Source organism: Thermococcus celer Vu 13 = JCM 8558 (assembly GCF_002214365.1).
Classification (GTDB): domain Archaea; phylum Methanobacteriota_B; class Thermococci; order Thermococcales; family Thermococcaceae; genus Thermococcus; species Thermococcus celer.
The window spans coordinates 874,080-1,317,686 of the sequence record NZ_CP014854.1; the positions used below are offsets into that span (position 1 = coordinate 874,080).

Consider the following 443,607-nt stretch of genomic DNA (forward strand, 5'->3'; position numbering starts at 1 on the left):
CTATGGCCAGGGCGAGCGATGTTATCGTCACATCAACGACGAGGGTGGTCAGCATCAGTGTCGCGGGCAGTGGATCGACCGGGTTCGTCGGCATTATCGGAACGTCCTTTCCGGGGGAATAGGCCAGGCCGACGAAGAACAGGACGAGCCCGAGGGAGACCACGTTCATGGAGAGCACTAACTTTATCGGCTCCCTCCTGGCCATAAGGCCGTATATCCCCACGAGCATTATCACAACCCCTGCCTGCTCCGGGCTAATCACTCTCGACCCACCTCAGCAGTATGTAAAAGACGAACGTAAATGCCGCCCCAACCTCAAGGCCTACCAGAACGTTAAAGGGCAGGATTACGCCGCCCTCCGTGTGAAGGAAGTTGGAGTAAAAGCCCCCGAAGGTGATTCCCGCCATCCCCAGGAGAACGAGGAGTGTCCCCGCGGAGCTCTCCACCAGGCTCGCCCAGTTGAACCTGAACCTCTTCCTGACCTTCCGGTAACCGTGCGAGGTTATGAGGAGTATAACCGCGACCGCGAGAATAACCCCTCCCTGGAAGCCTCCTCCGGGGCTCAGATGGCCGTAGATCATGAGGTAGGCGGCGTAGGTTACCAGGAAAGGGCTCACCATCTTGGTGGTGCTCCGAACTACAGTGCTCATCTTCACTTCTTCTTCCCCCCGAGGAGCAGGTAGAAGCCCATAACGGCGGTGAATAGAAGACTCGCCTCGCCGAGGCTGTCGTAGGCCCTCCAGCCCGCCAGGATAGCCGAGACAAGGTTCGGGACTCCAATCTCATTCCAGTTGGAGACGTAGTAGGCGTAGCTGCCGCCCTGGGAGGGGGTGTAATCTAACCCGAGCAGGAAGGCCCCAAGGGCCAGTGTGAGGAGTAAAGCGGCCTTTCTCACTCGCCCACCTCCTCTATGGTGAAGAGGAAGACGCCTATCACTATCGCCCCGACCACTATCGCCGAGAGGGCAACGTCGGGCGCTCTGAGCTCGAAGAGGGCCAGGACGAAGAGCAGACTGAGGAGCGAGTACTTAACGACCGCACTAACCAGGTTCTTCTCTTCAACCACGGCCACCGCCAGCAGTATCATCACTATTAAAATCATGTCAAGAATTGTCCCAAGCATACATATCCACCACTACCTCTGGCTTTACCCCGTATCTGTAGGCCGCCCTCGCGATGGCGTGGCTTACCATGGGGTTTATCATCGCTATAAGGAAGGCCAGCACCAGGAACTTGACCCTCACGACGGCCGGTGCGTCCATCGTCAATACAAGGGCAAGGATTATGCTCATGGCCCCGCCGGTATCGCACTTGGTTGCCGCGTGGAGTCTTGTATAGACGTCCGGAAAGCGAAGTATCCCCAGGGCCCCGAAGATCATTATCGCCTCTCCAAAGAGCATTAGGATTGCCTCAATCATAGCTTCTCCTCTCCATGTACTTGACCAGGATCAACCCGCCGACGGCGTTAACCATCAGCAGGACTATCGCGAGGTCCACCAGGTAGTACTCACCCCTGATGACCGAGACGACAGCTATTACAACGACGACCTTCGTCGTTATCGTGTTCAGACCCACTATCCTGTCGGGAAGGGTTGGTCCCCTGAGCACGCGGTAGGTTACCAGCATGGTCGTGAAGACGAGGACGTAAAACGCGCTCACCAGAATACCTTCTTGAGCCATTCCTCGATGTCCCCCTTTATCCTCTTCCCCGCCCTCTCCCTGTTGAGAGTTTCCACGTCTATCCAGTGGACGTAGACGTAGGTCCCGTCGAGCTTTTTGCTGACGTCAAGGGTCAGCGTTCCCGGAGTCAGGGTTATCGAGTTCGCCAGTATGGCCACGCCCGTGTCGGAGCGCAGGTCGGTCTTTATCTTCACTATCCCGGGGTTGATGTCCATGAGGAGCACGTTCCTCGCCACCTTCAGGTTGCTCTCCAGCAGGCGGAAGGCCATTATCACAAGGTACTGGGGGAGGTATATGAACGCGAAGTACAGGAGCTTTTCGATGATGTGCCCTGACCTGCGTATGTCCTCCGTGAGGAGATCCCTCATGAAGATCGATATAACCAGCGTAACGAGGGCACCCGTTACCATAGCTTCTGCCCTGAGGTCTCCGGTTATGACCACCCAGAAGGTCATGAGGATCGCCCAGGTCAGGACCACACGCTCCCAGGAGGGAAGTTTCGATGCCTCGAACCTCTCGTGGAGGACCCTTTTCCTCATGCTTTCGAGTCTTTCCTTAAGATAAAATAAGACGCGGCTCATATGATATTTTAGATAAAAGAAGGTTATAACGATTTTGCAGACGCAAATGATTGTCCAACAATGTAAAATAAGCTCGAAAGAACAGCACCTTCAAATCCATACATCCCCGTGGTGTTTCCTATCTCGAGGCCGCCTTTTTCAGGAGAAAGGTTTAAATTCCTGCCCGCGTAGGGAAAAACGGTGATGCTCATGATTGAGGTTGGGGAATACAAGGTCAAGGAAGGTCTCTACTACACCAAGGACCACGAGTGGGCCCAGGTTCTCGAGGACGGCACGGTTCTCGTCGGGGTGAGTGACTACGCCCAGAAGGAGCTCGGAGACCTCGCCTACGTCGAGCTCCCTGAGGTTGGGAAGGAAGTCAACAAGGGCGACGTTCTCTGCGAGCTCGAGAGCGTTAAGGCTGTCAGCGAGGTTTACGCCCCTGTTAGCGGCGAAGTAGTTGAGGTAAACGAAGAACTCGAGGACTCGCCCGAGCTCATCAACGAGGACCCCTACGGGAACTGGATAGCCAAGCTCAGACCGGACAACCTCGAGGAGGAGCTCAAGGAGCTCATGGATGCGGAGGCCTACGCCGAGTACCTCAAGAGCCTCTGAACAAGGTTTCAATACTCTTCTTTCCATATTCCTTTGGTGTTGCCCATGGAGGTTCTCAAGGAGTGGAACGTTAAGGTAAAGCTGGTCAGGACGAAGAGAGGCGCGATTCTGCACCTGATAGAGCTCGAGCCCGGGCACTTCTACATCGAGCAGAACCCTCTGAAGGATTCCAAATACGGGGTCGCCTACAGAAGGATAAAGGAGAACTTCCCGGAGTTCTACATGTTCTGGGAGATAAAGAACAACCACTACACGGGCAAGCTCCTCGCCGGGGCCTTCCTCGAGAAGAAGGAGATAGACGAGTTCGCCACGTTGCTGGCCAAGTCGGAGGACTTCAAGAGGTTCGAGGAGGCCCGGGAGGAGAAGATCCTCGAGGAAATAAAGAACCTAAAGGGGTGAGCTCAGTTTTTGACCCTCATCATTTTTGTCCCGGGCATCAGATACCCTAGAGTTCGTCATCGCTCGTCCATCCTCATCCGGAAAAGGTTAAAAGGCTGACGGCCGCTGGAATTTCAGCCACGTGCGAGCTCGAGGGCCTTTTCATAAGTTCTCTCCACATCCTTCGCGACGACCCTCCACGAGTACCTCTCCTCGACGGCTTTTCTACCGGCCCTCCCGAGTTTTCCCGCCAGGGTCCCATCCAAGAGGAGCTTTGAGATGGCATCCTTAAGTGCGGATTCGTCCCCTGGCGGCACCAGAAGGCCGCTTCCACTCTCCTGAACAACCTCGGGGATTCCCCCGGATGTGGTCGCCACGACCGGCACCGCGGAGGCCATCGCCTCAAGGATGACTATCCCGAAGGCCTCCGCCGTCAGGGAGGGGAGCACGAAGACGTCCGCCGAGGCGTACAACCGTGGGAGAACGTCGCCCGAAACGTGCCCGGGAAACTTAACCCTGTCCTCGATCCCGAGGAACCTCGCCTGGGCCTTAAGGAAGGGGAGCATCTCGCCGGAACCGACCATGACGAGGGAAGCGTCGTCCACCTCCCTGGAGAGGCTGTGAAAGGCGTTGAGGAGAACGTGGGGCCCCTTACGTGGGGACATCCTGCTAACGTATAGGATCACCCTTCCCTCGAGCCCCATCTCTTCCCTGACCTTTTCCTTCTCCCGATCGCTCAACGGCTGGAAAATCTCGTCCTCGACGCCGTTTGGGATGACCTCAACCGGAACGTCCGTGAAGTGCTGGATGAAGGTTCTGGCCGCGTTGCTCACCGCTATTATCCGGTGGGGAAAGCTCAGGTAGTGGTTGAAGAGGGGAAAGCTCAGCCCCAGCGCCCTCCAGAGGTTCGACTCGTGGGAGAAGGAGATGCTGTGGGTCGTCAGGAGGGACGCCTTCCCGAGCTTTCTCCCCGCCTTCACGGCTTTGAGTGCCAGAGGTGTGAAGGCGTGGTGGGAGTGGATGACGTCGTAGTCCCCGAGGAACTCCCCCAGTTCAAGGTTCGACTTGAGGCCGTAGGTCAGGTTCACACCCAGTAACGGGCTCACCGTTCCCGGGACCTTCACGAGGTCTATTCCCCGTCTTTCGAGCTCTTCCTCCTTTCCCGTCCGGAGGTCGTTGGTCATAACCGCAACCTCATGGCCCCGTTCCCTGAGGTGGAGGGCGAGGTGATGCATGTGGCTCGCGACGCCGCCGACCTTCGGGTAGTACCAGTCACTGACGAGCGCTATCCTCATGCTTTACCCCCCAGTGTCCTGTAGAACTCGACCGCCCCCACAGCGGCCCATGAGTACTGATAGATGAACTTGTACATGAAAGCGATTATCGTGCTCCTCGTCGACGGACCAAGCGCGAGGGTGATGCCGAGCTCGTTCGCGCCGACCCCGGCTGGGATGCCGCTCACCGCCCCGAAGACGGTACTCAGGATGAAGGCGTTGAGGGCGTCGAGGAAGCTCACCGAGACCCCGAAGGCTTTTCCGACCACCATCACGCCCCACACCTGGAGTAACACCGCCAGCGCGGAGAGCACAGCGGCGGCCGTTAAGGTTCGGGGGTCTCTTGTGGCCACCCCCCATCCCGAGTAGGCCCGCTCCACGTAGCTCTCCAGTCTCCTTGATACACCCGGACTGAGGGCCCTCAGGGAACGGGTTGCTTTCAGGAGGAGGGTGTAGGCCCCCCTGCCGTAGACCAGGAGCAAGAAGAGGAACCCGAGGAGGGCGAGTCCCCAGAGGCTGGCACCGAGAACCACCAGGGATATCCCTATCACTATGATAACCTCGATGACGACACCGAAAGCGAGGGCCGAGAGGGCCCTGAAGTAGTCGCCCCCCACGAGCTTGACCTTCGCCGCGTGCCCCACGCCCGGCGGGAGAAAGGCCATCATGTAGTAACCGCTCAGTACGGCCTTCAGGGTCCTCCTGAAGCACGTCCCCTGGACTTTCTTCAAAACTAGGTACCATCTGAGGGTGGAAACGAGTATCGAGGCAAGGGCCAGACCGAAGGCCATAACCACGAACCCCGGGGTCGCCGTTGAGAACGCTTCCACCATCTCTCTCATATCTACTGTGTGCGCCATGTACCCCACGGAAACGAGGAACGCGACGATTGAGAAGAGGGTCCTCTTCCTCACGTGGGCATTCCCCCGGTGGTTGAGGGCGTTTTTCCGACCGCGGGGATTGGTGGGGCAATGCGGATCATCCCGTCGGGTGGTTGAACGCTCATAACGACCGCCTCCATCACCACATCTCGAGGGGGCGTCATAAACCTTTCCACAACGCCCCGGACGGTCAATGCAGTCAAACCCCTATAACCTCTGCCCCGGTAGTTAACTACTGGGTGGTATTTGTGTACTTCGACATCCGACTAAGATATGCGGCAAGATCCGTGAGGGGGTGGCGAACTTTATCGGGGCAATCCCTTGAGAGAGCGTATCCGACAGCGTTCTGGCAAGATCCCGCCTTCGTCGGGAAAATCGTTGAGGGGCGAAACGTCCGTTACAGGGTAGTCGACCCGGTACTCGAGGGGTGCTTTACTTTAAAAGGATAACAGGGAGATAAGGAAAAGACAAGTCAGGCGTTCTCTTCCCTCTTCCTCGTCAGGTACTCGTGTATGGCCTTCGCGGCCCTTCTTCCGTCACCCATGGCAAGGATAACGGTTGCCTCTCCCCTTATAGCGTCACCGCCCGCGAAGACGCCCGGGATACTGGTCATGAGGTTCTCGTCCACCACTATCCTTCCGCGCTCGACCTTCAGGCCGGGGGTGTTGATTATGAGCCGGTTGGGGTGCTTTCCGATGGCTATGATTACCGTGTCGGCTTCGATGGTGACGTACTCGCCCGTTCCAACAATCTTCCTCTTGCCCCTCTTGTCCCTCTCCTCGATCGGGCGCATCCTCTCGAACTTAACGGCCTTGAGGTTGCCCTTCTCATCGCCTATGAACTCGACGGGGTTGACGAAGAACTCGAACTTAACGCCCTCCTCCTTGGCGTGCTCGACCTCCTCTTCCCTCGCGGAAACGTCATCCTCGCCCCTGCGGTAGGCGATTATGACCTCTGCCCCAAAGCGCCTCGCCGAGCGCGCCGCGTCCATGGCGGTGTTCCCCGCACCGATGACCACCACGCGCTTTCCGACCTTCACCGGCGTGTCGTACTCGGGGAAGAGGTAGGCCTTCATGAGGTTGACCCTCGTCAGGAACTCGTTCGCGGTGTAGATCCCGTTGAGGTTTATCCCGGGGGCGTTGATGAGCCTCGGCGTTCCGGCCCCGGAGCCTATGAAGACGGCGTCGTACTCCTGGAGGAGCTCCTCGACGGTGACCGTCCTCCCGACTATGTGGTCGGTGAGTATCCTAACGCCGAGCCTCTTGAGCTTGGCTATCTCGCTCTCGACGATGTCCTTTGGAAGCCTGAACTCGGGAATACCGTACATGAGAACCCCACCGGGCTCGTGGAGGGCCTCGTAGATGGTAACGTCGTAGCCGAGCCTGGCGAGCTCCCCGGCGGCTGTGAGGCCGGCCGGACCCGCTCCTATTATGGCAACGCTCTGGCCCTTCTTCTCGATCTTCGGAACTATCTCAAAGAGAAGCTCATCCTCTATACCGTTCTCTCTCGCGTAGTCCGCCACGAAGCGCTCGAGCTTTCCGATGTTTATCTTGTCGCCAACCTTGCCCATGACACAGTTCATCTCACACTGATCCTCCTGCGGGCAGACCCTACCGGTGGTCGCAGGGAGGGAGTTGCAGGCCCAGATGACGTTCAGGGCCTCCTTAACGGCCCTGTGGGGGTCATCGCGGTACTGGACGAGTTTGCTTATGAAGCCGGGTATGTTGATGTGGACGGGGCAGCCCTTTATACAGGGGGCGTAGTCGTAGGGGCATTGCAGACAGCGCTCGGCCTCCTTAACGGCCAGCTCGAAGGTGTAACCGAGGTTGACTTCAACGAAGCTTTTAACGCGCTCTTCCACCGGCCTCTCCGGCGTCGGAACACGCTCCTTGATGATCTTCCTCTTAACCGCCATCACTGCTCACCTCCCTGGAGGGCCTTCATGTACTCCTGCATCGCCAGCATCTCCATATCCGTGTAGTACCCGGTCCTGGCTATCAGCTCGTCCCAGGCGACCTTGTAGGCGTCGAAGCCCGGCCCGTCTATGCACGCGAACTTAACCTCACCGCCAACGGTTACACGGCAGGAGCCGCACATGCCGGTTCCGTCCACCATTATTGGGTGCAGGTCGGCCTCCATCGGGATCCCGAACTCCTTAACAACCTGGAACACCGCCTTCTGGTCTCCGGTCGGGCCGACCATGAAGACGAAGTCGAAGTGCTCCGTCTCGAGAAGTTCGCGTACCTTCTCCGTGAGCCTCTTCGTGACGTTCTTCATGTTCTCCCTCATGTCCTTGGTCATGTCCATCGGGACAGGCTCGACGATGTGCCTGCCCACCGCCTTCTCGAAGTCCTCCTTCATGACGACCATCGGCTCGAAGGTCACGTGCAGTGTCGTAACGTCGTTCCCGATCTCCTGCCAGGCCCTGGCTATCGGGTACACCTCCACTATACCGGTGTAAGCCCCAATCGCCAGCACCCTTCCGAGCTTCTTCATCTCCGCGGGGTTTCCGAGCGGGCCGGCGACGTTGAGTAGCTCGTCACCCACCTTCAGCTCGTTGGCCATCCTCATCGTGGTCTTTCCGCGGATGAACGTCATGAGGGTTATCCATCCCTCCTCCCTGTCCCACATGATGGGTGTGAGTGGGATCCTCTCACCGTTCTTGAACGCCCTGACGATGACGAACTGGCCGGGCTGAACCTTCCTGGCAACGTGCGGGGCGTGAACCTTGTACCACACGTTCCTCATGGCAACCTCCTTCTTCTCGAGGATCTTATACACAATGAACACCTCCGTACATGAGCTCAAAGTTGGTCATCTAAGGGTTAGCAACCGGGAGTGCTTATAAATGTGTTGTTAACCTATGGTTCAATACTCGGAAGGATTCTCGATATTCATAGGAAAAGACTAAAAAACGTTCGCGAAAAACAGGGGGTGGGTGAAGCCCATGAAGAAAATGGTGTATCGCATTTCCATCCCGCTCGCCGCGCTGTTCCTGTTCTGGCCGGTTCTTTACGGTAACCTAACGGTGCTCCGCAGGATACCCGGGGACCCCGCGCTTCAGGCCATTGCAGGGGTTCTGGTCTTCGGTGGCCTCGCTTATCTCAGCTATGATGAAGGCGAAGACGAAGGGATCACAGCTTCCTGAGGAAGGTTATGTAGCCCGTGTGGGCGAGCATCGTCGTCTTCGGCCTCATGCACTCCCTCTTTACCTCGTGCTCCCTGACCAGTACCTCGACGACCCTCGGTTTGTAGAACTCCCCTCGATACTCCTGGAAAGCCTGGAAGAAGCGGTGGACCTGGTTGGCGCAGGGGGTGTAAGCCACGAAGTAACCTCCGGGTCGGAGGACCTCAATGGCGTGGGGTAGGACTTTCTCCGGTTGCGGTAGGTCGAGGACGATGTGGTCGGCGTGATCCTCCTCTATGCCCTCGTAGATGTTCCCGAGCTTTATCGTCACCCTGTCCGAAAAGCCGGCCATCTCGACGTTCTTCCTTGCTATCTCCGCGTGGTCTTCCCGAACCTCGTAGCTGATGACCCGCCCCTGGGGGCCAACGACGTTCGCGAGGAACAGCGTGAGCGCCCCGCTACCGGCCCCGGCCTCTACAACGGTATCACCGGATGAGATGCCGGCGTAGGCGATGATTATCCCCGCGTCCTTCGGGTGGACGATCTGGGGACCGCGCTGCATCTTGGCTATGATGTCGTTGATGTCGGGTTTGAGAACCCTGAAGGTCTCCCCCCTGTGACTGCTTATCGAGGTTCCGTGGTCCTTTCCTATGAGCTCACCGAGATCGAGTACCCCCAGGTCGGTATGGAACTCCCGATTTGAGACCGCCACGAGGTACCGCTTTCCCCTCCTGTCGATGAGAAGAACCCTATCACCCTCCCGAATCAAACGCCTCACGCCCCTTCTTTACGGTCACACCGTCTTTGGACAGCCCGAACACCATAGATGCAATCTCCTCCAGCATGGCCAGGTGGGCCCTCTCCAGTACGTCCACGTTGATGAGGTGCACGCTGGCCCAGTCCTCCATGGGGATCGTGCTTATCCCCGTGATCAGGGCTTTTATCGCCCCGTCCCCTCCGAAGCGGATGTAATGGGCGAGGCCGAAGGTCACGAAGTACTCGGGTTTGGTGGGAGAGTGTATCATTCTGTTAACGATGGCGTGGTAGTTCTTGAGGAAGTCCTGTGGGTTGTAGGACGGAACGACCTCATCTATGACCTCCCCGTAACTGGCCGACCCGGGCCCGATTTTAACGATCTTTATCCTCTTTATGAGTTCGAGCACGCGGGAGTACGCCTTAACCGGGGCCCCGCGTATGTAGTTCCTGAACAGGAGATCCCCCACTCCAAAGAAGTCCCCTATGGCGATCTCCCCCCTCTTCACGAGTCTGGGTATCAGGAAACCCCATGAGAACTCCTCGAGAGGATAGGTGGATGTATACTCGATAAGGACCATATCTCCCCCCTCGGCCCCTCCGAGGAGGTACTTCTCGAGGATGGGAATCTCCATAGGACTCACCAAAAGGGTTTTTAACCGCTCCTCTTTTAAACCTTGTTGGGTGTAGGGAATGAAACGATTCGTGGTGTGGCCCAGCGAGCTGGATTCAAGGCTCAGCAGGCGTTACGGCAGGATGGTTGGTAAAGAGTTCGCGGTCGAGGCCCCAGAGGTTCAGGAGATAGCCGACGCGGCGAAGGCCCTTGGTATGAAGGTGATCGAGATCGACGGGTCAAAGCTCAACCCCCGTCTGGCCGGCATCGACGAGGAGTACCGCCTCAGGGGAATGCTACGCCTCGAGAGCAAGCACCCCAAGGGGAAGAGCCTGAGAATGCTTGGGCAGAAGGTCAGGGAAATCAGAAAGATCCAGGTCAAAGCCGGGAGCAAGAAGCGCAAATCCCGGAAGAAAAAGAGGTGATCACTCCTCTTCGGTCTCCACGACTATGGCTGTGGTAGTGTCGATAACGCCGTCGATGTTGTGGATGTCGTGGAGTATCTTTCTCGTGAGTTCCCCGAGGTCCTTGGCCTCTATGTGGACTATCGCATCGTAGGGGCCGGTGACGGCGTCCGCCTTCGTAACGCCCGGGATCTGCTTGAGGGCTTCTATAACGCTCTCGACTTTTCCAATCTCTACGGTCAACAAAACATACGACCTGACCATTTTCCACCACCGCTGAAAGGTTTTACGTTTTTATCTACCCTTCCATCTCATTTAAGCTTTTCGTAGTTTTTCAAGGGGTTTTTAAGATGGTCACACGATCCAACGGACCCGGGGTATTCCATCAACATAAAAATCGTCGTATCATTAAAAGGTACATCGAAAGCTTTATTACGGAATTCGCTGTAAAAATCAATGCCCTAATGTGCAGGGGTGGTTGTTAATGAAGGCAAAAACGGCAATGGCCCTGCTGGTTGTGTTTTTAGTGGCCTTTTCTGTCGCCGCCAGCGGCTGCATCGGCGGGGGCAAGAGTGCCACAACGACGATTTCCCAGAGCAGCACGGGTGGCTCCGGTGGAGGGACGACCTCGAGTTCGAGCTCGGAAACCTCCCCCACGGGTACCACAACGACCCCCGCTCAGGTCAATCCAGGAATACTCGAGATGGACGAGGTTTACGTCATAGTCACGGACAAAAGCGTTGTCATCGTCGGCCCGAAGGGCGCGAGCCCGACCGTGAACATTCCCTCAGGCAAGAAGGTCATAAAGGTCCAGTACGAGGTTGACAAGGATAACACCCCCGACATCAAGACCCTCATGGAGCAGGGGCAGGGATTCGGTGCCATCGACCCCGCCTTCTTCCGTGACGAGCACGTCGATGCCCTTATCGTGGCCGCGAGGCGCCAGACCGACCCGACGATAAGAACCGAGCTCTTCAAAGCAGTTTACATGCTCGGAAACAAGCTGGTTCCCGAGGTTATCCTCGGTCAGAACAGGCAGCTCCGCGTTTACTGGGACTGGGTCAAGGGTCGCTACTACCACCCGACCCTGGCCGAGCGCTACGACCTCCTCAGCGAGGACAAGAACGCCCCCTCCGTCAAGATAGGTATCAAGGACTACACTAACGACCCCGATACCTACGTGATAGCCACCATCGGCTGGCCGGAGAGCTTCGACCCGGCCATGACCTACGAGACCTTCGGATGGGAGGTATGGCACGAGATCGGCGATACCCTCGTCACCTACTGGAAGGAGAACACCGAGCAGGTCAGCCCGGACCTGGCCGTCGCCTGGGCCCACAACGAGGACGGCACCGAGTGGTACTTCCTCATCCGCGGTGGAGTGAAGGCCTACGACCCGTGGGACGACAAGACCTATCCGATAGACGCCACGGACGTCGCGTTCACCTTCCTCCGCGTTGAGAGGCTCGGGCACAGCGTCAGCTGGATGGTCGATGCATTTATGGACGTCAACCACTCCGCGGCCATCACGGAGGACGAGTTCGACCAGTACCTCAAGGATCACCCGCTCGTGGCGGAGTTCAACGGCAAGAGCACCCAGGTCAAGAGCGTTGACGAGCTCAAGAAGTTCTTTGGCTACAGCGGTGATACCGCCGGTGTCTTCAAGCTCGTCCTTCCGGCCCCCTACGCGCCCGTCCTTGGAATACTCGCCGACCCGTTCCTCAGCGTCGTTCCGATGGAGTACCTCCTCGGCGACACGTATCAGGAGGCCCTCCAGTCAAGTACAACCCGCACTACTGGAACGCCACCGCCAATCCGGGACACAAGAGCGTTATCTACGTCATCAACAGCGACGCCATGGCGAGGATTAACCTGTTCAAGACCGGGACCGTGGATGTAGTCGCCATACCGCCCGAGAAGATGGACACCGTCAAGGGACTCGAACTCAACGGCTTTAAGTCCGTGGTTCAGACCGACATCCTCCAGCCGATACTGACCTTCCTCGTCTTCAACACTCAGAGGGAACCCTTCAACAACCCACTCGTAAGGGAGGCCTTGGCCTACGCCGTTCCCTACGACCAGATATCCCAGATCGTCTATAAGGGACTGCTCGAGAGGAACTACGGACCGATACCGAAGCCCTGGCCCGGCTACACGGAGGAGGGAATAATCAAGTACGACTACAACCTCGCCAAGGCCCAGCAGCTCCTCCAGAAGGCCGGCGTCGACCCGAGCAAGTACAAGATAGAGCTCATCTACAACGAGGGCAACTCGGCGCGCGAGAAGATAATGACGCTTCTCCAGAACGTCTGGAGCCAGCTCGGCTTCCAGGTTACGGTCAACAGCTACAACTGGCCCACCTACCTCGACAAGACCGAGCACGGCGAGTACGACGTCTACGTCGTCGGCTGGGTTCCGGACTATCTCGACTCTGACAACTGGGTTGGGCCGTTCCTCTACGGCGCCACGGAGTTCAAGAGCCTTGAGGTAAACGTGAGCTGATAAAGGTTTCCTTTTCCATATTTTTGCGTCTTTCTCCGGAGATATCATAGAACACAGGGGTGATCGAGTTGGCCAACCTGAAGAAGTTCCTAATACGGAGGTTCCTCACCTTCATACCCACCCTCATCGGGGTCACCCTCATCGTTTTCCTGATAGCGTACGTCATTCCGGCGGACGTTGCCAGGGCATGGGCCGGAGGTGAGAAGGCCAGCCAGGAGTACATGGAGCAGATAAGGAGGGAGTACCACCTCGACAGGCCGTGGTACGACCAGTACTGGTTCCTCACCAGTGGACTCATAAAGAACAGCATAGTTGACCCGAGAACCTCCAACTACGTTTTCGACGATATAGGGAAGAGGTTTCCGGTGACCTTCGAGCTGGCCCTGGTGGCGTTCTTCTTCATACTCATAATAGGCATCCCCCTCGGTATAATCTCCGCCCTCAAGCGTAACACATGGGTGGACACCGTTATCAGGTTCTTCGCCCTCACCGGCGTTTCCATGCCCATCTTCTGGCTGGGGTACCTTTTGATATACGTGTTCTTCGTCAAGATTCACTGGATAACCCTCGCCGGTTTTCCAGCTCCCCCTGAGCACCAGATAACCCACATACCGATGATAGACGCCCTGCTGACCGGTGACTTCTCGACGTTCAGTCAACACCTCCACAGGCTCTGGTTGCCCGGTTTCACCCTCGGCTTCATGGGTTCGGGAGTCCTCGCAAGGTTCGTGAGGAACAGTTTCCTCGAGGCCATAAGCAGTGATTACGTTGCCTTCCTCAAGGCCAAGGGGGTCCCCAAGATGACCATATACCGTCACGCGCTAAAGAACGCAATGGTACCCATCGTCACCGTTCTCGGCCTCCAGTTCGGTGGGCTCCTTGGGGGGACGCCCATCACAGAGACCGTCTTTGGTCTGCCGGGAATGGGCTTCTACGTCGTGGATTCCATCAGAAACCTTGACTTTCCGGCGGTCGTGGCGATAACCATGGTCTTTGCCCTGATATTCCTCATAACGAACCTGGTTGTGGACGTACTCTACGCCTTCATAGACCCGAGGGTGAGGTACTGACGGGGTGATACAATGGGAAGGGAAGAATACGCCAAAAACTTCCTTGATAGGTTCTCGGATGCCATCGTTGAGGCTCTCGGCTCCTTTATCAGTCTCTTCAAAAAGGACTGGAAGGTGAAGAACCGCTCCAAGATGGAAGAGTGGAAGCTCATGCTCTACGCCCTGAACCGTTCGCCGCCGGGACTCATAGGCCTGTTCCTCGTGTTGATATTCGTGTTCCTCGGTATCTTCGGACCCCGCCTGGCCCCCTGGAGCTACCGCTTCTTCCCGAGCAACTACAACTTCAACACCTACCTCGCCCCCCCGGGTTCAACGTACACCATGAACGTTACCGAACTGAGGGGAGGTAACATAATCCAGTACACGGCCACGATACAATACCTCCTCGGCGCCGACCATTACGGCAGGGACCTCCTGAGTTTAATCCTCTACGGCGCGAGGGTGTCCTTCGTGATATCCATAATCGTCATAGCCTTAGGCGTTCCCCTGGGTATCATACTGGGGTTGGTAGCCGGGTACTACGGGGGCAAGGTGGACGAACTGGTGATGCGTCTCACAGACATCTTCCTCGCGTTCCCCGCCCTCATACTGGCCATAGCCTTCTCGGCGGTGCTTCCCCAGAGGCTCCAGAACTTCATATCCGCCCACGGGTCGATTCAGAGTTTCGTGCTGTGGCTCTTCGCCCTCAAGCCTCAGGACGCCGGCAACCTCGGAAAGCTCCTCGCCGTCATACTGGCCATGATAATCGTCTGGTGGCCCGCCTACGCGAGGATAACACGCGGTTCTACCTTAACCGAGAGGGAAAACCTCTACGTGGAAGCCGCGAGGGCGATAGGGCTCAGCTCGAGGACGATAATGTTCAAACACATCCTGCCTAACATAATCGGGCCGATACTCGTCTACATCACCCTCGACTTCGGTGGTGTGATCCTGATGGAAGCGGGTCTGAGCTTCCTCGGTCTCGGTGCGACACCCCCGATAGCCGACTGGGGAAGGATAGTCTACGACGGCTCCCAGTACTTCCCGGAGAAGTGGTGGCTGGTCACCTTCTCGGGTCTGATGATAATGCTCGTCGCCCTCGGCTGGAACCTCCTCGGCGACACCATGAGGGACATCCTCGACCCGAAGACGAGGAGGAGCATAGAGTTCAAAGTCAAGAAGGCCAAGAAGGGGGATGAGAGCAATGCCTGAACCCATCCTTGAAGTCCGAGACCTCACGGTCCACTTCTACACCTACGCGGGCATAGTCAAGGCCATCGAAAAGGTCTCCTTTGACGTTTACCGCGGCGAGACCTTCGCGATCGTCGGGGAGACCGGCTGTGGAAAGAGCGTCACATCAAGGGCGTTGACCCAGCTCATCGAGAGCCCCGGGAAGATAGTCGGGGGAAGCGTTATCTACCACCGCGAGGACGGCACGACCGTCGACCTGCTGAAGCTTTCACCGGAGGAGATACGGGAGATCAGGGGCAAGGAGATAGCATATATCTTCCAGGACCCACACGCCTCCCTCGACCCTCTGTACACAGTCGGCTATCAGATCGCCGAGGCCATGGTGGTCCACAAGACCGTGAAGGACTGGAAGGAGGGTCTCAAAAGGGCCGTGGACATACTCAGGCGCGTCCTCATCCCTGACCCGGAGAGCAGGGTGAAAAACTACCCCCACGAGATGAGCGGTGGAATGAAGCAGCGCGTCGTAATAGGGACGGGTGTCTCGAACAACCCGAAGATACTCATAGCGGACGAACCCACGACCGCGCTGGACGTCACGGTGCAGGCCCAGATACTCGACCTCATGAACAAACTAAAGGAGGAGTACAACACCACGCTCATTCTCATCACCCACAACATGGGCGTCGTCGCCGAGATGGCCGACCGCGTGGCGGTTATGTACGCCGGGAAGATAGTCGAGGTGGGGTCCGTCGATCAGATATTCAAGAACCCTCTCCACCCCTACACCCAGGGCCTCCTGAGAGCGGTTCCGAACCCGCTGGCCGAGATAAAGACCCTCGAGACGATACCTGGAACCGTCCCGAACCTGATAGAGCCGCCCAGCGGCTGCCGCTTCCACCCGAGGTGCCCCCACACCATGGAGGTCTGCAGGGAGAAGGTTCCTGAGCTGAAGGAGATGGAGCCGGGTCACTTCGTTGCCTGCCACCTGTACTGAGGTGATATAATGAGCGAGCCGATACTCGAGGTTAAGCACCTCAAGAAGTACTTTCCGATTAGGGGTCTTTTAAGGACCGAGGGCTATGTTAAGGCGGTGGACGACGTCAGCTTCACGATAAGCCGGGGCGAAACCTTCGGTCTCGTCGGGGAGAGCGGGTGCGGGAAGACCACCACGGGAAGAACCATCCTCCGCCTCATAGAACCAACGGACGGACAGATACTCTTTCAGGGCAGGGACGTGACCAAACTCAAGGGCGACGAGATGAAGTGGTTCAGGAGAAAGGCGCAGATAATGTTCCAGGACCCATACTCATCCCTTAACCCGAGACAGACTGTCTTCGAGATAATAATGGAGCCCGTCAGGTTCCACGGCATAGAGGTCGACGACCCCGAGGAGTTCGTGGTGAGGCTCCTCGAGAGCGTGGGACTGAACGAGATGCACCTCTACCGCTATCCCCACGAGTTCAGCGGCGGCCAGAGGCAGAGGATAGCCCTCGCGAGGCTTATGGCGCTCAAACCCGAGTTCATAGTCCTCGACGAGCCAACGTCCGCGCTGGACGTCTCGGTTCAGGCCAACATCCTCAACACCATGAAGGACCTCCAGAGAAAGTTCGGTTTCACCTACCTCTTCATCAGCCACGACCTCGGCGTGGTCAGGTACATGAGCCACAGAATAGGCGTTATGTACCTCGGAAAGCTCGTCGAGGTGGGCCCATCCAGGAAGGTATTCGAGAACCCCCTCCATCCGTACACCCGTTTCCTGCTCTCCGCCCTTCCGGTTCCCGACCCCGAGCTGGCCCGGGAGCTAAAGAAAAAGCGCATGAAGGTCGAGGGAGAACCACCGAGTCCCATAAACCCGCCGAAGGGATGCCGCTTCCACCCGAGGTGTCCCTACGCCAAGAAGGGACTCTGCGACGAGAAGGAGCCGCCCCTCATTGAGGTGGAGAAGGACCACTACGTGGCCTGCTGGCTCTACGGCAAGGCCTGAGGCCACCCTTTATCCCCACTTTTTAATTCACCCGTTTCACCCTCTGTTCTTCAACCGCAACCACTGGAGGGCCATCCCCGCGTTGGAGTCCACCCTGAAGAGCTCCCTGTACACCGGGTCGCTGACCTCCCGCCCGCTGACCTCCAGCTCAAGGAAGGCGTAGCCCAGTGGCCTCACCACAGCCCGCTCAAGGTCCGACGGGTTCTTCACCCCCAGCACCTTCCTCATTATCGCCAGGGCGAGGAGGGCTTCCCTGTTCCTCTCCGCCAGTTCCTCGTCCCTGTCCACGTGCCTCTGATGCCCCGTTGGTATCCCAAGGAGTCGCCAGAGGTTCCAGCGTCTCATGTGCTTTGTCCTCTCGTTGAAGCTCTCGCCGCTGAGCTCGCACAGCGTCAAGAAGAGGGAATTCAGGTACTCACCGAGCGATTCGATGTTGAGGAGGGCAGTCACGGGCTTTTCCCCGATAAGCTGGAGGCCCTCGGCCTTCCTTATCAGGGTCGCCCGCCTCTCCGGTTTCTCCACCCTCAGAGAGAAGTAGGCGTCGAGGCCGTACCTCCCGGTGGCCGTCTCGAAGAGCACGTAGGGAACCCTCAGCTTCATTTTCCCTCCCAGGGGATTAACGTGGGAAAGCATATAAAACCGTCGGTGAACCCTCTCTGGAGCTGAGGGTTATGAGGATTGAGGAACTCCCCGTTGACGAGAGGATCAGAAGGGTCATCCTGGGGAGGGGAATCGAGGAGCTCTACCCCCCGCAGGCCGAAGCTTTGAGGAGCGGCGTCCTGGAGGGGAAGAACCTCGTCTTAGCCATTCCCACGGCGAGCGGGAAGACCCTGGTGAGCGAGATAGTCATGATCAACAAGCTCCTCCGCGAGGGAGGGAAGGCGGTCTACCTCGTCCCGCTGAAGGCCCTGGCCGAGGAGAAGTACCGCGAGTTCAAGGCCTGGGAATCGCTCGGTCTTCGCGTCGCCGCCACCACCGGCGACTACGACTCGACCGACGAGTGGCTCGGGAGGTACGATATCATAGTGGCAACGGCGGAGAAGTTCGACTCCCTCCTGAGGCACGGTGCCGGCTGGATAAGGGACGTTAAGCTCGTCATAGCGGATGAAGTTCATCTGATAGGCTCCTACGACAGGGGCGCGACGCTGGAGATGATACTCAGTCACATGCTCGATAAGGCCCAGATACTGGCTTTAAGCGCGACCGTCGGGAACGCGGAGGAGCTGGCGGGATGGCTCGACGCCACCCTCGTCGTCAGCGACTGGCGGCCGGTGGAGCTCAGGAAGGGCGTCTTTCACCTCGGGGAGCTGATGTGGGAGGATGGAAAGCGGGAGAGCTACCCAGAGAACTGGGAGAGTCTGGCGCTCGACGCGGTCAGGAAGGGCAAGCAGGCCCTCGTCTTCGTGAACACCCGCCGTTCGGCGGAGAAGGAGGCCGTCTCGCTCTCATCCAAGATGGCCCGTCTCCTCACGAAACCCGAGGTTAGGGAGCTTAGGGAACTGGCCGACTCCCTCGAGAGCAACCCCACGAACGAGAAGCTCAAGCGCGCCATCCGCGGCGGCGTCGCCTTCCACCACGCCGGGTTGAGCAGAGCGGAAAGGACGATGATAGAGGACGCCTTCAGGGACGGCCTCATCAAGGTGATAACCGCCACGCCAACCCTGAGCGCCGGAATAAACCTGCCCGCCTTCCGCGTCATCATAAGGGACACGAAGCGCTACTCCGGCTTCGGCTGGACGGACATCCCCGTCCTTGAGATACAGCAGATGATGGGGAGGGCCGGAAGGCCGAAGTACGACAGGGTCGGCGAGGCCATAATAGTCGCCAGAACCGAGGATCCTAAGACCCTGATGGAGCGCTACGTCAAGGGAAAGCCAGAGAAGCTCTTCTCCATGCTGGCGAACGAGAACGCCTTCAGGAGCCAGGTCCTGGCTTTGATAACGAACTTCGGGATAGGGAACTTCCGGGAGCTCATAGACTTCCTCGGGAGGACCTTCTACTTCCACCAGAGGAAGGACACGAGCTCGATAGAGTACAAGGCGAAGGACATCGTCTACTTCCTCATCGAGAACGAGTTCATCGACATGGACCTGAACGACCGCTTCATAGCGCTCCCCTTCGGAAAACGTACGTCCCAGCTCTACATCGACCCGCTGACGGCGAAAAAGTTCAGGGATGCGTTTCCGAAGCTCGAGGAGAACCCCAACCCCTTTGGGATCTTCCACCTCATCGCCTCGACACCGGACATGGCGACGCTCCGCGCCAGAAAGCGCGAGTTCGAGGATTACCTCGACTTAGCTTACGAGTTTGAGGAAAAGCTCTACACAGAGATCCCCTACTACGAGGACTACGGCTTCCAGGGCTTTCTGGGCGAGGTGAAGACCGCCAAGGTGCTCCTCGACTGGATAAACGAGGTCCCCGAGGGGAGGATATACGAAACTTACGGCATCGACCCCGGTGACCTCTATCGGATCCTCGAGCTCGCGGACTGGCTGATTTACTCCCTCATCGAGCTCTACAAGCTCTTCGAACCTAAGAAGGACGTTCTAAGCTACCTCAGGGACCTGCACCTCCGCTTGAGGCACGGCGTCCGCGAGGAGCTCCTCGAGCTGGTGAGACTGCCGAACATCGGAAGGAGGAGGGCGAGGGCGCTCTACAACGCAGGCTTCAGAACGCAGGACGATGTAGTGCGCGCCAAGGTGAGGGACCTCCTGGCCGTCGAGGGCATAGGAATGAAGGTGGTCGAGGGGTTGTTCCGACACTTCGGCGTGGAGTTGCCGGAGAAGGCGAAGAAAGGCGGGAAGACCGCGGAGAGAAGGAAGAAAGGCACCCTGGACGATTTTCTCAGCTGAGGGTCAAACTTTTAAACCCTCGCCTTTTACCCCAGTGTGGGCACCATGATAATCATCGTGACTGGAATGCCCGGATCCGGAAAGAGTAAAATCGTTAAGGAGTTCGAGCGTAGAGGCTTTCCGAGCGTTTCTATGGGTGACGTCGTGAGGGAGGAGACCCTCAGGAGGGGCCTCGAGCTCACCCGGGAGAACGTCGCCAAGGTCAGCGTGAGGCTGAGGCAGGAGCTGGGGCAGAACGCGGTGGCGAAGCTCGCGGTCGAGAGGGTCAGGGCCCTTCTGGAGGAGAACGAGGTAGTCGTCATCGACGGAGTCCGCTCCCTCGACGAGGTCGGGACCTTCAGGGGGGCCTTTCCCGCGGAGAGGATACTCATCATCGCCGTTCACACGCCGCCCGCGCTCCGCTTCGAGAGGCTCAGGGCGAGGGGCAGGCACGACGACCCCAGGAACTGGGAGGACTTCGAGGAGAGGGACTGGAAGGAGCTGAGGTTCGGCATAGGCGGGGTCATAGCGATGGCCGACCACATGCTGGTGAACGACGGGAGCGAGGACGAGTACGATAAAAAGGTGAGGGAACTGGTTGATGCGATCCTATCCGAGCATTGAGTCGAGGAACAGCATCACGTAGAAGCCCAGGAAGAAGCCGAGGGTTACCATCGTCTCGCTCGTCTCCCCCCTGTATATCTCCGGTATCATCTCCTTGACGGTGACGTAGAGCATGGCCCCGCCGGCAAGTCCGAGGCCGTAGGGGAGAAGCCCGTGGAAGAGGGTGAAGAAGTACGCCCCGACCAGAACCATCACCATCTCTGAAACGCCGCTCAGGATCCCCATGATTATCGGCTGGAGCCGCTTTCCCTGTATGGCCGCGAGGGGCAGGGAGACGATCGTGCCCTCCGGGAAGTCCTGAATTCCTATGGCTATTGCGGTTACGAGACCCACCCTGATGTCGTACACGAGGGAGGTTCCGACGGCCAGGCCCTCCGGCAGGTTGTGGATTACCACCGCTATGACCAGGAGCCACACCCTTCTGAGCTTATCCTTCATCGATTGGGGTCCCTCGTAGCCCTTAACGAGGTGCTCGTGGGGCAGGAAGCGGTCTATCGCGTAGATGAGGAGAACGCCGAGGGCTATCCCAACCCCAGCCGGCGTGAAGGAACCCGTATCCTCAATCGCAGGAAGGATGAGGGAGGTGAAGCTGGCCACCAGCATGACTCCGGCGGCGAAGCTCAGGGAGACGTCGACGCCGCCCCCGGGGATCCTCTTCGCGAACACCGCAACCAGGGCACCGAGGGAGGTCATGAGAGCGACGAAGAGGCCCGCGTAGAACGTAACCCACATTATGCTACCGTGTGAGATCCCGAGCATCCAGTTCGCGAGGTTCACCGTGAAGTTCTCTAACACTGTTAGGGCACCCTAATTAAATGGGCGGTTGGGTTTATAAGCCTTCCCTCGACCCTTCGTTGGGTGAGAGGATGGAGCTATTCGAGGAGGTTGAGGCCGAGGCCTACGTTTACCCGACGGAGGACGTCGAGAAGGTGAAGAGGGCGATGCTGAACCTCATCCCGGACCTTGAGTTCGAGGCCTTCGATAAAGGGGACCACATCATCCTGACGGGCAGGACGAGGAGCAGGAAAGCCCTGAGCAGGCTCTACGAGCTCTTTCGTGGCCAGGCGATACTCGACACCGCCCGCTCCTTCCTCGAGGAGGGCTACTTCGGCGAGGAGATAATCGTCAGGGTGAACAAGCAGGCCGCCTACGCGGGGGTTGTGAACTTCAACGAGGAGAGCCCGCTCGGGCCGATAACGATAATCATAAGGACGAAGGACCCCGGGAGGCTGATGAAGTGGCTCGCCCCGAGGACGAAGGACGGCGTCCCGGTGGAGTGATATCACGCCGGAAGGGCGCGTTTTTTGTTTTTCCACGTTATGGTGACTTCTTGGGGGCAGAAAACCGCGGAACGGTCGCGGGAATTGAAAGAAGGGCCCGTTCCGGGAGGGGGATCTTGTGAATTTCGAGGTTGCAATAAGACTCGGTGAGAATTGAAAGCTTTGGAGTACCTCTGATCCAGAGGTTGCAATTGGACTCTCCAGGTCGTATTGCATCTTCAGCCCGGATAAAATTTAAAACAGAAACCAACCCAAAGGTTCGCGACCCTCTCGATTTTTCAACCGGAGACGGGCTATCCCCTCTTCCTCCCCCACCTGACCTGAGCCGTGAGGATCTTCTCGGTGGAGAACAGCCGGGCCGTTGCGTAGAGCACCGCGATGGCCACGATGGCCAGGTAGGCGAGACTTATCCCCATCGGCGCGTAGTCCCTCATGAGCACGTACCTGTAATCCACCACCGGATGCGTGAAGGGTATGGTCAGCAGGGCGTACCTTGCAAGGGCAGGGAGATCGTTGACGTCGGTGTACATGAGCAGGAACGCGGGAAAGGCCAGCGGGAGTATCACGGCGCTGACGAGGGTCGTGGCGCTCTGGACGTCCTCCGCGAAGGTTGCCACCATCATCGCCAGGCCGAGCGCTATGATTATCGCGAGGAAGACGACGAGCGCGAACATGAGCGCCCCAGTGGCGGTAACGGTTAAACCGAGGTCCTCGAGGCTTATCCCCGCGGATCCGAGGTTAAAGGAGCCCATGTAGTAGCGCATACCGACCATGTACGCCACCGCCGCGACCAGGCCCATCATCGCCGTCCCGAATATCTTGGCGGCCACTATCTTCGTCCTCGCCACAGGGAGCGTCAGGAGCGTCTCCAGCGTCTTGTTCTCCTTCTCGCTCGCCACCGCCCCGGCCGCCATCTGCGAGGTCACCATTATCATCAGGAAGACTACGAGCGGTATCGTGAAGGCCTGCGTTGCTATGACGCTTGAAACCACGGCTGGAGAAGCGTTAACGATGTTGTTGCGTATCACCGACCTGCTCTCGACCGTTATCGGCCTAAGGATCGCATCTGGATTGCCCGCCCCGAGCTTCTCCACCTTTATCTTCGCTATCTCGTCGCTCAATATTCCAATGACGGCGTTTATTCTGCCCTCGCTGACGCTCTCCTTCATCCCCGTGCTCACGGTGGTGAAGATGCCGTATATCCCCACCGTGGCGGTCTCGTTTGACTCGAGCCTGGCCGTGAAATCCGGTGGGATAACCACAAGAACGTTCTGTTTCTCCCGGATGGCCCTATGGATGGCTTCATCGAGCGTCGTCGCGTTGACCACGGTTACGGTGACGTTCGGGGTCACCTCGAGGGCCTTTATCAGAACACCGCCGTAGGCGCCCTCATCGAAGTTGACTATCGCGACGTGGGTCTCTCCCTGGGCCCTCTCCATCCCGACGTTCACCGCCTTACCCATCGCCGGGAGGAGAATGAGCGGCACGACGACGAGGCCGAAGAGGAGCTTCTTATCGCGGAACAGGTTCCATACTTCTTTCTTCGCCATCACCCAGAAGTCGCTCAACTCCCCTCACCCCCTATGGGCTCGCCTGCCTCCACCCCAACGGCCCTCATGAAGACCTCCTCGAGGTTTCTGGCGTCGTAGCGCTCCTTCAGCTCCTCCGGCGTTCCCACCTCGACTATCCTCCCCTCGTTTATCAGGGCGACCCTGTCGCACAGGAACTCGACCTCGAGCATGTTGTGGCTCGAGAGGAGAAACGTAACGCCCTCTTTCCTCGCGAAGCGCCTTATCGTCTGCCTTATGGTGTAGGCGTTGACTATGTCGAGGCCGCTCGCGGGCTCGTCGAGTATGGCCAGCCGCGGTTTAACCATCAGGGCCCTCGCTATGAGGAGCTTCCTCGTCATCCCCTTGGAATAGGTGGAGACCTTGTCGTGAAGCCTCTCCCCCAGGCCGGAGAGCTCTACCCCGAGCTTTAGCATCTTCCGGGCCTTTTCTTCGTCCTTAGCATAGAGCCTCGCCATGAAGTCGAGGTACTCGTAGCCTGTGAGGTTCTTGTAGGCCCCGGCCTCCTCCGGCAGGTAGCTTATGATCCTCCTGACCTCGTCGGCCTCCCCGACCACGTCGTGGCCGTCCACCCTCGCGCTCCCGCCGGTGGGTTTGAGGAGTGTGGACAGGATCTTCAGCGTCGTGCTCTTTCCAGCCCCGTTCGGGCCGATGAGCCCGAATACTTCGCCCTCTTCGATGGTGAAACTTATCCCTTTGAGCGCCTTCACCCTTCCGTAGTCCTTCTCGAGGTTCAGAACTTCAACCAGGGACATTCCGAGCCCCCCGGATTTTGTGGAACGCAACGCCGAGGGTCGCCAGAACCAGCCCGAAAAGGAAAAGGCTCCAGATTCTGGAATAACCGCCGATTATTGCGATCCCCACCCCGCTCGAAAGGGCGATCCAGGCGTCGCGGTAATTTGAGTCCCCGAATTCATGGGCGAACCCGAGCAGGAGGGAGCCGATGATAACGAGGCCGAGCCCGGCAAGCAATAGGACATCGATCCCTGCGGTTTCGGCCATGAAGGGTACGGTGACGCCGAGGGCGATGCCCCCAAGATAAAGCAGGACCCCAACGGCTTTTTTAGCGTTCATCCCCTTCACCCCCGTAGATGAACACTTCCTCGATTTTAACCCCGAAGAACCTCGCGATTCTGAAGGCCAGCCTAAGCGAGGGGTCGTACCTGCCCTTCTCGATGGCGATTATCGTCTGCCTCGTAACGCCCAGAGCCCTGGCGAGCTCCTCCTGGGTCAGACCCCTGCCCTCCCTCAGCTCGCGGAGGCGGTTCCTCATCACATCACCCTCGAGTAGTGGTGCCTCAGCCCGACCTTCAGGACCGCGACGAGGACCATGAGGATGGACGATAGGTAGTAAGCGCTTCTGAGGCTTGGATGGGTGTCTGAGAGAACCGCGAGGGTCAGGGTCACGAAGGCCAGGACGATTACCATCGCCTGGAGAGTTCTCCGCGATGCGGCCTCGTCTATCCTGAGCGTCCTCTCGTCGCTGAAAACCTCTCCCCTGCCCTTTAACCACTCGGAGTAGAACAAAGACGCAACTATGGCCACGGCCAGAACTCCAAAGGCGAGGGGCAGACTCCTCATCCAGACGGCCACCGCCAGGAGGACGGCCACGATTACGGTTATCGCGTAACCGGTGATTCTCCCTCTCTCCATGCTCCCACCATGTAAAGTTTCCTTTACGTAAAGCTTCCTTTACATCCTTATAAGGCTTTCCCCTCAAAGCTTTTAAAGGAAGAGCGAAAACTCAACCCCGCGCGGGGGTTGCCGAGCCTGGCCAAAGGCGCGGGATTTAGGGTCCCGTCCCGCAGGGGTTCGCGGGTTCGAATCCCGTCCCCCGCACCATTCAGCCCTTTTAAAAAGCGCCCTTCTCACTATCGTTCGAACATCCTTCAGCCCTTTGCTCCGCAAGCGCTGGCGGAAATGGGCGTGGCTCCTTTTAAGGTGGTTGTGATGTGTTTGCATTGTAAAGAAGTTTTTTGAGTTTGGAATTCGCCGTTAACGTGTTATTGGTGGGGGGTTTGCTTTTGGATAGCGCTCCTTCGGAGCGCGGGAGATTGCAAACCCCTTGAATTTGACCTTTTAATCCCGAATTCGAGTTTTAAACGCCTTTTAACAGCGCAAACACAACTAAACAGCCCCCTGAAGGAATCACAAGCTTTTCGCCAGCCTTTTCCCAAAAGGCTGATTACAACCCTTTGGGAAAGCGTTGACGGAAAACTGGCGTGCGGTTTTAAAGTTCGGTGTTTTAGCGTGGATTAACGCTCAAACTGATTTTGTAGTGTTTCACTCTCACAAGGCGTTCGGAGAACGCCAGAATAAAAAGTGAAACCTGTTCAGGGATTGGTCTTAATGCTAATCCCTCTTTGATTCTCCAACTTTTAGAGTGCACGCTCTCATCCCAGCCTTTTATGAGAAAGGGCATTTTTCGCCAGCCTTTTCCCAAAAGGCTGCAAGACGCCCGACGGGCGCCAGAATAAAAAGTGAAACCCCCCTGTTTTCAGGCTAATTGAGAGCGAGCTATCCCCCGTTTGCTCAAGTTTTCCAAAAAGTTGAGAGGTGGAAAATCCGGAGAACAGAAAGGGGAAGGGGGGAGCTACCACCCGTAGCCGTACATCCTCGCCATGAGATGCCTCCTGATGCGCTTCCCGTAGTAGTAACCCATGGCCATCCCGACGAGCAGTCCGCCGAGGTGAGCCAGGGCGTTGACGCCCGGCAGAAGGCTGTTTATCAGGAAGAGCACGAAGGCGTTCATCAGCGCACCCTGAATGTTCCCGCCGACGACGCCGGTGATCAATATCAGCGCGCCCGCTATGCCGAAGAGAGCCCCGCTCGCGCCGGCGCTGACCACCATCGGGGACATGAGGAGCGTCAGCAGGTTCCCGGCGAGGCCCGAGACGAGGTAGACGAGGACGAGCCTCTTCGGCCCGATGATTCCCTCGAGCTGCCGCCCCATCACGAGGAGGAAGTACATGTTGAAGCCTATGTGGAGTATCCCCACGTGCACGAACATCGCGGTGAAGGGCTGCCACCACCAGCCGTAGTGGAGGACGGCGTAGTTCCACTGGCCGAGCAACTTGAGAACCCAACCGCTTATGGCGAAGGGGTTCAGGCTGAGTATCGACTCCACGGTGTAGACGGCGACGTTTATCAGGAAGAGCGTGAAGGTCGCCTTCCCGTAGCGGTGGAAGTAGCGTTCAAGGCTCATTCTCCAGCTCCTCCAGGATTAAGTCGAGCAGGTAGCGGTCGTTCACGGCTACTATGTTCGTCTTGCTCGTCGCGTCGAGCCTCAGCTTCAACTCCCGCCCCCTCTCGTCCGTGATGAGCGCGCCCGCTTCCCGCGCTATGAGCGCGCCCGCGGCTATGTCCGTGGTTCTGACGTAGTTCCTCACGTCAAGCACCCCGTCGAGCGCCCCCTTGGCCAAGTAAGCCAGCTCGACGGCTATGGCGCCGAGAACGCGGACCCGCTTGACCTTTTCTATCAGCCCCGTGCACCTGCCGCGGGTGTAGAAGCTCAACGCCTCCTTTCCGCGTTCGGGTTTCCTGACCTTTATCGGCTTCCCGTTCATGAAGGCGCCCTCACCGGGTATGGCCTCGTAGAAGTTTCCCGGCACGAACTCGTAGATGGCGCCGTAAACCGGCTTTTTGTCCCTGAAGACGGCGAAACTGAGGGCGAACACCGGTATCCCTGCCGTGAAGTTGTAGGAGCCGTCTATCGGGTCAACGATGACCGTGTAGTCGCTCCCGTTGTCGACGAAGCCCCTCTCCTCGCTGACGACGTTGACGCCCAGCGGCTGGAGCCTGCCCAGAACGACGTCTTCGGCCACCTTATCGACGTACTCGGTTACGTCGCCGCTGACGTTCGTCCCTATGGTCTCCCCGGCTTTTGGAGTGCCAAAGAGGGGCATAACCTCTCTCTCCACTTCTCTGGCGATTTCCAGAGCTATTTCGTTCCAGTGGACCTCCATTTCAACCACCCATGAGTGCTATCAACAGGTTCCTCGTGCCGGGGCCGAAGCCGAGTACGAATATCGTGAGCTTCACGAAGTTTATCAGGTCGGGGTCCTCGTCTTCCATCCAGTTGTCCAGTATCCAGACGATGGGCCACAGTATAAAAAACTTCTCGGCGTACATGACGGCGGGCGTTCCAAAGGTGCTCATCAGCCACCTCGCGAGGACGTGCTGCTCCCAGAAGCCGAAGAACTGAATTCCCACGAAGGTCGTGGTCGCGTCGTAGAAGTGTGTATAGAACAGTAGGGAGTTGTCCCTAACCGAGGGGAGAACCCTCGCGAGGAGCCATACGGAGGCCTCGGCGAGGAGCAGAATCGGGATGAAGTACTCGAGCACCCTCCAGTTGAAGCTGACCTTATCGAGGTTTATTATCAGGACGAAGAGCAATCCGCCCACAAGAACCCAGCCGAAGTCCCGATAGATGGGGTACAGCCTCTCGTCCGGCCCGAGGTGGATCCAGACCGCGAAGAGGGCGGCTATCGCGAAGGTCGCTATGACGAAGTAACCGCCGGGGCTGACCGTCAGGTAAGTCCTCGGAAGGATTCCGACGTCGGTCATGCTCCTCATCAGCGGGCCGAGGATTATGTAGGGGATGAGTGCCTTGAAGAAGCGGTCGTCGACCCGTATCCCCATGCGCTTGAGCATCTTGTAGATGAGTATCACCGCCACGCCGAGGATCACGGCGTAGGTGAGCGTGTTCACGGGATTGTAACCCTGATTCTGCTGGATGGGTTCAATGAAGTACCGATGAAAGAATCCCTGGAGACCCATTCGACCACCGTAGAGACTCCTTCCGATAGCCTTAAAGCTTTTCCCACCGTAGAGGATGAGGTGGTGAGGAAAGTGCATCTAATGCAGCTCCCGCGTGAGGTTTTGCTGGGCGAGAACCTCAAGGGAGAGGTCGTCAACGTCGCGAAGAGGCTCGGACTGGGCGAGAAAGCCCTGATACTCTACGGTCCGAGGACTAAGGAGATAGCCGGGAGGGAGGTCGAGAGGAACCTCCAGGAATCCTTCGACGTGAGCGCCCTGACGGTTAAAGCCGCTACCACCGGGGAGGTCGAGAGGGCGCTGGCTAAAATAAGAGACGAGGGCGCTGACTGGCTCATTGCGGTTGGCGGCGGGAGCATAATAGACGTCGCCAAGCTCGCCTCGTTCAAAGCGGGCGTTCCCTTCATCAGCTTCCCCACCACGGCCTCGCACGATGGCATAGCGAGCGCCAACGCCTCCATCAAGGACCTCGGATCCAAAACCTCGGTTAAGGCGGTGCCGCCGGTTGCTGTGATAGCGGACGTCGAGGTGATAAAGACCGCCCCCTACCGCTACTTGGCGGCGGGAGTGGGGGACATGATAAGCAACCTGACGGCGGTGAAGGACTGGCGGCTGGCCCACAGGATAAAGGGGGAGTACTACAGCGAGTACGCCGCTTCGCTGAGCCTGATGAGCGCCAAGATGGTGATAAAGAACGCGGACATCATAAGGCTGGGCAACGAGGAGAGCGTGAGGAAGGTGGTGAAGGGACTAATCTCGTCGGGCGTGGCCATGAGCATAGCCGGTTCCTCGAGACCCGCCAGCGGTGCCGAGCACCTCTTCAGCCACGCGCTCGACGCCATAGCCCCGAAACCAGCACTTCACGGCGAGCAGGTCGGCGTTGGGACGATAATCATGGCCTACCTCCACGGCCTCAAGTGGGAGCGCATCAGGGAAACATTAAAGAGGGTGGGGGCGCCAACTAACGCATACGAGCTCGGGATAGAGCCCGACATTATCGTCGAGGCGCTGACGATTGCCCACACGATAAGGCCCGAGAGGTACACCATCCTCGGGAGGGACGGTTTAACGAGGGAAGCGGCCGAGAACGCCGCTAAAATCACGGGGGTCATTTGACTATCATCACTCACACGGAGGTGTTTGGAATGGCAATAATCACGTTAGTTGGGGAAAAGCTGGCAAGACCGGGTGTCGAGTTCATATACTACGGCCCCGCTGAACCGTGCAAAACGTGCAAACTGGCCGGAGTCTGCGTCGGGAACCTCGAACCGGGCAGGAGGTACAAGATACTCCGCGTTAGGAGCATGCCCTCTCACTCCTGTCCCCTCCACGAGGGGAAGGTCAGGGTCGTGGAGGTTGTCGAGCCGAGCATCGAGGTCGCGGTGGAGCCAAGGCTGGCCATAGCGGGTTCGGTAATAAAGCTCCACTTCGGAGATTGCGACGACCCTGAGAAGATCGACCTGTTCAAACCCGAGGGGCTCTTCGAGGGCGACAGCGTCAAAGTAATAGAGGTGCTCGGCGACGTCGAGTGCAACGGCAGGACCTACAAGGTCGTCAAGGTCATGCGCAAGAAGGATTAGCACCTCATTCCTTTTCCACTTTTGCGAAGGCCACCAGCTCTTCTTCCCCGGTTTTTATCCTGTATGCACGCAGCTTCCCATCGAGGAAATCCCTTATCGCCATCAGGGCTCTCTCGCGTTTCACGAGCAGCTCCCTCCCATCCTCAACGCCCACCGCCTCGAACCTCAACCTCTCCCCCGGCCGGCTCTGGGCAACGACCGGCAGGTCCACCGTTATCACCGTCCCGATCTTCGCGTAGCCGCCAGTGGTCTGGGCGTCGCGCATCATCACTATCGGCTTTCCGCCCGCGGGTACCTGAACCGTCCCGGGAAGAAGAGGTTCGGTAACGATGTCCGCGCCCTTTTCGGAGTGCTCCACCACCGGGCCGTCCAGCCGGTAGCCCATCCTGTCGCTCTCGGCCGTTACTTTGTATTCCGAGTTGAGGAAGGTCTCGATACCCTTCTTCGTGAAGCGGTCGAGGTTCGGGCCGAGGAGAACCCGAACGGTCTTTTTCCGGAGAGAATAATCGGGCCTCAGCTCCCGAGGAAGGTATCGGCCCTCTTTTCCCGATAGCATGGCGTAACCGAGGTTTAGCCTATCCCCTGCCTTCAGGGGTCCCCCGAGGCCCGCCCTCGGATAGGTCGAACAGCTACCCAGGAGGGCTTCACATTTTATCCCGCCTGCGAAGGCCACGTAACCGTATAGGCCGCTTTTTAAAGTCCCTGCTTTAAGGACGTCCCCCCTCTTCGCCCAGTAACTCTTCCAGGGCTCTATCGGGGTCCCGTTTAGGCTAACATCGACGTCCCCGGCAACCGCGAAGACGGAAGAGGCGTTGAACCTGATCGTCGGCCCCCTCAAAAGGAACTCGAGGAGTGGTGTACCCCCGGGGTTTCCGACGAGGTAGTTGGCGATCCTCGCCGAATAATCGTCCATGAACCCGGAAACCGGAACGCCCAGCTTTCTATAACCGGCTCTGCCCGAGTCCTGGACGGTTAGGGGTGAGGGCACTTCCAGAAGCTCAATCATCCTCCCCACCCCATTCGCGCTCGTAGAGCTCCACGAACTCGGACCCGTCTATCGGCCGGAACCTGACCCTATCGCCGGGTCTCAGCAGCGTGGGTGGTTCTTTCCCAGGGTTGAAGAGCCTCAGGGGGGTTCTTCCTATGATCCTCCACCCGCCGGGGCTCTCGAGGGGGTAGATGCCCGTCTGGTTTCCGGCTATCCCAACGGAACCGGCCGGAACCCTCAGCCTCGGCCTCTCAAGGCGCGGTGCCGCTATCCTCCCGTCCATCCCGCCGAGGTAAGCGAAGCCCGGGAGGAAGCCGAGGAAGTAAACGCGGTAGGTGGGCTTCGAGTGTATATCCACGACGTCGTCGACGCTAAGGCCGTTGTGCCTCGCCACGAACTCGATATCCGGGCCGTGGGCACCCCCGTAGAGCACCGGAACCTCGACGAGTCTTCCCTCACTCGATACTTGGGGAACGCCGAATAGGGTCTCTATTGCTCCCTCCACCTCCTCCAGGCCTGCCATGAGGGGGTCGTAGATCACCGCGAGGGAAGAGTAAGCTGGAACTACCTCGACCAGCCATTCGAAGTTTGCCCCTTCTATGGCCCGCGCCAGGGCGTGGACGCGGCCGTTGGTTTCCTCGTCTATCGCCTCCCCGAAGGAGATCAGCAGGGCCGAGTCCCCGAGGGGTTTTATAACCGGTCCCATCCTCTCACCTTTCCAGTCAGTCCACTTGATGAACCCTCACCCTATGAACCCGCCCATCGCCACGACCTTAACGCCCTCCTCCTCGAGGGCTTTCCTCACGCGGGCCGCTATCTCGACCGCCCTGGGGTTGTCGCCGTGGACGCAGATCGTGTCCACTTTCAGATCGATCCACTCGCCGTTTATCGCCTTAACCCCGCCGTCCTTGACCATCGAGACGACGCGCTCCGCTATCTCCTCCTTATCCTCGATCACCGCCCCGGGTTTTGAGCGGGAGACCAGCGTCCCGTCCGGGTTGTAAGCCCTGTCCGCGAAGACCTCGTGGGCGACCCTAACCCCCATCTCCCCGGCTATTTCGACCGCTTTTGAGCCCGAGAGGGTGACGAAGATGAGGTTTCTGTCGAAGTCGGTTATCCCCTCTATAACCGCCCTCGCGAGCTCCTCCCCCCTCACAAGGGCGTTGTAGAGGGCACCGTGTGGCTTGACGTGCTGGAGCTTGATGCCCTCCGCTTTCGTGAAGGCGTAAAGGGCACCTATCTGGTAGAGGACGTAGTTCCTTGCTTCCTCTGGGGTTAGCTTCATGTACCTCCTCCCGAAGCCGAGAAGGTCGGGATAGCCCGGGTGGGCGCCGACCGCCACCCCCCTCTCCTTCGCGAGCCTCACGGTTTTTCGCATAACCAGGGGGTCGCCGGCGTGCCAGCCCGTGGCGACGTTGGCGCTCGTGATGTACTCCATAACCCTCTCGTCGAGGCCGAGCCTGTACCTCCCGAAGCTCTCCCCGAGGTCCGAGTTCAGGTCAACCCTCATGCTCTCACCGGTTTCATTTCGACGGAAATCTAAAAAAGGGTTTCTCCAAGTTTGGGCCATGAAGGTTCAGGTCATCGACGCGGCGATATTCATCCAGGGCATGGACGTGGAGGGCGTAACCACACCAAAGGTCATCGACGAGGTTAAAGACCCCGAATCGAGGCTCTTCCTCGAGGGTTTGATCAGCGCGGGCAAGGTTAAGGTTCTCCAACCCTCGGAGGAAAGCATCCGGGCGGTGAGGGAGGCCGCGAGGAGAACCGGCGAGCTGAACGAGCTCAGCGAGGCCGACCTCGAGGTTCTGGCCTTAGCCTACGAGGTTGGAGGGGTACTCCTCACCGACGACTACAACCTGCAGAACATAGCCAGAACCCTCGGGATGGAGTTCAAAACCCTGAAACGCGGGATAAAGCGGGTGATACGGTGGAACTACGTTTGCGTTGGCTGTGGAAATAGATTCTCCGAGATGCCACCGGGCGGGGTCTGCCCCGACTGCGGCAGTCCCGTGAGGCTGATACCGAGAAGGAGGAAGAAAAAGCGGAGGGGAAAGGGAAAGGGCTAATCCTTCGGGGTTTCCTCATCTTCCGGACAGATCCCGGTGCGTGGATTGCATCCTGGCCCGGATAAGGGAGGTACCCAAACATCCCTCAGGCTCCTTGAAGATCTGAACTGTTCCCGTAGGTACACATCCTGGATCTCACTCACATCCCCGTGTAAGAAGGCGGCGGCTAATGGTATCACAGTGTTGTCTTCAGTGTCGTAAACCTTCTCGAGCACCCAGTCAACGCACTCCGAAGTGCCGTAAGGGCCAGGGTAGCATTCTCCCGGAAAGTAATCCGGTGGAAAGGAGCCAACTTCCACCTTTCCTTTATCGATTGCACTCGATTCAACGGAGCTCAACCGCTCAACTTCCCCGGAAGACAGAAGGGGGCGAAAGGCATCGGCGTTGGTTATAGAAACCCGCAAACTCCTCCCCTTTAGAACATCATCGGAGTTCAACGGCACGCCTTCGGTGAAATAGCTGACTCCATCCTTTTCCATGCTTGTACCGAGGAGAACCACCCCCGGGTTCACGAGTGAAGGATCCGTTCCGGTGTTCCTGAGATGTTCCGCCCATGTTAGGATGTACCGTTCAATCCGTTTGTAGTCCAGCTTGATCGAATCCCTGCCTATGTAAGTGCCGAGGTCAACTGGCGTACCGTTGGGAAGCATTCCAAGTATGGTGACGGTGTTCACGGCCCTGCGGGGAAGGAGGATCATTATCTCGGGCTTCTTGAACGGGGGGGTTCTATAGTAAGAGATCCTGACGGTCTTATAGTCGCTGGCCCCAACGGGCGTGATGAAGACGCTCCAAAAAATGGACAGTATTATAAAAATGACGAGGACTAACGCCGCAATTCTCTTAAGTCTCATTTACACCACCAATAAAAGTTAAAAATCGAAACATATAAAAAGTTTTCTGAGATTAATCGCCTAAAAGAAATCAGGAATTCTCACGTATTAACGCCCCGGACGGGCTCGGCGCTCATAGGGTACGTCATCGCGTCGCTCGGCCCGTCTTGGAATCGTCACCGCCCGCCCGGAACGGCGTCAGGATAGCTTCTCGTCATCTCGGTCGGTGCAATTCGCTATCATCATCCGCGGTTCAACCTTGGAGGTAGTAGGATATAAGCTTTCTCAGCCCGGCGTTGCGCTCGGGCTTCAGTCCCAGGAACCTCCTCAGCTGGCTGTTCTCGGCGAGCAAACCTGAGAGCTCGATCGCCAGGACCTTGTTGTCCTCGCTAAGACCGTAGGCCCTGAAGCGGAGCGGGGCGTATTCCCTTTCGAGTTCCCAGGTTTTCTTCTCGAGTTCCCCGGCCTTCCCCTCGAGCTCCTCGAGGTCTCCCCCCGGCTTTTTAAACTCCCCTACCAGCGCTATCTCGATGATCCTCTCAGGAGGAACCCCGTAGCGCTCGCTGAGGCGTTCCACCTCGGCCCACGTTTCCCCGCTTAGCTCGACCTCGATCTTCCCTAAGCCCTTGTTAGGCTTGATGACGAGTCTCATTTATTCACGCCCCGCTGAGCTTCCTCTCGAGTTCTCTCTTTCTCTCCTCCACCTTTTTCCTCAGCTCCTCGTTCTCCTCCCTCAACCTCTCGCGCTCTCCCCTCATGAGCTCCCTGTCCTTCAGGGCCTTCTCGTAGAACTCCCGCAGTTCCTCGAGTTCGCTCTCCATCTTTTCAAGTTTCTCCTCGAGTTTTCCCACCCTCTCGAGCAGGAACTCCTCGCGCTCCGCCCTCAGGGTCTCCTCGACCAGCGGAAGGTTCTCGCGGATGACCGCCTCAACGTCCCGCCCCCTGAGGGCTCTGAACCTTCCCCTCTCTATGACGACCTCGAGCTTTTTCATCCCTTCCTCCTCTCCAGCTCCGTCTTCCTGTCGTAGCAGAGGACGTAGAAGGCCAAGAGCCCCTTCCACTTCCCGTAGGGCTCGATGACCTCGCGGACGTCCCTCTCCTTAACCTCCTTAAGCCTCCTCCCCAGGATCTTCGCTATCCCCCTCCTCAGGCCGAGGTCTCCGGCGGGGTAAACGTTCTTCCTCAGGCCGTAAGCTAAGAAGAGCTCTGCGCTCCACCTCCCTATCCCGCGGAACTTCGTGAGGTATTTGATGGCCTCCTCAGCCTCCAGGTCCCGGAGCTCGAGGTTGAGCTTTTTGCTTAAATAGAGCTCCGTGAGGGACTTTATGTAACCCGCCCGGTAGCCGAGCTTGGTCTTTTTCAGCTCCTCCCCATCCAGAGAGGCTATCCTTTCCGGCGAGGGGAACGCGTGCAGATCCCCCACGGGCTTCCCGGCGAGCCGGACGAGGTTCGCTATCGTCCTCTGGGCGAAGTCGAAGTTCACCTGCTGCTGGGCTATCGTCTCCACCAGCGCCTGATAGGGGGTCGGGGAAGCTGGAGGGGTGAGGCCGCGGAACTCGTCCGCGAGGAAGGCGAAGGGGGAGTCGCTTATCTCGGCGTAGAAGGAATCCAAGTCGGTGTCCAGGCCGAGGACGAACCTCAACTTTTCCTCGGCCCCCTTGCGTTCCGCCCCCGACCACGAATGGGGGAAGAGGAAGCCCTCCCCGTCGTAGCCGGCGATACCACCCTCGAAGGCCTGGTAGAAGGTACCGTTCTCGAACTTCCACGTCCCGTTGCGTACCATCTCGCCCGCGATCTTCCTCAGGTCAACCCCAGCCATCGGTCGAGCCTAACGGGATTCCTCCTTATATCCTTTAGGGTCGAGACGTAGAGCCTCCTTCCGTCGGCGGAGCGCTTGATCTCGACCTCTCCCCGCCCCTCCAAGAAAAGGAGGGCGTCCTTTATCTCCTTCGCGCGGACGTCGAAGCTCTCCCTGAGGTAGTCCCAGTAGGGCTCGTGGGTGGAGTACCTCGCCGCCTCCCTCACGAGCCCCCAAGCCAGCCCGACCTTCTCGTCTCCCCGGGCAACCCGGTAGAGCCTGGCGAGGGTCTTCAGTTTCATGTCCGAGAATCGGTGCTGGAACTATAAATCACTTTTGGAGAAGAGGCAAAGGATTTAAACCATTAAGTGGTACTATTATTGGGCGGTGCCGGTGAGGGTGAGGATTCTCTTGATTGCGCTGTTGATGTTTGCCCTGCTACTTCCGAACGTCCATGCCCGGAGTAACGTGGTCTACGTTGCCAGAGTTGACGGCATGATAACGGGTTACACCGTCGACCAGTTCGACAGGTACATCGGCGAGGCCGAGCGAAACAATGCCGAGGCGATAATAATCGAGCTCAACACCCCCGGCGGCCGCGCCGATGCGATGCAGGCCATCGTCACGAGGATCCAGAACGCCAGGGTTCCGGTTATCATCTACGTCTATCCCTCCGGTGGAATGGCCGCCTCCGCCGGCACCTACATAGCCCTCGGCTCCCACCTGATAGCGATGAGCCCCGGCACCGTGATAGGGGCGTGCAGGCCGATACTCGGCTACGGGGGGAACGGGAGCATAGTGGAGGCGCCACCGAAGATAACCAACTTCTACACGACCTACATCCAGGAGCTGGCGAACATGAGCGGCAGGAACGCAACCCTTGCCGGGGAGTTCATAACCAAGGACAGGAGCGTAACCCCCGAAGAGGCCCTGAAGTACGGCGTTATCGAGGTCATCGCTTCCAACGTTGACGAGCTCCTACAGAAGGCGGACGGGATGCAGACCAGGATCCCCGTAAAAGGGAGGGGGAAGGTGACCCTGCACCTCAAGGACGCGAGGGTAGTCTACATAGAACCCTCATTCAGGGACAGCGTCGTCAAGTACATAACCGATCCCACGATAGCTTACCTCCTCCTCAACATCGGCCTACTCGGCCTCGTACTCGGTTTCCTGACCCCCGGATGGCACGTTCCGGAGACGGTGGGGGCGATACTGCTCGTCCTCGGCCTCATCGGGCTGGGTTACTTCGGTTACAGCAGTGCGGCCCTGATCCTCATCGTGCTGGCGATGATATTCTTCGTGGCCGAGGCGCTGACGCCGACCTTCGGCCTCTTCACGGTTGCAGGAGTCGTGACGTTCATCCTCGGTGGGATAATGCTCTTCAGCGGGGGAGGTGAGTACCTGGTGAGCGGTGAAACGTACTCCGTGCTGAGGGTGGCCATCATAGCCATGGCGGTGCTCCTCGGGCTGTTCTTCCTCTTCGGCATGGCGGCCGTCGTGAGGGCCCGCAGGAGGAAGCCGGAGGCGGGGCGGGAGGAACTCGTGGGGGCCGTTGGAAAGGTAGTTGAGGAGCTCGACCCGGAGGGAGTCATAAAAGTGCGCGGGGAGCTTTGGAAGGCCGTGAGCAGGGACGGGGGCAGGATACCCGTCGGGGAGAGGGTGAAGGTCGTTGAAGTCAGGGGGCTCACCCTCATTGTGGAAAAAACTGAAGAAAGGAGGGATGACTGAATGGCCCTTATGACGGCCACGAACGTTGTGCTGGGCATAGTTTTGTTGTTTGTTTTGATGGTACTGGCCTCGGCCATAAAGATAGTCAAGGAGTACGAGAGGGCGGTGATATTCCGCCTCGGAAGGGTAGTCGGTGCCAGGGGACCCGGGCTGTTCTTCATAATCCCCATATTCGAGAAGGCGGTGATAGTCGACCTCCGTACGAGGGTGCTCGACGTCCCGGTTCAGGAGACGATAACCAAGGACAACGTCCCGGTCAAGGTCAACGCGGTGGTTTACTTCAGGGTGATAGACCCCGTGAAGGCGGTGACGCAGGTTGCCAACTACATCATGGCCACCAGCCAGATAGCGCAGACGACCCTCAGGAGCGTCATCGGTCAGGCCCACCTTGACGAGCTCCTCAGCGAGCGCGAAAAGCTCAACCTCCAGCTCCAGAAGATCATAGACGAGGCCACCGACCCGTGGGGCATAAAGGTCTCGACCGTTGAGATAAAGGACGTTGAGCTCCCGGCCGGGATGCAGAGGGCCATGGCAAGGCAGGCAGAGGCCGAACGTGAGAGGCGTGCCAGGATAACCCTCGCCGAGGCGGAAAGGCAGGCCGCCGAGAAGCTCCGCGATGCGGCTGAGATAGTCTCCCAGCACCCGATGGCGCTCCAGCTCAGGACGCTCCAGACGATAAGCGACGTGGCGAGCGACAAGAGCAACGTCATAGTCCTGACGCTACCGATGGAGATGCTGAAGCTCTTCAGGAGCTTCGCCGACACCGCAGAGGTTGCCAGGATAAAGCTCGAGAAAGAGATAAAACTCGAGAAAGGGAAGGCCGAGGGGGAAGCTACGGAAGAATGAACCGATGCCAGCCTTCCACACCCTTTCTTTTCTTTCCAGTTAAAAACCGCAAAGAATAAAAGTATCGCTCACGTATCCCATGTACGCAAAGGTAGTTCCCTGCATAAAATCTGGAGGCCATGAATGTTTTAGAGGAAAGGGCGTCAACGCTCATACCGGGGGTGTTAGCTTTGGAAGGTCGTTCGATTGTCTTTGCATCGGGAAAGGGTGGAACGGGTAAAACGACGACCGTTGCCAATCTGGGTGTTGCCTTGGCCCAGTTTGGGAAGGAGGTCATCCTTCTGGACGCCGACATAACCATGGCGAACCTCAGCCTCGTTCTCGGCATGGAGGACATACCGATAACGCTTCACGACGTCCTGGCTGGAGAAGCCGAGCTCAAGGATGCCATCTACGAGGGTCCAGCGGGGGTCAAGGTGATCCCGGGTGGGCTGAGCCTCGAGAAAATAAAGAAGGCAAAGCCGGAGAGACTCAGGCAGCTGATAAGGGAGATCGGTCAGATGGCCGACTTCGTTCTTATCGACGCCCCAGCTGGTCTTGAGATGACGTCCGTTACGGCTCTCCTCATCGGCAAGGAGCTCATAATCGTTACCAACCCGGAGATCTCCGCCATCACGGACTCCCTCAAGACCAAACTGATAGCCGAGAAGCTCGGAACGCTCCCGCTCGGGGCCATACTCAACAGGGTAACCAACGAGAAGACCGAGTTGACCCAGGAGGAGATAGAGGCCATCCTCGAGGTGCCGGTTCTCACGATGATACCGGAGGATCCAGAGGTCAAGCGCGCGAGCGCCTACGGTGTACCGCTCGTCATCAAGAACCCAACGAGTCCAGCCGCAATAGCCATCAAGCAGCTCGCGGCCAAGCTCGCGGGAATCAAGTGGGAAGCCCCAGAACCCGAGAGCCCGATAAAGAGGGTGTTCAAAGCGCTGTTCGGAGGGAAGAGGTAATGGCCGCCGCATTGCTCTACGGAATAGTGATCATCCTGCTCGTGCTCAATATCGCCCTCCTGATGCTCTACTATTCAGCCAGGAGCAACCCCTACTACGTCGTTTACGATGAGGAGACAAAGAGCGCCCTCAAGAGACGTGTCACAAACCTCAAGGAAGACCTTGAGAGCGAGCTCGTCGACTTCGACGTCGAGGAGTGGGAGAAGACCCTCGAGGAGTCCATAGAGGAGGAAGTTAAAAACCTCTGAGCTTTTTTGTTCTTTTGTTATTAAACACTTTTGTGGCGTTAAATTTTAAAATACTTCTCGCATTAACCCTATTCTGGGGGTGGGGCGCTATGAAGTTGAGACTCGGCTATCCCGATAGGATAGTCGAGGTTGACGGTGAAACCGTCCGTGTTTTTAAGGGCAGACTCGTAAGCGCCCCTCTCGATGAGGTCGTGAAGTACTACCTCAGTGGGAACGGACTGATTCCTCCCGCTGTGAGGGAGGTAGTCTCCGACGTGATCAGGGCCCTTCTGAGTGCGGGAGAGTTTCATGAGGACACCCTGACTACGGTAGAATACGAACACAGTATCAGCGGCTCATGATTTTACATTTTTCTGCCAAGCCAGGTGGGGGCCTTCTCCGGCTTTAAGGTTAACCCGTCGAAAAATTTTAAGTACTATTCTGTTCAATAATATAAACTCGTGTGTAAAAAGGGAGGGATCGCCATGAAGGCCAGGGTTAGGATACTCGACGTGTACAGCGGGAGGTATACGGTTTTCATAAACGAAAACGACGCAAAGAACGCCAAGCTACACCCCGACGACCTCGTCAGGATAGAGGCCGGGAAAAAGACGGTCTACGGCAGCGTGGCCATCAGCGGGGTTGTTGGTGAGGGGGAGATAGGCGTAAGCAGGGACGTACTCGGGCTCCACAACTTCTCCGAGGGAGAGATAGTTAACGTGATGCCCAGCGGCATTCCAGAGAGCGTCAGGTACATCAAGAAGAAGATGCACGGCGAGAAGCTCAGGAAGGTCGAGATAGAGGCCATAGTTAAGGACATAGTCGACAGGAAACTCAGGGACATAGAGATAAGCTCATTCGTCACCTCGCTCGAGATAAACGGCCTCGACATGGACGAGATAGCCGCCTTAACGGTCGCCATGGCAGAGACCGGCGACATGCTCGACATCGACAGGAAGCCGATAATGGACGTCCACAGCATCGGCGGCGTTCCGGGGAACAAGACCAATATCCTCGTCGTCCCGATAGTGGCGGCCGCTGGATTAACCATACCCAAGACCAGCTCGAGGGCCATAACAAGCGCCGCGGGAACCGCCGACGTGGTTGAGGTCTTCGCGGACGTGAGCTTCTCCCTCGACGAGATAAAGCGCATAGTGGAGAAGATAGGCGCCTGTCTCGTCTGGGGTGGTGCCCTGAACCTCGCTCCGGCCGACGACATAACCATCAAGTCCGAGCGCGCCCTCAGCATCGACCCAACCGGGCTGATGCTCGCCAGCATAATGTCCAAGAAGTACGCCATGGGGAGCCAGTACGTGCTCATCGACATCCCGACGGGTAAGGGAGTCAAGGTCGAGACCGTTGACCAGGCCAGAGCCCTCGCAAGGGACTTCATAGAGCTCGGAAAGAGACTCGGTCAGTACGTCGAGGTGGCGGTGACCTACGGCGGCCAGCCCATAGGCCACACCGTCGGTCCAGCTTTAGAAGCCAGAGAAGCCCTTTCAACCCTGATGACGGGCAAAGGGCCCGGGAGTTTGATAGAGAAGGCCACGGGACTCGCGGGGATCCTCCTCGAGATGGGGGGAGCCGCACCATCGGGAATGGGCAAGAAGATGGCCAGGGAGATCCTCGAAAGTGGAAAGGCCTGGGAGAAGATGAGGGAGATAATAGAGGAGCAGGGAGGAAACCCGGACATAAAACCGGAGGAGATACCCATTGGGGACAAGACGTACACCTTCACGGCATCCACAAGCGGCTACGTGACGGCTATAGACAACAGGGCGGTAACGGGGATAGCGAAGGCCGCGGGTGCTCCTGAGGACAAGGGGGCCGGAATAGAGCTCCACGTCAAGGTCGGAGAGAAGGTCAAGGAGGGCGATCCCCTCTTTACTGTGCACGCCGAGAGCGAGGCGAGGCTCGACCAGGCCATAGTCCTCGCCAGGAGAACAGAACCTATAAGGATCGAGGGGATGGTCCTTCAACGGATAGGGAACATCTGATCACCCCCTTTTCCTATGCCTATCGTACCATCCCCACTCCTTTTTTGAGCCGAAGGCCCTTACTCCCCTCTTGACGAGGGTTATGCGGAGGTCTTTGGCCATCTCCGGGGTTATCTCGCCCTTCGCCTCCATCCAGTTGATTATCTCGAGCGCCTCGTCGTCCGTCTCGCACCTCCTCAGGAAGTCTATGACAGTTGGGTTGTAGCCCGAGAAGTCCATCAACTCGTCCTCGACGTCCCTCTCCTCGCCCGTTCTGTAGGAGTCTATCGGAACGCCCTCTTCCTCAAGCTCCTTCGCCAGGGCAGGAAAATTCTCCCTGAACTCATCCCTATCGTACTCCTGCCAGGCGAAATCATCCACAACCTTCTTTTTCTTCTTGTCCATGCGGCACACCGGGGAGGAGTCAGGTCGAGGGTTTATAAACCCTGAGGGGAACCGGTATTCATGAAGGGATCCTACTTCCTGGTCATCCACTTACCGACCGGGAAGGAGATAGCCACGAAGGGCCGCAGGTTCGCCCTGAAGGAGGGTTACTACGTCTACGTCGGCTCGGCCATGAACTCCCTCGAGAAGAGGGTCGCACGGCACTTCAGGGAAAACAAGAAGCTCCACTGGCACATCGACTTTCTCCTGGAGGAGGCGAGACTTCTCAGGGCCTACATGATCCCGAGCGGGGTCAGGCTCGAGGAAACCCTCTCCATTGAGGTGTCGAAGTTCGGCGAGCCGGTGGAGGGCTTCGGCGCGGGCGACGTCAGGGTGAGCACCAACCTCTACAGATTTGAGAGAGAGCCGGATGCGCTTTTGAGGGTGATACTAAAACGACTGGGCCTCGAATGGAAAAGGGTTAAAAGCGAGGGGGAAGCTATGGAATTCGGTGGGAAAAATGAAGCTCGAACTGGGAAAGGTTGAGTCATACATCCACGAGAAGCTCGAGAGGGAGAAGCTTCACTTCGTTCTCATCGATCCCGACGACGTTACGCCGGAGGTTGCCGGAGAGATGGCGAGGATGAGCGAGGAGGTTGGGGTGGACGCGATAATGATAGGTGGCTCCACCGGGGCCGAGGGGGAGGTTCTTGACGGCGTCGTGAAGGCCATAAAGGAGTCCTCCAGCCTGCCGACGATACTCTTCCCGGGCTCCCACGGCGGGATAAGCAAGTACGCCGATGCGATATTCTTCATGAGCCTGCTCAACTCGAGGAACCCCTTCTTCATAACCGGCTCCCAGGCCCTGGGGGCTTTCACCGTCAAGCGCTACGGAATAGAGCCCATCCCTATGGCCTACCTTGTCGTCGAACCCGGAGAGACCGTGGGCTGGGTGGGCGACGCCAAACCAATTCCGAGGCACAAGCCGAAGATAGCCGCCGCTTACGCCTTAGCGGGACAGTACCTCGGGATGCGCCTCGTCTACCTCGAGGCTGGGAGCGGGGCGAGGGAGCCGGTTCCCCCGGAGATGATATCCCTCGTCAGGAGGGTCATAGACGTCCCCCTCATCGTCGGAGGGGGGATACGAACGGGTGAAGAAGCGAGGAGGGCGGTTGAGGCCGGGGCCGACATAGTCGTTACGGGGACCGCGATAGAGAAAGCGGGTTCGCTCGAGAAGGCCGGAGAAAAGCTGAGAGAACTCAAGAGGGGGATAAAGGGGTAGGGCTTCAGGCTTCCGACAGAACCCTGAAGCTTACCTTTCCGTTCTTGATTATCTTTTTGAGCTCGGATAGGAGTTTGGGGGCGTCTTCCTCGACTATCTCCATCCTTACCTCGCTTATGCCCTCGGGAGTTGGCGGGGAGAAGTGCACGTCCCTGATCCTGCCCCTAACCTTTTCATAAAGACGACTCAGAATCTTTCCCCTACCCTCGTAGGGCAGTTTAAGGTTGAGTTCAACGATTTGCATACTCATCACCGTTCTATTCTATGAAAGAAGGTCTATATAACCTTTTTTATGAGCGAGAATTATCGAATTCCGCCCCTTATATTCCCAGTGGTTATAAAAAGGTTGCTGGGAACTTGGATGTGCCCCCGGGGAGCGAAGGGGAATCACCGCTCGCCGAGGCGCTCATCCCCCGCGGTTTCCCGGGGGCGGTTCAGTATCCTTGAACCGGGCCTTAAAGTTTATCCTCTTCTTCCACGTAGGGTGCGGTGATGACCCTCCTAATCTCCCTCGCCTTCTTCGGACCGATACCCTCGACCTCCTGGAGCTCCTCTTCCGTGGCGGTAAAGACCCTCTCCACGTTTCCGAAGTGCCCCAGCAGTCTCTTCGCGAGCGTGGCGGAGACGTTCGGAAGTCCCTCGACTATCAAACGCTGTCTCTCGGCGAGGGTCAGGGCCTTCTTCTCGCTCCTCAGGCGAACCTCCTTTTTCCTCTCCTCCTGCTCGCGCTTTGCCATGAGGTAGATGAACTGGGCGGTCTCCTCAGTTCCCGACGAGAAGAGTACCGGAACCCCCCAGTCGAGGGTTACCGCCGTTAAGGCACCCCTTATGGCGTTCGGGTGAACGTTCCTTATGCCGTAGAGCTCGCCCTCCACGATTATCACGGGCTTCTCGTAGGCCCTCTTGAGCCGTTCGACCTGGTCGAAGAGCCTGCCGTCTATTATCGACTGGATGAAGTCGTTGGCGCTCTTCCTCTCTATCCCGACGTCCTCGCTCACCACGTAGTCGGCGACGTCGAGCGTTTTAACCTCCACCTCCGCCCCGAGCTCCTTCAGGTGCTTCGGAACGCCGCTCCTCAGCTCGCGGTTGTCAACGTAAACGACTATCCCCTTCGGTTTCCTCACGAAGACGGGTTTTATGGGGAGCTTCTCGTAAACCCCTTCCTCCGAGGTTTCGGCTTTTTCGGGCCTTTCGGCTTCCCTTCCGGTTTTCTCCGCCTTTTCCCTGTCCTCCAACTTCCTCGACTTCGGCCTGAGGAACTCATCGAGCGGGGTTATCTTTCCCCTCGGGGGCATCTCAACACGCTCCACGACGCTTTTATCTATTTCATCCTTCTCCGAGCGGGCCTTCTCGAGTTCCCTCGCGAGTTTCCTAATCGTCTCGAACATGCGCCTTTCCTTTCTCCGGGAACTCCAGTAGTAGGCCTCGTCCCGCGTCCCCTTGGCCATCAGTATGACCACCCTTCCCGGCCTGTGCCTCCCAGTCCTCCCGCGCCGCTGAATGCTTCTTATGGCCGAGGGCACGGGCTCGTAGAAGACGACGAGGTCAACCTCCGGAACGTCGAGGCCCTCCTCCCCGACGCTTGTGGCAACCAAAACGTTGAACTCCCCGCGGGAGAAGCGTTTCAGCGTCTCCTTCTGCTCCCTCTGGCTCATCCCTTTGTCCTTGCCCCTGCTCGCCTGTCCGATGAATCGCTCGGCGCTTATTCCCCTCTCCCGAAGGACCTCAACTATCTTCCTTCCGGTGTCGCGGTAGTTGGTGAAGACGATTATCTTCGAGTTCGGCTTTTTTCTCAGCTTTTCCTCGATCAGCCCCATCAACTTCCCCATCTTCGGGTGGTCGAGGCCGAGCTCCTTCGCCTGAACGAGGAGATAAACGACCTTCCTCATGCGCGGGTCTTCCATGAGCTCCCTGCTCGACTTCGTTCTCCTATCCTCCCGGAGCTTCTTGAGGTAGCCCCTCAGGGCCGTCAGCCCCTGCGTCTCGAGGAGCTCTATCGCGTGCTGGAGCTTAACCGCTTTGGCCTGGTGCATCCTCAGCCTTCCCATCTCGTAGTTGCCCCTCGCGACCTCCTGATTTATCTTTGAACCGGCCTGAAGAACCTCCCTTTTAGAAATGTCGGGCGAATAGGTTGATACAAGCCTGAACTGGGCGAGGGGTTTGAGGCTCTCCTTCAACATCTCCCTCAAAAGGGAGCGGACTTCCTTATAGATGCCGGGCAGCTCGACCTTCACCCACTCGAAGGCGATCCTCTGGACGTAGGGTTTGACGTCCGGCGAGCTCTCCGTCCTTATCTCGATGTGCTCTATCCCGAGGTTGTGGATTATCTCCCGTATCCTATCCTCGTCGCTCCCGGGCGATGCGGTGAGGCCAAGAACGAGCGGATGTCTCGCGGTTTTGAGGTATTCTCTGGCTATGAAGACGTAGGAGTAGTTCCCAACTGCCCTGTGGGCCTCGTCGAAGACGAGCAGTACAACGTCCTCGAGGGATATCTTCCCTGTGATGATGTCGTTCTCGACGGTCTGTGGGGTTGCGGTCACGATAACGCTCTCCCTCCAGAGTTCTGTCCGTTTCTCGGGCGGAAGCTCGCCCGTGAGGACGTTGATCCTCTCCGGCGGAAGGTCGAAGAGTTTTCTAAAGCTCTCCGCGTGCTGCAGGGCGAGGGGCTTCGTGGGGGCAAGCATGAGGACCTTCCCGCCGTACTTGGAAAGCCGATAATCGGCTATGAGCATGGCTACGAGCGTCTTTCCCAGCCCCGTCGGAAGGACGACGAGGCAGTTCCTCTCCTTGCATTTCGCGTAGATGACCTCCTGGTAAACGCGGGGCTCGATCAGGTCGCGGCGAAGGTGCATGTGAGTACCTCGCCGGCGGGATTTATAAACTCTCGGACGGAGTTGCTGTATGCTCCTAACGAGACACGCCCGTGAGAGGGTCGTCAAGCGGCTCGCCAGAAAGCGAAAGCTCGAGCGGATCTACTCGGTTCTGTGGGACTTCATCGACCGCTCCCAAAGAATTGAGGTGAACGATGGGGTGGTGATCCTCACCAATGGGGAGAAGAGCCTCGTCTGTGCAAGACTCGAATGCGAGAGGCTTTCCCTTGAGGAAATCCAGGAGAGGGTTTCCGGGATCTCGAGGACCTACGACTGCGTCTTCCTCGATGGGAGAAGGGCCAGGAGCACCGTTCCGCGGAAGTTCGTCGAGGGCATTCCTGAGGGGGAGTACTGCTTCTACCTCAACCGTGAAAAGAGGAGCCTCTACGTGGGGAGCGAGGAGCCCCTGCTGGTTATAACGATGAGGCCCGCGAAGGAAAGGGAGAGAGTTTACGCTTCGAGGGGCACCACGAGTATCTCCCCGAAGGGCTCCTCCTGAATCAGGTCGACCTTGCCCATGTTGGAGAGGAACAGGAGGTAGAGGAAGGTCCTCGCGATTATCTTCGGCGTCGGGTCGAAGATGAGGTCCCGGAACCTTATGGGCCCGCCGCTCTCGCGGTACATCTCCTTCACCAGCTCGTGGAGCCGGTAGACGTGTTTCTCGATGTCGACGCGGAAGTCGTCGACGACGAAAACCTGCTCCTCTATCTCGACCTTTTTCTTCTTCCTCGGTTTCCTCCTCTCGGCTTCCTCGAGGGCGTCCATGAGGGCGTCGAGCAGGTCGTCGAAGGTGTAGTAACGCTCCACCCTCCTGAGAGGAGGGGTTAGAGGTTCCACATCGACCCTTAGGTGCTCCTCGCCCCGCTCCTCCTCTTCCTCGCCGTCGGCGTTGAGCAAAGCCTCGCTCTTCATCCTGACGAGTATCGAGGCGGCCAGGATGGCCCTCGCGGAAACGCGGAGGTCGAGCTCCCTCATCTCCCTCAGCCGCTCGATGTACTTTTCGGTTAGGTCAACGATGTCTATGTTCCAGGGGTCAACCTTTCCCATCGTGACGAGCTGGAGGAGGATGTCGACGGGCGTTACCTCCTCCTCGCGGCGCGATTCCATGGGTTTCACCTCTCAATTCTAATCCATCCCCTCTCAAAGCGGCGGAACCTCCCCTTGGCGGCGTTAAACATCCTCATTATTTCGTGAAGGTAATCGCCGTGGGCGTAGAGAACCAGCCCATCTGCCAGGGCGTCCATTGTGAGGGGGTGTCCCTTGTTGATCATCCTCTTGACCTCCCGGGGGTGTAAGCTTTTGCATCGATGGGGGCGTGCGACCTGTCGAGGCCATCAACGTCACTTCCCAGCCCGAAGGTTCCCCCTGCCACGGAGCCGTGGAGCAGTATCAACTCTGGATGGAGGGTTCTTTTGAGTGTCCCCACGTATTGCAGGACGTCTTCCCTGTAAGGAACGTCACTGGACTTCATCACACCTCACCCGCTCAGGTGGCCGAACATCTCCTCGTGCTCGGCCTCGCTCCTCTTCCGGGCCTCCTCGAGGATCTTCATGGCCTTCTCGAGGCTGAGGGCGACGACCTTGGACACGCCGTTCCTCATGCTGACGCCGATTATCTTGTCAGCGTTGGCCATCATGACGTCCCTCAGGGTTATCACGATGAACTGGCTGTTCTCCGAGGCCTCCTTGATGAGGTCCGCGACGCGCTTGACGTTGGCGTCGTCGAGGTGGGCGTCGATCTCGTCGAAGAGGTAGAACGGGGCCGGTTTGTAGCGCTGAATGGCGAAGACGAAGGCGAGGGCGGTTAAGGCCTTCTCGCCGCCGCTCATGGCCTCTATCCTCTTGACGTCCTTCCCGGCCGGCTTGGCCTCTATCTCGAGGCCTCCGGCGAATGGATCGTCGGGATTCTCGAGGATGAGCCTGGCGCTTCCTCCCGGGGAGAGCTTGGCGAACAGCTCCGAGAAGTTCTTCGCTATCTGGTTGAGGGTCTCCATGAAGACGTTCCTCTTCTGACCCTCTATCTCCTCTATGAACTCCTCTATGCTCTCCTTCTCGGCGACAACCTGCTCGCGCTTGCTGCTCAGCTCGAGGTACCTCCTCTCGACGACCTCGAAGTCCTCTATGGCCTTCATGTTGACGGGCTCGAGGGAGCGTATCTCCTCCTCCATCTCCTCTATTTCCTTCCTCAGGGCCTCGAGCTCGAGCGGGATCTCCTTGATGCCCTTCACGATCTTGGCGTCGTGGTGTTTTAGCTCCTCCCGTTTCTCCTTCAGCGTCGCCTCGTACTGGGCGAGCTTTATCTTCAGCGTGTTGGCCTCGATGCGGAGCTCCTGGAGCTTTGAACTCAGCTCCTCCTTCTCGGAGCGGAGCTCTGCTATCTCCTTCCTCAGGCTCTCGCGCCTCTCGCGGAGCTCCTTGAGCTCTTCCTTAACGCCCTCCTCGGCTTTCCTGAGTTCCTCAAGCTCTCCCTCGAATTCCCCTATGGCCCTCTCGTTCTCGGCGATGTTGGCCTTTAGCGCGTTTATCCTGTTCACAAGCCCCTCAATCTCCTCCTCCAGATCGGCTTTCCTTGGAAGGAGCTCCTCGTTTATCCTCGCCTCGAGGCCTTCGAGCCTGCTCTCGACCTTGCCGAGCTCTTCTCTGAGTTTGCTTATCTCGTGCTCCGCCTCCCTGATCCTCTGGTTGAGCTCCCTCGCCTCCGGGTTCTCCAGCGCTTTCTTGAGTTTATCCCTCTTCCTCTCGAGCCTCTCTATCCTCCCGCGGAGCCTGGCCATCTCACCCTTTGCATCGTGGATCCTCTTCTCGAGGGCCTCGATCCCCCTCTCGCTCTCCTCGATCTCCTCCTTCAGGGCCTTATCCTCCGCCAAAAGGCGCTCCATCTCTTTCTGGATAACCTGAAGATCCTTGTTAAGCCCGCTCTTCTTCATGCGCAGCTCGAAGAGCCCGTCCTGGAGCCCCTTGATCTCCACCCTGAGGGCGTTAACGGCCGATTCAAGGGCCTCCCTCTCCCGCTCGAGTTTTTCGACCCTCTTCCTTATCTCGTCGACGTTCACGCCGAGCCTGCCCCTCGGCCTGTAGTGCCCCCCGGTTATGGCCCCGCTCCTCTCGAGGAGCTCACCGCCGAGGGTCACCATGCGAACCTTCCCGATCCCAACGGTTCTCGCCTCGTCCATGTCGTTGACGATGAGCGTGTCCCCGAGGGCGTAGGCGACGGCGTTCTTGAAGCGGGCATCGTAGCTGACGACGTCCATCGCCGGAACACCGAGCGGCGGCTTCCCGCGCATCGAGCGGGGCTTTATTTTGTTGAGTGGCAGAAAGGTCAGCCTTCCGAGTTTATTCTCCTTCAGGAGTTTTATCGCCTTCTCGGCGACTTTATCGTCCTCCACCACGACGTTGTCGTAGTTCCCGCCGAGGGCGACCTCGACGGCCAGGGCGTAGTCCTTCTCCGCCGTTATTAGCTCCCCGAGCGGACCGTAGAGGCCCGGTACCTTCTGCCGTTTCAGGAACTCCACGGCCCTGTTGCCCCTGATCTCGCGGTGGGCCTCGGCCTTGATGAGCTCTTCCTTAGCCTTGGAGAGCTCCCCCTCAACCTTTTTGAGGGACCTGCCCTTCTCCTCGAGCTCCTTCTCGGCCTTCCTGAGCCTCGCCTCGGCCCGGGATATCTTACCCTCCACCTCCCCGAGCTCGGAGCGCCTGGCCTCGAGGGCCCTTCTGGTTTCCTCTATCCTGGATTTGAGCGCTGTTCTCTTCGCGCTATCCTGGGCGATTTTAGTTTTGAGGCGCTCTATCTCCTCCTCGAACTTCTTGACGTCGCCCTCCTTCATGTAGAGCTCCTTCTTGCCCTCCTCGAGCTCGGCAACGACCTTATCGAACTCCTCCCTGGCCCTCGCGAAGTCCCTGTCGATCTCGCCGAGTTTGACCACCAGCTCGTTCTTGGCGACCTCCTTCTCCTTTATCTCCGCCTTGAGCTTCTCTCGCCTCTTACTCCAGCGCTGAATTGCGTTTCTGCTCTTTTCTATCTCCTCGGAGACCTTCTTCAGTTCCTCCTTCGTCTTGGCGAGCCTGCGCTGGCTTTCCTCTATCTCCTTCTCGGCCAGCTCGATGTTCCTCCGGGCCATCTCTATCTTCGACTGGACCTCGCTGATCTTCCTCGTGACCTCGAGGATGCCGTCCTCGCTCTTCTCCTCGAGTTCCCTCTCGACGTCACTCAGTTCCCTCTCTTTGGAGACTATCTCCCTGGCTATATCCTTGAGGCGCTCCTCTATGGCAGCCATCGCCGCCTCTATCTCCCGATCGCGGGCGTTGCTCTCCTCGATCAGGGACTCGAGTTTCCTTATCTCGCCGAGGAGGAGGGTAACCCGGGCCTTCTCGACGCGCTCCTTGAGATCGAGGTACCTCAGGGCGTCGTTGCGCTCCTTCTCGAGCTTGTCGAGCTGGGCCTTAACCTCCCTGATGAGCAGGTCAACGCGCGCCAGGTTCTCCTCGGCCTGTTTCAGCTCGCTGAGGGCCTTCTCCTTCTTCGCGTCGTACTCCGCTATCCCGGATATCTCGTCGATTATCATCCTCCTCTCGGTGGGGCTCATCTTGATGAACTTGGTGATGTCCCCCTGGAGGACGAGGTTGTAGCCCTCGGGCGATATCATGGCCGCGCTCAGGATATCGAGGATGTTGCTCCTGCTCGTTCTCTTGCCGTTTAGCCAGTAGTTGCTCCTGCCGTCGGGGTAGACGCGGCGCTTTATCACCACCTCGTCCTCATCGACCGGAAAGCCCCTGTCCTCGTTGTTGAAGTGCATGGCAACTTCCGCGTACTTCGCCGGTGCCTCCGTCTTGGTGCCCGCGAATATCAGGTCGCTTATCCTGGTCGCGCGCATGGCCTTGGCGGACAGCCCACCGAGTACGAAGAGAACCGCATCGCCGATGTTGCTCTTTCCAGAACCGTTGGCGCCCACTATCGCCGTGAAACCCTTAGAAAGTGGAACGACTACCTTCCGGTTACCGTAGGATTTGAAGCCCTTCATTTCAATCTTCTCGATGTACGGCATGCCTTACACCTAAACTGGAGAATAACAAGAAGGGTTATATAACTTTACCCGCGGCTCACTCGACTATCCTGCGGAGGATGTTGAGCACCCGCTCGTCCAGTCCGTTGCTCACTGTAACGTAGAATTCGGAGTCCCTCATCAGGGTCATGTCCCTCATCTTACCCACGAAGCGAAGGGTGGGTTCAACCCCGTTCTCTATCATCAGGTACTCGAAGGCGTCCAAAATCACGTCCGACGCGGTTTTATTGAGCTGGTTCCATATTATCTGCTCGATGACGTGAAGTTTGGTCGGGGGAACCGCCTCCGGATGCGGTACTTTGGTCACCCACACCTTACGGACGTTGGGGGCCTTGACCTCAAAGGGAGGCCTCCGGGTTATGAGGATCTTGCCGCGCCGCGGGTCTTTGGAGAGGACTTCGTTGAGATGGCGGTAATCAACGATCCGAGACTTACTCCTCTGGGGTCGCCCCCTGAACATCATAGGCCATCACTTCACACTATTTACTTAAAGCCATAACATTATGACCGTTATGACCATGGGAAATTCACCAATGTTCTTATAAACGTTACGGTATGCTATTAAAAATCCAGTTATGTGTATTACTCTATCAAAAAGAAAAGAATAAGAAACCAGATCAATTTAAGTTCGGGAAATTCATCTTCACTTTTCCCTCTCGCATAGTTCGAGAAGCACACCCGTTACCGACTTGGGGTGAACGAAGGCTATCTTCGCACCTCCCGCACCGATGCGCGGCCTCTCGTCGATGAGGCGGTAACCTTTATCCTTGAGCTTCTCGAGATGCTCCTCGATGTTATCGACGCCGAGGGCTATGTGGTGTATCCCCTCACCACGCTTGGCGATGAACTTCGCTATGGGCGAGTCCTCCGCCGTCGGCTCGAGGAGCTCTATCCGGCTCTCGCCGACGTGGATGATGGCGGTCCTAACCTTCTGGTCCGGCACCTCTTCGATCTCGTCCACCTTGAGGCCGAGACCCTCCCAGACCTTCACGGCCTCGTCGAGGTTCTTGACGGCTATACCGACGTGGTCTATCTTCTTCATCATACCTTCACCCCCAGGGCTTTTTCAAGGACAACGTCAGCGGCAGAGTACGGGTCAACCTCCCGCCTGACGATCCTGTCTATGAGCGACGCCACCTCCTCCTCGTCAAACCGCTCGCTTATCGCCCGGGCTATTCTGCCCGAGACTATCGTCTTGACCTCCTCCTGGGCGCGGAACCTCCTCTTCCGCTCCAGCTCGCCGCTCTCCTCGAGGAACTCGCGGTGCCTCTTTACCTCCCCCCAGAGCTCCCGGATTCCCCTCATCGTCGTCGCCACCGTCTCGACTATCGGCGGCCTCCAGCCACGCTTCTCCCAGCGCTCCTTCTCGAGGTCAAGCATCATGTTGAGCTCGAAGTAGGTTGCGTCGGCGCCCTCCTTGTCGGCCTTGTTGATGACGAAGAGGTCGGCTATCTCCATGAGCCCGGCCTTTATCGCCTGCACGTCGTCGCCCAGGCCCGGAACGGTGACCATAACCACGGTGTCGGCCGTCTTGACGATGTCAACCTCTATCTGGCCGACGCCGACCGTCTCGACGAAGATGACGTCGCAGCCGTAGGCGTCGAGAACCTTTATCGCATCGCTCGTGGCCTTGGCGAGCCCGCCGAGGGAGCCGCGCGTCGCCATGCTCCTGATGAAGACCCCCGGATCCGTCGAGTGCCTCTGCATCCTTATCCTGTCCCCGAGGAGCGCGCCGCCCGTGAAGGGCGAGGTGGGGTCTATGGCTATAACCCCGACGATTTTACCCTCCTCCCTGGCGACCCGGATGAGCTTGTCGAGAAGGGTCGATTTTCCCGCCCCGGGCGGTCCGGTTACGCCGACGATGTAGGCGTTTCCGGTGAGGGGGTATATCTTCCGCACGATCTCCCTCGCCTTCTCCTCGTCGTTCTCCACGAGGGTTATCAACCGCGCGGTGGCGCGTCTGTCCCCCTTCAGCATGCGCTCTATAAGGTCGTCTATCATGGCCATCACTTGGAGTAATTATCCAAAAGGATATAAAGGTTGGGTCACTCCGACCTGAACTTCTTGAGCTTCGGAACGTTCTCGTCGATGAACTTGATGGTGTCGCCTATCGGGCTCCCGGGGCCGAAGACCTCCGCAACGCCCATCTTCTTGAGCTCCTCGGCGTCGTCGGGCGGGATTATGCCCCCCGCTACCACGAGTACGTCCTCGTTGGGCTTTATGCCGCGCTCCTCGAGGAGCTTCAGTATCTTGGGAATCAGAACCATGTGCGCCCCCGAGAGGATGCTTATCCCGAGGACGTCGACGTCCTCCTGGATGACGCTCTCCACTATCTGCTCTGGAGTCTGCCTTATGCCCGTGTAGATGACCTCGAAACCGGCATCGCGGAGGGCCCTCGCAACGACCTTGGCCCCCCTGTCGTGACCGTCAAGCCCCGGCTTTGCAACGAGAACCCTAACTTTTGAGCGCTCGACCATTCCCACCACCGGATAAGTTTTCTCCCTCGCCGTATTTAAATGTTGTCAAAGTTCAAGGGCCGGCTTTACGTTGGATATTTTGTCCAGAAGGCTTTTTAACTCCAGCGGGAAACCCCTAACCATGCTCGAGTTTCCCCACGACACGCACACCCACTCGGTTTACTCCGACGGCGTTGGCGGGATAATGGAGAACGTCGCCGCCGCGGAGCTCAGGGGCTTGAGCCTGGTCGGGATAAGTGACCACACTCACTACCTTGGCGGGAAACCCTTCAACCGCTACCTCAGGGAGATCCGTCGCTGGGGCGGGGAGAGCGATGTAACGGTTCTGGCCGGGATCGAGGCCAACGTAACATGGGAAGGCGTCGACGTACCTCCCGAAATCGCCGGAAAGCTCGACTACGTCATCGCCAGCGTTCACCTGTGGCTGGACGACCCCGGCGAGTACATCAAGCTGGCTGAACTCGCGCTCCTCGATGAGAACGTTGACGTTATCGGCCACTTTGGGGCGAGTTTTCCCTACATCGGTTATCCCGACGGGGAGGATCTCCTCGGCCTGATCGAACTCGCGGAGGAGAGGGGAAAGGCCTTCGAGATAAGCTCACGCTACCGCGTCCCCGACCTCGACTTCGTGAGGGAGTGCGTTAGGCGGGGTGTGAAGCTGACCTTTGCCAGCGACGCCCACAGGCCGGAGGACGTTGGGAACGTCTCGTGGAGCGAGAGGCTCTTCAGAAAGGCGGGTGGGACAAAGGAGGACCTGCTGTTCGGGGAGTTATTGTAACAGCCCTTTGCTCCGCAAAGCGCTGGCGGAAATAGGCGTGGCTCCTTTTAGGATGGTTTTGATGTGTTTGCATTGTAAAGAAGCTTTTGAGTTTGGAATTCGCCGTTAACGTGTTACTGGTGGCGGGTTTGCTTTTGGATGGCGCTCCTTCGGAGCGCGGGAGATTGAAAACCCCTTGAATTTGACCTTTTAATCCCGAATTCGAGTTTTAAACGCCTTTTAACAGCGCAAACACAACTAAACAGCCCCCTGAAGGAATCACAAGCTTTTCGCCAGCCTTTTCCCAAAAGGCTGATCACAACCCTTTTGAAAAGCGTTGACGGAAAACTGGCGTGCGGTTTTAAAGTTCGGTGTTTTAGCGTGGATTAACACTCAACTTGTCCATTTTGCAGGGTTTCCTGTCCACAAGGCGCCCTTCGGGCGCCAGAATAACCGTGAAACCTGCTTAATATCTTGTTTTAAGGTTAATCCACTATATTATCCCCAATTTTAAAGCGCACGCTTTCATCTCGGCCTCTTATGAGAAAGGGCTTTTTTCGCCAGCCTTTTACGAAAAGGCTGATCAATTCTCCTCGAGTCTTATTGCAACGAGCCATGACAATGGCGGAATCTCCAAAAGGGTATCAGAAAGCACGAAAAACCGAAAAATGGGAAAACACCGGCGTGATACAGGGCTGGAGGGTCTCAGACGGTGAATATCCTGATGGTGTTGGTTCCGACGGTCTTACCTATGGGTGTGCCCTTCGTCAGCAGGACGTTGTCGTTCTCCTTCACTATGCCGAGGCCCTTTATCAGGCCCAGTATCTCCCCCTCGCTGGCCTCCTCGACGACGAACGGGTAGACGCCGTAGGAGAACATGAGGTTCCTCGCGACCCGTTCCTCCGTTGCGAAGGCCAGGATCCACTGCTTGGGCTTGAAGCGGGAGATGAGCCTCGCCGTTTTTCCGGTTCTCGTCGGCGTCAGGATGTACCGGATATCCATGGAGTTGAGGGCCTCTATTATGCTCCTCGTTATCGTCTCCTTTATTGTCCCCGTCCTTGATCCTCTCTCGTTCCAGCGCGTCATCTTCCACTCGAGTATCCGGGTGGACCACTGGGAGTCCCTGTGGGCCTCGGTGGTCTTGGCTATCCTCGCCATCATCCTGACGGCATCGACGGGGTACTTTCCGACGGCCGTTTCCTCCGAGAGCATAACCGCGTCGGTTCCGTCCAGAATAGCATTGGCAACGTCCGTGACCTCTGCCCTCGTCGGGAGCTTCTCCTCCGTCATGCTCTCGAGCATCTGGGTGGCGGTTATCACGGGCTTACCGGCAACGTTGGCCTTGAATATGAGCCTCTTCTGGAGGACTGGGAGCTTCTCGATGGGCATCTCGACGCCGAGGTCCCCCCTCGCCACCATTATCCCGTCGGCGGCGTTGAGGATATCGTCGAAGTTCTTCACGGCGTCGGGCCTCTCGATCTTGGCTATCAGGAAGAGGTTCCCGCCGTTCTCCTCCACGAACCTCCTCACCTTGAGGACGTCGTAGGCGGAGCCGACGAAGCTTATCCCGACCGCGTCGATACCCTGCTCTATGGCGAACCTGATCAGCTCGAGGTCCCTCTCGGTTACGGCGTCGATGACCATCCCGGCCTTCGGAACGTTGATGCCCTTGTTGGAGAACAGCGTCCCGCCAACGATGACCTTACAGATGACGTCCTGATCCTTAACCTCCTCCACGCGGAGCGCTATGAAACCGTCGCTGAGGTAGATGGTGTCCCCCTTGGACACTATCCTCGGAAAATCCTTGAACTGGACGGGTATCTCGGACTCGTTTCCGATCACGTCCCTCGTCGTCAGAACGACCGTCTGCCACCGCCTCAGCGTAACCGAACCGCCCGCTATCTCACCGACGCGTATCTTTACCCCCGGCAGGTCACCGAGGATGGCCACGGGTCGGTTCAGCCTCCTTGAGACGTCCCTTACGGTCTCGATGACCCTCGCGTGTTCCTCGAGATCCCCGTGGGCGAAGTTTATCCTCGCGACGCTCATGCCGGCCTTTACCATGGCCTCAAGGGTCTTGCGCTTCTTCGACGCCGGGCCTACGGTGGCGACTATCTTCGTCTTGTGCGGCGGTAGCCTCATGCCATCACCTTGAAGAATAATCTTGCTCAACCTAAATAACGTTATCCCATCCGAAACGTTTATGAGTTAGGCCACCCTAATAATCCCGGTGATACTATGAACCCTCTGGATGTAAGGGTGTTCGATGAGGACGGGAACGAGGTAAGCCTCGGGGACGTCATCCTGGGGAAGTGGACGGTGCTCTACGTCTATCCAAAGGACAACACACCCGGGTGCACCACGGAGGCGAAGGAGTTCACGGAGCTCCTCCCGGAGTTCGAAAAGCTCGGCTTTCAGGTCATCGGCGTTTCGAAGGACTCCGTGAAGAGCCACGCCCGCTTTAAGGAGAAGCACGGGCTGAAGGTCAAACTGCTCAGCGACCCCGGTGCGGAGCTCATCAAAGCCCTCGGCGCCTGGGGGAAGAAGAAACGCTATGGAAGGGAGTACGAGGGAGTGATGAGGAGCACGTTCATATTCAATCCCGAGGGAGAACTCGTCTGGAAGAAGATCAATGTCCGCGCAAAGGGGCACGCGGCTAAGGTTCTTGAGGAGGCCAAAAAACTGGTGGAGGGGCCCAAAAGCCCTAACTAACGCTCCAGCTTTTTTGATCTGGATGCCACGTGAACTTTAGGGCAACGTTGTCACTACTCCCTCCGGTTGCGTTCGGACCATTCGAGCGCCCTTTTCAGGTTGATGAAGCAGGAATCGCAGTAACCGAGCATCCTGGAGTCCCATTCCCCCATGCTCGACGGTGGGTTCATGACGCAGTCGTTGGTGCAGTGGCCAAGGTCGAAGCCGTGCCCGACCTCGTGGAGGACACCCTTGAGGAGGCGGTTCTTGAACAGCTCAAGCTTTTCCCTCAGGAGGGCCCTCTCCGCGGGGGATGCGCTCCCCCTTTGAACAGTTTTTATGAGTTCGGAGAGTTCCGGTGGCTCAAAGGGCTTCATCGACAGGAGCATGACCCTCAACCCTACCAGGGTCTCCTGTACCCCCAGGAACTTCTCGTAGAAGTCAAAGTATGGGTTGCGGGAGACGAGGGGAAAGGTGGTGAGTGCGAATATCCTGTTCATCCTGATGTCCGGTTTCTCCTCTATCTCGCCCAGGAGCTTGGCGTGGAGGACCTCAACGAGTACCTCCACAGGATAGGCCTTGATCTTCTCTTCCCCGGAGTATATGTTTATCAGGTAGCCGGGCTCGAGCTTTAGCTTTCCGATGTAGAGGAACCTCAGGGGAAGGTTGTTCTCCTCGAAGAACCTATTCGCTCCGTCGAACACGTCAAAAACGACCTCTTTCATCACCCCATCGTTCACGAAGTTTCCGACGTACGTGAAGGCTATGAACTCCATGATTTCATCCCGCCTTAAGTTGCCCTTTCCCTAATTAAATTTTTAGGTACACTACCTTTCACCAAAAACGTTTTAAAACGCCTTTCGGATGTTCCACCGGGCGATGGCGTCCGCCCGGGCTTCGAGCCGAACCGCCCTCCAGGGCTGATGACGCCTGTTCTCCGCAAAACCATGAGGAGGCGGTGGAATGGGCTCGAAGCTTTACGAGATGGGGAGATTCATCAACGCCGATTCCCTCGTCAGGTACATCGAGGAGAGGCGCCACGAGGACGGCGGTTACTGCTTCGTCAGCGTCCTCAGCGATACCAACGTCAACGACACCTACTACGCCATCAAAATCTACGACCTCCTTGGACTGGATTTCCCGGAGCCGGAGAGGACTGTAGAGTTCCTTGAGAAGACCATACAACCCCAGACGGCGGTCGTTGCGATAGCGATGGCCATGGAGGGTTTGGCCCTGCTCGGGGCCGGGGACGTGGCGAGGGAGCACCTCGACATCGTATTCACCAAGTACAACCCGCTCGAGGGTAAGTTCGCGGTGGGCCTCGGCGGAAGCGAGGAGTTCGGGACGGCGACACCGCTTGAGGCAACCTACTGGGTAACCAAGGCCTTCAAGGCCATCGGCCACGATTTCAGCACCGATGAGAGGGAGGCCATAAGGGCCTTCGTCATGAAGTTCAGGAACGGAAACGGCTTCGGCGTTAAGGGCCCGACGACGACCATGACCTACCAGGCCCTTTACGTTCTCCACGCCCTCGGCTACAGGCCGCCGAAAACCCCCCACTTCCGGAACTGCGAGCTCTGCGGCGACTGGGGCGGCTTCACCGAGGTCCCCTACAGTCTTCCGCCCTACATCGAGCCGACCTTTTACGGGACGAGGGGGCTTGGGCTCCAGGATGAAACTCCTAACTGCCCCCGGAGACACGTCTGGTTCATACGCCAGCTTCAGAACGCCAACGGCGGCTTCAGGAGGAGCCTCGAGCTCGGCATCTCGAACTTCCAGAACACATACAGGGCGCTTGCGGTGCTCGACTTCATGATGCGGTTCCTCTGAGTGGTGGGCATGGACCTGATAGGGATTTACCTGATGGACGCCCTCGGAGAGGGCTGTCCCGTCTGCAGGATACTTCGCAAGTACGAGGATTCGGAGATAGAGATCATCCTTTACGAGCACGTGAACGACCCCGATGTGAGGGAGAAGTTCAGGGAGAGCCTCGGCCTCTGCACCCACCACGCATGGAAGACCCTTGAAAAAGCTTACTCGGAGCCACTGCTGGGACCGCTGGGCGTGGCCATGATCTACGAGCACATGCTGGGGGTTTACGCAGACCTGCTGGAAAACGGCACGGCCCCCGAGGAGGGCGAGTGCTTCCTCTGCAAGCTGATGGAGGATAAGGAGAGGAGCACCGTGGAGGCGTTCGCCGATAGGATCGGGGAGCTCCTGCCCGAATACGAGCGCTCAGGGTCGATACTGTGCAAACGCCACTACGAGATGGTCCTCGAACTTCTCGAGAGGAAGAATCCAGAGGCGGCAGAAAAGCTGAGGGAGCTCCAGATTAGAAAGCTGAAGGGCCTCGGGGAGAGGCTCGGCTCTTTCATCGATAGGTTCGATTACCGCGCGAAGGAAGCGCCGAAGAAGGAGGAAGTATCCGCACTCCCGCTGGCGATAGAAGCATTGAAAGGTCTTGAAACGGGCGTAACGGTAAGAAAAAGGAGGAGCAAAAAACAAAGGGGGATACTCCCGTGGAAATAGAGGTCACTGACGAGGAGCTCAAGACCATACGCGAGAACAGGCGGGAAATAGAGGGGAGATTCCAGGATCTGGAGGGACTTGAGAGGACGCTCCGGGTCCTAAAGCTTCGTCTCCTCCGTGAAGAGGAAGAGAGGCTGGAGAGGAAGCTGGAAGAGATGGAGTACGGCTATAAGGAACTCCTCGAGTTCGAGGAGATGGCAAAGCGGGACAAGGAGTTCCTGATGGAGTTCAGGAAGGAGCTCAGCGAGGAGAACAGGAAACTGAGGGAGAGGCTCGGGTGGAAGGGATGAAGATAACGGTGAGGCCGAAGAGGGGCTGGAGAAGGGTAACCTTCCGGATCCCCGACGAGACCTTCGAGAAAATCGGGGAACTCTGCGAACGCTACGGTTTCCGGGTGGATGAGGCGCTCAGGATAATCCTCCTCCACGGCTACCTCGACGACGACCCCGAGGCCAACGAAACCACGTTTAAAAAGCTCCAGGAGGATATAGGGCGGCTCAGCGCGGAGCTCTACGAGCTCGAAGGGAAGTGGTCCCCCCTGAAGTTCAGCTCGTACTACCTTGCCATGGACGACCAGAACCTGGCGATACAGCTTTCGGCGATGATAGCGGAGAACAAGCGCCTCAGGGAACGTCTCGGCCTTCCGCAGAAGGACTACGGTGAGGTCGAGGAGAAGATACACTACTACCTGAACTTCGGGCGGGGAAAGTAGTCGCATCCCTTCCTGAATCTCTGTATACATTCGCACCAAAACCTTAAATAGCCGGGTCCAAACGCCCCCCGGATAAAGGAAAGGGTGAAGACCATGAACCCAAGGATGATCCTCGTGATAGCCCTCGGCGGCGCCCTGGGAGCGGTGGGGCGGTTCTACCTCTCGGGGATACTCCCCGTGTACAAGGATTTCCCTGCTGGAACGCTCCTCGTGAACAGCCTGGCCAGCCTGTTCCTTGGCTACCTCTACGGCCTGCTCTTCTGGGGTGTGGACGTGTCGGCGGAGTGGAGACTCTTCCTCGGAACGGGCTTCTGCGGGGCGCTGAGCACGTTCTCGACCTTCTCCTACGAGACGTTCTCCCTTCTACGGGAGGAGGAGTATCTTCTGGCCACCCTGAACATCGCGGCAAACGTTATAATCACGATAGGCTTAGTCTTCCTCGGGTTCGTACTTGCGAGGAGGTGATCCCGTGGTTGAGGTGGAACACTGGAACACGCTCCGCCTTCGCATCTACATAGGCGAGAACGACCGATTCGGGGGGAAACCCCTCTACAAGGCCATAGTGGAGAAGCTCAGAGAGATGGGCATCGCCGGGGCTACCGTTTACCGCGGTATCTACGGCTTCGGCAAGAAGAGCAGGGTCCACTCGGCGGACGTTATGCGGCTCTCCACGGACCTGCCCATTGTTATAGAGGCCGTCGATAGGGGATACAAGATCGAGAAGGCGATAAAAGAGGTAAAACCGATGATAAGGGACGGGATGATAACCGTCGAACCGACGATAGTGGTGTGGGTTGGCACGAAGGAGGAGGTGGACAGGTTCGAGGAGGACGCCGTGAGGGAGGGTTGAGTTACTATTATATAATGAATTAACCAATCCCTTCCGGGGATCCATCATGCTTCACCACGTCAAACTCATCCACGCTACGAAGAGTAAGAAGCTCCTCGGAAAGAAGATCGTCCTCGCCATCCCGGGGAGCATAGCCGCGGTGGAGTGCGTCAAGCTCGCGCGCGAGCTGATAAGGCACGGCGCCGAGGTTCACGCCGTCATGAGCGAGAACGCCCGGAAGATAATCCACCCCTATGCAATGGAGTTCGCCACGGGAAACCCGGTCGTTACGGAGATAACGGGCTTCATAGAGCACGTTGAGCTGGCCGGAGAGCACGAGAACAAAGCCGACCTCGTCCTGGTCTGCCCCGCGACGGCCAACACGATAGGGAAAATCGCCTGCGGTATCGACGACACGCCCGTTACGACCGTTGTGACGACGGCCTTCGCCCACACGCCGATAATGATAGCCCCTGCGATGCACTCGACGATGTACGACCATCCCGTAGTCAAGGATAACATCGAGAAGCTGAAAAAACTCGGCGTTGAGTTCGTAGGACCGAGGTTCGAGGAGGGCAAGGCGAAGGTCGCGAGCACGGAGGAAATAGTCTATCGCGTCATCAAAAAGCTCCACCCGAAGACCCTCGAGGGAAGGCGCGTCCTCGTCACTGCCGGCGCAACGCGGGAGTACATAGACCCGATACGCTACATCACTAACGCGAGCTCCGGGAGGATGGGCGTGGCCATAGCGGAAGAGGCCGATTTCAGAGGTGCTGACGTTACCCTAATCCGGACGAGGGGGAGCGTTTCAAGCTTCGTGGAAAACCAGATCGAGGTCGAGACCGTCGAGGAGATGCTCGCGGCCATAGAGAGCGAGCTAAAGGCGAGAAGATACGACGTCGTCGTCCTCGCGGCGGCCGTGAGCGACTTCTGCGTTAAGGAGAAAGCCCAGAGGAAGATAAAGAGCGGGAAATCGTTAACCCTCGAGCTCGAACCAACGCCGAAGATAATAGACCGGGTGAAGGAGCTCCAGCCCGACGCTTTTCTGGTCGGATTCAAGGCGGAGACGGCCCGGAGCGAGGAGGAGCTCGTAAGCGCCGCCAGAAAGCAGATCGAGAGGGCCGGAAGCGACCTCGTCGTGGCCAACACCCTCAACGCCTTCGGGAGCGAGGAGAACGAGGTCGTCCTCGTGGGAGAAGATTTCGTTAAGAAGCTGCCGAGGATGGGCAAGCGCGAGCTGGCGGAGAGGCTCTGGGACGAGATAATTTCTATACTTGGCTGAGAAGGGAAACCTTTTATATTCTAATAACCAATTTTTCCTAAAAACTCTCCGAGGTGATACTATGGTGGCCTTCGATGAACCCCTACCGTACATAGGGGTCACGCCGTTCCAATTGGTCTCAGCACTGATAATCCTGATAGTTGGCTACGTCGTGGCAAAGATACTCGTAGGCATCTTCAAGAGGGGCCTCAGGAAAACGAAGCTTCCACCGCTCGTCATTGAGTTCCTCGGGCGGTTCCTGGCGGTGCTGCTCTACGTAACCGTGATAATAGTCGCCCTCGGTGCGGTGGGGGTCTCCGTTTCCTCCCTAATCCTCGGCCTCTCGGCGGTAATCGGCCTGATACTGGGCTTCGGCCTGCAGGACACCCTCACGAACCTCGCCGCGGGCGTCTGGATCGCAGCGCTCAGGCCGATAGACGTCGACGAAGTCGTTGAAGTCGGCGGAAAGACGGGGAAGGTCAAAGCCGTCGGAATAATGAGCACCGAACTCCTAACTCCCGACAACAAACTCATAACCATACCCAACAAGCTCGTCTGGGGAAGCGTGATCACGAACTACACGAGGATGCCCACAAGGAGGGTTGACGTTGACGTCGGCGTTGCCTACGGAACGGACTTGGACAGGGCAATAAAGCTGGCGATTGACCTAATGAAGAACCACCCCAAGGTTCTCGATGATCCGGAGCCGGGGGTCGTGATAACCGCCCTGGCCGATTCGTCGATAAACCTCCAGCTGAGGGCCTGGGCAAAGACCGAGGACTACTGGGCGGTCAAGGGTGACCTGACCAAGGGTATCTACGAGCTCTACACCCGGGAGGGAATAGAGATCCCGTTCCCGCAGCTCGATGTCCATCTGAAGGAAAAGTGAACCCTTCTATCTTTTTTAGCTTTCAATTTAACTTTCAAGGAAAGATTTTTGGACTCAGCTTTGTGGCCATTCTATCCTTGGGGGACTTAATAGCGTCCTGATGTGTGTCTGGGGGGCGAACTTGGAGTTATAACCAGACCTTCCCATATGTTTGAGAAATCTTCTTCTAACACCCAAAAACTGATAAAGATTGTTTTCCAGGGGGTTCCCGGTGATGGTTATGAAGAGGATAGGGATAATCGGCGGGACGACGCCCGAATCAACGTGTTATTACTACCGGAAATACATCGAGATAAGCAGGGAGAGGTTCGGCCCCTTCACCTTCCCGGAGCTCATAGTCTACTCCATAAACTTCGCGGAGTTCAAGGACAATCCCAAAGGCTGGGAGGGGAGGAAGGAGATACTCATAAAGGCCGCGAGGGCCCTCGAGCGCGCCGGGGCCGAGGTCATCTCCTTCTCCGCCAATACCCCGCACATAGTCTTCCCGGAGGTTCAGGCCGCCGTGAACGTCCCCATGGTGAGCATAATAGACGCCCTCATCGAGGAGATGAAAAGGCGGGGCGTTGAGAGGGTCCTTCTCCTCGGAACCAAAACCACGATGACGGCCGGTTTCTACAGGAACGCCCTGAAAGAGGCTGGCTTTGAGGTGGTGGTGCCCGCGGAGAAAGAGATAGACGAAATCAACAGGATAATCTTTGAGGAGCTGGCCTTCGAGAACCTGAGGAGCAAGCCCTACCTCGTGGACCTAATCGAGAGGTACGCGAGGGAGGAGGGCGTTGAGGGCGTCATCCTCGGTTGCACCGAGCTCCCGCTGGCGATAAAGCCCGGCGACGTCTCCATCGAGGTCTTCGACACGGCCGAGATCCACGTGAGGAAACTCATCGACGTGGCGAGCGGTTTTTAAGCCCTTCCCCTCTCCCTCTTCAGGGTGGTGAGGGTGGAGATAAGCGAGTTCCAGGAGATGATAAAGGAGATTTACTTCCACAAGGACTCGAAGCGAGGGGTTGAGAGAACCTTTCTCTGGTTCGTCGAGGAGGTCGGGGAGCTGAGCGAGGCGATAAGGAAGCGGGATCGGGAGGGAATGGAGGAGGAGTTCGCCGACGTCCTGGCCTGGCTCGCGAGCCTCGCCAATCTCCTCGGGGTGGACCTCGAGGAGGCGGCTAAGAAGAAGTACCCGGGCGTCTGCCCCTACTGCGGCAAGAAGCCGTGCGAGTGCGAGGAGAAGTTTTGAGTGGAAGATTCTTTGTCCATGGCCTGATCCTTTAATTAGTCGTACACATTCTCCCGTTTTCCAATTTGATGATAAGAATAAGCAGTTCTTTCCGTCGAAGTTCATAAATGACCCTGTACTCGCCGAGACGAACCCTAAACGTGTTTTTCTTCCCCTTGATCTTTTTGACGTCAAACTTCCCGGATGGCACAGGATTGAATTTGAGTTCTTCGATTAACTCCTCAAACTTTTCTTCAAGTTTTCTGGAGCCTTTTCTAATTTTTTAGAACGTTCCTGTGAAGAAGAACCTCATAGGTCATTCATGGCACCTCAAAGACCGAGCCTCTTCTTTGCCTCTTCCCAAGGCACCCCGTTTTCCATCGTTTCCCGTGAAAGCCGCTCCAGCTCCGCGAGTTCCCCTTCGCTGAGCTCCTCTTCCTCAAGGTTCTGAATCTTCAGCTTGAGAAGCTCTTCCTCTATCTCGTCCAGTTTTTTCTGCATAAGCTGTATATCCCTGAGTATGAGGGCAACGTTGATGTTCTCGCCCATCCCTCACCCACCTTTGGTTCACCGTCCTGATAGATAAACCTTACGAACCGCCCGACCCTTTTCGATATCCATCTTAGCGAAAAGACTTTTATACTCCAAGGTGCACTATTCTATGCAGTAAACCGAGGTGATGTGCATGGAGCTTTTGGAGTTCGCCGTCGAGAAGGCCCTCGAGCTGGGGGCCAGCTACGCCGAGGCGAGGTTCGAGGAGAAGAAGGGCACTTCTTTGGCCATGAAGAACGGCAACCCCGAGGGGTTGAGCGTAATATCCGACAGGGGCATGGGCGTAAGGGTTCTGGCCGATGGGGGAATGGGCTTCGCAAGCACGAACGTCCTGACGAAGGAGAGCGTGGGCGAAGCGGTCAAGAAGGCCGTCAAGCTGGCCAAGGCGGCCGCCAAAGTCAGGAAGGAACCGATAGTCTTCTCGGAGGAGGACTTTCACTCCGTCGAGTACAAGGTGAAGATGCGCAAGGACTTCCGCGACTTCTCGCCCGAGGAGAAGCTCGAGCTCCTCAGGAAGATCGAGGAGGAGGTAAAGGCAACCGGGGTAAACGTGCCGATGCGCTACCTCAACTACTCCGACCAGGTCTGGAAGAAGAAGATACTCCACAGCGACGGCGCGTACATCGAGAGCAAGATCCCGAGGGTCTCCGTAACCTACAACCTCGTGGTCTTCGAGAACGGCCAGATGGAGCAGGCGCCCTTCGTCCAGAGGGCCTTTTCCGGCGGACTTGAGCTCATCGAGAAGGACGAGCCTTGGAAGTGGGCGGTGAAGGACGTCCAGGCCTTAAAGAGGCTCATCTACGAGGGCAGGAAACCGCCTGAAGGCAGGGTCGACCTCGTCATCAGCCCGGAGGTCGCTGGCATAGCCGTCCACGAGAGCGTCGGGCACCCCTACGAGAGCGACAGGATATTCGGAAGGGAGGCCGCCCAGGCCGGAGAGAGCTTCGTCAAGCCAGACATGCTCGGCGAGAGGATAGGGAGCGAGGCGGTGACGGTTATCGAGGACCCGACGATACCGAACAGCTGGGGCTTCTACCTCTACGACGACGAGGGAGTGAAGGCCCGCCCGAGGTACCTCATCAGGAACGGAATCATCAACGAGTTCCTCATGAACAGGGAGTACGCGGCGAAGCTCGGGCAACGCTCCAACGCCGCGGCGAGGGCCATCAACTACAACCGCGAGCCCATAGTCAGGATGGCCAACACCTACCTGGCTCCTGGCGATCACTCCTTCGAGGAGCTCATCGAGGACGTCAAACTCGGCGTCTACATGGTCTCCTTCAACGAGTGGAACATCGACGACCGCAGGTATCAGCAGAGGTACATCGGCAGGGAGGCCTACCTCATCGAGAACGGCGAGATAAAGCACCCGGTTAGGAGGCCCATCCTCGAGATAACGACGAGGGCGCTGTGGAGCAGCGTCGATGCCGTCGGCAGGGAGGTGGAGTTCTACCCCGGAACCTGCGGCAAGGGCGAGCCGGGCCAAGGAGTTCCGGTCTGGATGGGCGGAGCGCACGCAAGGCTCAGGGACATACCTTTGAGGAGGCCGTGAGGTGGTGGAGATGTTCGACGTTAACGATTTCATCCTCAAGAAGGCTAAGGAGCTGGGCTTCGGCGACGTCGTCGTCCTCTCCCACGAGACGGAGCGGAGGCAGGTCCGCTTCGCCAACAACGAGATAACCGTGGCGAAGAACTGGCACGAAAGGAAGGTGGAGCTCTTCGTCGAGCTCGAGAAGCGCGTCGCCGGGACGAGCATCACGGAGCTGAGCGAGGAGAACATAGAGAAGACCCTGAAGACGCTCCTGAGCAACCTGAAGGGCATGTCCCCCAAGGAGGACTACTACGGCATCGCGGAGGGCCCCTTCGAGTACAGGGATATCCCGGAGACCTTCGATAAAGCCATAGTCGAGCTGGACGAGCCGAACGAGTACGTTGAAACCGCGATAAACTCGGCCCTCGAGGAGGGGGCCAAGAGAGTTGCGGGAGTTCTCTACACTGACCACGATAAAATTTACTTGACCACGAGCAACGGCGTCGAGGGGTTCGACGAGGGGACGGGGATAGAGATAAGCGTCCGCGCCTTCATCGGCGACCTCGAGAGCGGCCACGGGACGAACTCCTCAAGGGTTCTGAAGAAGTTCGACCCCGAGTGGGCCGGCAGGAAGGCGGGGGAGATAGCTAACCTCGCCCGGAACCCGGAGCAGGGGCCCGAGGGGAAGTTCGACGTCATCTTCGACCCGCTGGCCTTCGCGAACCTGCTCAGCTACATGAGCTTCATGACCTCAGCCTACGCCGCCGAGGCAGGTTTCAGCTTCCTCGTGAACAAGCTCAACGAGAAGGTCGCGAGCGACATCGTCACGATAAAGGACATTGGAAACCTGCCCAACGGCTACGGGACGCGGAAGTTCGACGACGAGGGCGTCCCGACGAGGGAGACGACCATCATCGAAAACGGAACCTTCAGGACCTTCCTCCTCAACCACAGCCTGGCCAGGAAGTACGGGGCGAGCACGACCGCCAACGCCGGTCTGGTAATGCCCCACGCGTGGAACATCGTCCTCGAGCCCGGCGATTACACCAGAGAGGAGCTCTTCGACGAGGTTAAGAAGGGCATCTACATCACAAACGTCTGGTACACCCGCTTCCAGAACTACGTCGCCGGTGATTTCTCGACCATCCCGAGGGACGGGATTTTCCTCGTCGAGAACGGCGAGCTGAGGCCGATAAGGAACATAAGGGTGAGCGACAACCTTCAGAGGATCCTGGGCGGAATAAAGGGCCTGACTAAGGAGAGCCACCACGTCCACTGGTGGGAGGTCAACACCCCTGTAACGACGCCCTACGTTCTCGTCGGGGACGTCGGAATAACGAGGGCGATGAAGTGACGCCTCTTTTCTTTCTTCATTCCATCCCCTTTCGGGACCCATCTTTGAACTCAGCCGATTATTAATAAGCACAGCCCATTTGAGTTAGCTAAACAACTTGGATTAAAGTTTTTAAAGGGGCTGAAGAAGCTCAAAGCATCAGGGGCGATGGGAGTGCTGGAGGTAATCAACGTCGTGATGAGGTTTTTGACATGGGGGTTTGCCCTCTACAGGTGGGCAAAGAGGCGCGAGGAGTTCATGCTCTTTCTGACGCTGGCGCTGTAGATAGATTCCCTCGCGGCCCTCGCGCAGAAGCGGATACTCGTGGAAATTGGGGCGTCCCCCAACGGAGAGGCTTTGGTACCGCTACTGGCCCTTCTTGCAACGATTGAGGGGATGCTCCTCCTGCTGATGGCCCTCCACCTGCTCGGACGCCTCAGGACCACGGGTGGCCAGGTACTGCTCATCTCGGTGACGGTTGGAGGTTCCACGTACGTCCTCCTCGCGACCATCCTCGGTGCGTCCCCACTCGTGCTGATGGCGTTTCCCATACCCTTCATGGGGCTGATGTTGATAGTCGCCGGCTACGCGCTCATTAAAGAGGAGATGGGCCTGAGGAGCATCGCGACCCTGCTTCCCATCGGCGCGTTTCTTTTGGGCGCCATAAACCTGACGTACCCCGTAACCGTGACTACAAACCTTGCTCCCTATCTTTACGGCGCGGGCGCTGTGTTCAGGGCCATGATTTTCATTGGAATGATAAAGTACGCCTTCTTCCAGATCATGCCTCCTCAGACCTCGAACATCAACGTACCCACCGGGGCATTCTACACGGACGATGAAAAGCAGCTGGCGAGGATCGTCGAGAAGATGAAGTCCTCTGGCAACGGGGTTCTCATAACCCGGAGTCCCCCTGGGGAGGGCCCGCTGTCAATCCCGGTTTTCTGGGTCACACGGGTCGCTTCAAGCTCGCCTGAGCAGAACGTTATTACGGTGCGGCCAACCGATATGGGGATACTCATAGACCTCGTTAAGAGGCACATCGAGAAGGGTCACTCCCTCGTCGTGCTCGACTGTTTTGAGTACCTCGTCCTTGAGAACGGTTTTGAGAGGGCCATTAAGTTCCTGCTCTCGTTGAAGGACTACGTTACCAAGTACGGTGGCACCCTGATAGTTGCAACAAGCCCGCCCGCGTACAAGGAGAGGGAGTGGAAGATCCTGAGCAGAGAGCTGGACAGGCTGGAATTGTAGGTGAAGGGTCAGGCGGCCCTCACCCCCGACTACGGATGGGTCATAAGGGACAAGGAGTTAGTTCCATCAGTATGAAGGCCACACGCCATTTTCGGATCCGACCTATTGGAAAACGCTTAAAAATTTCCGATCCAGATGTACTGGGTGGTGGAAGTGGAGGTCATCGAGGACTCCCGGTTGAATAGGTTCCACTACACGCTTCTGGCCATCCTCGGGACGGTGTGGGCATTCATAGCGGTTAACACCATCTCCGCGGGCTTTGTAATAGCGCTCCTCAAGAACGACCCCGCCTTCCAGGGGAGTCTCACAAGGCTCGGCTCCCTCGGTTCTGCGGCACTCTTCGGCATGCTCTTCGGGGCTCCGCTCTTCGGCTACCTCGCCGACAGAATCGGGAGAAGAACAACGCTCGCACTCGCTGTTTCCACCTTCTCCATCGCCTCTGTAGTGAGTGCCTTCGCAGGAAACCTCGAAACGCTCATAGCCCTCCGCTTCATCGTGGGGCTGGGCCTGGGCGGCTCGCTACCCGTCGCGAGCTCTTACTTCGCCGAGTTCATGCCGAAATCGGTGAGGGGGGCTATGATTTCAATCCTCGAGAGCTTCTGGGCCGTGGGGACGATAATCGTGGGTGTCGTCGCCATACTCGTGGGGGCCGACTGGCGGAGCGTACTCCTCTTCGGCGGGGCTGTGGTACTCGTTCTTCCCCTCATCCTCGCGCTTCCGGAATCGCCCCGGTACCTGCTAACGAGGGGCAGGATAGAGGAAGCAGAGAAGACCGTCGAAAGGATCCTTGGGGTGAGGGCTAAACTCAGCGTCCCCGGAGAAAGGAAGAGGGCCTCGGTGGGCGATCTCTGGAGGCGGTACGGCAGGAGGACCCTGATGCTGAGCGTGGCCTGGTTCAGCATAGCCTTCGCATACTACGGCTTCTTCATCTGGCTCCCGAGGTTTTTAGCCTCGACCCTCGGAATCACCGTCTTCAGGAGCTTCCAGTACTTCGTTATCACGGCTGTGGCCCAGCTGCCGGGTTACTGGAGCGCCGCCTACCTTCTGGAGAGAATCGGCCGGAAGAAGACGCTCTCCTACTACCTCCTCCTCTCGGGAATCGCCGGGCTGGGGTTCTACTTCGCGGCCCGTTCTGGAAGCGAGGCGGCGATAATATCGAGCGCCATAGCCTTCAGCTTCTTCAACCTCGGAGCCTGGGGTGCCATCTACGCCTACACGCCCGAGCTCTACCCGACGGAGGTCAGGGGCACAGGCACGGGATGGGCTGGCGCCATGGCGAGGATAGGAGGGGGAATAGCGCCGATTTTAGCCGGAAGAATAATGGAGTTGAGCGGGAGCGCCTTGGCCGTTCTGGTGATTGCAGTCGTTGCCATAGTCGGCGCCCTTGATGTTCTAACCCTCGGGGAGGAGACGATGGGAAGGAGCATCGGGTGATTCCATTTTTTCTTATTACCTTGATTACTCCTTAAAGAAAAATTTATAAAATTACATATTTTGAATAACTACACGGAGGTGGCTATGTGAGGAGATTTATAAGTATTATATTGGTTTTGGGTTTTCTTGGATATATAGTCGGAAGCTTTGTGGTAGCAACCTCTCAGGGTAGTAGCCCAACTGGATGCTGGAGGATGTACAAACACGATGTTGATGACCATGTATGGGACAATGGAGAGTGGTACTGGGCAGGGGTCAGGGGATACGTCAGGATCTGTGATGGAAGGGCCACCATCGAAGTCAACACGGTAGAGCATGTTGCTGCAGTGTCTACCGATAAAGGAACACGTATCATCAGGGGCCCTTACGAGGAGCAGACATCAAGGATTGCGTACACAACATTCGAATATCAAAGGGCTAACGGGGAAACTGGATGGGCGAATGCAGTTATCTATGCAACCCCTGCACCAACCCCAACCAATACCGGTGAAAACCCATGAAAAGATTAAAACAATTAGTGCCTTCTCTTCTTTTTATTTTTCTATTGCTGGTTCCCGCAGTCGGCGCCACCCTGCCGTGGCTTAAGGAGGGAACCTACGCCAGGTACGCGCTCCTTGAACCCCCCGGCGGGCCGAGCCATGTGAAGGACCTTTACTTCTTTGACCTATATCCAGAGCGGCTTTCCCCCGCGGTTCGGGAGGGGGTCCTGGACTACCTGAGCAACGATTCGCCCTGGAGAAAGGACGGCTTCCCCTTCGTGACGGGGGACTGCACGGAGGTCTTCTTCGGGTTCCGGATCTTAGAGGTCGAGGGCGGGACGGCGCTCCTAAACGTCAGCTTGACCTTCGTGAACGCCACTATAGAGGGCGATTACCACCACATAATCCCAAACCTGACCGTGTGGAAGGTGTTAAAGCTGAACCTCACGGACATGACCTACTACGAGAACGGAACTCCCGTCGGGAAGGCCACCCTCTTCGTGGACCCGTCGAACCCGCCGGAGCCGGGGGAGTTTCTGTTCAGGCTGGAGGGTCTCTCCGATGAGGTCAACGTCACCGTCGGGAACGTCACCTACAGCGCCTACGGCAACGACACGGTTCTGACCTATTACCGACCCTTCGGGCCACCGCGGATAGGTGTAAAGACGGGGGAGTTCTACTTCAGCGACGCCGGCAGGAACTGGTCCATATCGGGCGGCGGGAGCGAGGAGTACACCTACGACTTCCTCACGGGGGTTATGATAGCGGGGTCCTTCATGCATTCCACGGAGCTGATGGCCATCGGGATCTTCCGCGTCGACGACTTCGACAGGAGGATCCGTGGGAGATCGGAGGATGGGGTCTGGCCCGACGGCATCAAGCTGTACGATACCAACATCCGGTTTCCGGACAAAAACGGAGGCTCGTTCCCGGACAGCCCCTGGAGGTACTACCTCTACTCGGGAACACTGGCGCTCCTTGTCTCCGCTGGATTGAGGTGGTGGAAGAATGGGCACGCTTAAAACCCAGCTGAAATGGGAACTGAACGATCCGCTGACGCTCACCGTTTTCCTGTTCGGGTTTCTGATGACCGGAATCGCGTTCGTGAGGGACGCCCTCAGGATGGGCGCGGTGGGGATGCTCAACCCCTTCAATCCAGAATCGGCGGTTCATTACGCCACCATGATCCCAAAGCTTGCCCTTCCCGGCGTCTCACAGGAGGCCTACAGCGTCCTGGTCTTCGTCGCGGTGATGCTCTCAAGCCTCTCCATAAGGGGCGATATCGATTCCCTCGCCGCCCTCACCGTTTACTCCCTTCCCATTAGGAAGTGGAAGCTCTTCACCGTTAAGTTCACCTCGACCTTCCTGCTGACGCTCCTGTCCTTCGTGCTGCCCTATTTCCTCGCCCTCGGATACGTTCTCTCGGGCTCCCCAGCCCTCTTAACCGGGATTCTCGGGGACGGTGTCTGGATCAACGTCCTCGCCTTCCTTCTGATGACGGTCTTCTACACCATCTCGGTCTCGCTTTTCGTGGCGGTGCTCTCACCAAATTCCTTCGCCGCGATACTGGGCGGTCTGACCGTGCTCTACGTTCCGGTTATCCTCGGAGTATCGAGTCTCCCACCCTTCAACATCTCGGGGGCAATGTCCTCGTACCTGACGGCGGTCGCCTACGGAATGGAGCACGCGGGCAGTCCCTACGCGGGCGTCGTCAGGGTTGGGTTCTTCGTCCCGTCGATACTGCTGGCCGCCTCGATGATCATCAGCGAAGGGAGGGACGCCAGATGAAGCGGTTCACCCTCTTTTTCCTGCTCGGCCTGTTCCTCTTCACCCTCGGCACCATCTTCGTTCCATACCATCAGGGAACGAATTCAACCGCCTCGGGCTTCCTCAGCGGAAACGGCTCTTCCACATCCCTCTTCGTTCCCACCGCAAGGAGGGTGGCGGTGAGCATCGTGACGGCCAACAGCGGGAAGTACAGCGTCCTCGTCTTCGATGGAACGAGGGGGAGGTTCATAGCCAACCTCACCGCGATGGGGAACATGTACCGGGAGGTTGAGCTTCCGGATTCCGGGACTTACTACTTCGTCTACCGCGGGAACGGCACGGCCAGGATAGCGATAAGAACGATATCCACCTATCCATCGGAGCGGGTGCTCAGCGTAGAGTACGTAAGCGGCGGGACCCTGGCCTTTCTCCTCGCCGCCCTGATATGGCGGGGGGTGAGACGGTGATAGTGAGGGCAAAGAAACTGACCAAGCGCTTCGGCAGCGTCGTCGCCCTCGATTCCGTTGACCTTGAGATCCCGGGGGGTCTCACAGTGGTGGTGGGCCCCAACGGGGGAGGGAAATCGACGTTCATGAAGATTGCAACCGGCGCTTACAGGCCCAGCGGCGGGTGCATAGAGGTCCTGGGGAAGGATCCCTGGCGGGACGAGGGAGTAAAGAAGCGTCTGGGGGCCTCCTTCGATCCGCCTGCGCTACCCCCGTTAAGAACCGGGAGGGAGTGGCTGGAGTACGTATCCGAGGCGAGGGGCGGGAACGGACGGGACGTCACGGAGGCCGCGGAGACCTTCGGGATCGAGGGGTTCGTGGACAAGAGGGTGAGGGATTACTCCGCCGGGATGAGGAAGAGGGTCAGCCTTGCCCAGGCTTTCGTCGGAGACCCGGAGCTGGTTTTCCTGGACGAGCCGCTGGCGAACCTCGACCTCGAGGGCATGAAGAACGTCGTTGGGGTTATTCAAAGAAAGCACGAGGAGGGCCTTAACCTCGTCGTTATCTCCCACATCTGGCGACCCTTCCTGGAGATGGCGGATTACGCCGTCTTCATAGCCGCGGGAAGGGTTCAGGCTTCGGGCGATCCGGACGAGGTTCTTCCGCTGATCGAGGGAGCCTTCCCGCTGTGAGGTGGTGGAGATGAAAGGGGGTGCGATCCTCATCGGGGCGATGCTCCTGCTGTCCATAGTGGCCGGTGCCGCTGGTGCGGTTTCGGGGGGCGGTTACGGAATACTCATCGTGGACTCCAGCTCGAGCGTCCTCATCCCTGAGAAGGGACTGAACTTCACGGCGCCGGCGTGGGTGAAGCTTCCGGCCTTAAAGGACGGTGAGAGTTACACCGTTATAACGAGGGTAAACGGCATGGAGGTAAAGATCCCGGTTAGGGTAAAAGAAGGGCTGACCACGATAGTCAAGCTGGACGAAAAGGGGATTATGAAGGCCATCATATCAGAGGGCGCCGACCCCTCTGAACTGGAGTTCGGGGAACCCGTTACCCTCCCACCGAAACTCCCGGATTCGGGCTGGGTACCGAAATGCGGTGTGTCAACCTACGGCCCCGTTGAGGGCAATGGACCACCGTTTGAGGTCGTGAAGGTTTACGGTGAACCCGACTACGTACTGCTGTTCAACGGCACCCCCATCAGGGTGTGCGATGAGTACGAGATGGACGAGATCAGGGCTCACGACGACGGCTGGGCGATGGTGGGACACCGGCTCAACTGGACCAGCTACGTCCCGGATTACATGAGGGTCGAATTGAACTCGGAGCCCCGGGATTCCGCGGTTTTGATCTTCGGGGCGAGCCTCATAGTGCTTAGAACTCCCCTGACCCTCTCGTTACCCGTAATCAACGAGAGCGTCCACGGATACGGCTTCGATTTCACAGGGGACCGGGTGGATTTCGAGGTAAAACCAATAAAAGAGTACCCCATAACCGTCGCCTCGAACATCACCTCTTCCAATGGCCTCGCTCCCCGCGTGAGCTTCATCGTGAACCCCGCCCCGGGAAGGAGGGCCAGGATAAGCGTCAACTTCACCGGGATTCTCAATGCCGTAAGCCTAAGGGCCGTGTACGGGATACCACCGGAGTACAGGAACCTTCCCAGCGGGATGGAAGAAACCCCCGGAGGAACCCCGCAGAGTAACGGGAAGGCAGAGGGGGACACCGAAAACGAAACCGTCGTAACCCCAACACCCGAGAACGCGACGCTCGTGATCGAGACTCACCCGGAAGAAGTGGAGGTTTACGTGGATGGAGAGCCAGTTTGCAGGGGCGGTTGTACTTTGAACCTCACCCCCGGAGAGCACGGGGTCGAGGGGCGGGCCAAGGGTTTCGTGAAGTGGAGCAAAAGAGTGGTGCTCTCACCGGGCGAGCGTGTAAACCTGAACATAACCCTGTTGCCCTATCCGAGGTTCCGCGTGGTTTCGGTGCCCGAGGGGGCGGAACTTTTCGTCGATGGAAAACCCTCTAACTGCACCACCCCCTGCAACCTCACCCTCACCCCGGGAACTCACGAGCTGGTCTTCAAGAAGGAGGGTTTCAGGGATTACAGAACCGAGGTTGAGGTTCACGCGGGGGACGGCGGGGTCATAACCGTGTCGCTGACCGACCTGAGCGGCAGAAAATACTCTCTGGACCCCAGGCTAAGGGGAGGAAACCGGGGCGAAGAGGCCTGGGAGGAAAGAACTACGGGAAGGCTCCCGTTATCTTCCACAACAGCCTACGTGCTCGGGGGAGTCCTGATCCTCGGAGCCGCTCTGCTGGTCGCCCGAAAACTTTGAGCTCTCTTTTTATCCCATTCCCCCGAACACCCCCAGCGCCGGGAGCACCGTTATCCCCATGCTGAGCACTCCGCCGAGGATCAGCGCCGGAATCGTCTGCCCCTTCTCGATGCCGAGGAGGTAGGCCGCCAGAGCCCCCGTCCAGACGCCGGTTCCGGGGAGGGGAACCGCCACGAAGAGCGTCAGCCCGATGAACCCCCACCTCTCAACGTAGGGATGGGCTTTCCTCCTCACGCGCTCGACGTAGTGGAGGTAAAGCCCCGCAACCCGGTCCAGGGGGGTCCCCTCGAGCCAGAGCATGAGCCTGTCTATGTAGGGCAGAACAGCCGGAAGGAGGAGCGAGAGGAGCAGGACGCCGAGGGAGGCAACCGCGAGGGTCCCCCAGAGTGGATAGCCCCTGCCTATGCCGTAGACGATGGCGTAGCGTCCCTCGAACGTGGGAACCAGCGACAGGACGAAGACCTCGAGGAGGTTATTCAACGTCCAGCACCCCCAGTCTGAGCTTTTTGATTACGGCTCTATACCACGGAAGCCACGCGCTCTCCGTGTACTCGACCAGCATGAAGACCCACGGCCCGAGGAGCAGGCCGAAGAGGACGTCGCTGAACCAGTGAACGTGGAGGAGGAGCCTTGAGAAGGCTATCCCTATCGCCCAGCCCCACCAGAGTGGCCAGAGCCTTCTCCAGCGCCGGCTCAGGAAGTAAGCGAGCACCGCGGCCCTCGTCGTGTGGCCCGAGGGAAAGGCGAAGTAGTCGGCGTTCTTCAGCGATTCGAGGAGGCCCCAGTGAACCCCGGCCTCTCCGGGGCGGGGAACGCCGGTTAGAACCTTCAGCAGGCCGACCACCAGCATGGCGACGATGAGACTGAGGATTAACTCGAGGGTGGGCCTGCTCAGCTTGCCCCCTTTTACAACGTCCCACAGGAGGAAGGCGAGGACGTAGAGGGCAACCGCGACAAAACTCGCCGTATCGGTGAGGAGATGGACAAAAGAGCCTCCTGAGGGAAGAACCAAGTCTACCCAAGTATCAATGCCATTGAAACGCCTAACCCATTCAGCAAGAAGCAGGAAAATTATAAGAGCCGTGAATGCCAGTATAGCCCGATATTTGGCGCTTTTACTCATTCTTTCTGCCCCCCTTAGTGACCACTGCGACAAAGAACAGGGCTATCACCAAGAACTCCATGAACTTTGTAATGAGATCCAAGGTGGTGTTTTCTATATTCGGCAGGACTATGTCCATGTGCTCCACGAGCTCCTTTACCGCATAAAGCAGAAACGCGAACGACACTATAAGGAACTTTCTAAGTCTTGTATTCTGGTATGCGATTAGTGAGGCGCCAGTAAGAATAAGTGAGAATGCAACAATGCCAAGGCTCAAGAGTTGTTCTATATCCAGCACTTTAATCACCCCCTCCAAACTCCATAAATATGTCCACGATCCTATCCGCCCACCTCTCGAGCAGACTCGGATAATAGTTCTGAATCAGCTTGATAAAGAGCTCAGCATCCCCCGTAAAGTAGTATTTCACAAATTTTCCATCCTTTATGGATCGAACGAGGTGCAACTTCTCTAGCTTATCGACATAATAATTGACTGTGGGCGCAGAAAGATCCAGCTCATCACACAGCTCCTTCTGGGTAACCCCTGGCTTTGTTATCATAAACATTACTATCCCCCTTAAGTTCTCACTGGACAATAGTGTCAAGACGTCCTTTTCACTTTCATCGAAGATACCAACCGGAAAGTAGTGCCGCTTTAACCCACTTCTCCTTGAGGTGATCAATCCGAGCTTCTCCAGCCTGTGGACGTGATACTGAAGATCGCCTTTGGCCAGACCAAGTCTTCGAGATAGCTCGTTGAAGTTTAAGCCAGGATTTTCTTTGATGAATTCGAGCACGAGCTTGGTACGTTCATTGAGTCTTCCGCTACTCATAGTTCTCCTTGGATACGTATGCCCTGACTCTTAATTAAGGTTTTGTGGTTCAGTTTTAGAAGTGTTCTTAGGGTGGTATTGGCTTTATTACCTTTTGAAAGCCTCGTCCTTTGGGGCGGGGATTCATTAAACTACCCCGATAACCATCGAACAATCAAAACTAAACTCTTGTGAGTCTTGCCAACATAATAACACTTCAAAGAGGCCACCCGACGAGACGACCACCGGCTGTTAAGCCCATCGTTAAGCGATTGAAAACTCTGCCTCGAACCGCAAAGGAGAGGAGTAAGGTAGATTAAGACCCGACATTTCAAAAAGTGAACCAATACTTCGAGAATTGAGCCAGAAGGGATATATAATAGCTTACTCACGTATTAAACTGAAGAACTTGAAGGGGGTGATAAACCATGAGGATATGGAAATTCAGCATTGGTCTGAAAACTGCTGCAGTAATAGCGGCACTGATAATGGCAGTGAGCATTGGAGCGTTTGCAACGGCGGCATCAAACACAACCACTAGTCCTGTACAAGGTGACTATCAGTCACCCAACTACATTGGCAGCATAAAGGTTACCGATAGGGGATTGAACGAAACCCAGGAGGCAAAAACCCTCCAGAGTCTGGCAGGTATAACCCCACAGCAGGCCAAGAGCGCCGCACTTTCAAAGGTAAAAGGAAGCGTAATCAAGGTTGAGCTGGACAACGAGAATGGATACCTTGTCTACTCCGTGGAGGTCAAGGCAAGCAATGGAATTATCAAGGATGTAAAGGTCGATGCAGGCGACGGAAAGGTGCTCTACATAGACAGCGGAAATGACAGAGAAGGAGAGGATAGCAAAGAGATAGAAACCGGCACCTCTACAGACTTGACCGACTCCGATAGCATAAATGAGGAGGTTTCACAGGGGAGTGAGGACTGAATTCTCCTTTCATTTTTTATATCGAGTTAACGGTTTGAGAAGTATGAACTTTCGAGGAGACAAAAGTGAGATGAAGGAACATGATGGATATCAGCACATACACTGCAATCATCCGCTCCCTGGATAACAAGAGTCTGGAGCTTTTGGGGATAGCGCTGGCTTTGTATTATACAAGCACCCTCATATATGCTCTCCGCTGGAAAATAGTGCTCGCAGGGATGGGGAGAGACCTTCCCCTGCTGGACCTTCTGAAGGTAACCCTCTCATCGATTTTTGTAAACAACGTGACCCCCATGAGCAGGGGAGGCGGGGAGATACTTAGGGTTACATGGGTCTCAAAGAAGCACCAGATACCCATAGCACTATCAACCATAAGCATTGTTTATGAGAGGATTGTGGAGATAGTTCCCGTGATGTTTTTGCTCCTGCTGGGTATCACATACTTTGCAGCCCAGGTACTGTCAATCGCGGCTCTATTCATGCTTTTCATCCTTCTCATATGGCTCAAGTGGGAGGAGTTCATAAGGATATCCGTGAAGATCCTGAAGATACAGCTCACACAGGAGGAGCTGCTTAAAATAAGTGAACTAAAGAGAAAACCTTCTCTGAACATCCTGGCGGTGGGTTTAAGCTCGATGGTGTGGATTCTGGACATTGCACGCCTCAAGCTCATAGCCCTTGCATTTGGATGGGATCCCAACATCGGGCTCCTTGCATTGATATCCCTGGCCAACCTGCTCTTCGGGTTGATGGCATTTACACCCGGGGGGGTGGGCATAGTGGAGGGAGGACTCTTCGGCACGCTCACATATTTTGGGATCCCCTCCACACTCGCCATCTCAGTGACCCTGATAGAGCGCTTTATTTCCTATGTCCTGAGCACCATAGTGGGTTTTCTCGTGTTAATAGGTTCGGGAGGGGTTGAGTTATGGAAAGCTTTAAAATCGCATTAGCTTCGGATTGGTTCTTTCCGAGTGTTGGAGGTATAGAATATCACATCCATGATCTGGCCACGCATCTGGCCATGAGGGGGTCATGAAGTTCATGTGATAACGAGATTCGGGGATTTCCCCGATGAGGAGCTCCCCTATGAAGTTCACCGGTTCAGGGGGAGAATAACCATAAACAGCTTCCATGTGAGCGTCGGTACCGGCATGTTGAGAGAGGTGAATGAACTCTACAAGAAGGAGCATTTTGACATAACCCACGGACACAGCATATATTCACCCATAGCGGTGGGCGTCTCAAATCTTTCGAGCGGAATAAGGGGGACTCCAAGTCTGATAACGAACCACTCCCTCCTCGGGAGCTCCATGCTGAATCCCGCATACACCGCAATACTGAGGCTGTCCCTCCGCAAGGTTAACTCTTTCATAGCTGTTAGCGAAGCTGTCGAGAGGGATTTACGCTCCATTCTTGGAAAAAGTTTGAAGGGCAGGGCCACTTATGTCATCCCCAATGGCATAGATACGGAGTTCTGGAAGCCCGCAGAGGACGGGGAGACGTGGAAGGAGAGGATGGGCATGAAGGGTCTGGTTGTAACGACCACTTCGAGGCTGACGAAGAGGAAGAGGATACACGTTATCCCAAAGATTGCAAGGATCATGAAGAGGGAGTACGGAGGGGATGTGACCTTTTTGATAATTGGAGACGGTCCCGAAAGGAGAAACATAGAGAACCTGATCAGGAGTTACGGTGTTGGGGATGTCGTTAAGCTCGTTGGGAGGCAGCCAAGGGAAAAGGTGAGGGATTATCTGCAGGCAAGTGACCTCTATCTTTCACCCACCATATACGAGGCATTCGGGATAGCTGCCCTTGAGGCTTTGGCTTGCGGTGTCCCCGTTGTCGCCAACAACCACGGGGGCATAAGTGAAATTGTCGAGCACAGCAGAACAGGGCTGGTTTCCCAGGATGATTCCGGGCTGGTGCAGAATTTAATATCTCTGATTTCCGATGAAGAGAAGAGAGAAGAAATGAGCAGAAATGCAAGGGAAAGCGTGAAAAATCGTTTTAACTGGGAGGAAGGCGAGGACGTAGAGGGCAACCGCGACAAAACTCGCCGTATCGGTGAGGAGATGGACAAAAGAGCCTCCTGAGGGAAGAGCCGAGCTCACCCATCCGTCTATTTCGGTTAACGCACCGGTGACCTCGAGGGCCAGCAGGGCGATGATAGTGAGGGTCAGGATGATGACTTTACCTTCAAACCTCATGGCACCTTAGAGGACGAAGCCGGTAAAAAAGCTTTTCCTCAGATGATCCCCGCCCCGTAGAGCGCATGATACGTCTTGAGGAGCGCTTGATGAACCCTCTTCGGCCCGAAGGTCCTCACCGCCTTCCCGAGACCCTCGTTGTACACCCTCCGCAGGATGAAGTCGGTCTCGCGGCTTAGGTTGAGCCTTTCCCTGTTCTCGAGGTAGAGGCGCGCTATCTCGCCCGGCTCGCGGTAGTTCAGGCCCTTCAGCCACTTGAGGGGAATCCCGTCCTCGAGGCGCTTCACGACCTCGAAGCCTATCACCGTAACCTCGTCGTCACCGTGGAGTTCACCGTATATTCGGTTGAGCTCCCGCAGGAGTTCCTTAACGTCTGAAAAGCCGTCTCTCCTTGCGTCTTCGTTGGTGAGTTCTCTGACCGTTTTCTTCTCGACGCGGGTTATCCGAACCTTCGCCACCGCGGTGTCGCTCGGCGTGAGGACGAAGTAGACCTCGCTCCCCGGCCTCGCCTCGTAGTCCCCGTAGCGTATCGTGGTGACCTTATCGCCACGCAGGACCCTCGACTTGTAGGTGGAGTCAATCAGCATGAACTTCCTTATCTGAACGCTCTTCCTCCTCAAGGTTCAGCCCCCCGACTATGTTGAGGACGTCCTCAAGCCGCTCAACCGTGAAGTCCGCGTGGTCGAGGTACTCCAGCTCCCTGTCGGCGTACTTGCCGTACCTGAACCATATCGTGTTCATCCCTACCCTCTTGGCGCCGTAGATGTCCGAGTAGAGCCTGTCGCCGACCATCACAGCCTCCTCGGCTTTGACGTTCATCTTCCTCAGGGCCTTCTTGAATATCTTCGGATGAGGCTTCTTGACGCCGAGGTAGTCGGATATGAAGACGCCGTCGAAGTAGTCGTCGAGGTCGAGGCGGATTATCTTCTCCCACTGCTTTATCGGGTCCCCGTCGGTGATGATACCCAGCCTGTAGTCGGCCTTCTTCAGCTCGAGGAGGAGCCTTCTCGCACCGTGAACGGTCTTCAGGTAGGCGAACTTCGTGTTGTGGTAGGCCACCACGCCCGCGGCGACCCACTTGGGGTTGTTCGGGAGGTCGAGCCGCCGGAGGAGGTAGTCGAAGTGCCTGGAGAAGTTGCTCCCGTACTCGTTTATCAGCTCGAGGAGCTCCCCGTAGGCGGTTTCAAAATCAACCGGGAGGCCGTGGCGTATCATGTTCTCCACGGCGTTCCGCCTCGCCATCTCCGCCAGTTTGCTCGTGTCGACGAGCGTATCGTCAAGGTCGAAGAAAACAGCCTTTATCATCCGCTCACCCGTGACCTATTGCCCTTTAACTTATTTAACCCTTGCCGATGTCGAGGAAGGGGCCCGTTTTCTTTTTGGCCTCCTTCCGCGCCCAGCGCATGGCCTGAAAGTACTCGTCCTCCGCCATGAGCTCCTCGAGCAGATCTTTGAGCTTCCAGCCGAGGGAGTTCTCGGTCGTCGTCGCGAATATCACCCTCCCGAGCCGAAGCGACTTAACGGAGCTGATGACGTGCTTTATCGTCTCGTTGTCGACCCCGTCCATTATCACGAACTTCCTCTGATGCCAGTCACTCGGGCCGTTCAGCGTTTCGGCCCTTTCGAATATCTCGCTCACCAAGCACTCCTTGCAGTCCTCCGGAACCCCAAAGGCAGGTATCCTGAGGGCTTCACGGAGCATCTCCATTTCCCCGGGCGTGAACCCGATCACTATGGCCTTTCCATTCATTCTACCATCCTCCCGATCCTTTCCATCAACCTCTCCATGGCCTCCCCGGCGGGATAACGGAGGAAGACGTCGGCAATAGGGGTGATTCCACTCTCCTCCGGGTTTATCTCGATAACCCTTCCGCCGGTTTCCTTGACTATCTGGGGAATGTAAGCGGCCGGGTAGACCACCCCGCTCGTCCCGATGACGAGGACAACGTCCGCCCTCTCGGCGAGCCTGAAGGCCTCCTCAAGGGCTTCCCGCGGTAAAGGCTCCCCGAACCACACCACGTCGGGTCTCAGGAGGGAGCCGCATTCTGGACACCTCGGGAGGCCTTTCTCTTTCAAAAACTCGTTCAGGCGTCCGCTCCTTTTCAGGTCTTCCGTATAACCGCAGGAGGTGCACCTCACCCTGAAGATGTTGCCGTGGAGCTCGATGACGTTTTGGCTTCCCGCCTCGCGGTGGAGGTCGTCAACGTTCTGGGTTATCACGGCTTTAACGATGCCCATCCTCTCGAGCTCCGCCAGGGCTCTGTGGGCCCTGTTGGGCCTGGCCCTCATTATCAGCTTCATGCGCCACCTGTAAAACTCCCAGACGAGATTTGGATCTTTCCTAAAGGCCTCCGGGGTTGCGAGCTCCTCAGGACGGTACTTCTTCCAGAGCCCACTGCCTCCCCGAAAGGTCGGGACGCCGCTCTCGGCGCTTATCCCCGCACCGGTGAAGGCTATGGCGAACCTCGAACGGGCCAGCAGTTTGGCGGCCTCCTCCATCATGCTTTCGGCTACTCGGCGTTCCTTAAAAATTCTTCCCGGGGTTGAGGTCTCAAAGGGGTTACACCGAAGGATCTTTGGGTGGGCCTTCGCGTTTCCGTGCGAGGGTTTAAATTGTGTTCATGAATACATCCTATCGGAGGTGAGAGCATGCCCGTTTCGGAGGGGGTTAGGAGGGAGAGGGTTGCAACCTCACACGGGAGGTACTACCAGGCGAGACTCTCAGCTCAGAGGCGCAAGAAGCTCACCGTCATCCAGAACATCAGGAAGAGGAAAGGGGTCAGGGGCATACGCACGAACATAATAACCGTGGAGAAGCCGCGCATAACGAAGGGAGAGGCGCTCGCCATACTCGTGGGGACTCAAATAGGTGCAGGCGTCCTGGGACTGCCGTACGCGGCGAGCAAAGTCGGCTTAATCCCGGCTCTGGGGGTCCTCACCGGAGTAATGCTCCTAATGCTCGGGACGGCCTTCATAGTGCTCAGGTTCAGCGCCGGGATGGGCGGTGCCCAGATGAGCACAATCGCAGGAAAAACGCTCGGAAGGGCCGGCGGCTGGCTGATGTACCTCAGCGTGAGCCTGATGAGCTTCGGGGCGATACTCGCCTACATAGCAGGTATGGGCAACGTCTTCGCGAGCCTCTTCGGCGTCAGCGAGACGGTGGGGGCGGCGATATTCTGGGTTCTCGCTTCCATCGTCGTTTACAGGGGACTCGAGGCGAGCGGAAAGACCGAGCTGGTGCTGAGCTACATTATGCTGTTCCTCTTCGTGGCGGTCACGGCCATGCTCCTTCCCCATGCGGAACCCGAGAGGGCCCTCTACGTGAGGTGGAGCGGGCTCCTCAGCATAACCGGCGTCTCAATCTTCGCCCTCGGTTGCCACACCATAATCCCCGACGTCTACAAGGGGCTCGGTAGCTATAAGGAGGCAAAGAGGGTGCTCGTGCTGGCTTTCCTCATACCAACGGCGCTCTACGCGGTTTTCATGGCCTCCTTCCTGCTGGTCTTCGGAACGGAGACGCCCCAGGTGGCCACGCAGGCCCTCGAGCTGATATACGGGAAACCCGGCTGGCTCGTTGGCAACCTCATACCCCTGCTCGCCATCACGACGAGCTTCATAGGGATCGCACTGGCCCAGCAGAGCAACAACGAGGAGTTCGCGAAATTGGGCAGAGAATGGGCGTGGGCCCTGACGGTCATCCCGCCGGCGGCGCTCTACTTCGCTGGAGTCAAGAACTTCGCCGACGTCTTGGCTTTCGCCGGCGACACGGGTGACATGATGGCGTTCATAGTGCTCCCGGTGCTGATGTGGCTGGCCTCGAGGCTCAGGAGGTGAACCCTCCCGTCTTTTTCTTTTATTGCCCTACTACGATGCACGTTTCTGAACGCGTGCACAGATGAGGTAAGGTTTATATCCTCCCCGTTCAAATCCTCATCGAGGTGTTTCCCATGGCTGAAGGATACAGGGACTATCGCGACAGGGTTCTGAACTTTATAGAGGAGCACGAGAACTGGAGGAGCCACACCATAAACCTCATAGCGAGCGAAAACGTCACCTCGCCGAGCGTTAACCGCGCCGTGAGGAGCGGCTTCATGCACAAGTACGCCGAGGGCTGGCCGAAGCAGAGGTACTACCAGGGCTGCAAGTACGTCGACGAGGTCGAGCTCATAGGCGTCGAGCTCTTCACCAAGCTCTTCAAGAGCGATTTCGCCGACCTAAGGCCGATCTCAGGAACCAACGCCAACCAAGCGGCGTTCTTCGGGCTCACCCAGGCCGGCGATAAGGCCATAGTCCTCCACACCAGCCACGGCGGGCACATAAGCCACATGCCCTTCGGCGCCGCCGGGATGCGCGGTCTGGAAGTCCACACCTGGCCCTTCGACAACGAGGAGTTCAACATCGACGTTGACAAGGCCGAGAAGCTCATCCGTGAGCTCGAGCCAAAGGTAGTCGTCTTCGGCGGCTCGCTCTTCCCGTTCCCGCACCCGGTCAAGGAGCTCGCCCCCGTAGCCAAGGAGGTCGGGGCCTACGTCATGTACGACGCCGCCCACGTCCTCGGTCTCATCGCCGGAAAGCAGTTCCAGGACCCGCTCCGCGAGGGAGCGGACGTAATCACCGCCTCGACCCACAAGACCTTCCCCGGGCCACAGGGCGGTGTTATCATCTACAAGCGCTTCGGCGAGACCGAGGAGATAGCCAGGCTCCAGTGGGCCATCTTCCCGGGGGTGCTCAGCAACCACCACCTCCACCACATGGCGGGGAAGGTTATCACCGCCGCGGAGATGCTCGAGTACGGTGAGAGGTACGCGGCCCAGATAGTGAAGAACGCGAAGGCCCTCGCCGAGGCTTTAGCGGAGGAGGGGTTCAAGGTCATCGGCGAGGACAAGGGCTACACCGAGAGCCACCAGGTCATCGTGGACGTCTCGGACCTTCACCCGGCCGCGGGTGGCTGGGCGGCTCCCCTGCTCGAGGAGGCCGGCATAATCCTCAACAAGAACCTGCTCCCGTGGGACCCGCTCGAGAAGGTCAACGAGCCGAGCGGCCTGCGCATAGGCGTCCAGGAGATGACCCGCGTCGGTATGCTTGAGGACGACATGAAGGAGATCGCTAAATTCATCCGTCGCGTCCTCATCGACAAGGAGGACCCGAAAAAGGTCGAGCGCGACGTCTTCTACTTCAGGCAGAACTTCCAGAGGGTCTACTACTCCTTCGACTACGGCCTTCCGATGAAGGAGTGACGATTTCCGTTCTTTTTTCAATTTTGGCACATAGTAATTGAGATTTTTCCAGCGTTCATTGGGGATTTTTCCAAAAACCGGGTTATAAACTGGGCCGTTTCCATTTTTTAAAGTCGCGTATCGGATTCTATTTCAGAAAGAGTTATAAAAGAGCTCATCCATGCTCATAAGACGGTGTTTGGCCGCCTTAGTCATACATCACTGTGCCATTAACGGCCGGACACCGCGGTGGGTGTCCATGGAATAAGGGACTCAAATCAGGGGATTAAATAAGCGGCTAAACTCACTTCAACCATTTTACTTCAATCCCTTTTGAAGTTTTGGCAACCGTTAAGAAGGTTGAAACCAATTTTCCATCGGGGAACCGCCATGAGGAGGATAATTCCGGTCCTGCTGATAGTTCTGCTGGTTCCGCTTGGATACTACATGGCATCGAGCGGTGGAAACGGAAGCAAAGGGTCCCAGAACCTTCAGGATAGCGAGGGAATCGTCCTGGAGCTCGGAAAGAGCGTCTACTCCACCAAAGACGTGATGACCCTCACGGTCGTCAACAACGCCAAGACCAACGTCACCACCGGCTACCACTTCAGGCTCTACAAACTGGAGAACGGAGAGTGGAAGGAGCTCAAGCTCGACCTCATGTTCGTGGAAATAGCGGTCGTAATTAAACCCGGTGGGAGCTGGGAACAGAGGATAGACCTCTCCAGGCTCAACCTTGAACCCGGACACTACAGGATAACGAAGAGGGTCTCCCTGGACTCACCGGCCGGGAACGCCATCAGCAAGGAGGTTGGGGCGGAGTTCGACGTGAGGGCTTAGAGGAGATCTTTTAATCCGCTGTTTTCACTTTCTCATCTTCTCTCCGACAGGGTAATGGGCGGGCCGGTTCTCGAGCGGGATTCGAGGTAACCGCTAAACCATGGCAAACTTTTTATCCTCCTCCGACATACCCGACCCCCGGCTAAAAGGGGTGGGAGAAATGAAGTTCTGTCCCAAGTGCGGTAACCTGATGCTTCCGGACAGGAAACGAAAGGTGTGGGTCTGCCGCTCATGTGGCTACGAGGAGCCCTTTGACGAGGAGAAGGACAGGGAGAAGACCGTCATCAAGCAGGAGGTCAAGCACAAACCTGATGAGGGCATAGTGGTCATCGAGCAGGATCTCAAGACCCTGCCGACCACGAAGATAACCTGTCCGAAGTGCGGCAACGACACCGCCTACTGGTGGGAGATGCAGACGAGGGCCGGTGACGAGCCGAGCACGATATTCTACAAGTGCACCAAGTGCGGCCACACCTGGAGGTCCTACGAGTGAGCGACCTGGAGCGGGAGACCCTGAGGAGGCTCGCGGAGAAGGCCCTGAAGGAGCTTGAGGAGGCCTACAAAAGGATACCCGACACCGACAACGGAAAAGCTTATTTATTCCGGGGCAAAGAGAGGGTTAGGCTGATGCTCGATATACTAAGGAGGGATAAAGATGCCGTTCGAGATAGTCTTTGACGGTGCCAAGGATTTTGCGGACCTCATCGCGACTGCAAGCAACCTGATAGACGAGGCCGCCTTCAAGGTAACCGAGGAAGGAATAAGCATGCGCGCCATGGACCCGAGCAGGGTCGTCCTCATCGATTTAAACCTGCCTGAGAGCATCTTCTCCAAGTACGAGGTGGAGGAAGAGGAGACCGTCGGGGTGAACATGGACCACTTCAAGAAGGTTCTCAAGCGCGGCAAGAACAAGGACACGCTCATCCTAAGAAAGGGCGACGAGAACTTCCTCGAGGTTACCTTCGAGGGAACCGCGAAGAGAACCTTCAGGCTACCGCTCATAGAGGTCGAGGAGCTCGAACTCGACCTGCCTGAGCTTCCCTTCACCGCCAAGGTGGTCGTCCTCGGCGAGGTCCTCAAGGAGGCCGTTAAGGACGCCTCCCTCGTCAGCGACGCCATGAAGTTCATAGCAAGGGAGAACGAGTTCACGATGAGGGCCGAGGGAGAGACGAACGAGGTGGAGATAAAGCTCACGCTCGAGGACGAGGGTTTACTTGACCTCGAGGTCGAGGAAGAGACCAGAAGCGCCTACGGAATCAGCTACCTCGCGGACATGATAAAGGGCATAGGCAAGGCCGACGAGGTCATAATCCGCTTCGGCAACGAGATGCCCCTCCAGATGGAGTACCCGATAAGGGACGAAGGCAAGCTGGTGTTCCTCCTCGCTCCTCGCGTTGAGGACTGATCTTTTCCATTTCTTGGCTGGTGGGAGCGTGGACATCGTAAAGCTCAGGGAGTTGCTCGAGGCGGAGCTTTCCTCGAATGAGCTGACGGAGCTGGACGGTGAGTTCTACCGCGAGTTCGATAGCCTCATCAAGGCCCTTAAGCTAAGCGCCGAGAGCTCCCGCGAGAGGGGGGAGAGCGTGGAGGAGCGCCTCTACCTGGCCCAGCTGGGCATAGCGGAAAGGTTAATGCGCGAGATCATCAAGATAAGGCTCCACAAGATCGTTGACCTCGCAGTCGAAGGGGCCCCCTACGGCATGACGGAGGAGGAGAAGAGGATCTTCCGGGTGCTCAGGGCTTTCATGGAGCGGGAGGAGTTACCGGAGGTCCCGGGGGAAGCCGTCGAAGTTCAGGAAGAGGTGGAAACGGAAGAAACCGTTAGAAAGAGCGTCCCGAGGGAGGCTTACATAATCAAGGTTGACCTGCCAAAGGTACTCGATACTGAACTTAGGGAGTACGGGCCCTTCAGGGCTGGAGACCTCGTCGTCATCCCCCGCAGCATCGGGGACGTTCTCGTTAAGAGGGACGCCGCGGAGAGGGTCAGGATCTCTCCGTGAACCGTCGGGTTGCTTTTCTCACCGTGGTTCCCGCGTACGGCCCCCATAGACTTCCGGAGGAGTTTTATATCCTCCCGACCATCTAACCCCGGGGGTTGCCATGCCGTTCTCGGTCTGCATGCGCGACTGCTACGACACGTGCTCGATGGTGAGCGAAATAGACGGGAGGCTCAGGGTCAGGGGAACCCCGGAACATCCGATAACCGCCGGTTTCCTCTGTCCGAAGGGGGCCTTACTGCCGAAGTGGTTCCATGCCAAGGACAGGCTCAAGAATCCCCTCGTCAGAACCGGCGAGAGGGGAAGCGGGGAGTTCAGGGAGGTTGGCTGGGAGGAAGCGATAGGGCTGACAGCCCGGAAGCTGAAGGAGGTCATCGAAGATTACGGAAGCGAGAGCGTTTTGGTTTACCAGTACGCCGGGGACAGGGGTGTGGTCAACTACGCCTTCCCGCTGAGGCTCTTTCACTACCTGAACGCCGCGGTTCTCGACTACGGTATCTGCGACAGGGCCGGGCAGGAGGCTTTAAGGGACGTCTACGGAACCGCGGTTGGAATGGACCCCGAAGAGCTCAGGAACCAGAGGCTCATCGTCTACTGGGGCATCAACGCATTCTGGACGAACCTCCACGGCTTCACCCTTGCCAGAAGGCACAACCTTGAGATCTGGACGGTAGACGTCGTTAGAACGGAAACCGCCAGGAGAAGCCACCGCTTCTTCCGAATAAGGCCCGACACCGACGTCCTCTTCGCCCTGGGCGTTGCGAAGGTCATGATAGAGGAGGGGCTCTACGAGAGGGACTTCGTCCGGGAGAACGTTTACGGTTTTGAGGAATTCAGGAGATACGTAGAAAAGCTCCAGCTCGATTACGTGAGCAGGGAAACCGGGATAGGGGTCGAGGAGATAGAGGAGTTCGCGAGGGGGTTCGCGGAAAAGCGGGGGGTGATCCACATCGGCTACGGCCTCCAGCGCTCCCTCGCGGGGGGAGAAGCGGTCAGGGCGATAGCGCTTTTACCCGCCCTCGTCGGCCACCGCTTCGGCTTCATCTACGACATGAAGGTCATCGATAAAAGTTATGCGGAAGGGACCTTTCTTCGAACGAAGCCCTCTAAAAAAATCCCCCAGATGAAGCTAACCGAGTACATCGAGCGGGGAGAGGTCAGGTTCCTCTACGTCTACAACTCCAACCCCCTCGCGAGCCTTCCCAACCAGAACAGGCTGAGAAGGGCCCTGCGCGAAAAGGAGATCTTCGTGGTCACGCACGACATCTTCCTCACCGACACCGCCCTGTACTCGGACGTCGTCCTGCCGGCGAACACCTTCTTCGAGCGCCTTGACGTGGCGGACAGCTACTATCACCGCTACGTTGCCCTGAACGAGCCCGTTGCGAGGCTCCACGGGAAGAGCAACAGCGAGGTAACGAGACTGCTCGCCAGGGCCATGGGCATCGAGAACCCCTACCTCTACGAGAGCGATGAGGAGGTTATACGCAGGGTCCTCGAGCTGAACGGCCTCAGCTGGGACGAGCTCAGAGAGAGGGGCTTCGTTAAGGTCCCGGAGAAGCCGAGGAGATGGGAGACGCCGAGCGGAAAGATCGAGTTCTTCTCACAGCGCGCCGTTGAGCGCGGTCTGAGACCCTTCCCATGGTACAGAAAGGTGGAAGGAAGGCACCCGCTGAGGCTCCTGACGCCGACCCACAGGATGACGATAACGAGCCAGTACCACAACACGTACGGGATGATAGACCCGAACCTCTACATTAACCCCGTGGACGCGGGGGAGCGGGGAATCGAGGACGGGGACAACGTCGAGGTCTTCAACGAGCGCGGGAGGATAAGGACGGTGGCCAGACTCACCGAGGACGTTCCCCCGGGTGTCGTCCTGCTCTACAAGGCCTTCTGGGTTAGGCTCCTCGGATGGAACGCCAACTTCCTGACGACGGATGAAACCGTTGAAAAATACGGCAACGGTTCCGCCTACCATTCAACGTGGGTCGATGTAAAGCGGGTTTAAGGCGAAAATGACTTTCTCGTAATTTATTTTTGACGACAAAAATTTGGCTCTTTTTCCACCTTGACGAGCGGTTAAGGCCGGTCCCTGTACAACCAGCCTTCTCCCTCTTAAATCGTTTGGATATTCGACAAAACTAATCCGTTAGCCGAACCGAAAGATTTATATATTCGAACCCTACAGGTTTATAGTGAAGAAACCATAGAAAAATGAGGTGATGGAAATGGTCGTGATAGGAGAAAAGTTTCCGGAAGTTGAGGTCAAGACCACCCACGGGGTCATAAAGCTGCCGGACTACTTCAAAGAGAAGGGCAAGTGGTTCATACTGTTCAGCCACCCGGCCGACTTCACCCCGGTCTGCACGACGGAGTTCTACGGAATGCAGAAGCGCGTTGAGCAGTTCAGGGAGCTCGGCGTCGAGCCGATTGGACTGAGCGTCGACCAGGTCTTCAGCCACATCAAGTGGATGGAGTGGATAAAGGACAACCTCGGTGAGGAGATAACCTTCCCGATAATAGCCGACGACCGCGGCGACCTCGCCGAGAAGCTCGGGATGATACCCAGCGGCGCCACTATAACCGCCAGGGCGGTCTTCGTCGTCGACGATAAGGGCGTCATCAGGGCCATCGTCTACTATCCGGCCGAGGTCGGCAGGGACTGGGACGAGATACTCCGCCTCGTCAAGGCCCTCAAGATCAGCACCGAGAAGGGCGTCGCCCTGCCGCACAAGTGGCCCAACAACGAGCTCATCGGCGACCACGTCATAGTCCCGCCGGCAGCCAGCGTCGAGGAGAAGAAGGCCAGGGAGGAGGCCAAGGCCAAGGGCGAGATTGAGTGCTACGACTGGTGGTTCTGCCACAAGAAGCTCGAGTGAGCTTCTTTCTTTTCTCATCTGTTCTTCCTGGAAAATTAAAGGTTTAAAGCACCCTCCTCCTGAACATCCAGACCAGCGGAGCGAGCCAGAGCAGGTGAACCGCCAAAGCCATTGGAAGGTCGCCGTAATCGTTTTTCGGGATGCCTTCGAACACTCTGTAAAGCCAGTAGGTCGGTAAAAACGCTGTGAACCTGCTCCAGTCGGTTGAGAGGTTCCTCCACACCACCACGAGCCTTATCAGCGGCGGTAGCATCAGGAACCACCCAATGACCTTAGAGACCGTCAAAGCCTGCATCCTGGACTCCGAGAACACCGTGATCAGCAGCCCGTAAATCCAGACCTCAAGGACGAAGAGGGCCCCCAGGACCAAAAGCCCCCTTCCCGATAGCTCCACATCGAGGATTTTCGGGGATACCGCCGTCAGCAGGGCGGTGGCGATGGATGCCCACGTGAGCCTGTAGGCCAGAAACGCCTCACTCGATATCGGAATCACCCGCAGGGCCTGTATGGTCCTGTCCTCCTTCTCGTCCGCCATCATGAACCCCGGCACCATCCCAAGTATCATGGGGATGAATATCAGTGCCAGCAGTGCCAGAAGCGGGTAATAAACTCCAACGCGCTCCTTGAAGTAGCGGACGATTAAGAGGAGTACGAATACCATGGCAACGCTGTAGAGGAGCATCGGGTCCCTCCGCAACAGCTTGAGGTCGGTTCTGTAGACGGCCCCGAATCTCTTCACGAAACTCATCTCAATCCCTCCACGGCGTATCTGTAAAACCTGATTTTAGCGATGTAATATGCCACTCCCGCCCAGAGGAGCAGAGCCACGGCGGACCACATCAATGCGTTCGTTGATACCTCCTCGAAGGGCGCCGTGAAGAAGTAGATCCCGGGGTAGCTCGGGATCAGGTAGAGGACCTTCCAGATCTCACCCCTCAGGTAACCGTGGTAGTGGGCAAAGGGCAGGAGCGAGACTATCAAAACCCCCATTATCGGGACGAAGTAATCGTCCAGGTCGTGGTATTTTGCGGAGATCCCTATGCCGAGGAGCGTGTAAACGACCGAGACGAGGAACGCGCCGGTTATCACGTAGGAGATACCTTCGAGAGACCTCGTTCCGACGGCCATTATCAGCACCGCACCGATGACCGACAGAAGACTCATTATGAGGGTTTTGGCAGCGATGTAGCCCCTCCAGTCTATCGGCGTAACGGACAGGGCCCCTATCGCACCGTCTTTCTTCTCGGCGAATATCTCGGTGCCCACGAACATGAAGCCCACGAGTCCCGGCTCAAAGAGGATGAAAATCGGCACCAGTGTGGGAAGGTACCGCTCGGGGAACATCATCAGCATCAGGCCGTAAGCCAGGCCTATCAGAATGTATATCGGGTAAACGTAGCTCCTCACACCGAGGACGATGTTTGTCCTGATTATGTTCCCCATCATACAAGTCTCCTCCCCGTCACCTTGAGGAAGATCTCTTCGAGGGTGGGTTCTTCGGTGTTGATTCTGCGTACTTCATGGTTCCTGAGGATGTCCAGAAACTCCTCGTTCCGGCCGATTCCCTCAATCGAAAATTCCTTGACGCTAACATCGCCGGCGGCAACGTATTCCACCCTGACAAGTCTCTTCCCCATCCTGATCTTGAGCTCGCCCGGATTGTCCACGAGCCTTACGGCGCCGTCAACTATGAAGGCCACCCTGTCGCACAGCTCATCGGCGACGTACATGTTGTGGGTCGTGAGGAATATCGTCTTGCCCGCATCCCTGAGCTCGAGGAAGAGGTCCTTTGCCCGCCTCGCACTCGCGGGGTCGAGACCCTCCAGCGGCTCGTCGAGGAAGAGTATCTCAGGATCGGGAAGCAGGGCCCTCGCAAGGTCGAGCTTCTTTTTCATACCCTTGGAAAACCCGGACACGAGCTTATCGGATTCCTTATCGAGCCCGACGAGCTTCAGGGCCTCCATCGGATCGAGGTGTTTGCTGTAAAAGCTCGCAAAGAACTCAAGGTTCTCCAGGGCCGTAAGCCTCGAGTAAACGGCCGGAAACTCAAATGAGACACCGATTTTGTTGTAGTAGTCCTTACCCCACTCCTCCAGTTTCTTTCCAAAAACCTTCACGTCCCCTGTGTAGTCCTTGATAATCTTGACCAGTATCTTCACCGTGGTCGTTTTTCCGGCGCCGTTCGGCCCGAGAAACCCGTAGATTTCCCCTTTCTCAACCTCAAAGCTTAAATTCTCCACGCCCCGCGATTCCCCGTAATACTTCCTAACGTCCCTAACCTCAATTACCGGCATGCTTTCACCTGTTTAAAATAGGGCGTCAATGTACTTATACATAGTCCCGCACATGTGCGGTAGTAAGGAGACCCCGAAAATTATAGTGCCAGTTGAAGAGGGGGTTAGGGGGTACACATGAAAGAAGAAAATGCCCTAAACCCTGAAAGAAAGTGGGCAGGGGATTATGGAAGGGCCCGGTATAACAATCGACTCAAACGTCGTTTTTGCAGTACTTGTCGGGATCGGGTGATTCTTGAACCTATGAGGCCTGTGAGTCGGGAAGCATTAACGGGGCATCTTCCCATCGCGATAAAACATACAGAAAACATACAGAAGGAACTATCCGATGACCTCCTCGAGCACCTTCCTCTGGGCCTTCCTCAGGTGCTCCTTCACCGTCGAGGGGCTCAGGTTGAGCATCTCCGCAAGCTCCCTGAGCGTCACCTTGCGTGGATTATCGAAGTACCCGCTCTTGTAGGCGAGGAGAAGAACCTCCGCCTGCCGCTTTGTGAGCTTCAGGATGGGGCTCTTCCTGGCTTCGGCGTCATCAACACTGATCACCCTTGCACCGTAGTCCGCCGCGAGGGTTTTAATCACGTCCCCAACGAGTTCATCCTCGCAGAGGACCGAAAGAAGGCTCTCGCCACCGGTAAAGGTTCCGCTCTCAAAAACCACCAACCCTTTTCTCTGGAGCTCAAAGAGCCTCTCAACCAGCTCCCGCTGTTGCTCGAGGGACACCCTCAAATACAGGAGATAATGCCCGTCACGCGGGAAGGCCTTTACATCCTTAACCTGGGGGAGGGATTCCAGCCGCTCGAGCATCCCCTGAGGGTCTACATCATCCCTGAACTTGATCTCGACCAGTTTTACAACGTCAGCACCCATGATAAAGTAGGTATCCCCGTAGGCCCATTCTATCGCCTCAAAGAACCACTCAAAACCGGCGGAAAGTTCTCCGGTGCTGGGTATCCTGACCTTCAGGCGCTTCATGTTCAGATTATCGTTCCCATGAATTATTAGCCTTCCGGTTAAAAAAGAAAAATATTGATGTTTATCAAGAAGCAAGGTGTCTCTTTAACCGTTCCTACCAAAATCTTAATGTATGAAAAAAGCCCCAGAAATCTTGGTAGCATCTTTCCGGTTGGGGTGTCCGCAAAGGGGCTATAACCTTTTGAGCTCTTTGAACTTTATGAGAATATCTTCCTTCTTATGAGATTTTGCCTGGCCACCTCCTTTCTATCCTTGAGATAGACCAAAGCCTGGATGCGAAGTGGTTCACGAGGGCGGATCCTTGAGTTCGGCTTACATGCCCCTCCCCGGTTTTTCAGCAACCATCCCGGCCAGGTTCGCCGACGAGTGGGCGAGAAACGCTGGAAAAATACCTCCAAGGGCGTAGAAATAACCCGCCAGCGAGCCGAGGAGAAAGGCACCTATAACTATAAACCCTCTTTCGCCCTTCTTACCTTCGAAGGCCATCCAGTGGGGCAGGGAAAAGAGCAGGGCGGAGAAGAATATTGCGCTCCAGAAGTGGCCGTAACTCAGGAGATAGCCCTCGATTAGTGCTCTGTTCAGGGTTTCTTCACTCAGCGGGGCGAGGAAGAGCAGAATAAAGACCCTTTCCACTCCCCTTGGAAAGAAACTCGGCATTGAAGGGGAGGAGTTCCGCCCTATGATGTTTAGAGAGAAGGAAAGGATAAAACCGCTTAGAATTGCCAGGGTTACAATCTTTATGTCCACCTGAAGTTTTAGAAGTCCCGGATTTATCAGCGCGATTAGGAGGAAGGAAAGCAGGAACATCGTGGTTTGCATCGTTAGAACTCCCATCTTCTCCTTCCATTTTACTGTAAGGGACGTTGCAAAGGCCGAGCTCGAGAACACGATAAACCACATCAGGAAGGCTTTGAGGAATTCAATCATCCGACTACCTCCTTCGGGACTTTAAAATCAATGGAAAAGTTTGTTAATCCTTAAATACCTTACTGGAATTTTCATGTGCATCAATTGGTTAAAGAGTTATTATGATTTTCTTTTGTGGTTAAACATAAGAAAAATTGCTCGCATGATCGGGGCTTTACTTTTAATTAGTGCTTCCTGTCTTCCTTTACTCTTATGCCCGTATTGATGTAAATTAGAATGAGGGCTACGATAAACAGTATGGAGGCTCTTCCCACGTACATTGTCACGAGGGTCATAATGAGGAACCGAATAAGCATGAAAACCGCTGCCCTTGGGGTATTATCGTATTTAACTCCTTTCCGTGACATGTAGGCATTTGTAATCGCAAGCAGTAAAAGGGCTATTAATGTAGAGCGCCAATTCCCCGCTTAACATTCTTTCCCTAATTTCCTCTGGTGATCTTCGAGCCAATCCAGCCCAGTAAATTACGAAGAGGAATAAATACCAAAAGAGAAAACGGGGGAGATGCTCAAAGAATTTTTCCTCTTCAGCAGGAGCGAGTTACTCACAACGCTAACACTGCTCATGGCCATTGCTCCGGCCGCCCACTCGGGCCTGAAGACTATCCCGAACGTCGGGTAGAGGACACCCGCCGCCACCGGTATCAGGATGGTGTTGTACACCATCGCCCAGAAGAAGTTCTGCTTTATCTTGGAGAGGGTCTTCTGGCTGAGCTTTATAGCCCGGACGACGTCCCTTACGTCATCCCTCATGAGGACTATCTCACCGCTCTCCATGGCTACGTCCGTCCCCGAGCCCACGGCTATACCCACGTCCGCCTGGGCCAGGGCCGGGGCGTCGTTTATGCCGTCGCCGACGAAGATGATGACCTCTCCCCTCTCCTGGAGCTTCCTGACCTCGCTGGCCTTGTCCCCCGGGAGCACCTCTGCCAGAACGTAGTCTATCTTGAGCTGTTTCGCTATGGCGTTAGCCGTTCTCCTGTTATCGCCCGTTATCATGCCGACCTTCTTGCCCATCCTGTGGAGCTCCTCTATCGCTTCCCTTGCGTTCTCCTTTATCGTGTCGGCTATGCCCATCACACCAACTATCTTTCCGTCTATGGCTACAATTACGGCCGTCTTCGCCTCATCTTCGAGTTTGTGGAGAACCTCTTCAACGTCCTCAATAGGATAGCCCGCCTCTTCCATGAGTTTTCTGTTTCCCGCGAGGATTTCCCTTCCTCCAACCTTAGCTTTGAGCCCCTTGCCCCCGATGATCGCAAGGGCTCGCCGACATGGAAGCGAGCATATGCACAAACTTTATATTTGAATAACAGTTCATATTTTTGGTGGTCACGATGAGGGTAGCGGTTCCTGCTGAAGATAAGGAAGGATTGGAGAGCAACGTTAGCGGTCACTTCGGGAGGGCGAAGTACTTCGTCTTCGCGGACGTTGAGGAAGGAGAAATAAAGAACGCGGAAGTCGTTGAGGTGCCCTTCGACGAACACGGCCCCGGAGACCTTCCAAACTTCATAAGGGAGCACGGCGGGGATGTCGTCCTGGCCTACGGCATGGGAAGGAGGGCGGCCGAGTACTTCAGGGAATTCGGCGTTGAGGTTGTCACGGGAGCGTACGGACGGGTTAGAGACGTCGTCGAGGCCTTCATCCACCAGGCTCTCGAAGTGGACCCCCACTGGAAGGAAAGGATAGAGGAGGGAAAGGAAGAACATGACTGTCACCGGGAGGGACACAACCACCTGCACTGAGTGCATGACCGCGCGGAACTCTGCGTTCCCCCTCGGTACACCACGGACAGGAGCCACAGAGTTGGCAAAGTGTTATACGGGTCAGGAACCGCCCTGCCACGTTACCCTGACAACGGACATCAAAGAACGAATCATGTAGATTAAGGGAACTTCTTACACCCGGCTATGTTCCGTTCGCCTTTCGGAGCCGCATATTATACCCTTCTCCTGGCACCTGTCCACTTCCAGCTGAACCGTCACGTGCGTTACCCCGTAATTCTTCAGGAGTTCCTCGATCTCGTCTATGATCCCCTGAGCCTCGCTTATGAGCATGTCCCGGACCTCGACGTGGCACTCGAAGTGAACCTCGTGCTCGCCGATGCGCCAGGCGTGAAAGTGGTGGGCGTTCCTGACCCCTGGGATGGACTCTATCTCGCGCTTTATCTCCGCGAGGTCGAGCCTGGGGGCGGCTTCCATTAGAATCTCAACGGTCTCCTTGAGGATGTCGTAGCCTTCCTTCAGGATGTAGATGGAGATAGCAACCGTTATAACGGGGTCGAGCCAGAGGGTGTCCCAGAGGATTATGGCGAGTCCACCGAGCACGACCGCGACCGACGAGAGGGTGTCGCTGAGGAGGTGGAGGTAAGCGGAGCGGACGTTTATGTTCTCGTGGGCGTGCCCGTGGAGGAGGAAGACCGAGATTAAGTTTGCAAAAAGCCCCACCAGGGCAACTCCGAGCATCAAAGAACCGTGAATCGGGTGTGGATTTCTAAAACGTCTGTAGGCCTCCACGAGCAGAAAAACCACAACTCCAAAGAGAACGGCGGAATTGGCGAAGGCCACCAGAATCTCGGCCCTCTTGTACCCAAAGGTGTACTTCTCGTTCCTTTCCTTTTCGCCTATTCTTATTGCAACGTAGCTCGCCAAAATGCTCATGGCGTCGCTGAAGTTGTGGAGGGAATCCCCGAGGAGGGCGAGACTCCCCGAGAGAATTCCGCCGACGACCTCCGCCACCGTTATGGTGAAATTGAGAATAACCGAGAGAAGCATCCTGCCCTTGAGCCCTTCCCCGTGGGAATGGTGGTGATGCATTTAACATCCCTGATGGACTTTTTTCACGGCTTTAAAAGAGTTTCCCGGAAATATCGGCCCGGAAGACGAGGACTACCGGCCGCATGGGAGGAACATTGAACTCCCCTCTGGCCCAAACCGGGAAAGGTCAACGATCCATGAGATTTGATTTAAAGATAAAAGAAGCCGGATGGGCTCAGAGCTTCCCAACCAGATCAAGGCTGACCTCGAGGGTCTCCTTGCCGGGCTCCCAGCTCGCCGGGCAGACCTGGCCGGGGTGTTCCCTCACGTACTTCGACGCCTGGAGCCGCCTGAGTATCTCCTTCGCGCTCCTCCCTATGCTCAGGTCGTGCATCTCCATGTGGACGACCTTCCCGTCGGGGTCGATTATGAAGGTGGCCCTCCACGAGACGCCCTCGTCCTCCTTGTAGGTGCCGAAGAGCCTGCAGAGCTTCCCGGCAGGGTCGGCGAGCATCGGGTACCTTATCTTCTTTATCCCCGGCGAAGTGTCGTGCCAGGCCTTGTGGACGTAGGCCGTATCGGTCGAGACGCTCATGATCTCGGCGCCCTCGGCCTTGAACTTCTCGTAGTAGTCCGCGAGCTCCTCAAGCTCCGTGGGGCAGACGAACGTGAAGTCGGCGGGGTAAAAGGCTAAAACGACCCACTTACCCCTGTAATCCGAGAACTTAACCTTTCCGATCTCGTCCTTCTCCGGGAAGTACGCGTCGGCCTCAAAGTCCGGTACGGTTTCTCCAACCTTCACCATTTGATTCACCTCGTCTGTTATTAGGTAATCCTAATTTAAAAAGGTTTGCCTAACAGAATGGTAAGTTCCAAAATCAAAAAAATTCTATTTTGAAGGTCAAATTTAAATATTGCCGGATCGAACCCGATACGGTGATAGTGTGAAGGTTAAGATAATTCTCGGAACGGCAAGGGAGGGAAGGAAGAGCGAGAGGGTGGCCGGGTACGTCCTTAAAAAAGCCCGGGAACTGGGCTGGGAGGCCGAGCTCATAGACGTGAGGGACTACCTACTGGGCTACACCCACCGCTGGAAGGTAACGCCGGAGATGGAGAAGTACAGGGGCAGGATCCTCGAGGCGGACGCCCTCGTCATAGTGGCCCCCGAGTACAACGGGAGCTACCCGGGAGAGCTGAAGATACTCCTCGACACGATATTCGACGAGTACGAAGGACTGCCCGTCGGCATCGTCACGGTCTCGGTCGTTACCGGGGGAACGAGGCTTTTGCAGGAGCTCAGATTGGCTTCGGTTAACTACCGCATGCTCCCCGTGGCCCAAGTGCTCTTCCACAACGTCGATGACCTCTTTGATGGCGAAGAGCTGAAGGATGAAAAATACACGGAGAGGGTCGAGCGGCTTTTCAGGACGCTTGAGAGGTACGCGAAGGCGCTGAAGCCGATAAGGGATGAAGTAAGAAGAAACCTGATAGAGAAAGCGGAGAGGCTTTAATGTTCGGCCTCTCCCTTCAGTCCCTTAAAATGAACCGTCGCGGGACAGCCCGAGCACTTTTTTCCGTAGAGATAGCAGTCGGTGCACACCTTACCGCAGGGGGCCACTTCCCTCACCGGATCAAGCTTGAAGTCCACGAACTCCGGGTAGGCGGGAGCCGAGCCGAGGGATACGTCCATCTCCCTTACGCTCTCCATCGGCCGTATGGTGTTCTCTATGGTAGCCTCGAGGGCGGAGTAGTCCTCAGCTATTAGCGCCAGGTTGAGGTTGTACTTGCCGGTCGTCGTGGCAACGAAGACCGTCCTCGGACACTTCGCAAAAACGTCCGCTAATTTTTCGGCCTCGTCCATGCTCCTCACGCGCAGATTCACGACCGCCGATACGAAGTTTCTCTTCCTGATGTTGAGAAGGGCCTGTATTTTCACATCTCCCCTCTCTTCCAGCTTTCCCAGTCTCTCCCTCGCGGAGGCGTGGCTTATGCCGAGCTCCCTCGCTATCCCGGAAACCTTCATCCTGCCGTTCTTCCTCAGCAGGCGGTATATTATCATGTCGCGCTCGTCCATAAAATCACCTTCATTTTAAAGGCTTTTATCTTCATTTTCCTGGGAAATCAATATAAACGTTTCCGAGTATCTAAAAAATCGAGGTGATTTCGATGGAGACGAACGAGGGAACCGTGGATAGGCTCCTCAGGGTGGTTATAGGCATAGTCCTTCTCGGCGTCTGGGCCGGCATGAACGTGCCCTACAGGACCGTGCTTCTGATAATTGGACTGATAGCACTGGTGACCGGGCTGACAGGGTTCTGTGCAATTTATAAACTCCTGGGCGTAAGTACCTGCAAGGGATGCTGAGGTGAAAGGGTGAAGCGCACAACCAAATTGCTGGTAATATCGGGTGAACTGCTGATAGCGGCAAGTTTAGCGCTGATGCTAAGCGGCCTCGCGATGAACTACCCGAGCTCACTCCTTGGCTCCATCATGAGCGGCGAAACCGCGAGGAAGGTTCACCTCGTCTCCGCCTACCTCTTCATCGGCCTGTTCTACGTCCATGCAACGGCTGGAATATACCTGATCCTCGAGAGATTTGAGCGCCTGAGGGAAGCGAAGACCAGAAAAGCCGTGCTATCGGCCTGGACGCTCGGGATAGCTGTGTTACTGCTCCTCTCGCTGGTTCCTCACGGAAACGGCCCGATGCCATCGAGCGTCTCCGCGGGCACGCTTTTGACCGTTCAGGAGGTCGCGAGGCACAACACGGAAAACGACTGCTGGATAATCGTCGGAAACGACGTTTACAACGTCACGTCGCTGATAGATGTTCACTCCGGCGGGAGAGAGGCTATAATAAGGTACTGCGGCACGAACGCCACGGGGGTCTTCTTCGAGAAACATGACCAGAACGACTACTACGTTCTTGGAACCTACTACATCGGCACCATCGGTGAGCCCATGATAAAGCCGAAAAAAATGTAAGAAAAGCCCGGAAATAGCCAAATTCGGCTCAAATCCCTTTTATTTTTATGGTATGTATTTAAATTCTGAAGTTAGAATATCCCATTCCCCATTTTCCAAGATATCTTTGTTCACCGATAGTACCAGATAGTGCTTTTTTTGAATTGAAAGGTCTCTTAGTTTGGTTAGCTTTAAGTAAAAGCTCTTAAAGTCTTTAGCAACCAAATACAATGCCTCAAGGTTTTCAATTAGAATGACCTCCAATTCTTCTTCTGCTAGTTCTTCCAGAGATTCCAGAAGGGTTCTTGGAGGTATGCAGTGCTTGCAAATTGTATTACTTATCCAAAAGGACTTTAAATCTTTTTTCATCCAGAGTTTCACTTCTTCGGGGGATCTCTTGAGAATACAACCCTTTTGGGATCTTCCGCCGGGAGATCCAGAAAGAAATAACGCGCTTTGGTTTTATCTTCAAAAATGTAACCTCCGGGTTTCAGGTCTTTTGCCGTTTCTACCTTGTCTTCCTTTAGCTTTAGGACAAGTTCATACGCTTTTTTAATCCTCTCATAGTGATTTTTTTCAAAGAGTGCAAGCTGAGTTGCTATCTCTCTTGATTCTTCATTTTCAGATTTTCTGGATAGTATTTCGTAGGTTCTCTCTGCAAACAGCTCACTTAGAGATGTAAGAAAACCCAAGGCCACTCCTTCGGCGGGAATGGCTTCATTTTGTTGTTCAGGTACATCTCCATTAACCTTGGTGAAGCTGTCTCAAATCCAACCTGTATCCCAATCCAATGGTTATCGCTTGCCCCCAATATGTGAGAAATCGCCTCAACCATCCTCGGATTTGCCAGTACTCCTGCCACTGATCCGTGAGTGGGATTGACATTTCTTGTGTATCCTCTTGCCATCTCAAAGAGCTCAACAACTGCCTCAGCATTTGGATAAAAGTTCCTCTTATCCTCAACTTTGTACAGAAAGATATCCTCACTGTGGAGCCATGCATGGTTTATACTCGCTTTGATGTTTAACATTATCTCCTCTTCGATTTTTTTCTAGAGGTATGTAACGAGCAACCCTTAAATTAGGATCACAGAACCTACAACCCCTTCCGCAACCCCTCATTACCTCAACGAGTCCCTTGTAAGATGGTGCAACTATGGTAGGGATCTCCTCAACCCTTGGTCCTTCATCAACGCGAGCGATGAAAACGCGGGGACGCTGATGACGGTCTATGGCTGGAAATACCGATACTGGCGACGTGTAAGGTGGTGACGCCATCTCCCACAACTTTTTTTATCAGGTGGGGCTACAAGGGCCCGGCTGTCATGCTATACCACATAATGGAGGACGAGCAACCCATCCGCATACGCGCATGCTAATCCCACCCAAGCCCTCCAGTGCTGGGTGAGAGAGTGAGAAAAGTGAGGCGATACCCGCCCCCACGTCTTATATTTGGCGCGTGGGAAACTCTTTAGGGCGCGGGCCGTTTCTAACATAAACGCATTTTATCTGTTTAAGATATAAATATTATAGTTGAGAAAGCTTGCAAAAGTAACCCACAGGAGATATGGGATTAGCAGTAAACCTGCTGTCCTTGAGATCCTATAGAAAACAATGATATTGCCTAAAATAACAAACCATAAAATTACTATTTCTATGAGTGCCAGATATGGGTTTCTCAGCCCAAAGAACAACAAAGACCACAACAGGTTGAGGGCAAGGTTTGCACCATAAATTAGCAGCACCCATGATCTAATGTCTCCAAAATCTTTATTCCACACCAAGTAAAAAGAGATTCCTATTAATATGAAAAGCAAAGTCCATACAGGTGCAAATAACCAGTTTGGTGGATTAAACGAAGGTTTGTTTATGGTGCTATACCAGCTATTAATAGAACTTGAAGTAAAAAAGGAGCCAGCAAATCCAACAATTAAAGGAATCAATATGGAAACAATAAGTTTCATGTAATCCATACTATCATCTCACCTTTATTGTGTTTTTTATAGGTCCCACCAATAATTAAAATTTAACCTTTATATATTTTACCATTCTAATGCCAGCAGTCGATAATACCATATAAAAATTTTATATTTTCATTGCTCTTAAAGGCAGATTTGGGAGGTTAAATAAGCTATCCTTATGTTTATTCATCCTCATCAATTATAAACAACTCCTCTATACTTGTGTTTAGGGGCTTTTGCTACCTTGTATGCTAACTTGAGAGAAGGGTTGTATTTTCCTTTTTCAAGAAACACTATTGTTTCCCTTCTAACTCCCACTTTTTTTGCAAGTTCTTCCTATGTCATGTCATACTTTGCAATTCTTTTATTCTTGTCTTCATCTACATCACTTAATCAAGGCTTCTTGAGAGGATCACCAAAGCCTTCAACATAAGCGTCGTTGCCTACGCCAACCAGAGCGCAGGTGAGATAGCCGGGCTCGCGGAGGGCAAGGACAAGGTGGTCCTCGTTGACGTTCCGCAGGAACTTCAGACGGAGCTCGAGGGAATGAACCTGACCGTTAAGTATGTTAAGGGGAAGCCAGAAGAGAGTGACTATGGGCTTATAGCCCAGGTTCTTGGCCTGTACGGTCCATACTCCCTCGGTGAGGCTCTAACGGTTGGAAATCCAATTCAGTATGGGGAGATATCGAGAAGATCGCCCGATAAGCTTACTGCTGAGCAGGAGGCGAGCAAGGTTTACACCGTTCTCAAGAGCGGTTCACTCCCCGTCAAGCTCACGGTCGTTAAAATAGAAACCGTGTCCACGGAGCCTGGTGAGACAGCCACAACAAACCCATCAACGAGCAATCCGAATAATATCCCCAAATCACGCACCAACTCGGGCGGTGGAATCTGCGGGCCGGGAACTATGATCGCTCTCGCCATTATGCCTCTCCTCACAGAAAGAAAAAGGAAAAACAATTGATTCTTTTCCCCTTCACTTCTCCGTGTCCGTTGACAGGGGCACGGCCGCCATAACGACCCTTCCACGCCTGAGGAGGGCGGTGGTCCTAAACCCAACCGTCCCGTCGGGGTTGAGTATCTTGAAGGCGACCACATTTATCTCCTCTCCAGCCGCGTTTCTGCCCGTGAAGACCTCGATGTAGGTCCTGTCGAGGTAGTTGCTGGCCAGTCTGTTCGTCGAGGGCTTTTTCGTTCCCTGTTTGACACCGGGGTCGCCGATGGCTATCAGCGTGTTACCGCTGGAGTCGGTGATGGCGTAGACCACAACGATGGAGCTCTGGTTCTCGAGCTTATCCCAGGCGATGGGGATGTAGGGCCCGTTTCCGAAGGTGATGTTGAGGGCCTTTGGCTCGGGAACCTCACCGAAGGGCCCGCCGAAAGCCCTGCCAAAGACGTCCTTGAGCAGGGGGCTAACCGTGCAGGAGCACGCCTCTGCCGGGGTTCCCATCTCCGCCGAATAGCCCTTGGTTTGGGCGTCCTGAAAGGCGTCGAGGGCCTTCTTGGGGGTCTCGACTCCAATTGACCCGCCGCCAACCCTCATGTTGACGTTGACGAGCTGTTCGGCGAGCTCCTTGAGGTCGGCCTTCATGACGAGGGTCGTTACCGTGTACTTGCCAGGGAGAAGGTAGAGGTCCTCAACCGGGACGGGCGTGACGCCATCGTCGGTGGGCTCAAAGATGAAGGGCGCTATCTGCGGCGAGGGGCATATCAGAGGCTCATCGGGACCCTCGGGTATGGTGTTCAGCGTGTGACTGTCGAGGGGGAGCTTCTTGTAACAGAAACCCTCATCGTCGGCCATTCCAACGAGCGTGGTGTTGAGCGGGGGAACGGAGTAAACGCCGTTTTTGTCGGGGGCGATCCTCATGACGGTTTCTCCCGTGTTGGGGTCAATTAGCAAAAGCTCGGAGCCCGTACCGTTCACCGCCTCCATCCTGAAGCCGTTCTTTGCACCCACGCGGATGGAGACCACCTGGCCGGCTCCCACGGTCCTCCCGCCCTCGCGGATGGCCCTTAGGGTGCTCCCGGTTCCGAAGTGGTATATCTCGAGGCTCTCCATTTTGTAGCCCCTAACCGTCTTCATCCTCTCCACTATTCCGGCCCTGTCCAGCTCTTCTATCCCCTTCCCCGAGACGTAGAAGAAGGTTCCCCTCATGCTGTAGAATGGCTCAATAGGCTCGCCGGTGGTGGCGTTCTCCCAGTAGGCGCGCTCGAGGGCACCGATTCCCGCAAGGGCCCTCACGTTAGTTAGCTCGTGGTACCTGAGCATGGCGAGGCCGTTGAGAATAAGGACTTTGGTCTTCGGGTCCTTCTCCTCTCTGGCCATCTTGAGGAGTTCCGTCGAGGTTCTGTCCCACTTCATGATTTCCTCGCTCTGGAGTTCAAAGCCCGTTTTGGCGAGCTTTTCTCCAGTGTCCACTATTTCTTTATCATATTCATCTACGAGCGCCGTCAGCTCCTTTTCCTTCGGCTCCCACTCGTTTCCCGGAGCGGGACTTTGGGTTTTGGTAGACGTCCCAACGGAAGTTCCCGAGGGACTTGGACTTGGCGAACTCACGGTTCTCGTAACGGTTCCCTGGCCGATACAGCCCGAAATAAAGGCCCCGACCATCACAATTCCTAAAAGCAGGGCAAAGCCCGCTATGGTTTTTCCTTTCATCTTAACCACTTTCTTGCAGTCACGAGACGGTAAAAAACGTAGAAGAACTTCAAGTGACTTATAGATGAAGTTAGTCGTCGAAGTTTATAACGGTTGTGTTTTCAAAATGAAAATAATTAAACAGAAACACTTTCAGTGCTTAACCGCAACCAGCATGGTGAAGATCGCTATCAACGCTATTTCGTAGGTCTCTATCAGCGCCGCCGAGGGCCAGCTTACGGGCGTCCCCAGCACCGCGAGCGCGAAGAGGGCAACGGAACCGTAGCGAATGGCCCTATCCCTCGAAGCCACCCCGTAGAGCAACATCCCCAGGAAGAACTGAACGAAGAAGTAGGTCGAGACGAAGGTGTGGGGCCTCGTGCCTGCATGAAAGACCCCGATGAGGGCCAGAAAGAGCGAGGATACGCTGACGTAGGCTCCCCCGACGGTCTGGAGCTTGTTTTCAGCGGAGAGTACCAAACAGACCGAAAAGGCCAGCACGAAGAGGGACGTAATAATGAGGCCGTAGTTGTAGATCCACGGGGCGCTGGCCTTTTCGGGCGAACCGAGGTCGCTGAGGGCGTTTTTGGTGAAGCTGAACCAGGGATTCTCCCTTATGCTCCAGGCAACGAAGAGCCAGTAAGTCAAAACACCGGTTATTCCGGAGTACCTGAGACCTCGCATCATGACAATAACTGGACTTCAGAGAAGATAAAGGTTCCGAAACCGGCCTTTGAGGATATTCAAAGAGCCATTCACACGGCCGTCATCCCGTCGCTTTGCCATATACTTGGGGGTCGTTGGTTTCCATTTTGTAAAACCTAACTCCGAAACGGAATACCCTCAACGGATGAGACCCGCGGGGGCTTCACTTTGACGGGAAAAGGTTTTTATATTTTTGAGGACTATTACTCTCTGGTGAATAAAAATGAACAGATTTGTGCTACACGAGATGTTCCGGGACATACACCGGCCGGGTGAGGATGGAATCCCGGAGTTCAAGACCTACGTGGCGGGGAAGTGGGTCTTTGGGGAGCGCCTCTCGGACGTCGTGAGCCCGATAGACGGAAGGGTGATAGCGAGGGTTTCCATCCTCGGCAAAGAGCAGGTGGAGGAGGCCATCGCGGCGGTTTACGAGAAAGGACGGGAGGAGATAAGGAACTACCCCGGCGAGAAGAGGGTGAAGAGCTTTCTGAAGGCCGCGGAACTGATGAGGGAGGCGTTCGATGACTTCGTGAACGTTCTGATACTGGACGCCGGGAAACCAAAGGGCAACGCGACGGGGGAGACGAAGGCGACGATAGAGAGACTGGAGAAGAGCACCTTCGAGTCAAGGAGACTTCTGGGCGACTACGTCCCCGGCGACTGGAGCGAGGAAACCCTCGAGAGCGAGGGCATAGTCAAGCGGGAACCCTACGGGGTCGTCCTCGCGATAAGCCCCTTCAACTACCCGCTGTTCATCTCTGCGGCAAAGGTTATTCCAGCGCTCCTCAGCGGAAACGCGGTCATCCTGAAGCCCGCATCGGCCGATCCCCTCGCGGCGGTGCTGTTCACGAGGGTCCTCGAGCTCGCGGGCTTTCCGAAGGAGAGTTTATCCCTCATGACGATACCCGGTCGCATGATGGACGGCGTGGTGAGCGATAAGCGTATACGGGCGATAACCTTCACGGGGAGCACGGAGGTCGGCGAGCACATAATAAAAACGGGCGGCATAAAGTCCTATAACCTGGAGCTGGGCGGAAAGGACCCGGCGATAGTGCTGGACGACGCGGATCCAGAGCTCGCGAGCGAGAAGATAGTCAAGGGGATGGTGAGCTACTCGGGACAGCGCTGCGACGCGATAAGGCTCGTGCTCGCCCAGGAGGGCATCTACGACGAACTCAGGGAGAGGTTGCTCAAAAAGCTCGAAGGAATAGAGCCGAGGAACCCGCTGGAGGACGAGAAAGCCATCATGGGGCCGCTCATCGACGGTAAATCCGCGGAGTACATCGAGGAAATTTACAGGGACGCAATAGCGAAGGGTGCAAAGGCCCTCACCCCATTCAGGAGGGAGGGGAACTACGTGTGGCCAATTCTCCTGGAAGTGGACAGAGAGAAGGTCGGGGAGCTGAGGGCGTTTCGGGAGGACGTCTTCGGCCCGCTGACGCTCCTGATTAAGGTCAGGGACGAGGACGAGGCCGTTAGAATCGCCAACTCATCCCGCTTCGGCCTGGACGCGGCGGTGTTCAGCGAGTGCGAGAGGAGGGCGAGGAAGGTCGCGAGGAAGCTCGAGGTCGGAAGCGTCTTCATAAACGAGTACCCGCGCCACGGGATAGGCTACTACCCCTTCGGCGGCGTGAAGGACAGCGGAGTTGGCAGGGAAGGGATAGGCTACTCGATAGAACAGCTGACCACCACGAAGACGATAGTCCACAACTTCAAGGGCTACGGCGTCTGGGAGTACCTTTAGATCCGTTACCGGCCAAAACCTGCCTTTTTGCCTTTAACTTTTTGATGGAACGGATTCGGGGAACAAGCCGGAAAAAGAAAATATGGGTCAGAGGAGTTTCTTCATTGCCTCATAGCCCAGCTCGAATGCCCTGACGTTCGCATCCACGGCCTTCTCGGGCACGCTGGCCTTGACGGCCTCGAGCATGGTATCCCTATCTATCGGAAACTCAGGAAGGGCGCTTAAGGCCCCGACGAGGACGACGTTCTGGGCCAGGGCGGTTCCCGCTTCCTCGGCGAGTTTAAGGGCGTCTATCTCGTAGAGCTCCGCGCCGGACTCCTTTATCTTGCCGATTATCTCATCGTAGGTCACGTAGCGGTCGAGCTTGCCCTTCACGAAGCTCTCCGTCTCGTAGGGGTGGTGGATGAGGCGGGTGTTCGTTATGACCTTTCCGCCGGGCCGGAGGAAGTAGATGTAGCGCAGCGCTTCCATGGGCTCGAGGGCGAGGATGACGTCCGCCTCGCCGTAGGGGATGAGGGGTGAGACGCCCTTACCTATGCGCTGGTGGACTATCACCGAGCCGCTCCTCTGGGAGAGGCCGTGGAGCTCGCCGCTGACGACGTGAATTCCCTTCCGGGCACAGGCCTCCCCGACGATGTTGGACATCAGCACTATCCCCTGACCGCCGACGCCGCAGTAAATCACGTTCATTGCCTTCCCCTCCTCAGCATTATCTCCTCGAGCTCCCGGTAATCCTCGATGGTCACGTAGGGTTTGTCCTCGCCGCCATAGAGGATGGCCGTCGAGTGTATCGCGTTGTGAGGGCAGAGCTGGGCGCAGACGCCGCAGCCGACGCAGACCTCCGGGAGTATCTTGGCCTTCTTGTCCTCCTCGTCTATGACTATCGCCGGACACCCGAAGTCGCGGATGCAGTTGTAGGCCCGCTCGCAGGCGTCCTTATCGATGAAGTAGGGGACTATCTTGCCGCCGGCGCGACGGTACTCCCGGAAGTGATAGAGGGCGCATTCGCCGCGGGATATTATCACCGAGAGGCCGTCGTGCTTCAAAGCCTCCCTGAACTTCCCGATGTTCTTCCTCGCCTGGAAGGAGTCCACCACGACTATCTTCTCGACCCCGAGGCCCCGGAGAACGGACTCTATGTCGAGCCTCTTCTCGTAGGGGTTGACCTTCTTCGGGCTGCCCGGGTGGGCCTGCTGGCCGGTCATTGCCGTCACCGCGTTGTCGAGGATAACCAGCGTCATCCGGGAGTTGTTGCGTATGGCGTTGACTATCCCCGGCAGGGCGGCGTGGAAGAACGTCGAGTCGCCGACCACCGCCACCACCCGCTCCTTGGCCGAGTGCTGGACCCCGTGGGCTATGCCGAGCGAGGCCCCCATGGCGAGCAGGGAGTCGGTCCAGCCGATGTGTTCGAGGGCGAGCATGGAGTAGCAACCGATGTCGTTGGCGAGGTAGTAGTTCTCAATTCTTCCCATGGCCCTCCTGAGGGCCCAGAAGGTGGCCCTGTGGGGACAGCCCGCGCAGAAGGTTGGCATCCTCGGCGGGGCGAACCTGGCGAGCTCCCACATTTTCTTGAAGTGGCCCTCGTAATCGAATGGCATCTCCTTCCCGAGGGCCTCCGCGAGAACCTTTATAACTACCGGCACGTTGTACTCCAGCATCTCGAGGAAGTGGCCGCTCCTCTTACCGATTACCTCAAGCTCCGGGTTCCTCTCCTTGGCAACCTCCCTCACGAAGCCCTCGATGTAGGGCGAGAGTTCCTCGACGACGACCACCTTCTCGAGCCCCTCTATGAAGTCTCCGAGGAGCTTCTCGGAGATGGGGTTCAGGACACCGAGCTTTAGGATGTAGGCTTTCCCGCCGAGCTTCTCAAGGCTCTCGAGGACGTAGGAGTACGGGACACCCGAGGTTACGATACCGACGCCCTTAGCATCTTCCGGCTTCGCCTCCCTGAGCTCCCTCCCATCGAAGAACTCAACGCGGTTTAAGGCCAGGAGCTCCGGGTCCTCCCTCATCCGCGCGATCTTCTCAAGGAGCTCCGCCTTGAACTTCCTCGCGAGGGAGCCGACCGTGGCGTAGCTCCTCCTGTTCTCCTTCCACGAAAGTCTCTCGAAGGGCGTCCTCTCGAGTTTTCCAACGGTTACGAGGCCGCTCTGGTGGTTAACCCTCGTCGTCGTCCTGACGAGAACGACGCTTCCGTACCTCTCGCTTATCTCGAAGGCCTTCTTCACCATCTCGTAGGCTTCCTGGGGGTTGGATGGCTCGAGCATCGGCAGGTAGGCGGTGTAGCCGAACCACCGGCCGTCCTGCTCCGACTGGGAGGAGTGGGCGTAGGGGTCGTCCGCTATTACCACGACGAGACCGCCCCTAACGCCGGTGTAGGCGAGGGAGTAGAGGGTGTCCGAGGCCACGTTTCCTCCAACGCTCTTCATTGAGGTAAATCCCCTGAGGCCGACGAAGGCCGCTCCCGCAACCGTCTCGAGGGCCACCTTCTCGTTTGCGGCTATCTCGACCGCGATATCGTCGCGGTGGTGGGAGACCCTGTCGAAGGTGTCCAGAATCTCGGTCTGGGGCGAGCCGGGGTAGAAGGCCGTGACCTTGACATCGGCTTCCAGCGCGGCCCTGACGATGGCTTCGTTGGTCAGCATATACCCCGTGTGGGGTTCCTCCTTCAGAACTTCCTTCAGGGACATGACAACACCATGGAGTTTTGGAAGCGAACCTATATAGCGTTTTTCTGAACAGAAGATGGCAACGTTAAACAACTGTGGGAGAAAAGTGGGAAGTTGACGTTCCGAACAACCCATGAACAAACTTAAACCCGCGTAATGTCACCGTTTAACGCATTCCATCTCCTCCTCTTCCATCTCGATTATCCTGCGGATAATGCACTCCAGTGCCTTCAAACCCGAGAGCACCTCCCGGAGCTTTGCCCTGTGCTCCTCCGATTTCGTGTCATCCAAGATTATCCCGATGAGTTTTTCCAGCGGTTCGACGTCCTTCTCAAGTATCTCCTTCGGCTGTAGCAGGAACTTCTCGAGGAAGGCCGGAACCGGGGAGAAAAGCTTCGTCTTTCCATCCTTCCTTACGGTCACCAGATAGTCCCTTTCGAGCCTTCCGAGGGGATTCATGGTCCCGAAGATTACGTAACCACCGTCAGATGCCCGCAGAATCTCCGAGGGCGCATCATCCCCGGAACCGATCATGGCCGAGAGCGTGACCGCCACCAAAAAGCAAAATGCGGCCGGTTAGCGCCTTCCCCCGCGCAGGGCGGCGAGCTCCTCGACCAGGTCCCTAAAATACCCGTAGAACTCGCTCTCCCTCAGCTCCTCGAGCGTCCCCCAAAAATCGTCGAGGTTCCTAAAGCCCGCTTTCTCGTACTCGAGAGCCTGGACGAGCATCTCCAGTTTGTCCGCGAACCTCACGAGCTTTCCCTCCCGGCTGAGGCCATCCTCGTACTCGCGCCATAGCTGAAAGTACTCCCCGGGCTTCGAGGTCCCCGCGAAGAGCTCCATCGCGGCCTTCCTCTCGGCCTCGGCTTTGTTGAGGTAGCGCTGAGCCGTCAGCGGGACGTCGGTTATCCTCGCCTCGGCGAGGTCGTGAAGGAGGGCTATTTTGACGGCCCGCCCGACGTCCACGTCGATACCATTTTCCCCGAGCTCGTCCGCTAAAAAGAGCGTGATGAGGGCGACGCGGTAGCCGTGCTCGGCCACGCTCTCGGGGTTGGGGACCCCAGCAAGCAACCAGCCCGTCCTTGGAAGTCTCTTCAGGTTACCCGCCTCGATGAAAAGGTCTAAAAGGGACATCCTCACTCCTCCGTCGTGTAGACCGCCCGTTCGGTCTCGATGGCGCTCGCCATTATGCAGTCGCCGAGGAACCTTCCGTAGACCCTGACGCGGTCGCCCTTGCCTATGCACGGACTCCCCGAGAACTCGACCCTAAAGCCGGAGACTTGGAAGGTCGTCCTGTAACCGGGCAGTTCCATGGGGAGAAACTCCACGAGGGGTTTATCCTCCACAACACCCTCTATGACGACGTTCTTACCGCGAAAACCCCCGGAGTTCAGCTCATCGACCGTAACGATGTAGTAGTAATGATGACCGAGTTTGACCCGCCTGGTCATGCTCATCACCTTTATTAGGCCTGTCCCTGAATATCCCTGGGGGTGATGAGGTGATAAAGGTTGCGATCATCGGGGCCGAGAACGTCGGCAAGTCAACGCTCATGAACGCCCTCGTTGGCGGTAAGGTCTCAGAGGTTGAGAACCTCCCGGGGACGACGAAGGGAACCATCAGGAAACGCTTCGGAAAGCTCAGGATACCTAAGGGCATGAAGAGCCCCCTCGGAGGGGCCGACGAGTTCGTACTAATCGACACCGCCGGCCTCTTCGACCCGGAGCGGGAGCTCAGAGGAAAGGTCCTAAGCGAGGAGCGATTTAAGGAGATAATCCGTGAAATAGTCTCCTCTGACATAGTCATCCACATGGTCGACGCCACGGTCGGCCTGCACAGGGGCATGGAGAAGCTCCATCACCTCCTCAAGTTCCGCTACGAGAAGCCGATAATAGTCGTCATCAACAAGGTGGACCTCGTTTCGCCCGAGAGGGTCGAGGAGGTAAGGGAAACGATAAGGAAGAGGCTGGAGCAGGACGCGGTACCGCTCTCGCTGGTGACCTACGAGGGGTTCAACGAGCTGATAGAGAGGCTGGCCTATTACGCGCAGTACGTCTAACAGCCGCAGACCTTCACCAGAACCTTCCTGTGCCTCGGACCGTCCAGCTCGATGAAGAGGATCCTCTGCCAGGCCCCGAGGAGCAGTTCACCGTTCTCTATCGGAACGACGACCTCCGGGTTCAGAAGGAGGGTCGCCCTCAGATGGGAGTGGGCGTTGCTGTCCACCCTGTCGTGGGCGTAACCGGCTCCCTTCGGAACGAGCTCCTTCATCTTGGCCTTCATGTCCTCTATCAGGCCCGCCTCCTTCTCGTTTATGGCCAGCCCGGTCGTGGTGTGGGTCGTGAAGACGACCACGATCCCGCTGGTAACGTCGCTCTTCCAGACGAGGTGCTGAACCTCGTCGGTTACGTCCACCACCTGAAACCTCTCCTCCGTGGAGACCTCCATCTCAAAGAGCACCGTCATCACCGGGCGAGGTCTTTCTTTATCTCGGTTAAAAGCTTATCCGGAGGCTCAATGGCGCCCGAGAGACTCGCTCTAAGGAGAACGGCATCCTCGTACGCGTCCGCGAGTTCTTTCCGGCCCTTTTCCACTACCTCGGAGCGGAGGGTCCGGTATATCTCCTCAACGGCGTCCCTGAAGAGAACCTCATCGGAGTATAGTTCCTTGTTCGTCAGGAGGACTGTTATGAGGTAACTAACGAAATCGATCTTATCCTCTTTTTTTCCTATCAGCGCTTTGAGCCGTTCCATGACTTAACCCTCCCGCGAAGTCCCTCCCCCAGGGCCTTAATGAGGATCTCCGAGACGAGGATGGAGGAGAACCTCGGATCCCTGACCTCCAGCGCGGCATCGATTGCCTTCTCGACCTCCCCCTCCTTGAGGAGGTGGTGGGCCACGTCAGTCATTATGATCGAGCGTAGCCTACCGTCCCTGATAAGGTTCGCTATCCTCACGGCGCCCTCGAGCTCACCCCGGATAACGTAGTAGCGGGCTATCTTGGTCCAGACCTCCTCACTGGTCGTGCCGTTCCCGATCGCCTTTATAATCGCCGGATCCCCCTTCTCGGGCCGTTCAAGGATCCTGTTCATCACGGCCTTTCCTACAACGGTCGCCTCCTCCTCGTTCATGGCCGAGATAAAGTTCGGAAGAACGTCGTGGTCCCGCTCAAGGAGCTCCAGGGCCATATCGACCAGTACCTTCTCCCCATCCTTAAGGCTCCTGATCAGTTCAATTGCGGGAACCCCTTCACCGCTGAGGGCGAAGACGAAGGCAAGCTCCACCCTGAAGTCGTTTCCGAACTTCTCTATAAGGGCGTTGGCCGCCGCCTCCAGCGTGTCTACGTAGTGGCCGAGTGTTCCCTTATCCTTCAGGTAGAAGGCGACCTCCTTGAAGGCCTGCCTCGCCCAGTCCTTGGTGTTTATCTCCTTGAGGAGTGAGATGGCATTCTCGTAGCTCTCCATGAGGAGATAGGCCTTTATGAGCTCCAGCATCGCCTTGGAACGCTGGGGTTCAGAATCTATGGAATCCACGATGAGCTTGCTCTTCCTGAGCCGGTAGGCCACCTTCAGGCGTTCCTTCTCGATCATGCGGGTGTTGACGCGGAGGGCTTCGAGGAGCGTCTCGTTTCTGACTTCGGGATTCGCTATCTCGAGGGCGTAGGTCACCGCCTCGTTCACATCCCCCAGCGCAAGCAGGTAAGTCGCGGCGCTCTGCATAAGCAGGTCCCTCTGGGGGGCCGGCAGCATTCGGGAGTCTTCCAGCACACTACGGTATATCCTCTTGCCCGACTTGAGCCCCGCTTTCTCCATGGAGTAACCCACGGAGAGAAGGGCACGGAACATCGTTACGGGGTCCTCTATCTCATTCGCCGTCTCGACGGCACGGAGAAAGGCGGTTTTGTAAAGGTTGTTCTTTGCCCTGGCCAGTCTCTCGCCGATTTTAGCGTAGGTTGCGGATTTTATGTAGGGATCGGGAATCACATCAACGGACGCGAGCACCTCTTTGACGAGCATAAACGGATCCCCCATAGTTTATGGATTTTACCTAACGCTTCGTGTATTGTATTACGCCCACCATCTTATTAACCTAACCCTCGGAACTTTTTTAAGGGCCGTACCGGAGTGGACGACCATGTACGCCGTGATATTCGGGAAAAATCCCCGGCTGAGCGAGGCGGAGTTTAACGCGTTCTCGAGAAGGTTCGACCTGAAGGTAAGGGTCATCGAGAAAAATCGTAACTGGCTGTTATTTGACTCGAGCCCCGAGGTGGAGAGGTACTTCCACTGGCTCGGCGGTTCCCTCAAGCTGGTGAGGGTAATGGGAGAGGGCGAGAACGCCATCCGCGACCTCGAGTACGCGAGGCTCTTCACCGTCAGCCTCTACGGCGGGGACGACTGGAGGCTCTGGCGGAAGCTGGGGAGCGCGATAAAGCGGGAGTTCAAGGCCGAGGGGCCGGCGAAGTTCTTCAAGCCCGCCAAAACTTATTCCATGCCGGCGGAGCTCATCCTGAAGGGCTTTCCGGAGATTAAGGACTTCGTCTTCCTCTTCCGGGAGGACGGGAGCTTTTCCGTTGGGGAGACGGTTAAGGTTACCGACCCCTTCGAGCTGAAGAAGCTGGACGTTGGGAGACCCGTTCAGAGGCCCGTACTCTCGATCCCCCCAAGGCTCGCGAGGATAATGGTGAACCTGACCGAGGTGCGGAAGGGAAGCTTTTTGGATCCGTTCTGTGGGATAGGGACGATAACTCAGGAGTTCGTCCTCCAGGGACTGGACGCCCACGGGAGCGACCGCGACCCCGCGCGGATAAAGGAAGCGAAAAGGAATCTCGCGTGGCTCAGGAGGGAGTTCCGCCTGAAGAACTCGGCCCACCTCGAGGTCTGCGACGCGAGGAAACTGGGAAGATGCTTCCGCCGGCGCTTCGACGCGGTGGTTACCGAGCCATACCTCGGAAAGCCCCTAAAACGAAACCCGAGCAAGGGCGAGGCGATAAGGCTGAGCAACGAACTGGACCGATTCTACTACTCCGTCTTCGAGAGCTTCGCCGATGTCCTCAGGAGGAACGGGAGGGCCGTCTTCGTCTTCCCGGCGTATAAACTAAGCGGTGGCGGGCTTTACAGAAAGGAACGGAAGTGGCTAAGAAAACTCGGCTTCGAAGTCCTCGGAAGGTACACCGACTACGAGGAGCGCCACAGACTCGTCAGGGACATCCACGTGCTGAGGTACAGGGGTTAAAAAAGAAACCACAACGGAGAAGGGATACTGAGAAAAAGGGTGGTTCAATCCCTAACCCATCAGCCTCTCATGCTCCTGCTTCATGCACCTGTGGGCAACCGCGGTTAGGCCGGCCTCCTTCGCCTTCCTGAAGGCCTCCCGGTTGTACGTGTTGAACTGGAACCAGACGACCTTCGCACCCTTCTCTATTGCCTGCTCGACGTAGTCCATCGTGAACTCCGGCCTGACGAAGAGGTCAACGATCTCCACCTCGTCGGGGATGTCGAGGACGCTCGGGTAGCACTTCCTCCCGAGGACCTCATCGTAGCGGGGGTTGACGGGGTAGACCTCGTAGCCCTTCTCGAGGAGGTAGCGCATCACGTCGTTCGAGGCCCGCTCGGGTTTCGGTGATGCCCCGACGAGGGCTATCTTCCTGTACCTCGTGAGGATCTCCTTAACATCGTCGTCGCTCAGCCTGTCAACGGGCATTATCCTGACCATCGTACCACCGGGGGGTTTTGGACCCAGACTTTAAAAACTCTGCCGCGAAGTTCCTCCGGTGGTACCTTGCTCTACGAGGAGAGGGTTGAGAGCAGGCCGTTCCAGGCGATTATGTTGTTCTCGATCCTCGCGATGCTGACGAGTCTCTACGCGACGTATCGGGCAGGCGAAGGTTTTGGGATAGCGCTCGCGATAACCGCTGGGGTTTCCCTCCTGCTTCTGGACGTCATGGCCATCAGGATCGAGATAGACGAGCGCGAGCTGAGGATACGGGGCGTTCTCGGGCTCGTGGTCAGAAAGACGGTTCCCATCGAGAACATCGAGGGCTTCCGGGTTGGCGAGGGATGGACGTCCTGCTACGGGACGATTCACTTCAACCTGCCGGCAAGGAGTTGCGTCACGATACATCAGAAGAAGGGCTGGACGGTCTCTTTCACGACCAACAATCCGGAGGAAGTTGCGAGGGCTTTGACTACCCTCGGCGTTCCACGAGAACCTTAGCGCCCCGAACGGAGATAACCCGGACTAACTCCCCCCTCTTCGCTTTCCCGTTCAAGCACTCGGCCCTCCAGAGCTCCCCACCGACCTTAACGACGCCCTCCGGTGAGAGGTCCTCCACAACGACGGCGGTTCTCCCCACCAATCCCTCGGAACCCACCGCCGGCCTTTTATCCACACCCCCGCCGAGGACGAAGGGGGCTATGAGAAAGTCCTTGGCCACGAGAACCGCTATCACGAGCAATCCGGCCCAGAGGGGGATTCTGAACCCCCATCCCGGGAGTATCAGAAAAAGGAAGAGGCCAACGATTACCTCGTAGGCCATCAGCGCGAGGAATTTAAGGAGATTCCTAAGCTTCATACCGCTCCCCCGGCGAGCCACTTCCAGTACGGATTGAGCTCGATCATCGTCCACCACTTCCCGAGCTCCTTTCTGGCAGTTTTGTAGCTGGGGTAAAACCTCCCGACGAACTCCCAGAAGGCCTTCGAGTGGTTGAGATGCCTTAAGTGAGCGAGCTCGTGAACCACGACGTACTCCCTCAGCTCCCGCGGAATCGCCATCAGCCTGACGTTGAAGCTCAGGTTCCCCCTTGGAGAACAGCTCCCCCAGCGGCTCCGCTGGTGCCGGATGTAGACCTTCCCTGGCTCCACCCCCATCCGCCGGGCGTATGAATCCACGAGGGGGAGGAGATCATTCCGAAGGGTCTTCTTCAGGAGGGCAATCACCTCATCGGGGTCGGGGGAGAGGGTTATGGTCTTGAACCGCTCGTGGAGCCTTGGTTTCCTCCCGTGAAGCACCCGGTAGAACTCACCGTTGATTGGAAAGCCGGAGCCGGCTATCTCCCTGAGACCGTCTATCTCGGTTAGCTTTCCCTCCAGCCAGCCGCGGTGCCTCTCTATGAGGCCATCGACGTCGAAGCCCTCCGGGGCGGTAATCAGGACCGTCCCGTCCGGCCTCACCTCGAGCCTCGCGTACTTAACGGGCCGGCGGCGAACCTCAACCCGCATACCCGCTCACCTTTTAAGGGGAATGGATAAAAAGTCCTTATGAAGGTTCGGGTTATAGAGAGACGGGCCAGGGGCATCTACACAAAATCGAGGATACCCGGCGTGGACTGGACCGTCAACCAGTACGTCGGCTGTGCCTTCGCATGCGAATACTGCTACGCCAAGTTTCTGACGAGGTGGAAGGGCTACGGGAGATGGGGGAGCTGGGTCGAGGTAAAGACGAACGCGCCCGACCTGGCGAGGAGGCACGTTTCGGGGAGCGTCGTCATGTCGACGGTGAGCGACGCGTACCAGCCCTTAGAGGCAGAGCTAAAGCTCACGAGGAGAGTCCTCAGGTACATGGACAAGAGAAATCAACTCTCCATTCTGACGAAATCGCCACTGGTAACCCGGGATATAGGCCTTTTCATGGAGTTCGGGAACTTGGAGGTCGGTTTGACGATAAACGGCTTCACAGGGAGGGAGAAGAGGCTCTTTGAACCGCTGACGCCGATTCAGAAGGCGAGGGTTAACGCCCTGAAGGAGCTCCACGAATCCGGCCTGAAAACTTACGTCTTCATCAGCCCGATAATCCCGGAGATAACCGACGTTTCCGCGATAGTCGAGGAAACGAGGGATTTCGCCGACCGTTACTTCTTTGAGGTTCTCAACCTCCGCGCCTCAGGAAGGGAATTCCGGGAACTCCTCCGCGAGGAATACCCCGAAAGCTACGAGGCTCTAACCGTGGAGAAGGCCTTTGGGGAGTTTCTGTGGAGGCTGAGGAAGGAGATAAAAGCCCTGGGAGTGAAAACGGAGGGCATAGAAACCCACAGAAGGGGGTGGGAGTTCGTTGGACTTTGACTCAGACAGGATTAGGGGCACCAGAAATCGGGGGAGGGCGTGCCAGCCCTTTTAACGGGCTCCCTCCGTGGAGAAAGGTTAATGAGTTCACCTGAAAGAAAATTAAAAATCAGAAGTTCTTCGGAACCACCCCTATGATAAGCGAGTTAACGTTCGTTCCGGTCGGGCCCGTTTTGAGGAGCGCGCCGGCCTTTTCGAGTGCGCGATAACTGTCATGGTTTCTCAGTGCCTTCTCCACGTCCACCCCCTCTTCCTTAAGCCTCTCGAGGGTTTCTCCATCAACGATTCCACCGGCGGCGTCCGTAGGACCGTCCGTTCCGTCGGTGTCAACGGCCAGAACCGCCGCGTTCAGTCCCGCTATCTTCCTCGCCACGCTGAGCGCGAACTCCTGGTTCGGCCCGCCGAGGCCCGCCTCCCCGCTTATCGTTACCGTCCACTCACCTCCCGCTATCAGGACCGCCGGTTTTTGAACGGGGCGGTCGTACCTGGCTATTTCCTGGACTATCGAGCCAAGGGCGAGGGCCACCTCCCGGGCCTCCCCCTCGAGGGTCGTGGTCAGAAGCAGGGGGTTGTAGCCGAGTTCTCTTGCCTTTTTCAGAGCCGATTCGCAGGCGAGGGTGTTGCTCCCGACTATGAAGTTGTGGACGTTCGGGAGATCCTCCTTGAGGGTTTCTTCTACTTCTCCCCTGAGTCCAAGCTCGATGTGTCTCCTAACGCTCTCCGGGAGCTGATCCCAGACGCCGTAGAGGTTCAGGATCCTGAAGGCGTCCTCAAATGTGGTGGGGTCCTTAACCGTCGGACCCGACGCTATTGCCTCGAGGGGGTCGCCGACCACATCGGAGAGGATGAGGCTTATGATCCTCCCCTTCACGCGCTTAGCCAGTTTGCCCCCTTTGACGGCTGAAATGTGCTTCCTCACGGTGTTTATCTCGTATATCCTCGCCCCGCTCCTGAGGAGGAGCTCGTTCGTCCGAATCTTATCATCCAAACTGATGCCCTCCTCCGGAAGGAGGAAGAGAGCGCTACCGCCGCCGGAGATGAGGACTATTAGGACGTCATCCTCCCCGACCTTTCTGGCAAGTTCGAGGCCGAGTTTTCCACCGAGCATGGAGTTCTCGTCGGGAACGGGATGCCCCGCCTCGATAACCTTCAGCTTTTCCATTTTGGGGCAGTTCCGGGCGTAGCCGTACTTGGTGACTATCACCCCTTCCGCTATCCTCGCGCCGAGGAGGTCGAAGACGGCCCTCGCCATGGGGCAGGCGGCCTTGCCGAAGGAGAGGAGGTAAACCTTCCCCTTAACCTCGAACTCCTCACCGCGGACCGTCAGGCGGTTTTCGTTTACCTTCAGGTTCCGCCTCACCGCCCGGTAGGGGTCGGCGCTTTCGATGGCGGCACGCATGATCTCTAAGGCAACCCTTCTGGCGTCCATAACCTCACCTCAACAAAGGTTACCCGAATAGAACGATGCGATCGGCCTCGATGTCCTCGAGGGAGGCGTTCCAGCCGCCCACGACGTACCTCTTGCCGTCCTCCGTCTCCACGGTGACGTTTGAGATGACCTTGCCCTCGTCCTCGTAGAAGTCCACGATTTTCCCCACGAGATGAACCGGCTTCCCCGATCTAACGAAGCGACCGAAGACCTCCACACAGGGGTTCTGGAGCTTAAACTCCCTAAGGTCGGAGACGAGCTCCCTTATGTGTATGTACTCCTTCGGGAGGCTGAGGGGTTTGTTCTCCCTGTAAACGACCCTTCCGGTGGGCCAGAGGGCGTGGTAGAAGTAGCGGTCGAGCATGAAGAGGAGGTTGTTGTCTTGGATTACCAGTCCATAGCCGTGGAGGGAGTTACCTGTTGTCAGGGCCTCGTAGGGCAGGTAAACCCCCATCTCCCTGTCCTGGATCACGATTATGGGGTCGGGAACCTCGCGCACACGGATCTCCGTCGCAAGGGGCGGTACATCCTCCCCGCCGTAGACGAAGAGGTTTACCCTGATGGAATCCTTCCTCTTCATGAGGTCGTTCTCGAGCCCCCCGAGAAGTTCATGGGGAACCGCAATGCTGAGATGGAATCTGCTCCTCTTTATGGCCTGCCGGATGTAATCCTCGAGGGTTATCCTGCTCTTAACGACCGTGACGCTCCCGATTTCTCCCTTTGGGGTGTATAGCTTTTCCAGGGCCGTTTTAAGGGCGTCTATTTTTTCGGTGTAGCGCCTCTTCATGGCGTTCATGACGTTGTTTGGATTGATTGGAACGACCTGCTTCGGCCGCCCCTCACTCGTAGTCACGAAGCCCTTCGCCATCAGCGTCCTTATCACGTCGTATATCCTGGGCTGGGGAACCTTGGAGAGCGTCGCCAGTTCTCCCGCCGTTAGGGGACCGTTTCTGATAAGGGTAAGGTATGCCCTAACCTCGTACTCGTTCAGCCCGAGTTCCTTGAGCAGGGACTTTATCTCCCTCTCGTCCATAGCCCAACCTCAGATTATCGCTTTCTCGGTGCTCCTGTCGAAGACGTGGAGGTTGTCAAGGTCAACCTCTATTTTAATCTTTTCCCCGAGGGGTATGGGTATGTGGCCGGGGAGCTTTATCTTGATGATGTTCCCTCCGACCTTAGCGTGCACTATGGTGTCCGTTCCGAGGGCCTCTATGAAGTCGACGACCCCTTCGATCTCGGCGCTCCTCGTGACGTGCTCCAGCCGGGATACGCCCTTAACCGTCATGTGCTCGGGCCTTATACCCACCAGCACTTCCTTCCCGATGTAATCGCCCAGAACCTCCCTGAGGTCCCCTGGCAGGGGAATCCTGAAACCGTCGCCCTCGAGGGCTATTCCCCCGTTCTCAACGAGGCTGGCATCGAGGATGTTCATCTCGGGGGCGCCTATGAAGGTCGCCACGAAGAGGGAGTTGGGCTTGAGGTAGACCTCCGTCGGGGGCCCCACCTGAAGTAACCTACCCTGGTTCATAACCGCTATCCTGTCGCCCATCGTCATTGCCTCGACCTGGTCGTGGGTGACGTAAATCGTCGTAACGCCCAGCTTCGTCTGGAGCTTCTTTATCTCCGCACGCATCGTAACCCTTAGCTTCGCGTCGAGGTTGCTCAGGGGCTCATCCATCAGCAGAACGTCGGGCTCTACCACTATCGCCCTCGCGACGGCGACGCGCTGCCTCTGACCTCCGCTGAGCTGGGCCGGGTAGCGATCGAGCAGGGCCTCTATCTGGAGCAGTTCCGCGGCCCACTTGACGCGCTGCCTTATCTCGTCCTCGGGGTACTTCTTCACCTTGAGGGGGAAGGCTATGTTGTCAAAGACCTTCATATGGGGCCACACGGCGTAGCTCTGGAAGACCATAGAGATGTTCCGGTCCTTGGGGGGCAGGTAGGTAACGTCCCTGTCACCGAAGTATATCCTCCCCTCCGTGGGCGTCTCAAGGCCGGATATCATCCTCAAAGTTGTCGTCTTTCCGCAACCGCTCGGCCCGAGGAGCACGAGGAACTCCCCATCCCTTATCGAGAGGGTTAACTCCTTAACCGCCTCGAAGTTACCGAACCTTTTCGTTATCCTATCGAGCTTAACCTCCACCATACCAACACCTCACTTGAGTGTTATACCCCACATCGTCACAAGATACTTTCTGGCGAAGAATATGAATATCATAGACGGCAGGGTCATTATGAAGGCCGCCGCGAACTTGTAGTAGTCGGGGGCGGCGCCGCCGCTGGAACCCGCCATTATGGAGAGTATCTGGGCGGGAAGGGTTCTGTGGGTCAGGGTGAGGACGGACGCCACGAAGACCTCGTTCCAGGACATCACGAACGTGAACATAGCGGCGGCCGCCAGACCCGGCAGGGCCAGCGGAAGGGTTATCCTAAGGAAAGAGCCAAAGCGGGTAAGCCCGAAGACCATCGCCGCCTCCTCGTACTCTTTGGAAACCCCCGCAAAGATGCTGGAGGTTATCAGAACCACGAACGGAAGCGCCATCGCGGTGTGGGCGAGGGCGACACCGAGGAGCGTGTCCGCAAGGTGCAGTCTGATGTAGAGGACAACGAGGGGTATCGTCATGATGGGGATCGGGAACATCCTCAGGGCCACTATTGAGAGCTTTATGGTGTCCTTTCCCGGGAATATGAACTTGGCTATCGAATAGCCCGCTGGTATGCCGAGTATGAAGCTTATGATTATGGTCAGGGTCGCGACTATCACGCTGTTTTTTATTCCGTCCCATGCGCCGAGCGTGAAGAGCAGGGTTTTGACGTACTCGGTCGTGAAATGGTGGGGTATCACCTTGTTGGGGTCGTAGTAGTCGGCCTTCGTTGTGAAGCCGTAGAGGAAGGCCACTATCAGGGGAAGGATTATCCATATGACCACGACGAAGATGACGGTGTAGAACCCCACCTTCTTCAGGGCGTACTTCGTCTCGTCGTTCATGTCTTCACCTCCAGGTACTCGGCCTTAAGGAACTTCACGTACAGTATCCCCAGGAGGAGGGAAAGACCCGCTATAACCAGGGCGTATATCGACGCAACCCCGTAGTCTTTGATCTCCATGAGCTGATAGAAGCCTTCACCGGCTAGAACGGGGACGTCCCTGCCCGCAAGGATCCACACGACACCGAATATCTGCATCGCGAAGAGGGTCCTTATTATCAGGGCGCTCTGGATGCTCGGCTTCAGCAGGGGAAGCACTATCCTCCTGAGCCTGGTCCAGTAGTTCGCCCCGAAGACCTCGGCCGCCTCGAGGTAGTCCTTGCTTATCATCTGAAGGCCGGCCAGTATCATGACGAAGACTATCGCGGTTGACCTCCAGATCTCGGAGAGCACGATGACGAAGAACTCCCTCGTCCGGTATTGATACCCAAAGAAGTATATGGGGTGACTCGTAAGGCCGATGTTCATCAGAAACTTGTTAAGAAAGCCGTAGGGGGAGAGCATCGAGTACCATATTAGACCCGACGCAACATCGCTTATCGTGAGGGGTATCACAAGGGCGTATATCGCCAGATCCCTGCCCTTGAACGCCTTATTCAAGAGGAGGGCAAGAACCACGGCAAGGGCAACCTGAATGGGGACTATAACCGCCGCGAGGGCTATCGTGTTCTTAAGGGCGCTCCAGAAGTAGTAGTTATTAACCGTCCTGCGGACGGTATCGAGGGATAAGGCACCGTTCTTCGTGAACGCGAGGTAAAGGGCCTGAACCAGGGGGTATCCCACAAAGAACAACAGATAGGCGAACGCAGGCAAAATTAAAAGGTATGGGAGGAGGGACCTTCTCTCCATAGAGACCCTCCGTCATGGAACTTCCACGCCGGCCTCGGTGAAGAGGCCTATGAGCTTCGGTTTGAGCTCGCTCGTGACCTTCGCCGGGTCCTCTCCGTTGAGAACTATCCTCTCGAATGCCGTTCTGTAGATGTCCTTGAAGTCACCACCCTTTGACCCGAGGTTCGGAATCATGGCCACTAACGCGTCGGAGGTGCTCGACTGAGCCGTAACGCCCTCGGCGAGTATCTTAAGCGGTCCCTCGGGCAGTTTTCCACTCGCTTCCTTGACGGTCGGGAAGAAACCGACCTTCTCCAGAACCTTAATCTGGGTCTCCGGCTTGGTGAGGTAGTCTATGAGCTTCCACGCCTCGTCCTTGTGCGGGGCGTTATTGGGTATGGCGAGGCCCGCGAGAACGACGATGAAGCCCCTTCCCTTGGGTCCCCTTGGGACCGGGACGACAACGAACTGGTCGGGCTTCGTGGTTATGGCGTCTTTAATCCTCGCCGTGTGGTCCCAGGCTATGAGAACCTCTCCCTTGAGGAGCGGGTCGCTCATCGCGTCCCAGGTGGTGCTCGACGGGTGGACGTAGGGCCAGAGCTCCTTGAGGTAGTTCCACATCGTAACGGCGTCCGGGCTGTCGAACTCCTTGGCCTGGTAGCCCGTGTAGCTCGGGTAGATGTAGCCGTGGAGGAACCTGACGAAGAGTCCCTTCGGCCCGGCCGGGAAGCCCACCTGTGGCTGGCCCGTGGAATCTTTGAGCTTCTTGGCCCACGCCAGGAAGGCGTCGTAGGTCCACTTGTCGGTTCCCTTCATGACGTCATCCTCTGTAAGTCCGTCGGGGAGGTACTTGAAAGCCTCCTTGTTGACCACCATAACGTAGGTGGCGCTCATCCATGGAACGTAGACCTTCTTTCCGTTAATGACGGAGTACTTCTCGAAGGTGCCTATGAAGGTCCTGCCCTCGAGCTTGGGCATGCCGCTCAGGTCCATCAGCCAGCCTTTGGATGCCATGTAGTCCATACCGCCGTGAAGGTCACCCACGACGTCGATGGTTACCTTCCCCGTTTTCTCCTCTGCATCGAGCCTCGTAACCATGTCCGTGTACGAGACCGGGACGAAGTTAACATTTATACCTGTCTCGTCCGTGAAGCCCTTCAGCAGGGTCTGCTGGACGAAGGCCCTTTCCTCGGGCGGGGTCAGCTGGGTTGAAAGCCAGGTCAAGGTTACTTTCTCGGTCGCAGTGGTCGTTTTGCTCGTGCCGGTTTCACTGGTGGTCTCTCCCCCACCGCTTATGCATCCGCTGGCCACCACTCCAAAAACCACAACGACGACCAGCAAAAGCCCAAACAGTCTCTTCATGGTCATCACCCGATACATTCATCCAGTAAGGTACTTCAAGGGATTTACGTGGACGATGTTTATAAGATTTGCGTTTAAAACCACTGAAAGTGGTTGTATTTACAAAAGAGTAAAAGTTCTTAGAGGTCGAGCCTCACCGTTCTCCCCGTCCGGGAGGACTCGTAGGCGGCGAGGATTATCGCGAGGTTCCTCCTGGCGTCCTCACCCGTTATTGGAACGTCGGTATCCCTGAGAACGGCCGTGGTGAATGAGTCCACTATTCCCCTCACATCGGGCCTGTCCCAGTAGATCTTTTCAGCCCTGTCCTGATAAACGGTGAAATCCGGGTAGGCCGTTCTTATGTCAAGGAAACCCTCCCTTCCGACGAGGTAGTACTTCATCTCGATGCCGTAGGAGTAGCCCTTGGGGTTGCCCCAGCCGGCGGTGAGGACGGCCAGAACACCGTTTCTGAACTCGAGAACCGCCGTTCCGATGTCGTCCACGGGGAAGCCGTACACCTTGGAACCGATGTCCGCGTAGACCTTCTTTGGAACGTCACCGGTCAGCCAGAGAAGGGAGTCGACGCCGTGGGGGGCCGTGTCCATGAAGCCGCCACCACCGGATTTCCTCGCGTCCAGGAACCAGCTCATGTCAAGCCCCTGGAGGAATATCGGCGGCTTGACGTTCTCGGAGATGGTCTGGGCGTACTCGAGGGGGCCTATCTCGCCGGCATCGAGCATTTCCCGGGCCTTTCTCAGGGGGTCTGTGAAGCGCGGGTTGAAGGGCAGCATAAGCTTGACGCCGGCCCTCTCGGCCGCTTTTATGACCTCGTCCGCGTCCTTCAGGTTGAGGGCGATCGGCTTCTCAAGGAGGATGTGCTTGCCCTCCTCGGCGGCCCTTACGGCGATCTCCTTATGCCGATAAGTCTCTATGGCGATGTAGACCGCCTCCACATTCTCGTCCCTCAGGAGGACCTCGTAGTCCCCGTAGAACCTCGCACCGTACCTCCTCGCCTCCGCCCGGGCGACGTCGGAATTCGAGCCGTCGCCGGAAATGGCCACGAGCTTCGTCCCCTTGCCTTGAGCTATCGCTGAAGCAAAACGGAGGGCGTGCGGATGGGCGTAACTTATTACCCCGAAGTTGAGCTTCTTCATATCTCAACCACCTCCCCCTTCCGGGCGCTCTCCTTGGCCTTCTCGGCGATCTTCAGCGCAATAAGGGCATCTTCAGCCGTAACCACCGGTTCTTCTTTCCCCTTGATGCAGTTGAAGAAGTGCCTCAGCTCGCGCTCGAAGGCATCTGGGAACGTCGAGAGAAGCGGTGAGAAGCGGGGCATCTCGAAGTTGGCCTTGGCGACGCCGACGACGGGGGTGTCCATAGGGGTATAACGTATCCTGCCGTTCTTCCCGATAATGTCCACGTGGTGGTAGAACACACCGTAGCGCGCTGGATACGGGTAAGCCCAGCTGACCTCGGCTATGCCCGTCTTTTCACCCTCAAACCTTATCATCATGAAGAAGTGGTCAAAGGTTCCGTTTGCCCTTGCCTCTTCCTTTATCGCCTTGCCAACGGCGTAGACGCTCACCGGTTCGCTCTCGAAGAACCAGCGCAGGAAGTCGGTGACGTGAACGCCGAGGTCGACGGCGACGCCGCCGCTTTTCCTTTCATCCCAGTACCAGTAGTCCTTCGGGAAGGGAAGGTTCTGAACCTCGGCCTTCCTGATGTGAACCGGAAGGACGTTGCGCTTCTCTATGACCTCCTTCATCTGAATCCATCTCTTATCAAAGCGCCTCACGTGGCCAACGAAGAGGTGCAAGCCCTCTTTCTCCGCGGTCCTTATCATCCTCTCGCCCTCTTCGACGGTTAGTGCTATCGGCTTCTCGACTATCACGTGCTTCCCCGCCCTGAGGGCAGAGACGGCAAGCTCAGCGTGGCTGTACGTCGGGGTCAGCACCTCAACGACGTCGAGGTCGAGGTCAAGGAACTCGTCGAGGTTCGTGAAAGCCTTCGCCCCGAGGGCCTTAGCGCCTTCCCGGGCCCTGGTGGTGTCTATATCCATGCACGCAACGACCTTAATGCCCTCTATCTCTTTCAGTGCCCTCTTGTGGGCGAGGTTGAATATGTTCCCGCAGCCTATCACTCCCACCCTCAGCTTCATGGACATCGCCTGAACGGAATACGGTCGAAAGGTATATAACCCTTTTCAAAATAAACCACTCTAAATGGTTGTAACTTAAGGAGGGTGGAAGGACGATGAGGGTCGTCGTTGGAATTCCAAGCTACAACAACGCGGGAACCATCTCTTTCGTCGTTAAACAGGCCGCCGAAGGGCTGAGGAAGTACTTCGGCGGGGGAATCGTCGTCAACGCCGACGGTGGAAGCACCGACGGGACGAGGGAAGCCGTGTTGAAAACGGAAGTCCCGGCCGGTGTTGAGGTTCACAGTTTCGTTTACAGGTGGCCCATCCCGGGCAAGGGCAGCGCCATGAAGGAGCTGATGGAGTTCGCCCTCGGAAGGGACGCCGATGCAATAGTGTTCGTGGACAGTGACCTGAGGAGCATAACCCCTGAGTGGATAGACCGCCTCGCCCGACCCATCGAGGAGGGGTACGACTTCGTGGCACCGCTCTACATAAGGCACAAGTGGGACGGCACGATAACCAACAACATAGCCTACCCGATGACCGCCTCGCTCTACGGCAGGAACGTCAGACAGCCGATAGGGGGCGACTTCGGGATAGGAAGGAAGCTCATGGAGGCCTACCTCGAGGACGAGGAGGTCTGGAAGACCCACGTGGCGCGCTTCGGCGTCGACATATTCCTGACCACGACGGCCATAGCGAGGGGCTTTAAGGTGACCCAGGCGGCTCTCGGCATGAAGATACACGACCCCAAGGACCCGGCCGCGTCGCTGGGCCCCATGTTCAACCAGGTCGTCGGAACGCTCTTCATGCTGATGGAGAAATACGAGGATAGATGGAAGGACGTGAGGAGCATAGAGCCCGTTCCTGTCTTCGGGGAGCTGGAGAAGGGCGAGCCGGAGCCGGTGAGGGTGACGCTGGAGCTCCTGGAGGAGAGGGCAAAGGAGCTCTTCACCGAGCACGAGGCCGTTCTTAGAAAGGCCCTGAGCCGGGAGACACTCGAGGGGGTGAAGGAAGCCCTGAGAACCTTCGAGTTCGACGACGAACTCTGGAGCCACGTCCTCTACGACGGGGCGGTGGCCTACAAGGAAGGAATCCTCAGCGAGGCCGAACCCCTTGTCCCGCTCTACTTCGCCAAGACTGCTGATTTCGTCAGGAAAACCGCGGAGATGAGCACGCTCGAGGCGGAAAAGCTGATAGAGAAGAGGGCAAAGGTCTTCCTCGAGGAGAAGGACTACCTGCTGGAGCGCTGGTAGAGCCCCCTCACCTCCCTCATCAATATTATTTCCTCCATCTTTGGAACGCTCCACGCCCCCCTGCGGGTGGTCGAGAGGGCCGCCACGAGGTTGGCAAAGCGGCCGATTCTCCTCAGGCTTTCCTCATCGAGTTCCATTTTACCGAGCAGGTTTGAATGATAGAGGCCCGCCAGAAGGGCGGCCATGAACGCGTCCCCCGCGCCCGTGGTATCGAGGGGCTCAACCCTGTAGGCCGGAACACGAACCCTGCAGCACTCCCCAACCAGCTCACTACCCCTCTCGCCGGAGGTTACCGCCATCAGCCATGGATTGAAGTTCTCCGGCTCAATCCCGTTGCCCCTCAGGTACTCCAGCTCACCGTCCCCCAGCTTGACCACATCAGCCAGTCTGAGGGCCTCCTCAACGTCCCGGAGCATCTCCCCGTTTCTTCCGCGCCAGAGGTCGGGCCTCAGGTTGACGTCGTAGCTCAGCATAACCTTCCCCTTGAGCTTCCGCAAAATCCCGAAGAGCGTCGAGCGGGAGGGCTCCCTCGCGAGGAGCACGGTCCCGAAGTGAACAACCTCGGCGTTTTCAAGGACGGAGAAGTCAACGTCCCCCGGTTTCAGGTTGAAGTAGGCAACGCCGTCGTACAGTATGAACTCCGGCTTCGCCCCTATCAGCTGGACGAAGACCACGCCCGTGTGCCTCTCCCCATCCCGGGGAATGTAAGTTCTCACGCCCTCGTTGCGGAGCTCCTCAAGCAGAAAGTCCCCGAAGGGGTCGTCGCCGACCTTGCTCACCAGCGCGCTCTCAACGCCGAGCCTCGAGAGGCCGACCGCCACGTTAGCCGGGGCACCGCCGGGGTGCCTCTCGAAGGATCTCACCTCCCTCAGCCTCCCCTCCTGGAGCGCTATGAAGTCTATGAGGACCTCGCCGATGGAGACCATCATTCCCATCACCGGATGCAACCATTGAGGGTGGTTTACAACGCAACGGTTATATGCTTTTTCGCCAACATTCCCCGGTGTTTCCCATGATAGCCGTCCTTACTTTCACCGATCCCAGACCGACGGCCCTCTCGGAGGAGCGCGAGCGGGCCCTGATGGAGAAGCATTCCGGACTCGTGGAGGAGTTAAGGGAGGAGGGTTTCGAGGTCCTTGACGTCAACGGGAGGCTCGGGAAGTACGAGGCCCTCAAAGCCGGAAGGAACTTCGGCGTGGATTCGATGGAGGGGGCCTTTGAAGCCGGAAAGATGATAGCAGGAGAGGGCGCGAGCGGGGTGATAGCAGGCCTCTGGCACTGGACCGAGAGCAACCTCGTCACGGCGATGGTGAGGGAAGCCAAGAGGCCCGTCCTCCTCTACGCCGATGACGACCCTGCATGGGCTGGGACGACGTGCGTGACCTCGGTTGGCGCCTCCCTCTGGGAGAGCGCGGTTAACGAGTACGCTTTAAACCACGTCCGCATCAAGGGGGACGTTGGGAAGGTCAAGGCCTGGGCACGGGCGGCTGAGGCCGTCTCGAAGCTCTCGAGGAAGTCCCTCCTCCTGTGGGGAGCCCCCTACACCCTCGGGATGGAGCACCTGATGGACGACCTGCCTGGGCTCAAGAGGATCGTTGGCGATTTCGTAATCCTCGATCAGTACGTTCTCGTGAGGAAGGCCGAGGAACTGCTCTCGGGTGAGGAAGAACGGGTGGAAGGATTCTACGACTGGCTGAACGGGAAGGTTAAGGTTAAGTTCGACGGCCGCATGCTGACGCCCGGGGTGTTAAAGAAGCAGATAGCCCTTTATCTGGCCGCGAAGGAGAGCTGGGGGGAACACGGTGAAATCTCGGCCGTCTCCGTAAAGTGCCAGCCCGAGCTGAGCGAGGTCTACGGCGTCACCCCCTGCCTGATTCCAGCGTTCTTCCCGTTCAACGTGGATGCAGAGGGCGAGAAGGAGGTCGTTCCCGCGACGTGCGAGGGCGACGTAAAGGGGACGATAAGCTCGGCCCTGCTCTTCTACCTGAGCGGTAAACCGCCCCTCTTTGGCGATATAAAGTACGTGGACGATGGGATAGTTCTAATAGCCAACTGCGGCGCCTCCTCGCTCTACTACGCGAGGCTGAGCGATGACCCCGAGGAGAACCTTGGGGCCACTTTAATCCAAGGGCAGTGCCAGGGGAAGAGCGGTGGCGCTTTGACGTACAGAACGCCACCCGGGAAGTTCACCGTGGCCAGGCTGATACGACGCGGCGGGGAACACTACCTGCTCTACTTCCTCGCCGAGGGGGTGGAGATAACCGAAGAGCTGGAGTCAAAGCTTAAGTGGGGCAAGCAATGGCCGCACACCGCCGTAAGGAACCCCCTCGACAAGGAGACCTTCATCTCGGCCATGGGCGCCAACCACCTCTCGCTCGTTCCGGGCGACTACACCGGGGAGCTCAGGTTCGTGGCGAGGCTATGGGGGATAAGGGCGGTGGACCTTGGAGACAGGCGAGAGGTGAAATCCTTCCTCGAGGGAGGGCAATGAGGACGATACTGGCGTCCAACGGGGCCTTCGTCCTGAGCGATGAGAGGGGGGACATGGGCGGAGTCTACGACGGCTTTTACCTCCTCGACACGCGCTTCGTCAGGAAGGTCAAGCTGGAGGTATCCCCAGGGCCGGAGTTCATGGGGGCCTCATCGACGTTCACAACGGCGGTCTCCCACTTCTCCCTCGGCGGGAGGGGAGTTCTCGTAAGAGTGAGAACGCTGAACGGGACTTACGGGGAGAGGCTGTCCTTCTACAACACATCCGACGGGCCGCTGGAGGTTCGGGTTAGGTACTCCTACGAGGCACCCATCGAGGACGTATTCCAGGTCAGGGGTTTCATGGGGCTGAAGGGCGAGGAAGCAATGGCCCCGACGGACGGGAGGTACGTTCGAGAGAGCCCCGCGGGAAGGAGAAGCCTGACCGTCGAGACCAACATGGAGCGGGAGGGAAACGTCCTGAGGGCCGAGCTCAGGATACCTCCCCGCGGGAAGGCCACGCTACACGTTCGCTTCGTTCCTGGCATCGAGGACAAGGTCTCGGGGATGCTCGGTGAAGAAAGGGAGTGGATAGGGAACGTTGCCTTCACCGGTTCGCCGGCAATCGACGGGATCTTCGAGAGGGCCGTGGAGAACATAAACGCCCTCACCCTCTTCACGCGCTTCGGGCCGGTTCCCCTCGCCGGAATTCCATACTTCGCCTGCCCCTTCGGGAGGGACGCGATAGTAACCTCGCTCTTCCTCCTGCCCTACTATCCGGAATACGCCGCCGGCACGCTGAGGCTCCTCGGACGGCTCCAGGGGAAACGGAACAACCCCGAGAACGAGGAAGAGCCGGGGAAGATACCCCACGAGTTCAGGCTCGGACAGCTCGCCCAGTCGGGGAGGGTTCCCTTCGCGCCCTACTACGGCACCGTCGATGCCACCCCGCTCTACGTGGCCTTGGCTGGAGAGTACCTGCGCTGGACGGGGGACGAAGACCTGATAGGGGAGCTAAGGCCGAACCTCACGGCCGCCGTGGAGTGGATACTGAGAAAGCTCGATGAGGGTTACGTAACCTACGTTCCCGGGATACTCGGCAACAAGGGCTGGAAGGACTCGAGGGACGGGATAGTCGACGAAAATGGAAATCCGCCGAAACCGCCCGTGGCGCTCGTCGAGGTGCAGGGCTACGCCCACTGGGCGCTCAGGCTCGCGGGAGAGCTCGGGCTGACGGAGCTCGACGAAAAGGAGCTTCTAACCGAGGCAGAGCGGCTCAGGAAAAGGTTCAACCGCGACTTCTGGCTCGGCTCCCACTACGCCCTCGCGCTGGACGGCGATGGGAGACCGCTAAAGCCGGTATCGTCGAACATGGGGCACATCCTCCTCACGGGGATAGCGGAGCACGAGGGGGAAATCGTGGAGAGGCTCTTCCAGCCGGACATGCTATCCAGCTATGGAATACGGACCCTGAGCGCCGGGGAGAGGGCCTACGACCCCTTCAGCTACCACCGCGGGAGCGTATGGCCGCACGATAACGCTCTGATAGCGCTGGGCCTCGCGAGGATAGGAAAGGCCAATCTCGCGAGGGAGCTCATGGAACGGGTCTTCGCGGCGGCGAAACTGATGCCCTGGAAGGAGCTCCCGGAGCTCTACAGCGGGCTGGACGATCTCGTTCCCGTCCCGAGGGCCAACTCGCCGCAGGCCTGGAGCGCGGCGAGCGTCTTCGCGTTCCTGACGGCCTCGCTGGGAATGGAAAGCGGAGACGAACTCAAGGTTAAACCGGCCGAGGGCATGAGGGTAATCCTGAGGGGAGTTCGGTTCAGGGGAAGGAGATACTCGGTGGTCGTGGATGGCGGAGCGGAAGTTAGGCGTTTATGAGTTCAGATTCGAGAAACTCCCGGGGCCCGTTCTCTCCCCCTCGAAGGAGGGGTTCGACTCGAAGAACACCTACAACCCCGCGGTGGTCGAGAGGAGGGGAAAGGTGGTCATGCTTTACCGCGCGGAGGCGAAGGGGGAGGGGATAACCGGGAGGATCGGACTGGCGCTCAGCAGGGACGGGGTTAATTTCATCCGGCATCCAGAACCGGTTATGGAACCCGAGTACGGCTGGGAGAGGCTCGGCGTTGAAGATCCACGCGTCGTGAGGGTTGGAAAGACGTACCACATGACCTATACGGGCTACGACGGAAAAACGGCCAGACTCTGCATCGCCACCTCGAAGAACCTCCTGAACTGGAAGAAGCGCGGGGTCGTTTTTGAGGGCTGTTCTCTAAATAGTAGCTATCACAACATTTGAATATTTTTGTTTTTTTCAAAAAACTTTAAATGGCTCCGTGTTTAACTATTGATGTCCCCGATATGTGGGGTTTTAAGCCCGAATGGGGACTGGGGAGGGGGTTGTGGCGAAGATGTGGGGAGTGCCCGTTCCCCCCGAAAGCCCTCCAATGAAGCCTGAGGAGGGAAGGTTAACCGTAACAATATTTACAAAAGTTACGGCTAACCAGAACGGTTCCCCTTCCCAAAGAACGGCGTTACCGACTGGACGAAGAGCGGGGCAGTACTGCCCGAGAGGATGAAGTCGGGGCCGTTTAAAGGTCACTACATCATGTACTTCGGGGACTCCAGCGTCTGGCTGGCGTATTCGAAGGACCTCCTCCACTGGGAGTACGATCCAAAGCCGGTTATGGGGCCGAGGGGTTACCTCGTGGAGCCCGGGCCGGCTCCAGTCCTCACAGAGGATGGGATACTCCTGATACACAGCGAGGCCTTTAATGAGAATGGAAAGCTCGTCTACTACACCCACGCGGCCCTCTTTGACCGGGAGGATCCCAGAAAGCTTGTCTGGAGAACAGAAAAACCTATCCTCAAACCGACCTTCGACTGGGAGCGGCACGGGTGGGTGGACAACGTGGTCTTTGCGGAGGCCATGATAGAGCGCGGAGGGAAGCTCCACCTCTACTACGGTGCCGCGGACAGGTACGTGGGCCTCGCTATGGGAAGGGTAGTGCCCGCAAGTCTTAAATAGGGACGTGACGGACCCTCAAAGAGGGGAATTGATGAGCGTACACAACATCCCTGGTCTTATCGCAGGCTGTGCTGTACTCTCCATGTCAATGGTTGCTACGTATTTGTCATTGAAGTACCTCAGGATCCTTGAAACCCCCCTATCAAGGAGACTCGCGTACCTGGCCATGACCTCCAGCGTTTTCTCCACCATAGGGAGCCTCGGGGTTGTTGTCGAGTCGGCAACCGGCCTCAGGATATGGTGGGTCATGGCAGCTTTCTTCACGCTCGCCTACGTTACCATGCTGTTCGCCATTTTCACCTACCTACGACTCCTCCGCGAACTCGGGGGCGGGGAAAGGCCCCGGATCCCCGAGTTCTCCTCCGTACCTTCCCCTGAGGAATCCAAGAAAAACCCCCTACCCGCGGGGGGCTTTACGATACCGGCATCGGAGCTTCCAAGAATTAAACCCATCTGCAACTTCGCCACCGCGACCCTCTACGTGGGTAGGAACACGAAGGCCGGAGGATGCCCCGAATTCGACAGGAAGATATGGATAACGCGCATAGGCGCCCCGGACTCCATCGACCCCTCCAAACTACACGTCCTCCAGGGAGAGATAATGAGGTTTACCTCGGAAAAAGGTGGGGGCGTGCTCGTGATACTCGATGGCCTTGAGCACCTCCTGCTGTACAACGACTTCAGGAGCGTTATGAAACTCCTCTCCGCCCTGAGGGACTACATGATACTGACAGGGTCAACGCTCATCGTCGCAATCGAGGAGGACACCCTGCAAAAAACCCAGCTCTCGATTTTGAGGAGGGAACTGCCGCCGTTCAACATCGATAAGGTGCTAACGGACGCGGAAAGGGTAGCCCTCTTCGGTGTCATTTCCCGGGGGGAGATAGAGAAACCGGGAAACAAGGAAAAGAAGAACAGGGAAGAAAGCGCCGGTGAGGGGACGACTACTCAGGGATTATGAGCTCGACTTCGGCGACGGTCCCCGGTTTTTTGAGGAGCTCCACGATCCTTCTGTCGATATCCCTCGCGGCCTTGTTCGCCCTTATCGCGAGGGTTCTGGCGTCGATGTACCCGCTCTTCCTGATCACCATCGAGTAATCGTGTTTGAGGATAAGCCCCGGGCTCCCCTCGGCGATGACCTCGTCCACCAGATCACCAACCCTTATCCTGATTAAGACTTTCCTTCCCGCCTTCAGAGCCGCTTTAAACTCATCACTGAGGTCGTTTATACCCCTGTCCGCCCCAACGCAGAGTATGCAGTCGCCACGCGGCGTGAGGTAGTCCTCCTTCGTGAACTCGAGGGTGGACTTGTGCGTGGCCCTGACGTTCTCGTGGCCCCTGCAACGGATGACCTCCCTCAGCATGGCAGGGGATACGCGTCGGGAGTTTATAAATTTCCGGGATGGGCGGTTATTCCCGCCGGCCCGGGAAAACCTTTAAAAGGCCTCCCATTATGTGAGTTACGGCTGTAAGGGTCAAGCTGATGGGGGGTTGATCATGGGAAACATCAAGCAGATGTTCATCAAGAGAACTGCCCGCGAGCTGTTCGACCGCTATCCGAACGAGTTCAGCCGGGACTTCGAGCACAACAAGAAGAAGGTTGAGGAGTTAACCAACGTCACCAGCAAGACCATAAGGAACAGGATAGCCGGGTACATAACCAAGCTCGTGAGGATGAAGGAAGAGGGCAAGATCCTCTGAGCCCTTTAAGGTTTATTCCCTTTTAAGCTCCTTCCTAAAGGCCCTCGAGGTCTTCGAGTACCTTCCTCGGGAGTTTGGGGCGGAACTCCCTCAGGAGCCTCTCGAATTCCCTCTCGTCCTCCCGGGCCATTCGCCTGAAGAGGTTTTCGATGTAGGTCTCGGTGAGGAGGCGGACCTCCTCCAGCTCCTGCTTTGTCCTCATGATCTCGTCTATCCTGTCCTGTACCTCCGCCAGGAACGTTAACAGCTCTGCGATCTTGGCCTCCACCGGCTCGGTGGACTTTATGAGCGCCCTGGCCTGAGCGTACTCCTCTGTCTTCCTCGGGGCCTTAGGCTCGTACATCTCCGTGCCGAATATGTAGGGCGTTAGCAGAACCTCGAGCCGGAAGCCGCGCTTTATCGAGTAGTACTTCCTCGGCCTGCCGCGCGGTATCTTTTCGGTCCTTCCCTCTATGAGGCCCGCACTCTCGAGTATCCGGAGGTGTTCGAGCACGGCCTTCTGCCCAACCCCGAGCTCCTGGCTGAGCTCGCTCACGAAGTAGGGTCTCCTCGTGAGCAGGATGAGTATGCGCCTCCGGGTCTCGTTTCCGAGTATGTCGAGCAGTCTCCCCAGGTTCTTATTTGACTCCATACTCTCACCCCCCTTTCCATAACCTGATGTAAGAAAATATCGCTTTAAGCTTTTCGGTCGGTTCGAGGTCTAAACGGCGCCCAAATCAAAGACCACATCGGGTGAACCTTAAGAATCCGGGGAAAATTCAATGAGAAACACCCAAAAGATAAAGAAGATTACGGAACGACGTGGTGCTCCCGGCAGCGGGCCTCGTAGCTCTCCCTCCCCCCGACGAGGATGACCGGAGAGTCTCTTGGGGCCGGTTTTCTGTCTATCAGCCTCTGACTCCTCGTCGCCGGTCTTCCGCAGATCGTGCAAACCGCCGTGAGGTAAACTATGTTGTCGGCCCTCACCAGGAGTTCCTTCGTAACGGGAAAGGGGTCAGCCTTGAAGTCCAGGTTCAACCCGCTCGCTATCACGTAAACGCCCTCGTCCGCCAGCGTTTCAAGGGCGTCCACGATGGAGATCGGGAAGAACTGAACCTCGTCTACGCCTATGACCTCGTAGCCTTCCCGTTTCGTTACCTCCACGATTTTTTGAACCCCTCTCTCGTCCGTCGGGACGACGAAGGCCTCGTACCTCAAACCGTTGTGGGCGACGACCTCGTCCTCGGAATACCTGTTGTCCACGCTCGGCTTGAACAGCGCCGCCCTCCTCTTCGCGAACATCTGCCTTTCGATTCTCTTTATCAGCTCCGTCGTCTTTCCCGCGAACATCGGGCCCGTGATCACCTCAAGAAAACCTCCCGGATGAACCATGATCCCCACCGGAAGAGGAAAGGCCCGGGCCGTTAAATCTCCTCCGGCCGGGAAGTTGGACGGAAGACGAAAAGGAAGGAGAAAAGTTGTCGCGTCAGACAGGAGTCACGTGGCCCCACTTCTCAAGGGCCCTCGCGAGCTCCCTGTGGGACCTGGCGTACTCGTCGAGCGGGATTCCCTGCATGATGGCGTCTATGGCCTGTCTCGCCGCCATCGCTCCGGCCTTCGGTCCGTCCGGGTGCCCCATCGTTCCACCGCCGAGCTGGAGGACGATGTCCTTCCCGAGGGCGTCTATGACGGGCTCTATGTTTCCGGGGTGCAGGCCGCCAGAGCTGGTCGGGAAGACGGGTTTCATGTGGTAGAACCTCTGCTCCATGTGGAACGGGTCGTTCTCCTCCGGCACGTAGTGGTTCTCCGTGATCACCCTCTTGTACTGGATGACGTCCCACTTGCTTCCCTCGAGCTTTCCGGCCCCGGCGGTGCCTATGTGTATCTGATCAACTCCGACGACCCTCGCGAGCTTGGCAAGGACGAACATCGAGAGGCCGTGCCTCGGGTTCCTGTCGAAGGCCGCGTGCATGGCCCTGTGGGCGTGGAGGGCTATGCCGTAGTCCTCGGCCAGCTCCCTGATGTAGTCGAGGACTCCCCAGCCGAGGACGACTATGTCGACCATGGCGTGAGGAACACCGTAGTCGGCGAGGATCTCGAGCCTGCGCTCCATCTCGAGGAGCGGCGCGGTTATGTTGGCGAACCAGGTCTTCTTCTCGCCGGTCTCGCTCTCGGCCTTCTCCATGGCCTTCGATACGACCTCAACCCTGTCCTCGAAGCGGTTGTACCACGGGCTCGCCAGGTTCTCGTCGTCCTTGAGGTAGTCCGCCCCTCCGGAGAACAGGTCGAGGGCGAGTTTGTAGAGCTCCTCCGGAGAGTAACCGACCTTGGGCTTTGGGACGACACCGTAGAGAGGCCTGTCGTAGATCTCGAGCTTCTTCCTCACCCCTTCGATTCCAAAAGCGGGGCCGGGGTAATCGCGGAGGAACCTCTCAGGCAGGTAGATGTCCTCGAGGCGGAGCCAGTCAACACGCTTCATGCCGTAGACGTTCCCGGCGATGCTCGCGAGGAAGGCCGGCATGTTGAACTCCTCGAAGATGTCGAGCGGGTAGGCTATCTTCACGATCCAGCTACCGTCGCCCATCTCGTGGAAGTCGTAGGCCTTGGCCGAAAGGCTCTCCCACCTCTCCCTCTCGTACCACTCATAGAGCGTCGTCCAAGTCCCCGTGGAGCTCTCTGCAGCCACGGCCCCCGCGGCCGCCTCGATGCTATAACCCTTCGCGGGGGTGACCCTGAAAACCGCCACCACCTCACGCTTTTTGTTCGGCTCGTAGCCTTTGTCCACGTAGTAGTCGTATATCTTATCGAACTTCTCCACCATGCTTCCACCTCCCGGGTAAATCTTATGTTGCACCAACCCCTATAAAAAGGCTATGGTGCAGAAATGGGACATCCTGCCCCCAGCTGGATATTGAGGGCGCGTTTCCTGCGCCAGTGCCTCAAACTCCAACCTCCCTTTTGAAAATTAAAGCCATTTCCAGCCGATAAACGTGATTCAGAGGCCGAATATACCTTTTCAAAACTTCGTCCTCAGGTTGGCGTTGGGCTGTTTATATGTTAAAAGTCCAAGGATGTTAAATTTCTCAACGACCCATCCAAAAACGGCCGATTATCGCCCCCAGAGGGCCCTGTTTCCGAAAGGTTTATATAGACCTTCCTTCTTAGAATAAAACGCAGATACCTGCAAAACAACGCTTAGGAGGTTGGGAAAATGGCTGAGTTGCCAATTGCCCCGGTTGACAGGTTGATAAGGAAGGCCGGCGCCGCCCGCGTCAGCGAGGAGGCGGCCAAGCTTCTGGCCGAGCACCTCGAGGAGAAGGGCATTGAGATCGCCAAGAAAGCGGTCGACCTCGCCCACCACGCAGGCAGAAAGACCGTTAAGGCCGAGGACATCAAGCTCGCCATCAAGAGCTGATGGCCTTTGACTTTTCCTGCTTTTCTGTTTTCCAGTATTTATGGGTTGTCCTCACCAGAATCGTATTCTCTCCACCCTAACGCTCCCGCCGTTGACCTCCAGCAGTGCAAAACCCGGCGAATCCATCCTCGGGAACGTGGGTGAGCCGGGATTCAGGAGAACGACGCGGTTTCCGTGGACGGAGTAGGTATCGTAGTAGAAACGGTGCGTGTGCCCGAATACCAGAACGTCCACACCCATGTCGAGCGCCTTGAGCGTTAAAAACTGGGCGTTCAGCGAGAGGAACTGGTGGCCGTGGAGGAGGCCGATTTTAGCCTCTTCTGCATCGATGACCCTCTCCTCCGGGAGGTTCAGATGGTCGGCGTTTCCGCGGACAGCTATAACCGGCGCAAACTCCTCGAGCCGTTCCAGGAGCTCGTGCGAGGTAACGTCCCCGGTGTGAAGTATCAAATCGGGTTTTTCCTTCTCAAGACCCTCAAAAAGGAGGGAGGGGAGATTCTTGGTCTTATCGCCGTGATGGGTGTCGCCCGTTACCGCTATCAGCAAGGGCATCCCTCATATCGGGACGTTTATGCCGAGCTTCTCGACGAGTTCCTTATACCTGTTCCTGACGGTGACCTCAGTGACGTGCGCTACCTCCGCCACCTCACGCTGGGTCTTCTTCTCGTCCTCCAGAATCGATGCAACGTAAAGTGCCGCGGCGGCGAGCCCCGTTGGACCCTTTCCACTGGTGATGCCCCTCTTGATGGCCTCCTGGAGTATTTCCTTGGCGCGCTTCTTTGTTTTCTGGCTGACGTGGAGCGCATCACCGAAGCGGTCGACGTAGTCTATCGGGCTGGTCGGTCTGAGGTTGAGACCGAGGCCCCTCGCGAGGAAGCGGTAGCTCCTGCCTATCTCCTTCTTAGTTACCTTTGAGACGGCCGCTATCTCGTCGAGCGTCCGTGGCATCCTCTCTATCCTGCAGGCGGCGTAGAGCGCCGCCGAGACCATGCCCTCTATGGACCTCCCGCGGATGAGCTTCTTCATTACCGCCTTCCGGTAAAGTGAGGCGGCGCTCTCTTTAACGCGCCTCGGCAGTCTCATCTGGGCGGCCATCCTGTCGAGCTCGCTGAGGGCGAAGGCGAGGTTACGCTCGGCGGCGTCGTTTATCCTCATCCTGCGCTGCCACATCCTCAGCCTTCTCAGTTTCGTCCTGTACATGCCGGTTATCTGGTTGCCGTGGATGTCCCTATCGCGCCAGTCTATGTCCGTGGAGAGACCCTTATCGTGGATCATCAACGTCATGGGCGCACCGGTTCTGGCGCGCTTTGCCCTCTGATCGGGGTCGAAGGCGCGCCATTCCGGCCCCTCATCGATAACGTTCTGCTCGATGACGTAACCACAATCGGAGCAATAGTACTCCCCTCTCATGGGGTCGTACTGAATATTGGTCGAACCACACCTCGGACAAACCATCTTATCAGCCAAAAGCTCTCACCCCCTCTTTCTGGGGGCAGGGCGTCTAACCTTTCCGCCCTTGGTGTGTCTCCTACCGGCCTTTCCCGGCTTCGACTTCCTGCGTTTTGAATCAACGTAGAGCAGAGCCCCAACGTAGCCCTCGGGATCTTTTACCCTGGGCTTCACGGCAACGTAGGGCCTCTTAACGGGCCCGAAAACGTCCTTCACGACTCCGATCACGGTTAGCTTTTTGTCAACCACGGGATCGTTGAGCGAAGGAACCCAGTCCGTGCGCAGAATCAGGAAGCCCTGCTTCGCGTAGTGAGAAACCTTACCCAGGCGCTTCATAGCCCCACCCCAAAAGGACATATCCTTTTAAGCTTTTCGCTTTTAGCTTTATAAGTCTTTCGGAAAGTTTCCAAAAGGTTTTTATCTAAATAGTTTATAGACCAGTAATTAGGCTGGCTAAAATGAAGTGCCTTCTGGTCGGACACCTCGTCATCGATAGAATCATCGAAGGTTCGAGGTTCGAAACCCGGATCGGCGGGGGAGCCTACTACTCGGCCATGGCCCTCTCAAGGTTCTGCGACGTTGAGGTGCTGACGAGTGTGGGAGAGGACTTTCCGGGGGAGTGGCTCGAGGAATTGAGGGCGAGGGGGATAAGGCTCCGGGTGATACCCTCAGAGGAGAGCACCTCCTACGAGCTCCGCTACCTCGACTCCAACCATCGGGAACTGAGACTGCTCTCGCGGGCCGGGGACATAAACGAGGTTCCGGATGGAAGGTACGACATGATCATCCTCAACCCCGTCGCGGGGGAGATACCAACCGACGTTGTGGGGAGGTTCAAGGAGAGGGCGGCTTTTCTGGCGGCCGACGTTCAGGGCTTCATAAGGAACACCTTACCCGGGGGGGTGAAGCTGAGGGAGGTCGACGCTTCGTTTCTGCGTGGCCTTAACGTCGTTCACTCCGACCTCGCCGAGATAGACTACCTGAGAAACCTCGAACCGGACGATGTTGAGGTTCTGTTAGTGACCAACGGGGCGGAGCCGGGCATCGCCTACCGAAAGGGAAGGGCTTACAAGTTCAAACCCCCAAAGGTGAACATCGAGGAGTCAACGGGCGCCGGCGACGTGTTCCTCGCATCGTTCAGCTACTTCTACTCCCGCTGTCCGTTCATCCAGGCCCTAAAGAAGGCGAACGCCTTCACGGCCCTGTTCTTGAAGCGCAGGGACCTCTCGTTTTCCATGGATGAGGTCGGGGAGCTGGCCATGAAGGTTGAGGTGGGGGCGTAAGGATATAAAGCTCCCGGCCCAATGTTCTACACCGATGATGAGACGTCAGCACGCTGAAGATGATGAGACGTTTTCCTGAGGTGATACCATGGAGAGGTACGTTTTGCTCGTGAAGGCCCCGAGGGACCACGACATCTCACCCGTGAGGGAGGAGCTGAGGGAGTTTCTCGGGGAGAGGCACCCTGAGCTTAAGGTCGAAATGCATCGGTGCATAGGTCTCACCGTCGACCTGGTCATCCTGCACGGAGACGGCGTCGTGCTCGTAAAGAGGAAGAACGAGCCGTTCAAGGGGAGCTTTGCCCTGCCGGGTGGCTTCGTCGAGTACGGCGAGAGGGTAGAGGAGGCGGCCGTCAGGGAGGCGAAGGAGGAAACGGGCCTTGACGTGAGGCTCATCCGGCTCGTCGGGGTTTACTCCGACCCGAACCGCGACCCGAGGGGACACACGGTGACGACGGCCTTTCTGGCCCTTGGAAGGGGGGAGCCCAGGGCCGGCGACGATGCGAAGGAGGTTCACGTCGTCCCCGTGGACGAGGCGCTTGAGTTGGCCCTCGCCTTCGACCACAGCCGGATCCTGAGGGACGCTCTCGGGGTGAGGGAATGAGGCTCGAGTTCCCGGGATTCGGGAGGATAGCAGTGAACGGGAGGATCTACGATCACGACGTCGTGATCTACCCGAGCGGAAGGGTTGAGATGCGTAAGAAGTGGATAAGCAAGGAGAAACACGGGACGAGCCACAGACTCGACCCGGACGAGCTGAGGGAGTACCTTGGCGAGGATTTTGACGTCCTGATAGTCGGAACCGGGGCGTGGGGAAGGCTGTCGCTCCTCCCGGAGAGCAGGGAACTCGTCAAGGGCAGGGAAATCCACGAGCTCCCGACGGGGGAGGCGGTGGAGCTCTTCAACGAAATTCACAGAAACCGTAGAACCCTCGCGATCCTCCACGTCACCTGCTGACCGCCCTCACAACGACGACGGTTCCAGCGGAGGCAAGGGCGAGGGCGTAGGGGTAGCCGAAGAAGTACCAGACCCCGGCCACCGCCCCCAGGGCCATCCCGTTCAGGATAAGCAGGATTATGGAGTGGCCGAAGCTCGTCTCCGGGACGGAGAGCTCCCGCTCGTTCCAGTAGAAGAACGCGAGGGCGATCGAAGAGGTGAGGAAAGGAAGAAGGAAGGCCGCTGGCAGGAGAACCATTATTTGGGGGTCGAGGTAGGCGACCGCGAGGACCAGCCCGACCCCTGTCGTCACCGGGACCAGGTTCATAACGATCAGCTTCGCCAGCAGGAACCGCCCGAGGGTTATCGGCAGCGTTCTCAGGAACTCGAACTCCCTCCCGTCTATCTTGAGCACCGTGTCAACGCTCACGGAGGCCACCCACGCTATCATGAGGAGGACCGAAACGACCGCCCATTCCCGAGGGGAGCCGGAGGAGAAGAGCGCGATAGCGCTCGGCAGGATCATGAAGAGCGGAAAGACCAGACCGACGAAGAGGGCGCTCCTCCTGAAGGCTATCCTGAGGTCCTTGAGGGCGAGCGCCACGATGGGATGGTGCGTTCTGGCCCGAAACGGGACGACCCTCTCGCGAGAGGGGCCCACCTCGCCCATTCTACCCCACAGCTTTCTTAGAACGAGAAGGTAGAGCGGCACCAGAAACGTGAGGTAACCGAGGAGGAGAAGGGACGAGCCCAGCGGTTTTGTTATCGACGCCACTGAGAAGGGGTAGGCCACCGAATATTTGGAGAAGAAGGGTAAGAGCTCCCTGTAGTGCCTCTCCACGTATTCCTGGACGTAGTTGATGGCGTAGAAGACGCTGATGAACAGGATGACGCCAAGAACCCTGGCGAGGGCCCTTAACTTTGAAAATCTTCCTCCAACGCCCGCCGAACCGAAGAGGGTGAAGGTGGCCAGCCCGAGGACATGGCCGAGGAAGGCCCCCGTGAGCATCCAGAGCAGGGCCAGAAAACCCGGGAGGCCGTACTCGATGATCATTACGAACGCGGGCGGCAGGAGGGCTATCACTGCGGGAACGGTGTCTATCGCGAGAAGAACGCTGAGGTATTTCGCACCCGTCTTAACCGGGAGGGGTTTGAGGGGCTCGAAGATGCCCATCGAGACGGCGTAGGAGGCGTTCACGGTCGTGGTGTAGAGGGCCATCACGAAGGGAAGCAGGGAGTAGGTGGCGAAGATCACCGCGGCCCTTGTGATGTTCCCCGCCGTGCCAACCGCGGCGGCCATCATAAACCCGAAGAACAGGAAGGCGAGCGACTGGAGGGCGATGCCGCGCTTTATATCACCCGAGTTCCTCAACTGCCTCCTGAATTTCTTGGGGTCCGCCGCTATCTGAGGGTTGCTCTTCAGGCGCCGGTAGTGGAGCTCCCGGTAAAGGATTTTAACTATCGACCACATGCTCCCACCCTAAAAGGCCTCCCTGAGGGCCCCTACTATGGCGGCGACCTCTTCCTGGCTCTCCGTGAGCTTGAGGAAGACGTCCTCCAGGCTCTCCTCGTGGGCGAACTCCTTGAGTTCATCCACCGTCCCCTCCGCTATTATCTCGCCGTTGTAGATGACCCCGACGCGGTCGCATATCGTCTCCGCCAGCGCAAGGACGTGGGTGGAGAAGACTATACTCTTTCCCTCCTCCTTGAAGCCGAGCAACAATTCCCTCAGGATCCTCGCGCTCTTTGGATCGAGGCCGTTCATCGCCTCGTCCAGTATCAGAACCTGCGGGTCGTGGAGCATCGCCGAGATGAGGGATATCTTCTGTTTTGTTCCAAAGCTGAGGCCGCCTATCGTCTCACCGAGGTACCTCTCTATCCCGAAGGCCCTGACGAGGGTCTCAACTCGCTCCCCAAGTTCCTCCCGCGGGATCCCCCTCACGCTCCCCACGAAGTTGAAGAACTCCACCGGCGTCAGGCTCTCGTAGAGAAGGGGTGTTTCGGGGACGTAGCCGACCACCTCCTTCACCCGCAGGGGATCCCTGGAAACGTCGATTCCGTTGACGACGACCCTCCCACCGCTCGGCGGGATTATCCCGGCGAGGATCTTCATGGTGGTGCTCTTTCCGCTCCCGTTGGGCCCGAGGAGACCGTATATCTCTCCGTCATTAACGTTGAACGTGATCCCTTTGACAGCGACCGTAGAACCGAACCTCCTGACGAGGCCCTCGACCCCTATCATCCCACCACCGATGGTAATAGTCGGGCCGGATTAATAAAGTTATCCGCGGGCCTAAGCCCTCGCCCCCTTCGGCTCGAGGTGGGCCCCCTTCACCTCGAGCACGCCGGAGTAACTGCAGTTGTCCCACCTCTTCTCGACCTCGTCAAAGACCACCCTCGCCCTGAAGAAGGGCGCGTCCCTCACGAAGGTCTCGTATTCACCGCCTTCCCCGGCGACGTGGATCCCATACTTTCCGTGGAGCTTAACGAGCTCCTCGAGGGCCTTCTCGTCAATTTTCCTCCCGAGCCAGCTCTCATCGAGGCCGTAGGCGGAGACGCCGACCACGACCACGTCGAAGAGACGAATTATCTCACGCATGTAGTCAACGGGGTCGCGGTGCCACGCCGGGGCGAAGCTCTTCAGTCCCAGCTCCCCGGCGACCCTGTCGACGCGCCTCTTCTGGTACTCGCTCGCGAGGGCCCCGGCGACGACGCCCTGGACGTTAAGCCCCTCGAGGACGTCCTTGAGGTCCTCAACTTCCCTCTCCTTCTCACCGCTCGTGAAGCCCTTGACGAGCGGGATTCCAGCGGCTTTAGCCTGTAGCTCGGTGAGGCCTATGTTGGGAACGTGGTACATGTAGCTGTCGTCCCTCTCGCTCACCATCGAGACGAGGTATTTCACCTCGAAGCCTTCCCTCAAGGCCCAGTAAAGGGCGTAGTTGGAGTCCTTCCCGCCCGAGTAGAGCACCGCAACCCGCATTCCCCTCACCCGAAAGGTTCAAATTACCGGTCGATAACCCTCACTGGAGGTGGCTCGACGGGGGCCTTAAAAAGGTGATGCCTATGGCTCCAAAAACGGCGGTGGTTCTGGCGGCCGGCCTCGGAACGAGGATTGGGGAGAGGCCCAAGGGGCTCCTGAGGGTGGCCGGAAGGGAGATCCTGTACAGGACGCTCACCCTTCTGAGCCGAAACGGCGTCGATAGGTTCGTGATAGTTACCAACGAGCGCTACGCCCCCCTCTACCGCGAGTTCGTTGAGAGGCACGGTTTCAACACCGAACTGGTAATCAACCCCGAACCAGAGAAGGGAAACGGACACTCGCTCCATCTCGCCCGGGAGAGGGTCTCCGGGGAGTTCGTCCTCGTAATGAGCGACCACGTCTACGGCGAGGAGTTCGTGGCGAGGGCGGTTAAGGGGAGGGGCCTCGTAGCCGACAGGAGACCGGAATGGGTGAGCCTGGGGGAAGCGACGAAGGTATGGGTCGAAAACGGAAGGGTAAAGGAGATAGGGAAGAACCTGGACGAATGGGACGCCGTCGATACGGGCTTCTTCGTCCTTGACGGGGGAATATTCAGCGTAACCGGGGCGCTGGAGATGGACAGGGGAGGGGACTATCCCCTGAGCGAGGTCGTGAAAAGGGCGGGGCTCCCGGTTACGTTCGTCGACGGTCTCCCCTGGACCGACGTTGACACCCCGGAAGACGTGAAAAGGGCAAGGAAAATGCTCGTCTCGACTGCGGTTAAGGGAAGCGGCGACGGTTTCATCAGCAGGCACCTCAACAGGAAAATTTCAACCAGGCTAAGCTACCTCCTCACCGAGCGGGCCACCCCCAACGCGATGACCGCCGTTACCTTTGTCTTGGGGATTCTCTCAGCCCTGACAACCCTCATCAGTCTCCCGCTGGCGGGGGTACTCTACCAGCTGAGCTCCATACTGGACGGGGTGGACGGGGAGCTCGCGAGGGCCGGGCTGAGGACGAGCCGCTTCGGGGGTTACTTGGATTCCATCCTCGACCGCTACGCTGACGGAGCCTTTCTCACCCTCCTGGCCTATTCGACTCTGAAAGAGCCCCTCTGGTACGCAGTGGCACTCCTGGCACTCCTCGGCTCGGTGATGGTGAGCTACTCCACGGAGCGCTTCAAAGCGGCGTACTGTGAGGACGCCTACGGGACGATTCCAGCCCTGAGAAGACTCCCCGGAAAGAGGGACGAGAGGATCTTCATGACGATGCTCTTCCTGCTGTACCCCGTTGAGGCATCCGTCAAGGCGCTCTTCCTCCTCCTCGCCGCGGTAACGAACCTCCGGGTTATCATGACGGCGTGGCTGGTGCGGAGGGAAAAATCAGGCCGTCCCGAGAGTTAAATGCCCTCTGGATTAGGGTCCATTTGGCCCCGGAAAGACCTGCTGGGTATCGGAGGAAAACCGACAAAGGTGGGGGTGACCGAGGTGCCATCAATACTGGTAGTTGGCGTCCTTCCCCACGATTCCGGTAAAACAACCCTTGCAACGTCCCTGGTTAGGGAGGCCGTGGAAGATGGTCATGGCCCCTCCTGCACCCACGGAAAATCGTGGAGCTCGGACCGGGAAAACGGGGAATCCTTGAGGAGATCCTCGGAATGCTGGGGAGGGTGGGCTTTGATTTCAGTCTCTAAAAGCCCCTTACACCGCTCAAAATACCGCTCATGCTCACGTTCTTGCCTTGAGGGAATTTATAGGGCAAAATCATTTTTCTACCAAAAACTATTTAACTGCTATAAAATAATTCACTGCAAGGAAAGGAGGTGGAGGAAATGGTCAGGGTTGTGATACTCGGACAGGGCTACGTTGCCAGCATATTCGCGAGCGGCCTGGAGAAGATAAAGGCCGGAAAGATGGAGCCCTATGGAGTCCCGCTGGGGGATGAGCTCCCGATTAAGATCAGGGACGTTGAGATAGTCGGTTCCTACGACGTGGACGCGTCCAAGGTCGGAAAGGACCTCCACGACGTCGTCAAGGCCTACGACCCCGATGCCCCCGAGAGCCTCAAGGGGATAACTATCAGGAAGGGAATCCATCTGGGAAGCCTGAGGAACCTCCCGCTCAAGGCGGTCGGCCTCGACGACGAGATGACGCTGAGCGAGGCGGTGGAGCACCTCGTGGAGGAGTGGAAGGAGCTAAAACCAGATGTCATCGTCAACGTCTGCACCACAGAGGCCTTCGTTCCCTTCGAGAGCAGGGAGGAACTTGAGCGGGCCATCGCCGAGGACAGGAAGGACAGACTGACGGCCGTTCAGGTCTACGCCTACGCCGCCGCCAGGTACGCCAAAGAGGTTGGAGGAGCCGCCTTCGTCAACGCCATTCCGACGCTGATAGCCAACGACCCGGCTTTCGTCGAGCTCGCGAGGGAGAGCAACCTGGTGGTATTCGGGGACGACGGTGCCACGGGGGCGACGCCGCTCACCGCCGACGTGTTGAGCCACCTCGCCCAGAGGAACCGCAAGGTCCTCGACATAGCCCAGTTCAACATCGGCGGAAACAACGACTTCCTGGCGTTAACTGACAAGGAGAGGAACAGGAGCAAGGAGTTCACGAAGAGCTCGGTCGTCAAGGACCTACTCGGCTACGACGCGCCGCACTACATCAAGCCCACCGGCTTCCTCGAGCCCCTCGGCGACAAGAAGTTCATCGCCATGCACATCGAGTACGTCAGCTTCAACGGCGCCCACGACGAGATAGTAATCACGGGCAGGATAAACGACAGTCCGGCCTTAGCGGGCCTGCTCGTCGACCTCGTCAGGCTCGGGAAGATGGCGGTCGAGAAGAAGGCCTTCGGAACGGTTTACGAGGTCAACGCCTTCTACATGAAGAACCCCGGACCGAAGGAGAAGCCCAACATCCCGCGCATAATAGCCCACGAGAAGGTCAGGATGTGGGCCGGCCTGAAGCCGAGATGGCTCTGATTCTCTAAAACTTTTTAATCTCCTACCCCTACTTTTCTCGGAGGGAAGTCGATGGGCTGGAAGAGGGGAGCCTATCCCGAGTTCACGCTTGAGGACGCCGTCGCGGTTCTCTTCATGCTCCGGAATCCGACGGGGAGAAAGGCCGTATCAGAAGCTCTGGAGCTTGGTGAGGGCAGTGTTAGAACGCTTTTGAGGAAGATCTCACAGCGAGGGCTCATTCACTCGACCCAGCGCGGGCACTCGCTCAACGGGGAGGGGATGAAACTCCTCGAAAGGATCTCGGAAAACTTCTCGGAGGCCCGGCGAGTTGGCGAGGTTGACGGTTACCCCGCCTACGGCCTCGTGGTGAGGAAACCGCCCGCCTTTAAGAGCATCGAGCTCCGCGACGAGGCCATACGCTTCTTCGCCAGGGGCGCGATGATACTCATAGTGAAGAACGGCGAACCCGTTTTCCCCGAGGATGGAAGGCCGCTGAGCCAGACCATGCCCGAACTCGCGGAGGGCATCAAGAGATTATTCAAGCTCAACGACGGTGACCTTGTCGTGGTTACCTGGGCAGGGAAGGAGGCGCACGCGATAAAGAGCGCCTACCACGTGGCATTGGCCCTCAAGGGTGGCGAGGTCCCGGGCGAGATAACTTCCCTCGTGAGGTGAAGGTATGAAAAGGCTCATACTCGCCCTCGACGTTTACGAGAGGGAGCGGGCGCTCGAGATAGCCGAGTGCACCGCCGACTACCTCTGGGCGGTGAAGGTCAACTGGCCCCTGATAATCGGTTCGGGTTTGGGCATCGTAACCGAGCTCAAGCAGGTCACGGGACTGCCGGTGATAGCCGACCTAAAGCTCGCCGACATACCGAACACCAACGGGCTGATAGCGAGGAGAGTTTTCGGGGCCGGGGCGGACTACGTCATAGCCCACGGCTTCACAGGGAGGGACAGCGTTAAAGCCGTCATGGAGCTCGGGGAAACGATAATCGTCGTGGAGATGAGCCATCCCGGTGCGAGGGAGTTCATACAGCCGGCGACGGATAAGCTGATAGAGCTGACCAACGAGCTCGAGCCCTTCGGCGTCATAGCGCCCGCAACGAGGCCCGAGAGGGTTTCCTACATCCGCTCGAGGCTCAAGGATGGTATCAAAATCCTGACGCCCGGCGTCGGTGCCCAGGGGGGCAAAGCCGGGGAGGTTTTAAAGGCCGGCGCCGATTACATCATAGTCGGTCGCTCCATATACGAAAGCGAAAACCCGCGTGAGAGCGCCAGAAGACTCCACGAGGAGATCCTGGGGGTGTAACTCATGGAGCTTAAGGTCAAACACCCGCTCAGCAAGAAGGAGATAAAGGAGATAATCCGCGAGATGGAGGGGACGTTCGGCGAGGAGATCGCCAAGAAGATGCTCCGCAAGAAGGACAGGGTTGAGGTGGCCGAGTTCGACAGGACGACGGAGATACTCCTCGTCAACGGCAGACCCTTCTTCATCAGGAGAAAGGACCTTATATTCCCTCTGGTCATCGCCCTCTACGAGCTCTCCAACGAGGAGGACCTGAGGAAGTGGCCGCGGAGGGTCGTTGTGGACGCCGGCGCGGTGCCCTTCATCCTCAAGGGTGCCGACGTCATGGCCGCGGGGATAACCGACGCCGATGAAAACATCAAAGAGGGGGACTTCGTCTTCGTCGTCGAGGAGGACTACGGGAGGCCCCTCGCGATAGGTGTGGCGCTGATGGACGGAAAGGCCATGAAGGAGAAGCCCAGGGGAAAGGCGGTGAAGAACATCCACCACGCCAGGGACAGGATCTGGGAACTGACGGTGGGCTGATATGGAAAAAAAGGAGAAGGGGAAGATTCGGGTACTCGTCGGCGGGGTCTTCGACATCCTGCACGTCGGTCACGTTCATTTTCTCAGCCAGGCAAAGGCTCTTGGGGACGAGCTAATCGTGATAGTGGCCCACGACGAGACCGTCAGACAGCAGAAAGGGAGGAAACCGGTTAACAGCGCCGAGGACAGGGCGGAGCTCCTGAAGGCTCTTAAGGTCGTGGACGAGGTCTACATCGGTTCTCCGGGGAGAGTAGACTACGAACTGGTGAAGAGGATAGACCCTGACGTGGTGGCCATAGGGCCCGACCAGGCCTTCAACTGCGAGCGCCTCAAGAAGGAGCTGAGGGAACACGGGATAGACGCGGAGGTCATGAGGATACCCTACCTCTACAAAAAGGACAGGGCGAAGACCAGCAAGATAATCCAGAGGATAGTGGAGACGTTCTGCGAGTGATTTTAGCCTCTTATTCTACGGACAGGGGGATGAGAGAGCTGGGGCTGGATTTTATGAACTGATTTCAGTTCTGGCTTGAACACCTGGGTTAACGTCAGAGTCTGAATCTCTCCATGTACCCCCTCAGGAACTCCGGGTCCTCTTTCTTAACGGCGCTCATCAGCTCGTCGAACTTCTTCTCACCGAGGGCGAGTTTCAGGTAGTAGTACAGGTTGACCGCGTCCTCCACGATGACGCTCTGCCTCCTCCCCTCCTCGCCGTAGAGCTCTATGAGCTTCCTGTTCATGTCGAGGCTTATGTAGAGGGTCTTCTGCTTCTTCTCCTTCTTAAGATCCCTGGATTTGGCCTTCTGCTCCTTCCTGGGCTTCGAAGGCCGGGTGAGCTCGTTAACGGAACCGTCAAACAACCGAGGGATTTTATTCCTTCGACAATTTCAACCACCTCTCTCGCGAGCTTTAGAAGGGCCCTGGAGGCCCTACCGTCCCCATCGAACTCAAAGATGCTCATCCCCTGGCCCTGGGCCTTCTCGAGGGCAATCGCCTTAGGAATGGTCGTGAGAATCGGGGCGTCCGGGTAGGTTTCCTTGAGCTCCTTGAGGCGCATCTTCGGAACCTTCGTCTGGCGGGTGAACTTGTTGGGCACGAGGCCGAGCAACTTAAGGTTCTCGTTGGTCTCCTCGCGGATCATGCGCATGAGGTTGAACATGAGCTGCATCCCGATGACGCCGAAGTAGCTCAGCTCGAGCGGTATCAGGACGTAGTCCGAGGCGGTGAGCGAGTTCACGAGGAAGATGCCCATGCTCGGGGGGTTGTCTATGAGGACGTAGTCGTAGTCCGGGAGTATCGGCGTGAGGGCCTTCTCGAGCCTCCTCTCGCGGTTGTAGGCGTTGATTATCTCTATCTCCTTGGCGGAGAGGTTGAGGTGGCTCGGTATGAGGTCGAGGTTCTCCCTTACCTGAACCACCGTGTCCCCTATATCGCTCTCCCTCGTCATCAGAGTTCCCACGTTGGACTCGCCGTACCGGAGGACGTCCATGCCTATGAGCCCGAAGGTTAGGTTGAACTGAGGGTCAACATCCACGAGAAGAACCCTTTTGCCCATATCGGCAAGCGCATGCCCGAGGTTCATGGTCAGGGTGGTCTTTCCGACCCCGCCCTTCTGGTTGGCTACGCTGATGACCACTGCCATGGGACCACCTGCCAAAGGTAAAGAAAGGGTCAGGCGATGTCTATGAAGTCATCGAGGACCCTCTTAACGTGGACGGGGAGTTCTTTAGCCTCCTTCTTGGAGATGGCGTTGAATATCCTGTCGAAACCATCGTCATTGGACTTGAATGGCTTGGCGGGCTTGGGGGCTATGATGTTCTCCTTGAACGAGGAGCCAACGCGGAGGGCATGCTCGCCCCCGAGTATGTTGGGAGATTCAACCCCAGTCATTATAACCATGGCCCTGACGACCTTGCCCATGTCCTCGTCTATCCTGGCCCCCCACTTGATTTCGCTCTTCTCCCCGAGCTTCTCGTAAACGACGTTCATGGCGTCGTTTATCTCGCCGAGGCTGACGTCAGGCCCGACGGTGAAGTGGACCAGGGCTTTATCGCCGCTCCCGTACTTAACCTCGAGCATCTTGTTCTCGAGGGCGTTCTTGACGGCATCGACGGCTCTGTTGCTTGAATCGCTCTCGCCTATCCCTATCAGCGCCGCGCCGCCGTTGTGCATGACGCTGTAGACGTCGGCGAAGTCGATGTTCACCATCGAGGGGAGCTTTATGGTCTCGGTTATGCCCTTGACCATCCTCGCTATTATCTCGTCGGCGAAGCGGAAGGCCGCGTTTATCGGGAGCTTCGGCACGAGTTTGAGGAGCCTGTCGTTCTCGATTATGATGACGGTGTCGGAGTAGTACATGAGGGCCTTTATTCCGGCCTTGGCCTTCTCGATCCTCACCTTGCCCTCGTTCTTGAACGGGTAGGTTACAACACTGACAACGAGCGGTTCCCTGAAGCGACCGTTGTGCCTGGCACGCTCCTTAATCACCTTGGCGACGACAGGGGCCGCTCCAGTACCGGTGCCGTTACCCATACCTGCGGTTATGAACACGAGGTCGGCGTCACCGATGGTCTCGGCGATCTCGTGGGCGCTCGCCTCGGCCGCACGGTAGCCTACTTCCGGATCCCCACCCGAGCCCTTTCCCTGCGTTATCTCCTTGCCGAGAAGGAGCTTTTTGTGGGCTTTTACTCTGGCCAGATGCTGTGCGTCCGTGTTCATGGCTATGAGCTCGGCACCCTGAACACCGAGCTCGTAGAGCCTGCTTATGGTGTTGTTTCCGGAACCACCAACCCCAACTATAACGATTCTTATCAGATCGTTGAGATCCCCATCAGGAAAATCCTCCAGCTTTGCGGTCTTGGCGTCGTCGTCCAGATCGAGTTTTATTCCTGCCTGCTCCAGGAGTTTAAACACCATCGCCCCAACCCCCTCAACACGTCTGGCTTTTGATGAGCTTTATTTTAAGGTGTGATTTCAGCGGCTTATTTTAGGACGTAGTCGGGCGTTGAGCGTTCTTCAGTCTCAAGTTGATAGAGTTCTTTCTTCAGAAGCTCTCGAATCGCTTCCCTGATGACCTCGCTCCGGTTGGGGTAAACCCCCCTCTTAACAAGCTGGTCCATGGCGTTAATCAGACCCTGCGGGAGCTGTACACTGATGATACGCATTTTGCTCATTCCTGCACCACCCAGTTCAGTAAGCCGCTGGAATAGTTAGTGATTTAATTAGTTAAATACTTTGCGGATGGTTGATAATATTACCATAATATTAATCTCAAAAAATTTTTGAAAAAAATCCAAAAATCAGAAAAATAGCTCAGAAGCACAAAAATCCGGGGAGAGAAAGGATTTTAACATCGAATATCTCAGCCAGATTCGGGGGGTTTGATGAAGGAAATAACGGAAAAACTCCACATCACGAAAGTCCACGTCGAAGATGCCGAGAGCCTTATTCCGAAGCTCGGTGGAGACGTTCAGGTAGTCAGCGCCCCCTGCTGGGAGGCGGTCGCTTTCGCGGCATTGATGGCACTACGTTCATTCAAAAGAGGTACGAACCACGCAAGAACCCTTGGGGGAGAACTGCTCCTCCGACTCGCGGGAACGCTTCAGATAAAGGATGCCATAGCCCAAAACGGGATAAAAAACGGGGAGAACTACCTGGTCGTCTTCGGAACCCGTGAGAGGGCTCTGGAAGTTCTAACCGAACTCAACCTGAGGGAGCGTCCTATGACAGACTGCAGGGAGGAAAGATTGAAGACTTTTCTTGAAAAAGCGGCACTCGTTGAAGTTTTGTAAATCTCTTCTGCATGTTTCTGTACATTATTGAGGATAGGTTTATAAAAGCCCTCCCTCATCTCCGAAGTGCTTGAGGTGATGCTAATGAGATATAAGAAGCGCAAATACTTCCTCGCCGGCAGGATAAACCTCATCCAGCGCTCGAAAATCAGGGAGCTCTTTGAGAAAGCAAGGAAGATGGAGAACGTTATCTCCCTCGGCATCGGCGAGCCGGATTTTGACACCCCTCAGGTCATCAAGGAGGCCGCGAAAAGGGCCCTGGATGAAGGTTACACCCACTACACCCCCAACGCGGGTATTCCCGAGTTCCGCGAGGCCATAGCCGAGTACTACAGGACCCACTACAAAGTCGATGTATCACCTGAAGACATAATAGTCACCGCCGGCGCTTACGAGGCGACATATCTGGCCTTTGAGACCCTCCTTGAAGAGGGGGACGACGTCATAATCCCCGATCCGGCCTTCGTGTCCTACGTTGAGGATGCCAAGATAGCCGAGGCGGGCATAATAAGGATACCCCTCAGGGAGGAGAACGAGTTTCAGGTCGACCCAGATGAACTCGTAGAGGCCATAACCAAACGCACGAGGATGCTCGTCATCAACTATCCCAACAACCCCACCGGCGCGGTTCTCCGAAAAAAAGTCGTTAAAGCCATCGCGGACATAGCGGAGGATTATAATATTTACATACTCAGCGACGAACCCTACGAGCACTTCCTTTACGAGGGGGCGAAGCACTACCCGATGATAAAGTACGCCCCGGACAACACCGTCCTGGCCAACAGCTTCTCCAAGACCTTCGCCATGACGGGCTGGAGGCTCGGCTTCACCATAGCCCCGAGGCAGGTCATCCGGGATATGATAAAGCTCCACGCGTACATTATCGGAAACGTTGCCTCCTTCGTGCAGATGGCCGGGATCACCGCCCTGAGGGACAAGAGGAGCTGGGAAGCCCTCGAACGTATGAGGCAAACCTACGCCGAGAGGAGGAGAATAACTCTGAAGCATCTGGAGAAGATGCCGCACGTAACCCCGTTCAGGCCAAGGGGTGCCTTCTACATCTGGGCGAAGATAGACCCGAGCCTGGACATGAGCAGTGAGGATTTCGCGGAGTGGTTACTTGAGAACGCCGGTGTCGTCGTCATCCCCGGAACCGCCTTTGGAAAAGCCGGCGAGGGCTGGATAAGGATAAGCTACGCTACCAAGAAGGATCAGCTCGTTGAGGCGATGCACAGGATGCACGAGGCGCTCTCAAAGCTCTGACGGGGAACGTAACCTGGCGACGTTCTGACCATCCACATCCTTTAGAGGAGAAGGAGGGATCGAAATGGACAGAAGGTGGAGTACGGTCCTGCTTGACACCCTGGTCATGACGGCGGGGCTTGGAACCCTGACCATGATGAGCGTCGCGAAGCCCGATGTGATGGCGCACTTTGGAATAAGCGACGCCCAGTACGAGTGGCAGCACATAGCCTACGTTTTCGGCCTCTTCGTCGCGTTCCTCCTCGGACACACCAGGCTCTACGAGGGAAGCTTCAAGAGGAGCGTGGCCATAGCGCTCAGCTGGGCGGCGATACCACAGGCACTAATACCCTTCGCGCCCAACTGGAACACCGTGGTGTTCCTGAGGTTCGTGCAGGGTTTCGTCATTACGCTCGTGCCGCTCTTCAGCACCCAGATAGCCGGCTTCTTCGTTGCCGAGAGGCCCCTCGCCAAGGGTATAATACTCTCCGGTATCTTCTGGGGAGGGGTGTTCGGGAGCATAAGCGCCAAGTACGCGGTTAGGAACTTCGGCTGGAGGGGAGGTTTCCTGGTCACCGTCCTCGTGATGTACGCGGTCCTCGCCCTCTGGTGGCTCTTTGTGGAGGACTTCGAGATAATCCACAAAACGGAAGGCAACGCAAAGGTAAACGTCTGGAAGATGCCCTTCACGTGGGTGCTCGGCCTCACGTTCTTCCCGGCCCTGTGGGTCATATTCACAATAATAGGCTTCTCATCCAGCATAGGCTACGAGCTCGGCTGGACCATGGGGCAGGTAGCAACACTCAGCACCGGACTCAGCGTATCAAAGGCCCTCTGGAGCATAGGCATGGGGTACGTGGGCTATCTCCTGTCGAGGAAAAACCCGAGTTCGAGGGGACTTTTCAAGGCCATCGTCCAGGTGATGATATTCTCCTACGCGGTGGCGTTCGTTGGTCTCGTGATCTACGGGAAGGCCATGCTCGATGGGAGTTACGGTCTGGCCCTCGCCTCCGTCGCCCTCGTCGGCGCCCTCCAGGGAACGGGCCCGGCGTTCTGGACCAGCGCACCCGCGACCTATCCAAAGAGCATCTTCCCGAAGGCCAGCTTTGCCCTCGGCCTCATCTCGAACTCGGCCAACGTGATAGCACCGGGGCTCACCAACGTACTGGCTGGCCATAGCGTGGGGCTGGCCCTCGGCGAGCTGGCTTTGATGCCGCTCGTTGGAATTCTAACCCTCATCGCCGTCTCAAGGATGAGACTGCCAGTGGAGGAGCTCGGAGATGAGGCCTAAACCACTCGTCGTTTCCTTTTTCCTTCTTCTCGCGCTCTTCTTCTACGGGATAGCGGGAATGAGTTTCGGGGAGGAGTACAACTTCACGGGATACCTCATGGTCGGGAGCGTGCACCTGCTCTTCGCCTACGGGGTGTGGAGGGGACACGATACGCTCGTGGATCTCGCCGCGTACATAGCCCTCCTTGACCTCCTCTTCGGACTCCTGTGGGTTATGGTTGGCCTCTCCCTCCCTGCGGTAACGCTGACCCTGCTCTCGGCCCTTATCCTCGTCGTTCTGATGGACGGGGAAGTGAGAACGGAGTTGAAGATGCCGTAGAAGCAAACTTTTCGCCAGCAAGCTTTTTTTCAAAAGAGTCCCTTTCGTGAGTGTTACACCCTCAAACGGGGCCATTGAACTCCGAATTCAAGATTAAAATGATCAAATTCAAGGGGTTTAGGATTCTCCCGCGCTCCGAAGGAGCGCCATCCAAAAGTAAACCACACCATAAAAGCTTTCTTAAGAAGAGTGAATTCAAAACCCAAGAGCAGTCTTTACCTTAGCAAACACATCACAACCACCCTAAAAGGAGTCACGCCTATTTCCGCCAGCGCTTTGCGGAGCAGGAACCTGTTCCGGGGGTGTGGGGGCGGAGCCCCCTTGTCTTTCGTTATGGCGGGCCGGGCGGGATTCGAACCCGCGACCTTCGGCTCCGGAGGCCGACGCCCCATCCTGGCTAGGCCACCGGCCCGTGCCCGTAGATATTTTCGGGAGGGATTTAAAAATCTAATCGTTCCTTCGCCAGAAAATGCACGAGACCAAAACGCAAAAACTTTTTAGTCGGGTTGTCCTACAAGGAAATAAAAAAAGAAGGGAGTGGTACCATGGAACCCCACGAGTTCAAGCTCACGGAGGAGGGCATAAAGGCCGTTCTTCCCCCCCTCGAGGCCGAGATAATGGAACACATGTGGAGGGTGAAGGTTGCGACGGCGGGCCAGGTCTACGAGTACATGAAGGAGAAACACCCCGACATAAGACGCTCCACCATAAGCATCCTCATGAACCGCCTTTGCGAGCGCGGGCTCCTAACGAGACGGGTTGAGAGGGGAAGGGGCGGAATGAGGTACGTATATTCCATAACGACAACCCGCGAGGAGTTCGAGGAAAAGGTCGTCCAGAGCATCCTCGATGCCCTCATGACGAACTTCAGGGAGGCCACCTACGCCTACCTGTCCAGGATCAAGAAGTGATGCGGTATGCTGTTCATCATCATGGCCCTCGAGGTTTTACTGGCCTTGATGGCCCTGAAGGAGCTCGGCCTGGGGATAGTCCTGGCCGCCTTCGGCTCCGTGGTCCTGCTTTACCTCTGGATCTCGACGAGGGACATCAAAGGGGGTTACATAACACTCGAGAGGAGCGAGAGCCCGTGGCTCTACGATGGCATAGCCAAAATGGCTAAAAAGGCCGGACTCCCAATGCCAAGGGTTTACATCCTGGACGACTACATACCGAACGCCTACTCCTTCAAAAACACGATAGTCCTCTCCATGGGGCTCTTTGAGGTTCTCGAGGAGGATGAGATCCTCGCGGTGGCGGCCCACGAGCTCGGCCACATAAAGAACAGGGACACGAAACTATTTCCACTCTTGGCCTACGGCAGGCACCTGATGATAACCTTCACGGCGGTGCTCATACTCCTGGCCCACAGGTCGGTCGTTACGATTACCGCGCTCGTCCTCTACGGTATCTACGAGGTGGCGAGGGCAAACTTCCTTAAAAGCAGGGAGTTCAAGGCGGATGAAACGGCGCTCAGACTCCTTGACGTGCCCATGAGCCTCAAGAGGGCCCTCGAGGAGCTCAAATACTACGAGGACCTAAGGATGAACGTCAAAATGAGCGCCCTGCCGAGCATAGAGCCATCCATAGAGAGAAAGCAGAAGCCTGCCATAATGGAAACCCACCCAAGCTACGACGAGAGGATATTCCGCATACTGGTGGAGATCAACGGCAACAACATGTTCAACAGGCGCATGCAGTGATGCCCATGACCGTTGAGATAATACTCGACAAGGAAAAAGCGGAGAGAATAAAACGACTGCGCCCGACCAAGGACGAGTACTTCATGCTCATAGCCAAGCTCGTGTCGCTTAGAGCGACCTGCCCGCGCCTTAGGGTCGGTGCCGTGGCCGTTAAGGACGGCTACATCCTCGCGACGGGCTACAACGGAGCACCGAGGGGGATGGACCACTGCATCGACGTCGGGTGCCTCATCGTTGACGGGCACTGCCACAGGGCCGTTCACGCCGAGCAGAACGTCATAGCCATGGCCGCGAGGAAGGGCATAAGCCTCGAGGGGGCCACGCTCTACGTCACACACTTCCCCTGCGACACCTGCTTCAAGATAGTGGTGAACGCGGGGATAACGGAGATAGTCTACGAGGAGATGTACCCGAACGAAGCAACGGAGATTCTGCTGAGAGAGGCGCGGGAAAAGGGGATAGTGAAGATAAGGCAGTTCAGACTCTCAAAGGAGAGGGTGAGGGCGTTCCTCGAGGAGCTCTTCGGGGAGTTCGTCGATTAGGGCTTTTCGTCCATCTTCTCCAGCCTCTCGTTTATTTCCTCCAGCTCGATGGCTATCTTCCTCGTAAGCTCGGTTATCTCCCTCTCGGTTCTGTCCACTGCAAGGTAGACCTTGAATATCATGAGGTAGGCCAGCCCAATGGCCACCACGAAGAGCGAGTCAAGGCCCCTGCCGAGGCCCAGCAGTCGCTTTATCGTGAGGGCCATCTCGACGGGAAAGATCGAGACTACGAGGAGGCCGACCAGGATGGTCTCCCAGAAGAGGAGATCCCCCCACTCGAGTTCCCTCTTCCCGTACTTGCCGAGCACGTAGAGCATCAGGGCCAGCACGGTAACTATGGCCATATACTGAACCGCGTACATCACCATCACCTCAGCTTGTCAAACAGCAGGTTTAGGGCTATCTTAACGCCCTCCAAGACGTTGGTCCCCTTCCTCATGGAGTAGTCCGTGTAAACGGCCCGGATGGGAACCTCGACTATACGGCACCCCTTCTTAGCCACCTCGATTATTATCTCGCTCGAAACCGCGTAGCGGTCGCAGGTTATCCTTATCCTGGAAGCGCAGGCCCGGTTGAAGCACCTCAGCCCGCTCTGGCTGTCGCTGACGTATTTGCCCGCAAAAAGGGCCGTTATGGCATCGAGAACGAAGTTCCCGAAGCGCTTCACGAAGGGCATCTGGCTGACGTCCCCCTTCAACCGGGAACCGACGGCGAAATCCGCCCTCCCCTCGGCTACGGGCTTCATAACGCGGAGGGCGTCGCTCAGGAGGTGCTGGCCGTCGGCGTCGAAGGTCAGGATGAGCCGGGCGTTCTTCCTTAGGGCGTAGGCTATCCCCGTGCCGAGGGCGCCCCCGAGGCCGCGGTTTACGAGGTGGGTGAGGACGTGGACGCCCTTCGAGCGGGCTATCTCAAGGGTCCCGTCGCGGGAGCCGTCGTTGACGACCACTATCTCCTCCCGCCGGAAGTACCTCAGCAGGTCGTCGAGGACGTCCCCTATCGTGGGCTCCTCGTTGTAAGCGGGAACTACTACGTAGGTACTCAGGAGGTTCTCGAGGAGTTCCCTCAGGGAGCCCATGTCCCGAACCTCAAAGTTAGGAGTGGCATCGACCGAGAAGCTCATCCTCCCCGAGGTGTGGCCCGTCACCATCACGCTCAAGGCCCCGAGTTCCGTCGCCGGCAGGACGTCGTAGCCGTGGTCCCCAACGACCAAAACTCTGGTCGGCTCGAGGTGGAAGGCCTCGATTATTCGCTTGAGCTGTCCTGGATTGGGCTTGAGCTCCTCCGGTGGAACGTCGTCCCTCGTTGAGACAACCTCGAAGTAATCCCTTATCCCGTGCATCTCCAGGGCCTTCAGCGTTGCCCTCCGGGAGCTCCTCGTCATTATCGCCGTCCTGACGCCCCGTTCCCTCAGGAAGTCCAGGACATCGGTGACGCCATCGAAGAGAAAACTATCCCTAATCCTCTCCGTTTCGAGCTCCACGAGGATGGAGTAGAGCTCGTCGAAGTCCCTCCCGGTTTCCCGGGCTATCCTCAAAAGGCTCTCGTACATCGGCGTCAGATCGCCCATCGTTTCCTCTGGAATTCCCATCCCCAAAAGTCGGGATTTGAGCTCCCCTTTAATCTCGGAAAAGGGTTCCGGCGCGCCGATTAGAGTTCCGTCGAGATCGAAGACCACGAGTTTAACGTCCATGCTCTCACCGAAGGGTTTATTTTTGAGGGGGTATAACGAAAGAGGGTGTCGGATATGATAGCGGTCGCTTCACTTATAGCTTTAACCCTAACCCTCACGATCACCCCCTACCTCGCCGGAAGGATGAAAAGGGCCGGAATCGTCGGGAGGGACATCCACAAGGCGGACCAGCCGGAAGTGGCGGAGATGGGGGGGACGGCGATTCTTCTTTCCCTTCCCCTGGCGCTCTCCCCGTTTATGGAGGGGGATGTTGCAAAAGTTCTCCTCGTCTTCCTGCTCTTCGGGATCATAGGGGCCATCGACGATCTAACGAACCTCAGACAGTCCCACAAGGTCCTCCTCTCGCTCCTAATTTCGGTTCCCGCGGCGTTCCTCGACGTTTCCCCTGCGGTGGACGTCTTCGGTTACACCCTCAACCTCGGCCTTCTTTACCCCCTCTTCGCGGTGCTCTTCGTTACAGGTTCAGCGAACCTCGTTAACATGCTCGCGGGGTTCAACGGGCTCGAGGTGGGAACCTCGGCGATAATCCTCGGGGTTCTCGGCGCGATAACAGAGGGAAACGCCAGATTGATCGCCCTCACCGGCATGAGCGCGGCGCTGGGCTTCCTGTGGTGGAACCGCTATCCTGCGAGGGTCTTTCCGGGCGACACCGGAACGCTCAGCCTGGGGGCGTTGATAGGACTCGTCGGAATCCTCGGAAAGGTCGAGGTCTACGCGGCCATCCTCCTCTTGCCGCATTTCATCGACTTCACGATAAAGGCTACGGGTGTTCGCTTCGGCGTCAGGAGGCACGGAAGAACGAGGCTCCTTCCGGACGGAACGCTCCAGGCACCCCCTTATCCAAGCTTCCTCGGTACGATAATGAGAAGGGTCAGGGTCACAGAACCCGAACTGGTGGCGATAGTATGGCTGATAGAATTCAGTCTCGGTCTTCTCGTCTGGGCTCTTCATCTATTACTTTGACCATCCCGAAGCCATAGCGCGTCTTCTCCCCGAAGCCGTTGTCGTAGCCGAAGCGCGCTATTTCCTTGGAACCGTGGTAGCGGAATATCATGAGGGAGCCGCGGTAGTAGGTGTCCCTGACGAGGATCCTGACGGGCTTGAACTTGACGACCTCGATCGAGAAGTCCTTCTCCTCTGGCATGGAACCCGTTATGGCGGAGTACCTCATCAGCATCACCTTGCGGAGCTTATCGAAGAAGGTCTCTTCGTTGGGGTAGAGGTCCCATATCTTCATCCTGTCGCCGCTGAGTTTGACCGTCCTGACCACCACGGGACTGAGGGTCGAGAAGAGCGCCCCATCCTTTATCCTGGGCTCCCTGAGGATCTTGACATCATCCGCTATGAAGGCGGCCTCGCCCAGCTGAAGAACCGGGCTCTCTATAAACCCCTCCACAACGGCCTTTATCAGCTCGCCGGAAGAAGATGAAACGTAGAGGGAAACGTCGTCGGAGAGTACCCGTATACCCCTGTCCGGGACGAGTTCACGCTTCCTGACCATGATGCGGGAGAACGTGAAGTAATCGGCGTGGCTCACCTCGGCCTCGTGAGCGATATCGGGGGAAACCATCGCTATCTTTTCTAAGATTTGAGCATAGACATCGTAATTGTAGTTGAACGGGAGGATGGTGCCTTCCTCCGATGGTCTGAACTTTATCTCAACCCTCATTATATCCCACCCCTATGTTATAACCTTTTTACAATTGGGGCCCGAAGTTAATAAGAATTTCGCAAATAAACTCCACGAACTCGCGGCGGGGAGCCCCGTATCTCGCACCAAAGGTATATAAAGTGGCGTGCCCAAGGGTGTATGGAAAAGATAGAGTTAAAAGACCCTTCTGCAAAGTTTGGAGTGTGAGAGGTGAGGATTATGAGCGTCGAAGACGTTGGGACTGAACCATCAAACGAGTACGATGACTACGTCATGTACCTCAAAAGGCGCATAAGGCAGCTCGAGCTCCAGGTGAGAACCCTCGAGGCGGATAAAGAGAAGCTGGAGAGGGAACTTTCTCGCCTGAGGATGGAGATGTCAAGGTTAAGGCAACCGCCGGCGTTTGCGGGGACGTTACTGGAGCTCCTCGACGAGGACAGGGCGATAGTTCAGAACTACAACGGGCCGCGTTTCGTGGTCAGGATAGCCCCGTGGATCGAGCGGGAGAACCTGAAACCGGGAGCAAGGGTCGCCCTCGACCAGAGGACCATGGCGGTGGTGGAGCTTCTCCCGAGCGAGAAGGACCCGAGCGTTCTCGGGTTCGAGGTCATCGAGAAGCCCGAGGTTAGTTACAGGGACATCGGGGGCCTTGACAAGCAACTCCAGGAGTTGAGAGAGGCTGTGGAGCTTCCCCTGAAGCATCCGGAGCTCTTCGACAAGGTCGGGATCGAACCGCCGAAGGGAGTTCTCCTCTACGGCCCACCGGGATGCGGAAAGACCCTCATGGCGAAGGCACTGGCACGCGAGGTCAACGCCACGTTCATAAGGGTCGTTGGTAGCGAGCTGGTCAGGAAGTTCATAGGCGAGGGGGCGCGGCTGGTCCACGAGCTGTTCGAGCTCGCCAAGGAGAAGGCGCCAACGATAATCTTCATCGACGAGATAGACGCGATAGGCGCCAAGAGAATGGACGAGACGACGGGCGGCGAGAGGGAGGTCAACAGGACCCTGATGCAACTCCTGGCGGAGATGGACGGCTTCGACCCGAGGGGCAACGTCAAGGTCATAGCCGCGACCAACAGGCCGGACATCCTCGACCCGGCGCTGCTGAGGCCCGGGCGCTTCGACAGGCTCATAGAGGTCCCGCTCCCGGACTTCCGTGGAAGGCTGGAGATACTCAAGGTCCACACGAGGAGGATGAACCTCAGGGGCGTTGACCTGCGCGTTATCGCGGAGATGACGGAGGGAGCGAGCGGTGCCGATCTAAAGGCCATAGCAACCGAGGCGGGAATGTTCGCCATAAGGGCGAGGCGCGAGTACGTAACTCAGGAGGACTTCCTGAAGGCCATCGAGAAAGTGCTCGGCGGGGAACAGAGGCTGGCCCAGCAGATAGCCATGCACGAGGTCATGTACGGTTGAGCCGCCTTTCCTCCATCTTTTCTTCCATCCGGATTATCACCCACGCCGCCAGGTACATCAGGGGCATCGATAGAAACGCCTTTGAATAACCAAAGCCGTCAATGAGGAGGCCGACGACGTACGGGCCAACGGTGGCACCGAAGAACCCCACCATGTTGACGAAACCCATAACGGAGCCGAGGTTTTCCCCGGTAGCCTTTTCTGACGTATACGCAGTAACTATTGCCCCGACGGAGTAGAACGTCAGCCCCAGAGGGATTATCACCCACGGAGAAGCCGTTAGGGCAAGGACCAGTGTGAGCAGGGCGTTGAGGCCGAAGACCACGGATACGCTTCTCCTTCCGATCCTGTCGTAGAGGGTGCCCCCGAAGAGTGAGCCGGCGACACCTATGACCGAGAGGAGTGAGAAAAGCAGGGAGGCCCTTCCAAAGGAAACACCGGCACTCACCAGGAAGGATACGAGAAAGGTCAGGAGCCCAAAGAAGGCCGCCAGAACGATGAAGTTCGCGAGGCTGAGAAGAAAAACGTTTCCGGGGATCGAGAACCTGACGCGGGACGGCTTTGAGACCTCACCTCTGACGGCGAGGGCAAGGGCGAGGCCGGTTACGAGACTCATGGCCGCCAGCACCAGGAAGGCGTAGCGCCATTCAAAGCTTAGCGCTATGGGGACAACTATCAGCGGAACTATCCCGCTGCCAACGGGGGGACCGACCATAAAGACGCCCAGTGCAGAACCCTTCCGTTCCCGATGGACCTCGCTTATGAGGGCAGTGGCGGGAGCGTAGTACAGGCCAGAGAAGAGACCGTAAAGGGCCCTGATCCCCAGCAATTCCCAGTACTGGCGGGCAAAGATTATGAGGGCAGAGGAAAGGGAGTAGCCAATTATGCTGAGGACGAGGAGGCTCTTTCTCCCAAGGCGGTCCCCCAAATAGCCCGCCGGAACCTGTACGATGGCGTAGGGCAGGAGCAGGGCAGTCATCAGGAGCCCCGCCTCCGCGTTGTTTATCCCCAGCTCGGTTTTTATCATGGGGATGAGTGGCGGAATCGCCATCCTGTGAGCGTAGTTGAAGATCCAGCCGAGAGAGACCAGCAACAGAAGCCTCCTCCGCATAGTTTCGATGAAGAACTAAGCGTTTAAAAGCCTATTGGATACAGGGTCAACTACCTTTATAAGTCCAGACGGAGAAGGGACTCCAGGGAGTGGGCGAATGGTGAGCAAGCTGCTGGCGCTCGAGGCGTACCCCAACCTGCGCGACCTCGACTTCAGGATACTCCGGGGAGTGGAGCTGAACATGCGCCACCACCGGTGGGTTCCGCTGGAGGACATAGCGCGCTTCGCGAGGGTTGACGTTGAAACCGCCTCCTTCCGGCTGGGAAAGCTCGACGAGCTCTCCCTCGTCAGGAGACGGAGCGACATGGGCTACATCGGCTACCAGCTGACGATACACGGCTACGATGTCCTCGCCATGAGGGCGCTGGCCAGGAAAGGTGTGGTTGAGGCCATAAGCACGGCGCAGATAGGCGTGGGGAAGGACGCCGACGTGTACGTTGGGGTAACCCCCACCGGCGAGAGGGTGGCGGTGAAGTTCAACAGGATAGGTGGGAGAACCGCCTCGCGGAAAGCGGCCTACCACGGGGATGTCTTTCAGGACAAACGCCACACGAGCTGGCTCTACGTCTCGAGGCTGATAGCGAAGAAGGAGTACGACGCCCTGGTTCTGCTCAGCCCGATAGCCAAGGTGCCGAGGCCCATAGCCTGGAACAGACACGTTCTCGTGATGGAGTTCATAGATGGAATGGAACTGGCGGAGCTTCGCGACACCGACCTCTCCACCGGGAAGGCGAAGGAGGTGCTCGAGGCGGTTCTGGGGGAGTATCTCAAGGTGGTCCGCTTCGGCATCGTCCACTCGGACATGAGTGAGTTCAACATAGTTCTGAAGGACGACGGGGACATCCTGATAATCGACTGGGCGCAGTACACTACGACGGCCAACCCGGAGAGTTATGAGCTCCTTAAGCGGGACGTAACCGTGCTCCTCAACGCCTTCAGGAGAAGGTGGGGCGTGAAAAAGAGGTTTGAGGACGTCTGGCCGGATTTCGAGAGGGCATGGCTCGAGAGCAGGGGTGAGGCGTGATGGTGGTAAAATACGAACCCCAGGAGAGGCACGAGAGGATTATGAGGCTCTTTCAGGAGGCTTTGAGGGCCGAGAACCTAAGGGATCTTGAGGGGGCGAAGAGGAAGCTCGACGAGATAATGGAACTGGCGAGGGAGGAAGAACCGGCCCTCTACTTCGAGGCGTGCTTCAGGCTCGCGGAGATCTTCATCCAGGAGGACAACTACCGGGGAGCGGTTAAGTGCGCCATCAGGGGAATCCACAGGGCATCCAGCGAGGGACTTTACAAGCTCGGGATAAAGCGGCTCGGAGACATCCTCTTCATAATCAAGGGGGAGGGAAGGCTCGGCGACCTCGCGGAGGACATGGACGTCACGCTGGATCTTGTAAAGGACGACGAGGAACTCCACCGCTTTGTGAGGGCACTGATAAAGGTGGCGAGGGGAGAAGAGGTCGAGGAGAGGTTCTCGGTTGAGGAGCTCAACGATATAATGAACATCCTCAAAGGAGAGAACGGAAGACGCGCATGACGTAGTCCTCCCCCGGCCTTTCCGGGAAGTTGTAGGGCTCTCCCTTTGGTCTCTCGTTGTAGTACGGTCTGTTGCAACCGGGACAGCCGTGGGTGGCGAAGACCTCGGGGGGAATCATCGAGGCGAGTTCATCGGGGTCGATTCCAAAACTCACGAGACGGCCGTCCTCGAACCGAAAGTCACCGATGGAGGCGAGTCCCTCCCTTATGAGGTAGTGGGCGACCTGGATACGCCTGTACCTTCCAAGGCTCGGTGGTTTCGCGTTCTCGAGGCGGGTTCCCTTCACGGGAGTGAAGGCGAAGAGCGAAACCTCGGCACCCACGGAATAAGCCCGCTGGATGGTCTCCACGGCCTCCCTGTCGGTCTCCCCCAGGCCAATTATCAGGTGAACGAGGGCCCTTCCCTGGCCGAATACGTCAACGACGTCCCCCGTGAAGCGCCACATATCCTCCCAGGAGTAGAGGGAATCCTTTATCTCCGGATAGAGCCGCTCGCTTGCCACGTCGAGGCCGACGCCTACGTAGTCAACGTTCCGCGATCTGAACTCCCTGAGGGCGGCCCTATCAACGGGCGTTATCGAAACCGAGACGGGAATTCCAAGCGGTTCAAAGAGGTCGAGGAGTTCGAGAACGTCCCGGACCAGTCCGGGGTAATCGACGGTCTGGAGGCATATCCTCGCGAACCCGCCCTTTGGGAGGGCCTCAACGACGTCCTCAACGTCGAAATCCGGCCATGTTATCCTGGAGAGCTTCTTCAGGTCCGCCTTGCTCTCCCTCGCCTGGGGACAGAAGGCGCAGTTGTTCCTGCACCGCCCATCGTGGTAGGTCATGAGATAAGCGGTTGTCGGTCTGGCGAGCATCCTGGCCCTTATCAGCCCCATGGTTATCGCGGTTCCATAGGAGACCCTAATCCTCATGGCCTTTACCTCCAACGATGAGAGGGGCGTGGACTATTATAAGCGATGCGGCCGCGATGAACGGGAGCAGGGGAAAGATCCCCGCGTAACCCCTGAGGTCCGCCACGTAGCCGAGGGCTATCTGCCCCCCGAGCATCCCGAGGTCGAAGAACATGGTGTAGACGCTCGAGCCCATCGTTCTGATCCTGGGGGGGAGGTCGCCCAGGGCCATCAGCTGCATCGCGGGAACGGATAGACCGAAGCCGGCCCCTATGAGGACGGCGCTGAGATAGGAATACGGCGGGAGCTCGCCGAAGAGGAGCGTGACGTAGCCCGAAATCACCAGCAACATGCCCGCCCTTATCACCGGGATCGGGCCCATCCTATCGGCGCTCCTGCCCCCGATGAGCCTCATCACAAAGCTCGCCACCCCGATAACCATCATGTAGAAGCCGAACACCCTCTGGGGCATTCCGAGGACCTTGTAGAGTGCCGGCAGATACGTCACGACCCCCGCGTAGGAGAAGGTGAAGAAGAAAAGTGAGAGAGAAGCTGAGATGAAGCCAACCCTCAAAAGCTCGGAGTAACCCACTTCATTCCCTGAAACGGTCCCCGTCTCCATTCTTCCTCCAGCGGCCCTCCAGACCGGGACGACGAGAAGTGCCCCGATGAGGGAAAAAGCTATGGTGAAGGTGAAAGCCCCGAGGAAGCCGAGGATATCGGAGAGGTAGCCCCCGAGGGCAGGGCCTATTATGTTGCCCAGCGAGAACATCATACCGCGCCACCCGAGGGTCTCGCCGACGCGGCCCCGCGGCGCGAGGTCAACCGCCGTGGAGAGGCTCGATGGAAAGAACAGGCCCATCGAAAAGCCGTGGATGGCGCGTGCGAAGGCAAAGATCCACAGACTCCCAACTAACGCGGAGGTCACGTAGAGGAGGCCGGCGAGAACCCCGAGGAGGTTGCCCGCTATCATAGCCTGGAAACGGTATCCCCTATCCCCTACGAGACCGCCCACGGGCTTTGAGAGGAGTGAGACGATGGAAGCGATGCCGGCAACGAGGCCGACGATGAAGGGTGTGGCCCTGAGGGTTATGGCGAAGGGCGAGATGATTGGATTGACCACGCTTATCCCGAGGAAGAAAAAGAAGGTCGAGAGGTTGAGGAGCCAGATGTTCCTCAGGGTTCTCTCGATGGCTCAAACCCCCGCGACAGGTTCGTCCATTCCATCCCTCATGAAGGCGTGGCTCATGTGCTTCGTGTTCCTGGCGAAACCAACGTTGCCCCTGGAGTCAACCATTATGATGCCCATCGTGTCCTTGCCGAAGTAGCGCGTCGCGAGGCTTATCGCGGCCTCACTCGCCGCCCCCGCGTCCATCCCGAGGCGGACGAAGTCCGTGGCAGACTTGGCCAGGGCGAGCTTTACGGCGACCTCCCCGAGGCCCGTACATGAGGCTCCCGCCACCTCGTTGGCGTAGGTTCCGCCGCCGATTATCGGGGTGTCGCCAACCCTGCCGAAGGTCTTGAGGAAGACGCCGCCCGTCGAGGTTCCGGCGACGATCTCGTCCCCGTCGAAGGCCACAGCGCCAACCGTGCTCCTGAGAACCTCCGGGTACTCTTTGATAAGCTCGTTGAGCTTTTTCCAGTGTTTCACTTCCCCTTTCTCGAGCAGCTTTTTCCTGAGCTCTTCCCACTGCTTCAGCCTCTCGTCGGTTACGGGGTTGTACTCCTCGAAACCCATGAGCCTGGCGAACTTCACGGCCCCCTCGCCGCTTAGGAGAACGTGGTCGGTCTTCTCCATGACCTTCCTCGCGACGCTTATCGGATTTTTGACTCCCCAGATTCCGGCCACCGCCCCCGCCTCGAGCGTTTTCCCACGCATTATCGCCGCGTCCATCTCAACTCTGCCGTCGAGGGTGAGAACGCTCCCTGTGCCCGCGTTGAAGAGGGGGTTGTCCTCCAGAACTTTAACGGCCTCCTCGACCGCGTCGAGGGCGGAACCCTTCTTGAGCTCGCGCCAGCCTGCTAAAACGGCCTCCTTAACGCCCTCGATGACCTTTGGAATGCGCTCCTCCTTACGTATGGTGCCAGCACCACCGTGAACTACTATCGCCGGCATGGAACCACCGAGATAAAAAGCCCTCGAACGGTTAAAAGGATTATGGAAACGGGAAAAGAAGCGTCAACTTAACGCCATGTTGATTATCGTCTCGCCGATGTTCTCGAGGTACTCGAGGATTCTGCGGTAGCTCTCGAGGGCTATCGACTGACGGTAGTCAACGGAGCGTATCTCCTCCTTCAGCTCGAGCATTAGCCGGTCTATCCTCTCCAAATCGCGCTCCTCGATCTGGGCCATCATCTGACCGAACTTCTCCTTAAGGTAGGGGACGTTTATCCTGCCGGGGTTCTCGGCTATCCTCGTTATGTGGTCTCCTATGCGCTCGATGTTGCGGACTATGAACAGCACACCGATCAGGTCAAAGGTTCTCCTGATTATGCCGCTCTCCTCCGTGACGCCGCGCTTGCTCAGGAGCCTGTTCACCGCCCGGATTATAAGGAAGTAGAACCTGTCCAGCTCGTTCTCGAGGTCGTTTATGTCGCGCAGTATTTCATCGTCGCCCGGAGAGGCTATGAGGAGCTCGAGGTCGCCGAGCATCGAAAGAACCAGCGAGCGGATCCTGTTGAGGAGTTCGGCGAGGTTTATCTCCTCCTCGTCGAGGAGGCTCTTGGCGACGATGCGCTGGGGCTCGTCGAGTATCATCTCGACGCCGGGAAGGCTCTGGAGGATCTTTCGTATCTTCACCTTGTATATCGGCATCTCCTCACCGAGGTGGATCTCGAGGACGTCGTAGCCCTGGATGTAGGCGGAGATGAGGAGTCGGACCGCCATGTCCGGGGAGTACTCCCTTGAGATGCGGAGGATCTTCTTCTCGCTCACGTCCTTGGGCTCCTTTGGGAATATCGTTACGCTCCCATCGGGGTTCACCGTGAGGGGAACCGTGTCGCCCTGCTTGAGTCCGTGCTCCCTCACCCACTTCTTTGGAAGGGAGATTATGTATGAACTCCGGCCGGTAAATTGAATCTTCCTGAACTCCATAGATACCACCGCTGATATATAGAGAGGAGGATAGGTATAAAAAGCTTCAGTTCGATAGACTTATAAACGCTAAGATTAACATTATCGCATGCTCAGGAACTACGGCAGGGACGCGAGGATACTGATAGGGGCGAACGCGGCGGGTCAGCTCTTCCTCCAGTTCTCGATGTTCATCATGCCCTTCTATTTGATGGCCCTGGGCTACGACATGGTCGATATGGGGACGTTCTTCTCGATACAGACCTTCACGGGGGGATTGTTCTTCCTTATAGCCGGCGGGGTATCGCTCCGCCTCGGATACAGGAAAACCCTGCTCCTGGGGGCGCTTCTCGGTCTTGCAGGCAGGGTTCTGCAGGTTCTGGCCCCCAACAGGTACGCCCTGGCCCTCGGTTTCTTTCTGGTGGGGGCGAACATGGGACTGAGACAGCCGAACTTCGCGGCGTTGCTGAGCGAGGAAGTCGGCGATAAACTCAGACACCACGCCTTCTCGATAAGTTTCGGGCTGGGGACGATTTTCAACGCCCTGGGCGTGCTCATAGCCGGCTTTGCCCCGGGTTTTCTGCAGGGGCTCGGGCTGACGGAGGGCGTAGCTTACCGGCTGGTGATAAGCGTGGCCCTCCTCCAGTTCGCCATCGTGATCCCGGCCCTGCTCATGATCCGCGACGTCCCTGTGAAGAACCCGCGGATAAACTGGAACCGGGAGTTGACGGTCAGGATACTCAAGTTCTCCCTCCCGAGTGCGCTGATAGGCTTCGGGGCTGGTATAACCATCCCCTACATGAGCCTCTACTTCAAGCTCCGGTTCGGGCAAACCTTGGCCGCCATAAGCGGGATATTCTTCTTCCAGCAGTTGACGATGGGCCTGGGCTCCTTCTCCCTCCCGAAGCTGGTCGAGAGGATAGGGCCCGTCAAGGTCATAACATCCTTCCAGAGCGTTGCGGCGTTTCTCTTTGCGATATTTCCCTCCATAGAGACGTTCCTGCTGGCCGCGGTTCTTTACGTCGCCCGCTCCATCCTCATGAACGTAGTCTGGCCCGTAAACGACTCCTTCATGATGGGCTTTTTCTCGACGGAGGAGAAGGCTACCGCCGCCGGAATAAGGAGGGCGTTTTCGACGTTCATGCGCGCCGGAGGGAACTACTTCGGCGGCCTGCTCTTCGGTATGTCAATGAGCTACCCCTTCTACGCGACGGCCACCCTCTACGTCGTGGCAACATCCCTGTTCTACGTCTTCTTCATAAGGTATAATGAATGAGAAAAGGTCAAAAAAGTCAACCCCTGGCGAGCTCGATTCCCCTCTCGAGGGCCCTGAAGTTGAAGTCCCAGAGTTTTTCCTTCAGGGTGAGCCTTATTCCCTCCATCAGGGATTCCTTCCTGAGGGGAACCAGGCCCTTTCCGTGGGCGTAGCCGAGCATCAGGACGCCGAGCGTTCTGGGGTTTATCCCATCGGCCTCGCGCTGGAAGTCCATCATGTGGACGGGGCATATTCTCCCGATGGCCTCCTCAACCTCCCCGAGCCCAGGGTACCTCTCCTTGCCGACGAGCGTCGTAGCCGTGTGAATCGGGTAGGCGTTGATTATCGCGACGCTATCCCTCCCCAGAAAGCGGGCGTTCCTCAGGGCCTCAGCAGGTTCGAGGGCGAGCATGAGGTCAGCGTTTCCTTCCTCGATGAGCGGGGAGTAGACGTCCTCACCGAAGCGGAGGTAGCTGAGGACGCTTCCGTAGCGCTGGCTCATGCCAAGGGTCTCTCCTATCCTTACGTTGTAGCCCTCGTGCATGGCGGCGTTTCCCACTATCCTCGAAAGGGTCAGACCGCCCTGCCCACCGACGCCCGTGATTATCAGATTAAACTCCATGGACACCACCGGGAGACACTGGGAGGGAGGCGATAAAAACCTGTTGGCAAGAAAATTCGGCGAGCCAATTGAGACACCGAAAATACCTCAAAAGGAGTGAGAAAAGCCGAAAGGCTCAGCCATTTAGACGGAGGCGCCTTACGACGAACTCCCTGTCGAGGGAGGCCAGGAAGGGAGCGAGCCTCGGGCCGCGGTCCTTGCCGATGAAGACGTTGTAAAGGGCCCTGAACCACTCCTTGCTCGGAATTCCACGCTTCTTCGCGGCGTCGTAGATGGCGTTGTTGAGTTCGTCAACCGTGAACCTCTCGTGGCTTTCGAGCCACTCCGCCACCTCGAGCATGGCCTCCCTCACCTCGGACTTCAGCTGGATCTCCGGCGGTTTCTCGAGGATGCTGAACCTCACGTTCTCGGGGGCGTACCTCTCAACCCAGTTCCTGGCGAGTCTGATGCGCAGTTTTATCCGCTCGACGTCGTCCCCGGTTAGGTTCCCGGGGACGTGGCCCTGCTCCTGGAGAACCCTTATTATCCCGTCGTCGTCCAGGTGGGGCATCTGGACGAGCGTAACGAGGAACCTGAAGGGGGCCTGCGCGGCGAGTCTCTCCGGAACCCTCGGCATCGAGAGCTCGTAGGTTCGCTTAAGCTCCTCTTCCTCCTCAGGGCTCTTCGCGTGCTCCAGCCCGAAGTAGATCCTCTCCACCCTGTCGAACTCATCATAGAGGTTGAGCAGGCCGAGGCCGAGGTCTATCTTGAGCTCCTTGTTGGGCCTCGCCTTTGCGTAGATGAAGCGTACCACCCCGGGCTCAAGGACCTCGTAGAGGTCGCTGAGGAGTATGACGTTGCCCTTGCTCCCCGACATCTTGCCCTTCTGTCCCTTGATCCCCACGAACTCGTACATCAGGTCTATCGGGGCTGGCCAGCCGAAGATCCTCTCCACTATCTCCCTTCCGGTGTCGTAGGAGCCACCAGCGGCCAAGTGGTCCTTTCCCGCGGGCTCGAAATCCACCTTGAAGTGGGCCCAGCGCATCGGCCAGTCGACGCGCCAGCGGAGCTTGACGCTGCCGTCCCTTATGTCGACCTCGCCCTCGCTCCCGCAGTGGGGGCAACGGTAGGAGACCTTCCATTCACCGTCCCAGGAGACGAAGTCGGCCTCCTTCCCACATTTCGGGCAGTAAACCATGACCGGCTGCCAGCTCTCGTCGAGGGGCGGTTGCTTCGCCCTCTCGCGGTACTTGTCGAGGATGGCCTTTATCTCATCACGCCTGCTCAGGGCGAGCCTCACCTCCCCGGCGTACTCACCCGACTTGTAGAGGTCGTAGGCGTGCAGGAAATCGACCTCTATGCCCAGCCTCTCCACCTCGCTCTCGAAGAGCTCCATGAAATGCTCCGCGTAACTGTCGTGGCAACCCCATGGGTCTGGAACCTCCCTGACCGGCTTCGTGAGGTGCTCCTTCCACTCGGCCGGGACGTTCTTCGGAACCTTTCTAAAACGGTCGTAGTCGTCCCACATGTGGATGTGCCTGACCCTCTTCCCCCTGTCGCGCAGGGCGTGGCCGACTATGTAAGCGGTAAAGAACTCTCTGAAGTTGCCTATGTGAACGTAACCGCTCGGCGTTATCCCGCTCTCAACGACGTACTCCTCCTTATCGCCGCGCTCCCTGATTATCTTCTCCGCCATGTAATCCGCCCAGTGAACCATCTTCACCACCTGGTTTAGCTCCGATGGGGACCTTTTAAGGTTAAGCTCTGTCCCCTGTAACAACTACAAAAACGGAAAATTTTATAAACACTGACAGTAAAACAATCGGTGAGAGTAACAAGGGGGCATCCCAATGGAAGTAGAGATGCGCAGGATGAACGCCTTCTTTCCGGCTTCCCTGGAGATCCAGGAGGAACTCCTCAAGGCCGGCTTTAAGGTGCCGTACGACAGGGAGAGCGGAAGGAAGACGCCGGTTCCGGTCGTCGTGAGCTCGATGGAGGAGAGACGCATCCGAAGAAACAGACTGCTAAAGGCCAGGGACTTTGAAAGTGATGGCAAGTTCGCCGCGGTACCCGGTGAGAGGGCACTCCTTGAGATGGAGCCCACGGAGAGGGGATTTATGATACTGAGGCCGAAGCCCCTTGAATACCACCTCGAGGAGCTGGGGTTCACCACGGTTCCGCCGAGGATATGGGGAACGTGGGCGAGCTTTTCGCTTCCCTTCTCGGTGTACGGAGAACTCGTGGATTCCCTCGATGGGCTCAGGGAAGAGGACGACGGCGGCTTTTACACCGCGTCCAGGGGCTCAGGCGGGAGGATAGAGGTCTACGCCTACAAGGGGAAACGCGGAAAGGACCTCGGGATTCCGGTTTTCGGCTACGCGCTCGGACTCCACGGGTTAACCTTGGCCGAGGAGTACCTCAGGGAGAAGGCTAAGGAGAACGGTCTCCCCGAGGAGAGGCTCCGCTACCTGAGGCTCGGTTTGAAGAAGAGGAAGGAAACGCGCGCTGGGCTGAAGGTGGGGATCGTCTGGGAGAACGGGAAACCGAGCGAGATAACCCTCAAGCTCTCAACCGTGGAGCCGAGGGTTAAGATTCAGGGGCTCTACGGCGAGCTCGTAGGAAAATCCCGCGGGGAGCTGGCGAGAACCGACGACTGGTACATCGTTGTTCACGGGAGCGATTTCCTCGCGGCACTCGAGACGGTTGGGAGGGCGTTTGGCTAAACTATTTAAGCCGACCCCCTCTTTTATTTTTTAGGTGGAACCATGTTTCCGGAGTGGGTCTGGTACACAGCGGCAGCGGCTTCCTTCATCCTGCTCGCCATAGGGCTCACGAAGAAGCTCGGATCTGAATGGGCCTGGGTGAACAGGAAGGTGATTCACTTCAGCATCGTCCCGGCGGTTCTGATGCTTTACTACGGGGATATTCCTGTGTGGGTGTTCAGCGGGGCGGCTTTCCTCATCGGCCTCTCTCAGCTCTGGCCGCATCTCCTGAGAAGGGAGCTCTCGTGGTACCAGGTAGAGCACAACTACGGGGAGGTCTTCTTCGCCCTCTCGGCCGCGATCGTTCCGTTGATACTGACGCGGGAGTACGCAACGGCCCTCCTCCTGGTGATGGCGATCAGCGACGGCGTTACTGGGATAATAAGGCACCACTACTTCAGAAGGCACGGTTTCAACGTGAAGCTGAAGAAACACTGGACCGGAAGCCTTGGCTATTTCGTAACGGCCCTTGTGATAGCGTTCCCGCTCCTTAAGGCTGGAATCGCTGGAAAAATAGGGTGGGCGGCCATTCTGATGCTCGCGGAGTATCAGCCGTGGCTCGACGACAACTTGGCGGTTCCGCTCGTCGGAAGCGCGCTGTTCTTCCTTTACTGAGCCCACCGGACCTTGAGGCTGTCCTTCTTCACCTTTTCGAACTCCCCAACGAGGGCCCTTCCGGTTCTCTCCATGAACTCCCCGATATCGTCGATTCCTATTTCCTTCAGGCCGATGGCATCAACGCCCTCCGGAATCCCCTTCGCCTCCACGTTCATCCCGATGTGGATCTTGACGCTCACGGGCGAGACCGTCGCTATGGAGATACTGAGCTTCCTTCCCTCAACGTAGATGTCGTCGCCCTTTCTCTCGGTTTTCACGCCGTACTCACTGAGAACCTCGCAGAGCCTGGCGATGAAGAGCTTCTGCAAAGTCGAGGCGAAGAGAGCGTTTACAAGGTCAAAGACCTCGACTATGTAGTGCACCATGTCGTCGCTCCTGATCTCCTTGCTTGCGCGGAGGTCCTCGATGTCTATCATCTCCTCGACCTTGACGTCGCAGGCCCCCCGAAAGACGACGAGTGAGTTCCCGAGTATCCCGAAGTTCCGGTAGGCCCAGTGGCTTCTTATGGCCGAACCGTCGTAGTCTATGCGCCTATCCTTCACGATGAGCAGGTCCATAGGATCACCCCTTGTAACTCACCGAAAGGGCTTCGCTGAGCGGGTTTTAATGGTTGCGGGAAATCACCGTAAAAAGCCTGGTCTTACCGGTGCAGTAGATCGAAGAGGATTCAACTGTATGACACAACGGGAACAGAAACGAGGATCAGAAGGACCGTGCACAGGCCGATTGACCTATCAAATGCCCAGCCCCCCTTTCAGAGGCAGAAACCTCGGGCGATTGGGAGCGGCAGACTGAACGGGTCGGTTTCCCTTCCCGCTTACATCCCCGCCCCATCAAACGGGTCTTCTTCCCGAGCCCTCGTCCCAGGCAAAGGACCGGTCGCCCGACCCCCTGCGCCTGGGAGTGGCCGCCTATTTTCGGGGACCGCTTCGGCCTTAGATGCTTTCAGGCCTTATCGGACACGGCGTAGCTGCCCGGCTGTGCCCTGTAGGACAACCGGTAGACCAGAGGCCGCGGCTCCCTGTTCCTCTCGTACTGGGGGAGCCTTCCCCTCAGGCGGCCAACACCTCCGGTAGATAGCATCCGACCTGTCTCACGACGGTCTAAACCCAGCTCACGTTCCCCTTTAATGGGTGAACACCCCCACCCTTGGCCCCTGCTGCAGGGCCAGGATGGGAAGAGCCGACAGCGAGGTAGCAAGCCTCGGGGTCGATATGGGCTCTCGCCCGAGACGACTCTGTTATCCCCAGGGTAGCTTTTCTGTCATCCCTGGCCCCCACCGGGGAGGCACAGGGGTTCGCTAGGCCACGCTTTCGCGGCTGGACCCGCCTCTGTTACGGGTCCAGTCAGGCCGGCTTTTGCCCTTGCACTCTACGGCGGATTCCTGACCCGCCTGAGCCGACCTTAGGGCACCCTCGATACCTTTTCGAGGGTGTGCCGCCCCAGCCAAACTGCCCACCTACCGCTGTCCCCCCGTCGGGGGTTAGCCGTACGGCAGAGGGTGGGCGGTGTCTCATGGACGGCTCCACCCGCCCCGGAAGGCGGGCTTCGACGCCTCCCGCCTACGCTGCGCACCCCCCGCCGTACGGCAACGGCAGGCTGCAGTAAAGCTCCATGGGGTCTTCGCTTCCCACCGGAGGTCCCAGGCATATGCGCCTGGCAGTGGTTTCGCCGGGCCCCAGCCGGGGACAGTGGGGACCTCGTTACGCCATTCATGCAGGTCGGCATTTAACCGACAAGGAATTTCGCTACCTTAAGAGGGTTATAGTTACCCCCGCCGTTTACCGGTGCTTCACCCGGTTGGACCCGGGCTTCACATACCGGCACTGGGCAGGCGTCGGCCCCAGTACAAACCCTTTCGGGCTAGCTGGGACCTGTGTTTTTACTAAACAGTCGGGTCCCCCGAGTCACTGCGACCTGCGGGTTACGCACCCGCAGGCACCCCTTATCCCGAAGTTACGGGGCCAATTTGCCGAGTTCCCTCGGCTGGGTTTCCCCCGACACGCCTTAGGCTTCTCACCCAGGGGCACCTGTGTCGGTTCTCGGTACGGTCGCGGTGGATCGTTCCCGAGGGGCTTTTCACGGGCCCCAGGGATCGGCGGAACCCCCCTTACGGGAGGCCATTCGCGCTTTCATCCGGTTCTCGCCATTACGGCACTCCCCGGACTTATACGCTTAGCCGGCCTTGTGGGCCGGTCCGCCTACCCCGAGGCGTCACCCCTCGGGCTTGCGTTGCCGCACCTACCACCGCGGTACGGGAATATAAACCCGTTTCCCTTTCGCCAGCGCCGAGTTACGGACTGGCTTAGGACCGACTAACCCACGGCTGATGAACATTGCCGTGGAACCCTGGCCCCTTCGGCGGCCGGGATTCTCACCCGGCTATGCTGCTACTCCCGGCAGGATCCACAATACCGACGGGTCCACCGGACCTTACGGCCCGGCTTCCACCCCACCGGCACGCCCGCCTACCCGATCACGGACCAATCGGTCCGTGCGCCGGGGTCTCGGCAGCCGGCTTAAGCCCCGTCCATTTTCGGGGCCCCTGACCTCGACGGGTGAGCTGTTACGCACTCTTTAAAGGATGGCTGCTTCTAAGCCTACCTCCCCGCTGTCTAAGGCCAGGGACGCCCTTTGGAGTAACACTTAGCCGGCATTTAGGGGCCTTAACCCCGGTCTGGGTTGTTCCCCTCTCGGTTGACGGCTTACACCGTCACCCTACTCCGGCCTTCTACGGCGGCAGTGGGTTCGGAGTTTGACAGGGAGCCGGGGGATTTCTCCCCCTAAACCCCCAATCAGTGCTCTACCCCACCACCTACCTCCGGCCGGGCTATCCTGAGGGATAATTCGGCGGGAACCAGCTATCGCCGGCCTCGATTGGCCTTTCACCCCTAGCCCGGGGTCACGGGAGCGAATTGCACGTCAGCACCCCTATCGGGCCTCCATCCCTCTGTTGAGGGACTTCACCCTGCCCCGGGCTAGATCGACCGGCTTCGGGTCTCACGGCCGTGACTCCGGGCGCTTTCACACCCCGTCCCTCACCCTTACGGGCTGCGGACCTGTCGGTTTCCCTGTGGCTTCGGGGTTAACCCCCTTAACCTCGCCACGGCCGTGAACTCCCTGCCCCGTGATCCAAGACGGACGGTGCAACCCCGGTCGCCTCCCCTCGTACTCCACGGTCGCCCGTGTTTCCTTCGGGGAGGGTCAACCCTTTCGGGCCGCACCCACCTATCGCCGTCTGGTTTCAGGCTCTTTTCACCCCCTGCCAGGGGTGCTTTTCAGCTTTCCCTCACGGTACTAGTTCGCTATCGGTCTCGGGACGTATTTAGGGTTGGGAGCCGATGCCTCCCAGCTTCCCGCCGGATATCCGACCGACGGTACTCAGGAACCCTGCAGGAGCCTGAGGGCTTACGCCTACGGGGCTTTCACCCTCTACGGCGCCGCGTTCCAGCGGACTTCGGCTTCACCCTCGAGGCTCCAGTGCAGGGCCCTACTACACCACATCCCCTCCGGGTTTCCCCGGAGGGTTCAGTTTGCCCTGTGCCGCTTTCGGTCGCCCCTACTAACGGCATCGCTTTTGCTTTCTTTTCCTGCGGGTACTAAGATGTTTCAATTCCCCGCGTTCCCCCTCCCGACTGGGAGTGCGGCAAAAGCCGCGGGAGGTCCCATTCGGGAATCCCCGGTTCGACGGCTGCCTGCGCCTCGCCGGGGCTTATCGCAGCTTGCCACGCCCTTCGTCGGCGCCCCGAGCCGAGCCATCCACCAGACGGCTTAGGTTCTCTGCCCCCTACTCAGGGGGCTGGGCATTTTTTGGGTCAATCGGCCTGTGCACGGTCCTCATCGTGACCCCTGTTCGGGGTCTCGGACCCTTCCATCCCAAGCGGGGCTTGGGATGTGCACCTCTTCGTGGTGGACCGGCCGGGATTCGAACCCGGGGCCTTCGGCTTGCAAAGCCGACGCTCTCCCAGGCTGAGCTACCGGCCCACGGATGGCAGGCCCGACATCCCTTAAACCCCCCGGACGGACTTTCCGGCGATAGGAGGTGATCGAGCCGTAGGTTCCCCTACGGCTACCTTGTTACGACTTCTCCCCCCTCACGGAGCCCAGACTCGACCCGACCTCCCCGAAGGGAGATCAGGCCTCATCCGGACCCCGCTCGGGTGGAGTGACGGGCGGTGTGTGCAAGGAGCAGGGACGTATTCGCCGCGCGATGATGACACGCGGGTACTAGGGATTCCAGCTTCACGCGGGCGAGTTGCAGCCCGCGATCCGAACTGGGGGCGGGTTTAGGGGATTCCCTTCCCCTTTCGGGGTCGGATCCCATTGTCCCGCCCATTGTAGCGCGCGTGTAGCCCGGGGGTTTCGGGGCATACTGACCTACCGTCGCCCGCTCCTTCCTCCGGCTTATCGCCGGCGGTCCCCCCAGAGTGCCTCCTCCCCAGCGGGAAGGACTGGCAACTGGGGGCGCGGGTCTCGCTCGTTACCACACTTAAGTGGACGCCTCACGGTACGAGCTGACGGCGGCCATGCACCTCCTCTCGGCGTGTCCGGCAAGACCTTCAGCCTGGCCTTCATCCTGCCGTCGCCCCCGGTGAGGTTCCCGGCGTTGAATCCAATTAAACCGCACGCTCCACCCCTTGTAGTGCTCCCCCGCCAATTCCTTTAAGTTTCAGCCTTGCGGCCGTACTCCCCAGGCGGCGGGCTTAACGGCTTCCCTTCGGCACCGGGCGAGCTCGAAGCTCGCCCGACACCTAGCCCGCATCCTTTACAGCCAGGACTACCCGGGTATCTAATCCGGTTCGCTCCCCTGGCCTTCGTCCCTCACCGTCGGACCCGTTCCAGCCGGGCGCCTTCGCCACTGGCGGTCCCCCTGGGATTATAGGATTTCACCCCTACCCCAGGGGTACCCCCGGCCTCTCCCGGTCCCAAGGCCCGCAGTATCCCCAGCAAGCCCCACGGTTGAGCCGTGGGATTTCGCCAGGGACTTACGGGCCCGGCTACGGACGCTTTAGGCCCAATAATAGCGGCCACCACTCGGGCCGCCGGTATTACCGCGGCGGCTGCCACCGGCCTTGCCCAGCCCTTATTCCCGGAGCTTTTTACACTCCGGAAAAGCCGTGGCGTTGCCACGGCACTGGGGGTCCCCCCGTCGCGGTTGCCCGCATTGCGGAGGTTTCGCGCCTGCTGCGCCCCGTAGGGCCTGGACCCGTGTCTCAGTGTCCATCTCCGGGCTCCCACTCTCATGGCCCGTACCGATCTTCGGCTTGGTGGGCCGTTACCCCACCAACTACCTAATCGGCCGCCGGCCCATCCTCGGGCGGGCAGAGCCCCTTTCGGCCTGAGGACCTTCCAGTACCTCAGGCCTATGGGGGATTAGCCCCAGTTTCCCGGGGTTATCCCCCTCCCGAGGGTAGGTTACCGACGTGTTACTGAGCCGTCCGCCGGTGCGCGCAAGGCGCCCCATGACTCGCATGGCTTAGTCGGACCCCCATAGCAGTGGCCTCCGGCAGGATCAACCGGAATTGAGCAAGGAGTACGGCCGGTGGGACTTCCCTCAAGGGGAAGTACCAAATATCCGTCCGGGGTTTAGTCGGGATGTCGGGCCTGCCTTACCCCCGAGGGGTCCGCCTTTCGGCGTTTCCTCGGGAGCGCACCTTTTTGTGACCCGGGCTGGAGGGCGGGGTTCATGGTTGGGTACTTTGCACCCTGTCCCCCCGACGCCGCCGTCATGGCGCCCGGGTTTCGTCGCGCCCTGTTCGGGCGCTCCACCCAATAGGCCGAAACCCCCGCAGTGAAAAATTTTTGCAAAAACGTTCCGCGCTTCCCTTTTTGAAAAAGAAACCCTCAAAAACCCCGGGCCAATTTCGAAATTTTTAACATAAAAAAGGCAAAACCTCATGGGCTTGGGACGTGGCAAGCTCACAGCCTCACCATCTCCGGCACCACGCTTATCCTGGAAACGGGGGTGGGTATGGTGTTGGTGACCGCCAGCTCGTCGACGGCCCTGCTCACCCTCTCTATGGCCCCTTCGGCGAAGACCCCGTGCGTCGCCGCAACGAAGATCTTCCCGGCACCCATCTCCCTCAGCAGGTTGGCCGCCCGGATCATAGTTCCGCCGGTGCTTATGATGTCATCGACTATGAGCACGTTCCTTCCCCTGACGTCAACGTCAACCGGCTCCATCCTGACCTCCGTCGGGGAGATACGGGTCTTGTGAAAGTGGCTGTACTCGAGGCCCAGCCTCTCGGCAACGGCCCTCGCCCTCCCGAGGGCACCTTTATCCGGGGCGAGGATCACCCCCTCACCGAGTTTCTCCCCGAAGTAATCCGCCATGACCCCCGCCGGTGAGAGGTTGACGGCCTTTCCGGGGAAGAACCCCAGCGTCCCGGGGTTGTGGAGGTCGAAGACGTAGAGCTCGTCGTAGTAGAGGCCAATTGTCCGGAGCACGGCCCTGACGCTCACAGGCTCGCCGTCCTTCGTCACCCGGTCCTGTCTGGAGTAAGCAAGGTAAGGAACCACCGCGCGGAGCCTCTTGGCCCCGGCCTCGCGGAGGGCATCGGCGAGGAGGATAAGCTCGACCAGGTGCTCGTCCTGGGGCGCAAAGGTCGACTGAACGACCGTAACCCCTTCCCCATCCAGGGAACCGAGAACCCTGACGTATTTCTCGCCGTCCGGGAACTTCTTTATCTCAACGCCGAGGATCTCGCCGCCGAGGGCCCTTATCTCGTCCTCGAGGTGTTTACCGCCGCTTCCAACCGCGAACATGGGCATCACCTTTTGCCGTTGAGGTGTCCAATTCAGACCTTATAAAACCACCGTCATACCAGAAGGACGGCAATGAGGCCCGCGAGGAATATGCCGTCGAAGGTTCCGGCGCCGCCTATGCTGACCATGGGTGCCCCGAGGTTCTTGATCCTCTTCCAGTTCATCAGATCCGCGCCTATGAGAACGCCCATCGTCCCGCTGACGTAGGCGACGAGGGCGGGATCACCGTCCCCCAGGAACCATCCGAGGATCACAGCTATAACCGGGGGCAGGAACATCGGCATGGCTATGCCGAGGCCCCTAACGGGTCTGGCGAAGGCGTGGCTGAAGAGGGCCGCTATCAGGGTGGCCAGAAGCGCGTTAAAGAGAAGGGCAAACCGGCCGAGGTAGAGTAGCCTGAAGACCTCGTAGAGGACGACGCTGAGGGGGACGAGGGCACCGCCAACGTTTACCGCTATCACCACCTTCCTCTCGGCCCAGTCGAAATAGGGAACGGGGTAGAGGATGCCGAAGAAGCGAACCTCCCTCAAACCAATTACCGGCTCGTAGGTGGTCTCCTCGGCTATGGGGATGTTGATGAAGCTACCGAGGAGTGAGAAAAGAAAGAGGGTGTAGGCAACTTCCGGAGGTATTCCAAGCCTCTCAAAGGCGACCATCACGGCGCTCGAAAACATGATAAAGACCGCGAGGAACAGAACGAACATCACCAGGAGAACCGGAATTGAAACGGGAGGGATTATGAAATGCCTTCTACCCATCTTCCATCACCGTGTTGATCGGAACTCACACATCAGGAATATACGCTCCGGATGATTTAAATCCTTGACGGCTATCGATACCACGGGAATAGGATACACCGGTGAAGTTTTCCCGGGCCGTCAAAACCCACCGGAACCCCGACGAAAAACTTTAAGTCCACCTCAACCAAGCAACGAAAGGAGGTATAACCGATGAGGATTATCTGGTATGGACACGCGTGCTTCTGGGTCGAGACGAAGGGCGTGAGACTGCTCATCGACCCGTATCCTGAGGTTGACGACGACAGAATCGGAGAGGTCGACTACATACTGATAACCCACGAGCACGTTGACCACTACGGCAAGGTCGAGCTGCTCTCAAGGCTGAGAAACGCGACGGTGATTGGACCGAAGCAGGTCTACCTGATGGCGATCAGCGACGGAATAACGAGGGCGAAGGAGATAGAGGAAGGGCAGACCATAGAGCTCGAGAACGGCGTTAGAGTCACCGCCGTGTACGTGGAGCACCCATCCAGCCAGCACCCCCTGGGATACCTGATAGAGGGCGACAAGAGGGTCTTCCACACGGGGGACACGTACTCGACACCGATATTCCAGAAGCTTAGGGGAAAGGTCGACGTCCTCATGGTCCCCATCAGCGGGCGCTCAACGGCAAACGAGCGTGAGGCGGCGCAGATAGTGGAGGACATAAGGCCCAGGATCGTCATCCCGATGCACTACGGGGTCTACGGGGACGGAAGCGTCGAGAAGCTCCGGGAAGAGTTGAAAAAGAGGCGGGTCTGGACCATGGTCCGCCCCATGGAGCTCTACGAGGAGCTCACCTTGTAGCGGTGGGTTGGATGCTCACCACGGGAGTAGAGTCGCTCGACGGGCTTCTCGGCGGGGGCGTAGCCGAGGGCGTTCTGACGCAGGTTTACGGGAGTTTCGCCACCGGGAAGACAACCCTCGCGGTTCAGATTGGTCTCCTCAGCTCGAGAAAGGTCGCCTACGTCGACACGGAGGGCGGCTTCTCCCCGGAGAGGCTGAGCCAGATGGCGGAGGCGAGGGGGCTGGACCCCGAAGAGGCCCTTCAGAGGTTCATCCTCTTCACACCCGGGGATTTCAAGGAGCAGAGAAGGGTTATAGGGGGCCTGAAGAAGGTCGTCGACGGCTCCTTCTCCCTGGTGGTCGTGGATTCGCTGACGGCCCACTACCGCGCGGAGGAGCAGAGGAGGAACCTCAGCAACGAGCTGGCCAAGCAGCTCCAGGTTCTGCTGTTCATAGCGCGGAAGAACCGAATCCCCGTTATCGTCATCAACCAGGTCCACTTCGACAGCAGGACCGGGAGGATGAGGGCCGTGGCGGAGCACACGCTCAACTACCGCACCAAGGACATCCTCAGGCTGGACAAGCTCAACACGCCGGGACTACGGGTCGCGATACTCGAGAGGCACCGCTTTCGGCCGGAGGGGGGAATGGTCCACCTCAGGATAACGGATAGGGGTATCGAAGAATACCTGGTCAGGTGAAATATTGCCGAGTTGGTATATTACCGAATGGGTAATATCTCGGCGGGAAGATCAGCGGCCTTTGATTTCGTTCTGCCAACAGACCAAACTGCTCTACTTGGACAGACAAGTAATAAGAAGTCCTCGATAGGAGAGACCACTTCTCACTGAAGTCAAAGAAAAGCAAAAAGAGTGGGGAGACGAACCTAAACCCTGTCGTAAACTTCCTGGGCTATCCTGAGGACGGAGCGGTAGAGCTTCTCCGTGATGATACCGTCCTCGTAGTGGGCCGCGAGTTTATCCTTGTCGACTATCTCCTTCTTGCCGTCGGGCCACTTAACTATATCCACCTCGAGGTCCACGTAGCGGGCCTCGTCGGGGTATATCTCCACCGGCGTGTTGATGTTGTAGTACTCGCCCTTGAGGTTCCCGTTTCTGTCGTAGTACCTGTGCACGAACCACCACTTCCCGGCCTCTATCTCGGTTATCGCGTAGTCACCGAACTCTATTGGGAGCTCGAGGCCGTCGTAGAACTTTCCGGGCTTGAGGTGGCGCTTGAAGGTTACCTTCAGGGGGTTCATAGAGACCTCTATTACCTCCCCGGGCCCTATCTTGACCCTCTGGCCGTCGGGCTTGTAGTGTTCAAGGCTGAAGAGCCACCCCTTTCTCGGCCCCTTGTTGGCTATGAGCGCCTCCCAGAAGCCTGCCTTCACCTTCCCGGCCTGCGCCGGAACCTTCGAGAGTATGCCCTCGGCTATCTCAACCGCGAAGCTCAGCTCCGGGTCGTGGGCCTTCAGCTGGTGGTGGCCCTCAACAGTTGGAACGACCCTGTTCCTTATCTCGTCGAGCTTCCTCTTTGCCCCTCCCCCGAACTCAACCTCGTAGATGTTCCTGCCCTCGATGATGAGCGATGGGGCCGTGTGGGAGTCCGCCTTCCCCAGCCTCTCGGCCAGCTTGGAGAGCCTTATTATCTCGTCCCTGAGAGTGTTCCAGTCCTTGTAGGCCGCGGCGGTTCTCCAGAGGATCCCCCATTCACCGAGGTCTATGCTGAGACCGAGGATCCTGAGCCTCTCACGCTCCTTCCCGTCCTTTATCTTCCGGGATATCTTGACGTGCCTCTGGGCACCAACGGGCTTCGGGATCAGAACCGCGTAATCGCCGGGAATGGTAACGGTGAGGCTGAGCTGGGGCAGGAGGTTGTGCTTCTTAACCTGAACGAGAACCTCGTCACCCTCGGCCGCGCGCGGTAGCTCCTTCGCCGGGATCGTCCCGATGGCGCTCCCGATGTCCACGTAAACGTAGCGCTCGTCCTTCTTGACTATTATCCCCTTGTAGATACCGTAGAGCTGGTAGGGGAGCCTCCTGAAGAAGACGTCCACGAGTTCGTCCTCAAGGGCGGCCTTAACCTCCTCAACCTTCGTTCCGACGAGGATAACCCCGTGGTGGTCCCTCTTGTCGTAAACGTCGACGTCGAACTCCTCGTAGGTCTTCTCGATGTTGAAGCGCTCGACGATTCTGTTGCTCGGCTGGGCAATGTCAAAGCCCCTCTCAAGGAACAGCTTCGTCAGGGCCGTTGAGTAGATGCCCCTAACCCGAACTGAAACTCCTGTGCCTGTAGACACCTTCACCACCCCTCATCTTTTTTTCCACCACTCCCATGAGCGCGAGCCCCTCAAGTATCTCCCCGGCGTTCTCGACGCCGCTGAGCTTCTCAACGTTTCTCGCCTCCACCCAGAGCAGTCCTCTGGAGTGCCAGTTCCTCAACGCATCCTCAACCTTGTGAACGTCGCCCGGATGAGCGTACAGCCTGAACAGGAAAGCCTTCAGGGTCTCAAGCTCAACCTCAAGCCTCTTAACCTTTCCGAGTTCCTCCATTATACCAGTGGGTACCTTTTTTTCCTTTTCGCCCTCGAAGAGCAGACTCAGCCCCTCAACCTCCCCGCGCATCTCTGCCAGCGCCTTCCTGACGGCGTAGTCGTAAATCCTGTGGAACTGCGCGACCCTGTCTATAGCGGTGGAGAGCTTCGTTCTCGTATCGTAGTCCTGTCCGCGGGTGAGAATGGACAGTATCTCCTCGAGGCGGAACTTCATCTGGTGCTCGTTGCGGTAGAGCTCCTTCGCCCCCTCCTCAACGCGACCCCCGATACCCCCAACCTCGCGGTAAAGGGCAGACGCCAGCTCGAGCTTTTGCCCGGACAACGCGTAGAGTGCCCTTATCCTCTCCATAAGAACCTCAGGGTCCTTTTCCTCGTAGACACCCGGAAAATCCCGCTCAAAGGTGGAGTGAAGCTCCTCAAGCCGCGAAAGTTTCTCCTTAACCGCCCCAACGTCCATGCGGAAACCCCCTGAGTTTATCCTTACTCCTTCCCCCTACTTGTAGTTTTCGATGAGTCCGATTAAACAAAAGGGCTTACCCAAAAGCTTTTTTTAAGCTGGAATACTAACCATCCCGGTGGTTGAATGACCCTCTACGACCGCTTCGGCAGACCAGTGACGAACCTGAGGATCTCGGTAACCCAGGAGTGCAACTACTCGTGCTTCTTCTGCCACCGGGAGGGCCAGCGCTTCAGGGCGAGGCTCGAGCTCACCCCCGGGGAGATAGAGCGTATCGTAAGCGTGGCGTCGAGGCTCGGGATAAGGAAGGTCAAGCTCACGGGCGGCGAGCCCACCGTCAGGGGCGACATAATCGAGATCGTGAGACGGATAAAGCCCTATCTGGTGGACCTCTCCATGACGACCAACGGGAGCCGGCTGAGGGAACTGGCGAAGCCCCTGGCCAAGGCCGGTCTCAACAGGGTCAACGTCTCGCTCCACAGCCTCAAACCCGACGTGTACAAAAGGATAACCGGCGTTGACATGCTGGAAACAGTCCTCGAGGGTATAGAGGAGGCGGTGAGGTACCTCTCGCCCGTAAAGCTCAACATGACCGTCATGAAGGGACTCAACGAGGGCGAGATATGGGACATGGTGGACTTCGCGGCGAGGACGGGGGCGATACTCCAGCTGATCGAGCTCGAGGCCCCGAGGGAGGTCGAGGAGACGGGGTTCTTCCGGAGGTACTTCTACCCGCTCAAACCGGTCGAGAGAAAGCTCGAGGAGATGGCCGTCGAGGTCCGCGAGAGGAGGATGCACCGCCGGAAGAAGTACTTCATCCCGACGGATCACGGGACGGCGGAGGTGGAGGTCGTCAGGGCCATGCACAACACCGTCTTCTGCGCCAACTGCACGCGGTTGCGGGTAACCTCCGACGGGAAGTTCAAGACGTGCCTCCTGAGGAACGACGATCTGATAGACTTCGTTACGGCCCTGCGGAAGGGGGCGAGCGATTCCGAGCTGATCGACATCATGAGGCGGGCCGTCCTAATCCGCGAGCCCTACTGGAAGTGAGTTTTTAAAGTCCCTCTCCAACTCACGGCGGTGAGACGTTGCCGGCGATAAGGGTTGAGAAGCGGGAGGCGGAGGGGGTTAAGAGGAGGCTGAAGAAGCTGGGCCTCTACGATGGAAAGAGGCGGCCGAGAAGGGAAGGCGACTTCGTTCTCCTACCGGTCATCGACGACCCCCGGATCGAGGGGCTCGGCCACGAGGTTCTCCCGGTTGAGCTCCCGTTGAGGCCCGAGAGGCAGATATACAAAAACCTCGAGGACGTTTTGAGGGGGAGGTTGAGCGAGGAGGAGCTCGGATACCTCCGCCGGTACGACGTAATCGGCGACATAGCGGTCATTCAGATACCGCAGGAGCTCGAGCACCGGGTTGAAGAGGTCGTCTGGGGCCTGCGGAAGGTTCATCCATTCCTGAAGGTGGTGGCGAAGAAGGGCTTCCACGAGGGGGCCTTCAGGATAAGGGACTACTCGATAATCTGGGGTGAGAAAAGGCTGAAAACGGTCCACAGGGAGAACGGCGTTGAGATAAAGGTCGATTTGGGTAAGGCGTTCTTCAACCCGCGGATGAAGGGCGAGAGGTACCGCCTGGCCAAACTCGTTCAGGATGGGGAGAGGATCCTCATTCCCTTCGCGGGCGTCCTGCCCTACGCCCTCGTCATAGCGCGATATAAAAAGGTGGAGATAACAGCCGTGGAGCTGAACAGGGACGCCTACGAGCTCGGCCTCGAGAACATCGAGCTGAACAGCAAGAGGCTGAGGGGAAAAATAGAGTTCATCCACGGCGACGCCTTCGAGGTCCTCCCCGAACTCCCAAGCTACGACCGCGTCGTAAGCCCCACCCCCCGTGGAGTTGACGCCCTGAGCTTAACCCTCTCCAGGGCCGAGCGCTGGCTCCACTACTACGACTTCGTCCACGAGGCGAAACTTGAATCCTTCAGGGAAAGGATCTTGGGCGAGTGCCGGAAACTGGGAAGGAACTGCGGGGTTAAGGTCAAGCGGGTGAGCGACTTCAAGCCGCACGTCTTCAAGGTCTGCGCGGACGTGAGGATTGGGTGAAGCTTTGACCTCACCTGAACTAAAGGAGAGGATGGAAAAACCGCGGGAAGAACTACGACTTCCCCAGGAAGTCGAAGAGCGTGGCCTGCTTGCCCTTCTTCTTTGGCTTATCGACCCTCTCCTCTTCCTCGGCCCTCTGGAGTTCTTCCTCGCTTACCTCTTCTTCCTCGCTCTCCTCAGATTCCTCTTCCACCGCTTTTTCTTCCCGCCTCTCTTCGACGGCGGCCCTGACGTGTTCCTCAAGCCTGGACCTCTCCTTGAGCTTCTTCTCGATGTTCATGCTCTTGCCCCATATCGTCCTCGCCCTCTCCGCGTCCCCCGTTATGAACTCCACCTCCTTGAGGTCGAGGTCGAGGTAGACGACGAAGTGGGCCGCCATGTCCGGGTTGTACTCGAAGATGGCCCTCAGGACGTTGAGGGTCTCGAGGGCCTCGGGCTTCGCCATGTGCATCTCCTTCATGATCTTCTTGAGAATCGAGTCCCTCAGCGAGCGCTCTGCCTTGCTCTCGGTCAGGAGCTTTATCGTCTTCGGCGGATATATCCTCACGAAGCCCTTCTTCTTAACGCCGGCAACGGCGACGCCGGCCGTCATGAGGTCCGTCGCGTACTTCCAGAGGCCGTAGTTTCCGGTTCTCTGGGCCCGGCTCAGGTAGATGTCCGCCCTGCTCAGGGCCTCGTAGGCTTTAGCTATGTCCCCGGGCCGGTAATAGACGTAGGGCAGGTTCTCGTCTATCCACTCGAGGAGCTCGTGGGGAAACATGTCAACACCGAGAACGGCCATCCTGGCTTTTTTGGCGTTGTCCGTCGCGAAGAGCTGGGCCAGAGCCTGAAAGACGCTCTTCTCAGTGTCGCGGTAGGCGAGCACCTCAACCGCGTCCCCGGCCCCTCCCGAGACGACGGTCTGGAGGTCGTTTATCGCCGCCCTCATGTCGCCGTTGGCGCGTTTGGCTATCTCGTATAGGATATCCTTCGGAACGGTCTTACCCTCGGCGTGGAGGATCCTGACGAGACCCTTTATGATATCCCTCTGGGTCAGCCGCTTGTACTGGACTATCTGGGCCTTGTTCCTTACTTCCCTCGGAACCTCCCAGTAGCGGTTGGCACCCATAACTATCGGGTTCCTGGCCCTGTCTATCAGCTTCGCTATCTCCCTCGCCCCGCTCGGCTCCATGTTGTCGGCCTCGTCGAGGAATATCAGCTTCCGCCTCTTTCCGAGGATGTCGAGGGTGTAGGCGGCTTGAACGTAGCGTTCCACCTTCTCGTAGGTTCTGTCGTCGCTGGCGTTGAGCTCGATTATCTCGAAGCCATACTCCCGGGCTATGGCGTAGACGGTGGTGGTCTTGCCCGAGCCGGGCGGGCCGGCCAGGATGAGGGCCTTCTTCTTCGGCGGATTGCCCGAGAGCCACGCCTCTATCCAGGCCTTAACCTGCTCCAGCGCCTTGGTCTGGTTGATCACGTCCCTCAGCCTTCTCGGCCGGTACTTCTCGACCCACGGAACCTCCGGCATGGCCATCACTTGCCCATGATGGTGAACTGCGCGAGCAGGGCCTCGAGCTGTATCATCTCGTTGGCCCCTTCGACGAGGCGGAAGTTGTACTCACCTATCTTATCCGCCAGGGCCACCTTCCTGTCCTCTGGAATTGGCAGGTTGAACACCTCTTTGTGCATCTGGATGAGGACATCTTCCCCGCTAAGGCCCTGCTTGAGGAGTATCTCCCTCAGCTTCTCCCTCGCCTTCAGGAAGTTGCCCTCCAAAGCCAGCCCCATCATCTCCCTGACGTCCTCCGGACGGGCCCTGCTCGCCACGAGAAAGACGTTCTCGTCGGTTATCCTGGTGTCGAGGGCGGCCGCGGCCTGAAGGACGTTTATGGCCCTCCTCAGGTCGCCCTCCGCCACGTAGAGGATGGCCTGAAGACCTTCATCGGTCAGCTCGAGCCCCTCGTTCTTGGCTATGGACTCTATTCTCCTCGCGATGTCCTCGTCCCTCAGCGGCCTGAAGCGGAAGATGGCACACCTGCTCTGTATGGGCTCTATTATCTTGGAGGAGTAGTTACAGCTCAGGATGAAGCGGACGTTGTTGGAGAACATCTCCATCGTTCTCCTCAGGGCCTGCTGGGCGTCCTGTGTTAAGGCGTCGGCCTCGTCGAGGAAGATTATCTTGAAGCTCGCCGCGCCTATCGGCTTGGTTCTCGCGAACTCCTTCACCTTCTCGCGGATGACGTTGATGCCGCGCTCGTCGGAGTTGTGGAGGAGAACGGGTATTTCTCCGGCGAAGAACTTCTCATTCCCGGGGACGCTGACGTCGTAGACGAAATCGTTGTACTCGACGACCTCGATTTTTCTGACGAGGAGGGCGTGGAGGTCGGTGTTGGCGAGCTTCCTCAGGGTTTCGAAGATTCTCCTGCCTTTCCCATCGAGTTTACCCTCATCCACCATCTCAAGAACCCTGCGGAGGGTTCCCTTTCCGAGGCGCTTCTTGCCCTCGTAGAGCCCGTGCCTGAGCTCGTAGCGCCAGTTGCCGTCGAGGGCGTTCTCTATCTTCTCGAGCATCCCGATGATTGGCTCAGCGGGCAGGAGTTCGGCCTTGCTCCACCTCATGCCGCCCTTCCATATGAGCCTGGTCTCCCTCTCGAAGATGCTCGCCTCGATTCCTGAGGTCCTCGCAAGCCACACCGCATCTACGAGGAGGTCCCTCGAAACCGACGATATCCTGACGACATTCCCCCAATCTCCGGCTCCATCACCGTCCGCGAGGCCTTTGAGGAACGCTATTCTCTCGGGGAGCGGGAACTCAAACACGAAACCCGGAATCCTCTTGCTGGCCGCCCTCTTGCCGGCACCGTCGTAGAAGCTCTCCTCGAAGAACCTGGCCAGCTGGGTGTTGAGCAACCTGAGCTGGTACGCGCTCTTCCTTGAGCGGTCGAAGCCCGAGGTGGTGTAGTTCTCGTAGATGCTAACGCCGAGGCCCTCCGCGAAGTTCCTGACGCGGTCTATCAAATCCCCCTCGTGGCTTCCGAGGGTGTACACGACCTGCCCCGAGGTGCCTTTCTTGAACCCGACAGCACCCTCAGCGGAATACAGGCCGAGCATGTAGGATAGTTCCTCATCAACGGGGAGCCCATCAAAGACCCTCGTTCTCGCGCTCTCCTTAACCCTGTAAGGGTTCAGGTCGAGGACGTCGAGAAAGCCCTCGAGATTCGCTGTGAAGCTCAGGAGGATGGAGCCCTCGCTCAGTTCGTTCGCCTTAATCGCCTCGAGGCCGTTCTCGGTGAGCACCATAACGGAGTGGTTTCCGGTCAGCTCGAGCTTTCCCCCTCCCTCGAGGTGAACGCGAAGTATGGCGGGGACGCGGTGGCGGATTATCCTGCTCACTCTGGCCCATCTCACCCGGTAGTTCTCATCGACGGTGAGCACCTCGAGGTTGTTGGCGTCTTTGTAGGCCACATCCCCGTCGCTTTCGTCGAAGTAAATCCCGTCGAGTTCGCCGAAGGTCGTCCTCATGGTTTTCCCGTCTATCCTCACGAGTATGGGGGTGTCCTTGGAGACGGAGGCGTTCAGTTCGAGGAAGTTGTGCCTCCAGCCTTCCCCGAAGAGCTCCCTCGCGAGACAGAGGGCGGCGCTGGTCTTCCCAACGCCTGGGGGACCCGCGAATAAGAGATGCGGCATGGAACCGGTTTTAACGTAGTGCTTGAGGCGCCTGACTATGTGATCCTGCCCGACCATGTCGTCGAGCTTCAGGGGTCTGTACTTCTCAACCCACGGCTTTTCGAGGATTTTAACCTCGTGAACTTCCTCGGGCATGGTCATCACCTTTCCAGATGGCCTATGCACTTTCGAGGTATTAAGGCTTTTGGCCTGCCATGTCCCGATGAACTCACCGAGGGAGTGCAAAACTTTTATACCTCGATGCCCAATAATCACCGGTGGTTCTCATGGCGAAGCTCGACTGGATTAGGGAAGAGCTCAAGGAGCTCAAGGAGAAGGGCCTTTACGTGACCATAAGGAAGCTTGAGAGCGCCCAGGGCCCCTGGGTCGTCGTCGATGGAAAGCGCGTTCTTAACATGTGCTCCAACAACTACCTCGGCCTGGCCGCCCATCCGAAGATAAAGGAGGCCGCGATAAGGGCCATCCTCGACTACGGCGTCGGTGCCGGTGCCGTCAGGACGATAGCCGGAACCATGGAGCTCCACGTTGAGCTCGAGGAGAAGTTGGCGAAGTTCAAGAAGAGGGAGGCCGCGATCCTCTTCCAGAGCGGCTACAACGCGAACCTCGGTGCCCTCAGTGCCCTCCTCACGAAGAAGGACAACGGCGTCTTCATCAGCGAGGAGCTGAACCACGCGAGCATCATAGACGGAATGCGCCTCAGCGGCGCGCCTAAGGTCATCTACAAGCACCTCGACATGGACGACCTCAGGAAGAGACTGGAGGAGAACAAGGACAAGGAGAAGAAGATAATCGTCAGCGACGGCGTCTTCAGCATGGACGGTGATCTCGCCCCCGTTCCGGAGATGGCGGAGCTGGCCGAGGAGTACGACGCGATGCTCTACATCGACGACGCCCACGGTGAGGGTGTCCTCGGTGACAGCGGAAGGGGTATCGTCGACCACTTCAAGCTCCACGAGAAGGTCGACTTCGAGATGGGAACCCTCAGCAAGGCCTTTGGAGTTATAGGCGGTTACGTCGCCGGCCCGGAGGAGGCCATCGACTACCTCAGGCAGAGGGGAAGGCCGTTCCTCTTCTCCAGCGCCCCGAACCCGCCCGACGTCGCCGCGGCGATAGCGGCCGTCGAGATACTCCAGAAGAGCGACGAGCTCGTCAGAAAGCTCTGGGACAACACCCACTTCCTCCAGAACGGGCTGAGGGACCTCGGCTACGACCTCGGCAACACCAAGCACCCGATTACGCCCGTCATGCTCTACGACGAGAAGAGGGCCCAGGAGTTCTCGAGGCGCTTATACGAGGAGTACAACATCTTCGCGCAGGCCATCGTCTACCCGACCGTCCCGCTCGGAACCGCGAGGATAAGGCTCGAACCGTCTGCCGCCCACAGCAGGGAGGACCTCCAGTACGTGCTCGATGCCTTCGAGGACCTCGGGAAGAAGACGGGCTTCCTGAAGTGAGTTCCTTCCTTCTCTTCCCCCTCTTTGGGTTCGTTCTCAAGATGGACAATCCAATTTTCAGTTTGAGGTTAGAACCCACGTTTCCGGTGTCCCTTCAAATCTTCACCGAAAGGTATAATTCCCTGAAAGTCATAGATGGTACATGGGGATAACGTGTTATCCCGCCGGTGATGGCGATGACGCTGGCGATCGCCCTCGCGGTCGAGGTACTCCTGATCGCGATGCTTGCGGTGAGCCTGAGGCGCAGGGGCAGGTTCGTCTCCCGCTACCCTGAATTCAGGAGGTTCTACGATTACGGACTGATAGCGTTCGCGATTCTGACCGCTTCGAAGGCCCTGTTTCTTCTCCTGGATCTCCGCGATTACGGCTCTCTGGAACTCTCGCCGAAACAGTCCTCCCTGCTAAACTCCGTGGGTAATTCACTGTTGCTGTTGGGCCTTCTTATGATACTCGTCGGGTGGTTCAGACTGCTCAACGTCATCACAGAGAGGTACGAGGTGGTGCCCGTTGTAGAGTTCGAAAGGGAAGAAAACGGCGAGCCCCTTAAGCCCGGCCTCTACCTCTGCAATCTCTCGAACTGTTGCACAGTGTTGGCCAGGCTCCTTCGTGGAAGGGCGGGCCTCATAGTCTCCCGAAATCCCCCCGATGTGGTCAGGGAGAGGCTCGGAATAGAGAAGACCCCGATACTCTGGCTCACGACCATCGAAGACAAAAACGCGGTTTCCCCGACGAGGCTCGAGTTCCTCCTCCAGACCCTGGTGAACTTCATGAGGAAAACGGAGGACCCGAAGGTCATCTTCCTGGACGGGGTCGAGTACCTCATGCTCGAGAACGGCTTTGCATCGGTTTTCAAGTTCCTGACGACGCTCAAGGACTACGCAAGCTTACACAACACGGTGATCGTAGTACCGCTCACAGAGGAGGGAATGGATGAGAGGAACCTGAAACTCCTTCAAAGGGAGTTTGAGAGGCTGAAGGGGCAGGCTTAAAACTTCACCCATTCGATCTTGTAGTACACGACGTCGTTGTCCTCGTCAACGACCGCCATGACCATGTTCTTCCTCACGCCGTGGGCGACCCTCACACGGGCGGTTATGTCGTTCGGGGAGAATCGGAGGTTCTCTGGAACGACCCACACCAGCCACTGGGAGTGCTCGTCCATTCCCCGCCTGTAAACCCTGAAGTGAGACCCGAACTTGAGGGCGGACTTGACCGTGTAACCGCGGTCCCTTAAATCGGTGTAGACGAGGAGCTTTATGTCGAACTGGTCGTCCCTCTTCCTCCCGAGCTCCACAAGATCCTCGAAGGATAACTCCTCTTCGCCATCGAAGACCCTTATCCTGCCCTTCTCCAGCAGGTACGCCGCCTCTATGAGCGAGAGGAAGAGCTTGCCGTTGACGACCTCCCCAAAGTAGCGCTTGTTGTAGAACCGGTTTATCGCCCTCTCACGGTCGCTGAAGACCCTGTCGCCGCTGAGCCTGAAATCTATCGGTTCCTTCAATTCCTCCCACCCCAGTCCTCGGCAGGCATGAGCATGTAGTAGGCGTCCTCGCCGTCGGCGTAGTAACCGATTATCCGCTTGATCTTCCGGAAACCGAAGCGCTCGTAGAGCCTTATCGCCTTTTCGTTGCTCACGCGAACCTCGAGACCTATGTAGCGTGCACCCTTGCCTATGAGCCTTTCGATGGCCTCGGTCAGCAGGGCGGAGCCTATCCCGTTACCCCTGTAGGACGGATCGACGGCTATGCTCATTATGTGACCCTCGAGGTCGGGCCTGAGGTAGGCCATCACGTAACCGACGATCTTTCCGTTGTACTCCGCCACGAGAAAGGTGTCCGGGTTGTTCTCGAGGAAGACGAGAAAAACGCCGCGGGGGTACTCCTCCCTGAATGACGCCCGCTCTATCCTCACGACGTCGGGGATGTCGAAGAGCTTGGCCGGCCTTACGACGACCATCGCCAGGGGAACCCGGCCGGTTCGCTTTATGGACACGCTCATGGTACAACCTACGCGCCCGAGCTTTTAAGATTTGAGGGGCGGTGAGCAAAGGTAACGGGCCATTCATAACCCAACTCCGCCGAGTAAAGTTTAAAACCCCACAAGATAAGCAACCTGTAGGTGATGTTATGCGCATAGCCGAGGATCCTAACAACCCGGTTGGAATCGTGACCGGTGAGGCCACCGTTAACTCGTTCCAGTTTTACGCTCATCCCGAGGGCGACCTCAAGTTCGGGGACTTCGTCGTCGCCAGACTCTGCAAGGAGGCGAAGGAGAGGGACTGTCGCTGGAGCGACGACGTCGAGTGGGTGATAGGCACCATCAGGGGCATAAAGAACGTCAACTGGCTCCTCAGCGATGGAAAAAGCACCTTCGCGAGCCTCGAGCTCGACCTGAGGGAGTACGGGGAGAGCATAAGTGAGAATGAGGCGCTGATAGTTACCGTCCACGTGCTCGGAAGGGTGGAGCTTAAAGGCGAGAGGGCGGAGGTGGTCCCAAGCCGCGTGCCCGTCCCCAACGGGAACGGGGTTTATCGGGCGAGCTCGGAACTCCTCAGGGCGATCTACTACGGCGGGGATGGGTTCATCGAGGTGGGAACGCTCCTCCTGAGGGACGACGTGCCGATATACCTCGACGCGGACGAGCTCGTCTCGAGGCACTTCGCGGTTTTAGCCGTCACCGGCGCTGGAAAGAGCAACACCGTCTCCGTCATGCTCTGGAAGATGATCGAGGACCTCAGGGGGACGGCGATAGTGCTCGACCCTCACGGGGATTACATGCGCCTGAGCCTCCCGAACACCAAAACGGGGTACGTCAACATCATCAAGGCGAGGATACAGCCCGAGACGATGGACGGCGAGGAGCTGGCGGACCTCATGGAGATAGGGAGCAACGCAACAATACAGCGCTCCTACCTCCTCCGCGCCTGGGACACCGTCCTCCACGAGAACCCCGGCCTGGGCGGAAGGGAGGTAATAAAGGCCGTTCTTGATACGCTCCAGAACTGGGTCTCCAACGCCGGCGGAAGCTACTGGGACCCGCACGCCAACAAGTACCGCGACCTGGGCGAGATAAAGGCCAACGAGAGGGAGACGATAACGAGGCTCACCATGAAGATATCGCGCTTCCTGAGGAACTACGGCCACCTGCTCTCGAGCGAGGACATAGTTGCCTCCATCGAGCCCGGTAAGGTGAACGTCATAGACCTCGGGCCATTGGACGAGGGCCAGATGAAGCTCGTGGCGGCGAAGCTCCTCGAGAAGGTCTTCGAGACGAGGATGGACTACGAGAAGGCCAGCAAGAGACTCGAGTACCTGAAGAGAAGGTACGGGGCGAAAATCTCGGCGGTCTCCGATGAGAGGAAGGAGCTGGAGAAGTTCCTGAAATCGGTGGAGGCAAGCTACCCGGCCCTCTCGGAGCCGGTGCTCGTGGTGGTGGAGGAGGCCCACATCTTCGCGCCGCAGGGAGAGAAGAAGGGAACCGTGAGGATCCTGAGCAGAATAGCGCGCGAGGGAAGGAAGTTCGGCGTCGGACTGGGCCTCGTATCCCAGAGGCCGAGCAGGCTCAGCGAGGACGTCCTCAGCCAGACGAACACCAAGGTCATAATGCGCATCGTCAACCCCAAGGACCAGGACTACGTCCTAAAAGCCAGCGAACAGCTGAGCGGCGAGCTGATGAGCGACATAGCGGGCCTCGGGAAGGGTGAGGCAGTTATAGTGGGCCAGGCGATAAGCCTGCCGGCACTGGTGAAGATCCACAACTTCAAGGAGCTCGGCGGGGACTACGGCGGCGAGGACATAGGCGTCGTGAGGCGCTGGAGGGAGAGGGCTGAGCGCGAGAAGGCCGAGGAGAGGAAGGAAGAGCTCTACGATGAGGAAGGCTTAGAGGTCGACTTCTGAGGTGCCCGGCATGAAGTTCGCCCACATAGCCGACGTTCACCTCGGCTTCGAGCAGTACCGTCTCCCCTACAGGGCCGCGGAGTTCGCACGGGCCTTTAAGGAGGCCGTTGAGAAGGCGATAGGGGAGAGGGTTGACTTCATCCTCATCGCCGGGGACCTCTTCCACTCGAGCCGGCCGAGTCCAGAGACCCTGAAGACAGCGATAGAGATCCTGGAGAAGCCAAAGAAAGCCGGGATTCCGGTATTCGCGATAGAGGGAAACCACGACAGGACGCAGAGAAAGGTCTCAGCCTACAACCTCCTCGAGGGCCTCGGCCTGCTTCACCTCCTTGGCGTGAGGGACGGGAGGGTGGAGAACGACCACCTGACGAGCGAGAGACTTGGGAACAGGTACCTCGTCAAGGGCGTCTTCGATAAGGGTGGGAAGAGCGTCGAGATCCACGGATTAAAGTACATGAGCGCCGCCTGGCTGGAGCACAACAAACTGGGCGAGATGTTCAGGCCCGAGGGAGACGCCATCCTCATGCTCCACCAGGGCATCAAGGAACTCGTCGAGGAGATGATGGGGATCGTCCCCGAGAGCCAGCGCGACTACTTCGAGCTCAAAATGGGCGAGCTGCCGAAGGGCTACCTCTACTACGCCCTCGGGCACATCCACAGGGAGTTCGTGACGAGCTACGACATCGGGACGCTGGTCTATCCCGGCTCACTCCAGCGCTGGGACTTCGGCGACTACGAGATCAGGTACCGCTGGAACGGGCGGAGCTTCACACCCCAGGCCGGAACGAGGAAGGGTTTCTACATAGTCGAGGACTTCAAACCGAGATTCGTCGAGCTGAGGGTGAGGCCCTTCATAGACATCAAGCTCAGGGCGGACGAGGAAACCGCCAAGAGGGAAGTGAAACAGTTGAGGGAGAAGATACCGCCCGAGGCGTTCGTGAGGCTTGACGTGCGCTGGGAGAGACCCTACGACGTTTCCCAGTTCCGGGAGATTCTGAAGGTTAAGTACCTCTACCTGAGGACGCGGTTCGAGAGGAAGGTCGAGGCCGTCAGGGGCGGGAGCGTGCCGAAACCGGAGGAGTACTTCACGCCCGTGGAGCTCAGGGCGATAGGGCTAACCGGGGAGAAGGGGTTCGATGCGGTGGATGCGGTGGTCGAGCTGTTCATAAGGGCGGGACAGGAGAAAGAGCCCGCCCGGTCCGATGAAAAACCTGAAGAAGAAACGCACGGGTCGGCAAAGGCAGAAGAAACGGTCAGAGAAACTGAAAAACCCGAAAAGTCAGACAAACCCGGGAAGGTCAGGCAAAAGAAACCCAAACCCAAGGGAAAACCGACGAGCATCCTCGCCTGGGTCGGTGGTGGAGATGAGGATTGAGAAGCTCATCGTCAAGGACTTCCGCTCCCACGGGCTGACCAGGGTCACCTTCACGAGCGGGATAAACCTGATAATCGGCCAGAACGGGAACGGCAAGAGTTCCCTCCTCGACGCGCTCCTCATTGGCCTCTACTGGCCCAGCAGGCCCAAGGACCTCAAGAAGGACGATATCCTCCGCGCGGGTGGAACCTCCACCGAGGTGACGGTCTTCTTCGAGAAGGACGGCGTTAGGTACCAGATCCACAGGAACATAACCCGCGGGATGGCCTTCGCCAAGTACCACGACGGGACCTCGTGGAAGCACGTAACCGAGGCGAGCCAGAGGGCCGTGAGGGACTGGATGGAGAGGCTCGTCCCCTACGACGTCTTCCTCAACGCGATATACATACGGCAGGGAGAGATAGACGCGATACTCGAGAGCGACGAGAGCAGGGAGAAGGTCGTGAGGCAGGTTCTCGGCCTTGACAGGTACGAGAACGCCTACAGGAACCTCCTCGAGGTGAGGAAGGAGATAGAGCGCAGGATAAGCTCGGCGGAGGACTACCTGAAGAGCACGGAGAACCTCGACGGGCTTATGGAGGAGCTGGAGAGGGAGCTCGAGGATACCCTGAGGGAGATAAACGAACTCTCACCGCAGATTCCGGAGCTGGAGAAGAAACTCGGGGAAGTTGAGAAAAGGCTCGGGGAGCTCGACGCCCTCGCCGAGGAGATAAACGCCCTAAGACTCAAGATAAGGCAGAGGGAAGGTAACGTGAAGGCCCTCGAGGCGAGGCTCGGAGAGCTGAAGAAAGGAATCGAGGAGATCAGGAAGCGCATTGGGGAGCTGGAGAAGAAAGTGAAGGAATTTAGAAGGCTAAAGGAGAAAGCAGAGCTCTACCTAAAGCTGGTGGAGTTCAGGAAGCGCTACGCTGACGAAAAGGCGAGGAACGAGAAGCTCGCCGAGGGTTACAGGACGCAGATAAAGGCTATAGAGGAACGCCTCTCCGAGCTGGGAGAGATGGAAAAGCGCATCAGGGAGCTTGAGAAAAAAAGGGAGGAGCTCAAGGGCAAGATCGAGGGGCTCGAGGAGAGCGTTAAGGCCTACGAGGAGGTCAGGAGCCTTAAGGGTAACCTGGAGCGGTTGAAAAAGAGGCTCGAGCTCAAACCGGAGGAGATTGAAAGGCTCGGGAAGGAGATAGAGGCCGCCAAAAGGAGGAAGGACGAGATACAGCGGGAGCTCGAGGAGATAAACGGGAAGAGGGGCGAGCTGAAGAGCAGAGTTGGAGAGAGGAACAAGGCAATCCTCGAGCTCAAAAAAGCCAAGGGCAGATGTCCGGTCTGCGGCTCGGAGCTGACGGAGGAGCACAAGCGGGAGCTGATAACGAAGTACCAGCTCGAGGTTAAGGACGTCTTGAGGGAGATAAGGGAACTCGATTCGCGGGAGCAGAAGCTGAGGAGCGAGCTCGTGAAGGTCGAGGCGACGCTGAAGAGGGAGCGCGAGCTCATATCACAGATGGAGCTCTTCGAACAGATAAAGGAACTTGAGGGCAAGCTGAAAAAATACGACCTCGAGGGGCTTAGGAAAGCCGTGGAGGAATGCGACGAACTGAAGGCCGCGCTCGGAGAGGTCGAGGGCGAGCTCAAAAGCCTGAAGACCGAGTTCGGGAAGGCTAAGGCCCTCGAGAAAAGGAAGGAGGAGCTCAGGAAGAAACTGGAAGCCATCGAGAGGAAGCTCGCGGAACTCGAGGGGGAACTCGCGGAACTCGGCTTCTCGAGCGTTGGAGAACTCGACGAGAGGGTTAAGGAACTCGAACCTGCTTACAGGAGGTACCTGGAGCTCAAGGGGGCGGAAAGCGAGCTTGAGAGTGAAAGGAAGCGTCTCGAAAGAACGGAGAAGGAGCTGGCGGAGGCGGAGAAAGAACTCCAAGAGGAATCCTCTTCCCTCAAGGGGCTGAGGGAGAGCCTCCGGGAGAAAGAGAAACTCTACAGCAAAGAGGAGCACGAGAAGATCAGGGAATCGTTCGTTTCGTTGAGCAGGGAGCTGGCCGGGAAGAGAACCCAGCTAAAGGAGCTGGAGAAGAAGCGCGACGGGACGATGGAGAAACTCAAGAAGCTCGGAGAGGAGAAGGAGCGCAGGAAGGAAAGGGCGAAAGAGCTCGAGGAGCTGCGGAAGGCCCGCGAGAGGGTTCAATCGCTGAGGGAGAAGGTGAGGCGCTACAAGGCCATGCTCAAGGAGGAAGCGCTGGCGAAGGTCGGGGAGCTGGCCAGCGAGATATTCGAGGAGCTGACGGAGGAGAAGTACTCGGGGGTCACCGTTAAGGCGGAAGACAGGGGGATAAGGCTGGGCGTCGTCTACAACGGGAAGGAATACGGCCTCGGCTTCCTCAGCGGCGGCGAGAGGATAGCGCTGGGTCTGGCATTCAGGCTGGCGCTGTCGCTTTACCTGGCCGGAGAGATAAGCCTGCTCATACTCGACGAGCCCACACCGTACCTCGACGAGGAGAGGAGGAGAAGGCTCGTTGACATAATGGGACGCTACCTGAGGAAGATACCGCAGGTCATAGTGGTCTCCCACGACGAGGAGCTGAAGGACGCCGCCGACAGGGTGATACGCGTGAGCCTTGAGAACGGCGTCTCCGTGGTCAAAGAGGTCGAGCTGGGGGTGTGAGGATGGGCTACCGACTTCTGGACAGGGAGAGCGTTAGGGAGATAGAGAAAAAGCTGTTAAAGGGTTACAACGAGGCCCTTGAAAAGCTTCAGAGGATAGAGTGGCGGGAACTGCCGGAGAGACGGAGGAGCAGGGTCTACGCCATCGACGGGAGCCAGGGAAAGCAGAGGCTCAGCGGAACGATATTCTACGCCGTCTCGAGCTACGCCTTCGGCAACGGTCCTGCCTACAGGTTAATCTACGCCAACGCCATGCTCTACAACCATGGCATCTCGGACCAGATAATCCGACTCCAGATGGAGACCCTCGAGAACAAGCTGGGCTTCCTCGCGGGGGAGATGGGGAAAGTCGACTACGTCATGATGGACGGGACGCTGACGGGCTCGCTCACGAGGCCGCCGGTCTATCCCGAGAGCGTGAAGGGGATAACGACGATAAGGAGCGCCCTGGGTGAGGGATCGCTAAAGGAGCTCGTAGAGCGCTTCATCGGGGAGCTGGGGGAGCACTACGAGGAGCTGGAAGAGAAACTGGGGAAGGGCGGCAAGGTAAACGGCGGGGTGATTCTGGCGGACGAGGTTCTCAGGGACTACTCCGAGTATTACACCGCGATGGAAGGCAAGGAGATGGTCACCTACGACGGCGCTTTCAGGGAGATGAGAAAGGCCCTCGACGGGAAGGAAGACACCGTAAAGGTGATGGAGATACTCGAGAACCTCAGGGAGTACGCGGAGAGAAAACGCCTCTCCCTCGACGACGCCAGAAACGCCGTTCACGTCGTCCTCGGCTACCTCGAGTACCTCTACTCCCTCGAGAGGCTCCTTAAGGGTGATTTCGATCTCGTCTACGTCGCCAAGAGCTTCTACAACAGGAAGCTGACCGGGAAGCTCGACATAGACATCGTCGACGTGCCCTACCTGGATGCGTACCTCAGAAGAACCTACGGCGAAGAGGTGCCGGGTTACTACGTGATAACCCAGGGCGGGAAGGCCATAAGCCACAGGATGCCGAAGGTCCTCAGGGAGAGGTTCCCGACCGTCGAGCGCTTCATAGAGAAGGGCGTTCCGATGGCCTACATCCGGACGATGAAGGGCGGCGTCATATACCTCCTCCAGAGTAACCGGAAGATAGACGACGACCTCCTGGCCGAGATCCTCTGGCACGAGGGGAACGGCTACTTCAGGCCGCTCCAGAGGGCCCACGAGGGGGTCAAAATCGAGAAGAAGGCCTTCGAGGCCGAGCTGAACGCCATGCTGAACATAATAAAGGCGGAGAGGCCCGAACTGAGGGCCTTCCTGAAGTACGGGCGGAGCCCGCTGGAGTGAGTTACGGGAAGTCGTGAAGGGATGACTGAAAAAGAGGGTTACCTAAAGAAATTCCGAAACTCCAAATAAAGAACAGGAACAAAAGAAAAATCAAACCATCAGGAGACCGATGCACTGAACGTCGCCAGGATCCGCAGGTAGGAGTCATCGACGCCGTTCATGTACGCTTTTATCTTTCCGCTCGTTCCCCACCTGTCCCGGCCGGCCAGAACGATGACGACCTGTCCGTTCGCCCAGACGTCGGTTTTGACGAAGGTTCCCCTCTCCCCTTTTCTAACGGCATCCTGTTCCTCGGTCGTTAAAACCTCCCTGACGTAGCCGCCAACGCCGTCGTAGGCATCGGGACCGCCGAGAATGATGACGACCTTCGAATCCTCGTACGCCTTGAAGTCGCCGGCGGTGACCCTCTTCACGGGGAGACCGAGCGCCTCAAGCTGAGAGGCCAGACTCTCACCCCTTATGCCCCAGTCTATGTCGTTGGCGAGGACTATGACCTCGGGCATCTCAACCGGTTTGTAGTTCACGACCCAATCGACGAGTTCCTTAAGGACGGAGAGCTCATCGGAGCCCCCAGCTTCAAGTTCCAGCGAACTGTAGACGGCACGGTAGTCTCCCTCCGTGGCCAGTATTCCACCGCTGTAGTCCTCAGTGTGGGCGAGGAGGATCGGGACACGACCTCTGAGGGCCTGGAGGAGCCTGATCCGCTCAAGGAGCCCCCTCTTAACGCTCAGCTCAACATCCTCGCCATCGTGGTTCACAGCAACGCCGTCATCCGTGACCTCCATCGAGGCGACGAGATTCGGCAGTTCCATTGAGGCCGAGAGCGAGAAGTTGAACTGCACGCCCGTGAGGTTCTTTATTGACTCCACCAGCTCCAGCATCCTGGAGTTCTCCGCGATGGAGCGCGAGACGCTCCTCCTGGCTATGCCGAACTGAACGGGGGAGAGCACGCACTGCCAGCCGACGGTGGAGTACGCGGTAACGTCGATGGTGCCACCGCTGAACGGTCCTTCCTTTGAGAGCACGAGGGAATAACCGGTGTTCACGAAGGGGAGCATCACGGAGGCGTTAGAAAGGTTAAAACTACCTTTGAGGGAGTTCGCAATAGTCAGTGAGTCGAGGCCGAGGAGCCCGGTCAGGCCCGCTGAACCGTTAATACCACCGAGATGCCCTGAATTGGTTGCGTCGAAGAGCGTTCCGGCCGTGACGATGAGGCCGGCGTGGGTGCCCTTGAGGTAATCCTCGAGGGCCGAGATCTCCTCGCCCGAGAGACCCCAGTCGGGGAGCCAGAGGTTCGAGAGTATCACGGCGTCCGGTTGAAAGCTCTGCAGGGCGTTGACAAGCTCATCCGGTGAGACTATCCTTATGTTGTAGTACTTCGCGAGCTCCTCCCAGTGATGGTCGGAGAGCATCCATGGCTTCAGGGCCCTTAATGGCTCCGCAACGGCCTCGAAGTCGGAGAGGTTGTAGTGGTAGAAACTTCTGGAGGCATTGAACTGAGCCATCAGTGACTCAAGAGACTTCTCGAAGGCCATGGCCTCGACAGAGGGGTCGACTATCAGGATCCTGGGCCCATCGGGGTTGGCGACGTAGTAGGAGTAAACCGGGCTGTACGAAACGTGCCCCTCGGCATCGGTAACGGCTATCTTGAACTCAACCCTGCTCCCGGGCGGCGCACCCGGTAGGGTTGCCTCCCGGTAGAAGACGTAGAAATCCTGGCTCTCACCGTAGAAGCGATGTATTATGGACTGGTAAATGGACCAGTTTTCCCCCGCCGCTGCCTTTGTGACGTAGGCTTGCTTCCAGTCCCCGCCGTTTACCCTGTAGTAGGCCTCGATTCTGCCCTTTCCTGTGGTGACCCCGAAGTCGTCGGCGATGTAGAAGTAGACCTTGAACATCTCATAGGGAGCAACGACGAAACCCCTGGGGACGTTGCCCACTATTATAATCGGCGGCATGGGCTCCGAGACCACCACCACGGGGGAAGCGGAGGGGAGGAGTATGCCAAGCAGCAGCACTATTACGAAAACCGCCTTGAGCCTATCCATTCAGCTCACCCCATGATGTTAACGCTTTTGAACTATTTATACTTAGTCCGAAATCTTTAAACGGCTGGACAAATAATCCATGGTCATGAAGAAGTGGCTCCCGACGCTGACGGCGCTCTCCCTTGCGGCGGTGTTCCTCGGACTCTACATCGGCTCAGTGAGCTTAACGCCTTCCGATGTTACATCGAGCGTAGCCTACGGCGTGGAATCCACCCTCTCCCGGGCGTTCCATTTCGTAAAACCCGGGAGGACCCCGAAGGCCTTCATCATAGTCTGGGAGCTCCGCCTTCCGAGGGTCCTGCTGGCGTATCTCGTTGGCGCGTCCCTGGCGAGCGCGGGGGTCGCCAGTCAGGCCCTCTTCAGAAACCCGCTTGCGGACCCGTACATAATAGGGGTTAGCGCCGGAGCAGGAATAGGCGCCGCCTTGGGTGCGATCTACGCCCCGTCCCAGATGGGAACCCTCGCCCTCGTCTCGGCGCTCCTTTCCGTGTTCCTGGTCTACGCGGTCTCGAGGGTCGACGGCCACGTTCCCGTTGATACGCTCCTCTTAGCCGGGATAGCCTACGGCTTCCTCGCGAGCGCCGTGACGTGGTACCTCGTGCTGAGCCAGGGCGAAAGGGCCCACGTGACCTGGATGTGGCTCATGGGTAGCTTCAACGGCGCTGATTGGAGAGACGTGGGCGAGATGTTCTTCGTCTCCCTCCTCGGCATAGGATTCCTCGTCTGGAAGTGGAGGGAGCTCAACCTGATACTCTTCGGGGAGGAGAGCATAGCCCTCGGCCTCGACGTCCACTTTTACAGAAAGCTCTTCATCGGGGCCACGGCCCTCCTGACGGCCTTCGCGGTCTCGACGTCGGGCATAATCGGCTTCGTTGGCCTCGTGAGCCCCCACGTAGTCCGCCTCATCCTCGGGCCCAACCACAGGAACCTGACGCCGGCGAGCGCCCTCTTCGGCGGTTCCCTCCTCGTCCTCGCCGATCTGATAGCCAGGACCGCCGCGAGGCCGACCGAGATACCCGTCGGGATAGTGACGGCGCTCATGGGGGCGCCATTCTTCCTCTACCTCCTCGTGAAGCACAAGAGGGGGGAGCTGTACTCATGAGCAGGCTCGAGGTGAGCGTCTCCTTCGCCTACGGAGAGAGGGAAGCTCTCAGGGAGGTGGAGTTCACCGCGGAGAGGGGAGAGTTCTTAGCCGTAATCGGGCCCAACGGGGCCGGGAAATCGACGCTTCTGAAGTGCATGGTCGGGATTCTAAGGCCCAAGGGGAGGGTAACCTTCGACGGAAGGAACATCCTCGAGCTCAAGCCGAGGGAGAGGGCGAAACTGATAACCTACGTGCCTCAGAGCTCGATTCCCGAGTTCGCGTTTACCATTGAAGAGTTCGTCGAGCTCGGAACCTACGCGACCAGGGGGGACGTTGAGGGGGCCCTAAAGAGGGTCGGCCTCTGGGAGCGCAGGGGTGAACAGATAACGGCGCTGAGCGGCGGGGAGTACCAGCTCGCGCTTATAGCGAGGGCGCTGGCGCAGGGGAGCGAGACGATCCTCCTCGACGAGCCCACGAGCCACCTCGACATCAACCACGCCCTCGGGATAATGGAGCTGTTGCGGGAGCTCAGCGGGGAGAAGGTGATAATAGCGGTTCTCCACGACCTCAACCTGGCCCTGCGCTACGCCGACAGGCTGATCCTGCTCCACGGCGGAAGAAAGGCCTGGGAGGGGAAACCAGACGAACTGGAACCCGAAATCATCGAAAGGGTCTACGGCGTAACCGCGAGGATAGTCGAGGTGGACGGTCACAGGGTGATCCTGCCGGAACTCGCAAAGGTTTAAAACCCAAGGGAGAAAGAGAAGGTAGGGTGAGAGAATGGAGACGAAGAAAACCGGAACCACCACCGTGGGAATAAAGGCGAGGGACGGCGTCGTCCTGGCAGCGGATACCCAGGCCTCGCTCGATCACATGGTCGAGACCCTCAACATCAAGAAGATAGTCCCGATAACCGACAGGATAGCGATAACCACCGCCGGGAGCGTCGGCGACGTCCAGGCCCTCGCGAGGATGCTCGAGGCCGAGGCTCGCTACTACCGCTTCACCTGGAACAGGCCCATGAGCACGAAGGCGATGGCCAACCTGCTCAGCAACGTCCTGAACGAGAACAAGTGGTTCCCCTACCTCGTCCAGATAATCATCGGCGGCTACGTTGATGAGCCGACCCTTGCCAACCTCGACCCGATGGGCGGCCTCGTCTTCGACGACTACACCGCGACCGGCTCCGGAAGCCCCTTCGCCATAGCCATCATCGAGGACGGCTTCAAGAAGGACATGAGCGTCGAGGAGGCCAGGGAGCTCGCCGTCAGGGCGGTCAGGACGGCCGGAAAGAGGGACGTTTACACGGGCGACAGGAAGGTGCAGGTCGTCGTCATAACGAAGGACGGCATGAAGGAGGAGTTCGTGGAGTTCAACGAGTGAAGGGTTAAGCTGACTCCAGGCTCCTTTTAACCCTCTTTCGGGTCGATAGCATGCGGAACCTCTCCGAAAAGATAGCGGTTCTCGGGCTCGTGATCCTGCTCCTCTCGGCGCTCTACGCGGCCCAGCGGATGACCTCCAACGCGGACGCGGTTCTCAAAGAGGTAAACGGGATACTCGACGAGGTTCAGGAGATAAGGAACCTCACCTTCAAGGAAAAACCGGGGATAGTCGTCCTGACAAAGGAAGAGGCACTGGCAAAGTGGAAGCCCGGCAAAGCGGACATCGAGAGGATGCGGGTAGAGGAGCTGACCTACAAGATGACCCTTCTCCTCCCGCCCGGTTACAGGTACGTCAAAGAGGAGAGCGAGAGGAGCGCGGACTGGATAGCGGCGACCGTGGGGGATACGATCTACATCATCCTGGAGAACTTCGTGGGGAACCCCGACGTCGCAAGGAGAACCATCGCCCATGAGTCCGTCCACGTCCTCCAGAAGCAGTGGTTCGACGCGAGGTACGGCGCGGACACCTACGACGGGACGATAGCCGTTCAATCCCTAATAGAGGGCGACGCCGACCTCGTGGCCGATATGTACTGCCAGAGGAACGGGATACCGATACACAAGATACGCTCCCTGAGCGGGGACCCGCTGACGGACCTCCACATCTTCCCCTACGTCTTCGGGGACAGATTCGTGAGGTACCTTTACGAGAAGGGGGGCTGGGGGCTCGTCAACGAAGCCTACAGGCGTTATCCCGTCTCGGCGCAACAGATAATGCATCCAGAGCTCTACCTCGAGAACGTCACGCCCCTCAACGTTACCATCGATAGGCCCGGGGACTCGCGCGTTCTCAAGGAGGACAGGCTCGGCGAGTACTACGTTTACGTACTCCTGAGAGACGTTGCGAAGCTGGGGAACGGGACGGCCTGGGAGGTCTCGAGCGCGTGGCGCGGGGATGGGCTCCTCCTGACGAAGAACGCGAGCGGATACCTCCTCATGTGGAAGGTCGTCTTCTCAAACGGGAACGCCGCGGAAACCTTTGGGGAAACCCTCTCAAAATTAGCGGAGGGCAACGCCTACGCGAACTACACGATAAGGATTGAAGGAGATTCCGTTTTGCTCGTTGCTAAGAGGAGGGGATGAAGTGAAGCTGATATGTCCGCTCTGCGGAAGGACCTACGATGGGCCCGTCCAGAGGTGCGAATGCGGCGGGCCTGTGGAGTTCGAGCGTTTCAGGGGCGAGCCCTACATAGGGCGGAGCGTCTGGGAGCGGTTCTGGGACTTCTGGCCCGTGGAACCCGAACTGGAGCTCTCGCTCGGTGAGGGCGATACTCCGCTGGTGAGGTCAAAACTCGGGAAAGAACTTGGAATAAGGCTTTACCTCAAGAACGAGACGGTGAACCCAACGTGGAGCTTCAAGGACCGCGGGACCTTCCTGGCGATGAGCCACGCCCTTAAAGCGGGCCACAAAACCGTCGGGACGGTCTCAACGGGCAACATGGCGGCGAGCGTTGCGGCCTACGCATCACGTTTCGGCCTGAAATCCAAAATCCTGGTTTCTGAAAACGCGAGCAACGAGAAGCTAAAGGCCGTGAGCGTTTACGGTGGGGAAGTCGTGAGGGTCTCCGGGGACTACGGGAGGCTTTACTTCGAGAGCCTCGAACTGGGCGAGAGGCTCGGAATCTACTTCATCAACTCCGACAACCCCTTCCGCGTCGAGGGCTACAAGGGGATAGCCTTCGAGATAGCCGAGGGGGCGAGCCCGGACTACGTTCTCGTCCCGACGAGCTCCGGTGGTCTGTTCCGGGGAATCGCCAAGGGCTTCCTCGAACTCCACGAAAACGGGCTGATGGATGAACTCCCGACGCTGGTGGCGGTTCAGGCCGAGGGTTGCTCGCCGATATGCCGGGCCTTCCGGGAGGGAAAATCGAGGGTGGAGCGCTTTGAGAACCCGAAAACGATAGCGAAGGCCATAGCGAACCCTTATCCACCGAGCGGGGACGCCGTGCTCAGGCTCCTCCGAGAGTTCAACTGGAAGTGCGTGAGCGTTTCCGATGGGGAGGTAGTTGAGGCCCAAAGGAGACTGGCGAATGAGGGGCTCTTCGTCCAGCCGGCGAGCGCCACGGGCGTCGCGGCACTGAAGAGGCTCGAGATTCCTGAGGGAGCCAAGGTCGTCTCGATACTCACGGGTTCGGGGTTGAAAACCCTGAAGGGCGCGCCGGAAGGAGAAGTGGGGGAGTGTCCGCTTGAAGAGCTTGAAAGATGCCTGAGGTGATGTTATGATAGCTGGAGTCGGTCTCATGCCGCACGGAAACCCCGTTCTGGAGCCGGAGGATGGGGAAACGGAGATGCTCGCGAAAGTCCTTAAAGGGATCGGAAGGACCTTCGCGGACGTCGACGCCTACGTCCTGGTGAGCCCCCACAACGTCCGGATGAGCGACCACCTCGGGGTGGTTCTGGCCGAGAACCTCGTTTCCTGGCTCGGCTTCGAGGGGAAGGAGCTCCCCGGGGAGTGGAAAACGGATAGGGAACTGGCGGAGAGAATCTACAAAGCGGAGAAGGAGGCAGGGATGCCCGTGGTGGATTTGAACTTCGCCTCGCTGGGCGGGGAGTACTCGAGGTGGCCGCTGAGCTGGGGGGAGCTGATCCCGCTCCACTTCCTCGAGAAGAAACCGCTCGTCCTCATAACACCGGCCAGAAACGTGCCCCGGGAGACCCTCGTCCGCTTCGGCGAGGTCCTCGGGGAAGTGATTGAGGAAAGCGAGGAGAGGGTCGCATTAATAATCAGCGCGGACCACGGGCACGCGCACGACGAGAACGGGCCCTACGGTTTTAGAAAGGAGAGCGAGGAGTACGACGGGCTCGTCATGGAACTGATTCGAGAGAACAGGCTCGAGGGACTCCTGGAGATCCCGGAGGAACTCGTTAAGGCGGCCCTCGTGGACAGTTACTGGCAAATGTTGATGATGCTCGGGGCGATGAGAAAGGCCGAGTTCGAGCTGAAGGCGAGCGCCTACGCCTGCCCGACGTACTTCGGCATGGCCGGGGCGCTGTGGGTCAGGAAGGTACAATCACGGGGCACCCATACCTTCAACGGCGATCCATCCATGGACAAAAACAAAAGGCGGGGGACGGTCAGGGCATCAACAGGTATTCACGGGAGTAGGTAGTTAAGTAGCGGTCGTTATCCTTTCTTTAAGTAAACATAAGGGGGAGATCACCCAGCGGTTCTTGAACGTTTTTCAGGTCGAGCACGCCCCCATCGAATAATCAACGCCAGAAGCTTGCATTACTAAACAAAAACTGTTATAAATGCCAAAAACGATACATCACCGCATTAGAAACTTTTGAGGTGGTCGATATGGCCGAGAAGAGGAGGAAGAGGGTTCTGATTTTGGGCGCCGCCGGAAGGGACTTCCACAACTTCAACGTGTTCTTCAGGGACAACCCCGACTACGAGGTAGTCGCGTTCACGGCAACGCAGATCCCCGACATCGAGGGCAGAACCTACCCGCCCGAGCTCGCGGGCGAGCTCTACCCGAACGGGATTCCGATATGGAGCGAGGACGACATGGAAAAGATAATCAAGGAGCACGACATCGACATCGTTGTGTTCGCCTACTCGGACGTTTCCCACGAACACGTCATGCACCTCGCGAGCAGGGCCCACTCCGCCGGAGCCGACTTCTGGCTTCTTGGACCGAAATCTGTGATGCTCAAGTCCAGCAAGCCGGTCATCGCGGTCACCGCCGTCAGAACCGGCTGTGGAAAGAGCCAGACCAGCAGGAAGGTCGCCCAGCTCCTCCAGGAGATGGGCTACAAAGTCGTCGCGATAAGGCACCCGATGCCCTACGGCGATTTGAGGAAGCAGATCGTTCAGCGCTTCGCCAGCTACGAGGACCTCGATAAGTACGAGTGCACCATCGAGGAGCGCGAGGAGTACGAGCCCTACATCGACAGGGGCATGGTCGTCTACGCGGGCGTTGACTACGAGAAGATACTCCGCGAGGCCGAGAAGGAGGCCGACATAATCCTCTGGGACGGCGGGAACAACGACTTCCCGTTCTACGTGCCAGACCTCTGGATAGTGGTCACCGACCCGCACAGGCCCGGGCACGAGCTGAAGTACCACCCCGGCGAGACGAACTTCCGCGCGGCCGACGTGATAATCATCAACAAGATAGACACCGCGAACCGCGACGACATCCAGAAGGTCCGCGAGGACATCGAGAAGGTCAACCCGAACGCGATAGTCATTGACGGCGCCTCGCCGCTCTACGTTGACAAGCCCGAGCTCATAAAGGGCAAGCGCGTTCTCGTCGTCGAGGACGGCCCGACGCTGACCCACGGCGGCATGAGGTACGGTGCCGGGTACATAGCGGCCAAGAAGTACGGGGCAAAGGAGATAGTCGACCCGAGGCCCTACGCGGTGGGATCAATCGTCGACACATACAGGAAGTACAGTCACCTCGACGTCATCCTGCCGGCCATGGGTTACGGCGCCAAGCAGATAAAGGAGCTCGAGGAGACCATCAACAGGGCGGATGCCGACGTCGTCATAATGGGAACACCGATAGACCTCAGGAGGATCATGAAGCTCAACAAGCCGGCCGTCCGCGTCCGCTACGAGCTCGAGGAGATAGGCGAGCCGAAGCTCAAAGACGTCCTCAGGGACTTCGTCGAGAAGTGCGAGAAGCTCAAGAAGGAGTGATTCTCCTTTCTATTCCCTATTTTTGTCAGGTTTTCGCGCTTGATAATCGGAAGGTTCTCTAATTGAGGTAGCCTTTTGTATAGTTAAACCATGCCCTTTAGTTTGTGATCCTATGTTCGTGTTCGGTACGTTCGCTGGTGTAGCTATGATATGGATGCTGGGACGCTCGCGTCGATAATATGGGTTATATAAGACGCGCTCGCGAACCAGAAGGCGATGCCCGACGTCGAGAAGCTAATCTGGATTCTGGTGGCGTGTTCCTCGGGTTAATGGGCCCTGATCTACTACCTCATCGTGAAGAGGGCAGGGAAGTACGAAAAGCCACCCGAGGAAGAGTTCCATCCTCCCGTCTACTGACCAAACTAATCGGAAACCTTTTAGGTAGAACATCCAACTTCATCTGCCCGGGGAGTGCCGCAGAATGCGGAGCCGATGAACCTGGGCGGGTTATTACCCCCTTTAAACTTCTCCCATGGATACCGCGGAAAACGGACCCGTTGTGGACGATGGGATCCGGTGGATGGTTCCCGTTCCAGAAAGTAAAGAGAGGGTCCTTAATTTCAAACCCCGAGAACTCCGGTTCCTTAAGGTTTATAAAGGACTTAGAAACCGGGCTTTCACTCCCCCACGACCTGAACCACGACGCGCCTGTGCCTCGGTCTCACGTCGAGCTCGACGAAGAAGACCTCCTGCCACGTCCCCCTCACGAGCCTCCCGCCCACGACCGGGAAGCACTCGCTCGCACCGAGGAGCGTGGCCCTCAGGTGGCTGTGGGCGTTGTCGTCTATCCTGTCGTGGAGGTAGCCTTTACCCTTCGGGACGAGCTCCCTTAAGGTTCGCTTGAAATCCTCCAGAAGGCCCGACTCGTGCTCTATCGTGACTATGGCCCCCGTCGCCCCCGGAACGAAGACCAGGGCCTGGCCGTTCTCCACGCCGGACTCCTCCACGATCCTCTCAACCTCTCGAGTTATATCAATCAGGTCTATCTCTCCCCTCGTCTCGAACCTCAGCTCCCTCGTGACGACCTTCATGCCACCACCCAAGGAGGAGTCCGGCGACGAGCCCTATTAGGTTTGCGCCCATGTCCGCGAGGGAGAAGGTTCTCCAGGGGACGAGAAGCTGGAGGAACTCGAGGAGAACCGGGAACGGAAGCAGGTAAGACCAGAGGGGCCACCCGAGGAGACCGAGGAGGAAGAACTCGAGTAGGTGGCCCATCTTGTCACCGTTCTGAACCGGAGATGAGGGAACAGGCGCAACGTTCAGTAGCAGGAGAAAGAGAAGATAAGAAGCGAGTACTACCCGCCTCAAAGGTTCCCCACCAGCCGTTTGAGCTTCTCAACAACTTCCAGGGGGTTCCTCCCGAAGAGGTAGGTGAGGGGCTCCACCCCAAACCCGCCCTCATCGACGACCGCATCGTAGGAATCCTCAACGAAAACGCCCGCTATGGCCCTAACCGCCTCCTCCTCGCTCAATCCACCCGTTTTAATGCGCGCAACCTTGAAGCCGGCCTTTTCAAGGGCCCGCTCGACGTCATTTCCATAGCGGACGTTGAGGACGCTCCGTATCTCGGGTCTTATCCTCGAGAGCTCGACGAGTATTCCTGCCGTGAAGGAGCTCGCCCCGAACTCCGGCGGCAGGGCGAAGGCCTTGCCCTTAACGGCGGTTATCCTCCCCGGAACCGCGGCCACGTCCCCTATTCCGCGGGGGGAGGGAAGGGCGTAGGCGAAGTTGCTCCGCACCTCGGGGATGAGCCCCGGAAACCTCCCCTCTTTGAGGAGCTCGTTGAGGGCGCTGTTCAGAACCTCGAGTATCTCGCTCCTGTCACGAGTTGAGGAGAACAGCGAGCGGCACGCATCCTCGCTGACGCCCGCGTACTCCGCGTAGAACGCGCAGAGAAAACCGTTCTGGAAGAGCTCTAAGACCCTCCTCGCGGCCATTATAACGGCATCTTCCCTGCGCCCGCCGAAGAGGATGAAGCTGGCAACGTCGCCGGCTATCTCCTCCAGTTTTCGGGCAACCTCTCCCGGGGGAGTCTTGTATTTCCCAGCCAGGTACTTGCTGACCATGGCCTGGGTTATGCCGAGGTAGGCGGCTATCTCGGACTGCTTCATGCCGCTCCTGTAGAGCTTCTCGGCTATTCTGGCCCTCAGGAAGGGCATAAGCTCTTCCGCGATGTACACACTGGGCGTCCTCATGATACCACCCTAAAACCCGGTTATCGAATCTTTGAACCCATGCTTAAAGCCTTACCGTTAACAGATTTATGCTAAAAAACCTTTAAAAAGCCATCGATTTTTACATCTGAAGGGCTTATATGGAGTGGAAAGGACGCGACGTGATAAGCGTTAGGGACTTCTCGAAGGGTGATATCGAGTTCGTTTTGAAGGTCGCCGAAAGGCTTGAGGGGGAACTGAAGGAGAAGGGCTCGCTCAACTACGCCGCCGGAAAGATCCTGGCGACGCTCTTCTTCGAGCCGTCAACGAGAACCCGCCTGAGCTTTGAGAGCGCCATGCACTGCCTCGGCGGTTCGGTCATAGGCTTCTCCTCGGCCGCAAGCACGAGCGTCCGGAAGGGGGAGAGCCTGGCGGACACGGTGAGGACGGTCGAGCAGTACAGCGACGTTATCGTGATAAGGCACCCGATGGAGGGGGCCGCGAGGCTCGCCGCCGAGGTGACCGAAATTCCCGTCATCAACGCCGGGGACGGGAGCAACCAGCACCCCACCCAGACCCTCCTCGACCTCTACACGATAAAGCGCACCTTCGGAAGGATAGACGGTCTCTCCATAGGCCTGCTCGGCGACCTCAAGTACGGGCGGACCGTCCACAGCCTGGCGCAGGCCCTGGCACTCTACGACGTCGAGCTCCACCTCATCTCGCCGGAGCTCCTGAGGATGCCGGGGCACATAGTCGAGGAACTCCGCGATAGGGTTCCCGTTCACGAGACGACTGACCTGGAGGGAGCCGTTCCGGAGCTGGACGTTCTCTACGTCACGAGGATTCAGCGCGAGCGCTTCCCGGACGAACAGGAGTACCTCAAGGTCAAGGGCAGTTATCAGGTCAACCTCAGGCTCCTGAGGAAGGCGAAGGAGAACCTCAAGGTGATGCACCCGCTCCCGCGCGTCGACGAGATACATCCCGAGGTGGACGGGACGGAGCACGCACTCTACTTCAGGCAGGTCTTCTCGGGCGTTCCCGTCAGGATGGCACTTCTGGGCCTGACTCTGGGGGTGATTTGAATGGCCGAGCTGAAGGTCACCGCGATAAAGGATGGAACCGTCATAGACCACATTCCAGCGGGAAAGGGGCTGAAGGTCATCGAGATACTCCACCTCAACAGACCGAACGGCGGCGCCCTCCTCCTGGCATCCAACGTCCGGAGCGGGAAGCTCGGGAGGAAGGACATCGTCAAGGTCGAGGGCAGGTTCCTGAGCGAGGAGGAGGTCAACAAGATAGCCCTCATCGCCCCGACGGCGACGGTCAACATAGTGAGGGACTACGGAGTATCGGAGAAGTTCAAGGTTGAGGTCCCCGACGAGATAACCGGGATTCTGCACTGCGCCAACCCGAACTGCGTCAGCAACCACGAGCACACCGTCTCGAGGTTCCACGTCGTCTCGAGGGAGCCCCTCAAGGTGCGCTGCCACTACTGCGAGAGGACGATGGAGGGAGATGAGATACTGAGAAACCTCTGAGAAAGGTTTATAATTCTCCATTTTCTCAATCCAGAATGGTATGAAAAGAAACGTTGCGACGTTGGTAATCGTCTCAATCCTCATCGTGGGCATAGCCGGATTCGTTTACCGGGACAACGCATCGCGGATCGATCTCACCGGAAACCAGGGCACAGAAAAGCCGGAAAACGCCAGGGTATACGCGATGGTCGAGAACAAGAACGCCGCCTTCGAGATGGCGCTTTTCAGCGTGGAGATCGGCGGGACGAGGATAAACGAGACCAACGTTCCGGTGCTCGTTTACACCGGATCGCCAGGCAGGGTCACTTTCAGTATAGGGGGTTGGGCCCTCAACTGGAACGGCGTGAAATTCGACGTCAGGGGAAAGGTAACGGTAAACGCGGAGGCCGGAAGAGACTACCTGGTGACGCTTGAACCCGTTCATGAACCCGGCATCTTCATCATGAGAACCGACGAGAGGCTCAGCGGCGTCATTGGCCGTGATGTGCCAGGTACGATACTTCTCGATGACAACACGGTGACGAGGGAGATCCTCGCACGGGAGGGCTTTTCCGGGGAGTTCCTCGCCAACGAAAAGCTGAGGGAGAGGTACCTGAACCTGTGGGGGATAACCGGGAACCTGAGCTATCTGAAGGCGTACAGGGATTTGGGCTACCACCTGAAGACCCTTGGCCTGATGGCAAGGCTGGGCAACGTTGAGGAGCCCGCGGTCAGGACGCTGATTCTGGACCTCAGGGCCACCGATTACTACTACTCCCGCTGGAGCGAGCCCGGAAGGAAGGACCTCATCCTCGTCTTCTCCAACGATTCCCCGTACCGCGGGGCGCTCAAGGTCACCGACGGGCCGATTAGGAGCCGGCTACCGTTCGTATACTACTCCGCGAGGGGCTTCAACCTCTACCCCGTCTCGGCCCTCCACTGGGGCGAGATTTACTATGAGAGGGGCGATTACGGAACAATGCTCGGAATCCTGAACGAGCTCCTTCCTCTCATTACATACGGGGAGCACAACGGGGCGGAATACGCGCTCTTTCACATCTACTTCCAGTTCCAGAACGCGAGCGTTCCCTGGGTCTCGGGCTACGCCCAGGGCGTTGCCGCGGGGCTCTACGCTCTGGCCTACAACATCACGGGCAACGAGACCTACCTCAAGACCGCGGGGCTCTTCCTGAACTCCTTCGACCTCCCTCCGGGTCGGGACGGCTTCGTCGTCTCCACGAAGTACGGGCAGTGGTACCTGGAGTACAACTACTACCCGGACGAACTCGTCCTGAACGGCCACATAATAGCCCTCCGCGGCCTCTACCATTACTGGAAGGTCACGGGCGATGAGAAGGCCCACGGGCTCTTCTGGAAGGGCGCGATGAGCGTCAGGAGGGCCCTGCCGGATTTCGACACGGGGGAGTGGAGCAGGTACGCGATTATCTACAACTCCTCAAGCGTGTTCTACCACAGGTTGCACGTAAAGCTCCTCGTCTGGCTCTACGCGAAAACCGGGGATGAGACGTTCCTGAGGTACGCCGAGAGGTGGAACGGCTACCTCGAGAAAAAAGGGCTGAAGCCGGAGGACATCCCCGCGCTACTCGACGAGATGGGGAACGCGCCTCAGCACGGGTAGCGTCGCCGCCAGCCCAAGGAACACGTCGATGGTGCTCTGGATGACGTTGGGCAGGCCTATAGCGACCCAGAAGGGGACGCCCGTCCAGGCCTCGACCGTCTCCACCACCTTCTCGTGGGGAACGCCCAGCCACACCGGAAGGGCCACGTAGTAGTTCAGCGCCACCATCAGGGGAACCCTTATCGCGATTCCTATCAGGAAGGCCAGAACCGCGAAGACCGCCGTTCTTTTTCCATCGGCGTTCTCGAAGTTAAAGCGGGTGAGCCTCTTCGCCGCTTCCAGACCGAGGAGAACGCCCAGCGTCGCGGTGGCCTTCATCATGCCGCCCAGCCAGCTCGCCGACGAGACTATCCCAAGCCCGAGGAACAGCAGGAACACCGCGACGAGGCCCCCGAGGAAGCCCGTTAGGAGGTATGCCATGATTATCGGAACCGCCACGAGGTCTATCTTCATGCCCCAGACGGTGGGCATCTCCACGGGAACGACGTCCAGCATGAGGGAAAGGCCGAGCATCATCCCGATTACCGCTATCTCCCTTGAGCTCATTCTCATCCTCGATCACCCGGCCGGAATTTTGTTCCGTAATTTATAAATTTTTGTTCCAAATTTGGAATATAATTCCTGTCAAGCCCGAAAGAACCCTTAAAAGGGGAACCCCGGAGGTAAGCCGGGAGGGCCATGTTCACGGTTGAGGGGATAGAGGGACTGGTGAGGGAGATAAGGCGGGAGAACGGCTTTCCGGAGAGCCCGTTCAGGATAGACGGGGTTCGCTACGACGAAGGGGGCGACAAGCTGTTCATAATCGCCCACGATAGAACCGACAAGAGCGTGATCATAGGCAACAGCTTCGTCATCGGGAAGCTCCGCGAGAGGCTCGGCGTCCGGCAGGTGACCGTTTACTCGAACCTCGACCTCGAGATGAAGGGGAGGAAACTCGAAGAGGCGGAGAGGCTCGTGGAGGGAACGGAGCTCGAGTTCCTTCTACCAGTAATCGAGGCCGAGAAGAGGTTTCCGCCGAGGAGATGGCCCGACGTTACTGGAGAGGTCAAAACGCTCGTCTTCATGAGCTTCAACGCGAGGGCCCTCCTTGGATTCGCGGAGAGGCTGAAGCTCCCACACGAGGCCGTTGGAATCAGGTACGCGTTCCCGAGGCTGAGGTACGAGCCGGTAGAGGGCCAGCCGGGGGAGCTCTTCTTTCCCGACGAGGGGAAACTGGTGAGGATGGCCGATGAGAGGGGGGCGGGGCTCGTCCTTGCCGACTTCCCCTTCGGCTTGAGGTTCGAGGGGAAAACCGCGCTCCTCAACCCCTTCCGCCTGCTCCACATAGGATTCTTCGAGCTGAAGTACCTCTTCGGCTTCGAGGCGCCGACCGTTTACGATAAAAAGGCCCTTATAAGGTTCGTCACGGAGCTGACTTACGAGGGGCTGATGGAATCGACGGACGGGGCGAACATAATCTGGAGGATGTGGAGAAGATGATAGTGGGGATCGTTGGGAAAATCGCCGCCGGAAAGACGACGGTCGCGAAGTTCTTCGAGGAGAGGGGCTTCTGCAGGGTGTCTTGCAGCGACCCGCTGGTTGACCTGCTCACCCACAACGTCTCGGGTTATTCGTGGATCCCGGAGCTACCTGAGAAGGCCGAACCGACGCGCGAGAGGCTCATAGAGTTCGGAAAGCACCTCAAGGAGACCTACGGGGGGGACGTACTAATAAGGTTAGCCGTCGACAAGATGAGGGACTGCGATAACATCGTGATAGACGGCGTCCGCTCCCGGGAGGAGATAAGCGCGATAAAGAGGCTCGGTGGGAAGATCATCTACGTGGAGGCGAAGCCGGAGACGAGGTTCGAGCGCCTGATGAGGCGGAGGGCGAGCAAGGACAAGGGCATAAAGAGCTTCGCCGATTTCAGGGCGATGGACGACGCCGAGGAGAGGCTCTACCACACGAGCGAGCTGAAGGGCCTGGCCGACTACGTGGTGGTGAACGAGGGAACGCTGGAGGAGCTGAGGGAGAAGGTCGCGAGGATCATCGAGAGGATAACGGGAAAGGCTTAAGGGTAGTTCATCGCAGGGGCATCGGGTGTTAACCATGAAGCTCCTCGTCATAGCCCCCTGCCTCCTCAGCCCCTTCTACGTCTACCGCGGGCCGAAGGAGAAGGAGTACGAAACCGCCAAAGCCTTGAGAAGGCTCATCGGAGAGCTCGATGAGGACTGGGCGGTTCTAACCTATCCATGCCCCGAGTACGAGCTGGTGGGCTGGCCGAGGGCCCCGGCGAGCAGGGAGGTTTACGAGAGACTGGGAATGCGCGAGAGGGCGAAGGTAATAGCGGAGTTCATAGGACGCGTTCTAACCGAGGAGAGGCCGGAGAGGGTCGTCTTCGTCGGGGTTAAGGGCTCCCCGACCTGCGGCGTCTTCCACACGAGCTCGAGCGACCCCGAGGGCTATCCATACTCGGCAATGGGGGAGTTCCGCTACCTGAACAAAGAGAGGAGGTTCGGCCGTTCGAAGGGGATAGTGGAGGAACAGGACTTCAGGCTCGTGAGGATGCCGGGGATACTCTTCGAGGTGCTCATGGCGAGGTTCCCCAAGGGGACCTACCTCGAGTTCGACAAGGAGGACATCGAGGGGAGCCTGGAGAGATTGAGGGTCGCGCTGGAGGGCGCACCATGAGGGCGCTCATCGTATACGTCTCCATCCACCATAAAAACACAGAAAAAGTCGCAAAGGCGATGGCCGATGTTCTAAACGCCGATTTGAGCAAGCCGCGGAAGATAAAGCCGGCAGAGGTTGGGAAGTACGACCTCGTGGGCTTCGGCTCGGGGATCTACTGGTGGAGGCACCACTGGGCGCTTCTCAGGCTCGTGGACAATCTTCCAAGAATGGAGGGAAAGAAGGCTTTTATCTTCTCAACGGCCGGGATGAATACTCCTTGGTATACCTCAACTACCTCGGGGAGAGGGTCGAGGACGCCCTGATAGTGCTGGACGAATTTACGTACGCCATAAAATCGGAGAGGAAGATACTCAGTGACCTCCAGCGGGTTTGGGATCACGTACTGGGCGAAAAGAACGTGATGCTCGTCGTCTCGGGCCCCATGCTCGGGATGATGTGGGATGACGTTCTGAGCCACACCTCTCCCCTCCACGGCAGGAGGACGAGGAGCATTAACCTGCGGCCCCTCGATTACAGGAACGCGGTAAAGTTCTTCGGGGAAAAGGAAACGGGGATAATCTCCTACATGCTGGTCGGAGGAATACCACCCTATCTGAGGCTCGCGTCGAGATACGAAAGCGTGGAGGAGTTCCTGAGGGAAGAGTTTCTAAGCGACTACGGCTTCTTCTACAACGAGCCATACGTACTCCTGAGCGAAGAGCTGAGGGAACCAAAGGGCTATTTCTCGATACTCCGGGCCATTGCCGAGGGAAACACCCGCCTTGAGAGGATAGCCAACTACGTCGGGATCCCCATGAAAAGCGTTTATCCATACGTCGAAAACCTCCTCCGCCTTGGACTCGTTGAGCGGGAGAAACCCCTCCTCGGGGATAGAAAGGTCAGCCTCTACAGGATAAGGGACCCGATGCTCCTGACGTGGTTCACCCTTACCTACCCGCAGCTTGAGGCCATGGCAACGGGAACCGCGGCCCTCGATGATCTTTACAGGGTTCTTTCAAGGCGATTTGAGGACCTTGCCAGAGAATTCCTGGTCATCAAAAGACCCTTTGAGTTCGAAAGGCTCGGCCGCTGGTGGTTCAAGGGGGAAGAGATAGACGTGGTCGCCGTGGAGAAGGACACAGCCCACCTCATAGAGGTTAAATGGGAGGAACTGGGTGAGAGAGACGCCAGAAGGATAATCGGAGACCTCGAAAGGAAATCCAGGATGGTCAGATTCAACGGGGAATTCCGCTTTGGAATCATCGCGAGGAGGATAGAGGGAAAGGACGAACTCCGGGAAGAGGGCTTCCCGGTCTTCGACCTCGAGGATTTTTAGGCCCTCTCTATGGCCCCCTTCACCAGCCTCTCGGCCTTCTCCATTAAAGCCCTCGCCTTCTCTTCACTGTGCGCCTCGAGGGTTATCCTCATTATCGGCTCGGTGCCGCTCGGCCGGAAGAGGATCCACCAGTCGGAGTTCTCTATCCTGACCCCGTCGATGTCGATCAGTCTGTCGTAGTCGAAGGCCTTCAGGGCTTCCTTTGATATTATCTCCATTGCCCCGGCCTTCTTCTCGTTCGGGCAGGGGATTTTAGCACGAAGCGTTACGTAGCGCGGGACTTCTTTGGCAAGCTCGCTTATCGGCCCGAGTTTGTCTATCATCTCCAGAACCAAAGCCCCGGCAAAGATTCCATCGGGGGTGAGGTTCCACTGCGGGATTATCCACGTGCCGCTCGGCTCGCCCCCGAAGACGCCGCCGTGTTTGGCGAGCTCCTCTGCAACGGCCACATCACCAACGCGCGTCCTTATGACCTCCCCGCCGAGGGGCCTAACGTAGTCATCCAAAGCAAAACCAGCGTCAACGGTGGTAACTATTTTCCCTTTCCCGAACTTCCTCAGCATGTAGCCCGCTATGAGGCTCAACATTACCTCGTACTCAACGAAGTTGCCCTCATCGTCAACGACGCCAATCCTGTCGGCGTCGCCGTCGTGTGCTATGCCGACGTCGGCTTTCATCGCCTTGACGGTCTTCGCCAAAGCGGAAAGACTCTTTGCGTTCGGCTCGAGCTCCCTCACGAAGAAGCCGCTCGGATGGGAGTTGAGCGAGATGACCTTATTGCCCAGCTCCCGCTGGAGGTAGGGGGAAACTACAGACCCTGCACCGTTTCCGGGATCAACGACGACAGTGTAGGAGTTCTCAAGCTTGACGAACTTCAGGGCCTCGTCTATATAGTCCTCACGAGGGCTGGCAGTTCTAAGCGTCCCGATCTCATTCCAGGGCGCTTTTTTGAAGTTCCCGGAGTCCATTATGGCCTCGAGCTCGATCTCCATCTCCGGGGTGTAGGCCATTCCGTTTGCCTGCCACACCTTTATGCCGTTGTACTCCGGCGGATTATGGGAGGCTGTGATGGTAACGCCAGCGTCGGCACCGTAGAGCTTTATCGCAAAGCCCGTGAGGGGAGTAGGTGCCATGCCAATGTCAATCACATCAACGCCCGTGCTTAGAAGTCCACTTATGACTGCCGATTTGATAACCTCTCCGCTCGTCCTCGTGTCCTTCCCTATAACTACGGTTCCGCCATCGAGGTACGTTCCAAGAGCCTTCCCAACACTCAGGGCCAGCTCCGGCGTCAGCTTCTCATTAAAGACTTCCCTGATGCCGCTCGTCCCGAAGTACTTCCCCATGCTCCTACCTCCGGAAGGCGTATATATGAGACATGCATAAAACCCTTTGGGTGGTAGCATGGGGAATGACAACCCCTCAAACAGGGACAACATGCCCTACGTCAACGGGGCAGTCCTCTTTGCCCTCGTGGTTCTGGCCGTTCTCACCTTTGCTGGGCTCTATGCGAACTCAGCGTTGGGCTTCGCAACAATCCCCGTGTTCGTCTTCCTCGTGGTTCTTTTCATGGGCTGGAGCAACAACCGCGCCCTCGACAGGGGAGAGATGAGGAGGGCAATGACGGCCTCCCTTCTGACGGCCTTCTTGGTGATGGTACTCGGAGACGGCCATCTCCTAATCCCCTCAGGGCTAAGGGACTACTTCCTCGGCGTGCTTTCCACAATAATAGGCTTTTACTTCGGCTACCGCGGAAGGGGGAGCGAGGAAGAGAGGTTCAACAGACTGGTGCACACAATAAAGTCTGGAGGAGAAATTAAAAACGAGGGAAAAGGTAGGAAGAATACAAACGGCTAACCTTCAAAAACCGCCACCTCTTTCCCATCGGGGTCGAGGACGTGGACAACGACGTCTCCGTTCAGCCTCTCCTCAAGGCCCGAAACCAGCTCCATGTAAGTATCTTTGGCCGAGTTTGCCTCTTCAGCTGTCTTGAAGGAGCTCATGGCCCTGACGTGGTAGGTGGAGCCGTTCTTCTCGAGGATTACGTCCCACGGCCCGCTTCCCGCGAAGTCGAGCAGGTAGTTCAGGACTTTCTGGGCCTCTTCCTCGCTCGCCTCAGTGTACCAGACGTTGATGTCGTTCAAGGAAACGTAGCGGTACCTGCTCTCCACCTGGTAGAGGACGTTCTTTTCGTCATCGAGAACCTGGAGAAGCACTTTATGACTGTTGAAAACGTCCTGCGACATCTTTGACGCCAGAAAGATTAGGTAGAACTTCAGAGAATCCTCCATTTCGCTGGAACTCTTGTAAGTGCTTGTCAATCCCACGGTGTAGCCGTTATCTTTCTTTACGTAAACGTCTATCTCATCGGGGTTCAATTCGGCGTTTATGAGGTTAATAAGCGCCTTTGCCTGATCAGTGGATACCTCTCCCGAATAGTGGACTGTAACCCCGTTTATACCGAGGGTTTTTTCACTCTCGACGTTAACGTCTGGGCTCTCGACACAGCCGCCCGCGAGCACAAACATCGCGAGGAGCAGAGCCGAGAGCGCGTAAACCTTCCTCATATTCCCACCTCACTTCTTCACGAGCCTGTATATTCCAACCTTTGCAGTGTAGCTTTCGTCGGGGTTCGGTGGCGCGTAGTCAACTCTGACCACAAAGGGCTTCGCCGAGCCGTAGATCATACTTGAGGTATCCTCGTAGGAAGAGACAACCTCGTTTGTGTCAGGATCGAGTATCTTGATGCCCTTAACGACCCCAGTTCCCCCGGCCTCAATCTTGTACTTCCCAGGTTCAAGGATGTGCGAAAGGTAAAAGACGTCACCACTTACCGTGTCGCTCTTCACTTCCACGGGAACCTTCTCGTAGAAGGTCTCGTAATAGTACTGCATGCCGAACGCCGCCACGATGCCGAGCACTATCAGCACGAAAAACCCCAGGATCAGTTTCTTAAAGAATCCCATCCTTCTCACCCCCTCACCCCTAAAACCCGAAGAGGCCTCCTCCCTTGACCTTAACGCCGAGGTCGGAGAGCTTCTTCTTTATCTCCCGCTGGTTCATGTTTCCCGAGAACTTGTTCTTCTCCTTCCACTTTATCTCCATCTCATCATTTTTGCCCTCGTCAACGTTGCCCCCCTTGAGCTTGACCTCCTTTATCTCGCGGAGGGGAATCGAGAAGTTCTCAGGGGCCTCGTTGGCTATATCCTCCGGGGATATGTCGTAGTAGCGCTCGTGCATCGTCCAGCCAGATGCGAGCCTCTTGAAGAAGCCGTCTCCCCTCTCCTTGGCCCCCTCCCTGGCCTTCTGAATCATCTCCTTCTTCACGTGGGCCACTATTATCCTCTGGTCGGTCACGACCAGGTTCACAAGGGCGCTTTTGAGGAACCCCTTGTGGTACTCCAGGTTGGGTATTACGTAAAGGACTTTCTCCGTCTCAAACACCTCCAAATTCTTTCCAATCTCATCAAACAAGCCTCCTGATGAGCATTAGGGCTAGCTTTGCAAACAAAAGAAGGAGAGCTAAAGCTACCAAAAGCAGGAAAAGGCCCAGAAGCGGGCCCAAAACATGGAATCCGGTCAGGGGTTCCGTTTCAGCCCCCTCCAAGGTTTGCATACCTTATCGTTATCCTGTGGGAGCAGTCGCCGGTCTTCTCGTGTGAGACGAGCTCGAAGGCTGTAAGCGTTCCATCGGAGTTGAGGTTGACATAGACGTGACCCATCTTGATCTCTTCGGCAATCTCACCCGTTGGATAGCCCGAGGTCGGCACCTCGCTTGGGTCTAAGGTATCGAGGTTCCCCTCCCCAATCTTAATCCAGTGGCCGAGTAAAGCAGGGTAATCAACGCACCACGGCTCTGCCACGAGATCAACGTCGTCCCATACGTTCTCACTTATCTCATCGTAGCCCTTCAGCTCGCCCGTGGAGAACTTTATCGCCATTGTTCCTTCCGTATCGAGGGTAACGGTGTTGATTTCCCCCATCTCCCCGCTGGAGGCAGCTGAGGTCGTTGTGGTAAGGAAGGACTCGTAGCAGGCCCTGGCCTTCTGGTATTTGGCATATGCCTCCTGAATCTCCTCATCGCTCGCTCCGGAAGATTGAAGGGAAGTGACGTTGTTGTAAGCCTGGACGAAGAGCCTGTACGCTTCCTCCTTGTTGTCCGGGCAGAGGAAAGTCCCCGACGTCCCGTTCGCGCTCTCCGGTGGGTAGAGGGTAACGTTCTTCTCGAACTCGTCAAAGACCCCGTCTAAGTCGTAGTCGTGAAGGTCGGGGTTTCCGTCGTAATCAACGTCGCGCTCGTCTATTATCCCGTCGGAGTTTATGTCCCAGGCGTCAACCTTCCCGTCCCCGTTGGAGTCGTACACGTCGGGAATCCCGTCACCTGTTACATCCCACGCGTAGCTCTCCACACCGTTGAAGGTCGTCCTCCAGGTGTCCGTCTTTCCGTTGTAGTCCTCGTCGAGGTATGCAGTATCGTAGTTCCCGTCGCCGGTCGTGTCGAGGTAGATGGCATCTATCTTCCCGTCCTTGTTCCGGTCAACAAAGAGCACCGAGCCGTTTGCCATTGGGACTTCGGCGTACTCGTCCCCTATGTAAACGTCTCTACTCCCGTCGCCGTTGGAATCAACCCAACCCTTTTCAACGGAATCCCCAAAGAAACCCCCCGAACTTGAGGTGTTCCCTCCAGGGTTCATGCCATTGGGGAAGTTGTCCCTTACCCTCGTAAGGTCTTCTATTATGTGAGGATTCACGTAGTAAATGTAAGCTGTCCCAAGGAGTAGCAGAATAAGAAGCAGGCCCGTTAGCTTACCCATTTTCCTTCACCTCTACGAAAACAGGGTCGCTAAACCAGCCCCCCGAAACGCGCTTGAACTTCTTGCCCGTCTCGTAGTCCTCGTAGATGCCGGGCTTTGCCGTCTCGTGGAGTACGTAGCCGTTCCAGGTAAACCAGCCCTGGTTCCTCTCCTCTATCTTCTTTCGGAGGTTAATCAGGGAGCCGAGGGTAGCGTCTGCCATGTTCCCAAAGTAGCCACTCCTGTCGAGGAGCTTCCCTATCTTTGCCGCTCCGTCGAGGACTATTATTGCCACCTTGGTGCTCTCGGGCAGGTTCATCTTCTTGAGCTCCTCCGCCTGCTTCATCAATGCCCTCGCGTCCTGTGCAACGATGAAAATGTTTGCGGGCGTCCTGAGCATCTTAACCGTCTCCGTTCCCTTCAGCTTGACGGTGTCTCCAACTGTTTCAAAGTTACTCGCCACGAAGTTCGCCCAGTCGAGGGCTCCGCCAGAGCCATACTGTCCTCCAACGAGCCACTTGGGCGGCTCAAGGATTCCCGTTAGAATAGCGTTCATCGTGGCTTCCCTCTCGGCCTCGGTCTGCGAGTTCTCATAGATGAAGCGCCTCATAGCTATCCTCCGCTGTATGGGATCGTAGCGGTACTTCTCGGCTATCTGTCTGAGCTGGTAGCGCTTCTCTGGATCGTCCGCGAATATTGAGATGTACCGGTTGATCTCCTGGTTCCTGTAGACCTTCTCCTCCATGTAGGCGTTCATCTCCTTGACCATTCTGTCGGGGTCGTCCTTGTACTGCTCGTGAAGCTCGCGGAGGTGCTCGATGTAGAGATCGTAAACGCTCTTCATGCTTGGAGTGGTCTCTATCATCTTGTTTATGTAGGCTATGTGCCTCTCCATCAGCGACTCCGCCCATTCGAGCTTTTTCTGAAGGATACAAGCGTCGCAGGTCGCTATGTCGGGGTCTTCGCAGTCAACGAGGCCGTCCATGTCGTTGTCTATCTCGTCTCCAGGCACTTCAACACTCGCAAGGGTTACGTGGACGCTTCTCTTTGCCAAGAGCTTCTCCTCGCCGTTCACCTTCCCGTAAAGGCTCACGGTGAGCGCTCCCTCCTTCACGGCCGGGTCACTCATGTAGAGGACGTCAAGTATCTCGTTGTCCTCAACGGGAAGCCTCTTGGAGCTTCCGTCTGGAAGGGTAACGATAGCGTAGAGATCCTCGGCACCGCTCCCCCTTACCTCCGCATAGAGGGGTAAAGAAAAGAGGCCGTCGATTACCTGCTTCAGGTGGGCGCCGTCCTTTGGCGTGAGTACGTTTAGGGAGTAATCCGTGAAGTTTCCCTCGAACACAAAATCCCACGATATTTCCTTAGAATCGCCCCCACTGCCGTCGCTGACTGCGAAAACCACCCTTACCTTTCCCTCCTTCAACTGCCCGGGCTTTATTGCCACATCGAGGACAACGGGTATGGTTGTGCTCGACCCGTTTATCCAAGCGTAGGCCACGGTACTGTTCTTCGGGGTCCCCATGTAGGTGTAGAACTCCTGGGCAGAGTGGAGCTTTATCGCCTCTCCCCCGTACTGTCCGCTTGGGTCTATGTAGTACGCCTGAATTCCCGAGACGTCGCTGTTCCTGTCGAAAACGGCCGTCGTGAACATAAGCCTCGCGCCGTTTTCTATATCTGTCTCGTTGAACGTTAGGGTTCCAAGGTAGCCCGGGGAGAGTTTGGCGCATCCTGAGCCGGGGATGCAGAGCTGAAAGTCGCTAAGGAGCTTCGCGGGATAGGGCTGAGCCTTCAGGGACGCTAAAACTGCATTCTTCACGCTTTTTCCCAGAGAGCTCGCCTGAGAGTAGGCGTAGGCCTTCATCGCGAGCATTGAGGAAAGGTAGGAGTCATAATCATCCCGCATGAACTCCGTTTGGCACTCCGTCTGGTTGTTCTCGTTAAGGTGGCAGGTCGTGGAGAGGAAGGAATCAAAATTGCGCTGGAAGTTAATGTATTCCCCGGAAATCTGGATTGAGATTCTGAGATCCCCAAAGGGGAACTCATGGGAGTAGAAGGAACGCAGACCTGTCCTAAAATCAACTGTGATGTTCTCTCCAACGGGCTCTCCATCCAGAGTTTCGGGATAAAACGCGGTTTTGTAAAAGCTGTAGCCCAAGAGAAAACTTATATCTTCGCCGTTTTCTGATTCTCCTGAGTTTTGAAGGGTCTCGTCCATGGATGGGGCAATGCTAATGCCCGGTGTGGGGACGTCTCCTATTTCCACGGCCATCAGATCTTCGCTCGTTTTAACGGGGTACTCCGTTATGATAACGAGGACGGTGTAGTTAACGCCATCACGTACGGTCTCGCCGAGCAGGACGACGCTGTTTGCACCGTTCTCCTGAAGGCTGGAAGTTTCCACGACGTTTATTCCAAGCCCCCGAAGCGCTCCAGTTGGGGGACTTACTGCTCCAGCCGTTAGGGGGGCGAGGAAAAGGAGTACCAGCACCACACCTGCCAGAGTACGTGTGTTCACACAACATCCCTCCTGCTTGAAAAACCTCCAAAAGGGAGGAAAACAAAATATTGCCCAATACGGGGAGTAGCATAGGCCAACGCGGGTTAGATACATTGATTCTGGCCAGCTGCACCTATTATTTCCCTGAAAAACCCATCTCGCGGAAAAAGAAAAGCGGGACAGGTTTTCCTTTTCACGAGTTACGCAGTTATGGGTAATAAGGGTTTCGGAAAAGAAAATTCGATTAATGGCAGGTTCAAAGTGCAGTTTGTCGAAGTTCCTTCGCCAGCTCAACCAGCTTCCTCGCCCTCTCCAAAGAGACCTCGTTCTCGACTTTTCCCTCGCGCTTTATCCACGTTCCCACTATGAAGCCGTCGGCATACTTCCAGAGCTCGGGAAGGTTGTCGTAGCTCGTTCCCGAGCCGACTATCACCGGCACGGGAGAAATCTTTTTGGCCAGGGCCAGTTTTTCAACATCCACGGGCTTTCCCGTCGCTTTTCCGCTCACCACAACGGCATCGGCCAAACCCCTTTCAACCGTGTCAAGAAGGGCGTCCTCAAAATCGGAAAAGTGTACGGCGTGCTTGACGTGCACATCCGCTAAGACCTTTATCTTTGAAGGTAAGCGCTTCCTCAGCATCGCCAGCTCGTGGGCGATGCCCTCGATAATCCCCTGGTCGGTGTATGCAACCCCGCTCAGCACGTTCACCCTTATGAAATCAGCCTTCACAGCGTAAGCTATCGAGTAGGCAGCTATCCCGTCGTTGCGGAGGACGTTTATACCGAGCGGGAGGGAGACTTCATCTCGGATGGCCCTCGCCACAACTGCCATGGAAGCGACGGTAATTTTATCGGCGTACTTGGGAAAGGGGACGTCGCCAAAGTTCTCGACCATTACCGCGTCGAAACCCGCCTTCTCAAGGGTCCTCGCGTCCCTCAGAGCGGAATCGATGACCCCGTCAAGGTCCCCGTCGTAGAGATAAGAGCCCGGCAGGGGCCTGAGATGAACCATCCCGATGAGGGGCTTCTTTTCAAAATCCATGAGATCACCAAACGGGAGAAAGGGCGGGGGTGTAGTTAAGGCTTTCGAAAACGGGGAATGGAGTACAAAGATTTACACCGATGAAAAACTTTATATAACGGGCCAAAGAGGTAATAGGTATCATGGTGAGGCGGAAATACATCGCCTTTCTTACCCTCACACTCCTCTCCCTCATGATCGCTTCCCTCGTCCTCGGACCAGTCCTGATTGGGGTACCCCCCGGAACCAGAAGCATTGAGGGGATACTATCACCGAGGCTCCCGCCGGGAAACGAGAGCAACGAAACCGTGCCTCTGGTGGAGGTCCCGTTTTCACCCCACTTCGTCCTCCTGGTGACCGGGGCGGCGCACACTCACTACCTCAGGCTCAACGTCTACACCGACTACGTGGGGGGAAGGTGGGTTACGAGAAACACCACGAAGATTCCGAGCAACGTCATCGCCCCCCCTGAGATAGGCGTGCCCCACCACAGCGAAAGGGACAGGATAACGGTGGTCTCGTTCCAGCCCCTCACGGGCAACCTCTTCACCTCCCTCTACACCACCCGCGTTGACGGTGCCGGTGTCGAAGCCCTACCCGAGTACAACCTCTTCAGGACAGCCCTCAACGTCACCACGTACTCGTTCTCCTCGGTTAGCTACACCTTCGACTGGCCGTATCTGGTGAACCTCACCGCCGGAAACCAGACGGAGTACCTGACGGCCCCCAACGACACCCAGCTTAGGGATTTTGCCCGGACCGTAACCCTCGGCTTCCGTTCGGACTACGAAAAGGCCCTCGCCATAGCCCGATACCTGGCCAACAACTACCGGCTTGGAAACGCGACTCCCCCTGAGGGAGCGGACAGGCTGAAGTGGTTCCTTTTCGAGTCCAAAAGAGGGAGTTCCTACGACTTCGCCTCGGCCTTCGTTGTTCTGGCCAGGCTGAGCGGCCTTCCCGCGAGGCTCGTGGAGGGGGTTTACATCGACGCGGTTCCCCGGACACAGGTCGTTACCGAGAAAAAAAGCCAGTTCTGGGCGGAGGTTTACTTTAAAAAAGCCGGCTGGCTGGTCTTCGATCCCCTCCATTCCGACCCCAACGTCTACGTGCCCTTCGAGCTCGAGGTGTCACCGCCAAAAATAACCCTCGACCCCGGTTCCTCCGGGGAGATTACGGTAAAGTTCGAGCGCGTCGCGAGCGGCACGAACTCAAGCGTTACCGTCGACGTCCCTTCCCTCGGAAGAATCGCCACCGTCAACGAATCGGGGATACACAACCTGACGGTGGGGCCCTTCAGGGAACCCGGTTACTATCCGGTGATCGTCAGGGCGGTCACGAACGCCGGAACCCGGGCCTCGGTGCTCCGCCTCACCGCCGTCACCGTTCCGGGCGGGATAACTGTAATTCCGGACCAGGCGGCGATTGTCCTCCCCAAAGGGAGCGGGGCAACCCTTGAACTCACCGTAAATGGAGCCCCCAAGGAACTCAATCTCGATACGGACTCCCCGCTGGTTGAGGCGTGGGGCCTTCAGAAGACGCCCGAGGGTGGGAGGAGGATAGAGGTCGGACTGAGGGCGCCCCCCGGGTACACCCCCGGATGGCACGTCGTGAACGTGACCGTTGAAGGTGACTCAGAGGAATACCCCCTCAACGTCCCCGTCTTCGTCATGGAGCCCACCTCAATCGGTGCGGACGTTCCCCCCACAACCACGGCGGGCGATTCTATGACCCTGAACGGCACGGTAAAGGGGACACTCACCGAAACCGCTCCCCGGGCTGGGGCCGTCGCGGTGTTCCTGGAGGGTGAGAAGAGGGACGTCCTGATAGGGTACGGCAACGTCTCGAACGGGACGTTTTCACTCCCCGTCAAAATCCCGGAGTATCTAAAACCCGGAACCTACCGGCTGAAGCTTTACTACCTCACGCCCCTTGGATACCCGTACCTCTCCTCAAGCACCACGAGGACGGTTAAAATAAAGGGGCTCGCGGGGTTTTCGCTGCCGGGGCGGATTCTGGCCAATCCCGGAAACCTGACCATCGTGGGGGGTCTCGTTGATGGGGCGGGTGAACCGATACCCAACGCCACCGTCTCCTATTACCTGGACGGGATACCCATTGGAAACGAAACGACGCTAACCGACGGTAGGTTCTCCCTGAGGCTGGAGATCCCGGGGATAGAGAGGCACAATCTGACGCTCAGCTACGCCGGGAGCATCAACTACTCCCCCGCGACCAGAACGGTTGAGCTGGCCACTGTTAAGCTCGAAATCCCGGGAAAGGTGATCGGAGAACTCGGGAAGCCCGTTAGGGTCAGGGGGAGGGTCGTGGGGGTTGAGAACGCCACCCTCAACGCCTACGTATTTCCAGGCAAGACCTACACCTTCAAGGTGGTCAACGGGAGCTTTGACTTTACCATCGAGCCCTTCAAGACCGTCGGGGATAGGTCCGTGGAGTTCAGGCACGGGAGCAGGGTTCTGGAGAGGATAACCGTCACGATAGTATCCCCGGTGAAGATAGAACTGCTGACCCGGGAAGCAAGGGGCGAAAAGACCGCCAGGCTGAGGTTTAGGGTCGTGGACTCGGTCAACGATCCCGTGGTCGGCGTATACCTCAACGTAAGCCTCGGCAACTTCGCGATGCGCACGATGACCAACGACTCCGGGATAGCCACCCTCGACGTCCCCGTGCCCGAGGGAGAAACCAACGCCACCGTCACCGTGACGTTCGAGGGTTCCCCCTACTACCTGCCCGCGAGCGGGAGGTTCTACGTCGTAATCGGCAAAAAGCCGAGAATTCCCTGGTTCTACATCGGCTTGATGCTGATAATCGGGGCCCTGGTGGCCAGGTACCGGCTTGTGAGGAGGAGACCCGAAGAGAAGAGGCAGGAGAAGATTCTAAAGATAATATTCAAGAACGGAATACCGCTGTTTCAGGAGGGGGAGGCCCTGGAGATAAGCGTAGAGTGCGACGGTGAGCCCGAGCTCTACGTCGACGGAAAGCTACTCGGGAGGGGACGGGACTTCAGGCTGAGCCTGCCTCTCGGAGATCACACGATAGAGGCCAAGTGCAACGGCCTGGTCGAGACCGCAACGGCAAGGGTGGTGCCCAGCTACAACGAGGCGGTGATTGAGTACTACGAGAGGTGCTTCCTCCCGTGGGCGAAGGGGGTGGGGGTGACGGTTGACGAACTGACCCCCGGGGAGATAGCCGAGACCCTCACGGACATGATGTACCCGTGGGAGCCCATAGATGCCCTCACCGCGATATTCGAGAAGGCCAAGTACAGCGGAAGGAGGGTCTCACGGGAGGAGTTCATAAGGTTCTACCGCTCGGTTCTTGAGGTTATAGGGGGTGGCTGCGTTGTCTAAGCCCAAATGGGGGAAAATCGCGATATACGTCGGTGCACTAACGCTCACGTACGCCCTCTCCACCCAGATCGGGGGACTGGAAGCCGTTCTTATGCCCGCTGCGGTTCTGACTCTCTTTTTAATTGCCGGGGACGTTGCCGGGGCGATAAAAGGGGGAAACACGGCCTTCGTCCTAAGGCTCCTTGGGGTAACCCTCGCGGCGCTCTTCGGACCGACCGGATGGAACCTCCCGGCGGCCATGATAATCTTCGGGGCGGGAATAGCGACGATGGCACCGAGGCTTGAGAGCCATTCCAGGTTCATCCGGGGGGCGGGGCTCTTCATCGCCCTCTACGGGATCTCAAGGCTTCCCCCTTTCGGGGCGGTGGGAAGCGTCTTCAGTTACGCGGGCCTTTTCCTTTTCCTCGGCTACGCCGTGGCGGAGCTCGGCGGGAGGTATCCGTGGACCGAGCCCGTTGAGAGGAACCTGCTTGGAATAGGTGCCCTTGGTGCAATCATGGGGCTCTACGCTGCGGTGAGGGGGAACCTGAGCGAGAGCCACCCCGATATCGTGTTCTACGGGGAGTGGCTGGCCCTCCTCCTTGGAGTTGTGGTGGCCGGGAGCATGGTCCACTCCTACGTCGGTGAAAAAGACCCCGAGGCCTACCTCCTTTCCCAGTGGAGAAAGCACGAGGCAAAGACCGTGAAGAAACTCGGCCCCGAACTGGTGGAGGCCAGTAAAGCCGTTGAGGACTTTGTGGTTCGCGGGAGGAAGGGACCGCTGGTGGCGTTCATAGCCTACTACGGCTCCCGGCTCTTCGATGACAGGAAGAGGTTCGAGGCCCTCATCGGGAAGATAACCGACTACAGGGGGAGGCAAACCTCCCGGTTAACGCCGCTCTGGATAAGGCACGCCTACGAGAGGAGGGAGCTGGAGCGGAGGATTAGAATAGTTGAGGAAGTTTTTGAGGAACTGAGAACCCTCATGGGGTGGGAGTCATGATGGAGATTGAGGAAGCATCCCAAACCCTTGAGAAAACAGTCGACAGGATTTCGCGGGTTTATATTGGGAATGAAACGGTAGTTAGGAAGACGCTGGCGGCGGCTCTCGTGAACGGGAACGTCCTCTTCGAGGATTACCCGGGACTGGGCAAAACCCTCCTCGCCAAAGCCTTCGGAAAAACCCTCGGCCTGAACTACACGCGCGTCCAATTCACGCTGCCCACAGGATTGTGGTTAAGCCGGAGTACGCTTTCGAGGGCGTGAGTGGAGTGGAGGTTGTTAGGGAGGCTTTACTGAGAACCCCCTTTCCAAAAGAGGCTGAAGAAAAATGAGGAAAAGCCTGATGGGATACGCCCTCTGGGCACTGGTCCTCGGCACTGCGTTCCTCTCGCCGGGAATGATAGCCCTGGCTGTAGTGCCGCTTTCCCTGCTCGCCCTGGCCGTCCTCGTTGACCCGCCGGGCGGAGTCAGGGTGGAGAGAAGGCTCTCAAGGCGCGAGATACGGCTCGGCGAAGAGGTCGAGGTAAGGGTTGAGGTTACGGTAAAGAGGGGGGTTGGACTGGTCGTCGTCAGGGATCCGCTCCCGAAGAACGTCGCCCTCACCTCCGGAAACAACGTCGGGGTCTTCTTCAAGGGACTGAAGCCGCTGAAGGCCAGCTACACATACAGGATACGGCCGATGCTCAGGGGGTTCTACAGGCTGCCGAGGAGCGAGGTGACGACGAGGAACCCGTTGGGAATTCGATACCTCTGGGGGGTGTACGGCGAGGAACTCCGGTTCAGGGCCGTCCCCCGGATCGTCAGGGCCGTCCCGATAGCGGAGACGAGAAGGGAGGCCAGGATAAGCGTCCCGGAAACGAGCTTCTCTATAAGGGGCCCCATCTCCACGGACTTCAGGGAGATAAGGGACTACCAGACAGGCGACCCGATGAAGCTCATAAACTGGAAGGCCACCGCGAGAATCGGCCGGGTTCTCGTCAACGAGTTCGAGAGGGAAGGCAAAAAGACGGTTCTCTTCGTGGTCGATGCAAGGGAGGCGATGAAGATAGGGATCGAGAGTGAAAGCCCCTACGAGCACGCCATGAACCTGGTCGCGTCGATGGCACACCGCTTCCTGCGGAAGGACTACCACATGGGCCTCTACCTGCTCGGGGCGAAGAAGTTCCTGCCACCCGCCACGGGGCCGAGGCAGCTGCACACGATGGTTAGGACCATGATGGACTTCGAGAGGGTTCAAACGGAGGAGGAAAGCTTTGCCGACGCCATCAAGAGGCTGAAGAGGATACTCGTCCAGTACACGCCGCTCGTCATATACGTCTCCAACGTGCTCGACAGAACGGCCGGGGAGACGAGGAGGGGACTCCTCACGATGATGGCGATTCACCGGGGCAAGTCCAGACCGGTGGTGGTTGACGTCTCGGTGTATCCGGCCCTCGACCCCAAAACGGGCACGCTGATCGAGATGGAAAAGCGGGCGATAACCTCGGAGCTGGAAAACACCGGCGCCTACATCGTCCGCTGGCTTCCGGGGCGGGAGGATATCGGGGAGGTTCTGAGCAAGTTGCTGGGGGAGATAAGATGAACTTCCGGGCGTTAAAGCTGGCGGTCGTTCTAACCGCGATAGTCCTCACTTCTCTGGCCTACTCCGACCTGCTCCGCCCAGGAGACTACGTACTAACGACGGCCATCGGGATAACCCTCCTGGGAATCTTCCTCTCGGGAGGTTCAGCCAGTGGAACGGTCTTTCTCTCGACGGTGCTCTACGTGGTACCCTACTCGATAGGCATCTCCCAGTTCCTCCCGGTGGCGTTTCCTCAAGCGTACAACAACCTGAGCGGGGCCATACTGGCGAGCCCCTACTTCTCCAGCCCGCTGGGCATCTTCACCCTGATGGCCCTGAGCATACTGGCCGAGTACATCGAGACCACCGAGAGGTGGGAGAAAGTGTTGAGGGGGCTCGGATGGAGGGAAAGGGGCGGAAAGACCCTGCTCTACGGCCTTCCGGTTGCTCTGCTGGCGTTCCTCCTTTCGCTGGGACTCCTATGGCTCGGGGGGAATCTCAGCATTTCAGCAACCGGGATCCCCTTGCCGGTTCTCATTCTCCTTCTCGGCATAGCCGTGGCGTATTCCTCAATCGAGGGCGGGAGCTACCGGCGCGTCATCGTTGCGGTCGAGGTTCCCCCCATGAACGGCGAGGTGGTGATAGAGACGGCCGACGGGAGCAGGGTCGTACCTCTGAGCCGTTCCCGGGCCTTCGAATGGGACACCCTCCGGCTGGAGGCCGAGCTGAAGAGGCGGCCGGAGCGAGTCCTCCTGAAAGCTGGAGGAAGGAATGAAGTCCTGACCCCCCTGCTGGAGAGCGTTGACGGGGAGACCCTCTTCCTGCTCTATCGGGAGGGAAAGGAGGAAGAAGGTTAATATATCTCGCCGGCCAAAAATGAAAGGGTGATGACAATGGATGAGTTACCGAAGGCGGCGAATAAAGTTCTCGAACCCGACGAAAAGGTTCTCTTCTCCGTAAAGAAGAAGGTAAGCCTCGAAAAGCCGAAGTGGGTTCTCGTGACGGACAGGAGGATAATCTACCTCGACGAGAAGATCCTTGGCAGGTACGATATAAAGGCCATCCCCTACCATAAGCTCGAGGAGGTGAGGATTGAACTGGGCGTCATGTCCTCGGAATTCCTCATAAAGGGTGAGGAGGGCATAAACCTAAAGCTCGGCTGGATGAACAAGGAACAGGCGAGGAAGACGGTAAACGCCATAAAGGACGCCCTCAACGCGATAGCCATCGAACCGGTGACGATAGAGGTCAACAAGGGCCTCACCCACGAGACGTGGATCCTGAAGAAGCCGAAGGAACTCGTGAGCAGGGTCGTTCCGGGAGGAAGCGCCCTTAGGGAGGCTCCAGCGGCGGAGAAGAAGGAAGACCCGCTCGAAAAGCTCAAAAAGCTGAAGGAGCTCTACGACATGGGAGTGATAAGTCCGGAGGAGTACGAGGAAAAGAGAAAGAAGCTCCTGGAGCAGATTTAAGCCCTTTTTCTCCAGACCACCGCCAGGCCCAGAATAACGAGCAGGGCGCCCACAACGGCGTAGGGGGTAGTACCCTCGCCGGGGGGAGCACCGTTCGTTGGGATTTCGGAGGAAGGCTTGCCTTCAACCCTGGGTGGTTCGTCGCTTAGAACCACCACCCCCGCGGCCTTCCCGTAGAGCTTCACGCCAAGGGGCTTGAGCTCACCCCAGTACGGTCCCTCGTAGAGCTCAACCGAAAAGGCCGTTCCGTTGGGAAGGGGGACGACCGTGAAGTAGTAACCCGTCGAGGACCTCAGGAGGGGTCTCGGCTCGGCGAGCTCCGAGATGTTCCCCTTTATCCAGAGGTTCACCCTGGAGACGTTCACGAGGCTCGCGTTTACCGCCACCAGCGCCGGGATCTCGTTCCCGGAGTAGTAACGAAGTCTGGCGGCGTTGCTGACCTTCCCGTTCGTTTCGACGACGACATTGAGCCAGGCTTCGCGGGTCTTAACCCTGGGAACCTCAACGAGTATCTCGGTGGAGTTCCAGGAGAGAACCTTGGCCTCGACGCCGCCGATGATCACCTTGCCGGAGGAGCCGAACCCGTCCCCGGCTATTAGAATCCTCTGGCCGGGTTTGACGGCGTAGGGAGTTAACGAGCCGATCAACGGCTTTTCCTGTTCCCGCTCGAGGTGGAAGACGTAGAAGCCGTTCCTGGGCAGTTCCACCGTCGTTTTCCCATCCTGAACCTTTATGGTGGCGTTGCCGAGGGCGTCCCGATAGACCCCATCAGGCCAGTCGAGGTCGAGGACTAAACTCCTTGACGGGCCCTTGTTCATGACGACGAGGAGTTTGTGAGTTCCGAAGGTTCTCTCGAAGGCCCAGACCGAGTAGTTGGCGTGGAGCGTCCTGAAGTCCCCGAAAGCCAAGGCGTCGTTGGTCTTTCTCAGCTCCGCCAGGGTTCTGATTATGTAAGACGCTTTAGTGGTGTTGTTGAAGACCATCATGGGCCTGTTGTAGGGGTCGCCGGCCCCGTCCTTGCTCACGAGGTAGCTCTCGTCGCCGTAGTAGATCACCGGGATGCCCGGCAGGGTCATGGTCAGGGCCAGCGCCATGTGGAAGCGCTCCAGAGCGTCCTCCCTCCTCGCCCCGTTCAGGAAGCGGATTAAATCGTGGCTGTCGAGGAAGTTCAGCTGCTTGTTCGGGTAAACGAAGCGGGAGTAGTAACCCTCGAGCTCTCTCGATAGCGTCTCGAGGCTCCCTATGAAGCCGAAGGTTCTCACGATGTCGGCCCTTATGGGTATGTTAAGGAGCGGCGAGACGTTGGAGTAGCGGTAGAACTCGTACAGGTCGTCGCTCTTCTGCACGGAGGGGGAGTAGTACTCGCCGTAGATGAAGAGGGGCCCTCCGGAGTAGAGGCGCAGGTAGAAGCTCTCGAGCCAGCCAAGTTCCATGTGCTTGACCGCGTCGATCCTGAGGCCGCAGGCACCGTTATCGATGAAGAGCCTCGCCCCCTCCGTGAGGTACGAATCGACCCACGGGTTGAGCTGGTTGAAGTCGGCTAAGCCGTAGAGGTTGGCGTACTTCAGCTGTATTCCCGACCAGACGAAGATGTTGCCGTTGTGGTGGTAGACGTTCTCCCTGATGCCCGTTATCGGGTTCACGGAGGCGTTTTTTGCGTCCCGGAAGTAGTCCGTGACCTCTGTTCCGTTGTCGTAGAGCGCCCCGAACTCGCCGTCCGATGCCGGGTTCGAGTGATTTGGAACGTAATCAACGACGATGCAGATTCCCCGCTTTCTCGCCTCCTCCACGAGCCGTTTGAAGTCCACCCAGGTCCCGAAGTGCTCGTCTATGCGCCTGTAGTCCCTCGTCCAGTAGCCGTGGTAGGGGGCGCTTCCGGAGACAATCCCGTTTACGTTGTCGTTGAGCGGGGAGACCCATATCATCGAGACGCCGAGGCTCTTGATGTAGTCGAGCTTCTCCGTTAGACCCTCCAGATCGCCGCCCCAGTAGAGGCGGTAGTTCGTCCGCGATGGGTCATAAAAGGGCCGGTTGTTGCTCTGATTTCCATCGTAGAACCGGTCGACCATGACCTGGTAGACGACGCCCCTCTCGGGAACGCTGTAAGAAGCCACCGGAGGGGCCATGAGAAGGAGCATCGCAAGCACTACAAGGGCTCTCCTCACAGTATCACCGAAGGTGATAAGGAAGGGACCTTAAAAACCTCACTTTTTGGCCACGTCCTTGAAGCTCAGAGAGACGGTCGAACCCAGTATTTCGTCGTTCGCCGCTTTCACAACCCGGAGCCGGTACTCGCCTCCATTCGCTTCCCACATCAGTACGGTGCTGGAGATTTCCTCAAGGAGAGGAAGGAGCTCAGGGGTCACCCTCTCCAGGACGTCCCTGTTTATGAAGTAGAGGGCAAAGCGACTCCTGTTCCCGACAAAGGTCGAGACGTTGCGGACGAGCCTTATAAGCGCGGTCCTCTCGAGGACCACGAAGAGCTTGTGCATCCCGAGGACCGGGTTGCACACGAGCTCTCCGGGCACGACGTTCTGGTATATTCTGTTATAGTACCCAAAATCGAGGGAGTACTTGTCCAAGTCGACCCTGCCCGCGACGTTGCCGAATTTCCTCCTCCCGCCTATCTTTATGACCGGAACCTCCATGAGCGGCCCAACGTCCAAGCCCATGAGCTCAAGCCGGGCCACGTACTCCGGGAAGGTATCGGAGAAATCGTCGATTAGAAGGGGCTTCTCCGCCGAGGCACACCACCTGCTCAACAGGTACAAGAAGAGCTCGGGTGATGAAACTGAATCGTGCTCAACGAGTACGGTTTCGCCTGGTTTGAGTCCTGAGAGCACGCCCTCGATTCCACCGTTTCTCACGTCCAACCACCTTATTCCCCTTCGGTGTTGAACTATAAAAAATTTAACCAAAAACCTACACCAGCCGGGCGACACCGAGAACCCTCGGAGAGTAAAACGAGCCCCTCCTCTCGAGCCTGTTCCCAATCGCCGCTATGGAGCGCAGGAAATCGAAGACGTTACCGGCCAACATGTTGTCCCTGAAGGGAACCACCTCCCCGTTCCTGACGGCGTAGCCCAGCCCAACCGTTAGGGAAAAATCGCCGCTGACGGGGTTGGCCGTGTGCTCTCCGAAGACCTTTTTGATTATGATGCCCTCGAACCCCTCGAGGTCGTCCTTGCCCGGCTCAACGACCACGTTGCTCGTCCCGATGTGCGGAACCGTCCGGAAGTCCCTGGCCGCGTTTCCGGTGCTCTCCATGCCGAGTAGTCGCGCGTACGTCTCGTCGAGGAGGAAGGAGGAAACCATCCCGTTCTCCACCAGGACCGTCCTTTCACCGGGGTTCCCCTCACCGTCGAAGGAAAAGCTACCGGTGCCTTCGGGAAGGGTCGCGTCGTCCAGGATGACCAGCTCCCCCGGGGCGACCTCCTCGCCGGGCTCGGAGAAACGGCTCCGGCGGTGATAGACGCTCTCTCCCGAGAGGTTCTCAAGGAACACCCCCAGAACGGCCCTGAAGGCCTCGGGCTCGAGCAGTATCTCCCCCGAGTGGGGTTCAAGCCTCCCGGCCCTGTAACTCAGTTCCGCCTCCGATATCGCCCGTTGAATGGCGTTCTCAAACTCCTCGAAGGGCTGGAGCGAGCGGTAGCCCTGGTAGTACGAGCCCGAGCCGGTTCCATCCCCCTTCTTCACGGCGTACGCACCCAGGCTCATCCACGTGCCCTTCCCCTCGAGCCGGACTCCATTGGAGTTCACCACACCGTAGTGATCAACGGCAAGGGTGATGGAACCGGATAGGGTCAACGAATCGTCCTTCAGCTCGCGCATCCTAAGCGAGAAGTCCCTCGCCATCGCGTGGGCCTCCTCGAAGGGTATGCTCTCTATTCTCCTATCGTAGAGTCCCTTCACGTGCGGTACCTTAGAGGGTGTGGGAAAGCCGGGGAACGGAACCTCGCTGACCCTTGCGAGCTTTATCGTCCTCTTCACGAACTCCTCAAGGGCTTCCCTTTCATGGTTGAGGCCCGTCACGTAGGAGAAGCCGAGCTTTCCCAGGTAACCCACGCGCAGGCCTATCCCGGAGTAAAATTTCCTCTGGGAGCGCTCGAGGGTTTCCCTCTCTATCCTGAAGGATCCACTCCGCCCCCTCTCCCAGTAAAGCTCCCACTCAACGTTCTCGCGTTCGAGGATACCTATCAGTTCGTCGATCACCGCAATCCCCCCACGAGCGCCCTCGTCAGGACGTGGGGCCCCCCATCATCGACTGGAACCCACTGACCCTTTCCGCAGTAGCCCGGGAACTCAATCCTCAGGTCGTTCCCCACGGCGCGGACGTTCCTCAGGACGTCGAGTATCTTCCCGGAGAGCGCCACGTCCCTAACATGGTCTCTGATCTCGCCCTTCTCTATGATGTAGCCCTCCCTGGCCCCGAAGGTGAAGGTACCGCTGGCGGTGTCGACCTCGCCGCCCTTGTCCCCTATCATATAGAGCCCGTTCTTAACCTCCTCGACCATTTCCTCGAAGTTCCAGTCGCGGGGCTCGACGTAGGTGTTGCTCATCCTCACGAGGGGCTGATGGGCGTAGCTTTGCGCCCTGCCGTGACCGTTCGGCTCGAGGTCGAGCAGGGCGCTCGTCTCGCGGTCGTTGAGGTAGCCCACCAGAACGCCGTCCCTTATTATCTCAACCCGCTTCCCCCTGATGCCCTCATCGTCGTAGATGTAGGAACCGAACCCGCCCGGTAGGGTCGGGTCATCGACGACCGTGAGTTCTTCGGAGGCTATCCTCTCCCCCACCCTCCCGGCCAGGATGCTCTCCCCGTTCTTGACGGAATCGGCCTCGGCCGCGTGACCGAGGGCCTCGTGGATGAAGACACCCGTGAGCTCGGGATCCATTATCACGTCGAACTCCCCGGAAGGGGGAGCCCTGGCGTGCAGGAGTGAGATGGCCTTCTCCCTAACGAGGGCGGTCCAGTGGTTCAGGTCTATTCTCTCCACCAGTTCCCAGCCGGCCGTGCCACCGAAGCTCTTCCAGTAGCTCTGCATCACGCCGTTTTTCCCGGCGGTTACGGAAAAGCCCAGCCTCACCCTCGGGACTACCGTCCTGATCTCGCTTCCGAGGGAGTTGAAGTAAAGAACCTCCTCCAGGCCATCGCCGTAACCGACGCTCCTGCTGGATATCCCCCCACCCCGAAGGAGGGAATCCACCTCCTTCACAAGGGCGAGCTTGTCCCCTATGTTCACGTCCAGAAAGCTCTTTTTTGGCCTTATCTCGACCTCTTCCACCACGGGATCCCCGAGGTGTATCCTCGAGTTACCCTCCGAGAGCTTGGCTATCTTCATTGCGGTCTCTACGGCCTTCTCCGCCCTGCCCATGTCGTTGGCGCTCGAAAAGCCCCACGCCCCGTTGAAGGCCCTGACGCCTATGCCCGTCTCTGTGTTCGTCCCCAGCTCCTCGGGCCGGCCATTCTGCATCGAGACGTGGGAAGAGGTGACCCTGATCAGGCGCACTTCGTAATACGATACCCCGTAACGTTCCGCGAGTCTATCCACCAGCCGCACCAGTCCCTCCATCCTCCCACCGGGAAGCGTAGAGGGGGAGCGTTTATATGGGTTCCCATAGAGGGATGAACCACAAGCGTTTAAGTGTTGGGTATGGAGAGGCGTAACGAGATACTCAAGCGCATCCAGGACAGGCCCGGGATAACCTTCAGGGAGCTGGCGAGGGAACTCGGGATAGGCATAGGTGACCTGCAGTACCACCTCCACCGGCTGGAAAAGGAAAGGAGGGTGTTTTCAAGGAAGTTCGGGAAGAGACGCTACATATTTCCGGAAGGCTTCGAGAAGGACCTTCAGAGGCTTATCATAGCTATCTCAACCGGAACCCGGAGGAGGATCCTCCTGCTCCTCATGGACGGCCCGCTGAGCCAGAGCGAGATAGCCAGAAAGTTGGGAATCAGTCAGCCCACCGTGAGCTACCACATGGGGGAGCTCCTGAAGCTCGGCATCGTCGACGCCAGAAAGGACGGGAAGAGCGTGGTGTACACCCTCTCATACGATCCGGGGATAATAGCGCGGGTCATAAAGGAGTACCGGCCGGGTCTCTGGGAGAAACTGGCCGACAACCTGATAGACCTGCTAACCGGCGTGGGTGATGGGGAATGATGGAGACGATACTCGCCCTCACGGCACTCGTCCTCGCACTGGCCCTCGCGTGGATTTCCGCGATGGCCTACAGGAAAAGCCACCTCCGTGCGGCCCTTTATCTGATAGCCGCCTTCCTCCTGCTGGCCATAAAGAAGGTCATAGAGGCCCTGCACCTGGCGGCCTGGATAGAGAGGGACGTGAGCATGGCCGTTGGTGGTCTGGAGGTGCTTGTTTTAATCCTCATCATCCTGGCGCTGTGGAAACGCTAACGAACCACCATCACCGGCGGCTCTATCAGACCGATTACCTCTTCGAGCAAACTCCCAATCCTCGTTTTTCCGCTCCTCCCGTAGGCACCCATAACGACCAAACTGTACTTTCCGGAGTTCGCCTCCTCGAGTATCTTGTCCCGGGCCGATCCTTCCACGATCCTTATCGAACAGTTCACGCCCTCTTCATGGCAGAGTTCGAGGAGGTTCGTCAGTATCTCCTTGATGCTCTTCTTCATCTCCCTCCATATCTCCTCCTCGAACTTCCGCATGTCCTTAAGGTTCTGGATTCTCATTCCTATGTTAAAGGCCAGCGCCTTAGCCTCCCTCCTGTCGAGGACGGAGAAGAGGATGATCTTGTCTCTCTTCCTCTTCGCTATCGCTATCGCGTGAAGGGCCGCCTTCTGGCTCCATTTCGAACCGTCGACGAGCACGAGTATCCCCATACCTCACACCCCTATGTACCTCACCCAGATGAGCAGCATGCCCACGCCAACCGTGCTCAGCATCACCACGAGACCAACTTTAAGGAAGTCCACGAAGCTTATGTTGATGCGTTCCCTGGCCGCTATACCGAGGACGACGACGTTGGCGCTCGCGCCTATCGCGGTGCCGTTTCCGCCGAGGCACGCCCCGAGGGAGAGGGCCCACCATAGCGGGTAAACGTCCATGGAAACACCCATAGACTTTATCAGGGGTATCATGGCCGCGGTCAGCGGGATGTTGTCAACTATGGCCGAGGAAACTGCGGAGAACCATGTTATAAGCACGAGCGCCTCGCCCGTCGTGTGAACGTAATTCAGAACCCAGTGGGCGACGTCGTTTATGACGCCGGTCTCAACGAGGGAACCGACCACTATAAACAGGCCCATGAAGAAGAATATGGCCGTCCACTCCACCTTCTCGAGGATCTCGGTGGGATCCATCCTGCTCCAGAGCAGGAGAACCGAGGCACCCGTGAGGGCCACGACCGCCGGTTCTATTCCAAGCCTGTCGTGAACGAAGAAAAGCGCCACAACGGATAGTATCACGATTATGGACCTCCTGAAGAGGGGGTAGTCCCGTATGGCATCGTCCTCGTTGAGCATCTGAACGACGGATCTGAGCTCCTCCCGTTTGGAGGGGCTTATTCTCATGGCACCCCTGTAAATCAGATAGATAACCCCCAGGGTCACGAAGAGGTCCACGAGCGCTATGGGCCCCATGTTCAGGAGGAAGTCGTTGAAGCTGAGACCCGCGGCCGAGCCTATCATTATGTTCGGAGGGTCACCTATGAGGGTGGCCGTTCCACCGATGTTTGAGGAGAACACCTCAGCCAGAAGGAAGGGAACCGGGTTTACGTCCATGAGGTTGGTTATGTAGATGAGCATGGGGGTTAGAAGGAGAACCGTAGTAACGTTGTCGAGAACCGAGCTCACGAGGGCCGTCACCACGGAAAACAGCAGAAGAACCTTCATCGGACTGCCCCTGGCGAGCTTCGCCGTTTTTATGGCTATGAACTCGAAGAGACCGCTCTCTTTGGCCGTATTGACTATCATCATCATGCCTATGAGCAGGAACAGGGTGTCCAGATCCAGGTACTCGGCGATCTTTTCCCAGGGGACCACCCTCGTGAAAAGCACTATGGACGCTCCAAAAAGCGCGGCAACGGTTCTGTGTATCCTTTCACTGATTATGAGGACGTAGGTAAAGATGAACACTGAAAGGGCGATTGCTATCTGTTCGTTCGGACCCATGGAAATCACCCTAATATATTATCGTCGGTTTATCCACGTGCTGGACTATCTTGAGAACCACGGGACTCATGGGGGACGTCTTGGTTATCTCGGATCCATAACTCCGGGATATCACGAGCAGGTCAAAATCGGCCGCGAGTTGAATGATTTCATCGCTCTTGTTCCCGAGGATGTACTTTTCCCTGACGTCCAATCCTATCTTCTCCAACCCCTTCACCATCCGGGAGAGGATCTTCTCCCCGCGTTCCATCTCCACCGCCCTGAGCCTTTCGGCCTCACGTTTCCCGAGGGTCTGCTCTATCATGTGGAAGGCCATTCTGTCGATCATGTAGACGAGGGTGATGGAGGCATCCGCGTAGGCCCCAAGGGTATCGTAAAGCTCCTCGGGTATATCATGGGCAAACCTGTCGACCGGGAGGAGGATCGAGGACACCTCCGGGAGAACGAACTCTTCGGGAAGCAGAAGGAACTCACGGTAGCGCTGAGCTATCTCCTCGTACCTCTCTCCAGCGATGTTCCTGAACTTTCTGGAGATGAGCCTGCTGAAAATGTCCATTTTCATCCCCGGGATAGGAGGAGGCAGGTGGCTTTTAAACATTTAGTTTAGAAAATTGAACCACAAACGCTTTATTAAGGCCCTTCGGAGCTAAAATCGGGGTGAGAGGAATGAAAAGGGCACTGGTATCGTTGCTGGTACTCATGCTTCTGCTGCCGTTTGCGTCCCTCGCCACCGCCGAATGCCCAAGTGAAGGCCACACTGTCGTTCTAAAAGCTCCAGCGGTTTCCAGGACTGCCGACGGAGAACTCGTGGGTGTTGCCACGGACTTCGTGATAACCGTCGCACCGGGAACGGGTCACGTCTACGTCGAGACGTGGCCCCTTGCCGAGGTTGACATGCAGGCGAGCGCCAGACTGGCCGCCCAGATAGCGGGAAAAGTCCTCGGCGTCGATATGAGCAAGTACGACGTGTTCATCCAGATAAAGGCGGACTCACCGATAATAGGGGGGCCCTCGGCAGGGGGAACGATGACCGTTGGAATAATCGCGGCCCTCGAGGGGTGGAAGGTTAACCCGAAGGTCATGATGACGGGAATGATAAACCCGGACGGGACGATAGGCCCGGTTGGGGGCATACTGGAGAAGGCTTCGGCGGCCCACGAGGTCGGGGCGGAGCTCTTCCTCATCCCGGAGGGCCAGCGGATCCAGTACGTGCAGGAGACCCAGAAAAAGGAAATAGGGGGGATAGTTGAGATAAACACCCAGACGAAGAGGGTTGACGTCGTCGATTACGCCAAAGAGCGCTGGGGACTGAAGGTGGTCGAGGTAAAGGACATCTACGACGCCGTGTACTACTTCACGGGGCACAAAATCCCCCGGCCAAAGGTGCCGGCCTACACCAGGATAGACACGGGCTTCCTCAAGAACGATGCCCTAAGCGACTACGATAACACCACCGCCTATTACCGGTCAACGCTGGAAAAGCTCAAGAAGAGCGACGTTAACTACGCCACCTATACCACCCTGATGGAGGCCATGAACGAGGCCGAGGCCATCCTCAACGAGTCGAAGAAGAGCCTCGATGGAGGGATGTACTACACGACCCTGAGCAAGGACTTTAAGGCCAGGATAATCATAAGGCACGTGGACTGGTACATAAGCGTGAAAACCGAGGGGGACGTTCAGAAAATCCTGAAAACCGTTGGTTTCCAGATAAACGCCTCGGAGGAGAGGGTCTCCAACGTTACCATCAGGGGCACTACCATGCTCCAAGCCATCGCCGCCGCCGAGGAGAGGGTGGAGGAGGCCAAGGGCTTACTCGACGATGCGTGGAAGTATTACTACAACGGCAACTACTGGGACGCTATAGGACAGGCGGCCTACGCTTACGAGAGGGCCAAAACCGCCGTCTTCTGGGCGGACCTCGGCGAGAGGTTTGCAGGCGGGGAAGTGATAAGCAGGGACGTCGTCAAGACCACTGCAAGGGACTACCTGGACGAGTCCAGCCTCATAGTGACCTACATAGAGTCGATGTACGGTAACGTCGCGGGGGACCTCAGTCAGAGCATTCAGGAGGCGGAAGGGTACTACGACGACGGCAAGTACTCGGCGGCACTCTTCACCGCGATGGAGGCCCGCGTGAGGGCGCAGGTCTTTCTGGACACGCTTGGAATAGACAACCAGACCGTTCTCAGGGAAAAGCTGACCGGGATGAAAGAGGGGGCGAAGGTTGCCATCGCAACGGCCCAGGAGGGTGGGATAATCCCGGTTCTGGCGATGGCCTACTACGAGTTCGCGGAGAGCTACGAGCAGAGCGCCGATGAGAACGGCAGTATGGAGGATCTCCAGACGGCCATGATATTCTACCAGTACGCCAGGGAAACCGCGAACCTCTTCCTCAGCGAACCGACCCGGGAACCCGGCCCAAACACAACCGCCACGGACGTCCCACCGATCGTCATTCCCACACCATCGACCTCATCGACACGGGCCATGGAAAACGCAACGGCCACCCCGGGAGGGAATGCCGGGGGTGTGAGCGTTTCCACAGCGGTGATCCTGACGGCCCTGGGGGCGTTCATCCTCGGAGCCGCGGTGGGCAAGAAGCTGTGAACACCTCCCCCGCTTTTTTATACCCTTCCTCCGGAAAATTGAAGGGCAAGGGGGATAACGAAACTCCAATCTGAGCTGTGACGGAAGAGGGCTCGAATTATACCAGACTCCTGAGGAACTCAACGTACATCGCCTTAACCCGCCTCACGGACTCAACGCTCACCCACTCATCTGAGGAGTGCCAGTTTCCGCCGATGGGGCCGTAAACGAGCGTCGGTTTACCCAGGTAGGTTCCGAAGTAGTTGAAATCGCCCACGCTCCTCCCGTAGGTTATCCCCGGCTCCTTTCCGAAGAGCGCGGCGTGAACCCTCCTGAAGAGCCTCACGAACCCGTTGTTCTCCCTGACAGCGTAGGGGAGCATATCCGGGGTCGGCCGCTTGAACTTCTCGACCCTGACCTCCCCCCTGAGCTTCAGCCTTCCTGCGAGGTTGAGGAGTTCCCCCTCGACCTTATCCCAGTCCTCGCCGAGCACTACGTGCCTGTCGATTATCGCCCTTGCCCTATCGGGGACGCTCAGCCCGTCGGCGGAGCCCTCGATGTGGAGCGTGCAGTACGAGCCCTTTCCGAGTTTTCTATGGCTTCTGAACCTGATCCGCCCCAGGTTACCCACGAACCTTCCAAGTTCCTCGACGGCGTTCACCCCGAGGGAAGGCCTCGCGGCGTGGGCCTTCTTTCCAATCACCTCGACCTGAACCACGAACCGCCCCCTCGCGCCGAGCATGAGGCTCTCGTTGGTGGGCTCGGCCACGAGGACGAGGTCGGCTTTATCGAGCTTCCCGCTCCTTATCAGCTCCCACGCTCCCCTCGAGTAGCCCTCCTCGTCGCTGACGGCGGTGAAGATAACGTTCGGCCTCTCCCGCCTTGGGAGGTTCCCGAGCTCGACGAAGGCACCCATGAGGGCGGCGAGACCACCCTTCATGTCCGCGCTGCCGAGCCCGTAGAAGCGGTCACCCTCGAGCTCTCCGGAGGGATTCCTCGTCCAGCCCGGGGAAAGGTTCACCGTGTCCATGTGCCCGTTAAGGACGACGGTGGGCCCCTTTCCTGGAAGGTAAGCGATCACGTCGTCACCGAAGCCCTCTACCGGAAGGGTCTCCACTTTAAAGCCGTGCTCCTCGAGGAACGAGGAGATGAAACGTGAGACCTCCCCCTCTTCCCCGAAGGGGGAACGGATGGAGACGAGCCCTTTGAGCAGTTCAACTTCCATCCTCATCACCCTTGAGCTCCCTCGCGAAATCCTTAAAAAGCGTATCCGATTTTATGCTCCTCACCCTGTCGTACTCCCTTTTCAGGGCCTCGTAATTGTCCCTGGAGAGCTTGGCCAGGTCCATCATTAGGTGCTTTTCTTCACCGGAGAGCCGACCGGCAAGGTACGAATACACCCGCTCGCCCAGCTTTTCGAGCTCCATAACGACCTCCAGAACCGCGAGGTAGTCCCCCACGGTTTTTAATTCGAACCTCCTATTAAGGAAGGTCCTGCTCCATTCACGGGTTTCACCCTCAGATTCCAGATTGGGGTACAGCTTCCTGACCACCCTCCAGAGTTTTTCCCCTTCCCGGAGCTTCTTTTCCACGAAATCCCTAAACTTCACTCCCCAGTAGCTCCTTGGAAGCGTATTCTCCAGAAGGATGTATATCCCCACCGAATATTCCTCGCTTCGGATGAGATACGATAGAACCTCGGGAAACGGCCTCCTTGAGACATCACTTAGAACGGCCTTTATCTCCTCGAAGGCATCATCGTTCATAAAGGCCTCGAGGGGTGCGGGCATGACATCACCACGGGGAGATATAACGTCCAACTAAAAAAACGTTTTGGATGGTGGACCGGGCGGGATTTGAACCCGCGGCCTCCGCCTTGCGAGGGCGGCGCTCGTACCAGGCTGAGCTACCGGCCCGTGCCCGGTAATAGTGAAAAGGGCAGGGTTTAAAAGCTTTCCGTTGAGCGGGTGGTTCAGGGGTCATCCAAGGTAATCCCCCAGGGCCCTGCGGGCTACTTTCAGCACTTCCTCCGGCGGGGCCTTAAAGCCGCCGCCCCTCGCGAGGATCTCACTGCCACCTCCACCTCCCCCGACCTCGGAAAGAACCTTCTCCAGCAGGTCTTTCATAGACGGCCCTTTAACCTCGCGGTTCCTGGCGAATACCACGTAGTTCTCCCCGGCAACAAGGACGATGGTTCCCGGGTTTCTGTCAACGAGGTGCACAACGAAGGCCTGGGCGTCCTTCATCGGGGCATCCTCAACGTAAGAGATTACCCTAATTCCGTTGATCTCCTCGGCATCGTCCAGCAGGGCGCGGGCCTTCCAGTCCCAGAGTTCCCTCCTGAGGGCGTTCTTTTCATCCTCGAGTTCGCCCATTTCCTCCCTGAGCTCCCTCACCCTTTCAACGAGGGGGCGGTTCTTGTTGGGCATCTCGTCGAGGCTCTCCCAGTAATCCGATAGGATATCGTTGAGGTACCTAATGGCCCTGTTCCCAGCCACGAACTCGATGCGCCAGAGTTTCCTGCTCTTCCTGTAAAAACGAACCACCTTAATCAGGCCCACTTCCCGCGTGCTCCTCACGTGCGTCCCGCCGCAGGGGATGACGTCAACCCCCGGGATGGAGACTATCCTTATGGGTGGCTTGACCTTATCGGAGAGCCCTTTCCGGAGCCTCTGCCGGAGCTCATCGGGAAGCTCATCGTAAACCTCGACCTCAACCGGAAGGTCCGACCACACGATTTCGTTGGCCCTCCTTTCAACCTCAAGAACGGTCTCCCAGGTGAGCTCCCCGGGGTAGTCTATCTCTATCTTGTTGTACTCCGCGAATATCTGAAAGCCGGTCGTGCCGGCATCGTGGAGATCCTTGAAGACCGCCGAGAGGATGTGCTGTCCCGTGTGCTGACGCATGTTCTCGTAGCGCCATTCCGCATCGAGAATCAGCCTGACGGGCTCTCCCTGCTCGGGAAGACGTCCCTCAAGCCTTCCCTCGTGCCATATCTCGTCCTTTCCCTCGACCCGCTCAACGGTTATCCTGAACCCCTCGCCCGCTATTATTCCCCTGTCGGAGGGTTGACCTCCTCCTTCGGGGTAGAAAATCGTCCTGTCGAGCAGGACCCTTACGTTTTTCCCCTTTCTTTCGGTCCTCTCCACCTTCGCCCCGGCCTCCCAGAGGTAGGCGTTCCTGTAGAACAGCCTCTCCGTCATGTCACCACCGGAGGGAAAAGGAGGGCAGGGAATAAAAGGGTTGTTCCTCACGAACTCCCGGCTCTGGCCTCTATAAGGGCCTTAACGCGCTTGAGCCTGAAGAAGTTCTCGCGCTCCATCTCGTCGAGGCGCTGTTTGATGAACTTAACCGTGGCCTCCATGCGCGGGATTATGATGTACTCGAGGGCGTTGACGCGCCTTTTGGTGACCTCTATCTCCCTGCCGAGCCTCTTCAGCGTTTCCTCCACCTCGGCCAGACGGACCGCTAAGTCGAGGACCTCCTCGAACTTCCCGGCCGCGAGGTCGACCTTTGTCGAGCTCGAAACGAAGGCGTAACCGCGCTCGTTCGCGCTCCTCCTGAAGGACTCGGCCTCGATGAGCGGAACCGGAACTCCCATGACGTTCCTGCTCTTTATCTCGACCTCCCCGTTGGGGTTGACGGAGAGACTTATCTCCCTGAGGCGAAGGGTTCCGACGTCTATCTCCGCCGCCTGGAGAGCGCTGAAGGCCTCGGCCATCTTCTGCCCCAGTTCCCTCCTGAGCCTGAGGGCCTCGTCGTATATCGTGAAGAACTCCATCACCAGGGCGTCCTGCTTGTCCTTCAGGAGCTTGTGGCCTTTCCGGGCGAGGGTTATGCGTCTCTTGAGGTTAAGGAGCTCCATACGCGTTGGCTTCACGTTGAGTAGTTCTGCCATCTCGACCACCTAAGGGTTAAGGGAGGTCAGCCCTCCCTCTTCCTGTACTTGGGGTGGTACTTGAGGATGTACTCCTTCCTGACGCGCTTGAGCTCGCTCTCCGGCAGTTCCGCGAGGAGCTCCCAGCCGAGGTCGAGGGTCTCGAAGATGCTCCTGTCCTCGTCGTAGCGCTGGGCGACGAATTCCTTCTCGAATCTGTCCGCGAACTTTAGGTACTTCCTGTCCGTCTCGCTCAGGGCCTCCTCGCCGACGACCGCCACGAGGTCCCTCAGCGAGCGTCCCTCGGCGTAGGCCGCGTAGAGCTGCTGGCTGAGCTGTGGGTGATCCTCCCTGGTCATGCCCTTACCGATACCGTCCTTCATCAGACGGCTGAGGCTCGGGAGGACGTCGATTGGCGGATAGATGCCCTTCCTGTGGAGCTCCCTGCTGAGGACTATCTGGCCCTCGGTGATGTAACCCGTGAGATCGGGAATCGGGTGGGTTATGTCATCATCTGGCATCGTCAGGATGGGCACCTGGGTTATGCTTCCCTTCCTGCCCCTGACGCGGCCCGCGCGCTCGTAGATGGTGGCCAGGTCAGTGTACATGTAACCCGGATAACCGCGCCTTCCGGGAACCTCTTCCCTCGCGGCGGATATCTCACGCAGAGCCTCGGCGTAGTTGGTCATGTCCGTGAGTATGACGAGGACCTGCATGTCGTAGTCGAAGGCGAGGTATTCCGCAACCGTGAGGGCCATACGTGGGGTGATGATACGCTCGATGGCAGGGTCGTCCGCCAGGTTGAGGAAGAGGACGGCCCTCTCTATTGCCCCCGTCTCCTCGAAGCTCTTCTTGAAGAAGTTGGCCTCCTCGTAGGTGATACCCATCGCCGCGAAGACCACAGCGAACTTCTCCTCCTCGCCGAGGACCTTCGCCTGCCTGGCTATCTGGGCGGCGAGCATGTTGTGGGGAAGACCGGAACCGCTGAAGATCGGGAGCTTCTGACCGCGGATGAGGGTGTTCATTCCGTCTATCGCGCTCACACCCGTCTGGATGAAGTCCCTCGGGTAGGCCCTTGCGACCGGGTTGAGGGGAGCACCGTGGACGTCTCTCCTGTCCTCGGGGATTATATCGGGCCCGCCGTCTATGGGCTTTCCGATGCCGTTGAAGACCCTGCCGAGCATGTCCATCGAGACCGGAACCTTGAGGGTCTCGCCGGTGAAGCGGACGCGGGTGCTCTTAACGTCGAGGTCCCTCGTGCCCTCGAAGACCTGGACTATCGCCATGTCTTCCCTGGCCTCGAGGACCTGTCCCTTCCTCTTCTCTCCATCCTGGGTCTCCACCTCGACGACCTCACCGTAGGCGACGCCCTTAACGCCCTGAACTATCATGAGCGGGCCGTAGATCTTGCTAACGGTCGAGTACTCCATTCCCGGCATCGACATCACGCTCCGTACCTCTTAAAGAGCTCCTCAAACTGCTCGTTGGTCTCGTCGATGAGGGCCCTGACCTTCTCCACATCCGGCTCGAACTTCATACGGCCTATCTTCTCCCTCACGGGGAGCTTGGCTATCTCCTCAACCGGAACTCCCCTGTCGACGGCCTCCATGGTTCTGTCGTAGAAGTTCAGGATGACCCTCATCATCGTGACCTGCTTTTTCGGCGGACAGTAGGTGTCGACCTCGTCGAAGGCGTCCTGCTGGAGGTAGTCCTCACGGAGCATCCTCGTGACTATGAGAACGGCCTTCTCCTTATCTGGCAAAGCATCGGGACCGACGATCCTGACTATCTCCTGGAGCTCGGCCTCCTTCTGGAGGAGGGCCATGGCCTGGTCGCGCATCTTCCTCCACTCGGGGTCAACGTTCTTATGCCACCAGTCCTGAACGGCATCGAGGTAGAGGGAGTAGCTCCTGAGCCAGTTGATGGCCGGGAAGTGCCTCCTCCTCGCCAGGTCGGCGTCCAGGGCCCAGAAGACCTTAACGACCCTGAGCGTGTTCTGGACGACGGGCTCGCTGAAGTCACCGCCGGGCGGCGAGACCGCTCCTATGACGGAGACGCTTCCAACCCTCTCGTCGCTCCCGAGGGTGACCACCCTGCCGGCGCGCTCGTAGAACTCGGCTATCTTGCTCGCGAGGTAAGCTGGGTAACCCTCCTCACCCGGCATCTCCTCGAGACGGCCGGATATCTCACGGAGCGCCTCGGCCCACCTGCTCGTCGAATCGGCCATCAAAGCCACGTCGTAACCCTGGTCACGGAAGTACTCGGCTATCGTGATTCCGGTGTAAATTGAAGCCTCACGGGCGGCGACTGGCATGTTCGAGGTGTTGGCTATGAGAACGGTCCTCTCCATGAGGGGCTTCCCGGTCTTCGGGTCCTTCAGCTTGGGGAACTCCTCAAGGACGTCGGTCATCTCGTTCCCGCGCTCGCCGCAACCGATGTAGACGACGACCTGGGCGTCGCTCCACTTGGCCAGCTGGTGCTGGGTAACGGTCTTCCCGGAACCGAAGGGGCCCGGAATGGCGGCGGTTCCACCCTTCGCCTGGCTGAAGAAGGTGTCGATTGTCCTCTGACCCGTGATGAGAGGAACCTCGGGCGGGAGCTTCATCCTGTAGGGCCTCTTCACACGGACGGGCCAGCGGTGGTACATCTTGAGTTCCTCGATGCTCCCGTCGGCCTTCTTCACCCTCGCTATGACCTCCTCGATGGTGTACTCGCCCTCCTCGGCTATCTCAACTACCTCTCCCTCAACCCCCGGCGGAACTAAGATCCTGTGCTCGATGATGCTGGTCTCGGGAACGACGCCGAGGACGTCGCCGCCGGTTACCCTGTCCCCAACCTTAACCTTTGGGGTGAAGTGCCACTTCTTGTCCCTCGGCAGGGGCGGGGCGGTGAGACCCCTCGCGATGAAGTCACCGCTGAGCTTCCTTAGGGCCTCAAGGGGCCTCTGGATACCGTCGTACATTGACGTGAGGAGTCCGGGGCCGAGCTCAACGCTCAGAGAGGCGCCGGTTCCCTCGACGGGCTCGCCGGGCCTGATTCCGGACGTCTCCTCGTAGACCTGGATGACTGCTCTGTCGCCCTCAAGGCGGATTATCTCCCCTATGAGGCCCATTTCGCCGACGCGAACCACCTCGTACATCTTGCTTCCTCTCATTTCGTCGGCAACAACCAAAGGACCGGTAACGCGAATTATCCTTCCCATCTTCCTTCACCTCTTCAGTTCAACACCTATTGCCCTCCTAACTATCTCCTTGATGGCCTCCTCACCAAGCCTGGAGCCGGACTTGTCCGGGATCTGAAGGATGATCGGAACCGTTACATCGGGGAGTTCGACCCTCCCAACGAATCTCTCGGATATCAGGATTATCCCTATATCGTCCCTCTCGACGAGTTCCTTCAGCTTGTTCCTGAGGCGCTCCATCTCCAGGGGGGTATCCCCGAAGGAGTAAACCTCGTGGGCACCTGCCAGCCTGAAGCCGAGCGCCGTGTCCCTGTCGCCGAGCACTGCTATCTTCATGAGACATCACCCACGAGCTCCTTTATCCTCTCCGGGTGAACGCCATCCTCAATGAGCTTCGCCATGGCCCCGAGTTTCCTGACCTCTCTCTCCTTCTGGAGGATGTAGCCAAGGGGCGTGGCGACGCTGAGCGGGTAGAACCTGGCGAGTTCCTTCATCCTCCGGAGGATGTAATCCTCGAGCGTTCTCTCGAGGACGCTGAGGTCCCTCTCGACCTCCTCCCTGACGTCCCTGATGACCTTACCGTACCTGGTGGAATCGAGCTCGGCCAGGGCCATGCTCAGGTCCTCAACGTGCAGGAGCGGGTCGAGTTTCACGCTCCCACCGGGGATTATCAGAGATCTTAGCTCCTCCGCGCTCATCTTGGCGGACTTCCCCCGAAGGACGGTGAGTATGTTGGCCCTGTCTATCCTGAGCCTGACGAACTCCTCGAGGATAACCCTCTCCTCGCCCTTTCTCGAGAGGGCGTAGTCGAGAAGTTTCTCGTAATGCATCCTGTAAAGTTCGGTTTCGAACCTCTGAACGGATACCTCGCCGAGGAGCAGTCTCTGATAGGGTTCCTCGTAGGGGGTGCCCTCGAGGATGACGAGTATCTCCTCAAGGGTCTTCGCCTCGGCCATGGCCTTTACCTTGGGCAGCATCGGGCCTATCTCGATGATGTAATCGCTCGCGACCTCTCCGCCGAGCTTCGCCTTAACCACGCTGCTGACGTTTCTGATGTCCCATTCCTCGAGCATGAGCCTGAAGAAGGGACCGACCCTCTTCGGGAGGATCTTGATCATCAGCTCGTAAGTGCCGGCGAGGGCGCTCTCGAGGGCCCTCTCTACCTCCTCAACGGTGTAGGACGAAACGTTGGCGAGGTAGTCCCTGTAGTCCGTATCCTCAAGGCCGACGACGAAGTTCTGCAACGTTCTGCTCTCGGCCAGCTCGTTGAAGCGCTGCTCCGTGAGGAGTTTCGCCTCCATGGCACTTATCCGGGCGTTCGGGTAGGAGTAGGGGGTGTACTTCCAGAGTATCGCGGTCGTCTTGTACCCCACCCAAGTGAACACCAGGGCCAAAGTTGTGTCGAGGATTCCCGTTACCGCTCCCACTTCCATTAACCTCACCCGAAGAGAGCCTTGGCTATCTCCGCCCTCAGCTCGCTCTCAAGCCGTCCTATCCTCGCCTCAAAGGTGTTGTCCACCCTGACCGAACCGTCGATGGTCTCAACGAGGACGCCGCCTATGCTGGACAGGGGTTCACCGAGGGTTATCTCCACGTTTCTACCGGCCTTCTCCGAAACCGCCGCCCTAAACTCCTCGAGCCTGGCCTCGATGAGCCTGAGGGTCCTTTCGTTGGAGCGAGCCACGACGCTCCCAGTCCCGAGCTCCTCGATGGCCCCCGCGGTGAGTTCAACGAGCATGGGGAAGTACTCCTCATCCGGGAGCTCCGCGAGTCTATCCTTGAGGGCGGTTATCACCTCGCGGATGAGACTCTCCTGAACCTCAAGGCGCTTCCTCCTGACCTCAAGGCGAGCGCCGGCTATTATGCGCTGTTTTTCGGTCTCGGCCTGGGTCCTGGCCTTTCTGAGGATCCACTCGGCTTTTGCCTCTCCCCTCTTCTTCGCCTCCTCCTTGATCTTCTCCGCCTCTTTCTGGGCCTCGCTGATTATGTACTGTATCTTCCGCTCCGCTTCCCTGTTAATCTCCTGAATGATGGGCTCTGCCCCTTCCATCCTCCTTCCTCCCTGAGGTTATAAAGAAAGTTTAGTGGAGTCAGAAGCCGACTCCGATGACTATCATGATCAGGGCTCCAACGAGACCGAAGATGGCCATCGTCTCCGCCATGGCGGCGAATATGATTCCCTGGGTGAAGGTCTTCGGGTTCTTGGCGACGGCACCGATGCCCGCGCCCGCGATGATTCCCTGGGGTATTGCCGAGAGACCGGTGAGGCCAACCGTAAGGCCGGCACCGAGGAGGATGGCGCTTTTAACGATGTTGTCCGTGTTGTTGGCCGTGAACTTGAAGCCGCCACCGAGGATTCCCGAGACCATCAGGATGAGGAACAGTGTGATGAGGCCGTATATGCTCTGGGTCATTGGCAGTCCCTCGAGGATGAGGGCGTTCTTGAAGTTCTTCTCGTCTTCGGCGACGACTCCAGCCGCGGCCGCTCCGGCTATACCAACACCGAAGGCAGATGCCGCTCCAGCCAGTCCTGCGGCGAGGGCCGCACCAAGGGATACGTAAACTATCGGGTCCATCTTTCATGCACCTCCTTTAACTTCAAACTCCAGTTCGGAAACCTCTCTTTTTGCCCTGAAGGGCTCGAAGGGTTTACCATCACCTGAATAGAAAGTACCGAAAAACTCAACGTACTGCAAACGGAGCGAGTGAACGAACGCTCCGAGGGCGTTGATGGCGACCGAAAACAGCTGGCCGCCGACAAAAAGTACGAGTCCAATGACTATGCCTATCGGAACGGGGCCGATGTTTATACCCCACACCATCTGGGTGAGCACGTTGACGACCATCGCTATTCCGGCCGTGGCGAGGGCGAGGGCCATGAGCCTCGCGTAACTTAGCCAGCTACCCACGAAGCCGAAGAAGTCCGAGATCACGAGGAGCGCCGCCAGTGCACCGTTCTTGAGCTCGCTGAGCACGAAGAGCACCAGACCCGCCCCGAAAAGGGCCTTTCCTGGCATCTCAAAGGCCGGATTCCTGGTACCGAGGAACAGGGTGGTAATCCCGAGTATTATGAGCATCCAGGAGAGCTGATCGAGTATAGCTTCCTTCACCTCGCCGTTCCTGAGCTTGACGATGAAGCCGACGGTGTAGCCCGTGAAGAGGTGGGCTATGCCTATCGCGAGGGCCAGTTCGAGCACCACGAGGGCGTCCCTGAATGTGTCCCACACGCGCGGAACGCTGAATCCCGCGAGGTCAAGGGCGTTGCCGAAGTAGCTGCCGAAGAGCACTCCCATGCCCATGGTGAAGAAAGAGCTCACGAGCAGGGTGTAGGCGAACTTGTAGGTGCCGTCGTTGAACTTCTTATGGCCCTTGACGAGGAGGGCCGCGATTATCGCTATTATGAGGCCGTACATGAAGTCGGTGAGCATGAAGCCGAAGAAGAACGAGTAAGTGAAGGCTATTATCGGCGTGGGGTCTATCTCGTTGTACTTGGGGACGCCGTACATCTGGGTGAGCATCTCGAAGGGCCTGGCCCAAGATGGGTTCCTCAGCTTTATCGGGATCTCGTCGAGTTCATCCTCCGTGGGCTCCCGGATGTTGATGTAGGCCTTTCCGCCGGTTACCCGCTTGATGCCCTCGAGAACCTCCGGAACGTTCTTTCTCGGTAGCCAGCCGGTCAGGGCGAAGGTCATGTTAGTTCTGGCGAGCATCGGGAGGACGGTCGCCTTGTCGCGCTCGTTCTCCATGAGCTCCTGGTAGAAGACGACGTCATCGTAGTACTTCCCGGCCAGCGCTTCCGCGTCCTTCCTGGCCCTCTCGAGTTCCTCCTCCTTCTCGCTTAGCTTCTCCTCGTACGCCCTGATGAGCTCCCTCGGCGTTCCCTCCCCCTCGGGAACTTCAATTCTCTCGAGGGAGTACTTGGCCAGAATAGGGTTGGCCTTCTCGTAATCCTTGCGCAGAAAGACGAAAACGGCCAGAACTTTGTCCTTCAGTTCCTTTGAAACTATGACCGCCCGCTTTGCCGTGGCCTCCGTAACCTCCTCGACGAGGGGTTTGAACCTGTTCCTCTCAACGGTTCCCACGACGATTTCGATCATGTCGGTTGAGCGGAGGTAAGAAACGTCGAGGTCGATGAGCGAGAGGAGCTCCAGAACCGCTATCTCTCCCTTTATCCTCTCGATCTCCGTCTGGGTGGCGGTTATCCTCCCCTCTACGGCCTTTATCTCGGGTTCGACCGTGGAAAGAAATCTCTCGACGTCCTTTATGAGCTCCTCGATTCCCCTGTACCGGTATCTTTTTTTCTCCGTCTCCCTGGGAAATATGAACTCCCTGATTCCCCCGCCGGATGACTTTCTGTGGGCCTTCAAGAAATCGGCGAGCCGGGAGATGGTTATGGAGTATGAAGCGGCCTTCCTGTGGTACTCGTTGGGCGAGTCCCTCTGGGCTATCTCAACGTTGAGCTCCCTTATCTCAACCACTCCGTTCTCGTGGAGGTACGTCAGGAGGGCGTCCTTGTACCTGTTAAGGGTTATGACCTCGATCTTCACCATCTCTTCGGGCCTGAACATCTCAGCTCCCTCTTACGAGTGCTATTCCCGCGGAGATGGCCCTCTCGAAGTTGTTGGTAGCCCTGACCTTGAGCTCCTCGATCTCCGAATTTCCTGCCTCGAGGATCTTCTTTGCCTCTTTCTCACCCTCGAGGCGGGCCTTTTCGATCAGGGATTGGGCGTTCTTCTCCGCCTCCTCGATTATGCTCTTTTCAAGGGCCCTGGCCTCCTCACGGGCTTTGAGGACTATCCCCCTGGCCTCCTCCTTGGCCCTCTCTATCCGCTCTTCCGCCTCCCTTTCCGCATCGACAATACGCTTGATGACCTCCTCCATTATTTGGCCCCCCTATGGTGAAAACAGGTGATCCTCACTCCATCCTTGGCTTCTGTAATCGGTTTAAATATTTTTTGGAAGTTACAGTTTGAAGCGGGTAACTGGGAAGAAAAGAGGGTAAAGGGGCCTCAATCCGCAGTTTCCGGTTTCTTCCTCTCGAAGAGACCCTTCACGTCGTCGAGAACGCTGTTCTTGGCAAAGACGATGAGCTGTCCCTTCTTCGGAAGCTTCGTATCGCCGGAGGGGATTATCAGGTTGCCCTTCTCGTCGTAGATGGCTACCATGAGGGCGTCCTTGGGCATTTTCAGATCCTTGACCGTTTTGCCGGCTATCTCGCTGTTCCCATCGATGTTGAAGCGGACTATTTCGGCCCCTTCCTTCGGGAAGAGGACGCGGTCGAAGCCCGGGGTGACTATGTTCCTGCTTATGTACTCCGCCGCTATCTCCTCGGGGCTTATGACGAAGTCGAAGTAACGCCTGAGGTCGGTCACTTCCTCGAAGATGCGCCTGTTCTGGGGGTTGCTTATCCTGAGCGACGTCTTTATCTTGGGGTTCAGGTGCTTGGCCAGTATGCAGGCGAGCAGGTTGGCGTCGTCCTTCCCGGTTAAGGCGGCAAAGGCGTCGGCCTGCTTTATGTTGGCCTCCTCCAGCGTTTTGGGGTCGGTGGCGTCGCCCTCTATGACGAGACCGTTGATGAGGAGGGAGAGCTCCTTGGCGCGCTCCTTGTCCATCTCTATTATGGTCACGTCGTGCCCGTCCTCCTCGAGCATCTTAGCCACGAGGGAGCCAACCCTTCCGGCACCCATTATCACGACGAACATCAGTCCTCACCGAGGAGGTATTTGGCTATCTCCGCGTAGGCTGGCCTGGTTATCAGGACTCCTATGAGCACTCCGAGTATCGTCGTGAAGGCGAAACCCTTGAGCGTTCCGACGAAGTACACCAGCAGGAAGCTCATGGCCGCTATCGTGGTCGCCGCCGAGGCGAAGATGACAAAGAACGCCCTCCCCATCCTCCTGAGTACGCTCGAACGCCTGCTTACCCTGGTGCTTCTCTCCCCTCCGAGGAGTTCGTCGGTTATGACGACCTGCTGGTCAACTCCCGTACCTATTGCAGCTATGATACCCGCGATACTCGGGAGGTCGAGGTTCCACTGTATCAACGCGGCAAAGCCCAGGATGATGATGGCCTCGAAGAGGCTCGTCGAAGCGACGGGCACGGCTATCTTCAAGTTGCGGTAGTGGAAGTAAACGATGAGGAACACGGCTATGAGGGCACCTATTCCCGCGTACAACGCCTGGGTCTTGAAGCCTTCACCGAGCCTCGGCGAGATGAACTGCATCCCAACGACGTTGAGCTTGACGGGGAGTGAACCGCTCTTGAGGACGGTGTAAACCTTGCTCGCCTCCTGCTCGGCCGAGAGCCTGTCGGGGGCGCTTCCCGTTATTTGAACATCCTGCTGAGCTTCTCCAACCGTCAGACCCTCACCGAGGGAGTACGGGCCGTAGAGGCCAAGAACCTGGACTATGAGTTGATGGTCGCTCTCTCCCTGGGCCCTCGCAACGTACCTGACCGTTACGTTCATTCCCTCGAGCTCCGTCTGAAGTTCCTGCGGAACGTCAACGAGGACCACCTTGTCCTTGCCCTCCGCGAGCTTGGCTATCTCACCGGCGCTCTGGTTGGCGTAGGCAACGACGCTTATGTTGAAGGCTTTGGTGATCCTCTCAAGGAGCGTCGGCGCTTCCGGGGCCCGGGCGTTGAACTCGGAACTGTTCATGGCCTTGTAAACGCTCTCCGGAACCACCAGGAGAGAGTTAACCGGCGGGTCAAGGAACATGTCAACGGGCCAGCCGGGCTTGCCCTTGGCGAGCTTGGCGAACTTCTCCGCGGCGCTCTTTGAGATCCTGAAGGGAACGCTCCAGCTGTTGTCGGAGTTTATCTTGTAGACGCCAACGTACTCAACGTCCTTCCCCGTTCCAAAGATGACACCGCTGAACTCCATGTAGAAGACACCCTGACTCTCGATAACCGTCTTTATCTGATTCGCCTGTTCCTCCGTGCTTATGTTGGCCACCTTGACGAGGACTATCTGGTTCCCCTGGGCCTCAACGGTTATGTCCCTCAGGCCGAGATTGTTCAACCTCCTCTGGAGGGAGTCAACGACGACCGACATTGTCTTACTATCAACCGGATGCTCGGTCTGGGCAACGAGTGCAACGCCACCGCTTATGTCGATACCGTAGGTGAGCGGCCTGAGCGCGAGGGTTGCTATTGATCCCACGAGGAAGAGTATAAGCAGGAGTATCTTCCAGTTCAGGAGGAGTCTTTTGGTTTTCCTTTTCATACCCTACCACCCCTTGCTTCCCTGGTGAGGTACCACTTCAGAACACCGGCGTTGAGGACCCAGGTGTTCATGAAATCGGCGAGGAGACCAAAGATGAGGACTATGGCGATGTTGTCTATGGTCTGGTTGGTGGACACCAGCCATAGAACGAACAGGGCACCGAGGGTGGTGGTGCTCATGGTAAAGCCAGTGGAAACGGCCGATAGGTAGGCTTCCTCCACGGAGCCCTCCTTCCTCTTGAGGAGCTTCGTCGTTAGCAGGATGTTGCTGTCGACCGTGTAACCTATGAGCATGAGAAGGGCCGCTATGGTCGCTGTTGTGAGCTCGATTCCGAAGATCCCCATCAGGGCAACGGCTATCGTCATGTCCGAGAGGGCCGAGAATATTATTGTGAGCGACGGCACGAGGCTCCTGAAGAACAGGAAGACCACGGCCGCCATGGCGAGGAACGCAAACACCAGCGCCCGTATTCCCTGTTGCTGCGCTATCTTCCCAAAGGTTGGCTGAACCTCACTGTGGATGTACTCCGCGTTCGGGTACCTCTCCTTCAGGACTCTGATTATTCTCACGGGATCAGTACCCGCCGGGGCGTAGACCCTGACACCCGTGGACTGGACGCCCGTGAACCTCTCCACCCTGACGTCCACACCGATTTTATCGCTTACATACTTGGCCAGCTCATCGGGGTTGGCGTCGACCCCGTAGCCCGTGACCACAACACCGCCATTGAGGTCTATGCCCAGAGGTGGGAAGCTAATCGCGAGGAGTATCAGGGCTATCAAGAAGACGGCGAGAGGATAGGTTATCATCTTTTTGTATTCCATCCTCGCGAGGAAGCTCAGTTTCTCCCGCTCCTTTGCCTTTATGCTATCAATAGAAGGCCCTGTCCTTGTTTTAGACTTCGACATACCTTCACCCCTTTACGAGTTTTATCCGGACTTGTCGTTAGTTGGAGGTACGAGTTTTAAAATTAGTGGTTCACGATTAAAAAAGATCACCGGTGAGCATGGTTAAACCAAGCGTAGAAGGGGCATAATCCATAGAAGGGCCCTTAAATCGGAACTTAGAAGAATCCGCCGTGAGCTCGTAGAAAAGCCCCACAACAAACAGGACATAACAATTCAATAGATTCAAAACCCATCCAGAGCGGTTCACCATCAGAACGACCGCTTGACTGCTCTTTACAGGGAGGCTTAACTTTAAAAGGGGGCCCATAAATATGGGCAAGAGGAGGTGAGAGCCATGGCCGAGATAGAGACGATAGGGTTCCACTACGTGGTTGAGGCCGCGGGTTGCGATCCTGAGATCCTCGGTGACGCTAACAGGATAAGGGAGATATTCCTCGAGGCGGCTAAAGTCGGCAAAATGGAGATCAAGGCGAGCTACTTCTTCAAGTTCTCCCCCACCGGCGTCAGCGGGATGGTCATCGTCGCCGAGAGCCACATCTCCATACACACCTGGCCGGAGAGGGGCTACGCGGCCCTGGACGTCTACACCTGCGGAACGAGCGCCGACCCGGAGAAGGCCGTCGATTACATTCTCGAGCAACTAAAGGCGAGATACGCTCACGTTTCGGAAATAAAGAGGGGAATAGAGGAGGACGACAACACCTTCACCCACATGATACTCACGTGGGAGGAGAGCCTAAGGAAAAACGGGGATTAGAGCATCCGCTCTATCTCCTTTATCCTGACAAGAGTGTCATCGAGTATTCTCCGGACGTTCTCAAGCTTCGTCTTCAGCTCCTCATTCTCCCGTTCGAGGGCCCTTACCCTCTCCTCGAGCTCCTCCTTCTCCCTCTTGAGCTTCTCGTACTCCTCCGTTGCGACCAGCTGACCTCCTTTCGCGAGGACTTCGACGTTTCTAACGAGTTCGTCGAGCTTACCAGCTTTTATGAGCTCATAGGTCTCCCTGACCAGCTGTCCGGCCTTGGTTTCTCCCTTCAGGTGTTTCCTTATCGTCTGTTCCGTCCTGCCGAGCTCCTCCGCTATCTCCCCGGTGGTCATCCCGGCCTTTTCCCTCGCTATCGCCCCGGCCGCCACTGCCAGACTGTCGACCCAGGTGAGCCTCTCTGAGGGATCCCTGATGAGCTCTATGACCTCCGGCCTGAAGAGCGTCGCGAATAGCAGAACGCTCTCGAGCCTGTGGATCTCCTCCCTTCCAATCGGGTTGAGGGGAACCTCCATCTCCATCACCTCCCTCCGTTTTTACTCAAGCTCAACAACGGCTTTCCTCTTCAGGACCTTGTCGGGGTGAACGACTATTCCCCGGTCGGTTATCTCGAAGGGATGCCTCTTCATCGAGTGGCTCGTTCCGCGCATCTTCCAGACGATGAGGCTCCTCCTGAGCTCGCCGTCCATTTCGTCGAGATCGAGGCGGATTATCCCGTCGACGCCGTGCTCGACCCCGGGTCCGCCGAAGCCCCTCTCGCCAACGCTTATCTGGCTAACGAACAGGCTGGTAACGCCCATCCCGGCAAGAACCCTCTTCAGCTGCATTACAACGCTCCTCGCCATGGCGGGTTTGTTGATGTAGAGAGTCGTTACGGAGTCTATGACGAGCCTCTTTGCCCCCACGTCCTTAACGGCCGTCCTGAGGACGTCGATGAACTCCCTGATGTCGGTGAGATCGCGGACTATGTACTTCTCATACTCCTTGCTCTTGCCGATCCCGGCGGTAAACGCATCGACCATGGCGAACAGGCCTTCCTCCTCGTACTTCCGAACGTCCCAGCCGAAACCCGCCATGTTCTGCCTCACCTGAACCGGGTGCTCCTCGAGGGCAACGTACACCCCCGGTTCGCCCATTTTGAGACCGTTCCATATGAACTGCTGGCTGAAGATGCTCTTCCCGGTCCCGGGCCCGCCGCTGAGCAGGACCACGTTCCTCTCGGGGATTCCCCCGTGGAGTACCTCGTCCATCCCTGGGATCCCTGTCCCCACGCGCTTAACCATGACACTCACCGTTTGGTTAATGAAACTGAAACTTTTATATATTTTTTGGTTAACGAAACCGAAACTTTTATATATTTCAATTGCGTAAATTTTCATGCAAAAACCCGTTGGGGGGTCAATGGGGAGACGTGCATTAGGTACTAGATGCGTTTCGATTACACCTGGTCCATAGGGGGGTTCTGGATGGGACATATGAAACGACACGAAGCCATTTATTTCGTTCTCCTTGCTTTGGGGTGTATCCTCTGGCTTGAGAATCACTATCCTTCGATTGAAGCAGTTCTTGGTGGCCTGATTGGTGCAGTGGCCATTTACATCGTTCCCGGGGTGATTTTCAGGAGCATGGGAATCAACAAACCCGCTGTGGTCTTTACTATACTATGGGAATTCGTCGGTGCCATCGTGACAAGGGTCATAGATTTCCCTCTCTGGAGTTTCTTTCTAATGGCAGGCGTTGGTGGCGTTGTCGTTTTACTGTTCTTTCCCCTTTTAGAAATGGCAGGTTGGATCACGGGTGATAGCCATAAAGAACTCTAAGCCTCTTTGTGTCTCTCCTTCTTGTCTATATTGCGCCGTGAACTGCTGTGAGGAGGAAGGAACTTATTGTGACTATCTACGCCCCGGACCGTAATGGCGGAGGTGATGTGTAATGATGCTTAGGGATACGCTTGTCTTTTTAATCTCTTTAATTTTCACAGGTCTGGCAATAATTGATGGAACTTCTCTCCTTGTTGCAGTAGCAACAATTATGTTTCCATTTGTTGCCGGCAAATCTCATCCGGCTCCACAGGAGGTGAAAAGGGATGGTTGAAATTACGTTGAAGAGAACGCTACTCATTTTCTTTTTGCTAAATCTTGTTGTCTTTGTGATGGTAGTAACTGACACCGGAAGTATTGAAAACATTCTGTTAGGATAACTGGGGCATCACCTCCTGAAGCCATTCAGCAACATCACCAGGTGGTCGACCAAACCGAGAATGAACCCTAACAAAATTATACCAGAAAGCAAACAGAAAAACAAACCTGTGAACCTTCCGCCAATCCTTACCCCTGAAATTATTCCAGAAACGCCTCGTTCTCTCCTTAAGGGTCCTGATAATGGTTCCAGTCTTCATTTTCCCCCTCTCTTTTCTGAAGTATCATCAGGCACTTAAACCTAACACCCTACTACTTATCCTGACAGTATCGGTTAGGAAAATCAGCGCTTCCGCCTTATGAACTCGCCGACGTCCGTGACGTTCAGAATGAACTTCCTCCCGCTCCCCGGGTTTATCCTGCCGATGCCGAGGAGAACACCGTTCTCATCGTAGATCACCAGCTTCTTCGTCCCCTGCCAGCTGTACCTCCTCACACCACTCCTCGGCACGTCCTTTCCCGTCGTGAAGAGGAAGCCGGCCTTCGGCGTTAGGACGGCGTAGTTCCTCTCGACCCTGACGAAGTAGAAGAACTCGACGTTGGGGTAGAACTTCTCGACGAGGTTTTCATCCACCTTGATCGTGCCCACGAAGGTTCCGTAGGAGTGGGGTTTGAGTTTAATCCGTTCAACCCCCTTCCAGAGGCTCTCGTTCACGGCGTAGACGTCGCGGAACCTCCCCTCGACCACGGCGAAGAAGTGATGTCTCAGCTCACCGTACTTCTCCGCCTCCCTCAGAAGCAGGTCGTACTCCCAGGCCGAGGCCCTTCTGTACCTTAGCTCTCCCCCCATGGTTAAGCCCTCGATGGGGGCCTTAAAAGGCTATCCCGCTTCGCCCGGGAGCCACAATGGCGGGATGAGAGAAAAATTTATAAACCCACTCGGGGGAGTATGGAACGGGCACCGGGTCCCGCGGTAGCCTAGCCTGGGAGCGGCGGCGGACTGTAGATCCGCAGGTCCCCGGTTCAAATCCGGGCCGCGGGACCACCAGAATTCCAACGGCTCTTCTGATCATTGCAATCACAGCCTCGATTTTTATGCACCTTCTGCCCGAGCTTTTAGAAAACCTTTTAATCTTCAGCACCATGTTAAACTTCGGTGTTTAAGATGTCCGGCGATAGTTTTCTCACGGAGCAACAGATCAGGATCCTCCGTCTTCGAGCTCAGGGGTTGAAGCAGAGCGAGATAGCCGAGCTACTCGGCACGAGCAGGGCCAACGTGAGCATACTCGAAAGGAGGGCCCTAAGGAAGATAGAGAAGGCCCGGAACACCCTTCTACTCTGGGAGCAGATTAACTCCCGGCTGAGCGTTGAGGTGAGGAAGGGGGAGGACATCTTCAGCGTTCCCGAGAGACTCTTCAAAAGGGCGGACGAGCTCGGGGTTCACGTTCCCTACAGCACCGCCGAGATAATAGCCTTCCTCGTTGAACACGCCCCCCTGAAGGATCGCATAGCCAGGGATGACTTTACGCTGTTCCTTGACTCCAAGAACAGGCTCAGGATCGGCGAGTACCTCGCCAACGAGACCGTTGAATCGAAGGATGGGGAGTGAATACCACACTTCTACTCGTCCCTGTTGTCACCGGCGGAGGTCGGTGGTTTGGTCGCGATACAAGGCCGGACAATCCGAAAGGCCAATAAGGGCCGGGTGCGTAACACCCACGGTGATACGATGCTCCTGAGGGACTACAGGTTTCCAGGCAGGTACGGACCCGAGTGGGGCAGCGGCGGGATATTCGGACTGCGCTACCACAGGGGGACGCTCTACTTCACCCTCGCCTTCGAGGCCGAGGCTCACTTCGTGGACGTAAAAAGCGGTGAGGAAAAGGTCTACGATTTCACCCTCCTTGGGGACGCACCCACGAGCGGCGGGGACACCTACAACGCCGTCGAGACCGTTGACGAGTTCATCTACTTCGGCGGCTGGGTTCACGCGCCGGCCGTTTACCGGAAGGACAGACGGATACTCTTCACCAACAAGTACTCCCACGTCCACGCCTACGACACGAAAGAGGGAACGGTTAAGCTCCTCTGGAAGGACTCCATCCACCACGAGACTGACTGGGCGGGGGAGGTCAGCGACATAATCTATGACCCATATAACGATAGACTTCTCCTCGCGAGGGAGGACGGTCACGCCAACCTCGGCGTCTACTCCCTCGACAGAAAAACCGGAAAAGCCGAGGCCCTTCTCCGCGAGCCCTCGGCGAAGGGAACGGTGGTTCACGACAGCGCGTTCTTTGGGGTAGGGAACAACTTCACCGAGGGCCTCAGGGAGATAAGGGCCCTAGACCTGATAACCGGGAAGTGGGAAACGTTCAGGGCCGGAGAGAGCGTCGACGGGAGGCCGTACGTAAGGCCGGGGTACGGGCCGCTGGCGAGCGCCTACAACAGGGCCTTCGCCTTCGTCCGCGGTGGGATTATAGCGGGCAACCCATTGATGGGCGAGGACTTCAGGTTCTTCAGGCTCTTTGACTTCTACACCTTCTACGCCCCCTTCAGGGTGAACGCGATAAACACCGGAGGCGGGATCCTAATAGCATACAACGCCCACCACGACGCGGCTTACAGGCCCGACGACGGGTTCACCTGGGCCACCACCAACACTTTGGTCGGCCCGAGCGTTCTCCTCTACGTTGCCCCGCCGATGGTGAAGATAGTGGGAACCTTCGGGGCGAGGGTGACGAGCATCGAGAAGATGGACGGGAAGCTCCTCGTGGCGACCAACAGCGCCCCGAACACTGGTTCGACGGAGGCGACACCCTTCGATACAGGTAACCGGGACATCACGGTCCTCGACGAGAAGATACTCCAGCAGAGGCCTCCGACCGTGAGCTTTTCCCTGCCCCTCGCGCTCCCAAGCATGGCGAAGGAGATGGGGGCCGGAACCTTCGGGGGAATCCCGCTGGATGGCTACCGCGAGCCGAGGATGATCCTCCACCTGAGCAGGGACAACCGCATTAGGGTTTACGAGTACGACCTCTCGCTTCCGGCCGGAGAAGCAACCGAGGAGACCTTCGACGTCAAAGCGGGTAAGAACGTCCTCGAGCTCGACTCCTTCGGCGGCATCCTGAGCTTCGAGCTGGAGAAAGGGGATACGAAAGGAAAGGTGAGAATAGAGCTCCGTTAGCCTTTCCGTTTCCTTTTTGTCTGTGTTCGCCGGATCCTCAGGATTTTGCACTTTCTCTGACGTTGTTCCATGAGTAGCTGGACTCGATGAGCTCCGCCACCGTTATGTGTTTCTCTTCGGTTATCGTGGGCTCAAATTCCTTCAGGCTCTCGAGGAGCTCTTCCTTCGGGAGCGCCTCCTCGTCGAAGACCACGTAGCCGTTCTTGGCGTAGCCGTTGAGGAAGGCCCTCCAGACCCTTCCGTCCTTGAGGAGCTCGTACTGCTTCGCCGTCGCCCTCTCCCAGTCGATGTTCCCGAACCTGAACCTGAGCATCGTCAGCTTTTTCTCCCCGTTAACGGTCATCCCAACCACCTCAGTGCTTCTCCATGACCCCGAGGTAGTCCTCGATGTCGATGTAGGTCTTCCTGTAGAGCTCGCTCTTCTTCATCTTCTCCACGAACTCCTTCGTCCTGATGTACTTGTCCTTCCTGTAGTCCCAGTCGGGGTGGAGCGCCTTCCACTCCTCCCAGCTGTAGCTGAACTGGGCCTGCACCTTATCCCTGTAGAGCTCGGGAATCACGTTGAACGTACAGAAGGGCACTATCCTGCCATCGGGCATCGCGTAGTGGATGACGCAGCGCTCGACCCTCTCGACGTCGTAGTTGTACTCGTCCATGAAGTGCATCATTCCCAGGAAGAGCGCATTGGTGTGGAACTTTCCGAGGGCGTCGTAGTTGCCGTGGACGAAGGCGTTCTTTATGAGCTCGAGGACGCTGAGGCCCTTGGGGGCGTACTTATCGTCGTAGAAGCTCTTGAACTTCATGAATATCTCGGCGCCGAGCTTGAGCCTGCGGAGCTTGCCCATCTTCTTCCACTGCTCTATCTCCTCAGCCTTGCTCTCCAGGAACTCAACGAAGCCCTCAACGTCGAGGAACCTGCTTATCGGCACCACCCGCTTGTTCTCCCTGTCGAGGAAGGCGTAGGTTGCCGCGCCGCAGGCGTAGTGGCTGGTCATGTAGTACTTGCTCCCGGCGAAGACCTCGAAGAACCTCGCTATGTGACCCGCTATCGGTATGGGATACCAGTCGTCCTGGGCTATGGCCCCGTGGGTCTGCTCCTCTATCCGCTCTATGGCTCCGGGTATCGTTATCCTGAAGCGCTGGCGCTCCCTCTTCGGAACCCTCCCGACGAGGGAAATCGGCTGGAAGTTCACGCCCCTCACTATGTCGAGGTGGTTGAGGGCGAAGTTTATCATCGCCCCGAGCTCGTGGTCGTTGACGTTCCTTATGGTGGTCGGCACGAGGACTATGCCCGGCCCGCCGGCCTTCCTGACGTTATCGAAGATGAGCGGGACCTCCCAGTGGTTCTTCCAGTTGGTCTGGGGCGTCATGCCGTCGTAGCTCATGTAGAGGGTGTTAACGCCAGCCTCCCTGATTTTCTTAACGAGCTCCGGTTCAAATGCGAGCTTTATTCCGTCCGTGTTGAGCTGGACGTGGTCGTAACCTTCTTCCCTTGCGATCCTGATTATCTCGATGAGGTCATCCCTCAATGTGGGCTCTCCACCGGTGAGCTGAACCGCGTTCGCTCCGATGGGCTGCTCCTTCTTCGCGTTGCGGAGCATCATCCGTATCTGCTCGAGCGTGGGCTCGTATATCGGCTGGCCCTCTTTGGCGTAGAAGAAGCAGTTGCTCACGAGTAGACCGTCGGAGGCAACGAACGAGTGTCCGGGGCTCTCGACTTCAATGTCGTAGACGTATCCCGAGTAATCCTCCTCTTCGATGCTCTTCACCGGATCGAGGTAGAAGTCGCTGACCTTCGTTATTCTTGCGGGCTTCCTCGCCCCAACCTCACCCAGTCTCTCCCTGTGGCCCTCCCCGAGTTCGACTACCTCAATGAGCCTCTCGAGGTCCTTTCCGGCCACGTATACCTTGTAGAGGTCGTGGTTCGCCCCCGCAACCTTCTCCTTTTTGACCTCGTAGACCCTCGCAAAGATCCCGAAGGATGCGAGTAGATAGAGAACGTCCCTTATCAGGCCGCGGGAGACGCTGGCGTAGCCGATGTTCAGGTGTCTCTCGCCCCTCACAACGTAGCCATCGCCGTTGAGTAAGCCTGAGAGGAGTGCCGCCCTGACCTCGTAGGGGTAGTTGAGGAAGTCCCTCGGGAGCCTCTTGTTCTCTGCCTTTTCAGGGATTCCGAGGGCGTACTTGAAGACGAGGCGGACCAGTCTGCTCCCGATCACTATCTGCTTCGCCTTCCCTTCGGCCTCAAGGATGCTGTGGGGAAGCTTGAGCTCCTTGAGGATAGATAGTATCTCCTCTTCAACGTCCTTATGGCCAACCGTTATGCGGACATCTTTGTCTGTGTAGTGCCCGTCCGACACGAAGTAGCCTATGAGCCTTGCGAGGGGGGGAGTGACCTCAAGTTTCGAGGGCAGTTCATAATCGGTCGCGTCCCTCCCGAGCCTGAACTCGCCCGGGACGTTTAGCTTGTAGAAGGCGCTTAAAGGCATTGAGTCCTGGCTCTTCCAGGAGTAAATCCTGTCCCCGTATTCCTCCTTCAACGGGGAAAGGTCGATTCCCCCTATGCCCCTGACGTAGGTCTTCTCCTTCTCCTCCTCGGGCAGGGATTTAAACGCCTCAATCAGGTCTATGGTGTAGGGTGCACCGCTCTCCGGGATCCTCCACGTTGAGAGAAGCTCGTCGCCCGGTTTGAGCTCGTCGGCCCTCTTCTTCACGAGCTTTCCGTCCACGTGGACGAACACCTTGTGCTCCGGGGTGACCCTCAGCGTCCTCCCCGTTCCCGTTCTTATCCTGAGGATCTTGCCCTCGTGTCTCCTCCTGAGGAATTTGGTTACCTTCGTCCACCTGGCCTCCCCGTCCTCGAAGGTCAGGACGTGGATATCATCGGGCGTTGAGTACTCTCCCTTGAACCCGTCGATCTCAACTTTGTTCTCGAAGGAGAACCTCTTGGCAAGGTCCCCGAACTTCAGGAGACTCACCTCGTTTCCGACCTTGAAAACCGCCTCCTCGTCCGGGGGGAAGCAATACCAGCAGCTCAAATTGCACCTGTTCGTCAAAACGATGTTTATCAGGCTCGTGTGGGAGCGGTGCCTTGAGCAGAGACCGCAGTCGAGAGGACAGTTGGCGCCTGTGTTCTCGACGTTGGAACTCGTGATCTTGAAGTCGTACCTCCACTTCTGGAACCTGTAGTACTGCTCAACGCTCTCGTAGTAAAGACCGGTTATCATACCCTCGGGGCAGCGCTTGGTTATCCACACCCTGCCGTCCTTCTCCCACACGAGGGCGGGAACGACCCTCCTCGTCTCGGGACAGAGAGAGTAGGTCCTGTGGGGCAGGGGGCCGCCGTAGGCCCTGCTGGCCCTTCTCATCATTTTCTCGAACTCATCCTCACCTATCTCGGGGAACTCGATTACGTCCCTGATCCTCCTCGTTAATTGCTCGAACTCCTTCTCGCCACTCGGCACCTCACCAACGTTTTCTGCCATACCCATTCACCCCTTTTTCCACTCCCTTTGCTGGCCTCTGTTTCGCTTCAGGATATAAAAACTTTTGCGTAAATATGAAGATTTTACTGCATATGTATGCCCCATATCTGTGTAAAAGACCGGGACAGACGGCGGGACAACGGTAAGGTTAAAAGCGGGCCCTCCAACCTATCCCGGTGGTGAGATGCCGGCGAGGGAGATGAGGATGGAGATGTTTCTAAGGGCCCTCCTCCGGAGGGACTTCACGAAGGCGAAGGCTCACCTGGAGAAGCTCCAGAAGATGGCCGGTTCCGACGAGTGGGGAAGGGGCTACGGAAGGGCCATAGATGGGTTCATGAGCGCCCTCAAGGACAACGACGGCGATGCCCTCATAGTTCAGCTGATAAACGAACACGACCGGGAAAAGGCGAAGAAACTCCTCGAACACTTTGAGGGCATCCTCGAGCACGAGTTTAGGGATGAATACGAGAAGGGTTACTACACCGCCTGGGTCGAGTTCCTCAAGGCCTACCTAAATCAGAAGACCCTGATCAGTGGATGAGGTGTTCCCATGGGAAAGGAAGAGGCCATGAGGAAACTCGAGGAGAAGATAAGGACGTGTCAGAGATGCCCCCTCGGAAAGCTCAGGACGAACGCCGTTCCCGGTTCCGGGAGCTACGACGCGAAGGTCATGTTCGTGGGGGAGGCGCCGGGCTACTGGGAAGATCAGAAGGGCCTGCCCTTCGTAGGTCGCGCCGGAAAGGTCCTTGACGAACTCCTGGAGGAGATAGGTCTCAGCAGGGACGAGATTTACATAACTAACATAGTGAAGTGCCGTCCCCCGGAGAACCGCGATCCAACAGAGGAGGAGATCAAAGCCTGCTCCCCCTACCTCGACAGGCAGATCGACATAATCCGGCCGAAGGTCATAGTCCCCCTCGGGAGGCACTCCATGCGCTACATCCTCGAGAAGTTTGGCTTCGAGGTCGAGCCCATAAGCAAGATACACGGAAAAACCTTTGAGGCAAGCACGCTCTTCGGGAAATTCGTCATAATGCCAATGTACCATCCAGCGGTGGCCCTCTACCGTCCCGCCATGAGGGAGGAACTTAGGAAGGATTTCCAGAAACTGAAGGGGCTCCTCAACGGCTTCTGATAGAATGGCGTGATTTCCCTGAAGTATCTATTCCTAAATCCCTTTATTAATTGACGTCTTTCAATCTCACCGGCTCCTTTCCGGTAGTTTTTTGGGAAAGATTTTCATGGATATGTGGCACAATGATATACTTGAAAGCATTCATTAATACAGCAATACCTCTATATCGACTATGAAGATAAGAACAGGGGTCCAACGTATGGAAAGTTCCGCAGGATTTTCTATAGAATATAACAGAATGCCAAAAGATATTCCAGAAAGTTTATATTTAAACCTGAGATTTCCGGGTGAAGTATTGGGGAGGTGGACAAATGTCAGATTTCGGAATACTGTCTCTGCTGCCACCGCTGGTGGCCATCATACTGGCGATATGGACGAAGAGGGTTATCCTGGCCCTGTTCGCCGGCGTCTGGATTGGAGGCGTCATGGTCGCAGGCTGGAACCCCGTTACCGGAACCACACAGACCCTCGACTGGATCGTTGGAAACGCCATCGACGACTGGAACGTCAAGATACTGCTCTTCGACTTCCTCATAGGAGCGGGCGTTGGACTGATATACAAGTCCGGCGGGGCGATGGCGATAGGTCGTGCCCTCACGAGTCGCGTTAGGACCAGCCGCGGCGCTTCCCTGATGGGATGGCTCCTCGGTGTGCTCGTGTTCTTCGACGACTACACCAACACCATCATCGTCGGCAACACCATGAGGCCCATAACCGACAGGACGCGGGTCTCGAGGGAGATGTTAGCGTATATAGACGACTCCACGGCCGCCCCCGTCGCGGGCCTCGCCCTGGTCTCGACGTGGATAGGCTACGAGGTGGGCCTGATAGGGGACGCCTTCAAGGACCTCAACGTTGACTACGGTGCCTACGCCGCCTGGCTCCACAGCGTTCCCTTCAGGTTCTACTCGATATTCGCGATAATCCTCGTCTTCCTGGTGGCGTTTACCCACAGGCACTACGGCCCGATGCTCCACGCGGAACTCCGCGCGAGGAAGGAGGGGAAGGTCCTCCGCGACGGTGCCAAACCGCTCATGACCACGGAGGTTGACCTCGGAATGCCGAAGGAGAACGGCAGCGTCCACGTCTTCATCTGGCCTATACTGACGCTAATCTTCGTCACACTCTACGGCATGTGGTACACCGGCGGGGGAAGCAAGACCTACGCCACCGACGGACTGATGGGGGTCCTCGGAAACTCCGACGCTGCCCTCGCTCTGCTGTGGGGAAGCTTTGCCATGGTCGTCGTGGCCTTCATCCTGGTGCTGGGAATGAGGCTCATGACAATAGAGGAAGCCGAGGACGCGATAGTCCGCGGGATGAAGCAGATGGTCATCGCCAACACGATCCTGCTGCTCGCATGGAGTATCAAGAGCGCCACCGACGCCGTCGGAACGGCTCCGTACGTCGTCGACCTCGCCAAGAGCGCCGGCGTTGGCGGAAGCTGGGTGCCGCTGATAGTGTTCCTCATCTCCATGTTCATCTCCTTCACAACGGGGACCAGCTGGGGAACCTTCAGCATCATGCTGCCCATAGCCATACCGCTCGCCTACGGAGTCACCGGTAACGTCGGCCCCGAGGTCTTCGCCAGCATCGGTGCCGTCTTCGCGGGCGGTATCTTCGGCGACCACTGCTCCCCGATAAGCGATACAACGATTATGAGTTCGATGTTCAGCGGTTCGGACCACATAGACCACGTCACCACCCAGGTGCCGTACGCGGTAACCGCGGCCAGCGTCGGTATAGTGCTCTACCTTCTCTTTGGCATAGGCCTCTACAGCTGGCCCGTGCTCCTCTTACTCGGCCTCGGGCTCCTCATCGGCGCCCACTACGTCCTTAGCGAGTGGTACGGGGGGAAGTACGGGGTCCCCCACGGCAAGGTCCCGGTGTACGTGGCCGAGGAGTGAGTCCAGGTTTTTACATTTTTTATTAAATCCGATTTTTATTTTTCTTATGTTGTGTTAATGGATATTCTTGTTTTTTATACTGACGATACCAATGTTGTTAGGGTTATCAACCAAAGGTTAACAAAAAACTTAAATACTCCTGTTAAGCTTAATAGACGAAAATCTACAGGAGGTGATAATATGGACCCCCACTATGTGGTGCAGGCTCCTAATGGCAAGGGTTGTGCGGCCTGTTCCATCTGCGCCATCTGCCTTGCGGATGGTCCCGTCCCCGATTTTGAGGGCGCCGGGATATACGGTCTCTTCGGTCTCTTTTGAAGGCTTTTAATTTTCCATTATTTGCCTCCATAAATTAGCATGGTATAGAATGATTCGTTGCAGAGGTACTTGGTTAGGTGCGTTCGGAGGGAGATCTCATGAATATTGGAATATCCAAAAAATACGTTTCCCTTTCAGATAATACCCGGCTCCTAATCTATACCCATCAGGCCGTGCTAATAAAAAATGGCAACGTGAGGGTCGTTAATGATGACGCCACGAAGGTACTGAGGAAGTGTGATGGTACTCTAACGGTTGAGGACCTTTTGGAATCCATCTCTTCGGATCCGGGGGTACAGGAGAAGATACTGCAATTTCTAATAACTGCGGAGAAGTTCGGTGATGTGATCTTCTCCGATAGCCCCGTAAGTTCATCCGCCAGTATTGAAGAATATGAATATCTAACTCCTGTTCACGTGGTGTTTGAACTCACGGAAAACTGCAATCTCAACTGCGCCCATTGTTACAGGATATTGGATAAAAAGCCGGTTTACATCGAATTTGAAGCCTTCAAAAAGACCATAGATTTTTTAGTCTCCAGAGGGCTGGTGGGTATTGAAATAACGGGGGGAGAACCAACCCTTCATCCAGACTTCTTAGATATTGTGGAATACGCCGCTAAGAGGGTCTCCATGGTGGGTATCCTCACAAACGGTGTTTATCTCCCGCCGGGAACCATCGAACGCCTTAGCAAATACCGGGAAAAACTGTTCTTCAGTATCAGTTTGGATAGCCACGATCCAGAGTATCACGATAGGTTTAGGGGGATTCCAGGAGCGTGGAAAAAGACAGTTTCCAATATTAAACAATTAACATCCGCAGGATACAAAGTTAGGGTTGCTATGACCGTCACTCCCGATAACATAGACCACCTTGAAAGGACTGCAGAACTCGCCGTCAAACTTGGAGTCAAAGTATTCTCTTACAACCCGATACTGCCTTTCGGAAAAGCAGGGGATGTCGTATGGTCTCCAGAGGATCTATGGAAGCTCAGCGCCGCAGATAAGAGGGTCAGGAAGAAGTTTAAGTCAATTATTCCAGTAATCCAACTGGAGGAATTCGATAGTGAGGGCTCCACGAAGAACTGTGGTGCCGGATGGAGAAGTTGCACTATCGGACCCGATTTAGGAATCAGAATGTGCGTTATAAGCGATTCAAAACGGGATGCTTTTGGGAGGATAGATCCCAGTGATGTTGAGTCAACGTTCAAAGAGGTCTCTGACAATATGATGTTCTTCTATAACGCATCATCCCCCGGGCCAAACGTGTGCGGGGATTGTAGGTTCTTGAATTTCTGCTCTCCCTGTATGCTGAGGGCGAGATACGTCCTTGAGAACGGTATGATCCACCCATCGGAATGTAAATGGGCCCAAGAGGTTGGGGTGGAGAACCTGAAAAGATACCTAGGGGTGAACCTCGATGGATAACGTCTACTTCTTTGCCTTTTTGCTGGGGTTGTACGGGTACATCGAGTTTGTGCTACTCCTGATAACCGCGAAGAGGAGTTTCCTCGGGGGAACCGACTTCTTCTGGCCCCGGATTCGGCGATACGTGGACGCTCCCGTTGGTGCGCTCTCTCTGCTCCTCTCATTGAGGACAGGTGGTGGGTTTAAGCTTATCCTCGCCCTGTACGGTGTTTCCCTCCTGCTGGTGTCCGCCAGGGATGTCCTGAGGTTATCGAACCGACCCGTGACGGTTAGAAAGGCCTTTAACTACGTGGCGAACTCTTACATAGTGCTGGCGATCTTCCTGATGGGGCCCTGGTTGGGGAGTGTCCTCCCCGTGGAGCCCACCATCGTACTCGTGATCGCCTATTTCATTACCTACCGCCTTATATGGAGGGTACCCTGATGAACGTGATAGAGGTAAAGGACCTGAGGAAGAGACTGGGGGGAAGGGAGATCCTGAGGGGAGTCTCATTCAACGTGGGGCGAGAGGAGATTTACGGCTTCCTCGGTCCCAACGGAGCCGGAAAGACCACCACCATAAGGACCACCCTTGGGCTCCTCAGGAAAGACGGGGGTAGCGTTAGGATATTCGGAGAGGAACCCGGGAGGGGTATTTTCAAACGCCTCGGGGTCGTGTTCGAGTACGAGGTCCTGAACCCCGACTGGACGGTTTTGGAGAACCTCAGGTTCGTGGCTTACGTCAGGGATAGAGATATGGACGAAGTGGAGGCCGCACTTGACACGGTTGAGTTTTCAAAGGAACACTGGGGCAAGAGGTTCAAGGAGCTCTCGAAGGGCATGAAGAGGAAGGTTTCCCTTGCGTCTGCCATTCTCCACGATCCAGAGCTTTTAATACTCGATGAGCCGATGAGCGGGCTTGACCCCACGGCTCAGGTCGAGGTGAGAAGACTTCTCCTGAAATTGAGGGACGAGGGTAAGACGATATTCTTCTCTTCCCACAACCTGCCAGAAGTTCAAAAAATAGCCGACAGGGCGGCGATCATTGTGAACGGTACAACCAGGGCCCAGTTCTCACTTGAGGATGTGGAAGACCTCGAAAAAACGTACCTAACGATGGTGGGTGGTTCTCCATGAGAACGAGAAAGTTACTGCTACTCCACTTCACCACCACCCTCCGTGAGTCGGTCATCGTTTTTGCTCTGCTGGGTTTCTTAGTGTTCTATGGGGCGTTCTCCAGCGGTGGGGACGTGCTAACCCGCCTCGACTCCAAGGGGCTGTTCCAGGTTTATTTCCTCCTCCTCATGATGCTGGTGGGGTACACGGTAACGTTCTCCCTGTACTTTGCCCCGTTTTTGAAGAAGAAAACCTCCGGGTTCTACCACCTCTACCTCATCCTGCCCGAGGATCCCTCCAAGCTTCTGATGGTCGAGATACTGCCGACCCTGCTGATCTCGCTCCTCCTCACGTGGGGGATCGGGCTGGTGTTTTACATTAAAGCCCCCATATCCCACGCATCCTGGCTCGTCCTGCCCATGATCGGCGGCGGACTGTTTACGCTGGGATTCGGGGTTCTATCGCTGGCCCTCATGCTTCAGATATCCAACGTGCGGACCCTCAGCGTGGTGCTCTTCCTGCTGATCTTCGTGCTCGTGCGGGTACCGCAGTACATGGTTAAGGGCATGGTCAGGGGAAACTTCTCTCCGGACCTCGCGACGGCGCTCCTTACCGGGATCTCGGCCCTCTTTGCGTTGGCGGGTTTTCTGGCCATCAGACGGATCAGCCCGGAGAGGGTCATACTGTCCTCGTAAGTTTTTTAGGTCCTTTCCCCACCATTTTTTAGGTGGTACAATGCTGGTCAGGGCGTTCGTTCCGGCTCACGTAACCGCTTTCTTCGTGCCACTGTTCAACGATGACCCGTTAAAGGCGGGCTCCCTCGGGGCGGGCCTGAACCTCGAGAAGGGGACCACGGTCTTCGTGAGTACGGAGGAGGATGGACTCGAGAGGCACATCCACGTAGCCTTCAACGGAGAGCCCGTAAAGCGGGAGAGGGCATCGATAAGCTACTCCGTTGCTGAGGAACTCGTTCCGGCGGATTTCCGCGGGGAGGTTGAGATATGGCAGTACTTCGATTTTCCGAACGGTTACGGCTTCGGCAACAGCGCGGGGGGAGCGCTGGGGACGGCGCTGGCCCTGGGTTACACCTTCGGGGGGACGTGGCTCGAGGCGGCAAGGATGGCCCACAAGTACGAGGTTCTCCACAGGGGAGGCCTCGGCGATGTTGTAGGTCAGCTCGCGGGCGGGATCGAGGTCAGGGTCAGGGCAGGGGGCCCGGGGGTAGGGGTCGTCGACAACCTCTTCTTCGGGGACTACCGCGTCCTCGTGGTTCCCCTCGGGAGGCTCTCGACGAAGGAGGTTCTCGATGGGGACGTCGTTGAAGCGATAGAAACAGAGGGGAAGCTCGCCCTCGAAAAGCTCCTCATGGAACCGCGCCCGGAGAGGATGATGGTTCTGGCGAGGGAGTTCGCCGAGAGGACGGGACTTCTATCGGGGGAGCTCCTCGAGCTGGCGGGGGAACTCGACGGGGCCCTCAAACTGCCGAGCTCGATGATAATGCTCGGAAGGGGTCTCTTCGCCCTTCTCCACGAGAAAGAGGTGGATGGGGCCAGAGCGTTGCTGTCCGACCTCGGCCTGCCCTACGACGTAACCGGGATCTACGACGAGAAGCCGAAGGTGGGCCGCTGGATAGGTTAGCCTTTTATCCACTTATTCCAAATAAAATACAACGGTGAGGAAAATGAGGTACTCGGAACTGGCCGACCTTTATCAACGGCTGGAAAAAACCACCCTGAAAACGTTGAAGACGCGCTTCGTGGCCGATTTCCTAAAGGGAACGCCGGATGATCTCCTCGAAATCGTCCCCTACCTCATCCTCGGGAAGGTCTTCCCGGACTGGGACGAGCGGGAACTCGGAGTCGGTGAAAAGCTTCTCATAAAGGCCGTCTCGCTGGCGACGGGCGTTTCAGAGGGGGAGATAGAGGATTCGGTGAGGGACACCGGGGACCTCGGCGAGAGCGTGGCGCTGGCTTTGAAGAGGAAGAAACAGAGGAGCTTCTTCTCACAGCCCCTGACGATCAGGCGGGTCTACGATACCTTCGTTAAGATAGCCGAGGCGGCCGGGCAGGGGAGCCAGGACAGGAAGCTGAAGTACCTCGCGAACCTCTTCATGGACGCCAAACCCGAGGAGGGGAAGTACCTCGCGAGGACGGTCCTCGGGACCATGAGAACCGGGGTCGCCGAGGGGCTGATGAGGGACGCGATAGCAGAGGCCTTCGGTGTTAAAGCCGAGCTCGTCGAGAGGGCCTACATGCTAACGAGCGACTTCGGTTACGTCGCGAGGGTAGCGAAACTCGAGGGCGACGGTGGCCTTGCAAAGGTCAGGATACAAGTGGGCAAGCCCATAAGGCCGATGCTGGCCCAGAACGCGGCGGGAGTGAAGGACGCCCTCGAGGAGATGGGCGGAAGGGCCGCCTTCGAGATAAAGTACGACGGGGCGCGCGTTCAGGTTCACAAGGACGGCGAGGTGGTCATCATCTATTCGAGAAGGCTGGAGAACGTGACGAGGTCGATCCCCGAGATGGTTGAAGCCATAAAAGAGAGCTTGAAGGCGGAGAAAGCTATAGTCGAGGGCGAGCTCGTCGCCGTTGGCGAGGGCGGGAGACCGAGGCCCTTCCAGTACGTCCTGCGGAGGTTCAGGCGGAAGTACAACATCGAGGAGATGGTGGAGAGGATCCCCCTCGAGCTGAACCTCTTCGACATCATGTACGTGGATGGGGAGGAGCTAATAGAGACGCCCTTCTCCGAGCGGAGGAAGAGGCTGGAAGAGGCGGTCTCTCAGAGCGAGAGGGTAAAGCTGGCTGAACAGCTGGTAACTGACAACGCGGATGAGGCGGAGGAGTTCTACCATAGGGCCCTCGAGCTCGGCCACGAGGGGCTGATGGCCAAGAGGCTCGACTCGATCTACGAGCCCGGTAACCGCGGCAAGAAGTGGCTCAAGATAAAGCCGACGATGGAGGACTTAGACCTCGTCATCGTAGGGGCGGAGTGGGGGGAGGGCAGGCGCGCGCATCTCCTCGGTTCGTTCCTCGTTGCGGCCTTCGACCCCCACAGCGGCGAGTTCGTCCCCGTTGGCAAGGTGGGGAGCGGCTTTACGGACGAGGACCTGGCCGAGTTCACGAAGATGCTCAGGCCCCTGATAGTCCGCGAAGAGGGTAAGAACGTTGAGATAGAGCCGAAAATCGTTATTCAGGTAACCTACCAGGAGATACAGAGGAGCCCGAAGTACAGGAGCGGCTTCGCGCTGAGGTTCCCGCGCTACGTCGCCCTCAGGGAGGACAAGAGCCCCGAGGAAGCGGACACCATCGAGAGGATATCTCAACTCTACGAGCTCCAGGAGAGGTTCAAGGCCAGGAAGTGACGTTTTTTGTGTTCAATTCCCGTCCTTCGTGGAGGGAGCGTCAAGCCTCCCCTGGATTTCTTCAATATCTTCCGGCTCGTCGTGCCCTCCACTTCCCCAGGGGACCTGCCCGACCAGCCCGGCGGCCTTCTTTGCCACGGGCGGGGCGACCAGCAGGAAAACCCCTGAAAGGCCCACCAGAACCGCCACGACCGTTCCGGAATAACCATCGACCATCGCCAGCGGTGGGAGGTCGTAGAGGGCGTGGGCGGTCATCGAGAATAGAACCCCTGCGAAACGCCCCCTTCCGGTCCCGCCGAGCAGGAAACCCGCGCTTACGGAGGCCCAAACCGTGTGCAATCCCACGAGGATCAACCTCACGGCGACGAGGTAGAGTGGCTGGTCGAGGGCGAAGATTCCGGCGGTGTAGAGGAACCCCTCGGCAACCCCCAGGAAGGCCCCGGCCCCAACCGCGAGCTTCCACCTCTCCCATTCCGGTGAGCGTCTAAAGAACCTCAGGGGCAGGAGCTTTACTGATTCCTCGATTACACCCGCGGCGAAAGCTAACGCCACCCATCCCCCAAGGTAGAGGAAGGGAGCCTCGAGGAGAGACGCCACGAGGAGTCCGAGTAGGCCGAGGCCAAAAGAGCTGGCCTTCCAGGGACTTTCCGGAAGGGAGCGCCACCGCTGAAGGGTGTACTTAAGGCCAAGGAGGACGGAGAGGCCCCCGAGGAGGATCAATATTCCGAAGTAGTACCCGATAACTTTCTCGGGTGTCATGGTGGTCCTTAACCGTGAAAACTTATTAAACTTGGCATCACCTTTTTAAATTCAGATGTGAGTTTAACCGTTGGATCTGGAGAAAATTTACACCAAGGTGTCTAAGATGGGGGACGCGAAGGAGAGGCTCATGGAGATGTTCTTCTCGGAGGGGGCGATACTCTTCGGCCGCTTCGTGCTCACCTCCGGAAGGGAGAGCGACTACTACATCAACGTCAAGAGGCTCAGCACGAACCCGGAGGCTCTCAGGCTCATCGCGGAACTGATGGCAGAGGAAGCAGAGAGGGCGGGGATAAGCTTCGACCGCGTCGCCGGTCCCGAGCTCGGGGCGGTTCCAATAGCCACGGCACTGGCCCTCAAAACCGGAAAGCCGCTCCTCGTGGTCAGGAAGAAGCCCAAGGGGCATGGCACGGGGAGCCAGATAGAGGGGGAGGTGAATCCCGGCGATAGAGTACTCCTCGTCGAGGACGTGACGACAACCGGGGGAAGCGTCCTGAGGGCGGCGGAGGTTCTGGAGAACGCGGGGGCCGAGGTGGTGGCGATAAGCGTCGTCGTGGACAGGGAGGAGGGCGCGGAGGACAAAATAGTGGAAAAGTACCGGTTCATCCCCCTCGTAAGGGTCTCGGAGCTCTTCGCCCGCAGGGATTCGTGGGAGGCACGGGGTTAATCCGGAAGGCCCGAAGATACCACTTTTCATTCCGATTTTCTTTTTCAAAAACCGCTCAAATGAGGAATGAAAAAGAGCGGGATGGGATCAGACGAAATCCCCTATGGTCTTTGCCCTTACCATGATCGACGCCTTCTCCTGGCCGTAGAACACCTCGACCAGACCGTCGGATTCAAGCTGTTTGACGGTTTTTAGAACCGCGGGCATAGGGGTTTCGAGCTCGGCGCTCAGGGACTGGAGCGCCACGGCCCGTTTCTTGGTGGCGAGAACCTTATAAACAACGTCCTTGCGCCTGCCGAACATAGGGGGCACCGTTATTGTTTATGACGACAACCTAAATAAACCTTCCGTGGGGCAAGTTGACACACATTCAAGGTCATGTTTATAAAGAGGCCGGGCGAGGGGAAGGCATGCGCGGAACGGTTGAGAGGCTCGATGACGAGGGGTTCGGGGTTGTAAAGCTCGGAAGGAAGGAGATTCACGTCCCCTTCACAGCCCCGGGTGACGGGGTGGAGGTGCGGAAGTGGAGACGAAAGAAGAGAACGCTCGTTGCAACAGACTTTGAGGTAACGGAGCCCTCTCCGGTGAGAACCGAACCGCGGTGTCCGTACTTCGGGACCTGCGGCGGCTGTCTCCTCCAGCACCTCCCCTACGATGAGCAGGTCAGGTTCAAATCCGACAGGTTATCCAGGATTCTGGGCTTTAACGTCGACGTCATCCCCTCACCTGTGATATACGGTCATAGAAATCGAATTGATGTTGTCGTTTCGACAAAGGGGATAGGCTTCAGGCGGCGCGGCACCTGGTGGGACGCGGTGGATATAGATTACTGCCCAGTCTTCGGTGAGTCCAGTAAAAAGGTCCTCCGCTCACTCAGGGAGTTCATCGAGGATTTCAAGCCGAGCCTCTACGACATACGGCGGAACGAGGGCTTCCTGAGGTACGTCGTCATCCGCGAGGGTAAGTTCACGGGCGAGCTCATGGTCAACCTCGTCACCTCCGAGGGAAACCTCCCCGAGGAGTTCCCGTACTATTTCGACTACGCCACCTCTGTCTACTGGAGCGTTAACAGAACCCCGAGCGACGTTTCCTACGGCGACGTGGAGAGGTTCTGGGGCTCGGAGTTCATAAGGGAGAGGCTCGGCGACGTCACCTACCTCGTCCACCCCAACAGCTTCTTCCAGACGAACAGCTACGCCGCGGTGACGCTGGTTGAAGAGGTGAGTGAACTCGTCGACGGCGAAAGGGTTCTCGACCTCTACTCGGGCGTTGGGACCTTCGGCGTTCACCTGGCGAGGAGGGGTTTTAAGGTCGAGGGAGTCGAGGTCAACCCCTTCGCGGTCGAAATGGCAAATAAGAACGCCGAACTCAACAACGCCGAAGCGACCTTCAGGGTCGGGCGGGATAGGGACGTCGAGAACCTCTCGGAGTACGACACCGTAATAGTCGATCCACCGAGGGCTGGATTGCATCCCAAACTGATAAGGAAAATCTTAAAAGACAGGCCGCAAAGCATCGTCTACGTCTCCTGCAATCCGAGAACCCTTGCGGACAATCTCCGCGAGCTCTCGGAGACCTACCGTCTGGAAGCCGCGGTGGGGCTCGACATGTTCCCGCACACGCCCCACGTGGAGACGGTTGTCAAACTTAAACTCGGGGTTTAACTTTGGAACCAGCAGGTTCAAAAACTTAATATACCTGGTCTGCACAATATCAATCAAGGTGATGAAAAATGCTTGATGAGAGGGACAGGATCATAATCGACATGCTCACGAAGGACGCCCGCACCCCATTCACGGAGATAGCCAAGGTTCTGGGCATCAGCGAGACGGCCGTCAGGAAGCGCGTGAAGGCCCTCGAGGAAGAGGGTGTCATAAAGCAGTACACGGTTGTCGTTGACTCATCAAAGCTCGGCTACAACCTGGTCAGCCTGACCGGGGTCGATACGCTCCCTGAAAAGATATTCGACGTTGCCAGCAAGCTCAAGGAGTTCGACTTCGTCAGGAGCGTCTACCTCACCAGCGGCGACCACATGATAATGGCCGAGATATGGGCCAAGGACGGGGAGGACCTCTCCGACATAATATCCAACAGGATAGGGAAGCTCGAGGGCGTCACGAGGGTCTGCCCCGCGATAATCCTCGAGAGGCTGAAGTGAGCCGGCCCGCGATACCTTCTTTTTTATCTACCAACAGGTCAACTACCTCCGCCGTACACGTTCTCGGCGTATTGCAGTATGCTGTCGGAGAGTTTACTTATCAGGGCGTAATCCCTCACGCCTTCCCTCACCAAGAGGGGTGAGACGGAACTATGCTCTTCCCGTCATGATTTTCATCAACGATTTAGTTAAGAAAGGATTGATCTGGTGCGGTGGCCGGGATTCGAACCCGGGTTACCGGCTTGGGAGGCCGGTGTCCTGGACCAGGCTAGACTACCACCGCTCCGTCCAGCCCGTAATATAGGGGGCCACCTGACTTTAAAAGTTTTATCCCTCCTTCCTCCCCACCATGAGCCTCACGATTCCATGGTAGTGGCTCTCCTCGTGCTCGACCTCGAAGTACTCCCCCACGAGCCTCTGCGTCTCCCTAAGGGTGTTGTCGTCCAGCAGGGCCCCAAGGAGAAGGTCGAGGGGCTTCAGGAAGAGCCAGTTCAAAAGCCGGGAGTCGCTCTTCGTGTGCTCGAGGAATATCGCCCTCCCGCCGGGCTTCAGGACGCGGTGGATTTCCCTCATAGCGACCTCCGGATTCGGAACGGTGCAGAAGACGAAGGACGAGATCACGGTATCGAAGCTCTCGCTCGGGAACTCCAGCCTCTCGGCGTCCATGACGTAGAATCGAGCGTTCAACCCGAGTTCCCTGGCCCTGTTCTCGGCTATCCTCACCATCTCGGGAACGGCGTCTATGGCGTGCAGTTCGACGTCTTTTGGATAGTACCTGAGGGTCTTACCGACGCCTACGCCTATCTCGAGGGTCTTTCCCCGGGCGAAGCTCACCGCCTTCCGCCTCAGCGGGCATAACGCCCCGTCCAAAGGTTTTTCGAGGACGTTGTAGCGCTCCCCGAGTCTCGCGTACTTCTCGCGGAAGCTCATGAGGAGGACTAAAGTTTTCCGCTTAAAACCCTTGCTGGACATCCCTGGTTACAAGCAACCTTTTAAAAGGCCGAACTCAAACACCGCCGGTGGGTGGAATGGCGTACCTCATCATCGAGCACCTCGAGGAGATAAGCGACTGGCTCTGGCTGGAGTACAGCCACGTCGCGGAGTGGTGGGACAAGCTGGTGTTCACCAACGTCCGCGACGACGAGCGCGAGAGACTGGCCAGACTGGGGAGCGTCATAAGCGAGAGCGTTACGCGTTTCCCCCTCGACCGCTCCAAGCTCATCGTCCTCGACCTTCAGGCCGGGGAGGAGCTCAAGCCTGAGGAGGTCGACGAGGATACGATGATAGTGATCGGCGGAATCCTCGGCGACGCCGTGCCGCGCGGCAGGACGAGGGAGTTCATAACCTCTCGCATGGAGGGCGTTAAGGTGAGGCACATAGGCAAACCGCAGTACTCCATCGATGGCGCCGCGATAGTGGCGAAGCTCATAGCCGACGGCAGGAGGCTCGATGAGATAGAGTACGAGGAGAACCCGACGATAAAGCTCGATGAGTTCAGTGAGATAACGCTCCACTACGCGGTTCCGAAGCTCGACGGAAAGCTCCTCCTGACACCCGGCTTGATAGAGCTCCAGAGGAGGGAGCTGGGCTACGATGATGAGGAGGACATCAGCGACGAGGAGCTCGAGGCGTTCTTCGAGGGGAAGGGGGAGATTTAGGCGCGGCCCCCCGATTAGGGCTTTTCCCCCTCTCGGATGATTCGTAACTGACCTTCAAGGTTCTCAACGTCACCAACTATCGGCGGAGGAGAGTGTGGCCCTGAGAAAATTCGAACGTTTTCCTGAAGCTCTCACCAGCAAACGCGACCCTCACCGTCGTGACCCCTCCGCCGGCATGCTCAAGAGGATCAGTCTCATCCAGGCGTTCCTCGGAAACCTGAGCTGGTGCTTCTGGACGAGCCGCTGGCGAACCTCGACCTCGAGGGAATCAAGGAGGTGTCGAGGATCATAGGCGAGCAGGCGGGGAAGGGAACCAACATGGTCGTGGTCTCCCACATCTGGCGCCCTCTGGTCGAGTTCGCCGACAGAATGGTGGTGATAGCCGCGGGGAGGGTGGTGCTGACCGGAACCCCCGAGGAGGTGGTCCCGCGGATCGAGGAGATTTAGTTCGTGCTCATCTTCTCTTCTATTTCCCGTCGCACCCTCTCCCTGTCCTTCCTGTCAACGACGAGGAAGACTTCCTGGACGCTCCCGTTGCTCTTCGCCACGAGCTTGAGGCCGGTTTTGGTTTCCCGCGTTACCTTTATCTCGAAGCCCCTCGAGTCGCTCGCGTATATCCTCCCCGGTATGACCTTCTTGACCCCTGGAACCGCCGCTATCTCCTCCAGAGGCTTTTCAAGTCCCTTGAGGAAGTGGTGCTCCCGCTTGACGCCTTTCTTGAAGTGTCTGGGCATGGTCGAAGAATGGAAAAGCGGGTTTTTAGGGGTTACGCCCTCTTCCTGACCTTAACGGCGACACCCTTCTTCGCCCTGACCATCTCCTCTCCAGCGAGGACCGCCTTTCCGACGCCGATGACCTCGCCGTCGCGAACCACCCCGACGATGTCGTCCGGCCGTATCCTTGGATCCGCATCCTCAACGCCGACGGCGAAGACGTCGCCGCGGAGCTCGAAGTCCACCTTCACCCAGTAGGCCCTTAACCTCTCGTATATCCTCCCCATCCCGAAGGGGGTGACGCTTATCACGCCGTCCCTGAAGGTTCCGGTCTGCTGGTTTCCAGCGAATAGGCGGAGCATCTTCGAGCCCCTAACCCTTCCATCGTCCGGCAGAACCGCCTCGCCCGCTCCGGCCCCGAAGTAGAAGTCGAAGACCTTCCTGATGCCCTCGAGGTAGCGGTACCTCTTGTCCTCCTTCGTTCCCTCGAGCTCGAACTCCCTCAGGGTCTCGGTGAGCGAGCTCAGGCTCTCTTTGCTCGTCGTCCCGTTATTCACGGCCGTGAAGGTTATCTCCCTGTCCGCGAGCTCGGCGGCGAGCCTCGCCACCTCGGCGTAGGCCTCGTCGAGGTGCGCTACTATTGGGACGTCCCTCGGGTACTTCTCAAGGGTCTTCGCCAGGAGCTCCGCCGCGGGCCTTACCTCCTCCTCGCTCCAGTGGCCCGTAACGACGATATCGTATCTGGCCAGCCACTCCCACTCCCTCGGGACGACGCCGAAGGGCGAGGTGAGGATGAGCTCGTGAACTCTATTTATCCCGGAGCCGAGGGCCTCCTTCACGGCCTTGCGGTAGAGAGTGTGGGAGCGCGAGAAGGAGTAGGGCTTCCTGGCGGAGCAGGGGAAGAGGAGTAGCAGTTCGGTGTTCTTCGGCGGGACGAACCTCTCCTCAACGCGGGCGTGCCAGCGCCTAACCTCAGGCCGCCTTATCGAGGCATCGCTGACGAAGTAGACCGTCTCCCGCTGGATGGGCGTGTACTTCTCGAGGTAATCGGGATGCTCGAGGTCGGCTATCCTGAGGACGCCGGCGTTGTACTGGGTTGGGAAGAAGTTCTCGACGAGGTAGCGGAGCTTTCCCTCCTCGAAGGCCTTCCTGACGAGGGTTACCGTCTCCCGGGCGAATTCAATGGAGTTCCCGCCCTCCCCCCAGACGAAGGGGCTGTAAGCGGTGAAGGCCTTCCCCTTAAAGTCGTAGAGCTTGAGGGAACGGGTATCGAAGGCATCGACGCCGAGGTAAACCGCCAGCGGATAGAAGAAGGGCTCCAAGTCGGTGATTATCATGACGTTGGGGAACCTCTCGCGCAGTTCCCTTAAAATCCTCACGAAGTAGCGGTACTCCCTCACCAGGATCCTGGAGTTGCCGAGGTAGACGGCCTCGAAACCGTGGCGCTCGATCGTCCCGAGGAACTCCCCCAGGTACTCCGTCCTGCGGAGCGCGGGGAGGTAGAAGGCGTTAAATCCACTGTAGTCCACCCCCCGGAGCCTCTCGAGGGCCTTCTCTATAACCTCACCGGGCGTGTAGAAGCCGAGGGGTATCGAGGGGGCGAGGTTGAAGTCGTAGTCACCTGGCTCGGAAGGATGGAAGAAGGAGTTGAACGGGGAGAGGGTGAAATCTACCCCTGCCAGAGCCGGGGTCCTGAATGAACGCTCCCCCAGCCTTACGAGGCCCAGCCTCCCGGGCCCTTCGTGCCTGATCACTTCCATGGCCAGGCCTCAGACGAGGTTGTACCTCTGGAGGAGGAGCAGTTCGTCCAGCGAAAGCTTCTCGCCGCGCTTGAACTTCTCGAGTGCCTCTACGGCCTTCTCGAAGCTGGCGTCCTTCTTGGAGCGCATCCTGGCGACGAGCCTGTAGGCTATGAGCTCCTTGTGCCTCTCGTCGTACTCCTGTATCTTCTTCTCGATCTCGCGGAGCTCCTTTCTAACTTCCCTGATCTTCTCGCGGAGCTCGACGACCTTGGCGTGGTACTCGTCCGCCTCCTTCTTGATCTCGTCGGCCTCGTTGAAGGCTTTTATCATCTGCTCGTGGAACTGCTGGCTCTGGTTTGCGAGCTTCTGTATCTCCATGCTTATGGCCCTCCGGGCCTTCTTTAGCTGGTCGACCTTCTTCCTCGTTTCGACGAGTTTGTTGTGGAACCTGTTGGCCTGCTGGATTATCTCGAGCTCGGTCGCCAGAACCTGGATCTGGTCGACTATCTGCTTCTCCCTCTCGGGGGTTACGTTCGGGTTGGTCTGGAGCTCCCACTCGAGCTTCTCGATCCGTTCCTGTATCTTCGCGGGCGGCATCTTGAGGCGTCTGAGCTGGTTGTACTCGTCCCTCTTGGTCCTGTACTCGAGTATCTCCTGGTAAAGGAGGTCGAGCTTGGCGTTTATCTCCTCGCGGTTCTTCTTGAGTTCCTGTATCTGCGCGTTTATCTCGTCCCTCTTGGCCTTGTACTCGTGCCCCTTCTGACGTAACTGTTTAACCTCGTTGTTCTTCTCATCCCTCTTCTGGATCCAGATTTGAAGCTCTTTATCAAGCTCCTCCAGTTTGGCCCTTATCTCTTTTCTCTCCTTTTCAAGGGCCTCTATCTCCCTCTTGATCCTCTTAATCTCCTCTGGGTCTACTTTCGTTTGCATCTCCCTTCCCCTTCCCTATTTTTAGAACAGCGTTATTCGCTCCGAACATCTGGACTGAAAACGACGGGAGCAAATAAAAACTTTTTGGCTGAAATTTTGTGGACTGTCCAAAGAGAAGGAGAAGGGATGGAAAATAGATGCATCAGGAACTCTCGCCCCTCTGGATGTAGGGCATGAACTCCACCGTCCCCCTCTGCTTCATTGGCTGCTTGTAGAGCTCCATCAGGGCGTAGACCTCCTTCGGAACGTCCGTGCTCACGTGAAGGCCGAGCTCCCTTGCGTGTTCGTAGGTTATCGGGTAGTCGTGGGTCCACCTGCCCTCCGTCAGGATCTGCGCGAGTTCTTTAGCTTTCTCGTCACCGTACCGATCCTTCAAGATGCCGTATATGAAGTCCCGGACCTGCCTGATGGCCTTCTCGGCCACGTCCGCGAGGATGAGCGTCTGGTCGTCCACCTTGTCAACGCCCTTCCTCTCGACCGCCCTGACTATGCTCGGTCCCGGGTACTGGCCGAGCTGCGGGTCAACCGGGCCGAGAACGGCATGGGGATCCATCACGATTTTGTCCGCGGCCAGAGCTATCAGCGTTCCGCCGCTCATGGCGTAGTGTGGTACTATGACGCGGGTCTCCGCCGGATGGTCGTGGAGGGCCTTGGCGATCTGCGTGGCGGCCAGAACGAGCCCGCCGGGGGTGTGGATTACGAGGTCTATCGGCTTGTCCTTCGGTGCCGAGCGGATGGCCCTCAGAACCTCCTCGCTGTCCTCGACGCTTATGAACTTGTAGAATGGTATGCCAAAGAGCCCGATGCTCTCCTGTCTGTGAATCAGGGTTATAACCGTTGATTTGCGTTTCTCCGAGAGTCGCTTCAGCAACCTTATCCTCGCTATCTGGAGGTTCCTGTACTGCATCTGGGGCCACAGCAGGAGGTAGATCAAAAACAGCCACCACAGTAGTGAGCCAAAGAACCCGGAAACTGCATCGCCCATGTCACCACCCAATAAAAAAGGGAGCGAGGGTATTTATACCCTTTGGCTCACCCTTTCACCACCTGCGTTCCCGTCTTCCCCTCGAGGGCCTCGACCGCCCTATCGAGGGAGGCTATTATGGCCCTCTCACCGCCCCACTCAACGAACCTTATGGCGGCGAGAACCTTCGGTCCCATGCTCCCCTTCCTGAAGTGGCCCTCCTCGTAGTACCTTCTTAGCTCTTCAACGGTGACCTTTCCGAGCCACCTCTCGTCCGGCTTCCCGAAGTTAATCGCCGCGCCGTTGACGTCCGTCAGTATCATGAAGACATCCGCGTTAACCTCCTCCGCCAGCTTCTCTCCGGCCAAGTCCTTGTCTATGACCGCCTCCACTCCCTTAAGCTGACCGTTCTCCTCAACGACGGGAACGCCGCCACCGCCGCTGGCTATGACTATGAAGCCCTTCTCCACGAGGTCAACTATGACAGGCGCCTCGACGTGGCCCTTAGGATCGGGACTCGGGACGACCCTCCTCCAGCCCCTCCCGGCGTCCTCTACAACCGTCCAGCCCTTCTCCCTCGCGAGTTTTTTGGCAGTTTCCTCATCGTAGAATGGCCCAACCGGTTTGCTCGGGTTCTGGAAGGCCGGGTCGTTCCTATCAACGATGGTCTGGGTAACAACCGTCGCGACGGGCTTCTCCACGCCCCTCTTCCTCAGTTCGTTGATGAGCGCCTGCCCTATCATGTAGCCTATCTGGCCCTGGGTCATCGCCCCGGCGACGTCCATAGGCTGGGCCGGTATCCCGTGAACCTGCTGACCCGCGTCCATGTGGAGGAGAAGGGCACCGACCTGCGGGCCGTTCCCGTGGGTTATCACGACCTCGTAGTCGTTGTCGAGGATTATATCGGCTATCTGCTTCGCCGTCTTCGTGACGTTGGCCATCTGTTCCTCGTACGTTCCCCTCTGCCCCCTCTGGAGGATGGCGTTACCGCCGAGGGCTATGACGACCCTCTTCATGAGCATCACCTCCGTGATGTACGGATACGTCTCTGAGAATAAAAACGTTCGTTAGGGTACGGAACCCTTCACTGGAAAAAGGTTCGGAAAAGGAGAGAATAAGTTGACAAAGATAAAGGACAGCCGTCGACCTCAGAGGTACCAGTCCGAGAAGTTGCCGAGGCCGAGCCTCTCGAGGGTTCTCATGACGCCGAGGGCTATTCCCTCAACCTCTATCCCGCCGGGCGGTTTGTAGGCGTCGCCGACGATGTAAACGTCCTCAATCGGGAAGTCCTCGACGACCTGCCCGCTCGCCACGCGGTTCACGGGGTTCCCGTCGAGGTACGTCTGGACGAGCAGTATCTCCCCTTCCCCGTCAAGGTTCGGGAAGATGCGGTGGATGTCCTCGATGCCCTTCCTGCGCTCCGCCCCAACGTTCCCGCTCCTCAGGGCGTGGTGGAGCATTATGAGAGTGTAGCCTTCCTTAGCGAGCTCAGGAGAGAGGCTCGACGGCTCGTTGTAACCGTTTACGCGCTCCGTGTCGAGGGTGAAGACCACGGTGTTCCCTATCCTCTTCTCCCCCTTGAGCGCGACGTTGTACTTTATCCCCTCGCTCGGCCTCAGCGAATCGACGTGTTTAAGGTAGGCCCTCTCGAAGTTATCCCTTCCGATTAGCCCGACCGTTTCCCTTATCCCGACGTTCGAGACGAGGACGTCGTAGGGGAACTCATCGCCGTCCGAGGTTACGACCTTCTTCGACTCAACGTCGACCTCGACGGCCCTCTTTCCCGTGAGGATTTCCCCCCCGTGGACTTCCGTTATCCTCGCAAGCTCACCGGTTATCGCCCTGCATCCTCCTTTGATTAAACCCGGTCCTCCCCACCTCAGAGCGGCCTTTATCTCCCGCGCCAGCTCACCGGCGGGAACGTCGAGGACGCTGTCGGCCCACCCGAGGAAGCTCTCTATGAAGAGGTCGACGAACTCGTTGTCGCCTATCCTCTCCCTGATCCACTCCCTCCCGCTCATCTCCGCCTCTTCTCCGGCGGGAAGCCTGTTCCTCTTCACATCGGCGAGGAGCTTCAACGCCTTTGCCTTCTCCTTTAGGCTCAGGTACCTCCAGCCGTCCCTGTAGTGGAAGGTCTTCCCTTCGTAGAGGATCATCCCCTTCGGGTTCGAGTTGACGATTCGAACGTTGGCATTGAGGAGCCTGAGGAGATACGCCAAGGGCCCGTCCTCACCGTGGGGGAGCATGTGGAACGCCCCGGTGGAGAGGCCGAAGCCTTTGTAGTCCAAATTCGTAAAACGGCCGCCGATGTAGGGGGCCTTCTCGAGGACGGTGACCTCGTAACCGCTCCTCGCGAGAAACGCGGACGTCAAAAGGCCGCCGATTCCGGAGCCTATCACGACTGCCCTCATCCTTCTCACCCGAAGAACTGGGGAAGGGCTTGGATATAAAGGTTATCTCGCGGGAAGAAGAAAAGGAAGATCAGAGCCTCCACTCGACGCCCAGCTCCTCGCTGTAGGCGTCGAGCACCTTCTCGAGGTACTCCTTGGCCGTGCCGACCTTGTCGAGCCTGAACTTCTCCGCCCAGCGCTCGTTCCCGAACTCCTCGCTCCCCGCGGCAACGAGGTCGATGACCCTCATGGAGTCCCAGAAGACGGGCCCGTAACCGGCCTTCTTCGCGTACTCGATGAGCCTCTTTATCTGCCTCCTCGCGTGCTCCTCCATGTCGACGTTCTCACCGTAGGCTTCCATGAAGAGCGCCCTGAGGACGGGCTTCATCCAGCCCCTGTGGAACCTGCACCAGCCGACGTTGTCGTACCAGAACTCCCAGAGGGCGCTCGCGATTATCTTCCGGGCGAGCTCCTCGGGCTCGAGGAAGACGCCGAACTGGTAGAAAGTCCAGTAGCGGCCCTGTATCGGAAGCGGGATGTAGTTCCCTATCGCCCAGTACATCGTCGGCGTCATCTCCCCGTCCTCGCCGAGAGGGGTGAAAACGGCGTGGTCCTTGAAGCTCTCCCCGTAGTCGAGCCTGTCCTTGAACCTCTCGTCGAAGATAACGCTCGCCTTCCTCTTCCCGAGGCCGATTATCCTCGCCACCTCGTTCTCCGCGAAGGCCACCCTGTGGGCCAGCTCCGCCACGAGCTTCGCGTTGACCTCGCTCGCCTCAACGGGTTTCTCAAGCAACGCCTCCTTCGTGAACTCCGGCCTTCCGCTCAGGCCGACCTCCTCGGGCTTCAGAAGGCCGCGGTGAACCAGCTCAAGAACCCAGGCCGCGGTTCCGCCGAACTCTATAGCGTCGAAGCCCATGGAGTCGACCGCGTGAACGCTTATCTCGCTGGCGCGCAGGCTTATGCTTCCGCTGAGGGGCCCGTTGGCCTCGTAGGGCTCGTACTCGACGTGGTGTCCGTTGCGGTACTTCTTGCAGACGACGGGACAGGGTTCGCCGCACGTTGTCCAGTGCTTTGGCTTTATGGCCTCCTCGTTGAAGGGCTCCCAGTAGTGCTTCATTATGTTCTCGTGGATCTTGATCCTCTCCTCCTTCGGGATGTAGGGCATGCTCCAGTTGAGGATGGGTGTAAAATCGCCCTCAGCCGGGTAGTTGCCGCCGAAGGTTCCACCGGTGTTGAGCTTGGGGTTGAAGCGGTACTTCGTCGTCTTCTCGCTCACGACCTCGTTGTAGGGCTTCTTGTGGACGCCCTCGACGATGGCCTTCGCCGTTCTGAAGTTGGCCACGTCCTCGCCCGGGAACTCCCTCTTCCTCGGCCTTCCGCCGAAGATTATCCCGACGACGTTGTGCGCCCTCAGGAGAACCGAGCCCGAGCCACCGCGGGCGGCCCAGTCCTCGCTCCCGACGAGCCTCTTACCTTTCCTGAGGGCCTGGGAGAATATCGCCCCGTAGTTGGTGTTCAAAGAAGCAGGCCCGACCACCGCTATCCTGTACTCAAAGTCGAACCTCCCGCCGAAGGTGTCGATGAGGTACTGGGTCAGGGCGTAGACGCCTTCCTCGCCCCTGTAACCCCTCCATATCTCGACGACCTTCTCGAGGTCTATCGCGTGGAGCTCGACCTTTACGTTCTCACCGTCGTTGTAAAGGAGGACGACGACCGGCTTCTCGGCCTTGCCCTCGAAGGTGACGAAGTCCACCCCGACGTTCCTGAAGGCGTAGGCCGCCCCGCCCATCGCCGACGGGAAGAGCGTGCCGTAGAGGGGCGAACGGAAGAAGAACATAAGCCTGTGGGCCCCGGGAAGGGCGGAACCCGAGAACGGCCCCATACCCATCACAACGACGTTCCTCCCGTCGTAGGGCTCGATGCTGTGAGTTCCAAGGCTCTCGTGGAGTTCTATTCCGTAGTCGATTATCCCGTACACTCCCTCTTTCTCCAGCTCCTCGCTCTCTACTTTTCCCTCGTTCAGGTTGATTTTGAGGACCGTGAACCGCATGTTGTTCACCCCGTATCACTCTGAGTGTTATCTATCTGCCCAAGGCGTATTTAAGATTTTGGGAACCGAAAGTCCGGTGCTAAAAGGGAACGAAGGCAAAGGGGTGGAAGGGCTCACGCCTCCCTCGTGGCCACGATGTTGGCCCCCGTTCCGAGGACGTTCTCCACTATGACCTGACCGACGTGCACCGGGGCCTCGACCTCGACGTCCGCGAGGAGACGCATTATCCTCGGCACGAGCTCCTTGGGGACGGGTTTATCGCTCTTCACTGCCACGGTCGGGAACTTCCCACCCTTTACCGGGACGACGCTCATGACGGTGCGCTTTGGCTCCGTAACCTCCTGTACCGCGTACCCCTTGCCCCTGGGGCACGTGTAGCCCCTGACCGAGGTTATCCTGTCGCCCTCCATCTCCACCTCTATCTCGCAGCCGAGGGGGCAGACGATGCAGGTCAGCTTGAACCTCTTTACCTCACTCATCCCCAACGACCTCCATCGTGATCCTTCCCCCTGCGCGGGCTATCTCCTCCTTCCGCAGCTTCACCCGTACCATCTCCGAGGGCTTCACGAAGGGTAGCCTTACCTCCTTCCCTATCTCCGGGAAGCGGAGTACGACGTTCTCCTCGGGTTTTTTAACCCTCGCGTAGACGATGGTGTCCCTGGTGTCCGACAGGTAGTGCGGAACCGCCAGGCGGACGTTCCTGCCCTTCACGAGCTTCCTCCACCTGAGGGAGGGCAGGCCGCCGTTTTTGACGAACTCGTAGGCCCCTCTCGCCGCCTCCTCGCCCTGCTCGACGACGTAATCGACGAGGTCGTTGATGACGAGGGCGTTTCCCGCGACGAAGATTCCCGGGACGCTCGTTTCGAGGTAACTGTTGACGACGGGCCCCCCTGTGGCGGGGTCTATCTCCACGCCGGCCTTCTCTATGACCTTCAGGTAGGGCACGAGGCCCGCGGCCAGGATCACCGTGTCGCACTCTATGACTTCCTCCGTTCCGGGGACGGGTTTGAGGTTCTCATCGACCCTGGTGACTATCACCCTCTCGACCCTCTTATTCCCCTCGACCCGCGTCACGGCGTGGCTCAGGTAGAGGGGTATCCCAAAGTCCTCGAGGCACTGGACGACGTTCCTGGTCAGGCCACCGGGGTAGGGCATGAGCTCCACAACCGCCTTGACGTGGGCGCCCTCGAGGGTGAACCTCCTCGCCATTATGAGGCCGACGTCGCCCGAGCCCACTATGACGATTTCCTTTCCGGGCATCACGCCGTAGACGTCCATCATGGTCTGGGCTTCCCCGGCGGTGTATATACCCGCGACCCTGTGGCCGGTTATACCTATCTCGAAGGCGTGCCTCTCCCTCGCGCCGGCCGCGTAGATGACGGTCTTAGCCCTGACCTCGAAGAGCCCCTCCTCCGTCACCACCGTGAGTACCTTGTGCCAGTAAGAGCGGGACACCACGTTAAGGACGTGGGCGTTGGTGTAGTGCTCTATCCCCATCCCCCTGAACTTCTCGATGAAGCGGTGGATGAACTCCGTCCCGGTGAGGTCCTCCCCGAAGTAGTGGAGCCCGAAGCCGGGGTGAACGCACTGGACGGGTATTCCACCGAGGTATTCCCTTCTCTCGAGGAGCAGAACGTCCATCCCGAGTTCCTTCGCCTTAATCGCCGCGGCGAGGCCCGCCGGGCCGCCACCTATGACGACGACGTCGTACTCACTCCTCATCCTTCTCCCCCCTGAGGAGAACCTTCACATCGCCTATGCCGTATTCACTCCCCTCTCCCTTCTGGGTGACCTTCCAGAGCGGGATTCCCGCTTCCCTCGCTATTATGCTGGCTATCCTGACCCTGCAGAACGCCCCCTGGCAGGTTCCACCCATGACGCCGGTCCTGAGCTTAACACCGTCGAGGCTGATGGTCTTAACGCCCATCCGCTTCATGCGGTTTATGGCGTTCACTATGTCGCCCTCGGTTATCGTGCGGCAGGTGCAGATCACCCTTCCGTAGGCTGGGTCTCTCTTTATCAGCTCGGCCTGCTTCTCCCTCGGCAGGGCCTTGAACCAGAAACCCCTTCCGTAGGGGTTCCAGCTCGACTTCTGTGTTAGCTTTACGTCCAGCTTCCCCTGAATCAGCTCCTCGACGACGTAGTGCGCTATGGCCGGGGCCGCGGTGAGTCCCGGGGAGCGTATTCCTGCGACGTTTATGAAGCCCAAAGGATCGTCGTAGGCCTCTATTATCCACCTTCCGTCCGGTGGCTCCGGTCTGAGGCCCGCGAAGGTCCTTATAACCTTCTTCCTCGGCGGAAGGCCCTTCACCAGCTTCTTCGCCATCTCCCAGACGAACTCCAGCCCCTCCCGGGTCGTCGAGGTGTCGTCCTTCGCGTCCTCCGGCAGATCCTCGGCGGTGGGCCCTATCATGACCCCGTCGTTCATCTCCGTGATGACGTAAACCCCCTTCGTAGTGGGCGTGGGCGTCTGGTGGACTATCCTCCTGACCTTCGGCCCCGCATCGTCGTCGAAGATGTAGTACTGCCCCCTCCTCGGGCGTATCGTGAACGTGTCTATTCCAGCCATGGCCGAGATTTTGTCGGCGTAGAGGCCGGCCGCGTTTATGACCACATCGGCCTCAAAGAAGCCCCGGTTCGTCTCAACTCCCTTCACCTCGCCCCTCTCGACCCTTATCCCGCGCACCTCGGTCTCGGGGTGGAACCTAACCCCGTTGTCGACCGCGTTCTCCGTGAGGGCCACCGCCGCAACCGGAGAGGACATCATCCCGGCGGTGGGGGCCCAGAGCGCACCCGCGGCGTTCGGGTTGACGTTGGGCTCGAGTTTCAGGAGCTCGTCCCTATCGACGAGCCTGACGCCGGGAACCCCGTTCCTCCGGGCCAGCTCGAGGTAGTGCTCCGCGACCTTCATGTCCTCCTCCTCAAGCGCCACCATGAGCTCGCCCGGCCACTTGGCGGGTATCCTCAGTTCCTGTGTCCACTGGTACCAAAGTCGGTTTCCCCGGACGCAGAGCTTCGCCCTCAGCGGGTACCTATCGGGGTCGTCCTCGTGGCCGGGATGGATTATTCCCGTGTTGGCCTTACTGACCCCCATTCCCGCATCGACGGCCTTCTCGATGAGATGGACCTCGAGGTTCTCGTACCTGCTGAGAACCCGCGCTATCGACGCCCCAACGACGCCGGCACCTATAATGACGACTCTCGTCTTCATGGTCTTCCCCCCAACTGACTTGGAGAATGGTATTTTCCAGTTTTAAAGCTTTCTTAAACCTTAGGTTGGACCAAAAAGGAAGGAGAGAACAGTTCTGACCATCAAAAGATAGGACAGGGTTGGATGGCATTCTGATGCACTTATGTGTCCATGGACCGGTCGTGGAACTTAAACCCCCACGACCTTTGCCCACCCGAGCGCCCTCTTCACAGCCTCCTTCCAGCCACGGTAGAGTCTTTCCCTCGTCTCCCCGTCCATCGCCGGCTCGAACACCCTCTCGGCCCGCCAGAGCCTCCTTATCTCGTCGAGGCTCTCCCAGTAATCGACGGCCAGGCCGGCCAGATAGGCCGCCCCCAGCGCCGTCGTTTCCTTCACCACAGGCCTCACAACGCGCCTGTTGAGGATGTCCGCCTGGAACTGCATAAGGAAGTCGTTCGCCGTCGCTCCCCCGTCGACCCTCAACTCCTTTATGCCGACGAGCTTCTCCATCTCCCCGATAACGTCCCTCGTGAGGTAGGCTATCGCCTCCAGCGTCGCCCTCGCGAGGTGCTCCCTTCCGGTTCCGCGCGTTATGCCGATTATCAGGCCCCTGGCGAACTGGTCCCAGTACGGTGCCCCGAGGCCGACGAAGGCCGGGACGAAGTAAACCCCCTCGTTGCTCTCCAGCTTTCTGGCGAGCCCCTCTGTCTCGGCGGCGTGCTCGATTATCCTTATCCCGTCGCGGAGCCACTGCACAGCCGCCCCTGTAACGAATACGCTCCCCTCGAGGGCGTAGGAGACCCTTCCGTTGAGCCCCCAGGCTATGGTCGTCAGCAGGTTGTCGGAGTAGCGGACCATCTTCCCCGTGTTGGCCAGGATGAAGCTCCCGGTTCCGTATGTGGCCTTCACCATGCCCGTCTCAAACGCCGCCTGTCCGAAGAGCGCCGCCTGCTGGTCGCCCGCGTCCCCACTGACCGGGATCTCCCTTCCAAGGAGCTCCTTCCCAGTGTAGCCGTAGACCTCGCTCGACTCCCTGACCTCCGGCAGGACCTCTGCTGGAATATCGAAGAGCTCGAGCAGTTCGTCGTCCCAGTCGAGCCGCTTGATGTTGAAGAGCATAGTTCTGGATGCGTTGGAGTAGTCCGTCACGTGCTCCCCCGTCAGGCGGTAGATCAGGAAGGTATCCACCGTCCCGAAGAGGACCTCGCCCCTCTCCGCCCTCTCCCTGAGGCCGGGGACGTTGTCGAGGAGCCACTTCAGCTTTGAGGCCGAGAAGTAGGCGTCGGGAACCAGGCCCGTCTTCTCCTTGATGACGTTACCGTACTCGCGCTTTATCTCCTCCACCATCTCGGCCGTTCTCCTGCACTGCCAGACTATGGCGTTGTAGAGCGGCCTTCCGTTTCTGTCCCACACCAGGGTCGTCTCTCTCTGGTTGGTTACCCCTATCGCCGCTATCCTGCCCGCGTCGACCTTCGCCCTCTCGAGGGCCGTTTTTATCGTCCTGAACTGCGCGTCCCATATCTCCTCCGGGTTGTGCTCGACCCAGCCCGGCTTCGGGTAGTGCTGGGGGAACTCGTACTGCCCGATTCCCCTGACGTTGCCTTCTCTGTCGAAGATTATCGCCCTCGCCGAGGTGGTCCCTTCGTCGAGGGAAAGGATGAACTTCTCATCTCCCATCTTGATCACCCCTGATTACGTGATTGCGTCTCCTTAACAAAAATAGTGCCCGGAAGTTATAAGATTTTGCGGGTAGAACGAGTATCCAACGAGAGAAAGAAAAAGGGGAATCACTCGACGGGCTCGAACCTGCCCTCGAGCCTCTCGAGAACGCCCGGAAGGGTGGTGTACTCCATGTCCTCCATCGGGAGCCTGTGGGGCTCGAAGGGGCCGTGCCTGCGCATGTAATCGGCTATCTCGATGGCCTTCCGCCTGGCCTCGTCGAAGGCTGGGTCGTCGAAGAGATCAACGGGGCCGACGAGCCTCCCTTCGGGGCTTATCTGCCAGCCCAGGGCAACCACCCTCGGTGGGCCGTCGAAGCGGGTCGGGTTGGCCATGCGCATGGGAACGGGCATCACCGGGCCGTTGTGCGAACCCCTCATCCAGCCGCTGACGAGGTGCGGGAAGGCGAAGGGCTCGAGAACCTCTCCAAGGGCAGGAAGCCCGCTCTGGGCCCTAACTATGGCGACGGGGTCGTCCTTCCCGACGTACTCGCCGGCTATCTGGTAGAGCTTCTCGGTGCTTATGACCGCGACGGGCTCGTCCTTCGGTATCTTGTGCCCCTCCTTCGGGAAGACCCTCTTGATGACGTAGCGGCTCTTGGCGCCGATGAGGGCCAGGAGATCGTAGAGCTCCTCCGGCGTGTTCAGAATGACCCTCTTGTGCTCCTTTATGTCCCAGACCTCAAAGCGGAAGCCCATGTGCATGTTGGGGTCTATCACGAGGCCGGCGGTGTTGAAGGGGTCCGCGAACATCCTGAATACCGGTAGATTGAACGCCCCCGGCTCGGTCTTGTCCATGTGGAAGGTAACCACGGGCTCGCTCTTCCTCAAGGTAATCTCCATCTCGGCTATTCCCGGCCCCATCCCCCTTATGTTGCCGCTGAAGGCGTCCTTGAGCAGGTCCTGGCCGGCACCGTAGAGGCCGAGCCCCCTGGCGACCTTTGTAGCTTCCTCGAAGGCTTTCCACGCTAAACCGTGTATCTCGGGGCTGTCAACTCCTTTCCCGTGGGTCATTATGAGCTGAAGGTCATCGCCGCAGGTGGCGACGTAGAAGTCGATTATCGTGCCCTTTTCCTTCGCGCCTGCAAGAACCTCCTCCGCGGTCTCGACGAGCTGGGGATGAACCCGCGAGTGCCCGGGCCAGCCACCGATGTCCGCCTTTATAACGCTGATCGTTATCTTCTCTCCGGTAGCCATGGCAACCACCTCGATAACCCTTAAGCAATTTTATGCTTATAAAACGTTAATATCACCGTTGATGATACCGGAGAAATGATAATATGCGTTAGGAAATCAAAAAGGGACAAATAAAGCGGGTTTACTCGCAAATGTCCGTCCACCCGAACTCCTCTCTGGCAACCCTGATGAGGTTCCTGAGCTCCTCTTTCTTAATGTTGACGCTCGAGCTCGCGCCGACGAGCGCTATGATGCCGTGGACCTCCTCCTGAACCTGGATCACGTCGTCGCTGACCTTAACCACCCGAAGCTCCCTTCTGGCGGTTTCCCCTTCTCCGATGTTGAACTTATCGTGTCCTATCCTCACGGGCTCCCCCATAGGATCACCCCATAACTTTTTGTAAGTCAAAGTTAATAATGCTTCCGCCATCCGCCAGGATGTTCGAACGATAGTGAGAAGGGCGCTTGCGAAGCAAGCGCTGAAGGCTGGCGAAAAAAATCGTGATTCCTTTTAACTGCCCTCCCGTGAGTGTTTGCACCCTCAAACGGCCATTGAACTCCGAATTCAAGATTAAAATGACCAAATTCAAGGGGTTTAGGATTCTCCCGCGCTCCGAAGGAGCGCTATCCAAAAGCAAACCCGCCACCAATGGCACGTTAACGGCGAATTCAAGATTGAACAACCCTTTTAGAAGCAAACACGCCTCAAAATTGCCTAAAAAAAGAATCACAACCTTTCCGCCAGCGCTTTTCAAAAGGGCTGAATGGTGGGGCCGCCGAGATTCGAACTCGGGTCCCCGGCTCCCGAAGCCGGAAGGATAGGCCAAGCTACCCCACGGCCCCATGCCCGGCTTTAAGGCACTTCGCAGAACTTATAAAGTTTACGGAACAGTTCAGTGGGTGTGGAGGGATCCCTGTGAAGATCAGCGTTATAGTTCCCACCTACAACGAGCGCGAGAACCTCGAGGAGCTCTTCGAGAGGATAGACCGATCCTTGAAAGGTTACGATTACGAGATCATAGTCGTCGACGACGATTCCCCCGATGGAACCTGGGAGTTCGCCGCTCAACTCTCGGAGAGATACCCCGTTAAGGTCGTACGGAGAACGGATGAGAAAGGGCTATCTTCAGCCGTAATCCGGGGCTTTGAGGAGGCGAGCGGGGACGTCTTCGTCGTCATGGACGCCGATCTACAGCACCCGCCCGAGGTCATCCCGGAGCTCGTAAAGGCAATCGAGAACGGCGCGGACGTCGCGGTGGCGAGCAGGTACGTGCCCGGCGGGAAGGTCGAGAACTGGTACTGGTACCGGAAGCTCATCTCCAGAGGGGCCATTATGGTAGGCCGCCTCGCGCTCCCGAAGATAAGGAACGTCAAAGACCCGGTGAGCGGCTTCTTCGCCCTCAGAAGGGGGGTCGTTGAGGGGGTTAACCTAAACCCCGTGGGCTTCAAGATCCTGATGGAGATCCTGATTAAGGGGAACTACAGGAAGGTCACGGAGGTCCCCTTCACCTTCGGACTGAGGAAGGCGGGCGAGAGCAAGCTCGGGACGAAGACCATGCTGAACTACCTCAAGCACGTCTACAGGCTCATGCGCTGGGAGGGCGAGCTCGACAGAATAATCAAGTTCACCATCGTCGGCCTCTCCGGCGTTCTCGTCAACGAGGGCTTTCTGTGGCTGTTCGTCCACGTCTTCGGGTGGGACAAGATACTGGCCAACGTCCCGGCGACCGAGCTGGCGGTGCTGAACAACTTCACCTGGAACGACCTCTGGACGTTCAGGGACCTCAAAAGGAAGCCCTTCTGGAGCAGAATCGTCAGCTTCCATATTGCAGCCCTGACTGGGGCCATCGTTCAGTTGGCGATATACACCGGTCTCGTGCTCGTGGGGATGCATTACCTCGTGGCGAACCTCTTCGGAATAGGCTTATCCTTCATAGTGCGCTTCCTCTTCAACAGGAACGTGACGTGGGGGTAGTACGCGGAGAAAGGGACGGGAGGTGGAAAAGTGCAGGCATCCAGCGCACCGATAGCCTTTTCGTCCCGGCTCGCATGGACATTAATGGACACCTCAACCTTAAATACTATTGAAGCGTTCATGTAAAAGGAGGGAGCGGTATGTACGTGGGAGAACTCCTGAAGAACCTTGACAGGGTGTCAACCGGGGTTCCTGGTCTTGACGATCTCATCGGTGGAGGGCTCATAAAAGGAAGGGTCTACCTTCTAATCGGTCCCCCTGGGAGCGGGAAGACGACCTTTGGAATACAGTTCCTGATCGAGGGGGCCAAAAACGACGAGAAAGGGCTGTTTGTATCCCTCCTCGAGCATCCAAAAACGATAACCCAGAACATGCTGAGGTATAACTTCGGTCTCTTAAACTACCTCAAATCAAAGAGGATAGTCTTCTACGACCTTGGGGAGGGCGTCTTCAGGGCCGGAAGGAGGTTCACCTGGAGCGAGGCCCTTGACAACCTCCTCAGTATAGTGGAGGGGGAGGGCATCAAAAGGGTGGTCATAGACTCCTTCACCTCGCTGGAGCATTCGGTCCTCGATCCGGACTACAAGAGGATAGCCCTTGGCAGATTCGTGCGAAAGCTCCACGATATGGGGGTCACCTGCCTCATGACGGTGGAGATGATGAGCTCCGAGAGGTACACGGATGAGTACTACCTCGCTGACGGTGTGATAGTCCTCCACCACTTCATGAGGGACTACAGGATGATAAGAGCCCTGCAGGTTCTGAAGATGCACGGTGTCGCCCACGATACCAACCTCAAGAAGATCCGCTTCACGGACGAGGGGCTCAGGGTCTACCCGGAGGCACCTTTCTGAGGTGAAATCATGGAAGAGGTAAAGGAGCTCGTTCAGGAGGCGTACAGGTTCGGCTACTTCGTGGGCTATAGGGGCCACAGCGAGTGGGCCGAGTGGGTGCGCAGGCGCAGGGAGGAGCTCTATGCGAAGGCGGAGAAACTGGGTGTCTACGAGCTCGTGAAGGAAGCCTACAACCGGGGGAAAGAGGAAGGCGGAAGGAAACGGACGGAGGAGATAAACAGAGGACTTCAGAAGGGTCTCGAGAAAGGCGCCGAGGAGGAGGTTAAGGCAAAGGTAGACCAGAGACCGCAGCCGGCCACCACTGAAGGAGAGGAAGAAATAAGGGAGACGGAGGAGGTCGAGTTCGCGCGCTTCCTCGAGACGACCAGGCTCCTCTTACCGCCCGACCTCCTTGACACGCTGAAGCACCTGAAGCCCCCCAAGATGCTTCAATTCAGCCGCTGATTTCCTTCCATCCGAGCACCTTAAATATCCCGCCGGCTATCCTTTTTCGGGGATAACCATGAAACGCTTTTTGAAGGAGGCGGAGGTTTTTGATTCCTCGAACGTTCTCCACCACATAGCCGAGATAAGCCAGTTCCACAGGATACAGGGCTCGAAGGAGCTCCCGGAAGCGGTTCGCTTCATCGGTGAGGAGCTCAGGCTGTGGGGGGTCAACGCCCGCCTTTACGAGGAGTTCTACGACGGAAAGAGATGGTTCCTGACTCTCAAGTCTCCCATAGCCTGGGACTTAATTCATGGAAAGGTCGAGGTTCTGAACGAAACTCTGACGACATCTCGGAGCCCCCTTGTCGTGATGGCCCACTCCCCGGCCGGGAGTGCCGGGGGCGAGGTGGTTCACGTAACCAAAGAGACTGACTGGGAGAACGCGGCGGGAAAAATAGTTCTGGTCGGTAGGGACTGGGGCGAAGCCTACAGGAGGGCCAACGAAGCGGGCGCCACCGGTTTCATCGCCTACCGCGGGGGAACGGGAGACGCCATCCCCTACATCGGGCTGTTCCTGAGCAGGGACGACCTCGAGTGGGCGAAGATCCCTGCGGTCGCGGTCCCAGAAAACCTGGCGGCGAGGATAATCGAGAAACTGAACTCCGGGGAGAGGGTTACTGCCAACATCGAGGTCGAGGTTCAGATAAACGAGCGTCAGGTCCTGCCGATCCTCTACGCCGAGATAGGGAGAGAACCGTTCATCCTCTTCACCGCCCACGTATGCCACCCGAAGCCCGGTGCCAACGACAACGCCAGTGGGAGCGCGATGCTCATTGAGCTGGCAAGGGTTCTCCAGGGGGTTTACGACGACTCCTTCCGCTTTGGCTTCGCCTTCCTCTGGATCCCGGAGTACTACGGGACTCAGGCCTTCGTGGAAAAATACGCTCAACTTGAGAGGTACTACGCGGTCATAAACCTCGACATGGTGGCGGGGAGCGAGGACAGGGCAGGCTCGACAATCATGCTTGTTCGAACTCCCCTCTCAAGGTTCTCCATCGTCTCGGGCCTCCTTGAGTACTTCCTTGAACTGGCCAACGGCTCCGGGAACGACCTCGCTGGAAACCCCCTTCCGAGGTTGAAGTTCAGGGCCTACCCCTACGAGATGGGGAGCGACCACGACGTCTTCAACTTCTTCGGCGTTCCTGCGGTGATGCCGATAACCTGGCCCGACCGTTTCTACCACTCCAGCGAGGACACGGTCGAGAAGGTGAGCAAGACGAGCATCGAGGTCATCGGAAGGGCCGTTCTGGCCACCGCTCTGGCCCTCGCGAAGGCGGAGCAGGAGGAACTCGAGCGCTTCGCCCGCGGCTACGCCATGAAGTACCTCGGTGAGCTCTCTATGGAGAGGGGCTCGGAGAGGGCCGAGAGGCTCGTGATGATGGGTCTGGCGAGGGACTCGCGCTTCCTCGGCATCGAGCGCGGTTATCCCTTCGAGGGAAGGCCCTGGATAAGGTGGGTGAAAAAGGGCAGGGTATCGGGCGAGCTCGTGAGGAGCATCGACGAGGAGGCTTACAGGGAGTTCAAGGCCCTCACGCGCGATAGGAGAACGCTGGTTCATCTCCACGAACTCCTGATGCTCGGCGAGCTCTTACCAGAGGAAGAAGCGATGGAAGCCCTGAGGGAGGAGTTCGGGGAAGTTGAGGAAGAAAAGCTCAAAAAAATCCTGAGCCTGCTCGAGAAAACCGGGGTCGTGGAGAGGCTTTAGTTCCTGGACTTGTTCTTGAGCTCGTTTTCTATTTCGTTTATCCTCTTTATGAGGCTCGCTTTTATGTTCTCGAGCACCTCCGCCGGTGAGACGGCCGTGTAAACGTAGCCCAGCCAGCCCTGTTCTATGAGCTTCCTTTTGAGTATTCCCCGCCGGTACAGGCTGAGGACGTGCTCCCGGACCGAGCGCTCGCTTATTCCGAGTTCCCCCTGTATCTCCTTTATCCTCATGGGTTTCCCCCTCTCGAGCAGGAGGCGGTATATCCTCAGTTCGGTTTTCTTAACGCCGAGTGAACGCAGCAGCGCCTCAAGTCTCTCGTGGACGTCACCCATCCCTCTCACCTGATGTACTTTTATCTCACCTATGAAGTATAGCCTTCATACCTTAATAAACTTTCCCCGCAGCCGACCGATCAAAGCGGAACGCGCCCCAGATAAACGCCCTCAGGCAGAAAAGCCTCACCCTCCCCTGAATCCCTCAGGAAGGGGATCATCCTTATCCCCTGCCTCACATCGAACCCCTCGATGAACGGATTGACCGTTGGAAGGATGAGAAACTTCCCAACCCGGAAGAAGATCTTCGCCTTTCTGGAAACCCCCCCTCGCCTGAAAGTGTATGCCGGATGTATGTGCCCAAGGTAGGCCTCGGAGAACTCCAGGCCCGGAAGGTTTCTGTGCCCGTGGAGGAAGAGCCTCCCGTCGATCAGGGCGTGCTCAACTACCTCAACGTGGGGGAACCTCCCGGTGACCTCCTCTATCCTGCCGTCGTGGTTGCCCTTGGTGATCACCGTTGGTGTATCCCGGATGTCCGAGAAGAAGCCCATGAGGAGCCGCTTAACGGTGAAGCTCAGCCCTATCGGTTCTTTGACGTCCCCCAGAAGGACCAGCAGGTCGGGATCCTTATCCACTATAAATCCCGCGAGCTCCTCCTCGAAGTGAGTCCTTATCCTCAGTCCCCGGGAGAGCTCAAAGCCGATGTGGGGATCGGCCATCAAGAGTGTCCTCCCGCGGGAGGTCTCGATCTCAAGGGAAAGCGCCTCGAAGGCTTCAAAAGAGTCCATGGAACCACCGGACAAAAGGATAGGGGTAAGAAGGGAGCATCAAATGAGTCCGCGCTCCTTCCTGCGCTGCTTCTTCAGGCGCCTGATCCTCTTCTTGATCCACTTCCACCTCATCCTTCCCTTCTTCTTCCACTTCCTCGGCCTGCGCTTCATGATCATCACCCCTGACTTTCACTCCAGCCATAGTCCAGCGGTTCCTTTTTAAGCTTTTCCATGGAGAAAGGTTAATCGCCTTTGAACCGCCGAAAAGCTGTCTCCCCGTTCCAGTCACCCCCCAAAGGGCCCTCAAAGTGGAGTCTAACCTTCAAAATTTTCCGAGATTTAAAACCGTTTTTACGGCTATCGTTGGATTTTAAACGGCTACAAACTAAAATGCGTTGTTATATACATCGCAATATTACGAAAATAAGCGTTGGTTTACTGTTGGGCCAATTAACCATGCTTTAATCGGGCTACCCCCTTCCGCTATCCTTATCTATCCCCGAGACGAACCTGAAACGGTGATGGTATGAAGATAGCTTACGTCCAGATGGAGCCGGTTCTCCTCGAGCCCGAGCTGAACTACTCCAGAGCGGAGGAGCTGATCCGTGAGGCCGCGGACAAAGGGGCCGAGCTCGTGGTTCTGCCGGAGCTCTTCGACACCGGTTACAACTTCAGGAGCAAGGCTGAGATCGAGGAAGTCGCCGGTGAGATACCGGACGGTTCAACGACGCGGTTCCTGATGGAGCTCTCCAACGAGCTCGATGTTTTCATCGTCGCCGGAACCGCCGAGAAGGACGAAGGGGGGAGGCTCTACAACTCCGCCGTGGTAACAGGGCCCATCGGTAGCGGTTACATCGGGAAATACCGGAAGGTCCACCTCTTCAACCGCGAGAAGCTCTTCTTCGAGCCCGGCAACCTCGGCTTCCGGGTCTTCAACATCGGGATCGCGAAGGTCGGCGTGATGATATGCTTCGACTGGTTCTTCCCTGAATCAGCAAGAACGCTCGCCCTCAAGGGGGCAGACATCATCGCCCACCCCAGCAACCTCGTGATGCCCTACGCCCCGATGGCGATGCCGATAAGGGCCCTGGAGAACCGCGTTTACACGGTAACGGCCAACAGAATTGGAGAGGAGAGGGGACTGCGCTTCATAGGGAAGAGCACGATAGCCTCGCCAAAGGCCGAGGTTCTCGCCATGGGGAGCGAGGATGGTGAGGAGGTCGCGGTCGTCGACGTTGACCTCGGCCTCGCGAGGGACAAGCACATCAACGACCTCAACGATATCCTGAGGGACAGACGGCCGGAGTTCTACTCGCTGTGAGGGGCGCCGAAGTCCTCCGCCACGAGACGCGCAACGTCCCCCTTTGGCTTTTTGAAGATGAGAACGTCCCCAACGCCGGCGATGCCGTGGTCTTCCCTCTTTACGAGCCCGTACTCCCCGAAGAAAATCCGGCCGAGTGCGAGTTGTGTCGAGATGTCCCAGTAGTGGAAGTCAACCGTCCCCACCTTCCTGAAGCCCGGGAGGACGTAGTAGCCCCGCCTGAACGTTCCCCCGACGAAGTCGTAGCCCTCGTGCATGGAGGCGATGGTGCGGTCTCCTTTCCTTCCCTCCACGAGGAATCGCTTATAGCCGGCGCGGTACATTACCCAGTAAACCCTGTCCATGTCCTCTATCAGAAAAACGCCGTTCTCGCCCAGAACGCGGGCAACCCCGGCGAACAGCCTCACCGCGTCGAAGGGGTCGAAGTGGGGCATCGTGAGCCCCCAGAGGACGACAACGTCGTGCTCGTCAACGAGCTCCCCAACTTCCCTTGCGTCGCCCTGAACCAGTCTCAGTTCGGGCTTTAGCCGCGCCAGCTCGAGCCACTTCTCCGCCGAGTCCCGGTCGATCCTTCTGGCGTCGAGGAGCGTTAGGGACCTCGCTTCCGTTACCTTAGCGAGGGCGGCCCCGGCTATCCCGGTTCCGGCACATAGATCCAGAACCCTGCCCCCAGACGGCAGCACGTCCGAGATGCTCCCGAAGAATTCAGCTATCCTCTCGAACCTCTCCCTCGCCCTCTCGTCCTCAGGGTTCATCCGCCAGTCGATGTGTTCGTAGAGTTCCTCGAGGGACATGGAACCACCACGGTGAGGAATGCACGAAATTATTTAAAGCCATCGAAAGGTTTAAATATTTTGTCAACTTACATAAGTTGACAAGGTGAGGGGTATGGGGACCGAGCACGCGAGACCCGGGAACTTCTCGGGGATTCCCTTCGCCATGGTGGTGATGGCCTTTCTCCTGATCCTGATACCCCCAATGATCAGCGTCGAATGGGGATACGGGGAAAGCATCAGAGCTCTGCTGGGGGCCATATCCAATGCTCAGGCTGCCTGAGGGGATGGAGAGGGTCTGGCTGATGCGGGCTAAGGGAATGCGCGAGGTCGAGATAGCCGAAGCCCTGGGGATCTCGAGGCAGGCGGTCAACAAAGCTCTGCGGGACGCCAGGGCAAAGCTCTTCGAGACCTTCTTCAACATCGCCGAGGTCTTCGGCTTCGATGTGGTGAGGGTCAACGCCGAGAAGGGCTTCATGGTGGCCAAGGGGAGATGCGGGGAGAGGGGAGTAAGGGTCTACGCCTTCTACCTCCCGGGGAGGGGAGTGCGGGCCTTCTTTGGAGGGGATTTTCCGGACTACATCATCGAGCACGCCGCTGAGATTGGAATAATAGAAAAACCTGAGGAGAGGGAGCTGGTGGAGGCCCTCGAGGGTTAGGGTTGAGAAGGCCGGGCACCCACATCCTTGAGGAGGAGGTAGAGGCCGAGAATGACTATTCCGATGATCGCGTACGTCGCGTAGTTCATGATAGTTGCGGGGGCCATTCCCGCGTTGTAGACGAGCGATGAGATAAAGACCACCGTCAATCCAAAGCTCACAAGGGTCGTGAAGAGGCACCAGCTCCCTGGACTCGTGGGGTAGAATTTCGCCCTCGCGAAGAAGCCGGGGTCCTTCGCCGGGAACGTGAGGACGAACGGAATGAGCCAGACCAGAATGGGGACTTCCACGATACCCCAGAGTTTACCCCCGTAGCTGTCCGGCCCGCTCGTGGAGAAGTGGGTGGCAACCCTCCCGGGGATTTCCCCCCAGAGGATGACGACCAGCAGGAAGTAAAGGCCGAGGAAGGCGAGCTGGGTGATGAGGTAGGGCTTTACGCTCCCCTCAAGCTTTTCCCCGGTTGGTTTTTCCGGGGCTTCCGTCGAGATGTCCTCGAGCTCGTACTCCCCCTTTGCCATGGTGAGCCCTATGAACACCACCAGCAGCAGAAGCGAGGTCATGACCAGAACGAAGACGTTGAGGGAAACCCCGAGGAACGCGAGTCCGAGCAGGAACAACGAAACCAGGGCATTGGCTATCCCCGAAAAGGTGTTCACCTTCTTCCATACCCTTTCCGAGTGGTAGGTGTAGCCCACGCGAAAGCCTATCAGCGGGTTCCTCCTTTCCCTGAAGGCCAGAACGAGGAACGAAGAGAACAGGAGGAAAAGTGAAACCAGGATCTCGTATTCCTTCAGATCCATTTTCACACCCCCAGCCTATCGAGCACGAGTTCTATCGTGCGTACCTCCCCCCCGAGTTCCCCCAGGACCTCCCTTCCGAGTTCGGTGAGCGAGTAGTACTTCCTCGGCCTCCCCCCAACCTCGGCCCACTCGTCGCGGACGAGGCCCAGCTTCCTCAGGCCCTTGAGGATGTCGTAGAGCGCCCCCTCGCTCGGGACGAGTCTTCCGCCGCTGAGCTCGTCCAGCCTCTTTCGTATCGCGTAGCCGTGGAGCTCCCCCTCCCTCTCAAGGAGCAGGAGTACGAGGTAGGAGTAGAGCCCGGAGCGGAGATCCTTTCTGAGCTTCCTGAGGGCCTTCTCCTTCCTATCACCCAGCACGCGCGCTCACCACATGACCTTCCCTTCCTTCGGAAGTTCCACCTTTGCCTTTGGAACGGTGTAGTACAGCAGCCCCAGCGCCGCGAGGGCCGCCACGACCTCCACCGTGTACATAACCGGCGAGCTTTTCGTGAGTTGATAGTAGGCCGCGAGCGAATCTATGAGCGCGTGAACACCTATCATGGCCGTGAGTCCGGCCCTTCCACGACCCTCACGGCAGGCGTAAGCGAGGTATACTCCTGTTCCGGCGTGGAAGAGCGTTACGAAGTACCTTTCGACCATGGAGATAAGGGCCGCGCTCAGGGGCACGTCGAGGGACCTTCCCGCGGCCAGAGAGCCGGCGAGGGCCGTTCCGGCTATAACGAAGGCTTCCGTTACACCGAAGCCCAGCCCCATGAAGAGGCCCGTCTTAAGGTCCTTCCCCTTCACGAGAAGGTACTTCGTTCCCTCCTGGACTATCCCGGCGACGAGACCGAGCCACACCGAAGCGCCCACGATGAAGGCCGTCCCCCTCGCCACGACGTCGGCGTTGGACCTTATCCCCATTCCGAGAAGGGGCAGCTGTTGAACTGGATTCTGGACGATTATCGCGATGAAGAACGCGGCCACGCCGAGGATTATCTCGCCCCATCTCTGTCTTTTGAAGCCCACGAAGTAGAGCGTTCCCCAGGCCAGGAGACCGCCGAGAATGGGAAAGGGAAGGAGGTACATGCTCACTCCTCCTTCTCAACGACCACCGCCGTTCCGTAGGCGTATATCTCGGCCATGCCCGAGGCGACCGACGAGGTCATGAAGCGGACTCCGATAACGGCGTTCGCCCCCATCTCCTGAGCGTTGAGCACCATCCTTTTGAGAGCCTCTTCCCTCGCCTCCGCCAGCATCTCCGTGTACTCCTTGACTTCCCCGCCCTTCAGGTTCTTGAGGAAGGCCATTATGTCCCTCCCAACGTGGGTCGCCCTGACGATGCCGCCCCTGGCGAGGCCCTTGACCTCGACCACCCTGTAGCCGGGAACCTTCTCCGTGGTCGTTACCAGCAACCCCATACCTACCACCCCGATGCATCGAACTTCGATGTATTGTTGGCATCCGGAGTATTTAAGGTTTTCTCGCTCTGAAAGAAGGGATGGAAGAAGGATAGGAAAAGAGAAAATCAAGCAGAACCTCAGGCCGAGTCGTAGTATATCACGTAGGTGTCTCCGTCGTCGTAGATCTCCTGCGGCGCGACGCCGTCGAGGTACTTCCAGCTCCAGCCGGGGTTGGCGTCTATGTCCGGCCCGCCAGCGGCCTTGTAGGCTGCCCACACGAGCTCCGAGCAGTAATAGCTATCGCCGTAAACCTCCTTCGTCCACCAGCCCCAGTCGTAGGGCTTGCCCAGCTGCTGGTAGGCGAAGTAAACCGCGTTCTGCCTGACGACGTCGTTCGTGTTGACCCTGAGGACCGCGACGGTGTCGTACCTCTTGAGGAAGTCGGAGAGCAGAACCATCCTTATTCCTGAGTCCCAGGCCTCTATGACGACCCAATCGTTGTAATAGGTGTCGTAGTACGCTATTATTCCCGTGTGGGTCCAGTAGCCGGGGATTACGATGCTGCTCGTCGGGTTGTGGCCTATGACGATGTCTCCAGGTATTATTCCAATTGGATACGGGTGGTAGTAGTTCGAACCGCCGGAACTGCTCGATGCGGCAACGGGGTTCAGGGTCGTCATTGCCACAAGCACCAGCAGGGCAACGATTGGAGCAACCTTTCTCATTGTATCACCCCACATGAATTGCAAAAAATTCAGCACATCAATGTCTAATAAAGGTTTCGGTTATACATCTATACAGCACGATGTATTCTAATGTTCGTCAAAACCATGTACACTTATGTGAATCGATGGTGCTTTAAAGGGTTCCCCCCAACCCTCCCCGGTGGTTTGATGCACGAGGTTCCGGGCGGCGAGATACTGGGGAAACTTCGAGAGCTCAAAGCCAGACGTGTGCTCATCCAGACTCCCGAGGGGCTGAAGAGGGAAGCCCAGTCCCTGGCCGATTTCCTTGAGGAGAACGGAATCGAGACGATAATAAGCGGCGACGTGAACTACGGCGCCTGCGACCCGGCGGACAGGGAGGCGAGGCTCCTCGGCTGCGACGCGCTGATACACCTCGGCCACTCCTACATGCAGCTCCACCTCGAGGTTCCGACGATATTCGTCCCGGCCTTCGCTAACGTCGAGGTAATCCCTGCCCTCGAGAAGAACATGGAGGAGATTCGAAGGCTCGGAAAGAAGATAGCCCTCGCAACGACGGCCCAGCACATCCATAAACTTGAGGAGGCGAGGGAGTTTCTGGAGAAGCGGGGCTTTGAAGTCCTCGTCGGGGAGGGCGATTCCCGCGTGAGCTGGCCGGGGCAGGTCCTCGGATGCAACTTCTCGGCCGCCAGGGTTGATGCGGAGGGGATCCTCTTCATCGGCGCCGGCTACTTCCACCCCCTCGGCGTCGCCCTCGCCACGGGAAAGCCAACGCTCGCGGTGAACCCCTACTCGGGCGACGCGACCTGGATGGAGAGGGAAGCGGAGCGCCTGATAAGGAAACGCTGGGCGCAGATAGCGAGGGCGATGGACGCACAAAAGTTCGGGGTGATAACGAGCACCAAGAAGGGCCAGCTACGCCTCGCGGAGGCGAGGAGGGTGGTGAGGCTCCTCCGGGAGAACGGGAGGTACGCCAGGCTGATGGCGATGAACCACATCAACTACCCTGCTTTAGAGGGCTTCGACTTCGACGCCTACGTCGTCGTCGCCTGCCCGAGGGTTCCTATGGACGACTACGAGAACTGGAGGAAGCCAGTACTGACGCCGACCGAGGTTGAGATACTCCTCGGCCTGCGCGAGGACTACGCCTTCGACGAGATACTCGGTGGAAAGCGCGGGGGCAGGGAGCCAATAGGGATAGCCCTTCACGGGGTGAGAGGTTGAGGAAGAAGCATCTTGCCATGGCCCTCTCCCGTCTCGAGGGTTTCAGAGACCCCAAACCGGAGCTTGAGCAGTACAGAACGCCCGGGGACGTTGCGGCGGAGCTCCTCTGGATGGCACATTCGTTGGGCGACATCGAAGGTAAGGTTATAGCGGACCTTGGGGCGGGAACGGGTGTCCTGACGATAGGTGCGTGCCTGCTCGGTGCTGGGAGGGTTTACGCCGTTGAAGTGGATGGGGCGGCCATTGAGGTTCTCCGTCGAAACGTTGAGGCAGCTGGAGTGGGGGAGTGCGTCGAGGTTGTTAATTCCGACGTCTCGGAATTTTCAGGGAGAGCGGAGGTCGTCGTCATGAACCCGCCCTTCGGGGCCCAGAACCCCCACGCCGACAGGCCCTTTCTCATAAAAGCCTTCGAGATAAGCGACGTTGTCTACTCCATCCACCTCGCCAAGCCGGAGGTCAGGCGCTTCATCGAGAACTTTGTTAAGGACTTCAACTTCTCGATAACCCACCGGGTGACGATGCCCTTCGAGATCCCGGCCCAGTTCTCCTTCCACAGGAAGAGGCTGGAGCGAATCACCATAGATGTGTACCGGTTCCAAAGAATGTGAAGCGAAAACAATATATTGGATGAAGCCCAAGATTTTGTTAGTAGAATGGGGGGTGGGCCGATGGATCAAATTAAGGAAATCGTGATGTCCTGGCGGGCGATGGATATAATCAACATCGCGAGCGAGGACGAGGACGTGATCAAATCACTCATCAAACTTCTCGGAGAAGGGGACGCCACCATAAGGCTGAGAGCTCTAACCGCCATCGGGGAGCTTATCAAAAATACGGACGGCAAGGTAAAATCCGAGGTTCTCAAAATGGGCTTGGATCGGTTACTGGACCTCCTCCGCGACAGCGACGGTAGGATAGTCTCCAGAGCGTTGGAAGTTCTTTCCAAGCTCCTCGAGGGCATGGTGATAAACGATCAAAGGCTTCTGGCTTTGATAAACGCCTCGATTCCCCTCGCGGAGAGGGGGGATACCTTCGTGTACCTGTCTCTCCTTGAGCTGTTCCGCGGGCTTCAGGTGCCATCCCCCTCGGAGAGGGTAAGGGAGATAATAGACGATCTCCTGAGTTCAAACAACCTGTACGTCAGGGGTCTCGGCATGCGCCTTCTCCTGAGCTCCGGGGGCCTTGATGGGAACGAGAAGACGGCGATGGAGTGTGCCGTGGGACTCCTCACGAGCGACAACGCCCTGCTCATGGAAACCGGCCTGAACTTTCTGGAGGAGACCATCGAGTTCCACCCCACCCCCCGCGTGGTGCGCCATCTTCCGGGCATCATCAACGTTCTCGAGGACATAGAGAACGATGCAAGGAGCTCCCTCCTTCGCTCCAGGGCCTCCAAGTTGAGGGACAAAGTCGAGAAAATACTGCTCTCGTATTATCGTTCCAGGAGGGAAGAGGCGCTGGAGGCAATAAGGAAGCTGCTCGTTGAGGGTCGCGTTGAAGAGGCCCTTAACCTAACGCTGATACTGGGGGGAAAGTCCCTCCTAAACGAGTCACGGGCGGGTAAAAGGATAGCTTGATGATGGGCTGAACAAGGCGACGATCCCTCACCTCTCTTAACATCGGAGGGGGGCAAAAGGTATATATGTCCAGCGACCTATACTATATGTTGGTCGCTCGAGATGTCCGTTTCATCCAGAGAGGAACTGCGGGAACTCGTGCTCTCATGGAGGATAAAGGATGCTGTTATGCTCGGGTTAGGCGATGGAAGAGTTCTACGAATGATGATAGATCTGACCAAGGAAGAGGACGCCAACACGAGGATAAGAGGACTGCTCGCCCTTTACGAGGTTCTGAAAAGGGGAGATGAAGGGATAAAACTTTTTGTGCTCAAAAACGGCTTTAATTACCTGCTCTCCCTCCTGAAGTCCGATGATCCCCGCATCGTCGCGAAGGCACTGAAGGCCCTCTCCGCCCTGACGGAGGGATTTCCCCTGAGTGAGGGGGAGTTTCTAAGTCTCCTGGACTCCTTGGTTGTAGTGGTGAAAGAGTTAAAGGAGATAACTCCCCTTGAGGTGTGGGAGCTGGTCACGAAACTCACCGTTGACGACCCCTCCCCGGGGATTCGCTCAAGGATCGACTGGTTACTATCTCAGGAAGACCCCCGTCTCAGGGGCATGGGGCTAAGGCTCATGCTCAACGTTTTCATTCCCGAAGGGGATGCAAGAGACTTCGAGGTTTTCCTCGGCGGGATACTCGAGCTCCTCCGGAGTGACGATGATATCGTCGTCGATTTTGCCCTCGACACGCTTTCGGAGGCACTCCAACGGGGAATCCCCGCGGATACGGTCTCGATACTCCCGGGCGTTCTCTCGGAAATCAAAGAACTCATACGCAAGAGTGATGATTTCTTCCTGAAATTGAAGGCGAGGGAAGTCGCCCGCATGGTGGAGGGAACCCTCTCCAGCCATCCCCTCCCGCTTCGGGAAGATTCGGTGAACTCCCCCGGGGACAAAACAACCGGAGTAACCGTAACGAAGGATAACCCTGCTACCGGCAGGGAAAACGGTCAATCCGAAGAGGCACCCCTCACCATCGAAGGGATAATAGAAAAAGGAACCCCCCGGGCGCTTCTCAAGGCCCTCGTCTCAAGACCGGACTCCGTCGTTGAAGTCGGCTACCTCCTCCGTTTCGGAAACGTTGTGAAGAGACTAAACGCCCTATGGGCGCTGTCGAGGATCGTGGACGAAATGGGGAGAGAGGAGCTCAGATTGATTCACCCCCTCATTCCGGACCTCTTTGACGTCACCTTCTCGGCGGACCCCTGGGAGAGGAACAGGGGAGGAAAGATCCTGGCGGCGCTCGCCTCTCGGGGTGGAAGGAGGGACATCACCGAGAGGATGCTCTCAGAGCTCGAGGAACGTCCCCTCCCCGCGCTTGAGTTCTTCGGCTATTACTTCATGAACGGCCGGGATGAGAAGGTACTCATCAGGTTCCTGGAGTTTATAAGGGAAGCCCTTACAGAACCCGAGATCCAGTTCTTCGCCCTCATGGCGCTGGATACCGTAACGGATGAGAACACCGGCCCGGATATTGAAGGAACGTTTCTACCCCTCCTCAAGGACCTGCTTGGCTCGGATGACGAAGGGGTGCGGAGGATAGCTTCGAGGATCATAAAAAAGCTAAAAACCACCTGAACCCGGAGGGACGGACTTGGGGAAACTCAAGCTCAGCGACAGGCAACTTTACGCGCTCGTCGAGGCGGTGAAACTCGGGGAGGAGGTTAAGCCGAGCCAGCAGGCCAAGAGGAAGGCCTTCTCGAAGTACAGGATCGAGGGCTGGGAGAACTCCAAGCTCACCGGGATATTCTACTCCATCCAGCGGCGCCTGGGCCTCATCGACGAGGTCATCGAAGAACTCGTCGGCGTCTCTCCCCCAATACTCGACCCCTGGCTGAGGGCCTCCCTGAGGGTCGCGGTTGAGGTGGCCCTCTTCAGGGATCCGGGCCAGAAAACGATCCAGCATCTGAGGGGTCTCGCGCAGTTCCTCTCCAAACAAACCCACCCCTACGTCGGCTATTACTACTACGACCTCCTGCCGCGGATCCTCGAGTACGTTCCGGTAATAGACACGGAGGAGAAGAGGCTGAAGTGGGACTACCTGTTCCCTGAGTGGTTCGTAGGGAAAATCAGGGAACTTGTCGGGGAAGAGACCGAGGACCTCCTGAGGGCCCTCAACGAGACCCCGCCGATGGGCCTGAGGGTCAACCTCCTCAAAACAACCGTTGAGGAAGTTGAGGACTACCTGAGGAGAAAGAACGTCCGTTTTGAGAGGAGCGGGCGCGTCAACACGCTCATCAGGATCCTCGACCCCTTCAACCCGGAGTGGCTCCTCAACAAGGGTTTCGCCATCGCCCAGGAGGAGGCGGCGGCCGTGGCCTCGCTGGTGCTGGCACCGAAACCGGGAGAAACGGTCGTCGACCTCGCCGCCGCCCCCGGCGGAAAAACGGCCCACATGGCCGAGCTGATGAACAACGAGGGAAAGATCTACGCCATAGACGTGGATAAGGCCAGGATAAAGCGTATGAACGAGGTTCTTAGGAGAACGGGGGTGAAGATAGCCGAGACGATAAGGGCCGACGGGAGAAGGGCCCCGGAAGTTCTGGGGAAAGGGAGGGTGGATAGGGTTCTCCTCGATGCCCCCTGCACGAGCGATGGAACGATGGCCAAGAACCCCGAGCTGAGGTGGCGCCTCCGGGAGAAGAACATCCCGAAGGTTGTATCCCTCCAGAGGGAACTCCTCGAGAGCGCCTGGAAACTGCTCAAACCCGGTGGCCGGTTGCTCTACTCCACCTGCTCGATGTTCAGGGAGGAGAACGAGGGAGTTGTGGAGTGGTTCCTGAGGAGGCACGGGGATGCAAGGCTCGTTCCCATTGAAGGGTCCTACGACGAGGGTTTTCTGCCGGGAACCATGAGGGCGTGGCCCCACAGGCACGGGACCATAGGCTTCTTCTACGTCCTGATCGAAAAGGGAGAGGTCTAATTCTCCCCTCCGCCTTTCTCCACCCTCACCTTCAGCTCCTCCGCGAACCAGTTCACCCTCTGCGGGAACGGTATCTCGATTCCTTCCCTATCAAGGGCTTCCTTGATCCTCTGGACTATCCGCCACCTCACGTCGAACCATTTCTCGCTGGGCGCCCATGCCCTAACTGCTATGTTCACACTGTTATCCCCAAGGCCCTCCACAAACACCACGGGCTCGGGCTCGGCGAGCACGTAGGGCATATCGTCGAGAACGCCCTTTATAACATCTATGGCTTTCTGGATGTCTTCCCCGTACGCTATCCCCACGGGGACATCAACCCTCCTGACGGGGTATTTCGTGAGATTTACTATCTCGCTGTTGAAGAGCTTCTCGTTTGGAATCCTCACGAGGGTTCCATCCCATGTTCTTATGCGCGTTGAAAGGATCCTTATATCGTGAACCACTCCGGAATAACCGGCAACTTCAACAGGATCCCCTATCTTCAGGGGCCTGTCAAAGTACATAAAAATTCCGGATATGAAGTTGGAAACAACTGTCTGTGCCGAAAATCCAAGGATAATACCGGTTATCCCTGCCGCGGCCAGTAATGTCGTAAGTCTTCCGCTGAAGCCGGCGATGTTAAGGGCTATGAAGAACGCGAGCGTGACGACAGTGTAGTAGAAGAGCTTGGCTTTAAGCTGAACTTCCGGGAGCTTTTTTTGGGGAGCACGCATAATCATGTAGTCCTTCGAGCGCTTGGCGAGCAGATAGGAGAAATAGAATACAAGGAAGGCACTTATCATGCTGCTTATGCTCGTTCCCGCAACTTCATATGAGAGTATACCCACAGCGTCGAGGGCGTAGACCAGGGATATTATCACAATCATGTTGTGGAGCGTGCCGGCGGTATCCTCGTTCACTATCCATACGTACTTGGTGGTTCTTGATAGGTTTATGAGGTAGCGGCGGATGAATTTGGCAAGTATGTAGCCGATGATCAGGATTAAAAGTGCTTTAACCACTCCACCGACAGTTATCCCCCATGCCAGGTCCTTGCCGAGCCACATGGCTGCGGAGTTTGAGAGCATTCTCACCACCTCATGAGGAAGTTGGGCAGGGACCCGGCATCTCCAACCGCGTTAAGCCCCTCTCTCGGAGGTTTCCCGGTATTGTTTACCTCGGGAATGTGGTTCTTCATTGTAACTATCAAAAGCGGGTAGTACCCCCTATCACCGGAATAATACATCGTGGAGTTTGTTATGGGGAACACGATCCTATCAAGGCTCTTCCAGTCGTCCGAGGGGTTCGTGAGGATCAGCCCGACCACCCCCAGAGAATCTGGCTCCTCCAGGTAGAACGGACTCAGGTGATAGCGCGCTATCAGCCCGGCCTCGATCGTTCCGTAGAGGGCGTACTTCTCCCTGCCCACGATAAAGTGATCTACGGATTTACCCCCGAGCCTCACGTCAACCTCAATTGGGGCCTCCACGAAGCCCGTTAAGGAGTCGCGCGGGGGCACGACCACCGGAGCTTTAAACTTTATCATGAGGAATTTAACGCCGTAGCCCACCGCCGGAGCGGGGAAAATCCCCAGTTTATTATCGCTCTTTTTGATCAGAAGCTCCGTATCATCCCGCCTGTATCTCACAATATCCCCCTTCTCCTCGAGCAGGTGAATGCGTTTATCGCCGATTTTGATGAACCTCGTTCTGAGCCCGTGCTCGCCGAACATGTAGAAAAAATGTGGGAGGAGGGATATAAGCTTTGCCCAGACCTTGGGATGAACGGAACGCCACCACTGCCCCCGGACGACAACATCACCACCCTGTAGGGAGAAAAGATAGAACAGCGTCATCCTGCCCGTTCACTCGGCCCCTCGTCATCACCCCGGCTCTGGGGGGGCACATGTGCACGGGCAATTTTCTGAAGCCACTCGACCGCTTTCCTCACCCATTGCCGCCTACCGGATTTATGAGGACACCTTCTCAAACCCTATATCCTCGACCTTCACGTGGGTGAAGACGTTGAGCCCGCCCTGCTCGATGAAGACCCCCTTCGCCTCGATGGGTATCGGGAGGTTGGCGGCCAGTGTGGCCTCGCCCTGGCCCTGGACGTTGCCCAGTGAATAGGTCCACTTGACGTTGGAGACCCTGAAGCTCTTTCCACCGAGGTTGACGGTTCCATCGGGGTCGATCTCGTAGTTGTACTGGTACCCCATGGCGCCATAGGAACCCTTCTTCGCCTCGTACAGGTTCTCCCCCTGGATGACCTCCCATATCCCGAAGGTGTAGAAGCCGTACCAGCTCATGTAGACGTTGCCTACATCGGGGACGTTGCTCACGATGTCCGTACTCCCCTCGGAGTAGGGCATGGCGCTCATATCACCGACGGCGGCGGGGTTGTAGTAGAGGAACTTCTGGTCACCGTAGGTTATCGATATACCGACCACGTTTGTGTTTCCACCGTAGAGGGACGTGTAGAGAGCCATGAAGTCAAGCGAGGGGTAGAGGAAGAACGCATCGCTGTCCTCGGTTCTCTCCATCACCCACACCCGGTATTCAAACGTCGAGTTCATGCTTTCCGCCTTAACGGGGGTTATCTTTCCGTAGTACTCGTAGACCTCGAACTCCCCGAGGTCCACCTTCTCCTGCTCCCCCGTCTCCATGTTCACCTTCTTTCCGTAGACGTGTATCTTTGTATTCCCGCGCTTCTTCTCCACCTCGTACTCGTAGATGGGGCCACCCTCTTCCTTTCTCACCCTCAGGCGATACTTCACGTAGGTTATTAGGTACATGTTCCCGTCTATCTGCACGGGGTGGTATGCGTCCCAGGGCTCCTCCCACGTTGAGTAGGCCGAAGTTGAGGTTTCCGTTCCCGTCCCGGTTTCGCCCTCACTTTCCGTGTATGAAGAGGATGATGCATGGCTTTCACTGTAACTCTCTATGGCACTGCTGGCCTTCTCCTTGATCTTCTCCTTCACCCCGCCCCCACCGAGGCACCCGCTGGCGAGGACGCTAAAAATCAAAATCAGGGCCAGCAACACGGCAAACCTACCCTTCCTCATGATACCACCTGCCTATGATAAACCTACGACTTGGATGTATTTAAACCATTCTCTTTGCAAACAACGAAACGTTCACTTGGCAACGTAAAGCCAGAAGTCCCCCGTCTCTCCTGAGATCAGCATGACCTTCCCGTCGTCGCTCAGCCTCACGTAGCCAAGGGAATCCCCCGGAACCTTAACGCTGAAGACCTCATGGAAGTCCCGCAGGGAGTAGCAGTGTATCACCCCGTCCTTCGCGGTTACCACGAAGTTCTCGTTGGCGAAGTAGGGGAAGCCCGGCAGCGTTTTTACCTCGCTCAGGTTCCAGGTGAAGACGTGGGTGTCCTCAAGGGGTTCGTGGCGGAAGATGTACCTCCCGGTCGGGAGCAACGTCCACCTCAGCAGGGTCGTTTGGCTAAATCCGGCATTTTCCCTGGTGGCGAGGACGGTTCCGTTGGGTGCGAGGATCTTGAGCGTTCCGTCCTCGCTCGCGATTAACCTGTCCCCGTAGGCTATGACGTTCGGGGTGTTGAGGGTCGCGAGGTTTTCGCCGTCCTTCAGCACGAAGGATTTACCGCCCTCCGTCAGAACGACGAGACCGGTGTTCGAGACCCAGTTGATGTCGTAGTCGTTGGGCGTGAGCTTGGTCTCCCCCCAGTCGCACCTTAAAACCTGTTCCGTCGGGGAGACGCTGACGAGGTAGCAAAGATGCTTCCCGTCCGGGGACCTCCTCATCCCATCGGCGACGCTCCCTGAGCCGCCGTGCTCCAGCTCGCCCACCTGCCCGTTCCAGGAGTAAACCCTCACCCCACTGAAAGCTTCGTAGCTCCCGAGCACGTAAACCCTCCCGTCTTTGACAACCACCCCCGATATCACAGGCTCAACGTCATCGTTCCCCTGAACGTCAAAGGAGACCGCGGTTCCGTCGGGCTTTACGAGGTAAACTATGTGGTTATTCCAGTCTATCACCGCCGAAAGGCTTCCGTCCGGGCTCATGTCCATGAAAGGTATTCCCACAGTGCTGATGTTCCAAACAACCGTCATGTTCCACCTCTGGGGCTCGGGTGTGGAAGTTTCGGTCGGGGAGGTCTCACCCGGTGATGACGTTGATGAGGTTACCGTGGTTGAGGACGAGGAGGGGGTGGACGTTTCAGAGGTGCTCGTGGGGTTGTTTCCGGACCCAACGCACGCCGCCGAGAGCACCACGATGGAAAGAAGGAGGATAAGAAGGAAACGCCTCATCCACTCACCTTCTCGAGTTTGAGGTCCTTGAGCTCGAGGTAGGCGTAGATAACCGTCTCCCTTCCCGTCTGGCTGTCCTTGAAGGAGTAGTGGCCCTCACCCTGGACGAGCAGGGGTAGATACGGTGAGAGCCTGCCCTTTCCGTTCATCGAAACCTGCTCCGCGGTCCCTTTGTATTTCCACGAGAAGTCCACGAGCTTGAAAGAATGGCCGCCGTAGGTCGCGCTTCCATCGGGCTTTGTGCTCCACTCCCAGCTGTGCCCCTGCATATCGCTCCACACCCCGCTCTGGGGAACGAGGAGGTTCACATCCTCCCACGCATACCATATGCCGAAGTTAAGAGTGGCCAGCCAGCCCATGTAGAGGTACCCGAGGTCCTCGTTTACATCGTTGAAAGCGTCTTGGTCCCCCTCGAAGTAGGGGAAGAGACCGCTCTGGAACGGGGCGGGGTTGGTGAACAGCGCGCTCTTACCTTTGTATTCAAATTTAACGCCGACGAAGGTTTTGTCCTGCACCGTCGGGGAGAGGTAGGCCATCCACATTGCATCCCACGGATAGAGGAAAACCTGACTCTTGTTGGAAGCGAACCACATGGTTATCTTCAGCGTATCGTCCATGGACGCGGCCTTCACGGGCGTTACGATCGTCTCGTAGGCGTAAACTTCCTGCTCCCCCAGATCGACCTTGTTCCCCTGCATGTCCTGTCCGTATACGTGGATTTTGTCTTTTCTAACGCTCTTCTCGACGATGTACTCGTAGATGGGCGCGCTCTGGTTCGGCTGTATCTTGTAGTCGTACTTGTAATACGTGATGAGGTACGTCTCCCCGTTGAGCTCAAAGGGGGCGTACTCCCACGCGTGCCAGTACGCTTCCGGTATTGAGGTCGTCGTGGTGGTTGAAGTCGAAGTGGTGGATGAGGTTGTGGATGTCGTGGTGGTCGGGACTGAAGAGGAGGATGTTGTTGTGGTCGTTTCTGACGACGTCGGAGTGCTGGAAGTATATGAAGATGTAGTCTCTGGCGTGGTCGTTGGAGACGCGGAGGTGGTTGAGGTTCCTCCGCCTCCCCCGAGACAGCCGCTCGCGGCGGCCATCCCAAGGAGCAGCAATACCAGAGTAGCCGTTACGATACGTTTCATCCAAATCCCTCCGAGCCCGCAAAAACGAAGCGGGTCGTAAAGTATGCTATATCCATTCTTATTCTTGTCATTTCTCATATTAAATACTTTCCAACACTTCAAACAAAACTGAAGCGGTTAGATACTCCACCGTCCCGCAGTCGAGGGTCTGAAAAGTTCAGAAAACGGCATCCCCCTTTTACCCAGCCGAAGACCTGTGTAGGCTGCCAGATCAAAGACGAAGGGAACCTTTTCGATGATGCCGACGTCGGCGGTTGCCACGGTATCGTAAGCCTTAAGTTCGAAGTCGGGGCTTCTGACGAGTCTGGCCTCCCCGACCACAGCATTACTCGCAAGCGCTTTCTCGGTGAGCTTTTTGACGACGCCGCTGCCCGGAACGTTTTTCCCGTAGAAGAAGACCGCCTTCTTGACCGCTAACTCTCTCAGGGAGCCGACTATTCCGTGGAGCAGGCTTTCCGTTCTTTCCGTGAGTACGTACTTTCCCTGGTACTTCAGGTCCCTCACGAGCCCGTCCTCGCAGAGTATCGCCCGTCCCTCCAGAAGAGATTCGAGGGTTATCAGGACGTTGAAGCCGTCCACACCCACAACCCTGCCCTCGAGTTCCTCCGCCTGGAGGAGCTTTTTTCTCGTCTCGGCTATCCATCCGTCCGGGAAAACGCACCTCGCGAGGAGATGTCTCTCTGCCTTGGTCAGTCTGTAATGGTTGGCCACGAAGTTAAGGGCCACGCTCTTCCGGTAGCCCCTGTTGAGGAGGTACTTCAGATCGCGGTAGGCATCGTGGAGCATGGATAAAGAAACGGCGGGGGTTAAATAACCTTTTCCAGAACCTCCTCACCGGCATGTATCCTCAGCCTAACCATCCCCCTGAGCAGGGAGCTCCTGACCTTCTTCGTGAGTATCTCGTCGACCTGGAAGATCCCCGCGGGATGCTTCATCCATATCTCGATGAGGATGGGCTGCTCCTCATCCCCTTCGCGTATCTCCACCCTCTCTATAGCCAAGGCCGAGACCGCGTGGATGTCCACCTTGTCCCTCTTGTAGGCGAGCCTGCTCCTCCCAGCCTCCATGTCGCAGCCGTCCGCTATGGTGACGAGGGAACCCTCGATGGTGGTGCAGGGAACGGCCTCGTCGTGGGTGTATATCGCGTTCAGCGTCAGGGACTTGAGGAGGAGGGGGTCCCTATCCTCGAACTCCCCCACGAGTCTCTCTATTATCGGTTCCGCCAGGAAGACGCTGAATTCGTAGTGGTTTATCCTGTGTATCATGTTCCCGATATCGTGGAACAGCGCCCCGAACGCCACTATGAACTTGCTCCAGCGGAGGGGTTTGCCGAGCTTCTCCGCGGTGGTCTCCATCCCGAACCTCTTGACGATGTTGAGCAGTTCGAGGGCACGGCGCGTCGTCAGGAGGACGTGAACGGGACCGTGGTCGTTGAAGCCGTAGACGTTCAGAACGATGTAGTTGGTCGTCTCGAAGTAGTAGCGGTACTCCCGAAAGGTCCTCTCGTAGAGTTCGTAGAGCTCCCTATCGCCGAGGAGTTCCCTTATCTCGTCCAGCAGCTCCTTCTCCGCGTACATCCTTTTCACCCACGGGCGTGGAGAAGAGGGGGTTTTAAGGGTTTTCACCCCAGCATTCCCTCGAGCTCCAGGATCTTCCGCGAGCGCAGGTAGACGACCGGGATCCCCCTCTCCCTCAGGCGCTTTTTCAGTCCCTTATCGTTGGTGCAGACGACGACGCGCTCGTTTTTCACCGCGAAGTCCAGGATCTGGTCGTCGATGGGCTTCTCGCCGAAACGGCCCACCTCCACAACCTCGAACCTCTCCGCGAGCTTCTTTGCCATTCTGATGGCCACCAGGTCCTTCCCGCGGGATTTGCGCTCTATGACGTCCAGCTCACGGAGGACGACGTTGGGGACGGCGATCCTGAAGCGCACGTCAAGGACGCGGTTCAGCTCGGATACTACATCAACGCCGAACTGCCCCGGAACGAGCAGAAAGTTAGTGTCGGGGATTACGATCCACTCCCTCCTCTCGGGCATGACCTTCACCAAAAGCAATGAAGAAAGGGGACGCTCACTCCTTTATCAGGCCGTAGCCGATGAGGCGCCACCTGCTGCCGACCTGCCTGCTTATGGCCACCCTGTCGCCGACCTCCGCGCAGACCGGTATCTGGAGCTTGAGCTCGACCTCGTCCTTTCCGAGGCCGGTGACGAGGCCCATCGTTCTTGCCGTCCCGACGTTGAGGAGGAGCATCTCCCTCCTCTTTATCGGCTCGACCTTGAGTTCCTCCTCCGTCCCAACGACGCGTTCGAGGAGGTGCACCTCGAGTCTAAGGTCGTTCCAGACGGGAGGCAACTTGCCGGGTTTTCCGACGACGTTCCCCGCCATGAGGTCGCCCTTGGTGAGGTAGGGGTCGAGCTTTGTCCCAACCCCAACGAGACCGCCTGGGTAGGCCTCGTCCACGAACCTCCCTCCTGCCTGGAGAGAAACGATCTCCGTGGTTATGGGCTCGTACTTTATCCTGCCGTGCTCCTCGTAGGGAACGCCGGGCTTTATCTCGATCTCGTCTCCGACCTTGAGCTTGCCCTGGATTATCGAACCGCCGATGACGCCGCCCACGAGCTTCTCGGGTTTGGTTCCTGGCTTGTTGACGTCGAAGCTCCTCAAAATCAGCATCTTTGGGTTTTTCTTGAGGTCGTGCTTCGGCGTCGGTATGAACTCCTCTACGGCCTGGAGGAGGACGTCAACGTTGGCGCCGTGAAGGGCGGAGATCGGGATTATCGGAGCGTTCTCAGCCACGGTGCCCCTGACGAACTCCTTTATCTCCCGGTAGCGCTCCATAACCTTCTCCTTGTTCACGAGCTCTATCTTGTTGAGGGCTATGACGATGTTCCTGTTGCCGACTATCTGGAGGGCCATTAGGTGCTCCCTCGTCTGGGGCATTACACCCTCGTTAGCCGCTATTACGAGAACCGCACCGTCCATCAGTGATGCCCCTGCGAGCATCGTCGTCATCAGCGCCTCGTGACCTGGAGCGTCTATGAAGGAAACGCGCCTCTCAAACTCCGTCTTCGCACCGCAGTACGGACAGACGGGAGAGGTGGAGTACCTGCCGCACTTCGGGCACTTCCTTATCTCCGCGTCCGCGAAGCCTATCTTTATCGTGATTCCCCTTCTCAGCTCCTCGCTGTGGGTATCCGTCCATATCCCGGTTAAAGCCTTCGTGAGCGTCGTTTTACCGTGATCAACGTGACCGACCATTCCGATGTTAACCTCAGCCTGCCTGAACTCCTTCTTCTTCGCCATTTCTCTCACCCCTAAACTTAAAGAGACGGGCGGTTTATTAAGGTTACCTCAAGGGGAATTCGCAAGAAGAGAGATGGGGAAAGGGGAAGCTCAGAAGACGAGCTTCATGTTGACCTGAACGATCTCGGGGCTGATGGTGTTGCCCCTGACCGTCTTCTTCCTCCTCTCGCCCCTCTCCTTTGGCCTGAAGCCCGGGCCGCGGGAGACGAGTATCTTGACCCTCCTCGGGCCGTGGACGTCGGGGCGCATTGCGAAGCCGTCCCTGTCGGTTCCACCGGTTATCCTGAGCTTAACGTCACCCGGTATCTCCTCGCCGAATATCTCGGTGAGGTTGAGCCCGAGCTCGCTCGCCGGTATCTCGTCCCCTATGCGCTTCCCCACGAGTTTTTCCGCACTTTCCCCGCTTATCTCAACCTGCCTGGCTATCCCGTTCCTCGGGTTGGATATAACGAGCTTAAATGTCGCCATTTCCTCCCACCTCCTCTGTCATTAGCGGGATTCATTGGGTAAACCCCTTATCCAGTGAGCGCTGTGGTTCCCTCTTTAAAAAGTTTCCCATCAAAACTTTTTTATACCTCCCGCCGTAGGCAATCGGGAGGTGAGGTGAATGGCAAAGGAAAAAACAACGCTTCCGCCAACCGGCGCCGGTCTCATGAGGTTCTTCGACGAGGACACCAAAGCGATAAAGGTAAGCCCCAGAGGCGTCATAGCGCTTACGCTTATCCTGGTGGCCCTTGAGATACTCCTCAACGCCTTCGGCCCACAGATCTTCGGCGGCTAAATGAAGCTCGTCTTCTTTAACCCCCTCGCATTTAATTCCTCGTTGATTATCCCCCTGACCACTTCCTCGAGCTGCGTTCCGATAAGCTTGTCCACGTCCTCCTTGATCTTGTCGATGTCATGCCTCAGCCCCTCGAGCAGTCTGATGTACTCCTTGGCCATCTCAAGCTGTCCCTCCTGCCTTATCAGCTGTTCTTTGAGGTGCTCGAAGTCCTCCTTCATCACCTGGAGCTTCCTGAGTTCACCCTGGAGCTCGTCGAGTTTCTTAGTCAGCCCGTAGTTATCCTCCTTGAGCTTCTCGATAAGTCCCTCCTTAGTCTCGAGCTCCCTGACGAGGGAGTTGTACTCCTCCGCTATCTGGTTGAGCCTTTCTATCTCCCTTAGCGGGGGAACCTTGCCGTTCCCGAGGATTATAACGTCCGGCCCGACGTTGACGATGTCGCTCGGTTTGATCTTCAGCTTCCTCTCGCTGGAGAACATGCTCTGGCCCTTACCGAGGTTCTCCACCTCCCTCATCTTCAGGATGAAGTAGAACTGGTCTCCCTCAACCTCCACGTTGATGTCCGTGACGTAACCGAGGATCTTGCCCTCGGTGAGCGAGATGACGAACTTGTTAACGAGCTGGTTGGCCCTGGCCTCACTACCCTCGACCATAAACACCACCGTGACCATTTGTATCTTCGCCTACTTAACTTTTCCGCCAAGGCTTATAAGGTGAAGAATCTTCACCTCCCCCGGTGAGACGATGATAATATTCGTAGGGCGCTCGAACGTTGGTAAAAGCACCCTCATCTTTCGCCTGACCGGGAAGTGGGTGAAACGCGGGAAGAGGCCTGGGGTAACGAGGAGGCCCGTTGAGGTGAACTGGCGCGGAAAAAAGGTGGTGGACATGCCCGGCTTCGGCTTCATGAGCGGGGTTCCAAAGCGGGTTCAGGAGAGGGTTAAGGACGAGATAGTTCGTTTCATCGAGGACAACGCGGGGGAGATAGAGCTCGCCGTCCTCGTCGTGGACGGAAAGGCCGCGCCGGAGATAATCGATAGATGGGAGAAGCGCGGGGAGATACCGATAGACGTGGAGTTCTACGGGTTCCTGAGGGAACTGGGGATACCGGTCGTGGTGGCCGTCAACAAGATGGACAAAATAAAGAACATCCAGAGAACGATCAACTTCCTGGCCGGGAAGTTCGGAGTTCCATACGGCGAGATAAACGAGACCTTCGTTCCGGTTTCGGCGAAGTTCGGAAAGAACCTGTTCGAAATGAGAAAGCTGATGGAGAAGAAGCTCAAAGAGGGCAGGAAAAAGCCTCCTGCCGGATCAGAGAACCTCGAGGACGATGTGGGTGATGGTCTCCTTGAGGCCGTCGAGTGAGGCTATCTCCTCGAGTACCTCGTCGAGCCTCGTCTTGTCCGCCTCTATTATCAGGTCGATATCGCCGGTGACGCGGTATATCTTCTTTATCCTGAGCTTCTTGATGTGTTCGTAGACGTACTTTCTCTTCGTGGGCTCTATCTTCACGAAGACGAAGACGTCACCCTTCTTCTCGCCGAGGAGATCGAGGGCCTTGTCTGTGAGGTCTATGAAGCCCCTCCCCGTCCTTATGTAGCCGAGTTCCTTGAGGATCTTGAGGTGGTTGCTCAGTGCCTGTCTGGTGATACCGAGCTCCTTGGCGAGCTCATCCTGGGTCTTCTCAACGGTGTGCACCTCTATGGTCTTTCCTTCCTCGTAGAATTTCTTAAGCAGCCTCATCTGCCTTGGGGTCAAGGTTGCTCCATCCTTCATAACCTGAGCCTCCTTTGATTTGTTGTTTACCAGATATTTCGTGTTTTATGTAAAATTCTTCATCGTGTTAGTTACATCTCTGCACGCATGCCTTTATAAACTTTTACATACCTTTTCAGGACATCGGGACAGGGTACAAACCCGGGGATTATTTTTTAAAGTTGAAGGCACAGTTTGATACCATGAACAAGGCAACCTACACAGAGGACGTCCCGCCGGACAGGTTCGAGCTCATGGAGGGGATACTCCGCTTGGAGAAACCCTCCAAGGTTATGCTGATAGGGCCGACGGACAGCGGGAAGAGCACACTGCTGGCATTTCTGGCCAATAAACTCATCGAGAGGGGCCTGGGGGTTGCGGTGGTTGACGGTGACGTGGGGCAGAAGGGGATCCTCCCCCCGGCCACGGTGAGCCTCGCCTTCCCGGAGGGGCCGTTTGCGTCGGTCGGTGAACTCGAAGCTTACGCCCATTACTTCATTGGCACCACGAGTCCTGGAAGTTACATCGGTGAGATGGCCGTGGGGGTTAAGAGGCTCACCGACGTTGCCCTCGAGAACGCCGACGTCGTTCTCATAGACACCACGGGCTTTGTCACCGGTCGGGGGGTCGAGATGAAGCGCCTTAAGGCCGAGCTCGTCAGGCCGGACATGATCGTTTTTCTCGAGAGGAACGGTGAGCTTTCATACCTCAGGAGGGTCCTCTCCCCCTACGGGGAAACGGTAACGCTATCCGTCAGTACGAGGGCGAGGGAACACTCGAGGAGCGAGCGCAGGGAGGTCAGGAGGGAGAAGTGGAGGACCTACTTCGCGGACGCCTCGCTCGTTGAGGTTGACCTCTCCGCGATTGTCCCAACCGGAACGGAGCTCTTCAGGGGCAGGCCTCTGATTCAGGAGGAGAAGGACCTGCTGTCGGCCGTTTTCAGGTGGCTCGTGGTAGCCGGCTGGAAGGGTGAGAGGTACGTTGTCGTTAAGGCGGAGGCGGAAGGGGGGATCAAAGGGCACACCCATTACCCCGTTCACGCGGTCGATTTTGAAAGCCTGAGCAACCTCCTGGTGGGGTTCATTGACGGGGAAGGGTTGTGCCTCGGGGCCGGGATACTCAAGTGGATAAACTTCGGCGAGATGAAGGCGCAGGTTCTAACGCCCCTCTCACCGAAAGAGATTGACAAAGCCACTGAGCTCCGCTTCGGAAGGATAAGGGTGCTCGAAACCGGGGACGAGCTCGGCCACCTCAGGAGGGACGAGCTCTGAGCAAAGATTTTTAAGCCGGGAACCCAATGGAATTAGGTGGACCTAATGGAATTGAAGGCCTTCGTGGAGATAACCAGACCCCACAACTGTATCTTAGCCGGATTAGTGGGAGTTCTGGGTTCGATAGTCGCTGTGGGCCACTTTCCCGGTGTCATCACCTCACTCCTCGTGTTTTTGGTCGTCACGCTCGGGTGCGCCGGGGGCAACACGATAAACGACTACTTCGACTACGAGATAGATAGAATCAACCGCCCTGAGAGGCCACTTCCGAGGGGTGCGATGAGCAGGAAGACGGCCCTGTACTACTCGCTGTCCCTGTTCGCGGTAGGACTGGCGCTCGCGTACTTCATAAACACGGCCGACTTCGTGCTGGCCATCGTTGCCTACGCCGCCATGGTCCTCTACGCCTGGAAGCTCAAACCTCTTCCCTTCGTTGGTAACCTCGTCGTTGCGAGCCTGACGGGAGCGACGCCTCTATACGGTGCCCTGGCCGTTAACAGGATTGGCCTGGCTGGTTACCTGGCCCTCTGTGCGTTCCTGGTGAACGTCGCGAGGGAGGTCATCAAGGACATCGAGGATGTCGAGGGCGACATCACGAAGGGGGCGAAGACCCTTCCGATACTGTGGGGCAGAAGGAAAGCGGCCTACATAGGGGCCGTCTTTGCCGTCTTAACGGTTGTGGCCTCCTTCCTGCCCGTGAAGGCGGGCGTCGGCCTCGGCTACTACTCGATGGTGCCCGTTGATCTCATCATACTCTACGCGGCTTATCTCATACTTAAGAACCAGGAAAGGGAAGTGGCGCACAGGGCGCAGGAGCTCCTTAAAATAAGCATATTCCTGGCGGTTGCCGCCTTCATAATAGCGGCCGTGGTTTGAGGAGGTGGGATAATGGAGTTTGAGGATGAACTCGTGAGGAACCTCGAGTCGGAGGAGCTCTGGACGGTCGTCACTTTCAAGACGCCCTACGGGCCCGGTGGGACCCTCCAAAAACTCATTGAGGTCATGGAAAAGGCCGGATGGCGCGTTACATTTAGAGCCAACTGGTGGACATCGGATATCCCCTACGGGCTCGCGAGAATAGACGCCCGGAAGGGGAACAGGGAGAAGATACTGCTCGGAAAGTGGGTACTCGGCTCAAAGCTCAAGCTGATAAGGGTCGAGAACATGCCCCTGAAGGAGGGGAGGGACGAGTTCTTCCGCATGGTGGACAGCATAACCTCGACGCTGATATACGACCCGGTCATAAGGACCATGAGGGAGCAGTACTGACGGTTTTGATTTTTTGTGTCCCCGCCTTCTTCTAATTTTTCCAAGGGCATCGGCTTTTAAAATTTTAAAAGGTTAGATGGGCCCTAAAAGAAAAAGAAGTCACAGGGGCTCGTAGTAACCTATCTCGGGCTCGTATATCTCGCCCTCTGCCAGGAGCTCTGTTATGGCCTCCTCTATCAGCTCCTCATCGAGCTCCTTCGAGAGCTTCTTGACTATGAACTTGTGGGACAGCGCCTTGCCCTTCTCCCTGAGCAGGTCGAGAACCGCCTTCTTGGCCTTCTCAAGCTCCGGGTTCTCCGTCTTGGGTTCCTCCTCGAGGAGCTCTTCCTCCGGCAACGCCTCCTCGGCACTCCTGCGTTCGAGCATCATGGTGTAGAGCTCGTCTATGGTCGTTAGCAGGTCCTCACTCACACCCTTGTTCTTGGCTATCACCTTGGCCTTGGCCGTTATTCCGTACCTGTCGTAGATGTCGAAGGCTACCCTGGCCTTCTTGGCGTGCTCCACCTTCTCCGTCAGCGTCTCGAAGCGGTGGAGTATCCAGACGTTCGGCTCGACCTTCGCCACTCCCTCGACGAGGATGTGCTTGTCGTCGCGCCATTCGGAGATCTTTCCGATTATCTGAACGAGGTCGCCCTTCTTCACGAGGTTCACGAAGCGGGTGTTCTCCCTGAAGCCGAAGACCCAGATGGTTCCTGTACCGTCGTCGATCTGGAACCGCCCGTAGGTCTCGTCCTCGCTCATTATTGGCTCCCTGACGACGGTGGCGACGACCTTGGCGCGGTGGATCTTCCGCGCGTCCCTGGTTATCAGGTAGTTCGGCTCGAAGTCACCCTCGCTCCTGACGTAGTAGCCCTCTACGATGTCCTTGATGTGGACCCTGCTCGCCGGCAGTCTCTTCCTCATGGCTCCTCACCCCCGAAGAAGTCTATGATGCCCTCAACCTTCGGCAGGACTTTCCTCTCGAGCTCCCGTATCTCCTCCAGCGCCTCGAGGTCCGCCCCGCTGAAGTCCTGCACAACCTCGCCGTATACGTGGATACCCTCGTCGTTCCGGATAACCCTGCCGATGACACGAACCACCCCTCCCTCCTCGGGCAGGAAGTTCTCCTCGCTCTCGACGAGTATAACGCCCGTCCCGTCGTCGAGCCAGAAGGTGTAGTCTATCTTGTCGATCTTGAAGGCCTTCCCGATGAGGGAAACCCTCGTGTCGTCCTCGGCTATCTCCTTTATCTTCCTCTCAACCGCAGGCTTCCTGCGTCGGAACTTAACCTCCTCCATCGAAACCACCTCACATGAAGTCCGCGAGGGCCTTCCTCAGTTCGGCCCGCGCCCTCGCTATCTCGCGCTCCGGGTCAACCTCGTCCCATCCGAAGGCCTTCAGCATTAACCCCAGGAACTTGTCGTCCACGACGTTCCCCCTGACGACTATCTCCCTTCCGAGCAGGTAATAGAATTCCTCCTCGGCCAGCTTCCTCCCGGCCTCCCTAAGCGTCAGGCCGCTATCGACGAGCTCCTTGAGCTTTTCGGCTATTTCCTCCGGGTCCTTCCCGAGGAGCTCGGCCGCGTCGTCGCCGAAGAGGGTCGTCCGTATGTACCCCGTGGAGTCATCGAGGCCGAAGTCGACTATCGTTACTTTAATCGACTGGACCTCGCCGTGCTCCGGGCATACCCAAGTATCCGTTGCCGGGTCGTAGTCGACCTTCCTCCTGCACTTGGGGCAGGCGTCGTAGACCGTGACGCGGTAGAGCCTCGCTATCGTCCCGCGAACCTCCACGAACCTCTCGCCGCCCATTAGCTCCCCTATCTTCCTCCGCTGGTAGTTGTAGCTCCTCACCTCCTCGAGGGGCGGTATCTCAGCGGCGCGCGGATCCTCGGGGTTGGGTATTATCCTCGTCCTGAAGTTGGCGTGAAGCTCGACGCCGTTCCTTCCCTCCCTCACGCTCGGATCGATGATCTTGATGATGTCCCCCGGGTTGAGCTCGTTGTAGTATTTGGTCACGAGGCCGTCCCAGAGAACGAGTCTCGTCTTTCCGGTGGAGTCGTACACTATCAGGTTGGCCACCTGGCCCCTTGAACCGTCCTTCTTGTCGTATTCCCTGGGCGGGTACTTCCTCAGAACCCTCGCAACGATGTTAACGCCCGTCATTCCCGGAACGAGGTCGGCTATGTGGAGGAGTTCCTCCTTTCCCTCGAGGTTCACGCCAAGCTCCTCGGCCAGCATCAGGGCGGCGGCGTGCTCGGAGATCCCCTCCCTTGAGGATATCTCCCGTATTTTCTCCTCGATCTCCTCCCGTGAGAGGCCCTTTCTTCTCTTTATCGTCTCGATAATCTGCTCCTTCGTCAGCACTCCCATAACACTCACCCTGATGGTAATACGGGCAAGAACTATTTAAACCTTTCTCAAACTGCCTTGGGGAACTAAGTTTCTGGAAAAGGGGCGTGGTTTCGTCTTTTGAATGGGAATGGGGCGATAAAAAGGCCGGGGATCACTCCTCGCCTTTTTCTATGGATTCCTCCTCTTCGTTTTGGTCCCCGTCCCCGCCCTCGAGCTTCGCTATGAGGTCGCTGTACTCGGCGTGGACGACCTTTCCAAAGGCCTCCTTTATGATGTTCGGGTCGTTCTCGGGAAAGCCGTAGAGCTCCGCGAACTTTGGCGTCGTCCCGAGGAGTTTCGTCCTCTCGTAGGGTTCCGCGTAGATGAGCCCCATCTCGAGGAGCTTCCTCACGTGCTCGTAGGCCTGGCTCCCCCTGAGCTTAACGACCTTGCTCTGCTCTATCGGCTGGAGGTAGGCTATGAGGGCGAGGGTCTTCAGCTCGCCGGTTCTCAAATCGGGCCGCGGCATTAGGTGGATGACCCGGCCGCTGTACTCCTGCTTCACCTGCATGACGTACTTATCCCCCAGGACCTTCACGACCTCTATCGCGCTCTTCCTCTCCTCGTACTCGGCCGCTATGAGCTCTATAAGCTTCTCGAGGTAATCCAGGGACCTTATTCCAAGGGCCCTCGAGAGTTCCTTCAGGTTCAGCGGCCTTCCAGAAACGAAGAGGGCCGCCTCAACGAGCGCTTTATCCTCAATGAGCCCCATCCTTATCACCACCGTTGAAACTCGAGCCCCTCTCTTATAGGGTTTACCCTCCAATGATAAGGCGTTTGTTGAGATGCTAATGACCGTAACCTTTATAAACCCAGGCCGGGAGTTCCGTACCGGTACGGCGGTCATAGCGGCGGGGTCACACCCGGTCTCGTTTCGACCCCGGAAGTTAAGCCCGCCAGCGATCCCGGTTGTACTGCCCTCCGGGAGGGGGCGGGAAGCCGGGGACGCCGCCGGCCACTCAAACGCCCGGGTGGTGTAGCCAGGCCCATCATACGGGACTGTCACTCCCGTGACTCGGGTTCAAATCCCGACCCGGGCGCCAACAAACTTTTCTGGCGAAAAGTCCGTGATCCCTTTAAAAAGCACCTTCGCGAGTGTTTGCATTGTTAAAGGACGCTTAAAACTCGAATTCGAGATTAAAAGGCCAAGTCTAAGGGGGTTTGCAATCTCCCGCGCTCCGAAGGAGCACCATCCAAAAGCAAACCCCACCATAAAAGCTTTCTTAAGAAGAATGAATTCAAAACCCAAGAGCGGTCTTTATCTTTAGCAAACACCCTTAAACTGTTCCTTGAAAAAAGAATCATCCTTTTCCGTCAACGCTTTCGCAAGAAAGGGTTGATATGGTGGGGGCGCGGGGATTTGAACCCCGGTCCGCGGGTTTCTCCGGGTCAGAGCTCCAAAGGCTCATCCCCAATCAGCAAACCCGCAAGTCCTCATACCTCTGGAGCCCGCGATGATGGACCAGGCTACACCACGCCCCCATCCGGCTTAACCTATCCGGGCCAGGTTTATAAGTTTTGCTGTTCCTTCCCCAGGACGATGCCTGTCACTATCATGGCCAGCCCGACGACGGTCGCCGGGGCGATGCTCTCCCCTACGACGAGGGAGATGAAGAACAGGCTGAGAAAGGGCACGAGGTAGGCAAGGTTCGACGCGAAGGCCGTATCGCCCTCGATCGCCCTGTACCAGAGGAGGTAGGTAACGCCCATCTCGAAGAGGCCGACGTAGACGGCCCCGGCGAGACCCTCCGCTGGGGGGATGGCAAACCCACCGCCCAAGACCACCGCCACCGATACGTAGGCGAAGCCGAAGAGGAAGTTCCAGAACATCTTCTCCACGAGCGGCCTCTCATCGCGCAGGTTGAGGACCCAGTAAGCCGCCCACACCACCGCGCTCCCCAGGCCGAGGGCGACGCCGGACGGGTCAGTGAAGTGCAGGCCGGTAACGTCGCCCCCCGTGGCCACCACCAACGCCCCCAGAAAGCCGAGGAACAGACCGAGCACAGTTCTAATTCCAACCCTCCTCCCGAGGAGCGGTATCGACAGGATGACGAGGACGAGGGGCCACGTGTAGTTGAGGGCCTGGGCCTCCTGGGCCGGCAGTCTATCGTAGGCCGAGAAGAGGACCGTGTAGTAGAGCAGGGGGTTTATCAGGCCGAGGTAGGCCGAGCGGAGGTTTCCCTTCCCGGCTGAAAAACGCGGGGCGTAGAGTAACCCGAAGAGGACGAGTGAAGTTAAGGACGCGTAGAAGAGGAGCTGGAGCGGCGTTAGGTAGCGCAACGAGAGCTTGAAAGCGCTCGCGACGGTCGACCACAGCAGCACCGCACCGACGGCGTGTTTTCTGGGCATGATAGGGGAAAGGGTCGTGGAAATAAAAAGATTTGGGAGCTCACTCCTCCCTGAAGGCACCGTACCTCTTGGGGTCGTAGAAGGGCGGGGTAACGGTTACGGCCCTCTTCGGCTTGCCCCTTATCTCCACCTCAACTTCAACGCCCGGCTTTGCGTACTCCTCCTCCACGAAGGCTATCCCGATGCCGATGCCGAGGAGCGGCGAGAGCGTTCCGCTGGTCACCTCACCGATGACCTCGCCGTTCGCCAGGACGCGGTAGCCCTCCCTTGGGATCCCCCTGTCTACCATCTTGAAGTGCACCATCTTCCTCCCGAGGCCCCTCTCCCTCTGCTTCAGCAGTGCTTCCTTTCCTATGAACTCCTTGTCCCAGAAGAGGGCGAAGTCGAGGTTGGCCTGGAGCGGTGTGACCTCATCGACGTCCGTACTGAGGAGCTGGAGCTCCTTCGTCTCGTTGCCGTAGAGCGTGTAACCTGCCTCGAGGCGGAGCGTATCCCTGGCGCCGAGTCCCGCCGGCTTTATGCCGTACTTCTCCCCGGCTTCAAGGATGGTCTCCCAGACGTGCAGCGCCTTCTCTGGCTTGCCCCTCTTCGCCGGATCCGGGTGGTAGGGGCTGGCGTCCTCGAAGTAGACCTCCCAGCCGTTCTCGCCGGTGTAGCCGCTTCTCGAGAGGAGCATCTTTATCCCGTCGAGCTCGACCTCCTTCGCCTGGAACCACCAGAGGTCGTTGATGTCGATGCCGAAGAGCTCCTTCGCCAGGTCCCTCGCCCTGGGCCCCTGGACGGAGAACATCGCCATGTCGTAGGTCTTGTTCTCTATCTCGAGGTCGAGCTCGCCGAACTTCTCTATGGCACCTTTTATGGCCTTGAACCAAGCCTCGAGCTTCTCAAAGGCGTCGCTGTCGCAGACCATCATGTAGGTGTCGTTCCCCATGTTGAAGACGAGGGTTTCGTCCTTTACGGCGCCTCTCTCATTGAGGACGAGCGTGTAGGTTCCGCTTATCGCCGGCGGCTTGCTTATATCGTTCGTCGTGACGTACTGGAGGAACTTCAGCGCGTCTTTACCCCTGAAGATGAACTCCCCCATGTGGGAGACGTCGAAGATCCCGACGCCGTTTCTTACCGCAAGGTGCTCCTCCTTTATGCTCGAGTACCAGATGGGCATCTCCCATCCCGCGAACTCCTCAACCTTCTTCGCGTGCTCCCTATGCCAGTCGAAGATGTGAACCCTCTTGACCATGGCCATCACCGTTAAGGGTTGGTTCTGAACGTTATAACCCTTTCCAACACGTGGGCAACTGTAATAAACATCAAGTCCAAATTAATACCGGGGTGTTCATGATGTTTGAGAAAATTTTGTACCCGACCGACTTTTCGGAGGTCTCCCTGCACGCACTGCGCACCTGCGTTCCGGGGCTCATCTCGCTTGGGGTTAAGGAGCTTCACCTGGTTCACGTTATCGACATAACCATCGCGGAGTTCGAGGCCTTTGAGCTCGAGGACATCTACCGCGGGAAGCTCGAGAAGCTGGCCGATGAGCTCAGGGGCAGGGGTGTGAACGTGAACCCCGTGGTCAGGATAGGGATTCCATCGATGGAGATAGCCGAGGTGGCCGAGGAAGAGGACGTGGACCTCATCGTCATCCCGAGCCTCGGCGAAAACATCTGGCGGGCCATGTTCGTGGGGAGCACCGCCTCAAACCTCGCCAGGGCCACCAGAAAACCCGTCCTTCTCCTGAAGTATCGGAAAAAGGAGGAGGGGTTTGAGCCCGCGGTGGAGTGTTCCGAGATGTTCAGGAGGCCTCTGATTGCTCTTGACTTCTCAAAGTGCTCGATAAAGATAATCAAGACCGCTAAGAAGTTCGAAGAGCTCGTGGAGGAGGGAATCCTCGTCCACTCGGTCGACTACGGAAGGGTTGAGGAGGTCGAACACAACATAGCGTTGGCGAAGACCAACCTCGAGAAGTCCGCGAAGGGGCTGAAGGCACGGCTCGGGTTCGAAGTCCTCGTGGGCAGTGCGAGTCAGGCCATAATAGGGATGTCCCTGGCGAAGAACGCCACGCTTATAGTCATCGGCAAGAAGGGCAGAAGCTTTCTGAAGGATTTGCTCCTTGGAAGCACCGCGGAGAGGGTCATTAGGGACTCAAAGGTCCCGGTACTGCTCGTGCCGTGCGATTGAGACCTCAGACTGGAACGGCTTCCACATCAAGTTCGGTAGCTACCCTGTTGCCATCATCGGTCGTTTTTCCCTTTTCTTCCGGACTTATAAACCTACTCCCTGGTGCTCTCTCCGGTCATAACCGCGCTCGCCACCATGTGCGCCAGCCTGAGGGGCTCCGGGATGAGGCCGGTCCGGGTCGTGACCCTGATGACCTCCGCGGCCTTTCCCTCATCGATTCCGACCGCCTGGATGTAGAGTTTTCCGGGGATGAGCTCCGTAAGAGGGGGTGCCTTTCCGAGGAGGTCTATCCTCTCATCGGCATCGTCGAAGTGCTTTCTCAACGCGCTCTCCATGGCTCCGACGTCCGGCCTCTTCCTCACCACGACTATCACCGGCAACCCCGTCTCCGAGTGGACTCTCTCGAGGTCGACGACGTTGAAACCGGCGTAGGTTATCCCCTTTAAGAGGATCACCCTGAGGTCCTTGAAGCGGGAGGAGTTAACCGCTTCTATCATCGCGTCTGTGGCGTCGTTTCCGTCGACGGTTATCCAGCGGGAGAGAACCCCCACGACTTCCTGAGAACCCTTCATGACAACACCGATGAGGATGGTCCTACCCCTGCTGAGCTTGGAAGAAAAGGAGAAGGTTCCGTCGTCAAAACCGACCGTCCTTATCTGTGGCTTGACCTTCCTTATCATGAGAGCACCTTCTCGAGCCACTCCGCGTACTCCCGGTTCACCCTATCGACCTCGATGCGGGCTATCAACGGGGCCTCGTAGGGGTGCATCTCCTTTATGACCTCCCGCAGTTCCTTCCACTTCTCCACGCTCGTTTTCAGGATGGCGCCGACTTCTCTGTCATCCTCTATCTTCCCCTCCCAGGAGTAAAGGGCCCTGTGCTCCCTGAGGTTGGCGCAGGCGATTAGCTTTCTCTCGAGGAGGGCCTTCACTATCCGCTCGGCGCTCTCCCAGTCGGGGAAGGTCGTGTAGACGAGTATCATCTCCACGGCTCCTCACCGCTTATGAGCTCAACGGATAAACTTAAATCGGTTGTGGGGGTATAATCGATGGGATGAGACATGGAGAGGGTTAGGGCCCACCTCAGGATTCACGGGCGCGTTCAGGGGGTTGGCTTCAGGTGGAGCATGCAGAGGGAGGCAAGGAAGCTCGGCTTGAGCGGATGGGTGAGGAACCTGCCCGACGGAACGGTTGAGGCGGTGATCGAGGGCGACCCCGAGAGGGTTGAGACGCTCATCGGCTGGGCGCACCAGGGACCAACGTCCGCCAGGGTAACGAGGGTAGAGGTAAAATGGGAAGAGCCGGAGGGTCTGGAAGGGTTTAGGGTCACGGGGTAGCCTCAAGCCTCTCGAGGAGAACCCTCTTCGGGCAGTACTTGACCTCACAGTACTTGCAGACGAACCTCTCCTTGTCCTTTTCTGGTGTGTGGAGGATGAGCCTCCTGAACCCCTCCATCTCCTTGATGCGCATGAAGACGTCAACGGGAAGGGTTCCGTCTATCACTACGTAGAGCTTCGTGGGCTCCTCGCGGAGGTTCCTGCTGAAGACCTCCATAACAGGAACGTTGTTGTCCGAGAGGAGGGCGAGGACCTGCGAAAAACCCTTCAGGTACTCCCCCTTATCGAGCTCTATCTCCAGAACCTCCCATCCCATAAGGGGTGCGACGTCGATAAGGCTGGGCAGGGGATTGAGCTTTTCGAAGATTAGCTTGAGGGGATAGGTCTTCTCGATGTACTCTATCGTATGATAAACTATCTTCCGGTTGACGCCCACAACGCGGGCGAGCTCGCTTATGGGCACCTCCACGTTCCGTAGATATATCTTACCGTTCTTCACACTGAGGCCGTTCTCGAAGAGAAACTCCGCCACCTTCCTTCTGGCCGGGTAGTTCTTGAAGTAGGCCTCCAGTATGAACATCATTTTTGTTCACCTCTTACTCATATGTGGGTAGAAATGGATATTTAAATCTTTCCCCCGTTTCCCAAAGGTTATTAACAACGTACGCGTATCGTCAACTTCGGGGTGAAAGCGTGGTCGGGTTGGACGTTGTGGGAATCGGAAACCTCAACTACGACATCATAATGCTGGTGGATCACTTCCCGGAGTTTCACGAGAAGGTCAACGCGGGGGAGGCCTTCTTCGGATTAGGTGGTGCCGCGGCGAACACGATAAGCTGGCTGGCGACATTCGGTTTGAGAACCGGTTACATCGGAGCCGTTGGTCGGGACGAGATAGGGGGGGCACACCTGGCGTACTTCAGGAAGCTCGGCGTGGACACCGGCGGAATAAAAGTCGTTGACGTCCCCTCGGGCGTGGCCGTGGCGATGGTGCACGGTGAGGACAAGAGGATAGTAAAGTACCCCGGCGCCAACCTGATGAAGGAGGTGGATCCAGGTTACATCTCCAGGGCAAGACACGTTCACCTCTCATCCAACCCCCACGCAATAATAGAGAGGGTGGTGAACTTCGCGAATGAGAGGGGTATAACCGTCTCCCTCGACATAGGAGAGGCAGAGCTCCCGGGGGAGATAGAGGAGCGGGTTGACTACCTCATGATGAACGAGGACGAGTACCGGAGGAAGTTCGGCTCCCTCGACCTCTCGCTTTCCCGGGCCAGAAACCTCGTGGTAACGCTGAACGGCGGCGGGGCCCTGGTGAGGGACGAGAACGGAAACGTTCACGAGATAAGGGGGCTGAGCGCCCGCGTTGTGGATTCAACCGGGGCCGGAGATTCCTTCGATGCGGGCGTCATCTACGGGATTCTAAACGGCTGGTCGCTCGAGGATGCCGCCAGGCTGGGCATGGTGCTGGCCTACCTCACCGTCCAGAAGGTCGGCGCCAGAAGCGCCATCGTCCCGCTGGAGAAGGCCATGGAAGTTGCCCGGGAGAACGGCATCGAACTGCCCTTCAAGGAACTGTAACCACACCGTCTGCCTTTAATTTCGTATCCCCAGACCTTCCTTCCGGAAAAGTTCATAAATCCTGTAAAGCCGCCTTTTCACAAAGTTTAAATAATAGTAGGCACAACCCTTCCTAATGATCCTTTAGGAAACCTTAAAAATCCACATCCTAAAAGCCTTAGGGAGGCCGAAGAGTCTTTGGACTGGAGGTGAAGCGCTTGGAAATCGTAATCGACAACTTCAAACCGAAGATCACGCGTCCCTTCAAGAGGAAGAACGAGTACTGGGTCAAGCTCATTCTGTCGGATGGTGAGGAGTACATAATGAAATTCAAGACCCCGCTCGAGGCGGAGGACGCCATCTACGGCATGCTCGATGACCTTCAGGTCTACGGCGGGAAGGTCAAGCTTCATCTTAGGGAGGGCAACGTCATCGAGAAGATAGATGTTCTGGAGCTGTACAAACCCTCGGCTAAGGAGCTCCTCGATGAGTACTTCACCGATTGATCCATTCAACGTTCTTTTCTGTTCATCGGCGTTGGAAAAGTGACAAAAACCTATATATAGTTTAACCCACAAATCCTATTATCGACGGTACTTACGCGCTAAAACCAGCAGATTGAATATTCTCATGGAGGTCGTTCATCGTGGCGAGAAAGAAGAACAAGGAGCTCCTTGAACTCGCAATGGACATGGGCGGAGAGGAGGCCGTTGAGGTAATCAAGGCCCTCGAAAAGAAAAAGGAGTCCACCGATGAGGAGCTCGCCGAGATGACCGGGATCAGGGTCAACACCGTCAGAAAGGTTCTCTACATGCTCTACGACCAGGGACTGGCAGAGTTCAAACGCATCCGCGACAAGGAAACGGGCTGGTATTACTACTACTGGCACCTCGAGACCAAGCGTCTGCCCGAGATCATAAGGGCAAAGAAGATGGCCGAGCTGAAGAAGCTCAGGGAGATGCTTGAGGAAGAGACGAGCGAGGTCTACTACCACTGCGGCACGCCGGGGCATCCGAAGCTGACCTTCGACGAGGCCATGGAGTACGAGTTCCAGTGTCCCATATGCGGCAGAATGCTCATGCAGTACGACAACACCGCCGTCGTGGAGGAGCTCAAGAGGCGCATAGAGGAGCTCGAGATCGAGCTGGGCCTTCGGAAGAAGCCCAAAAAGAAGAAGTGATGTTTTGAACGGTCGTTTAAGTGAACTTCGGGGATGGTTGGAATGCAGGAAGTGGTTATTCTCGAGAAGGTTTACGGTGACAGAAGCGGTTTTCTCAAGCTCGACAAGAAGCTCAAAGCCCTCCTCGGGGACCTTGAGGTGGAGTGGAAGCTCTCCGCCGTGAAGAAGAACTGGGTCAAGGTTTCCCTGAAGGGGGAGGACGAGGAGATAAGCGCCAACGTCGTGCGCGAGGAGTTCGGGGAGGTTCCCTACAAGCTGAGCGCCGTGGAGGAAGGTGAAACCTACCGCGGGCGCTTCATAGACCTCGGTAAGGTTGGCTACGGCGCCTACGTGGACGTAGGGATATTCACGCCCAGGCCAAAGGACGCCCTCCTGCCCCTCCGCTACCTCAAGGGGGTATTTGGGGAGACACCCGTTAGGCAGATGATAAGGACCTTCGGCTGGGTCGATAACCTGCCCGTTGAGGTCACCGTTACGGACGTCGAGTTCGGTGCCAGGGAGGTCGAGGTGGCCTTCAGCGACGCCCAGCTGAGGAGGATAAAGGGCTGGATGAACGATGGCCACGACAAGCTCTTCATCGCGGGAACGATAAGCGAGAACGTGGAAAAAGCGCTTATCAAAACGGGCCACGGCCGGGACGTGAAGCGGATTGAGGAGCTTGGCCTCATGGAGACCCTTCTGGTGCTCAAGAGGGGAACCCAGGCGCCGGGCATAATCAAGGAGATAGGCCCTCACCTCAAGGGGACCGTAATCGGTGCGGTCAAGTTCCGGGGGTAAAGCCGTATATCAACCTGACGGTGAGCCCGGCCAGCAGTATGAAGCAGTAGGAGAACAGCGCTGGCACGAAGAGGGCCATCGGCGGGTAAACCGCCGTCATCAGAAGGAGGAAGGCCGTCTGCCCCCTCATCCTTATTCTTCTCCGGCCGTTCAGGGCCACGTAAGTTATCGCGGTCAGCGCGAGGAGGTTCTCGAAGAGGAACCTTCCCAGGTACCCCCATCCGTCGGGGGCTAAACCCCTGGGTATTTCCGCCGGGAGGCCGAAGCGGGTGTAGAGCAGGAAGACCCCAACACCGGTTATCAACAGGTAGGCGTAGTTCCTGAGGTGCCTCTTCGGGAACGTAAGGACGAAGATCACCGGGACGAGAACCATGCAGGGGTTAACCGTTATCAGCAGCAGCGTGAGGGCCGAGAGAACGAGGGTCTGGAGGAGGGCCTTCCACCTCTCAGGCGAGAACGTCACGTTGCTTATTACCGCGAGGGTTACGGTGAGGGTTGCGAGACCGGGGGCGGTGCCGTTGATGTGATGCAGGCTTTCCCTGAAGGTGGGGGAAACGAAGATGAGTCCAAACACCAGGAGGCCCAGTTCTCGCGCCCGTTTTGGGGCGAGGTAGAAGGAAAAGGAGGCCATCAGGAGGATCAGGACCCAGTGAAAGAACACCAGGTTCTCCTCGATCGGGGGCATGACCTTGAAGAGGACTCCCAGTACCGCACCCAGGGGAGAGGATGGAGACCCCCCGGCGGCGAACTTCAGCCCCTCAAGGAAGTGACGCAGGAACGCGTCGGTTGGCAGGGGTTTTTCCGCGGTGAGGTACCAGAGGCCGAGGAGGGAGGAGGAGAGGAGGTAGAAGCTCCCGGCGTGACCCCCATCGCGGCTCAGGTGAAGGAGAAGGATCAAGAACACCGCGAGGGCAACGAATAAAAAGGCGATCCTGGAGACCTCCGGTGGATTCCAGAGCCCTTCAAAGGCCCTTTCCGTGAGGTAGACGTTATCTTCAGACCCCGTTACCAGCACGGTGTCGTTGAGGACGACTATGGAGGGAAGGAGGGAGGCGTTTTCGGGGAGGCCCGTTCGGGCCCAGACCTTCGCCATCTCTGGGTTGTCGCGGACGTTGCCCACGAGGACGATCGTTCCTTTTCCGCGGGGTTTTACCGTGTGGAGCCTCTCGTCGATATAATAGGCCCAGCCCCTCGCCCAGTCATCGTTGCCGGCGATAACCGTGTAAGAGGAATTAGAGTGAAGAAACGCCTGAAACGCACTTTGATTGGGATAATAGGTTAGTCCGCCCGCGGAGACCGGCGGGAGGAGCGTAATGAAGACGAGTGTGAGTAGAACGAGGGCCCGTTTCATGCTCTCCCTCTCGGGTTGGATACCCGAAAGTGGTTAAAAAGTTAATGCAGCGCGGCCCAGAGGAGGACCGTGCCGGTCGATGGCATAAGAGATAGAAGATCACTCGGATTCGGAGCTCTCCCCCTTCATTTCCCCGAGTTTCTTCACGAGCTTGTCCACTATCCCCACAAAGGCCTTAGCTGCAACGGTGTCCCCGTAGAGGACTATCGGAATACCCGCGTCGCTCGCCTCCCTGGCCTTGAGGTCTATGGGTATCTCACCGAGGAAGTCAACACCCTCCTTCTCGGCGAGCTTCCTACCGCCGCCCCTGCCGAAGAGGTCTATCTCGTTGCCGCAGTGCGGGCAGATCAGGTAGCTCATGTTCTCAACGACCGCTATGTACGGCACTTCCATCTTCTTCATCATGTTGACTGCCTTGCCCGTGTCGAGAAGCGCCACCTCCTGCGGTGTCGTGACTATTATGGCCGCGTCGAGCTGTAACGACTGCGTCACCGTGAGTATCTCGTCACCGGTTCCGGGTGGGAAGTCGATTATCATGAAGTCGAGCTCGCCCCACTTCACGTCGCCGAGGAGCTGTTTTATCGCCTTGGTAACGAGCGAGCCGCGCCAGATGATGGGCTGGTCCTCGGGCACCAGGAAGCCCATGCTCATTACCTTTATCGGCGTCGTCTGGCCCATGAAATCGTTCATGGGGGGTATCATCTCGAAGCCGCCGTCCTCGCGCTTTTCCGCGAGAACCTCCGCCCTATCGACGCCCAGCATCTTCGCCACGTTGGGGCCGTGTATGTCGGCGTCGAGCACACCGACGAAGTAGCCCTTCTTCGCCAGGGCCGCCGCGAGGTTGACCGCGACGGTGCTCTTGCCGACGCCACCCTTGCCGCTCAAGACGGCTATCTTGTATTTCCACTTCGTCTGCTTCTCGCTTATCCTCTGGGCGAGCGGATCAGCGCCCAATCCTGCCACGTTGAGTGTGGGAGCCTTGATGGTCATCTTTAATCACCTCTGGGTTGGGTTCCACGGAGCGCTTAAAAGCTTTGCCCAGAAGTATGACATCTCTGGACAGATATGGGTAAAAGTCCGTTCGGAAAATGGAAAAAAGTTGGGGATTACTCCTCCGGCTTCGGGAGGGTGACGTCAACGCCGAGGACCTTCCAGGTGGCCTTTATCTGCTCGCGGAGCTGGTCGATGGCCTCGGGCCTCTTGAAGAGGTGCTTGAACCTGCCCTGGAGCTTGAGGTACTCCTCCACGGGCTTCTTGAACTCGATGGCGACTACCCTTCCTCCCTCGCGCTTGACCTTCGCCCCTCCTCCGGGCGGCTGTATCTTGATGTTGTGGAAGTCGCCGTTCTCTATCTCGAAGAGCGGCCACATACCGGTCTCGATGGCGAGCCTCGTGACCTCGATGCTCTTCTCGGGCGGAACGCGCCAGCCCGGAACACAGGTACACTGGACCTGGATGAAGGCCGGACCGTCCACCTTGGCGGCCTTCTTCATCTTCCTGATGTAATCGTAGGGGTTGCCGACGCTGGCGGTGGCAACGTAGGGTATCTGGTGGGCCGCGGCGATGAGGGCCACCCACTTCTTGGGCTTGTCCTCACCGATGGAGTACTTGCCGGGCGGAGAAGTGGTCGTCCAGGCTCCGTAGGGGGTGGAGCTCGACCTCTGGATTCCCGTGTTCATGTAGGCCTCGTTGTCGTACATAAGGTAAACCACGTTGTGCCAGCGCTCCAGCATACCGCTCAGGGCCTGCATACCGATGTCGGCGGTACCGCCGTCGCCGCCTATCGCCAGTATCTTGCCCTTCCTCCCGAGCTTCTTCCAGGCGGCCTCGACACCGCTCGCGGCGGCCGCCGCGTTCTCGAAGGCCACGTGAACCCAGGGAGCCTTCCAGGCGGTGTACGGGAAGACGGCTGAGACGACCTCCATACATCCGGTCGCCTGGGCTATGGCGAAGGCGTTCGGATCTCCGTACTTCTCCTCCATGGCCTCACTAAAGGCCTTGGTACCGAGCTTGAGGGCAACGGCACAGCCACAACCGGCGCAGGCGGCGTGTCCCGGGGCCCAGTACTCGCGAGTGGTGATGGGGGGTTTCCTAACGGCCATCTTCCTCACCTCACAGTACCTCCTTCCTAAGTCCTATCCAGTTGACCTCGTCAAACTCCTCTCCGGCGAGGGCCCTCTTTGAGATATCCATGACCTCGTCGAGGTCCCTGAAGGTGACGTCCCTGCCACCGAGGCCGAGGATGAAGTCTACTATCCTGGGCTTCTCGCTCTCGTTTATCAGGGCCCTGCTGAAGTCCTGGAAGAGGGCGCCACCAACGCTGAAGGTGACGTTCTTCTCGAGCAGGGCGAGAACCTTTGCCTTCTTCGCGAGTTCCCTGACCTCCTCCGTCGGGAACGGCCTGTAGACGGTGAGCTTCGCGGCGCCGACCTTTACTCCCTTCTCCCTGAGGTGGTCGACGTACTCCTTGACGGTTCCAGCGAGGGAGCCCATGGTGACGAGGATTATTTCGGCATCGTCCGTCCTGTACTCCTCTATCTTCTGATACTTCCTGCCGAACCTCTTCTCGAACTCAGCGAATACCTCGTCGATGACCTTCTTGGCGTTCTCGTTGGCCTCCCAGACGGTGTATCTGGCTTCCATGTAGTGGGCCGGGAAGGCGAGGGTGCCCTGGGTTATCGGCTTCGCCGGGTCGAGGTAGGCGTGCTTCGGAACGTACTCGCCGAGGAACTCGTCAACCGCCTCCTGGTCGGGTATCTCGACGGGCTCGACCGTGTGGGTCAGGATGAAGGCGTCGAAGCCGACCATGGCGGGGAGGAGAACGCGCTCGTCCTCGGCGACCTTGAAGGCTATCAGGATGAGGTCCAGGGCCTCCTGGTTGTTCTCGGCGTAGAACTGGAGCCAGCCGGTGTCCCTCTCGCTTATGCTGTCCTGCCAGTCGTTCCAGATGTTAATCGGAGCCGACAGGGAGCGGTTTCCGACGGCCACGACGATGGGAAGGCGCATTCCCGCCGCTATGAAGAGTATCTCGTGCATCAAAGCCAGACCCTGGGAGGCAGTCGCGGTAAAGGTCCTAACCCCGGCCGCCGAGGCACCGACGCACGCGGAAATGGCGGAGTGCTCGCTCTCGACCTTGATGAACTCCGCGTCGAGCTCTCCGTTCGCCACGAACTCGCTGATCTTCTCGGGGACCAGCGTGGACGGGGTAATCGGAAACGCCGCTATGACCTTCGGTTTGGCGAGCCTGGCCGCCCATGCGGCGGCTTCGTTGGCCTTCATAACCTTTCTAACCGGCATTTTCACCACCTCACTTGCTCTCCCTAACCATCACTATGGCATCGACCGGGCACTCGTTCGCGCAGATGCCGCAGCCCTTACAGTAGTCGTAGTCAAAGGTCGGGTAGTTCTCCTCGTCGAGGTATATTGCCGGCTCCGGGCAGTAGATGTAGCAGAGGTAGCACCTAACGCACTTGTCCCTGTTGAAGTCGGGCATGAAGACGCGCCAGGAACCGGTCTTGTTCACGACGCTGCTTCCGGGTATCTTGGCTATCGCTCCGGGGGTCATCTTTTCGCTATACTCCTTCTGAACCCTCTCAATATCGGCCTTAAACGGACTCTCGGCCATGTATATCACCTCGGGTGAGTTATCAGACTCAAACTTAAATCTTTGGGGCAAAGATGAAAGCTCAGCCGAAGACCTCGGCCAGCTTCTTGAGCTTCTCCCACTCGTGGAGGACCCACTCCTGGAGAACCTCGATGTCCTCCTTCGTCATGTACTTGAACCTGCCCTGGTACTTGAGGAACTCCTCGATGGGCTTCGGCTCCTTCTTCGTCGACGGCATGTTGATCCTGTACTTTCCGTTCTCGTACTCGAAGAGCGGGAAGTAGGCGGTCTGGACGGCGAGCCTCGCTATCTCGATGCTCTTGTCCGTCGGTGAGCGCCAGCCCGTCGGGCACGGAGCGAAGAGCTGGATGAAGCTCGGCCCCGGAATCTTCCTGGCCTTCTTGAGCTTCCTTATGAAGTCCTCCGGATACGCCACGCTCGCCGTTGCGGCGTAGGGAACCTCGTGGGCTATAACTATGTCTATGACCTTCTTCTTGTGCCTCTTCTCGAGGAAGTGCTTCTTTCCACCGGGGGTGTTGGTGGTCCAGGCTCCGTAGGGGGTTGAACCGGACCTCTGGATTCCCGTGTTCATGTAGGCCTCGTTGTCGTACATTATGTAAACCGCGTCGTGGCCCCTCTCGAGGAAGCCGCTGAGCGCCTGGAGACCTATGTCGGCTGTACCGCCGTCGCCGGCCCATCCGACGACCATTACTCCGTCCTCACCCTTGACCTTGAACCCCCTCGCCTTGAGGGCCGCCTCTATACCTCCCATGACCGCTCCCGTGGTGGCGAAGGCGGTGTGGAACAGGTTGGCGTCGAGGGTGTTGTAGGGCCATGCACCTGCGATTATCGTTGAACAGCACGCCGGGATGGTGAAGATGGTCTTCTTCCCATAAGCCTTGAGGACGTAGCGCAGTCCAAGGGCGGCCCCACAGCCCTGGCAGGCGGTGTGGCCCGCGTAGAAGTGTTCCTCTGCGGGGATGCTCAGCCTCTTCTTAACGTTCTCGGGGATCTCCATCCTTCTCACCTCTTAAGGTGGTACCAGTCCACCTCTACATCGAGCTCTCCCTTACCCATGATGGTCTTCATGTTCTCGGCTATCTTCCTGACGTCGTTGACGGTGAAGTCCCTTCCCCCGAGGCCAACGATGTAGTCCTTCATGAGGGGCCTCGCGCCGGTGTTGTAGAGCGCTCCCTTCGCTTCCGTGAAGAGTATGCCCTCCATACCAAAGGAGTAGTTCCTGTCTATGACCGCTATGCCACCGACCTCCTTGGCGAACTCGTAGAGCTCCTCCTTCGGGAAGGGCCTGAACCAGCGCACCTTGAGGGCGCCGACCCTGTAACCCTCGTCGCGGAGGATGTCGACGGCCTGCTTGACGGTTCCCATGAGCGAGCCCATGCCCATGAAGACGAAGTCCGCATCCTCCACGCGGTAGGGCTCTATCATGCCGCTGTAGTCCCGTCCAAAGCGCTCGCCGAACTCCTTACCGACCTCGCGGATGACCTCCTTGGCCTCCTCCATGGCCTTCTGCTCCTTGTAGCGGAACTCGTAGTAGTCGGCGGGTGTTGCGAGCGCGCCCACCGAGAAGGACTTCTCGAAGTCCGTTAAGTCGTAGAGTGGCTCCCTCGGCGGGAGGAACTCGTCGACGAGCTCCTGTGGGATCATCTCAACGACGTCGTAGGTGTGGCTCAGTATGAAGGCGCTCTCAATGACCATCGCCGGCAGGTTGACGGTCTCGGCCACCTTGAACGCCATGAGGACGCCGTCGTACACTTCCTGGTTGTTCTCGGCGTAGAACTGCATCCAGCCCGTGTCCCTCTGGGCGAGGCTGTCTGTCTGCTCGTCCCACACGCTCCACGGCGGGGCGAGGGCACGGTTGGCGTTGACCATGACTATAGGAAGCCTCGCACCACTGGCCCAGTGGAGCATCTCGTGCATTAAAGCCAGGCCCTGGGCGGCGGTGGCGGTGAAGACCCTTGCCCCGGCCGCGCTCGCGCCTATACAGGCGGCCATGGCGGAGTGCTCGCTCTCAACGGGAACGTACTGGAGGTTCTCCACCTCACCGTTGGCTATGAACTCGGCTATCTTCTCGATGATGCTCGTCTGGGGCGTGATCGGGTAAGCGGCGACGACCTGAACGCGGGCGTGCTTGGCGGCGTAGGCGGCGGCGTAGTTACCGCTCACAACCTTTCTAATGGGTTTGTACTCCGCCATCTCACTTCTCCTCCTTCTCCATTGTTATGGCATCGACCGGGCACTCGTTCGCGCAGATGCCACAGCCCTTACAGTAATCGTAGTCAATGCTCACGTACCCGTCCTCGCGGATGTATATGGCCGGCTCGGGGCAGAACTTCCAGCAGATGTAGCACTTAACGCACTTGTCGTCGTTGACGACCGGCATGAAGGTTCTCCAGTCGCCCGTGAAGTTGGAGAGCGTCGTTCCCATCGTTACGGGGGCCTCCGGATACTCGTCCACGGATTTGAGGACGATTTTGGTTGCCCCTTCCTTCTTTTCACCAAACAACGTGTTCACGCTTTTCACCCCTGAAAGGATTATGAAGGAAAGAGAATCAGAGCTCGTAGATGGTGGTCTTGTTGAAGGCTTCCTCTGCGGCCTTGGCATTCTTCTCGCCGAGGCTTCCTGAGAAGACGTCCTTGATTGCCTTCTGGACGTGCTCGAGGGTAACGATACCCGTGGCCTTTGCAACCGCACCGAGGATGGCCGTGTTGGTGATGGGCAGTCCGAGGACGTCGAGGGCTATCGTGGTGGCGTCCACGAGGGCCAGCTTGGCCGGCTTCTTCTTGAGGCTGGCGAGAACCTCGTCCTTGCTCTTCTCCGTGTTGACGATAACGATTCCGCCCTCCTTGAGACCGGCGGTAACGTCAACCGTCTCGAGGAGGCTCGGGTCGAGAACGACCACTATGTCAGGCTCGTAGATCTGGGTCTTTATCCTGATAGGTTTCTCGTCGATCCTGGTGAAGGCGGTAACCGGCGCTCCACGCCTCTCAACGCCGAAGAACGGGAACGCCTGGACGTACTTGCCCTCAAGGAAAGCGGCTGAGGCCAGTATGTTGGCGGCAGTAACTGCGCCCTGTCCACCCCTACCGTGAAAACGAATCTCGATCATCTTCTCTGCCTCCTTAGGTTTGTCAAGTCTTATTCATCAATCCCATTTATTTAAGTTTCGGTATTGGCTTAAGCTCCCTTCGGCAGCTGCCTTTGGGTAGGCATGAACGTTGTCAACCGCCAATGGCGAAATCAGGCCATGATTTCCCGAAAAAACTTCGCCCGCTAAATTTTTAAGCATATAAACTACATGTGGGTATATAGACTATATATGGGGTGATCTCATGGACGGGCTTACGGTGGCAGTGATAGCAGTGGCCTTCTACATAGCCTGGAACATAGGCTCCAACGACTCCGCCAACGCCATGGGAACCGCCGTTGGCGCCGGGATACTCAGCTTCCGTCAGGCCACGCTCACCATAGCGATATTCGTGCTCATGGGTGCCTATCTCAAGGGCTACAAGGTCATGAAGACGGTCGGGAAGGGCATAGTCCCCACGGGGTACCTCACGATGGAGATGGCGGTTATAGCGCTCCTCGCGGCCGGCGTCTGGGTCACGATAGCGACGGTGAAGGGTCTCCCGGTCTCCACAACGCAGGCCATTGTCGGGGGCGTTATCGGGGTAGGCCTCGCCACCCACGCGCCCGTGAACTGGTTCACCCTCGGTAAAATCGCCGCGGCGTGGGTCGTCTCGCCCATCCTCTCCGGAATACTCGCCATAGTCCTCTACAAGTTCTACGCGTGGGTCGTCTCCGAAATAAAAAGCGTGTCGACGATTGAGGCCCTCTACAAGGCCCTGGCCATACTCGGTGGCTCGTACATGGCCTTCAACTTCGGAACCAACGAGGTCGCCAACGCCTCCGGACCGATAGTTGGTGCGGGTTTCATGGGGCCCAGAACCGCGGGGGTTATCGTGGCCCTCAGCCTGGCCATCGGCTCCCTCACCTTCAGCTACGCGGTGATGCACACCGTTGGAAAGAAGATAACTGCCCTCGGCCCGATATCGGCCTTCGCGGCCCAGTTCGGCTCGGCGATGTCCGTCAGCCTTGCGAACCTCTTCGGCCTCCCCGTCAGCTCGAGTCAGTCCATAGTCGGTGGCGTCGTTGGGGTCGGCCTCCTCGCCGGTGAGGGAGTCGATAGGTCCGTCATCAGGGACATAATCTTCGGCTGGGTGGCCACGCTCCTAACCGCCATAGTTATCTCGCTCGTTATCTTCAAGGCCTTCGCGCTGGTGGGGATGGTCTAATCGTTTTATTTTAACCCCCAGTCGCGTCAGCTCTTTTATCATTCCCGTCTGAAGGTAGGCCCTTATCCTCGTCTCCTCCCCGTATTCGACTTCGAGAACCTCTCCGATGGAGTTTACAAGCGCCATAACCTTCGGCACGTTCTCGGGTTCGGCCACGGTTATCTCGAAGGAGCCGTACTTGGGCAGCGTTAGTATGATCTCCTCAAGGGCCCTGTAGAGCTCCTCCAGCCGGCCGAGCTTTGCCGACACGGCAACCAAGCGGACGTCGAGGCCACGCTCCTCCATTATCTCCATCAACCGTGTCCTCTTGTCCTCGACGTCCTCCTCCGCGGTCAGGTCGATTTTGTTGAGCACGACCACCATCGGTTTATCCAGGGCCTTCAGCTCCCGCAGGACATCAAGGGAGGCCAGGAGCTTCCTCCTTACCTCCCCCCAGGGTTCGCTCACGTCGAGGACGAGGAGCATCACGTCGGCCTTCACTATCTCCTCGAGCGTCGAGTGGAAGGCCTCGACTATGAAGGGTGGGAGTCCGTCTATGAAACCCACCGTATCGGTTACGAGAACCCTCTTGCCGCCGAGCTTAAAGCGCCTCGTCGTCGTGTCGAGGGTCGTGAACATCTGGTTCCTTGCCTCGACGCTTTCCTCTGCCAGGGCGTTGAGGAGCGTCGACTTGCCCGCGTTCGTGTAGCCAGCCAGGGCCATGAGGACGAAGCCGACCTCTTCGCGCCTTCTCCTCTTGACAGCTCTATCGGCCTTGACCCTCTCGAGCTCCTTCCTTATGCGGCCCATCCTGTACCGGATGTGTTTGAGGTACTGCCTCGTCTGGTACTCGCCCATCCCCTTGAAACCGGCCCTGTCTCCGAGTTTTATCCTCCTAATGGCCTCCTTCACGAGCGGAACCTCGTATTGAAGGCTTGCGAGCTCGACCTGAAGCTTGGCCTCCTTTGAGTGGGCCCTCCCCTCGAATATCTCAAGGACGAGCTGCCATTTGTCGATTACCTCGACCCCCAGCTCCTTCCAGAGGTTGTAGGCCTGGCCCGGCGTTAACCTGTTGGCGAAGACCACCTTGTCCGGTTTGAGTTCATCCACCAGCGCTTTCAGCTCCCTCACCTTGCCCTTCCCGATGTTGTAGCGGGGATGCTCCTTCCTCCTCTGCTCCAGAATCGCCACTACCTCGTAGCCCGCACTTCTAAGCAGGTCCTCAAACTCCTCCCGGTTCATCCTTCTCCCCGGCGAATGCCTTATGACCCCTATCGCCCTCATCAGATAACCAAGGGGTACCCGGGTTTATAGGCGTTGTTACCGCAGAGAGCCCAAAAAGAACCCAAGATCAAACGTTTCAAACCTCCGTCTTGAATTATCAAAAAGAATTTAAGCATGAGAGAGAACTTATGTAAAAGATCATCGGGGTGCGATTCCATGATCCCCCTCCCGCTACTGATAATCTCCAAGACGGATGTTATAATCGACAAGAACGGTATGAGGGAAGATCTAAAGGGTTGGAAGTTCCACGATGTTATTGAACTGGCCTCGAAATATTCCGAGGGGTTCAAAGTTCTGGTGGAGCTTCTGGATGACCCGGACTCCAACGTAAGGAAGAACGCCCTCTACGTCATCCAGGACCTGGTGAAAAACAACGCGATAGACCCGGAGAGGGTAAAGCTGGCGCTCGATAAGATAATTAAACTGACGAAGGACAGCGAAGAGAAGGTCTCCCTCGAGGCCATTGAGACGCTGAACATGATCCTGGAAAAGGTTGAACTCGATCAAGAGAGCTACGAGAAGGCCACGAACGCTTTGATGGGGGTCGTGAAATCTGGGGTTCCCATCCTCAGCGAATACGCGGCCGAAGGTCTCGGAAGTATAGGCGCCAAGATAGCGGTGATCGCGTCGAGGATCATTGGTAAACTGTTGTCCCTGATAACGGGTAGTCAAAGGAGGGAGATCAAAAACGCCGCCATCACGGCGCTGACGGAGATGGCCTATAAAACGAACAATAAGAAGACCGTTGACAAGGTAGTAAGGGGGCTGGCGGAGACCCTCGACGAGTCCGACAACTACACGAGGAAGAGGGTCTTCAAGGCCCTTGAAAGGCTCGTCACGAGAAGGGACATGGTCTCAAAGCAAACGTTGAACCTGACGCTGAAGAAGATAGAACCGTACCTCAAGGATAAGGAGCTCAAAGAATCGGCCGAACTTGTCAGGGAGAGGATACTAAAGGTGGCTCAGGTGGACGAGGAAAGGGGCGAGGTGGTCTCGTACAAAACCCAACTCGAAGTGGATCAGTACAGCATAGACGACATAGGGACCCTCCTTGACGCCGGGAAACTGGAGATAGTCGCCGAGATGGCGAGGCAGAGCCCCGAGGTTCTCGACAGGGTCGTTGACATGCTCAATTCCGACGACTACACGCTGAGAACCGACGCCCTCTGGATCGTCTCAAAGGTCGTCCCGTACCTCGGGCCTACAACGGCCTACTCGATCCTTCCAGTTCTGGGGGAGTTTCTGAAGAGCAAGAACCGATGGGTAAGGAACACGGCTGCGAAGACCCTCGCCGAGATATACGCCCAGTACCCGGGCACGGCACATTACATCCTCTCCCTGCTGGACGTCCTCCTGAAGTCCAACAACTCCAGGGACATCGAAAGCGCCCTCGCCCTCCTCAAGGAGATAAACGACAGGGTGGTTGACGAGAGGATACTGAAGGGCAGCATGATCCTCATGATGAAACTCCTCGACAGGCAGGACGTACGCGCAACCGTCCTTGCCTTCATGGCCCAGCAGGCGGAGCACCTTCTAAAGCTGGACAACGAAACCCTCGGAGCATTGCTGGAAAAGCTGAAGTCAGTGTACGGGGTTGAGGGCGGAAAACACGACGAGATCATCGCATCGCTCGTCGATGTTATAGACGACATTCTAAAGATAAGACAGAAGAAGGCCCAGAATGGACAAGGGACGATGTAAAAATCTCTCTGGTCCCATTCACCCATTTTCCACGTTTTCCGGCAGGTCTGCTTTTACCATAACCGGTTCAGTCTAACCGGTTAACGGCGCCCTTTGCCCTTCCAGCGTTTCAAATCAGGGGTTTCCAACCGGAAGTTTACAATACGCCTTTAAACGGAAAAGCAGAATGTAATCCGGTGGTTTCCATGGAGCATGAAGACGTTGATACCAAACTCCGGGAGATTGAGGAGCTCCTGGAAAAGCTCGGAAAGAAGCACCCCAAGGAGATGGGGGCGTTCTCGCGCTTCCTCCGTGAGACCCTCGATAACAAGGCCCTGACGACGCGGGAGAAGGAGCTCATAGCGGTCGCCCTCGGTATAGCCACGGGATGCGAGTGGTGCATAGTCCTCCACACCCAGAAGGCCCTCGAGGCGGGTGCGAAGCCCGAGGAGCTGTACGAGGCGGGGCTCGTCGCGGTGCTGATGGCCGGTGGTCCGGCTCTGATGCACCTGATTCCGCTGACCAAGGCGATAGAAAGGTTTACAAAAGAGCACGGGGAGGGTTAACCGTTCTGGTTAGCCGTAACTTTTGTAAACATCGTTACGGCCAACCTTCCACCCTCCCATCTTCATCGGGTGGCTTTCGGGGGGAACGGAAACTCCCCACATCTTCCGTTTCCAACCCCCATTCGGGCTTAAAACCCCACATATCGGGGACATTAACAGTTAAACACGGAGCCATTTAAAGTTTTTTTGAAAAACAAAAATATTCAAATATTGTGATAGTTACTATTTAGAAAACAGCCCTTTTCATTCTTCCGTCAGCTTCAGTATCGCCTCGGCCAGGTCGCCGTTGGCCTCTTCGAGGGCCTTTCTGGCGGTGTCGCGGTCAACGCCCGTCTGCTCCATGACGAGCCTTACATCCTCCTCGGAGATCTCCACCACCGCCCTTACTTCCTCGCTCCCCGGGACAATCTGGTAGCTCTTCTCGCCCTGAGCACTTATCACCGTAACGGCAGGGTCCCTGAGGACTATCTCCCTGTTCTCGAGCCTTATGATGACCTCCCTAACGCCCTCGAGCTCCTCCATCCTGATTCCCATCTGGCGCATGAGCTTCTTCATCTGCCGGGGGTTCATTCCCATCATCGTTACCACCCGGGGAAACTTCCACCCGGATTTTAAAAAGGTTGGCAAAGGTTCATGGACATGCACAAAGGGAAAAGGTATATCCCCGTTCTTGGATTGCACGGAGGAAAACTTCCATCTCCTGGAATGTAGATATCCCCGTACATGCCCGCCAGGTTATAATCGTGTCCATTGTAGTCAAACTTAACTTTACTTGAGTAGAAAACCCCGTTAACATATTGATCCCTGTATTCTTCCTTTAGTTGCAGATCAACATGAATCAGCGAGAATTCAGTGCTCTTAGTGTTAAATCCGAGCCCCACCGCCATTATAAAGGGGAATATCTCAAGATTATTGTAATCGAGGGTTCCGAGTACCGCTGCCGACGCCGTAAATAAAGGAATCGTGTCAGTGGAGGATACGAAATCCACATCATATTTTGTCAGTCCTCCCCGCTGGCTATCATGGGTTGTTGGTTTCCAGTAGTTGTGAACGAACCACATGGTTTTCCTTCCGATCCCACCGTACCGGTTAGGTTCACCATGTTCAACAAACTTACGCAACTCCATGTCCCTCTCATCGGGTTTTCCAAGTATTACGTAGGCGACATCGTCGAGTTTCTCATAAAATAAGCCATCCCACACGCAGAGTCTGTACTTTGCCAGTGCGACGGTACCCCTGATTCCAGCCCCTATAACCGAGGGATCCGAAATCTCCGAACCCCAGACACGAACGTAGGAGCTTGAAATTCCGATATCTCTTGTATCGATGCTGTAAGAGGTTCCTATTATTTGAGCTTCAATGGAAGAGCTATCCCCTCCTTTTTGTATCGCGGCCGCTGCGGAGAAAGTTAGCTCAAGGCCTTGCGCGGTCTTGTGATGGTATATCGAGGTCATGGTGATGCCATTTATCTTGTCCGTGTCACCACGTATCTCAAAGGTGGCTACGGGTATAAGGGCGTTAGATTTTACCGTTACGATGCGCTCTAATCTCCATACAAGGCAGTACTGATAATTGTATCCCCTCCGATAGCAATTGTCAATGTGAGAACCGGGAGGCCAGCCCTCCGTGATCACTGGAGTGACCTCTCTATTATTTTTATTCGATACAAGATCATTGGTCCGTTGAAGTTTCATTGAGCTAAGCTTTTCCATTATCTGTTTTTTGGTGTAAAGAATTCTGGGATTTTCTTTTGGTAAGTTCACCCGGATGCTTCTCCTTTCTAACACCTCTTCCACGTTGATCGGTACGGTTTCTACAAAGTAACCAACGTTGCCGTCATCATCATGAAGGGTCCCGAGGAGCAGAAGCGAAGGCGAGACCGCTTTGGAATCGAGTCCAGCGTTCTTTAAGTAAAAACCCCGGAGTTTCATTGCCTTCATCAGCTCACCATAGCTTATCTTTACTTTGTCCCGTCCCGAGAAGGTTCCGAGTTCCATGGGGGAACCGTTCGGGAGAAGAATTGACGCAGTAATTACCCCGTAGCCCTTAGCTGGAAGTTTGATCTCAAGAACTGGATGAATGAAACTGCGCGTGTATTCTACCTTTGCCCCAAGATACTCTTTGGAGTTTGTGGGTATTTTGTATACAGAAGTTCCTGAGATTATGCCATCAAAGAATAAAATCATTGTTATCATTAATATACCAGTTTTATTCTTCATAACGTCACCAATGTACAACGGATAAATCGTCAATAAAAACTTTTTGATCATAATAATTAATATTCAAAAACACCCAACTCATTCTCGGTCTTCTTAACGTGATCATGTTGGCCGTGATGCCCCGGCCGTTCTCCAGATGGATGAAACGCTACGCGGAGAGAAAGGAGCGGGAGATGGAGGAGGAACTCAGGAAGATGGACGAAGAAGGGGCGCTGTATTAGCCCTCCTCTTTATCCCCTGGGAAGTTCGAGGTCTCCTCGTTGGCCTTCATTATCTTTGCCCTGTACTCCTCGTACTTCTTTCTGGCCTCTTCAGCCTTCTCCTTCTCGCCGAGGTACTCGTAGGCCTCCGCAACGTGCTTCCACCACATCGGGTCCTCCTCGGCCTCCTTCAGGCAGTACTCGAGGAACCTCTGATAAGCTTCCCTCGCGAGCTCCTCCTTCCCGAGTTTCCTCGCTATGTTGCCCACGTCCTCGTAGAACACGCCTTCCTCTTTAGCCTCTCCCAGGTAGTACTCCAGCGCTTTTTCCCAGGCTTCTCTGGCCTTCTCCTCGTTTCCAAGCTCCTCGTAGAGCTTCGCCACGTCCTCCCAGAACCAGGGTTCCTCCTCGGCGTAGCGCTCGAGGGCCTTCGCGGCCCGTTCCATGTCCCCGGCCTTCTTCCAGTACTCGTGGGCCTCCTTGAGGTAGTAGGTGTCCTTCTCCTTCTCGTAGAGTTGCTCGTAGATCTCGGCCGCCTTCTCGTACTTCCCGGCCTTCTCGTAGGCCCAGGCGGCGCTCTCCATCCAGCCGAGCTTCTCGTAAGTCTCGGCGGCCTTCAGGTAGTTGCCGGCCTTCTCGTACTTCCTGGCGGCGGCCTTGTACTTGCCCGCCTTCTCGAGGCTCTCAGCCGAGCGGAAGCGGTCGGCTATGCCCAAATCGGGCTCGCTGATGTACCAGATGCCGAAGGCGAGGGCCGCGACGAAGAAAATTATTATCCCTGCGACGATGTTCAGCCTCTCCCATATTACGCTGAGGTAGAGGCCGTAGCCGCTTATCGCCGTGAGCACGCCCAGTAAAGTGCCGTACTTCCAGCTCCCGGCGTAGAGCGTCAGACCGGTGAAGAAGAGCAGCATTAAGGTAACGCCGAGGAAGCCGAGTACCAGTATCACCTGGAGCAGCAGCTTCCAGCCGCCGTACCAGACTATCCCGGCGGCTATCCCAAGGACGATGAGAACGAAGGCTATCAGGTACGCCTTGAGCTTGTCCATACTTCCACCCCCTCGATTCCGAGCAGGAACACCTTTTCCTCCAGTCTCGGAGTGTAGTAACCGATGCCATCTCTGGCCACGACCCTGTGACAGGGAACGACTATCGGGTACGGGTTCCTCTTCATCGCTCCCCCGATGGCCCTTGGAGAGGTTCCGAGGACGTTCGCGAGGTCACCGTAGGTTATAACGCTCCCTCTTTTAACGTTTTTCGTGAGCCATTCATAAACCCTTCTCTCAAACTGAGTAACGCCCCCGAAGGAGAGCATCGAGAGGACTTCGGAGTTCTCAACCCTCCCCAGGATGACGTCGCGAACGACGGAAGGGTACCGTGAGGTTTCAATGGCTAAATCCATGCCAACCCCCCTCCTCCGCAGGAAGCCCGTGAGCCTTTCCAGGTTGTTTTCGAGCCCTTCCCCTTCGAGGGAGAAGGTTATCCCCTGGATTTTCTCCTCCCAGAGAACGGCGATCCAAACGCCCCTTCCGGATATCCTGAAGTGCTCAACGCTCAGCATCGCTCCCCATCGCTAAGGCTTTAAGGATGGCCCTTTAAACGCTTACGGTGGTGGGATGAAGATCTACGTACTCGGGGCGGGGAGCATAGGCTCGCTCTTCGGGGCCCTGCTAACGAGGGCCGGGAACGACGTAACGCTCATCGGCCGGGAGGAACACGTGAGGGCGATAGAGGAGAACGGCCTCCACATCTCCGGAATCGAGGATTTCACCGTCTACCCCAAGGCGACGCTCCACGCTCCCCCCGACCCCCCGGAGCTTTTGATGCTCTCCACCAAGTCGTACTCCACGAGGGAGGCCCTCGAGTGTGCGCGTAACAGCATAGGACCCGAAACGTGGGTGCTCAGCATCCAAAACGGTCTGGGCAACGAGGAGCTCGCCCTCAGGTTCACGTCCAACGTCATGGGCGGGGTAACGACCAACGGTGCCATGCTCGTTGAGTGGGGCCACGTGAGGTGGACGGGGAAGGGGATCACGGTCATCGGACGATACCCAACGGGGAGGGACCCATTCGTCGATGAGGTCGCGGAGGTCTTCAACTCCTCTGGTCTGGAGACACACGTCACGGAGAACGTCAACGGCTGGAAGTGGGCCAAGGCGATAGTGAACTCCGTCATCAACGGGCTCGGGACGGTTCTTGAGGTCAGGAACGGCTTCCTGAAGGACGACCCCCACCTCGAGGGGATATCCGTGGACATCGCGAGGGAGGGCTGTATCGTTGCCCAGCAGTTGGGCGTCCAGTTCGAGGTCCACCCCCTGGAGCTCCTCTGGGACACCATCGAGCGCACGAGGGAGAACTACAACTCGACCCTGCAGGACATAAAGCGCGGGAAGAGGACGGAGGTCGACTACATCCACGGTAAGATAGTCGAGTACGCCCAGTCCGTCGGCCTCGAGGCGCCGAGGAACGAACTCCTCTGGACGCTCATCAAGGCCAAGGAGACCCTGGCTTCCCGTGAGGGTTTCAAAAGAAAAAAGTAAATAAACTCACCCGTTGATACCATCACGGAGGGAGGGAAATGGCCATATTCGGTGGTAAGGAAAGCGATGTTTTCGAGACCATTGAGGACCACCTCGCGGTCGTGGACGAGACGCTGGCGGCCTTCAGGGAGCTCGTGAAGGCCTACCTCAATGGTGATCTCGAGAGGGCCGAGGCCTTTGAGAGGGAGGTCGACGAGCTCGAGACCAAGGCCGATAAGCTGAGGAGAAGCATCGAGAGAATGCTCTACGAAGGTGCGTTCCTTCCGGCGAACAGGGGTGACTACGTGAGGCTGAGCGAACTCGTCGATCAGGTGGCCGACGCGGCCGAGAGCTCGGCCCACACGTTGATACTTGCGAGGCCGAAGGTTCCGGCGGAGCTCAAGGACGAGATAATGGAGCTGGTTGATTCCACCATCGAGACGTACGATCTCCTGAAGGAGGCGGTCAAGGCCCTCAACTCCGACGTCGATAGGGCAATAGAGCTCTCCAAGGCGGTTGAGGACGCCGAGGAGAGGGCCGACGAGGTGGAGTACAACGTAAAGAAGAGGGCCTTCGAAAGCGAGACCATCACCACCTACGCCAAGATCATCTGGAACCAGGTCCTGACCAAGATAGGTGACGTGGCGGACCACGCGGAGGACGCCTCGGATCAGGTTCTGCTCATGGCCATAAAGAGAAGGGGATGAGGTGATTGGTTATGAAGGTTCTCGTTGCCGCACCTTTGCACGAGAAGGCGATTGAGGTTTTGAAGAACGCCGGTTTCGAGATGGTTTACGAGGAGTACCCGGACGAGGATAGGCTCGTAGAGCTCGTGGGGGACGTCGACGCCATCATCGTCAGGAGCAAGCCGAAGATCACGAGGAGGGTCATAGAGGCCGCTCCCAAGCTCAAGGTAATCGGAAGGGCCGGCGTCGGGCTGGACAACATAGACCTTGAAGCGGCGAAGGAGCGCGGGATAAAGGTGGTGAACAGTCCCGGGGCCAGCTCGAGGAGCGTTGCGGAGCTCGTCCTCGCCCTGATGTTCAACGTCGCCAGGAAGGTTGCCTTCGCCGACAGGAAGATGAGGGAGGGCGTCTGGGCCAAGAAGCAGTGCATGGGGATCGAACTCGAGGGCAAAACCCTGGGAATAATCGGCTTCGGCAGGATAGGTTACCAGATAGCGAAGATAGCCAGCGCCCTGGGAATGAACGTCCTGCTCTACGACCCATACCCGAACGAGGAGAGGGCCAGAGAAGTAGGCGGAAGGTTCGCGGACCTCGAGACCCTGCTCAGGGAGAGCGACGTGGTAACCCTGCACGTCCCGCTCGTCGACTCGACCTACCACCTCATAAACGAGGAGCGTTTAAAGCTCATGAAGAAGAGCGCGATACTCATAAACGCCGCGAGGGGGCCGGTGGTCGACACGAAAGCCCTCGTGAAGGCCCTCAAGGAAGGATGGATCGCGGGGGCAGGCCTCGACGTCTACGAGGAGGAGCCCCTGCCGAAGGACCACCCGCTCACGAAGCTCGACAACGTGGTCCTAACACCCCACATAGGAGCGTCGACCGTGGAAGCCCAGATGCGCGCCGGTGTTCAGGTTGCGGAGCAGATAGTGGATATCCTGAAGGGTTGAGGTCGTTTTTCAAATTTTTCCTTTTCATGGCCTTTGTCAAACCCCGAGGGTAAGGGTCCCGTGAAGGGCCCCCGACGGGAGGCTTAAAAGCCGTTCGGGGGGCTGACGTTTTGAGGGTGGGCGACGATAACGGTGGCGTTCTCCGGGATGCCCTCGCTGGCCCTGAGGTGGACGCCGTAGTCCTCGGCCAGCCATCCAGCCGTAACGAAACTGAGGAAGGCGGACACGAGGACCAGGACCATCACGACCGCAGCAACGAGTCCCGTTACGCTTTCCTTTAACCGCCAGAGGGCGACGATGCCACAGACGGAGGAGAGGAGCCACAGGACAAACGCCAACCGGATAACCCCCTCCCGGGGTGTGGAAAACTCAGGCAGCACCCAGGCCGAACCGACCGCGCCCAGGGAGAAGTACAGGAAACCGAGGAGTCTTCCGCGCTTTGGCACCGGCGGGTTGCCCGCGTAACCGGAGGCGCCCAGGTAATAGAGGGAAGCGACCGCGAGGAGGAGGTAGAAGACAATCAGGAAGGGAACGAGCCAGTAGATTTCCTTATAGATGGAGTTGGGTATCACGACCGAGAACATTACGGGTGGAAAACCGAAGAGGAGGACGTTTATGAGCCCCTGAAGGGCGAAGCAACCGAGCAGGATGTACTTCAACATGCCCATGTTCTTATAATACTCAAAGAAGTATATCTACCTTTCGGTTCCATCCAGGAGCTCCGCAAGGCCGTCCAGGTCGGTTCTCTCAAGTTCCTCCTCGAACTCGAGGCCGAGCCCCGCTATCTCCCCGGGGGTTATCACCGTCTCGGGGTTCTCGGCGTTCACTCCCGGGCAGTTTTCATCGTAGTACAGCCACAGCCTCTCACCTTTGTGATCGAAGGGTCCCTCACCCTCAACGCCGAGCGGCTTCCTCGAGACCATGAAGGGGTATATCCTGCATATCAACGGCCTGACGTCGTGGATCCTGCATCTCCCCGTTTCCGGGTCGTGGAAGACGCAACCCAGGTCCCACTCCCTTACGCTCAGAACGAAGCGGATTCTCTTCCCCTCAACGGAGAACGTCACGAAGTCCTGCGGGTCGTGGCCGGCCTCCGCTATCCGCTCTATATCCCTGAGGGTCAGGTAGACGTGCCTCCCGCGACAGCAGTCAAGGCAGAACTCGCACCTGAAGGGCACGGGTTCCGTGAACGGCCTCGGCTTGAACCTCATGGGACTCCGTTAACGGGAGCGGTTAAAAAGGCATCGGAACTTTAGTTGTCCTTCGAACCGGTCACAACCCCCGAAGGTCAGAGTCCGGGGGACCCCCTACTCTTTACCGTAGGCTACTTTAAAGGCCCCCCAGTCTGTTTTTTCGCCGTACGTTACCGTAAAGTTGACGAGCTCGTACTCCTCAGGTTTTCCGTCGGGCCGGTAGAATATCAGGTGGTAGCCCGGTTCAACGTACCAGTACATTGCGCTGGTTATCACAAAGAAGTACTTGGAGATAGAAAGTTTTCTCCTGCATTTCTCGTTCACGATGAACTTCTCCCCGTCCCAGAAGGCAACGTCCGCACACCAGCCGGGGGTTTGAATCTCCAGGAGAATGGAATTCCCGTAATCCTCGCTTCCCTTCAGTATCAGGTGCTCCTCCATGTCCACCGCGTTCTTCCAGGTGTGGTTGCCGAGTGTGATGTTTTCAAGGAGAACTATCTGCCCCTTCGGCGCGGCGACACCGTAGGGCACGCTTTTGTGGGTGAGGATGGGGTAATAGACTATCCTGAAGATGAAGAGGCCGAAAAAGAGGACTATAAGGATGACCTTTAGCCGGAACTCGGTCTCGTAGGAAATCCTCATGGGATCACCTCACGACCTCTGGAGCGACACCTTGAAGGCTCCCCAGTCGCTCTGCCCGCCGTACGTTACCGTAAAGTTGACGAGCTCGTAGTTCTGGACTGGACCCTCCTTCTTGAAAACTATCACGTAGCCATCCTCAAGGTACCAGTAAAGTATCTCCTCCGCCTCGTGGGTCGGAAGCCTCCTGAATGCGTACTGGCTCAACTGAAGCTCCCTCGCGCAGTTGTACTTCCGCTGCCAGCTCCTCGAAGAGCCACCCCATACCCAGAGATCAGCGCACCAGCCGGGCGTTGTGATTTTCACAGTCAGGGTGTCACCCATGTCATCGTTGCCCCTGAGAACGAGAAGGTTGTTCCGGGAAGTTACGGGGACGGCGTTTGTGTAGCTAACGGGGCCGAGGGTGAAGTTCCCGGCGAGGACGATACGCCCCTTTGGGGCGGCAACGCCCCACGGGTTTGTCTGATGGGAGATCAGGGGATAGTAAACTATCATGAATATGGCTATTCCAAAGATGATGGCCAGTGTGAGAACCTTGATCCTAAAACTCGTCTCGTACGAGACCTGAGGTTTTTTTACCACCGATTCCACCGTAGGAGGACTTTCCATGATCGCTTAAAAGTTTTACCAATAAGAAAATGTTCCGTCAACCACCGACCAAGGGACAGAAAAGGTTTTAAACTATTTTAATAACAATCTGTGAAAAAAAGCTGGAGGTGTGAACGATGAACTACGGTGAAGTCAAGAGGAACTGGGTGTGGTTGCTGGGCTCGGAATAATCTTTACGACCCTTGGCTTCGCAGGGCTCCTCCTGTTGCCCCTGATAAGCATAACGAGCGTGGCCGTATTCGGGGCCTTTATGGCAGTCGCCGGAGCACTTCAGGCGTGGCAGGGGTTCACGAAGACCAAAAACTGGAAGAGCAGAAGGCTGCACATCCTCATGGGACTTGTTTACGTAATAGGCGGCATGGTGACCCTGGAGAATCCGGTGCTGGCCACGACGGTGTTCACGATAATCCTCGGAGTCGCATTAATAACAGTGGGCACCATACGAATAGCGGTGGCGTTCCAGAACAAGGACGTGAACCGGTGGGCGCTGATGACGCTCTCAGGGTTCCTCACCATCCTCCTTGGACTCATCATAGTCCTCCAGTGGCCGTGGTCCAGCCTGTGGGCCGTCGGGCTCTTCGTGTCCATCGACCTCATGATTAGCGGGGCCAGCTTCATCGCGATAGCCCTCACGGCAAAAACCTCTAAAAACCCAAGCGCCGAACCCGTAACCGGGTGAAAGCGTGCTGGCCCTCCTCTCATTAATCTTGGTCATCACACTCTCGGTTCTTATAGTCAGAATCGGAGCGATAGCACTCGAGATGACCGGGCTATCGAGGGAGGTCGCCTCCTTCCAGGCCCAGTCGGCGTTCTCGGGGGCCGGCTTCACGACGAGCGAGAGCGAGTACGTGGTCTCGAACCCGGCGAGGAGGAAGATAATACGAACCCTGATATTCCTCGGGAGCGCGGGGATAACCTCCGCCATCGCCACCCTCGTCCTCACCTTCGTGGGGAGGAGCAGCGAAGAAACCAAGAGCTCGCTGGTAATCCTCGCCCTCAGCCTGATCATTCTTTACCTGACGTTCACCTCGAAGAGGCTCGAGAAGGTCATGAGGCGCTGGATAAAACGTTTTCTCAAGAGGGCCTTTCCGGAGCTCAGGGTGTACGACTACAATCAGCTGCTCGGGATTACGAAGGGCTACTCCATCTCCCAGATAAGGGTGAAAGCCAAGAGCTGGCTGGCCAACAAAACGCTCAGGGAGCTTGAACTCAACAGAGAAGGCGTTATCGTCCTCGGCATCTACCGGAAAATCGACGGGAAGGAGGTCTACATCGGGGCACCGAGGGGGGACACGCTGATAAAGCCCGGCGACGTTCTGGTGTGCTACGGCCCGGAGGAAGACCTGTTGAGGCTTTCAAAGAGGCTGAAAGGGAAGCGGGGAGACCTCGAGCACGAGGAGGCGGTCAGGGAGGCGGAGATCAGGGCAATAGAAGAAAAACTGGAGGAAGCCGAGGCTTAGGTGTTCAGGTGAGCGTCGAAGTGTCCCCTTGTATCGAAGTCGGCGTAGCCCTTATCGAGCCTCTTGGCCACGTAGGGGCCGTTCTTCCGGTAGCCGAACCTCCGGTAGTACTCCCTGACCCCGACGCCGCTGATGACGAGCATCTTCTTTACCTCGAACTCCTCGCGCGCTATCCTCTCGGCCTCGCTCAGGAGCTCCCTCCCGTAGCCGCGGTGCTGCCACTCGTACCTCGGCTTCCCACCGATGGGCACGAGCGGGCCGTAAACGTGGAGCTCCCTCACTATCGCAGAGGAACAGCAGTTTATCTCCTTCCTGTGGGCTCTTTCGCTCGGGATCCTGAGGCGGAGGAAGCCGATTAGGATGTCGTTCTTCGTATCCTCGAAGCTGAGGAAGACCTCCCTTCCGCCGGCCGCGTCGTAGTCCTCGCGGAGGAGCTCGATGTGCTCCACATCCGGCTCAACCCCGAACTTCTCCATGACGTGCCCGACCTCTCTAAACCTTATCTCCCTCGGCCTTATTCCCCTCTTCACCAGCTCGTTGAAGACCAGCTGGCCCAGGTTGGAGTGCTTGACGCCGTCGACGATGAGCTGGACCGGGATGTCGCGCTGTATCCTCATCACGCGGACCCACTTCGGGAAGAGCCTGTAGGCCTCGACGAGGAGCTCAACGGCCTCCTCCGTGTGGTAGGGGCGGTACTTCCCGGCCTTCCAAAGGCTGTAGAGCGGTGCATCCGCGGTCACGAGCGTCGGGTAAATCTTAAGCATGTCCGGACGGAAGCGGGGGTCCTCGAAGATGGCCCTGAACGTGTAGAGGTCCCTCTCGAAGTTGCTCCCGGGGAGGCCGGGCATGATGTGGTAGTTGATCTTGAGGCCCGCATCGCGGAGGAGTTGAGTGGCCTTTATTATCTCCTCGACGCCGTGTCCCCTCCGCGTCCTCTCGTGGATGAAGTTGAAGACGGTCTGAACGCCGAGCTCCACCCTCGTCGTCCCCAGCCGGAGCATCCTGTCTATCTGCCTCTCGAAGGCCCAGTCCGGGCGCGTCTCGATGGTTAGCCCAACCATCCGCACCTTCGCCCTCTCGTTCTTCCTCTGCTCCTCCTCGAGGTAGTAGTAGGGTTTCGAGTGCGTCCTCTCCCAGGCGGCCCTGAAATCCGGGTCCTCATCGAAGACGGACGCGTCTTTCTTCACTATCAGCCTCACGAGCTTCTCCTCGAGGTTCTCTATCTCTTTAAAGTGCGGAAAGTCGTTCATGGCTTTGAAGGCCTCCTTGACGAACCACTCCTGATAATCGAGGTCCACCGCGGGGAACGTTCCACCCTGGATTATGACCTCGACCTTGTCCACGTCGTGGCCTATGTCCGTGAGCTGTTTGAGCCTGCGCATCATGATGATGTAGGGGTGATAGGCGCTCTGGACGGCCCTTAAAGCTGAAGGTTCCCTCCCCGTGTAGCTCTGGGGGGAACCGACGCTCGGCCCGCCGGGGCAGTAGATGCACCGGCCGTGGGGACAGGGAAAGGGCTTCGTCATCATCGCCACAACTGCCACGCCGCTTATCGTCCTCGTCGGCTTCCTCCTGAGCAGGTCCCTAAAGTTCTCCCGTTTGTCCTCGGGGATGGCCTTCAGTATATCGGAGTTGCCCGGGATCTTCGACAGGTGGTACCTCCTCGCTATCCTGACCTTCCAGCGGTTGAGCTCCCCTTTGCTTTTTATCTCGCCGCCCATCACGAGTCTCGCCAGCTCCTCGACGGCCTTCCTGAACTCCTCGCCCATACCTACACCTCTCGGAGCGGGTTGGGCGGGCCTCTTAAAAGCTTGCCCCTGCGGAGGTGTTAAAAGGCCAGTTGAGGAGTGGGTTCGGTGGTCGATGTGGTGAATAGGGACGAGGTAGTCGGGTTTCTCGACGAATACCTGCAGATCTCAGCCTTCCCCGACAAGTCGAGCAACGGCCTGCAGGTCGAGGGGAAGGAAGAGGTCAGGAGGATAGCCTTCGCCGTCGATACGACCCTTAAGACGATAGAGCGGGCGGTTAAGGGAAGAGCGGACATGCTGGTGGTCCACCACGGCATGATATGGGGCGGCATAGACTACGTCACGGGCGTGCACTACAAACGCCTGAAGGCGCTGATAGAGGGCGGCCTGAACCTCTACGCGGCCCACCTGCCGCTGGACGCCCATCCCGAGGTCGGAAACAACGTGGAACTCCTAAGGATCCTCGGCCTCGAGCCTAAGGGACCATTCGGCGAGTATAAGAGCTTGGACATCGGGTTCTGGGGTGAGTTCGAGGAGCCCCAGCCGATTGAGAAGGTAGCGCAGATAACGGCGGAGAGGCTCGACGCAACGGTCAGAACCTACGACTTCGGGAAGGGGGAGATAAAGACCGTCGGGGCGATAAGCGGAGCCGGGGCCTTCGCCCTTGAAGAGGCGCACAGGAGGGGCATCGACCTGCTGGTCACCGGGGAGTTCGGGCACGCCGATTACCTGACCGCGGTGGACCTGCCGCAGAGCGTCCTCGTCGCGGGCCACTACAAGACGGAAACCCTCGGGGTTAAGGCGTTGATGCCGCTCCTGAGGGAGAAGTTCGGGGTTAGAACGGTATTTATTGACAACCCCACAGGACTTTAGATCTATGAAAGGTGCTTCTATTATTTCTTTTTAACTTGCATAATTGGGAAACATTAGCCCCCCACCAAATCCCGGATTAATTCTGGATTATTGTTAATTCAATTTTCTAAGAAATTTCACGACACCAATCTAGAAAGCTTTTTTAAAGTTAAGACATTTAGTATACTACATGTTAGAGGTTAATTCAACAAAAATTATAGACAATACCCCTGGCAAATTTCTTAAGGATGTTCTAAGAGACCAGCTGAAGAATTGCATAGAGGCAAAATTTGCCATAGGTTACTTCTTCTTGAGTGGGTTTGACTTAGTTGATGAGGACTTTCCCAAGAATGTAGTCAAAAGACCGTTTTTGAAACTTGTAATGGGGAATGAAACCACTTTACCAACAAAGGAGGAGCTGGTTTCGGGATACAATTTAAGGGAGGTATTTAAGCATAAAATGATTGAGGAGTTGCAATCCAAGGAATTAACAAAACAGCAAATAAACCAGCTAAGGAGATTGAGAGACTACATTGCAAACAACGTAATAGATGTGAGGCTTTTTGACAAATCGAGACTTCATGCTAAGCTTTACCTGTTTTTAAAAGACCCAAAGGACAGATATGGGTCTCCGGGAGTGGCAATTGTTGGCTCTTCAAATTTTACAGCTGCGGGATTGACAAAGAATAGAGAGCTGAATGTGATTTTGACTGAGAGAGAGGATGTTCTCTATCTCAACAAATGGTTTGATGAATTGTGGGATGAGGCAATTGATTTTAATGAAGATCTAATCAAAGTCATTGAGATTTCAGGTGCTATTCCTGAGGCAAAATACCCAAAACTTGGCAGATTCATTGATCCGGAAACTCTCTTCAAGTACCTTGTATATAAATGGACGGAAGGCAGAGTTCTAAATCTAATTGAAAAGGATATTTTAATGGAGTTTCAGCTTGTTGGTGTTATTAATGCTATAAATATCATGAACTATTACAATGGAGTGATCCTTGCGGATTCCGTTGGCTTGGGGAAGAGTTTCATGGCTGCAGCAATAATTCAGGAGTTCCTAAACAGAAAACACCCGCACTGGATCCCAAAAGAGAAAGAATACCCTGCTGTTATGCTTATTCTTCCACCATCCCTAATCTCCCAGTGGGAAGATTTGCTTGTCGGGAGAGCTGATGATGAAACGCGGACAAGACTTGAGAGAGGAAAAAAAGTAAGGGTGAACTCGGGGTTCTTCTTCAAGAATAACTTTAAGAGAATGGTGAAAGGTGATTACAATTACAAAATATATGAGATATATGATGAAAGTGGGAAGAAGTTGTTGGGTAAGATTGCATTTCTTTCGCTTGGCCTTTTCCAAAACTACAAAGCAGATTTGAAGAAAGGGATTGTTGATGAAGGTTTGAAAAGAATGGCTGACGAATACGATCTTTTTGTGATAGATGAAGCACACAAGTACAGGAACAGAAGAACAAATAGGTGGAAGGCGGCAAAGGCTTTGCAAAGAAAATCAAACAATTTCCCTAATAAGTTCATGCTTTTAACCGCAACACCATTAAACAACACGATAGATGATCTTTATAACCTGATACGGATATTCACAGATGATACTCTCATAACATTTAGAATGAAAAATATCCCGATTGACGAATTAATAACGCAATACAAGAAGCTCAAGAGTGAATACGAGAAAAAGAAGGATGAAGAGATCAAAAAAGATTTGAAAAATGTGGCTATTAGTATTAAAAGAAAAGTGCTTGATGATGTGATGATTCTAAGGACAAGAAGACATATTTTGGATGAGTTCAAAGATTTAAAAGTGGACGGCAAGAAACTGGTTTTCAAGGATCCCACACCATACAGCATTGATTATTCCTCCTTTTATATAGACAGTTTTACTGAGTTAATAAAGCTCATATCCAGAAACATTGAGAGAATCAACTTTGAGCACACGAAGCTATACGGTGTGAGGTACGTTGTGTTTGAGGAGGACGAAGAGGAAGAAAGCTATAAAGTAATTGAGGTCTCTGATCTGTTCAGGCTTTTACTTAGTAAGAGGTTAGAAAGCGATATCTTTGCTTTTGAAACAACTCTCAGGAAGATATACGAGAAAGAGAAGATCTTCTACTCTCTGTTTAAGAAACATGTTGACAAAATAATGAGCGAGGAGGAATTGAAGGAGTTAATTGCTAAAGCTTTGGAGGAGGCTAAAATTAAAAAGGATCTTGAAGATGTGTCTCAAGAGTTTAATACAGAGACCGAAGAGGAAGAAACCTGGTTTGATAAGGTCGTCAAACTGCTGAATGAATATGTTGAAGAATACGCACTTCAATCATTTGCACCAGTCGATAGAATCAGAACAGGATTGAAGATAGCCCTTGAGAATCTTAAGCGGGATCTACAGCTGATGGATGAGATTTTTGATGCACTTGATCGGCTTAAGATTAGAGAAGACGGCAAATTAAAGGTTTTTGGGAGAATCCCCAAGAATGACGATGAGATTGTTGAATCAGAAATTTTCTGCTATAAGAACGATCCCAAGCTTGAAGTCCTGAAGAATCTTATTGCAAATCCAAAATACAAATCTGAAAAGCTTTCAAACATCCCGACATTAAATGGTAAAAAGATCATTATTTTCACGCAGTACAAGGACACCGCCTATTATATCTATCACAATCTCAGGGAGTGGATTGAAAGAGAAGTTGACCTCCATCCATGGCTCAAGGATAAAAGGACGGATAGTATAAAGATAGCACTCGTTACGGGAGACACGGACACAACAACAAAGATCAACTACATAAAGAGGTTTGCTCCAAAGGCAAATGCTGGAGAAGAGGAAGCAAGAAGATATGGAGAAGTTGACATTCTCATATCAACCGATGCTCTTAGCGAAGGTGTTAATCTGCAAGATGCTGATGCTGTTGTTAACTTCGATTTACCCTGGAATCCCATGATAATTGTCCAGAGAGTTGGAAGAGTGAACAGGATAGGGAACGAAAAAGACGTTTATGTCCTCAACTTCACACCTACAAGAGAAATAGAGGTTCTTGTGGGAATTCTAAACAAGCTCAAACAGAAGATTGAGGATATAACGCTTGTTGTTGGTAAGGAGTCCAGAATACTAAGTCCTGAGGAGGAGATAAATGTGGAGACATTTGGTGAGAGGATAAAGAAAATTTCCGAATTCTCCATGACTGCTCTTGAGGAGTTTAGCATTTCTGAGGAATTCAAGCAGTGGTTTGGAGAGGGAATTCCACAGGAACAGATCGATGAATACAAGCTCCTGAACATTGTACAATACGAGCTGGGCATAACAAGAGAGGACTTTGAAGAGGTTAGAAATCTTGAGAATGGGCCTTACTACACCTATGTAAAATCTGGGACTGGAAAGGTCTACAGCATTTATGAGTTCTATCGTGGGGATTCCAGAATAGATAAGAAGATAATTAGCATGGGTGATGACGGATTGAGGTTTGAATCGCCCCTCGTTCTGCTCGATCTTGTGAGAAACAGGGAGATGAATCCAGTAGAACTTGATTTGGCAGCTGAGAAGCTAAAGAAGATTGAAGAAAAAGTTGAAAAAGAGCTCAAAAGATTAAGAAGAGAGTTCAAGCTTCAACAAAAGGGATTCCTATACAACTTGTACAACGCCTTGATTTTAGAAAGGGAGAACGCAAAGGAACTTGAGAAGTACAAGCCGGTTGTTAATATATTGCAGGTACTAGACTATCGCCAGTATTCGAGGGAGATAAAATCTCTGCTTGTTCAGAGAAATCTGATCGAGGTTGACAAGAACAATAATGTGAAAATCAAAGATCTTAAAGGCGTTGTTGGCGCTCTTTACAACTACTTTTTAATGATGAACATGGCGGACATTAAATCTCTAAAAGTTGTGAAGAAGCACTTGGGGTGGTTCTATGGTCATTAAAGTTGAAGAGCTGAGGGAAGAGGTTGACAAGAAGATTAAAAGGTTTGAAAAAGAAGAGATCAAAATTTCAGGGAAAGAGTATCCCATATATATTTTCGAGAAGGACGAGGATATAAACCTTTTTGAAGGCATACTTTTTGCTGAAACTGATAAGAAGACAGAGCTCTCTGATTTGTTAAATTACAAGCCTATGAGTGGCTACGCTGCAAGACTTGGCATTATAATTTACAAAAACGAAGAACTCATCGTCAGGGATTACAGAGCAAACAAGCAGATAAGAAAGACAATACCCAAAATTAACAAACCATTCCTCAAAAAGCTGGAGAAGGTTTTGAAAGAGCCCAACAGCAAGAACCTCTCGGATTTGTTTAATAGATCCGATGTAATTCAGGAGTTTTATGTCCTTTATAAAAAGTCTAGGAAGTTTTTGCGCAACAACATCAAAGGTATTCCTGAGGAGGAGAAAAGGGAGAAATTCATTGATAACTTCATGATGCAGATGCTCACCCTGTGGTATCTGCAGGAAAAAGGATTTTTCAACAGGGATAAAAGGTACTTCATAACAAAATTCATGGATTTAAAGCAGAAAAGACTTTTTGGAGGTTTTGGAAGCTATTACGATTTTCTAAGGTATTTTTTCAAGAAGATAAAAGATTCAGATGAGCCATACGTTGAAGATGAAAGCATAGGTAAATGCGTTGTTATCGGTCCAGCCGTATTTCTGAACGGTGAAGATGGCGATGCAGCTATAACAATTCCGGATAAATGCTTTTATCAAGAAGGTGTCACTGAGAAGCTTGTAAATTTAACACCGAGAGGCAGGAGAAGAACGATTTCCGAAAAAGACATTGATTTTGACATCCCCCTGCTCAATCTTTTTGAGAGCAGGGACTGGATTGATGGAGATATTGATGAGTATGTTCTTGGCTCGCTTTATGAGAAGCTGATGACAGAAACTGAAAGAAAAAAGACCGGTTCATATTACACTCCTGAGGAAATAACAGAATATATCTGCAAGAACACAATTGAACCATATCTTGTTGACAGAATCAACGAAGAATACGGGAAAAACTACAAGAATATAAACGAATTAATTAATGCAGGAGATAGTAAAGAGCTGCTGAAACTCTTTGATCTGCTGAAAAACATCAAGATCCTCGATCCAGCCGTTGGCTCTGGCCATTTCCTTGAGAGCGCCATTAATGTTCTTGTTGGCATCTACAGGGAGCTGAAGGACAAAGCAAAAGAAGCAGGAATCGAGAAGCTTGAAATTCTCATTGCAGATGAAGAGGGTAGGATAAAGTCACTGAATTTGCTTGAGATTCCTGAAAAAGAGGGTTTGTTTGAAATATATGTTAAGTTTTTCATAATTCTCTCAAGGAATGTGTATGGCGTTGATATAAATCCTTCGGCGTTGAAGGTGGCAAGAGCAAGACTTTTCCTTATGCTTGCGAAGCATTTCAACGCCAATGCAGATCTTTTCATCAGATTTCCAAATGTTCACTTCAATTTGAGAGAAGGAAATTCGCTCATTGGTTATATGAATATTGAGAATATCGAAAAAGAAAAGCCCAAAGGACAGCTGCAACTTGATTTATTCATGACAAAGAAGCAAGCCAAACATATCAGAGAGAGGATTAAGGTAATATCTGAACTAAAACCCTATCTCGAAAACACGGCTAAAGCACTAAAAATCAATGGGAATATTGTAAAAGAGGTTGAAGAGTTAAATAAGATATTAGCGAGGGAAAAACTTTCATGGGGAGACTTTGAAAAAGTCTTAAAAACAAAAGAAAAACTCATAAGAATCCTCATCGCTTCATTAAATTCTCAGTATGCAGTTCCTTTAAACAACCTTTTAAGAGATATCACAGAGTTATTCAATCAAAAACTGGATGAGAAGTTCGCTGAGGAGCATGGGATTGATCTTGATACATTAAAATCTACAAAGTGGCTACCAGGAAATAGAAAGATGTTCCACTGGATATTTGAGTTCCCTGAAGTGTTTTTGAGAGAAAATCCAGGGTTTGATGTTGTTGTGGGAAATCCGCCTTATGGAAGGTTAAAGCAGATCATAGAGGATAATGACGAGAAATATTTTATATCTGGGTTGTATGGAGAGCTTTATAGCTACCAGGTGGGAAACTTGAACCAATACAAACTATTCCTTGAAAGATCTTACTTCCTTGTTGGGGAAGGTGGATATTTCTCTATGATTTTTCCATCGTCTTTCCTTGGAGAGAACGATTCCAAGGAGTTGAGAAAGCTATTTTTTGAGAAGGCCATGGTTAGGAAAATCCTTGAGTTCCCAGAAAGAGCGAGGGTTTTTGAGGGAATTACACAGGCAGTCACGATTCTCGTTTACAAGAAAGAAATTATTGACCAAAATTACGATTTTATGCTGAGGACAAATATTGAGAGTAGAGATATGATTAATTCCCTCACTGATTTCACTATCATTTCAAGAGATGATCTCAAAGCTTTAACTGGGGATGAATACAGAATCCCACTTTTCACGAATCCAAAAATCGAGTGGGAAATACTCAAGTATATCTCAAAATATCCACCATTTAAAGGTGATGAAAACCATCCGCCAGTGGGTGATGTTGGAGTAGGGCACTTGGACGAGACCTTCGATAAAGAATTCATGAGCGATGAGCCTGCTGATGACTTGCTGATTAAGGGTATCCATCTTGACAGGTATTTCGTTAATCTTGACCCGGATGGGCCAAAACCGAGGTGGATAAAGAATAAGGAGAGGTTTTTTGAGAAGAAGCCCGAAGCTGAAAAGATTACAAAATTGAATAAGATTATCGGTAGAAATACGATTAATAAAGCTTCTAAACCAAGACTGAGATTTGCTCCATTAAAAGCAGGGTATGTTATAACAAACAATGTAAAATTCATAATAAAAAAGGATAAAAATCTAGATGAACATTACATTACTGCTTTTTTAAATTCAACTTTGCTAAATTGGAGATTCGAATTGTTTTCTTTTCAAAATAGAGTTAATAATTACGAAATAGAATCCCTCCCTATCCCACGAATCTCTCTCTCAGAACAGAAACCCTTCATAATCCTCGCCAAATACATTCTTTTTTTCAAGCAATACCGGAATTACTTCGCCAAAGAAGATAATCATCTCCAGTATATCACAGATTATTTTGATAACCTGATAGACTGTCTTGTTTATGAACTTTATCTTGGAGATTTAGTTAAAATTCCTGTAAAATCTTTTGTAGAGAATAAGTTAAAAGATATTGAGTTACCTGACAATCTCCTTGAGGAGGACAGAGATAAAGTTGAAAAAACTCTTAACGAAATAAAAGAGGTCTTTAACCAGCTTGAAAAAGACAAAAAACTAAATGAAAACCTCTATTTAATCAAATTGCATCCCTGGGTCAAGCAGATCTACACATCCCTTGGGGGGTAGGGATGAGAATAAAGACATTGAAAATAAAAAACTTCAAAGGATTCGCAAATGAAATAGAGATAGACCTTAAGGGTAAAAATCTGGTTATATATGGCGAAAACGGCTCTGGAAAGACATCTTTGGTTGAAGCGTTGAAACTTCTTTTCGATTCAGCATCAAGCGAAATAGAATTGGAAAAATACAAAAATGTGTTCACAAAACAGCCAATGGAGATATCTATTAAGAGGACAAATGGGGAAGCAATATCTCTAAAAACAAAATCCAAAAAAGAAAAAAGAAATGGCGAAGAAAAGGAAATCGGTCTAACAAATCCAGACGGATATGGAGACGGAGAAAGAATCTTCCTTGAAGCTCTTTCAAGGTCAACAAGTATTTTGAGTTACAGACAATTGATGAAAATTTATGATTTAAGCACTCCTGAAGATTTTTATGAGCTTTTCATCAGGAATATAATGGCATACTATCTCATCCCACCAAGAAGAGAGAAAACATTAATTGAAGAATTTCAAGAGCTGGAAAAACTAAAAAAGGAGCATCCAAGAAGTAAAAAGAGAATCAGGGAGAAGGAAGAATTTATTAAAGGAGAAATTAATAAAATTTTTGCAGAAATAAAGGAAACATGGAATCAATATACTCAGACACTTACCGGAGATAATATTAAGATTGAATGTTCATTAGAAGAACTGGGCAAGCTTAACTTTAGTGTCAAATGGAATGGAAAGGATGTAAGTGACATTTTGAGTTACTTGAATGAAGGACGGTTAAATGCCATATCTTTAGGTTTATTTCTGGCGTACTACAAAAGATTCAATGATTCCCCCTATAAAATGCTTCTTTTGGATGATGTTGTTATTGGACTTGACATGAATCTCAGGATACCGTTATTGGACATTCTTCAAAAAGATTTTGAGGAAGAATATCAAATAATCATAACCACTTTCGATGAAAACTGGTTCAATTTGATGAAACAATATTTAAATAGTAATAAATGGGAATTTATGAAAGTTTTTGTGAAAAGGACAGATAACAACAACCGTCCTTTTATTGTTGGTAGTGAGCATCAGGATTATCTTCGAAAAGCTAAGGAATATCTCAACAATGGCGATGTTCCAGCGGCGGCGCTTTACACAAGACTTGAATTTGAAAGGATTGTTCTAAAATATGCAGAAAAAAGAAGACTAAAAATTGGTTTCAGAAGAAAAGTACAAAAAATACCTATAAACGAGATTTGGGAGGCGGTGAAAGCTGATCTGCCAAAGGCTAAAACAATACGTAAAAGAGTTGATACTTACAAATCTATACTATTAAATCCGGCTGTTCATTATGATCCGAGACCTAAATACAGGCAAGAAGTAAGCTATGCTATAGATGTTGTTGAGAAGCTAAAAGAAAAAATCACGAGAGAGCTAAACTCTTCATAGACGAGCCGACGGGACTTTGAGTCTTACTTTCTTAACCACCTACACGAAAGGATTAAGAATTCCAAAGACCAATATCCCAAAGGTGATACCATGGGCAAAGGACTCGCAATAATGGCAATAATAACTGTGGTGCTCATTGCGTACGCCCTCACCACGGTGAGGGTCCCGCCGGCGAGCGTGGAGTACAGAGAGGTCTTCTACACCAACAACCAGAGCGTTACCTTCGTCACGAAGGACGGCGTGGGTCTCTTCACGATGGTGATAAACCCCCGCGTGGACTCCTTTGAACTGACGATAGAGTTCCCCAAGGGGACGTCGTACCTCGTTAAATACGGGGACAGGGACTACAGGGGCACGGACGAGTTCAAGGTGAAGGTTGAGAGGGGCAAAGTGCCGGACAACGTTTATGTGAACTTCCAGCTCCCACAGGACCTAACGAGAAAACTGGTGTTCGAGAACGGGGAGGCGAGGATAACCGTCAGGGGAGACAAGGAACCGATCTGGCACGGAGAGGACGTCATCTACGTAAGTTATCGGAAGGAAGGGGAGAAGTCCTGATTTCGATTATTTCAGCCATCCTCTTTTCCAGTTCTTCCGGGGAGATTACCTCAAACCTCAGACCGAGTTCACCGGCGTAGTTCTTGACCCAGCCGGGTTTCACGTTCCTGAAGGAGGTGACGACCCACAGCTCGGGAAAGCCCGCCCGGTGGGCCTTGACGACGTCGTAGAGGAGCCTCTGGGGAAACCACTTGAACGAGGCCTCAAGCTCGATGGCGAGGAGCTTTTCCTCATCCTTTAGAATGGCTACGTCTATCCTCGTCCCGTCGGGCGTCCTGTACTCGGGGACGGCCTTCAGCCCGAGTTCGGAGGAGAGCTCAACGACCCGCCTCGTCAGCGTCTTGACTTTGATTCCGACCACCGAAAAAGTTTGAGCTCAGCCGAGGCGCTTCTTCACCTCGGCTATCGCCTCCTCGGCCTTCAGCGGGTTCTTTATCCTGCCCTGGGCGAGCTCCTTCCTTCCACCGCCGCCACCGCCGGCGACGCCCGTTACAACCCTCGCCAGCTCTCCGGCCTTGAGGTCGAGACCGTCGCCAACCGCGACGACGAAGTGCCCCTCCCTCGTTACCAGAACGATGACCCTCTTATCCTTCCTCAGACGGTTGGCGGCCTCGCGGAGGTCCTCCATGGTTCCCTCGACGACCTCCCCTATGAACTCGACTTCACCGACCTTCTCCACCTTGCTCTCGAGCTCGTAAACCAGAAGCCTGGCCAGCTCCTTCCTGAGCTTCTCGACCTCCTTCTTTGCCCCCTTCCACTCGTTGAAGAACCTCTCGGCCGTTTCCGGGACCTTCTCGGGCGGAACGCGGAAGACCTCGCTCGTCCTCTTCAGTATCCTCTCCGTCTCCTGCATCCAGTTAACCGCCGCCTCGCCGGCCGCGAAGATTATGCGCTCGACACCGTCCTGTATGCGCTCCGTTCTCAGGATCTTAATCGGGCCCACGAGGCCGGTGTTCGGCAGGTGGGTTCCACCGCAGGCCTGGACGTCCCAGTCCTTTATCTTGAGGACGCGGATGACCCTTCCGGGCACGACACCGCCCTGGTAGAGGCGGAAGCCGTACCTCATCTCGGCCTCGGTCCTCGGGAGCCACTCCCAGGTTACCTCCCTGTTCTCCATGACTACCCTGTTGGCAAGGCGCTCTATCTCCCTCAGCTCCTCCTCGCTTATGCGCTTGTAGTGGGAGATGTCGAGCCTGGCCCAGTCCGTCGAGAGCTGGGAGCCGGCCTGCCAGACGTGCTTCCCAAGGACCCTGACGAGCGCCCCCATGAGGACGTGGGTCCCGGTGTGGTGGCGCATGTGCTGGATCCTCCGGTTCCAGTCAATCCTCCCGTGTACTTCCTGCCCCTCGGCAAAGGCCTCCGGCTTCTCCACCCTGTGGAGGATGACCTTTCCCACCTTCTGGACGTCGAGAACCTTAACGCCGTTCAGTTCACCGAGGTCCGCCGGCTGTCCACCGCCCTCGGGATAGAAGGCCGTCGCGTCGAGAACGACCCAGTCGTCTATGACCCGGAGAACCCTCGCATCGAACTCCTTCATGAAGGGGTCCTCGTAGTACAGCGTCCTCGTGTCCGGGATGTCCTTGACCAGCTCGAAGTCGACGATGTATTTGGCCGCTTCGCCCTTCGAGCCCTTCTCGGCCTCCTTCGCTACGAGGGTGTAGAAGTTGTCCGGGACCTCAACCTTAACCCCCTCCTTCCCCGCGACCTCGGCCACTATCTCGGGGGTTAACCCGTGGCTCTCGTAGAACAGGATGAGCTTTTCGAGGGGGATTTCGTTCTTTCCGGCCTTCTTGAGCCTGACTATCTCCCTCCTCACGAGATCGCTCCCGCGCCTGAGGGTCTCGGCGTAGCGCTTCTCCTCCACGTTGATTATGTCGAGGATAACGTCCTCCATCTCCTTGAACTCGGGGTAGGTGTTGTGGAGGGCCTTTATGTGCATAGCCACTATCTCGGAGAGGGGCATCTCCAGACCGAGCTCCCTCAGATGCCGTATGCTCTTCCTTATGAGGAGCCTCGCGAGGTAGCCGGCCTTGACGTTAGAGGGGATGACCCCGTCGGCGAGCATGAAGGTCAGCGCCTTGGTGTGGTCGGCGATGGCGTATATCAGCTCGTAGGGCCTCACGGCCTTCTCGAGTTCTTCCACGGTTATGCCGATGCGGTTGGCCACCTCCCGGCGGAGAACCTTCAGGTCGCCCATGTCCTCGATGTCGAACATTCCGGCCAGGCGGGAGTTCTCCATGAGGATCCTATCGTCTATCCTCTCTACCCCGGCCTCCCTCTTGAGCGGCTCGACCACGTAGCCGAGGACCGCGTCGTAGGCCGTTGGCGTCCCCTGGCTCATCCAGACGAGCCTCTCGAGGCCGTAGCCCGTATCCACCACCTTCGTCTCCATCGGCACGTAGCGGTCACCCTTTATCACGACGACCTGGCCCGGGTCTGCGTTCTCGGGGGCCTTCTTGTACTGCATGAAGACGAGCGTCGCCACCTCGAGGCCGCGGTAGAGCACCTCGAAGGCCGGCCCGGCGTTCCCCCCACCGGCCCACGGGTTCTCCTTGAAGGTTATGTCTTCCGCCTTCATGCCCAGTTTTTTGGTGAAGAACTCGAAGGCGAGTCTGACCGTCTCGTCCATCCAGTATACCGGCTTGCCCGGGTAGTTGAAGGCGTGGTGGGCCATCATCTCGAATATCGTGAAGTGCCTGCCGGTTATTCCGACGTTGTCTATGTCCGTGAAGCGGATCGAGGGCTGGCTTATCGTGAGCGGGTTTGCAGGTGGATCGGCCTCGCCGCTTATCACCCACGGCTGGAAGTCCATTATGCTCGCTCCAACGAGGAGAACGTCGTCGCGCCACCTCGGGAGAACTGGATAGCGCTTGACCCTGCCGTGGCCGTGCTTCTCGAAGAAGCTCAGGAAGGCCTCGCGCATCTCGTCGAGGGTGTACTTCCGCGGTATGCCCGGCTTCCCGATGAAGGAGTACTCGTCACACGGCGGGTCCCCGCAGGTCTCCCTGTCGGGATCGAGCGTCCAGAAGGGCTTACCGCAGACCTTACACTTCTTTCTGATCCATCCTTCCTCCTTGAACATCTCGGTGGTCATGTCCATACCCATGAGCCTCACCTCTTAAAGCTGAATTAAAAAGAGGGGGGAACTAATTAAGGTTTTTGTTGGTCGTTCAAATCGGGCCCGAGGTCGACGTCGACGTCCTCGAAGTTCTCCTCATCGACGAGGACGAGGGGGAGATTGACCTTCCTGAGGAACTCCACCAGCCTCTCCTCGCGCCTCTCCATGAGCTCGAGCTTGTGCCTCAGGCTCCGGTTCTCTATCGCGAGGCTGTTGGCCTCGTCCACCTTCAACCGAAGTTGCATCCTGAGCTCGGTTATCTCCTCCTCCAGCTCCCTGATGGAGCGCTCGAGCCTGTCTATCTCCTCAAGGTACTCACGACAGACGCGTTCCTTTATCATTTCGGTCAGCCCCGCGAAACCTCCTCACCGCTCAGGGGGCTCCAGATTCATCATCCCGTAACCTTTGTACCCGAGGGTTAATAACGTTATCCAACACTCCTGGACTCGCGTACCCCGATTACCGATCACGGGTGGATATGTTTATAAATATAAACACCTCTGCCGAAGTTTCGTTGTCTTTGTCCAGTCCGTTCTCCATAAACCTTAAAATGTATAAGGCTCATAACTCTCAACGTTAAAGTACATTGACGTCGGTAAAAGCTGTGCAAAGCCACCAAACAAACCTGAATGAACATATATGGGGGTGCCTCGATGAGTATGTTGGTGGACTTTATCAACTGGCTGGACGGGGAGGTCTGGGGCCTGCCCATGATAGTGCTTCTGGTGGGCACCGGACTTTTCCTGACGACTGTACTGAAGGGGATTCAGTTCCGGCGTCTGGGGTGGTCCATTCGCTTCACCCTCTTCGAGGGCAGGAAGAAAACGGGTGAAGGGGACATAAGCCCGTTCCAAGCGCTGATGGCAACGATCTCCGGAACCGTGGGTATCGGGAACATAGCAGGTGTCGCGACCGCCATCCACTACGGTGGCCCCGGGGCGCTGTTCTGGATGTGGGTCACGGCTCTGGTGGGCATGGCCACGAGGTACTCCGAGGGGCTCCTGGGCGTCGCGTTCAGGGACAAACTCCCTGACGGCACGATGATAGGCGGAACCTTCAACTTCCTCGAGAAGGGTTTCGCGATGGAGAACGTCCCCAAGACGGGCAAATACCTGGCCTCGATATTCACCCTCCTGTTCGCGGTGTTCATAGGCTACTCGGCTATGAGTTTCAGCGGTGCACTCCAGATAGGAGCGATAATCGTGGCGGTTCTCTTCGCCGTACTCGGGTTGTTCCTGCTCAAGGACGACGCGTACCCGACCCTCGGAAAGGTCCTCGCGATTCTGTTCGCAACGTTCGCCTCCATAGCGGCCTTCGGAATCGGCAACATGACCCAGTCCAACTCGGTCGCCGACGCCGTAAGAACGGCCTTCAACATTCCGATGTGGGTTTCCGGCCTCACGCTGGCGATCCTGACCTTCATAGTCATCATCGGCGGTATCAAGAGGATCGGTGAGGTCGCGGAGATGCTCGTGCCCTTCATGGCCATAATCTACTTCCTCTTCGCGATAGGGGTCTGGATTAAGTTCGCCGGCAAACTGCCCTCCGCCTTTGCGCTTATATTCAAGGACGCCTTCACCGGGAAAGCCGTGGCGGGCGGCGCGATAGGTCAGGTGATCATCTGGGGTGTTAAGAGGGGACTGTTCTCCAACGAGGCCGGTCTCGGTACCGCAACCCTCGCCCACGCGGCGGCCAAGACGGACCACCCGGCACGGCAGGCCCACGTTGCGATGCTCGGTCCCTTCATAGACACCCTGATAATCTGTACCCTGACCGGCGTCTCCATAGTCGTCACGGAAGCCTACAGCCTGCACCCCGAGCTCAACGGTGCACCCCTGACGCAGGCCGCCTTTGCCTCGGCCTTTGGACACGCCGGGGAGATAATGGTGGCGATTGGCATAGTCCTCTTCGCCTACTCCACCATACTCGCGTGGTCGTTCTACGGCAGGCAGAACGTCATGTACCTCGCCAAATGGCTCGAGCAGGACCCGGAGAGGTTCGCAAGGCTCTACCCGAGGCTACACCTCATCTACAACCTGCTCTTCGTCTTCTTCATCTACATAGGCTCGGTGACGAAGCTGGAGACCGTCTGGACGTTCTCGGACATGATGAACGGGCTGATGGCCATACCTAACCTCATAGGCCTTCTCGTCCTGTTCTGGTTCATCAGAGAAAAGACGGAGGAGTTCGTCGCGGCCAACCCGTGACGTTTCTTTTTTCATTTACAAGTTAACACCCTGAGGCGATGGTTATGCATTCTGGGTATCCAAAGATAGTTGTTACCCCGCCGGGCCCAAAGGCGAGGGAGTTGATAGAAAGGGAAAAGAGGGTCATCTCACGGGGCCTCGGGGTCAAGCTCTTCCCGCTCGTGCCCGAGAGGGGTCACGGGGCACTGGTGGAGGACGTCGACGGCAACCTCTTCATAGACTTCCTGGCCGGCGCGGCGGCGGCCTCGACCGGCTACGCCCACCCGGAGCTCGTGAGGGAGGTTCAGGAGCAGGTCGCGAGGATACAGCACTCCATGATAGGCTACACCTACAGCAAGAGGGCGATAGAGGTGGCCGAGATGCTCGCGGAGAGGGCGCCGCTGGAGGACCCGCTGGTGCTCTTCGGAATGAGCGGGAGCGACGCGATGGACATGACCATGCAGGTGGCCCGCTTCTCGACGGGGAGACCCTGGATAATAGCCTTCATAGGGGCCTACCACGGGCAGACCTACGGGGCAACGTCGATAGCGGCGTTCCAGAGCTCCCAGAAGCGCGGGCTATCCCCCCTCGTTCCCAACGTGGTGTGGGTGCCCTACCCGAACCCCTACAGGAACGTCTGGGGGATAAACGGATACGAAGAGCCCGACGAGTTGATAAACCGCTTCCTCGACTACCTGGAAAGCTACGTCTTCGCCCACATGGTTCCGCCCGATGAAACGGCCGTTCTGATAGCGGAGCCAATACAGGGAGACGCCGGGATAGTCGTTCCGCCGGAGAACTTCTTCATCGAACTCAAGAGGCTTCTCGAGGAGCACGGGATCCTCCTCGCGATGGACGAGGTTCAGACGGGAATCGGGAGGACCGGAAGGTGGTTCGCGAGCGAGTGGTTCCGCGTTGAGCCGGATCTTCTGGCCTTCGGCAAGGGTGTGGCCAGCGGCATGGGACTCAGCGGTGTCATCGGCAGGGAGGAACTGATGGAAAAGCTGACGAGCGGCTCAGCCCTCCTCACCCCGGCCGCAAACCCCGTGGTCTCGGCGGCGGCCCACGCCACACTGAGGATTATAGAGGAGGAAAACCTCATCGAAAACGCCCTGAAAGTTGGGGGGTCCATCCGAAAACGCCTGGAGGAGATGAGGGAAGATTACGACGTAATCGGCGACGTCCGCGGAAAAGGTCTGATGATAGGAGCGGAGATAGTAAAGCCGGACGGAAGGCCGGACCCGGAGCTAACGGGGAAGGTGTGCTGGCGCGCCTTCGAGCTGGGCCTGATCCTGCCGAGCTACGGGATGTTTGGAAACGTCATCAGGATAACGCCTCCCCTCGTGATAACAGAGGAACTGGCCGAAAAAGGCCTCGAGATAATGGAGAGGGCCCTGAAAGACGCGCTCGCCGGAAGGGTGAGTCAGAGAGTCATCACGTGGCACTGAAGGGCGTTTCTTTTTAGCCCCCTTCCTTCATCCGCCAACCCTTTAAGTCGAGCCTCGAATATAAATCGGGTGTTCACGATGCTTGAACCTCTGAGAAAAGCCTACCTGAAGTGGCGCTCGAGGTGCCCCTTCGTGAGGAGGATAGAGGAGTGGAGGATGAGGAGGAAGGCGAGGGAGTTCAGGGTGGAGACGAGGGGACGTTAGCCCTTCATCATCCGCCCGACGGCCTCCACGACTTTATCGAGCTCCACGCTCCGCTGCTCGCCACTCTCCATGTCCCTGACCGTTACCTTGCCCTCGGCCAGGTCTCTCTTTCCGATTAGGACCACGTAGGGAACGCCCAGCCTACCGGCGTAGTCGAGGGCCTTTCTCAGCTTCCTGCCCGTGAGCTCGTGGTCCGCCTTAATCCCCGCCCTCCTGAACGAGGAGACAACCCTTATCGCGGCCTTTCTGAGCTCCTGCTCCTTCCCAATGGGGATAACGTAAACTTCCGGTCTGAGCTTCGGCTCCGGGATGAGGCCCTTCCACTCGAGGATTGGAATAAGCCTTTCGATTCCTATCGCGAAGCCCGTGGCCGGGGTCGGCTTGCCTCCGAAGACCTCTATGAGGTTGTCGTACCTCCCGCCGCCCCCGACGGAGCCTATCCCGAGGTCGTTCGGGGCGATGGCCTCGAAGACTATACTCGTGTAGTAGTCGAAACCCCTCGCGATGCCGAGGTCTATGAGTACCTTCTCCCTAACGCCGTAGGCCTCGAGGAGGTCGGTTAAGTCGTAGAGCCTCCTTATCTCTTCCTCAGCCTTTTTGCCCGTGAAGAGCTCCTCCGCCTTGGGGAGAACGTCGTCCGGCTTCCCCTTTATCCCAATCAGCGAAAGAACCTTCTCCACCCCATCATCGTCGAGCCCGAAGTCCCTCAGGGCGGCTGTGAACTCCTCTCTACTTAGCTTGTCCTTCTTGTCTATTAACCTCATCAGACCGACGTCGTCCTCAACGCCGAGCATCCTGGCGAACTCGTCCAGCAGAACCCTGTCACCGACGTTGACGGTGAAGTCCTTGAGACCCGTGGCCAGGTAGCTCTCGACGAAGAGGGCTATGACCTCAGCGTCCGCCTCCACGCTGCCGCTCCCGAGGAGCTCCACGCCAGCCTGCCAGAACTCCCGGTAGCGGCCGCTCTGCGGTTCTTCATACCTGAACATGTTCGCGATGTAGTACCACTTTACCGGCTTGGGGGCGTTCTGGAAGGAGTTGACGTAGAGCCTCGCGACGCTCGAGGTCATGTCCGGCCTCAGCGAGATGTTCCGCTTTCCTTTGTCGTCGAAGGCGTAGAGCTGTTCAACAACCTCCTCGCCGCTCCTCAGCTGGAAGAGGGTCGTGTACTCAAAGGTGGGCGTGAGGACCTCGTGAAAGTTATACCGCTCGAAGACCTCGCGTATCCTCTCGAAGACCCATCTCCTCTTCTCCATCTCCTCGGGCAACAGATCCCGCGTTCCCTTAACCTTCTCGAGCCTTACCTTCATCTTCGGCCCTCCGCTCCGTGAAGGACGGGAGAAGTTAAAAGCCTATCCCGCGGGGGGTTGGCGATTCGACGATCAGGCCGCGGACATCATGAGGAGGTATATGCCGACGACGCCCTGCACCATCATCTGGGCACCTATGGCCATCGTAAACATACCGATTATCCTGATGAAAACGCCGAGGGTCGTTTTGCTCACGTTTTTGACGATGTACAGGGTGGTGAGCATGATGAGGGCGGTGGACAGTATGGCTATGAAGATGGCGGCGGTGGCGTGGTAGATGCCCCTCTCCGCCGTCAGGGTGATGGCGGTGGTTATGGCAGCGGGGCCCGCTATCAGCGGGGTTGCGACGGGGACGGCCGCCAGGGCCAGTATGTTCTTCTCCCTCTTGAGCGTGAGCATCCCACCGCTCTCGAGGGCCTCGAGGCCTATCTTGAAGAGCACGAAGCCGCCGGCCACGCGGAGGGCGTTTACGTCGATGTGGAAGATATCCTGAAGGATTATCTGGCCGGAGACCGCGAAGGCGAAGAGCAGGAGAAAGCCTATGAGGTTGGCCCTGATGATGAGGGTTCTTATGTCCTCTATGTGGAAGTCCTCGCGGAGCAGGCTGACCAGGAGTATCTTGTCGCTCGGGTCTATCATTATGAGCATGAACAGCGCCGAACTGAGGATGGAGAGCCACTCGCTCATGTCAGCCACTGCGGTGGGGCGTTTATAAAGCTATGGACGGCTAACGTGAGTACAGCCACTTGAGGAGGGGCGGCGTTATAACCGTCGTTGTGAATACCATAAGGATGGCCACGGTGAGCGCGTCCGAGCCTATGATGCCGCTGTCCATGGCGACGGCGAGCATGGCGAGCTCAACGCCCATACGGGGTATCATGCCGATTCCTATCCTTATGGAGGAGCCCCAGTCGAAGCCGGACAGCCTGGCGCCGAGGCCGCATCCAAGGATTTTGCTCAGCACCGCCGCCACCGTGTAGAGGCCCGCGAAGAGGCCCGCGTGGAGTATGTAGCTCAGCTCTATCCTCATCCCGACCTCGACGAAGAAGAGGGGTATGAAGAGGGAGTAGCCAAGGATGTTCATGTGATCCATTATACCCTTCTTCTTGGAGCTCTGGCCGAGGGCGAGGCCCGCCAGGTAGGCACCGAGGATCGAAGCTAAGTTAAGGTGCTCGGCGAGGTAGGCGAAGACTATGAGGAAGACGAGGGCAAAGGCGGTTTCCGCCTCCGGGAGGTCGATGCGTGAGATGGCCCTAAAGGCACGATCGGCAAGCTCGGGCCCGAAGTAGAGGAAGAAGAACAGTAGGAGCGAGACTGAGACGATGACCTCCACGAGGCTACCGTAGTTGATTTCTCCACCCTTTATCATCGAGATCGCTACCGTCAGCACGAGGATGCCGAGGACGTCGTCAACCACCGCGGCCGCGAGGATGGTCGTCCCTTCCTTGGTGTTGAGCTTCCTGAGCTCCATGAGGACCTTAACGGTTATGCTGACGCTCGTCGGGGTCATTATGGCGCCGTAGAGGATGGCCTCGTGGAAGGGGACGAAGAGGTAGGCAACCGCGAACCCGAAGACGAAGGCTACGAGAACCCCCGTGCCCGCAACGATGACGCTCTGCTTCCCGACGCGCTTGAACTCCTCCAGCTCGCTTTCGAGGCCCGCTATGAAGAGCAGGAGGAGGACGCCGAGGTTGGAGAACTGGCCGATAACGGGGTTGGTCTCGAAGAATATTCCGATGAGCAGTCCGCCGAATATCTGGCCAAGGACCACGGGCTGGCCGATCCGCTCGAACAGGTAACCCATCAGTTTTGCCGTCGCAAGCATCAGGGCTATGAGGAGCAGTATCTCCATGTTACTCCCTCGAGAACGCCCACTTGAGGAGGAAGGGCGTTACAAGCGTTGTTATTATCACCATGCTAACTGGTATCGAGAAGGTTCCGCTGTTGAAGACGCCCTCGTCGAGGCCGATGTTCGCCATTATCAACGCCACCTCCATCCTGGGGATCATGCCAACGCCCACCTGGAGGGACTCCACGGGCTTGAACTTCGTAACCAGCGCCCCTATGCCACAGCCCACGATCTTACCGATTATCGCAACGGTGGCGTAAATCAGGGCAAAGGTACCTACGTGCTCCAGGATACGCACGTCCGTCTCTATGCCTATGCTGACGAGGAACACGGGGATGAACAGGGAGTAACCTATGGTGGTGGTTTTGTTCGTTATCTCCTTGACCTCGGGGGTTCCGGCGGTGATGATGCCCGCGAGGTAGGCCCCCGTTATTCCGGCGAGCTGGAACTGCTCGGCTATGTAGGCGAAGATGAGGGTTATGGCTATCGCGGCGGCGGAGATCGTCTCGGGCAGGTTTATGCGTTCGGAGAGCTGAAGGGCCTCCTTCACCGCGGGGCTTCCAAGGAGGAGGCTGATGATGAAGAACAACCCAACCTCACCGAGGATTATGAGGAGGTCCATGGCGCGAACGCTTCCCTTGGTGCTTATGGCGACGAGGATGGTGAGGACTATTATGCCGAGGACGTCGTCTATGACGGCCGCGCCCAGAATAGTCGTTCCCACCCTCGTTCTCAGCTTCTTCATCTCCATGAGGATGCTGGTGGTGAGGCCAACGCTGGTCGCAGTGAGAACGCCACCGAGGAAGAGGGCCTCTATGTTGGAGTAACCCCACGCGAGGGCCGCGAGGTAACCGAGTACAAAGGGAGTGATGACACCGAGCGCCGCGACTATAAACGCCGAAACCCCCACCCTCTTGAACTCTTCCACGTCCGTTTCGAGGCCCGCGAGGAACAGGAGGAGGACGACACCGAGTTCGGCGACGAGCTTCACACCCTCATCGTACGAGACGAGGTTCAAAACGGAGGGGCCGATTATAATTCCACCGAAGAGCTGTCCCAGGGCCCCGGGAAAGCCGAGACGAACGCTCAGGTAGCCGAAGAGCTTCGCAACTATCAGTATCAGCGCCAGTTCCAGGAAGACGTCCATGATTACCACCCCTGACTTTTAGCGACTACGTAGAGACTATCCTGATGAGCCGGATGATGTCCTTGACCTCGAGCACACCGCGCACGCGGCCCTCATCATCGAGGACCGGGAGATGGTGCTTTCCGGTCTCGAGCATTATCTTTATCGCCCGCCCGAGGTCGTCGTTAACGTTGATGGTTATGGGTTTCTTAACCATGATGTCCTCAACGCGCGAAGCCCGGTTTATGGAGTACCTCCTGAGGAGTCCCACGCTCGCTATGGAATACCTCCTCGGGGGTTCAAAGAAGTGAAGGAGGTCTTTCATCGTTATAAAACCGAGTAACCTTCCGTCCTTATCGACCACGACGGCAGAAGTCTCCTCATCGTTGAGATTCTGAACGAGTTTTTGGAGCGGATCATCAGGGCTGAGTATCAGAAAATCCCTGTCCATAACAACCCTGACCGGAACCTTCGAGATGTAGTGGATGTTGTGGCTCAGTTCCTCCTTCCTCTTAAGCTGAAGGAGCTTCCGCTTACTGCGGATTATCGTGATCTTCTTTGCCTTGGCGTTTTTGGAATTCTCCCTCGGCATGCTACCACTGGGGAATAATTATCCCCTTTAGTCCGTTTAAAGCTTTCGAGAGATTATTGACATTAAAATGTTGAATTTTTCGAAACTTATCCAGGATATTAAACAAAAATAAGCCAAAAAGTTTTTAAGGAGACGCCTACAGACACCAGGCAGGGAAATATGGTTTCTGAGAAAACCTACGACGTCGTGATAATCGGCGCCGGCCCGGCCGGCCTCTTCGCGGCCTACGAGCTAACGGAGAGGAGCGATTTTAAGGTCTTGATAATCGACGAGGGCGGGGACGTTGACCAAAGGGTATGTCCGATGTACGAGCTCGGCCACTGCATAGGCTGCCGGCCCTGCCACATAATGAGCGGCGTCGGCGGCGCGGGAGGCCTGAGCGACGGCACGATAAACCTGCGGCCCGACATAGGCGGCGACCTGAGCGAGCTGACGGGGGACGAGAACTACGCCTGGCAGCTCGTCCGGGAGGTCGACAGGATTTTTCTGAGGCACGGAGCCCCAAAGAACCTGTTCAAGGGCGACCCCGAGCAGGTGAGGTACTGGGAGCAGAGGGCCGCCCAGGCTGGGGTTAAGTTCATACCCATAATCCAGAGGCACATCGGCTCCGACAGAACGCCCCGTGTAATAGCAGACATCAAGAGACACCTTGAGGGCAGGGGCGTGGAGTTTCTACTCTGGACGAAGGCACTGGAGCTCGGGAAGGGCTTCGTGAGGGTAAAGCGGGGCAAAAGCACATTCGAGATAAAGGGCAAATATATCATCGTGGCCCCGGGCAGAGGCGGGGCGGACTGGTTCAACGGCGTGGCGAGGAAGGTGGGGCTGAACGCCAGGCACGGGCCGATAGACGTCGGTGTCAGGGTCGAGGTGCCCGCGATAATCATGGAGCCCATAACGAGCATAAACCACGACCCCAAGTTCCACATATACACGGACACCTACGACGACTTCGTGAGGACCTTCTGCACCAACCCGAACGGCTTCGTGGTCGAGGAGCGCTACGACGGCTACGTCGGGGTGAACGGCCACTCAATGCACGGGAAGAAGAGCAACAACACCAACTTCGCCTTCCTTACCAGGATAGAGCTGACGGAGCCCGTCGAGGACACAACCGCCTACGGCAGGAGCATAGCTCAGCTGGCGACGACCATCGGGGGAGGGAAACCGATACTCCAGAGGCTCGGCGACCTGAGGCGCGGGAGGAGGAGCACGTGGGCGCGCATAAGGAGGAGCGACGTCGAGCCAACCCTGAAGTACGTCACCCCCGGGGACGTGGCGATGGCCCTGCCGCACCGCGTCGTCACCAACATCCTCGAGGGGCTGGAGAAGCTCGACCGGGTTCTGCCCGGGGTTGCGAGCGACCACACACTCCTCTACGCGCCCGAGATCAAGTACTACGCCATGAAGGTGGAGGTGGACGGGAACCTCGAGACGAGCATCGAGGGAATCTTCGCAGCTGGGGACGGCGCCGGCCTGAGCAGGGACATCGTGAACGCCGCGGCGACCGGAATCTTGGCCGCCAGGGGGGTGCTCAAGAAGGCGGGCCTCTACACGGAGAGGGACTTCAGGAGGCCCGGGAACTGGAAGGCGGAGGTTGAGGGGATGGAGTAAATCAAGGGAATACTAAAAACGACAGGCCCGAAAAGCATATTTACGAAAGGTGCATAGAAAACATGTGAGGACACGATGAAAGAGAAAGATCCCATTGAAAGGCTCATCTCCATGAGAGAGGCAATGGTACTGGTCGAGTACGGGGCGATGGATCATCCGGAGAGGGTGTTCTACGATATAATGCGGGGCTGGAGGGAAAGGGGGATCACCCCACTCATAGTGGACATATGGGACACCCTCCACGTATTCCTTCAGAACCTCAGGTTCTCGGGCGTTGAGCTCAGAATCGACGACGTTCCTGTGATAAAGGAGAAGGGTATGGTTGCGGAGGGCAGGGTGCTCGGCCGCGTAGACGTCATCGAGGATTTTGAGCATCACCTCGCCATCTACGGACGAATCGCAAAAAATGTGCCGAAAAAGAGCAGGAATCACACCGTAGTCCTCGGTATGGAGAAGTTCTCGTTCACCTTCCTCGACGATCCCCCAAAGCTCGAGAGGTACTTCGAGACGATAACCAGGAGGTATCTCTCCACCGAAGACAAGGTGAGCGTTATGTTCCTGAACACGACAGTGGCCTCTGAGTACCTCATGAAGGGGCTGGAGGCGGACTCGGACTGCGTTCTCCGGGTTTCAGATGGCGAGATCAGGCTCCTAAAATGTCCAGAGGTGGCAGAGGATGAAGTTTAGGGAGTACCTGAAGGAAATAAGACCCGGGGAGAGCGTGATGATAGAGCACACCTCACTCTCAAAACACCCCCTCCTCTTCCACGCCATCGGCGAGACCCACGGGTGGAATCGGATGCTCATAGTGGACATAATCGACTCGGTTCTGCCGATACTGAGGTGGCTGAGGCTCTCGGAGTTCCACGTTCCAGAGAATGTGGCCAGGATAAAGGCGGGCGGTGTTTCCAGATGGGGCAGGATAATCCTCGAGGTCGACCCCCACAAGGATCCCGGGATATTCCTGAGCAAATTCAACCGGAAACTGCGGGAGCACTACTCAAAGAACCCGGAAACGGTGACTGTGATACTGAACCCCGAGAGGCTGGTACCGATTCAGGACGGGGACAGGCACTTCATACAGTCCATGGCCAACCTCGCGGCGGCCTTCATCGGCAACCCGAAAAGGACAACGTTCTACTTCGTCAACCGGGAGATGGCCGAGAAAACCTACCTTGGCCTGCTCGAGGAGGCCTTCACGCGGGTTCTCGTCGTTGGTGACGATGGAAAGGTTCTAATAGCCAAGTCCCCCCACCACGACGAGGAAGGCAACGAGCTTGAGATTTGAGGGGGGACGCTGGGATGCCCATGAAGTGCAAGTTCTGCGATAGACCAGCCTTCATCAAGCTCCACTACCCACGGATGTACCTCTGCCCCGAGCACTTCACGGAGTACTTCGAGCGAAAGGTGAAGCGGACGATAGAGCGCTACAGGATGATCGGGCCGGACGAGAGGATCCTGGTGGTCGTCAGCGGCGGAAAGGACTCCGCGGTCACCGCCCACGTCCTCAAGAAGCTCGGATATAACGTAGAGTGCCTCCACATAAACCTCGGCATAGGCGAGTACTCGGCTAAAAGTGAGGAGTACGCCAAAAGGCAGTGCGAGACTCTGGGCGTTCCTCTCCACATCGTCCGCGTTAGGGAGCTCCTCGGGAAGGGAATCGGGGAGGTCAGGACGAGGAGGCCGACGTGCTCCTACTGCGGGTTAACGAAGCGCTACATCTTCAACAAGTTCGCCCACGACAACGGCTTCGACGCGGTCGCCACGGGCCACAACCTCGACGACGAGGCGAGCTTCATCCTCGCCAACCTGATGAACTGGAACACGCAGTATTTGGCGAAGCAGGGGCCGGTTACCCCGTCGCAGTTCAACGGAAAGCTCGTGAAGAAGGTAAAGCCCCTCTACGAGCTCACCGAGAGGGAAGTCGTGGCCTACGCGCTGGCCAACGGCATAGAGTACGAGATGGAGGAGTGCCCGCACGCGGCCGGGGCGACCACCCTCGAGTACAAGGCGATACTCAACGGGATGGAGGAGAAAAGGCCCGGAACCAAGATAAACTTCGTCAAGGGCTACCTGAGGAAGAAGGCCCTCTTCGAGACCGAACTCGAGGAAACGGAACTGAGGGAGTGCAGGACCTGCGGGATGCCTTCGAACGGTGAGGTCTGCTCCTTCTGCCGCTTCTGGGGGCTTGAAGAGCCGATAGACTTCAGAATCCGAGGTTAGTCAGTGACTAAGAACATCGAGGGCCCTTTCAACAAATCTTATTAAGTTCAAAATTATACTTATACAAACAGGGGTGGGCATCGATGGGCGTTCTGGACGGACTCATGGACAGTCTGTGGGGATCCCTTAAGAGAGGGGAGACGGTCCTGATAGAGAGAACGGACAGCGGCGACCAGTACTTTGGCGTTTATCATTTGATAAGATGGGGAACGGAGGAGGGGTACACCGTCCTCGTTGTGGACATCCTGGACTCGTTCCACCTGCTGAGGGCGAAGGCCAGACTCGCGGGGATGGATGATCCGATCCTCGATAACGTAAAGGCCATCAAAGTGGGTGGAAGAATCAAAACGGGAGACGTGGTGGGCTGGATAAAGGACATCTCGGAACCGGTCATTCTGATGGAGAAGTTCAAGGAGTCCTACGGGAGAGTACTAAACTCAGAAAACCCCGTACTCACGGTGGTGATCGGCCTCGAAAAGTTATTCATAACCTCTGGGTTTTCTCCAAAGAACACCTCCGCCCTAATAATGGCGATGTCGGGGTACGTCGGCGATGAGAGAAGACTTGGGGTCTACTTCCTGAAGACAAAGGTTCTGCAAGATACCGGAAATCCCCTCGTGGGCCTGCTTGAAGACATCGCGACCACAGTTATAGGGACGTCCAAAAAAGACAAGATCTTCGAGTTCCACGTCGTTAAATCCACAAACAGGGAACTCGAGGGCTGTTTTCTAAGTAGTAACTATCACAATATTTGAATATTTTTGTTTTTCAAAAAAACTTTAAATAGCTCCGTGTTTAACTATTGATGTCCCCGATATGTGGGGTTTTAAGCCCGAATGGGGACTGGGGAGGGGGGTGTGGCGAAGATGTGGGGAGTTTCCGTTCCCCCCGAAAGCCCTCCAATGAAGCCTGAGGAGGGAAGGTTAACCGTAACAATGTTTACAAAAGTTACGGCTAACCAGAACGGTTGACGATCAGGCTGTGAGGGGTCACCCGCCCCCCATCTCCCTTGCCCTTCTCATCGTTCTGTACCTCTCGGGAATCGAGTAGTAACCGTATATGACCATGATCCTGCCCGCTACAATTAAGAGCAGCCCGACGTAAACCACGAGGAGGGGAAGTCCAAGCAGCATGAGACCATAGCCCAATATTATCGCCGGAACTCCCGAGGCACGATAGAGGTAGTAGTTGGCCAGTACCTCAAAGAGGTACGCCAGCGCAAGGATCACGAGACTTGCCCTCGGGGCACCAATAACGAGAATGAGCATGGCCAGGAAGGACGTTACGATAGCAAGGACGACGAATCTGAATATCCTGTCATCCCCAAAGATCTCCGCAAATCCGCTCATTCCGAACGCATACACACCGAGCCCGAAGAGAGTGATCAAAAAGCCCAGGAAACCTCCAACGAGCCCTGAGAAAATCAAGGCGACCTGGCCGATTACTGCGTTCCTCGCGGCGTCCTCCACCATCGACCGCATCAGTCACCACCATTCAAAGTAGGAACAGAACTTAAAAATATTTCGGAAAAAAGAACAGAACTGAAAGTTATAATCAAGGCTCCTTAAAGCGGAGCCAGAACCTCAACTCGCCCTCCAGCGGGAACAGGACGGTGTAGCTGACGCCCTGCTGGATGAAGTCCCATCCGGCCTCGCTCTGGCTGAGGGTCCTTATCGGGTACTTCCAGACTTTGGCCTTTCTATCGAGCTCCACCTCAACCTTCCCGATGCCGTAGGGGTCGTTCACCTCGAAGCGCTTCGCCTCGAACTCCCCAGGTTTTTCCATGACGCTGTGGACGGCGAGGTTGAGCTCGACGCCGAAGAGAGCGTTTACATCGCCCTTAACGGCGTAGTCAACGGAGAAGCCGTTACCCTCAAGGCGGAAGGTCTTCTCGACCCTCGCGGGCCTTCCGGAGACGGTTCCGTCGCGCCAGAGCCTGATGCCACCGTCGAAGGTTTCGTAGCTGTACTCGCCGTCCACGAAGTCACCGAGCTCGAGGTACCTCGCGAGGCGGTACTCGTCCAGACCGGTCTCCGGGTCGAGGAAGTGGTCCTGGAGGATGGCCCTGAGGTGCCTGTCGTAGGCTAACTCACGCCGTATCTCGTCGGGGATCCTCCGCCCGACCTCGTGGATGCTCGCGACCCCTTCCCCGCTCTCCCCCTCCGGCGTGGCGGCCTCGGGAACCTCGTGGTAGTGCTCCCAGCGCCTCGCAAGGACGTCGTTGTAGTTCACGGCTTTTCTCCTGGAGCTGAGCTCGAAGAGCGCCCCGCCGTAGGCCGGCTTGAAGACGGCGTAGAAACCGTCGTTCTCGAGGAAGACCTCCTCGCGCCCATCGAAATCGATGTCCTTCACGAAGTTTCCAGTGGAAACGAAGGAGTTGGCTTTTATGATGTTCTCCCAGACGGCGCGCCTCAGGTGCGGCAGGTAGACACCGCCGAAGACCCCGTGCCAGTAGGCGTCGTTGCACTGGGCCTTTAGGATGAACTTCCTCGCCTCGGGGTTATCCCTCACCAGCTTGCTCACCATGACCATCCTCTTGTGGGCGTAGTTGCTCTCCGGGTACTTGAAGAAGAAGTTCTTCCAGATGCCACCGCGGACGAAGACGCGGTATTTCTCGAACTCTCCCCGTTCCTTCAGCTTCTCGACGAACTCGACGAAGAGCTTCGCCTGTCCCGCCGGGAGGCTCCACTCGCTCATCTCGAAGTATGAGGCTATCGGGAGGTAGACCAGACCCCTCGGCCTGAAACGGTCGAGGTACTCAGAGTAGAGGGTCAGGTTTATCCGCTCGTCGCTCGAGACCCTGTCGAAGAACTCTTTGAGCCAGCCCTTCTCGTAGACCCACTCGTACGTTCCGGGCCAGACCCCGAACTTCTCGCCGTCGTCGTGGAAAACGGCCACCTTGCTCCCGTCGCCGTCGTCGAGGGAGTGCAGGTACTCCAGCGTCTTCTCGACCGGCCGGAAGGGGATTAAATACCTCAGCTTCTCGTCTATCGGGAAGACGGTTATCACCTCTCCGCCGTCCTCCGTGTAGTAGGGCCAGAACAGTTCCTCCTTGCCCAGGCCGGCGCTCATGAAGTGGTAGTCGTCGACGATGACGTAGTCTATGCCCGCCGCGCGGAGGCTCTTCACGAGCTCGGGCTGCCAGACGCGCTCGGTGAGCCAGACTCCCCTCGCCTCGTAGCCGAGTTTTCTGGCGAAGTCCTTCAGGAGGTTTATCTGCTCTATCCTGTCCTCCTTTGGGATCGCCGCCAGAACCGGCTCGTAAAAGCCGGCAACGACTATCTCAAGCTGACCCTTCTTAACGAGGGAGCGGAGGAGGTCGATGTACTCGGGGTGATTCTCATCCATCCATTCAAGGAGGGGGCCGCTGAAGTGGGCCGCGATTCTCATCGAGGGAAACTCCTCAAGCGTCTCCATGAACGGTCTGTAGGAGCGCTCGTAGGCACTCTCCATGACCCAGCCGAAGTTACCGAGAGGTTGATGGTTGTGAATCCCGAATATGAAGTTCACCATGGCAACCACCTCTGTTATCACTACCGGTGATATGGAAAGAAAAGCATATAAACCTTTTTCCCCTAATATTCACCAGCGGTGACTATCGTACACCCTTGGAAGGATGCACACAACCGGAGGTGTGTGGAATTGAGGAAGGTATCGGCGTTCTTGTTGATGGCTGTTCTTGTTCTTAGCCTCGTGCCGTTCAACCACTTCGCCAGCGCCATGTACGGCACCAAGATCATAGACGGAAGTCTGAGCGACTGGACTGCATCGGATCTGATAGCGACGGGACGGGACAACGGACTCGACGGTGCCAAGTTGGACAAGCTCTACGTTTCCTGGGACGACCAGTACCTCTACATCGCCATAAAGACCAACAACACCCAGAGCTGGGGTGTAGCCTACGGGATAGGAATAGACACTGATCCTGGAAGCGGAAACGGTTACACCAACGGAGGTGACTCATGGGGGAGGAATATCAACTTCTCCAACGGTTTCGCAGTTGACTACGAGATTTACTTCTGGTGGGGCTCGAACAGTGGAATGGGAACGGACAACTTCAACACCTGGACAGGAAGCGGCTGGAACTACCACAGTATTTCCGATGTGGGCGGAAGCTTCGCCTACACTGGAGACACCTCAACCGGCCTCCAAACCCTCGAAATAAAGATACCATGGAGCGCCTTGGGTGGTAAACACTCAAGGTTCGCCGTCATGTCATGGGTGACCGGAGGAAGCGGTTCAGCCGTGGACAGCCTTCCCGTTGACCCTGCGATAGACTACTCGAACATTGGAGGAGAATGGGGGGACACCGATACCTTCACGAACATGCTCGTCGGCGAGTGGTTCCTCATGCCAGACCTGACGGTGAGCGTGAGCGGCCCGGGTGTTGTGGGACTCAACCGGAACGCGGTTTACAACGTCACGGTCAAGAACGAGGGTTCGATCCCCGTCACCAACGCGAGCGTCAACGTCTACATCAACGACAACCTCACCGCCAACTGGACGACCGACCTCGGGGCCGGGGAGAGCAGGTGGTTCACCTTCAACTGGACGCCCAACGCTACCGGAACTTACACGATAAGGGCCGTCGTTGACGAGGGCAACAACATAGCCGAGGCCAACGAGAACAACAACGAGTTCACCATGAACGTCAGCGTCGTCTGGGTCGGCAACATCGACGTGGACGGAAACCCGAGCGATTGGCTCGCGGTTACCCTCAATCCTGATTCATACACCGTTCAGAACGGGTTCTTCATCTGGGAGGACGCCGTCGGTGACCAGAGGCACGACAAGGACCAGTACCTGCCGGGCGGAACCTCGTCCCACGCCGACCTAACCGAAGTGGGCGTCACCAAGGACGACCGCTACGTCTACTTCCTCTTCAGGTTCGCGGACATGAGCAACATAAAGATAGGCGACAACGGCGCGACCTTCATAGCCGTTCCGATAGACTACAAAGACGGCGGAGCGACCTGGTTTGCGGGCGAGATGGACACCAACAGTGTCATCCAGTGGGACACCCAGATGGTTGTGAACCTCGGCGGAGACCAGTACACGGGGCAGACGTCCGCGGTGGCCTCGGCCGGAACGAGCAAGACCTCCCTGCTGTACTTCGTTGATCCGAACGGAAACATCGTGCAGGTGAACGGTGCCCTCGTAGGAGTTGACCTCACCCAGAACACCGTTGAGGTCAGGGTTCCACTGAGCCTCTTCGGAGGTGCCAAGGAGTTCAACTTCCAGGTGGCGACAGGTCTAAGCTACGGCCCGGCCGTCTGGAACTTCGGAAACGACTTCGCCAACGATGGCATAAGCGATATCGTTGACACCATAAGCAAGGAACCGAGCACCACGAAGGAGCTGGCCGACAACATCCCCGATTATTACGTCAGGATAAGGATGAACAACATAGTTGAGGGTGCCAGCCTCCTCAGCGCCAAGATACAGAGGCTAATCAACCTCCAGAACACCTTCGTCGTGATAAACAAGTACTACGGAATAAGGTACTTCGAGAGGTACTACACAACCTACAGTAACCTCGTGGAGAAGCTCAACAACATGCCGTTAACGGACGACATGAAGGACAGGCTCAACGAGCTCGAAAACCAGGTTATGGACCTCCTGAAGCTCTACACCGAAGGCAAGGAGCTCATAGACAGCCCGAACTACGCGTTCGGGGCATCCATTAAAATATACCGTGCCTACACCGGGTTGGGGAGGGTAATCCGCGAGATGGAGGCGATGCTCGAAGCGGCACAGAGCGGAGAGCTCGAGAAGCAGAAACACATGGAGGAGCTCGCCAAGAACCTCACCAAGAAGATAGACGGAAAGCTCGACGACTGGAACGTCCAGCCGGCGGCCGTAGATGACACCGGCTTCGGCCAGGACGGCGCCAACCTCAAGGCCCTCTACGTTGACCACGACGACCAGTTCCTGTACATAGCCCTCACCACCGACAACAAGGCCTCCTGGAGGGTTGCCTACGGCATAGCCCTCGACTACAAGGACGGCGGCTACACAACCGGCACAGACGCATGGGGCAGGAAGGTAAGCTTCACCCAGGGAGTCGATGCCGAACTCTACTTCTTCTGGAACGGGGAGTTCTTCGGGGACAAGGGAACGAGCAACATAACCAGCGCCCAGTTCATCCTCTGGGACGGAAACGCCTGGAAGTACGAGGAGCTCAAGTGGGTCGGCTTCTATGCCTACACCGGCGGCGCCCAGAACGGACTTCAGACCCTTGAGATAGCCATCCCATGGAGCGCCCTCGGAGGAAAGCCGGAGAAGATTAACATCGTCGCTTACGTAACCGGACAGGGCGGCGGAGACTCCGCGGTTGACAGCCTGCCGCTCCAGGATGCGGTGAAGGACAGCGCACCCGACCAGGAGTGGGGCGACGAGGACACCTTCACGAAGTTCGCGACGGTCTCCATAGAGTGATCTCCCTTTCTTTTCTTCCAGGGTTTTCTTTCAGACTTTTTAGTTCTAAACTCCTGTGAACAACACCGCTAAAGAAGGCTAAGGAGATACAGAACCAGGGCGATGGTGAGCTGGTTGGAGAAGTTGTCGTCGAGCTGATCCTCCCGTTTGGCATTAGGGGGGATTCCGTAGAACTCGACGACGGTCCCTGAAAGGGCCCCGATAATCGCCGGGAGAAACCCCACAAGCGGCCAGAGGATCAGCAGGCCCGAGAGGAGGTAGGCCATACTCCCCTCCAGGCTCTTGCCGTTGGGGAACCTGTGCCGACCCCGTGATTTTCCGACTATCGCCGCCAGGGCATCGCCGACGGTCGCGACGGTGATGGCACCCACCGCTATCTCCATGGAGAAGAAGTAGACCACTACAAAGGACGCCGCGGCGAAGTATATGTGCGCCGCCACGCGGTAGCGTTCATGGGAACGGGTTATCTCGTCTATGTGCCTCTCCAGAACCTCAACGCGCTCGAACACCTCGTCATCGACGTATATCCTGAGCCTTCTCTTGATGTTGTCCCTCAGCTCCTCGATTATCCTGAAGGGCTCGAGCATGACGAAAAGAAAGAACGCCGTGCCCACGAGGGTCAGCGTCGCCTCCCTGCCGAAGAGGAGGTAGAAAATCGGAACGACGAGGCCGGTGAGGTGGAGGGACTTACGCTTCAGCTCGCTTTTCATGCTCACGCCTGATCACCTCCAGAGCCTCGAGGAGGTCCTTAACGATGTAATCGGCGTGCTTTGCGAGCCGTCCCCTGAAGTACCCCCTGCTCACGAGTATCGTTATCGCTCCCACCTCCTCCCCGCCCCGCATGTCCGTGTCGTCCCTGTCGCCGACCATGTAAACCTCGCTCTCGTGGGGAAACAGACGTCTCGCGAGCCGGAAGTTGTGGGGGTCGAGCTTGCTGTAACCCGTCTCCCCGCTGATAATGAGGGCGTCGAAGTAGTCCTTTATGCCGAGGTACTCGAGCTTCTTCCTCTGCCACCTCGTCGAGGAGTCGGTTACGAGGACCACCTTCGCGCCCATCTCCCTGAGCCCCTCGAGGAACGGAACCGCGTCCGGGAACAGTCTGAGGTTGGAGAAGAAGACCCTGTCTATGAGCTCCTGCATCTCCTCGAGCTCTTCCCCCGGAACCTTCGCGTAGATCTTCTCCAAGAGGCGCTCCACGATTTTATCGAGGTCCATCATGTGGAACTCCCTTGACTGTTCAAGCTCACGGTAGCGGGCGGTGAGTATGTAGAGAAAAGCCCGGAACTTCCTCCTCCTCAGAAGGAAGGGTATGAGACGGAGTACCGTGTACCTGCCTGCCTCCCACGTGTTGCAGAGCGTATCGTCGAGGTCAACGAGCACCAGCATGTTGAAGGGTTCCATTGGGCGCATTTAAACCCTTGGGTCAAGTTTTTAAAGGGGGACGAGAAGGCCTTAATGTATGGACAGGGAAGGCCTGCTCATAACGACGGGCATTGGGATGATACTGCTCGGTTTCCTGCTGGTCTTCATCGGAACCCTTATCTCGGCCCTCGGAGGGGAGGGCGAGGTCGAGGGCGGCGGGGTCGTGATGATAGGGCCGATACCGATAATCTTCGGAACGGGCAGGGGCGCGAGCATGGCAACTCTGCTCGCGATAGTTCTGATGGTTCTGTGGATAGTGGGCGCCCTGCTGGCGAGGAGGGGATGAGGTGGACTTTCTGCCGTCGCTGGCAATTCTTCTCGTGACCGCGAAGAGCATCGAGTGGCTCTTCGAGAAGGCCGAGGTACACCCGATAATAGCCCACGTCCTGACTGGCATCCTCCTCGGACCCTTCGCGCTTGGTGTTATCCGGCCGACGGAACAACTCGGGGTTCTCGCGGACTTCGGGCTCATAATGATGATGCTCTACATGGGGCTGACCAGCAACTTCTCGGCGATAGCGCAGAACACCAGGAAGGCCGTCGTTGTGGCGAGCCTCGGGGTGGCGTTCTCCTTCGCTCTGGGCTTTCTAACGGTGCTCTACTTCGGCTGGGGCGTAACTACGGCTGTGTTCATAGGGATAACCCTCGGCAACACCGCCATCGAGGTAACGAGCGGCGTCCTGGCAAAGGAGCGCGTCCGGAGAGAGGTCTCCTCAATCCTCATGGGGGCGGCCTTCGCCGACGACATAATGGCCGTCTACCTCATAGGCATAATAACGGCCCTGGCCGGCGACGGACTCAACGCCCTCTCCTTCGGGATCCTGACGGTCAAGATATTCGCCTTCATAGGGGCCACCCTCCTCGTCTCCGAGTACGTGTTCAAGAGGGCCAGATGGTTTTACTCGATCGTCAGGGACCTCAACGTTTTCTTCACCTTCACTCTCATCCTGACGTTCACGCTTGCGATAATAGCCCAGTGGGCAGGCCTCAACCAGATAATCGGCGCCTACCTGGCGGGTCTGACGATAAGTCGCCTGAGGGAGCGGAAGGATCCGCTCGTCGTCACGAGGATAAAGCTGAACGAGCTGATAGAGGACCTTCAGGTGGTTCTCACGGAGTTCTTCATCCCGCTGTTCTTCATCTACGTCGGACTGATGTTCAACCCGCCCGTGAGGGGGATACGCCCGACGCTCATAGTCGCTCTCTACCTTGCGGCCGTCCTCGGAAAGCTCCTCGGCTGTGGGCTGGGGAGCAGGCTGTTCGGACTGAGCGGAAGGGACTCCATCCTCATCGGCATCGGCATGGGAGGAAGGGGGAGTCTGGAGCTGGCCATCCTCACCTTCGGGCTGGGTGCTGGGCTGATAGACCAGGTTCTCTTCGCCAGCTTTATAGTCGTCTCGATGCTGACGGCGCTGACGACCCCGCTGTTCTTCAAGGCGTACCTCAAACGGATGAAAGCAAAAGCTTAAATCCCGGGTTGATGAGTAAGACCGGCTGGTGAGAGAATGTTCCCGAAAAAAGGCGCGAGCGAGGAGGAGGTTCTGAAGGAGCTCGAGGAGAAGACGTCGATGGACCTCACCTTTGATTCCGGCCGGATACTCGGCTCGATGTGCACTTACCCCCATCCCCTCGCCGTTGAGGTGGTAAGGCGCTACATAGACAGGAACCTCGGCGACCCAGGCCTGCATGTGGGGAGCCGGAAGGTCGAGAAAGAGGCCGTGGGGATGCTCTCGAACCTCCTCGGCCTGAAAGAGGGTTACGGGCATATAGTTTCCGGCGGAACCGAGGCGAACATCCTGGCGGTGAGGGCATTTCGGAACCTGAGCGATGCGGAGAAGCCGGAGCTCATCCTTCCCGAGAGCGCCCACTTCTCCTTCCTCAAGGCGGGCGAGATGCTGGGCGTCAGGCTCGTCTGGGCGAAGCTGAAGGAGGATTACTCGGTCGATGTGAGGGACGTCGAGGATAAGATAACAGACAACACCATCGGTATCGTCGGGATAGCCGGAACGACCGGCCTTGGAGTCGTGGACGACATCCCGGCTCTGAGCGACCTCGCCTTGGACTACGGCCTCCCCCTCCACGTGGACGCGGCCTTCGGCGGCTTCGTGATACCCTTCGCGAAGGAGCTCGGCTATGAACTCCCGGATTTCGACTTCACGCTTAAGGGGGTTCAGAGCGTAACCATAGACCCCCACAAGATGGGCATGGTCCCGATTCCTGCCGGCGGGATAATCTTCCGGGAGAAGCGGTTCCTCGAGGCCATAAGCGTTCCCGCTCCCTATCTCGCCGGCGGAAAGGTGTGGCAGGCCACGATAACGGGAACGAGGCCCGGGGCAAGCGCTCTGGCCGTGTGGGCGATGATAAGACACCTCGGCTTCGAGGGCTACAAAGAGGTCGTGAAGCACGCGATGGAGCTGAGCAGGTGGTTCGCGGGAGAGCTCAGGAGGATCCCGGGTGTTCACCTCATCCGCGAGCCGATGCTGAACATAGTATCCTTTGGAACGAGGAACCTCGAGGAGGTCGAGGAGGAGCTTAAGAGACGCGGCTGGGGCATAAGCGCACACAGGGGCTACATCAGGGTTGTCATGATGCCCCACGTGAGGAAGGAACACCTTGAGGAGTTTTTGGGCGATTTGAGGGAAGTGCTGAAAAGCCTCGATTAGCGGGTAACGCCCCTTATATCAACGTGTACGAAGGCGGCCTCCACCTCAGGGATTTCCTCCACCCGCTTCTTGACCTCCTCGCTGATGTCGTGGGCCTCCTTCAGGGAAAGCCCCGGGGGAACCTCTATGTGGAGCTCAACGTGGAGCCGGTTCCCCACGTAGTGGGCCCTCAAATCGTGGACCCCAAGGACGTTCCTGACGCCCATGGCGGCCGCCTTTATCCCCTCGCAGACCTCAAAGGACGGCGCCCGCCCGGTCAGGTAATCGACGTTCCTGAGGATGACGTCAAGGGACACCTTCACGAGAAAAGCGGCCACGACCAGACCGGCGAGGGAATCACCGTGCCTAAAGCCAAGCTTCTGGGCGCCGAGGCCAACCAGAACCGCAACGCTGCTCAGGGCATCACTCCTGTGGTGGTAGGCATCGACGGTCAGTATCTGACTGTTGAGCTTCCGGCCAACGTGGAGGGAGTAGCGGAACATGACCTCCTTTGAGAGGATTGAAAGCAGGGTAACGCCGAGCATTAGGGAGTTAACCTCAACGGTGTCTCCATGGTGGATACGATAAATCGCGTCCCTGCCGATCTCGTAAGCGACGAGGAGGAGCGCCTCTCCGATAATGAACGCCACCAGGGGCTCGAAGCGGGAATGTCCGAACGGATGACTCCTGTCGGGCGGCTTCGAGGATATCCTTATCCCGGCGTACCCCATGACGCTCGTGAGGACATCGCTCAGGGAATGCACGCCGTCCGAGATGAGTGCAATGCTCGAATAGGCGAAACCGGCGGCTAACTTGAGCAGGGCAAGAAGAACGTTCCCGATGATGCTGAGCCATATCGGCCTGTAAATCTCTTCCATGGTACCACCGCGTTCCGTTCATATTCGAGCTATACCTACCCCACACCACCCCATTCGGGAGTTTAACTTTACTGGGTTCCCAACTCTTATTGAGACAATCTAATTAAAAGGGAAAACGGCTTGGTCAGTCCGTCACTCCATCATCACGAGCCTCAGGCAAGGCTGAAGTCATCATCCCGGAAAAGGTGTGGGATGGGCCTTAAAAGGGTTGCTCAGAGATCACCTTTCCTTCCTCATCCGTCGGTTCGCCCATCACTCATCATCGCGGTTTTATCTTGGATGGGAGGCTTAAAACCCTTCCCAAAGGTTTTTGTACCCCCAGAATATTCTACACCCGATGTCGGAGAGCTTGAAACTAAGGCTGATAAAAAACGCGGGCTGGCTCTTCGGGGCCGAGGTGATATCGAAGCTGTTAGCCTACGGTCTGATAGTTCTCATAAGCCGAACCCTCGGCCCCGAGGGGCTGGGACAGTACTCGTTCATCTTTTATTACATCGGCCTTTTGGGTGTGTTCTCAGACCTCGGTATGGGCTTTTACTTCATGCGCGAGGTTGCGAGGGATAATCAAAGCTTGGAGAGCTGCTGCCCGATGTCCTTGGGTTCAAGGTAGTTCTCGCCCTTATCAACTTTGCCGTAATCGTTCTCATAACCCTCTTCCTCCCGAAGCCGGAGTGGATGAAGCTTCTGGTAGTGCTGGCCGGAGCGGAGGCAATGTTGATGTGGGTTTCTCTCGTGTTTGTCAGGATAATGTACGCTTTTGAGGTTACCAAGTACGAGGCCATGGCGAGGACGATTGAGCGGTCCTGGGCATTCTTCGTTGGCGGGGCCGTCCTGTGGTACTTCAAGGGGCTCTCACCCTTTGTCGTTGCCCTTCTGGTTGGTTATACACTAAGGGAACTCCTAAGGATAAGATGGGGACAAAAGTTCTTTAAAGGAAAAGTTGAGATTCTTTTTCAGCCCTCAGTCTGGAAAGAGCTGCTTAAGAAGTCCTATCCGTTCTGGCTGATAGGGCTCTTCACGCTCATCTACTACAGAACGGACATGGTTATGCTGAGCCTCATGAGAGGGGATTATGAGACGGGGATTTATCGGGCGGCTTATACACTGATAGAGGTTTCACTCTTCGTTCCGAGTATAGTCGTAAGCACCACCATGCCCTCAATGGCGAGACTTCACAAAGAGGACAGGAAAACGCTCGAAGTTCTCTTCAAAAAGAGCTTCCGGGCATTACTTCTCCTTGGTCTCTTCGGGACGGTCGGATACTACATCTTCGCCAGACTCGGGATCCTAATCGTGTTCGGTGGGGACTTCCTGAGGAGCATTCCCGTGCTGAAGGTTCTATCCTTTGCGATTCCCTTCATGTTCCTGAACTCCCTCTTCGGGAGCTTTTTTAAACGCAACGGGGAGGGAGCTCGTGTTTACGAAGATAACAGGGTTTACGGCGTTACTTAACGTTGCTCTTAACTACGTTCTCATACTGCATTATGGGGCCATCGGCGCGGCGGTGGCGACGGTGGTGAGTCAGGGCGTTGTGAGTGCGTTATGTATTATTTTTCTTTAAACAGAAAATGCAGGGCACGATCCCCGCCATTACGATCCCGCATGGATGGCCATGGCCACGGGCAAAACACCCGGAGAGCTCGGCCTATACGGCTTTAGACATAGAAAGAAGGGCACATACAACGATATATGGATAGCCCATTCCTTAATGGTTAAGGAGAAAGCCGTCTGGCACCACATAGCGGAGAAGGGTAAAGAATCAATTCTGGTCGGCGTTCCTCCGAGTTACCCGCCAAAGCCAATCAATGGCTACCTCGTGAGCTGCTTCATAACCCCCGATGCTTCGGTTAACTACACCTATCCAAAGGAGCTCAAAGGGGAGATTGAGCGGCTGGTCGGTGAGTACATCTTCGACGTGGTCTTCAGGAAGGAGAACAGGGATGAGGTTAAGGAGCAGCTCTGGGAGATGACGAAAAAAAGGTTCGAGGTCATTCGCTATTTAATTCAGGAGAAGGAGTGGGACTACTTCCAGTTCGTGGACATAGGCCTTGACAGGGTGCACCACGCCTTCTGGAAGTACTTCGACGAGAACCACCACCGCTACCCCGATGATGACAATCAATACAAAAACGTAATCCCCGACTACTACAGGCTCCTTGACAAGGAGGTAGGCGAAACTCTGGAACTCCTCGATCTCGATGAATAGGAAAAGTCAGGGAGCTCGGGTACCTGCTGTAATCCGGAGGGAAAACCTTGAGCCTGCCTATCTTCACGGGTCTGGGCTTTCTCGTGGGCTTCCTCGTCGGCCTAACGGGGGTCGGCGGCGGGGCCCTGATGACCCCCTCCCTCATCTTCCTCGGCGTCGAGCCCCTAACGGCCGTCGGAACAGACCTGCTCTACGCCACGATTACGAGGGTCCTTGGTGTGTTCTTCCACAGCAAAAAGGGACATGTTAAGCAGGAGATTGCCCTGAGGCTCTTCATGGGCAGTGCCCGGCCATAGCACTGGCGTCAATTATTCTAAGGATGGTGAGTAGGGAGGAGATCAACCAATATCTAACTCCTGTATTGGGAATTATACTCGTTGCCATCTCTACCATAACGATTTTAAAAGGGGAGTTTGGTAAGAGACATTTTAGTTCCCGCGCTCTGGTTGTTCTCGGCTTCCTGGTGGGTTTGATTGTCCAGTTCACTTCGGTCGGTGTCGGTGTTATTGTGAGCTTCGCACTCATGAACTTCACTGATTTAGAACCGAAATATGTCGTTGGCACCACGATTTTCTACGGGCTTTTGCTTGCATCCCTGAGCGCTCTGAGCCACATGGTGCTCGGGAACGTGGATTACTCAATAGCCCTATCCCTGATTGCGGGAACCCTTCCGGGCGTCTATGCGGGCACGCATTTAAATTCGAGCATCCCCAAGGATAAGCTTAAGAGCCTCGTCAACGTGATAATTCTGGGGGTAGGGCTGGTGATAGTTTTAATCAGGTTAGGAGGTTTTTATGAGCGAGAGACAATTCATCATTTAGGTGGACAATTTTACCCACTGGTACTCGGTCTTGTGCTTTTGAGAAGGTTTGTTTAGAGTTTTACCTTAAGAACCGTTAATCCATCAAAAGCTATGAGCAATGAAAGTGGAATGATAGCAACTCTTTTGAATTCCCAGTCATTCAGTCCAACTAATGAACCCATTCCTATGTAATCACCACCAAAAAGCCTTTTAATATTTTTTCGGATAACCCTTGGGATGGCTCATGAACTATCCAAGGGTTTCAATTATAATCCTTAACTGGAACGGCTGGGGGGACACAATTGAGTGCTTGGAATCGCTCTATCGGATAACTTACCCTAATTATGATGTTATTGTTGTGGATAATGGTTCTGAGGATAAATCAGTAGAGAAAATTAAAGAGTATGCCAGAGGCAAGATTAAAGTCAATTCAAAATTCTTCAAGTACAACCCTAAAAATAAGCCGATTAAGGTTTTTGAAATCGATGAGGGTGAAGCTAAGAGGGGGAAGTTCAATAGACCGCTTTATGAGAAACTTGATGTCGATAGACGGATGATTCTGGTTAAAAACAAGGATAACTATGGGTTCGCCGGTGGGAACAACGTTGGGATAAAGTTTGCCTTGAGCGTTTTGAATCCAGATTATGTTTTGCTACTGAATAATGATACGGTTGTTGATCCCGATTTTCTGGGTGAACTTGTTAAGGTTGCTGAAAGTGATGAGAAAATTGGGATTGTGGGACCAAAGATTTATTATTATGACTACAACGGAAGAAGTAATGTTATATGGTTTACAGGAGGGCGGATACATCGGTGGAGTTTCTGGATATATTCATCCTGCTCACGCAGGAAGATTGACATTAAAAACGGCACTCAGGAAATTTCTTCGGTTGATGTTGAATGGATTTCAGGAGCTGCTTTGATGATGGATACAAAATATTTTGGAAAGCTAAACCCCAATTACTTTTTTGGAAATGAGGATGTTGAGCTTGGAATGGATGCACAGCGAAAAGGTCTGAGAGCTGCCTATGTTCCAAGTGCCAAAGTTTGGCATAAAGTTGGGATTTCACGAAAAAAAGCTAAAATCAACGTCGAAACACTTAGAGGCTATTTTGATTTTGTCAGGAGTAACTTTCCACCTTATATATACCTCTATCAAGTTTTGATCAATACCTTGTTAATTCCAATGCGATTTATGAGATACAGAGATTTAGGAATGATGTATTACCTCATTGAAAAAATTAGACAACTGCAATAACGTTCTTGGTTGTGTATACTATGTCTTTGGATGCAAGTATTTTTCCAATAACTTCCTTTGTTTTTGCACCTAAAGGTAGGTATGCCCTCTGGGAGTACCCCTTCCCCAGCACAAAATATCTTTCTTTAAGCAGGTCAACTCTCAATAAAACTAAGCAATTATTATTCTCAATAATACTATCAAAGGTTTTGAGATTACAAATTGGGGAAGCTTTGAAGCTCTTGTCAAGCATTCCAACTCTAACAGAGCTAAAATGCTGGAAATCTATGTCAGTAGCTATTGGAAGCTGAGATTTTGTTATAACGAACTTGGCAGCTGTGATTTCGGAATCATACCATCCGGTTCTTAAGGTGTACTGCGGAACAAGGGGGTTGTCATCATTGGAGACAGAGGCCACAAACATTAGAAAACTAATTATAACCACAAAAAGGGCGCTAAACAGCTTAGCTAATTTACTCCAATTTGACAATTTTAGAGCAAAGTATGAAACAAAAAAGCTACCCAAAATTTCACCATAGTACCAAAACCTGTGTGCAATTCCCGCCCAGAAAAAAGTGAGTACAGGAGCAATGCCAACAAAAAACGCGCTATTTATGAACATTCCCAACTTGGCCTTAGATTTATCTTTGAATACCGATCTAAGTTCCCAAAGTATCGTTATGCCGGCAATGGCAAAGTATAGAATCGTTCCAATTCTTGCTATTATTACAAGGTTTAAAGGTATTGAACTCACATTTTGTTCATACACATGTACTCCGGTTCCGAGAAACAGGAACTTCATGAGCAATATAAATTGGGACAAGTAGTAACCATTAATTAAGCCCCACTCAAAGAAAGCCAATACAAGCGCCACCACAAAGAGAAACCCCATCTGTTTAAGACGACTGGAATCCCTTAAAAGTATACTCAACAAGACGAATATCATCAACCGAATAAGCAAAAATCCATAACTTACACTATGGGTTATTACAAGACTACTGGAAAATATGAGTAAAAGCAAGATGATTTTGGGCTTTAGGTAGCCCTCTAGGAGTAGTGTTTTGATAAGTAAATAAAAAACAAAAAGGACTGCTACGACTCCAACGGAATTGGGGATAATGCTCTTTCCTGTCATGTCCAAAGCATTATCAGATATACAGATAAACATAGCACTCATTAGTGCCAATTTTTGATTCCTAAACACAGACTTCACAAGCCAGTACATAACCAATATTTCTGACAAAAGCATTATCAACCCAATCAATACAGATGCCCATTTATATTCCATTCCTACACCTGTGATGACAAAGGCATTGAGAATGTGAAATCCTAGCATTCGTGCGTATACTGAATATGTCCATGCATCTTTTGGAAGAGGAACATGACCGGTTTTTAATATCTGTGTTGTCAAAACCATGTGACCCCAGGGATCCCTACCTAACACGGTTTTGTATAACGCTTGCTGAGTAAGTAAGTATAAACTACACAGAGATAAAATACGCCTCTAAAAGTACCAATATTTTCTTGCTTTTGTAATTTTTAATGGAGAGAATCTGAATGGAAACTATAGCCGCCAATATAGATAAACTGATAAAATACCATATTGGGCGGATATAAGGCACTGGACGATCCCAGTATATAAGAAGAGACAAGATGAACACTAAAAAATAAATGATCCCTGCTGCTTTTATTAGATGCCAGTCATTATCTTTGGTCGAGTACTTCACTGTAAACACCTAAAACTTTTTTCACAATACTATCCCATGTAAATCTCTCTGCATACTTCCTTATCTTCTCCCTATCCCAATCCTTTTCAAGGGCTATTAAAATTTTCTCTGCTAAGCATTCTGGATCCTTCGGAGGACAGAGCAGGCCGTAATCCTCGGAGGTTATTATCTCCGGCACTCCACCAACGGCTGTTCCAACGAACGGCAAGCCAACCCCCAAAGCCTCGAACATCACCGTGGGATTACCCTCGCTCAAGCTCGGCAGGACGAAGAGGTTGGCGGCGTTCATCCAGAGTGGTATCTCAGAATGGGGTCGAGCACCCACAATCCTAACTGTCCCCTCGAGGTTAAGTCTCCTAATCTGAGTTTCTAACTCTTTCCTTAACGGACCATTACCGATGATATAGAGTACCACGTTATCTTCAACCCTTGCTATTTTCTTCATTGATTCTATGAGATATTTTTGACCTTTAACAGGGACTAAGTTTGCAACGTTTAGCAACACCTTTTTATCTTGAGGTATCCCGAGCTTTAATCTGGCCTCAAATTTATCCATAGGTCTAAACAACTTAGAATCGAACCCATTTGAGATCACACTCAATTTGCCTATGGGGACATCAAGCTTTTCCGTTAATACCTGGAAGTTACTTTTACTGACAGTGATTATATGATCCGCGGAGTCCAATGCAAACTTGATTTTATCAAACCAACTTTTACCCCTAAAAGGAACATCATAAACATCATAGCCATGGGCGGTAATAACTAAAGGCACCCCAAATCGCTCTTTTAATTTTGCACCAGCGTACCCGCTCGGCCAAGTAAAATGAGCATGGATTAAATCAAACTCAAGTCCCTCACGATTGATAACTTTCAAAACAGCCTTAAAGGAGTTATCGCCCAGCCTCTTCCTAAAGTGTTTCACTGGCAGATGGAAAAATCTTGGAAAGAACACCCTTACCCCATCGTGCACATAATTCTGAAGATCTCGATGAACCCCCCAGGGTTGGGGGGATATGACATAAACCTCGTTAAAATAGTCCTTTAGGTACCTAACCTGTTCCTTGACGAATATTCCCCCATAGTGGGAATTATCTTTGTTTGGATACGAGTTTGTGATTATCAGTAAGTTTTTATCTTTAAATTCCATTATCCCCCACCCAATATCTCTACAATCTTTTTGCTTGCTTTTCCGTCTCCAAATTTATAAGTGTACGTTTTCCCGTCAGGCTCAAACTCCCTAATAGCTCTTAATATCTTCTCCTTATCAGCCCCAACAAGAACGTTCCACCCATCCTCAACAGTCTCAACCCATTCCGTTTTTTCCCTTAAAGTAATGCACGGGACTTTTAAAAAGTAAGCCTCCTTCTGCACGCCTCCAGAATCTGTCAAAATCTTTCTCGCGTTCTTCTCAAGCACGATGTTATGCTCTCCAAGTTTTTTCTATTGTCCGTGTTCTCAGCCCGATGAACCAGTCGCAAGGTAATACTCCCCAGGCTTTAACCCCAACTCATCCAGTATTTTTGATTCCCTCTCAGCGATCTTAATATTATAGAGCAACGCATCCAACATGACGTCTCCGGTTAGATGCACTCCCTCTCTAATTCCTTCATTCTTCAGATTCTCAACTGCAGTTTCAGTTGGGGCAAAGAGGTGATCACTAATGTGATCCGTCAAAACCCGATTAACCTCCTCCGGCATTCGCTTATCGAAACTCCTCAAACCAGCCTCAACGTGGGCAACCTTAATGTGAAGCTTTACAGCCGCCAACGCTCCAGCGAGGGTTGAATTGGTGTCCCCGTAAACCAGAACCAAGTCGGGTTTTTCCTTGAGCAGAACCTCCTCAATCCGCTTTAACATTTCACCCGTTTGATAACCGTGACTCCCGGAACCGACCCCCAGATTATAATCTGGTTCTCTAATATTCAACTGCTCGAAAAAGATTTTGTTCATTTCATAATCATAATGCTGGCCCGTGTGCACGATAACCTCTTGGATGCCAGCCTTTTCAAGTTCTCGAGAAATCGGAGCCATCTTAATGAACTGCGGCCGAGCACCAACAACAGTAACAACCTTCATTTAAGTATCCCCCGAGTAAATTTTGATTAATTTGGTTTCCATTATACCCCACGTGTAGTTCCTTAAAAAGATCCTCTTACCAACGTGGGCTTTTTTTCGTATTATCTTGGGGTTACCAGAGATCTCTCTGAGAGTCTTTTCAACGGCATCCTTCGAGTATTCAACAGGAATTACAAACTTTTTGGCCAGTTTTTCCGGCAGTGTCCCCTTAACCACAAGAACCGGAGTTCCCACCCACATGGCCTCAAACAGCTTGTTGGGAGATGCAATCCTGTTGTTAAGAATGCTTGGATTATAAAGAATAAATGTTAAATGGGCGTTGGAAAGTTCCATAATAGCCTGTTCATGGGGGATATACCCCAAAAAAATGGCAGGAGAAGATTTTATCTTTTCCTTAAGAACACCCATACCAGCTATCCTCACCTCAAATCCTAAGGATCGTGAAATCTCAATGATCTCCTCTATAAAACGGCCTTTAGACAGAACTCCTCCATAGAAAAGCGTGAATCTCTTAGCCTTTCTCTGCAAATGTTTAAAAGGATTTATCGTGTTCATAACTACAACGTTTGCCTTCAGGCGTGCACGACCAAGAAGTATCCTGGTCATCTCAGGATTAACGGTTATAACAATATCAGACTCGCGCAACATAAGGGAATCAAAGCGTATTATCAATGAAGAAATTATCCTACTCCCAACGAAGCTCTCGTAGAGATCATGCACATCGTAGACCCACTTTATTCCCTTGAGCTTTTTGAAAACGAACCCCAGAACGGCCGTATCAAAGTCGTGGGTATGAATGGCATCAGGCTTTAACCTCAAAATAACCCTGAATACCTTAAGATAGAAAAGAGGAAGCTTCAAGACCATTAGCGGACCATATCCAGCTTTCGGTCCAAGGCGGAGAACAGAGAATCCCTCAATTTTTTCTTCTTTTGGATATCTTCTTTCCCTATCCCAGGCTATTACAATAACCTCATGTCCCGCTTTAGCCAGACTCTTAGCTTCCTTGTAGACCCTGGGATCAGGCTTGAACGGATTGCTGACGGTCATTACAATTTTCATTTTATCACCTGAATGCTCTCTTTCCAAGTAACAGTCCAACAACGAATCCAAGGCTTATAACGTTATGGAAAAGGAACATGACGGGAGCCAGCCCAAGCGCGTCCGTGTTCCCCGTTTTTCGCCATAGTCGCACTCCCTCACCTGCCAAGGCGACCCAGTAAAGAGCAAATAGCCATCTAAAGAAAGAGAATAATGACAAACTCACCTCAAAGCCAAGGAACGCCAGCGGGAAGAGCCAAGTCCAGGAAAAATAACCCTTTCTTAGTGCAACACTTTTAACCGCCCCGTAATTAAAGCTCTGCTTTATAAATCCCCTCCAGCTGGAGCGGGCGAAGTAGTAGCTTCTAATCTCGGGGTTAAAGAACAGTCTGTATCCCCTCTTGTTTATTCTCAGATTGAACTCAAAATCATCTCCAATAATCATATCCTCATCGAAACCCCCCACTTCCATTGCGATTTTTCTATCATAAAGGGCGAAAGCAACGGTCCTCGCGAAGTGAGGCCTTTCCTCGAACCAGAACGTGCTCGCACCGCTCAGGGGAGATGAGTAAACGAGGGTAACGAATCTGGCCAGTCTACTCTCGTAGAGCTTTATTATCTTCCCCCCAACGCCAGCCAGCTTTGGTTCTCTCTTCCTGACTTTAAGAAACGTTTCGACGCTTTTTCTCAGAAAATCCCGCTCCGGATACGCATGGGCCCCAAATATTATGAAGAACTCTCCCTTAGCATCTCTGAGCCCCATGTTGAAAGCGTATACCTGTCTGCGCTTTGGGTTGACTTTATAATTGATCAGGCCTGGGTGGCTTTTTTCAAATTCCCTTATTATTTCCGCGGTCTTATCAGTACTCATGCCATCATAGACAAAAATCTCATATCTGTCTTTTGGATAGTCCTGATTAACCCACTCTTCGAGACACTTCCGGATGTATTTCTCCTCATTATAGGCTGGGATTATAACACTCACAAAGGGAAGCATGATTCCACCTTTGGTAAAGTTTATATTGGAGATGGCTTTTAACATTGTTGGTGTTCAAAGATGGCTCAAAAGTTTTTCGTCCATCCATTAGCCGTTGTTGAGGAAGGCGCCGAGATAGGAGAGGGAACCAGAATATGGCACTTCGCCCACGTCAGAAAGGGTGCCAGGATAGGCAAGAACTGCAACATCGGAAAGGACGTTTACATCGATGTCAACGTTAAAATCGGAAACAACGTGAAGATCCAGAACGGGGTAAGCGTTTACCACGGCGTCAAGGTCGAGGACGACGTCTTCCTCGGCCCCCATATGACCTTCACGAACGACCTCTATCCAAGGGCCTTCAACGAGGACTGGGAAGTCGTCCCGACCCTCGTCAAAAAGGGCGCTTCTATTGGAGCCCACGCGACAATAGTCTGCGGGGTTACAATCGGTGAGTACGCGATGGTGGGGGCTGGAGCCGTAGTCACAAAAGACGTCCCGCCCTTCGGCCTCGTCTACGGCAACCCAGCCCGTCTGAAGGGCTTCGTCTGCTACTGCGGGCATAAGCTAACGGAGAAAATTGGGGAAGACAAGGAGTATATCATCTTCAAATGCTCCCACTGCGGTAGGGAAGTTAAAATAAGAAAGGAAGATTATGAAAGGTACCTGAGGGAAAAAGACCTGTGAGGCGATGAGAATGAGGAGCATCCCGATAGCCAAGCCACTGATTGGAGAAGAGGAGATAAACGCGGTCGTTGAAGTCCTGAAGAGTGGAATGCTCGCCCACGGAAAGGAAGTCGAGGCCTTTGAGAGGGAATTCGCCGATTATTTGGGGGCGAAACACGGGGTAGCCGTGACGAACGGAACCGCCGCCCTGGACGTCGCGCTGAAGGCCCTCGAAATAAAACCGGGCGACGAGGTGATAACCACCCCCTTCACCTTCATAGCCTCCGCCTCCTCCATCCTCTTCCAGGGCGCGAGGCCCGTCTTCGCCGACATAGACCCCAAAACGTACAACCTCGACCCGAACGAGGTCCTCGAGAGGATAACTCCAAAGACCAGGGCCATCCTCGTAGTCCACCTTTACGGCCAGCCAGCCAACATAAAGGCCTTCAGGGAGATAGCCGATGACCATAACCTCTACCTCGTCGAGGACTGCGCCCAGGCCCACGGGGCCGAGTTCGAGGGCCAAAAAGTCGGAACCTTCGGCGACGTAGCGGCGTTCAGCTTCTACCCGACGAAGAACATGACGACCGGAGAGGGGGGCATGGTGGTCACAGATGACGACGAGCTCGCGAGGAGGGCCAGGCTCATCAGGAGCCACGGGCAGGCCGAGAAGTACCTCCACGTGGAGCTCGGCTACAACCTGAGGACGACCAACATGGCCGGGGCTCTCGGCAGGGTTCAGCTGAGGAAGCTCGACGGATGGAACAGGAAGAGGAACGAGAACGCCAAAAAGCTGACGGAGGGCATTGGGAAGATCGGGGGTTTGATCCCACCCTACGTTGACCCGAGGGTTTACCACGTCTTCCACCAGTACGTCGTTAGGGTCGAGGACGACTTTCCGCTGGGCAGGGACGAGCTGATGGCGAAGTTGAGGGAGAGGGGAATCGGCACGGCCGTTCACTACCCGATGCCCGTCCACCACCAACCGCTCTTCCAGAAGCTCGGTTACGAGAAGGACTGCTGTCCGAACGCTATTGAGGCGAGTAAGAAGGTTCTAAGCCTGCCCGTCCATCCAGCTGTGAGCGAGGAGGACATCGGGTACATAATCCAGACGCTGAAGGAGCTCGCCTCTTAATCCTTCCATTTTAAAGTGTTCAAAAGTTGGCGGTCGGGTGCGTTAAAATGCTCAGGGTCGGGGTCGTCGGCGTTGGAATGATGGGGCAGCACCACGTGAGGGTTTACTCGGAGCTGGCCAGGGAAGGCAGGGTCGAGCTCGTCGGTATCGCGGACGCCAACCTTGAAAGGGCCAAGGAACTGGCCAGGAAATTCGGCACGAAAGCATACTCAGATTATCGGGAGCTCGCGAAGGAAGGGCTGGATGCGGTGGACATAGCGGTCCCGACTTCCCTGCACAGGGAAGTTGCCCTAGAGTTCATCGAAGCCGGAACGAGCGTCCTCGTGGAGAAACCCATAGCCGACACGATCGAGAACGCCCGGGCGATAATCGAGGCGGCCGAGAGGGAAGGGGTAACGCTCATGGTCGGCCACATAGAGCGCTTTAATCCGGCCGTTCTAAAGCTCAAGGAACTCGTATCGAGGGGAGAGCTCGGCAGGCTGGTAACGGTGAGCGCCAAGCGCGTTGGCCCCATGGCGGCGAGGATAAGGGACGTGGGCATAATAATCGACCTCGGGGTTCATGACATAGACGTCATCAGCTACCTCTTCGGAGAGCCCGTTAAGACGGTCTACGCGAGGGCCAAGAACGTGGTTCATCCAGCTGGGGTTGAGGATCACGCACTCATAACCCTCGGCTTCGACGACGGAAGCGGCATAGTGGAGACCAACTGGCTGACGCCTCACAAGACGAGAACGCTCACCGTTGTCGGAACCGGAGGAATAGCCTACCTGGACTACATCGAGCAGAGTCTCAAGCTGTACAACAGCGAGTGGATAAAGGAGGCCAAGATCCAGAAGAGGGAACCGCTGAGGAACGAGCTGGAACACTTCGTGGAGTGCGTTGAGAAAGGGAAGCGGCCGATAGTTGACGGGAAGGCCGGAATGCACGCCCTTAAGGTCGCTCTCCTCGCCCAGGAGAGCGCGAGAACCGGCAAGGTTCTGGAGGTGGAAGGATGAAGCTCATCGGATTGAACCGGGAGGAGGTTAAGAACGCCCTCAAAACCGGGAGGGTTACGATAGCCGTTTACGGCATGGGCAAGATGGGACTGCCGCTGGCCGCGGTCTTCGCCGACCACGGGGCTAAGGTCATAGGAGTGGACATCAACGAGCGCGTTGTCGAGAATATAAATCGCGGCGAGAACCACATCAAGGAGGAGCCCGGCCTCGACGAACTCGTGAGGAGGAACGTTGAGGTGGGAAGGTTAAGGGCCACCACGGACGGTATTCGAGCGGCGAAAGAGGCGGACGTGATGGTCATCCTCGTCCCGACGCTGACGGACGAGCGGGGCAACCTGAAGCTCGGTCCCGTCTACGACGTGGCGGAGAAGATCTCGAAGGGGCTTGAAAGGGGGGACATCATCATAACAGAGGCGACGATGCCACCCGGAACCACCGAGAGCCTCATCCCAATCTTTGAAAAATCTGGCCTTAAGGTTGGAGAATTCGGGCTGGCCCACGCACCGGAGAGAACGATGACCGGGACGGCCATCAGGGACATCACGGGACAGTACCCAAAGATAGTGGGGGCGAGCGACGAGAAGACGCTGGAAGCCGTCATTGGAATCTACGAGACCATCAACGGGAAGGGCGTCATCCCTATGAGTTCCATCAAGGCGGCGGAGGCTGTGAAAGTCTTTGAAGGCGTTTACAGGGACGTGAACATCGCGCTGGCCAACGAGTTAGCCCTGTGGTGCGAGGAGCACGGGCTGGACGCCCTCGAAGTCTTCCAGGCGGCAAACACACAGCCCTACTGTCACCTGCACATGCCAGGAGCCGGAGTAGGAGGGCACTGCATTCCGGTCTACCCGTGGTTCGTTATCAACCTCGCTAAAAAGACCAATCCGCGCCTGATAAAGACCGCAAGGGAAATAAACGATTCGATGCCCCATCACGTCGTTGAACTTACCGTCAAGGGGCTGAACGATGCCGGGAGGCCGCTTAAGGGTAGCAACGTCCTTGTGCTCGGCTTAACCTTCAGGGGAGGAGTTAGGGAGTTCATGAAGGCGGCGGCGAAGCCGATCATCGAGGAGCTCAAGGAGTGGGGTGCCAACGTTTACGCCTACGACCCGCTGTGCACTCGGGAGGACGCGGAGCGTTTTGGCGCCGGGTGGAAAGAGGATTTCAGAGGTATTGACGCTATAGTGATAACGGCTGACCACAGGGAGTTTAAGGAGTTGAATCTTGAAAGACTTGCGGGAGAGATGAGGACGAAGGTGATAGTGGACGGCAGGAACGTTCTCGATCCGGAGAAGGCCCGGAAGTACGGGTTCAGATATTTGAAAGTAGGGAACGCAGGATAGTGCCGTCTTATTTTTCTGCCATTTTTAGTCGAGATTGGGGTAAAGGGTACATTTTTAAACCCGCACAAAGAGAGTCTATCGGTGGCCCAAATGAACGGCACCCTCGTCACGGTAATCATCGGCATCACCGCCTTCTGGCTGGTACTCTACGCCCTCTTCGGAAGGGAAGGCGAAAAGGAGGAGGGCCTCTCCGTTGACATGTTCGTCGCGATGTGGAGGACGAAGAGGCTCCTCGGATTCATAGATTCGATGGCGAGAAAGGCCCCGCGCTTCTGGAAGGTTTACGGTGATGTGGGGGTGGCCCTCGGCTTCCTCGGCATGGCGTACGTCTTCTACGCCCTCTTCAAAACCGCCACGAAAACGGTTCAGACAGGCGGCAAGGCCGCTGGAGTTCAGCTCGTCATCCCGGGCATCACGATACCCCTCTGGTACGGCCTGATAGGGCTGGTGGTGGTCATGGTAGTCCACGAGCTCAGCCACGGTGTGGTGGCGAAGGCCCAGAGACTGCCTCTAAAATCGGTCGGCCTGGTTCTTCTGGCGGTCATCCCCGGGGCTTTCGTGGAACCGGACGAGGAAGAGCTTGGAAAAGCACCCCTCCGCGCGAGACTCCGCGTTTACGGCGCCGGGTCTATGGCAAACGTTGTGACCGCCCTCCTGACACTCCTTCTCATAAACTTGGCCATAACCCCCGCTCTCCAGCCCTCCGGAGTTCTCGTCTCCGGAGTCCTCGAGGACGGTCCCGCGGCCGGCGTTCTCCAGGAGGGGGACGTCATAACGGCCATAAACGGGCAGACGATAACCGACATGGCGAGCTTCATAAACTTCATGAACGCCACGAAGCCCGGCCAGGTTATCACGCTCACCGTACTCCGGAACGGGGAGGAGATAAACCTAAACCTGAAGCTCGGCGCCCATCCTGATAACCCTGAGAAGGGTTACATCGGTATATACCCTGCCCAGCACGTGGTCTCAAAGATGGGCCACGAGAACATCGTGCTACCGCTGTTCTTCACTCTCTACTGGATCTACGTGCTCAACCTTGGAATAGGCCTGATGAACCTCTTCCCGCTGGTTCCGCTTGACGGGGGCAGGATGCTCGACGACGTCGTTAAGGCCTACCTGCCGGAGAAGATCGCCAGACCGGTGAGTTACTTCACGATAGGCGTCGGCCTGCTCCTCCTGGCGGTGAACCTCTGGCCTGCGCTGATGAACCTCGTCCATTAGCTAAGCTTTTTAACCTCCTCTTCTTCGGCCAGGTTGGTGAGGGGATGAAGTGCTCGAAGTGCAACCGCGAGGCCGTTTACCACGCACGTTATAGTGGGAGGTATTACTGTAAAAAACATTTCAACGAGCTCGTGGAGAAGAGGTTCAAGGAGACCGTTAAGAGGTACCGGCTCATTGAGAAGGGCGAGAGGATAGCCGTCGGCGTCTCCGGCGGGAAGGACAGCGTGGTTCTCATGCACCTACTCGCGAAGCTCCTCGAGAGGTTCCCCTTCGAGCTCGTGGCGATAACGATAGACGAGGGCATAGCCGGTTACAGGCCGCCGAGCATCGAGGTGGCGAGGAGGAACGCGAAAAAGCTGGGGGTGGAGCACAGGATCTACTCGTTCAAGGAATACATCGGGTTCACCCTCGACGAGACCGTTGAGGTAATGGGGAGCTTCGAGAGGGGCGAGAGGGTTGGGGCCTGCTCCTACTGTGGTGTGTGGAGGCGCTGGCTCCTCAACTACGCGGCCAGGGACGTTGAGGCGGACAAGCTGGCCGTCGGCCACAACCTCGACGACGAGGTTCAGATGTTCCTCATGAACCTCCTCAGGGGGGACGTAGCGCGCCTCGGAAGGACCGGGCCGTACTACGAGGAAGTTCATCCAGAGCTCGTTCCGAGGATAAAACCGCTCCGCGAGACCCCTGAGAAGGAGATAGTACTCTACGCGGTTCTCAACGGCATCGAGGTGGATCTAAGCGAGTGCCCCTACGCGGTGGAGGCCTTCAGGGCCGAGATAAGGGACTGGATAAACGAGATGGAGGAGGAGCATCCCGGCACGAAATATCAACTCCTCAGGAGCTACGACAAGCTCTTCCCGCTGATAGCGAGGACGTACACGAAGAAGACGGGTGAGCTGAACCGCTGTAAGATATGCGGCCAGCCCACGACCGGTGAGATCTGCAAGGCCTGCCAGTTCCGCCTCCAAGTCGAGAAAAAGGCGAGGGAGATGGGCCTGACCTTCAGGGTTGAGTGAGCAGGTTGGATAAGTAAACTGAACGAGTATTTATAAAGGGATTGTTCAACATTATGAACAATGAAACGGGAGATCTTAACGCCGATTCCCCTCGATGAACTCGAGGGGATAAGGGAGGGGAGCGGTGCGGTGGTTACCCTAACCCTCCTCGGAAAGGTAGAGAGGAACGGCATACCCCTGAACATTGTCCAGATCGAAGGGGAAGCCGGGGAAATAGAGCGCTTCATGGAGAGGCTCAGGATGGCGAGGGCGGGCGGTTGAGTTGTGAAAAAAGCGGGAATAGCAACGATCCAGTTCCTATACGCGTTCCTGATGTGGCTCCTCGTGTTCTCGGCCTCGGCCTATGCGACGTCCCTAACGGGAGGTCAAAACCGGGGACCGGGGCATGGGTGATGCAGACGACGATGTGTCTGCTCTCCCTCATCATGATCGCGCTGATAAACCCCGCACTTATGGAGATCCGCTTGAACGTGGAGGTCGCGATCCTGGCGGTTTTGGGCGGTTTCGCCCACTCATTTCCCTGAACCTCCTGGCGAATCGTGTATCGCGGGGTTCTTCTCCTCCAACGCCAGCTTTCCTCCCCGGGGGCCGAAGGACTCATTCTCCTGCTCATCCTCGCCCCGCTGAGCGAGGAAACCCTGAACAGGGCCCTGACAGAGGGCTACCTTCTGAGTTACGGCCACCTGTAGGGCGCAATAACATTCTCAGCCCTGCTCTTCGCCCTGCCGCACTGGATGGCCTTCGAGGGGAAGGGTGAAAAAACGTCCGCGGTAACGGCCGCCTTCCTCCTCGGCCTGCTGACGGGCTATCTCTACGCCCTCGGGGGTATCCTCCTGGCCTTTCTCGCCCACTCGTCGGCGAACCTGACCGGGATGGTCGTCGAAAAAAAGGGTACGAACGCATAAAAAGAACTCACGGGGAGAGGGGGCTCAGCTCCACCTTCCCCTTGACGAGCCTGAAGCGGTAGTGGCTCTTCATGGGGTTGAACTCCGGGAGGGGCGACTTTCTGACGACCATGGTCTCCTCGAGGGGGGCGTTGGGCGAGCTGAAGTCTATCACGTACTGGCTGTAGAGGGACATCCAGGCCACGAGTTCCTCCGATGCCCGCCCCTTGTTTAGGAGGAAGATGTTTATGGGCCTCTTCCTCTTCTCGGTTATCCGCGCCTTCTCCTTCTCGGCCATGAGCTTCTGGAACGTCGAGATGAAGTTCCCGGTTCCAAAGAGGAAGGCCAGCCCGTCTATAGTCAGGTCTACCCCTATGGGCCGCCTGTCCTTCATGTACTTGAAGAGGAGTTTACGGTAGAGTTTCCCGTACTTCGGAAGGAAGGTGCCGGTATCCAGCGTCCTGTCCGTGTAAACAAAGTCCAGAGGGTACTTAATCCCGTAGAACGAGGAGAAGATGTCGATTACCGCGACGTTCCCCGCCTCTCCCTCGGCCATCAGGTCAAAGTTGACCGCCTCCAGCTCCATGGCAAGCGAGGATATCGGGAGGACGGAGTCAATTATCACGCCAAAATCCCCAAGCTCTATCCGGTTTTTAAGGATCTCGAATGCCAGAGTCCAGCCCTTGGAGTACACATCGTGGACTATGAGGAGGTTGCTGTCCTCGAGTAACCCACCTCCAAGGGCCTCATCGAGGACCGGTATCCCGGTACTCAGGATTTCCATCGTACACCACCCTCGCGTAACGAAGGATCTTCATTAGACTTTGTATTCTCATGAAGTATTTAAACCTTATTACCCGCCCGTACCTCTGTATTTCAGAGAAACTTGAGGGTATAAATACCAGAAAATCCAACATAGAGTGGTGGAAAACATGGGAGAAGTAAAAGAAGTTGAGGAGCTAAGGGAAGTTCTTGAGAGGGTGGAGGGCAAGCTTATAGCGGCCGGGAAGCTGTACGGAGCCGTGAACTTTGGGATTTGGCTCTCCGTGATGATGCTCTACTACGTCATCATCGAGATGGCCGACCTCCCACGACAGTTCAACCTCGTTTACTGGCCGGTTGCCTTCATGGTTGCCCTATGGTTTACCGAGAGGGTATGGAGACGGTTCCAGCGGCTCGGCAGGGTCGCGGGAAACAAAATGGAGACATCGAAAAGTGGAGGCATTCTGATAGCCCTGTCCTGGATCGCCGGGGCAACCCTCGGATGGGTGGTCATACCGGAAATGAACCTTGGGGTTAACGCGGAGGCGAGCCTGGCCGTTGGGTTCCTGGGCTTCATATCCCTCTCAGTCTTGGGGATGTGGCTGGTCCTTGCAAAGTACGGTGGAATCGAGTACGAGATGATTCCGGCGTTCCTGATCCCGGCCATGGGGATACCTCTCGCAGGAAGCATGGAAAACGGAGCGATGGCCTGGGCCGGATTTCTGGTGGGACTGGCGTTCTCACTCACCGTACTCACCTACATACACTCGGCCTTCAGAGCGATAGAGCGGTGATATCATGGAGGCCCTCAGGGAGCTGGCCAGGAATCACGTCCTCGGAAACTCGATAAGGCTGGGTATAATGCTCTATCTACTCCCAAGGGAAAAGATTCTCTTCAGGGACCTCCTCGAGGTGCTGGAGGTGACACCCGGCAACCTCGACTCCCACCTCAGGGCCCTCGAGAGAGCGGGTTACGTGGAGATCTACAAGGTCTTCGCCGACAGGCCCCGGACGGCGGTGAGGATAACTGATGTGGGAGCAAAGGAAACAGTGAGGTACCTGAAGGCAATGAAAGAGGCGCTGTCGCTCATTCCTAAGGAGATGTGAAGGGTAGGTACCAACTTCCACAGAGCATGATCTACCTGCGCTCCTCCTCGGCCCTTCTCCTGAGTTCCTTGACGCGCTCGATCCTGTACTCCTCGACCAGGCGGAGGATCCTCTCGGCTTCCCTCTCTTTATCCTCCTCTTCCCATCTGGAGAGGAGCTCTTCGATGGCTTCCTCCAGTCTCTCCCGCTCGACCACCGCGAACTCGTCCACCCGCTTGACGTCGAGCTCCTCGCTCGTGAAGAACGGCACGTGGGCCTCCCTGAGAACCTCCCGAACGGGTTCCGGGAGGGGTTTCTCGGTTATCAACGCCCGTATCCCCCTCTCGACCAGCTCCTCCGCTATGGCCTTCCCGGCGCCGGCGGGGTTCACAATGAAGAGGACGTCGCCCTTCCTGAGGCCTATCTCCCTCTCGATCCTCTCGAGTTCCCTCCAGCTCAAAACACGGAGAACCTTCAGCGGAACGGCCGAGCCCCTCGCCTCCACCACGTTCATCCTCTTCACCTGGACGAGGTCCCTGCTAAGTCTCGCGATGACATCCTTCGCATCCCTCAGCTCCCTTTCGAGAACCTCTATTCGCTTCACCTTCGCCTCGAGTTCCCTCTCGCGGAGGACCTTCCTCCGAACCTCCTCGTCGTAATCGGCTATCCTCCGCTCGAGTCTGCCGATGGTCTTCCTCTGCTCCTTTATTATCTCCCTCAGCTCGGCGTTCTCCCTCTCGAGGAACTCGATCCGCTTCTCCAGCTCGCGGATCCTCCTCATGTAGGGCCGCAAATCGACGTTTACCCTCTCCTCGGGTTCTTCCCCTTCTTCCCCTGGCCTTTCGCGCAGCGTGACCCTCTGCATGGCCTCACCGAGGTTGTAGCCCTGAATAACGAGGGCCTTGACTTCGTCGGCCTTCCCGGTTAAACCGGCCTCGCGGAGTCTGGCGTCAATGTGCTCGAGTTTCGGCTTCAGCCGGAGGTAGGCCTTGTAAGCCGCCGCCAGGGCGTCGCGCTGGTGGTCGTCGTCAACATTAATCCCGAGGTTCCTGAGGAGCTCGTTCTTCTCCTCGACCCTGAGGCTCTCCCGGGGAACGAAGAGGTTAGCTTTAAAGGAGCGGGCTATCTTCTCGACGAACCCTGGGGCGGGGTTCACGTCGGTGGCCACGATGACCGGATGGCCAACGTTGCTCACGAACCTGAAGACCTCGCCGACGAGCATGTTCCTCTCGCTGTGGAGGGCGACGACGCGACCGTTCAGGTCTATGGCGGCTATCCCGACGGTTATCCCGGGGTCGATGCCGACTATGATACTCTTCCTCCCGCGTACGGCCTCCTCGCCCTTCAGGGGGGCGAAACCGAGCTCGGCCCTCTCGACCGGCTGGATCCTGACCTCAACGTCGCCTCCGCGCATCGGCTTTATAAGGCCCGCGAGCTCCTCCCTTTTAGCGTAGACCTTGAACTCCCCCCGGGCCAGGCCGTAGTCCTTCTCCTCGACCTCGAGGTCGAAGGGTATCTCCGCCCTCCTGAGCCTCTCCCCTATCTCCCTGACCTTGTCCCGGACGAGGTTGTGGACGCGCTTTCTGTAACGGTCCTGGCTCCATCCACCCTTCCCAGGACTCCTCCCCCGCGTGACCTTAATTACAACCTCGTCCTCGAAGGCTAAGACCTCGTAACCGACGCCTTTGCTCGCAAGGAGGGCCGAGAGCTTTGCCTCCTCGTAGGGATCAAAGCGGTCCACCACCCTTATTCCGTGCTCCCTCGCGAGGCTCTGAAGGCTTCTCTGTTCGCCAGGTCTGCCCGTCACCTGAACGAGCTTCGTCCCCCCCGGCAGCGCCCGGAGGAACTTCCTCAGATCATCGCCGAGCTCCGTGACGCTGTCTATGGCGACTATATCGGGCCTTTTGGACTGGACGAAGCGGATGAGGCGGTAGAGGGTGAACTCACCCTTTCTCTCGAGCCGCCCGTTGAACCAGCTCACGACGGCAAACCTCTTGGGGTTCTCGCTTATTACGTCAACTCCCAGGATCAGAATAGGCCCCACCCTCTCAGGAAAAGGTTCGGGGGGCGGTTTAAAAAGATTATCGGGCCCGCAGAGAGGTTCTTACGGCGACCTCAACGGCCTTCTTTATCGTCTCAAGCGCCATCGAGGGCCTCGGTTTATCAAGGGCCTGCTCGTGACTGAAGGGGACGTGGATGAAGCCCGCTCTGGCCTCCATTCCAGCGACGGCTATCGTGTGAAGGGCCGTGAACATCGCGGCGTTGCAGACGTAGGTTCCGGCGGTGTTCGAGATTCCAGCCGGGATCTTCGCGTCCCTCAGGGCTTTAACGATGGCCTTTACAGGGAGCGTCGCGAAGTACGCCGCGGGTGCGCCCTCGAAGACAGGCTCGTCTCCGGGGGCGAAGCCGTCGTTATCCGGCTTTTCGCTATCCATGACGTTTATCGCGACCCGCTCAACGGTTACGTTGGGCCTCCCGCCGGCCTGTCCCGTGAGGACCACAACGTCCGGCCTTTCCTCGACGATTAACCTCGGGAGAATCTCCCGAACGCCGTTGAAGGTAACCGGGAGCCGGCGCTTTACCACCGCCGCGCCGTCCATCTCGTCGGGGAGCCTCCTAACCGCTTCCCAGGAGGGGTTTATGCTCTCACCGCCGAAGGGTTCGAAGCCTGTAACGAGAACCTTCATGGTACCACCGAAAAGGTTAGGTTTTTAGGTTTTAAAACGCACTCCCCCCGGTGGGTGAGAATGCGGTACGATGTTCTTATCATCGGCGGCGGGCCGGTCGGGAACTACCTCGCCAACCTGCTCGCGAGGGACTTCAGGGTTGCGGTGGTTGAGAAAAAGGGCTCCTTCGGGGGCAAAGCATGCACGGGGATAATAGGGGCGGAGAACTACGGGAGGCTGGGCCTTCCGGATGAGGCCGTTCTAAACGAACTCCGGGGGGCGGTCTTCTACTCGAGGATACAGAGCTTCGAGGTGGAGAGGAAATCGCCGCAGGCCTATCTTGTGGATAGAAAGGCACTTGAGAGATGGCTGGCCGAGAGGGCGGTGGAGAGGGGAGTGGACTACTACATGGCCACGACCTTTCTGGGTTTCAGGAACGGAAGGGCCGTCCTTCAGAGGCTCGGTGAGAGGATCGAGGTCGAGGCGGACTTCTACGTTGGGGCCGACGGTGTGAACAGCACCGTGGCCAAAGCGATGGGGGCTCAAACGAGGGCGGAGTTTTTGAGCGGCTACGAGGTCGAGGTGGTCGGGAGCTTTAGGAGGGACTTCGTCGAGGTCTGGGTGAACAGGGAGGTGAACCCGGACTTCTTCCTCTGGGTGGCGCCGGTGAACGAGAGGATAGCGAGGGTTGGAACCTTCGGGAGCATCGAGGCCCTCAACAGGTTCCTGAGGATGAGGATGCTGAGGCCGACTTCGGTAGTCGAGTTCAAGGCCGGGAGCGTCGGCTTCGGGACGAGGAAGCCCTGGGCCAAGGGCAACGTCGCCCTCGTGGGGGACGCGGCGCTTCAGATAAAGCCGACCACCGCGGGGGGGATAGTCTACGGGATGCTCTGCGCCCAGGCCCTGAGGAGGGCCCTCCTCGATGGAAGACTCGGGGACTACGAGAGGGAATGCGCCTTCGTCAAGAAACAGGTAAGCTTTGGGCTCCGCTTCAGGAGGGTCTTCCTCGGGTTGGGCCAGGACGATATCGAGAGGGTCTTCGAGATCCTCGGGAGCCAGGAGGCGAGGGAGATTATAGAGAGTCAGGCGGACTTCGACGACCACCTGAAGACCGCCAAGGCTATTCTAAGGAGGCCGAGGCTCCTCGCAAGGCTGATAAGGGTAAGTCCAACGATAATCCGAACGCTCCTGTGAGGTGAGACCATGGCCACATGGAGGATGGGTCTTCAGGAGGAGTACCTGAGGGCGATAGCCGAGGGGAAGAAAAAAGTTGAGGGAAGGCTGTACGACGAGAAGAGGCAGAAGATAATGCCGGGGGACACGATAATCTTCGAGGGAAGGCTGATGTGCGCGGTCAAGGACGTCAGGGTTTACTCCTCTTTCAAGGAGATGCTGGAGAAGGAGGGCCTCGAGAACGTCCTCCCGGGCGTTGGGAGCATCGACGATGGCGTTAAGGTCTATCGTCGCTTCTACTCTGAGGAGAAGGAGAGAAAGTACGGCGTCGCGGCAATAGAGGTCGAGCCCGTGGGGTGGATAGGGGAACCGCCGGAGTAAAGTCAAAAGGAAAAGAGACCCGGGGAGGTCAGAGGTACCTCTCCTTCACCCACCTGACGAAGTAGTCCGGGTTCAGCTCCTCGCCGATGGCTTTCTTCAGGAGCTCCTTCGGCGGGTAGATCGAGCCGTACCTGTGGATCCTCTCGCGGAGCCAGGCCTTTATCGGCTCGAAGTCGGCGCTGGCGATGTGCTCCTCCACGTTGAGGTCCTTCTTCATGTGGTAGTAGAACTGCGCCGAAAGGAGCGTTCCGATGCTGTAGGTCGGGAAGTAACCGATCGTTCCGTGGGCCCAGTGGATGTCCTGGAGGATGCCGTCGACGTAGCTCTTCGGCCTTATGCCCAGGAGGCGCTCCATCTCGTCGTTCCAGAGCTCCGGCAGATCCTTCGCCTTGACGCCTTCGTTGAGCATCATCCTCTCGAGCCTGAAGCGGAGTAGGATGTGGAAGTTGTAGGTTACGACGTCCGATTCAGTCCTGATGAAGTCGGGCCGGACTACGTTGAAGTAGGAGTAAACGTCCTCGGGGGTGTAGTTCGCCATGAAGGGCAGGTTCTCCCTTAGGACCGGGTGGATGAGCTCCGCGAACTCCCTGGAGCGGCCGACTATGTTCTCCCAGAAACGGCTCTGGCTCTCGTGGATGCCGAGGCTGACTCCACCCGCTATAGGGGAGAAGGCAAACCTCTCGTCCTGCTGGAGTTCGTAGAGTGCGTGACCGAACTCGTGAACCGTGCTGAGTATGGTCCTCCTGAAGTCGTAGCCCTCGTACCTCGTGGTTATCCTGACGTCCCTTATCCCGAACTCCGTGGTGAACGGGTGGGCCGAGACGTCCAGACGGGAGCGAACCCCGAGCGGAAAGCCGAACTTCTCGAGGATCCAGAGGTTGACCCTCTCCATCTGATCTTTCTCGTAGCGCTCCTTCTCGAGCGGGTGGCTCTGTGGGACCTTGCCCTCTTCGAGGATCCTGTCGAGGAGGGGTTTTAGCTCCTTCTCCAGCCCCTCGAACATCCTCTCGACGTCTTTGGTGGTCGTACCTTCCTCGAACATGTCAAGGAGGGCGTCGTACGGCTCGTCCTCGTAGCCGAGGTAGTCCGCGGCCCTCTTCGCCAGGTCGATTATCCTGTCGAGCCACGGCTCGAACTTGGAGAAGTCGTCGCTCTTCTTGGCTTCCTCCCAGGCCTTCGTCGCCTGGCTCGTCACCTCGCTCATCTCGCGCAGAAACTCCGGAGGGAAGGACTTGCTTATCCTTATCTCCCTGTCGAGGACCCTGACGACGCCCCTCTCGTACTCGTTGAGCTCCAGATCCTTCGCCTTCTCAACTAACTCGACGAACTCGGGCTTGAGAAGGAACTCCTGGGAGAGAACCGAGAGCTCACCCCGGGCGACGGAGCGCTCCAGTATTCCCTCCTTCGGCATGTTGACCTCCATGTCCCACCCGAGGACGCTCTGAGCGTGGCCTATGGCCCAGATGCGCCTGTACTTCGTGAGTATCTCCTTAACCGTCTCGTTCTGGAAGACCTCTTCCATCTCGATCACCTCTACTTACCTCTGGCGATACTTTGGGGAACGGAACTTTTAACCTTTTCGATGGACATCTAAACGAAACGGTAAAAAGCTATTACTCAAACCGGAAATCGCTTAAAGGGTCATGATAAGTGCTCGAAAAGCGACGCCGGTGATGCCAATGAAGCTCGACCTCGTAGTTCTCGGACACGTCTCTATAGACCACATCAGGTTTCCGGGCAAAGAAGAGGTGCTGTACCCGGGTGGCGCGGCGGCCGCCGTGGCCACCTCGGCGGCCCTGGCGGGGGCGAAGGTGGGTCTGGTAACGAAGGTTGGTGAAGACTTCCCGCGGGAATGGCTCGAAAGGCTCTCCTCGCTCCTCGACATCAGGGGTGTCCGGATCCTGCCGGGGAAGACCATCCACATCCACGTGATATACCACGAGGACGGGAGCGTCGATTCTCCGGTTGAGATGGGCGTGGCCAGGAACATGGGCGAAACCCCGATTCCGGAGGATTACATGAGCGCAAAGGTGTTTCACATAGCCCCGATCCCACCGGAGGAGCAACTCAAAGCCGTGAAGAGGCTCGAGGGCAGGATTATAAGCCTCGATTTCAACCCAACGTACATGAAGAGCTACGAGAAAAAAACCGGGCTTATGCGGGAGATAGTTTCAAAGGTGGAGGTGCTGTTCCCCAACGAGAGGGAGGCCTTGACCATAACCAAGGCCCAAACGGTGGAGGAGGCCGCGGAGATACTCCACGACTGGGGAGCGAAGCTCATCGTCGTAACGCGCGGCGAGAGGGGCGTTCTGGTTTACGACGGAACGTCCCGGGAGTTCCCGGCGCTTCCGATAAGCCCGAAAGAAATCGTGGATCCCACCGGCGCCGGGGATGCCTTCGCGGGCGGTTTTTTAGCGATGTACTCGAAGGGAAAGAACATAGAGGAGTGCGTTGAAAAAGGGCTGGAGAGGGCGAGGGAAGTGCTCAAAAAGATGGGGAGCTGGAGCGTCTAAGAGACCGCGAGCCGGGCGAAGAGGTACAGCACCACGAACAGGAGCGCCGCGAGGGCCGTCACCTCGAACCTCGGGAGAACCGGCGAGAGCATCGCCATCAGGGCGTAGGTCGGAAACGCCATGACAACCGCCAGGGTCAGGATGAGGTAGTGCCTCATCGGAGCGCGCTCTCTATCAAGGTATCCCATCTCGATCGTGAGAACCGTCAGAGCCATCACGGTCAGGCCGTAGAACCCACCTGTCCGGGTGTAGATGAGAAAGGCCGCCGTCGTTACCAGGAAGAGCACGCCCATGAAGTACCACTGAACGGCCATGAGCGCCAGGGGGACGAGCAGGAGCGTTCTGACGTCGCGCATTCCGAGGAGGACGAAGAGGAGGACCACGGGCACAAGGGAGTAAAGTCTTCTATTAATCTTCACAGACCAACCACCTCCGCTATCGCCGCCTCCAGGGGTTTCCTGACGTCCCAGTCGACGATGATGCCGTAGGAGGACATCTTCATCAGCGTGGCCTCCCTCTGAAGGGAGAGGAGCTTGAGGGCGAGCTCCTCCTCACGGTTCTTAGGTTTAACTGCCGTGTACGGGTTCGGGCTTACGACCACCACGCTGTAACCGTAGCGGGCCATTGTTTTGAGGGCCTCCCTGCTCTCCTCCGTCAGGAGGGGCGAGAAGTACAGGAGCTGGGCCCGGGCCGGAAAGCGCGTCCTTATCAGGTGCTCGACCTGGTAGGCTATCATGTTGTTCCTGTCGGGCTTTGCGGTGCTCAGGAAGTCTATGCACTTGAAGAAGTGCCTCTTGCCGTAGTCAACGCGAACCCAGAGGGGGACGTCCTCCGCGAGCAGGAGGCCGAAGCTGGTTCCGTTGTTGAGGGCGTTGAGCATCAGCGAGGCGGCCGCCCTGATGAGGTGGTCAAAGACGAGACTACCGGTGTAGGAGGCATCAACTATGAAGATGACGTCGACCTTCCTCTCGCTCTCGTACTCGTTGGCCATTATCCTCCCCGTCCTCGCGGTGGCCTTCCAGTTGATTATCCTGAGCGGGTCCCCGGGCTGGTACTCCCTTACCGCGTGGAACTCAACCCCCTCACCTACCCTCGGGCTCGGCAGGGGACCGACGGTTATCTTGGTCCCCCGCGTCGAATAGGGCGTCGGAACGTCGGTTATTATTGGAACCCCCACTATCTCGCTGTAAAGTTCAACCTTTCTGTCAACCTTGAAGAAGCCGAAGGGGTCGCGGTAGCTCAGCCTCACCCAGTTGAACTCGTGGATTCCGCGCTTAACGCGGACCTTGTACCGTATCTCCCTCTCCTCTCCCGGCTGGAGGGACAGGACGTGCTCCCTCCGTCCCCCCACCAGCTCCAGTCCAGGTGGCACGTCCTCCGTGATTTTCAACGTGGGTATCCTCTCATGGGACTTAACCCTGAGGGTTATCTCAACCTCGCTCCCCTCGAGGAAACGGCTGTGGGGGACTACGCGCTCGACCTCAACGTCAAGGCTCGGTTTGAAGAAGAACACCGCCAAGAACAGGAGCCATATTATCGGAAGAGTCAGATACGTCATCTCCCAGCGCAGGAGGAGGAAGGCTAACATGACGATTAGCCAGAGCGCGAGGAGAATCTCCTCCGCCTTCTCCGTTGGGAGCATCCTATCGACGGGTTCTTCTTCCCTTTCCTCGACGTAGGTGGAACCGTAGAGTGGGGGTTGGACCTGCACCCTTTCACCTCACTCGAACTTGGGAACCGGAACGCGCTCGAGGAGCTTCTCCATTACGCGCTCCTGGCTGACCCTGGTGTACCACAGCTCCCTCTTGAGGATGAGCCTGTGGCTCAAAGCTGGAACCGCGACCGCCTTCACGTCATCCGGAATCACGTAGTCCCTTCCCTGGAGGGCGGCGTAGGCCCTCGAAAGCCTGAGCAGGGCAAGGCTTCCCCTCGGAGACGCCCCGACCTCTATTTCCTTCCTGTTATCCCTCGTGGCGAGCACTACGTCCGTTATGTACTCCAGGATGGGGTCGCTGACGTAAACGTCCTCTACGGCCCTCTGCATCTCGATGACTTCCTCCGGGGTCAAGACGGGCCTTACGTCGACCTCCTCCTTCTTCCTGGCCATCCTCCTGCGGAGTATCTCGATCTCCTCCTCCCTGCTTGGATAGCCGACCCTCAAACGAACCAGGAAGCGGTCGAGCTGGGCCTCGGGTAGGGGATAGGTTCCCTCCTGCTCTATCGGGTTCTGGGTTGCCATGACTATGAACGGCCTCTCCAGCTCGTAGGTCTTCCCCTCAACGGTGACCTGCATCTCCTGCATCGCCTCGAGGAGGGCAGACTGCGTTTTCGGGGGCGCACGGTTGACCTCGTCCGCGAGGAGGACGTTCGTGAAGATCGGTCCCCTCTTGAACTCGAACTCGAGGGTCTTCTGGTTGAAGACGCTGACGCCGAGAATGTCGCTCGGCAGCAGGTCGGGCGTGAACTGGACGCGCCTGAACTTAACCCCAAGGGCCGTTGCAAAGCTCTTCGCCATGAGCGTCTTGGCGAGGCCGGGCAGGTCCTCCAGGAGTACGTGCCCACCGGCCAGGATCGTCGTCAGTATGAGCCTCAGCACCTCGTCCTTTCCCACTATGGCTTTCCTAACCTCATCCAGGACGGCGTTACCCTTCGAGCTTACCTCTTCTATCCTCATAGAGATCCTCCTCCACTATTTCCAGGGCCTTTTCGAGGTTATCGAGAAAGTCCCCGTCCGAGCGAAGGATTTTTATGGCCTCGTTGGGCTCGGAGATGAGGGTGTGAAAAGTCCGGCTGTAGTCATCGGAGAGGAGGGCGTATATCCCCACAACCTTCTCCTCGATGAGGGAACGGGCGACCCTCCCCTTTCTGGCGCGTTCTATGAGGGTTGCAACCCTTTCGATATCGGTTTTCCTTCTGACATTGTACTCGCGTCCTCTTCTTGGCAGGGAGATGCGTATTTCAAAGCCAAAAAGGACAAAGGCCAGGAAAGCTCCCAGCACCAAAACCGCGAGCCACCTGACCAAGTAAGAGCCGGCTATAACGGCGATGATGAGGGGAACCGTCGCTATTGCAGCAGGACTAAACCTCATCCACGCCCCTCCTCATCGTCCGGTAAACTTCGAGGACCCTCTCGGCGTCTTTCCACGTTATTTTCTCGGGGGCGTATTTGGCCTTTTCGAATAGCCTCGTGAGCTCAACGAAGGCGTCGTGCATGTATTTCACGTGCCTGGCGTGCTCCCAGTGGGTCCAGCTCTCCTCGTAGGGGATGCCGAGGTACTCCAGCCAGAGGACGGCGTTCCTGTAGATTCCCACGATGGCCTCCCTTGGGTTTTCAAAGGCATCGAGGCCGAGATCATCGAGTTTTTTATCGAAGAGCTCCGCTTTGAGCCTCATCTCCTCCCGCCCCTTCTTCCACAGGAGCCCGCGATACTGAACCACGGCGACGTAGGCAAAGACCGCTATAGCGACGAGGAAAACAGCGTAAAGGATGTATCTGAAAGGGAGGGAAAGCCCAGCCCCCGCCAACCGGGTGTCGTTGTGGTACGTTGGGGGCCGTGAAAAATTGGGGGGAGCGGATGAAAGGTTAACCAAGCCGCTGGTGTTGTTGGGCGGAAAAGGCGACGGGGAAGGTGACCACAGTCCAAGGAAGATGAGACCCACCAGAGCACCGGCGATCACGAGGGGGAGGTAAGTCGACAGCCCAAAACCGCCCCAATCGTCCCGCCTGAAGGGGTCCCTCCATTCGAGGAAGAGACCGAGGAGGATGAAGAGACCCACAATCGCAAGAACCTCCAGAAGAACGCCCGCCCATGGGGCCTCCCCCCTTTGGTGAACCTCCGACGTCGTGGCGCTGTGGTTAATCATCAGCGTCATCAGTGAAAACAGCAGTCCAAAGAGGATCAGGAGCTTTGCCCGGGTGTACATTTCCACCGGAAAACATGAAGAGGACATGTTTAAAAGCTTTTACCCCCAGGTAAAAGGTGGTGGTGGGGATGGAGAAGATTCCGAGGCTCTACGTGGAAGTTTCCCCCGACGAATGCATCAAAGAGGGGAGGGTGACCAGGGACTGCGTGATCATAAGCGGGAACGTTGAGGTCTGGGTGAGGGAGAACGAAGCCGTTCCGGAGTTCGTTGACACGAAAAAGGCGAAGGTACTGGGAAAGGAGGTCTACGACCGCTTTTACCTCTACGTCGACAGAACCGAAGGAAAGATGATAAAGGACGCGATACTCGTCCTTCCAGACGGGAGAACGAGGATACATCTGAAGAAGGGGGATGAGCTGATGCTCCTCCCGGTGGAGGGCTACACGAAAACCCTGATAGCGAACGTCGGAAACAGGGTGCGGAAGGGGGACGCCTTCGCGGCGGTGACGACCAGGAAGGGAGAGGTTCACTATCTCAAACCCCCAAAAACAGGAACGGTGGTCTTCATAGACGAGGTGACTAACAGCCCCCATTACGTCTACTACATCCTCCCGGAGGAGTGAGGTCAACCTCCGTTTCTTTCATTTATCAGAGCTAAGGGGAGAACTCCGGCAAAACCGGAAGGGAATTGAAAACACCAAAACCGTTATAAGGCACCGGACCAAGCGGTCTCTGAAAGCAATTTTGGAGCTGAAGGAAATGAAGATTGAAGCTGGAGATTTTGTGGTGTTCCACTACGTGGGCAGGTTTGAGAACGGTGAAGTTTTTGACACGAGTTACGAGGACATCGCCAGGGAAAACGAGATATACGTTGAGGAGAGAGAATACGGCCCACTCGGGGTCAACGTCGGGGTCGGCGAGATAATACCGGGCCTCGATGAGGCGTTGATAGGAATGGAACCCGGGGAGAAGAAGACTATCACGGTGCCCCCCGAAAAGGCCTACGGCATGCCGGATCCCGGGCTCGTCATCAACGTCTCGAAAGAGGAGTTCACAAAAGCCGGTCTCGAGCCGATGGAGGGCATGTACGTCATGACAGATTCAGGGATAGCGAAGATAGCAAAGGTCGAAGGGGAGAACGTTGCCCTCGACTTCAACCATCCCCTCGCCGGAAAGACGCTGATCTTCGATGTGGAAGTGGTGGACGTCCAGAAAGCCGCAGAGGGGGAGGAGGTCTCAGACTCCGATATTGAGGCCTGAGGCCCCCTGAAATATCACCACTCCCATCGTCACAAGCATCAGGGCGTATTTTATGCCCGCTGAGTACTTCCCTTCTCTTATTACCCCGATTCCCAGTCCAGAAACTACCGCCTGAATGGCCACGAAAGCCAGGAGTATTGTCTTCACTGAACCAACAGGGAAAGCCATGCTCCCTGTGTTCATCGCGATCATCGTTTGGGTCACTATGCCCAGTATCAACGGGCCCACAAAGCCGCTGGTTACTATGAAGAACATCACCTGCATCCCCGTGGAGGCCTTCCTCTCCTGTTTTATCCTGAGCACCTCCCTGACGTCGTTTCCAACGTAGGCCAGCACGTCGCTCATTGGCGCGCCCCTCTCGAGGGCCTCTATGATTATCATCATGGAGCGGTAGATAACCGAGGACCTCCGGTTCCTGAGCGCGAAAGCACGGAGTGCATCGACGGTTGGGCGGCCCTTCTTTATCTCGGAAACCGTCTTTTTGAACTCCTCCGTTAGAGCCCCGAACTTCGCCGTCGTCAGTTCCTCCAGAGCCTCCGAGAAGGATATTCCAGCCCTGAGGGAGCTGGCGAGGTAGAAAAACGCGTCCGGAATCATTTTCTCCATTTCATCAAGGCGCTTGGTGAGTCTCCAGTAGGGGTATCCAAAGGCCACTCCAGCAAAGAGCGTTATCAACGTCACTCCAGCGTAGAGAACGTTAGAAAACAGCCAGGCTATAAGTGCACCAATTATTCCAACTATAAGTGCCAGTAAAAGATACTCTGCAGCTAAAAAGTTTATACCAGCGGAATAAATGAAGAAGTCATAACGTCTTATCCAGCGATTGGGGATTATTCTTTCGATGAGTTGTGTTAACACTCCGAACACTCCATCAGCCATCATCCTCACCTCGGCTCTCCCTTCTTGATCATGTTGACGATTATTAACGACAGCGCCGGGAAGGCGAAAAGCAGTATGATGGCCAGGGTCCCGGGGGGCATTATGAGTGCCTGACTCATCACCGAGCTGGCGAGTATCCCAACGACGAACATAGTGGGCATGACTATCGTCATGAACATGTAGATGAACGCTATACCGTTAACCTTCTGGACGTATTCCATAAGTTTCATCCTGTACTCAAAGGAGAAATCCTCGGCCATCTTGTAGAGGATATCGGAAAGGTTCCCACCGAACTTTATTGCCCTGAGTATCTGCTTGACGACACGGCTGATGTTCTCAGAGGCCATCTTCTCATCGAACTTGGAGAGGGCGTCCTCAAAGGAAGATCCCGTCCTCATATCCCGTATTATAAGCTCAAACTCCTCGGAGATGGGACCGTAGTCGGCGTTGGCAACCGACAGGATGGCCTCGGAGATACCAACCCCTGCGCTAAGGAGCGATGCCATATGCCTCAGGACGTAGGGTAAGGCCCTCTCCACCTCGACGACCCTGCGCTTCCACACTGTCTTCGGGTAGTACCTCATGTACATGAAACCGCCCATAAAGCTCAGGAGACCTATTAACAGGGAAGTATCGATCGGCATGTATAGAAGGTAAGCAAAGAGGAATCCGAATATCCCAGCAAAAATCGCCACTCCGAGCATGAGCGCAACGTACTTCTCTTTGGGCATCAGTATGTTGGCTCTATAGAGATCCTTATCCAAACCCCGCAATGAACTTGTAAGCCTGTCAACTGGACCTTTAAAGTAGCGCAGTATAGCCTCGGCGAATCTCTCGGAAAAAGGATTTTTTATCTCCTCCTTTCTCCGTTTAAGCATCTCCTCCAATTCCTTCTCCAGCTCTGCCAGGGATCTTCTTCGGATTCCCTGATGTAGTTCTTTGATGGATCCGATCCTCTCGCGGACACTCTTACCACCGGGGATTCGTTCCAAGAGCTCGTTCATTTTTTTAATCAAAAATCTTAGAAAGTCGACGGTATCATCAACGATGCCCACGGTCACCACCTTTATACCAAGTTCTTAATCTGCTCGCTGATCTCGGTACTGCTCTCGGTCTCAATCCTCTTGAGGAGGGCATCCTCGTCTATGTAGAACTGCCTTATGTAGTAACCAACCTCATCAATGCCCCTGATGCCCCGCTCTATCATCCACTCAAGGATCAACTTGCGCTTCTCCTTCTCGAGCTCGAGTTCGGAGACGCTCATTCCAGTATGGTGGGCGAGCGTATTGAGCGTTCTACTCGGAACCCCCGTGGGAACGAGCTCGTCCTTGGCAGGGTCGTACTTGTAGAGTTTGTTCAGCTGGACGCTTTCCCCTTCCATGCCCGATACCTCTGCGATCTCCGTAATGCGCCTTATCGTTCCCTTTTTCCTGCTGTGGAACCTGACCTGCATTATTATGACGTCGAGGGCAGGTATCATTATCCTCGGAACGTTCATAGGTGGGCTCTCGAGGCGGACTATGGTTTCCCTCGCGCTGTTGGAGTGAATCGTGCCCATACAGTTAGAGACCAAAATGCCGTTTGCGACGTAGTTGTGATGCTCATCAACCGTAAGGTCATAGAGGTACTCTATGCCGAGCTCCTTTGGTTCAACCTCTTCAACGGCCGCAACCTCGTCCCAGTAAACGTCCCCCTCGGCAAGAAGCTCAAGCCTCTTTGCCAGCGCCCATGCATCCCGATCGCTGACGTCCTCGGCGACCCTCTGCATGGCCAGCGCTATTCCTTTGAGGGCCGGAACGCCTGATTTCGGATACCCTATCGTGCTCAACGTGCCGAATTAAGCTTTCTGAAACCTTTTCCCCGGCATAGACAGACGCCATTCTTGAAAGCTCTGCCACGGTTAGGTTCAATCTCTCCCTGAGTGGCTTTATCATCTTGCTTGAAATTGGTATACGATAAACATGGTTCCCGCGATACTTCTTCCTGTTCTCCAAGATGGCCTTGAGTGCCCTCCTGCGTTTGGCGTTGTTGAGGGGAACGCTTTCGTAGAACTTCCTAAGATCTTCAACCCCTCTCACTATGACCCTGAATATGTGGCCCTCCTTAAAGCCCCGGTTCCTCTGTCTTGACACCACGCTTACTATACCGAGTCTTTGAAGGGCGTACCATACCTTTCTCGCACCGCTTTCGCTTTTTGTTATCAACATTATGGAAGGACCCCTTTCATCCACGTAGGCATCCGCGTCAAAGAGACCCGCCAGGAAGTACCTTATGGACTCTCTGCTGTGAAGAACTGCGTCAGGAACGGTCCACTTCTCCGACTTTTTGCCTCTGGGAATTGAGAAGATCCTTGAAAGCATCTCCGCAAATATTCTGGAGCCAAAGGTTACGGTCTTACTCGTCCCATTATCCCTTACAACAGGTCTCGAATTTGGAAGGTACTTCTCCACGGCGTTTATGAAAGCCTTCATATACTGCTCGTCATCGAACGTTGCAGATACGTAGTACCCGTCTGAGGAGAGGTACCCATCTCCCAGTATAACCCCAGCGATGTACGCAAGCTCCCCGTCAAGTTCCCTCACAATCTTTACCGGTGATGAGTTAGTCGAGATGAGGTACTCCGCGTTCTCGGGGGGTACCCCTTCGTTTCTAACCTTCCTGTAGTATCTCCCCCTAATCTCCATAGCCCCATCTCCACTCTCACCGGGGACGAGGTAGTGGTCACTAATCCCGGAGTAGGCTTCCAGGGGGATCCTGTACTTTCTTTCGGACATATCTGGGGGTCTCATCATCACCGCAACCCTGTCCCCAACCCTTAGCTTCCCCGCCTCCTTCCTAACGACGTCACCCTCAGAGAACACAAAGAATGGATGGGTTCTCGTGAGTATAACTTCGTTTCCGGTTCTCGTCGTGATCTTCACAAGCTTCTCTCCTTCCCTCACCTTCCTCCGCCATATCTTGGAAACCGTGTGGGAACCTGACTTCAAATCCGGTCCGACGCTGACGACGCTAAAGCGATCCCCCTCCTCCAGCTCAATGTACTCCATATCCCTGTACCTCTTTATTCTATCACCGTACTTCTCGAACAATCTGTTACAAAGCGTACCGATCAATTCAAATCTTCCATCAGATAGTTGTATTATTGAGAAATCATACAATGCTCCATTATGTCCCGTGTTCATAGCCGTGAACATCGTCCTCGCTTCGGGACCACGAACCTCACCGACT

General features: G+C 56.8%; 471 protein-coding genes, 9 tRNA genes, 3 rRNA genes, 13 pseudogenes and 1 riboswitch (2 of these 497 running past the window's edge). Of the genes and pseudogenes, 230 read left to right on the forward strand and 266 right to left on the reverse strand.

Annotation, left to right across the window (positions count from 1 at the left end):
- The 7 genes in view from A3L02_RS04830 to A3L02_RS04860 are tightly spaced (each overlapping or abutting the next) and all read right to left on the reverse strand, a layout consistent with a single transcriptional unit that may run on beyond the window.
- A protein-coding gene (locus tag A3L02_RS04830; protein WP_088862877.1) for a cation:proton antiporter subunit C crosses the window boundary here: on the reverse strand, positions 1-262 show its 5' portion. It extends 29 nt beyond the left edge of the window; 262 of the gene's 291 nt are visible here — the first part of the coding sequence; the start codon lies at positions 260-262; the stop codon falls past the left edge of the window.
- Positions 255-656, reverse strand: a complete 402-nt coding sequence (locus tag A3L02_RS04835) for a Na(+)/H(+) antiporter subunit B (protein ID WP_088862878.1) — start codon at positions 654-656, stop codon at positions 255-257. Before A3L02_RS04835 ends, A3L02_RS04830 begins: the two co-directional genes overlap by 8 nt.
- A complete protein-coding gene (locus A3L02_RS04840; protein WP_088862879.1) occupies positions 653-895 on the reverse strand; it encodes a hypothetical protein in 243 nt (80 codons plus the stop codon). Before A3L02_RS04840 ends, A3L02_RS04835 begins: the two co-directional genes overlap by 4 nt.
- Complete coding sequence (locus A3L02_RS04845) at positions 892-1,122, reverse strand: hydrogenase subunit MbhD domain-containing protein (RefSeq protein ID WP_054834395.1); 231 nt, start codon at positions 1,120-1,122, stop codon at positions 892-894. Before A3L02_RS04845 ends, A3L02_RS04840 begins: the two co-directional genes overlap by 4 nt.
- Positions 1,103-1,417 (reverse strand): monovalent cation/H(+) antiporter subunit G, encoded by a 315-nt coding sequence (gene mnhG / locus A3L02_RS04850; RefSeq protein WP_088862880.1) that lies wholly within the window; start codon positions 1,415-1,417, stop codon positions 1,103-1,105. The genes A3L02_RS04845 and mnhG overlap by 20 nt, the downstream gene beginning before the upstream one ends.
- On the reverse strand, positions 1,410-1,679 hold the full coding sequence (locus A3L02_RS04855; protein WP_088862881.1) for a monovalent cation/H+ antiporter complex subunit F: 270 nt from the start codon (positions 1,677-1,679) through the stop codon (positions 1,410-1,412). The genes mnhG and A3L02_RS04855 overlap by 8 nt, the downstream gene beginning before the upstream one ends.
- Positions 1,655-2,260: a Na+/H+ antiporter subunit E gene (locus A3L02_RS04860; protein ID WP_088862882.1), complete on the reverse strand. Its 606-nt coding sequence runs from the start codon at positions 2,258-2,260 to the stop codon at positions 1,655-1,657. The genes A3L02_RS04855 and A3L02_RS04860 overlap by 25 nt, the downstream gene beginning before the upstream one ends.
- 189 nt (positions 2,261-2,449) lie before the next feature.
- Here A3L02_RS04860 and gcvH point away from each other — a divergent pair, with 189 nt between their 5' ends.
- Together gcvH and A3L02_RS04870 are read left to right on the forward strand one after the other, a co-directional pair.
- Positions 2,450-2,854, forward strand: a complete 405-nt coding sequence (gene gcvH / locus A3L02_RS04865) for a glycine cleavage system protein GcvH (protein WP_088862883.1) — start codon at positions 2,450-2,452, stop codon at positions 2,852-2,854.
- A 45-nt stretch (positions 2,855-2,899) separates the two neighbouring features.
- Positions 2,900-3,253 carry a DUF7132 family protein gene (locus A3L02_RS04870; RefSeq protein ID WP_088862884.1) on the forward strand — a complete coding sequence of 118 codons (354 nt, stop codon included), beginning with the start codon at positions 2,900-2,902 and terminating at the stop codon, positions 3,251-3,253.
- Positions 3,254-3,366: 113 nt separating this feature from the next.
- On the opposite strand, the gene A3L02_RS04875 is transcribed toward A3L02_RS04870, so the two are convergent.
- The 4 genes from A3L02_RS04875 to A3L02_RS04895 all read right to left on the reverse strand — a co-directional run bounded on the left by A3L02_RS04875 (position 3,367) and on the right by A3L02_RS04895 (position 8,168).
- Positions 3,367-4,527, reverse strand: a complete 1,161-nt coding sequence (locus A3L02_RS04875; RefSeq protein WP_088862885.1) for a glycosyltransferase family 4 protein — start codon at positions 4,525-4,527, stop codon at positions 3,367-3,369.
- On the reverse strand, positions 4,524-5,420 hold the full coding sequence (locus A3L02_RS04880) for a lysylphosphatidylglycerol synthase transmembrane domain-containing protein (RefSeq protein WP_088862886.1): 897 nt from the start codon (positions 5,418-5,420) through the stop codon (positions 4,524-4,526). The genes A3L02_RS04875 and A3L02_RS04880 overlap by 4 nt, the downstream gene beginning before the upstream one ends.
- A 439-nt stretch (positions 5,421-5,859) precedes the next feature.
- Positions 5,860-7,302, reverse strand: coding sequence for an NADPH-dependent glutamate synthase (gene gltA / locus A3L02_RS04890; protein ID WP_088862888.1), 1,443 nt, complete (start codon positions 7,300-7,302; stop codon positions 5,860-5,862).
- Positions 7,302-8,168, reverse strand: coding sequence for a sulfide/dihydroorotate dehydrogenase-like FAD/NAD-binding protein (locus A3L02_RS04895; RefSeq protein WP_088862889.1), 867 nt, complete (start codon positions 8,166-8,168; stop codon positions 7,302-7,304). The genes gltA and A3L02_RS04895 overlap by 1 nt, the downstream gene beginning before the upstream one ends.
- Before the next feature lie 166 nt (positions 8,169-8,334).
- Between A3L02_RS04895 and A3L02_RS04900 the strand changes: the two genes are divergently transcribed.
- Complete coding sequence (locus tag A3L02_RS04900; RefSeq protein WP_088862890.1) at positions 8,335-8,535, forward strand: hypothetical protein; 201 nt, start codon at positions 8,335-8,337, stop codon at positions 8,533-8,535.
- Here A3L02_RS04900 and A3L02_RS04905 read toward each other — a convergent pair.
- Together A3L02_RS04905 and A3L02_RS04910 are read right to left on the reverse strand one after the other, a co-directional pair.
- Positions 8,522-9,283: a tRNA (adenine-N1)-methyltransferase gene (locus A3L02_RS04905; RefSeq protein ID WP_088862891.1), complete on the reverse strand. Its 762-nt coding sequence runs from the start codon at positions 9,281-9,283 to the stop codon at positions 8,522-8,524. The two genes, A3L02_RS04900 and A3L02_RS04905, sit on opposite strands and share 14 nt — an antisense overlap.
- The gene (locus A3L02_RS04910; protein WP_088862892.1) at positions 9,267-9,902 is read right to left on the reverse strand and encodes a DUF257 family protein; all 636 of its coding nucleotides are present in this window, start codon (positions 9,900-9,902) and stop codon (positions 9,267-9,269) included. The genes A3L02_RS04905 and A3L02_RS04910 overlap by 17 nt, the downstream gene beginning before the upstream one ends.
- Before the next feature lie 58 nt (positions 9,903-9,960).
- On the opposite strand from A3L02_RS04910, the gene A3L02_RS04915 reads away from it, so the two are divergent.
- A complete protein-coding gene (locus A3L02_RS04915) occupies positions 9,961-10,305 on the forward strand; it encodes a signal recognition particle protein Srp19 (protein ID WP_088862893.1) in 345 nt (114 codons plus the stop codon).
- Here A3L02_RS04915 and A3L02_RS04920 read toward each other — a convergent pair whose 3' ends face one another.
- A complete protein-coding gene (locus A3L02_RS04920; protein WP_088862894.1) occupies positions 10,306-10,548 on the reverse strand; it encodes an Lrp/AsnC family transcriptional regulator in 243 nt (80 codons plus the stop codon).
- A 220-nt stretch (positions 10,549-10,768) separates the two neighbouring features.
- Here A3L02_RS04920 and A3L02_RS04925 point away from each other — a divergent pair.
- The 5 genes and pseudogenes from A3L02_RS04925 to A3L02_RS04945 all read left to right on the forward strand — a co-directional run bounded on the left by A3L02_RS04925 (position 10,769) and on the right by A3L02_RS04945 (position 17,010).
- A pseudogene (locus tag A3L02_RS04925) lies at positions 10,769-12,786 on the forward strand (ABC transporter substrate-binding protein).
- A gap of 68 nt (positions 12,787-12,854) precedes the next feature.
- Positions 12,855-13,856, forward strand: a complete 1,002-nt coding sequence (locus A3L02_RS04930; protein ID WP_088862895.1) for an ABC transporter permease — start codon at positions 12,855-12,857, stop codon at positions 13,854-13,856.
- Between the two features lie 12 nt (positions 13,857-13,868).
- On the forward strand, positions 13,869-15,047 hold the full coding sequence (locus tag A3L02_RS04935) for an ABC transporter permease (protein WP_088862896.1): 1,179 nt from the start codon (positions 13,869-13,871) through the stop codon (positions 15,045-15,047).
- A complete protein-coding gene (locus A3L02_RS04940; protein WP_088862897.1) occupies positions 15,040-16,020 on the forward strand; it encodes an ABC transporter ATP-binding protein in 981 nt (326 codons plus the stop codon). The genes A3L02_RS04935 and A3L02_RS04940 overlap by 8 nt, the downstream gene beginning before the upstream one ends.
- 9 nt (positions 16,021-16,029) lie before the next feature.
- The gene (locus A3L02_RS04945) at positions 16,030-17,010 is read left to right on the forward strand and encodes an ABC transporter ATP-binding protein (protein WP_088862898.1); all 981 of its coding nucleotides are present in this window, start codon (positions 16,030-16,032) and stop codon (positions 17,008-17,010) included.
- Between the two features lie 36 nt (positions 17,011-17,046).
- Here the strand turns inward: A3L02_RS04945 and A3L02_RS04950 are convergent, their stop codons facing one another.
- Positions 17,047-17,610, reverse strand: a complete 564-nt coding sequence (locus A3L02_RS04950) for a hypothetical protein (RefSeq protein WP_088862899.1) — start codon at positions 17,608-17,610, stop codon at positions 17,047-17,049.
- Between the two features lie 71 nt (positions 17,611-17,681).
- Between A3L02_RS04950 and A3L02_RS04955 the strand changes: the two genes are divergently transcribed.
- A complete protein-coding gene (locus A3L02_RS04955; protein WP_088862900.1) occupies positions 17,682-19,862 on the forward strand; it encodes an ATP-dependent DNA helicase in 2,181 nt (726 codons plus the stop codon).
- 45 nt (positions 19,863-19,907) lie between these two features.
- On the forward strand, positions 19,908-20,465 hold the full coding sequence (locus A3L02_RS04960) for a dephospho-CoA kinase (protein ID WP_088862901.1): 558 nt from the start codon (positions 19,908-19,910) through the stop codon (positions 20,463-20,465).
- Here the strand turns inward: A3L02_RS04960 and A3L02_RS04965 are convergent.
- Positions 20,451-21,260, reverse strand: coding sequence for a ZIP family metal transporter (locus A3L02_RS04965; protein WP_088862902.1), 810 nt, complete (start codon positions 21,258-21,260; stop codon positions 20,451-20,453). The two genes, A3L02_RS04960 and A3L02_RS04965, sit on opposite strands and share 15 nt — an antisense overlap.
- Before the next feature lie 71 nt (positions 21,261-21,331).
- On the opposite strand from A3L02_RS04965, the gene A3L02_RS04970 reads away from it, so the two are divergent.
- A complete protein-coding gene (locus tag A3L02_RS04970; RefSeq protein ID WP_088862903.1) occupies positions 21,332-21,745 on the forward strand; it encodes an RNA-binding domain-containing protein in 414 nt (137 codons plus the stop codon).
- A 293-nt stretch (positions 21,746-22,038) separates the two neighbouring features.
- Here the strand turns inward: A3L02_RS04970 and A3L02_RS04975 are convergent, their stop codons facing one another.
- From A3L02_RS04975 to A3L02_RS04995, 5 genes are read right to left on the reverse strand one after another with little or no spacing between them, the layout of a single operon-like run.
- Positions 22,039-23,313 carry an ABC transporter permease gene (locus tag A3L02_RS04975; RefSeq protein ID WP_088862904.1) on the reverse strand — a complete coding sequence of 425 codons (1,275 nt, stop codon included), beginning with the start codon at positions 23,311-23,313 and terminating at the stop codon, positions 22,039-22,041.
- Positions 23,310-24,068, reverse strand: a complete 759-nt coding sequence (locus tag A3L02_RS04980; protein WP_088862905.1) for an ABC transporter ATP-binding protein — start codon at positions 24,066-24,068, stop codon at positions 23,310-23,312. The genes A3L02_RS04975 and A3L02_RS04980 overlap by 4 nt, the downstream gene beginning before the upstream one ends.
- A complete protein-coding gene (locus A3L02_RS04985; protein WP_088862906.1) occupies positions 24,055-24,387 on the reverse strand; it encodes a hypothetical protein in 333 nt (110 codons plus the stop codon). The genes A3L02_RS04980 and A3L02_RS04985 overlap by 14 nt, the downstream gene beginning before the upstream one ends.
- Positions 24,377-24,586: a helix-turn-helix transcriptional regulator gene (locus tag A3L02_RS04990; protein ID WP_088862907.1), complete on the reverse strand. Its 210-nt coding sequence runs from the start codon at positions 24,584-24,586 to the stop codon at positions 24,377-24,379. The genes A3L02_RS04985 and A3L02_RS04990 overlap by 11 nt, the downstream gene beginning before the upstream one ends.
- Entirely contained in the window at positions 24,586-24,966 is a 381-nt protein-coding gene (locus A3L02_RS04995) for a DUF2178 domain-containing protein (protein ID WP_088862908.1), read from the reverse strand. The genes A3L02_RS04990 and A3L02_RS04995 overlap by 1 nt, the downstream gene beginning before the upstream one ends.
- Positions 24,967-25,067: 101 nt before the next feature.
- Between A3L02_RS04995 and A3L02_RS05000 the strand changes: the two genes are divergently transcribed.
- Positions 25,068-25,155: transfer RNA gene (locus A3L02_RS05000), tRNA-Leu, on the forward strand.
- Between the two features lie 751 nt (positions 25,156-25,906).
- Here A3L02_RS05000 and A3L02_RS05005 read toward each other — a convergent pair.
- Genes A3L02_RS05005 through A3L02_RS05015 form a run of 3 tightly spaced genes read right to left on the reverse strand, consistent with a single transcriptional unit; the run spans position 25,907 to position 28,092 of the window.
- Positions 25,907-26,518, reverse strand: coding sequence for a rhomboid family intramembrane serine protease (locus tag A3L02_RS05005; protein ID WP_088862909.1), 612 nt, complete (start codon positions 26,516-26,518; stop codon positions 25,907-25,909).
- The gene (locus A3L02_RS05010) at positions 26,508-27,278 is read right to left on the reverse strand and encodes a bifunctional fructose-bisphosphatase/inositol-phosphate phosphatase (RefSeq protein ID WP_088862910.1); all 771 of its coding nucleotides are present in this window, start codon (positions 27,276-27,278) and stop codon (positions 26,508-26,510) included. Before A3L02_RS05010 ends, A3L02_RS05005 begins: the two co-directional genes overlap by 11 nt.
- Before the next feature lies 1 nt (position 27,279).
- Complete coding sequence (locus A3L02_RS05015; RefSeq protein ID WP_088862911.1) at positions 27,280-28,092, reverse strand: DUF63 family protein; 813 nt, start codon at positions 28,090-28,092, stop codon at positions 27,280-27,282.
- A gap of 81 nt (positions 28,093-28,173) precedes the next feature.
- Between A3L02_RS05015 and A3L02_RS05020 the strand changes: the two genes are divergently transcribed.
- Together A3L02_RS05020 and A3L02_RS05025 are read left to right on the forward strand one after the other, a co-directional pair.
- The gene (locus A3L02_RS05020) at positions 28,174-29,205 is read left to right on the forward strand and encodes an NAD(P)-dependent glycerol-1-phosphate dehydrogenase (protein ID WP_204247229.1); all 1,032 of its coding nucleotides are present in this window, start codon (positions 28,174-28,176) and stop codon (positions 29,203-29,205) included.
- Between the two features lie 29 nt (positions 29,206-29,234).
- Entirely contained in the window at positions 29,235-29,669 is a 435-nt protein-coding gene (locus A3L02_RS05025) for a UPF0179 family protein (RefSeq protein ID WP_088862913.1), read from the forward strand.
- A 4-nt stretch (positions 29,670-29,673) separates the two neighbouring features.
- On the opposite strand, the gene A3L02_RS05030 is transcribed toward A3L02_RS05025, so the two are convergent.
- From A3L02_RS05030 to A3L02_RS05040, 3 genes are read right to left on the reverse strand one after another with little or no spacing between them, the layout of a single operon-like run.
- Positions 29,674-30,675, reverse strand: coding sequence for a 5-oxoprolinase subunit C family protein (locus tag A3L02_RS05030; protein ID WP_088862914.1), 1,002 nt, complete (start codon positions 30,673-30,675; stop codon positions 29,674-29,676).
- Entirely contained in the window at positions 30,668-31,363 is a 696-nt protein-coding gene (gene pxpB, locus A3L02_RS05035) for a 5-oxoprolinase subunit PxpB (RefSeq protein WP_088862915.1), read from the reverse strand. Before pxpB ends, A3L02_RS05030 begins: the two co-directional genes overlap by 8 nt.
- 36 nt (positions 31,364-31,399) lie before the next feature.
- The gene (locus tag A3L02_RS05040) at positions 31,400-32,167 is read right to left on the reverse strand and encodes a LamB/YcsF family protein (RefSeq protein WP_088862916.1); all 768 of its coding nucleotides are present in this window, start codon (positions 32,165-32,167) and stop codon (positions 31,400-31,402) included.
- A gap of 58 nt (positions 32,168-32,225) precedes the next feature.
- On the opposite strand from A3L02_RS05040, the gene A3L02_RS05045 reads away from it, so the two are divergent.
- Entirely contained in the window at positions 32,226-32,726 is a 501-nt protein-coding gene (locus tag A3L02_RS05045) for a type II toxin-antitoxin system VapC family toxin (RefSeq protein ID WP_088862917.1), read from the forward strand.
- Here the strand turns inward: A3L02_RS05045 and A3L02_RS05050 are convergent.
- The 5 genes from A3L02_RS05050 to A3L02_RS05070 all read right to left on the reverse strand — a co-directional run bounded on the left by A3L02_RS05050 (position 32,723) and on the right by A3L02_RS05070 (position 35,656).
- Positions 32,723-33,577: a hypothetical protein gene (locus tag A3L02_RS05050; RefSeq protein WP_088862918.1), complete on the reverse strand. Its 855-nt coding sequence runs from the start codon at positions 33,575-33,577 to the stop codon at positions 32,723-32,725. The two genes, A3L02_RS05045 and A3L02_RS05050, sit on opposite strands and share 4 nt — an antisense overlap.
- A 232-nt stretch (positions 33,578-33,809) precedes the next feature.
- The gene (locus tag A3L02_RS05055) at positions 33,810-34,208 is read right to left on the reverse strand and encodes a hypothetical protein (RefSeq protein ID WP_088862919.1); all 399 of its coding nucleotides are present in this window, start codon (positions 34,206-34,208) and stop codon (positions 33,810-33,812) included.
- A gap of 4 nt (positions 34,209-34,212) precedes the next feature.
- On the reverse strand, positions 34,213-34,548 hold the full coding sequence (locus A3L02_RS05060) for a hypothetical protein (RefSeq protein ID WP_088862920.1): 336 nt from the start codon (positions 34,546-34,548) through the stop codon (positions 34,213-34,215).
- Positions 34,545-35,375 carry a DNA-3-methyladenine glycosylase family protein gene (locus A3L02_RS05065; protein ID WP_088862921.1) on the reverse strand — a complete coding sequence of 277 codons (831 nt, stop codon included), beginning with the start codon at positions 35,373-35,375 and terminating at the stop codon, positions 34,545-34,547. Before A3L02_RS05065 ends, A3L02_RS05060 begins: the two co-directional genes overlap by 4 nt.
- Positions 35,357-35,656, reverse strand: a complete 300-nt coding sequence (locus A3L02_RS05070) for a hypothetical protein (RefSeq protein ID WP_088862922.1) — start codon at positions 35,654-35,656, stop codon at positions 35,357-35,359. The genes A3L02_RS05065 and A3L02_RS05070 overlap by 19 nt, the downstream gene beginning before the upstream one ends.
- A gap of 124 nt (positions 35,657-35,780) precedes the next feature.
- Between A3L02_RS05070 and A3L02_RS05075 the strand changes: the two genes are divergently transcribed.
- The 6 genes from A3L02_RS05075 to A3L02_RS05100 all read left to right on the forward strand — a co-directional run bounded on the left by A3L02_RS05075 (position 35,781) and on the right by A3L02_RS05100 (position 41,102).
- A complete protein-coding gene (locus A3L02_RS05075; protein WP_394335152.1) occupies positions 35,781-37,082 on the forward strand; it encodes an NfeD family protein in 1,302 nt (433 codons plus the stop codon).
- Positions 37,083-37,928: a slipin family protein gene (locus tag A3L02_RS05080; RefSeq protein WP_088862924.1), complete on the forward strand. Its 846-nt coding sequence runs from the start codon at positions 37,083-37,085 to the stop codon at positions 37,926-37,928.
- A gap of 170 nt (positions 37,929-38,098) precedes the next feature.
- Positions 38,099-38,878, forward strand: coding sequence for a cell division ATPase MinD (minD, locus tag A3L02_RS05085; protein WP_088862925.1), 780 nt, complete (start codon positions 38,099-38,101; stop codon positions 38,876-38,878).
- Entirely contained in the window at positions 38,878-39,126 is a 249-nt protein-coding gene (locus tag A3L02_RS05090) for a hypothetical protein (RefSeq protein ID WP_054834404.1), read from the forward strand. The genes minD and A3L02_RS05090 overlap by 1 nt, the downstream gene beginning before the upstream one ends.
- Positions 39,127-39,215: 89 nt before the next feature.
- Positions 39,216-39,467, forward strand: a complete 252-nt coding sequence (locus A3L02_RS05095) for a hypothetical protein (protein WP_088862926.1) — start codon at positions 39,216-39,218, stop codon at positions 39,465-39,467.
- Between the two features lie 123 nt (positions 39,468-39,590).
- Positions 39,591-41,102, forward strand: coding sequence for an AMP phosphorylase (locus A3L02_RS05100; protein WP_088862927.1), 1,512 nt, complete (start codon positions 39,591-39,593; stop codon positions 41,100-41,102).
- Here A3L02_RS05100 and A3L02_RS05105 read toward each other — a convergent pair whose 3' ends face one another.
- Positions 41,103-41,486, reverse strand: coding sequence for a DUF2095 family protein (locus A3L02_RS05105; protein WP_088862928.1), 384 nt, complete (start codon positions 41,484-41,486; stop codon positions 41,103-41,105). It lies immediately after the preceding gene.
- 60 nt (positions 41,487-41,546) lie between these two features.
- On the opposite strand from A3L02_RS05105, the gene A3L02_RS05110 reads away from it, so the two are divergent.
- Both A3L02_RS05110 and A3L02_RS05115 read left to right on the forward strand, forming a co-directional pair.
- Entirely contained in the window at positions 41,547-42,011 is a 465-nt protein-coding gene (locus A3L02_RS05110; RefSeq protein ID WP_088862929.1) for a GIY-YIG nuclease family protein, read from the forward strand.
- Entirely contained in the window at positions 41,986-42,747 is a 762-nt protein-coding gene (locus A3L02_RS05115) for a geranylgeranylglyceryl/heptaprenylglyceryl phosphate synthase (protein ID WP_088862930.1), read from the forward strand. The genes A3L02_RS05110 and A3L02_RS05115 overlap by 26 nt, the downstream gene beginning before the upstream one ends.
- A gap of 4 nt (positions 42,748-42,751) precedes the next feature.
- Here A3L02_RS05115 and A3L02_RS05120 read toward each other — a convergent pair whose 3' ends face one another.
- Positions 42,752-42,991 carry a hypothetical protein gene (locus tag A3L02_RS05120; protein ID WP_088862931.1) on the reverse strand — a complete coding sequence of 80 codons (240 nt, stop codon included), beginning with the start codon at positions 42,989-42,991 and terminating at the stop codon, positions 42,752-42,754.
- A gap of 211 nt (positions 42,992-43,202) precedes the next feature.
- Entirely contained in the window at positions 43,203-45,599 is a 2,397-nt protein-coding gene (locus tag A3L02_RS05125) for a DEAD/DEAH box helicase (protein ID WP_088862932.1), read from the reverse strand.
- A gap of 49 nt (positions 45,600-45,648) precedes the next feature.
- On the opposite strand from A3L02_RS05125, the gene A3L02_RS05130 reads away from it, so the two are divergent.
- Positions 45,649-46,116 carry a hypothetical protein gene (locus tag A3L02_RS05130; RefSeq protein WP_088862933.1) on the forward strand — a complete coding sequence of 156 codons (468 nt, stop codon included), beginning with the start codon at positions 45,649-45,651 and terminating at the stop codon, positions 46,114-46,116.
- Here the strand turns inward: A3L02_RS05130 and A3L02_RS05135 are convergent.
- The 8 genes from A3L02_RS05135 to A3L02_RS05165 all read right to left on the reverse strand — a co-directional run bounded on the left by A3L02_RS05135 (position 46,068) and on the right by A3L02_RS05165 (position 53,153).
- Positions 46,068-46,724, reverse strand: a complete 657-nt coding sequence (locus A3L02_RS05135; RefSeq protein ID WP_088862934.1) for a segregation and condensation protein A — start codon at positions 46,722-46,724, stop codon at positions 46,068-46,070. The two genes, A3L02_RS05130 and A3L02_RS05135, sit on opposite strands and share 49 nt — an antisense overlap.
- Before the next feature lie 5 nt (positions 46,725-46,729).
- Positions 46,730-46,888, reverse strand: coding sequence for a hypothetical protein (locus A3L02_RS10415; protein WP_237268649.1), 159 nt, complete (start codon positions 46,886-46,888; stop codon positions 46,730-46,732).
- Positions 46,885-47,088 carry a nucleotidyltransferase family protein gene (locus A3L02_RS10420; RefSeq protein ID WP_237268650.1) on the reverse strand — a complete coding sequence of 68 codons (204 nt, stop codon included), beginning with the start codon at positions 47,086-47,088 and terminating at the stop codon, positions 46,885-46,887. The genes A3L02_RS10415 and A3L02_RS10420 overlap by 4 nt, the downstream gene beginning before the upstream one ends.
- Positions 47,089-47,094: 6 nt before the next feature.
- Entirely contained in the window at positions 47,095-50,658 is a 3,564-nt protein-coding gene (smc, locus tag A3L02_RS05145) for a chromosome segregation protein SMC (RefSeq protein ID WP_088862935.1), read from the reverse strand.
- A gap of 55 nt (positions 50,659-50,713) precedes the next feature.
- On the reverse strand, positions 50,714-51,136 hold the full coding sequence (locus A3L02_RS05150; RefSeq protein WP_237268651.1) for a DUF835 domain-containing protein: 423 nt from the start codon (positions 51,134-51,136) through the stop codon (positions 50,714-50,716).
- 183 nt (positions 51,137-51,319) lie between these two features.
- Entirely contained in the window at positions 51,320-51,721 is a 402-nt protein-coding gene (gene mce, locus A3L02_RS05155) for a methylmalonyl-CoA epimerase (protein WP_088862937.1), read from the reverse strand.
- Positions 51,718-52,677 (reverse strand): methylmalonyl Co-A mutase-associated GTPase MeaB, encoded by a 960-nt coding sequence (meaB, locus tag A3L02_RS05160; RefSeq protein WP_088862938.1) that lies wholly within the window; start codon positions 52,675-52,677, stop codon positions 51,718-51,720. The genes mce and meaB overlap by 4 nt, the downstream gene beginning before the upstream one ends.
- Before the next feature lie 44 nt (positions 52,678-52,721).
- Positions 52,722-53,153 carry a cobalamin B12-binding domain-containing protein gene (locus A3L02_RS05165; RefSeq protein WP_088862939.1) on the reverse strand — a complete coding sequence of 144 codons (432 nt, stop codon included), beginning with the start codon at positions 53,151-53,153 and terminating at the stop codon, positions 52,722-52,724.
- Between the two features lie 121 nt (positions 53,154-53,274).
- Here A3L02_RS05165 and A3L02_RS05170 point away from each other — a divergent pair, with 121 nt between their 5' ends.
- The gene (locus A3L02_RS05170) at positions 53,275-53,931 is read left to right on the forward strand and encodes a PHP domain-containing protein (protein ID WP_088863835.1); all 657 of its coding nucleotides are present in this window, start codon (positions 53,275-53,277) and stop codon (positions 53,929-53,931) included.
- Between the two features lie 684 nt (positions 53,932-54,615).
- On the opposite strand, the gene pyk is transcribed toward A3L02_RS05170, so the two are convergent.
- Positions 54,616-56,052 (reverse strand): pyruvate kinase, encoded by a 1,437-nt coding sequence (gene pyk, locus A3L02_RS05175; protein ID WP_088862940.1) that lies wholly within the window; start codon positions 56,050-56,052, stop codon positions 54,616-54,618.
- Between the two features lie 96 nt (positions 56,053-56,148).
- On the opposite strand from pyk, the gene A3L02_RS05180 reads away from it, so the two are divergent.
- Positions 56,149-56,622, forward strand: a complete 474-nt coding sequence (locus A3L02_RS05180) for a peroxiredoxin (protein ID WP_088862941.1) — start codon at positions 56,149-56,151, stop codon at positions 56,620-56,622.
- 53 nt (positions 56,623-56,675) lie between these two features.
- Here the strand turns inward: A3L02_RS05180 and A3L02_RS05185 are convergent, their stop codons facing one another.
- Complete coding sequence (locus A3L02_RS05185; RefSeq protein WP_088862942.1) at positions 56,676-57,377, reverse strand: zinc metalloprotease; 702 nt, start codon at positions 57,375-57,377, stop codon at positions 56,676-56,678.
- 90 nt (positions 57,378-57,467) lie between these two features.
- Positions 57,468-57,541: riboswitch (Fluoride riboswitch) on the forward strand.
- Positions 57,542-57,564: 23 nt separating this feature from the next.
- Here A3L02_RS05185 and A3L02_RS05190 point away from each other — a divergent pair.
- From A3L02_RS05190 to A3L02_RS05235, 10 genes are all read left to right on the forward strand, one after another.
- Positions 57,565-58,431, forward strand: coding sequence for a prenyltransferase/squalene oxidase repeat-containing protein (locus tag A3L02_RS05190; protein WP_088862943.1), 867 nt, complete (start codon positions 57,565-57,567; stop codon positions 58,429-58,431).
- A gap of 9 nt (positions 58,432-58,440) precedes the next feature.
- Entirely contained in the window at positions 58,441-59,130 is a 690-nt protein-coding gene (locus A3L02_RS05195; protein ID WP_088862944.1) for a DUF6062 family protein, read from the forward strand.
- Positions 59,121-59,420, forward strand: a complete 300-nt coding sequence (locus A3L02_RS05200; protein WP_088862945.1) for a hypothetical protein — start codon at positions 59,121-59,123, stop codon at positions 59,418-59,420. Before A3L02_RS05195 ends, A3L02_RS05200 begins: the two co-directional genes overlap by 10 nt.
- Positions 59,417-59,842 (forward strand): hypothetical protein, encoded by a 426-nt coding sequence (locus A3L02_RS05205; RefSeq protein WP_088862946.1) that lies wholly within the window; start codon positions 59,417-59,419, stop codon positions 59,840-59,842. The genes A3L02_RS05200 and A3L02_RS05205 overlap by 4 nt, the downstream gene beginning before the upstream one ends.
- Positions 59,843-59,935: 93 nt before the next feature.
- Complete coding sequence (gene crcB / locus A3L02_RS05210; RefSeq protein WP_088862947.1) at positions 59,936-60,307, forward strand: fluoride efflux transporter CrcB; 372 nt, start codon at positions 59,936-59,938, stop codon at positions 60,305-60,307.
- 4 nt (positions 60,308-60,311) lie between these two features.
- Positions 60,312-60,692 (forward strand): DUF190 domain-containing protein, encoded by a 381-nt coding sequence (locus A3L02_RS05215; protein ID WP_088862948.1) that lies wholly within the window; start codon positions 60,312-60,314, stop codon positions 60,690-60,692.
- Positions 60,693-60,738: 46 nt separating this feature from the next.
- On the forward strand, positions 60,739-61,953 hold the full coding sequence (coaBC, locus tag A3L02_RS05220; RefSeq protein ID WP_088862949.1) for a bifunctional phosphopantothenoylcysteine decarboxylase/phosphopantothenate--cysteine ligase CoaBC: 1,215 nt from the start codon (positions 60,739-60,741) through the stop codon (positions 61,951-61,953).
- A 61-nt stretch (positions 61,954-62,014) separates the two neighbouring features.
- A complete protein-coding gene (locus tag A3L02_RS05225; RefSeq protein WP_088862950.1) occupies positions 62,015-62,821 on the forward strand; it encodes a mechanosensitive ion channel family protein in 807 nt (268 codons plus the stop codon).
- A 220-nt stretch (positions 62,822-63,041) separates the two neighbouring features.
- Positions 63,042-63,725, forward strand: a complete 684-nt coding sequence (locus A3L02_RS05230) for an aspartate/glutamate racemase family protein (RefSeq protein ID WP_088862951.1) — start codon at positions 63,042-63,044, stop codon at positions 63,723-63,725.
- A 33-nt stretch (positions 63,726-63,758) separates the two neighbouring features.
- Positions 63,759-64,052 (forward strand): MazG nucleotide pyrophosphohydrolase domain-containing protein, encoded by a 294-nt coding sequence (locus A3L02_RS05235; RefSeq protein ID WP_088862952.1) that lies wholly within the window; start codon positions 63,759-63,761, stop codon positions 64,050-64,052.
- A 31-nt stretch (positions 64,053-64,083) separates the two neighbouring features.
- On the opposite strand, the gene A3L02_RS10425 is transcribed toward A3L02_RS05235, so the two are convergent.
- Positions 64,084-64,242 (reverse strand): type II toxin-antitoxin system RelE family toxin, encoded by a 159-nt coding sequence (locus A3L02_RS10425; protein ID WP_237268571.1) that lies wholly within the window; start codon positions 64,240-64,242, stop codon positions 64,084-64,086.
- 119 nt (positions 64,243-64,361) lie between these two features.
- Positions 64,362-64,580: a hypothetical protein gene (locus A3L02_RS05245; RefSeq protein WP_088862953.1), complete on the reverse strand. Its 219-nt coding sequence runs from the start codon at positions 64,578-64,580 to the stop codon at positions 64,362-64,364.
- 136 nt (positions 64,581-64,716) lie between these two features.
- Between A3L02_RS05245 and A3L02_RS05250 the strand changes: the two genes are divergently transcribed.
- The 10 genes from A3L02_RS05250 (at position 64,717) to A3L02_RS05290 (ending at position 75,170) form a co-directional block, all read left to right on the forward strand.
- The gene (locus A3L02_RS05250) at positions 64,717-66,135 is read left to right on the forward strand and encodes a TldD/PmbA family protein (protein WP_088862954.1); all 1,419 of its coding nucleotides are present in this window, start codon (positions 64,717-64,719) and stop codon (positions 66,133-66,135) included.
- Between the two features lie 10 nt (positions 66,136-66,145).
- The gene (locus A3L02_RS05255; protein ID WP_088862955.1) at positions 66,146-67,468 is read left to right on the forward strand and encodes a TldD/PmbA family protein; all 1,323 of its coding nucleotides are present in this window, start codon (positions 66,146-66,148) and stop codon (positions 67,466-67,468) included.
- Positions 67,469-67,804: 336 nt separating this feature from the next.
- On the forward strand, positions 67,805-68,698 hold the full coding sequence (locus tag A3L02_RS05260; protein ID WP_088862956.1) for a DUF835 domain-containing protein: 894 nt from the start codon (positions 67,805-67,807) through the stop codon (positions 68,696-68,698).
- A 144-nt stretch (positions 68,699-68,842) separates the two neighbouring features.
- The gene (locus A3L02_RS05265) at positions 68,843-70,132 is read left to right on the forward strand and encodes an MFS transporter (RefSeq protein ID WP_237268572.1); all 1,290 of its coding nucleotides are present in this window, start codon (positions 68,843-68,845) and stop codon (positions 70,130-70,132) included.
- 86 nt (positions 70,133-70,218) lie between these two features.
- A complete protein-coding gene (locus tag A3L02_RS10210; protein ID WP_157895734.1) occupies positions 70,219-70,632 on the forward strand; it encodes a hypothetical protein in 414 nt (137 codons plus the stop codon).
- A gap of 44 nt (positions 70,633-70,676) precedes the next feature.
- Positions 70,677-71,633: a hypothetical protein gene (locus tag A3L02_RS05270; RefSeq protein WP_088862958.1), complete on the forward strand. Its 957-nt coding sequence runs from the start codon at positions 70,677-70,679 to the stop codon at positions 71,631-71,633.
- On the forward strand, positions 71,620-72,399 hold the full coding sequence (locus A3L02_RS05275; protein WP_088862959.1) for a hypothetical protein: 780 nt from the start codon (positions 71,620-71,622) through the stop codon (positions 72,397-72,399). Before A3L02_RS05270 ends, A3L02_RS05275 begins: the two co-directional genes overlap by 14 nt.
- The gene (locus A3L02_RS05280; RefSeq protein WP_088862960.1) at positions 72,396-72,845 is read left to right on the forward strand and encodes a hypothetical protein; all 450 of its coding nucleotides are present in this window, start codon (positions 72,396-72,398) and stop codon (positions 72,843-72,845) included. Before A3L02_RS05275 ends, A3L02_RS05280 begins: the two co-directional genes overlap by 4 nt.
- Positions 72,842-73,516, forward strand: coding sequence for an ABC transporter ATP-binding protein (locus A3L02_RS05285; RefSeq protein WP_335755118.1), 675 nt, complete (start codon positions 72,842-72,844; stop codon positions 73,514-73,516). Before A3L02_RS05280 ends, A3L02_RS05285 begins: the two co-directional genes overlap by 4 nt.
- A gap of 10 nt (positions 73,517-73,526) precedes the next feature.
- Entirely contained in the window at positions 73,527-75,170 is a 1,644-nt protein-coding gene (locus A3L02_RS05290) for a PEGA domain-containing protein (RefSeq protein WP_088862961.1), read from the forward strand.
- Positions 75,171-75,179: 9 nt separating this feature from the next.
- Here the strand turns inward: A3L02_RS05290 and A3L02_RS05295 are convergent, their stop codons facing one another.
- The 4 genes from A3L02_RS05295 to A3L02_RS05310 all read right to left on the reverse strand — a co-directional run bounded on the left by A3L02_RS05295 (position 75,180) and on the right by A3L02_RS05310 (position 77,105).
- On the reverse strand, positions 75,180-75,650 hold the full coding sequence (locus A3L02_RS05295; RefSeq protein WP_088862962.1) for a COG2426 family protein: 471 nt from the start codon (positions 75,648-75,650) through the stop codon (positions 75,180-75,182).
- On the reverse strand, positions 75,643-76,182 hold the full coding sequence (locus tag A3L02_RS05300) for a phosphatase PAP2 family protein (RefSeq protein WP_237268573.1): 540 nt from the start codon (positions 76,180-76,182) through the stop codon (positions 75,643-75,645). The genes A3L02_RS05295 and A3L02_RS05300 overlap by 8 nt, the downstream gene beginning before the upstream one ends.
- Positions 76,183-76,285: 103 nt before the next feature.
- Positions 76,286-76,570, reverse strand: a complete 285-nt coding sequence (locus tag A3L02_RS05305; RefSeq protein ID WP_088862964.1) for a hypothetical protein — start codon at positions 76,568-76,570, stop codon at positions 76,286-76,288.
- A gap of 1 nt (position 76,571) precedes the next feature.
- On the reverse strand, positions 76,572-77,105 hold the full coding sequence (locus A3L02_RS05310) for a winged helix-turn-helix transcriptional regulator (RefSeq protein WP_088862965.1): 534 nt from the start codon (positions 77,103-77,105) through the stop codon (positions 76,572-76,574).
- A gap of 407 nt (positions 77,106-77,512) precedes the next feature.
- Between A3L02_RS05310 and A3L02_RS05315 the strand changes: the two genes are divergently transcribed.
- The 3 genes from A3L02_RS05315 to A3L02_RS05325 all read left to right on the forward strand — a co-directional run bounded on the left by A3L02_RS05315 (position 77,513) and on the right by A3L02_RS05325 (position 80,121).
- Positions 77,513-78,025 carry a PepSY domain-containing protein gene (locus A3L02_RS05315; protein WP_088862966.1) on the forward strand — a complete coding sequence of 171 codons (513 nt, stop codon included), beginning with the start codon at positions 77,513-77,515 and terminating at the stop codon, positions 78,023-78,025.
- An 80-nt stretch (positions 78,026-78,105) separates the two neighbouring features.
- On the forward strand, positions 78,106-78,978 hold the full coding sequence (locus A3L02_RS05320) for a lysylphosphatidylglycerol synthase transmembrane domain-containing protein (protein WP_088862967.1): 873 nt from the start codon (positions 78,106-78,108) through the stop codon (positions 78,976-78,978).
- Positions 78,979-79,071: 93 nt separating this feature from the next.
- On the forward strand, positions 79,072-80,121 hold the full coding sequence (locus A3L02_RS05325) for a glycosyltransferase family 4 protein (RefSeq protein ID WP_237268574.1): 1,050 nt from the start codon (positions 79,072-79,074) through the stop codon (positions 80,119-80,121).
- Between the two features lie 152 nt (positions 80,122-80,273).
- Here the strand turns inward: A3L02_RS05325 and A3L02_RS05330 are convergent, their stop codons facing one another.
- From A3L02_RS05330 to cobB, 4 genes are read right to left on the reverse strand one after another with little or no spacing between them, the layout of a single operon-like run.
- Positions 80,274-80,855, reverse strand: coding sequence for an ASCH domain-containing protein (locus A3L02_RS05330; protein ID WP_088862968.1), 582 nt, complete (start codon positions 80,853-80,855; stop codon positions 80,274-80,276).
- The gene (locus A3L02_RS05335; RefSeq protein WP_088862969.1) at positions 80,812-81,540 is read right to left on the reverse strand and encodes a TIGR02253 family HAD-type hydrolase; all 729 of its coding nucleotides are present in this window, start codon (positions 81,538-81,540) and stop codon (positions 80,812-80,814) included. Before A3L02_RS05335 ends, A3L02_RS05330 begins: the two co-directional genes overlap by 44 nt.
- 34 nt (positions 81,541-81,574) lie before the next feature.
- Positions 81,575-81,985 carry a DUF3783 domain-containing protein gene (locus A3L02_RS05340; RefSeq protein WP_088862970.1) on the reverse strand — a complete coding sequence of 137 codons (411 nt, stop codon included), beginning with the start codon at positions 81,983-81,985 and terminating at the stop codon, positions 81,575-81,577.
- A complete protein-coding gene (gene cobB, locus A3L02_RS05345; RefSeq protein WP_088862971.1) occupies positions 81,982-82,737 on the reverse strand; it encodes an NAD-dependent protein deacetylase in 756 nt (251 codons plus the stop codon). The genes A3L02_RS05340 and cobB overlap by 4 nt, the downstream gene beginning before the upstream one ends.
- Before the next feature lie 147 nt (positions 82,738-82,884).
- Between cobB and A3L02_RS05350 the strand changes: the two genes are divergently transcribed.
- The 9 genes from A3L02_RS05350 (at position 82,885) to A3L02_RS05390 (ending at position 91,170) form a co-directional block, all read left to right on the forward strand.
- Entirely contained in the window at positions 82,885-84,069 is a 1,185-nt protein-coding gene (locus tag A3L02_RS05350) for an aromatic amino acid transport family protein (RefSeq protein ID WP_088862972.1), read from the forward strand.
- 113 nt (positions 84,070-84,182) lie between these two features.
- On the forward strand, positions 84,183-85,472 hold the full coding sequence (gene glyA / locus A3L02_RS05355) for a serine hydroxymethyltransferase (RefSeq protein WP_088862973.1): 1,290 nt from the start codon (positions 84,183-84,185) through the stop codon (positions 85,470-85,472).
- A 369-nt stretch (positions 85,473-85,841) separates the two neighbouring features.
- Positions 85,842-86,291, forward strand: coding sequence for an immunoglobulin-like domain-containing protein (locus A3L02_RS05360; protein ID WP_054834159.1), 450 nt, complete (start codon positions 85,842-85,844; stop codon positions 86,289-86,291).
- Positions 86,292-86,451: 160 nt separating this feature from the next.
- Positions 86,452-86,784 carry a transcription factor S gene (locus A3L02_RS05365; RefSeq protein ID WP_054834160.1) on the forward strand — a complete coding sequence of 111 codons (333 nt, stop codon included), beginning with the start codon at positions 86,452-86,454 and terminating at the stop codon, positions 86,782-86,784.
- On the forward strand, positions 86,781-86,969 hold the full coding sequence (locus tag A3L02_RS05370; RefSeq protein ID WP_088862974.1) for a hypothetical protein: 189 nt from the start codon (positions 86,781-86,783) through the stop codon (positions 86,967-86,969). The genes A3L02_RS05365 and A3L02_RS05370 overlap by 4 nt, the downstream gene beginning before the upstream one ends.
- Positions 86,947-87,696 (forward strand): DNA polymerase sliding clamp, encoded by a 750-nt coding sequence (locus A3L02_RS05375; RefSeq protein ID WP_088862975.1) that lies wholly within the window; start codon positions 86,947-86,949, stop codon positions 87,694-87,696. Before A3L02_RS05370 ends, A3L02_RS05375 begins: the two co-directional genes overlap by 23 nt.
- 28 nt (positions 87,697-87,724) lie before the next feature.
- Positions 87,725-88,291 (forward strand): DNA replication complex subunit Gins51, encoded by a 567-nt coding sequence (locus tag A3L02_RS05380; RefSeq protein WP_088862976.1) that lies wholly within the window; start codon positions 87,725-87,727, stop codon positions 88,289-88,291.
- Between the two features lie 100 nt (positions 88,292-88,391).
- Positions 88,392-90,299 (forward strand): molybdopterin-dependent oxidoreductase, encoded by a 1,908-nt coding sequence (locus tag A3L02_RS05385; RefSeq protein ID WP_088862977.1) that lies wholly within the window; start codon positions 88,392-88,394, stop codon positions 90,297-90,299.
- A 220-nt stretch (positions 90,300-90,519) separates the two neighbouring features.
- Positions 90,520-91,170, forward strand: coding sequence for a peroxiredoxin (locus tag A3L02_RS05390; protein ID WP_088862978.1), 651 nt, complete (start codon positions 90,520-90,522; stop codon positions 91,168-91,170).
- Positions 91,171-91,213: 43 nt separating this feature from the next.
- Here A3L02_RS05390 and A3L02_RS05395 read toward each other — a convergent pair whose 3' ends face one another.
- The 6 genes and pseudogenes from A3L02_RS05395 to A3L02_RS05425 form a co-directional block, all read right to left on the reverse strand.
- Positions 91,214-91,918: an ABC transporter permease gene (locus tag A3L02_RS05395; RefSeq protein WP_088862979.1), complete on the reverse strand. Its 705-nt coding sequence runs from the start codon at positions 91,916-91,918 to the stop codon at positions 91,214-91,216.
- The gene (locus A3L02_RS05400) at positions 91,915-92,616 is read right to left on the reverse strand and encodes a fluoroquinolone export ABC transporter permease subunit (protein ID WP_204247177.1); all 702 of its coding nucleotides are present in this window, start codon (positions 92,614-92,616) and stop codon (positions 91,915-91,917) included. The genes A3L02_RS05395 and A3L02_RS05400 overlap by 4 nt, the downstream gene beginning before the upstream one ends.
- A complete protein-coding gene (locus tag A3L02_RS05405; protein ID WP_088862980.1) occupies positions 92,613-93,464 on the reverse strand; it encodes an ABC transporter ATP-binding protein in 852 nt (283 codons plus the stop codon). Before A3L02_RS05405 ends, A3L02_RS05400 begins: the two co-directional genes overlap by 4 nt.
- A 321-nt stretch (positions 93,465-93,785) precedes the next feature.
- Positions 93,786-94,436 (reverse strand): helix-turn-helix domain-containing protein, encoded by a 651-nt coding sequence (locus A3L02_RS05410; RefSeq protein WP_088862981.1) that lies wholly within the window; start codon positions 94,434-94,436, stop codon positions 93,786-93,788.
- 312 nt (positions 94,437-94,748) lie between these two features.
- Positions 94,749-95,363, reverse strand: coding sequence for a CPBP family intramembrane glutamic endopeptidase (locus A3L02_RS05415; RefSeq protein WP_088862982.1), 615 nt, complete (start codon positions 95,361-95,363; stop codon positions 94,749-94,751).
- A gap of 464 nt (positions 95,364-95,827) precedes the next feature.
- Positions 95,828-96,616: pseudogene (locus A3L02_RS05425) on the reverse strand (HAD-IC family P-type ATPase); the annotation flags it as partial.
- An 83-nt stretch (positions 96,617-96,699) separates the two neighbouring features.
- Between A3L02_RS05425 and A3L02_RS05430 the strand changes: the two are divergent.
- Positions 96,700-97,107, forward strand: a complete 408-nt coding sequence (locus A3L02_RS05430) for a NifB/NifX family molybdenum-iron cluster-binding protein (protein WP_088862983.1) — start codon at positions 96,700-96,702, stop codon at positions 97,105-97,107.
- Positions 97,108-97,260: 153 nt separating this feature from the next.
- Here the strand turns inward: A3L02_RS05430 and A3L02_RS05435 are convergent, their stop codons facing one another.
- Positions 97,261-98,178, reverse strand: coding sequence for a cation diffusion facilitator family transporter (locus A3L02_RS05435; RefSeq protein ID WP_088862984.1), 918 nt, complete (start codon positions 98,176-98,178; stop codon positions 97,261-97,263).
- A 175-nt stretch (positions 98,179-98,353) separates the two neighbouring features.
- The gene (locus tag A3L02_RS05440) at positions 98,354-98,923 is read right to left on the reverse strand and encodes a peroxiredoxin (RefSeq protein ID WP_088862985.1); all 570 of its coding nucleotides are present in this window, start codon (positions 98,921-98,923) and stop codon (positions 98,354-98,356) included.
- Positions 98,924-99,062: 139 nt separating this feature from the next.
- Here A3L02_RS05440 and A3L02_RS05445 point away from each other — a divergent pair, with 139 nt between their 5' ends.
- A complete protein-coding gene (locus A3L02_RS05445; protein WP_088862986.1) occupies positions 99,063-99,629 on the forward strand; it encodes an NADPH-dependent FMN reductase in 567 nt (188 codons plus the stop codon).
- On the opposite strand, the gene A3L02_RS05450 is transcribed toward A3L02_RS05445, so the two are convergent.
- Positions 99,626-100,192 carry an Lrp/AsnC family transcriptional regulator gene (locus A3L02_RS05450; protein ID WP_088862987.1) on the reverse strand — a complete coding sequence of 189 codons (567 nt, stop codon included), beginning with the start codon at positions 100,190-100,192 and terminating at the stop codon, positions 99,626-99,628. The two genes, A3L02_RS05445 and A3L02_RS05450, sit on opposite strands and share 4 nt — an antisense overlap.
- A gap of 92 nt (positions 100,193-100,284) precedes the next feature.
- On the opposite strand from A3L02_RS05450, the gene A3L02_RS05455 reads away from it, so the two are divergent.
- Positions 100,285-100,482: a YgaP family membrane protein gene (locus A3L02_RS05455; protein WP_054834169.1), complete on the forward strand. Its 198-nt coding sequence runs from the start codon at positions 100,285-100,287 to the stop codon at positions 100,480-100,482.
- Positions 100,483-100,491: 9 nt separating this feature from the next.
- Positions 100,492-101,100 (forward strand): cytochrome b5 domain-containing protein, encoded by a 609-nt coding sequence (locus tag A3L02_RS05460; protein WP_157895736.1) that lies wholly within the window; start codon positions 100,492-100,494, stop codon positions 101,098-101,100.
- Positions 101,101-101,145: 45 nt separating this feature from the next.
- Here the strand turns inward: A3L02_RS05460 and A3L02_RS05465 are convergent, their stop codons facing one another.
- The 5 genes and pseudogenes from A3L02_RS05465 to A3L02_RS10520 form a co-directional block, all read right to left on the reverse strand.
- The gene (locus A3L02_RS05465) at positions 101,146-101,460 is read right to left on the reverse strand and encodes a DUF835 domain-containing protein (RefSeq protein ID WP_157895737.1); all 315 of its coding nucleotides are present in this window, start codon (positions 101,458-101,460) and stop codon (positions 101,146-101,148) included.
- Positions 101,457-101,771 carry a ferritin family protein gene (locus A3L02_RS05470; protein ID WP_088862990.1) on the reverse strand — a complete coding sequence of 105 codons (315 nt, stop codon included), beginning with the start codon at positions 101,769-101,771 and terminating at the stop codon, positions 101,457-101,459. The genes A3L02_RS05465 and A3L02_RS05470 overlap by 4 nt, the downstream gene beginning before the upstream one ends.
- A pseudogene (locus A3L02_RS05475) lies at positions 101,756-102,260 on the reverse strand (radical SAM protein); the annotation flags it as partial. The pseudogene A3L02_RS05475 and the gene A3L02_RS05470, both read right to left, overlap by 16 nt.
- 323 nt (positions 102,261-102,583) lie before the next feature.
- A complete protein-coding gene (locus tag A3L02_RS05480; RefSeq protein ID WP_054834174.1) occupies positions 102,584-103,051 on the reverse strand; it encodes a TspO/MBR family protein in 468 nt (155 codons plus the stop codon).
- Positions 103,052-103,234: 183 nt separating this feature from the next.
- A pseudogene (locus A3L02_RS10520) lies at positions 103,235-103,363 on the reverse strand (helix-turn-helix transcriptional regulator); the annotation flags it as partial.
- 174 nt (positions 103,364-103,537) lie between these two features.
- Here A3L02_RS10520 and A3L02_RS05490 point away from each other — a divergent pair.
- On the forward strand, positions 103,538-104,005 hold the full coding sequence (locus A3L02_RS05490; protein WP_088862991.1) for a CGP-CTERM sorting domain-containing protein: 468 nt from the start codon (positions 103,538-103,540) through the stop codon (positions 104,003-104,005).
- A 12-nt stretch (positions 104,006-104,017) separates the two neighbouring features.
- Here A3L02_RS05490 and A3L02_RS05495 read toward each other — a convergent pair whose 3' ends face one another.
- Both A3L02_RS05495 and A3L02_RS05500 read right to left on the reverse strand, forming a co-directional pair.
- Positions 104,018-105,709 carry a hypothetical protein gene (locus A3L02_RS05495; protein ID WP_157895738.1) on the reverse strand — a complete coding sequence of 564 codons (1,692 nt, stop codon included), beginning with the start codon at positions 105,707-105,709 and terminating at the stop codon, positions 104,018-104,020.
- Positions 105,710-105,832: 123 nt separating this feature from the next.
- Positions 105,833-106,366 (reverse strand): DUF998 domain-containing protein, encoded by a 534-nt coding sequence (locus A3L02_RS05500; RefSeq protein WP_237268575.1) that lies wholly within the window; start codon positions 106,364-106,366, stop codon positions 105,833-105,835.
- A 241-nt stretch (positions 106,367-106,607) separates the two neighbouring features.
- Between A3L02_RS05500 and gapN the strand changes: the two genes are divergently transcribed.
- A complete protein-coding gene (gene gapN, locus A3L02_RS05505) occupies positions 106,608-108,128 on the forward strand; it encodes an NADP-dependent glyceraldehyde-3-phosphate dehydrogenase (protein ID WP_088862993.1) in 1,521 nt (506 codons plus the stop codon).
- 87 nt (positions 108,129-108,215) lie between these two features.
- On the opposite strand, the gene iorB is transcribed toward gapN, so the two are convergent.
- From iorB to A3L02_RS05530, 5 genes are all read right to left on the reverse strand, one after another.
- A complete protein-coding gene (iorB, locus tag A3L02_RS05510) occupies positions 108,216-108,818 on the reverse strand; it encodes an indolepyruvate ferredoxin oxidoreductase subunit beta (RefSeq protein WP_088862994.1) in 603 nt (200 codons plus the stop codon).
- On the reverse strand, positions 108,815-110,818 hold the full coding sequence (locus tag A3L02_RS05515; RefSeq protein WP_162287194.1) for a thiamine pyrophosphate-dependent enzyme: 2,004 nt from the start codon (positions 110,816-110,818) through the stop codon (positions 108,815-108,817). Before A3L02_RS05515 ends, iorB begins: the two co-directional genes overlap by 4 nt.
- Positions 110,819-110,956: 138 nt before the next feature.
- Positions 110,957-111,352: a hypothetical protein gene (locus tag A3L02_RS05520; protein WP_088862996.1), complete on the reverse strand. Its 396-nt coding sequence runs from the start codon at positions 111,350-111,352 to the stop codon at positions 110,957-110,959.
- A gap of 21 nt (positions 111,353-111,373) precedes the next feature.
- Positions 111,374-111,931 carry an HD domain-containing protein gene (locus A3L02_RS05525; protein ID WP_088862997.1) on the reverse strand — a complete coding sequence of 186 codons (558 nt, stop codon included), beginning with the start codon at positions 111,929-111,931 and terminating at the stop codon, positions 111,374-111,376.
- Between the two features lie 2 nt (positions 111,932-111,933).
- On the reverse strand, positions 111,934-112,248 hold the full coding sequence (locus tag A3L02_RS05530) for a GTP-binding protein (protein ID WP_088862998.1): 315 nt from the start codon (positions 112,246-112,248) through the stop codon (positions 111,934-111,936).
- 50 nt (positions 112,249-112,298) lie between these two features.
- On the opposite strand from A3L02_RS05530, the gene A3L02_RS05535 reads away from it, so the two are divergent.
- Positions 112,299-112,856: an Era-like GTP-binding protein gene (locus tag A3L02_RS05535; protein WP_088862999.1), complete on the forward strand. Its 558-nt coding sequence runs from the start codon at positions 112,299-112,301 to the stop codon at positions 112,854-112,856.
- Here the strand turns inward: A3L02_RS05535 and A3L02_RS05540 are convergent.
- From A3L02_RS05540 to A3L02_RS05550, 3 genes are read right to left on the reverse strand one after another with little or no spacing between them, the layout of a single operon-like run.
- The gene (locus A3L02_RS05540; protein ID WP_088863000.1) at positions 112,853-113,257 is read right to left on the reverse strand and encodes a secondary thiamine-phosphate synthase enzyme YjbQ; all 405 of its coding nucleotides are present in this window, start codon (positions 113,255-113,257) and stop codon (positions 112,853-112,855) included. The two genes, A3L02_RS05535 and A3L02_RS05540, sit on opposite strands and share 4 nt — an antisense overlap.
- Before the next feature lie 5 nt (positions 113,258-113,262).
- Positions 113,263-113,550 (reverse strand): hypothetical protein, encoded by a 288-nt coding sequence (locus A3L02_RS05545; protein ID WP_054834185.1) that lies wholly within the window; start codon positions 113,548-113,550, stop codon positions 113,263-113,265.
- The gene (locus A3L02_RS05550; protein ID WP_088863001.1) at positions 113,529-114,812 is read right to left on the reverse strand and encodes a prenyltransferase; all 1,284 of its coding nucleotides are present in this window, start codon (positions 114,810-114,812) and stop codon (positions 113,529-113,531) included. Before A3L02_RS05550 ends, A3L02_RS05545 begins: the two co-directional genes overlap by 22 nt.
- 118 nt (positions 114,813-114,930) lie before the next feature.
- Here A3L02_RS05550 and A3L02_RS05555 point away from each other — a divergent pair, with 118 nt between their 5' ends.
- Positions 114,931-116,031, forward strand: coding sequence for a TRM11 family SAM-dependent methyltransferase (locus A3L02_RS05555; RefSeq protein ID WP_088863002.1), 1,101 nt, complete (start codon positions 114,931-114,933; stop codon positions 116,029-116,031).
- A 51-nt stretch (positions 116,032-116,082) separates the two neighbouring features.
- Here the strand turns inward: A3L02_RS05555 and A3L02_RS05560 are convergent, their stop codons facing one another.
- Positions 116,083-116,511, reverse strand: a complete 429-nt coding sequence (locus A3L02_RS05560; RefSeq protein ID WP_088863003.1) for a CoA-binding protein — start codon at positions 116,509-116,511, stop codon at positions 116,083-116,085.
- Positions 116,512-116,577: 66 nt separating this feature from the next.
- On the opposite strand from A3L02_RS05560, the gene A3L02_RS05565 reads away from it, so the two are divergent.
- Positions 116,578-117,012: a hypothetical protein gene (locus tag A3L02_RS05565; RefSeq protein WP_237268576.1), complete on the forward strand. Its 435-nt coding sequence runs from the start codon at positions 116,578-116,580 to the stop codon at positions 117,010-117,012.
- On the opposite strand, the gene A3L02_RS05570 is transcribed toward A3L02_RS05565, so the two are convergent.
- Complete coding sequence (locus tag A3L02_RS05570) at positions 116,984-117,370, reverse strand: NfeD family protein (RefSeq protein ID WP_088863004.1); 387 nt, start codon at positions 117,368-117,370, stop codon at positions 116,984-116,986. The two genes, A3L02_RS05565 and A3L02_RS05570, sit on opposite strands and share 29 nt — an antisense overlap.
- The gene (locus A3L02_RS05575) at positions 117,367-118,017 is read right to left on the reverse strand and encodes a M48 family metallopeptidase (protein WP_088863005.1); all 651 of its coding nucleotides are present in this window, start codon (positions 118,015-118,017) and stop codon (positions 117,367-117,369) included. The genes A3L02_RS05570 and A3L02_RS05575 overlap by 4 nt, the downstream gene beginning before the upstream one ends.
- Positions 118,018-118,056: 39 nt before the next feature.
- Between A3L02_RS05575 and A3L02_RS05580 the strand changes: the two genes are divergently transcribed.
- Positions 118,057-118,857 (forward strand): SPL family radical SAM protein, encoded by an 801-nt coding sequence (locus tag A3L02_RS05580; RefSeq protein WP_088863006.1) that lies wholly within the window; start codon positions 118,057-118,059, stop codon positions 118,855-118,857.
- A 109-nt stretch (positions 118,858-118,966) separates the two neighbouring features.
- Here the strand turns inward: A3L02_RS05580 and A3L02_RS05585 are convergent, their stop codons facing one another.
- From A3L02_RS05585 to A3L02_RS05620, 8 genes are all read right to left on the reverse strand, one after another.
- Complete coding sequence (locus A3L02_RS05585; RefSeq protein WP_088863007.1) at positions 118,967-120,286, reverse strand: glycerate kinase type-2 family protein; 1,320 nt, start codon at positions 120,284-120,286, stop codon at positions 118,967-118,969.
- A gap of 19 nt (positions 120,287-120,305) precedes the next feature.
- Positions 120,306-121,319 carry a TrmB family transcriptional regulator gene (locus tag A3L02_RS05590; RefSeq protein WP_088863008.1) on the reverse strand — a complete coding sequence of 338 codons (1,014 nt, stop codon included), beginning with the start codon at positions 121,317-121,319 and terminating at the stop codon, positions 120,306-120,308.
- Positions 121,320-121,328: 9 nt separating this feature from the next.
- Positions 121,329-122,432 (reverse strand): ABC transporter ATP-binding protein, encoded by a 1,104-nt coding sequence (locus A3L02_RS05595; protein ID WP_088863009.1) that lies wholly within the window; start codon positions 122,430-122,432, stop codon positions 121,329-121,331.
- 9 nt (positions 122,433-122,441) lie between these two features.
- On the reverse strand, positions 122,442-123,275 hold the full coding sequence (locus A3L02_RS05600) for a carbohydrate ABC transporter permease (RefSeq protein ID WP_088863010.1): 834 nt from the start codon (positions 123,273-123,275) through the stop codon (positions 122,442-122,444).
- Positions 123,272-124,123 carry a carbohydrate ABC transporter permease gene (locus A3L02_RS05605; RefSeq protein ID WP_088863011.1) on the reverse strand — a complete coding sequence of 284 codons (852 nt, stop codon included), beginning with the start codon at positions 124,121-124,123 and terminating at the stop codon, positions 123,272-123,274. The genes A3L02_RS05600 and A3L02_RS05605 overlap by 4 nt, the downstream gene beginning before the upstream one ends.
- Positions 124,124-124,135: 12 nt before the next feature.
- A complete protein-coding gene (locus tag A3L02_RS05610) occupies positions 124,136-125,464 on the reverse strand; it encodes an ABC transporter substrate-binding protein (RefSeq protein ID WP_088863012.1) in 1,329 nt (442 codons plus the stop codon).
- A gap of 119 nt (positions 125,465-125,583) precedes the next feature.
- On the reverse strand, positions 125,584-126,597 hold the full coding sequence (locus A3L02_RS05615) for a Gfo/Idh/MocA family protein (protein ID WP_088863013.1): 1,014 nt from the start codon (positions 126,595-126,597) through the stop codon (positions 125,584-125,586).
- A complete protein-coding gene (locus tag A3L02_RS05620; protein WP_204247179.1) occupies positions 126,594-127,607 on the reverse strand; it encodes a Gfo/Idh/MocA family protein in 1,014 nt (337 codons plus the stop codon). Before A3L02_RS05620 ends, A3L02_RS05615 begins: the two co-directional genes overlap by 4 nt.
- 89 nt (positions 127,608-127,696) lie before the next feature.
- Between A3L02_RS05620 and A3L02_RS05625 the strand changes: the two genes are divergently transcribed.
- Positions 127,697-128,839, forward strand: coding sequence for a glycosyltransferase family 2 protein (locus A3L02_RS05625; protein ID WP_088863015.1), 1,143 nt, complete (start codon positions 127,697-127,699; stop codon positions 128,837-128,839).
- Here the strand turns inward: A3L02_RS05625 and A3L02_RS05630 are convergent.
- On the reverse strand, positions 128,818-129,768 hold the full coding sequence (locus A3L02_RS05630; RefSeq protein WP_088863016.1) for a carbohydrate kinase family protein: 951 nt from the start codon (positions 129,766-129,768) through the stop codon (positions 128,818-128,820). The genes A3L02_RS05625 and A3L02_RS05630 overlap by 22 nt on opposite strands.
- Before the next feature lie 83 nt (positions 129,769-129,851).
- On the opposite strand from A3L02_RS05630, the gene A3L02_RS05635 reads away from it, so the two are divergent.
- From A3L02_RS05635 to A3L02_RS05655, 5 genes and pseudogenes are all read left to right on the forward strand, one after another.
- Positions 129,852-131,330: an L-fucose/L-arabinose isomerase family protein gene (locus A3L02_RS05635; RefSeq protein WP_088863017.1), complete on the forward strand. Its 1,479-nt coding sequence runs from the start codon at positions 129,852-129,854 to the stop codon at positions 131,328-131,330.
- Entirely contained in the window at positions 131,327-133,189 is a 1,863-nt protein-coding gene (locus A3L02_RS05640) for a glycogen debranching N-terminal domain-containing protein (RefSeq protein WP_088863018.1), read from the forward strand. Before A3L02_RS05635 ends, A3L02_RS05640 begins: the two co-directional genes overlap by 4 nt.
- The gene (locus A3L02_RS05645; protein ID WP_449353737.1) at positions 133,161-133,607 is read left to right on the forward strand and encodes a glycoside hydrolase family 130 protein; all 447 of its coding nucleotides are present in this window, start codon (positions 133,161-133,163) and stop codon (positions 133,605-133,607) included. The genes A3L02_RS05640 and A3L02_RS05645 overlap by 29 nt, the downstream gene beginning before the upstream one ends.
- 246 nt (positions 133,608-133,853) lie before the next feature.
- Positions 133,854-134,336 (forward strand): annotated as a pseudogene (locus tag A3L02_RS05650) (glycoside hydrolase family 130 protein); the annotation flags it as partial.
- A 31-nt stretch (positions 134,337-134,367) separates the two neighbouring features.
- Positions 134,368-135,297: a DUF835 domain-containing protein gene (locus A3L02_RS05655; RefSeq protein ID WP_088863019.1), complete on the forward strand. Its 930-nt coding sequence runs from the start codon at positions 134,368-134,370 to the stop codon at positions 135,295-135,297.
- Here A3L02_RS05655 and A3L02_RS05660 read toward each other — a convergent pair.
- Positions 135,281-135,700, reverse strand: a complete 420-nt coding sequence (locus A3L02_RS05660) for a DUF371 domain-containing protein (protein WP_088863020.1) — start codon at positions 135,698-135,700, stop codon at positions 135,281-135,283. The genes A3L02_RS05655 and A3L02_RS05660 overlap by 17 nt on opposite strands.
- Before the next feature lie 133 nt (positions 135,701-135,833).
- Between A3L02_RS05660 and A3L02_RS05665 the strand changes: the two genes are divergently transcribed.
- Positions 135,834-136,037, forward strand: a complete 204-nt coding sequence (locus A3L02_RS05665; RefSeq protein WP_054833970.1) for a 30S ribosomal protein S17e — start codon at positions 135,834-135,836, stop codon at positions 136,035-136,037.
- A gap of 34 nt (positions 136,038-136,071) precedes the next feature.
- Here the strand turns inward: A3L02_RS05665 and A3L02_RS05670 are convergent, their stop codons facing one another.
- The 3 genes from A3L02_RS05670 to rbcL form a co-directional block, all read right to left on the reverse strand.
- Entirely contained in the window at positions 136,072-136,668 is a 597-nt protein-coding gene (locus A3L02_RS05670) for an ArsR/SmtB family transcription factor (protein WP_088863021.1), read from the reverse strand.
- A gap of 158 nt (positions 136,669-136,826) precedes the next feature.
- Positions 136,827-137,408, reverse strand: coding sequence for a thymidine kinase (locus A3L02_RS05675; RefSeq protein ID WP_088863022.1), 582 nt, complete (start codon positions 137,406-137,408; stop codon positions 136,827-136,829).
- Positions 137,409-137,502: 94 nt separating this feature from the next.
- Positions 137,503-138,837: a type III ribulose-bisphosphate carboxylase gene (gene rbcL, locus A3L02_RS05680; protein WP_088863023.1), complete on the reverse strand. Its 1,335-nt coding sequence runs from the start codon at positions 138,835-138,837 to the stop codon at positions 137,503-137,505.
- A 390-nt stretch (positions 138,838-139,227) separates the two neighbouring features.
- Here rbcL and hpkB point away from each other — a divergent pair, with 390 nt between their 5' ends.
- Positions 139,228-139,431, forward strand: a complete 204-nt coding sequence (hpkB, locus tag A3L02_RS05685; protein WP_088863024.1) for an archaeal histone HpkB — start codon at positions 139,228-139,230, stop codon at positions 139,429-139,431.
- A 51-nt stretch (positions 139,432-139,482) separates the two neighbouring features.
- On the opposite strand, the gene A3L02_RS05690 is transcribed toward hpkB, so the two are convergent.
- The 3 genes from A3L02_RS05690 to A3L02_RS05700 are packed head-to-tail and all read right to left on the reverse strand — an operon-like array spanning position 139,483 to position 141,216.
- A complete protein-coding gene (locus A3L02_RS05690) occupies positions 139,483-139,977 on the reverse strand; it encodes a metallophosphoesterase (RefSeq protein WP_088863025.1) in 495 nt (164 codons plus the stop codon).
- A 9-nt stretch (positions 139,978-139,986) separates the two neighbouring features.
- Positions 139,987-140,898 (reverse strand): transcription initiation factor IIB, encoded by a 912-nt coding sequence (locus tag A3L02_RS05695; RefSeq protein WP_088863026.1) that lies wholly within the window; start codon positions 140,896-140,898, stop codon positions 139,987-139,989.
- A gap of 6 nt (positions 140,899-140,904) precedes the next feature.
- Positions 140,905-141,216, reverse strand: a complete 312-nt coding sequence (locus tag A3L02_RS05700) for a Gar1/Naf1 family protein (RefSeq protein WP_088863027.1) — start codon at positions 141,214-141,216, stop codon at positions 140,905-140,907.
- A gap of 122 nt (positions 141,217-141,338) precedes the next feature.
- Between A3L02_RS05700 and A3L02_RS05705 the strand changes: the two genes are divergently transcribed.
- From A3L02_RS05705 to A3L02_RS05715, 3 genes are all read left to right on the forward strand, one after another.
- Positions 141,339-142,163 (forward strand): PfkB family carbohydrate kinase, encoded by an 825-nt coding sequence (locus A3L02_RS05705; protein WP_088863028.1) that lies wholly within the window; start codon positions 141,339-141,341, stop codon positions 142,161-142,163.
- 88 nt (positions 142,164-142,251) lie between these two features.
- Positions 142,252-142,764 carry an NUDIX domain-containing protein gene (locus tag A3L02_RS05710; protein WP_088863029.1) on the forward strand — a complete coding sequence of 171 codons (513 nt, stop codon included), beginning with the start codon at positions 142,252-142,254 and terminating at the stop codon, positions 142,762-142,764.
- Positions 142,761-143,117, forward strand: coding sequence for an Mth938-like domain-containing protein (locus tag A3L02_RS05715; protein ID WP_088863030.1), 357 nt, complete (start codon positions 142,761-142,763; stop codon positions 143,115-143,117). Before A3L02_RS05710 ends, A3L02_RS05715 begins: the two co-directional genes overlap by 4 nt.
- On the opposite strand, the gene A3L02_RS05720 is transcribed toward A3L02_RS05715, so the two are convergent.
- Genes A3L02_RS05720 through A3L02_RS05730 form a run of 3 tightly spaced genes read right to left on the reverse strand, consistent with a single transcriptional unit; the run spans position 143,107 to position 146,076 of the window.
- Positions 143,107-144,567 (reverse strand): hypothetical protein, encoded by a 1,461-nt coding sequence (locus A3L02_RS05720; protein WP_088863031.1) that lies wholly within the window; start codon positions 144,565-144,567, stop codon positions 143,107-143,109. The genes A3L02_RS05715 and A3L02_RS05720 overlap by 11 nt on opposite strands.
- Positions 144,568-144,576: 9 nt before the next feature.
- Positions 144,577-145,338 carry an ABC transporter ATP-binding protein gene (locus A3L02_RS05725; RefSeq protein WP_088863032.1) on the reverse strand — a complete coding sequence of 254 codons (762 nt, stop codon included), beginning with the start codon at positions 145,336-145,338 and terminating at the stop codon, positions 144,577-144,579.
- A 51-nt stretch (positions 145,339-145,389) separates the two neighbouring features.
- Positions 145,390-146,076 carry a diphthine--ammonia ligase gene (locus A3L02_RS05730; RefSeq protein ID WP_088863033.1) on the reverse strand — a complete coding sequence of 229 codons (687 nt, stop codon included), beginning with the start codon at positions 146,074-146,076 and terminating at the stop codon, positions 145,390-145,392.
- An 83-nt stretch (positions 146,077-146,159) separates the two neighbouring features.
- Between A3L02_RS05730 and A3L02_RS05735 the strand changes: the two genes are divergently transcribed.
- From A3L02_RS05735 to A3L02_RS05760, 7 genes are all read left to right on the forward strand, one after another.
- Positions 146,160-147,458: a bifunctional L-myo-inositol-1-phosphate cytidylyltransferase/CDP-L-myo-inositol myo-inositolphosphotransferase gene (locus A3L02_RS05735; RefSeq protein WP_088863034.1), complete on the forward strand. Its 1,299-nt coding sequence runs from the start codon at positions 146,160-146,162 to the stop codon at positions 147,456-147,458.
- 84 nt (positions 147,459-147,542) lie between these two features.
- Entirely contained in the window at positions 147,543-147,902 is a 360-nt protein-coding gene (locus tag A3L02_RS10215; protein ID WP_157895740.1) for a hypothetical protein, read from the forward strand.
- Entirely contained in the window at positions 147,887-149,035 is a 1,149-nt protein-coding gene (locus tag A3L02_RS05740; protein WP_088863035.1) for an inositol-3-phosphate synthase, read from the forward strand. The genes A3L02_RS10215 and A3L02_RS05740 overlap by 16 nt, the downstream gene beginning before the upstream one ends.
- Positions 149,036-149,086: 51 nt before the next feature.
- On the forward strand, positions 149,087-149,689 hold the full coding sequence (locus A3L02_RS05745) for a DUF4443 domain-containing protein (protein WP_088863036.1): 603 nt from the start codon (positions 149,087-149,089) through the stop codon (positions 149,687-149,689).
- A 4-nt stretch (positions 149,690-149,693) separates the two neighbouring features.
- Entirely contained in the window at positions 149,694-150,326 is a 633-nt protein-coding gene (gene pyrF / locus A3L02_RS05750; RefSeq protein ID WP_088863037.1) for an orotidine-5'-phosphate decarboxylase, read from the forward strand.
- Positions 150,327-150,329: 3 nt separating this feature from the next.
- The gene (locus tag A3L02_RS05755; protein WP_088863038.1) at positions 150,330-150,848 is read left to right on the forward strand and encodes an RNA-binding protein; all 519 of its coding nucleotides are present in this window, start codon (positions 150,330-150,332) and stop codon (positions 150,846-150,848) included.
- A 1-nt stretch (position 150,849) separates the two neighbouring features.
- Positions 150,850-151,302, forward strand: a complete 453-nt coding sequence (locus tag A3L02_RS05760) for an adenylyltransferase/cytidyltransferase family protein (protein WP_088863039.1) — start codon at positions 150,850-150,852, stop codon at positions 151,300-151,302.
- A 94-nt stretch (positions 151,303-151,396) separates the two neighbouring features.
- Here the strand turns inward: A3L02_RS05760 and A3L02_RS05765 are convergent, their stop codons facing one another.
- From A3L02_RS05765 to A3L02_RS05780, 4 genes and pseudogenes are all read right to left on the reverse strand, one after another.
- On the reverse strand, positions 151,397-151,708 hold the full coding sequence (locus A3L02_RS05765) for a CopG family transcriptional regulator (protein ID WP_237268578.1): 312 nt from the start codon (positions 151,706-151,708) through the stop codon (positions 151,397-151,399).
- 14 nt (positions 151,709-151,722) lie between these two features.
- Positions 151,723-152,490 (reverse strand): annotated as a pseudogene (locus A3L02_RS05770) (ParA family protein); the annotation flags it as partial.
- Positions 152,491-152,519: 29 nt separating this feature from the next.
- Complete coding sequence (gene ftsZ, locus A3L02_RS05775; protein ID WP_088863041.1) at positions 152,520-153,764, reverse strand: cell division protein FtsZ; 1,245 nt, start codon at positions 153,762-153,764, stop codon at positions 152,520-152,522.
- 65 nt (positions 153,765-153,829) lie between these two features.
- Positions 153,830-154,021 carry a ribbon-helix-helix domain-containing protein gene (locus tag A3L02_RS05780; protein ID WP_088863042.1) on the reverse strand — a complete coding sequence of 64 codons (192 nt, stop codon included), beginning with the start codon at positions 154,019-154,021 and terminating at the stop codon, positions 153,830-153,832.
- 210 nt (positions 154,022-154,231) lie between these two features.
- Between A3L02_RS05780 and cgi121 the strand changes: the two genes are divergently transcribed.
- From cgi121 to A3L02_RS05800, 4 genes are all read left to right on the forward strand, one after another.
- Positions 154,232-154,639 carry a KEOPS complex subunit Cgi121 gene (gene cgi121 / locus A3L02_RS05785; RefSeq protein ID WP_088863043.1) on the forward strand — a complete coding sequence of 136 codons (408 nt, stop codon included), beginning with the start codon at positions 154,232-154,234 and terminating at the stop codon, positions 154,637-154,639.
- An 84-nt stretch (positions 154,640-154,723) separates the two neighbouring features.
- Positions 154,724-155,902: a pyridoxal phosphate-dependent aminotransferase gene (locus tag A3L02_RS05790; RefSeq protein ID WP_088863044.1), complete on the forward strand. Its 1,179-nt coding sequence runs from the start codon at positions 154,724-154,726 to the stop codon at positions 155,900-155,902.
- Between the two features lie 64 nt (positions 155,903-155,966).
- Complete coding sequence (locus A3L02_RS05795) at positions 155,967-157,172, forward strand: MFS transporter (protein WP_088863045.1); 1,206 nt, start codon at positions 155,967-155,969, stop codon at positions 157,170-157,172.
- Positions 157,162-157,491, forward strand: a complete 330-nt coding sequence (locus A3L02_RS05800; protein WP_088863046.1) for a hypothetical protein — start codon at positions 157,162-157,164, stop codon at positions 157,489-157,491. Before A3L02_RS05795 ends, A3L02_RS05800 begins: the two co-directional genes overlap by 11 nt.
- 334 nt (positions 157,492-157,825) lie before the next feature.
- On the opposite strand, the gene A3L02_RS05805 is transcribed toward A3L02_RS05800, so the two are convergent.
- A tRNA-Arg gene (locus A3L02_RS05805) sits at positions 157,826-157,903 on the reverse strand.
- Between the two features lie 133 nt (positions 157,904-158,036).
- Between A3L02_RS05805 and A3L02_RS05810 the strand changes: the two genes are divergently transcribed.
- From A3L02_RS05810 to A3L02_RS05820, 3 genes are read left to right on the forward strand one after another with little or no spacing between them, the layout of a single operon-like run.
- Positions 158,037-158,402, forward strand: a complete 366-nt coding sequence (locus A3L02_RS05810; protein WP_088863047.1) for a BlaI/MecI/CopY family transcriptional regulator — start codon at positions 158,037-158,039, stop codon at positions 158,400-158,402.
- 6 nt (positions 158,403-158,408) lie between these two features.
- Positions 158,409-159,191: a M48 family metallopeptidase gene (locus A3L02_RS05815; RefSeq protein ID WP_088863048.1), complete on the forward strand. Its 783-nt coding sequence runs from the start codon at positions 158,409-158,411 to the stop codon at positions 159,189-159,191.
- Between the two features lie 5 nt (positions 159,192-159,196).
- Complete coding sequence (locus A3L02_RS05820; protein WP_088863049.1) at positions 159,197-159,733, forward strand: deoxycytidylate deaminase; 537 nt, start codon at positions 159,197-159,199, stop codon at positions 159,731-159,733.
- Here A3L02_RS05820 and A3L02_RS05825 read toward each other — a convergent pair.
- Complete coding sequence (locus A3L02_RS05825; protein WP_088863050.1) at positions 159,730-160,095, reverse strand: DUF2304 domain-containing protein; 366 nt, start codon at positions 160,093-160,095, stop codon at positions 159,730-159,732. The two genes, A3L02_RS05820 and A3L02_RS05825, sit on opposite strands and share 4 nt — an antisense overlap.
- A gap of 5 nt (positions 160,096-160,100) precedes the next feature.
- Positions 160,101-161,423 carry a glycosyltransferase gene (locus A3L02_RS05830; RefSeq protein WP_088863051.1) on the reverse strand — a complete coding sequence of 441 codons (1,323 nt, stop codon included), beginning with the start codon at positions 161,421-161,423 and terminating at the stop codon, positions 160,101-160,103.
- A gap of 54 nt (positions 161,424-161,477) precedes the next feature.
- Between A3L02_RS05830 and A3L02_RS05835 the strand changes: the two genes are divergently transcribed.
- On the forward strand, positions 161,478-162,386 hold the full coding sequence (locus tag A3L02_RS05835) for an MraY family glycosyltransferase (protein ID WP_088863052.1): 909 nt from the start codon (positions 161,478-161,480) through the stop codon (positions 162,384-162,386).
- Here the strand turns inward: A3L02_RS05835 and cas6 are convergent.
- Positions 162,343-163,092 carry a CRISPR-associated endoribonuclease Cas6 gene (cas6, locus tag A3L02_RS05840; protein WP_088863053.1) on the reverse strand — a complete coding sequence of 250 codons (750 nt, stop codon included), beginning with the start codon at positions 163,090-163,092 and terminating at the stop codon, positions 162,343-162,345. The genes A3L02_RS05835 and cas6 overlap by 44 nt on opposite strands.
- A 201-nt stretch (positions 163,093-163,293) precedes the next feature.
- Here cas6 and A3L02_RS05845 point away from each other — a divergent pair, with 201 nt between their 5' ends.
- Positions 163,294-164,490 carry a proteasome-activating nucleotidase gene (locus A3L02_RS05845; protein WP_088863054.1) on the forward strand — a complete coding sequence of 399 codons (1,197 nt, stop codon included), beginning with the start codon at positions 163,294-163,296 and terminating at the stop codon, positions 164,488-164,490.
- Here A3L02_RS05845 and A3L02_RS05850 read toward each other — a convergent pair.
- Positions 164,477-165,601: an MFS transporter gene (locus A3L02_RS05850; protein WP_088863055.1), complete on the reverse strand. Its 1,125-nt coding sequence runs from the start codon at positions 165,599-165,601 to the stop codon at positions 164,477-164,479. The genes A3L02_RS05845 and A3L02_RS05850 overlap by 14 nt on opposite strands.
- Before the next feature lie 97 nt (positions 165,602-165,698).
- On the opposite strand from A3L02_RS05850, the gene A3L02_RS05855 reads away from it, so the two are divergent.
- Together A3L02_RS05855 and A3L02_RS05860 are read left to right on the forward strand one after the other, a co-directional pair.
- Entirely contained in the window at positions 165,699-166,625 is a 927-nt protein-coding gene (locus A3L02_RS05855) for a serine/threonine-protein kinase RIO2 (RefSeq protein ID WP_088863056.1), read from the forward strand.
- The gene (locus tag A3L02_RS05860) at positions 166,625-167,134 is read left to right on the forward strand and encodes a hypothetical protein (protein WP_088863057.1); all 510 of its coding nucleotides are present in this window, start codon (positions 166,625-166,627) and stop codon (positions 167,132-167,134) included. The genes A3L02_RS05855 and A3L02_RS05860 overlap by 1 nt, the downstream gene beginning before the upstream one ends.
- Here A3L02_RS05860 and A3L02_RS05865 read toward each other — a convergent pair.
- From A3L02_RS05865 to A3L02_RS05880, 4 genes are all read right to left on the reverse strand, one after another.
- Entirely contained in the window at positions 167,106-168,050 is a 945-nt protein-coding gene (locus tag A3L02_RS05865; RefSeq protein ID WP_088863058.1) for a radical SAM protein, read from the reverse strand. The genes A3L02_RS05860 and A3L02_RS05865 overlap by 29 nt on opposite strands.
- Complete coding sequence (locus A3L02_RS05870; protein WP_237268579.1) at positions 168,040-169,152, reverse strand: MFS transporter; 1,113 nt, start codon at positions 169,150-169,152, stop codon at positions 168,040-168,042. Before A3L02_RS05870 ends, A3L02_RS05865 begins: the two co-directional genes overlap by 11 nt.
- A gap of 72 nt (positions 169,153-169,224) precedes the next feature.
- Complete coding sequence (locus tag A3L02_RS05875) at positions 169,225-170,145, reverse strand: isoaspartyl peptidase/L-asparaginase family protein (RefSeq protein WP_088863060.1); 921 nt, start codon at positions 170,143-170,145, stop codon at positions 169,225-169,227.
- 63 nt (positions 170,146-170,208) lie between these two features.
- Positions 170,209-171,123, reverse strand: coding sequence for a phosphate signaling complex PhoU family protein (locus A3L02_RS05880; RefSeq protein WP_088863061.1), 915 nt, complete (start codon positions 171,121-171,123; stop codon positions 170,209-170,211).
- A gap of 88 nt (positions 171,124-171,211) precedes the next feature.
- Here A3L02_RS05880 and A3L02_RS05885 point away from each other — a divergent pair, with 88 nt between their 5' ends.
- Positions 171,212-172,378 (forward strand): MFS transporter, encoded by a 1,167-nt coding sequence (locus A3L02_RS05885; protein ID WP_088863062.1) that lies wholly within the window; start codon positions 171,212-171,214, stop codon positions 172,376-172,378.
- 16 nt (positions 172,379-172,394) lie between these two features.
- Here A3L02_RS05885 and A3L02_RS05890 read toward each other — a convergent pair whose 3' ends face one another.
- Positions 172,395-172,979 (reverse strand): indolepyruvate oxidoreductase subunit beta, encoded by a 585-nt coding sequence (locus A3L02_RS05890; RefSeq protein ID WP_088863063.1) that lies wholly within the window; start codon positions 172,977-172,979, stop codon positions 172,395-172,397.
- 115 nt (positions 172,980-173,094) lie between these two features.
- On the reverse strand, positions 173,095-174,675 hold the full coding sequence (lysS, locus tag A3L02_RS05895) for a lysine--tRNA ligase (RefSeq protein WP_088863064.1): 1,581 nt from the start codon (positions 174,673-174,675) through the stop codon (positions 173,095-173,097).
- Positions 174,676-174,808: 133 nt separating this feature from the next.
- Between lysS and A3L02_RS05900 the strand changes: the two genes are divergently transcribed.
- Both A3L02_RS05900 and A3L02_RS05905 read left to right on the forward strand, forming a co-directional pair.
- Positions 174,809-175,681 carry a PhoI gene (locus A3L02_RS05900; protein WP_088863065.1) on the forward strand — a complete coding sequence of 291 codons (873 nt, stop codon included), beginning with the start codon at positions 174,809-174,811 and terminating at the stop codon, positions 175,679-175,681.
- A 42-nt stretch (positions 175,682-175,723) separates the two neighbouring features.
- The gene (locus A3L02_RS05905; protein ID WP_088863066.1) at positions 175,724-176,335 is read left to right on the forward strand and encodes a diacylglycerol/polyprenol kinase family protein; all 612 of its coding nucleotides are present in this window, start codon (positions 175,724-175,726) and stop codon (positions 176,333-176,335) included.
- Here the strand turns inward: A3L02_RS05905 and A3L02_RS05910 are convergent.
- The 6 genes from A3L02_RS05910 to A3L02_RS05935 all read right to left on the reverse strand — a co-directional run bounded on the left by A3L02_RS05910 (position 176,329) and on the right by A3L02_RS05935 (position 183,861).
- A complete protein-coding gene (locus A3L02_RS05910) occupies positions 176,329-176,895 on the reverse strand; it encodes a DUF366 family protein (RefSeq protein ID WP_088863067.1) in 567 nt (188 codons plus the stop codon). The two genes, A3L02_RS05905 and A3L02_RS05910, sit on opposite strands and share 7 nt — an antisense overlap.
- A gap of 200 nt (positions 176,896-177,095) precedes the next feature.
- Positions 177,096-180,125: ribosomal RNA gene (locus tag A3L02_RS05915) — 23S ribosomal RNA — on the reverse strand.
- Between the two features lie 120 nt (positions 180,126-180,245).
- Positions 180,246-180,322, reverse strand: a tRNA-Ala gene (locus A3L02_RS05920).
- A gap of 53 nt (positions 180,323-180,375) precedes the next feature.
- Positions 180,376-181,861 (reverse strand): 16S ribosomal RNA (locus A3L02_RS05925).
- 396 nt (positions 181,862-182,257) lie between these two features.
- Complete coding sequence (locus tag A3L02_RS05930) at positions 182,258-183,103, reverse strand: ribose-phosphate diphosphokinase (protein ID WP_088863068.1); 846 nt, start codon at positions 183,101-183,103, stop codon at positions 182,258-182,260.
- A 53-nt stretch (positions 183,104-183,156) separates the two neighbouring features.
- Complete coding sequence (locus tag A3L02_RS05935) at positions 183,157-183,861, reverse strand: DUF1614 domain-containing protein (protein WP_088863069.1); 705 nt, start codon at positions 183,859-183,861, stop codon at positions 183,157-183,159.
- A 192-nt stretch (positions 183,862-184,053) separates the two neighbouring features.
- Between A3L02_RS05935 and A3L02_RS05940 the strand changes: the two genes are divergently transcribed.
- Positions 184,054-184,689, forward strand: coding sequence for an MBL fold metallo-hydrolase (locus tag A3L02_RS05940; protein WP_088863070.1), 636 nt, complete (start codon positions 184,054-184,056; stop codon positions 184,687-184,689).
- Positions 184,690-184,700: 11 nt separating this feature from the next.
- Complete coding sequence (gene radB, locus A3L02_RS05945) at positions 184,701-185,369, forward strand: DNA repair and recombination protein RadB (protein ID WP_088863071.1); 669 nt, start codon at positions 184,701-184,703, stop codon at positions 185,367-185,369.
- A gap of 185 nt (positions 185,370-185,554) precedes the next feature.
- On the opposite strand, the gene A3L02_RS05950 is transcribed toward radB, so the two are convergent.
- Complete coding sequence (locus tag A3L02_RS05950; RefSeq protein WP_088863072.1) at positions 185,555-186,970, reverse strand: DUF402 domain-containing protein; 1,416 nt, start codon at positions 186,968-186,970, stop codon at positions 185,555-185,557.
- Complete coding sequence (locus A3L02_RS05955; protein WP_088863073.1) at positions 186,936-187,682, reverse strand: hypothetical protein; 747 nt, start codon at positions 187,680-187,682, stop codon at positions 186,936-186,938. Before A3L02_RS05955 ends, A3L02_RS05950 begins: the two co-directional genes overlap by 35 nt.
- Positions 187,683-187,808: 126 nt before the next feature.
- Here A3L02_RS05955 and moaA point away from each other — a divergent pair, with 126 nt between their 5' ends.
- Positions 187,809-188,735, forward strand: coding sequence for a GTP 3',8-cyclase MoaA (gene moaA, locus A3L02_RS05960; RefSeq protein WP_088863074.1), 927 nt, complete (start codon positions 187,809-187,811; stop codon positions 188,733-188,735).
- A 38-nt stretch (positions 188,736-188,773) separates the two neighbouring features.
- Positions 188,774-189,784, forward strand: coding sequence for a tRNA (guanine(37)-N1)/4-demethylwyosine(37)-methyltransferase Taw22 (taw22, locus tag A3L02_RS05965; RefSeq protein ID WP_088863075.1), 1,011 nt, complete (start codon positions 188,774-188,776; stop codon positions 189,782-189,784).
- 52 nt (positions 189,785-189,836) lie between these two features.
- On the opposite strand, the gene A3L02_RS05970 is transcribed toward taw22, so the two are convergent.
- Both A3L02_RS05970 and A3L02_RS05975 read right to left on the reverse strand, forming a co-directional pair.
- The gene (locus tag A3L02_RS05970) at positions 189,837-191,291 is read right to left on the reverse strand and encodes a replication factor C large subunit (RefSeq protein WP_088863076.1); all 1,455 of its coding nucleotides are present in this window, start codon (positions 191,289-191,291) and stop codon (positions 189,837-189,839) included.
- A 5-nt stretch (positions 191,292-191,296) separates the two neighbouring features.
- Positions 191,297-193,585 (reverse strand): replication factor C small subunit, encoded by a 2,289-nt coding sequence (locus A3L02_RS05975; protein WP_088863077.1) that lies wholly within the window; start codon positions 193,583-193,585, stop codon positions 191,297-191,299.
- A gap of 131 nt (positions 193,586-193,716) precedes the next feature.
- On the opposite strand from A3L02_RS05975, the gene A3L02_RS05980 reads away from it, so the two are divergent.
- Positions 193,717-194,904 (forward strand): glycine C-acetyltransferase, encoded by a 1,188-nt coding sequence (locus A3L02_RS05980; RefSeq protein ID WP_088863078.1) that lies wholly within the window; start codon positions 193,717-193,719, stop codon positions 194,902-194,904.
- Positions 194,905-195,074: 170 nt separating this feature from the next.
- On the forward strand, positions 195,075-195,893 hold the full coding sequence (locus tag A3L02_RS05985; protein WP_088863079.1) for a DUF835 domain-containing protein: 819 nt from the start codon (positions 195,075-195,077) through the stop codon (positions 195,891-195,893).
- Here the strand turns inward: A3L02_RS05985 and endA are convergent.
- Both endA and rimI read right to left on the reverse strand, forming a co-directional pair.
- Positions 195,890-196,405: a tRNA-intron lyase gene (endA, locus tag A3L02_RS05990; RefSeq protein WP_088863080.1), complete on the reverse strand. Its 516-nt coding sequence runs from the start codon at positions 196,403-196,405 to the stop codon at positions 195,890-195,892. The genes A3L02_RS05985 and endA overlap by 4 nt on opposite strands.
- Complete coding sequence (gene rimI, locus A3L02_RS05995; RefSeq protein WP_088863081.1) at positions 196,402-196,902, reverse strand: ribosomal protein S18-alanine N-acetyltransferase; 501 nt, start codon at positions 196,900-196,902, stop codon at positions 196,402-196,404. The genes endA and rimI overlap by 4 nt, the downstream gene beginning before the upstream one ends.
- 128 nt (positions 196,903-197,030) lie before the next feature.
- Between rimI and herA the strand changes: the two genes are divergently transcribed.
- From herA to nurA, 4 genes are read left to right on the forward strand one after another with little or no spacing between them, the layout of a single operon-like run.
- Complete coding sequence (gene herA, locus A3L02_RS06000) at positions 197,031-198,800, forward strand: DNA double-strand break repair helicase HerA (RefSeq protein WP_088863082.1); 1,770 nt, start codon at positions 197,031-197,033, stop codon at positions 198,798-198,800.
- Positions 198,801-198,810: 10 nt separating this feature from the next.
- Positions 198,811-200,175, forward strand: coding sequence for a DNA double-strand break repair protein Mre11 (gene mre11, locus A3L02_RS06005; RefSeq protein ID WP_088863083.1), 1,365 nt, complete (start codon positions 198,811-198,813; stop codon positions 200,173-200,175).
- Positions 200,165-202,822, forward strand: coding sequence for a DNA double-strand break repair ATPase Rad50 (gene rad50, locus A3L02_RS06010; RefSeq protein ID WP_088863084.1), 2,658 nt, complete (start codon positions 200,165-200,167; stop codon positions 202,820-202,822). Before mre11 ends, rad50 begins: the two co-directional genes overlap by 11 nt.
- 2 nt (positions 202,823-202,824) lie before the next feature.
- A complete protein-coding gene (gene nurA / locus A3L02_RS06015) occupies positions 202,825-204,144 on the forward strand; it encodes a DNA double-strand break repair nuclease NurA (RefSeq protein WP_088863085.1) in 1,320 nt (439 codons plus the stop codon).
- Positions 204,145-204,242: 98 nt separating this feature from the next.
- Here nurA and A3L02_RS06020 read toward each other — a convergent pair whose 3' ends face one another.
- Positions 204,243-206,192 (reverse strand): hypothetical protein, encoded by a 1,950-nt coding sequence (locus A3L02_RS06020; RefSeq protein WP_237268580.1) that lies wholly within the window; start codon positions 206,190-206,192, stop codon positions 204,243-204,245.
- An 85-nt stretch (positions 206,193-206,277) separates the two neighbouring features.
- Between A3L02_RS06020 and A3L02_RS06025 the strand changes: the two genes are divergently transcribed.
- The 7 genes from A3L02_RS06025 (at position 206,278) to A3L02_RS06055 (ending at position 213,369) form a co-directional block, all read left to right on the forward strand.
- Positions 206,278-207,294, forward strand: coding sequence for a FecCD family ABC transporter permease (locus tag A3L02_RS06025; RefSeq protein WP_088863842.1), 1,017 nt, complete (start codon positions 206,278-206,280; stop codon positions 207,292-207,294).
- Positions 207,291-208,022 carry an ABC transporter ATP-binding protein gene (locus A3L02_RS06030; protein ID WP_088863086.1) on the forward strand — a complete coding sequence of 244 codons (732 nt, stop codon included), beginning with the start codon at positions 207,291-207,293 and terminating at the stop codon, positions 208,020-208,022. The genes A3L02_RS06025 and A3L02_RS06030 overlap by 4 nt, the downstream gene beginning before the upstream one ends.
- A 34-nt stretch (positions 208,023-208,056) precedes the next feature.
- Positions 208,057-208,659: an archaeal proteasome endopeptidase complex subunit beta gene (gene psmB / locus A3L02_RS06035; RefSeq protein WP_088863087.1), complete on the forward strand. Its 603-nt coding sequence runs from the start codon at positions 208,057-208,059 to the stop codon at positions 208,657-208,659.
- 50 nt (positions 208,660-208,709) lie between these two features.
- A complete protein-coding gene (locus tag A3L02_RS06040) occupies positions 208,710-209,801 on the forward strand; it encodes a hypothetical protein (RefSeq protein ID WP_088863088.1) in 1,092 nt (363 codons plus the stop codon).
- Between the two features lies 1 nt (position 209,802).
- A complete protein-coding gene (thrC, locus tag A3L02_RS06045) occupies positions 209,803-210,933 on the forward strand; it encodes a threonine synthase (protein ID WP_088863089.1) in 1,131 nt (376 codons plus the stop codon).
- Between the two features lie 4 nt (positions 210,934-210,937).
- Positions 210,938-211,828, forward strand: coding sequence for a DODA-type extradiol aromatic ring-opening family dioxygenase (locus A3L02_RS06050; protein ID WP_088863090.1), 891 nt, complete (start codon positions 210,938-210,940; stop codon positions 211,826-211,828).
- A gap of 191 nt (positions 211,829-212,019) precedes the next feature.
- Positions 212,020-213,369, forward strand: coding sequence for a cyclic 2,3-diphosphoglycerate synthase (locus tag A3L02_RS06055; RefSeq protein WP_088863091.1), 1,350 nt, complete (start codon positions 212,020-212,022; stop codon positions 213,367-213,369).
- Between the two features lie 617 nt (positions 213,370-213,986).
- Here the strand turns inward: A3L02_RS06055 and A3L02_RS06060 are convergent.
- The 3 genes from A3L02_RS06060 to A3L02_RS06070 are packed head-to-tail and all read right to left on the reverse strand — an operon-like array spanning position 213,987 to position 215,564.
- Positions 213,987-214,400 carry a secondary thiamine-phosphate synthase enzyme YjbQ gene (locus tag A3L02_RS06060; RefSeq protein WP_088863092.1) on the reverse strand — a complete coding sequence of 138 codons (414 nt, stop codon included), beginning with the start codon at positions 214,398-214,400 and terminating at the stop codon, positions 213,987-213,989.
- Entirely contained in the window at positions 214,342-214,677 is a 336-nt protein-coding gene (locus A3L02_RS06065; protein WP_088863093.1) for a VanZ family protein, read from the reverse strand. The genes A3L02_RS06060 and A3L02_RS06065 overlap by 59 nt, the downstream gene beginning before the upstream one ends.
- Positions 214,674-215,564: a thiamine-phosphate synthase family protein gene (locus A3L02_RS06070; RefSeq protein WP_088863094.1), complete on the reverse strand. Its 891-nt coding sequence runs from the start codon at positions 215,562-215,564 to the stop codon at positions 214,674-214,676. Before A3L02_RS06070 ends, A3L02_RS06065 begins: the two co-directional genes overlap by 4 nt.
- A 119-nt stretch (positions 215,565-215,683) precedes the next feature.
- Here A3L02_RS06070 and pyrB point away from each other — a divergent pair, with 119 nt between their 5' ends.
- From pyrB to A3L02_RS06085, 3 genes are read left to right on the forward strand one after another with little or no spacing between them, the layout of a single operon-like run.
- Positions 215,684-216,607 (forward strand): aspartate carbamoyltransferase, encoded by a 924-nt coding sequence (pyrB, locus tag A3L02_RS06075; protein ID WP_088863095.1) that lies wholly within the window; start codon positions 215,684-215,686, stop codon positions 216,605-216,607.
- Positions 216,608-217,063, forward strand: coding sequence for an aspartate carbamoyltransferase regulatory subunit (gene pyrI, locus A3L02_RS06080; protein ID WP_088863096.1), 456 nt, complete (start codon positions 216,608-216,610; stop codon positions 217,061-217,063).
- Between the two features lie 40 nt (positions 217,064-217,103).
- Positions 217,104-218,681: a D-glucuronyl C5-epimerase family protein gene (locus A3L02_RS06085; protein ID WP_088863097.1), complete on the forward strand. Its 1,578-nt coding sequence runs from the start codon at positions 217,104-217,106 to the stop codon at positions 218,679-218,681.
- On the opposite strand, the gene A3L02_RS06090 is transcribed toward A3L02_RS06085, so the two are convergent.
- Entirely contained in the window at positions 218,643-219,233 is a 591-nt protein-coding gene (locus A3L02_RS06090) for an ECF transporter S component (RefSeq protein ID WP_088863098.1), read from the reverse strand. The two genes, A3L02_RS06085 and A3L02_RS06090, sit on opposite strands and share 39 nt — an antisense overlap.
- Before the next feature lie 126 nt (positions 219,234-219,359).
- Between A3L02_RS06090 and A3L02_RS06095 the strand changes: the two genes are divergently transcribed.
- From A3L02_RS06095 to A3L02_RS06115, 5 genes are read left to right on the forward strand one after another with little or no spacing between them, the layout of a single operon-like run.
- The gene (locus tag A3L02_RS06095) at positions 219,360-220,160 is read left to right on the forward strand and encodes a hypothetical protein (RefSeq protein ID WP_088863099.1); all 801 of its coding nucleotides are present in this window, start codon (positions 219,360-219,362) and stop codon (positions 220,158-220,160) included.
- Positions 220,157-220,735, forward strand: a complete 579-nt coding sequence (locus A3L02_RS06100) for an AAA family ATPase (protein WP_088863843.1) — start codon at positions 220,157-220,159, stop codon at positions 220,733-220,735. The genes A3L02_RS06095 and A3L02_RS06100 overlap by 4 nt, the downstream gene beginning before the upstream one ends.
- A 34-nt stretch (positions 220,736-220,769) precedes the next feature.
- Positions 220,770-221,351 carry a hypothetical protein gene (locus A3L02_RS06105; RefSeq protein ID WP_088863100.1) on the forward strand — a complete coding sequence of 194 codons (582 nt, stop codon included), beginning with the start codon at positions 220,770-220,772 and terminating at the stop codon, positions 221,349-221,351.
- Positions 221,348-221,656, forward strand: coding sequence for a flavodoxin domain-containing protein (locus A3L02_RS06110; protein ID WP_088863844.1), 309 nt, complete (start codon positions 221,348-221,350; stop codon positions 221,654-221,656). The genes A3L02_RS06105 and A3L02_RS06110 overlap by 4 nt, the downstream gene beginning before the upstream one ends.
- Positions 221,611-222,669 carry an ATP-binding protein gene (locus tag A3L02_RS06115; protein ID WP_204247181.1) on the forward strand — a complete coding sequence of 353 codons (1,059 nt, stop codon included), beginning with the start codon at positions 221,611-221,613 and terminating at the stop codon, positions 222,667-222,669. The genes A3L02_RS06110 and A3L02_RS06115 overlap by 46 nt, the downstream gene beginning before the upstream one ends.
- Here A3L02_RS06115 and glmM read toward each other — a convergent pair.
- Entirely contained in the window at positions 222,666-224,015 is a 1,350-nt protein-coding gene (gene glmM / locus A3L02_RS06120; protein ID WP_088863102.1) for a phosphoglucosamine mutase, read from the reverse strand. The genes A3L02_RS06115 and glmM overlap by 4 nt on opposite strands.
- 58 nt (positions 224,016-224,073) lie before the next feature.
- On the opposite strand from glmM, the gene A3L02_RS06125 reads away from it, so the two are divergent.
- Entirely contained in the window at positions 224,074-224,526 is a 453-nt protein-coding gene (locus A3L02_RS06125) for a hypothetical protein (protein WP_088863103.1), read from the forward strand.
- On the opposite strand, the gene A3L02_RS06130 is transcribed toward A3L02_RS06125, so the two are convergent.
- From A3L02_RS06130 to A3L02_RS06155, 6 genes are all read right to left on the reverse strand, one after another.
- Positions 224,523-225,236 (reverse strand): hypothetical protein, encoded by a 714-nt coding sequence (locus tag A3L02_RS06130; RefSeq protein WP_088863104.1) that lies wholly within the window; start codon positions 225,234-225,236, stop codon positions 224,523-224,525. The genes A3L02_RS06125 and A3L02_RS06130 overlap by 4 nt on opposite strands.
- Positions 225,237-225,245: 9 nt before the next feature.
- Entirely contained in the window at positions 225,246-225,635 is a 390-nt protein-coding gene (locus tag A3L02_RS06135) for a hypothetical protein (RefSeq protein WP_088863105.1), read from the reverse strand.
- Between the two features lie 19 nt (positions 225,636-225,654).
- Positions 225,655-226,113, reverse strand: coding sequence for a hypothetical protein (locus tag A3L02_RS06140; RefSeq protein WP_157895741.1), 459 nt, complete (start codon positions 226,111-226,113; stop codon positions 225,655-225,657).
- A 149-nt stretch (positions 226,114-226,262) separates the two neighbouring features.
- Entirely contained in the window at positions 226,263-227,483 is a 1,221-nt protein-coding gene (locus A3L02_RS06145; protein WP_088863107.1) for a calcium-binding protein, read from the reverse strand.
- The gene (locus A3L02_RS10340) at positions 227,476-229,953 is read right to left on the reverse strand and encodes a hypothetical protein (RefSeq protein WP_204247182.1); all 2,478 of its coding nucleotides are present in this window, start codon (positions 229,951-229,953) and stop codon (positions 227,476-227,478) included. The genes A3L02_RS06145 and A3L02_RS10340 overlap by 8 nt, the downstream gene beginning before the upstream one ends.
- A gap of 265 nt (positions 229,954-230,218) precedes the next feature.
- Positions 230,219-231,004, reverse strand: coding sequence for a BtpA/SgcQ family protein (locus A3L02_RS06155; protein ID WP_088863108.1), 786 nt, complete (start codon positions 231,002-231,004; stop codon positions 230,219-230,221).
- 122 nt (positions 231,005-231,126) lie between these two features.
- On the opposite strand from A3L02_RS06155, the gene A3L02_RS06160 reads away from it, so the two are divergent.
- The 6 genes and pseudogenes from A3L02_RS06160 to A3L02_RS06185 all read left to right on the forward strand — a co-directional run bounded on the left by A3L02_RS06160 (position 231,127) and on the right by A3L02_RS06185 (position 238,362).
- The gene (locus A3L02_RS06160; RefSeq protein WP_088863109.1) at positions 231,127-234,351 is read left to right on the forward strand and encodes a transglutaminase domain-containing protein; all 3,225 of its coding nucleotides are present in this window, start codon (positions 231,127-231,129) and stop codon (positions 234,349-234,351) included.
- The gene (locus tag A3L02_RS06165) at positions 234,335-235,333 is read left to right on the forward strand and encodes a hypothetical protein (protein ID WP_394335142.1); all 999 of its coding nucleotides are present in this window, start codon (positions 234,335-234,337) and stop codon (positions 235,331-235,333) included. Before A3L02_RS06160 ends, A3L02_RS06165 begins: the two co-directional genes overlap by 17 nt.
- Positions 235,330-235,548 (forward strand): annotated as a pseudogene (locus tag A3L02_RS06170) (AAA family ATPase); the annotation flags it as partial. The gene A3L02_RS06165 and the pseudogene A3L02_RS06170, both read left to right, overlap by 4 nt.
- A 112-nt stretch (positions 235,549-235,660) precedes the next feature.
- Positions 235,661-236,914: a DUF58 domain-containing protein gene (locus tag A3L02_RS06175; RefSeq protein WP_088863111.1), complete on the forward strand. Its 1,254-nt coding sequence runs from the start codon at positions 235,661-235,663 to the stop codon at positions 236,912-236,914.
- Positions 236,911-237,750: a hypothetical protein gene (locus tag A3L02_RS06180; RefSeq protein ID WP_088863112.1), complete on the forward strand. Its 840-nt coding sequence runs from the start codon at positions 236,911-236,913 to the stop codon at positions 237,748-237,750. Before A3L02_RS06175 ends, A3L02_RS06180 begins: the two co-directional genes overlap by 4 nt.
- A gap of 30 nt (positions 237,751-237,780) precedes the next feature.
- Positions 237,781-238,362 carry a PH domain-containing protein gene (locus A3L02_RS06185; RefSeq protein WP_054833927.1) on the forward strand — a complete coding sequence of 194 codons (582 nt, stop codon included), beginning with the start codon at positions 237,781-237,783 and terminating at the stop codon, positions 238,360-238,362.
- Here A3L02_RS06185 and A3L02_RS06190 read toward each other — a convergent pair.
- Genes A3L02_RS06190 through A3L02_RS06205 form a run of 4 tightly spaced genes read right to left on the reverse strand, consistent with a single transcriptional unit; the run spans position 238,359 to position 243,932 of the window.
- Entirely contained in the window at positions 238,359-240,527 is a 2,169-nt protein-coding gene (locus A3L02_RS06190) for an alpha-amylase family glycosyl hydrolase (RefSeq protein ID WP_088863113.1), read from the reverse strand. The genes A3L02_RS06185 and A3L02_RS06190 overlap by 4 nt on opposite strands.
- A 39-nt stretch (positions 240,528-240,566) precedes the next feature.
- Positions 240,567-241,229, reverse strand: a complete 663-nt coding sequence (locus tag A3L02_RS06195; RefSeq protein WP_088863114.1) for a DUF257 family protein — start codon at positions 241,227-241,229, stop codon at positions 240,567-240,569.
- Between the two features lie 55 nt (positions 241,230-241,284).
- Positions 241,285-242,574 (reverse strand): TldD/PmbA family protein, encoded by a 1,290-nt coding sequence (locus tag A3L02_RS06200; protein ID WP_088863115.1) that lies wholly within the window; start codon positions 242,572-242,574, stop codon positions 241,285-241,287.
- The gene (locus A3L02_RS06205) at positions 242,571-243,932 is read right to left on the reverse strand and encodes a TldD/PmbA family protein (RefSeq protein WP_088863116.1); all 1,362 of its coding nucleotides are present in this window, start codon (positions 243,930-243,932) and stop codon (positions 242,571-242,573) included. Before A3L02_RS06205 ends, A3L02_RS06200 begins: the two co-directional genes overlap by 4 nt.
- A gap of 81 nt (positions 243,933-244,013) precedes the next feature.
- On the opposite strand from A3L02_RS06205, the gene A3L02_RS06210 reads away from it, so the two are divergent.
- Positions 244,014-244,523, forward strand: a complete 510-nt coding sequence (locus A3L02_RS06210) for a winged helix-turn-helix transcriptional regulator (protein WP_088863117.1) — start codon at positions 244,014-244,016, stop codon at positions 244,521-244,523.
- Entirely contained in the window at positions 244,520-244,774 is a 255-nt protein-coding gene (locus A3L02_RS06215) for a hypothetical protein (RefSeq protein WP_054833926.1), read from the forward strand. Before A3L02_RS06210 ends, A3L02_RS06215 begins: the two co-directional genes overlap by 4 nt.
- Here the strand turns inward: A3L02_RS06215 and A3L02_RS06220 are convergent.
- The 3 genes from A3L02_RS06220 to A3L02_RS06230 are packed head-to-tail and all read right to left on the reverse strand — an operon-like array spanning position 244,771 to position 247,072.
- The gene (locus tag A3L02_RS06220) at positions 244,771-245,220 is read right to left on the reverse strand and encodes a universal stress protein (protein WP_088863118.1); all 450 of its coding nucleotides are present in this window, start codon (positions 245,218-245,220) and stop codon (positions 244,771-244,773) included. The genes A3L02_RS06215 and A3L02_RS06220 overlap by 4 nt on opposite strands.
- A 3-nt stretch (positions 245,221-245,223) precedes the next feature.
- Entirely contained in the window at positions 245,224-246,510 is a 1,287-nt protein-coding gene (locus A3L02_RS06225) for an ArsB/NhaD family transporter (protein ID WP_088863119.1), read from the reverse strand.
- Positions 246,511-246,520: 10 nt separating this feature from the next.
- The gene (locus A3L02_RS06230; protein WP_335755120.1) at positions 246,521-247,072 is read right to left on the reverse strand and encodes a universal stress protein; all 552 of its coding nucleotides are present in this window, start codon (positions 247,070-247,072) and stop codon (positions 246,521-246,523) included.
- 104 nt (positions 247,073-247,176) lie between these two features.
- Here A3L02_RS06230 and A3L02_RS06235 point away from each other — a divergent pair, with 104 nt between their 5' ends.
- Positions 247,177-249,120 carry a S16 family serine protease gene (locus A3L02_RS06235; RefSeq protein WP_088863121.1) on the forward strand — a complete coding sequence of 648 codons (1,944 nt, stop codon included), beginning with the start codon at positions 247,177-247,179 and terminating at the stop codon, positions 249,118-249,120.
- 97 nt (positions 249,121-249,217) lie between these two features.
- Here A3L02_RS06235 and A3L02_RS06240 read toward each other — a convergent pair whose 3' ends face one another.
- The 16 genes from A3L02_RS06240 to A3L02_RS06315 form a co-directional block, all read right to left on the reverse strand.
- The gene (locus tag A3L02_RS06240; protein WP_088863122.1) at positions 249,218-250,324 is read right to left on the reverse strand and encodes a M20 family metallopeptidase; all 1,107 of its coding nucleotides are present in this window, start codon (positions 250,322-250,324) and stop codon (positions 249,218-249,220) included.
- Positions 250,314-250,889: a ferritin family protein gene (locus A3L02_RS06245; protein ID WP_088863123.1), complete on the reverse strand. Its 576-nt coding sequence runs from the start codon at positions 250,887-250,889 to the stop codon at positions 250,314-250,316. The genes A3L02_RS06240 and A3L02_RS06245 overlap by 11 nt, the downstream gene beginning before the upstream one ends.
- Positions 250,890-250,937: 48 nt before the next feature.
- A tRNA-Ala gene (locus A3L02_RS06250) sits at positions 250,938-251,015 on the reverse strand.
- 63 nt (positions 251,016-251,078) lie between these two features.
- Complete coding sequence (locus A3L02_RS06255) at positions 251,079-252,302, reverse strand: alanyl-tRNA editing protein (RefSeq protein ID WP_088863124.1); 1,224 nt, start codon at positions 252,300-252,302, stop codon at positions 251,079-251,081.
- Between the two features lie 47 nt (positions 252,303-252,349).
- Entirely contained in the window at positions 252,350-252,997 is a 648-nt protein-coding gene (locus A3L02_RS06260; protein ID WP_088863125.1) for a V-type ATP synthase subunit D, read from the reverse strand.
- Positions 252,998-253,023: 26 nt separating this feature from the next.
- On the reverse strand, positions 253,024-254,415 hold the full coding sequence (locus A3L02_RS06265) for an ATP synthase subunit B (RefSeq protein WP_088863126.1): 1,392 nt from the start codon (positions 254,413-254,415) through the stop codon (positions 253,024-253,026).
- Positions 254,416-254,420: 5 nt separating this feature from the next.
- Positions 254,421-256,178 (reverse strand): ATP synthase subunit A, encoded by a 1,758-nt coding sequence (locus A3L02_RS06270; RefSeq protein WP_088863127.1) that lies wholly within the window; start codon positions 256,176-256,178, stop codon positions 254,421-254,423.
- 6 nt (positions 256,179-256,184) lie between these two features.
- Positions 256,185-256,493 carry a V-type ATP synthase subunit F gene (locus tag A3L02_RS06275; RefSeq protein WP_088863128.1) on the reverse strand — a complete coding sequence of 103 codons (309 nt, stop codon included), beginning with the start codon at positions 256,491-256,493 and terminating at the stop codon, positions 256,185-256,187.
- Entirely contained in the window at positions 256,490-257,590 is a 1,101-nt protein-coding gene (locus A3L02_RS06280; protein WP_088863129.1) for a V-type ATP synthase subunit C, read from the reverse strand. The genes A3L02_RS06275 and A3L02_RS06280 overlap by 4 nt, the downstream gene beginning before the upstream one ends.
- Before the next feature lie 5 nt (positions 257,591-257,595).
- Positions 257,596-258,207: a V-type ATP synthase subunit E gene (locus tag A3L02_RS06285; RefSeq protein ID WP_088863130.1), complete on the reverse strand. Its 612-nt coding sequence runs from the start codon at positions 258,205-258,207 to the stop codon at positions 257,596-257,598.
- Positions 258,208-258,247: 40 nt separating this feature from the next.
- Positions 258,248-258,733 (reverse strand): ATP synthase subunit K, encoded by a 486-nt coding sequence (locus A3L02_RS06290; RefSeq protein WP_054833920.1) that lies wholly within the window; start codon positions 258,731-258,733, stop codon positions 258,248-258,250.
- A gap of 3 nt (positions 258,734-258,736) precedes the next feature.
- Positions 258,737-260,725: a V-type ATP synthase subunit I gene (locus tag A3L02_RS06295; protein ID WP_088863131.1), complete on the reverse strand. Its 1,989-nt coding sequence runs from the start codon at positions 260,723-260,725 to the stop codon at positions 258,737-258,739.
- A 1-nt stretch (position 260,726) separates the two neighbouring features.
- Positions 260,727-261,038, reverse strand: a complete 312-nt coding sequence (locus A3L02_RS06300; RefSeq protein ID WP_054833919.1) for a V-type ATP synthase subunit H — start codon at positions 261,036-261,038, stop codon at positions 260,727-260,729.
- Between the two features lie 128 nt (positions 261,039-261,166).
- A complete protein-coding gene (locus tag A3L02_RS06305; RefSeq protein WP_088863132.1) occupies positions 261,167-261,859 on the reverse strand; it encodes a potassium channel family protein in 693 nt (230 codons plus the stop codon).
- Positions 261,859-263,382, reverse strand: coding sequence for a preprotein translocase subunit SecD (locus A3L02_RS06310; protein WP_088863133.1), 1,524 nt, complete (start codon positions 263,380-263,382; stop codon positions 261,859-261,861). The genes A3L02_RS06305 and A3L02_RS06310 overlap by 1 nt, the downstream gene beginning before the upstream one ends.
- Complete coding sequence (locus A3L02_RS06315) at positions 263,379-264,290, reverse strand: protein translocase subunit SecF (protein WP_088863134.1); 912 nt, start codon at positions 264,288-264,290, stop codon at positions 263,379-263,381. The genes A3L02_RS06310 and A3L02_RS06315 overlap by 4 nt, the downstream gene beginning before the upstream one ends.
- A 343-nt stretch (positions 264,291-264,633) precedes the next feature.
- Between A3L02_RS06315 and speD the strand changes: the two genes are divergently transcribed.
- On the forward strand, positions 264,634-265,047 hold the full coding sequence (gene speD, locus A3L02_RS06320; protein ID WP_088863845.1) for an adenosylmethionine decarboxylase: 414 nt from the start codon (positions 264,634-264,636) through the stop codon (positions 265,045-265,047).
- Here the strand turns inward: speD and A3L02_RS06325 are convergent.
- Together A3L02_RS06325 and A3L02_RS06330 are read right to left on the reverse strand one after the other, a co-directional pair.
- Positions 265,044-265,568 carry a hypothetical protein gene (locus A3L02_RS06325; RefSeq protein WP_088863135.1) on the reverse strand — a complete coding sequence of 175 codons (525 nt, stop codon included), beginning with the start codon at positions 265,566-265,568 and terminating at the stop codon, positions 265,044-265,046. The two genes, speD and A3L02_RS06325, sit on opposite strands and share 4 nt — an antisense overlap.
- 21 nt (positions 265,569-265,589) lie before the next feature.
- A complete protein-coding gene (locus tag A3L02_RS06330) occupies positions 265,590-266,336 on the reverse strand; it encodes a KaiC domain-containing protein (RefSeq protein ID WP_088863136.1) in 747 nt (248 codons plus the stop codon).
- A 183-nt stretch (positions 266,337-266,519) separates the two neighbouring features.
- On the opposite strand from A3L02_RS06330, the gene A3L02_RS06335 reads away from it, so the two are divergent.
- Positions 266,520-266,873 (forward strand): hypothetical protein, encoded by a 354-nt coding sequence (locus A3L02_RS06335; RefSeq protein ID WP_088862446.1) that lies wholly within the window; start codon positions 266,520-266,522, stop codon positions 266,871-266,873.
- Between the two features lie 112 nt (positions 266,874-266,985).
- Entirely contained in the window at positions 266,986-267,147 is a 162-nt protein-coding gene (locus A3L02_RS10220) for a hypothetical protein (RefSeq protein ID WP_157895719.1), read from the forward strand.
- A 97-nt stretch (positions 267,148-267,244) separates the two neighbouring features.
- Here the strand turns inward: A3L02_RS10220 and A3L02_RS06340 are convergent.
- Both A3L02_RS06340 and A3L02_RS06345 read right to left on the reverse strand, forming a co-directional pair.
- Positions 267,245-267,430: pseudogene (locus tag A3L02_RS06340) on the reverse strand (IS6 family transposase); the annotation flags it as partial.
- Between the two features lie 104 nt (positions 267,431-267,534).
- Positions 267,535-268,041: a PUA domain-containing protein gene (locus A3L02_RS06345; protein ID WP_088863137.1), complete on the reverse strand. Its 507-nt coding sequence runs from the start codon at positions 268,039-268,041 to the stop codon at positions 267,535-267,537.
- Positions 268,042-268,158: 117 nt separating this feature from the next.
- Between A3L02_RS06345 and A3L02_RS06350 the strand changes: the two genes are divergently transcribed.
- From A3L02_RS06350 to A3L02_RS06360, 3 genes are all read left to right on the forward strand, one after another.
- Positions 268,159-268,236, forward strand: a tRNA-Tyr gene (locus A3L02_RS06350).
- Positions 268,237-268,356: 120 nt separating this feature from the next.
- Positions 268,357-268,800, forward strand: a complete 444-nt coding sequence (locus tag A3L02_RS06355; RefSeq protein WP_088863138.1) for a Tfx family DNA-binding protein — start codon at positions 268,357-268,359, stop codon at positions 268,798-268,800.
- A gap of 120 nt (positions 268,801-268,920) precedes the next feature.
- Positions 268,921-270,378, forward strand: a complete 1,458-nt coding sequence (locus A3L02_RS06360; RefSeq protein WP_088863139.1) for a DUF2139 domain-containing protein — start codon at positions 268,921-268,923, stop codon at positions 270,376-270,378.
- Between the two features lie 37 nt (positions 270,379-270,415).
- Here A3L02_RS06360 and A3L02_RS06365 read toward each other — a convergent pair whose 3' ends face one another.
- Positions 270,416-270,721: a DUF3213 domain-containing protein gene (locus tag A3L02_RS06365; protein ID WP_088863140.1), complete on the reverse strand. Its 306-nt coding sequence runs from the start codon at positions 270,719-270,721 to the stop codon at positions 270,416-270,418.
- 10 nt (positions 270,722-270,731) lie between these two features.
- Positions 270,732-273,863: a tetraether lipid synthase Tes, intein-containing gene (gene tes-int / locus A3L02_RS06370; RefSeq protein WP_237268581.1), complete on the reverse strand. Its 3,132-nt coding sequence runs from the start codon at positions 273,861-273,863 to the stop codon at positions 270,732-270,734.
- Between the two features lie 184 nt (positions 273,864-274,047).
- Here tes-int and A3L02_RS06375 point away from each other — a divergent pair, with 184 nt between their 5' ends.
- The 10 genes from A3L02_RS06375 (at position 274,048) to A3L02_RS06420 (ending at position 283,106) form a co-directional block, all read left to right on the forward strand.
- Complete coding sequence (locus tag A3L02_RS06375; protein WP_088863141.1) at positions 274,048-274,404, forward strand: hypothetical protein; 357 nt, start codon at positions 274,048-274,050, stop codon at positions 274,402-274,404.
- Between the two features lie 9 nt (positions 274,405-274,413).
- Positions 274,414-274,998 carry a type-4 uracil-DNA glycosylase gene (gene udg / locus A3L02_RS06380; RefSeq protein ID WP_088863142.1) on the forward strand — a complete coding sequence of 195 codons (585 nt, stop codon included), beginning with the start codon at positions 274,414-274,416 and terminating at the stop codon, positions 274,996-274,998.
- Between the two features lie 311 nt (positions 274,999-275,309).
- Positions 275,310-276,905: a Na+/H+ antiporter NhaC family protein gene (locus A3L02_RS06385; RefSeq protein WP_088863143.1), complete on the forward strand. Its 1,596-nt coding sequence runs from the start codon at positions 275,310-275,312 to the stop codon at positions 276,903-276,905.
- 180 nt (positions 276,906-277,085) lie between these two features.
- Positions 277,086-277,223, forward strand: a complete 138-nt coding sequence (locus tag A3L02_RS06390; protein WP_088863144.1) for a subtilosin A family bacteriocin — start codon at positions 277,086-277,088, stop codon at positions 277,221-277,223.
- Between the two features lie 98 nt (positions 277,224-277,321).
- Complete coding sequence (locus A3L02_RS06395) at positions 277,322-278,650, forward strand: radical SAM protein (RefSeq protein ID WP_088863145.1); 1,329 nt, start codon at positions 277,322-277,324, stop codon at positions 278,648-278,650.
- The gene (locus A3L02_RS06400; RefSeq protein ID WP_088863146.1) at positions 278,643-279,074 is read left to right on the forward strand and encodes a hypothetical protein; all 432 of its coding nucleotides are present in this window, start codon (positions 278,643-278,645) and stop codon (positions 279,072-279,074) included. Before A3L02_RS06395 ends, A3L02_RS06400 begins: the two co-directional genes overlap by 8 nt.
- Complete coding sequence (locus A3L02_RS06405) at positions 279,074-279,766, forward strand: ABC transporter ATP-binding protein (protein ID WP_157895742.1); 693 nt, start codon at positions 279,074-279,076, stop codon at positions 279,764-279,766. The genes A3L02_RS06400 and A3L02_RS06405 overlap by 1 nt, the downstream gene beginning before the upstream one ends.
- Complete coding sequence (locus A3L02_RS06410) at positions 279,763-280,440, forward strand: hypothetical protein (RefSeq protein ID WP_088863148.1); 678 nt, start codon at positions 279,763-279,765, stop codon at positions 280,438-280,440. The genes A3L02_RS06405 and A3L02_RS06410 overlap by 4 nt, the downstream gene beginning before the upstream one ends.
- 40 nt (positions 280,441-280,480) lie before the next feature.
- Entirely contained in the window at positions 280,481-281,383 is a 903-nt protein-coding gene (locus A3L02_RS06415; protein ID WP_088863149.1) for a pantoate kinase, read from the forward strand.
- Positions 281,384-281,426: 43 nt separating this feature from the next.
- Entirely contained in the window at positions 281,427-283,106 is a 1,680-nt protein-coding gene (locus tag A3L02_RS06420; protein WP_088863150.1) for an ATP-dependent DNA ligase, read from the forward strand.
- A gap of 12 nt (positions 283,107-283,118) precedes the next feature.
- Here the strand turns inward: A3L02_RS06420 and A3L02_RS06425 are convergent, their stop codons facing one another.
- Entirely contained in the window at positions 283,119-283,865 is a 747-nt protein-coding gene (locus A3L02_RS06425; RefSeq protein WP_204247183.1) for a hypothetical protein, read from the reverse strand.
- Between the two features lie 106 nt (positions 283,866-283,971).
- Between A3L02_RS06425 and pyrE the strand changes: the two genes are divergently transcribed.
- Complete coding sequence (gene pyrE, locus A3L02_RS06430) at positions 283,972-284,532, forward strand: orotate phosphoribosyltransferase (protein ID WP_088863151.1); 561 nt, start codon at positions 283,972-283,974, stop codon at positions 284,530-284,532.
- Positions 284,533-284,619: 87 nt separating this feature from the next.
- Here the strand turns inward: pyrE and A3L02_RS06435 are convergent, their stop codons facing one another.
- On the reverse strand, positions 284,620-284,835 hold the full coding sequence (locus A3L02_RS06435; protein WP_088863152.1) for a helix-turn-helix domain-containing protein: 216 nt from the start codon (positions 284,833-284,835) through the stop codon (positions 284,620-284,622).
- Positions 284,836-284,942: 107 nt separating this feature from the next.
- Here A3L02_RS06435 and rlmD point away from each other — a divergent pair, with 107 nt between their 5' ends.
- On the forward strand, positions 284,943-286,196 hold the full coding sequence (rlmD, locus tag A3L02_RS06440; protein ID WP_088863153.1) for a 23S rRNA (uracil(1939)-C(5))-methyltransferase RlmD: 1,254 nt from the start codon (positions 284,943-284,945) through the stop codon (positions 286,194-286,196).
- Positions 286,197-286,264: 68 nt separating this feature from the next.
- Positions 286,265-286,690: an HTH-type transcriptional regulator LrpA gene (gene lrpA / locus A3L02_RS06445; RefSeq protein WP_088863154.1), complete on the forward strand. Its 426-nt coding sequence runs from the start codon at positions 286,265-286,267 to the stop codon at positions 286,688-286,690.
- A gap of 205 nt (positions 286,691-286,895) precedes the next feature.
- Here the strand turns inward: lrpA and A3L02_RS06450 are convergent.
- Together A3L02_RS06450 and A3L02_RS06455 are read right to left on the reverse strand one after the other, a co-directional pair.
- Positions 286,896-286,973, reverse strand: a tRNA-Gly gene (locus A3L02_RS06450).
- Between the two features lie 44 nt (positions 286,974-287,017).
- Positions 287,018-287,620: a class I SAM-dependent methyltransferase gene (locus A3L02_RS06455; RefSeq protein ID WP_088863847.1), complete on the reverse strand. Its 603-nt coding sequence runs from the start codon at positions 287,618-287,620 to the stop codon at positions 287,018-287,020.
- Positions 287,621-287,718: 98 nt separating this feature from the next.
- Here A3L02_RS06455 and A3L02_RS06460 point away from each other — a divergent pair, with 98 nt between their 5' ends.
- Together A3L02_RS06460 and A3L02_RS06465 are read left to right on the forward strand one after the other, a co-directional pair.
- A complete protein-coding gene (locus tag A3L02_RS06460; RefSeq protein ID WP_088863155.1) occupies positions 287,719-288,348 on the forward strand; it encodes a hypothetical protein in 630 nt (209 codons plus the stop codon).
- 225 nt (positions 288,349-288,573) lie between these two features.
- The gene (locus tag A3L02_RS06465) at positions 288,574-288,795 is read left to right on the forward strand and encodes an ATP-binding cassette domain-containing protein (protein ID WP_237268582.1); all 222 of its coding nucleotides are present in this window, start codon (positions 288,574-288,576) and stop codon (positions 288,793-288,795) included.
- On the opposite strand, the gene A3L02_RS06470 is transcribed toward A3L02_RS06465, so the two are convergent.
- From A3L02_RS06470 to A3L02_RS06540, 14 genes are all read right to left on the reverse strand, one after another.
- Complete coding sequence (locus tag A3L02_RS06470; protein ID WP_088863156.1) at positions 288,792-289,082, reverse strand: DUF2103 domain-containing protein; 291 nt, start codon at positions 289,080-289,082, stop codon at positions 288,792-288,794. The genes A3L02_RS06465 and A3L02_RS06470 overlap by 4 nt on opposite strands.
- Before the next feature lie 32 nt (positions 289,083-289,114).
- Positions 289,115-290,821, reverse strand: a complete 1,707-nt coding sequence (gene arcS, locus A3L02_RS06475) for an archaeosine synthase subunit alpha (protein ID WP_088863157.1) — start codon at positions 290,819-290,821, stop codon at positions 289,115-289,117.
- A gap of 9 nt (positions 290,822-290,830) precedes the next feature.
- Positions 290,831-291,733 carry a coiled-coil protein gene (locus tag A3L02_RS06480; RefSeq protein ID WP_088863158.1) on the reverse strand — a complete coding sequence of 301 codons (903 nt, stop codon included), beginning with the start codon at positions 291,731-291,733 and terminating at the stop codon, positions 290,831-290,833.
- Positions 291,734-291,875: 142 nt separating this feature from the next.
- On the reverse strand, positions 291,876-292,718 hold the full coding sequence (locus A3L02_RS06485) for an SDH family Clp fold serine proteinase (RefSeq protein ID WP_088863159.1): 843 nt from the start codon (positions 292,716-292,718) through the stop codon (positions 291,876-291,878).
- 47 nt (positions 292,719-292,765) lie between these two features.
- Positions 292,766-293,713 (reverse strand): carbamate kinase, encoded by a 948-nt coding sequence (gene arcC / locus A3L02_RS06490; RefSeq protein ID WP_088863160.1) that lies wholly within the window; start codon positions 293,711-293,713, stop codon positions 292,766-292,768.
- A 132-nt stretch (positions 293,714-293,845) separates the two neighbouring features.
- Positions 293,846-295,108, reverse strand: coding sequence for a phytoene desaturase family protein (locus A3L02_RS06495; protein ID WP_088863161.1), 1,263 nt, complete (start codon positions 295,106-295,108; stop codon positions 293,846-293,848).
- A 70-nt stretch (positions 295,109-295,178) separates the two neighbouring features.
- Complete coding sequence (gor, locus tag A3L02_RS06500; RefSeq protein ID WP_088863162.1) at positions 295,179-297,137, reverse strand: glyceraldehyde-3-phosphate:ferredoxin oxidoreductase; 1,959 nt, start codon at positions 297,135-297,137, stop codon at positions 295,179-295,181.
- A gap of 113 nt (positions 297,138-297,250) precedes the next feature.
- Complete coding sequence (locus A3L02_RS06505) at positions 297,251-297,616, reverse strand: DUF1667 domain-containing protein (protein ID WP_088863163.1); 366 nt, start codon at positions 297,614-297,616, stop codon at positions 297,251-297,253.
- A complete protein-coding gene (locus A3L02_RS06510) occupies positions 297,609-298,859 on the reverse strand; it encodes an NAD(P)/FAD-dependent oxidoreductase (RefSeq protein WP_088863164.1) in 1,251 nt (416 codons plus the stop codon). The genes A3L02_RS06505 and A3L02_RS06510 overlap by 8 nt, the downstream gene beginning before the upstream one ends.
- Entirely contained in the window at positions 298,849-300,348 is a 1,500-nt protein-coding gene (locus A3L02_RS06515; RefSeq protein ID WP_088863165.1) for an NAD(P)/FAD-dependent oxidoreductase, read from the reverse strand. Before A3L02_RS06515 ends, A3L02_RS06510 begins: the two co-directional genes overlap by 11 nt.
- Positions 300,349-300,516: 168 nt before the next feature.
- Positions 300,517-302,004 carry a glycerol kinase GlpK gene (glpK, locus tag A3L02_RS06520; protein ID WP_088863166.1) on the reverse strand — a complete coding sequence of 496 codons (1,488 nt, stop codon included), beginning with the start codon at positions 302,002-302,004 and terminating at the stop codon, positions 300,517-300,519.
- Positions 302,005-302,114: 110 nt separating this feature from the next.
- Entirely contained in the window at positions 302,115-303,242 is a 1,128-nt protein-coding gene (fbp, locus tag A3L02_RS06525; protein WP_088863167.1) for a fructose-1,6-bisphosphate aldolase/phosphatase, read from the reverse strand.
- 121 nt (positions 303,243-303,363) lie between these two features.
- Positions 303,364-303,600, reverse strand: coding sequence for a hypothetical protein (locus A3L02_RS06530; RefSeq protein ID WP_088863168.1), 237 nt, complete (start codon positions 303,598-303,600; stop codon positions 303,364-303,366).
- Between the two features lie 386 nt (positions 303,601-303,986).
- Positions 303,987-304,064 (reverse strand) — tRNA-Pro (locus A3L02_RS06540).
- A 73-nt stretch (positions 304,065-304,137) separates the two neighbouring features.
- On the opposite strand from A3L02_RS06540, the gene A3L02_RS06545 reads away from it, so the two are divergent.
- The 4 genes from A3L02_RS06545 (at position 304,138) to A3L02_RS06560 (ending at position 308,241) form a co-directional block, all read left to right on the forward strand.
- Entirely contained in the window at positions 304,138-305,196 is a 1,059-nt protein-coding gene (locus A3L02_RS06545; RefSeq protein ID WP_088863170.1) for a glycosyltransferase, read from the forward strand.
- A gap of 140 nt (positions 305,197-305,336) precedes the next feature.
- The gene (locus A3L02_RS06550; protein ID WP_088863171.1) at positions 305,337-306,050 is read left to right on the forward strand and encodes an RAD55 family ATPase; all 714 of its coding nucleotides are present in this window, start codon (positions 305,337-305,339) and stop codon (positions 306,048-306,050) included.
- A 9-nt stretch (positions 306,051-306,059) separates the two neighbouring features.
- Positions 306,060-306,494: a hypothetical protein gene (locus A3L02_RS06555; RefSeq protein WP_088863172.1), complete on the forward strand. Its 435-nt coding sequence runs from the start codon at positions 306,060-306,062 to the stop codon at positions 306,492-306,494.
- Positions 306,495-306,552: 58 nt separating this feature from the next.
- The gene (locus A3L02_RS06560) at positions 306,553-308,241 is read left to right on the forward strand and encodes a DUF4910 domain-containing protein (protein ID WP_088863173.1); all 1,689 of its coding nucleotides are present in this window, start codon (positions 306,553-306,555) and stop codon (positions 308,239-308,241) included.
- Here the strand turns inward: A3L02_RS06560 and A3L02_RS06565 are convergent.
- Positions 308,238-308,573, reverse strand: a complete 336-nt coding sequence (locus A3L02_RS06565; protein ID WP_088863174.1) for a transcriptional regulator — start codon at positions 308,571-308,573, stop codon at positions 308,238-308,240. The genes A3L02_RS06560 and A3L02_RS06565 overlap by 4 nt on opposite strands.
- A gap of 80 nt (positions 308,574-308,653) precedes the next feature.
- Positions 308,654-309,301, reverse strand: coding sequence for a metallophosphoesterase (locus tag A3L02_RS06570; RefSeq protein WP_088863175.1), 648 nt, complete (start codon positions 309,299-309,301; stop codon positions 308,654-308,656).
- A 508-nt stretch (positions 309,302-309,809) separates the two neighbouring features.
- Between A3L02_RS06570 and A3L02_RS06575 the strand changes: the two genes are divergently transcribed.
- Complete coding sequence (locus tag A3L02_RS06575) at positions 309,810-310,604, forward strand: nitrilase (protein WP_088863176.1); 795 nt, start codon at positions 309,810-309,812, stop codon at positions 310,602-310,604.
- Here A3L02_RS06575 and A3L02_RS06580 read toward each other — a convergent pair.
- Positions 310,592-311,398 carry a class I SAM-dependent methyltransferase gene (locus tag A3L02_RS06580; RefSeq protein WP_088863177.1) on the reverse strand — a complete coding sequence of 269 codons (807 nt, stop codon included), beginning with the start codon at positions 311,396-311,398 and terminating at the stop codon, positions 310,592-310,594. The two genes, A3L02_RS06575 and A3L02_RS06580, sit on opposite strands and share 13 nt — an antisense overlap.
- A gap of 85 nt (positions 311,399-311,483) precedes the next feature.
- On the opposite strand from A3L02_RS06580, the gene A3L02_RS10225 reads away from it, so the two are divergent.
- Both A3L02_RS10225 and A3L02_RS06585 read left to right on the forward strand, forming a co-directional pair.
- On the forward strand, positions 311,484-311,660 hold the full coding sequence (locus A3L02_RS10225) for a hypothetical protein (protein WP_157895743.1): 177 nt from the start codon (positions 311,484-311,486) through the stop codon (positions 311,658-311,660).
- Positions 311,661-311,664: 4 nt separating this feature from the next.
- Positions 311,665-312,036 (forward strand): helix-turn-helix domain-containing protein, encoded by a 372-nt coding sequence (locus A3L02_RS06585; RefSeq protein WP_335755121.1) that lies wholly within the window; start codon positions 311,665-311,667, stop codon positions 312,034-312,036.
- Here the strand turns inward: A3L02_RS06585 and A3L02_RS06590 are convergent.
- From A3L02_RS06590 to A3L02_RS06610, 5 genes are all read right to left on the reverse strand, one after another.
- A complete protein-coding gene (locus tag A3L02_RS06590) occupies positions 312,033-312,836 on the reverse strand; it encodes a DUF1648 domain-containing protein (protein ID WP_088863179.1) in 804 nt (267 codons plus the stop codon). The genes A3L02_RS06585 and A3L02_RS06590 overlap by 4 nt on opposite strands.
- 2 nt (positions 312,837-312,838) lie before the next feature.
- Positions 312,839-313,192, reverse strand: a complete 354-nt coding sequence (locus A3L02_RS06595) for a PadR family transcriptional regulator (RefSeq protein WP_088863180.1) — start codon at positions 313,190-313,192, stop codon at positions 312,839-312,841.
- Positions 313,193-313,198: 6 nt separating this feature from the next.
- Positions 313,199-313,903 carry a YhfC family glutamic-type intramembrane protease gene (locus A3L02_RS06600; RefSeq protein ID WP_088863181.1) on the reverse strand — a complete coding sequence of 235 codons (705 nt, stop codon included), beginning with the start codon at positions 313,901-313,903 and terminating at the stop codon, positions 313,199-313,201.
- 2 nt (positions 313,904-313,905) lie between these two features.
- Complete coding sequence (locus tag A3L02_RS06605; protein ID WP_088863182.1) at positions 313,906-314,235, reverse strand: heavy metal-binding domain-containing protein; 330 nt, start codon at positions 314,233-314,235, stop codon at positions 313,906-313,908.
- Positions 314,236-314,354: 119 nt separating this feature from the next.
- Positions 314,355-314,942, reverse strand: coding sequence for a YiiX/YebB-like N1pC/P60 family cysteine hydrolase (locus A3L02_RS06610; RefSeq protein ID WP_088863183.1), 588 nt, complete (start codon positions 314,940-314,942; stop codon positions 314,355-314,357).
- Positions 314,943-315,110: 168 nt separating this feature from the next.
- On the opposite strand from A3L02_RS06610, the gene dph2 reads away from it, so the two are divergent.
- The 5 genes from dph2 (at position 315,111) to A3L02_RS06635 (ending at position 320,684) form a co-directional block, all read left to right on the forward strand.
- On the forward strand, positions 315,111-316,145 hold the full coding sequence (gene dph2, locus A3L02_RS06615; RefSeq protein WP_088863184.1) for a diphthamide biosynthesis enzyme Dph2: 1,035 nt from the start codon (positions 315,111-315,113) through the stop codon (positions 316,143-316,145).
- Positions 316,142-316,753 (forward strand): METTL5 family protein, encoded by a 612-nt coding sequence (locus tag A3L02_RS06620; RefSeq protein ID WP_088863185.1) that lies wholly within the window; start codon positions 316,142-316,144, stop codon positions 316,751-316,753. The genes dph2 and A3L02_RS06620 overlap by 4 nt, the downstream gene beginning before the upstream one ends.
- Positions 316,754-316,813: 60 nt before the next feature.
- On the forward strand, positions 316,814-317,722 hold the full coding sequence (locus A3L02_RS06625; RefSeq protein ID WP_088863186.1) for a hypothetical protein: 909 nt from the start codon (positions 316,814-316,816) through the stop codon (positions 317,720-317,722).
- Positions 317,723-317,824: 102 nt separating this feature from the next.
- Positions 317,825-319,339, forward strand: coding sequence for a hypothetical protein (locus tag A3L02_RS06630; protein ID WP_157895744.1), 1,515 nt, complete (start codon positions 317,825-317,827; stop codon positions 319,337-319,339).
- Between the two features lie 16 nt (positions 319,340-319,355).
- Positions 319,356-320,684, forward strand: a complete 1,329-nt coding sequence (locus A3L02_RS06635; RefSeq protein WP_088863188.1) for an RsmB/NOP family class I SAM-dependent RNA methyltransferase — start codon at positions 319,356-319,358, stop codon at positions 320,682-320,684.
- On the opposite strand, the gene A3L02_RS06640 is transcribed toward A3L02_RS06635, so the two are convergent.
- From A3L02_RS06640 to A3L02_RS06655, 4 genes are all read right to left on the reverse strand, one after another.
- Entirely contained in the window at positions 320,681-321,754 is a 1,074-nt protein-coding gene (locus tag A3L02_RS06640) for a mechanosensitive ion channel family protein (RefSeq protein ID WP_394335153.1), read from the reverse strand. The genes A3L02_RS06635 and A3L02_RS06640 overlap by 4 nt on opposite strands.
- Positions 321,755-321,756: 2 nt before the next feature.
- Positions 321,757-322,398, reverse strand: a complete 642-nt coding sequence (locus A3L02_RS06645) for a DUF432 domain-containing protein (protein ID WP_088863849.1) — start codon at positions 322,396-322,398, stop codon at positions 321,757-321,759.
- A gap of 237 nt (positions 322,399-322,635) precedes the next feature.
- Positions 322,636-323,730, reverse strand: coding sequence for a hypothetical protein (locus tag A3L02_RS06650; RefSeq protein ID WP_088863189.1), 1,095 nt, complete (start codon positions 323,728-323,730; stop codon positions 322,636-322,638).
- A 72-nt stretch (positions 323,731-323,802) separates the two neighbouring features.
- Positions 323,803-324,753 (reverse strand): hypothetical protein, encoded by a 951-nt coding sequence (locus A3L02_RS06655; RefSeq protein ID WP_237268583.1) that lies wholly within the window; start codon positions 324,751-324,753, stop codon positions 323,803-323,805.
- Positions 324,754-324,775: 22 nt separating this feature from the next.
- On the opposite strand from A3L02_RS06655, the gene A3L02_RS06660 reads away from it, so the two are divergent.
- Positions 324,776-324,973, forward strand: a complete 198-nt coding sequence (locus A3L02_RS06660) for a hypothetical protein (protein ID WP_157895745.1) — start codon at positions 324,776-324,778, stop codon at positions 324,971-324,973.
- Here A3L02_RS06660 and A3L02_RS10230 read toward each other — a convergent pair.
- The 6 genes from A3L02_RS10230 to A3L02_RS06695 all read right to left on the reverse strand — a co-directional run bounded on the left by A3L02_RS10230 (position 324,948) and on the right by A3L02_RS06695 (position 329,860).
- A complete protein-coding gene (locus A3L02_RS10230; protein WP_157895746.1) occupies positions 324,948-326,087 on the reverse strand; it encodes a hypothetical protein in 1,140 nt (379 codons plus the stop codon). The two genes, A3L02_RS06660 and A3L02_RS10230, sit on opposite strands and share 26 nt — an antisense overlap.
- Positions 326,088-326,204: 117 nt before the next feature.
- On the reverse strand, positions 326,205-326,873 hold the full coding sequence (locus tag A3L02_RS06675) for a DUF434 domain-containing protein (RefSeq protein WP_088863193.1): 669 nt from the start codon (positions 326,871-326,873) through the stop codon (positions 326,205-326,207).
- Between the two features lie 20 nt (positions 326,874-326,893).
- Complete coding sequence (locus tag A3L02_RS06680) at positions 326,894-327,664, reverse strand: HD domain-containing protein (protein ID WP_088863194.1); 771 nt, start codon at positions 327,662-327,664, stop codon at positions 326,894-326,896.
- 44 nt (positions 327,665-327,708) lie between these two features.
- Positions 327,709-328,125 (reverse strand): type II toxin-antitoxin system VapC family toxin, encoded by a 417-nt coding sequence (locus A3L02_RS06685; protein ID WP_088863195.1) that lies wholly within the window; start codon positions 328,123-328,125, stop codon positions 327,709-327,711.
- A gap of 34 nt (positions 328,126-328,159) precedes the next feature.
- Entirely contained in the window at positions 328,160-329,392 is a 1,233-nt protein-coding gene (gene eif2g / locus A3L02_RS06690) for a translation initiation factor IF-2 subunit gamma (protein WP_088863196.1), read from the reverse strand.
- A 90-nt stretch (positions 329,393-329,482) separates the two neighbouring features.
- Positions 329,483-329,860, reverse strand: a complete 378-nt coding sequence (locus tag A3L02_RS06695; protein WP_088863197.1) for a 30S ribosomal protein S6e — start codon at positions 329,858-329,860, stop codon at positions 329,483-329,485.
- 139 nt (positions 329,861-329,999) lie between these two features.
- Here A3L02_RS06695 and A3L02_RS06700 point away from each other — a divergent pair, with 139 nt between their 5' ends.
- Positions 330,000-330,173, forward strand: a complete 174-nt coding sequence (locus tag A3L02_RS06700; protein WP_088863198.1) for a preprotein translocase subunit Sec61beta — start codon at positions 330,000-330,002, stop codon at positions 330,171-330,173.
- Here A3L02_RS06700 and A3L02_RS06705 read toward each other — a convergent pair.
- Positions 330,170-330,826 carry a hypothetical protein gene (locus A3L02_RS06705; protein ID WP_088863199.1) on the reverse strand — a complete coding sequence of 219 codons (657 nt, stop codon included), beginning with the start codon at positions 330,824-330,826 and terminating at the stop codon, positions 330,170-330,172. The genes A3L02_RS06700 and A3L02_RS06705 overlap by 4 nt on opposite strands.
- Positions 330,827-330,917: 91 nt before the next feature.
- Here A3L02_RS06705 and engB point away from each other — a divergent pair, with 91 nt between their 5' ends.
- Entirely contained in the window at positions 330,918-331,541 is a 624-nt protein-coding gene (gene engB, locus A3L02_RS06710) for a GTP-binding protein EngB (protein WP_088863200.1), read from the forward strand.
- Here engB and A3L02_RS06715 read toward each other — a convergent pair.
- A complete protein-coding gene (locus tag A3L02_RS06715) occupies positions 331,488-331,952 on the reverse strand; it encodes an Lrp/AsnC ligand binding domain-containing protein (RefSeq protein WP_088863201.1) in 465 nt (154 codons plus the stop codon). The two genes, engB and A3L02_RS06715, sit on opposite strands and share 54 nt — an antisense overlap.
- Positions 331,953-332,134: 182 nt before the next feature.
- On the opposite strand from A3L02_RS06715, the gene A3L02_RS06720 reads away from it, so the two are divergent.
- From A3L02_RS06720 to A3L02_RS06730, 3 genes are read left to right on the forward strand one after another with little or no spacing between them, the layout of a single operon-like run.
- Positions 332,135-333,202, forward strand: coding sequence for a Clp1/GlmU family protein (locus tag A3L02_RS06720; protein ID WP_088863202.1), 1,068 nt, complete (start codon positions 332,135-332,137; stop codon positions 333,200-333,202).
- 45 nt (positions 333,203-333,247) lie between these two features.
- On the forward strand, positions 333,248-334,078 hold the full coding sequence (locus A3L02_RS06725) for a geranylgeranylglycerol-phosphate geranylgeranyltransferase (protein ID WP_088863203.1): 831 nt from the start codon (positions 333,248-333,250) through the stop codon (positions 334,076-334,078).
- 12 nt (positions 334,079-334,090) lie between these two features.
- On the forward strand, positions 334,091-334,471 hold the full coding sequence (locus A3L02_RS06730) for a ribonucleoside-triphosphate reductase (RefSeq protein WP_088863204.1): 381 nt from the start codon (positions 334,091-334,093) through the stop codon (positions 334,469-334,471).
- Positions 334,472-334,570: 99 nt separating this feature from the next.
- Here A3L02_RS06730 and A3L02_RS06735 read toward each other — a convergent pair whose 3' ends face one another.
- The 4 genes from A3L02_RS06735 to scpB form a co-directional block, all read right to left on the reverse strand.
- Positions 334,571-335,374, reverse strand: a complete 804-nt coding sequence (locus A3L02_RS06735) for an OB-fold nucleic acid binding domain-containing protein (protein WP_088863205.1) — start codon at positions 335,372-335,374, stop codon at positions 334,571-334,573.
- Entirely contained in the window at positions 335,371-335,748 is a 378-nt protein-coding gene (locus tag A3L02_RS06740) for a replication protein RepA (RefSeq protein ID WP_088863206.1), read from the reverse strand. Before A3L02_RS06740 ends, A3L02_RS06735 begins: the two co-directional genes overlap by 4 nt.
- A gap of 10 nt (positions 335,749-335,758) precedes the next feature.
- Positions 335,759-336,823, reverse strand: a complete 1,065-nt coding sequence (locus tag A3L02_RS06745; RefSeq protein ID WP_088863207.1) for an OB-fold nucleic acid binding domain-containing protein — start codon at positions 336,821-336,823, stop codon at positions 335,759-335,761.
- A 133-nt stretch (positions 336,824-336,956) separates the two neighbouring features.
- Positions 336,957-337,556 carry an SMC-Scp complex subunit ScpB gene (scpB, locus tag A3L02_RS06750; RefSeq protein WP_088863208.1) on the reverse strand — a complete coding sequence of 200 codons (600 nt, stop codon included), beginning with the start codon at positions 337,554-337,556 and terminating at the stop codon, positions 336,957-336,959.
- Between the two features lie 123 nt (positions 337,557-337,679).
- Between scpB and rrf the strand changes: the two genes are divergently transcribed.
- A 5S ribosomal RNA gene (rrf, locus tag A3L02_RS06755) occupies positions 337,680-337,801 on the forward strand.
- 8 nt (positions 337,802-337,809) lie between these two features.
- Positions 337,810-337,887 (forward strand) — tRNA-Asp (locus tag A3L02_RS06760).
- Between the two features lie 299 nt (positions 337,888-338,186).
- Here the strand turns inward: A3L02_RS06760 and A3L02_RS06770 are convergent.
- The 3 genes from A3L02_RS06770 to gcvT form a co-directional block, all read right to left on the reverse strand.
- Positions 338,187-338,326, reverse strand: a tRNA-Trp gene (locus A3L02_RS06770).
- 27 nt (positions 338,327-338,353) lie between these two features.
- On the reverse strand, positions 338,354-339,193 hold the full coding sequence (locus A3L02_RS06775; RefSeq protein ID WP_088863851.1) for a DMT family transporter: 840 nt from the start codon (positions 339,191-339,193) through the stop codon (positions 338,354-338,356).
- A 40-nt stretch (positions 339,194-339,233) separates the two neighbouring features.
- The gene (gcvT, locus tag A3L02_RS06780) at positions 339,234-340,430 is read right to left on the reverse strand and encodes a glycine cleavage system aminomethyltransferase GcvT (RefSeq protein ID WP_088863210.1); all 1,197 of its coding nucleotides are present in this window, start codon (positions 340,428-340,430) and stop codon (positions 339,234-339,236) included.
- Between the two features lie 101 nt (positions 340,431-340,531).
- Between gcvT and A3L02_RS06785 the strand changes: the two genes are divergently transcribed.
- Complete coding sequence (locus A3L02_RS06785) at positions 340,532-341,368, forward strand: universal stress protein (RefSeq protein WP_088863211.1); 837 nt, start codon at positions 340,532-340,534, stop codon at positions 341,366-341,368.
- 92 nt (positions 341,369-341,460) lie between these two features.
- Here the strand turns inward: A3L02_RS06785 and A3L02_RS06790 are convergent, their stop codons facing one another.
- Both A3L02_RS06790 and cutA read right to left on the reverse strand, forming a co-directional pair.
- Positions 341,461-342,048 carry an endonuclease dU gene (locus tag A3L02_RS06790; RefSeq protein ID WP_088863212.1) on the reverse strand — a complete coding sequence of 196 codons (588 nt, stop codon included), beginning with the start codon at positions 342,046-342,048 and terminating at the stop codon, positions 341,461-341,463.
- The gene (gene cutA / locus A3L02_RS06795; RefSeq protein WP_088863852.1) at positions 342,045-342,350 is read right to left on the reverse strand and encodes a divalent-cation tolerance protein CutA; all 306 of its coding nucleotides are present in this window, start codon (positions 342,348-342,350) and stop codon (positions 342,045-342,047) included. The genes A3L02_RS06790 and cutA overlap by 4 nt, the downstream gene beginning before the upstream one ends.
- Before the next feature lie 78 nt (positions 342,351-342,428).
- Between cutA and A3L02_RS06800 the strand changes: the two genes are divergently transcribed.
- On the forward strand, positions 342,429-342,704 hold the full coding sequence (locus A3L02_RS06800; protein ID WP_088863213.1) for an acylphosphatase: 276 nt from the start codon (positions 342,429-342,431) through the stop codon (positions 342,702-342,704).
- Here A3L02_RS06800 and A3L02_RS06805 read toward each other — a convergent pair.
- The gene (locus A3L02_RS06805; RefSeq protein ID WP_088863214.1) at positions 342,694-343,287 is read right to left on the reverse strand and encodes a regulator of amino acid metabolism, contains ACT domain protein; all 594 of its coding nucleotides are present in this window, start codon (positions 343,285-343,287) and stop codon (positions 342,694-342,696) included. The two genes, A3L02_RS06800 and A3L02_RS06805, sit on opposite strands and share 11 nt — an antisense overlap.
- 110 nt (positions 343,288-343,397) lie before the next feature.
- On the opposite strand from A3L02_RS06805, the gene A3L02_RS06810 reads away from it, so the two are divergent.
- The 4 genes from A3L02_RS06810 (at position 343,398) to A3L02_RS06825 (ending at position 346,224) form a co-directional block, all read left to right on the forward strand.
- Complete coding sequence (locus A3L02_RS06810) at positions 343,398-344,288, forward strand: ADP-dependent ribose-1-phosphate kinase (RefSeq protein WP_088863215.1); 891 nt, start codon at positions 343,398-343,400, stop codon at positions 344,286-344,288.
- A 197-nt stretch (positions 344,289-344,485) separates the two neighbouring features.
- Positions 344,486-344,773 carry a hypothetical protein gene (locus tag A3L02_RS06815; protein WP_088863216.1) on the forward strand — a complete coding sequence of 96 codons (288 nt, stop codon included), beginning with the start codon at positions 344,486-344,488 and terminating at the stop codon, positions 344,771-344,773.
- A gap of 140 nt (positions 344,774-344,913) precedes the next feature.
- Positions 344,914-345,447, forward strand: coding sequence for a transcription factor E (gene tfe, locus A3L02_RS06820; RefSeq protein ID WP_088863217.1), 534 nt, complete (start codon positions 344,914-344,916; stop codon positions 345,445-345,447).
- Between the two features lie 42 nt (positions 345,448-345,489).
- On the forward strand, positions 345,490-346,224 hold the full coding sequence (locus A3L02_RS06825) for a DUF2110 family protein (protein WP_088863218.1): 735 nt from the start codon (positions 345,490-345,492) through the stop codon (positions 346,222-346,224).
- On the opposite strand, the gene A3L02_RS06830 is transcribed toward A3L02_RS06825, so the two are convergent.
- The 9 genes from A3L02_RS06830 to A3L02_RS06870 all read right to left on the reverse strand — a co-directional run bounded on the left by A3L02_RS06830 (position 346,208) and on the right by A3L02_RS06870 (position 354,307).
- Positions 346,208-347,575: a hypothetical protein gene (locus A3L02_RS06830; protein ID WP_088863219.1), complete on the reverse strand. Its 1,368-nt coding sequence runs from the start codon at positions 347,573-347,575 to the stop codon at positions 346,208-346,210. The genes A3L02_RS06825 and A3L02_RS06830 overlap by 17 nt on opposite strands.
- Positions 347,576-347,674: 99 nt before the next feature.
- Positions 347,675-348,565: an Mrp/NBP35 family ATP-binding protein gene (locus A3L02_RS06835; RefSeq protein WP_088863220.1), complete on the reverse strand. Its 891-nt coding sequence runs from the start codon at positions 348,563-348,565 to the stop codon at positions 347,675-347,677.
- Positions 348,566-348,681: 116 nt separating this feature from the next.
- Positions 348,682-349,677: a pyruvate synthase subunit PorB gene (porB, locus tag A3L02_RS06840; protein WP_088863221.1), complete on the reverse strand. Its 996-nt coding sequence runs from the start codon at positions 349,675-349,677 to the stop codon at positions 348,682-348,684.
- A gap of 10 nt (positions 349,678-349,687) precedes the next feature.
- Positions 349,688-350,872: a pyruvate synthase subunit PorA gene (gene porA, locus A3L02_RS06845; protein ID WP_088863222.1), complete on the reverse strand. Its 1,185-nt coding sequence runs from the start codon at positions 350,870-350,872 to the stop codon at positions 349,688-349,690.
- A gap of 10 nt (positions 350,873-350,882) precedes the next feature.
- Complete coding sequence (porD, locus tag A3L02_RS06850) at positions 350,883-351,200, reverse strand: pyruvate synthase subunit PorD (protein ID WP_054834336.1); 318 nt, start codon at positions 351,198-351,200, stop codon at positions 350,883-350,885.
- 61 nt (positions 351,201-351,261) lie between these two features.
- Positions 351,262-352,197, reverse strand: coding sequence for a 3-methyl-2-oxobutanoate dehydrogenase subunit beta (locus A3L02_RS06855; RefSeq protein ID WP_088863223.1), 936 nt, complete (start codon positions 352,195-352,197; stop codon positions 351,262-351,264).
- Positions 352,198-352,202: 5 nt separating this feature from the next.
- Positions 352,203-353,393: a pyruvate ferredoxin oxidoreductase gene (gene porA / locus A3L02_RS06860; protein WP_088863224.1), complete on the reverse strand. Its 1,191-nt coding sequence runs from the start codon at positions 353,391-353,393 to the stop codon at positions 352,203-352,205.
- 1 nt (position 353,394) lies between these two features.
- Positions 353,395-353,712, reverse strand: coding sequence for a 3-methyl-2-oxobutanoate dehydrogenase subunit delta (locus A3L02_RS06865; RefSeq protein ID WP_088863225.1), 318 nt, complete (start codon positions 353,710-353,712; stop codon positions 353,395-353,397).
- A gap of 37 nt (positions 353,713-353,749) precedes the next feature.
- Positions 353,750-354,307: a pyruvate/ketoisovalerate ferredoxin oxidoreductase subunit gamma gene (locus A3L02_RS06870; RefSeq protein ID WP_088863226.1), complete on the reverse strand. Its 558-nt coding sequence runs from the start codon at positions 354,305-354,307 to the stop codon at positions 353,750-353,752.
- Between the two features lie 223 nt (positions 354,308-354,530).
- Here A3L02_RS06870 and A3L02_RS06875 point away from each other — a divergent pair, with 223 nt between their 5' ends.
- Entirely contained in the window at positions 354,531-355,493 is a 963-nt protein-coding gene (locus A3L02_RS06875) for an inorganic phosphate transporter (protein WP_088863227.1), read from the forward strand.
- On the opposite strand, the gene hflX is transcribed toward A3L02_RS06875, so the two are convergent.
- Complete coding sequence (gene hflX / locus A3L02_RS06880; protein WP_088863228.1) at positions 355,431-356,756, reverse strand: GTPase HflX; 1,326 nt, start codon at positions 356,754-356,756, stop codon at positions 355,431-355,433. The two genes, A3L02_RS06875 and hflX, sit on opposite strands and share 63 nt — an antisense overlap.
- Positions 356,757-356,912: 156 nt before the next feature.
- On the opposite strand from hflX, the gene A3L02_RS06885 reads away from it, so the two are divergent.
- Positions 356,913-358,457, forward strand: coding sequence for a HEAT repeat domain-containing protein (locus A3L02_RS06885; RefSeq protein ID WP_088863229.1), 1,545 nt, complete (start codon positions 356,913-356,915; stop codon positions 358,455-358,457).
- A 185-nt stretch (positions 358,458-358,642) separates the two neighbouring features.
- Positions 358,643-359,002 (forward strand): carboxymuconolactone decarboxylase family protein, encoded by a 360-nt coding sequence (locus A3L02_RS06890; RefSeq protein ID WP_088863230.1) that lies wholly within the window; start codon positions 358,643-358,645, stop codon positions 359,000-359,002.
- Between the two features lie 243 nt (positions 359,003-359,245).
- On the opposite strand, the gene A3L02_RS06895 is transcribed toward A3L02_RS06890, so the two are convergent.
- Both A3L02_RS06895 and A3L02_RS06900 read right to left on the reverse strand, forming a co-directional pair.
- Positions 359,246-359,581, reverse strand: a complete 336-nt coding sequence (locus A3L02_RS06895) for a nascent polypeptide-associated complex protein (RefSeq protein ID WP_088863231.1) — start codon at positions 359,579-359,581, stop codon at positions 359,246-359,248.
- A 32-nt stretch (positions 359,582-359,613) separates the two neighbouring features.
- Complete coding sequence (locus A3L02_RS06900) at positions 359,614-361,239, reverse strand: hypothetical protein (RefSeq protein WP_237268584.1); 1,626 nt, start codon at positions 361,237-361,239, stop codon at positions 359,614-359,616.
- Positions 361,240-361,319: 80 nt separating this feature from the next.
- Here A3L02_RS06900 and A3L02_RS10455 point away from each other — a divergent pair, with 80 nt between their 5' ends.
- A complete protein-coding gene (locus tag A3L02_RS10455) occupies positions 361,320-361,442 on the forward strand; it encodes a hypothetical protein (RefSeq protein WP_257789349.1) in 123 nt (40 codons plus the stop codon).
- On the opposite strand, the gene A3L02_RS06905 is transcribed toward A3L02_RS10455, so the two are convergent.
- Both A3L02_RS06905 and otg read right to left on the reverse strand, forming a co-directional pair.
- Positions 361,439-362,470 carry a tetratricopeptide repeat protein gene (locus A3L02_RS06905; RefSeq protein WP_088863232.1) on the reverse strand — a complete coding sequence of 344 codons (1,032 nt, stop codon included), beginning with the start codon at positions 362,468-362,470 and terminating at the stop codon, positions 361,439-361,441. The two genes, A3L02_RS10455 and A3L02_RS06905, sit on opposite strands and share 4 nt — an antisense overlap.
- Positions 362,446-362,982: a methylated-DNA--protein-cysteine methyltransferase gene (gene otg, locus A3L02_RS06910; RefSeq protein ID WP_088863233.1), complete on the reverse strand. Its 537-nt coding sequence runs from the start codon at positions 362,980-362,982 to the stop codon at positions 362,446-362,448. Before otg ends, A3L02_RS06905 begins: the two co-directional genes overlap by 25 nt.
- Before the next feature lie 55 nt (positions 362,983-363,037).
- On the opposite strand from otg, the gene A3L02_RS06915 reads away from it, so the two are divergent.
- The 3 genes from A3L02_RS06915 to A3L02_RS06925 are packed head-to-tail and all read left to right on the forward strand — an operon-like array spanning position 363,038 to position 365,573.
- Positions 363,038-363,961, forward strand: coding sequence for a 2-dehydropantoate 2-reductase (locus tag A3L02_RS06915; protein ID WP_088863234.1), 924 nt, complete (start codon positions 363,038-363,040; stop codon positions 363,959-363,961).
- Between the two features lie 38 nt (positions 363,962-363,999).
- A complete protein-coding gene (locus tag A3L02_RS06920; RefSeq protein ID WP_088863235.1) occupies positions 364,000-364,647 on the forward strand; it encodes a TIGR00153 family protein in 648 nt (215 codons plus the stop codon).
- Between the two features lie 11 nt (positions 364,648-364,658).
- Positions 364,659-365,573: a hydroxyacid dehydrogenase gene (locus A3L02_RS06925; RefSeq protein WP_088863236.1), complete on the forward strand. Its 915-nt coding sequence runs from the start codon at positions 364,659-364,661 to the stop codon at positions 365,571-365,573.
- Between the two features lie 83 nt (positions 365,574-365,656).
- On the opposite strand, the gene A3L02_RS06930 is transcribed toward A3L02_RS06925, so the two are convergent.
- The 4 genes from A3L02_RS06930 to A3L02_RS06945 all read right to left on the reverse strand — a co-directional run bounded on the left by A3L02_RS06930 (position 365,657) and on the right by A3L02_RS06945 (position 367,996).
- Complete coding sequence (locus A3L02_RS06930) at positions 365,657-366,241, reverse strand: hypothetical protein (RefSeq protein WP_088863237.1); 585 nt, start codon at positions 366,239-366,241, stop codon at positions 365,657-365,659.
- A 27-nt stretch (positions 366,242-366,268) separates the two neighbouring features.
- A complete protein-coding gene (locus tag A3L02_RS06935) occupies positions 366,269-366,784 on the reverse strand; it encodes a YkgJ family cysteine cluster protein (protein ID WP_088863238.1) in 516 nt (171 codons plus the stop codon).
- A 96-nt stretch (positions 366,785-366,880) separates the two neighbouring features.
- Entirely contained in the window at positions 366,881-367,408 is a 528-nt protein-coding gene (locus tag A3L02_RS06940; RefSeq protein WP_088863239.1) for a hypothetical protein, read from the reverse strand.
- A gap of 9 nt (positions 367,409-367,417) precedes the next feature.
- Positions 367,418-367,996 carry a hypothetical protein gene (locus A3L02_RS06945; RefSeq protein ID WP_237268585.1) on the reverse strand — a complete coding sequence of 193 codons (579 nt, stop codon included), beginning with the start codon at positions 367,994-367,996 and terminating at the stop codon, positions 367,418-367,420.
- A 166-nt stretch (positions 367,997-368,162) separates the two neighbouring features.
- Here A3L02_RS06945 and A3L02_RS06950 point away from each other — a divergent pair, with 166 nt between their 5' ends.
- Both A3L02_RS06950 and A3L02_RS06955 read left to right on the forward strand, forming a co-directional pair.
- Positions 368,163-368,693: an HdeD family acid-resistance protein gene (locus A3L02_RS06950; RefSeq protein WP_237268586.1), complete on the forward strand. Its 531-nt coding sequence runs from the start codon at positions 368,163-368,165 to the stop codon at positions 368,691-368,693.
- Between the two features lie 4 nt (positions 368,694-368,697).
- The gene (locus tag A3L02_RS06955) at positions 368,698-369,474 is read left to right on the forward strand and encodes a TrkA C-terminal domain-containing protein (RefSeq protein ID WP_088863241.1); all 777 of its coding nucleotides are present in this window, start codon (positions 368,698-368,700) and stop codon (positions 369,472-369,474) included.
- On the opposite strand, the gene A3L02_RS06960 is transcribed toward A3L02_RS06955, so the two are convergent.
- Positions 369,471-371,243 carry a tRNA uridine(34) 5-carboxymethylaminomethyl modification radical SAM/GNAT enzyme Elp3 gene (locus tag A3L02_RS06960; RefSeq protein ID WP_088863242.1) on the reverse strand — a complete coding sequence of 591 codons (1,773 nt, stop codon included), beginning with the start codon at positions 371,241-371,243 and terminating at the stop codon, positions 369,471-369,473. The two genes, A3L02_RS06955 and A3L02_RS06960, sit on opposite strands and share 4 nt — an antisense overlap.
- Before the next feature lie 99 nt (positions 371,244-371,342).
- On the opposite strand from A3L02_RS06960, the gene A3L02_RS06965 reads away from it, so the two are divergent.
- The 5 genes from A3L02_RS06965 to A3L02_RS06985 all read left to right on the forward strand — a co-directional run bounded on the left by A3L02_RS06965 (position 371,343) and on the right by A3L02_RS06985 (position 381,417).
- Positions 371,343-372,095 carry a Nif3-like dinuclear metal center hexameric protein gene (locus A3L02_RS06965; protein ID WP_088863854.1) on the forward strand — a complete coding sequence of 251 codons (753 nt, stop codon included), beginning with the start codon at positions 371,343-371,345 and terminating at the stop codon, positions 372,093-372,095.
- 169 nt (positions 372,096-372,264) lie between these two features.
- A complete protein-coding gene (locus tag A3L02_RS06970) occupies positions 372,265-376,005 on the forward strand; it encodes a helicase-related protein (RefSeq protein ID WP_088863243.1) in 3,741 nt (1,246 codons plus the stop codon).
- Positions 375,995-379,438: an Eco57I restriction-modification methylase domain-containing protein gene (locus tag A3L02_RS06975; RefSeq protein WP_088863244.1), complete on the forward strand. Its 3,444-nt coding sequence runs from the start codon at positions 375,995-375,997 to the stop codon at positions 379,436-379,438. Before A3L02_RS06970 ends, A3L02_RS06975 begins: the two co-directional genes overlap by 11 nt.
- Positions 379,439-379,440: 2 nt before the next feature.
- A complete protein-coding gene (locus A3L02_RS06980) occupies positions 379,441-380,859 on the forward strand; it encodes an AAA family ATPase (protein WP_054834412.1) in 1,419 nt (472 codons plus the stop codon).
- 90 nt (positions 380,860-380,949) lie between these two features.
- Entirely contained in the window at positions 380,950-381,417 is a 468-nt protein-coding gene (locus A3L02_RS06985) for a hypothetical protein (protein WP_088863245.1), read from the forward strand.
- Here A3L02_RS06985 and A3L02_RS06990 read toward each other — a convergent pair.
- From A3L02_RS06990 to A3L02_RS07000, 3 genes are read right to left on the reverse strand one after another with little or no spacing between them, the layout of a single operon-like run.
- Positions 381,377-381,778 carry a hypothetical protein gene (locus A3L02_RS06990; RefSeq protein WP_088863246.1) on the reverse strand — a complete coding sequence of 134 codons (402 nt, stop codon included), beginning with the start codon at positions 381,776-381,778 and terminating at the stop codon, positions 381,377-381,379. The genes A3L02_RS06985 and A3L02_RS06990 overlap by 41 nt on opposite strands.
- A 15-nt stretch (positions 381,779-381,793) precedes the next feature.
- Positions 381,794-384,523, reverse strand: coding sequence for an alanine--tRNA ligase (gene alaS, locus A3L02_RS06995; protein WP_088863247.1), 2,730 nt, complete (start codon positions 384,521-384,523; stop codon positions 381,794-381,796).
- A gap of 44 nt (positions 384,524-384,567) precedes the next feature.
- Positions 384,568-384,876, reverse strand: a complete 309-nt coding sequence (locus A3L02_RS07000; protein ID WP_054834416.1) for a hypothetical protein — start codon at positions 384,874-384,876, stop codon at positions 384,568-384,570.
- 312 nt (positions 384,877-385,188) lie between these two features.
- On the opposite strand from A3L02_RS07000, the gene A3L02_RS07005 reads away from it, so the two are divergent.
- The 3 genes from A3L02_RS07005 to A3L02_RS10460 all read left to right on the forward strand — a co-directional run bounded on the left by A3L02_RS07005 (position 385,189) and on the right by A3L02_RS10460 (position 388,373).
- A complete protein-coding gene (locus A3L02_RS07005; protein ID WP_088863248.1) occupies positions 385,189-386,742 on the forward strand; it encodes an alanine/glycine:cation symporter family protein in 1,554 nt (517 codons plus the stop codon).
- A 44-nt stretch (positions 386,743-386,786) separates the two neighbouring features.
- A complete protein-coding gene (locus tag A3L02_RS07010; RefSeq protein ID WP_088863249.1) occupies positions 386,787-388,169 on the forward strand; it encodes an acetyl ornithine aminotransferase family protein in 1,383 nt (460 codons plus the stop codon).
- A gap of 69 nt (positions 388,170-388,238) precedes the next feature.
- On the forward strand, positions 388,239-388,373 hold the full coding sequence (locus A3L02_RS10460) for a hypothetical protein (RefSeq protein ID WP_257789361.1): 135 nt from the start codon (positions 388,239-388,241) through the stop codon (positions 388,371-388,373).
- Here A3L02_RS10460 and hisS read toward each other — a convergent pair.
- The 5 genes from hisS to A3L02_RS07035 form a co-directional block, all read right to left on the reverse strand.
- On the reverse strand, positions 388,370-389,683 hold the full coding sequence (gene hisS, locus A3L02_RS07015) for a histidine--tRNA ligase (protein WP_088863250.1): 1,314 nt from the start codon (positions 389,681-389,683) through the stop codon (positions 388,370-388,372). The two genes, A3L02_RS10460 and hisS, sit on opposite strands and share 4 nt — an antisense overlap.
- A gap of 72 nt (positions 389,684-389,755) precedes the next feature.
- Positions 389,756-390,370, reverse strand: a complete 615-nt coding sequence (locus A3L02_RS07020; protein ID WP_088863251.1) for a MarC family protein — start codon at positions 390,368-390,370, stop codon at positions 389,756-389,758.
- A gap of 40 nt (positions 390,371-390,410) precedes the next feature.
- Positions 390,411-391,535 (reverse strand): cation:proton antiporter, encoded by a 1,125-nt coding sequence (locus A3L02_RS07025; RefSeq protein WP_088863252.1) that lies wholly within the window; start codon positions 391,533-391,535, stop codon positions 390,411-390,413.
- 1 nt (position 391,536) lies between these two features.
- The gene (locus A3L02_RS07030; protein ID WP_088863253.1) at positions 391,537-392,679 is read right to left on the reverse strand and encodes a cation:proton antiporter; all 1,143 of its coding nucleotides are present in this window, start codon (positions 392,677-392,679) and stop codon (positions 391,537-391,539) included.
- 25 nt (positions 392,680-392,704) lie between these two features.
- A complete protein-coding gene (locus A3L02_RS07035) occupies positions 392,705-393,250 on the reverse strand; it encodes a CBS domain-containing protein (RefSeq protein ID WP_088863254.1) in 546 nt (181 codons plus the stop codon).
- Between the two features lie 159 nt (positions 393,251-393,409).
- Between A3L02_RS07035 and A3L02_RS07040 the strand changes: the two genes are divergently transcribed.
- The 5 genes from A3L02_RS07040 to A3L02_RS07060 all read left to right on the forward strand — a co-directional run bounded on the left by A3L02_RS07040 (position 393,410) and on the right by A3L02_RS07060 (position 397,839).
- The gene (locus tag A3L02_RS07040; protein WP_088863255.1) at positions 393,410-394,861 is read left to right on the forward strand and encodes an NAD(P)/FAD-dependent oxidoreductase; all 1,452 of its coding nucleotides are present in this window, start codon (positions 393,410-393,412) and stop codon (positions 394,859-394,861) included.
- A 75-nt stretch (positions 394,862-394,936) separates the two neighbouring features.
- Positions 394,937-395,548, forward strand: coding sequence for a DUF257 family protein (locus A3L02_RS07045; RefSeq protein WP_088863256.1), 612 nt, complete (start codon positions 394,937-394,939; stop codon positions 395,546-395,548).
- Positions 395,538-396,149 (forward strand): DUF257 family protein, encoded by a 612-nt coding sequence (locus A3L02_RS07050; RefSeq protein WP_088863257.1) that lies wholly within the window; start codon positions 395,538-395,540, stop codon positions 396,147-396,149. Before A3L02_RS07045 ends, A3L02_RS07050 begins: the two co-directional genes overlap by 11 nt.
- Positions 396,150-396,169: 20 nt before the next feature.
- On the forward strand, positions 396,170-397,084 hold the full coding sequence (gene ttuA / locus A3L02_RS07055) for a tRNA-5-methyluridine(54) 2-sulfurtransferase (protein WP_088863855.1): 915 nt from the start codon (positions 396,170-396,172) through the stop codon (positions 397,082-397,084).
- 83 nt (positions 397,085-397,167) lie between these two features.
- Complete coding sequence (locus A3L02_RS07060; protein WP_088863258.1) at positions 397,168-397,839, forward strand: DUF257 family protein; 672 nt, start codon at positions 397,168-397,170, stop codon at positions 397,837-397,839.
- Between the two features lie 234 nt (positions 397,840-398,073).
- Here the strand turns inward: A3L02_RS07060 and A3L02_RS07065 are convergent, their stop codons facing one another.
- Together A3L02_RS07065 and A3L02_RS07070 are read right to left on the reverse strand one after the other, a co-directional pair.
- Positions 398,074-398,565: a hypothetical protein gene (locus A3L02_RS07065; RefSeq protein ID WP_088863259.1), complete on the reverse strand. Its 492-nt coding sequence runs from the start codon at positions 398,563-398,565 to the stop codon at positions 398,074-398,076.
- A 73-nt stretch (positions 398,566-398,638) separates the two neighbouring features.
- Positions 398,639-400,597, reverse strand: coding sequence for an alpha-amylase/4-alpha-glucanotransferase domain-containing protein (locus A3L02_RS07070; protein ID WP_088863260.1), 1,959 nt, complete (start codon positions 400,595-400,597; stop codon positions 398,639-398,641).
- 156 nt (positions 400,598-400,753) lie between these two features.
- Between A3L02_RS07070 and A3L02_RS07075 the strand changes: the two genes are divergently transcribed.
- Complete coding sequence (locus A3L02_RS07075; RefSeq protein WP_088863261.1) at positions 400,754-403,522, forward strand: CARDB domain-containing protein; 2,769 nt, start codon at positions 400,754-400,756, stop codon at positions 403,520-403,522.
- 68 nt (positions 403,523-403,590) lie between these two features.
- On the opposite strand, the gene A3L02_RS07080 is transcribed toward A3L02_RS07075, so the two are convergent.
- Positions 403,591-404,238 carry a diacylglycerol/polyprenol kinase family protein gene (locus A3L02_RS07080; protein WP_204247184.1) on the reverse strand — a complete coding sequence of 216 codons (648 nt, stop codon included), beginning with the start codon at positions 404,236-404,238 and terminating at the stop codon, positions 403,591-403,593.
- Entirely contained in the window at positions 404,210-404,908 is a 699-nt protein-coding gene (locus tag A3L02_RS07085; RefSeq protein WP_088863856.1) for an HAD family hydrolase, read from the reverse strand. The genes A3L02_RS07080 and A3L02_RS07085 overlap by 29 nt, the downstream gene beginning before the upstream one ends.
- A 73-nt stretch (positions 404,909-404,981) precedes the next feature.
- On the opposite strand from A3L02_RS07085, the gene A3L02_RS07090 reads away from it, so the two are divergent.
- From A3L02_RS07090 to mfnA, 3 genes are read left to right on the forward strand one after another with little or no spacing between them, the layout of a single operon-like run.
- Positions 404,982-405,230 carry a TIGR00304 family membrane protein gene (locus A3L02_RS07090; RefSeq protein ID WP_088863262.1) on the forward strand — a complete coding sequence of 83 codons (249 nt, stop codon included), beginning with the start codon at positions 404,982-404,984 and terminating at the stop codon, positions 405,228-405,230.
- Between the two features lies 1 nt (position 405,231).
- Positions 405,232-406,413 (forward strand): cation:proton antiporter, encoded by a 1,182-nt coding sequence (locus A3L02_RS07095; RefSeq protein ID WP_088863263.1) that lies wholly within the window; start codon positions 405,232-405,234, stop codon positions 406,411-406,413.
- Between the two features lie 36 nt (positions 406,414-406,449).
- A complete protein-coding gene (gene mfnA / locus A3L02_RS07100) occupies positions 406,450-407,607 on the forward strand; it encodes a tyrosine decarboxylase MfnA (RefSeq protein WP_088863264.1) in 1,158 nt (385 codons plus the stop codon).
- On the opposite strand, the gene A3L02_RS07105 is transcribed toward mfnA, so the two are convergent.
- A complete protein-coding gene (locus tag A3L02_RS07105; RefSeq protein ID WP_088863265.1) occupies positions 407,604-408,464 on the reverse strand; it encodes a cation diffusion facilitator family transporter in 861 nt (286 codons plus the stop codon). The two genes, mfnA and A3L02_RS07105, sit on opposite strands and share 4 nt — an antisense overlap.
- Positions 408,465-408,801: 337 nt before the next feature.
- On the opposite strand from A3L02_RS07105, the pseudogene A3L02_RS07110 reads away from it, so the two are divergent.
- From A3L02_RS07110 to A3L02_RS07125, 4 genes and pseudogenes are all read left to right on the forward strand, one after another.
- Positions 408,802-410,025, forward strand: a pseudogene (locus A3L02_RS07110) (flippase).
- Between the two features lie 7 nt (positions 410,026-410,032).
- Positions 410,033-410,667, forward strand: a pseudogene (locus A3L02_RS07115) (alkaline phosphatase family protein); the annotation flags it as partial.
- Between the two features lie 131 nt (positions 410,668-410,798).
- Positions 410,799-411,547, forward strand: a pseudogene (locus A3L02_RS07120) (sulfite exporter TauE/SafE family protein).
- 157 nt (positions 411,548-411,704) lie between these two features.
- Positions 411,705-412,730, forward strand: coding sequence for a glycosyltransferase family 2 protein (locus tag A3L02_RS07125; protein ID WP_237268589.1), 1,026 nt, complete (start codon positions 411,705-411,707; stop codon positions 412,728-412,730).
- Here the strand turns inward: A3L02_RS07125 and A3L02_RS07130 are convergent.
- From A3L02_RS07130 to A3L02_RS07155, 5 genes and pseudogenes are all read right to left on the reverse strand, one after another.
- The gene (locus tag A3L02_RS07130) at positions 412,714-414,153 is read right to left on the reverse strand and encodes a hypothetical protein (protein ID WP_157895747.1); all 1,440 of its coding nucleotides are present in this window, start codon (positions 414,151-414,153) and stop codon (positions 412,714-412,716) included. The two genes, A3L02_RS07125 and A3L02_RS07130, sit on opposite strands and share 17 nt — an antisense overlap.
- A gap of 260 nt (positions 414,154-414,413) precedes the next feature.
- Positions 414,414-415,583, reverse strand: a complete 1,170-nt coding sequence (locus A3L02_RS07140) for a glycosyltransferase family 4 protein (protein ID WP_088863268.1) — start codon at positions 415,581-415,583, stop codon at positions 414,414-414,416.
- Positions 415,583-416,512: pseudogene (gene wecB, locus A3L02_RS07145) on the reverse strand (non-hydrolyzing UDP-N-acetylglucosamine 2-epimerase). The gene A3L02_RS07140 and the pseudogene wecB overlap by 1 nt, the downstream one beginning before the upstream one ends.
- Positions 416,513-417,574, reverse strand: a complete 1,062-nt coding sequence (locus A3L02_RS07150) for a glycosyltransferase (protein ID WP_088863269.1) — start codon at positions 417,572-417,574, stop codon at positions 416,513-416,515.
- A 4-nt stretch (positions 417,575-417,578) separates the two neighbouring features.
- A complete protein-coding gene (locus A3L02_RS07155; RefSeq protein WP_157895748.1) occupies positions 417,579-418,550 on the reverse strand; it encodes a glycosyltransferase in 972 nt (323 codons plus the stop codon).
- Positions 418,551-418,610: 60 nt separating this feature from the next.
- Between A3L02_RS07155 and A3L02_RS07160 the strand changes: the two genes are divergently transcribed.
- The 10 genes from A3L02_RS07160 to A3L02_RS07195 all read left to right on the forward strand — a co-directional run bounded on the left by A3L02_RS07160 (position 418,611) and on the right by A3L02_RS07195 (position 425,816).
- Positions 418,611-419,216 (forward strand): acyltransferase, encoded by a 606-nt coding sequence (locus tag A3L02_RS07160; RefSeq protein WP_088863271.1) that lies wholly within the window; start codon positions 418,611-418,613, stop codon positions 419,214-419,216.
- A gap of 10 nt (positions 419,217-419,226) precedes the next feature.
- Positions 419,227-420,330: a DegT/DnrJ/EryC1/StrS family aminotransferase gene (locus tag A3L02_RS07165; protein ID WP_088863272.1), complete on the forward strand. Its 1,104-nt coding sequence runs from the start codon at positions 419,227-419,229 to the stop codon at positions 420,328-420,330.
- A gap of 26 nt (positions 420,331-420,356) precedes the next feature.
- Positions 420,357-421,328: a UDP-N-acetylglucosamine 3-dehydrogenase gene (locus tag A3L02_RS07170; protein ID WP_257789350.1), complete on the forward strand. Its 972-nt coding sequence runs from the start codon at positions 420,357-420,359 to the stop codon at positions 421,326-421,328.
- Positions 421,325-422,671: a nucleotide sugar dehydrogenase gene (locus tag A3L02_RS07175; protein ID WP_088863274.1), complete on the forward strand. Its 1,347-nt coding sequence runs from the start codon at positions 421,325-421,327 to the stop codon at positions 422,669-422,671. The genes A3L02_RS07170 and A3L02_RS07175 overlap by 4 nt, the downstream gene beginning before the upstream one ends.
- A 90-nt stretch (positions 422,672-422,761) precedes the next feature.
- Positions 422,762-423,895: a site-2 protease family protein gene (locus A3L02_RS07180; protein ID WP_088863275.1), complete on the forward strand. Its 1,134-nt coding sequence runs from the start codon at positions 422,762-422,764 to the stop codon at positions 423,893-423,895.
- Between the two features lie 44 nt (positions 423,896-423,939).
- The gene (locus tag A3L02_RS07185; protein WP_088863276.1) at positions 423,940-424,911 is read left to right on the forward strand and encodes a TIGR00269 family protein; all 972 of its coding nucleotides are present in this window, start codon (positions 423,940-423,942) and stop codon (positions 424,909-424,911) included.
- 60 nt (positions 424,912-424,971) lie between these two features.
- Positions 424,972-425,172 carry a TIGR04140 family protein gene (locus A3L02_RS07190; RefSeq protein WP_088863277.1) on the forward strand — a complete coding sequence of 67 codons (201 nt, stop codon included), beginning with the start codon at positions 424,972-424,974 and terminating at the stop codon, positions 425,170-425,172.
- A gap of 131 nt (positions 425,173-425,303) precedes the next feature.
- Positions 425,304-425,435, forward strand: a complete 132-nt coding sequence (locus tag A3L02_RS10465) for a hypothetical protein (RefSeq protein WP_257789351.1) — start codon at positions 425,304-425,306, stop codon at positions 425,433-425,435.
- A gap of 15 nt (positions 425,436-425,450) precedes the next feature.
- Positions 425,451-425,600 carry a hypothetical protein gene (locus A3L02_RS10235; RefSeq protein WP_157895749.1) on the forward strand — a complete coding sequence of 50 codons (150 nt, stop codon included), beginning with the start codon at positions 425,451-425,453 and terminating at the stop codon, positions 425,598-425,600.
- A 45-nt stretch (positions 425,601-425,645) separates the two neighbouring features.
- Complete coding sequence (locus A3L02_RS07195) at positions 425,646-425,816, forward strand: CPBP family glutamic-type intramembrane protease (protein ID WP_088863278.1); 171 nt, start codon at positions 425,646-425,648, stop codon at positions 425,814-425,816.
- Between the two features lie 7 nt (positions 425,817-425,823).
- On the opposite strand, the gene A3L02_RS07200 is transcribed toward A3L02_RS07195, so the two are convergent.
- Complete coding sequence (locus A3L02_RS07200; protein WP_088863279.1) at positions 425,824-426,579, reverse strand: hypothetical protein; 756 nt, start codon at positions 426,577-426,579, stop codon at positions 425,824-425,826.
- A 148-nt stretch (positions 426,580-426,727) separates the two neighbouring features.
- Here A3L02_RS07200 and A3L02_RS07205 point away from each other — a divergent pair, with 148 nt between their 5' ends.
- A complete protein-coding gene (locus A3L02_RS07205; protein WP_088863280.1) occupies positions 426,728-427,351 on the forward strand; it encodes a hypothetical protein in 624 nt (207 codons plus the stop codon).
- Positions 427,352-427,355: 4 nt separating this feature from the next.
- Positions 427,356-427,664, forward strand: coding sequence for a transcriptional regulator (locus tag A3L02_RS07210; RefSeq protein WP_088863281.1), 309 nt, complete (start codon positions 427,356-427,358; stop codon positions 427,662-427,664).
- A 31-nt stretch (positions 427,665-427,695) separates the two neighbouring features.
- On the opposite strand, the gene A3L02_RS07215 is transcribed toward A3L02_RS07210, so the two are convergent.
- Together A3L02_RS07215 and pcp are read right to left on the reverse strand one after the other, a co-directional pair.
- Positions 427,696-429,678, reverse strand: coding sequence for a DUF460 domain-containing protein (locus tag A3L02_RS07215; RefSeq protein WP_394335154.1), 1,983 nt, complete (start codon positions 429,676-429,678; stop codon positions 427,696-427,698).
- Positions 429,679-429,724: 46 nt separating this feature from the next.
- Positions 429,725-430,330: a pyroglutamyl-peptidase I gene (pcp, locus tag A3L02_RS07220; protein ID WP_088863283.1), complete on the reverse strand. Its 606-nt coding sequence runs from the start codon at positions 430,328-430,330 to the stop codon at positions 429,725-429,727.
- Between the two features lie 60 nt (positions 430,331-430,390).
- On the opposite strand from pcp, the gene A3L02_RS07225 reads away from it, so the two are divergent.
- Together A3L02_RS07225 and A3L02_RS07230 are read left to right on the forward strand one after the other, a co-directional pair.
- Positions 430,391-431,503 carry a geranylgeranyl reductase family protein gene (locus A3L02_RS07225; protein WP_088863284.1) on the forward strand — a complete coding sequence of 371 codons (1,113 nt, stop codon included), beginning with the start codon at positions 430,391-430,393 and terminating at the stop codon, positions 431,501-431,503.
- Positions 431,504-431,512: 9 nt separating this feature from the next.
- Positions 431,513-431,863 carry an ASCH domain-containing protein gene (locus tag A3L02_RS07230; RefSeq protein WP_088863285.1) on the forward strand — a complete coding sequence of 117 codons (351 nt, stop codon included), beginning with the start codon at positions 431,513-431,515 and terminating at the stop codon, positions 431,861-431,863.
- Between the two features lie 28 nt (positions 431,864-431,891).
- Here the strand turns inward: A3L02_RS07230 and A3L02_RS07235 are convergent, their stop codons facing one another.
- On the reverse strand, positions 431,892-433,385 hold the full coding sequence (locus tag A3L02_RS07235; RefSeq protein WP_088863286.1) for a carboxypeptidase M32: 1,494 nt from the start codon (positions 433,383-433,385) through the stop codon (positions 431,892-431,894).
- Positions 433,386-433,542: 157 nt separating this feature from the next.
- Between A3L02_RS07235 and A3L02_RS07240 the strand changes: the two genes are divergently transcribed.
- Positions 433,543-434,376 carry a carbohydrate kinase family protein gene (locus A3L02_RS07240; RefSeq protein WP_088863287.1) on the forward strand — a complete coding sequence of 278 codons (834 nt, stop codon included), beginning with the start codon at positions 433,543-433,545 and terminating at the stop codon, positions 434,374-434,376.
- Here the strand turns inward: A3L02_RS07240 and A3L02_RS07245 are convergent.
- The 5 genes from A3L02_RS07245 to A3L02_RS07265 form a co-directional block, all read right to left on the reverse strand.
- Positions 434,373-434,795 (reverse strand): hypothetical protein, encoded by a 423-nt coding sequence (locus tag A3L02_RS07245; protein WP_054834428.1) that lies wholly within the window; start codon positions 434,793-434,795, stop codon positions 434,373-434,375. The two genes, A3L02_RS07240 and A3L02_RS07245, sit on opposite strands and share 4 nt — an antisense overlap.
- Positions 434,792-436,018: a DUF58 domain-containing protein gene (locus tag A3L02_RS07250; protein ID WP_088863858.1), complete on the reverse strand. Its 1,227-nt coding sequence runs from the start codon at positions 436,016-436,018 to the stop codon at positions 434,792-434,794. Before A3L02_RS07250 ends, A3L02_RS07245 begins: the two co-directional genes overlap by 4 nt.
- Positions 436,019-436,096: 78 nt before the next feature.
- Entirely contained in the window at positions 436,097-437,050 is a 954-nt protein-coding gene (locus A3L02_RS07255) for an AAA family ATPase (RefSeq protein ID WP_088863288.1), read from the reverse strand.
- Complete coding sequence (locus tag A3L02_RS07260; RefSeq protein WP_088863289.1) at positions 437,019-437,465, reverse strand: hypothetical protein; 447 nt, start codon at positions 437,463-437,465, stop codon at positions 437,019-437,021. Before A3L02_RS07260 ends, A3L02_RS07255 begins: the two co-directional genes overlap by 32 nt.
- The gene (locus A3L02_RS07265) at positions 437,455-438,300 is read right to left on the reverse strand and encodes a DUF4129 domain-containing protein (protein WP_237268658.1); all 846 of its coding nucleotides are present in this window, start codon (positions 438,298-438,300) and stop codon (positions 437,455-437,457) included. The genes A3L02_RS07260 and A3L02_RS07265 overlap by 11 nt, the downstream gene beginning before the upstream one ends.
- A gap of 68 nt (positions 438,301-438,368) precedes the next feature.
- On the opposite strand from A3L02_RS07265, the gene A3L02_RS07270 reads away from it, so the two are divergent.
- Positions 438,369-438,863: a DUF2118 family protein gene (locus A3L02_RS07270; RefSeq protein WP_088863290.1), complete on the forward strand. Its 495-nt coding sequence runs from the start codon at positions 438,369-438,371 to the stop codon at positions 438,861-438,863.
- Between the two features lie 136 nt (positions 438,864-438,999).
- Positions 439,000-439,500 (forward strand): FKBP-type peptidyl-prolyl cis-trans isomerase, encoded by a 501-nt coding sequence (locus A3L02_RS07275; protein ID WP_088863291.1) that lies wholly within the window; start codon positions 439,000-439,002, stop codon positions 439,498-439,500.
- On the opposite strand, the gene A3L02_RS07280 is transcribed toward A3L02_RS07275, so the two are convergent.
- From A3L02_RS07280 to A3L02_RS07290, 3 genes and pseudogenes are all read right to left on the reverse strand, one after another.
- On the reverse strand, positions 439,477-440,379 hold the full coding sequence (locus A3L02_RS07280; protein WP_204247185.1) for a type II secretion system F family protein: 903 nt from the start codon (positions 440,377-440,379) through the stop codon (positions 439,477-439,479). The genes A3L02_RS07275 and A3L02_RS07280 overlap by 24 nt on opposite strands.
- Positions 440,380-440,384: 5 nt before the next feature.
- Positions 440,385-441,434: a type II secretion system F family protein gene (locus tag A3L02_RS07285; protein WP_088863293.1), complete on the reverse strand. Its 1,050-nt coding sequence runs from the start codon at positions 441,432-441,434 to the stop codon at positions 440,385-440,387.
- An 11-nt stretch (positions 441,435-441,445) separates the two neighbouring features.
- Positions 441,446-443,607, reverse strand: a pseudogene (locus A3L02_RS07290) (ATPase, T2SS/T4P/T4SS family) (it continues 1,148 nt past the right edge of the window).

Coding starts and splice junctions, on each gene's coding strand:
- A3L02_RS04845 (WP_054834395.1), bottom strand. CDS start 1,122: ATGCTTGGGACAATTCTTGACATGATTTTAATAGTGATGATACTGCTG.
- mnhG (WP_088862880.1), bottom strand. CDS start 1,417: ATGATTGAGGCAATCCTAATGCTCTTTGGAGAGGCGATAATGATCTTC.
- A3L02_RS04855 (WP_088862881.1), bottom strand. CDS start 1,679: ATGGCTCAAGAAGGTATTCTGGTGAGCGCGTTTTACGTCCTCGTCTTC.
- A3L02_RS04860 (WP_088862882.1), bottom strand. CDS start 2,260: ATGAGCCGCGTCTTATTTTATCTTAAGGAAAGACTCGAAAGCATGAGG.
- gcvH (WP_088862883.1), top strand. CDS start 2,450: ATGATTGAGGTTGGGGAATACAAGGTCAAGGAAGGTCTCTACTACACC.
- A3L02_RS04870 (WP_088862884.1), top strand. CDS start 2,900: ATGGAGGTTCTCAAGGAGTGGAACGTTAAGGTAAAGCTGGTCAGGACG.
- A3L02_RS04875 (WP_088862885.1), bottom strand. CDS start 4,527: ATGAGGATAGCGCTCGTCAGTGACTGGTACTACCCGAAGGTCGGCGGC.
- gltA (WP_088862888.1), bottom strand. CDS start 7,302: ATGGCGGTTAAGAGGAAGATCATCAAGGAGCGTGTTCCGACGCCGGAG.
- A3L02_RS04900 (WP_088862890.1), top strand. CDS start 8,335: ATGAAGAAAATGGTGTATCGCATTTCCATCCCGCTCGCCGCGCTGTTC.
- A3L02_RS04910 (WP_088862892.1), bottom strand. CDS start 9,902: ATGGAGATTCCCATCCTCGAGAAGTACCTCCTCGGAGGGGCCGAGGGG.
- A3L02_RS04915 (WP_088862893.1), top strand. CDS start 9,961: ATGAAACGATTCGTGGTGTGGCCCAGCGAGCTGGATTCAAGGCTCAGC.
- A3L02_RS04920 (WP_088862894.1), bottom strand. CDS start 10,548: ATGGTCAGGTCGTATGTTTTGTTGACCGTAGAGATTGGAAAAGTCGAG.
- A3L02_RS04935 (WP_088862896.1), top strand. CDS start 13,869: ATGGGAAGGGAAGAATACGCCAAAAACTTCCTTGATAGGTTCTCGGAT.
- A3L02_RS04940 (WP_088862897.1), top strand. CDS start 15,040: ATGCCTGAACCCATCCTTGAAGTCCGAGACCTCACGGTCCACTTCTAC.
- A3L02_RS04945 (WP_088862898.1), top strand. CDS start 16,030: ATGAGCGAGCCGATACTCGAGGTTAAGCACCTCAAGAAGTACTTTCCG.
- A3L02_RS04950 (WP_088862899.1), bottom strand. CDS start 17,610: ATGAAGCTGAGGGTTCCCTACGTGCTCTTCGAGACGGCCACCGGGAGG.
- A3L02_RS04955 (WP_088862900.1), top strand. CDS start 17,682: ATGAGGATTGAGGAACTCCCCGTTGACGAGAGGATCAGAAGGGTCATC.
- A3L02_RS04960 (WP_088862901.1), top strand. CDS start 19,908: ATGATAATCATCGTGACTGGAATGCCCGGATCCGGAAAGAGTAAAATC.
- A3L02_RS04970 (WP_088862903.1), top strand. CDS start 21,332: ATGGAGCTATTCGAGGAGGTTGAGGCCGAGGCCTACGTTTACCCGACG.
- A3L02_RS04980 (WP_088862905.1), bottom strand. CDS start 24,068: ATGTCCCTGGTTGAAGTTCTGAACCTCGAGAAGGACTACGGAAGGGTG.
- A3L02_RS04985 (WP_088862906.1), bottom strand. CDS start 24,387: ATGAACGCTAAAAAAGCCGTTGGGGTCCTGCTTTATCTTGGGGGCATC.
- A3L02_RS04990 (WP_088862907.1), bottom strand. CDS start 24,586: ATGAGGAACCGCCTCCGCGAGCTGAGGGAGGGCAGGGGTCTGACCCAG.
- A3L02_RS04995 (WP_088862908.1), bottom strand. CDS start 24,966: ATGGAGAGAGGGAGAATCACCGGTTACGCGATAACCGTAATCGTGGCC.
- A3L02_RS05005 (WP_088862909.1), bottom strand. CDS start 26,518: ATGAGCCTTGAACGCTACTTCCACCGCTACGGGAAGGCGACCTTCACG.
- A3L02_RS05010 (WP_088862910.1), bottom strand. CDS start 27,278: ATGGAGGTCCACTGGAACGAAATAGCTCTGGAAATCGCCAGAGAAGTG.
- A3L02_RS05015 (WP_088862911.1), bottom strand. CDS start 28,092: ATGGGTCTCCAGGGATTCTTTCATCGGTACTTCATTGAACCCATCCAG.
- A3L02_RS05020 (WP_204247229.1), top strand. CDS start 28,174: ATGCAGCTCCCGCGTGAGGTTTTGCTGGGCGAGAACCTCAAGGGAGAG.
- A3L02_RS05025 (WP_088862913.1), top strand. CDS start 29,235: ATGGCAATAATCACGTTAGTTGGGGAAAAGCTGGCAAGACCGGGTGTC.
- A3L02_RS05030 (WP_088862914.1), bottom strand. CDS start 30,675: ATGATTGAGCTTCTGGAAGTGCCCTCACCCCTAACCGTCCAGGACTCG.
- pxpB (WP_088862915.1), bottom strand. CDS start 31,363: ATGGGACCGGTTATAAAACCCCTCGGGGACTCGGCCCTGCTGATCTCC.
- A3L02_RS05040 (WP_088862916.1), bottom strand. CDS start 32,167: ATGAGGGTTGACCTGAACTCGGACCTCGGGGAGAGCTTCGGGAGGTAC.
- A3L02_RS05045 (WP_088862917.1), top strand. CDS start 32,226: ATGAAGGTTCAGGTCATCGACGCGGCGATATTCATCCAGGGCATGGAC.
- A3L02_RS05050 (WP_088862918.1), bottom strand. CDS start 33,577: ATGAGACTTAAGAGAATTGCGGCGTTAGTCCTCGTCATTTTTATAATA.
- A3L02_RS05055 (WP_088862919.1), bottom strand. CDS start 34,208: ATGAGACTCGTCATCAAGCCTAACAAGGGCTTAGGGAAGATCGAGGTC.
- A3L02_RS05060 (WP_088862920.1), bottom strand. CDS start 34,548: ATGAAAAAGCTCGAGGTCGTCATAGAGAGGGGAAGGTTCAGAGCCCTC.
- A3L02_RS05065 (WP_088862921.1), bottom strand. CDS start 35,375: ATGGCTGGGGTTGACCTGAGGAAGATCGCGGGCGAGATGGTACGCAAC.
- A3L02_RS05070 (WP_088862922.1), bottom strand. CDS start 35,656: ATGAAACTGAAGACCCTCGCCAGGCTCTACCGGGTTGCCCGGGGAGAC.
- A3L02_RS05075 (WP_394335152.1), top strand. CDS start 35,781: ATGTTTGCCCTGCTACTTCCGAACGTCCATGCCCGGAGTAACGTGGTC.
- A3L02_RS05080 (WP_088862924.1), top strand. CDS start 37,083: ATGGCCCTTATGACGGCCACGAACGTTGTGCTGGGCATAGTTTTGTTG.
- A3L02_RS05090 (WP_054834404.1), top strand. CDS start 38,878: ATGGCCGCCGCATTGCTCTACGGAATAGTGATCATCCTGCTCGTGCTC.
- A3L02_RS05095 (WP_088862926.1), top strand. CDS start 39,216: ATGAAGTTGAGACTCGGCTATCCCGATAGGATAGTCGAGGTTGACGGT.
- A3L02_RS05100 (WP_088862927.1), top strand. CDS start 39,591: ATGAAGGCCAGGGTTAGGATACTCGACGTGTACAGCGGGAGGTATACG.
- A3L02_RS05105 (WP_088862928.1), bottom strand. CDS start 41,486: ATGGACAAGAAGAAAAAGAAGGTTGTGGATGATTTCGCCTGGCAGGAG.
- A3L02_RS05110 (WP_088862929.1), top strand. CDS start 41,547: ATGAAGGGATCCTACTTCCTGGTCATCCACTTACCGACCGGGAAGGAG.
- A3L02_RS05115 (WP_088862930.1), top strand. CDS start 41,986: ATGAAGCTCGAACTGGGAAAGGTTGAGTCATACATCCACGAGAAGCTC.
- A3L02_RS05120 (WP_088862931.1), bottom strand. CDS start 42,991: ATGCAAATCGTTGAACTCAACCTTAAACTGCCCTACGAGGGTAGGGGA.
- A3L02_RS05125 (WP_088862932.1), bottom strand. CDS start 45,599: ATGCACCTTCGCCGCGACCTGATCGAGCCCCGCGTTTACCAGGAGGTC.
- A3L02_RS05130 (WP_088862933.1), top strand. CDS start 45,649: ATGCTCCTAACGAGACACGCCCGTGAGAGGGTCGTCAAGCGGCTCGCC.
- A3L02_RS05135 (WP_088862934.1), bottom strand. CDS start 46,724: ATGGAATCGCGCCGCGAGGAGGAGGTAACGCCCGTCGACATCCTCCTC.
- A3L02_RS10415 (WP_237268649.1), bottom strand. CDS start 46,888: ATGATCAACAAGGGACACCCCCTCACAATGGACGCCCTGGCAGATGGG.
- A3L02_RS10420 (WP_237268650.1), bottom strand. CDS start 47,088: ATGAAGTCCAGTGACGTTCCTTACAGGGAAGACGTCCTGCAATACGTG.
- smc (WP_088862935.1), bottom strand. CDS start 50,658: ATGCCGTACATCGAGAAGATTGAAATGAAGGGCTTCAAATCCTACGGT.
- A3L02_RS05150 (WP_237268651.1), bottom strand. CDS start 51,136: ATGTTCAGGGGGCGACCCCAGAGGAGTAAGTCTCGGATCGTTGATTAC.
- mce (WP_088862937.1), bottom strand. CDS start 51,721: ATGATGAAGAAGATAGACCACGTCGGTATAGCCGTCAAGAACCTCGAC.
- meaB (WP_088862938.1), bottom strand. CDS start 52,677: ATGATAGACGACCTTATAGAGCGCATGCTGAAGGGGGACAGACGCGCC.
- A3L02_RS05165 (WP_088862939.1), bottom strand. CDS start 53,153: ATGGTCGAGCGCTCAAAAGTTAGGGTTCTCGTTGCAAAGCCGGGGCTT.
- A3L02_RS05170 (WP_088863835.1), top strand. CDS start 53,275: ATGCTCGAGTTTCCCCACGACACGCACACCCACTCGGTTTACTCCGAC.
- pyk (WP_088862940.1), bottom strand. CDS start 56,052: ATGAGGCTACCGCCGCACAAGACGAAGATAGTCGCCACCGTAGGCCCG.
- A3L02_RS05180 (WP_088862941.1), top strand. CDS start 56,149: ATGAACCCTCTGGATGTAAGGGTGTTCGATGAGGACGGGAACGAGGTA.
- A3L02_RS05185 (WP_088862942.1), bottom strand. CDS start 57,377: ATGGAGTTCATAGCCTTCACGTACGTCGGAAACTTCGTGAACGATGGG.
- A3L02_RS05190 (WP_088862943.1), top strand. CDS start 57,565: ATGGGCTCGAAGCTTTACGAGATGGGGAGATTCATCAACGCCGATTCC.
- A3L02_RS05195 (WP_088862944.1), top strand. CDS start 58,441: ATGGACCTGATAGGGATTTACCTGATGGACGCCCTCGGAGAGGGCTGT.
- A3L02_RS05205 (WP_088862946.1), top strand. CDS start 59,417: ATGAAGATAACGGTGAGGCCGAAGAGGGGCTGGAGAAGGGTAACCTTC.
- crcB (WP_088862947.1), top strand. CDS start 59,936: ATGAACCCAAGGATGATCCTCGTGATAGCCCTCGGCGGCGCCCTGGGA.
- coaBC (WP_088862949.1), top strand. CDS start 60,739: ATGCTTCACCACGTCAAACTCATCCACGCTACGAAGAGTAAGAAGCTC.
- A3L02_RS05225 (WP_088862950.1), top strand. CDS start 62,015: ATGGTGGCCTTCGATGAACCCCTACCGTACATAGGGGTCACGCCGTTC.
- A3L02_RS05230 (WP_088862951.1), top strand. CDS start 63,042: ATGAAGAGGATAGGGATAATCGGCGGGACGACGCCCGAATCAACGTGT.
- A3L02_RS05245 (WP_088862953.1), bottom strand. CDS start 64,580: ATGGGCGAGAACATCAACGTTGCCCTCATACTCAGGGATATACAGCTT.
- A3L02_RS05250 (WP_088862954.1), top strand. CDS start 64,717: ATGGAGCTTTTGGAGTTCGCCGTCGAGAAGGCCCTCGAGCTGGGGGCC.
- A3L02_RS05255 (WP_088862955.1), top strand. CDS start 66,146: ATGTTCGACGTTAACGATTTCATCCTCAAGAAGGCTAAGGAGCTGGGC.
- A3L02_RS05275 (WP_088862959.1), top strand. CDS start 71,620: ATGGGCACGCTTAAAACCCAGCTGAAATGGGAACTGAACGATCCGCTG.
- A3L02_RS05280 (WP_088862960.1), top strand. CDS start 72,396: ATGAAGCGGTTCACCCTCTTTTTCCTGCTCGGCCTGTTCCTCTTCACC.
- A3L02_RS05290 (WP_088862961.1), top strand. CDS start 73,527: ATGAAAGGGGGTGCGATCCTCATCGGGGCGATGCTCCTGCTGTCCATA.
- A3L02_RS05310 (WP_088862965.1), bottom strand. CDS start 77,105: ATGAGTAGCGGAAGACTCAATGAACGTACCAAGCTCGTGCTCGAATTC.
- A3L02_RS05315 (WP_088862966.1), top strand. CDS start 77,513: ATGAGGATATGGAAATTCAGCATTGGTCTGAAAACTGCTGCAGTAATA.
- A3L02_RS05320 (WP_088862967.1), top strand. CDS start 78,106: ATGATGGATATCAGCACATACACTGCAATCATCCGCTCCCTGGATAAC.
- A3L02_RS05335 (WP_088862969.1), bottom strand. CDS start 81,540: ATGATAAAGGCTGTTTTCTTCGACCTTGACGATACGCTCGTCGACACG.
- A3L02_RS05340 (WP_088862970.1), bottom strand. CDS start 81,985: ATGAATGGAAAGGCCATAGTGATCGGGTTCACGCCCGGGGAAATGGAG.
- cobB (WP_088862971.1), bottom strand. CDS start 82,737: ATGATGGAGGAGGCCGCCAAACTGCTGGCCCGTTCGAGGTTCGCCATA.
- A3L02_RS05350 (WP_088862972.1), top strand. CDS start 82,885: ATGCCCGTTTCGGAGGGGGTTAGGAGGGAGAGGGTTGCAACCTCACAC.
- glyA (WP_088862973.1), top strand. CDS start 84,183: ATGGCTGAAGGATACAGGGACTATCGCGACAGGGTTCTGAACTTTATA.
- A3L02_RS05360 (WP_054834159.1), top strand. CDS start 85,842: ATGAGGAGGATAATTCCGGTCCTGCTGATAGTTCTGCTGGTTCCGCTT.
- A3L02_RS05365 (WP_054834160.1), top strand. CDS start 86,452: ATGAAGTTCTGTCCCAAGTGCGGTAACCTGATGCTTCCGGACAGGAAA.
- A3L02_RS05375 (WP_088862975.1), top strand. CDS start 86,947: ATGCCGTTCGAGATAGTCTTTGACGGTGCCAAGGATTTTGCGGACCTC.
- A3L02_RS05385 (WP_088862977.1), top strand. CDS start 88,392: ATGCCGTTCTCGGTCTGCATGCGCGACTGCTACGACACGTGCTCGATG.
- A3L02_RS05390 (WP_088862978.1), top strand. CDS start 90,520: ATGGTCGTGATAGGAGAAAAGTTTCCGGAAGTTGAGGTCAAGACCACC.
- A3L02_RS05395 (WP_088862979.1), bottom strand. CDS start 91,918: ATGAGTTTCGTGAAGAGATTCGGGGCCGTCTACAGAACCGACCTCAAG.
- A3L02_RS05400 (WP_204247177.1), bottom strand. CDS start 92,616: ATGATGGGGAACATAATCAGGACAAACATCGTCCTCGGTGTGAGGAGC.
- A3L02_RS05405 (WP_088862980.1), bottom strand. CDS start 93,464: ATGCCGGTAATTGAGGTTAGGGACGTTAGGAAGTATTACGGGGAATCG.
- A3L02_RS05410 (WP_088862981.1), bottom strand. CDS start 94,436: ATGAAGCGCCTGAAGGTCAGGATACCCAGCACCGGAGAACTTTCCGCC.
- A3L02_RS05415 (WP_088862982.1), bottom strand. CDS start 95,363: ATGATTGAATTCCTCAAAGCCTTCCTGATGTGGTTTATCGTGTTCTCG.
- A3L02_RS05430 (WP_088862983.1), top strand. CDS start 96,700: ATGAGGGTAGCGGTTCCTGCTGAAGATAAGGAAGGATTGGAGAGCAAC.
- A3L02_RS05435 (WP_088862984.1), bottom strand. CDS start 98,178: ATGCATCACCACCATTCCCACGGGGAAGGGCTCAAGGGCAGGATGCTT.
- A3L02_RS05440 (WP_088862985.1), bottom strand. CDS start 98,923: ATGGTGAAGGTTGGAGAAACCGTACCGGACTTTGAGGCCGACGCGTAC.
- A3L02_RS05450 (WP_088862987.1), bottom strand. CDS start 100,192: ATGGACGAGCGCGACATGATAATATACCGCCTGCTGAGGAAGAACGGC.
- A3L02_RS05455 (WP_054834169.1), top strand. CDS start 100,285: ATGGAGACGAACGAGGGAACCGTGGATAGGCTCCTCAGGGTGGTTATA.
- A3L02_RS05480 (WP_054834174.1), bottom strand. CDS start 103,051: ATGGATTACATGAAACTTATTGTTTCCATATTGATTCCTTTAATTGTT.
- A3L02_RS05500 (WP_237268575.1), bottom strand. CDS start 106,366: ATGATGCGAGGTCTCAGGTACTCCGGAATAACCGGTGTTTTGACTTAC.
- gapN (WP_088862993.1), top strand. CDS start 106,608: ATGAACAGATTTGTGCTACACGAGATGTTCCGGGACATACACCGGCCG.
- iorB (WP_088862994.1), bottom strand. CDS start 108,818: ATGAACGTGATTTACTGCGGCGTCGGCGGTCAGGGGATAGTGCTGATG.
- A3L02_RS05515 (WP_162287194.1), bottom strand. CDS start 110,818: ATGTCCCTGAAGGAAGTTCTGAAGGAGGAACCCCACACGGGGTATATG.
- A3L02_RS05525 (WP_088862997.1), bottom strand. CDS start 111,931: ATGTCCCTTTTAGACCTTTTCATCGAGGCGGGTAACCTGAAGAGACTT.
- A3L02_RS05530 (WP_088862998.1), bottom strand. CDS start 112,248: ATGACCAGGCGGGTCAAACTCGGTCATCATTACTACTACATCGTTACG.
- A3L02_RS05545 (WP_054834185.1), bottom strand. CDS start 113,550: ATGGAACGGCTCAAAGCGCTGATAGGAAAAAAAGAGGATAAGATCGAT.
- A3L02_RS05550 (WP_088863001.1), bottom strand. CDS start 114,812: ATGCTCGTCAAAGAGGTGCTCGCGTCCGTTGATGTGATTCCCGATCCC.
- A3L02_RS05555 (WP_088863002.1), top strand. CDS start 114,931: ATGTACGCCGTGATATTCGGGAAAAATCCCCGGCTGAGCGAGGCGGAG.
- A3L02_RS05560 (WP_088863003.1), bottom strand. CDS start 116,511: ATGGTCAGGATAATGCCCGTTGACAGGCTGAGCGACGACGATGTTAAG.
- A3L02_RS05570 (WP_088863004.1), bottom strand. CDS start 117,370: ATGAAGCTTAGGAATCTCCTTAAATTCCTCGCGCTGATGGCCTACGAG.
- A3L02_RS05575 (WP_088863005.1), bottom strand. CDS start 118,017: ATGCGGGTTGAGGTTCGCCGCCGGCCCGTTAAGTACGCGAGGCTCGAG.
- A3L02_RS05580 (WP_088863006.1), top strand. CDS start 118,057: ATGAAGGTTCGGGTTATAGAGAGACGGGCCAGGGGCATCTACACAAAA.
- A3L02_RS05585 (WP_088863007.1), bottom strand. CDS start 120,286: ATGGACGCCAGAAGGGTTGCCTTAGAGATCATGCGTGCCGCCATCGAA.
- A3L02_RS05590 (WP_088863008.1), bottom strand. CDS start 121,319: ATGGACGAGAGGGAGATAAAGTCCCTGCTCAAGGAACTCGGGCTGAAC.
- A3L02_RS05595 (WP_088863009.1), bottom strand. CDS start 122,432: ATGGTGGAGGTTAAGCTCGATAGGATAACGAAAAGGTTCGGTAACTTC.
- A3L02_RS05600 (WP_088863010.1), bottom strand. CDS start 123,275: ATGAACGACGAGACGAAGTACGCCCTGAAGAAGGTGGGGTTCTACACC.
- A3L02_RS05605 (WP_088863011.1), bottom strand. CDS start 124,123: ATGGAGAGAAGGTCCCTCCTCCCATACCTTTTAATTTTGCCTGCGTTC.
- A3L02_RS05610 (WP_088863012.1), bottom strand. CDS start 125,464: ATGAAGAGACTGTTTGGGCTTTTGCTGGTCGTCGTTGTGGTTTTTGGA.
- A3L02_RS05615 (WP_088863013.1), bottom strand. CDS start 126,597: ATGAAGAAGCTCAACTTCGGGGTAATAAGTTACGCCCATCCGCACGCC.
- A3L02_RS05620 (WP_204247179.1), bottom strand. CDS start 127,607: ATGTCCATGAAGCTGAGGGTGGGAGTGATAGGCTGCGGGAACATATTC.
- A3L02_RS05625 (WP_088863015.1), top strand. CDS start 127,697: ATGAGGGTCGTCGTTGGAATTCCAAGCTACAACAACGCGGGAACCATC.
- A3L02_RS05630 (WP_088863016.1), bottom strand. CDS start 129,768: ATGATGGTCTCCATCGGCGAGGTCCTCATAGACTTCATAGCGCTCCAG.
- A3L02_RS05635 (WP_088863017.1), top strand. CDS start 129,852: ATGATAGCCGTCCTTACTTTCACCGATCCCAGACCGACGGCCCTCTCG.
- A3L02_RS05640 (WP_088863018.1), top strand. CDS start 131,327: ATGAGGACGATACTGGCGTCCAACGGGGCCTTCGTCCTGAGCGATGAG.
- A3L02_RS05645 (WP_449353737.1), top strand. CDS start 133,161: ATGGCGGAGCGGAAGTTAGGCGTTTATGAGTTCAGATTCGAGAAACTC.
- A3L02_RS05655 (WP_088863019.1), top strand. CDS start 134,368: ATGAGCGTACACAACATCCCTGGTCTTATCGCAGGCTGTGCTGTACTC.
- A3L02_RS05660 (WP_088863020.1), bottom strand. CDS start 135,700: ATGCTGAGGGAGGTCATCCGTTGCAGGGGCCACGAGAACGTCAGGGCC.
- A3L02_RS05665 (WP_054833970.1), top strand. CDS start 135,834: ATGGGAAACATCAAGCAGATGTTCATCAAGAGAACTGCCCGCGAGCTG.
- A3L02_RS05670 (WP_088863021.1), bottom strand. CDS start 136,668: ATGGAGTCAAATAAGAACCTGGGGAGACTGCTCGACATACTCGGAAAC.
- A3L02_RS05675 (WP_088863022.1), bottom strand. CDS start 137,408: ATGGTTCATCCGGGAGGTTTTCTTGAGGTGATCACGGGCCCGATGTTC.
- rbcL (WP_088863023.1), bottom strand. CDS start 138,837: ATGGTGGAGAAGTTCGATAAGATATACGACTACTACGTGGACAAAGGC.
- hpkB (WP_088863024.1), top strand. CDS start 139,228: ATGGCTGAGTTGCCAATTGCCCCGGTTGACAGGTTGATAAGGAAGGCC.
- A3L02_RS05700 (WP_088863027.1), bottom strand. CDS start 141,216: ATGAAGCGCCTGGGTAAGGTTTCTCACTACGCGAAGCAGGGCTTCCTG.
- A3L02_RS05705 (WP_088863028.1), top strand. CDS start 141,339: ATGAAGTGCCTTCTGGTCGGACACCTCGTCATCGATAGAATCATCGAA.
- A3L02_RS05710 (WP_088863029.1), top strand. CDS start 142,252: ATGGAGAGGTACGTTTTGCTCGTGAAGGCCCCGAGGGACCACGACATC.
- A3L02_RS05715 (WP_088863030.1), top strand. CDS start 142,761: ATGAGGCTCGAGTTCCCGGGATTCGGGAGGATAGCAGTGAACGGGAGG.
- A3L02_RS05720 (WP_088863031.1), bottom strand. CDS start 144,567: ATGTGGTCGATAGTTAAAATCCTTTACCGGGAGCTCCACTACCGGCGC.
- A3L02_RS05725 (WP_088863032.1), bottom strand. CDS start 145,338: ATGATAGGGGTCGAGGGCCTCGTCAGGAGGTTCGGTTCTACGGTCGCT.
- A3L02_RS05730 (WP_088863033.1), bottom strand. CDS start 146,076: ATGCGGGTTGCGGTGCTCTACTCGGGCGGGAAGGACTCCAACTACGCC.
- A3L02_RS05735 (WP_088863034.1), top strand. CDS start 146,160: ATGGCTCCAAAAACGGCGGTGGTTCTGGCGGCCGGCCTCGGAACGAGG.
- A3L02_RS05740 (WP_088863035.1), top strand. CDS start 147,887: ATGGTCAGGGTTGTGATACTCGGACAGGGCTACGTTGCCAGCATATTC.
- A3L02_RS05745 (WP_088863036.1), top strand. CDS start 149,087: ATGGGCTGGAAGAGGGGAGCCTATCCCGAGTTCACGCTTGAGGACGCC.
- pyrF (WP_088863037.1), top strand. CDS start 149,694: ATGAAAAGGCTCATACTCGCCCTCGACGTTTACGAGAGGGAGCGGGCG.
- A3L02_RS05755 (WP_088863038.1), top strand. CDS start 150,330: ATGGAGCTTAAGGTCAAACACCCGCTCAGCAAGAAGGAGATAAAGGAG.
- A3L02_RS05760 (WP_088863039.1), top strand. CDS start 150,850: ATGGAAAAAAAGGAGAAGGGGAAGATTCGGGTACTCGTCGGCGGGGTC.
- ftsZ (WP_088863041.1), bottom strand. CDS start 153,764: ATGGTGTTTAAACTCCTGGAGCAGGCAGGAATAAAACTCGATCTGGAC.
- A3L02_RS05780 (WP_088863042.1), bottom strand. CDS start 154,021: ATGAGCAAAATGCGTATCATCAGTGTACAGCTCCCGCAGGGTCTGATT.
- cgi121 (WP_088863043.1), top strand. CDS start 154,232: ATGAAGGAAATAACGGAAAAACTCCACATCACGAAAGTCCACGTCGAA.
- A3L02_RS05790 (WP_088863044.1), top strand. CDS start 154,724: ATGAGATATAAGAAGCGCAAATACTTCCTCGCCGGCAGGATAAACCTC.
- A3L02_RS05795 (WP_088863045.1), top strand. CDS start 155,967: ATGGACAGAAGGTGGAGTACGGTCCTGCTTGACACCCTGGTCATGACG.
- A3L02_RS05800 (WP_088863046.1), top strand. CDS start 157,162: ATGAGGCCTAAACCACTCGTCGTTTCCTTTTTCCTTCTTCTCGCGCTC.
- A3L02_RS05810 (WP_088863047.1), top strand. CDS start 158,037: ATGGAACCCCACGAGTTCAAGCTCACGGAGGAGGGCATAAAGGCCGTT.
- A3L02_RS05815 (WP_088863048.1), top strand. CDS start 158,409: ATGCTGTTCATCATCATGGCCCTCGAGGTTTTACTGGCCTTGATGGCC.
- A3L02_RS05820 (WP_088863049.1), top strand. CDS start 159,197: ATGACCGTTGAGATAATACTCGACAAGGAAAAAGCGGAGAGAATAAAA.
- A3L02_RS05825 (WP_088863050.1), bottom strand. CDS start 160,095: ATGTACGCGGTTCAGTATATGGCCATAGTTACCGTGCTGGCCCTGATG.
- A3L02_RS05830 (WP_088863051.1), bottom strand. CDS start 161,423: ATGGACGTTAAACTCGTGGTCTTCGATCTCGACGGAACTCTAATCGGC.
- A3L02_RS05835 (WP_088863052.1), top strand. CDS start 161,478: ATGATAGCGGTCGCTTCACTTATAGCTTTAACCCTAACCCTCACGATC.
- cas6 (WP_088863053.1), bottom strand. CDS start 163,092: ATGAGGGTTGAGATAAAGTTCAGACCATCGGAGGAAGGCACCATCCTC.
- A3L02_RS05845 (WP_088863054.1), top strand. CDS start 163,294: ATGAGCGTCGAAGACGTTGGGACTGAACCATCAAACGAGTACGATGAC.
- A3L02_RS05850 (WP_088863055.1), bottom strand. CDS start 165,601: ATGCGGAGGAGGCTTCTGTTGCTGGTCTCTCTCGGCTGGATCTTCAAC.
- A3L02_RS05855 (WP_088863056.1), top strand. CDS start 165,699: ATGGTGAGCAAGCTGCTGGCGCTCGAGGCGTACCCCAACCTGCGCGAC.
- A3L02_RS05860 (WP_088863057.1), top strand. CDS start 166,625: ATGGTGGTAAAATACGAACCCCAGGAGAGGCACGAGAGGATTATGAGG.
- A3L02_RS05865 (WP_088863058.1), bottom strand. CDS start 168,050: ATGAGGATTAGGGTCTCCTATGGAACCGCGATAACCATGGGGCTGATA.
- A3L02_RS05875 (WP_088863060.1), bottom strand. CDS start 170,145: ATGCCGGCGATAGTAGTTCACGGTGGTGCTGGCACCATACGTAAGGAG.
- A3L02_RS05880 (WP_088863061.1), bottom strand. CDS start 171,123: ATGGAGTTCAGGAAGATTCAATTTACCGGCCGGAGTTCATACATAATC.
- A3L02_RS05885 (WP_088863062.1), top strand. CDS start 171,212: ATGCTCAGGAACTACGGCAGGGACGCGAGGATACTGATAGGGGCGAAC.
- A3L02_RS05890 (WP_088863063.1), bottom strand. CDS start 172,979: ATGGAGTTTAATCTGATAATCACGGGCGTCGGTGGGCAGGGCGGTCTG.
- lysS (WP_088863064.1), bottom strand. CDS start 174,675: ATGGTTCACTGGGCGGATTACATGGCGGAGAAGATAATCAGGGAGCGC.
- A3L02_RS05900 (WP_088863065.1), top strand. CDS start 174,809: ATGGAAGTAGAGATGCGCAGGATGAACGCCTTCTTTCCGGCTTCCCTG.
- A3L02_RS05905 (WP_088863066.1), top strand. CDS start 175,724: ATGTTTCCGGAGTGGGTCTGGTACACAGCGGCAGCGGCTTCCTTCATC.
- A3L02_RS05910 (WP_088863067.1), bottom strand. CDS start 176,895: ATGGACCTGCTCATCGTGAAGGATAGGCGCATAGACTACGACGGTTCG.
- A3L02_RS05930 (WP_088863068.1), bottom strand. CDS start 183,103: ATGTTCGCGGTTGGAAGCGGCGGTAAACACCTCGAGGACGAGATAAGG.
- A3L02_RS05935 (WP_088863069.1), bottom strand. CDS start 183,861: ATGGGTAGAAGGCATTTCATAATCCCTCCCGTTTCAATTCCGGTTCTC.
- A3L02_RS05940 (WP_088863070.1), top strand. CDS start 184,054: ATGAGGATTATCTGGTATGGACACGCGTGCTTCTGGGTCGAGACGAAG.
- radB (WP_088863071.1), top strand. CDS start 184,701: ATGCTCACCACGGGAGTAGAGTCGCTCGACGGGCTTCTCGGCGGGGGC.
- A3L02_RS05955 (WP_088863073.1), bottom strand. CDS start 187,682: ATGGACGTTGGGGCGGTTAAGGAGAAACTTTCGCGGCTTGAGGAGCTT.
- moaA (WP_088863074.1), top strand. CDS start 187,809: ATGACCCTCTACGACCGCTTCGGCAGACCAGTGACGAACCTGAGGATC.
- A3L02_RS05970 (WP_088863076.1), bottom strand. CDS start 191,291: ATGCCGGAGGTTCCGTGGGTCGAGAAGTACCGGCCGAGAAGGCTGAGG.
- A3L02_RS05975 (WP_088863077.1), bottom strand. CDS start 193,585: ATGCCCGAGGAAGTTCACGAGGTTAAAATCCTCGAAAAGCCGTGGGTT.
- A3L02_RS05980 (WP_088863078.1), top strand. CDS start 193,717: ATGGCGAAGCTCGACTGGATTAGGGAAGAGCTCAAGGAGCTCAAGGAG.
- A3L02_RS05985 (WP_088863079.1), top strand. CDS start 195,075: ATGGCGATGACGCTGGCGATCGCCCTCGCGGTCGAGGTACTCCTGATC.
- rimI (WP_088863081.1), bottom strand. CDS start 196,902: ATGAGCGTGTCCATAAAGCGAACCGGCCGGGTTCCCCTGGCGATGGTC.
- herA (WP_088863082.1), top strand. CDS start 197,031: ATGCGCATAGCCGAGGATCCTAACAACCCGGTTGGAATCGTGACCGGT.
- mre11 (WP_088863083.1), top strand. CDS start 198,811: ATGAAGTTCGCCCACATAGCCGACGTTCACCTCGGCTTCGAGCAGTAC.
- rad50 (WP_088863084.1), top strand. CDS start 200,165: ATGAGGATTGAGAAGCTCATCGTCAAGGACTTCCGCTCCCACGGGCTG.
- nurA (WP_088863085.1), top strand. CDS start 202,825: ATGGGCTACCGACTTCTGGACAGGGAGAGCGTTAGGGAGATAGAGAAA.
- A3L02_RS06020 (WP_237268580.1), bottom strand. CDS start 206,192: ATGGATAGGCTCAAGGCGGTTTTCGTAATAGTGCTGCTGCTTGGCATA.
- A3L02_RS06025 (WP_088863842.1), top strand. CDS start 206,278: ATGAAGAAGTGGCTCCCGACGCTGACGGCGCTCTCCCTTGCGGCGGTG.
- A3L02_RS06030 (WP_088863086.1), top strand. CDS start 207,291: ATGAGCAGGCTCGAGGTGAGCGTCTCCTTCGCCTACGGAGAGAGGGAA.
- psmB (WP_088863087.1), top strand. CDS start 208,057: ATGGAGACGAAGAAAACCGGAACCACCACCGTGGGAATAAAGGCGAGG.
- A3L02_RS06040 (WP_088863088.1), top strand. CDS start 208,710: ATGCGGAACCTCTCCGAAAAGATAGCGGTTCTCGGGCTCGTGATCCTG.
- A3L02_RS06050 (WP_088863090.1), top strand. CDS start 210,938: ATGATAGCTGGAGTCGGTCTCATGCCGCACGGAAACCCCGTTCTGGAG.
- A3L02_RS06055 (WP_088863091.1), top strand. CDS start 212,020: ATGGCCGAGAAGAGGAGGAAGAGGGTTCTGATTTTGGGCGCCGCCGGA.
- A3L02_RS06060 (WP_088863092.1), bottom strand. CDS start 214,400: ATGAAGGTCGTCACGAGGGAGCTGAGGTTCGAGACGAGGGGAGAGATA.
- A3L02_RS06070 (WP_088863094.1), bottom strand. CDS start 215,564: ATGAGGACGCCCAGTGTGTACATCGCGGAAGAGCTTATGCCCTTCCTG.
- pyrB (WP_088863095.1), top strand. CDS start 215,684: ATGGAGTGGAAAGGACGCGACGTGATAAGCGTTAGGGACTTCTCGAAG.
- pyrI (WP_088863096.1), top strand. CDS start 216,608: ATGGCCGAGCTGAAGGTCACCGCGATAAAGGATGGAACCGTCATAGAC.
- A3L02_RS06085 (WP_088863097.1), top strand. CDS start 217,104: ATGAAAAGAAACGTTGCGACGTTGGTAATCGTCTCAATCCTCATCGTG.
- A3L02_RS06090 (WP_088863098.1), bottom strand. CDS start 219,233: ATGAGAATGAGCTCAAGGGAGATAGCGGTAATCGGGATGATGCTCGGC.
- A3L02_RS06095 (WP_088863099.1), top strand. CDS start 219,360: ATGTTCACGGTTGAGGGGATAGAGGGACTGGTGAGGGAGATAAGGCGG.
- A3L02_RS06100 (WP_088863843.1), top strand. CDS start 220,157: ATGATAGTGGGGATCGTTGGGAAAATCGCCGCCGGAAAGACGACGGTC.
- A3L02_RS06105 (WP_088863100.1), top strand. CDS start 220,770: ATGAAGCTCCTCGTCATAGCCCCCTGCCTCCTCAGCCCCTTCTACGTC.
- A3L02_RS06110 (WP_088863844.1), top strand. CDS start 221,348: ATGAGGGCGCTCATCGTATACGTCTCCATCCACCATAAAAACACAGAA.
- glmM (WP_088863102.1), bottom strand. CDS start 224,015: ATGGGGAAGTACTTCGGGACGAGCGGCATCAGGGAAGTCTTTAATGAG.
- A3L02_RS06125 (WP_088863103.1), top strand. CDS start 224,074: ATGGGGAATGACAACCCCTCAAACAGGGACAACATGCCCTACGTCAAC.
- A3L02_RS06130 (WP_088863104.1), bottom strand. CDS start 225,236: ATGAGGAAGGTTTACGCGCTCTCGGCTCTGCTCCTCGCGATGTTTGTG.
- A3L02_RS06135 (WP_088863105.1), bottom strand. CDS start 225,635: ATGGGATTCTTTAAGAAACTGATCCTGGGGTTTTTCGTGCTGATAGTG.
- A3L02_RS06145 (WP_088863107.1), bottom strand. CDS start 227,483: ATGGGTAAGCTAACGGGCCTGCTTCTTATTCTGCTACTCCTTGGGACA.
- A3L02_RS06155 (WP_088863108.1), bottom strand. CDS start 231,004: ATGGATTTTGAAAAGAAGCCCCTCATCGGGATGGTTCATCTCAGGCCC.
- A3L02_RS06160 (WP_088863109.1), top strand. CDS start 231,127: ATGGTGAGGCGGAAATACATCGCCTTTCTTACCCTCACACTCCTCTCC.
- A3L02_RS06175 (WP_088863111.1), top strand. CDS start 235,661: ATGAGGAAAAGCCTGATGGGATACGCCCTCTGGGCACTGGTCCTCGGC.
- A3L02_RS06180 (WP_088863112.1), top strand. CDS start 236,911: ATGAACTTCCGGGCGTTAAAGCTGGCGGTCGTTCTAACCGCGATAGTC.
- A3L02_RS06185 (WP_054833927.1), top strand. CDS start 237,781: ATGACAATGGATGAGTTACCGAAGGCGGCGAATAAAGTTCTCGAACCC.
- A3L02_RS06205 (WP_088863116.1), bottom strand. CDS start 243,932: ATGGAGGGACTGGTGCGGCTGGTGGATAGACTCGCGGAACGTTACGGG.
- A3L02_RS06210 (WP_088863117.1), top strand. CDS start 244,014: ATGGAGAGGCGTAACGAGATACTCAAGCGCATCCAGGACAGGCCCGGG.
- A3L02_RS06215 (WP_054833926.1), top strand. CDS start 244,520: ATGATGGAGACGATACTCGCCCTCACGGCACTCGTCCTCGCACTGGCC.
- A3L02_RS06220 (WP_088863118.1), bottom strand. CDS start 245,220: ATGGGGATACTCGTGCTCGTCGACGGTTCGAAATGGAGCCAGAAGGCG.
- A3L02_RS06225 (WP_088863119.1), bottom strand. CDS start 246,510: ATGGGTCCGAACGAACAGATAGCAATCGCCCTTTCAGTGTTCATCTTT.
- A3L02_RS06230 (WP_335755120.1), bottom strand. CDS start 247,072: ATGAAAATGGACATTTTCAGCAGGCTCATCTCCAGAAAGTTCAGGAAC.
- A3L02_RS06235 (WP_088863121.1), top strand. CDS start 247,177: ATGAAAAGGGCACTGGTATCGTTGCTGGTACTCATGCTTCTGCTGCCG.
- A3L02_RS06240 (WP_088863122.1), bottom strand. CDS start 250,324: ATGGAAGTTGAACTGCTCAAAGGGCTCGTCTCCATCCGTTCCCCCTTC.
- A3L02_RS06245 (WP_088863123.1), bottom strand. CDS start 250,889: ATGCCCGCACCCCTCGAGGCCTTTATGAACGATGATGCCTTCGAGGAG.
- A3L02_RS06255 (WP_088863124.1), bottom strand. CDS start 252,302: ATGACGGAGAGGCTGTTCTACAGGAACGCCTACCTCTGGGAGGCCGGG.
- A3L02_RS06260 (WP_088863125.1), bottom strand. CDS start 252,997: ATGGCAGAACTACTCAACGTGAAGCCAACGCGTATGGAGCTCCTTAAC.
- A3L02_RS06265 (WP_088863126.1), bottom strand. CDS start 254,415: ATGCCGGGAATGGAGTACTCGACCGTTAGCAAGATCTACGGCCCGCTC.
- A3L02_RS06270 (WP_088863127.1), bottom strand. CDS start 256,178: ATGGGAAGGATAATTCGCGTTACCGGTCCTTTGGTTGTTGCCGACGAA.
- A3L02_RS06275 (WP_088863128.1), bottom strand. CDS start 256,493: ATGAAGATAGCAGTGCTCGGCGACAGGGACACGGCGCTCGGCTTCAGG.
- A3L02_RS06280 (WP_088863129.1), bottom strand. CDS start 257,590: ATGGAAGTGGGAGCGGTAACGGGAATCCTCGACACAACTTTGGCCCTG.
- A3L02_RS06285 (WP_088863130.1), bottom strand. CDS start 258,207: ATGGAAGGGGCAGAGCCCATCATTCAGGAGATTAACAGGGAAGCGGAG.
- A3L02_RS06290 (WP_054833920.1), bottom strand. CDS start 258,733: ATGGACCCGATAGTTTACGTATCCCTTGGTGCGGCCCTCGCCGCAGGA.
- A3L02_RS06295 (WP_088863131.1), bottom strand. CDS start 260,725: ATGTTCAGGCCCGAAGAGATGGTGAAGATCGAGGTCATAACCCTTAAC.
- A3L02_RS06300 (WP_054833919.1), bottom strand. CDS start 261,038: ATGGAGGAGGTCATCAAGCGTATTGTCGATGCGGAAAGGGAGGCGGAA.
- A3L02_RS06305 (WP_088863132.1), bottom strand. CDS start 261,859: ATGTTCGTCGTGATAATGGGTGCCGGAAGGGTTGGCTCCCTCGTGGCT.
- A3L02_RS06310 (WP_088863133.1), bottom strand. CDS start 263,382: ATGAAAAGGAAAACCAAAAGACTCCTCCTGAACTGGAAGATACTCCTG.
- A3L02_RS06315 (WP_088863134.1), bottom strand. CDS start 264,290: ATGTCGAAGTCTAAAACAAGGACAGGGCCTTCTATTGATAGCATAAAG.
- A3L02_RS06325 (WP_088863135.1), bottom strand. CDS start 265,568: ATGGAGGTTCCCCTCAACCCGATTGGAAGGGAGGAGATCCACAGGCTC.
- A3L02_RS06330 (WP_088863136.1), bottom strand. CDS start 266,336: ATGGTTAAGCGCGTGGGGACAGGGATCCCAGGGATGGACGAGGTACTC.
- A3L02_RS06335 (WP_088862446.1), top strand. CDS start 266,520: ATGGGACATATGAAACGACACGAAGCCATTTATTTCGTTCTCCTTGCT.
- A3L02_RS10220 (WP_157895719.1), top strand. CDS start 266,986: ATGATGCTTAGGGATACGCTTGTCTTTTTAATCTCTTTAATTTTCACA.
- A3L02_RS06345 (WP_088863137.1), bottom strand. CDS start 268,041: ATGGGGGGAGAGCTAAGGTACAGAAGGGCCTCGGCCTGGGAGTACGAC.
- A3L02_RS06355 (WP_088863138.1), top strand. CDS start 268,357: ATGTCCGGCGATAGTTTTCTCACGGAGCAACAGATCAGGATCCTCCGT.
- A3L02_RS06360 (WP_088863139.1), top strand. CDS start 268,921: ATGCTCCTGAGGGACTACAGGTTTCCAGGCAGGTACGGACCCGAGTGG.
- A3L02_RS06365 (WP_088863140.1), bottom strand. CDS start 270,721: ATGACCGTTAACGGGGAGAAAAAGCTGACGATGCTCAGGTTCAGGTTC.
- tes-int (WP_237268581.1), bottom strand. CDS start 273,863: ATGGCAGAAAACGTTGGTGAGGTGCCGAGTGGCGAGAAGGAGTTCGAG.
- A3L02_RS06375 (WP_088863141.1), top strand. CDS start 274,048: ATGCCGGCGAGGGAGATGAGGATGGAGATGTTTCTAAGGGCCCTCCTC.
- udg (WP_088863142.1), top strand. CDS start 274,414: ATGGGAAAGGAAGAGGCCATGAGGAAACTCGAGGAGAAGATAAGGACG.
- A3L02_RS06385 (WP_088863143.1), top strand. CDS start 275,310: ATGTCAGATTTCGGAATACTGTCTCTGCTGCCACCGCTGGTGGCCATC.
- A3L02_RS06390 (WP_088863144.1), top strand. CDS start 277,086: ATGGACCCCCACTATGTGGTGCAGGCTCCTAATGGCAAGGGTTGTGCG.
- A3L02_RS06395 (WP_088863145.1), top strand. CDS start 277,322: ATGAATATTGGAATATCCAAAAAATACGTTTCCCTTTCAGATAATACC.
- A3L02_RS06400 (WP_088863146.1), top strand. CDS start 278,643: ATGGATAACGTCTACTTCTTTGCCTTTTTGCTGGGGTTGTACGGGTAC.
- A3L02_RS06405 (WP_157895742.1), top strand. CDS start 279,074: ATGAACGTGATAGAGGTAAAGGACCTGAGGAAGAGACTGGGGGGAAGG.
- A3L02_RS06410 (WP_088863148.1), top strand. CDS start 279,763: ATGAGAACGAGAAAGTTACTGCTACTCCACTTCACCACCACCCTCCGT.
- A3L02_RS06415 (WP_088863149.1), top strand. CDS start 280,481: ATGCTGGTCAGGGCGTTCGTTCCGGCTCACGTAACCGCTTTCTTCGTG.
- A3L02_RS06420 (WP_088863150.1), top strand. CDS start 281,427: ATGAGGTACTCGGAACTGGCCGACCTTTATCAACGGCTGGAAAAAACC.
- A3L02_RS06425 (WP_204247183.1), bottom strand. CDS start 283,865: ATGACACCCGAGAAAGTTATCGGGTACTACTTCGGAATATTGATCCTC.
- pyrE (WP_088863151.1), top strand. CDS start 283,972: ATGGGGGACGCGAAGGAGAGGCTCATGGAGATGTTCTTCTCGGAGGGG.
- A3L02_RS06435 (WP_088863152.1), bottom strand. CDS start 284,835: ATGTTCGGCAGGCGCAAGGACGTTGTTTATAAGGTTCTCGCCACCAAG.
- rlmD (WP_088863153.1), top strand. CDS start 284,943: ATGCGCGGAACGGTTGAGAGGCTCGATGACGAGGGGTTCGGGGTTGTA.
- lrpA (WP_088863154.1), top strand. CDS start 286,265: ATGCTTGATGAGAGGGACAGGATCATAATCGACATGCTCACGAAGGAC.
- A3L02_RS06455 (WP_088863847.1), bottom strand. CDS start 287,620: ATGAGCTTCCGCGAGAAGTACGCGAGACTCGGGGAGCGCTACAACGTC.
- A3L02_RS06460 (WP_088863155.1), top strand. CDS start 287,719: ATGGCGTACCTCATCATCGAGCACCTCGAGGAGATAAGCGACTGGCTC.
- A3L02_RS06470 (WP_088863156.1), bottom strand. CDS start 289,082: ATGCCCAGACACTTCAAGAAAGGCGTCAAGCGGGAGCACCACTTCCTC.
- arcS (WP_088863157.1), bottom strand. CDS start 290,821: ATGGAAGTGATCAGGCACGAAGGGCCCGGGAGGCTGGGCCTCGTAAGG.
- A3L02_RS06480 (WP_088863158.1), bottom strand. CDS start 291,733: ATGCAAACGAAAGTAGACCCAGAGGAGATTAAGAGGATCAAGAGGGAG.
- A3L02_RS06485 (WP_088863159.1), bottom strand. CDS start 292,718: ATGGGCGATGCAGTTTCCGGGTTCTTTGGCTCACTACTGTGGTGGCTG.
- arcC (WP_088863160.1), bottom strand. CDS start 293,713: ATGAAGAGGGTCGTCATAGCCCTCGGCGGTAACGCCATCCTCCAGAGG.
- A3L02_RS06495 (WP_088863161.1), bottom strand. CDS start 295,108: ATGAGGGCAGTCGTGATAGGCTCCGGAATCGGCGGCCTTTTGACGTCC.
- gor (WP_088863162.1), bottom strand. CDS start 297,137: ATGCGGTTCACGGTCCTCAAAATCAACCTGAACGAGGGAAAAGTAGAG.
- A3L02_RS06505 (WP_088863163.1), bottom strand. CDS start 297,616: ATGAGTGAGGTAAAGAGGTTCAAGCTGACCTGCATCGTCTGCCCCCTC.
- A3L02_RS06510 (WP_088863164.1), bottom strand. CDS start 298,859: ATGAGGAGTGAGTACGACGTCGTCGTCATAGGTGGCGGCCCGGCGGGC.
- A3L02_RS06515 (WP_088863165.1), bottom strand. CDS start 300,348: ATGAAGACGAGAGTCGTCATTATAGGTGCCGGCGTCGTTGGGGCGTCG.
- glpK (WP_088863166.1), bottom strand. CDS start 302,004: ATGGGAGATGAGAAGTTCATCCTTTCCCTCGACGAAGGGACCACCTCG.
- fbp (WP_088863167.1), bottom strand. CDS start 303,242: ATGGCTACCGGAGAGAAGATAACGATCAGCGTTATAAAGGCGGACATC.
- A3L02_RS06530 (WP_088863168.1), bottom strand. CDS start 303,600: ATGGGGGAGCCCGTGAGGATAGGACACGATAAGTTCAACATCGGAGAA.
- A3L02_RS06550 (WP_088863171.1), top strand. CDS start 305,337: ATGTACGTGGGAGAACTCCTGAAGAACCTTGACAGGGTGTCAACCGGG.
- A3L02_RS06555 (WP_088863172.1), top strand. CDS start 306,060: ATGGAAGAGGTAAAGGAGCTCGTTCAGGAGGCGTACAGGTTCGGCTAC.
- A3L02_RS06560 (WP_088863173.1), top strand. CDS start 306,553: ATGAAACGCTTTTTGAAGGAGGCGGAGGTTTTTGATTCCTCGAACGTT.
- A3L02_RS06565 (WP_088863174.1), bottom strand. CDS start 308,573: ATGGGTGACGTCCACGAGAGACTTGAGGCGCTGCTGCGTTCACTCGGC.
- A3L02_RS06570 (WP_088863175.1), bottom strand. CDS start 309,301: ATGGACTCTTTTGAAGCCTTCGAGGCGCTTTCCCTTGAGATCGAGACC.
- A3L02_RS06575 (WP_088863176.1), top strand. CDS start 309,810: ATGAAGATAGCTTACGTCCAGATGGAGCCGGTTCTCCTCGAGCCCGAG.
- A3L02_RS06580 (WP_088863177.1), bottom strand. CDS start 311,398: ATGTCCCTCGAGGAACTCTACGAACACATCGACTGGCGGATGAACCCT.
- A3L02_RS06585 (WP_335755121.1), top strand. CDS start 311,665: ATGGAGAGGGTCTGGCTGATGCGGGCTAAGGGAATGCGCGAGGTCGAG.
- A3L02_RS06590 (WP_088863179.1), bottom strand. CDS start 312,836: ATGGATCTGAAGGAATACGAGATCCTGGTTTCACTTTTCCTCCTGTTC.
- A3L02_RS06600 (WP_088863181.1), bottom strand. CDS start 313,903: ATGTACCTCCTTCCCTTTCCCATTCTCGGCGGTCTCCTGGCCTGGGGA.
- A3L02_RS06605 (WP_088863182.1), bottom strand. CDS start 314,235: ATGGGGTTGCTGGTAACGACCACGGAGAAGGTTCCCGGCTACAGGGTG.
- A3L02_RS06610 (WP_088863183.1), bottom strand. CDS start 314,942: ATGAGAAAGGTTGCTCCAATCGTTGCCCTGCTGGTGCTTGTGGCAATG.
- dph2 (WP_088863184.1), top strand. CDS start 315,111: ATGCACGAGGTTCCGGGCGGCGAGATACTGGGGAAACTTCGAGAGCTC.
- A3L02_RS06625 (WP_088863186.1), top strand. CDS start 316,814: ATGGATCAAATTAAGGAAATCGTGATGTCCTGGCGGGCGATGGATATA.
- A3L02_RS06630 (WP_157895744.1), top strand. CDS start 317,825: ATGTCCGTTTCATCCAGAGAGGAACTGCGGGAACTCGTGCTCTCATGG.
- A3L02_RS06640 (WP_394335153.1), bottom strand. CDS start 321,754: ATGCTCTCAAACTCCGCAGCCATGTGGCTCGGCAAGGACCTGGCATGG.
- A3L02_RS06645 (WP_088863849.1), bottom strand. CDS start 322,398: ATGTTCGGCGAGCACGGGCTCAGAACGAGGTTCATCAAAATCGGCGAT.
- A3L02_RS06650 (WP_088863189.1), bottom strand. CDS start 323,730: ATGAGGAAGGGTAGGTTTGCCGTGTTGCTGGCCCTGATTTTGATTTTT.
- A3L02_RS06655 (WP_237268583.1), bottom strand. CDS start 324,753: ATGACGGTTGTTTGGAACATCAGCACTGTGGGAATACCTTTCATGGAC.
- A3L02_RS10230 (WP_157895746.1), bottom strand. CDS start 326,087: ATGAAACGTATCGTAACGGCTACTCTGGTATTGCTGCTCCTTGGGATG.
- A3L02_RS06675 (WP_088863193.1), bottom strand. CDS start 326,873: ATGCTCCACGATGCCTACCGCGATCTGAAGTACCTCCTCAACAGGGGC.
- A3L02_RS06680 (WP_088863194.1), bottom strand. CDS start 327,664: ATGTACGCGGAGAAGGAGCTGCTGGACGAGATAAGGGAACTCCTCGGC.
- A3L02_RS06685 (WP_088863195.1), bottom strand. CDS start 328,125: ATGCCCGAGAGGAGGGAGTGGATCGTAATCCCCGACACTAACTTTCTG.
- eif2g (WP_088863196.1), bottom strand. CDS start 329,392: ATGGCGAAGAAGAAGGAGTTCAGGCAGGCTGAGGTTAACATCGGAATG.
- A3L02_RS06695 (WP_088863197.1), bottom strand. CDS start 329,860: ATGGCGACATTTAAGCTCGTTATATCCAACCCGAGGAACGGGATAGCC.
- A3L02_RS06700 (WP_088863198.1), top strand. CDS start 330,000: ATGGCAAAGGAAAAAACAACGCTTCCGCCAACCGGCGCCGGTCTCATG.
- A3L02_RS06705 (WP_088863199.1), bottom strand. CDS start 330,826: ATGGTCGAGGGTAGTGAGGCCAGGGCCAACCAGCTCGTTAACAAGTTC.
- engB (WP_088863200.1), top strand. CDS start 330,918: ATGATAATATTCGTAGGGCGCTCGAACGTTGGTAAAAGCACCCTCATC.
- A3L02_RS06715 (WP_088863201.1), bottom strand. CDS start 331,952: ATGAAGGATGGAGCAACCTTGACCCCAAGGCAGATGAGGCTGCTTAAG.
- A3L02_RS06720 (WP_088863202.1), top strand. CDS start 332,135: ATGAACAAGGCAACCTACACAGAGGACGTCCCGCCGGACAGGTTCGAG.
- A3L02_RS06725 (WP_088863203.1), top strand. CDS start 333,248: ATGGAATTGAAGGCCTTCGTGGAGATAACCAGACCCCACAACTGTATC.
- A3L02_RS06730 (WP_088863204.1), top strand. CDS start 334,091: ATGGAGTTTGAGGATGAACTCGTGAGGAACCTCGAGTCGGAGGAGCTC.
- A3L02_RS06735 (WP_088863205.1), bottom strand. CDS start 335,374: ATGAGGAAGAGACTGCCGGCGAGCAGGGTCCACATCAAGGACATCGTA.
- A3L02_RS06740 (WP_088863206.1), bottom strand. CDS start 335,748: ATGGAGGAGGTTAAGTTCCGACGCAGGAAGCCTGCGGTTGAGAGGAAG.
- A3L02_RS06745 (WP_088863207.1), bottom strand. CDS start 336,823: ATGGGAGTGCTGACGAAGGAGCAGATTATCGAGACGATAAAGAGAAGA.
- scpB (WP_088863208.1), bottom strand. CDS start 337,556: ATGGGGCTCATTGAGGATAAAGCGCTCGTTGAGGCGGCCCTCTTCGTT.
- A3L02_RS06775 (WP_088863851.1), bottom strand. CDS start 339,193: ATGCCCAGAAAACACGCCGTCGGTGCGGTGCTGCTGTGGTCGACCGTC.
- gcvT (WP_088863210.1), bottom strand. CDS start 340,430: ATGGTCAAGAGGGTTCACATCTTCGACTGGCATAGGGAGCACGCGAAG.
- A3L02_RS06785 (WP_088863211.1), top strand. CDS start 340,532: ATGTTTGAGAAAATTTTGTACCCGACCGACTTTTCGGAGGTCTCCCTG.
- A3L02_RS06790 (WP_088863212.1), bottom strand. CDS start 342,048: ATGATAAGGAAGGTCAAGCCACAGATAAGGACGGTCGGTTTTGACGAC.
- cutA (WP_088863852.1), bottom strand. CDS start 342,350: ATGATACTCGTCTACACGACCTTCCCCGACTGGGAGAGCGCCGAGCGG.
- A3L02_RS06800 (WP_088863213.1), top strand. CDS start 342,429: ATGGAGAGGGTTAGGGCCCACCTCAGGATTCACGGGCGCGTTCAGGGG.
- A3L02_RS06805 (WP_088863214.1), bottom strand. CDS start 343,287: ATGATGTTCATACTGGAGGCCTACTTCAAGAACTACCCGGCCAGAAGG.
- A3L02_RS06825 (WP_088863218.1), top strand. CDS start 345,490: ATGCAGGAAGTGGTTATTCTCGAGAAGGTTTACGGTGACAGAAGCGGT.
- A3L02_RS06830 (WP_088863219.1), bottom strand. CDS start 347,575: ATGAAACGGGCCCTCGTTCTACTCACACTCGTCTTCATTACGCTCCTC.
- A3L02_RS06835 (WP_088863220.1), bottom strand. CDS start 348,565: ATGACCATCAAGGCTCCCACACTCAACGTGGCAGGATTGGGCGCTGAT.
- porB (WP_088863221.1), bottom strand. CDS start 349,677: ATGGCCGTTAGGAAACCCCCCATCACCACTCGCGAGTACTGGGCCCCG.
- porA (WP_088863222.1), bottom strand. CDS start 350,872: ATGCCGGTTAGAAAGGTTATGAAGGCCAACGAAGCCGCCGCATGGGCG.
- porD (WP_054834336.1), bottom strand. CDS start 351,200: ATGGCCGAGAGTCCGTTTAAGGCCGATATTGAGAGGGTTCAGAAGGAG.
- A3L02_RS06855 (WP_088863223.1), bottom strand. CDS start 352,197: ATGGAGATCCCCGAGAACGTTAAGAAGAGGCTGAGCATCCCCGCAGAG.
- porA (WP_088863224.1), bottom strand. CDS start 353,393: ATGGCGGAGTACAAACCCATTAGAAAGGTTGTGAGCGGTAACTACGCC.
- A3L02_RS06870 (WP_088863226.1), bottom strand. CDS start 354,307: ATGATCGAGATTCGTTTTCACGGTAGGGGTGGACAGGGCGCAGTTACT.
- A3L02_RS06875 (WP_088863227.1), top strand. CDS start 354,531: ATGGACGGGCTTACGGTGGCAGTGATAGCAGTGGCCTTCTACATAGCC.
- hflX (WP_088863228.1), bottom strand. CDS start 356,756: ATGAGGGCGATAGGGGTCATAAGGCATTCGCCGGGGAGAAGGATGAAC.
- A3L02_RS06885 (WP_088863229.1), top strand. CDS start 356,913: ATGATCCCCCTCCCGCTACTGATAATCTCCAAGACGGATGTTATAATC.
- A3L02_RS06890 (WP_088863230.1), top strand. CDS start 358,643: ATGGAGCATGAAGACGTTGATACCAAACTCCGGGAGATTGAGGAGCTC.
- A3L02_RS06895 (WP_088863231.1), bottom strand. CDS start 359,581: ATGATGGGAATGAACCCCCGGCAGATGAAGAAGCTCATGCGCCAGATG.
- A3L02_RS06905 (WP_088863232.1), bottom strand. CDS start 362,470: ATGGACAAGCTCAAGGCGTACCTGATAGCCTTCGTTCTCATCGTCCTT.
- otg (WP_088863233.1), bottom strand. CDS start 362,982: ATGCTGAGCGTTGAGCACTTCAGGATATCCGGAAGGGGCGTTTGGATC.
- A3L02_RS06915 (WP_088863234.1), top strand. CDS start 363,038: ATGAAGATCTACGTACTCGGGGCGGGGAGCATAGGCTCGCTCTTCGGG.
- A3L02_RS06920 (WP_088863235.1), top strand. CDS start 364,000: ATGGCCATATTCGGTGGTAAGGAAAGCGATGTTTTCGAGACCATTGAG.
- A3L02_RS06925 (WP_088863236.1), top strand. CDS start 364,659: ATGAAGGTTCTCGTTGCCGCACCTTTGCACGAGAAGGCGATTGAGGTT.
- A3L02_RS06930 (WP_088863237.1), bottom strand. CDS start 366,241: ATGGGCATGTTGAAGTACATCCTGCTCGGTTGCTTCGCCCTTCAGGGG.
- A3L02_RS06935 (WP_088863238.1), bottom strand. CDS start 366,784: ATGAGGTTCAAGCCGAGGCCGTTCACGGAACCCGTGCCCTTCAGGTGC.
- A3L02_RS06940 (WP_088863239.1), bottom strand. CDS start 367,408: ATGAGGATTTCCTACGAGACCGAGTTCCGGCTAAAGGTCATCCTTATA.
- A3L02_RS06960 (WP_088863242.1), bottom strand. CDS start 371,243: ATGGGCGAGGAGTTCAGGAAGGCCGTCGAGGAGCTGGCGAGACTCGTG.
- A3L02_RS06970 (WP_088863243.1), top strand. CDS start 372,265: ATGTTAGAGGTTAATTCAACAAAAATTATAGACAATACCCCTGGCAAA.
- A3L02_RS06975 (WP_088863244.1), top strand. CDS start 375,995: ATGGTCATTAAAGTTGAAGAGCTGAGGGAAGAGGTTGACAAGAAGATT.
- A3L02_RS06980 (WP_054834412.1), top strand. CDS start 379,441: ATGAGAATAAAGACATTGAAAATAAAAAACTTCAAAGGATTCGCAAAT.
- A3L02_RS06985 (WP_088863245.1), top strand. CDS start 380,950: ATGGGCAAAGGACTCGCAATAATGGCAATAATAACTGTGGTGCTCATT.
- alaS (WP_088863247.1), bottom strand. CDS start 384,523: ATGGGTATGGACATGACCACCGAGATGTTCAAGGAGGAAGGATGGATC.
- A3L02_RS07000 (WP_054834416.1), bottom strand. CDS start 384,876: ATGATAAAGGAACGCGTCTGTCGTGAGTACCTTGAGGAGATAGACAGG.
- A3L02_RS07005 (WP_088863248.1), top strand. CDS start 385,189: ATGAGTATGTTGGTGGACTTTATCAACTGGCTGGACGGGGAGGTCTGG.
- A3L02_RS07010 (WP_088863249.1), top strand. CDS start 386,787: ATGCATTCTGGGTATCCAAAGATAGTTGTTACCCCGCCGGGCCCAAAG.
- hisS (WP_088863250.1), bottom strand. CDS start 389,683: ATGAAGGTAAGGCTCGAGAAGGTTAAGGGAACGCGGGATCTGTTGCCC.
- A3L02_RS07020 (WP_088863251.1), bottom strand. CDS start 390,370: ATGAGCGAGTGGCTCTCCATCCTCAGTTCGGCGCTGTTCATGCTCATA.
- A3L02_RS07025 (WP_088863252.1), bottom strand. CDS start 391,535: ATGGAGATACTGCTCCTCATAGCCCTGATGCTTGCGACGGCAAAACTG.
- A3L02_RS07030 (WP_088863253.1), bottom strand. CDS start 392,679: ATGGACGTCTTCCTGGAACTGGCGCTGATACTGATAGTTGCGAAGCTC.
- A3L02_RS07035 (WP_088863254.1), bottom strand. CDS start 393,250: ATGCCGAGGGAGAATTCCAAAAACGCCAAGGCAAAGAAGATCACGATA.
- A3L02_RS07040 (WP_088863255.1), top strand. CDS start 393,410: ATGGTTTCTGAGAAAACCTACGACGTCGTGATAATCGGCGCCGGCCCG.
- A3L02_RS07045 (WP_088863256.1), top strand. CDS start 394,937: ATGAAAGAGAAAGATCCCATTGAAAGGCTCATCTCCATGAGAGAGGCA.
- A3L02_RS07050 (WP_088863257.1), top strand. CDS start 395,538: ATGAAGTTTAGGGAGTACCTGAAGGAAATAAGACCCGGGGAGAGCGTG.
- ttuA (WP_088863855.1), top strand. CDS start 396,170: ATGAAGTGCAAGTTCTGCGATAGACCAGCCTTCATCAAGCTCCACTAC.
- A3L02_RS07060 (WP_088863258.1), top strand. CDS start 397,168: ATGGGCGTTCTGGACGGACTCATGGACAGTCTGTGGGGATCCCTTAAG.
- A3L02_RS07065 (WP_088863259.1), bottom strand. CDS start 398,565: ATGCGGTCGATGGTGGAGGACGCCGCGAGGAACGCAGTAATCGGCCAG.
- A3L02_RS07070 (WP_088863260.1), bottom strand. CDS start 400,597: ATGGTGAACTTCATATTCGGGATTCACAACCATCAACCTCTCGGTAAC.
- A3L02_RS07075 (WP_088863261.1), top strand. CDS start 400,754: ATGGCTGTTCTTGTTCTTAGCCTCGTGCCGTTCAACCACTTCGCCAGC.
- A3L02_RS07085 (WP_088863856.1), bottom strand. CDS start 404,908: ATGCTGGTGCTCGTTGACCTCGACGATACGCTCTGCAACACGTGGGAG.
- A3L02_RS07090 (WP_088863262.1), top strand. CDS start 404,982: ATGGACAGGGAAGGCCTGCTCATAACGACGGGCATTGGGATGATACTG.
- mfnA (WP_088863264.1), top strand. CDS start 406,450: ATGTTCCCGAAAAAAGGCGCGAGCGAGGAGGAGGTTCTGAAGGAGCTC.
- A3L02_RS07105 (WP_088863265.1), bottom strand. CDS start 408,464: ATGGAAGAGATTTACAGGCCGATATGGCTCAGCATCATCGGGAACGTT.
- A3L02_RS07140 (WP_088863268.1), bottom strand. CDS start 415,583: ATGGAATTTAAAGATAAAAACTTACTGATAATCACAAACTCGTATCCA.
- A3L02_RS07150 (WP_088863269.1), bottom strand. CDS start 417,574: ATGAAAATTGTAATGACCGTCAGCAATCCGTTCAAGCCTGATCCCAGG.
- A3L02_RS07155 (WP_157895748.1), bottom strand. CDS start 418,550: ATGCTTCCCTTTGTGAGTGTTATAATCCCAGCCTATAATGAGGAGAAA.
- A3L02_RS07160 (WP_088863271.1), top strand. CDS start 418,611: ATGGCTCAAAAGTTTTTCGTCCATCCATTAGCCGTTGTTGAGGAAGGC.
- A3L02_RS07165 (WP_088863272.1), top strand. CDS start 419,227: ATGAGGAGCATCCCGATAGCCAAGCCACTGATTGGAGAAGAGGAGATA.
- A3L02_RS07175 (WP_088863274.1), top strand. CDS start 421,325: ATGAAGCTCATCGGATTGAACCGGGAGGAGGTTAAGAACGCCCTCAAA.
- A3L02_RS07180 (WP_088863275.1), top strand. CDS start 422,762: ATGAACGGCACCCTCGTCACGGTAATCATCGGCATCACCGCCTTCTGG.
- A3L02_RS07185 (WP_088863276.1), top strand. CDS start 423,940: ATGAAGTGCTCGAAGTGCAACCGCGAGGCCGTTTACCACGCACGTTAT.
- A3L02_RS07190 (WP_088863277.1), top strand. CDS start 424,972: ATGAAACGGGAGATCTTAACGCCGATTCCCCTCGATGAACTCGAGGGG.
- A3L02_RS10465 (WP_257789351.1), top strand. CDS start 425,304: ATGCAGACGACGATGTGTCTGCTCTCCCTCATCATGATCGCGCTGATA.
- A3L02_RS07195 (WP_088863278.1), top strand. CDS start 425,646: ATGGCCTTCGAGGGGAAGGGTGAAAAAACGTCCGCGGTAACGGCCGCC.
- A3L02_RS07200 (WP_088863279.1), bottom strand. CDS start 426,579: ATGGAAATCCTGAGTACCGGGATACCGGTCCTCGATGAGGCCCTTGGA.
- A3L02_RS07205 (WP_088863280.1), top strand. CDS start 426,728: ATGGGAGAAGTAAAAGAAGTTGAGGAGCTAAGGGAAGTTCTTGAGAGG.
- A3L02_RS07210 (WP_088863281.1), top strand. CDS start 427,356: ATGGAGGCCCTCAGGGAGCTGGCCAGGAATCACGTCCTCGGAAACTCG.
- pcp (WP_088863283.1), bottom strand. CDS start 430,330: ATGAAGGTTCTCGTTACAGGCTTCGAACCCTTCGGCGGTGAGAGCATA.
- A3L02_RS07225 (WP_088863284.1), top strand. CDS start 430,391: ATGCGGTACGATGTTCTTATCATCGGCGGCGGGCCGGTCGGGAACTAC.
- A3L02_RS07230 (WP_088863285.1), top strand. CDS start 431,513: ATGGCCACATGGAGGATGGGTCTTCAGGAGGAGTACCTGAGGGCGATA.
- A3L02_RS07235 (WP_088863286.1), bottom strand. CDS start 433,385: ATGGAAGAGGTCTTCCAGAACGAGACGGTTAAGGAGATACTCACGAAG.
- A3L02_RS07240 (WP_088863287.1), top strand. CDS start 433,543: ATGAAGCTCGACCTCGTAGTTCTCGGACACGTCTCTATAGACCACATC.
- A3L02_RS07250 (WP_088863858.1), bottom strand. CDS start 436,018: ATGCTCCCAACGGAGAAGGCGGAGGAGATTCTCCTCGCGCTCTGGCTA.
- A3L02_RS07255 (WP_088863288.1), bottom strand. CDS start 437,050: ATGAGGATAGAAGAGGTAAGCTCGAAGGGTAACGCCGTCCTGGATGAG.
- A3L02_RS07260 (WP_088863289.1), bottom strand. CDS start 437,465: ATGAGGTTTAGTCCTGCTGCAATAGCGACGGTTCCCCTCATCATCGCC.
- A3L02_RS07265 (WP_237268658.1), bottom strand. CDS start 438,300: ATGTACACCCGGGCAAAGCTCCTGATCCTCTTTGGACTGCTGTTTTCA.
- A3L02_RS07270 (WP_088863290.1), top strand. CDS start 438,369: ATGGAGAAGATTCCGAGGCTCTACGTGGAAGTTTCCCCCGACGAATGC.
- A3L02_RS07275 (WP_088863291.1), top strand. CDS start 439,000: ATGAAGATTGAAGCTGGAGATTTTGTGGTGTTCCACTACGTGGGCAGG.
- A3L02_RS07280 (WP_204247185.1), bottom strand. CDS start 440,379: ATGGCTGATGGAGTGTTCGGAGTGTTAACACAACTCATCGAAAGAATA.